At 73.5% G+C, this 461,373-nt stretch carries 357 protein-coding genes, 1 tRNA gene, 12 pseudogenes and 1 riboswitch; of the genes and pseudogenes, 168 read left to right on the forward strand and 202 right to left on the reverse strand.

The window, feature by feature from the left end; translation table 11 throughout:
- Positions 1-568: 568 nt before the first annotated feature.
- On the forward strand, positions 569-3,049 hold the full coding sequence (locus tag O7599_RS00005) for a DEAD/DEAH box helicase (protein WP_281619957.1): 2,481 nt from the start codon (positions 569-571) through the stop codon (positions 3,047-3,049).
- Positions 3,050-3,205: 156 nt separating this feature from the next.
- Here O7599_RS00005 and O7599_RS00010 read toward each other — a convergent pair whose 3' ends face one another.
- The gene (locus O7599_RS00010; protein WP_281619958.1) at positions 3,206-3,889 is read right to left on the reverse strand and encodes a peptidase inhibitor family I36 protein; all 684 of its coding nucleotides are present in this window, start codon (positions 3,887-3,889) and stop codon (positions 3,206-3,208) included.
- Between the two features lie 127 nt (positions 3,890-4,016).
- On the opposite strand from O7599_RS00010, the gene O7599_RS00015 reads away from it, so the two are divergent.
- A complete protein-coding gene (locus O7599_RS00015; RefSeq protein WP_281619959.1) occupies positions 4,017-4,235 on the forward strand; it encodes a hypothetical protein in 219 nt (72 codons plus the stop codon).
- Between the two features lie 758 nt (positions 4,236-4,993).
- On the opposite strand, the gene O7599_RS00020 is transcribed toward O7599_RS00015, so the two are convergent.
- Both O7599_RS00020 and O7599_RS00025 read right to left on the reverse strand, forming a co-directional pair.
- The gene (locus O7599_RS00020; protein ID WP_281619960.1) at positions 4,994-5,551 is read right to left on the reverse strand and encodes an XRE family transcriptional regulator; all 558 of its coding nucleotides are present in this window, start codon (positions 5,549-5,551) and stop codon (positions 4,994-4,996) included.
- Positions 5,552-5,557: 6 nt separating this feature from the next.
- Positions 5,558-7,726 (reverse strand): helix-turn-helix transcriptional regulator, encoded by a 2,169-nt coding sequence (locus tag O7599_RS00025; protein WP_281619961.1) that lies wholly within the window; start codon positions 7,724-7,726, stop codon positions 5,558-5,560.
- A 134-nt stretch (positions 7,727-7,860) separates the two neighbouring features.
- Here O7599_RS00025 and O7599_RS00030 point away from each other — a divergent pair, with 134 nt between their 5' ends.
- The 7 genes and pseudogenes from O7599_RS00030 to O7599_RS00060 all read left to right on the forward strand — a co-directional run bounded on the left by O7599_RS00030 (position 7,861) and on the right by O7599_RS00060 (position 14,118).
- Positions 7,861-8,082, forward strand: coding sequence for a hypothetical protein (locus tag O7599_RS00030; RefSeq protein WP_281619962.1), 222 nt, complete (start codon positions 7,861-7,863; stop codon positions 8,080-8,082).
- A 494-nt stretch (positions 8,083-8,576) separates the two neighbouring features.
- A pseudogene (locus O7599_RS00035) lies at positions 8,577-8,696 on the forward strand (FAD-dependent monooxygenase); the annotation flags it as partial.
- A gap of 275 nt (positions 8,697-8,971) precedes the next feature.
- Positions 8,972-9,460, forward strand: a complete 489-nt coding sequence (locus O7599_RS00040; RefSeq protein ID WP_281623674.1) for a hypothetical protein — start codon at positions 8,972-8,974, stop codon at positions 9,458-9,460.
- Between the two features lie 176 nt (positions 9,461-9,636).
- Positions 9,637-11,202 (forward strand): MFS transporter, encoded by a 1,566-nt coding sequence (locus tag O7599_RS00045; RefSeq protein WP_281619963.1) that lies wholly within the window; start codon positions 9,637-9,639, stop codon positions 11,200-11,202.
- A gap of 259 nt (positions 11,203-11,461) precedes the next feature.
- Positions 11,462-13,056 (forward strand): annotated as a pseudogene (locus tag O7599_RS00050) (AMP-binding protein).
- A gap of 51 nt (positions 13,057-13,107) precedes the next feature.
- Positions 13,108-13,413: a hypothetical protein gene (locus O7599_RS00055; protein WP_281619964.1), complete on the forward strand. Its 306-nt coding sequence runs from the start codon at positions 13,108-13,110 to the stop codon at positions 13,411-13,413.
- A gap of 333 nt (positions 13,414-13,746) precedes the next feature.
- Complete coding sequence (locus O7599_RS00060) at positions 13,747-14,118, forward strand: hypothetical protein (RefSeq protein ID WP_281619965.1); 372 nt, start codon at positions 13,747-13,749, stop codon at positions 14,116-14,118.
- 232 nt (positions 14,119-14,350) lie between these two features.
- Here O7599_RS00060 and O7599_RS00065 read toward each other — a convergent pair whose 3' ends face one another.
- From O7599_RS00065 to O7599_RS00105, 9 genes are all read right to left on the reverse strand, one after another.
- Positions 14,351-15,487 carry a ScyD/ScyE family protein gene (locus O7599_RS00065; RefSeq protein WP_281619966.1) on the reverse strand — a complete coding sequence of 379 codons (1,137 nt, stop codon included), beginning with the start codon at positions 15,485-15,487 and terminating at the stop codon, positions 14,351-14,353.
- A gap of 395 nt (positions 15,488-15,882) precedes the next feature.
- On the reverse strand, positions 15,883-16,536 hold the full coding sequence (locus O7599_RS00070; RefSeq protein ID WP_281619967.1) for an undecaprenyl diphosphate synthase family protein: 654 nt from the start codon (positions 16,534-16,536) through the stop codon (positions 15,883-15,885).
- Positions 16,537-16,598: 62 nt separating this feature from the next.
- Positions 16,599-16,994, reverse strand: a complete 396-nt coding sequence (locus O7599_RS00075) for a hypothetical protein (protein WP_281619968.1) — start codon at positions 16,992-16,994, stop codon at positions 16,599-16,601.
- 83 nt (positions 16,995-17,077) lie between these two features.
- Positions 17,078-17,995: an aromatic prenyltransferase gene (locus O7599_RS00080; protein WP_281619969.1), complete on the reverse strand. Its 918-nt coding sequence runs from the start codon at positions 17,993-17,995 to the stop codon at positions 17,078-17,080.
- Positions 17,996-18,263: 268 nt separating this feature from the next.
- A complete protein-coding gene (locus O7599_RS00085; RefSeq protein ID WP_281619970.1) occupies positions 18,264-18,395 on the reverse strand; it encodes a hypothetical protein in 132 nt (43 codons plus the stop codon).
- Positions 18,392-18,538 carry a hypothetical protein gene (locus tag O7599_RS00090; RefSeq protein WP_281619971.1) on the reverse strand — a complete coding sequence of 49 codons (147 nt, stop codon included), beginning with the start codon at positions 18,536-18,538 and terminating at the stop codon, positions 18,392-18,394. The genes O7599_RS00085 and O7599_RS00090 overlap by 4 nt, the downstream gene beginning before the upstream one ends.
- 62 nt (positions 18,539-18,600) lie before the next feature.
- On the reverse strand, positions 18,601-19,173 hold the full coding sequence (gene idi, locus O7599_RS00095; protein WP_281619972.1) for an isopentenyl-diphosphate Delta-isomerase: 573 nt from the start codon (positions 19,171-19,173) through the stop codon (positions 18,601-18,603).
- 512 nt (positions 19,174-19,685) lie between these two features.
- Entirely contained in the window at positions 19,686-19,871 is a 186-nt protein-coding gene (locus O7599_RS00100) for a helix-turn-helix domain-containing protein (protein WP_281619973.1), read from the reverse strand.
- Positions 19,868-20,341, reverse strand: a complete 474-nt coding sequence (locus tag O7599_RS00105) for a hypothetical protein (RefSeq protein ID WP_281619974.1) — start codon at positions 20,339-20,341, stop codon at positions 19,868-19,870. Before O7599_RS00105 ends, O7599_RS00100 begins: the two co-directional genes overlap by 4 nt.
- A 720-nt stretch (positions 20,342-21,061) precedes the next feature.
- Between O7599_RS00105 and O7599_RS00110 the strand changes: the two are divergent.
- Positions 21,062-21,618 (forward strand): annotated as a pseudogene (locus tag O7599_RS00110) (transposase).
- A 280-nt stretch (positions 21,619-21,898) separates the two neighbouring features.
- A complete protein-coding gene (locus O7599_RS00115; RefSeq protein WP_281617731.1) occupies positions 21,899-22,705 on the forward strand; it encodes an IS5 family transposase in 807 nt (268 codons plus the stop codon).
- Here O7599_RS00115 and O7599_RS00120 read toward each other — a convergent pair.
- A complete protein-coding gene (locus tag O7599_RS00120; protein ID WP_281623316.1) occupies positions 22,647-23,153 on the reverse strand; it encodes a hypothetical protein in 507 nt (168 codons plus the stop codon). The two genes, O7599_RS00115 and O7599_RS00120, sit on opposite strands and share 59 nt — an antisense overlap.
- A 186-nt stretch (positions 23,154-23,339) precedes the next feature.
- Here O7599_RS00120 and O7599_RS00125 point away from each other — a divergent pair.
- Positions 23,340-23,472, forward strand: a pseudogene (locus O7599_RS00125) (IS5/IS1182 family transposase); the annotation flags it as partial.
- 263 nt (positions 23,473-23,735) lie between these two features.
- Here O7599_RS00125 and O7599_RS00130 read toward each other — a convergent pair.
- The 5 genes from O7599_RS00130 to O7599_RS00150 all read right to left on the reverse strand — a co-directional run bounded on the left by O7599_RS00130 (position 23,736) and on the right by O7599_RS00150 (position 34,300).
- The gene (locus tag O7599_RS00130; RefSeq protein WP_281619975.1) at positions 23,736-24,023 is read right to left on the reverse strand and encodes a hypothetical protein; all 288 of its coding nucleotides are present in this window, start codon (positions 24,021-24,023) and stop codon (positions 23,736-23,738) included.
- 50 nt (positions 24,024-24,073) lie between these two features.
- A complete protein-coding gene (gene sbnA / locus O7599_RS00135) occupies positions 24,074-25,090 on the reverse strand; it encodes a 2,3-diaminopropionate biosynthesis protein SbnA (RefSeq protein WP_281619976.1) in 1,017 nt (338 codons plus the stop codon).
- A gap of 11 nt (positions 25,091-25,101) precedes the next feature.
- Positions 25,102-26,163 carry a 2,3-diaminopropionate biosynthesis protein SbnB gene (sbnB, locus tag O7599_RS00140; protein ID WP_281619977.1) on the reverse strand — a complete coding sequence of 354 codons (1,062 nt, stop codon included), beginning with the start codon at positions 26,161-26,163 and terminating at the stop codon, positions 25,102-25,104.
- Positions 26,160-33,065 carry a Pls/PosA family non-ribosomal peptide synthetase gene (locus tag O7599_RS00145; protein WP_281619978.1) on the reverse strand — a complete coding sequence of 2,302 codons (6,906 nt, stop codon included), beginning with the start codon at positions 33,063-33,065 and terminating at the stop codon, positions 26,160-26,162. Before O7599_RS00145 ends, sbnB begins: the two co-directional genes overlap by 4 nt.
- A gap of 110 nt (positions 33,066-33,175) precedes the next feature.
- Positions 33,176-34,300, reverse strand: coding sequence for an MFS transporter (locus O7599_RS00150; RefSeq protein ID WP_281623663.1), 1,125 nt, complete (start codon positions 34,298-34,300; stop codon positions 33,176-33,178).
- A gap of 344 nt (positions 34,301-34,644) precedes the next feature.
- Here O7599_RS00150 and O7599_RS00155 point away from each other — a divergent pair, with 344 nt between their 5' ends.
- Positions 34,645-34,992, forward strand: coding sequence for a VOC family protein (locus O7599_RS00155; RefSeq protein ID WP_281619979.1), 348 nt, complete (start codon positions 34,645-34,647; stop codon positions 34,990-34,992).
- A 115-nt stretch (positions 34,993-35,107) separates the two neighbouring features.
- Here the strand turns inward: O7599_RS00155 and O7599_RS00160 are convergent.
- A pseudogene (locus O7599_RS00160) lies at positions 35,108-35,298 on the reverse strand (BBE domain-containing protein); the annotation flags it as partial.
- 723 nt (positions 35,299-36,021) lie between these two features.
- Here O7599_RS00160 and O7599_RS00165 point away from each other — a divergent pair.
- Positions 36,022-36,909: a sigma-70 family RNA polymerase sigma factor gene (locus O7599_RS00165; RefSeq protein ID WP_281619980.1), complete on the forward strand. Its 888-nt coding sequence runs from the start codon at positions 36,022-36,024 to the stop codon at positions 36,907-36,909.
- A gap of 177 nt (positions 36,910-37,086) precedes the next feature.
- On the opposite strand, the gene O7599_RS00170 is transcribed toward O7599_RS00165, so the two are convergent.
- From O7599_RS00170 to wrbA, 7 genes and pseudogenes are all read right to left on the reverse strand, one after another.
- Positions 37,087-37,434, reverse strand: coding sequence for a polyprenyl synthetase family protein (locus tag O7599_RS00170; RefSeq protein WP_281619981.1), 348 nt, complete (start codon positions 37,432-37,434; stop codon positions 37,087-37,089).
- Between the two features lie 350 nt (positions 37,435-37,784).
- Positions 37,785-39,308 (reverse strand): DHA2 family efflux MFS transporter permease subunit, encoded by a 1,524-nt coding sequence (locus O7599_RS00175; protein WP_281619982.1) that lies wholly within the window; start codon positions 39,306-39,308, stop codon positions 37,785-37,787.
- Between the two features lie 184 nt (positions 39,309-39,492).
- Positions 39,493-39,909 carry a hypothetical protein gene (locus O7599_RS00180; RefSeq protein ID WP_281619983.1) on the reverse strand — a complete coding sequence of 139 codons (417 nt, stop codon included), beginning with the start codon at positions 39,907-39,909 and terminating at the stop codon, positions 39,493-39,495.
- A 123-nt stretch (positions 39,910-40,032) separates the two neighbouring features.
- Positions 40,033-40,203, reverse strand: coding sequence for a hypothetical protein (locus O7599_RS00185; protein WP_281619984.1), 171 nt, complete (start codon positions 40,201-40,203; stop codon positions 40,033-40,035).
- 88 nt (positions 40,204-40,291) lie between these two features.
- Positions 40,292-41,275, reverse strand: coding sequence for a carbohydrate kinase family protein (locus O7599_RS00190; RefSeq protein WP_281619985.1), 984 nt, complete (start codon positions 41,273-41,275; stop codon positions 40,292-40,294).
- Positions 41,276-41,394: 119 nt separating this feature from the next.
- Positions 41,395-41,856 (reverse strand): annotated as a pseudogene (locus O7599_RS00195) (methionine adenosyltransferase domain-containing protein); the annotation flags it as partial.
- Positions 41,857-42,095: 239 nt separating this feature from the next.
- A complete protein-coding gene (gene wrbA / locus O7599_RS00200; RefSeq protein ID WP_281619986.1) occupies positions 42,096-42,716 on the reverse strand; it encodes an NAD(P)H:quinone oxidoreductase in 621 nt (206 codons plus the stop codon).
- Between the two features lie 130 nt (positions 42,717-42,846).
- Between wrbA and O7599_RS00205 the strand changes: the two genes are divergently transcribed.
- The 3 genes from O7599_RS00205 to O7599_RS36835 all read left to right on the forward strand — a co-directional run bounded on the left by O7599_RS00205 (position 42,847) and on the right by O7599_RS36835 (position 43,717).
- Positions 42,847-43,182: a hypothetical protein gene (locus O7599_RS00205; RefSeq protein ID WP_281619987.1), complete on the forward strand. Its 336-nt coding sequence runs from the start codon at positions 42,847-42,849 to the stop codon at positions 43,180-43,182.
- Between the two features lie 110 nt (positions 43,183-43,292).
- Positions 43,293-43,484, forward strand: a complete 192-nt coding sequence (locus O7599_RS00210; RefSeq protein ID WP_281619988.1) for a hypothetical protein — start codon at positions 43,293-43,295, stop codon at positions 43,482-43,484.
- Positions 43,485-43,597: 113 nt separating this feature from the next.
- Positions 43,598-43,717, forward strand: coding sequence for a hypothetical protein (locus O7599_RS36835; protein WP_348652583.1), 120 nt, complete (start codon positions 43,598-43,600; stop codon positions 43,715-43,717).
- Positions 43,718-44,021: 304 nt separating this feature from the next.
- Here the strand turns inward: O7599_RS36835 and O7599_RS00215 are convergent, their stop codons facing one another.
- Positions 44,022-44,681 carry a TetR/AcrR family transcriptional regulator gene (locus tag O7599_RS00215; RefSeq protein ID WP_281619989.1) on the reverse strand — a complete coding sequence of 220 codons (660 nt, stop codon included), beginning with the start codon at positions 44,679-44,681 and terminating at the stop codon, positions 44,022-44,024.
- A complete protein-coding gene (locus tag O7599_RS00220; protein WP_281619990.1) occupies positions 44,678-46,309 on the reverse strand; it encodes an MFS transporter in 1,632 nt (543 codons plus the stop codon). Before O7599_RS00220 ends, O7599_RS00215 begins: the two co-directional genes overlap by 4 nt.
- A gap of 170 nt (positions 46,310-46,479) precedes the next feature.
- On the opposite strand from O7599_RS00220, the gene O7599_RS00225 reads away from it, so the two are divergent.
- Entirely contained in the window at positions 46,480-47,718 is a 1,239-nt protein-coding gene (locus tag O7599_RS00225) for an FAD-dependent oxidoreductase (RefSeq protein WP_281619991.1), read from the forward strand.
- 5 nt (positions 47,719-47,723) lie between these two features.
- Positions 47,724-48,677: a sigma-70 family RNA polymerase sigma factor gene (locus O7599_RS00230; protein WP_281619992.1), complete on the forward strand. Its 954-nt coding sequence runs from the start codon at positions 47,724-47,726 to the stop codon at positions 48,675-48,677.
- A gap of 73 nt (positions 48,678-48,750) precedes the next feature.
- Here the strand turns inward: O7599_RS00230 and O7599_RS00235 are convergent, their stop codons facing one another.
- From O7599_RS00235 to O7599_RS00265, 7 genes are all read right to left on the reverse strand, one after another.
- Complete coding sequence (locus tag O7599_RS00235) at positions 48,751-50,349, reverse strand: MFS transporter (RefSeq protein WP_281619993.1); 1,599 nt, start codon at positions 50,347-50,349, stop codon at positions 48,751-48,753.
- A gap of 168 nt (positions 50,350-50,517) precedes the next feature.
- Positions 50,518-50,646: a hypothetical protein gene (locus tag O7599_RS00240; RefSeq protein WP_281619994.1), complete on the reverse strand. Its 129-nt coding sequence runs from the start codon at positions 50,644-50,646 to the stop codon at positions 50,518-50,520.
- A 223-nt stretch (positions 50,647-50,869) separates the two neighbouring features.
- Positions 50,870-52,258, reverse strand: a complete 1,389-nt coding sequence (locus O7599_RS00245) for an MFS transporter (RefSeq protein ID WP_281619995.1) — start codon at positions 52,256-52,258, stop codon at positions 50,870-50,872.
- A gap of 276 nt (positions 52,259-52,534) precedes the next feature.
- On the reverse strand, positions 52,535-53,569 hold the full coding sequence (locus O7599_RS00250) for a methyltransferase (protein WP_348652643.1): 1,035 nt from the start codon (positions 53,567-53,569) through the stop codon (positions 52,535-52,537).
- A 226-nt stretch (positions 53,570-53,795) separates the two neighbouring features.
- Positions 53,796-55,373, reverse strand: a complete 1,578-nt coding sequence (locus tag O7599_RS00255) for a DUF6851 domain-containing protein (protein ID WP_281619997.1) — start codon at positions 55,371-55,373, stop codon at positions 53,796-53,798.
- Between the two features lie 202 nt (positions 55,374-55,575).
- Positions 55,576-56,886, reverse strand: a complete 1,311-nt coding sequence (locus O7599_RS00260; RefSeq protein WP_281619998.1) for a DUF6851 domain-containing protein — start codon at positions 56,884-56,886, stop codon at positions 55,576-55,578.
- 122 nt (positions 56,887-57,008) lie between these two features.
- Positions 57,009-57,929, reverse strand: a complete 921-nt coding sequence (locus O7599_RS00265; protein WP_281619999.1) for an aromatic prenyltransferase — start codon at positions 57,927-57,929, stop codon at positions 57,009-57,011.
- A gap of 276 nt (positions 57,930-58,205) precedes the next feature.
- On the opposite strand from O7599_RS00265, the gene O7599_RS00270 reads away from it, so the two are divergent.
- The gene (locus O7599_RS00270) at positions 58,206-59,114 is read left to right on the forward strand and encodes an aromatic prenyltransferase (RefSeq protein WP_281620000.1); all 909 of its coding nucleotides are present in this window, start codon (positions 58,206-58,208) and stop codon (positions 59,112-59,114) included.
- Between the two features lie 203 nt (positions 59,115-59,317).
- On the opposite strand, the gene O7599_RS00275 is transcribed toward O7599_RS00270, so the two are convergent.
- Together O7599_RS00275 and O7599_RS00280 are read right to left on the reverse strand one after the other, a co-directional pair.
- Positions 59,318-60,604, reverse strand: coding sequence for an NAD(P)/FAD-dependent oxidoreductase (locus O7599_RS00275; protein WP_281620001.1), 1,287 nt, complete (start codon positions 60,602-60,604; stop codon positions 59,318-59,320).
- A 281-nt stretch (positions 60,605-60,885) separates the two neighbouring features.
- Positions 60,886-61,410, reverse strand: a complete 525-nt coding sequence (locus tag O7599_RS00280; RefSeq protein WP_281620002.1) for a DoxX family membrane protein — start codon at positions 61,408-61,410, stop codon at positions 60,886-60,888.
- An 807-nt stretch (positions 61,411-62,217) separates the two neighbouring features.
- Here O7599_RS00280 and O7599_RS00285 point away from each other — a divergent pair.
- On the forward strand, positions 62,218-63,834 hold the full coding sequence (locus O7599_RS00285; protein ID WP_281620003.1) for a DUF6851 domain-containing protein: 1,617 nt from the start codon (positions 62,218-62,220) through the stop codon (positions 63,832-63,834).
- Positions 63,835-63,946: 112 nt separating this feature from the next.
- Here the strand turns inward: O7599_RS00285 and O7599_RS00290 are convergent, their stop codons facing one another.
- The 8 genes from O7599_RS00290 to O7599_RS00325 form a co-directional block, all read right to left on the reverse strand.
- Positions 63,947-64,609: a TetR family transcriptional regulator gene (locus O7599_RS00290; protein WP_281620004.1), complete on the reverse strand. Its 663-nt coding sequence runs from the start codon at positions 64,607-64,609 to the stop codon at positions 63,947-63,949.
- 136 nt (positions 64,610-64,745) lie between these two features.
- Complete coding sequence (locus tag O7599_RS00295; protein WP_281620005.1) at positions 64,746-66,017, reverse strand: cation:proton antiporter; 1,272 nt, start codon at positions 66,015-66,017, stop codon at positions 64,746-64,748.
- 85 nt (positions 66,018-66,102) lie between these two features.
- Complete coding sequence (locus O7599_RS00300; RefSeq protein WP_281620006.1) at positions 66,103-66,882, reverse strand: AraC family transcriptional regulator; 780 nt, start codon at positions 66,880-66,882, stop codon at positions 66,103-66,105.
- A gap of 314 nt (positions 66,883-67,196) precedes the next feature.
- A complete protein-coding gene (locus O7599_RS00305) occupies positions 67,197-68,270 on the reverse strand; it encodes a polyprenyl synthetase family protein (protein ID WP_281620007.1) in 1,074 nt (357 codons plus the stop codon).
- Between the two features lie 177 nt (positions 68,271-68,447).
- Positions 68,448-70,037: a class I adenylate-forming enzyme family protein gene (locus O7599_RS00310; RefSeq protein ID WP_281620008.1), complete on the reverse strand. Its 1,590-nt coding sequence runs from the start codon at positions 70,035-70,037 to the stop codon at positions 68,448-68,450.
- A 224-nt stretch (positions 70,038-70,261) separates the two neighbouring features.
- Positions 70,262-71,410 (reverse strand): DegT/DnrJ/EryC1/StrS family aminotransferase, encoded by a 1,149-nt coding sequence (locus O7599_RS00315; RefSeq protein WP_281620009.1) that lies wholly within the window; start codon positions 71,408-71,410, stop codon positions 70,262-70,264.
- A gap of 5 nt (positions 71,411-71,415) precedes the next feature.
- The gene (locus O7599_RS00320) at positions 71,416-71,976 is read right to left on the reverse strand and encodes a cupin domain-containing protein (protein WP_281620010.1); all 561 of its coding nucleotides are present in this window, start codon (positions 71,974-71,976) and stop codon (positions 71,416-71,418) included.
- 263 nt (positions 71,977-72,239) lie between these two features.
- The gene (locus O7599_RS00325) at positions 72,240-73,307 is read right to left on the reverse strand and encodes a type III polyketide synthase (RefSeq protein WP_281620011.1); all 1,068 of its coding nucleotides are present in this window, start codon (positions 73,305-73,307) and stop codon (positions 72,240-72,242) included.
- Positions 73,308-74,576: 1,269 nt separating this feature from the next.
- On the opposite strand from O7599_RS00325, the gene O7599_RS00330 reads away from it, so the two are divergent.
- The 9 genes from O7599_RS00330 (at position 74,577) to O7599_RS00370 (ending at position 86,064) form a co-directional block, all read left to right on the forward strand.
- On the forward strand, positions 74,577-75,056 hold the full coding sequence (locus tag O7599_RS00330; protein ID WP_281620012.1) for a hypothetical protein: 480 nt from the start codon (positions 74,577-74,579) through the stop codon (positions 75,054-75,056).
- Positions 75,053-75,307, forward strand: coding sequence for a hypothetical protein (locus O7599_RS00335; protein WP_281620013.1), 255 nt, complete (start codon positions 75,053-75,055; stop codon positions 75,305-75,307). Before O7599_RS00330 ends, O7599_RS00335 begins: the two co-directional genes overlap by 4 nt.
- Before the next feature lie 585 nt (positions 75,308-75,892).
- The gene (gene mvk / locus O7599_RS00340) at positions 75,893-76,936 is read left to right on the forward strand and encodes a mevalonate kinase (protein ID WP_281623664.1); all 1,044 of its coding nucleotides are present in this window, start codon (positions 75,893-75,895) and stop codon (positions 76,934-76,936) included.
- The gene (mvaD, locus tag O7599_RS00345) at positions 76,929-78,029 is read left to right on the forward strand and encodes a diphosphomevalonate decarboxylase (protein ID WP_281620014.1); all 1,101 of its coding nucleotides are present in this window, start codon (positions 76,929-76,931) and stop codon (positions 78,027-78,029) included. Before mvk ends, mvaD begins: the two co-directional genes overlap by 8 nt.
- Positions 78,030-78,247: 218 nt before the next feature.
- Positions 78,248-79,492 carry a phosphomevalonate kinase gene (locus O7599_RS00350; RefSeq protein ID WP_281620015.1) on the forward strand — a complete coding sequence of 415 codons (1,245 nt, stop codon included), beginning with the start codon at positions 78,248-78,250 and terminating at the stop codon, positions 79,490-79,492.
- 554 nt (positions 79,493-80,046) lie between these two features.
- Positions 80,047-81,108: a hydroxymethylglutaryl-CoA reductase gene (locus tag O7599_RS00355; protein ID WP_281620016.1), complete on the forward strand. Its 1,062-nt coding sequence runs from the start codon at positions 80,047-80,049 to the stop codon at positions 81,106-81,108.
- Positions 81,109-81,110: 2 nt separating this feature from the next.
- Positions 81,111-82,280 carry a hydroxymethylglutaryl-CoA synthase gene (locus tag O7599_RS00360; RefSeq protein WP_281619955.1) on the forward strand — a complete coding sequence of 390 codons (1,170 nt, stop codon included), beginning with the start codon at positions 81,111-81,113 and terminating at the stop codon, positions 82,278-82,280.
- A gap of 1,040 nt (positions 82,281-83,320) precedes the next feature.
- Positions 83,321-84,358 (forward strand): ketoacyl-ACP synthase III, encoded by a 1,038-nt coding sequence (locus tag O7599_RS00365; RefSeq protein WP_281619954.1) that lies wholly within the window; start codon positions 83,321-83,323, stop codon positions 84,356-84,358.
- 1,385 nt (positions 84,359-85,743) lie between these two features.
- Entirely contained in the window at positions 85,744-86,064 is a 321-nt protein-coding gene (locus O7599_RS00370) for a MafI family immunity protein (protein ID WP_281619953.1), read from the forward strand.
- 446 nt (positions 86,065-86,510) lie between these two features.
- On the opposite strand, the gene O7599_RS00375 is transcribed toward O7599_RS00370, so the two are convergent.
- The gene (locus O7599_RS00375) at positions 86,511-87,422 is read right to left on the reverse strand and encodes an aminoglycoside phosphotransferase family protein (protein ID WP_281619952.1); all 912 of its coding nucleotides are present in this window, start codon (positions 87,420-87,422) and stop codon (positions 86,511-86,513) included.
- 422 nt (positions 87,423-87,844) lie between these two features.
- On the opposite strand from O7599_RS00375, the gene O7599_RS00380 reads away from it, so the two are divergent.
- A complete protein-coding gene (locus O7599_RS00380) occupies positions 87,845-88,651 on the forward strand; it encodes an IS5 family transposase (RefSeq protein ID WP_281619951.1) in 807 nt (268 codons plus the stop codon).
- On the opposite strand, the gene O7599_RS00385 is transcribed toward O7599_RS00380, so the two are convergent.
- Positions 88,593-89,099: a hypothetical protein gene (locus O7599_RS00385; protein WP_281623316.1), complete on the reverse strand. Its 507-nt coding sequence runs from the start codon at positions 89,097-89,099 to the stop codon at positions 88,593-88,595. The genes O7599_RS00380 and O7599_RS00385 overlap by 59 nt on opposite strands.
- A 1,938-nt stretch (positions 89,100-91,037) precedes the next feature.
- A complete protein-coding gene (locus O7599_RS00390) occupies positions 91,038-91,859 on the reverse strand; it encodes an AfsR/SARP family transcriptional regulator (protein WP_281619950.1) in 822 nt (273 codons plus the stop codon).
- Between the two features lie 543 nt (positions 91,860-92,402).
- Between O7599_RS00390 and O7599_RS00395 the strand changes: the two genes are divergently transcribed.
- Positions 92,403-93,221 (forward strand): RNA methyltransferase, encoded by an 819-nt coding sequence (locus O7599_RS00395; RefSeq protein ID WP_281620017.1) that lies wholly within the window; start codon positions 92,403-92,405, stop codon positions 93,219-93,221.
- A 56-nt stretch (positions 93,222-93,277) separates the two neighbouring features.
- Here the strand turns inward: O7599_RS00395 and O7599_RS00400 are convergent, their stop codons facing one another.
- The 5 genes and pseudogenes from O7599_RS00400 to O7599_RS00420 all read right to left on the reverse strand — a co-directional run bounded on the left by O7599_RS00400 (position 93,278) and on the right by O7599_RS00420 (position 96,164).
- Positions 93,278-93,838, reverse strand: coding sequence for a hypothetical protein (locus O7599_RS00400; RefSeq protein ID WP_281620018.1), 561 nt, complete (start codon positions 93,836-93,838; stop codon positions 93,278-93,280).
- Positions 93,839-94,097: 259 nt separating this feature from the next.
- A complete protein-coding gene (locus O7599_RS00405) occupies positions 94,098-94,343 on the reverse strand; it encodes a hypothetical protein (RefSeq protein WP_281620019.1) in 246 nt (81 codons plus the stop codon).
- Positions 94,344-94,467: 124 nt separating this feature from the next.
- Positions 94,468-94,935: pseudogene (locus tag O7599_RS00410) on the reverse strand (NUDIX domain-containing protein).
- A 13-nt stretch (positions 94,936-94,948) separates the two neighbouring features.
- The gene (locus O7599_RS00415) at positions 94,949-95,359 is read right to left on the reverse strand and encodes a GatB/YqeY domain-containing protein (RefSeq protein WP_281620020.1); all 411 of its coding nucleotides are present in this window, start codon (positions 95,357-95,359) and stop codon (positions 94,949-94,951) included.
- A gap of 37 nt (positions 95,360-95,396) precedes the next feature.
- Positions 95,397-96,164 carry an SDR family oxidoreductase gene (locus tag O7599_RS00420; protein ID WP_281620021.1) on the reverse strand — a complete coding sequence of 256 codons (768 nt, stop codon included), beginning with the start codon at positions 96,162-96,164 and terminating at the stop codon, positions 95,397-95,399.
- A gap of 103 nt (positions 96,165-96,267) precedes the next feature.
- On the opposite strand from O7599_RS00420, the gene O7599_RS00425 reads away from it, so the two are divergent.
- Entirely contained in the window at positions 96,268-97,095 is an 828-nt protein-coding gene (locus tag O7599_RS00425) for a helix-turn-helix transcriptional regulator (RefSeq protein ID WP_281620022.1), read from the forward strand.
- Between the two features lie 22 nt (positions 97,096-97,117).
- Here O7599_RS00425 and O7599_RS00430 read toward each other — a convergent pair whose 3' ends face one another.
- A complete protein-coding gene (locus O7599_RS00430) occupies positions 97,118-98,113 on the reverse strand; it encodes a GNAT family N-acetyltransferase (RefSeq protein WP_281620023.1) in 996 nt (331 codons plus the stop codon).
- Between the two features lie 208 nt (positions 98,114-98,321).
- On the opposite strand from O7599_RS00430, the gene O7599_RS00435 reads away from it, so the two are divergent.
- Positions 98,322-99,047 (forward strand): SDR family NAD(P)-dependent oxidoreductase, encoded by a 726-nt coding sequence (locus O7599_RS00435; protein ID WP_281620024.1) that lies wholly within the window; start codon positions 98,322-98,324, stop codon positions 99,045-99,047.
- An 83-nt stretch (positions 99,048-99,130) separates the two neighbouring features.
- A complete protein-coding gene (locus tag O7599_RS00440) occupies positions 99,131-100,102 on the forward strand; it encodes a LysR family transcriptional regulator (protein ID WP_281620025.1) in 972 nt (323 codons plus the stop codon).
- A 16-nt stretch (positions 100,103-100,118) separates the two neighbouring features.
- Here the strand turns inward: O7599_RS00440 and O7599_RS00445 are convergent, their stop codons facing one another.
- Positions 100,119-101,006, reverse strand: a complete 888-nt coding sequence (locus tag O7599_RS00445; RefSeq protein ID WP_281620026.1) for a hypothetical protein — start codon at positions 101,004-101,006, stop codon at positions 100,119-100,121.
- 217 nt (positions 101,007-101,223) lie between these two features.
- Positions 101,224-104,109, reverse strand: a complete 2,886-nt coding sequence (locus tag O7599_RS00450) for a hypothetical protein (RefSeq protein ID WP_281620027.1) — start codon at positions 104,107-104,109, stop codon at positions 101,224-101,226.
- Between the two features lie 132 nt (positions 104,110-104,241).
- Here O7599_RS00450 and O7599_RS00455 point away from each other — a divergent pair, with 132 nt between their 5' ends.
- Positions 104,242-106,464 carry a histidine kinase gene (locus O7599_RS00455; protein ID WP_281620028.1) on the forward strand — a complete coding sequence of 741 codons (2,223 nt, stop codon included), beginning with the start codon at positions 104,242-104,244 and terminating at the stop codon, positions 106,462-106,464.
- Positions 106,461-107,111, forward strand: a complete 651-nt coding sequence (locus tag O7599_RS00460) for a response regulator transcription factor (RefSeq protein ID WP_281620029.1) — start codon at positions 106,461-106,463, stop codon at positions 107,109-107,111. The genes O7599_RS00455 and O7599_RS00460 overlap by 4 nt, the downstream gene beginning before the upstream one ends.
- A 23-nt stretch (positions 107,112-107,134) precedes the next feature.
- Here O7599_RS00460 and O7599_RS00465 read toward each other — a convergent pair whose 3' ends face one another.
- From O7599_RS00465 to O7599_RS00475, 3 genes are all read right to left on the reverse strand, one after another.
- Positions 107,135-107,932 (reverse strand): DJ-1/PfpI family protein, encoded by a 798-nt coding sequence (locus O7599_RS00465; protein WP_281620030.1) that lies wholly within the window; start codon positions 107,930-107,932, stop codon positions 107,135-107,137.
- Entirely contained in the window at positions 107,929-108,939 is a 1,011-nt protein-coding gene (locus tag O7599_RS00470; RefSeq protein ID WP_281620031.1) for a DJ-1/PfpI family protein, read from the reverse strand. The genes O7599_RS00465 and O7599_RS00470 overlap by 4 nt, the downstream gene beginning before the upstream one ends.
- A 71-nt stretch (positions 108,940-109,010) precedes the next feature.
- Positions 109,011-109,364 carry a hypothetical protein gene (locus tag O7599_RS00475; protein WP_281620032.1) on the reverse strand — a complete coding sequence of 118 codons (354 nt, stop codon included), beginning with the start codon at positions 109,362-109,364 and terminating at the stop codon, positions 109,011-109,013.
- 93 nt (positions 109,365-109,457) lie between these two features.
- On the opposite strand from O7599_RS00475, the gene O7599_RS00480 reads away from it, so the two are divergent.
- The 4 genes from O7599_RS00480 (at position 109,458) to meaB (ending at position 114,996) form a co-directional block, all read left to right on the forward strand.
- The gene (locus tag O7599_RS00480) at positions 109,458-109,916 is read left to right on the forward strand and encodes an SRPBCC family protein (RefSeq protein WP_281620033.1); all 459 of its coding nucleotides are present in this window, start codon (positions 109,458-109,460) and stop codon (positions 109,914-109,916) included.
- Positions 109,917-110,010: 94 nt separating this feature from the next.
- Positions 110,011-111,825, forward strand: a complete 1,815-nt coding sequence (locus O7599_RS00485; RefSeq protein ID WP_281620034.1) for a methylmalonyl-CoA mutase subunit beta — start codon at positions 110,011-110,013, stop codon at positions 111,823-111,825.
- Positions 111,822-113,999, forward strand: coding sequence for a methylmalonyl-CoA mutase (scpA, locus tag O7599_RS00490; protein WP_281620035.1), 2,178 nt, complete (start codon positions 111,822-111,824; stop codon positions 113,997-113,999). Before O7599_RS00485 ends, scpA begins: the two co-directional genes overlap by 4 nt.
- Before the next feature lie 19 nt (positions 114,000-114,018).
- Complete coding sequence (gene meaB, locus O7599_RS00495; protein WP_281623665.1) at positions 114,019-114,996, forward strand: methylmalonyl Co-A mutase-associated GTPase MeaB; 978 nt, start codon at positions 114,019-114,021, stop codon at positions 114,994-114,996.
- A gap of 30 nt (positions 114,997-115,026) precedes the next feature.
- Here meaB and O7599_RS00500 read toward each other — a convergent pair whose 3' ends face one another.
- From O7599_RS00500 to O7599_RS00510, 3 genes are all read right to left on the reverse strand, one after another.
- Positions 115,027-116,661 (reverse strand): MFS transporter, encoded by a 1,635-nt coding sequence (locus O7599_RS00500; RefSeq protein WP_281620036.1) that lies wholly within the window; start codon positions 116,659-116,661, stop codon positions 115,027-115,029.
- Positions 116,662-116,738: 77 nt separating this feature from the next.
- Positions 116,739-117,101: a hypothetical protein gene (locus O7599_RS00505; RefSeq protein WP_281620037.1), complete on the reverse strand. Its 363-nt coding sequence runs from the start codon at positions 117,099-117,101 to the stop codon at positions 116,739-116,741.
- Between the two features lie 65 nt (positions 117,102-117,166).
- Entirely contained in the window at positions 117,167-118,000 is an 834-nt protein-coding gene (locus O7599_RS00510) for a DUF1206 domain-containing protein (protein ID WP_281620038.1), read from the reverse strand.
- A 219-nt stretch (positions 118,001-118,219) separates the two neighbouring features.
- On the opposite strand from O7599_RS00510, the gene O7599_RS00515 reads away from it, so the two are divergent.
- The 4 genes from O7599_RS00515 to O7599_RS00530 all read left to right on the forward strand — a co-directional run bounded on the left by O7599_RS00515 (position 118,220) and on the right by O7599_RS00530 (position 125,206).
- Entirely contained in the window at positions 118,220-121,495 is a 3,276-nt protein-coding gene (locus O7599_RS00515) for a family 78 glycoside hydrolase catalytic domain (protein ID WP_281620039.1), read from the forward strand.
- A 228-nt stretch (positions 121,496-121,723) separates the two neighbouring features.
- Complete coding sequence (locus O7599_RS00520; RefSeq protein ID WP_281620040.1) at positions 121,724-123,097, forward strand: family 43 glycosylhydrolase; 1,374 nt, start codon at positions 121,724-121,726, stop codon at positions 123,095-123,097.
- An 84-nt stretch (positions 123,098-123,181) separates the two neighbouring features.
- Positions 123,182-124,378, forward strand: a complete 1,197-nt coding sequence (locus tag O7599_RS00525; RefSeq protein WP_281620041.1) for a tetratricopeptide repeat protein — start codon at positions 123,182-123,184, stop codon at positions 124,376-124,378.
- A 66-nt stretch (positions 124,379-124,444) separates the two neighbouring features.
- On the forward strand, positions 124,445-125,206 hold the full coding sequence (locus tag O7599_RS00530; RefSeq protein ID WP_281620042.1) for an aminoglycoside adenylyltransferase family protein: 762 nt from the start codon (positions 124,445-124,447) through the stop codon (positions 125,204-125,206).
- Positions 125,207-125,220: 14 nt separating this feature from the next.
- Here the strand turns inward: O7599_RS00530 and O7599_RS00535 are convergent, their stop codons facing one another.
- On the reverse strand, positions 125,221-125,979 hold the full coding sequence (locus O7599_RS00535) for a helix-turn-helix transcriptional regulator (RefSeq protein WP_281620043.1): 759 nt from the start codon (positions 125,977-125,979) through the stop codon (positions 125,221-125,223).
- A gap of 53 nt (positions 125,980-126,032) precedes the next feature.
- Here O7599_RS00535 and O7599_RS00540 point away from each other — a divergent pair, with 53 nt between their 5' ends.
- The 4 genes from O7599_RS00540 (at position 126,033) to O7599_RS00555 (ending at position 129,653) form a co-directional block, all read left to right on the forward strand.
- Positions 126,033-127,202 (forward strand): MFS transporter, encoded by a 1,170-nt coding sequence (locus tag O7599_RS00540; protein ID WP_281620044.1) that lies wholly within the window; start codon positions 126,033-126,035, stop codon positions 127,200-127,202.
- Positions 127,203-127,328: 126 nt separating this feature from the next.
- The gene (locus O7599_RS00545) at positions 127,329-128,384 is read left to right on the forward strand and encodes an ABC transporter substrate-binding protein (RefSeq protein WP_281620045.1); all 1,056 of its coding nucleotides are present in this window, start codon (positions 127,329-127,331) and stop codon (positions 128,382-128,384) included.
- Positions 128,381-129,205 carry a siderophore-interacting protein gene (locus O7599_RS00550; protein ID WP_281620046.1) on the forward strand — a complete coding sequence of 275 codons (825 nt, stop codon included), beginning with the start codon at positions 128,381-128,383 and terminating at the stop codon, positions 129,203-129,205. Before O7599_RS00545 ends, O7599_RS00550 begins: the two co-directional genes overlap by 4 nt.
- 64 nt (positions 129,206-129,269) lie before the next feature.
- Entirely contained in the window at positions 129,270-129,653 is a 384-nt protein-coding gene (locus tag O7599_RS00555) for a VOC family protein (protein ID WP_281620047.1), read from the forward strand.
- Between the two features lie 16 nt (positions 129,654-129,669).
- On the opposite strand, the gene O7599_RS00560 is transcribed toward O7599_RS00555, so the two are convergent.
- Positions 129,670-131,178 carry an MFS transporter gene (locus O7599_RS00560; protein WP_281620048.1) on the reverse strand — a complete coding sequence of 503 codons (1,509 nt, stop codon included), beginning with the start codon at positions 131,176-131,178 and terminating at the stop codon, positions 129,670-129,672.
- 48 nt (positions 131,179-131,226) lie between these two features.
- Here O7599_RS00560 and O7599_RS00565 point away from each other — a divergent pair, with 48 nt between their 5' ends.
- Positions 131,227-133,254: a BTAD domain-containing putative transcriptional regulator gene (locus tag O7599_RS00565; protein WP_281620049.1), complete on the forward strand. Its 2,028-nt coding sequence runs from the start codon at positions 131,227-131,229 to the stop codon at positions 133,252-133,254.
- A gap of 18 nt (positions 133,255-133,272) precedes the next feature.
- Here the strand turns inward: O7599_RS00565 and O7599_RS00570 are convergent, their stop codons facing one another.
- A complete protein-coding gene (locus O7599_RS00570) occupies positions 133,273-133,656 on the reverse strand; it encodes a MerR family transcriptional regulator (RefSeq protein ID WP_281623666.1) in 384 nt (127 codons plus the stop codon).
- Positions 133,657-133,749: 93 nt separating this feature from the next.
- Between O7599_RS00570 and O7599_RS00575 the strand changes: the two genes are divergently transcribed.
- Complete coding sequence (locus tag O7599_RS00575) at positions 133,750-134,442, forward strand: SDR family NAD(P)-dependent oxidoreductase (protein ID WP_281620050.1); 693 nt, start codon at positions 133,750-133,752, stop codon at positions 134,440-134,442.
- 15 nt (positions 134,443-134,457) lie between these two features.
- Here the strand turns inward: O7599_RS00575 and dnaE are convergent, their stop codons facing one another.
- Positions 134,458-138,000, reverse strand: a complete 3,543-nt coding sequence (dnaE, locus tag O7599_RS00580) for a DNA polymerase III subunit alpha (RefSeq protein ID WP_281620051.1) — start codon at positions 137,998-138,000, stop codon at positions 134,458-134,460.
- A gap of 396 nt (positions 138,001-138,396) precedes the next feature.
- Between dnaE and O7599_RS00585 the strand changes: the two genes are divergently transcribed.
- Complete coding sequence (locus O7599_RS00585; RefSeq protein ID WP_281620052.1) at positions 138,397-139,455, forward strand: SpoIIE family protein phosphatase; 1,059 nt, start codon at positions 138,397-138,399, stop codon at positions 139,453-139,455.
- Positions 139,456-139,462: 7 nt separating this feature from the next.
- Here O7599_RS00585 and O7599_RS00590 read toward each other — a convergent pair whose 3' ends face one another.
- A complete protein-coding gene (locus O7599_RS00590; RefSeq protein ID WP_281620053.1) occupies positions 139,463-140,266 on the reverse strand; it encodes a class I SAM-dependent methyltransferase in 804 nt (267 codons plus the stop codon).
- Between the two features lie 75 nt (positions 140,267-140,341).
- Here O7599_RS00590 and O7599_RS00595 point away from each other — a divergent pair, with 75 nt between their 5' ends.
- On the forward strand, positions 140,342-140,632 hold the full coding sequence (locus tag O7599_RS00595) for a hypothetical protein (RefSeq protein ID WP_281620054.1): 291 nt from the start codon (positions 140,342-140,344) through the stop codon (positions 140,630-140,632).
- 52 nt (positions 140,633-140,684) lie between these two features.
- Here the strand turns inward: O7599_RS00595 and O7599_RS00600 are convergent, their stop codons facing one another.
- From O7599_RS00600 to O7599_RS00610, 3 genes are all read right to left on the reverse strand, one after another.
- On the reverse strand, positions 140,685-141,725 hold the full coding sequence (locus O7599_RS00600; protein ID WP_281620055.1) for a hypothetical protein: 1,041 nt from the start codon (positions 141,723-141,725) through the stop codon (positions 140,685-140,687).
- Positions 141,725-142,357 (reverse strand): sigma-70 family RNA polymerase sigma factor, encoded by a 633-nt coding sequence (locus O7599_RS00605; RefSeq protein ID WP_281620056.1) that lies wholly within the window; start codon positions 142,355-142,357, stop codon positions 141,725-141,727. Before O7599_RS00605 ends, O7599_RS00600 begins: the two co-directional genes overlap by 1 nt.
- Positions 142,358-142,602: 245 nt before the next feature.
- Positions 142,603-143,229 (reverse strand): TetR/AcrR family transcriptional regulator, encoded by a 627-nt coding sequence (locus tag O7599_RS00610; protein WP_281620057.1) that lies wholly within the window; start codon positions 143,227-143,229, stop codon positions 142,603-142,605.
- Positions 143,230-143,289: 60 nt separating this feature from the next.
- Here O7599_RS00610 and O7599_RS00615 point away from each other — a divergent pair, with 60 nt between their 5' ends.
- Both O7599_RS00615 and O7599_RS00620 read left to right on the forward strand, forming a co-directional pair.
- Entirely contained in the window at positions 143,290-144,120 is an 831-nt protein-coding gene (locus O7599_RS00615) for an aldo/keto reductase (RefSeq protein WP_281620058.1), read from the forward strand.
- Between the two features lie 59 nt (positions 144,121-144,179).
- Positions 144,180-145,052: an NAD(P)-dependent oxidoreductase gene (locus O7599_RS00620; RefSeq protein WP_281620059.1), complete on the forward strand. Its 873-nt coding sequence runs from the start codon at positions 144,180-144,182 to the stop codon at positions 145,050-145,052.
- A 154-nt stretch (positions 145,053-145,206) separates the two neighbouring features.
- Here O7599_RS00620 and O7599_RS00625 read toward each other — a convergent pair whose 3' ends face one another.
- Positions 145,207-146,265 carry a glycoside hydrolase family 5 protein gene (locus tag O7599_RS00625; RefSeq protein ID WP_281620060.1) on the reverse strand — a complete coding sequence of 353 codons (1,059 nt, stop codon included), beginning with the start codon at positions 146,263-146,265 and terminating at the stop codon, positions 145,207-145,209.
- A 194-nt stretch (positions 146,266-146,459) separates the two neighbouring features.
- Here O7599_RS00625 and O7599_RS00630 point away from each other — a divergent pair, with 194 nt between their 5' ends.
- A complete protein-coding gene (locus O7599_RS00630) occupies positions 146,460-147,857 on the forward strand; it encodes an amidohydrolase (RefSeq protein ID WP_281620061.1) in 1,398 nt (465 codons plus the stop codon).
- Between the two features lie 10 nt (positions 147,858-147,867).
- Here O7599_RS00630 and O7599_RS00635 read toward each other — a convergent pair whose 3' ends face one another.
- Positions 147,868-148,614 carry a glycoside hydrolase family 16 protein gene (locus O7599_RS00635; protein ID WP_348652644.1) on the reverse strand — a complete coding sequence of 249 codons (747 nt, stop codon included), beginning with the start codon at positions 148,612-148,614 and terminating at the stop codon, positions 147,868-147,870.
- A 585-nt stretch (positions 148,615-149,199) separates the two neighbouring features.
- Here O7599_RS00635 and O7599_RS00640 point away from each other — a divergent pair.
- From O7599_RS00640 to O7599_RS00730, 19 genes and pseudogenes are all read left to right on the forward strand, one after another.
- On the forward strand, positions 149,200-149,961 hold the full coding sequence (locus O7599_RS00640) for a DeoR/GlpR family DNA-binding transcription regulator (protein WP_199788497.1): 762 nt from the start codon (positions 149,200-149,202) through the stop codon (positions 149,959-149,961).
- A 139-nt stretch (positions 149,962-150,100) separates the two neighbouring features.
- Positions 150,101-151,468 carry a sugar ABC transporter substrate-binding protein gene (locus O7599_RS00645; protein WP_281620063.1) on the forward strand — a complete coding sequence of 456 codons (1,368 nt, stop codon included), beginning with the start codon at positions 150,101-150,103 and terminating at the stop codon, positions 151,466-151,468.
- The gene (locus O7599_RS00650) at positions 151,465-152,436 is read left to right on the forward strand and encodes a sugar ABC transporter permease (RefSeq protein ID WP_281620064.1); all 972 of its coding nucleotides are present in this window, start codon (positions 151,465-151,467) and stop codon (positions 152,434-152,436) included. Before O7599_RS00645 ends, O7599_RS00650 begins: the two co-directional genes overlap by 4 nt.
- Entirely contained in the window at positions 152,433-153,332 is a 900-nt protein-coding gene (locus O7599_RS00655; protein WP_281620065.1) for a carbohydrate ABC transporter permease, read from the forward strand. Before O7599_RS00650 ends, O7599_RS00655 begins: the two co-directional genes overlap by 4 nt.
- Positions 153,329-154,318 (forward strand): zinc-dependent alcohol dehydrogenase family protein, encoded by a 990-nt coding sequence (locus tag O7599_RS00660; RefSeq protein WP_281620066.1) that lies wholly within the window; start codon positions 153,329-153,331, stop codon positions 154,316-154,318. Before O7599_RS00655 ends, O7599_RS00660 begins: the two co-directional genes overlap by 4 nt.
- 164 nt (positions 154,319-154,482) lie before the next feature.
- On the forward strand, positions 154,483-155,283 hold the full coding sequence (locus O7599_RS00665; RefSeq protein ID WP_281623667.1) for a hypothetical protein: 801 nt from the start codon (positions 154,483-154,485) through the stop codon (positions 155,281-155,283).
- 75 nt (positions 155,284-155,358) lie between these two features.
- Positions 155,359-157,524, forward strand: coding sequence for a SpoIIE family protein phosphatase (locus O7599_RS00670; RefSeq protein WP_281620067.1), 2,166 nt, complete (start codon positions 155,359-155,361; stop codon positions 157,522-157,524).
- Between the two features lie 140 nt (positions 157,525-157,664).
- Positions 157,665-159,362, forward strand: coding sequence for a cytochrome bc complex cytochrome b subunit (locus O7599_RS00675; RefSeq protein WP_281623668.1), 1,698 nt, complete (start codon positions 157,665-157,667; stop codon positions 159,360-159,362).
- Between the two features lie 137 nt (positions 159,363-159,499).
- On the forward strand, positions 159,500-161,629 hold the full coding sequence (locus O7599_RS00680) for a penicillin acylase family protein (RefSeq protein WP_281620068.1): 2,130 nt from the start codon (positions 159,500-159,502) through the stop codon (positions 161,627-161,629).
- Complete coding sequence (locus O7599_RS00685) at positions 161,616-162,218, forward strand: GNAT family N-acetyltransferase (RefSeq protein ID WP_281620069.1); 603 nt, start codon at positions 161,616-161,618, stop codon at positions 162,216-162,218. The genes O7599_RS00680 and O7599_RS00685 overlap by 14 nt, the downstream gene beginning before the upstream one ends.
- Before the next feature lie 71 nt (positions 162,219-162,289).
- Positions 162,290-162,448, forward strand: a pseudogene (locus tag O7599_RS00690) (dihydrodipicolinate synthase family protein); the annotation flags it as partial.
- Positions 162,432-163,469: a hydroxyacid dehydrogenase gene (locus tag O7599_RS00695; RefSeq protein ID WP_281620070.1), complete on the forward strand. Its 1,038-nt coding sequence runs from the start codon at positions 162,432-162,434 to the stop codon at positions 163,467-163,469. The pseudogene O7599_RS00690 and the gene O7599_RS00695, both read left to right, overlap by 17 nt.
- A 64-nt stretch (positions 163,470-163,533) precedes the next feature.
- Positions 163,534-164,412, forward strand: a complete 879-nt coding sequence (locus tag O7599_RS00700; RefSeq protein ID WP_281620071.1) for a maleylpyruvate isomerase family mycothiol-dependent enzyme — start codon at positions 163,534-163,536, stop codon at positions 164,410-164,412.
- Positions 164,413-164,531: 119 nt separating this feature from the next.
- Positions 164,532-165,431 (forward strand): serine hydrolase, encoded by a 900-nt coding sequence (locus O7599_RS00705; protein WP_281620072.1) that lies wholly within the window; start codon positions 164,532-164,534, stop codon positions 165,429-165,431.
- A 188-nt stretch (positions 165,432-165,619) separates the two neighbouring features.
- Positions 165,620-166,201, forward strand: coding sequence for an ATP-binding protein (locus O7599_RS00710; protein WP_281620073.1), 582 nt, complete (start codon positions 165,620-165,622; stop codon positions 166,199-166,201).
- Between the two features lie 97 nt (positions 166,202-166,298).
- Positions 166,299-167,939 carry an alkaline phosphatase D family protein gene (locus O7599_RS00715; RefSeq protein ID WP_281620074.1) on the forward strand — a complete coding sequence of 547 codons (1,641 nt, stop codon included), beginning with the start codon at positions 166,299-166,301 and terminating at the stop codon, positions 167,937-167,939.
- Positions 167,940-168,111: 172 nt separating this feature from the next.
- Positions 168,112-169,482 carry an ABC transporter ATP-binding protein gene (locus O7599_RS00720; protein ID WP_281620075.1) on the forward strand — a complete coding sequence of 457 codons (1,371 nt, stop codon included), beginning with the start codon at positions 168,112-168,114 and terminating at the stop codon, positions 169,480-169,482.
- Between the two features lie 177 nt (positions 169,483-169,659).
- A complete protein-coding gene (locus O7599_RS00725) occupies positions 169,660-169,854 on the forward strand; it encodes a hypothetical protein (RefSeq protein WP_018835487.1) in 195 nt (64 codons plus the stop codon).
- Between the two features lie 48 nt (positions 169,855-169,902).
- Positions 169,903-171,465 (forward strand): hypothetical protein, encoded by a 1,563-nt coding sequence (locus O7599_RS00730; protein ID WP_281620076.1) that lies wholly within the window; start codon positions 169,903-169,905, stop codon positions 171,463-171,465.
- A 20-nt stretch (positions 171,466-171,485) separates the two neighbouring features.
- Here O7599_RS00730 and O7599_RS00735 read toward each other — a convergent pair whose 3' ends face one another.
- Positions 171,486-172,997, reverse strand: coding sequence for a PLP-dependent aminotransferase family protein (locus O7599_RS00735; RefSeq protein WP_281620077.1), 1,512 nt, complete (start codon positions 172,995-172,997; stop codon positions 171,486-171,488).
- A gap of 99 nt (positions 172,998-173,096) precedes the next feature.
- On the opposite strand from O7599_RS00735, the gene O7599_RS00740 reads away from it, so the two are divergent.
- Together O7599_RS00740 and O7599_RS00745 are read left to right on the forward strand one after the other, a co-directional pair.
- Positions 173,097-173,756: a hypothetical protein gene (locus O7599_RS00740; RefSeq protein WP_281620078.1), complete on the forward strand. Its 660-nt coding sequence runs from the start codon at positions 173,097-173,099 to the stop codon at positions 173,754-173,756.
- 262 nt (positions 173,757-174,018) lie between these two features.
- Entirely contained in the window at positions 174,019-174,393 is a 375-nt protein-coding gene (locus O7599_RS00745; RefSeq protein ID WP_026276152.1) for an RNA polymerase-binding protein RbpA, read from the forward strand.
- A 120-nt stretch (positions 174,394-174,513) separates the two neighbouring features.
- Here O7599_RS00745 and fxsA read toward each other — a convergent pair whose 3' ends face one another.
- From fxsA to O7599_RS00765, 4 genes are all read right to left on the reverse strand, one after another.
- Positions 174,514-175,146, reverse strand: coding sequence for an FxsA family membrane protein (gene fxsA / locus O7599_RS00750; RefSeq protein WP_281620079.1), 633 nt, complete (start codon positions 175,144-175,146; stop codon positions 174,514-174,516).
- A 3-nt stretch (positions 175,147-175,149) separates the two neighbouring features.
- A complete protein-coding gene (locus tag O7599_RS00755; protein ID WP_281620080.1) occupies positions 175,150-175,917 on the reverse strand; it encodes a polyprenol monophosphomannose synthase in 768 nt (255 codons plus the stop codon).
- Between the two features lie 652 nt (positions 175,918-176,569).
- A complete protein-coding gene (locus O7599_RS00760; protein ID WP_281620081.1) occupies positions 176,570-178,258 on the reverse strand; it encodes an amidohydrolase family protein in 1,689 nt (562 codons plus the stop codon).
- 41 nt (positions 178,259-178,299) lie between these two features.
- Positions 178,300-178,740, reverse strand: a complete 441-nt coding sequence (locus O7599_RS00765) for an Lrp/AsnC family transcriptional regulator (protein WP_281620082.1) — start codon at positions 178,738-178,740, stop codon at positions 178,300-178,302.
- A gap of 237 nt (positions 178,741-178,977) precedes the next feature.
- On the opposite strand from O7599_RS00765, the gene O7599_RS00770 reads away from it, so the two are divergent.
- On the forward strand, positions 178,978-179,370 hold the full coding sequence (locus tag O7599_RS00770; protein WP_281620083.1) for a hypothetical protein: 393 nt from the start codon (positions 178,978-178,980) through the stop codon (positions 179,368-179,370).
- Between the two features lie 75 nt (positions 179,371-179,445).
- Here the strand turns inward: O7599_RS00770 and O7599_RS00775 are convergent, their stop codons facing one another.
- Together O7599_RS00775 and O7599_RS00780 are read right to left on the reverse strand one after the other, a co-directional pair.
- Positions 179,446-180,624 (reverse strand): acyl-CoA dehydrogenase family protein, encoded by a 1,179-nt coding sequence (locus O7599_RS00775; protein ID WP_281620084.1) that lies wholly within the window; start codon positions 180,622-180,624, stop codon positions 179,446-179,448.
- Positions 180,625-180,852: 228 nt separating this feature from the next.
- A complete protein-coding gene (locus O7599_RS00780) occupies positions 180,853-181,506 on the reverse strand; it encodes a TetR/AcrR family transcriptional regulator (protein WP_281620085.1) in 654 nt (217 codons plus the stop codon).
- A gap of 131 nt (positions 181,507-181,637) precedes the next feature.
- Between O7599_RS00780 and O7599_RS00785 the strand changes: the two genes are divergently transcribed.
- The 4 genes from O7599_RS00785 to O7599_RS00800 all read left to right on the forward strand — a co-directional run bounded on the left by O7599_RS00785 (position 181,638) and on the right by O7599_RS00800 (position 183,851).
- Complete coding sequence (locus tag O7599_RS00785) at positions 181,638-182,378, forward strand: SDR family oxidoreductase (RefSeq protein WP_281620086.1); 741 nt, start codon at positions 181,638-181,640, stop codon at positions 182,376-182,378.
- 64 nt (positions 182,379-182,442) lie between these two features.
- Positions 182,443-182,760, forward strand: coding sequence for a multidrug efflux SMR transporter (locus O7599_RS00790; protein ID WP_281620087.1), 318 nt, complete (start codon positions 182,443-182,445; stop codon positions 182,758-182,760).
- Between the two features lie 55 nt (positions 182,761-182,815).
- A complete protein-coding gene (locus O7599_RS00795) occupies positions 182,816-183,151 on the forward strand; it encodes a hypothetical protein (protein ID WP_281620088.1) in 336 nt (111 codons plus the stop codon).
- An 82-nt stretch (positions 183,152-183,233) separates the two neighbouring features.
- Positions 183,234-183,851 carry a GNAT family N-acetyltransferase gene (locus O7599_RS00800; RefSeq protein WP_281620089.1) on the forward strand — a complete coding sequence of 206 codons (618 nt, stop codon included), beginning with the start codon at positions 183,234-183,236 and terminating at the stop codon, positions 183,849-183,851.
- Positions 183,852-183,936: 85 nt separating this feature from the next.
- Here the strand turns inward: O7599_RS00800 and O7599_RS00805 are convergent, their stop codons facing one another.
- Positions 183,937-185,310: a peptidase C39 family protein gene (locus O7599_RS00805; protein WP_281620090.1), complete on the reverse strand. Its 1,374-nt coding sequence runs from the start codon at positions 185,308-185,310 to the stop codon at positions 183,937-183,939.
- Positions 185,311-185,486: 176 nt separating this feature from the next.
- On the opposite strand from O7599_RS00805, the gene O7599_RS00810 reads away from it, so the two are divergent.
- Complete coding sequence (locus O7599_RS00810; protein ID WP_281620091.1) at positions 185,487-186,095, forward strand: hypothetical protein; 609 nt, start codon at positions 185,487-185,489, stop codon at positions 186,093-186,095.
- 421 nt (positions 186,096-186,516) lie between these two features.
- Entirely contained in the window at positions 186,517-188,382 is a 1,866-nt protein-coding gene (locus O7599_RS00815; protein ID WP_281620092.1) for an AAA family ATPase, read from the forward strand.
- A gap of 15 nt (positions 188,383-188,397) precedes the next feature.
- Here the strand turns inward: O7599_RS00815 and O7599_RS00820 are convergent, their stop codons facing one another.
- The 10 genes from O7599_RS00820 to ribD all read right to left on the reverse strand — a co-directional run bounded on the left by O7599_RS00820 (position 188,398) and on the right by ribD (position 197,019).
- Complete coding sequence (locus O7599_RS00820; protein ID WP_281620093.1) at positions 188,398-189,522, reverse strand: CNNM domain-containing protein; 1,125 nt, start codon at positions 189,520-189,522, stop codon at positions 188,398-188,400.
- A complete protein-coding gene (locus tag O7599_RS00825; protein ID WP_281620094.1) occupies positions 189,519-190,889 on the reverse strand; it encodes a hemolysin family protein in 1,371 nt (456 codons plus the stop codon). Before O7599_RS00825 ends, O7599_RS00820 begins: the two co-directional genes overlap by 4 nt.
- Before the next feature lie 173 nt (positions 190,890-191,062).
- Entirely contained in the window at positions 191,063-191,503 is a 441-nt protein-coding gene (locus tag O7599_RS00830) for a PH domain-containing protein (protein WP_281620095.1), read from the reverse strand.
- Positions 191,500-192,348 (reverse strand): ATP phosphoribosyltransferase, encoded by an 849-nt coding sequence (gene hisG / locus O7599_RS00835; protein ID WP_281620096.1) that lies wholly within the window; start codon positions 192,346-192,348, stop codon positions 191,500-191,502. The genes O7599_RS00830 and hisG overlap by 4 nt, the downstream gene beginning before the upstream one ends.
- Before the next feature lie 49 nt (positions 192,349-192,397).
- On the reverse strand, positions 192,398-192,670 hold the full coding sequence (locus O7599_RS00840) for a phosphoribosyl-ATP diphosphatase (protein ID WP_281620097.1): 273 nt from the start codon (positions 192,668-192,670) through the stop codon (positions 192,398-192,400).
- A 34-nt stretch (positions 192,671-192,704) separates the two neighbouring features.
- Positions 192,705-193,190 carry a 6,7-dimethyl-8-ribityllumazine synthase gene (gene ribH / locus O7599_RS00845; protein WP_281620098.1) on the reverse strand — a complete coding sequence of 162 codons (486 nt, stop codon included), beginning with the start codon at positions 193,188-193,190 and terminating at the stop codon, positions 192,705-192,707.
- Between the two features lie 46 nt (positions 193,191-193,236).
- Entirely contained in the window at positions 193,237-194,607 is a 1,371-nt protein-coding gene (locus tag O7599_RS00850; RefSeq protein ID WP_281620099.1) for a bifunctional 3,4-dihydroxy-2-butanone-4-phosphate synthase/GTP cyclohydrolase II, read from the reverse strand.
- Complete coding sequence (locus O7599_RS00855) at positions 194,604-195,269, reverse strand: nicotinamide mononucleotide transporter family protein (RefSeq protein WP_281620100.1); 666 nt, start codon at positions 195,267-195,269, stop codon at positions 194,604-194,606. Before O7599_RS00855 ends, O7599_RS00850 begins: the two co-directional genes overlap by 4 nt.
- Complete coding sequence (locus O7599_RS00860; protein ID WP_281620101.1) at positions 195,266-195,883, reverse strand: riboflavin synthase; 618 nt, start codon at positions 195,881-195,883, stop codon at positions 195,266-195,268. Before O7599_RS00860 ends, O7599_RS00855 begins: the two co-directional genes overlap by 4 nt.
- Before the next feature lie 2 nt (positions 195,884-195,885).
- Positions 195,886-197,019 carry a bifunctional diaminohydroxyphosphoribosylaminopyrimidine deaminase/5-amino-6-(5-phosphoribosylamino)uracil reductase RibD gene (gene ribD, locus O7599_RS00865; protein ID WP_281623669.1) on the reverse strand — a complete coding sequence of 378 codons (1,134 nt, stop codon included), beginning with the start codon at positions 197,017-197,019 and terminating at the stop codon, positions 195,886-195,888.
- Positions 197,020-197,193: 174 nt separating this feature from the next.
- Positions 197,194-197,324: riboswitch (FMN riboswitch) on the reverse strand.
- A gap of 192 nt (positions 197,325-197,516) precedes the next feature.
- On the opposite strand from ribD, the gene O7599_RS00870 reads away from it, so the two are divergent.
- On the forward strand, positions 197,517-198,221 hold the full coding sequence (locus tag O7599_RS00870) for a DUF5995 family protein (RefSeq protein ID WP_281620102.1): 705 nt from the start codon (positions 197,517-197,519) through the stop codon (positions 198,219-198,221).
- 11 nt (positions 198,222-198,232) lie between these two features.
- Here the strand turns inward: O7599_RS00870 and O7599_RS00875 are convergent, their stop codons facing one another.
- The 4 genes from O7599_RS00875 to O7599_RS00890 form a co-directional block, all read right to left on the reverse strand.
- A complete protein-coding gene (locus O7599_RS00875) occupies positions 198,233-199,936 on the reverse strand; it encodes an NAD(P)/FAD-dependent oxidoreductase (protein WP_281620103.1) in 1,704 nt (567 codons plus the stop codon).
- A gap of 132 nt (positions 199,937-200,068) precedes the next feature.
- Positions 200,069-200,857: a carbon-nitrogen hydrolase family protein gene (locus O7599_RS00880; protein ID WP_281620104.1), complete on the reverse strand. Its 789-nt coding sequence runs from the start codon at positions 200,855-200,857 to the stop codon at positions 200,069-200,071.
- A gap of 157 nt (positions 200,858-201,014) precedes the next feature.
- Entirely contained in the window at positions 201,015-201,470 is a 456-nt protein-coding gene (locus tag O7599_RS00885; protein WP_281620105.1) for an Lrp/AsnC family transcriptional regulator, read from the reverse strand.
- 60 nt (positions 201,471-201,530) lie between these two features.
- On the reverse strand, positions 201,531-202,970 hold the full coding sequence (locus O7599_RS00890; RefSeq protein ID WP_281620106.1) for a GuaB1 family IMP dehydrogenase-related protein: 1,440 nt from the start codon (positions 202,968-202,970) through the stop codon (positions 201,531-201,533).
- A 144-nt stretch (positions 202,971-203,114) separates the two neighbouring features.
- On the opposite strand from O7599_RS00890, the gene O7599_RS00895 reads away from it, so the two are divergent.
- Both O7599_RS00895 and O7599_RS00900 read left to right on the forward strand, forming a co-directional pair.
- A complete protein-coding gene (locus O7599_RS00895; protein ID WP_281620107.1) occupies positions 203,115-203,438 on the forward strand; it encodes a DUF6479 family protein in 324 nt (107 codons plus the stop codon).
- 526 nt (positions 203,439-203,964) lie between these two features.
- Positions 203,965-204,342, forward strand: coding sequence for a hypothetical protein (locus O7599_RS00900; RefSeq protein ID WP_281620108.1), 378 nt, complete (start codon positions 203,965-203,967; stop codon positions 204,340-204,342).
- Positions 204,343-204,363: 21 nt separating this feature from the next.
- On the opposite strand, the gene O7599_RS00905 is transcribed toward O7599_RS00900, so the two are convergent.
- Complete coding sequence (locus tag O7599_RS00905; RefSeq protein ID WP_281620109.1) at positions 204,364-205,068, reverse strand: DUF2993 domain-containing protein; 705 nt, start codon at positions 205,066-205,068, stop codon at positions 204,364-204,366.
- Between the two features lie 192 nt (positions 205,069-205,260).
- On the opposite strand from O7599_RS00905, the gene O7599_RS00910 reads away from it, so the two are divergent.
- Positions 205,261-207,486 (forward strand): NADP-dependent isocitrate dehydrogenase, encoded by a 2,226-nt coding sequence (locus O7599_RS00910; protein WP_281620110.1) that lies wholly within the window; start codon positions 205,261-205,263, stop codon positions 207,484-207,486.
- A 97-nt stretch (positions 207,487-207,583) separates the two neighbouring features.
- On the opposite strand, the gene O7599_RS00915 is transcribed toward O7599_RS00910, so the two are convergent.
- The 11 genes from O7599_RS00915 to O7599_RS00965 form a co-directional block, all read right to left on the reverse strand.
- Complete coding sequence (locus O7599_RS00915) at positions 207,584-208,492, reverse strand: CoA ester lyase (protein ID WP_281623241.1); 909 nt, start codon at positions 208,490-208,492, stop codon at positions 207,584-207,586.
- Between the two features lie 53 nt (positions 208,493-208,545).
- Complete coding sequence (locus O7599_RS00920) at positions 208,546-209,790, reverse strand: CoA transferase (protein WP_281620111.1); 1,245 nt, start codon at positions 209,788-209,790, stop codon at positions 208,546-208,548.
- Between the two features lie 88 nt (positions 209,791-209,878).
- Positions 209,879-210,793, reverse strand: coding sequence for a ribokinase (locus O7599_RS00925; protein ID WP_281620112.1), 915 nt, complete (start codon positions 210,791-210,793; stop codon positions 209,879-209,881).
- Positions 210,790-212,289 carry an ADP-ribosylglycohydrolase family protein gene (locus O7599_RS00930; protein ID WP_281620113.1) on the reverse strand — a complete coding sequence of 500 codons (1,500 nt, stop codon included), beginning with the start codon at positions 212,287-212,289 and terminating at the stop codon, positions 210,790-210,792. Before O7599_RS00930 ends, O7599_RS00925 begins: the two co-directional genes overlap by 4 nt.
- Positions 212,286-213,491, reverse strand: a complete 1,206-nt coding sequence (locus tag O7599_RS00935) for an ADP-ribosylglycohydrolase family protein (protein ID WP_281620114.1) — start codon at positions 213,489-213,491, stop codon at positions 212,286-212,288. The genes O7599_RS00930 and O7599_RS00935 overlap by 4 nt, the downstream gene beginning before the upstream one ends.
- A complete protein-coding gene (locus O7599_RS00940) occupies positions 213,488-214,882 on the reverse strand; it encodes an ADP-ribosylglycohydrolase family protein (RefSeq protein WP_281620115.1) in 1,395 nt (464 codons plus the stop codon). The genes O7599_RS00935 and O7599_RS00940 overlap by 4 nt, the downstream gene beginning before the upstream one ends.
- A complete protein-coding gene (locus tag O7599_RS00945) occupies positions 214,879-215,979 on the reverse strand; it encodes an ADP-ribosylglycohydrolase family protein (protein ID WP_281620116.1) in 1,101 nt (366 codons plus the stop codon). The genes O7599_RS00940 and O7599_RS00945 overlap by 4 nt, the downstream gene beginning before the upstream one ends.
- A 94-nt stretch (positions 215,980-216,073) precedes the next feature.
- Positions 216,074-217,426, reverse strand: a complete 1,353-nt coding sequence (locus O7599_RS00950) for a sugar ABC transporter substrate-binding protein (protein ID WP_281620117.1) — start codon at positions 217,424-217,426, stop codon at positions 216,074-216,076.
- Positions 217,423-218,277 carry a carbohydrate ABC transporter permease gene (locus tag O7599_RS00955; protein ID WP_281620118.1) on the reverse strand — a complete coding sequence of 285 codons (855 nt, stop codon included), beginning with the start codon at positions 218,275-218,277 and terminating at the stop codon, positions 217,423-217,425. The genes O7599_RS00950 and O7599_RS00955 overlap by 4 nt, the downstream gene beginning before the upstream one ends.
- Positions 218,277-219,233: a sugar ABC transporter permease gene (locus O7599_RS00960; RefSeq protein ID WP_281620119.1), complete on the reverse strand. Its 957-nt coding sequence runs from the start codon at positions 219,231-219,233 to the stop codon at positions 218,277-218,279. Before O7599_RS00960 ends, O7599_RS00955 begins: the two co-directional genes overlap by 1 nt.
- Positions 219,230-220,294, reverse strand: coding sequence for a LacI family DNA-binding transcriptional regulator (locus tag O7599_RS00965; protein ID WP_281620120.1), 1,065 nt, complete (start codon positions 220,292-220,294; stop codon positions 219,230-219,232). Before O7599_RS00965 ends, O7599_RS00960 begins: the two co-directional genes overlap by 4 nt.
- Before the next feature lie 361 nt (positions 220,295-220,655).
- Between O7599_RS00965 and O7599_RS00970 the strand changes: the two genes are divergently transcribed.
- From O7599_RS00970 to O7599_RS00980, 3 genes are all read left to right on the forward strand, one after another.
- Entirely contained in the window at positions 220,656-222,221 is a 1,566-nt protein-coding gene (locus O7599_RS00970; RefSeq protein WP_281620121.1) for an aminotransferase class V-fold PLP-dependent enzyme, read from the forward strand.
- Between the two features lie 93 nt (positions 222,222-222,314).
- Positions 222,315-222,824: a RidA family protein gene (locus O7599_RS00975; protein ID WP_281620122.1), complete on the forward strand. Its 510-nt coding sequence runs from the start codon at positions 222,315-222,317 to the stop codon at positions 222,822-222,824.
- Between the two features lie 58 nt (positions 222,825-222,882).
- Positions 222,883-224,214, forward strand: coding sequence for an amidohydrolase/deacetylase family metallohydrolase (locus O7599_RS00980; protein ID WP_281620123.1), 1,332 nt, complete (start codon positions 222,883-222,885; stop codon positions 224,212-224,214).
- A gap of 305 nt (positions 224,215-224,519) precedes the next feature.
- Here the strand turns inward: O7599_RS00980 and O7599_RS00985 are convergent, their stop codons facing one another.
- Positions 224,520-225,869: a carbohydrate-binding protein gene (locus O7599_RS00985; RefSeq protein ID WP_281620124.1), complete on the reverse strand. Its 1,350-nt coding sequence runs from the start codon at positions 225,867-225,869 to the stop codon at positions 224,520-224,522.
- Positions 225,870-226,008: 139 nt separating this feature from the next.
- On the reverse strand, positions 226,009-226,983 hold the full coding sequence (locus tag O7599_RS00990) for a LysR family transcriptional regulator (RefSeq protein WP_281620125.1): 975 nt from the start codon (positions 226,981-226,983) through the stop codon (positions 226,009-226,011).
- A 96-nt stretch (positions 226,984-227,079) separates the two neighbouring features.
- On the opposite strand from O7599_RS00990, the gene O7599_RS00995 reads away from it, so the two are divergent.
- The 4 genes from O7599_RS00995 (at position 227,080) to O7599_RS01010 (ending at position 231,821) form a co-directional block, all read left to right on the forward strand.
- Positions 227,080-227,994, forward strand: a complete 915-nt coding sequence (locus tag O7599_RS00995; protein WP_281623242.1) for a helix-turn-helix domain-containing protein — start codon at positions 227,080-227,082, stop codon at positions 227,992-227,994.
- Between the two features lie 90 nt (positions 227,995-228,084).
- The gene (locus O7599_RS01000; protein ID WP_281620126.1) at positions 228,085-228,924 is read left to right on the forward strand and encodes a carbohydrate-binding protein; all 840 of its coding nucleotides are present in this window, start codon (positions 228,085-228,087) and stop codon (positions 228,922-228,924) included.
- 272 nt (positions 228,925-229,196) lie between these two features.
- A complete protein-coding gene (locus O7599_RS01005; RefSeq protein WP_281620127.1) occupies positions 229,197-231,260 on the forward strand; it encodes a discoidin domain-containing protein in 2,064 nt (687 codons plus the stop codon).
- Positions 231,261-231,281: 21 nt separating this feature from the next.
- Positions 231,282-231,821 (forward strand): NUDIX hydrolase family protein, encoded by a 540-nt coding sequence (locus O7599_RS01010; RefSeq protein WP_281620128.1) that lies wholly within the window; start codon positions 231,282-231,284, stop codon positions 231,819-231,821.
- A gap of 26 nt (positions 231,822-231,847) precedes the next feature.
- Here O7599_RS01010 and O7599_RS01015 read toward each other — a convergent pair whose 3' ends face one another.
- On the reverse strand, positions 231,848-234,589 hold the full coding sequence (locus tag O7599_RS01015; RefSeq protein ID WP_281620129.1) for a LuxR family transcriptional regulator: 2,742 nt from the start codon (positions 234,587-234,589) through the stop codon (positions 231,848-231,850).
- Positions 234,590-234,772: 183 nt separating this feature from the next.
- Between O7599_RS01015 and O7599_RS01020 the strand changes: the two genes are divergently transcribed.
- Positions 234,773-236,254 (forward strand): MFS transporter, encoded by a 1,482-nt coding sequence (locus tag O7599_RS01020; RefSeq protein WP_281620130.1) that lies wholly within the window; start codon positions 234,773-234,775, stop codon positions 236,252-236,254.
- Positions 236,255-236,356: 102 nt separating this feature from the next.
- Here O7599_RS01020 and O7599_RS01025 read toward each other — a convergent pair whose 3' ends face one another.
- The 4 genes from O7599_RS01025 to O7599_RS01040 all read right to left on the reverse strand — a co-directional run bounded on the left by O7599_RS01025 (position 236,357) and on the right by O7599_RS01040 (position 241,935).
- The gene (locus O7599_RS01025) at positions 236,357-239,299 is read right to left on the reverse strand and encodes a hypothetical protein (protein ID WP_281620131.1); all 2,943 of its coding nucleotides are present in this window, start codon (positions 239,297-239,299) and stop codon (positions 236,357-236,359) included.
- Positions 239,300-239,424: 125 nt separating this feature from the next.
- Positions 239,425-240,456 (reverse strand): glutathione S-transferase C-terminal domain-containing protein, encoded by a 1,032-nt coding sequence (locus tag O7599_RS01030; protein WP_281620132.1) that lies wholly within the window; start codon positions 240,454-240,456, stop codon positions 239,425-239,427.
- A 109-nt stretch (positions 240,457-240,565) separates the two neighbouring features.
- The gene (locus O7599_RS01035) at positions 240,566-241,357 is read right to left on the reverse strand and encodes a GNAT family N-acetyltransferase (protein ID WP_281620133.1); all 792 of its coding nucleotides are present in this window, start codon (positions 241,355-241,357) and stop codon (positions 240,566-240,568) included.
- The gene (locus O7599_RS01040; RefSeq protein WP_281620134.1) at positions 241,354-241,935 is read right to left on the reverse strand and encodes a dienelactone hydrolase family protein; all 582 of its coding nucleotides are present in this window, start codon (positions 241,933-241,935) and stop codon (positions 241,354-241,356) included. Before O7599_RS01040 ends, O7599_RS01035 begins: the two co-directional genes overlap by 4 nt.
- 138 nt (positions 241,936-242,073) lie before the next feature.
- On the opposite strand from O7599_RS01040, the gene O7599_RS01045 reads away from it, so the two are divergent.
- On the forward strand, positions 242,074-243,147 hold the full coding sequence (locus tag O7599_RS01045) for a DUF4037 domain-containing protein (RefSeq protein ID WP_281620135.1): 1,074 nt from the start codon (positions 242,074-242,076) through the stop codon (positions 243,145-243,147).
- Here O7599_RS01045 and O7599_RS01050 read toward each other — a convergent pair.
- Both O7599_RS01050 and O7599_RS01055 read right to left on the reverse strand, forming a co-directional pair.
- Positions 243,114-243,431, reverse strand: a complete 318-nt coding sequence (locus O7599_RS01050) for a hypothetical protein (RefSeq protein ID WP_281620136.1) — start codon at positions 243,429-243,431, stop codon at positions 243,114-243,116. The genes O7599_RS01045 and O7599_RS01050 overlap by 34 nt on opposite strands.
- Positions 243,432-243,434: 3 nt before the next feature.
- On the reverse strand, positions 243,435-243,911 hold the full coding sequence (locus tag O7599_RS01055; protein ID WP_281620137.1) for a hypothetical protein: 477 nt from the start codon (positions 243,909-243,911) through the stop codon (positions 243,435-243,437).
- Between the two features lie 71 nt (positions 243,912-243,982).
- On the opposite strand from O7599_RS01055, the gene O7599_RS01060 reads away from it, so the two are divergent.
- Positions 243,983-244,324 carry a PadR family transcriptional regulator gene (locus tag O7599_RS01060; protein ID WP_281620138.1) on the forward strand — a complete coding sequence of 114 codons (342 nt, stop codon included), beginning with the start codon at positions 243,983-243,985 and terminating at the stop codon, positions 244,322-244,324.
- Positions 244,321-245,058 (forward strand): permease prefix domain 1-containing protein, encoded by a 738-nt coding sequence (locus tag O7599_RS01065; protein WP_281620139.1) that lies wholly within the window; start codon positions 244,321-244,323, stop codon positions 245,056-245,058. The genes O7599_RS01060 and O7599_RS01065 overlap by 4 nt, the downstream gene beginning before the upstream one ends.
- A 174-nt stretch (positions 245,059-245,232) precedes the next feature.
- Here the strand turns inward: O7599_RS01065 and O7599_RS01070 are convergent, their stop codons facing one another.
- Positions 245,233-247,548, reverse strand: a complete 2,316-nt coding sequence (locus tag O7599_RS01070) for a glycosyl hydrolase family 18 protein (protein ID WP_281620140.1) — start codon at positions 247,546-247,548, stop codon at positions 245,233-245,235.
- Positions 247,549-247,960: 412 nt separating this feature from the next.
- Here O7599_RS01070 and O7599_RS01075 point away from each other — a divergent pair, with 412 nt between their 5' ends.
- Both O7599_RS01075 and O7599_RS01080 read left to right on the forward strand, forming a co-directional pair.
- The gene (locus tag O7599_RS01075; RefSeq protein WP_281620141.1) at positions 247,961-248,929 is read left to right on the forward strand and encodes a hypothetical protein; all 969 of its coding nucleotides are present in this window, start codon (positions 247,961-247,963) and stop codon (positions 248,927-248,929) included.
- Between the two features lie 11 nt (positions 248,930-248,940).
- Positions 248,941-249,972, forward strand: a complete 1,032-nt coding sequence (locus O7599_RS01080) for a P1 family peptidase (protein WP_281620142.1) — start codon at positions 248,941-248,943, stop codon at positions 249,970-249,972.
- A gap of 24 nt (positions 249,973-249,996) precedes the next feature.
- Here O7599_RS01080 and O7599_RS01085 read toward each other — a convergent pair whose 3' ends face one another.
- Positions 249,997-251,265 carry an MFS transporter gene (locus O7599_RS01085; RefSeq protein WP_281620143.1) on the reverse strand — a complete coding sequence of 423 codons (1,269 nt, stop codon included), beginning with the start codon at positions 251,263-251,265 and terminating at the stop codon, positions 249,997-249,999.
- Positions 251,266-251,603: 338 nt separating this feature from the next.
- Between O7599_RS01085 and O7599_RS01090 the strand changes: the two genes are divergently transcribed.
- The 4 genes from O7599_RS01090 to O7599_RS01105 are packed head-to-tail and all read left to right on the forward strand — an operon-like array spanning position 251,604 to position 257,648.
- Positions 251,604-252,788 carry an ATP-grasp domain-containing protein gene (locus O7599_RS01090; RefSeq protein WP_281620144.1) on the forward strand — a complete coding sequence of 395 codons (1,185 nt, stop codon included), beginning with the start codon at positions 251,604-251,606 and terminating at the stop codon, positions 252,786-252,788.
- Entirely contained in the window at positions 252,785-254,686 is a 1,902-nt protein-coding gene (locus tag O7599_RS01095; RefSeq protein WP_281620145.1) for an IucA/IucC family siderophore biosynthesis protein, read from the forward strand. The genes O7599_RS01090 and O7599_RS01095 overlap by 4 nt, the downstream gene beginning before the upstream one ends.
- Entirely contained in the window at positions 254,686-256,431 is a 1,746-nt protein-coding gene (locus O7599_RS01100) for an IucA/IucC family protein (protein WP_281620146.1), read from the forward strand. Before O7599_RS01095 ends, O7599_RS01100 begins: the two co-directional genes overlap by 1 nt.
- Positions 256,428-257,648: a type III PLP-dependent enzyme gene (locus O7599_RS01105; protein WP_281620147.1), complete on the forward strand. Its 1,221-nt coding sequence runs from the start codon at positions 256,428-256,430 to the stop codon at positions 257,646-257,648. The genes O7599_RS01100 and O7599_RS01105 overlap by 4 nt, the downstream gene beginning before the upstream one ends.
- A 15-nt stretch (positions 257,649-257,663) precedes the next feature.
- On the opposite strand, the gene O7599_RS01110 is transcribed toward O7599_RS01105, so the two are convergent.
- The gene (locus O7599_RS01110) at positions 257,664-258,647 is read right to left on the reverse strand and encodes a helix-turn-helix domain-containing protein (protein WP_281620148.1); all 984 of its coding nucleotides are present in this window, start codon (positions 258,645-258,647) and stop codon (positions 257,664-257,666) included.
- 350 nt (positions 258,648-258,997) lie between these two features.
- Between O7599_RS01110 and O7599_RS01115 the strand changes: the two genes are divergently transcribed.
- On the forward strand, positions 258,998-259,990 hold the full coding sequence (locus O7599_RS01115; protein ID WP_281620149.1) for an esterase family protein: 993 nt from the start codon (positions 258,998-259,000) through the stop codon (positions 259,988-259,990).
- Between the two features lie 71 nt (positions 259,991-260,061).
- Positions 260,062-260,817: a C39 family peptidase gene (locus O7599_RS01120; RefSeq protein ID WP_281620150.1), complete on the forward strand. Its 756-nt coding sequence runs from the start codon at positions 260,062-260,064 to the stop codon at positions 260,815-260,817.
- 55 nt (positions 260,818-260,872) lie between these two features.
- Here O7599_RS01120 and O7599_RS01125 read toward each other — a convergent pair whose 3' ends face one another.
- The gene (locus O7599_RS01125; protein ID WP_281620151.1) at positions 260,873-262,336 is read right to left on the reverse strand and encodes a glycoside hydrolase family 47 protein; all 1,464 of its coding nucleotides are present in this window, start codon (positions 262,334-262,336) and stop codon (positions 260,873-260,875) included.
- 253 nt (positions 262,337-262,589) lie between these two features.
- Here O7599_RS01125 and O7599_RS01130 point away from each other — a divergent pair, with 253 nt between their 5' ends.
- The gene (locus O7599_RS01130; RefSeq protein WP_281620152.1) at positions 262,590-263,879 is read left to right on the forward strand and encodes a low temperature requirement protein A; all 1,290 of its coding nucleotides are present in this window, start codon (positions 262,590-262,592) and stop codon (positions 263,877-263,879) included.
- On the opposite strand, the gene O7599_RS01135 is transcribed toward O7599_RS01130, so the two are convergent.
- Positions 263,854-264,072, reverse strand: a complete 219-nt coding sequence (locus tag O7599_RS01135) for a hypothetical protein (protein WP_281620153.1) — start codon at positions 264,070-264,072, stop codon at positions 263,854-263,856. The two genes, O7599_RS01130 and O7599_RS01135, sit on opposite strands and share 26 nt — an antisense overlap.
- Positions 264,073-264,135: 63 nt before the next feature.
- Positions 264,136-265,443: a UDP-N-acetylglucosamine 1-carboxyvinyltransferase gene (gene murA, locus O7599_RS01140; RefSeq protein ID WP_281620154.1), complete on the reverse strand. Its 1,308-nt coding sequence runs from the start codon at positions 265,441-265,443 to the stop codon at positions 264,136-264,138.
- A 186-nt stretch (positions 265,444-265,629) separates the two neighbouring features.
- On the opposite strand from murA, the pseudogene O7599_RS01145 reads away from it, so the two are divergent.
- From O7599_RS01145 to O7599_RS01160, 4 genes and pseudogenes are all read left to right on the forward strand, one after another.
- Positions 265,630-267,073, forward strand: a pseudogene (locus O7599_RS01145) (LuxR C-terminal-related transcriptional regulator).
- 180 nt (positions 267,074-267,253) lie between these two features.
- Positions 267,254-268,300, forward strand: a complete 1,047-nt coding sequence (locus O7599_RS01150; RefSeq protein ID WP_281620155.1) for an SGNH/GDSL hydrolase family protein — start codon at positions 267,254-267,256, stop codon at positions 268,298-268,300.
- 68 nt (positions 268,301-268,368) lie between these two features.
- Positions 268,369-268,770, forward strand: coding sequence for a GNAT family N-acetyltransferase (locus O7599_RS01155; protein WP_281620156.1), 402 nt, complete (start codon positions 268,369-268,371; stop codon positions 268,768-268,770).
- A gap of 168 nt (positions 268,771-268,938) precedes the next feature.
- Positions 268,939-269,724 carry an NPP1 family protein gene (locus O7599_RS01160; protein WP_281620157.1) on the forward strand — a complete coding sequence of 262 codons (786 nt, stop codon included), beginning with the start codon at positions 268,939-268,941 and terminating at the stop codon, positions 269,722-269,724.
- A 27-nt stretch (positions 269,725-269,751) separates the two neighbouring features.
- Here O7599_RS01160 and O7599_RS01165 read toward each other — a convergent pair whose 3' ends face one another.
- The 3 genes from O7599_RS01165 to O7599_RS01175 form a co-directional block, all read right to left on the reverse strand.
- Positions 269,752-270,540, reverse strand: coding sequence for a hypothetical protein (locus O7599_RS01165; RefSeq protein WP_281620158.1), 789 nt, complete (start codon positions 270,538-270,540; stop codon positions 269,752-269,754).
- Positions 270,541-270,625: 85 nt separating this feature from the next.
- On the reverse strand, positions 270,626-271,987 hold the full coding sequence (locus O7599_RS01170; RefSeq protein WP_281620159.1) for a serine/threonine-protein kinase: 1,362 nt from the start codon (positions 271,985-271,987) through the stop codon (positions 270,626-270,628).
- On the reverse strand, positions 271,974-274,184 hold the full coding sequence (locus O7599_RS01175; protein ID WP_281620160.1) for a PQQ-binding-like beta-propeller repeat protein: 2,211 nt from the start codon (positions 274,182-274,184) through the stop codon (positions 271,974-271,976). Before O7599_RS01175 ends, O7599_RS01170 begins: the two co-directional genes overlap by 14 nt.
- Before the next feature lie 218 nt (positions 274,185-274,402).
- On the opposite strand from O7599_RS01175, the gene O7599_RS01180 reads away from it, so the two are divergent.
- Both O7599_RS01180 and O7599_RS01185 read left to right on the forward strand, forming a co-directional pair.
- Positions 274,403-274,891 (forward strand): glutathione peroxidase, encoded by a 489-nt coding sequence (locus tag O7599_RS01180; protein ID WP_281620161.1) that lies wholly within the window; start codon positions 274,403-274,405, stop codon positions 274,889-274,891.
- 109 nt (positions 274,892-275,000) lie between these two features.
- A complete protein-coding gene (locus O7599_RS01185; RefSeq protein WP_281620162.1) occupies positions 275,001-276,461 on the forward strand; it encodes a hypothetical protein in 1,461 nt (486 codons plus the stop codon).
- A 21-nt stretch (positions 276,462-276,482) separates the two neighbouring features.
- Here the strand turns inward: O7599_RS01185 and O7599_RS01190 are convergent, their stop codons facing one another.
- On the reverse strand, positions 276,483-277,700 hold the full coding sequence (locus O7599_RS01190) for an MFS transporter (protein WP_281620163.1): 1,218 nt from the start codon (positions 277,698-277,700) through the stop codon (positions 276,483-276,485).
- The gene (locus O7599_RS01195) at positions 277,697-278,971 is read right to left on the reverse strand and encodes an ATP-grasp domain-containing protein (protein ID WP_281620164.1); all 1,275 of its coding nucleotides are present in this window, start codon (positions 278,969-278,971) and stop codon (positions 277,697-277,699) included. Before O7599_RS01195 ends, O7599_RS01190 begins: the two co-directional genes overlap by 4 nt.
- A 112-nt stretch (positions 278,972-279,083) precedes the next feature.
- Here O7599_RS01195 and O7599_RS01200 point away from each other — a divergent pair, with 112 nt between their 5' ends.
- Positions 279,084-280,055 (forward strand): WYL domain-containing protein, encoded by a 972-nt coding sequence (locus O7599_RS01200; RefSeq protein WP_281620165.1) that lies wholly within the window; start codon positions 279,084-279,086, stop codon positions 280,053-280,055.
- A 28-nt stretch (positions 280,056-280,083) separates the two neighbouring features.
- Here O7599_RS01200 and O7599_RS01205 read toward each other — a convergent pair whose 3' ends face one another.
- The 6 genes from O7599_RS01205 to O7599_RS01230 form a co-directional block, all read right to left on the reverse strand.
- Positions 280,084-281,130 carry a serine hydrolase domain-containing protein gene (locus tag O7599_RS01205; RefSeq protein WP_281620166.1) on the reverse strand — a complete coding sequence of 349 codons (1,047 nt, stop codon included), beginning with the start codon at positions 281,128-281,130 and terminating at the stop codon, positions 280,084-280,086.
- Between the two features lie 14 nt (positions 281,131-281,144).
- Positions 281,145-282,065, reverse strand: coding sequence for a hypothetical protein (locus tag O7599_RS01210; protein ID WP_281620167.1), 921 nt, complete (start codon positions 282,063-282,065; stop codon positions 281,145-281,147).
- Positions 282,062-282,823 carry a hypothetical protein gene (locus tag O7599_RS01215; protein ID WP_281620168.1) on the reverse strand — a complete coding sequence of 254 codons (762 nt, stop codon included), beginning with the start codon at positions 282,821-282,823 and terminating at the stop codon, positions 282,062-282,064. The genes O7599_RS01210 and O7599_RS01215 overlap by 4 nt, the downstream gene beginning before the upstream one ends.
- Before the next feature lie 62 nt (positions 282,824-282,885).
- Positions 282,886-283,080, reverse strand: a complete 195-nt coding sequence (locus O7599_RS01220; RefSeq protein ID WP_281620169.1) for a hypothetical protein — start codon at positions 283,078-283,080, stop codon at positions 282,886-282,888.
- Between the two features lie 936 nt (positions 283,081-284,016).
- Positions 284,017-284,649, reverse strand: coding sequence for a hypothetical protein (locus O7599_RS01225; RefSeq protein WP_281620170.1), 633 nt, complete (start codon positions 284,647-284,649; stop codon positions 284,017-284,019).
- 126 nt (positions 284,650-284,775) lie between these two features.
- Positions 284,776-285,255 carry a hypothetical protein gene (locus tag O7599_RS01230; RefSeq protein ID WP_281620171.1) on the reverse strand — a complete coding sequence of 160 codons (480 nt, stop codon included), beginning with the start codon at positions 285,253-285,255 and terminating at the stop codon, positions 284,776-284,778.
- 71 nt (positions 285,256-285,326) lie between these two features.
- Between O7599_RS01230 and O7599_RS01235 the strand changes: the two genes are divergently transcribed.
- Positions 285,327-286,073 carry a phosphotransferase gene (locus tag O7599_RS01235; protein WP_281620172.1) on the forward strand — a complete coding sequence of 249 codons (747 nt, stop codon included), beginning with the start codon at positions 285,327-285,329 and terminating at the stop codon, positions 286,071-286,073.
- A 28-nt stretch (positions 286,074-286,101) separates the two neighbouring features.
- Here the strand turns inward: O7599_RS01235 and O7599_RS01240 are convergent, their stop codons facing one another.
- The 4 genes from O7599_RS01240 to O7599_RS01255 form a co-directional block, all read right to left on the reverse strand.
- On the reverse strand, positions 286,102-288,840 hold the full coding sequence (locus O7599_RS01240) for an HAD-IC family P-type ATPase (RefSeq protein WP_281620173.1): 2,739 nt from the start codon (positions 288,838-288,840) through the stop codon (positions 286,102-286,104).
- Positions 288,841-288,974: 134 nt separating this feature from the next.
- Positions 288,975-289,928 carry an alpha/beta hydrolase gene (locus tag O7599_RS01245; protein ID WP_281620174.1) on the reverse strand — a complete coding sequence of 318 codons (954 nt, stop codon included), beginning with the start codon at positions 289,926-289,928 and terminating at the stop codon, positions 288,975-288,977.
- A gap of 14 nt (positions 289,929-289,942) precedes the next feature.
- Entirely contained in the window at positions 289,943-290,962 is a 1,020-nt protein-coding gene (locus O7599_RS01250) for a ferritin-like protein (protein WP_281620175.1), read from the reverse strand.
- Positions 290,959-291,711 (reverse strand): SDR family oxidoreductase, encoded by a 753-nt coding sequence (locus O7599_RS01255; RefSeq protein WP_281620176.1) that lies wholly within the window; start codon positions 291,709-291,711, stop codon positions 290,959-290,961. The genes O7599_RS01250 and O7599_RS01255 overlap by 4 nt, the downstream gene beginning before the upstream one ends.
- Before the next feature lie 256 nt (positions 291,712-291,967).
- On the opposite strand from O7599_RS01255, the gene O7599_RS01260 reads away from it, so the two are divergent.
- Together O7599_RS01260 and O7599_RS01265 are read left to right on the forward strand one after the other, a co-directional pair.
- Positions 291,968-294,670 (forward strand): LuxR family transcriptional regulator, encoded by a 2,703-nt coding sequence (locus O7599_RS01260; RefSeq protein WP_281620177.1) that lies wholly within the window; start codon positions 291,968-291,970, stop codon positions 294,668-294,670.
- 17 nt (positions 294,671-294,687) lie between these two features.
- The gene (locus O7599_RS01265) at positions 294,688-297,525 is read left to right on the forward strand and encodes a LuxR family transcriptional regulator (protein ID WP_281620178.1); all 2,838 of its coding nucleotides are present in this window, start codon (positions 294,688-294,690) and stop codon (positions 297,523-297,525) included.
- A 57-nt stretch (positions 297,526-297,582) separates the two neighbouring features.
- Here the strand turns inward: O7599_RS01265 and O7599_RS01270 are convergent, their stop codons facing one another.
- The 4 genes from O7599_RS01270 to O7599_RS01285 form a co-directional block, all read right to left on the reverse strand.
- Complete coding sequence (locus tag O7599_RS01270; RefSeq protein WP_281620179.1) at positions 297,583-300,390, reverse strand: LuxR family transcriptional regulator; 2,808 nt, start codon at positions 300,388-300,390, stop codon at positions 297,583-297,585.
- A 106-nt stretch (positions 300,391-300,496) separates the two neighbouring features.
- Positions 300,497-303,280, reverse strand: coding sequence for a LuxR family transcriptional regulator (locus O7599_RS01275; RefSeq protein WP_281620180.1), 2,784 nt, complete (start codon positions 303,278-303,280; stop codon positions 300,497-300,499).
- Positions 303,281-303,564: 284 nt separating this feature from the next.
- On the reverse strand, positions 303,565-304,203 hold the full coding sequence (locus O7599_RS01280; protein WP_281620181.1) for a sigma-70 family RNA polymerase sigma factor: 639 nt from the start codon (positions 304,201-304,203) through the stop codon (positions 303,565-303,567).
- A 392-nt stretch (positions 304,204-304,595) separates the two neighbouring features.
- Positions 304,596-305,171: a YceI family protein gene (locus O7599_RS01285; RefSeq protein WP_281620182.1), complete on the reverse strand. Its 576-nt coding sequence runs from the start codon at positions 305,169-305,171 to the stop codon at positions 304,596-304,598.
- 174 nt (positions 305,172-305,345) lie between these two features.
- Between O7599_RS01285 and O7599_RS01290 the strand changes: the two genes are divergently transcribed.
- Together O7599_RS01290 and O7599_RS01295 are read left to right on the forward strand one after the other, a co-directional pair.
- Positions 305,346-306,158, forward strand: coding sequence for an alpha/beta hydrolase (locus O7599_RS01290; protein ID WP_281620183.1), 813 nt, complete (start codon positions 305,346-305,348; stop codon positions 306,156-306,158).
- A 78-nt stretch (positions 306,159-306,236) separates the two neighbouring features.
- Complete coding sequence (locus O7599_RS01295) at positions 306,237-307,073, forward strand: hypothetical protein (protein ID WP_281620184.1); 837 nt, start codon at positions 306,237-306,239, stop codon at positions 307,071-307,073.
- A gap of 78 nt (positions 307,074-307,151) precedes the next feature.
- Here O7599_RS01295 and O7599_RS01300 read toward each other — a convergent pair whose 3' ends face one another.
- Both O7599_RS01300 and O7599_RS01305 read right to left on the reverse strand, forming a co-directional pair.
- Positions 307,152-308,096 (reverse strand): S1 family peptidase, encoded by a 945-nt coding sequence (locus tag O7599_RS01300; RefSeq protein ID WP_281620185.1) that lies wholly within the window; start codon positions 308,094-308,096, stop codon positions 307,152-307,154.
- Positions 308,097-308,328: 232 nt separating this feature from the next.
- A complete protein-coding gene (locus O7599_RS01305; RefSeq protein ID WP_281620186.1) occupies positions 308,329-308,868 on the reverse strand; it encodes an RICIN domain-containing protein in 540 nt (179 codons plus the stop codon).
- A 219-nt stretch (positions 308,869-309,087) separates the two neighbouring features.
- Between O7599_RS01305 and O7599_RS01310 the strand changes: the two genes are divergently transcribed.
- The gene (locus tag O7599_RS01310; protein WP_281620187.1) at positions 309,088-312,270 is read left to right on the forward strand and encodes a BTAD domain-containing putative transcriptional regulator; all 3,183 of its coding nucleotides are present in this window, start codon (positions 309,088-309,090) and stop codon (positions 312,268-312,270) included.
- Between the two features lie 199 nt (positions 312,271-312,469).
- On the opposite strand, the gene O7599_RS01315 is transcribed toward O7599_RS01310, so the two are convergent.
- The 5 genes from O7599_RS01315 to O7599_RS01335 all read right to left on the reverse strand — a co-directional run bounded on the left by O7599_RS01315 (position 312,470) and on the right by O7599_RS01335 (position 319,944).
- Positions 312,470-314,257, reverse strand: coding sequence for a PKD domain-containing protein (locus O7599_RS01315; RefSeq protein WP_281620188.1), 1,788 nt, complete (start codon positions 314,255-314,257; stop codon positions 312,470-312,472).
- Between the two features lie 60 nt (positions 314,258-314,317).
- Positions 314,318-315,499, reverse strand: a complete 1,182-nt coding sequence (locus tag O7599_RS01320) for a trypsin-like serine protease (RefSeq protein WP_281620189.1) — start codon at positions 315,497-315,499, stop codon at positions 314,318-314,320.
- A gap of 206 nt (positions 315,500-315,705) precedes the next feature.
- Positions 315,706-318,618, reverse strand: coding sequence for a LuxR family transcriptional regulator (locus O7599_RS01325; protein WP_281620190.1), 2,913 nt, complete (start codon positions 318,616-318,618; stop codon positions 315,706-315,708).
- A gap of 183 nt (positions 318,619-318,801) precedes the next feature.
- Complete coding sequence (locus tag O7599_RS01330) at positions 318,802-318,942, reverse strand: hypothetical protein (protein ID WP_281620191.1); 141 nt, start codon at positions 318,940-318,942, stop codon at positions 318,802-318,804.
- Between the two features lie 216 nt (positions 318,943-319,158).
- Positions 319,159-319,944, reverse strand: coding sequence for an enoyl-CoA hydratase/isomerase family protein (locus O7599_RS01335; RefSeq protein ID WP_281620192.1), 786 nt, complete (start codon positions 319,942-319,944; stop codon positions 319,159-319,161).
- A 135-nt stretch (positions 319,945-320,079) separates the two neighbouring features.
- Here O7599_RS01335 and O7599_RS01340 point away from each other — a divergent pair, with 135 nt between their 5' ends.
- The 3 genes from O7599_RS01340 (at position 320,080) to fabG (ending at position 322,665) form a co-directional block, all read left to right on the forward strand.
- Positions 320,080-320,532, forward strand: coding sequence for a MaoC family dehydratase (locus O7599_RS01340; RefSeq protein WP_281620193.1), 453 nt, complete (start codon positions 320,080-320,082; stop codon positions 320,530-320,532).
- A 17-nt stretch (positions 320,533-320,549) separates the two neighbouring features.
- Positions 320,550-321,764, forward strand: a complete 1,215-nt coding sequence (locus O7599_RS01345) for an acetyl-CoA C-acetyltransferase (RefSeq protein WP_281620194.1) — start codon at positions 320,550-320,552, stop codon at positions 321,762-321,764.
- 157 nt (positions 321,765-321,921) lie between these two features.
- The gene (gene fabG / locus O7599_RS01350) at positions 321,922-322,665 is read left to right on the forward strand and encodes a 3-oxoacyl-ACP reductase FabG (RefSeq protein WP_281620195.1); all 744 of its coding nucleotides are present in this window, start codon (positions 321,922-321,924) and stop codon (positions 322,663-322,665) included.
- Between the two features lie 28 nt (positions 322,666-322,693).
- Here the strand turns inward: fabG and O7599_RS01355 are convergent, their stop codons facing one another.
- Together O7599_RS01355 and O7599_RS01360 are read right to left on the reverse strand one after the other, a co-directional pair.
- Complete coding sequence (locus O7599_RS01355) at positions 322,694-323,134, reverse strand: nuclear transport factor 2 family protein (RefSeq protein WP_281620196.1); 441 nt, start codon at positions 323,132-323,134, stop codon at positions 322,694-322,696.
- Between the two features lie 10 nt (positions 323,135-323,144).
- On the reverse strand, positions 323,145-324,056 hold the full coding sequence (locus O7599_RS01360; protein WP_281620197.1) for an SDR family oxidoreductase: 912 nt from the start codon (positions 324,054-324,056) through the stop codon (positions 323,145-323,147).
- Positions 324,057-324,118: 62 nt separating this feature from the next.
- On the opposite strand from O7599_RS01360, the gene O7599_RS01365 reads away from it, so the two are divergent.
- The gene (locus O7599_RS01365) at positions 324,119-325,753 is read left to right on the forward strand and encodes a FadD3 family acyl-CoA ligase (RefSeq protein WP_281620198.1); all 1,635 of its coding nucleotides are present in this window, start codon (positions 324,119-324,121) and stop codon (positions 325,751-325,753) included.
- On the opposite strand, the gene O7599_RS01370 is transcribed toward O7599_RS01365, so the two are convergent.
- On the reverse strand, positions 325,754-327,007 hold the full coding sequence (locus O7599_RS01370) for a CoA transferase (RefSeq protein WP_281620199.1): 1,254 nt from the start codon (positions 327,005-327,007) through the stop codon (positions 325,754-325,756).
- A gap of 59 nt (positions 327,008-327,066) precedes the next feature.
- Between O7599_RS01370 and O7599_RS01375 the strand changes: the two genes are divergently transcribed.
- On the forward strand, positions 327,067-327,885 hold the full coding sequence (locus O7599_RS01375) for an enoyl-CoA hydratase-related protein (protein ID WP_281620200.1): 819 nt from the start codon (positions 327,067-327,069) through the stop codon (positions 327,883-327,885).
- On the opposite strand, the gene O7599_RS01380 is transcribed toward O7599_RS01375, so the two are convergent.
- The 5 genes from O7599_RS01380 to O7599_RS01400 are packed head-to-tail and all read right to left on the reverse strand — an operon-like array spanning position 327,873 to position 333,554.
- Positions 327,873-328,850: an NAD-dependent epimerase/dehydratase family protein gene (locus O7599_RS01380; protein WP_281620201.1), complete on the reverse strand. Its 978-nt coding sequence runs from the start codon at positions 328,848-328,850 to the stop codon at positions 327,873-327,875. The two genes, O7599_RS01375 and O7599_RS01380, sit on opposite strands and share 13 nt — an antisense overlap.
- 6 nt (positions 328,851-328,856) lie before the next feature.
- A complete protein-coding gene (locus O7599_RS01385) occupies positions 328,857-329,651 on the reverse strand; it encodes an enoyl-CoA hydratase/isomerase family protein (protein ID WP_281620202.1) in 795 nt (264 codons plus the stop codon).
- Positions 329,648-331,144, reverse strand: a complete 1,497-nt coding sequence (locus O7599_RS01390; protein WP_281620203.1) for a fatty acid--CoA ligase family protein — start codon at positions 331,142-331,144, stop codon at positions 329,648-329,650. The genes O7599_RS01385 and O7599_RS01390 overlap by 4 nt, the downstream gene beginning before the upstream one ends.
- Complete coding sequence (locus O7599_RS01395; RefSeq protein ID WP_281620204.1) at positions 331,141-332,298, reverse strand: acyl-CoA dehydrogenase family protein; 1,158 nt, start codon at positions 332,296-332,298, stop codon at positions 331,141-331,143. Before O7599_RS01395 ends, O7599_RS01390 begins: the two co-directional genes overlap by 4 nt.
- Positions 332,295-333,554: an acyl dehydratase gene (locus O7599_RS01400; RefSeq protein WP_281620205.1), complete on the reverse strand. Its 1,260-nt coding sequence runs from the start codon at positions 333,552-333,554 to the stop codon at positions 332,295-332,297. Before O7599_RS01400 ends, O7599_RS01395 begins: the two co-directional genes overlap by 4 nt.
- A 65-nt stretch (positions 333,555-333,619) precedes the next feature.
- Between O7599_RS01400 and O7599_RS01405 the strand changes: the two genes are divergently transcribed.
- From O7599_RS01405 to O7599_RS01415, 3 genes are read left to right on the forward strand one after another with little or no spacing between them, the layout of a single operon-like run.
- Entirely contained in the window at positions 333,620-334,321 is a 702-nt protein-coding gene (locus tag O7599_RS01405) for an enoyl-CoA hydratase/isomerase family protein (RefSeq protein WP_281620206.1), read from the forward strand.
- Entirely contained in the window at positions 334,318-335,616 is a 1,299-nt protein-coding gene (locus O7599_RS01410) for an acyl-CoA dehydrogenase family protein (protein ID WP_281620207.1), read from the forward strand. The genes O7599_RS01405 and O7599_RS01410 overlap by 4 nt, the downstream gene beginning before the upstream one ends.
- Before the next feature lie 9 nt (positions 335,617-335,625).
- Positions 335,626-336,789 (forward strand): acyl-CoA dehydrogenase family protein, encoded by a 1,164-nt coding sequence (locus O7599_RS01415; protein ID WP_281620208.1) that lies wholly within the window; start codon positions 335,626-335,628, stop codon positions 336,787-336,789.
- A 109-nt stretch (positions 336,790-336,898) separates the two neighbouring features.
- On the opposite strand, the gene O7599_RS01420 is transcribed toward O7599_RS01415, so the two are convergent.
- A complete protein-coding gene (locus O7599_RS01420) occupies positions 336,899-338,173 on the reverse strand; it encodes an SGNH/GDSL hydrolase family protein (protein WP_281620209.1) in 1,275 nt (424 codons plus the stop codon).
- Positions 338,174-338,311: 138 nt separating this feature from the next.
- On the opposite strand from O7599_RS01420, the gene O7599_RS01425 reads away from it, so the two are divergent.
- From O7599_RS01425 to O7599_RS01440, 4 genes are all read left to right on the forward strand, one after another.
- Positions 338,312-339,280 (forward strand): NADPH:quinone oxidoreductase family protein, encoded by a 969-nt coding sequence (locus O7599_RS01425; protein WP_281620210.1) that lies wholly within the window; start codon positions 338,312-338,314, stop codon positions 339,278-339,280.
- Between the two features lie 55 nt (positions 339,281-339,335).
- Positions 339,336-341,000 (forward strand): AMP-binding protein, encoded by a 1,665-nt coding sequence (locus O7599_RS01430; protein ID WP_281620211.1) that lies wholly within the window; start codon positions 339,336-339,338, stop codon positions 340,998-341,000.
- 1 nt (position 341,001) lies between these two features.
- On the forward strand, positions 341,002-342,033 hold the full coding sequence (locus O7599_RS01435) for a phosphotransferase family protein (RefSeq protein WP_281620212.1): 1,032 nt from the start codon (positions 341,002-341,004) through the stop codon (positions 342,031-342,033).
- A 121-nt stretch (positions 342,034-342,154) separates the two neighbouring features.
- The gene (locus O7599_RS01440) at positions 342,155-343,318 is read left to right on the forward strand and encodes an acyl-CoA dehydrogenase family protein (protein ID WP_348652618.1); all 1,164 of its coding nucleotides are present in this window, start codon (positions 342,155-342,157) and stop codon (positions 343,316-343,318) included.
- Between the two features lie 43 nt (positions 343,319-343,361).
- Here the strand turns inward: O7599_RS01440 and O7599_RS01445 are convergent, their stop codons facing one another.
- A complete protein-coding gene (locus O7599_RS01445; protein ID WP_281620213.1) occupies positions 343,362-344,111 on the reverse strand; it encodes an SDR family oxidoreductase in 750 nt (249 codons plus the stop codon).
- A 91-nt stretch (positions 344,112-344,202) separates the two neighbouring features.
- Between O7599_RS01445 and O7599_RS01450 the strand changes: the two genes are divergently transcribed.
- The 8 genes from O7599_RS01450 (at position 344,203) to O7599_RS01485 (ending at position 353,327) form a co-directional block, all read left to right on the forward strand.
- Positions 344,203-345,255: an LLM class F420-dependent oxidoreductase gene (locus O7599_RS01450; RefSeq protein ID WP_281620214.1), complete on the forward strand. Its 1,053-nt coding sequence runs from the start codon at positions 344,203-344,205 to the stop codon at positions 345,253-345,255.
- A 143-nt stretch (positions 345,256-345,398) separates the two neighbouring features.
- Positions 345,399-346,904 carry an NAD(P)/FAD-dependent oxidoreductase gene (locus tag O7599_RS01455; protein ID WP_281620215.1) on the forward strand — a complete coding sequence of 502 codons (1,506 nt, stop codon included), beginning with the start codon at positions 345,399-345,401 and terminating at the stop codon, positions 346,902-346,904.
- 134 nt (positions 346,905-347,038) lie between these two features.
- Positions 347,039-347,893, forward strand: a complete 855-nt coding sequence (locus tag O7599_RS01460) for an alpha/beta hydrolase (protein WP_281620216.1) — start codon at positions 347,039-347,041, stop codon at positions 347,891-347,893.
- An 86-nt stretch (positions 347,894-347,979) separates the two neighbouring features.
- Positions 347,980-348,591 (forward strand): TetR/AcrR family transcriptional regulator, encoded by a 612-nt coding sequence (locus O7599_RS01465; protein ID WP_281620217.1) that lies wholly within the window; start codon positions 347,980-347,982, stop codon positions 348,589-348,591.
- Positions 348,592-348,607: 16 nt separating this feature from the next.
- The gene (locus O7599_RS01470; protein WP_281620218.1) at positions 348,608-349,726 is read left to right on the forward strand and encodes a zinc-binding dehydrogenase; all 1,119 of its coding nucleotides are present in this window, start codon (positions 348,608-348,610) and stop codon (positions 349,724-349,726) included.
- Between the two features lie 32 nt (positions 349,727-349,758).
- Positions 349,759-350,685 (forward strand): SDR family NAD(P)-dependent oxidoreductase, encoded by a 927-nt coding sequence (locus O7599_RS01475; protein WP_281620219.1) that lies wholly within the window; start codon positions 349,759-349,761, stop codon positions 350,683-350,685.
- Positions 350,682-352,307 (forward strand): NAD(P)/FAD-dependent oxidoreductase, encoded by a 1,626-nt coding sequence (locus O7599_RS01480; protein WP_281620220.1) that lies wholly within the window; start codon positions 350,682-350,684, stop codon positions 352,305-352,307. Before O7599_RS01475 ends, O7599_RS01480 begins: the two co-directional genes overlap by 4 nt.
- Before the next feature lie 54 nt (positions 352,308-352,361).
- Positions 352,362-353,327: an alpha/beta hydrolase gene (locus tag O7599_RS01485; RefSeq protein ID WP_281620221.1), complete on the forward strand. Its 966-nt coding sequence runs from the start codon at positions 352,362-352,364 to the stop codon at positions 353,325-353,327.
- Between the two features lie 34 nt (positions 353,328-353,361).
- On the opposite strand, the gene O7599_RS01490 is transcribed toward O7599_RS01485, so the two are convergent.
- From O7599_RS01490 to O7599_RS01500, 3 genes are read right to left on the reverse strand one after another with little or no spacing between them, the layout of a single operon-like run.
- Entirely contained in the window at positions 353,362-354,369 is a 1,008-nt protein-coding gene (locus O7599_RS01490; RefSeq protein ID WP_281620222.1) for an acyl-CoA dehydrogenase family protein, read from the reverse strand.
- The gene (locus O7599_RS01495; protein ID WP_281620223.1) at positions 354,354-355,559 is read right to left on the reverse strand and encodes an acyl-CoA dehydrogenase family protein; all 1,206 of its coding nucleotides are present in this window, start codon (positions 355,557-355,559) and stop codon (positions 354,354-354,356) included. Before O7599_RS01495 ends, O7599_RS01490 begins: the two co-directional genes overlap by 16 nt.
- 51 nt (positions 355,560-355,610) lie before the next feature.
- Complete coding sequence (locus O7599_RS01500) at positions 355,611-356,426, reverse strand: enoyl-CoA hydratase-related protein (RefSeq protein WP_281620224.1); 816 nt, start codon at positions 356,424-356,426, stop codon at positions 355,611-355,613.
- A 165-nt stretch (positions 356,427-356,591) separates the two neighbouring features.
- Between O7599_RS01500 and O7599_RS01505 the strand changes: the two genes are divergently transcribed.
- The 8 genes from O7599_RS01505 (at position 356,592) to O7599_RS01540 (ending at position 364,846) form a co-directional block, all read left to right on the forward strand.
- Positions 356,592-357,224, forward strand: a complete 633-nt coding sequence (locus O7599_RS01505) for a TetR/AcrR family transcriptional regulator (protein ID WP_281620225.1) — start codon at positions 356,592-356,594, stop codon at positions 357,222-357,224.
- A 150-nt stretch (positions 357,225-357,374) separates the two neighbouring features.
- Positions 357,375-358,652, forward strand: a complete 1,278-nt coding sequence (locus O7599_RS01510; protein WP_281620226.1) for an amidohydrolase family protein — start codon at positions 357,375-357,377, stop codon at positions 358,650-358,652.
- Positions 358,653-358,790: 138 nt separating this feature from the next.
- Positions 358,791-360,260, forward strand: a complete 1,470-nt coding sequence (locus O7599_RS01515; RefSeq protein WP_281620227.1) for an aldehyde dehydrogenase family protein — start codon at positions 358,791-358,793, stop codon at positions 360,258-360,260.
- Between the two features lie 5 nt (positions 360,261-360,265).
- A complete protein-coding gene (locus O7599_RS01520) occupies positions 360,266-361,090 on the forward strand; it encodes an SDR family oxidoreductase (RefSeq protein WP_281620228.1) in 825 nt (274 codons plus the stop codon).
- An 8-nt stretch (positions 361,091-361,098) separates the two neighbouring features.
- Positions 361,099-362,286 (forward strand): cytochrome P450, encoded by a 1,188-nt coding sequence (locus O7599_RS01525; RefSeq protein ID WP_281620229.1) that lies wholly within the window; start codon positions 361,099-361,101, stop codon positions 362,284-362,286.
- 3 nt (positions 362,287-362,289) lie between these two features.
- A complete protein-coding gene (locus O7599_RS01530; protein WP_281620230.1) occupies positions 362,290-363,111 on the forward strand; it encodes an enoyl-CoA hydratase/isomerase family protein in 822 nt (273 codons plus the stop codon).
- A 42-nt stretch (positions 363,112-363,153) separates the two neighbouring features.
- Positions 363,154-363,966: an SDR family oxidoreductase gene (locus O7599_RS01535; protein WP_281620231.1), complete on the forward strand. Its 813-nt coding sequence runs from the start codon at positions 363,154-363,156 to the stop codon at positions 363,964-363,966.
- A gap of 46 nt (positions 363,967-364,012) precedes the next feature.
- A complete protein-coding gene (locus tag O7599_RS01540) occupies positions 364,013-364,846 on the forward strand; it encodes an SDR family oxidoreductase (protein ID WP_281620232.1) in 834 nt (277 codons plus the stop codon).
- A 31-nt stretch (positions 364,847-364,877) separates the two neighbouring features.
- Here the strand turns inward: O7599_RS01540 and O7599_RS01545 are convergent, their stop codons facing one another.
- Genes O7599_RS01545 through O7599_RS01555 form a run of 3 tightly spaced genes read right to left on the reverse strand, consistent with a single transcriptional unit; the run spans position 364,878 to position 369,620 of the window.
- Positions 364,878-365,618 (reverse strand): ABC transporter ATP-binding protein, encoded by a 741-nt coding sequence (locus O7599_RS01545; RefSeq protein ID WP_281620233.1) that lies wholly within the window; start codon positions 365,616-365,618, stop codon positions 364,878-364,880.
- Positions 365,605-368,292: an ATP-binding cassette domain-containing protein gene (locus O7599_RS01550; protein WP_281620234.1), complete on the reverse strand. Its 2,688-nt coding sequence runs from the start codon at positions 368,290-368,292 to the stop codon at positions 365,605-365,607. The genes O7599_RS01545 and O7599_RS01550 overlap by 14 nt, the downstream gene beginning before the upstream one ends.
- Positions 368,293-368,351: 59 nt before the next feature.
- On the reverse strand, positions 368,352-369,620 hold the full coding sequence (locus O7599_RS01555) for an ABC transporter substrate-binding protein (protein WP_281620235.1): 1,269 nt from the start codon (positions 369,618-369,620) through the stop codon (positions 368,352-368,354).
- 152 nt (positions 369,621-369,772) lie between these two features.
- Between O7599_RS01555 and O7599_RS01560 the strand changes: the two genes are divergently transcribed.
- Positions 369,773-370,498 (forward strand): hypothetical protein, encoded by a 726-nt coding sequence (locus O7599_RS01560; protein ID WP_281620236.1) that lies wholly within the window; start codon positions 369,773-369,775, stop codon positions 370,496-370,498.
- 37 nt (positions 370,499-370,535) lie between these two features.
- Here O7599_RS01560 and O7599_RS01565 read toward each other — a convergent pair whose 3' ends face one another.
- Both O7599_RS01565 and O7599_RS01570 read right to left on the reverse strand, forming a co-directional pair.
- The gene (locus O7599_RS01565) at positions 370,536-371,726 is read right to left on the reverse strand and encodes an acetyl-CoA acetyltransferase (RefSeq protein WP_281620237.1); all 1,191 of its coding nucleotides are present in this window, start codon (positions 371,724-371,726) and stop codon (positions 370,536-370,538) included.
- Position 371,727: 1 nt separating this feature from the next.
- Positions 371,728-373,098 (reverse strand): OB-fold domain-containing protein, encoded by a 1,371-nt coding sequence (locus O7599_RS01570; protein WP_281620238.1) that lies wholly within the window; start codon positions 373,096-373,098, stop codon positions 371,728-371,730.
- A gap of 56 nt (positions 373,099-373,154) precedes the next feature.
- Between O7599_RS01570 and O7599_RS01575 the strand changes: the two genes are divergently transcribed.
- Together O7599_RS01575 and O7599_RS01580 are read left to right on the forward strand one after the other, a co-directional pair.
- Positions 373,155-374,384 carry a CoA transferase gene (locus O7599_RS01575; RefSeq protein WP_281620239.1) on the forward strand — a complete coding sequence of 410 codons (1,230 nt, stop codon included), beginning with the start codon at positions 373,155-373,157 and terminating at the stop codon, positions 374,382-374,384.
- A gap of 90 nt (positions 374,385-374,474) precedes the next feature.
- A complete protein-coding gene (locus O7599_RS01580) occupies positions 374,475-374,705 on the forward strand; it encodes a ferredoxin (protein ID WP_281620240.1) in 231 nt (76 codons plus the stop codon).
- A gap of 20 nt (positions 374,706-374,725) precedes the next feature.
- Here O7599_RS01580 and O7599_RS01585 read toward each other — a convergent pair whose 3' ends face one another.
- The 6 genes from O7599_RS01585 to O7599_RS01610 all read right to left on the reverse strand — a co-directional run bounded on the left by O7599_RS01585 (position 374,726) and on the right by O7599_RS01610 (position 381,120).
- Positions 374,726-375,565 carry an enoyl-CoA hydratase/isomerase family protein gene (locus O7599_RS01585; RefSeq protein ID WP_281620241.1) on the reverse strand — a complete coding sequence of 280 codons (840 nt, stop codon included), beginning with the start codon at positions 375,563-375,565 and terminating at the stop codon, positions 374,726-374,728.
- 118 nt (positions 375,566-375,683) lie between these two features.
- Positions 375,684-377,327, reverse strand: coding sequence for an AMP-binding protein (locus O7599_RS01590; RefSeq protein ID WP_281620242.1), 1,644 nt, complete (start codon positions 377,325-377,327; stop codon positions 375,684-375,686).
- 68 nt (positions 377,328-377,395) lie between these two features.
- Positions 377,396-378,142, reverse strand: a complete 747-nt coding sequence (locus O7599_RS01595) for a GntR family transcriptional regulator (RefSeq protein ID WP_281620243.1) — start codon at positions 378,140-378,142, stop codon at positions 377,396-377,398.
- Between the two features lie 49 nt (positions 378,143-378,191).
- Positions 378,192-379,382: an amidohydrolase family protein gene (locus O7599_RS01600; RefSeq protein WP_281620244.1), complete on the reverse strand. Its 1,191-nt coding sequence runs from the start codon at positions 379,380-379,382 to the stop codon at positions 378,192-378,194.
- Positions 379,382-379,936, reverse strand: coding sequence for a DoxX family protein (locus O7599_RS01605; RefSeq protein ID WP_281620245.1), 555 nt, complete (start codon positions 379,934-379,936; stop codon positions 379,382-379,384). Before O7599_RS01605 ends, O7599_RS01600 begins: the two co-directional genes overlap by 1 nt.
- Positions 379,933-381,120, reverse strand: coding sequence for a CaiB/BaiF CoA-transferase family protein (locus tag O7599_RS01610; protein WP_281620246.1), 1,188 nt, complete (start codon positions 381,118-381,120; stop codon positions 379,933-379,935). Before O7599_RS01610 ends, O7599_RS01605 begins: the two co-directional genes overlap by 4 nt.
- Before the next feature lie 44 nt (positions 381,121-381,164).
- Between O7599_RS01610 and O7599_RS01615 the strand changes: the two genes are divergently transcribed.
- Complete coding sequence (locus O7599_RS01615; protein WP_281620247.1) at positions 381,165-381,932, forward strand: enoyl-CoA hydratase-related protein; 768 nt, start codon at positions 381,165-381,167, stop codon at positions 381,930-381,932.
- Here the strand turns inward: O7599_RS01615 and O7599_RS01620 are convergent.
- From O7599_RS01620 to O7599_RS01635, 4 genes are all read right to left on the reverse strand, one after another.
- Complete coding sequence (locus O7599_RS01620) at positions 381,913-383,076, reverse strand: thiolase family protein (protein WP_281620248.1); 1,164 nt, start codon at positions 383,074-383,076, stop codon at positions 381,913-381,915. The genes O7599_RS01615 and O7599_RS01620 overlap by 20 nt on opposite strands.
- Before the next feature lie 64 nt (positions 383,077-383,140).
- Positions 383,141-383,908, reverse strand: a complete 768-nt coding sequence (locus O7599_RS01625; protein ID WP_281620249.1) for an SDR family NAD(P)-dependent oxidoreductase — start codon at positions 383,906-383,908, stop codon at positions 383,141-383,143.
- Between the two features lie 391 nt (positions 383,909-384,299).
- A complete protein-coding gene (locus tag O7599_RS01630; RefSeq protein WP_281620250.1) occupies positions 384,300-385,316 on the reverse strand; it encodes a zinc-binding dehydrogenase in 1,017 nt (338 codons plus the stop codon).
- A gap of 50 nt (positions 385,317-385,366) precedes the next feature.
- A complete protein-coding gene (locus O7599_RS01635; protein ID WP_281620251.1) occupies positions 385,367-385,729 on the reverse strand; it encodes a MerR family transcriptional regulator in 363 nt (120 codons plus the stop codon).
- Between the two features lie 1,027 nt (positions 385,730-386,756).
- On the opposite strand from O7599_RS01635, the gene O7599_RS01640 reads away from it, so the two are divergent.
- Positions 386,757-387,743: an MASE1 domain-containing protein gene (locus O7599_RS01640; RefSeq protein ID WP_281620252.1), complete on the forward strand. Its 987-nt coding sequence runs from the start codon at positions 386,757-386,759 to the stop codon at positions 387,741-387,743.
- Positions 387,744-388,431: 688 nt separating this feature from the next.
- On the forward strand, positions 388,432-388,710 hold the full coding sequence (locus tag O7599_RS01645; RefSeq protein WP_281620253.1) for a hypothetical protein: 279 nt from the start codon (positions 388,432-388,434) through the stop codon (positions 388,708-388,710).
- A gap of 106 nt (positions 388,711-388,816) precedes the next feature.
- Here O7599_RS01645 and O7599_RS01650 read toward each other — a convergent pair whose 3' ends face one another.
- Both O7599_RS01650 and O7599_RS01655 read right to left on the reverse strand, forming a co-directional pair.
- Entirely contained in the window at positions 388,817-389,569 is a 753-nt protein-coding gene (locus tag O7599_RS01650; protein ID WP_281620254.1) for a class I SAM-dependent methyltransferase, read from the reverse strand.
- A 520-nt stretch (positions 389,570-390,089) separates the two neighbouring features.
- A complete protein-coding gene (locus O7599_RS01655) occupies positions 390,090-390,467 on the reverse strand; it encodes a hypothetical protein (protein WP_281620255.1) in 378 nt (125 codons plus the stop codon).
- Positions 390,468-391,131: 664 nt separating this feature from the next.
- Between O7599_RS01655 and O7599_RS01660 the strand changes: the two genes are divergently transcribed.
- The 3 genes from O7599_RS01660 to O7599_RS01670 all read left to right on the forward strand — a co-directional run bounded on the left by O7599_RS01660 (position 391,132) and on the right by O7599_RS01670 (position 393,752).
- Positions 391,132-391,491: a CU044_2847 family protein gene (locus O7599_RS01660; protein ID WP_281620256.1), complete on the forward strand. Its 360-nt coding sequence runs from the start codon at positions 391,132-391,134 to the stop codon at positions 391,489-391,491.
- A gap of 141 nt (positions 391,492-391,632) precedes the next feature.
- The gene (locus O7599_RS01665; protein WP_281620257.1) at positions 391,633-391,806 is read left to right on the forward strand and encodes a hypothetical protein; all 174 of its coding nucleotides are present in this window, start codon (positions 391,633-391,635) and stop codon (positions 391,804-391,806) included.
- Positions 391,807-391,838: 32 nt separating this feature from the next.
- On the forward strand, positions 391,839-393,752 hold the full coding sequence (locus O7599_RS01670) for an HEXXH motif domain-containing protein (RefSeq protein WP_281620258.1): 1,914 nt from the start codon (positions 391,839-391,841) through the stop codon (positions 393,750-393,752).
- Between the two features lie 98 nt (positions 393,753-393,850).
- On the opposite strand, the gene fxsT is transcribed toward O7599_RS01670, so the two are convergent.
- From fxsT to O7599_RS01690, 4 genes are all read right to left on the reverse strand, one after another.
- On the reverse strand, positions 393,851-397,954 hold the full coding sequence (gene fxsT, locus O7599_RS01675) for an FxSxx-COOH system tetratricopeptide repeat protein (protein WP_281620259.1): 4,104 nt from the start codon (positions 397,952-397,954) through the stop codon (positions 393,851-393,853).
- Between the two features lie 536 nt (positions 397,955-398,490).
- Positions 398,491-399,621: a MoxR family ATPase gene (locus O7599_RS01680; RefSeq protein WP_281620260.1), complete on the reverse strand. Its 1,131-nt coding sequence runs from the start codon at positions 399,619-399,621 to the stop codon at positions 398,491-398,493.
- A complete protein-coding gene (locus O7599_RS01685; protein ID WP_281620261.1) occupies positions 399,618-401,096 on the reverse strand; it encodes a hypothetical protein in 1,479 nt (492 codons plus the stop codon). Before O7599_RS01685 ends, O7599_RS01680 begins: the two co-directional genes overlap by 4 nt.
- Before the next feature lie 63 nt (positions 401,097-401,159).
- On the reverse strand, positions 401,160-402,152 hold the full coding sequence (locus tag O7599_RS01690) for a trypsin-like peptidase domain-containing protein (RefSeq protein WP_348652584.1): 993 nt from the start codon (positions 402,150-402,152) through the stop codon (positions 401,160-401,162).
- A gap of 712 nt (positions 402,153-402,864) precedes the next feature.
- Between O7599_RS01690 and O7599_RS01695 the strand changes: the two genes are divergently transcribed.
- On the forward strand, positions 402,865-405,318 hold the full coding sequence (locus O7599_RS01695; protein WP_281620263.1) for an AAA family ATPase: 2,454 nt from the start codon (positions 402,865-402,867) through the stop codon (positions 405,316-405,318).
- Positions 405,319-405,348: 30 nt separating this feature from the next.
- Here O7599_RS01695 and O7599_RS01700 read toward each other — a convergent pair whose 3' ends face one another.
- The 10 genes and pseudogenes from O7599_RS01700 to O7599_RS01745 form a co-directional block, all read right to left on the reverse strand.
- Entirely contained in the window at positions 405,349-408,234 is a 2,886-nt protein-coding gene (locus tag O7599_RS01700) for a LuxR family transcriptional regulator (RefSeq protein ID WP_281620264.1), read from the reverse strand.
- Positions 408,235-408,292: 58 nt separating this feature from the next.
- The gene (locus O7599_RS01705) at positions 408,293-417,502 is read right to left on the reverse strand and encodes a type I polyketide synthase (protein WP_281620265.1); all 9,210 of its coding nucleotides are present in this window, start codon (positions 417,500-417,502) and stop codon (positions 408,293-408,295) included.
- A 202-nt stretch (positions 417,503-417,704) separates the two neighbouring features.
- Positions 417,705-422,987, reverse strand: a complete 5,283-nt coding sequence (locus O7599_RS01710) for a type I polyketide synthase (RefSeq protein WP_281620266.1) — start codon at positions 422,985-422,987, stop codon at positions 417,705-417,707.
- A 97-nt stretch (positions 422,988-423,084) separates the two neighbouring features.
- A complete protein-coding gene (locus tag O7599_RS01715; protein ID WP_281620267.1) occupies positions 423,085-423,276 on the reverse strand; it encodes a ferredoxin in 192 nt (63 codons plus the stop codon).
- Between the two features lie 22 nt (positions 423,277-423,298).
- A complete protein-coding gene (locus tag O7599_RS01720; RefSeq protein WP_281620268.1) occupies positions 423,299-424,558 on the reverse strand; it encodes a cytochrome P450 in 1,260 nt (419 codons plus the stop codon).
- Positions 424,559-424,574: 16 nt separating this feature from the next.
- Entirely contained in the window at positions 424,575-426,137 is a 1,563-nt protein-coding gene (locus O7599_RS01725; RefSeq protein WP_281620269.1) for a long-chain-fatty-acid--CoA ligase, read from the reverse strand.
- Entirely contained in the window at positions 426,134-432,502 is a 6,369-nt protein-coding gene (locus O7599_RS01730; protein WP_281620270.1) for a type I polyketide synthase, read from the reverse strand. Before O7599_RS01730 ends, O7599_RS01725 begins: the two co-directional genes overlap by 4 nt.
- 25 nt (positions 432,503-432,527) lie before the next feature.
- A complete protein-coding gene (locus O7599_RS01735; RefSeq protein ID WP_281623244.1) occupies positions 432,528-433,091 on the reverse strand; it encodes an FcoT family thioesterase in 564 nt (187 codons plus the stop codon).
- Positions 433,088-433,948, reverse strand: a complete 861-nt coding sequence (locus O7599_RS01740; RefSeq protein WP_281620271.1) for a TauD/TfdA family dioxygenase — start codon at positions 433,946-433,948, stop codon at positions 433,088-433,090. The genes O7599_RS01735 and O7599_RS01740 overlap by 4 nt, the downstream gene beginning before the upstream one ends.
- A gap of 169 nt (positions 433,949-434,117) precedes the next feature.
- Positions 434,118-434,270, reverse strand: a pseudogene (locus O7599_RS01745) (transposase family protein); the annotation flags it as partial.
- A gap of 215 nt (positions 434,271-434,485) precedes the next feature.
- Between O7599_RS01745 and O7599_RS01750 the strand changes: the two are divergent.
- Entirely contained in the window at positions 434,486-435,853 is a 1,368-nt protein-coding gene (locus O7599_RS01750; RefSeq protein WP_281620272.1) for an FAD-dependent oxidoreductase, read from the forward strand.
- 675 nt (positions 435,854-436,528) lie between these two features.
- Here O7599_RS01750 and O7599_RS01755 read toward each other — a convergent pair.
- Positions 436,529-438,031 carry a cryptochrome/photolyase family protein gene (locus O7599_RS01755; RefSeq protein WP_281620273.1) on the reverse strand — a complete coding sequence of 501 codons (1,503 nt, stop codon included), beginning with the start codon at positions 438,029-438,031 and terminating at the stop codon, positions 436,529-436,531.
- A gap of 334 nt (positions 438,032-438,365) precedes the next feature.
- On the opposite strand from O7599_RS01755, the gene O7599_RS01760 reads away from it, so the two are divergent.
- Positions 438,366-441,362 (forward strand): CARDB domain-containing protein, encoded by a 2,997-nt coding sequence (locus O7599_RS01760; protein WP_281620274.1) that lies wholly within the window; start codon positions 438,366-438,368, stop codon positions 441,360-441,362.
- Positions 441,363-441,507: 145 nt separating this feature from the next.
- Here the strand turns inward: O7599_RS01760 and O7599_RS01765 are convergent, their stop codons facing one another.
- From O7599_RS01765 to O7599_RS01785, 5 genes are all read right to left on the reverse strand, one after another.
- The gene (locus O7599_RS01765; protein WP_281620275.1) at positions 441,508-441,741 is read right to left on the reverse strand and encodes a PKD domain-containing protein; all 234 of its coding nucleotides are present in this window, start codon (positions 441,739-441,741) and stop codon (positions 441,508-441,510) included.
- Between the two features lie 329 nt (positions 441,742-442,070).
- Positions 442,071-442,144: transfer RNA gene (locus tag O7599_RS01770), tRNA-Pro, on the reverse strand.
- Positions 442,145-442,251: 107 nt separating this feature from the next.
- A complete protein-coding gene (locus O7599_RS01775) occupies positions 442,252-443,037 on the reverse strand; it encodes a CPBP family glutamic-type intramembrane protease (protein ID WP_281620276.1) in 786 nt (261 codons plus the stop codon).
- 98 nt (positions 443,038-443,135) lie between these two features.
- Complete coding sequence (locus O7599_RS01780) at positions 443,136-444,236, reverse strand: oxidoreductase (protein ID WP_281620277.1); 1,101 nt, start codon at positions 444,234-444,236, stop codon at positions 443,136-443,138.
- A gap of 100 nt (positions 444,237-444,336) precedes the next feature.
- A complete protein-coding gene (locus O7599_RS01785) occupies positions 444,337-444,870 on the reverse strand; it encodes a MarR family winged helix-turn-helix transcriptional regulator (RefSeq protein ID WP_281620278.1) in 534 nt (177 codons plus the stop codon).
- Between the two features lie 97 nt (positions 444,871-444,967).
- Between O7599_RS01785 and O7599_RS01790 the strand changes: the two genes are divergently transcribed.
- Both O7599_RS01790 and O7599_RS01795 read left to right on the forward strand, forming a co-directional pair.
- Positions 444,968-446,464 carry an LLM class flavin-dependent oxidoreductase gene (locus tag O7599_RS01790; RefSeq protein WP_281620279.1) on the forward strand — a complete coding sequence of 499 codons (1,497 nt, stop codon included), beginning with the start codon at positions 444,968-444,970 and terminating at the stop codon, positions 446,462-446,464.
- Positions 446,465-446,527: 63 nt separating this feature from the next.
- Positions 446,528-448,063 carry an ATP-dependent DNA ligase gene (locus O7599_RS01795; protein ID WP_281620280.1) on the forward strand — a complete coding sequence of 512 codons (1,536 nt, stop codon included), beginning with the start codon at positions 446,528-446,530 and terminating at the stop codon, positions 448,061-448,063.
- A gap of 219 nt (positions 448,064-448,282) precedes the next feature.
- On the opposite strand, the gene O7599_RS01800 is transcribed toward O7599_RS01795, so the two are convergent.
- On the reverse strand, positions 448,283-449,383 hold the full coding sequence (locus O7599_RS01800; protein WP_281620281.1) for a hypothetical protein: 1,101 nt from the start codon (positions 449,381-449,383) through the stop codon (positions 448,283-448,285).
- A 200-nt stretch (positions 449,384-449,583) separates the two neighbouring features.
- On the opposite strand from O7599_RS01800, the pseudogene O7599_RS01805 reads away from it, so the two are divergent.
- The 4 genes and pseudogenes from O7599_RS01805 to O7599_RS01820 all read left to right on the forward strand — a co-directional run.
- Positions 449,584-450,699: pseudogene (locus O7599_RS01805) on the forward strand (glycosyltransferase family 1 protein); the annotation flags it as partial.
- 302 nt (positions 450,700-451,001) lie between these two features.
- Positions 451,002-452,126: pseudogene (locus tag O7599_RS01810) on the forward strand (glycosyltransferase); the annotation flags it as partial.
- A gap of 457 nt (positions 452,127-452,583) precedes the next feature.
- Positions 452,584-454,413, forward strand: a complete 1,830-nt coding sequence (locus O7599_RS01815) for a serine/threonine-protein kinase (protein ID WP_281620282.1) — start codon at positions 452,584-452,586, stop codon at positions 454,411-454,413.
- A gap of 12 nt (positions 454,414-454,425) precedes the next feature.
- A complete protein-coding gene (locus O7599_RS01820) occupies positions 454,426-455,475 on the forward strand; it encodes an acyltransferase domain-containing protein (protein ID WP_281620283.1) in 1,050 nt (349 codons plus the stop codon).
- A 14-nt stretch (positions 455,476-455,489) separates the two neighbouring features.
- Here O7599_RS01820 and O7599_RS01825 read toward each other — a convergent pair whose 3' ends face one another.
- The 4 genes from O7599_RS01825 to O7599_RS01840 all read right to left on the reverse strand — a co-directional run bounded on the left by O7599_RS01825 (position 455,490) and on the right by O7599_RS01840 (position 459,426).
- The gene (locus O7599_RS01825; RefSeq protein ID WP_281620284.1) at positions 455,490-456,251 is read right to left on the reverse strand and encodes a crotonase/enoyl-CoA hydratase family protein; all 762 of its coding nucleotides are present in this window, start codon (positions 456,249-456,251) and stop codon (positions 455,490-455,492) included.
- A 112-nt stretch (positions 456,252-456,363) separates the two neighbouring features.
- Positions 456,364-457,446 carry an NUDIX hydrolase gene (locus O7599_RS01830; protein ID WP_281620285.1) on the reverse strand — a complete coding sequence of 361 codons (1,083 nt, stop codon included), beginning with the start codon at positions 457,444-457,446 and terminating at the stop codon, positions 456,364-456,366.
- 229 nt (positions 457,447-457,675) lie between these two features.
- Positions 457,676-458,299 carry a PAS domain-containing protein gene (locus tag O7599_RS01835; RefSeq protein WP_281620286.1) on the reverse strand — a complete coding sequence of 208 codons (624 nt, stop codon included), beginning with the start codon at positions 458,297-458,299 and terminating at the stop codon, positions 457,676-457,678.
- Positions 458,296-459,426, reverse strand: coding sequence for a pyridoxal-phosphate dependent enzyme (locus O7599_RS01840; protein ID WP_281620287.1), 1,131 nt, complete (start codon positions 459,424-459,426; stop codon positions 458,296-458,298). Before O7599_RS01840 ends, O7599_RS01835 begins: the two co-directional genes overlap by 4 nt.
- A 134-nt stretch (positions 459,427-459,560) precedes the next feature.
- Between O7599_RS01840 and ggt the strand changes: the two genes are divergently transcribed.
- On the forward strand, positions 459,561-461,369 hold the full coding sequence (gene ggt / locus O7599_RS01845; protein WP_281620288.1) for a gamma-glutamyltransferase: 1,809 nt from the start codon (positions 459,561-459,563) through the stop codon (positions 461,367-461,369).
- The last annotated feature ends 4 nt before the right edge of the window (positions 461,370-461,373 follow it).

A 461,373-nucleotide genomic window follows, 5' to 3' on the forward strand; every position in this document is an offset into this window, starting at 1 on the left:
GTTATGGGCTCGCTGCGCGAGCCCATAACGACCGTCGATCGCTTCGCGATCGACGGTGCGGCGTTTCACGCCGCAAACACGCTCCGCGTGTTCCGAAATTCGCGCTCCGCGCGAATTTACCGACTCCGCTCCGCTCCGCCGGAAAGACGGCAGGCTAGGGGGTGGGTGTGCATCGGAAGTGATGCACACTGTTAAGTCCCGAAAACCAGGCCACACCCCCTAGATGACGGGGCGTCGGGAGTGGTGGGGGGCGAAGCCGCAGAATCTCGCCGTGGCTCCCATGCGGATACCGCACCCGGACCCCTGGAGGTCCGGGTGGATCGCTTGTGATCGCCAGTAAGCTCAACGGTTCGCACGTGGTGAGCGTACCATTCTCGCCCGATCGAGGGAAGCGTGCCCGTCTCAGTGCATCGCTCAGATGCATCATGTAGAATCCCGAAATAGGCGCTACCCCCGGAGCCCCGCCAGTGGCTGATCGAACCACCGGGTGCGAAGCTCCAACATCGCCTCCATAGACCCGAATTCAGCAGCTCCGGCAGCATACGCTCTCGCCTCAGGGGAGGATTTGATGCACACGGGCCCGAGCACTCTCCGTCCGCATCAAGTGGAAGCGGCAGACGCCGCGGTAAGGGCGTTAGAGCCGAAGCCCGGGAAGTCTTTCCCGCCGAACGGCCTGCGGGCGACGGTGGTGTCCGCGTGCGGTACCGGTAAGACGATCACGGCGGCGCATGCCGCGATGCGCATCGCGCCGTACGGCCGGGTCCTGGTCCTCGTTCCGACGCTGGATCTGCTGTCGCAGACCGTGGCGGCCTGGCAGGCGGAGGGTCGGGACGGGATGGCGGTGGCGGTGTGCTCGCTCTCCGATGACCCGGTGCTGTGGAACGCCGGCGTGCGGGTGACCACCAACCCGATCCAGCTCGCCCTGTGGTTGGCCGGAAAGTCCCACGTGACCGTGTTCGGCACGTACTCCAGCCTGCCGGTGCTCATCGAAGCCCATGAGGGCGCGTACGGCCAGCAGCTCGATCGCTGGGACCTGGTCGTGGTCGATGAGGCCCACCGCACCTCCGGGTCGATGGGCAAGGCGTGGGCTGACGTCCACGACCAGGCGCTGCTGCCCGCGGACCGGCGGCTGTACCTGACGGCTACGCCGAGGATTTGGGAGGCGCGGCCGGCGGTTGAGGTGCGGGAGGGTGTGCGGGAGGCGTTGCCGGAGGAGATGGCGGCGTCCATGGACGATCCTGCGGTGTTCGGGCCGACCGTCTATGAGCTGCCGCTCGCCGAGGCTGTGCGCCTCGAGTTGCTGGCGCAGTTTCAGATCGTGGTCGCCGAGCTGCGGGACCCCGAGCTGGCGGATGGGCAGTTGCGCGGGGAGGAGAAGCGTACGGAGGAGGTGCGGGGGAAGCGGATTGCGGCGTTGCAGACTGCGGTGCTGGAGGCGGCTGCCGAGCACAACCTGAAGACGATGATCACCTTTCATCATCGGACGATGGAGGCCGAAGCGTGGGCGGCTGGCCTGCCGGGCGTGGCCGCGAAGCTGCACGCGCTGGATCCCGGGCGGTACCCGGCGCGGCGGCTGGTGTGGGCGGACTGGCTGCACGGTGAGCACGAAGCGGAGCACCGGCGCGAGGTGCTGCGTCAGTTCGGTGACCGGGTCGACCGGCACGGCCGGCCGGTACGGCAGGCCGTGCTGTCGAACTGCCGCGTCCTCGGCGAAGGCGTCGACGTCCCCGCGGTCGACTCGGTGGCCATCATCGACCCGAAGGGGTCGGTGGTGGATATCGTGCAGGCCATTGGCCGGGCGCTGCGGCAGAAACCGCGTCAGGGGAAAATGGCGACGATCATGGTGCCGGTCTTTCTGGAGCATGGGGAGAGCCCGGAGGAAATGTATGCCTCGGGTTCGTACAGGCCGTTGGTGAATGTGATGCAGGCGTTGCGTGCGCACGATTCCAAGATGGTGGAAATGCTCGCGGTGCCGCAGGATCACACGTCGCCCGTGGGGCCGTCGGAGTCGATCGGCACGGCGCCGGCTGAAGGCGAGGAAGAGGGTCGGCTGCTGCTCCGCTTCTCAGCCCGGCGCTCTCCCGAGGCGATCCGCCGGTTCGTGGACATGCAGGTGATCAACCCCGTGCGGGAGTCGTGGGCGCGCGGGTTCGCCGCGGCGGCCCGCTACGTCGGCGGGCACGGCAACCTGCGGGTGCCGCTGACCTACCGGGAGCCGGGCTCGGGGTACCCGCTGGGGCGGTGGATCTCCGATCAGCGCACGGAGTACGCCGCCGGGCGCCTGGACTATGACGCCGAGGGGCGGGAGCGCAAGCGGCGGTTGAACGAGATCGGCATGGTGTGGTCGGCGCCGGACCTGGCGTGGGAGGAAAACCTCGCCGCCGCCCGAACGTACTTCGCCGAACACGGCACGCTGTGCGCGCCCCAGGGCGCGGCCGCGGCCGGCAAACCGGTTGGGCAGTGGCTGACCAACCTCCGCCGGCCGGGCGGGCTGGGCAAGGACCCGATCAAGGCGGCGCAGCGACGGGCGGACCTGGTGGAGGTCGACCCGGAGTGGAACCCCCGCGAGCTCGGCTGGACGACCGGCTGGCAGCGCAACTACGTCAAGGTCAAGACTTGCCTGGACGGCGGCGCCTCCCTCGAAGAGTTGGCACCGGGCGTCCGCGTCGGCGGCGAAGACGTCGGGCGGTGGCTGAAGCGGCAGCAGGAGGCCTGGGAGGCCCTCAACGCCGAGCAGCAACGCCGGCTGCAGGCGTTGGGCGTGGCAGCCGCCGTACGGCCGCCAGAGGCTCGCACGGCGGCTGTCCGGGGCGGGGCGAGGGCCGCGGGGTTCGAGCGCGGCCTGGCCGCCGCCCGGCAGTACCGCGAACGTGAAGGCACCCTCGAGGGCGTGAGTCGGAAGCACATGGAGGTCGTCGTCGACCCGGCGACGCAAGCTGAGGCGTCTGTGCGGCTGGGGGTATGGCTCTCGAACGTGCGCTCTAGGCGGGACAGCTTGACCCCGGAGCGGGCCGAGGCGCTGAACGAGTTGGGGCTGCGCTGGACGTAACGCGTGTGTCGACCGTCTGGTGAGGGCCGGGGCTTCCCCCGGCCCTCTCGACGTCCGGCGGCCGTTGCGACGTGCTGCTCTCGTGGCAGTAACCCGTCTGGCGGTGTACCGCCCCATGACAGCACGTCGGCTGGGGAGTGCCGGGGAGCGTGCGGCTCAGTCGTCGATGAAGATCTCCACTACGTCGATCTTGTTGTTCCACGTTCCGTTCACACCCTGGATCTCCGAGAGGTTGTCCAGCCCGATCCTCGCCTTAACAGCGAGGCTGGTCTGAGGTCCGGAGTCCCACATCACGGCGAGCGCGGTGGTGTGGTTACCGATGCTGTTGGCCCTGTTCCGGAAGCCGACACTCTCCAGGTTGTGCCGGCCGACGCTTTTGAACTGGACGCGCCGCCCCTCGAATTCCTTGTTGTCCCACAGGCACACGTACCCGCCCACGCAGTCGCCGAAGTCCTTGGTGTGGTAGTCGGAGCCCGGGCGGCCGACGCCTTCGGCGGCCCGATATGCGGCATCGTCGTCGTAGCAGCGGAAACTGGAATCCCCCTGTTCGACGCAGACCTCCGCACCGCCCCAACTTCGCGACAGATCAAGCGTCTTCCCGTCGTACTCGGCCATGGCGGCGTCGGGGTTCGAGGGGCGATCGACCCGGTCCTCGGCCGAGGCAGACGGTGCCAGAAGGGTGATTCCGGCCACGGTGACAGATGTCAGAACGAGCGGGCGTCTCATGTCTTCTTGTTCCTTTTCGCAGAGCGCGGCGGCAATGCCCGCCTCATCGATCTCGGGGAAGGGCGCGGAATCGACCGGGCCGCAGCGGGCGGGCACCACACTACGAATCTCCATGCCCGGCACCAACATGCACGGTGCGCAGGTCCCAGGCGGTAACCGTGCACGCTGCGCAAAGCAGCTGTATCGCCTCGCCGGCCACGAGCAAGGATCCGACGGCTGGCGCAGGGCTCGCGGTCGGCGGATGGCGCCCAGCGGTGGCACCAACCTGGGCGGTGCCGAAGCCGTCTGCGAGCACGCCGTAAAGAGCAGTTCCTCCCGGGCTGCTCCCGCGGAGGTGCGGGCGGGGCACCAGCGGGAGGGCAGCCCCAGCTCGGGGTGCCCGGTGGACGCCCGGTCGATCGACACGGTGCGGCGCTCGGCGTCGAACAGGCACCAGATCCGCCTGCCGGCGGTGATCTGACTCCCGTAGCCAGCTCGGAACGACGCCCGCTCTCAGATACAAAGCCTTCAGGCCTGCCGCGCGGCGACCACGGTCCTGGAAGTAGGCGTACCCGAGGCCGGTGCCGAGGATGTCGCGCAGGCGCCGGCGGCGTGCCGGGCGAGGAGTTGGGCGGTGGCGCCCATGCCGGAGACCACTGTGAGGTTCGCCGCCAGACCCGGGGCACATCAGAGCCTCGACCAGAGCCGGAGCGGTTCAAAGCGGGGCCGTCTGCAAGCTGACGGCCCCTCACGAAAAATCGAGGCCAGGTCCTCGATGATCGATCAGAAGTACTGGAAGTACCAGCCATCGGGGTCGATGAAGCACGGAGTAGTCTCGAATCCCGCTTCTTCGGTAGCACTCCGCTCAAGGGCACACCCGGTGTAACTACTGAAGGGCCCTAGGGTACAAGGGGGTGCACGGCGTCCTTCCCCATGCCCGGGTGCTCACTGGCAGCAGCTGATGCCGAAGTGAGTGCTCCGCCCCCCAGCACGAGACCAGCGGTGATCGCGACGGTGGGGAGAGTGCGTACGAATTTACGCGTCTTCAGATTCCTTTCTGCATCTGCAGAATTCGGGTACCGCCGGTATCCCGTTTTCGCAACAGGCCAGCCGCGAGCCCCGACGTACGGCAAATGACGCTAGCCGCACGTGCTACACAAATCTTGACGAGATCTGATGGAGCCAGCCCGGCATGACCTGACCCCGGAGTCCTCGGGGCTGTCCAGGAGAAACAGGGCCTCAGCTCAAGTCGACGTCGAGGTGGTCGATGTCGGTGACCGTCACTTCCAGGCCGGCCGCGCGGCGGCCGCGGTCCTGGAAGTAGGCGTGCCCGAGGCCGGCGCCGAGAAGGTTCCGCAGCTCCGCTTCGCCGGCGCCGGCGGCGTGCCGGGCGAGCAACTGGGCGGTGATGTCCGCGGGGAGCTGTTCGGTGATGCGGCGCATGCGGGGGTCGTCGGTGGAGCCGGGCGCGGCGGTGAAGCCGAAGCGGGCGCGGGTCTCGACGATGGCGCCGCGCTGGGCGGCCTGCCGTATGGCGCGGGCCCGTACGCGCGGCTGCCAGCTCTTGCGGACCTCGCGTTCCAGAGCGGCGGCCAGGCGCGGGGTGGGCCGCCGGGCCTTCCCGGCCAGGTAGCGCTCGACTTGCCGCTGGGAGCAGCCGAGACGGGCCGCGGCGCGGCGGGTGGAGCCCTGCTCCGCCCGTACGAGGAACCGCATGCGCGCGGTCGGGGAGGCGGGGATGGGGCGGGTGGCGGTGGCCGCCAGGGCGGCCTCGAGGGACTCGCCGATCGTCGCCATGACGGGTTACTCCTGTTCGTCCCGGGTCGGGTCGTCCTTGATGTGGCGGGCCGGGTTGAAGCTCTGCTCGAGCAGCTCGGCGGCCCACCACAGCTCACGCACGCCCTCGAGTTTGGCCATCCCCGGGGAGACGCCGAGGCGGAAGGTGCCGGGGGCCGGCTTGCCCTCGGGTGTGCGGGGCAGCACGTCCAGCGGGGACGGTCCGGGGCTGGGGTAGACGACGCAGTCGGAGAGCACTGCGATCGGGTACAGCCCGTGGCTGGTCATCTTGAGCATCTTGCGGTGCATGTTGATCCGGGCGGTGGCGATGACGGCGGCGCGGATGTCCGGCCGCCAGGTGGGCCGCTGAAGCGCCGGCCACCGCTGGTCGGCCTTGAACTTGGCCTTGCCCTGGGCGCGTTCGCGCAGCTTGCCGATCCCGCCCTTGACGGTCGCCTTGATCGCAGACAGGGCCGCGGTTGCGGCCGGGTCGACGTCCTTGTGGTCGGCCATCGCGTCGACGTACGCGGCTTCGCTCAGGTCCTTGGTGACGCCGAGGTCGGCCATCGTGGCCAGGTAGGCGTCGCGCAGCCGCTCGTACCAGGGGTCCAGGTAGGCGCCGGACTCCGGTCGCAGCCACGCCTCCAGCGGGGCCACGTGGTGGCCGAGTTCGGCGGCGTAGGCGACGGTGGGGGTGGCGTACCAGGCCGGCCCGGTGGGGCGTTCGCCGGTCGGCGTGAACGGGCTGGGTAGGCGGGGGTCCAGCTCGATGTGGGAGAGGTCGACGTACCAGGCTCCGGGGATCTTCTTGTCGAAGCGGGGGCCGTCGGTGTGGAGCGGGGCGGAGAGGCCGACGGTCAGCCGGTTCGCCGCGGCGGCGAAGGCCATGTTGACGTCCAGGCCGATCACGTACGGCAGCCGGGCCTCGGCGTCGGTGACGCCGCCGGGGCGTACCCAGTCGTACGCCTCTTCGTCCAACGCCTGCCCCTCGCCGCGGCCTTGGGCGATGGGGTGCTCGGGTGGGGCCTCCGGCGGCGCCGGGTCCACCGCGGTGGTCAGCGATCCGGTCACCGGGCCGGAAGTCCAGCCGTCGCCGGCGCGCACGGGGCGGGTCGGCGGCCGCAGGGCGGTCATCAGCTCCAGACCGGTCACGGCGGTGGAGCCGCGCGGGGTGAGTACCCGGGCGGCGTAGGTGCCGAGCATGCGCGCCAGTTCGCCCGGCGGCATCTGGTCGGTGCCTGGCCAGGCACGTTCCTCCAGCGCCTCCCACGGCAGAATCGCCAGCTGCACACACCGCCGGCGCCCGCCCTCGGCGGGCCGGTAGATCCGCGGCCAGGGGCCGAAGCCGCGGCGGGTGAGCTTCCACCCGGCCGCTTGGATCTCGCGCACCACGGGGTGTTCTTCCGCCAGCCGCATCCCGTCGTCGAAGCTCCGGTTCTCCAACCGGGACGGCAACCCGAACCGCTCCGCCGCCGCGGCGGTCAGCGCCACCAGCGGGTCGGCGTCCTGTCCGAAGCGGTGCAGCCGCTCGGCGCCGAGCCCCGCGGCAAGCGCCCAGTCGACCAACTCCACGACCGAGCCCGCCGGGCAGGACAGCGCGCGCCCGTCCGTGAGGTGCGCGGCGCCGTCGCCGTCCAGCACCGCCAACGCGCCCGCCGGGAACCGATTCCCCTCCCCCACCGCCGCGGCGGCCGGAGCGGTGCCGCGCTGGCGCATGGCTGGCCGCCGCCGTGACGCAGAGCCCGACGTCGACGACGACGTCGACGTCGGCCTGGCGCTCGCCGCGCTCCCGGCAGTCGGAGGAGTCGTCGTGGTGGAGCGGGGGCGTGCCCAGGTGGGCGGTGGTTCACGGGGCGGGATCAGATCGGGCAGCGCGAGGGCGGCCAGGTCCACCGGGGCACGTTCGGCCTCGATGTCCGCGGCGGGGGGTGGGTAGAGCTCGGCGAGCCGGTCCAACAGCCGGGCGTAAGCGTCGCGTTCGGGCGGCCGCGGTTCCGTGCTGCGCTTGGGGTCGTCGCTCTCCCAGTTCCCCACCGTGGCGCGGCGGACCTGCAGCGCGTCGGCGACGTCCTGCTGTGTCAGGCCGTGCGCTTCGCGCAGCCGCCTGCGCTCCGCCGGCAGCGGCAACACCGGCGAGCGGGCCACCAGCGCGTCAACCGCCTCGAAGAGCTGGCTCGCCCGGTCCTCAGCCACCATGACCTCCCCACCCTTCATGTACGCGGAATGTGCGCTTGAGTGTACTCGTGAAGTTGGAGCCGCGGGTGGTGCATCGGAGAGGCCCGTGGGCGTTCTGGCCCGGGCGGGCGGTGGTGGCTGCCAGCATGGAGGGGGTGAACACGGCAGGCCGTGACACGGTTTCCGGGCGCGCCTACACCCGTACGCGGGTGCGGGGGTTCGCGCCCTGGTCGCCGCGGCCGGCCACGCAGCGGCTGATCGAGCAGACCCGGGCCGTGCTGGCGGAGTACCGCGACTTCCTGCCGATGACCGCACGCCAGGTGTTCTACCGCCTGGTCGGCGCCCACGGCTTCCCCAAGGGAGGAACGGGCGTATGACCGGCTGCAGGAGATGCTCACGAGGGCGAGTACGCCAAGGACGACCTTGAACCGATCTCTGGCACGGGGCCGCGCGGCCGTCGCCCGGGCCCCGCCGGCCGGGCGCGCGGCGCCCCGAGCGGCCCTGACGGGGCCGGCCCGGCGGGGTCGTTCCCGGAATGCCGCCAAGCCGGCGCCAACCCGTTCGATAGTGCCGGCCAAATCGCCCGACCGATGCTGAACACACGGAGAGCATCGGTAAAGAGACGTCGGCAGGACGGGGTCGGAGAGGCTCATCCGGAAGCTCGTGCTTCCAGATATGGGGACGGCGCTCGGTCCCGGATGCCGCCTCCTGTGGTTCGGTGGTGGACGGGGGAGCTGCCCGCGATCCCGGTGCCCTGCGCGAGCCGTCACTCACGGAAGGCCGAGCGTGGAAGCCATCGAAGTGCCGGTTCTGAATCGTCGGCGGCGGCGGGTGCGGCCTGGCCGCCTCCGTCTTCCCGTCCGACCAGGGTGTGGAGCACCTGCTGGTCGAGCGGCACACGGACACGTCGAGGGTGCCGCGCGCCCACTACCGGAACCAGCGCACCATGGACGTCTTCCGGCAGCACGTACTCGTGGACTTCGTCCAGGAGTACGCGGCGGCGGTGGAGATGTTCGGCAGGGTGCGCTGGCAGGCCTCGCTCACCGGCGACGGGCCGCTGGACGCCCAGGTCATCCATGAGATGGACGCCTTCGGCGGCGGCGCGCTGACCGACGTGTACGCGGAGCACGGTCCGGTCCCGGTCGACCGCCGCACGTCGGTGTTCGCCACCTACGTCGACTCCTCCCCGATCGGCAACGATGTGCGCGCCCGGCGGCGGAGATCCTCAACATTCACCGCTCCGAGTGTCAGGCGCACGACCTGGAGGTGGGCTTCGCGTACGAGGACGGCGCGCTCGTCCCCGACGGCACCGGGCCCCCGTCCCGCGCGGCCCTGGGCAACACCTGCCACCCCGCCACCCGGCCCGGGCACATGCTCCCGCACGCCTGGATCGAGCGGGACGGCGAGCGGCTGTCCACCCACGACCTGGTCGGCCGCGCCGGCGGCTTCGTGCTGATCACCGGCCCGGAGGGGAAGGCGTGGTGCGACACGGCGGCCGAGGCCGCCGAGAAGCTCTCGGTCCCCCTCACCACGGCCCGCATCGGCGACGGCGCCGAGTACGCCGCCGCCGACGGCCGGTGGGCGACCGTCCGCGAGATCACCGACGAGGGCGCCGTCCCGGTACGCCCCGACCACCACGTGGCCTGGCGGAGCACGACCGCCGGCAACGACCCGGGTGCCGCGCTGGACGACGCGTTCGCACATCCTCGCCCGGGGCTAGCGCGACCGCATAGCACCGCACGCCTGCGCCCGTGACGACGCCGGCAACGACGCCGCCACCACACGGCAAACAGCACGACAGGCAGGAGAGGCTCCGGGACACGAACCCCCCGGACGCCGCCGCCCCCTCGCGCCCCCGCCGCCCGCAGGAGCGCCGGCTCGGCCCCACGTCACATTCCCCCCGCCGTCCCCGTCAAGTGGGTGGGGGACGTATGTCCGTCACACGTGACAAGGAGAAGATCGTGGCAACACAGAGCGCAAACTCTGCTGCCGGGCCCCACCCGGGAGCGGGCGGAGTGACGGAGGCCGACCCCAAGCGGTGGCTCATCCTCCTCGTCATCTGCGTCGCCCAGCTCATGGTGGTTCTCGACACGACCATCATGAACCTCGCGCTGCCGTCGGCGCAGGAGGACCTGGAGTTCTCGATCGCGAACCGGCAGTGGGTCGTGACCGCGTACGCGCTGGCGTTCGGCAGCCTGCTGCTCTTCTGCGGCCGGCTGGTCCTCCTCTTCGGCCTCAAGCGGACCTTCATCGTCGGCCTGGTCGGCTTCGCCGGCGCCTCCGCCATCGGCGGCGCCGCGACGAGCTTCGAGATGCTGGTCGGCGCCCGCGTCGGCCAGGGCGTCTTCGCCGCCCTGCTGGCGCCGGCCACGCTGACGCTGCTGAGCACGACCTTCACCGACCCCAAGGAGAAGGGCAAGGCGTTCGGCGCCTTCGGCGCGGTCTCGGCCAGCGGCGCCGGCCTGGGCCTGATCATCGGCGGCGCGCTCACCTCCGGCCTCTCCTGGCGCTGGTGCATGTACGTGAACCTGCTCTTCGTCGCCGTCGCGCTGATCGGCACGGGGCTGCCGCTCGGCCGCAACGGCGGGTCCCGGGGTCCGCGTGTCCGGCTCGACATCCCGGGCGTCGTGCTGGTGTCGAGCGCGATGTTCTGCGTCGTCTACGGCTTCTCCAACGCCGCGAACGAGGACTGGAGCACCCCCGAGACCTGGGGCTTCCTCGTCGCCGGCGTCGCGCTGCTGATCACCTTCGCCGGCTGGCAGGCGCGCGCGGCGCACCCGCTGCTGCCGCCGCGCGTCGTCCTCGACCGCAACCGCGGCGGGGCGTACCTGACGATGCTGCTCATCGGCGGCGGCGCCTTCGGCTTCTTCCTCTTCGTCATCTACTACATGCAGACCACGCTGGAATACTCGGCGCTCACCTCGGGCGTCGCGCTGCTGCCGATGGTCGTGTTCATCGCCGTGGCGGTGAACTTCGGCAACATCAAGATCATGCCGAAGTACGGCCCCAAGCCGCTGGTCATCGCGGGCATGGCGTTCAGCGCCGTCGGCACCGCCTGGCTGACCAACATGGAGGTCGACTCCTCCTACGTCTCCGCACTCCTCGGCCCGATCATGATCTTCGGCTTCGGCATGGGCTGCCTCTTCGCCGCGGCGCTGCAGACCGGCATCACCGGCGTACAGCCGCAGGACGCGGGCATCGCCTCGGCGAGCTACCAGGTCGGCCAGCAGCTCGGCGGCTCGATCGGCACCGCGCTGCTCAACACCATCGCGGCCAGCGCCGTCACCGACTACGTGACGGAACACGCCCAGGGGCCGCCGACCGAGGAACTCCTCCAACTCGCCGCGGTCGACAGCTACGTCACCGTGTTCTGGTGGTGCGCGGGCCTGTTCGCCGTGGGCGCCGTCGTCTGCGGCCTGCTGATCCGCTCCGGCCCGCTGCCCGCGCCCGCGTACGGGGCGCAGCCCGCGGACGAGACGGACAAGGCGAACTCCTGACCCGACGGCAGGCAGCGACGCCACGTCGACGCGCCACCCGGCCAGGCCGCGTATCCGGGCGGACGGTTGCCCCCCACCGCCCGGCCGACGGCACTGACCTGGGCCGGGGCTCCGGAGGCCAAGTGAACGCCAAGTCGTTGGTATGCGGTGGCCAAGTGGGGTGCCGGATGCTGGACGGGCGTCTGGGGACGGCACATTCACCGTTGTGGTTCGCGCAACGGCGCTGGTTGGGCTGGGGGGCCTTGTGAGCCGGAATCCGATGCACGAACGCGGTCTGTATCTGGGGGTGCTTGCGCAGCGTGCTGCTGTCAGGCATGGGTCGGTGCTGCTGACTCTGGATCATGATCTGGATGTGTTGCCGGAGGCGGGTCGTCGGATCACGGTCAACGAGTTGGCGCATCACGTCGTGGATCTGGCGGGTCGGCTGGCGGCGGCGGGGGTGCGGGCCGGGGATCATCTGGTGGTCTACAAGCGGCCGAACTTCGATTCGTGGTTGCTGGGGACGGCTGCGGCCCGGGTGGGTGCGGTGCGGTGATGCTGTCGCCGGCGTTGGATGCGCCGACGGTGGCGGCGCTGATGCGGCGTTTGGGCCGGCCTCATCTGCTGACGGATGCGGCGAAGCCGGGCCTGCTGGCGGGTGAGGATCCGGCGGTGCCGGCGGATCGGGTGATCACGGTGGCGGAGCCGGGCGACTCCGGTGCCGGCATGTCTGCCGGTGCTGGTGCCGGCGGTGGTGTGGTGTCGTTGGCGGATCTGGTGGGTTCGCCGGGTGTGAAGCCCGTGTTCGCGGGGTTGGACGAGCCGGCGATGATCACGCATACGTCGGGGACGACGGGGCTGCCGAAGCTGGTGGTGCATACGGCGCGGACGATGCGGACGCGGTTGCGTCCGCAGTTGTTCATGCTGGGGGTGATGCCGCGGCGGGAGTCGGTGGCGATCAGTATCCCGTTCGTGCATTCGCGGTTGTTCGCGGCGATGGCGCTGGTGCTGATGAAGGGCATGCCGACGATCCTGGTGAACAGGCATGATCCGCAGGACGTGGCGCAGTTCTTCGTCAAGAACCGCCCCGGTCTGATCGAGGCGCTGCCCCACTCGTTCCTGGCGTGGGAGGGGCTGGTCAACGACCCGCGGAAGCCTTTTGCGTCGGTGAAGTACTTCTCCTCCACTTTCGATGCGATCCACCCGCGTACGGTGCGGCGGCTGCTGGACTCCTCGCGGCGGCGTGCGCCGCAGTTCTTCCAGATCTACGGGCAGTCGGAGGTGGGTCCGGCGGTGGGCCGGCCGTACTACCGCCGGCATGCGCGGGAGATGGACGGCAGGTGTGTGGGTTTCGCGTTGCCGGGCAGCGCGAAGGTGCGGGTCGTCTCCCAGAACGGGCAGCAGGTCTCCGAGAGCAATCCGGGGTTCATCGAGGTCCGGTGGGACGGTATCGCCAAGGCGTACCACGGTGAGCAGGACCGTTACGACGAGAACGTGCACGACGGCTGGTGGCGTACCGGCGATGTCGGCTACCGCACCCGTAAGGGCTGTCTGCACATGCTGGACCGGGAGATCGACACCATTCCGGGTGTCGGTTCCAGTCTGGAGATCGAGGACACCGTCCTGGACCGTCTGGAGGAGCTGGTCGAGCTGGTCGTCGTTCAGGGTCCGGACGCCAGCGCGGTGCCGATCGTGTGCACCCGTGAGGACAAGCCGATCGACACCGGCCGCTGGCGGCAGGCCACGGGTGACTGGCCCCAGCTCGCCGAGCCCGTCCAGATCCCCATGGCCGAACTCCCGCGCACCGCCACCCTCAAGACCCGCCGCGTCGAACTGTCCCGCATCCTCCACGACAAACTCCAAGAACAACCCTGAGAGGACGCCGCCGACATCCGGCGGCGCGCACGTTTACCAAGGAGATTCGCGATGAGCGTCCGCATGTTCCGCGCCAAGATCAAGGAAGACAAGGTCGAGACCGCGGAGAAGGCCGCGAAGGAGCTGTTCGCGGCGATCGAGGAGGCCAAGCCCGAGGGCGTGCGCTACTCCTGGTGCGAGCTCCCGGACGGGCAGACCTTCGTCCTGGTCGTGGATCTTGAGGACGACGAGAAGAACCCGCTCCTCACCATGCCCGCCTTCCAGGAGACGATGAACGGCCTGAAGAACGAGTGGCTCTCGGAGCCGCTGGCCGTCGAGATGATGACGTCCGTCGGCACCTACCGCCTCTTCTACTGAGGCGCCCACCCCGCCGCCGCGCGCCGGCGGGGTCCGCTCATCTCGCCGCGCGCCGGTGCGCGCGGACGGCGTGTGCGAGCTCACCTTTCCGTGACCGTGGTTCCGGGGACGGGCGAGAGCCATCGGCCGTGAGTTGTCCGGTCACCGCTCCCGCGCGGGGCGGTGACCGGACAACTGGACGCCCGTCGGCAGAGAAGGCCCCTCTCAGGCGCGTAGCCGAGGCTCATTGCGTCGGCCGGGTCTGTTTCGACATGCCCCGGACGGTGGTGGCGAGGAGCTTCTCTCTACGCGCGTCTTGTCGGCATCAAGCAGCTCTGTGGCAGCGCCGACATCATGGCGGCGAAGTGCTTCAGCACCACGGCCGCCATCGCCGACGTCACCGACGGCGCCCCGAAGCGGATCGTCGAGGGTCTCGCGTCGAACGTGAACAACGCCGAGGTCGTCGGCCCGAACGCGATGGAGTACGTCGACGGCAAGCTGCACGTGCGGGAGGCCGGCCACGGCATCGGCATGCCCGACTGGCTGCCCCGGGACCTGAGCCGCACCCTCAAGAGCCAGTACGGCCGGGTGCTGCAGATCACGGGGGACAAGGTCAGGGCCATCGCCAGCCCCGGCGCCGCCGGCTACCAGTGGATGCTCACCCAGGGGTTCGTCCGCCCGAGGGCGACACGGGCATTCCCGGGCGGCCTCGGCGACGGCCGTTGAGGGGCCGAAAAAACGAAAAGGGCCGGGCAGGGCGCGGTGCTGCGCGCCCTGCCCGGCCGTCTCAACGGGGCAGCGGGGCAGCGGGCCGGTGCCCGCCGCCCGCGAACGGGGGTTCAGTCCTTGGCCTCGCCCCTGGTGTATCGCTGCACGTGCTCGTGGGCGAGGTCGCCGAACCGCGTGCCGAACTCCATGGACCGCTCGACGGTACCGTCGGGGGTTATGCCGCGCGGGATCAGCCAAGCCCGCGGATGCGCAGGAGCTCGCCACCGTTCGGTTCGTTGGTCCTGTTGGTGAGGTAGACGTCGCCGTTGGGCACCACCTCGACGCCACCGGGGTGCACCAGACCATCCCGGGCCAGCACGGTGTGGTCGCCGTTCCGCTCGATGCGCACCAGCCGGCCGGTGCGGTCGGGGGAGGCGAGGCTCTTCTCGGCCATCTCCAGCACCAGCACCCGGCCCTTGCGGTCGATGGCCAGGTCGATGACATTGGTGAAGCCGGCCGAGACCAGCTGCCTTTCCTGCCCGGGCGCATACCGCCACACCCTGGCGCCGCCGATCGGGAACGGGAAGCCGGTCAGCTCGCCGACGTAGTAGGAGCCGTCCCGGCCGCGCGCAATGGCGGTCGGCGCGGGGTCGACCGTCGTGTCCCCTGCTCCCGGTATCCGCGGCGGCACATCGAACACGCTGGTCCTGCCGCTGTGGTCGACGTGCATGATGTCGTCCGCGGCGGTGTCCGCGATGGTGCTCCCGGTGGCATCTGTGACCATGCCGTAGGGGTTGGACTCGACCACGACGCCGTCCGGGTCGTGCTCCTCTTCGTAGGCCAGCAGGTCGGCGAGCAGGATGATCTCGTCGTCCTCGGTGATGCGGACGATCGTGCCGAGCGGCATCGCATCAGGACCGAAGCTGGCCCGGTCCGCGCTCGTGACCGTGTAGCTGAGCCCGATCGAGGCGCGGAAGTCATCGGGCGAGCCGCTGCCGGCCAGCGGGTTCACCTCGGTGATGCCCATCGCCTCCGGGCCCCGCGCCTGCGAGTGCACGGTCATCGCCGGCAATCCGGTCACGATGCGCTTGCCGCGCGCGTCTCGCGGTTTGTAGGTGAAGATCGCGCCGGTTCTGTTGAAGCAGTACGCGGGGGGCTCTCCGCATGTCTCCCCGGCCTCGGCGACGAACAGACGGTGCGCCTTCCAGTCCCAAGTGACCTTGCGTGGGCTGTCCAGACCAGTGGCCAGGGTTTCGATGGTGGCGCGTTTATCGGGTTTCGCGGGGGCGGGCTGGCCGCTCTGCGCGCTCGGCAGGGCGAAGGCGAGGACGCCGAGGGTTGCCGTCGGTATCGTGAGGAACCTGAGGCTACGGTGCAATGACTGCATTGTTCGTCTCCTGGACAAAGGGCTCGTTCGTACGCAGCCTGCATCTGGCCAGACTCAGGCTGAGGATGGCTGGACGAGGCTTGCGATCGGGGCGCGTTGATGCGTCTCTGAATGCTGTCCGTCATGGCGGTCAGGGCAGGAGGTGCTGCTCGGAGGTGCCCCGTAGGTGTGCGAGAACTGCGGCGTGGCCGGAGGGCCAGACGCCGTCTACGAGCTCGTCGCCGACCCGGCGGACAGAGGTGACGGAGCCGAGTCCTTCAGGGCCGGGTGGGTGTCTTTCCTTGTCCTTGACGAAGGATGCATGCATCGCACGCCCAGGCGGGGTCCCGTGGGGTGGACCCCGCCGCAGAGGCCGGGATCGGCCGCCTTCTCGTCTATGCGTTGTCCGACGGCGGTTATGCCGGGTAGTTCCCGTAGCGCCGTTCCCGCCGCCGGAGGTCCTGCATCCCGGCGTCGAACTCCGCTCGCGTGATGTCCGGGAACAGCACGGGTGAGAAGTGCCATTCGGCGTACGGGGACATCAGCGGGAAGAAGGACGAAATCCGGATCGCGCCGCCCGTGCGGATGACGTAGTCGACATTCTGCGGGACGTAGGCGTTCTCGGCCAGGATCTCCTCGGTCATCTCGGGGATCTTGCCGTTGAGCCTGTTGAAGATCTGGACGACCTCCTCGGAGAGGGACATGCCCATGATGTAGTGCAGGGTGAAGTCCGCCTCCTTGTTCGACTTGTCCCGCAGCTCCTCCAGCTCGATGAGGTACTGCTGGGGAACCAGGTGGAGCGATCCGGAGAAGTCGAAGTTGAGGTCTTCGTGGACGCGCCTCACTATGTCGTTGAACGCGACCAGGAACGTCGTCACCGCAGGCTCGGGGCGGCTGAAGTTCGCGGCCGATGAGGTCGTGATGTACAGGGTCTTGATGCCGTCTTCCCTGGCCCAGCCCATGAACTCGATCAGCTTGTCCGCCATCGCCTTGTAGCCGCCGTCGAGTGAGACGCCGTTGGCCTTGGACCAGCGGCGCATTCCGTCCGGCAGCAGCATCAAATTGGTCACCGTTATCTCCTTGGGTTGCCTGATCCATTGTTTCGGAGGTGTTCGTGCTCTCGTGACCGCGGTCAGTCCTCGACGTCGCCTTCGACGTGTCGCTGCACGAACTCGTAGGCCATGCCGCCGAACTGCATGCCGAACTCCACGGACCTTTCGGCCGTCTTCGTGAAGTTCACGCCGGCCCATACCCGGCTCATCGCGGCGTCCCGGACGAAGTCGGTCCAGGTGGCGTGGTCCAGCTCGGTGTCGGCGGCGGGGACCAGCCAGGGCTCCGTCGCCCCCTTGCCGGGGCCGCCCCACGCGCGCACCTTCTGCCTGCCGTACACGTGTCTGATCGCGCAGAACGGCCGGACGGCGTCACACTCGTGCTTGAAGTGCCAGGCGGCGATGAGGTTGTCGAGCTGCGCCACCGAACTCGTCGTGTACAGCCGCACCCAGCCGTCGAGGTCCAGGTCGTGGGCCATTGCCGCGGCCCTCGTCGCCAGGAGGACGCCCAGGTGGTTGTTGCTGAAGAACTCCCGTTGTGCCGGCTACGCGGCAAGAAGCACTACGTCCGGTCTTTGAACGTCTCCATCAACTTGATGCCTACGTGCCCGGCCGAGATCTGGTAGTACGTAGAGACGTCGATGAATTCCCCGTCAGGGAACCATTTGACACCGAAGAGGTTCATAAGCTCGCCGGGGTACGCGTACGGGGCGGAGGTCGCGAACCGCGCGATGTGCGGCTCTATGGGAGCGGGTACCGCCGCCGGATCCACCCTCTTGCCCGGCGGCCGGGCGACGGCGACCCGCACGATCGTCGAGGACTCCCAGCTGAAGGTGATATTGCACCGCATCGAGCCGCTGACGAACTTCAGCATGTCGTCGTCCGGCTCGTGCAGCCCGACCTCGCGCAGCAGGGACCGGTACGCGCTCGGTTCCGGAACTCCGTCGGGGGTGAACTGGAAGTACAGGTTCATCGTCTTGCGCTTGTAGTCGACCCCGACCATCGCCACCTCGTCCAGGCCGCAGCGGGCGAAGAGGTCGGCGTTTTCGGCCACGGCTGGGGCCACGGACGGGATCTCGGCCAGCTTTGCCACCGGCTGCAGGTCCCCCGGGAAGTGCGCGTAGAGCTTCTTGAAGCCGCCGGTGACTCCGGCGTCGACGAAGTGCTCCCTGATCGCCCATCGTCCCTGCAGGTCCGAGAGCAGAGAGCCGATGGGGTGGTCTGTCTCGGTGACGAAGCCGTGCTTCAGGGCGTGGGGGTAGGGGTCACCGAGCCCCGGAGATGCGGTGAAGCTGTAGTCGAGTTCTCCCGCGTGCCGCCCGCCGGTCTGCAGACTGAAGACCACCAGAGCGTCCTCGATCGACCCTCCGAATACGGACAGAATCGGCCAGACGTTGTCACGGGAGCAGGGTGCACCCACTATCCGAGCCGACTCTTCGATGGCCGAATAAACTCTCTCAAGCTCAGCAGTTCCGGGCATACGCTACTCCAAGCGGTAAAGGTGAGTGTGGGCCTCAACAGGGAATCCGGAATTTCGGATTCGGGGCGCCCGCAGAGCTCTGCGGCGGAGCGTGCGACGGTTGACGTCGAGAAACGTGGGGCGCAGGCAACCGACGCCGCGTCGGTGCCGAGATGAGTCTACGCAAGAAGGCGGACTCCAGCGATACAATCCTATTTATAGGTTCTTCGGTCCCGGTCGTCAAGCCCTCCGCCGCCTGTCATCGTGCGCGTGGTACCGGTCCGTTGGGTCATCCCTCCTTGGTCGCGCACAGGATGGCCGGATCCGGAATGACATCCTTCGGTATCTCGGCGGTGTCCTTTTTTATCGCCTTGGTCACCTTGAAGCCGTATTCCTCCGGCCCGTGGCCCATTTTCATCACCCTGTGAATTTGTCGCGGCCCTCGTAGGTCGACATCTTCTGCGGCCCGCCCTGGCCCATGGTGCAGCCGATGAAGAAGGCCGGGAAGAAGTCGACGTTGCAGTTGTCGGCGTCCGTGAGGTCCTCGGGGTAAACCGGCACCATGAGCGGGCCAGCCGGTGCGAGAACCGAGGTGCCCTCGTCACCAGCCGTGGAACCGGGTTTCGTTACGGGGTGGAGAGGCCGGCGGCGTGCGGCAGGCGGTCGGCGGCGTTGGTGGCCACGGCGAGCACGCCGCCCAGCCAGGGCGCGTAGTGGTCCGGATGGGCGGCCAGGTCCGCCCGCAGCTCCTCCGGCGGCACCCAGCGGACGTCGGCCACCTCGGCCGGGTCGGGGTCCAAAGGCACGTCCGCCGGCACCAGACCGACCACGACGTGGTCGTACTCGTGCTCGACCCGGCCGGTCCGCGGGTCCTCGGCCCGGTAGAGATACACGCCGGCCTCCTTCAACGCCACCTCGCGCAGCCCGATCTCCTCGACCAGCCGCTCGGCCGCCGCGGCGAGCACCCCCTGCCCGGGCGCCGGATGACCGCAGCAGGCGTTGGCCCAGCGCAGCGCGAACCGGGTCTTCACCGCGGCGCGCTGCTGCAGAAGGACGCGGCCCTGGTCGTCCAGCAGCATCACCGAATACGCCCGGTGCAACCGGCCCGGCGCCGTATGCGCCTCGGCCACCATGAGGGAGCCGAGCGCGGTGCCGCCCGCGTCGACGAGTTCCACCAGGTGTGATTCCCGAGTAACCATGGGGGTCTCCTACCTCCTGTCATGAACAGACCCGACACGTCGGCATCAGGCCGCGTGCCCGTGCCCCTCGCCGCTGCTCAGTCCACGTTCACCTGTGTATCGCGCGTCCATTCCGCGACATCTGCGACTTCCCAAATTTTGCAAAGCCTTGGCATATGAGAAATCCACTCCCCGCCTGCGGCCGCAGAAATTTCGTCGGAGGGAACTGCCCGGCCAGCACGAGGTGCCGCGCTCAAAATCGCCTCGCCATGCGAAGTCGCAGCAGGTACGGCTCAGTGCGGTCTCGCGTATACGCGAGATCGACTCGCACCTGCTGAGGGCGGACCAGGGGCGGCAATTCTATTTATAGTTTCTTCGCGGGCCGACCGTCAAGCCCCCGCCTCGGGACGTGCCGAAGCGGCCGGGTCGCATGTTCCGGCCGCCTCGGAACACGGTGCCCTGGCCGCCAAGTCGAGGGCGTGCAGGCCCTGATGGCGCCACCGGTACCCGACTCGGTTCGGCCGCCCCCGCAGTCATCCCGGGTGCATCTCGTCAAGGGTGGTCGTGACATCGTCGGGGTGGTAGTAAACTCGACCGATTTGTTTGTAGCGACGCCATTGGTGCATATGAGCGTAGCGATAGACGGTGCCCTTGGGTATCCGCCAGATGCTGGCGACGTCGTCTGCTGTCAGCCCGGCGCTCACGGCTTTGTGATTCATCTGACCTCTCCCTGTGTTCGCATCCGGCGGGCGAGTCTGGTCCACCATGTGGCCGGCCACGTGTGCGCGTCAGAAGCCGTGCAGACGATCTCGGTGGGCAGCCGGTCGCCGTGCGTGCGTATCAGGGCCACGAGATTGCCCTCGCAGTCGATGTCAGGGCAATCACCGATGTGCACTCTGCGAACGCCGTTCGGGTCGACGACATTGCTTGCCCTCCGCGAGAGTTCCCGGATTTCGTCCGCCAGGTCGCCGGCCGCCGGGTGGCGCGTGAGCCAATCCACATGCCGGCCCAGGAAGCGGGCGAGCGCTGGGACGTCTCTGGCCGGCGGTCTCAGATGACGCTCTTCGGCGACGAGGCCGGACCAGGATGCCAACACCGTACGGATGGAAGCTCGCACCTCGGCGGCGGCGGTATTCATCGTGCCGGTCGCGGCGCTCTTCCTGGCAACCTTCCGTACGACCTTCACCACCTCCGCTCCCGTGGCTCTGCTGCAGTCGGAGTACAGTCCCGGAAGATGGAGCAGATCGGCTTCCAGCCGATGCCGGCACGGTGCGCATAAGACTTCTCTGCCGCCGGTCGCCCTCGGTTTTTTCGACGTACTTCCGTTCAGTTTGCTTGCGCATGACGAGACTCGACATGACTCGTGTCCTGTCAACATTTCTCTCTCCCCGTGTCCCGGCGGAACGGTGGCGGTATCGGACGGTCAGGGCGGCTGGCGCCGCGGGCGTCTGAGAATCCGCGCTCGAATGCGGAGAGGATCGGCCGGACCTTGTCACGCGAGAAAGGTGCATCGACCAGTCGAGCAGATTTCCCGGTGGGCGAGCAAAGCCCTTTCACCCCCGCACCTTCGGCCACCGGACACTCCCCCGCACTCGACGCCGAACGTTTTTGCGATATCCTGGAGCGGACCGTAACACTCGCCGCTCAAGAGCCACTCGAAAGAAACTATGGGAAGGATTCTTGACATTTCGGGCGTGCGGCGCCGAAGAATTCACGGGACGATGAAATAGAGCGGACCATACCTGCCCGCTCCGCTCATCGTAACCGGCAAGTAAATGTCAGGGCAGGTACGGCGTCGGGAATAGGAGCCCGCGGTGACTTGCGGTAGGTCGGGGGGCACCGCGCCGACACGCTACCGGGCCTATGACGGTGTGTTGATTGGCGGTTGCTCATTGCTGTCGGCACGGGGATAGTCGAGCGGCTGGTGCCGGACGAGTTGTGGAAGTTGTTCCTGGACGTGGTGCCGCAGGCTCCGGTGCGTCCGCAGGGTGGGGCAGGCGGCGTTGCGATGACCGTGCGGTGCCGGCTGCGATCGTCTTCGTGGCGACCACCGGTGGTACCTGGCGGCAGTTGCCGCCGTCGTTCGGCGCCTCCTGGCAGACGGTGCACCGGCGCTTGACCGACTGGTCCACTGCCCGGGTGTGGGCGAAGCTGCACCGGGGGCTGCTGGAGGGGCTCGGTGCCGGCGGCGAGGTGGACTGGTCGCGGTGTGCGATCGACTCGATCAGCATCCGTGCGGTCAAGAGGCCGGCTTGGCCGCCGCCAGATCGTGCCCCGTATCGCCCGCCGCGGCAAGGAGCCCTCCGGCCGGCCCGGCCGGCACCGCCGGGGTGGCCGAGCGCACCCTGGCCTTGGCTGGGCGGCTGCCGCCGCCTGCACCGCCGCTACGAACGCAAGGCAGAACACTTCCCCGCCTTCGTCGGCATAGCCAGCGCTCTCATCTGCTATCGCCGATACACCAAATGAGACGACCTCTAACTGGCTGTTCTCTATCCGCTCGGGTGGTCGGTGATGTTCGAACAGGGGCCTGGTGCGGGTGAGTTTGCCGGTGGGGGTGCATGGAAGAAGGGCCTCTTGGTAGCTCGCGGATGTCGAGTCCAGCGAGGAGCAAGAGGCCCTGTTGTCGAAGTGTCGCGTGGTCACGGTTGTCGGGTCCAGTTGGTCCACTCCTGGGTGTGACTGTCTCGCCCACAGGTTCGGGAATGCGGCCGACCGGCCGGGTCGCCGGCCGCGGTACGGCTCGGACATGAGCGATGCCGAGTGGGCTCTGGTGCGGGATCTGCTGCCGGTTCCCGGGTGGCTGGCGGGCCGGGGCGGGCGGCCGGAGGGCTACTGTCACCGACAGATGCTCGACGCGATCCGCTACCTCGTCGACAACGGCATCAAGTGGCGGGCGATGCCGTCGGACTTCCCGCCCTGGCCTCGGGTCTACGCCTTCTTCGCCCGCTGGCGGGATGGGGGACTCGTGGCCGAGTTGCACGACCGGCTGCGTGAGGCTGCCCGCGAGGCCGAGGGACGTGAACGTGAGCCCAGTGCGGGGGTCATCGACTCGCAGTCGGTGAAGGCGGACGCCACCGTCGCTCTCACCTCTCGCGGCTTCGACGCCGGGAAGAAGGTCAACGGGCGCAAGCGGCACCTGCTCACCGACACGCTCGGGCTACTGCTGGCGGTGCTGGTCACGCCTGCGTCGACCACCGACCGGGACGCCGCCCGCGTTCTGCTGCCGGCGGCCCAGGACCGCTTCGGGCGGCTGGCACGGGTCTGGGCCGACGGCGGCTACACCGGCCACCTCGTCGACTGGAGTGCAACACAGCTCGGCATCGCACTCGACATCGTCCGCCGCAGCGACACCGCCCGCGGCTTTGAGGCCCTGCCCCGCCGCTGGGTCGTGGAACGGTCGTTCGCCTGGTGCCTGCGCAGCCGGCGTCTGGTCCGTGACTACGAGCGGCGCACCGACACCAGCGAAGCCGTCATTCTGTGGTCGATGTCCATGCTCACGAGCCGCCGCCTGGCCGCCCGGCACCAGGGTCCTGCTCCGATGCGGGCAGCGTGAATCTGCCCGCCTTCTTCTCGACCAGCCAGCCTCGTTCCACCAGCCGCTTCAGCCGTGCTCTGGCTCCCTCGACACGGGAGGCCGACGCGCTGTCCCAGCCCAGCACCACCGCCGCCCGCCGGGCACCGAGCCCGTCGTCTCCCGCATCGGCCGCAGCAGCCATCAACGCCTGATAGTCCGGCGACAACTCCTCCACTTCACTCGCCTGTCGCCGGTGAGGCACCGCCCGGCGTGGACCGACCGGCTTCCTCCGCGACCCCTCACCGACCACGTCGGCAGGCACGTCCTCCTCAGCCAGCGCCTCCAGATACTGCTCCAGGCCGATCACCCGGCACCAGTGCACCTCTTCCGCCTCCGCCAGAGCCGCCCGCACCCGTTCCAACTCGGCTTCGAGCTGCTTCACCTCCGCGGCCGCGGCCTTCCGCCGCGTTTCCAAAACCGCCCGCATCGACGGCATCCGCCACCTCCACGACATCTCACCCGGCAACGAGCCGAGACTCCCGCAGCAGCAGCTACTTCATGCCTGACCAGCAAAGACCTCACACGAGGTTCGGAAAGAGAACGACCTCTAAGAGCGTGTCCTATGCGGTGAGGCGGGCGTTGGTGAGGCACGCGGAGGACAGAGTGGGAGTGGATTGTCCCGGACGGCTTGCGGGAGATCGCCCGCCCTTTGCTGCCGACCTAGGTGCGAGGGTGGCGGCATCCAAGACACGCCTGCTCAAGCGGTGTTCGCGGCGGTCGTCTATGTGCCGGTGTCCGGCTGTGCCAATCCCCGGTAACGGATCCCACCGGAACATCAGAAGGCCCTGGAGTGGGATATGTCGCGTGGGAAGGAATTACCGGAATCACGGGCTTCGACGATCCCGGGCGGCCTGGGCCGAGTGTGGGCCGCGAGAGCAGGTACGGCTCGATGGACTCCCACTCCGTGTCGGTCAGTTGCACTCGCGTCGCGCAGGAAGATCCACCGGGTCGGACCCCGCTGCGGGAGTGAGTCCCACAGATCGGTCACGGCCCGGGATCGGCCCGGAGATCAGCCGAGACCGCGATGGGCGGCCCACAACGCCCCGGCACGGCTGGCGGCTTCGGAGACCAGGGCTGCCAGTTCGGGCTTGTCGGGGACGGGGAACGAGACGTATGCGCCCCGGCCCCCACCGACTGGTCTGCCGTAGGCCTTCACAGCGAGGTAACCGTCCGCAAGGAGCCGGACGGTGAGTGTGGTCAGTGTGAATGCTTCACCACGTCGCGTGTCCGTCCAGCGGAGCGCCTGCGGGATCACGACGTTGATCGCCAGTGCGCTCACTTCCAGATCGCTGCTCATGGACGGATGATCTCACGCAAGTCGCCCCCGGGCGGGCCGCCGATCATGGCTCAGTGCAGGCCCTGGCCGTGCGGTATCCGGCTGCTCGCGGCGGTGTCCTCCGCGCCGCCGGGGGTGAGTGTGTTCTCGCCGAAGTGTGTGCGTACCCAGGCCGGTTCGTAGACGGTGTCGAGGTAGCGTTCGCCGAGGTCCGGGGCGATCGCGACCGCGGTGAGTCCTGGTGTGCCGTGTCGGGTCAGCCAGGTCGTTGCCCCGGTCACGACGGTGCCGGTGGAGCCGCCGAAGAGGAAGCCGCGTGCGGCCAGTCGGTGGCAGGTGCGGACCGCGTCTGCCTCGTCGACGTGGAGGACGTCGTCCACGTAGGTGTCGTCGAGGAGTGGTGGGCGGACGCCGGCGCCCAGGCCCGGGATGAGTCGGGGTGCGGGGGTGCCGCCGAAGGAGACCGAGCCGGTGCTGTCGATCGCGACGATCCGTACCGGGCGGTGCCATTCTCGCAGGAAGCGGGCGCAGCCCATCAGGGTGCCGGTGGTTCCGGCGCCGACGAACAGGACGTCGAGTCGGGGGAACTGGCGGACGATCGCGGGGGCGGTTCTGCGGTAGTGCGCCTGCCAGTTGGCCGGGTTGGCGTACTGGTTGAGCCAGACGTGGCGGCCGTCGGCCGCGCACAGTGCGCGTACGTAGGCGATGCGGGCGCCGAGCAGGCCGCCGCCTGCCTGGCCGCCCGCGGTGACGACGTGTACGTCGGCGCCGAAGGCGCGCATGAGGCGGCGGGCTGCGGCGGTGCAGCGTGTGTCGGTCACGCAGACGAATCCGTAGCCCTTGCTTGCCGCGACCATGCTCAGTGCGACTCCCAGGTTCCCGGAGGAGGACTCGACCAGGACGGAGGAGGGTGTGAGCAGGCCGTCCCGCTCGGCCGCGGCGACCATTTCGGTGGCGGCCTTGAGCTTGATGGACCCGGCGAAGTTGACGCCCTCGACCTTCAGGTGGAGGGGCAGGCCGAGGACCGGGTGCAGGTCGACGTAGAGCTGTTCCTCGTTGAAGGCGTGGGGTGTGGTGACGACCGGCACGTTTCGCCCCTTCACCCGTGCCGGCGCAGGTCGTGGAAGAAGCCGTCGATGACGTGCGTCTGCCCGGCCGCGGCCGCCTGGTCGTAGACGAATTTGCCCACCGCGAGGTCGAGGACGCCGAGTCCGAAGGGTGAGAAGACCAGTGGCCGGTCCGGCGGCGGGCGCAGGCGATCGTGCAGTACGTCGGCGAGTGTGCCGTCGAGGAAGTCCCGGCTGCCGGTGAGCTGTTCGGCGAGGTGGGGGGAGGTGTCGGCGGTCAGGCAGTGCGCGATGTCGTCGACGATGTTGGCGGCGGTCAGCAGCACCTCGGGGGCCAGGTCGCGCAGGGAGAGGTGCAGGACGAGCGGGTGGTGTGCGAACCATGCCGGGTCGGTGACGTGGGGGCGGGCGGCCACGGTCGCGAACACCACCAGGTCGCTGGCGCGGACGAGTTTCTCGGTGCTGTCGTGCACGGTGACACGGGCCGTGTCGCCGGCCGTGTGGAGGTGGCGGTGGAAGCCGGCGGTGCTCTGGGGGGACAGGTCGTACAGGCCGATGGTGTCGAACGGGCCGCCGGTTGCGGTCAGGAAGCGGTGGACGTAGCGGGCGATGAGGCCGGTGCCGACGTACCCGACGCGGGTGGGGCGTGGCCGGCCGCGGCCGAGCCGGGTGGCCGCCGAGGCCGCCAGTGCGGCGGTGCGGGTGGCGCTGATGATCGAGCTCTCCAGGCAGGCGAACGGGTAGCCGGTGGCCCGGTCGTTGAGGATGAGGACGGCGGAGGCGCGGGGAAGGCCGGCGGTCACGTTGCCCGGGACGCTGGAGATCCATTTCAGTCCGTCGACCCGGAAGCGGCCGCCCAGGGAGGCGGGCAGCGCGATGATGCGGTCGGCGGGGCGGTCGGGGAAGCGCAGGAAGTGTGACGGCGGGTTGACCGAGTCGCCGGCGGCGTGCAGCAGGTAGGCGTCCTCGGCGAGTTCGACGAGTTGCTTCTCGCGGCCGTGCAGGGCGCGTTCGACCTGGGCGCCGGTGATCACGGCGAACTCGGGCGCGGCGGCGGCCGGGCCGGCCGGCTGTGGCGGCTGGGTGGTGGTCATCGTGCGGTCCCCTCGGCGGGCGCGGTGGCCAGGTGCAGCGGGTGGGTGTGTACGGGCTCGGGGCGCACCGGGTCCGCGAGGCCGACGAGCACCTCGCGCGGGCCCTCGTAGGGGCGGCGGTCGTGCGCGCAGCGGACGTTGTCGACGAGCAGCAGGTCCCCGGCGTGCAGCGGGGCCCGGGCGGTGGCGTCTTCGTAGACTTCGTTGATCAGGTCGACGACGTCCGCGCCGAGGGGTTCGCCGTTGCCGTAGGCGGTGCGGAACGGCAACTGGCCGGGGCCGGCCGCCTCCAGCAGATACGCGCGTACCTCCGGGTCCATGGTCCACTCGCTGAGGAACGCCACCTGGTTGAACCAGCAGCGCCGTCCGGTGACCGGGTGACGTACCACGGCGCTGCGCCGCTGCCGGGTGCGCAGGATCCCGCCGGGCAGCCAGGTCGCCTCGATGGCGTGGTCGCGGCAGTAGCGCTCGACCGCGTCGGGGTCGGCGGTGCCGAACGCCTCCTCGACGGAGGCGCCGATGTCCTGCCCGTAGGTGCGGGTGAGCAGCCAGCCCTCGCGCTCGAAGCGGGCGACCAGCCGGGCGGGCAGTGCGTCGAGCACGGCGGCGGCGTCGGCCACGCCGATCTCACCCCCGCCGGAGGGCGCGGCGGGTGTGGGCGTGGGTGTGGCTGTGCAGGCGAAGAGCATGAGGCCGGGCGGGGTGAGGGCGTAGCTCAGCTCGTGGTGCATGCACATGGGCTGGGCGGCGGGCCACGGGACGGAGGAGTACACGCCGCCGCCGTGGTAGCGCCGCGGCGCGAACGGCTCCGTCTCGGTCATCAGCCCGTCGGCGAGCCGGGCGAACACGGCGCGCGTTCCCGCCGCGTCGTGCAGGCCGAGGCCGCGGACGAGGAGCGCGCCGTGTTCGGTCACGGCGGCACGGACACCGTCGCGGTGCCGCGCGGCCCACGCGGCCGGATCGGTGCCGGGGGCGACGTGCAGGACGGGCGGGGCGCCGGGTCTGCGGTCGACGGCGAGAGGGGATGCCGGGGGCGGTGTCGGCATGAGCCGGGTCCTTTCGCTGAGCAGCCGGGCCAGGTCGGCGAGCACGGGGTGCCGGGCGAAGTCCTGCAGGGACAGCCGCCGGTCGAGCGCGACGGCGAGCTTCACCGCGAGCAGGGAGGTGCCGCCGAGCGCGAAGAAGTCGTCCCCGCGGCCGATGCGGTCCGCGTCGACGCCGAGGACCTGCGCCCACGCGGCGACGAGCTCACGCTCGGCGGGGCTCAGGAGGGCGCCGGGCGCGCGGGGGGTGTTGGGGGCGTCGCTGCCGGGCCGGTGGGCCACCGCGTCGGGGGTGTCGCCGCCGGGCGGGATGCCGTCGCGCCGGTGGTCGGCGGAGGGCACGGCGTCGCTGCGCGCGGCGGGAGTGGTGCCGTCCCCGCGCCGGGGGTGCGCGTAGGGGGCGGCATCGCTGCGCTCGCCGTGCGCGTCGTCCGTGTGTGTGCTGGGGGTGGGCCTGCTGTGCGGGACGCCCGCGGGAAGGACGGCGTCGCTACGTGCGGCGGGGATGGTGCGTGTGCCGTCCGCGTCGTCCCCGCGCCGGGGGCGCCCGTGGGGGACGGCATCGCTGCGCTCGCCGGGCGGGTTCCCGTGTGTGCTGATGCCTGCGGCGGGGGCGGCTTCGTGCGCAGCGGCCGCGGCGGAGCCGGGCGCGGGTTCCGTGGCCAGCTTCGTCAGCGCCTTCTTGTCCGTCTTGCCGTTGGCCGTGAGCGGCAGGGCCTCGCGGTGGTGGAACGCTGCCGGGATCATGTACGCGGGCAGCGACGCGGACAGCGCGTCTCGCAGCTCGCCGCGGGCGAACGCGCGGGGGGCGGTGTAGAAGGCGACGAGCCGCTTGCCGTGTCCCGGCCGGTCGGCCACGACCACGGCGCAGTCGCGGATCCCCGGCACCCGGGACAGCGCGTTCTCCACCTCGCCGAGTTCGATCCGGAAGCCGGCGACCTTGACCTGCCCGTCGTGGCGGCCCAGGAACTCCAGCCGGCCGTCGGGGTGCCAGCGGCCGACGTCGCCGCCGCGGTACAGGCGGTGGCCGGGCCGGTGCGGGTCGGCGAGGTAGGACGCCCGGGTGCGCTCCGCGTCGTTGACGTAGCCGCGGCCGACGCACACGCCGGAGAAGACGATCTGCCCGGGCGCGCCCAGCGGCACGGGCGCGAGGTGGTCGTCGACGACGTACACGTGGACGTTGCGGACCGGTCGGCCGAGCAGCACGCGCTCGGGCGCCCGCTCCATGACGTCGTGGTTCGTGTCGTCCGACGTCTCGGTGAGCCCGTAGGCGTTGACGAGCCGGACGCCGGGCAGCGCCGCGAACCAGCGCCTGGCCAGGTCGGGTTTGAGCGGCTCCCCGGTGACCGACACGTGGCCGAGGTCCGGCAGGGCGCGCGGGTGCCGTTCGAGGTGGGCCAGGACGGCGTCCAGGTACGAGGGCACGACCTGCAGCACCGCTACCCGCTCGGCGGCGAGCACGTCCAGGAACCGGGGCACGTCCAGGATCACGTCCTGTTCGACCAGCAGCGTCCTGCCGCCCGCCAGCAGCCCGGCGAGCAACTGCCACAGCGAGATGTCGAAGCACTGCGGCGCGGTCTGCGCGACGACCTGCCCCTGCGCTATCCGCAGGTCCTCGATCTTGGCGTAGAGGTGGTTGAGCATGCCGGCGTGCTCGCACATGGCGCCCTTCGGGGTGCCGGTGGAGCCGGAGGTGAAGTAGACGTAGGCGAGCTGGCCGGCCGCGACGGCCACGCCGGGGTCGTCGCCGGGGTGGCCTTCGCCGTAGGCGACGTCCACGCCGACCACCTCGGGGCCCGCGGCGCGCAGCGGGGGCTGCGCGAGGGCCCGGTCGAGGACGGCCCTACCGGCGGGCTCGGTGAGCACGAGCCGGCAGTCGGCGCGGGCGAGCATGGCGGCGACGCGTTCGGCCGGGAAGTGCGGCTCGACGGAGAGGTAGACGCCGCCGGCCTTGAAGACGGCGAGGACCGCGGCGGCCCAGTCGAGGGTGCGCTCGGCGACGACGGCGACGACGCCCTCGGGGCCCAGACCGCGCGCGAGCAGGGCCCGGGCGAGCCGGTTGGCGTGGGCGTTGAGCTGCGCGTACGTCCACCTGCGCGGGCCGTGCACGACGGCGACGGCGTCGGGATGGGCGCGTACCCGCTCCTCGAACAGCTCGTGCGCGCGGCGGTCGGGCAGCGGGCGCCGGGGGCCGGCGAGGTCGTCGAGCTGGTGGCGGACCTCGGCGGCGGAGAGCAGGCTCTGCGCGGCGTGTTCCGCGTCGGGGCCGGCGGCGAGGCGGGCGAGCGCGGCGAGGTGGTAGCCGGCGATCCGGGCGGCGTGTTCGGCGTCGATGACGTCGGTGCGGTAGCGCAGGCGCAGAGACCTGCGGCCGGGCGCGGGCTGGGGGAACTCCACGCGCAGCACGGTGGTCACGGCAAGCCCGGCGGGCTCGGCGGCGGCGGGCTGGGGGGCGGGGTCGAACTCGGTCTCGTACGGGGGGAATCCGTCGGCCGGGTCGGGGTGGGTTTCGTCTCCGGGGAGGCGGGCGGCGGGGCCGGGCCGGGCCCCGTACGGCAGGGCTCCGGCGGGCGGGGCGCCTGGGGGCGGGGTGGGGGTGCCGGGGGTGAGCAGGGCGGCCTCGGCGCTGCGGGTGTGCTCCAGCAGGGCGCGCCACGTGGGGGGTGAGGTCGTCAGCGGGCAGGGCAGCGCCGGGCCGCCGGGGGCGGCGGCGTAGCCGGTGACGACGTCGGGTTCGCCGGTGAGGGCGGCCAGCACCTTGGCGTGCGCGGCCAGCAGCAGCGAGCCGAGCGTGACACCCGCCTCGTCCGCCAACGCGGCCAGCCGGCCGACGAGTTCGCCGGGGACCGGCACCTCGTATGCGGCAACACCCCCCGCGGGCCCTGCGGCTGCGTCGAAGGCCCCGTGTCCGCCGGCGGGTTCACGGGTCCAGCGCGGGATCCTGGTGACCGCGCCGCCCGCGGGCGGCGCCCCGGGCGGCTCGTTCCCGGCTGCCGGCGGCACCGTCGCCGTGGGCGGTTCGTGCTCGGGTACCGGCGACACGGCCGTCCGCTCCGGCTCCGCCGCGGGGCCCTGCGGGTCCCCGGCCGGCCCGGGCGGCCCGGGGTCCGGCGCCGACTGCCGCTGCGCCCCGGGCCGTTCCGGCTCCGGCTCCGGTGCCGGTGCCGGCAGCGGCGCCGGTCCGGGCACCTGCCCCTCCGGCGCCGGCTCGTCCGGCTGTGCTGTGATCCGCTCCGGCTGCGTCGTCATCCGCGTCTCCACCGGGGTTTCTGTCCGCCCTACCGCCGCCGGCAGCGGGCGCAGGTCGCCCGCCGGGTTGCCTCCCCACCGGGCGTGCGGCGGGACGTCCTCGCCCTTCATCAAGAAGGTGTCGGCGGCCAGCGTCGCGTCGTCGCCGAGCGTCGCGCCGTAGTGGACCAGGGCGCCGACGCCGAGCGTGCAGCGGGCGCCGATGCCGATGCGGTCGGACTTGAAGCTGCCGTCCTCCTGCGAGTGCGGCTGGATGACGCTGCCGGCGTTGAGCACCGCGTCGTCGCCGATCGCGACCATCGTCTTGTCCATGACCAGGCAGCCGTCGTCGAAGATCCGCCGCCCGGCCTTCGCTCCCAGCAGCCGCCAGGCCAGGCCCTTGAACGGGGTGCCGTCCAGGACGCCGGGCGGCTGGGTGCTGAGCTTCCAGTAGCGCTCGTGCCACCAGAAGTACGGGTCGTAGATCGAGCAGTACCGCGGGCGCAGCGGCCTGAAGGACGTGGCGGCGCGCTCGACCAGGGCCAGGAACCCGATGCTGAACGCGAGCGACGCCACGGCGGCCAGCTCGATCGCGAGCGCGCCGGCCGCCGGGTAGCAGGCGATGGCGGCCGAGGCGATGAGCGTGATGCCGTACAGGTGGGCCCACTGCGCCAGCAGGTACAGGCCGATGGTGGCGGCGTTGTGCGCGTTTTTCGCGGCGAGCCGGCGGCGCAGCGTCGCGCCGTGGCGCAGGTGGTCGAACCGTGCGTCGCGCTGCACCGAGCGCGGGATCGGAAAGCTGGGGGAGCCCAGCAGGCCCGTGCCCTGGCGGTGCCCGCCCGCGACGGGCACCTGGACCTTCGTCGCCAGCAGGCAGTCGTCGCCGGTGCGGGCCTGGGCGGGGTAGGCGACGTAGTTGCCGACGAAGGTGTGGGCGCCGATGGCCGCGCGGGAGAGCCGGAAGGAGGTGCTGGAGTAGTCGGTGTTGATGACGGACAGGCCGTCGGCGACCATCGTGCCGGTGCCCACGGAGGTGAGGTAGGGGTTGTCGTGCCTGACCTCGAGGCCGAAGTTGGAGCCGGTCTGCTCGACGTCGGACAGGTCGTAGCCGAGAGCGCGCAGATAGGGGACGACGTAGGAGCTGTCGCCGAAGAGGTGGGTGAAGAACTCGACGTTCGTCAGCCGGGTTATCGCGCGGTGCAGGGTGTAGTGGATGCCGTAGAGGCGGTACGGGCGGTTAGGCTCCAGCGCCTTGTTGAGCAGCCGGGGGACGGTCAGCACGACGGCCAGCCCGGTGAGCGCGCCGCCGGCGAACAGGACGGCGGACAGCACGGCGGCATCCGCGTAGAACGACGGGCCCGCCAGCGCGCCGGGGTCGCCGAGCAGGGCGGGTACGTGCCCGAAGACCTCGGTGAACAGCAGGCGTATGCCGGCGATGGCCAGCGGCACGTACAGCAGCAGCGCGGCCAACTGCTGCCCGGCGGGGTAGAGCAGCCGGCGCACGGGGCCGCAGCGCGCCGGGGGGACGGCCCGCCAGTCGACGGTGCCGGGCTCGGTCGCGGGGGAGCCGGCGCGGCCCTCGTGGGCGGGCACCGCCTGCCCGGCGTGCAGCGCGGAGGAGTGGCCGAGCTGCGCGCCGTCGCCGAGCGAGGTGCCCACGTCCAGGACCGTGGCCTCGCCGACGAACGCGCCGGCGCCGATGGTCACCGGGCCCGTCTCGAGGTGGCCGGCGTGCGCGCGGTAGCAGGCGAAGGAGGAGTCCTTGCGGATCACGGCGTCGTCGCCGATGGTCAGCAGGTCGGTGCAGACGGGGACGTTGCGGGAGAAGACCGCGACCCGGCGGCCGATGTCGGCGCCCAGCGCCCGCAGGTAGAGCGGGTAGAGCGGCGATCCGGTGAACAGCACCAGGGGGTTCGCGCGCACCAGCATGCGCACGAACCAAAAGCGCACGTAGCGCGGGCCCCACAGCGGGATCCGGCCGGCCTGCCAGCGGCCGACGAGCAGCCACTTGGCCAGCACGGGCAGCGCGGCCAGCGCGGCGAAGCTCACCGCGCCGAACACGACGAGCCGCCGGTAGGTGGCCGCCCAGCCCTCGGCGGCGTACGCCCACGCCAGCCCCTCGATGCCGACGAGCGCGACGGCGTACCAGTACGCGAGGAACACCAGCACCTGCAGCACACCGCACAGCACGAACCAGCGGGCGCCGGGCGGCGGCGTCTCCTCCCCCGGCCCGTGCACCCGCGCCTGTGCCTGCGGTGCCGGCTGCTGTGCCGGTGGGGCGGCGGGCGCGGGCTCCGGCCGGGTCCCGGCCAGTGCGGCGGCGAGGCTGCGCGGCGTCGGATGCAGGTAGACCTGCTTGATCGACACCGCCGGCAGGTCGGCGCGCTTGCGTACCCGCGCGCAGAACAGCGCCATCGTCATCGAGTCGGCGCCGACGTCGTCGAAGAAGTGCCCGTCCAGGGGCACCCGTTGCCGGCCCAGCACCTCGCCCAGCACCGCGGCCAGCTCCCCGGCCAGCCCTCCGACCGGCGGCGTGGCCGGTCCCCTGGCGGGCGCCGTGGCGGGCGTCTTGGCGAGCGCCACCACCGGGACGGCCTGCGGGTGCGGGTCCGCGTTTCCTGTGAGAGTCACACCACGAGCGTCCGCGCGGCCGATGAGGTCGCCATGAGGACGGCATGAGCGAAGTCTCATCCCCACATGAGCGACACTTCATCCACCGATAAGCGACATGTCGTCGGCGGTCAGCGGGCCGCAGACCGGCGCGGTCTCAGATAGGCGGCCACCGCGGAGACGAGCAGGATCACACACCCGGCGAACACCAACCCGGCGTCGCGTACCCCCAGTTCCAGCGTCAGGGCACCGACGCCGACCACGGGCAGCGAGATCCCCACGTAGGCGAAGACGAAGAACGCCGAGAGCGTCGCGCTCCGCCGCTCTTCCGGCGCCGCCGCGCCGATCACCGTCAGAGCCGCGCGGAAGGACATGCCCTGGCCCACGCCGCCGGTGACGGCGCCGACGACGAGAATCGCCAGCGACTCCGCCAGCAGCGAGACGCCGATGAGCACCAGGCCCAGGACCAGCACCACGCAGCCCCAGGGCAGGGCCAGGGCCGGGCCGAGGCGGCCCATGAGCAACTGGCCCGCGGTCGAGGCGCAGAAGACGGAGAAGACGACGGCGCCGACCACCGCGAGATTGCGGACGCCCAGCACCGTTGCCATGAAGTCTGGCGCGACCGCGGTGAACACCCCCAGCACGGAGAAACCGGCGAAGCCCGCCAGCGCACCGGGCGCGAACACCCCGCGCACGGCCGGGGGGATCGTCATGCCCTGAGGGCGCAGCGCGGGCCGGGGACGGGTGCGGTGCACGGTTTCCGGGAGCGTCCAGACGACCGCGGCGGCGAGTGCCATGAGGGCCAGGTGCACCAGGAACGGCAGTTTCAGCGGCCAGGGCGCGTACTGGGCCAGGATGCCGGCCAGGAGAGGGCCCAGGCCCAGGCCGCCCATGTTGGCGGCGGTCGCCGCGAAGGCGGCCCGGGAGCGGCGCCCCGGCGGCGCCAGGTCCAGGACGGCCGCGGTGGCCGTGCCGCTGAACAGGCCCGCGGAGAAGCCGGAAAGGACCCGGCCTGCGAACAGTTGAGGCAGCCCGTGCTCGAACACGAAGCACAGGGCGCTGCCCGCGGCCAGCGCCGCGGCGCACAGCAGGACCGGCCGCCGCCCCAGGATGTCGGAGAAGTCACCGGCCACCAGCAAGGCGGCGATGACACCCAGCGCGTAGACGGCGAAGACCACCGTGACGATCAGCTCGGAGAAACCGATCTGCTGCCGGTAGAGCCCGTACAGCGGGGTCGGCAGCGTCGTGCCGAGCATGCCCGCCGCGAAGACACCCGCCGCCGCCGGATATCCCGGCCGCCAGGCCCGCGCACGGCGGTGGAGTTCGCGGTCGGCCACGCGTCACCCGACGCCCGTGGCCCTGTGGTCGGCCATCGCATTCCTTCCGGGGAAGGGCCCATTCCCGCACCAGACGTGCACAGGTGTCCGTCAAAGGGAGTTCACCCCGCCTGCCTACCCCACCGCGCCGGACGGTCCCGGGAGGCGCGCGTGCAGCTCACCTGGGTGGACGCACACCCCGTCCGCCGTGCCTGCGATGAGTCTTCGGTACGGCGCGAGTCGGTACCACACGTACGGCTCAGGTCGGCGAAAGGATGGCCCCCATGACCTTCACACACGTCCTCGCGGTTGCGCCGGTGCGCGATGTCGAGCCCGCGGTGGCCTGGTACGAGCAGTTGTTCGGCCGTGCGGCGGACGCCAGGCCGATGCCCGGGCTGGCCGACTGGCACCTGTCGCCGTCCGGCTGGGTCCAGGTCTTCCAGTCCCCGGACCACGCCGGAGCATCCCTGCTCAACCTGGTGGTCGACGACCTCGACCGGGCGCTGTCCGACCTCGCGGAACGCGGCCTCGCCCCCGGGCAGGTCCAGCCCGGATCGCGGGGCGTCCGGTTCGCCGCCCTCGACGACCCCGACGGCAACCGCGTCACGCTGATCGAGAATCCAGTGAGCTGACCCCAGGGCCCGGCCGGCCCGCCTCGGGCCGGACAGGCGCGGGCGTTGTTTTCCGGCCGGGGCGGCCGGTGGCCTTGTGCCACCGGCCGCCCTTCAGCCGGTTTGCTCCCCCCTTTCAGGTGGCGGGGAGCTGGATGGACTGGCTGTGGTGGAAGAAGTCGCGCGGGTCGTACTTCTTCTTGACCTGCTGGAGCCTGGCGTAGTTGTCCTTGTAGTACAGCTCCTGCCAGACACGTCGGGGGTGTTGTACTGCGGGTCGCTCAGGTCGATGTCCGGGTAGTTGACGTAGCAGCCGTCGGTCACCTCGCGCCAGTCGCCCCAGTTCTGGACCAGGCGCCCATGGTGCACTGTCTTTCGATGGGGGACGCCGCCTGCCGGGGACAGCCCGCGAGGAACTCGCGGGCTGAGCAGGCGGCGTGGTTCGGCTGTTACGTTGCTGATCCCGGGGTGGGGGGACGCCGGGCCGGGCGTACTCGGCGGCCGCGTCACGTTCTCCGGCGAACCGGTACGCAGACTATGCGGCAGAGCCCCGCGCCCTGCCCGTGCTCCACTTGAAGCGTTCCCGTCACGCACCTGCACGGCCGGGCGCCCGGCCCCCGTCCGGTGCAGGCCGGTGGGGGCGTGGCGGGCCGGGGCGGGCCGGCCGCCGCGGGTGGAGCCGGAGCCCTGCGCCGGTCGAGGCAGGCTCGAAAGAGGACCGCAAGCCCGCCCGGACGAGCCGCGCGGGGCCGCGCGGGGCCGGGGCGGTGGCACCTGGTGGCTCGTGGGTTGCGGGCACGGGGCCGAACAGGCGACCCGGAGGTCCGCGGGCGCGTGGCCGGACAGGAAGGTCCGGCCGCCGGTCACAACCTCACCTCCCCCGCTCGTCAGTGCAGTAAGAGCACTCCGCGGTCTCAGGAACCCGTGACCGCCCGCATCCCCGAGCCCGGCCGCCGGCTGCCTCCCGGCCGGCCGGACACCGGGAACGCGTGGGCATCGCGCGGTGAATGGCAGCCCAGACGGAGGTGCCGAGGCCCAAGAGGAGCGGCGATGAACGAGATTGAATGGCTGGCCGATCGTTTCGAGGAAAACCGGGTGCATCTGCGGTTGGTCGCCTACCGCATGCTCGGCTCACCGACCGAGGCGGAAGACGCCGTACAGGAGTGCTGGCTGCGGCTGAGCCGTTCCTACGACGACGAGATCACCAACCTGCGGGGCTGGCTGACCACCGTGGTGGGCCGGGTGTGCCTGGACATGCTGCGCCAGCGCCGGGCACGCCGCGAGGACTCCCTGGAAGAACTCGTCCCCGCGGTGGCCACGTTCTTGGACGACGAGGGCCCCGAGGAGAACGCGCTGCTGGCCGACTCGGTGGGCCAGGCACTGCTGGTCGTCCTGGAGACCCTGGACCCCGCAGAACGCCTGGCGTTCGTCCTGCACGACATGTTCGGCGTGCCCTTCGACGAGGTCGCCGTGATCGTGGAGCGCACCCCGGCCGCGGCCCGCAAACTCGCCAGCCGCGCGCGGCACCGGGTACGGGCCGGCCGGCCGGCGACCGACCCCGCCGCGGCGCCGCAGCGCGAGGTCGTCCAGGCGTTCCTCGCCGCCGCACGCGACGGCGACTTCGACGCGCTGGTCGCCGTCCTGGACCCCGACGCCGTGGCCCGCAACAACGGCCTGCCGGTGGCCCTGGGCTCCGTGGCAGTCGCCAAGGGAGCGGCCTCGTTCGCACCGTTCCTGCAGGTCGCCTGGCTCGCACTCGTCGACGGAGCCCTCGGGATCCTCGCCCAGCAGGACAACGGCGGCCTGCGCGCGATGACCTTCGAGATCACCGACGGGAAGATCCGCGAGATCGACGTCGTCACCGACCCGGAACAACTGCGCGGCATGGACCTGGCGGTGCTGGGGCCGCCGCACCGCGGACGGCGCCGGGGGAGGTAACCGTCACGCGGTGCAGAGAACCGCGCGGGCGGCCCTGCCTGTCTGACGAACCGCGCGGCACAGATGTGACCGCACACCCAAGGTCCGGGGCGGGACGGCAGGAGAAACGGCAGGAGAACCCGACGAGACAGAACAGGCCGGGCGGCCTCTGGCAGGCGGGCTGTGGCCGCCGGCGGGTTACGCGTTCCGGTAGGCGACCCGCATGGCCAGGTCCTTCAGGTCGTCCCGCCAGGCCGGGCCGATGGGTGCGTCGGCGATGGCCTTGCACCCCCGCTCGACGAGCCCGGCGATGTGCCTTTCGACGTCCCCGGGAACACCGGTGTCCACCAGACGGCGGCGCACCTCGTCGGGAGTGTGGCCCGGCTCGGTGATCAGACTGTGGATACGGTCGTCACGCTGCATCGCCCAGCCCAACAGCAGCGTCATCTTGTGCTGGGCGAAGTCCAGCCCCGCGGGCTTGCCGGTGTCGGCGGAGTCCCCGAAGGCGTCCAGCAGGTCGTCGCGAAGCTGGAACGCCTCCCCCACGCCTGGCCGTACTCCTCGAAGGCCGGGACGAGATCGCTGCGCCCCGCAACACTCGCCCCCACCACCAGGGGGCGATGGATGGTGTAGGCGCGGACAGGGCGGGTCCTGCGCGTGCGCAGGCCGCGGGCGGGCCGCGCGGCACGCCCGCGGCCTGCCTTCAGGCTCCGAGCGGCACGATGCCGGGACACGCCACGCGGTGGGTAACCCCCGGGGGCAGGTTCGGTGTTCACACGTGCCTGGCCGGCACCCGGCCAGGGGGTTGCGGACAGCGCACCGCCCCCGGGGGCGTGTGCCCGGGGGCGGTGCGGTGCCTCAGCGGGTGTCGGTGCGGGTGCCGGTGCGGGTGCCGGTCAGGAGGAGGCGGGGGCGCGGGTGGCTTCCTCTTCGGCAGCAGCCCCCTCGGTGGCCTCGGCGACCGCGTCACGCGGCCGGGAGTCCACCTTGTCCATCAGCAGCAGCACGAGCAGGGTCGCCACGACCAGGACGCCGGCGGCGGCGCGCAGCGCCAGCGCGTATCCCTCGGTCTGCGCGATCTGCGGAAGGTCTCCGTCGGCGACGTGGTCGTTGACGTAGCGCAGCGCGAGGGGGACCAGGGTGGCCAGGCCGAGAGAGCCGCCGACCTGCTGCATGGCGGTCTGCATGCCGGAGGCCAGTCCCGCGTCCTGGCCGGTGACCTCGTGCAGGGCACCGTTGGTCAGGGCGGGGAAGCCGACGGAGTTGAAGAAGCCGTACACGAGCAGGCCCGGCATGATCCCGCTGACGAAGGACGCGTCGGTGGCCAGGCCGCCCGCGGCCAGGACCAGGCCGGCGGCGCTGCCGAGGAAGGAGATCATCAAGATGGGCTTGACGCCGATGCGTGGCAGCAGCGTCGTCGAGATGGCCATGCCGATGCCGATGGCGACGGTGAACGGAATGTAGGCCAGACCGGTTTCCATCGGCGAGTAGTCGAGGACCTGCTGCAGGTACAGGGTCAGCAGGAAGGCGTAGGTGTAGAAGGCGGCGAGCGCCAGGACGCTGACGCCGTTGGTCGTCACCCGGGTGCGGTTGGTGAAGAACCGCAGGGGGATCATCGGGTCGGGGACGCGGGACTCCCACACGGCCATGAACATCAGCAGGCCGATGCCGCCGAACAGCGGGAGCAGCACCTGCGTGGAGCCCCACGGGTCGTCGGCGGCCTGCAGCAGGCCGTAGACGATCGCGACCAGGCCGCCGGTCGCGGACACGGCGCCGACCACGTCGATCTTCTTGCCGGAGGCGCGGGTCATGCGGCTCTCCGGGAGGACCCGGGGAACCATGATCAGCGCGAATACGGCGACGGGAACGTTGATGAAGAAGATCCAGCGCCAGTCCACCAGGTCGGTCAGCGCGCCGCCGACGACCGAGCCGACCGCGCCGCCCACCGCGACCGCGCCGCCCCAGATGCCCAGCGCCTTGGTGCGCTCCTTGGCGTTGCGGAACAGCACCGGAATCAGGCCCAGCGCCGCCGGGCCGGCCAGCGCCTCACCGAAGCCCTGGACGAACCGGCCGGCGACGAGCATCCCGGAGTTGGCGGCGGCGCCGCACACGATCGAGGAGATGCCGAAGACCAGCACACCGGTGACGAAGATCTTGCGGCGGCCGAACATGTCCGCCAGCCGCCCGCCCAGCAGCAGGAAACCGCCCGCGGTCAGCACGTAGGCGTTGACCACCCACGCCAGGCCGCCGGGCGAGAAGTCCAGATCCCTTTCCATCTCGGGAAGGGCGATGTTCACGACGGTGACGTCCATCATGAGCATGAACTGCATCGCCGTCAGCACGCCCAGCGCCGTCCACCGCCGCGGGTCGGCGTCGGCCAGGGCGCTCCCGCCTTGCGCTTCCTTGTCTGTGCTGCTCATACCTGACTCGTTCCTCCGAATGATCCAGGCCGGGGGCCTCCGCCCACCCGGGCGGCTCACCGGCCCGCGACGCAGGGCGGGACCGACGGGTCGCCCGCCGTGCCGGTGCGCGGGTTGGTGTCCCTCTCAGCACTGCTGACGAAGCAATCTCCACAGATGTGACGCACCGCGCTGACCTCGGTGTTCACCGTGTCGCCCGGGTGACGGGAGAGGGTTTCGGAGGGGGTTTCGGAGGGGTTTCGGAGGGGGCCGCGGCCGGCAGGATCACAGGGCCGGCAGCCGGCTCGGTTCCTGGCAGGTCGAAGGTGGTCACCTTCAGCCCGGACGCACCGGAGAGGCGGAGCGTGTTGACGGCCCCCAGGCCGGTGTTCCCCGCCAGGTCGAGCACCCGGGAGCCGGCCGGGATGCCGGCCTGGGAGAAGAACCAGGGATCGACGTGGGCGGTGACCGTGTTCATCGGCTTCGCCCACGGCTCACGCAGCTCCGGCAGCTCGCCCAGGGCGCCGTCGAAGCCGTAGAGCTCCTTCAGGCCCACCGTCGTGCCGGTCCGCACGCTCTCGGTGAGGTAGCACAACTGCCGCAGCGTGACCGCCTTGATCATGTCCAGCTCGGCGAGTGCCCGGTCGAGGTCCTTCTCGGCGACGCCCGCGAGGGCGTCCAGGCGGTAGGTGCCCGAGGTCTCGTCGTGGGCGGCGAAGCCTTCCTTGACCAGCAGCAGGAGCTGTTACACGGCGGCCGGCTTCGCGCCGGCCACCTCGCCCAGCTCGGCCGCGGTCCGGGGCCGCCCGCGCAGCGCGTCGACCAGGCCCAGTTCGAAGCAGGACAGCAGGGTCATGAACCGGGACGGGCCCACCATGTAGTCGCGAAGCCGAGCCAGCGTGGCTTCTGGCGTCATGTCACCGGCCTTCTTCCGTAGCGGTTGTGGTCGCACGCGTACGGGCCGCCGGCCCGCGCGTGGGTTGCGGGCCGGCGCCGATCCGCGCTCACAGCGAGCCTGCCGGCCGGGGTTCCAGCGCGCCGGCCGCGTCGTTGCCGTAGGCCCGGGCGATGCGGGCGATCAGGTCCGGGGCCAGGAGCTTGTACTCCTGGGTGCCGACCGACTCCAGCACGGTGGTGGCCAGCGCGCAGCCGAGCCGGGCGGACTGCTCGTCGGGCCACTGCCACACCACGCCGGCCAGGAAACCGGCGCGGAAGGCGTCGCCGGCGCCCGTGGGGTCGGCGATCTTGTCCGCGGGCACGGCCGGTACGTGCAGCCGGGGTTGGCCGGCGCGGGCCAGGGACACCCCGTCGGCGCCCTGCGTGGTGATCCAGGTGCCGACGCGGTCCAGGAGGTCGTCCTCGCTCCAGCCGGTGCGTTCGCGCAGCAGCGCGGACTCGTAGGCGTTGGTGAACAGCCAGGTGGCCCCGTCGACGAGTCGGCGGGCCTGCTCGCGGTCGATGCGGGCCAGTTGCTGGGAGGGGTCGGCCGCCACGGGAAGGCCCCGGAGGTGGGCGGCGGCGGTGTGCCGCAGCATCGCGGCGGGGTCGTCGGCGCCGATGTGGACGAGCGCGAACGGGCCGCGGCGCGCGGCGGTTTCAGCGAGGTCGATGTGGGCGGCCTCGGCCATGGCGCCGGCGTAGAAGGTGGCGATCTGGTTCTGGTCCTGGTCGGTGGTGCACACGAAACGCGCGGTGTGCAGGGTCTGGCTGACCCGTACCGCGGAGGTGTCGACGCCGTTGGCCCGCAGCCAGGCGTCGTACTCGGCGAAGTCCTTGCCCGCCGCGCCCACCAGGACCGGGTCCAGGCCCAGCAGGCCGAGGCCGAAGGCGATGTTGGCGGCGACGCCACCGCGGTGCACCTGCAGCCCGTCGGCGAGGAACGACAGGGAGACCCGCTCCAACTGGTCCTTGATCAGTTGGTCGGCGAACCGCCCGGGGAACACCATCAGATGGTCGGTCGCAATCGATCCGGTCACGGCGATACGCACAGCAGTACTCCTTGGACTCCGGGGCAAGACGATCCGGCCGGCGCCGGGCCGCAGGGGGCCCGGCGGGCTCGAAAGGGGATACACAGGCGGGCGGCGCGACGGCCGGGGCCGACGGCCGGTCAGGCTGCCCGCACCGCCTGGCGCAGGGCCTCGGCGCGGTCGGTGCGCTCCCAGGTGAAGTCGGGCAGCTCGCGGCCGAAGTGGCCGTAGGCGGCGGTCTGGGAGTAGATCGGGCGCAGCAGGTCCAGGTCGCGGATGAGGGCGGCCGGGCGCAGGTCGAAGACCGCGGCGATGGCATCCTCGATCTTCTCGACGGCGGCGGTGTGGGTGCCGAAGGTCTCGACGAACAGGCCGACCGGCTCGGCCTTGCCGATGGCGTAGGCGACCTGGACCTCGCAGCGGGCGGCCAGCCCGGCGGCCACGACGTTCTTGGCGACCCAGCGCATCGCGTAGGCGGCGGAGCGGTCGACCTTGGAGGGGTCCTTGCCGGAGAAGCCGCCGCCGCCGTGCCGGGCCATGCCGCCGTAGGTGTCGATGATGATCTTGCGGCCGGTCAGGCCGGCGTCGCCCACGGGGCCGCCGCCCTCGGACCGGCAGGCCGCCCCGGCACCGAGGCGACGATCCACCAAGTGATGTTCACGAGTTCTCCTCTGGGCCCGTACCCCGCGGCGGCCCCGCGTTTCCCCGCGGGAAGAGAGAGGACGCCGCCTGCGGCGCATGGCACAGGTGCCGCAGACGTCGGTAGGTTCAGGCGGGCGCCCGCCCCGGGACACAAGAAGGGGACGCGCCCGCCTGCGGTGGTGATCGGTCAGGCGATCGGTCAGGCGGAGCGGCCGGCCTTCAGGGCGGCGGCGGTGTCCACGACGCGCCGGGCCTGGTGCCGGGCCGACTGCAAGACGGCCTCGTCGGGGCCGGAGCCGCCGGGGCCGATACCCGCGACGTGCGAGGTGCCGTAGGGGTTGCCCGTCTGGAACTGGATGGGGTCGGTGTAGCCGGGCGGCACCATGATGCAGCCCCAGTGGTAGAAGGTGTTGCTCAGCGCCAGGATGGTGGCCTCCTGGCCGCCGTGCGCGGTGCCGCTGGCGGTGAACGCCGAGACGACCTTGTTGGCAAGGCCGCCCTGCTGCCACAGGCGGCCGGTGGTGTCCATGAAGGCCTTGAGCTGGCTGGCGACGTTGCCGAAGCGGGAGGGGGTGCCGAAGAGCACGGCGTCCGCCCAACTGAGGTCTTCCAGGGTGGCCTCGGTGACATCGGCGGTGGCCTCGATGTGCTGGGCCCAGGCCGGGTTGGAGTTGATGGCCTCCGGCGGCGCCATCTCGCGGACCTTGCGCAGGCGCACGGTCGCCCCGGCCTTCTCCGCGCCCTCGGCGGCGGCCTGCGCCAGGGTGTGCACGTTGCCGGTGGAGCTGTAGTAGATGATCGAGACGTTCACGGGTGCCATGGTCGGTTTCCTTCGTTAGCCGTTCGTCTGGACAGGGCCGAAGACAACAACTGCCTTGCAGTTCAGGGGGTGGGACCCGTATCCCGGGGTGCTGCCAGCGGGCGACGACCAGGGTCCCGGGCGGCGCGGAGTGCAACGCGACGTCCTCGAAGCCGGCCTTGGTCAGCCACTCGTGGTAGTCGCTCCGCCGCCAGGTGCTGCCCTTCTTGCTCTTCAGCAGCATCTCGGCGGCGAAGATCAGCGGGAAGGCCGGGCCGCTGCGGTCGTCGACGACGTAGTCGTTGACGACCAGGGTGCCGCCGGGCTTGAGGGCTTGGCGGAGCCTGCTGAACACCTCGACGTTGCTCTCCGGCCCTTCCCGGTGGGCGATGTGGGAGTAGACCGCGACGCCGTAGCGTGCGGTGCCGAAGTCGGTGGTGGGGAAGTCACCGTTGAGGCAGGTGAACCGGTCGCCCACGCCGCCTGAATTCAGTGGGCTGAATTCAGTGGGACTGAATTCAGTGGGGCGTTCCGCTTGGCCGGCAGCCGGAAGGCAGGCGTCCGGCGGTATGTGCACTGGCGGTTATCCGCCTGGCGGTGGCGCATGCGGCGGCGTCGGCCGTGCAGGGACACGGGTACGGCGCCGGTTCTTCCACGGATCCGGAAACCGGCCGCTACCTGGGACATCTCGCCGGGAGTGGCTTCCGCGGCGGGGAATGCGCCGGCGTGCCGAACGCCATAGGGCGCAAGCAGCCGGCCGAACACATCAAGGTTCTGGATGTCGTCTAAACGAATCAGCCTACGGCCCCAAAAATGCCATCTTGTTTCATTTTCAGGCAGGCCAGGCGTGCAGAAATAGTGACACGCACGTCTCCTTCAAGCCAAGCTCGGCATTGAGTGACGTGGGTCACTCCGGCCGGTACGCTGCCCGCCCCCACGGGTACGTCGCCTGGGCGGGCGCCGACCCGGCCGGTCTCGACGAGGCGCTGCGCCGCTGGTTCGGCGAGCCCGACCCCGCGTGAACTGACCGCCGCCGGCCCGGTTTTGGCTACGGCGGGATCCGGGCCGGCGCTCACGCGCCGGGCGCCGTCCGGCATCCGCCGCCAAGCCCCGGCCCCGCTCCCGGTTCCGGTCCGTGGGGTGTACGTCGTGTGGGCTGCTGCTTTCGTCCGGCTCCGGCTCGCGGGGGTGTCGGGGTGGTGCCGGCCGCGGGGCCGGTCCGGGGGCCGGGTGTGCCGGCGCTGCCGGTGCAGGGGCCTCCCGGCACTCGGTGCCGAGTGCCGGGAGGCCCTGTCGCGTGTCGCCGGGGGAAACGTCACGCGACATCTATCCGGTGGTGCCGGGGCGCCCGAAGGAATCGGGCGCCTCCAGCACCACCAGGGCTCGTTGGATCATCGCCACCAGGTCGGTGTCCTCGCCGCGGTCTCCCCACAGCACCTGGTGGAGTGCGCCGGTCACGGCGCCGACCAGGACACGCAGTTCGAGGTTGTCGGCGGGCACGCCGGCGCGTTCGGCCAGCACCTCGCTGACGGTGTCGATCCACCTGTCCTGGGACTCGCCCACCAGGGCCCGCACCGCGGGCACCTGGCGTACGAGTTGCCGGCGCCACCGGTAGTCCTCGCTGAAGTCCTCGGCGAAGCCGCGCACCATGTCGGTCAGCACCCCGCGCATGGCCGCCAGCGGGGGTTCGTCGGTGAGGCGCTCCCGCAGGAAGGCCATGGTGAAGTTGGCGTAGTCGTCCGTCAGGACGATGTGCTCCTTGCTGGGGAAGTAGCGGAAGACGGTGCTCGGCGAGACCTCGGCGGCGGCGGCGATCTGCTCGATCGTCGTCGCGTCGTAGCCGCGTTCGTCGATCAGCCGGCGGGCCGCGGCACGGATCGCCTGGCGGGTGCGCAGCTTCTTGCGCTCGCGCAGGCCGAGGCCGGCTTCCGCACCGGTGATCGCCGGCACCGCGGCGTCGGTCGCCGCCTGGGGGACCTGGTTCATTTGCCCGCGCCGTCCGCCGCGTCGGACAGCGCCTCGGTCAACGGCTGCCCCGCCTTCTCTTCGCCCCCGGCACCGGTCTCGGCGCCGGGCTTGGTGTCGGTCTTGTCCAGGGTGACGTCTTCGGTGTCCGCCGGCTTGTCCTCGGCGGTCCTGTTCTCCCGGCTGTCGGGGAGTTTGAGGACGGCGAGGACGGCCGCGACGACGCCGGCGATGCCGCAGATCAGGAGCACGGCGCTCATGCCGCTGACGAAGGCGGACTCGGCGGACTGCGCGAGCTGCGGCATGTCCAGTTGCGCGGCGACCGCCTGCGCGGCGACCACGGACTCCTCGGCGGTCTCGGCCGCCTGTGCGGGCACCCCGCCGGTGTCGATCTCGTTGGTGAACACGGCGTTGAGGACACTGCCCAGCAGGGCGATGCCGACGGCGCCGCCGACCTGGCGCAGGGTGGTGCTCAGGCTGCTGCCGGTGCCCTCCTTGCCCTTGGGCAGCACCCCCAGGGCGGTGTCCAGGGCCGGCACCATCACCATGCTGGTGCCCAGGCCGACCAGGACCATCCACACCACCGCGTAGCCGTAGCCGGTGTTCTCGTCCGTGGCGCTGCCGATGAACATCGCCGTGGACATGATGAGCAGACCGGTGACCACCAGCGGGCGGGTGCCGAATCTGACGGACAGCGGCGGCACGATCCTGGCGACGACGATCATGCCGGCCATCAGCGGCATCAGGCGCAGGCCGGTGCCGAAGGCGTCGTTGCCCTGGATGACCTGGAGGTACTGCGGCAGCACGAACAGCAGGCCCATGAAGACGAACATGCCGAGGATGAGGAAGAGCGTGTTCCAGCCGAAGGTGGGGTTCCGCAGCAGTTCCAGGTCCACCATCGGGCGGGGCTGGCGCTTCTCGCGCAGCACGAGGCCGACGAGCATCAGCGCGCCGCCGGTCATGGTGGCGAGGATGACGGGGTCGCCCCAGCCCTCGGCGGGCGCTTCGATGACGCCGTAGACGAGGGCACCCAGGCCGAGGATGCCCAGCACCGCGCTGATGATGTCGATCCTGGGGGCCGTGGGGTCCTTGGTCTCGGGGATCAGCAGGACGGCGGCCAGGATGCCGACGGCGACCAGCGGGATGTTGATGACGAAGACCGAGCCCCACCAGAAGTGGTCGAGCAGCCAGCCGCTGATCAGAGGGCCGAGCGGCAGACCGATCGAGACACCCACGGTGACGATCGCGATGGCCTTGGTCTGCTCCTCGCCCTTGAAGAGGGTCGGGATGAGCGACAGCGTCAGCGGCATGATCAGCGCGGCGCCCAGGCCCATGATCGTACGGGCCCCGATCAGCGCGCCCGGCGTGTCCACGAACGTTCCCATGACGGAACCGCCGAGGAAGATCACGAGACCGGTGATCAGCAGCTTGCGTCGGCCGAAGCGGTCACCCAGAAGGCCCGCCGGGAGCATCGCGGCAGCGTAGACGACAGCGTACGAATCGATGATCCACTGCAGCTCGCCCGCGGAGGCGCCGGTCTCGGCGGCCAGCGTGGGAAGCGCGACGTTCAGGATCGTCGTGTCGAATCCGATGACGAGGACGCTGATCGTCAGACCGACCAGCGCCAACCAGCGGTTTTTGACGGCCATGCCTAAACGATAGCAGCTCTCAGTTGAGAGTTACAGGCTTTTGTGAGCGGCGCGGAGCGCCTTCCGCCCGTTCCGGCGGCAGAATGTGACGTGCGTCACAGTGAGATCCTGTCAGGAATCCCGGCATTGCTTCGCTCAAGGGGTGTAAGCGAACAAACAGGAGCAATGCCATGTACCGCAAGCACCGCATCGTCGTCCTGGGGGCCGGGTACGCCGGGGCCTACACGGCCGGGAACCTGGCCCGCCGCCTGTCCCCCGCGGACACCGAGATCACCGTGGTCAACGCGGAGCCGGTCTTCGTCGAGCGGTTGCGCATGCACCAGCTCGCGACCGGCCAGCAGATCCGGGCGCGCAGGCTCGCGGACGTGTTCGCGGGCACCGGGGTACGGCTGCGGCTGGGGCGCGTCACCGCCGTCGACCCCGCGCGGCGGACCGTCTCGGTCACCGGCGGGCCGGGCGCCAGGAGCGCCGCCCACGACACCCTCGCCCACGACACCCTCGGCTACGACACCCTGGTCTACGCGCTGGGCAGTCACGTCGCCGACCACGGCGTTCCGGGCGTGGCCGAGCACGCCTTCAACGTCACCGGCCGTCCCGCGGCGCTGCGGCTGCGTGAACGGCTGGACGGTCTGGCCGCCGGTTCGACCGTGCTGGTCGTCGGCGAGGGCCTGACCGGCATCGAGACGGCCGCCGAGATCGCCGAGGCCCGGCCCGGGCTGCCGGTCACGCTGGCGGCCCGCGGTGCGCTGGGCGCCCAGCTCTCGGCCGGTGCCCGCCAGCACCTGCACGAGACCTTCCACCGCCTGGGTGTCACCGTCCGGGAGCACACCTGCGTCGATGCCGTCGAAGCGGCGCGGGTGCGCGCGGCCGACGGCAGCTTCCTGGAGGCTGATGCGACCGTGTGGACCGCCGGGTTCACCGTCCCGGCCATCGCCGCCGCCTGCGGCCTGGAGACCACCGCAAGCGGGCAGATCGTCGTCGACGGCACCATGCGCTCGCTCTCCCACCCGGAGGTCTACGCCGTCGGTGACAGCGTCCATGCGACCGGTGACAACGGGCTGCCGATGCCGATGTCGTGCGCCTCGGCGGGCTCCACCAGCCGGCAGGCGGTCGAGGCGATCACCGCACGGCTGACCGGGCGGCCGGTGGCGAACACCCGGATGGACTACTTCGGCAACCACATCAGCCTCGGCCGGCGGGACGGCATCCTGCAGCTCGTCGACGACCAGGCGCGGGCGAGGTCCGGTTACCTGGGCGGCCGGATGGCGGCCCGGATCAAGGCCGGGGTCCTGAAGGGCTCTATGTGGGGTGTCTTCCACCCGACCCTCGGCAAGCCGACCCGCAGGCGCCGGCTGGCCACCACGCCGCGGGAGCGTACCGGGCAGAGCGCCGGCAGCCGCCTAGGGTGATCCGGGTGGACAGCACCGCCACCGACCGTTTCGACACGGGCCGGTTCGAGGCCAGCCGCGACCGGCTGGCCTCGCTGGCGTACCGGCTGCTCGGCTCCGCCGCCGACGCGGAAGACGCCGTGCAGGACGCGTTCTTGCACTGGCAGGCCGCCGACCGCGGGCGGATCCGGGTCCCCGAGGCATGGCTGACGAAGATCGTCACCAATCTGTGCCTGGACCGGCTCCGCTCGGCGCAGGCGCGCCGCGAACGCGCGGCCGGTGTCCGGCTGCCCGAACCGCTCCTGGACGGCGACCCCATGCTCGGCCCCGCCGACACCTTCGAGCAGCGCGAGTCCGTCTCGCTGGCGGTGCTGACGCTGATGGAGCACCTCTCCCCCGTCGAGCGGGCCGTCTACGTGCTGCGTGAGGCCTTCTCGTGCAGCCACGCGGAGATCACCGAGATCCTCGGCATCACCGAATCCGCCAGCCAGCAGCACCTCCACCGGGCCCGGCGGCGCCTGACCGCCGCGCGCCACGGCGGCAGCGCGGCCGATCCCGCGTCCGCGCGCAGGATCGTCGAGGAGTTCCTCGCCGCCGCCACCTCCGGGCGCACCGACCATCTGGTGGCGCTGCTGACCGACGATGCCACCGCCGTCACCGACGGCGCGGGGCTGACCACCAGGCTGCTGCGCTACGACACCCCGGAGCGCATCGCCGCCGTCGCGCGGGCCGGGTTCGCCCCCGCCGCCGCGCGGCGGCGGTTCGCCGGCGGCGCCCTGGCCTTCCACTACGGGTACGTCAACGGCTCCCCCGCCGTGCTGGCCGTGCGCGGCCAGGACGTCGTCGGCGCCGTGGCGTTCGACCTCAGCAACGGCAGGATCGCCGCGGTGTGCGGCATCGCCGCACCCGGCCGTCTGACCCGCCTGGCCGGCGCCTGGCGGCGGCACGGGCCGGACACGCCGCTGATCGCCGCGTGGTGACCCGCCGCGCCGGATCCCCGCCGCCGGGGGCTTTCCGGCGTTTTCGCGGGTACCGGCCCGTGCCGCCGCCGGGTCATCCGGCCGCTACGGCCTCGGCGCCCTCCGCCTTGTCCGCGACGGGCTCGGGGGCGGGCTTGTCCGGGCCGCGGAAGACGATGTAGACGAGCAGGACGGCCATGACGACGACGCCCACCCACATGGCCTGCTGCCATCCGTCGACGTAGGACTGCCGTGCCGCGTCGATGAGGCCCGGTGCCTGCGGGCCCGCGCTGCCCGAGGCCTCGATGGCGTTGGCGACGCCCTCCCGTGCACTCTCCGCGGCCCCTTCGGGCACACCGGTCAGTTCGTCGTCGATGGCGCTGCGGTAGCCGGCCGTCAGGATGGCCCCGAGCATGGCGACGCCCAGGGCGGTGCCCAGTTCACGGGTGACGTCGTTCAGGGCGGAGGCGACGCCCTGCTTCTCCTCCCGCAGCGAGCGGGTGATGGCCTCGGTGGAGGGCACCATCGTCAGGCCCAGGCCGACGCCCATCACGACCAGGCCCGGCAGGATCGACAGGTAGCCGTCGTCGACGGAGACGAACGTCGCCATGAGCGCCAGGCTGACGCCGGTCAGCACGGTTCCCGCGGCCATCGTCGGGCGGGGCCCCCACTGCGTGGCCATCCTCGGCGCCAGGCTCGAGGCCATCATCATCGTGATCGCCATGGGCATCAGCGCCGCCGCGGCCAGCAGCGCCGACCAGTCGAGCACGGCCTGGAAGAACGGGAAGAGGACCACGAAGGTGCCCGCCTGCACACCGAAGACCACGACCAGCATGATCGACCCGCCGGCCAGGCCCCGTTCGCGGAACAGGCGCACGTCCAGCAGCGCGGCGTCGCGGCGGCTCAGCTCCCACAGCACGAACCCGGCCGTGGCAAGGATGCCGGCGGCCAGGCCGAGCAGGATCACCGGCTCGGTCCAGCCGCGCTCCGGCCCCTCCTGCAGCGCGAAGATGAAGCCGACCACGGCGACGGTGGACACCAGCGCACCGGTGGTGTCGAAGGCGTGGCCGGAACGCTCGTGGGAGTTGGGCACCGACTTCATCGTCATCGCCAGGGCCGCGACGGTCAGCGCCACGGGCAGGGCGAACAGCCAGCGCCAGTCGGCGACGTCGACGAGAAGGGCGGACAGGAACATGCCCAGCATGCCGCCGGCCCCGGCCACACCGGTCCACACGCCGATCGCCTTCGCCCGCTGCTCCTCGGGGAAGGTGGAGGTGATGACGGCCAGCGTGATGGGCATGATCGTCGCCGCGCCGATGCCGCTGACCACCCGCGCGGCCAGCATGATCTCGGCGCTCGGCGCCAGCGCCGCCACCACGCTCGCCACCCCGAAGAGGCCCAGCCCCGCGAGCAGTGTGGGCTTGCGGCCCAGACGGTCACCGATCGCGCCGAGCGGCAGCAGCAGCGCGGCCAGGGTGAGGGTGTAGATGTTGATGATCCACAGGATCGTCTCGTGCGAGGTGTCGAGGTCGACGGCCATGTGCGTCTGGGCGACGTTCAGCCCGGAGACGGACGCGAGGACGGCCATCAGCGCCATCGAGACGGTGATCAGGATCAGACGCAGGCGACGCGCGTCCAGCGCATCCCCGCCGCTCCCGTCGGCGGGTGCCGCCTGTTCGGGGTTCGTACTCATGGATTCCTCTCAACGGGGGGCGTGACGTGAGCACCGGCACCGGAAAACAACCGGCCGCCGGATGCAGGGGAGGTAGAGGAGGTAGGGAGGTGGGGGGTGGGGTGCGGGGTGCGGGCCCCGGATGTCAGGTGGCGGCGCCGCGGTGGTGGCGCCGGGCCGCGCCGGCGGTCAGCGGTGACCGGCCGGGCGCCCCCATGCGGCGCCGCCCTCGGCGGTCACGGCTTGGGGTATCGGGCCCGTGACGCGGACGGCGGCCACCGGTCCGGCCGGCACCGGCAGGCGATTCTTGACAGCCATAGCTAAATGATAGCTGCTTTCACTTGAGAGGCGACATCAAGGGGGTGCGGGCGCGGTGGCGTGTCCGGCCGGCCGGGTGACGGCAGCAGCCGACCGCCGGAGCCGGTGGCGCTCCGGCTCCGGCGGTCGACGGGAAGAAAGGGGGGCGGCTGCCGTGCCGGTCCGGCGGGGGCGCACGGCGCGCTTCCGGCGGTGCGGGGGTTCGGTGTCCGGCAGGGTGGGGTCAGGGCTGTTCGGAGCCCAGGCCGGGAAGCGGCTGGGGGGCGGGGATGTGCGGCTGTTCTTGCCGTCGGCGGCCGCGGGCGTACAGGCCCAGGGTGGCCAGCAGGGCCAGGGCGACCGGGAGGGCGAGGATGAGCAGGATCCTGGACAGCGACCAGTAGGCGTCGACCATGAGGCCGCCGCTGACCGCGCCGGCCAGCGGGCCCGCTTTGCCGGCGCTGTTCGCCCAGCTCACGGCGGTGGCGCGGATGGCCGGCGGGTAGGCGACCGCGGTGATCGCCTGGAGTACGGCGGTGGCGGCCGGCAGGCACAGCCCGAGCAGGAACGCTGTGGCCAGCAGGGCGACGAACCGGCCGGCGGCCAGGGCCGCCGCGCCCAGGCCCACCGCGGTCAGCACCCACAGCAGGGCCAGGACCCGGAACCGGTCGAACCGCTTGAGGACGAAGGAGACCGAGAGCTGCCCGATCAGGCCGCCCCACCCGAAGGCCGCGACGGACACCGCGGCCTTGGATTCCGTCAGGCCCTCGCGTTCGGCCAGTTCGGGCAGGTAGGTGAGGATCACGAACGCGACCCCCTGCCCCAGGAAGAAGCACAGCCACAACAGCAGGGTCGTGCGGGCGTAGCCGCGGGAGAGCACGGCCCGCGGGGTGGGCCGGGGGCGCTTGCGTTCGGCGCTGTGGTCCCAGTCGACCCGGGACAGGTCCTCGCCGGGGTGGACGGATGCCAGCACGCCGCGCAGTTCGGCCTGCGGGCGCTGGCGGGCGGCGAGCACGCTGACGGACTCGGGTATGACGCGGATGATCGAGGGGATCAGCAGCAGCGGGGCGAGCCCGCACACCACCAGCAGCACCGGCCAGTTGAACACGGGCACGAGGATCGAGGCGAGGATGCCGCCGACGGCGGTGCCGGCCGTCACCCCGGCGAAGGCCAGCGCGACCATCTGGACCCGGCGCCCGGCGGGCATCCAGTCGGCGACGAGGACCATCATGCTCGGCAGCACCGCGCCGAGCCCCAGGCAGGCCACGGTGCGAAAGCCGGCGAACGGGACGATGCCGTCGGTGAATCCCATGGCGGCCGTGCCCAGGCCGAAGCAGACGATGCCGGCCAGGGTCACGCCCTTGCGCCCGTAGCGGTCGGCGAGCGGGCCGGCGGCCACACCCCCGAGGATCATCGCCAGGACGCTCAGCGTCACCGTCACCGTCACCGCGCCGCCGCCGACTCCCCAGTCCTCCTTGATCCTGGGGTAGACGAAGCCGGCGATGGCGGTGTCCAGCCCTTCGGCGACCATCGTGAGCAGGCCCACCCTGACGATGAGCCGCTGCCGGCGGCCCATGGGCCGTGCGTCGATGAACTCCTGCGGACTCGGCCGTACCGAGGCGTCCGTACTCATGGGCCGGGCCCCTTTCCTGTCTCCTGTGAGGCTGTGCGGGTTTCGTAGGACGGTCCGGGTGCCGCCACCGGGCCCGCCCGCCTGGCCGCCCGGCCCGGGCGGCCGGGCGGGCCGTGTCCGTGTGCCGTCACGCGCCCGCCGGCTCCCCGTGTGCGGCTCCCGTGCGGGAACAGAAACGATCCGGCAGCCGCGGCCCGGGACGCCGGGCCCGGAGTCCCGGGCCGTGACGGGCCGTCAGGCCCGCGCGGGTGTGTGGCCGGGTGCGGAGGGGCGGGCTTATCCGGCGCGTTTCGTGGCGGACAGGACGGCTTCCACGGGCAGGGCGTGCGGCAGCATGTCGGCGGGGTCCTCGGCGACGGCCTTGGTGACGGTGAACCCGCATTCCTCCAGCCACCGCTGCCACGTCGACATCTTCTGCGCCCCGCCCTGGCCCATGGCGCAGCCGATGAAGAAGGACGGGAAGAAGTCGACGGTGTAGTTGTCGGTGTCCTTGATGTTCTCGGGGAACACCGGCACCAGGAGGTGGACCTGCCCGCCGGCGTCCATCGACCGGTTGACGCCTTCGAGGATCCGGAACACGTCGCTCTTGTCGAACATGGGCAGGAAGTGCTTGATCAGCACGACGTCGAAGCCCTTGGGGACCTCCTCGAAGACGTCCCCGCCGATGAACGAGCACTGCTCCGCCACGCCGTGGGCCCGGAAGTTCTCCAGGCACTCCTTTTCCTTCTCGGGCAGGTCGAAGGTCGTCACCCGAAGCCCGGGGGACGCCTTCAGCTTGCACGTGTGGATGGCCCCGAGGCCGGTGTTCCCGGCGAGATCGAGCACCTTCGATCCGGCCGGCACGTCGATGTTGTCGAAGAACCAGGGGTCGATGTGGGCGGTCTCGCCGTTCATCAGCCGCGCCCAGGGCTCGCGCAGTTCGCTGTGCTCGGCCAGCGCGCCGTACAGGTTCCCCTCGAACCCGTAGAGCTTGTTCAGGCCGACGGTGGTGCCGGTGCGCACGCTGTCGGTGAGGTAGAACAACTGCCTGAGCGTGACGGCCTTGATCATCTCCATGCGGGCGAGTACCTGGCGCAGGTCGTCCTCGCCGATGTCGGCGAGCGCGTCGAGGGAGTAGCCGCCGGAGTCCTCGTCGTAGGCGAGGAAGCTCTCCTTGACCAGCAGCAGGAGGAGCTGTTCGACGGCGTCGGGCTTGGCGCCGACGGCCTGGCCGAGTTCGGCCGCGGTCATGCCCGGGGTCTGCCGGAGCTCGTCGATGACGCCGAGCTCGAAACAGGACAGCAGGCTCATGAACCGCGAGGGGCCCACCATGTATTCGCGAAATCGCGTGAACGTGGCTTCCGGTGTCAAGGTAGTGGTCCTTTCCGAGTCGTTCGTGCCACGGCCGTGGCGTGTGACTGATCACAGGTCATGCGTACGCTGCTGCTCTTGTGCGCCCCGCCTTCCGCGGGCGTGTCCGGCAGGGCGCGAGAAGGGGGGCCTTCGGGCACCCCGATCGGGTGCCTGAAGGCCCCTTTCTCTGTTTTCTCCAGGGACGTCAGCCGTTGCCCTCGCCCTTGACGTGCCGCTGGATGAAGTCGTGGGACAGGTCGCCGAACTGCTCGCCGAATGCCATGGACCGCTCGACCGTCTTCTTGAAGTGCACGCCGCCGTCGACCCGGCTGTAGGCGCACCTCTCGTTGAAGTCGGTCCAGGTGGGGAACGACACCCGCACGTTCTGGGAGGGGGTGATCTCCGGCTCCACGATCGACTTGCCGACCTCGAAGTCGAACTCCCAGCCCAGTTCGTCCGTGCCGAAGAACCGCCGCGCCGTCTGCGACGCCGCCGAGCCCACGGTGGTCGAGCCCGACGGGTACTCCGGGTGGTCACCGGTGGGCAGGTAGCTGGACCACTCGTCGGCCCGGATGTCGTTGACGGTGCCCATGCCGATGCCGCCCCAGGCGGTCAGCTTGCGGCGGCCGTAGACGTAGGGGACGGCGGTGATCGGGCGGACCGCCTCGTACATGCGCTTGTAGCGCCAGGCGGCGATGAGGGTGTCGAAGGTCGCCAGGATGTGCTGGAGCATCCAGTGGGCCCAGCCGTGCACGCCCAGTTCGTTGTTCTGGTCGTGCTTCATGGCGATTTCGATGGACGAGTGGCCGATGCCCCAGAGCTTGTTCTCCATGATCTCGGCGAGCGCCTTGTGCTCGTCGTCGAGCGCCGCGGACGCCTCGATGACCTCGTCGACCGAACGCTTGTAGGCGCGGCGGTCGGTGTGGTCGGTGAAGTCGGGCCGGGCGAGGCGGAACCGGGCGGGGTCCTTGTAGATGTGCGGGAGGGTCACCGCGATCTGCGGGGTCACCATGTGCTGGGTGACGTAGATGCCCAGGTCGCCCGGGCCGCCGCCGGCGCGGCGGCCGTTGTGCCGCTGGAGCTGCGGCTGCCAGCGTGAGGGGTTGTTCAGGTCGAAGGCGGTGTTGACCGGCACGTATCCGGTGTAGTCCGCCCACGGCGTGGGGTTGTACTTACGGCCCCCCTCATAGCCCAGGGCGTTCATGCCGTCGCCCTTGACGACGTTCCAGACGGCCTTGGCCGCGACGTTGCCGATGCCCACCGGGGTGGTCACGTCCTCCGACTGGTCGTCGGGGTCCAGGCCGAGGGCGACCATCAGCTCCCGCAGGGCGCCCACGATGGGCGGCAGCAGCCGGCTCCAGATCGCGTGCTGGGCGTGGAGGCAGGCGATGTTCATGTTGCGGTTGGTGGCCGACTCGCTGGACGGGCGCTTCGGGATCCGGCTGTGAATGCCCACCGCGGTCTCGTGGTACGGGGCCAGGGCGTCGAACAGCGCCAGCATCGCCGCGCGGTTCATGTACAGGATGAGGGTGACGTCCATCGTGCCGATGAACGGGTCGCTGGCCGTCATGCCGGTCCGCGAGCCGGTGGGCTGGGCCCACTTGATGTAGTTGTCCTTGTCGAGATCGGGAAGATCGGGAAGCTCGGGCGGCTCGTCGCTGCCGGCGGCCAGAGCCGGGCGGGAGAGAGCCAGCGTGGACAGGGCGGCCGTCGAGCCGCCGATCAGCAGCGATCTGCGGCCCAGCGAGAAACCCGAGGCAGCGGTGTGTCCGGATGTCGTCATGATCGTCTTCCTTGTTCTCGGCAGGGAGGGACCCCCGGGCGGCGAACCCGGGAAGTGGCCCTTCACGGGGAACGGGCTCTCGACGGCCGTGCCGTGGGCTCTGCGACGTCACGGGGGGCGGAGATGAGATCGAGGGACAGGGGCAGGGGGCGGGTCGCGGTGTGGGCGCCCGGCGTCGTGGTGGGGGGTAAAGGAATCAGGGTCAGTCCTTGATGTCGCCGGTGGTGTGGCGGTGGACGAAGGTGTGGGCGAGGTCGCCGAACTGGCCGCCGAAGGCCAGGGAGGCCCGGGTGGTCTGGGCGAAGTGGGCGCCGGCCCACACGCGGCTGGCGGCGCAGTCGGTTTCGAAGTCGCTCCAGGTGGCCCAGGTCAGTTCGAGGTCGGCGGCCGGGACGGTGCCGGGTTCGCGCTGGCCGGAGCCGGCGGGAAAGGCGTGGGTCCAGTTGAGGACGTCGTCGCCGAGGAAGCTGCGGGCGGCCTGCGCCTGCGCGGCGGTCAGCACCGTGAACGCGGAGGGGTATTCGGGGTGGTTGCCCACCGGCAGATAACCGGCCCACTCCTCGGCGGGCATGTCATCGACGGTGCCCTTACCCGGCCCGCCCCAGGCGGTGACCTTCCGGCCGCGGTAGACGTGGCGCACCGCACTGAAGGGCCGCACCGCGTCGAAGGCGCGCTTGTGGTGCCAGGCGGCGATCAGGCTGTCGAACCGGGCGGTCGAGCACACCAGGAACAACTGCGCCCAGCCGTCCAGGTCCAGATCGTGGGCCATGGCCGCGGCCCGCGGTGACAGCGTCACCGACAGCGGCGTGTGCTCGAAGAACTCCGCCTTCATCTTCTGCTCGTCACTCAGCGAGGCCGAGGCGGCGAGGACCTCGTCGACGGCCCGCCGGTAGGCGCGGGCGTCGGTGTGGTCCAGATGGCCGGGATCGGGAAGCCTGAACCGGCCGGGGTCCTTGTAGGTCTGGGGGGTGACCAGGGCCAGTTGGGGGGTGGCGAACTGCTGGGCGGTGAAGATCGCCTTGTCTCCGGGGCCGCCGCCGGTCCGGCGGCGGTGCGGCTCGACGTCCGGCTGCCACCTGGAGGGATCGGCCAGCTCGTCCGCGGTGTTCACCGGCCGGTAGTCGGTGTAGTCCTCATACGGCTTGCCGTGGTAGGCGCGGCCGGCGCCGCCCAGCGCGTTCATCCCGTCCCCGGCGCGGGCGGCGACCACCGACGTGCCGGCCACGTTGCCGATCCCCACCGCGGTCGTCACATCCCGCGACTCGTCGTCAGGATCCAGGCCCAGCGCCGTGAACGCCTGCCGCAACACCGGCTCCCGCTCCGTGAACACCCCTTTGACCACCTGGAACATCGCATACAGGCCCGCGATGTTCTTGTTGCGGTTGGTCGCCGACTCCCCCGCGGGGCGGCGCGGGATCTGCGAGTACACCCCCACCGCCGTCGGGTGGTAGGGCGCCAGCGCATCGAACCACGACGTCTGCAGCAGATGCGTCACCCACGTGTACGAGGCCACATCCCCCGGGGCCATCGCATCGGCCGGCGGGTACCCCCCGCCACCGTGCGTCGTGATCAAATCCCGGATGAAGTTACCCTTGTCGAAATCGAACGGAATCTGCTGGGCAGGGCCGGATGTCGTCACGAGGCTTGGCCTTCCTCCGCTTCGATTGCCTTCATTTGCACAGCGGAGACCTGGTAGTGCGCGGCGAGGTCCAGGACTTCACGCTCGGGTGACCACTTGGCGGCCGTGGCGTTGATGAGGGCGCCGGGGTACTTGTGCGGGGTGGCCCGCAGGAACTGCTCGATCCTCGGTTCGAGGCGGGCGGGCAGCTCGGCCGGGTCGATGTTGCGGCGCGGCTTCGGCGCGAAAGCGATCCGCAGAATCTCCTGCGCGTCCCAGCTCAGTGTGGTGTAGATCCGGTACGCCTTGCACGCGTACGCCACCATCTCGTCGCTGGGTTCGCTCATCCCGGTTTCGTGGAGCATGGCCGCCACGGTGTTCTGGTCGAGTTTTCCGGCGGTGGCCGCCGAAACATGGAAGTACAGGTTTATCGTTCTGTTCACGTAGTCGACACCGATCAGCGCCACCCGGTCCAGGCCGTGGCGGGCGAAGAATCCGGCGTTGTGGCCCACCGCGCGGGGCATGGCCGGCAGCTCGGCCAGCGCCGCCACCGACTGCTGGTCGTGCGGGAAGTTCGCGTAGATCTTCTTGAAACCGCCGACGATCCCGCAGTCGATGTAGTGCTCGCTGGTGGGGGCGAGTCCCACGATCTCCGCGAGCACGGTGCTGACGGGATGGTCCGTTTCGTTGAGGATGCCGCCGGCCAGGGCACGGGCATACGGGTCGTCGATACCCGGGGACACCTGGGCGGAGTATTCCATTTCCGGTACGTGCTTGCCGGCCTGGAGGCTGAAGATGACCCCGCCGGCGTCTGAGAAACCGCCCTCGAATACGGAGAGGATCGGCCAGACCTTGTCACGCGAGAAAGGTGCATCGACCAGTCGAGCTGATTTCTCGATGGCCGAGTAAAGCCATTCCGCCCCCATACCCTCAGGCATCAGGCACTCCCAGCAGTCGATGCCGATCAGTTCATGCGAAATCCTGCGGGGGCGACCCTACCACTTGCCGCTCAAGAGTCACTTGAAAGGAACTATGGGAAGGATTTTCTTGACATGTCGAGTGCCCTGCACCGACAATTCACGGGGTGACGAAAAATGGGGCGTGCCATGCCTGCCGGCCCTGCTCATCGTACCCGGTAAAACGAGCGTCGGGGCCGGGTTGCCCCGACGCGCGCGGACGCTCGGCATGAACTGCTCAGGGAAGCTGGAGGGAAAATGACTGGCACAGGCATGGAAGGTCTTTACGCCGCCGTCGAGGAAGCGTCCGGGCTGCTGGACATATCCCCCTCGCGTGACAAGGTATGGCCGATCCTGTCGGCGTACGACCTGGAGAAGGTCGTCGTGGCTTTCCGGGTGACGACGCGCGGCAGCCGGGACCTCGACTGCCGTTTCACGGCGCTGCCCGCGGACGTCAACCCGTACCGCTACGCGGTGTCGAAGGGCATCGCCGAGGAGACGGACCACCCCGTCGGCACGCTCCTGGACGACGTCCAGGCGAACATTCCGGTCACCGCCCACGGCGTCGACTTCGGAGTCGTCGAAGGCTTCCGGAAGACGTGGACGTTCCTGCCGGGCGACAACCTGCAGAAGCTGTCGAAGGTCGCCGCGCTGCCTTCCATGGCGCCCAGCCTGGCCGGAAACCTCGACTTCTACACCCGCTACGGCCTGGACGACAAGAACAGCATGATCGGGATCGACTACCCGAGCCGGACGGTGAACGTCTACTTCCTGCAGTTCCCCGACGAGTGCCGCAAGCCGGAAACCGTCCGCGCCATGCTGAGCGACCTGGGCCTGGGAGAGCCGAGCGAGCAGATGCTCACGCTCGCCGGGCAGGCGGTCGGCATCTACACCACCCTGACGTGGGACTCCCCGAAGATCCAGCGGATCACCTTCGCGACCATGGTCCCCGACGCGGGGGCGCTGTCCGAGCGCATCGCGCTCGATGCGAACGTGGAGAAGTTCGCGAAGAACGTCCCGCACACCTACCCCGGGCCCGTCCAGGGCCTGTACAACGTCGCCGCCTACTCCGGCGGCGAGTACTTCAAGCTCCAGACCTACCACCAGCTCGCCGAGGGCTCCCTGGAGGCGCGGGTCCTGCTCGGCGCCGCGGGCGCCGGCCGCTGACACCCACCCGCAGCGCCTCTGTGAACGCGGCGCCGCGGACCCCGGCCGGAATCGGCTTCCCGGGGCCCGCGGCGCCGCGGTCTTCTGCCCGCACCGCCGGCCCTCTTGCCGGGTGGAAATGACAAAGGCTCCCGGCGGCGGGGGATCCGGTTGGTTCCCCCCGGCCGTCGGGAGCTTCGTGCCGGGTGGTGCGGGTGTGGTGTTTAGCTGGGTGCGGGGGTGGGTGTGGGTGCGGGGGTGTCTTCGATGAGGTCGTCGACGTTGAGTTCGAAGAGGCCGCCTTGGCGGCCGCTGAGGCCGGAGATGAGTTTGACGAAGTCGACTTCGGCTTCGTTTTCGCGTTCGGGGTCGACCATCTCCTGGGCCATGTTGAAGTAGAAGCCCTTGGTCTTGGAGCGGTCGTAGAAGCCTTCGACGAACTTGCGGATGTCGTGGAAGAACTCCTGGTAGGCGGTGGAGTAGCGGTCGAGGGCCTTCTCCTCGATGTGGGGGTGTTCCAGGATCTGGTCGACGACCTTGGACAGGGTGCTGCCGGCCAGGGTGGCCAGCGCGACGCCGGTGGAGAACAGCGGGTCGACGAACGCGGCGGCGTCCCCGACCAGGGCCCAGCCCTGGCCGTGGAAGCGTTCGTTGGTGTAGGACCAGTCGCGTGCGGTGCGGTAGCCGGCGGCCTGGGTGGAGTCCTTGAGGAGTTCCTTCAGCTTGGTGGTGCTGGCGATCTCGGACTCGAAGAGGTCTTCCAGTGACTTGTCGGACTCGTTGGCCAGGGCGGAGCGGGTGACGTAGCCGACGCTGAAGACGCCCTTGTCGATGGGGATGCCCCAGAACCAGCCGTCGCGGGTGCCTTCGATGAGGATGTTGCTCCACTCGTCGCCCGGCAGGCGGTGGCAGTTGTCGAAGTAGGTCCATACCGCGACGTTGCGCAGTTGTTCGTTCCAGTTGACCTCGGTGTACTTGCGGCCGATGACGCGGGCCTGGCCGGAGGCGTCGATGACCAGGGAGGCGCGGGCTTCCTGGGTGCCGCTCAGGCCGCGCAGGGCGTAGCGGACGCCGACGACGCGGCCGTCTTCTTCGAGGGTGTCCTTGACGGTGGCGTCTTCGACGACGAAGGCGCCCAGCTCCCGGGCCCGGTCCAGCAGCAGGGCGTCGAGGTCGGCGCGGCGGGTGTGGAAGGCGTAGGGGATGCGGCCGCCGGTGGTGAAGGAGAAGTTCCAGGGGACTTCGTTGTTGCCCCAGACCAGGGTGCCGCCGTACTTGCGCTCGAAGCCTTTGGCTTCCATGCGTTCTTTGAGGCCGAGTTCTTCCATGGGGACCATCACGCCGGGGATGAGGGATTCCCCGACGTGGTAGCGGGGGAACCGCTCGCGGTCCAGGACCAGGACCCGGCGTCCGCGCTTGGCCAGGAGTGCGGATGTGGTCGCACCGGCGGGCCCGCCGCCGATGACGATAACGTCGAAATCGCCAGAAAACCCGACAACAGTGGACGACATAGAGGACCTTCCCGTTCCGATGCCCAGTTCCGATACGACCGCACCAGCGATTCGCGTGAAGACCCCCTCCACGCACCCAAAACACGCTTCACCACCACACTGACCCCACACAACAGACCCTGTCATCGCCCAGATTGCTCAGTGCAGACTCCACCGGGACGGTGCCGCGGCCCCACCGGGGTCACGGGTGCGGTCGCCGGCGTGCGCCACCGGCGCCCGGGGCGTGGGAGCGCGGCGCGGGTCGGTCACGGCGGTCGTCGCGCCGCTGCCGCCAGGCGGCGTCACACGTCGGCGTGTCTGGTCACGGACTCGGGACGTCGTTCGAGTTGCGCAGGCGGCGGGGGGCCGGGGGGCTTCTGCCGGCTGCGCGTCGCCGGGTAGCCGATGACCACGAAGGCGGCCGCCACGATCACCAGGTTCTTGAGGATGTACTGCCCTTCGAGGGTTCCGACGCACAGGCTCTCCCAGGTCTCCTCCGGGAAGAGGAAGAGGGGGGCGAACGTCCCCGCCATGTGCCCCAGGAGCGTGACACCCGTCAGCGGAACCAGCCGGCCGCTGATCAGCAGCAGCCCGATCACGGTTTCCAGCATGCCGGTCATGACGGAAGCGGACGTTCCCTCGACGGCCCCGAACGTCAGCCTCTCCACCGTCTTCGCGGCCAGCGCTTCGGCGGGACTGGCTCCGGGGAAGAGCTTGGGTATCCCGAACCACAGGTAGATGATGCCTATCGAAACTCTGAGCGCTGTGATCCCGCATGCGGCGCCGAGCCGCTCGAGGGAGCGAGTGAGCTGTAAGTAGATGCGCATGGGCTTTTACTCCCCCGCACGATTCTCACTTCCGGCTGATTTCCTTGCGATTTCATCTCCGCTTAAACTCTGGCGGAGACGCAGCAGGGTCGGCTGACGATCTGCTGCAAGAGTCCCGGTGCGACGACGGTCTTTTTCTGGCTGCACCGCTCCGGCGCCCGCGGGGCCGGGCAGCAGCGTCATGTGCCTGCGGGTCCGGAACCATGATGACGAAGGTGACCCCGCCCGGTCCAGAGGGCACTTCGGGCGGCCGGCTGTTTCCCGGTCATCCGCCGGCCGGCTGTTTCCGGGCGGCGGCGCGGGTGTTTTTCCCACCTGTCCTGGTCACGTTATTTCGCCGGGTCGTGAATTTCGCTGCCGGACCGGCCGGATCTGCACCGTCCCCCGTCCGGGGCGTGAAGGGAGCCGCCCGGGGGCGCATCGGTGCAGAGCACGGCGCGTGACGTATTTCGTCGTGTTGTGAATTTCGGTGGCGGGTGCCGGGCGTGTCGGGCTGGTTGCCGCAACTCTTAGTTGCGCTCTAGCAGACCTCTAGCAAAGCCCAGTAAGGTACCCCGCAGCGCACAGGGTGCCGCGCATGATTTCCTGACCTTCGGCGCGGAATGAAAATACTGTCCGAGGGATTTGAAGACGTTACCGAAAATACCCGAGAAGAACAGGAACAGCGGGTGCACCCGCCCCCTCTTCATTTTATGAAAGCGCCGGAACAGTCGGTGTGTGCGACAAGCCCCGGGGCAGCACCTGCCCCCTAAGGGCGTCGCCGTGGACCGTGGAGCCCCCCTCTCTTCTTGGAAAGGAACACAACACATGACGACGTCCGGACACACTTCTGACACAGGTTCCTCCCCGCGGCGCAGGTCCCTGCTCCTCGGCGGCGTCACCGGCGCCGCCGTCCTGACCACGCAGGGCCTCACCGGCACCGCCAACGCCACCCCCAAGCCGGCCAGCCCGTCCGCCGGCACCTCGGCGGGTGGGGCGGCCCAGTCGGCGCAGATCGAGTTCGACCTGGACAAGGACAACTACATCAAGTGGGCCCAGCCCACCGACGAGAACGCCGGCCAGTCCCCCACCCTGGCCATCCTCGGCCCCATGGACGTCACCGTCTTCCTGTGGATCAACCGCGTCGTCTGGTTCGCCGCCTTCGACGCCCTGGCCCCCTACCACGAGACCGCCGTCGGCGTGTACTCCCGCATCCCCCGCCGCCCCGCCGGCGAATCGGCCACCAACCGCAACATGAACATCGCCGCCCTCTACGCCCAGCACGGCGTCTGGACACAGATCCTCCCCCAGCAGGTCGGCCGCCTCCGCGAACTCATGACCGGCCTCGGGCTGGACCCCATGGACGAGTCGGAGAACCTCACCAGCCCCATCGGCATCGGGAACGTCGCCGCGAAGAACGCGTGGAACGCGCTGAAGAACGACGGCATGAACGTCCTGGGCTACGAAGGCGGCCGCACCTACAACCCCACACCCTGGGCCGACTACACCGGCTACCAGCCGGTCAACACCGCCTTCGACGTCAACAACCCCTCACGCTGGCAGCCCCAACTCCAGCGCCACAACGGCCGCCGCGCCGGCGGCGGCCCCGGCGACCTCGGCATCTACGTCACCCAGCACTTCGTCACCCCCCAGGCCGCCCGCACCAAGCCGCACATCTTCAAAGACCCCGCCCAGTTCCGCCTGCCCCGCCCCGACCACATCGACCACACCGACCGCCGCGCCTTCAGGCGCTCCGCGGACGAAATCCTGGAGACCTCGGCCGCTCTCACCGACGAACGCAAGGTCGTCACCGAGATCATGGAGAACAAGCTGTGGGGCATCGGGCATTCATCGATCGTCATCGCCAAGAAGCACGATGAGAACAACGAGATGGGCATGCACGGCTGGGTCCACTGGATGCTCTCCCACGTCCTGGCCACGTTCGAGCCGCTGATCGCCGCCTGGCACCAGAAGACCAAGTTCGACGCCGCCCGCCCCGTCACCGTCGTCCGCCACGTCTACGGCAAGAAGAAGGTCACCGCCTGGGGCGGCATCGGCATGGGCACCGTCGACGACATCCGAGCCTCCGAGTGGTCCAGCTACCTGCCCGTCGGCGACCACCCCGAATACCCCTCAGGCTCCACCAGCCTGTGCTCGGCCACCTCCCAGGCCGCCCGCCGCTACTTCGGCTCCGACGAACTCGACTGGACCATCGACTACAAAGCCGGCTCCACCATGGTCGAGCCCGGCATCACCCCCGCCGCCGACCTCCAGCTCCACTTCCCCACCTGGACCGACTTCACCCGCGCCTGCGGCACCAGCCGCGTCTGGGGCGGCGTCCACTTCATGAAGACCGTCGACCGCACCATCACCTTCGGCGAACAGTTCGGCGACATGGCCCACGAATTCGTCGACAAGCACGTCAAGGGCGACGTCAAGAACTGACCCCGGCACGGCACGAGGGGCAGAAACAAAAAAAGCAGGGCTCCCGGGGGTGAATCCGGGGGCCCTGTCTCGTGTGCGGTTCGCCGCCGGGTGGGGTGGGTTCCGGCGGGGGTCATCCTGGTGTCGTGTGCGGGGTGTGGGGGGTCAGGCCCTCTTCCAGGACCGTCAGTGCCCGGTCGAACATCTCGGGCAGGTCGCCTTTCTGGTCGTGGTCGCCCCATTCGAGCACCACCTGGTGGAGTCCGCCCAGCAGGGCGCCCACCACGACGCGCAGTTCGAGGCGGTCCTTGCCGTGTCCGGCACGTTCGGTGAGTGCCGCGGTCAGGACCTCGACCGCTTTGTCCTGGCCTTCGTGCATCTGTGCGCGCAGTGCGGGCACCTGGCGTACGAGTTCCATGCGCCAGCGGTATTCGGCGTTGAACTCCTCGTAGGAGGCGCGGACCATCGCGGACACCGCCGCGCGCAGGGCGACCAGCGGCGGTTCGTCTGCGGGGCGGGCGCGCAGGAGTTCCGCGCCGGTGAAGGCGTAGTCCTCGTCGCGCAGGACGATCTGTTCCTTGTTGCGGAAGTAGCGGAAGACGGTGCTGGGGGAGACTTCGGCGGCGGCGGCGATCTGCTCGATCGTCGTTGCGTCGTAGCCGCGTGCGTCGATCAGCCGGCGGGCCGCGGCGCGGATCGCCTGGCGGGTGCGCAGTTTCTTGCGCTCGCGCAGGCCGAGGCCGGCTTCGGCGGCCGGTGCCGCCGCGGGGGTCTCTTCGGGGGTGGCTGAGGACATACGGGCCATTGTCGTGCACCGTCGGCCGGATCGGGCCGGAGGACCCGGCCCGGGGCCCGGCCGGGGTGTCGGGCGGGGGTGTCGGGCGGGATGCGGGTGGGCCGTATCCCGCTGCGCCGGCCGGGGTGTTTTCGGGTCAGGCGGGGGTGCCGACGGTTCCGGTGGTGCGTTCGGGTACGCCGGCTGCGGTGGGCGGGCCGTCGTGGCCGGGGCGGCCGAGGATCCAGCTCAGCAGCGGGCCGGTCATCGCGGTGGTGATCACGGCCATGACGACCATGAGGGTGTAGAGGTCGGGTCCGATGAAGCCCAGTTGCAGGCCGACGTTCAAGACGATGAGTTCGGTCAGGCCGCGGGTGTTGAGCAGGGTGGCCAGTGCGGCGGACTGCCGGGCGGGCATCCGGTTCAGGCGGGCGGCGGCGAACGCGCCGGTGAACTTGCCGCCGACGGCCACGAGCAGGACCAGCGCCAGGGTTCCCAGGTGGCCGGCGTCCAGGCGGGACAGGTCGACCTGGAGGCCGGAGACCAGGAAGAACACCGGCAGCAGCAGGGTGCCGGTCATCTGCCCGAGGCGGTCGTGCACGGCGGTGTGGAGTTCTTCGGTGCCGGTGCGCGGGAGGACGGCGCCGAAGAGGAACGCGCCGAAGATGTAGTGCAGCCCCACCCATTCGGTCGCGGCGGCGGACAGCAGCAGGCCCGCGAGGATGCACGCGAACAGCGTCGGGGTGAGCTGGAGCGTGGCGCGGCGGGCGGCCAGCCGGCGCAGCAGCGGGCGCACCACGAACAGCATGCCCAGCAGGTAGGGGACGGCCAGGAGCATGCGCCACTGGTCGGCGCCGCCCGGGGCGGTGGCCGCGACGACGGCGGCCAGCAGGACCCAGGCCAGCACGTCGCCGATGGCGGCGCAGGCCAGGGCCACCGCGCCCAGCGGGGTGCGGGTCATCCGCCGGTCGGTGAGGATGCGGGCCAGGACCGGGAACGCGGTGATCGACATGGCCACGCCCATGAAGAGCACCAGGCCCGTCCTGTCGCCGGTGGCGTAGTCGTCCGCCAGGTAGAGGGCCAGCAGTACGCCCAGGCCGCAGGGCACCAGCATGGAGCTGAGCGAGACGGTGGCGGCCAGGCGCCTGTTGCCGCGCAGCAGCGCGGCGTCGAGTTCCAGGCCGACGATGAACATGAACACCGCGACGCCCACCGCGGCCAGGGCGCTGAGCAGGGGACGTACGGTGTCCGGGAAGAGGGCGTCGGATATCGCGCCGTCGAGGAGGGTCGGTCCCAGGGCGACGCCGGCGAGGACTTCGCCGATGACCGCAGGCTGGCCGAGCCGCCGGGCCAGGACGCCCAGCAGGCGGGCCAGGAGCACGATGGCGGCAAGTCCGGCGAGCAGTGACGTGGTCTGATCCGTGTTCATACCTTCCGTCTCCGTGAGCGGGGATCCCGGCACGCTGCGTGCGGATCGCGCGCACGGCGCGGGGGCGGTCAGGCGGGGGTCGTGCTCACGCCGCCGTCGGCTGGAGGTCCATGCCCGTCAGAGCCAGGAGGATCGGCGGCCGGGTCCAGTCCATCGGGGACAGGGTGATGTCGAGGATGCGGCCGGTGCCGCCGGAGACGGCCACCGGGCCCACGGTGGCCGTCAGCGTCGCCGGCCCCGGCCCGCCGCCGGCGGCGGGGGTGCCGTGGGCGACCGCGTGGATGTACCAGGTGCCCGCGGGGATCCGGGCCAGCGTGAAGCGGCCCGGTGCGCCGGCGGTGTTCCAGGAGGCGGGCAGTCCCTGCAGGATGGCGCCGTCGAAGACGCCGACGTATGCGCGGGAGAGCTCCGCGCCGGTGGTGCGCAGCGCGCCGGTCACCGACCCGGTCGGCCGGGCCGGGACCGCCGGGCCGGCCGCGGCGGCCGGGCCGGCCGCGGCGGGCCCGGTGGCCGGCAGCGCGGGCCGGCGCGGGTGGCCGCCGGGTGCCAGCGACAACTGGCGGTAGCGGGTGGGGGAAAGCCCGACCGATTCGGTGAAGCGGCGGGTGAAGCTGCCGGCGCTGGTGTAGCCGACCCGTGCGGCGACGTCGGCGACGTTCAGGGAGGTGCTCAGCAGCAGGCGTTTGGCCTCGTGGAGCCGTACGGCGCCAAGGAACCGTCCCGGGGTGACGCCGGTGACGCGGGTGAACATCCTCAGGAAGTGGTATTTGCTGACCCACACGCTCTGCGCGAGGTCGTCGAGGCTCAGCGGTTCGCGGAACCGTTCGCGGATCGTGTCGACGGCTGCCCGTACCAGGTCTTCCATCACCGGCTCCCGGTCGCGGCCGGGTGCGTGCGGGGGTGCCCGGCGTCGAAGGCGCCACGTGCCTGGTTGTCCACGTCCTGTCCCCCTCTGTTCGTGTGGATGTGCCGACCGGCACCCGGCCCGCCCCTGTGGCACCCGCGCGCACGGCGGCGGCGCGCACAGTGCCGGTGCGCCGGGGTGCGGGGGTGCCGGTGTGCCGGTGTGCGGGGGTGCCGGTGTGCGGGGGTGCCGGTGTGCGGGGGTGCGGGGTGGGGGGTGGGGGGTGGGGGGTGGGCCGCCGGCCGGGGGGCGCCGGCCGGCGGCCCGGCGGGGCGTCAGTTCTTGCGGTAGGCGGCGCGGAGGGCCATCTCCGCCAGTTCCTGGCGCCACACCGCCTCCAGGGGTGCGTCGGCCAGGGCGGCGCAGCCCTGTTCGACGAGGTCGGCGATGTGCTGTTCGACGTCGGCGGGGACACCGGTGTCCTCCAGGCGGCTGCGTACCTCCTGCGGGGTGTGGCCCGGGCGGGTCATCAGGGTGCGGATGTGTTCGTCGCGTTGCATCGCCCAGCCGAGGAGCAGCGTCATCTTGTGCTGGGTGAAGTCCAGGCCGGTGGGTTTGCCGGTCTCGGCGGAGTCGCCGAAGGCGTCCAGCAGGTCGTCGCGGAGCTGGAACGCCTCGCCGACCGCCTCGCCGTAGGCCACGTAGGCGGCGGCCAGGTCGGCCCGTCCGGCCGCGTGCGCCCCCATGACCAGCGGCCGGTGGATGGTGTAGCGGCCCGATTTGATGAGGGCGATCAGGCGGGAGAGTGCGGGATCGACGGAGAACTCGGCGGCCGCCCAGACGTCCAGGAACTGGCCGATGTTCACCTCGGAGCACAGCCGGTGCCACTCGGTCAGGACCGCCGGCGGCGCCTGGCTGACCAGTTGCTGGGAGTAGACGAGCGCCAGGTTCCCGACGAGGATGGCCAGCCCTTCGCCGAAGCGGCGGGACTCGCCGCGCCAGCCGCTGTTGTGGTGGTTGTCGGCGAAGGCGGTGTGCATGGTCGGCTGCCCGCGCCGCTGCGCGGAGTCGTCCAGGATGTCGTCGTGGATGAGGGCGGAGACGTGCAGCATCTCCATGCCCGCGGCCGCCGCGACGATCCCCGGGTCGTCGGCCTTGCCGCCGGCGGCGAGGTAGCCGGTGATGCAGAAGGTGGGCCGGACCCGCTTGCCGCCCGAAGTGACCAGATCAGCCAGCGCGTCGACGGCGGCCAGGGCCCGTTCGTCCATCTGCGCGTAGCGGTCGCGTTCGGCGTCCAGGAGCGAGCGCAGCGTGTCTTCCACCCGTTGCAGCAGGTCGTCGGTGATACGGCGCACGGAGGCGGCCGGCCCGTGGCCGGATGCGGTGGCGGAGGTCACTTCGGTCGTCACTGCGTGTCTCCTCGGGCGGGGCGGATGAGCACGTGAGGCGGGGCAGGACGCAGCAGGACACAGCAGGACTGGGCCCTGCCCGGGGCCGGGGGGTTCGCTGGCCGGGCGGCCGGCGCGGAAAAGAGGAGGAGGGCCTGCCGGCACCCCGCCGGCGGCGCCGGCGGGGTGCGCCCAGGGTCAGGCCTTTTCCTGTTCCCACTGCTTTTCCAGGCGGCGGGCCAGCGCGAGCCGCTGCACCTTCAGCGTGGCCGTCCTGGGCAGTTCGGCCTGCGGGATCTGCACCGGGTCGGCCAGCTGGGGGAACGCGGCGGCCGCCGTACGCCAGCGGCTGTGGTCCAGCGGCTTGTCGTCGACGGTGCAGACCACCGGGACGGGCTGGGAGTCCGGGCCCGGTATCACGACCAGTTCGCTGAGTTCGCCGAGCTTGCTGAGTACGACGTCCTCGATCTCCAGGGAGCTGTGCACCCCGGGGATCATGTCGACCTCGCGGTCGAGCATGTGCAGGCAGCCCAGGCGGGTGCGGTAGCCGACGTCGCCGGTGCGCCACCACTGGCCGTTGCGGTTGGTGTCGTAGCGGTCCTGTTCGGCGAAGTAGGTCTTGGCCAGGCCGTCCCAGGCGACCTCGATGTAGCCGGGGTTGGCCTCGGAGGGGGGCTGCCCGTCCCGGCTGACCACCCGGATCTTCGCGGCACCCTTGGGCATGGCCCAGCCGACGCAGCGGCCGTTGGCCTTGTGGGCGGAGTTGCGCAGGTAGGCGCGGCCGGTGGCCGGGCCGACCTCGCTTTGGCCGTAGATCTGGAAGAACAGCGCCCCGCGCCGGTCGGAGGACTTCAGCAGCTTGCTCATCGTGCCCGGGTGGATGGCGTCGAAGGTGCTGCTGAAGACCTTCACCGACCCGAACGGGGTGCGCGGGTCCTCGGTCAGCGGCTCCCACTCCATCAGCGAGTTGGGCAGCGCCTCGATGAGCACGGGCCGGTGTTCCAGCAGGTGCTCGGCGACCTCGGCGGGGTCGGACTGGCGCATCAGCAGGACCGGGAACTCCTTCAGCAGCGCCAGCGACATCGCCGCGACCATCCGCGAGTGCACGAAGGGGACGTGGATGGCGACCGTCTCCTTCTTCCGCATCAGCGACAGCAGCCGCCACTGCGGGATCAGCCGCAGCCCCTGGGTGCGGGCGGTGTGCACCACCAGCTTGGGGATGCCCGTCGTCCCGGAGGTGTGGGTGATCACCGCGGCCTCGTCGATCGGCCGCAGCACGGGCTTGACCCGCGGCGCACCGGCCAGCCCGGCCAGCGAGACCGTGCCCGCCCGCTCCCCGCCCACCGCGATCACCCGCCGGGTCAGGTCCGCGAGCGGGATGTCGGCCAGCACGTCGAGCTTGGCCTCGTCGGTGACCAGGTTCGGCTGGTCGGCCCGCTCCAGCAGCGCGGCCACGGTCACCGCGTCCAGGGCCGGGGAGAGGTTGACGACGACCGCGCCGATACGGGAGATGGCCGCGGCGACCATCCAGTGATCGGCGTTGGCCTTCTTGTAGATCACCACACGCTCACCGGGCCGGATGCCCGCCGCCCACAGGCGGCCCGCCAGGTCGTCCACGTGCTCGGCGTACTGAGCCACCGTCAGACGCCGCCCCGCCTCGGGGAAGATGTCCAGATCGTGATCCAGGGTGATCGGCGTGGCCGGATTGACCGCCGCGGCCGTCTCCGGCAGCAGACCGATGTGCAGACCGTGCTTGAGAATCGATTTGTAGGCTGTGGAGCCCTTCATGGGGACCGTCTCCTTCGTCTTGCCCAGGGCCTGGCGCGGTCGGAAAACCACGCCGCCGGCCCGCGGCAGCGGACCGGCGGCGGCATACGCGAGGCCGGCGGTGAAAATGCCAGGGCCGGCGGCGGCGGTGCGGCGGGCCGACGGCAGTACGGCAGTGATGATGCGGCGGGTGCGGCGGTGGTGCGGCGGTGGTGCGGCGGTGGTGCGGTGGTGGGGGGTGCGGGTCAGAGGGGGCGGCGGGCCGGCGCCGCGTGCGTACGAACCGCCTTGCGCACCACTTCCGCGACCCGTTCGACCTGGCTCATGGTCAGTTCGGCGTGCATGGGGATGCCCAGATTGCGGCGGAAGAGATCCGCCGAGACCGGGCAGACCTGCTTCGCCTCGAACGCGGGCTGGACATGGCTGGCCCACGTGCCGTGGAAGGACCCGATCCCCGCCGCGCGCAGATCGGTGGCCACCTGCGCGCGGTCCACGCCCTCAGCGAGCGTGACCAGGTAGGACTGCCAGGCGTGGGTACGGTCCTCGGGCACGTGCGGCACCGTGAGGAGTTCCTCGCCGGCGAACAGCTCCCCGTAGCGCTCGGCGACCGCGCTGCGGCGGGCCAGCAGCTCCTCGATCCGGCCGATCTGCACCTGCAGGATCGCCGCCGCGATGTCGGACAGCTTGAAGTTGTAGCCGATCTCGGTGAACTCCGGGATCGGCAGGCCGATGACCTGCCCGGCGTCGAAGATGCTGCCGATGCCGAAGGAGGCACGCTGGCGCGCGTGGGCCGCGATCGCCGGGTCGGTGGCGATCAGCGCCCCGCCCTCGCCGCTGCTGGCGCCCTTGCGCCCGTGGAACGACAGGCAGGCCACCTCCGCCAGCGCCCCCGCCTCCCGGCCCTGATACGTCGCACCCACCGCACAGGCCGCGTCCTCGACCAGGAACAGCCGGTGCCGGTCGGCGATCGCCTGCAGCTCGGTGTAGTCCGCGGGCAGACCCACCGTGTCCACCGCGATGATGCCGACCGTGCGCGGACCGACCAAAGCCGCCACCGCCTGCGGATCCACCGTGCCGGTATCGGCGCGGACGTCGGCGAAGACGGGGGTCGCGCCCATGTAGCGCACCGCGTGCGCCGGTGCCGGGAACGTGTAGTCGGCGACGATGACCTCATCGCCCGGCTTGACGCCGAACGCGAGCATCGCCAGATGCAAGGCCGCGCCGCAGTTGCTGACCGCGACCGCACCCCCGGCGCCGTAGCGCTCCTTCAGCGTCGCCTCCAGCGCCTTGCCCCGCGGGCCCTGCCCGGCCGGCCAGCCCGAGGCGAACACCTCGGCGACGGCGGCCAGTTCCCGCTCACCCAGACTCGCGTGCGTCAGGGAAATCTTGTCCATCCCCCTCACGCTCCCTTGGCCGCGGCGGCCGGCCGCGAAGCGGCCTCGGCGGGCGGGTCGAAACGAAGCGGCGTGATCTGATGCACGTCATACCGGCGGCGCATCTCCTCCACCGCGTCGGCATCCACCGTCTTGCCCGACGACCAGATCTCGGCGATCTCCTCGAAGTACAGCTCGTGCACCGGCGAGGGCACACACTGAAACAGCATCCGCACCGGCTCACCCGAGGCGTTACGGAAGGCGTGCGGGGTGTTGGGCGGAACGAACATGCTCGCCCCCGCGGTCGCCCGCACCATCCGCTGCCCCTCCGGCGACTCCCACAGGTGCCAGTTCTCCGCCGTACGCTCGGTCGGCTCGAACGCCAGCAGCTCCAGCTCCCCCTCCAGGACGTAGAAGAACTCCTGCGCCTCGCCGTGGACATGCGCCCCGACGTCGAACCCCGGCGGCACCACCACCTCGAAGATCGACACGGCGGAGCCGTCCGCTTCGGTGGCCTTGAACGTCACCTCCTGCGCCTTCGTGCTCAGCTTTCGCCCCTGCCCCGGGGGGAGGATGAGACCGGTCATGCAGTTCACTTCCCTTTCTCCGTACGATCCCGTTCACGACACTCAAGCCGACAACCCGCCGCCCACACCCCGACCACCCCAAACCCGACCCCGACAGCCGACAGCCGACAGCCGACGACGGCCGGCGGCTGGCGGCTGGCGGCGAGGGCGGCCGAGGACAGCGGCGGCAGCGGCAGCGGCGCCGGCGCGGACGGGAAGGACGGTGCCGGGCGGGGCTGGGCGGTGGGGCGGGGCGCGGTGGCGGGGCGCCCCGGGCCGACCGGTCAGCCCGGCGTGCCCGTGCCGTCGGCGCCCCAGGTGCCCAGCGCCATCTCGGCGGTGATCCCGGGCCCGAAGCCCGCGATCATGCCGGTGGCACCGGAGGCCAGGGTCTCCTCCTCGAACAGGCGGCGGGCGGCCTCGAAGACGACGGCGCTGGCGATGTTGCCGTACTCGGTCAGCGTCGACCAACTGTGCCGGAACACACCGCGGTCGACCTCCAGGAACTTCGCGAGGTCGTCCAGGATCCGCGGGCCGCCGGCGTGGATGATGTAGAAGTCGAGCTTCCCGGCATCCCAACTGTGGTCCTTGGCCAGCTCCCGCAGCACCGGCGCCAGCGGCTCCATGGTGCCCGGCACCCGCCGGTCGAGCAGGAAGTGGAAACCGGTGTCGCGCACCGAGTAGGAGATCCACTCCTCGGTGTCCGGGATCAGGTAGGAGGCGTTGCGCTCCAGCTCGATGCCCACTCCCCCGGTCCCGCGCACCACCGCGGCCGCGACCGCGTCGCCGAACAGCCCGTCGGACAGCAGCGAACCGATGTCGTCCGCGGTCGGCTGGTAGCACAGCGAGCACAGCTCACACGCCACGATCAGCACGTTGCTGCCCGGGTGGGCCGCGCAGAAGTCGTGCGCCCGGTTCACCGCAGCACCACCGGCCGCACAGCCGAGCTGCGCGATGGGTATCTGCCGGGTGTCGAACCGGAAGCCCATCTTGTTGATCAGCCACGCCGTCAGCGACGGCATCAAAAACCCGGTACAGGACACGTAGATGATCGCATCCACATCACGCGCCGTCACCTCTGCGTTGGCCAGCGCCTCCTCGATGACCGGCGGGCACATCTTCTTCGACTCGGCCTCGTAGATACGGTTGCGCTCGGTCAGACCCGGATGCCCCAGCGTCTTCTCGATGGGCTGCACGATATGCCGCTTCAACACCCCCGTGTTCCGGATCAGGCGAAGCGCCAAAGGAAGTTGCGGCTTCCCTGCGTGCACCTCTTCGGCGAACTGCAGAGTCTCTTCCATCGTGATGGTGTATTCCGGCGCGCTCACCGCAGGCTTGCACAGCCTTGGCATATCTGGGCCCTCTTTCCTTAGAGTCTGCCTTCGGTACGAAAAGGATCTGCGCCCAGCTTCCGAACCGGAGCCGGTCATGAGATGAACAACGAATCCGCGACACGCAACAGGCCACCGGCACCCCGACAGGGCTCCGCCCCCTGCCGGCACCACGGAACATCGTCACCTACGACGGCTTGACGACGGCTTGACGGCGACTTGGCGACGACTTGGCGGCACTGCCCGGCACTGTGCGGCACTGTGCGGCCACACGCACACGGCACCAACGGCGCCACGGCGCTCAGGACACGAGAGACGAGAGGGAACCCGTGCCGAACACGGCACGGACGCGGTCCCACCGGGACAAACCAGTGGATACGGTGCTCAACTCCCCGGCCCGCAGCAGTTTTTGGGCAGGGAGGGGCTGTTGGAATAGTGACACGGGCGAAGTCGCCCCGCCAAGAGCGCCTGCGGTGACGTGGGTCACTGCCCCGGGAAGGGTGAAGTCGCGGCAGGCGCCGGCCCGCCCCGAATTGATCTGCCCGGGCGGCGCCGCGGGCCCGGGGCGAAGTGACCGGCCCGGTCGCCGTGTTGCGTCGCGGCGGCACGACAAGAGCGGGTTTCCCCAGGCGCGCGGGCCACCACCCCTCTCCTTTTCCTGAATCCCCGTCACCGCGGACCGCGCGCCGCACCGCCGCCGCACCGCCGCCGCACCGCCGCCGGCCCGGGGCCGGCCGGCCGCGGCGCACCCGCGCACCCCCGCCCCCGGGCGGGCGGCGCACGCACGGTGCCTGCGCACCCCCGGCTGCGCCGGGCCGGGTGCACCCCTTGGTTCCCTGTTGGTTCCCTGCCTGCTGCGGTGACCCGTGTGCCCGGTGGTGACTCAAAGACGGGTGGATTCCGGCTCGAGGAAGGCCCGCTTCCCACCCACCACCGAGCCGCGAACGAGGCTGTATTGGGACTCCAGCGCCCGTCGGTAGGTTCGCGGGCAAGTGATACCGGTCCTGCGCCTCGGACCGGTACGGCGACGGCTGGAACGGGATACGAAAAGGAACACTTCACGACTGCCGCAATCGGCATGGCGTTACACATGCAGTTTTCCTCGCGATTGCGGAGGGCGAGCCGTCTCAAGGAGGTTCAATGAAGGTTCACCCGTGCCCCAGGGATCACGCTCACGACAGCCGCGCTGTCCACGGGTCCGTGCTGTGCGCTCCCTGTGTCCGCCAGGTGGAGCGTAATCTGCGTGCGCTTCCGGGTCTTCACCAGGAGTGCCTGCACCAGGTGTCGCCGATGTCCAGGCGGATCAGCCCCACCAAGGTTTCCGGCAGCCGCACGCGGGACCATCTGGACATCTCGGCGCTCGACGCCCGTTACAACATTCTCGCCACTCTCGAGTCCTGGTCGGAAATCGTCGTGGAACAGCTCGGCATCACCGCGCCGGGCCGTTCCGTCCCGCAGTTGGCGCGGTTTCTGGCCCGGCATCTTCAGTGGCTGGCCGCCCAGCCTCCGGCCGCCGACTTCGCGGACGAGACGGAGAGCCTGGTCGCCGAGTTGCGCACCATCATCGACCCCGACTCCAGTTCCTCCCGCACGATCATCCGGCAGTGTGTCGTGGACGGCTGCGCCGGAACGATAAGCGCGTGGCCGAACGGCGCCGGGAACACGGCCAGAAGAAGCATCGAGTGCTCCGCGGGTCATTCCTGGGCGATGCACGAATGGCTGGCCCTGCGGCAGCTCATGGAGCGGCAGCGAAAGGATGTCAACGCATGACGAAACCGCCACGCCACAGGCTCGTCCCCACGAACGTGGCCGCGCTGGCCGTAGGGGTTTCCGAAGCGACCATCCGCAAGTGGGTCAGCCGGGGGAAGATCACCCGCTACGGTGCGCCGAACTGCCGCTCGCAGTTCGACATCGACGAGCTCACCCAGATCGCCCTGCAGCGCCGGACCGCCGCCCCCGCACCCGCGGGGCCCGGGCTCGCCGACCGCGCCGCCGGGGCCCGTGACCCCCTGCCCCGCTAGGCCCGCGCCGCGCCGCCGGCACCGCCCGGCAGCAGCGAGAAGGCCTGCGAGGTGACACCGCGTCATGCAGCCCGCCGCACAAGACCAGCCGCCGCCGGCGGCGTTACGGCCGCCGCCCGGGGGCCGGCCGCCGCGCCGGGCCCCGCTCCCCCCGACCCCGCGCTTCGCGCCGTACCGGCGCCAGGAGTCCACGTGCGAGCCCACCCACCCGGACGTGAGCCAGGTCACTTTGAGCCGCTCTTGGCGCGACGAAAAACCCGTGTCACTATTTACGCACATCTACCCTGCCCGAAAACGTGCGCGGGGTGGTGGATTGGTGCCGCATTCCCCGGGCCCGCCCGGGCTGCCCCGGCGCGAAGAGGCCCCCCGGGCGTCCGGCACCGCCTTCCTTCCGCATGCACCTGCACACCCCCGCACGGGGGCGTGCCGTGTGTGCCGGGCCCGCCGTGTGCGCCCCGGCGCCGGGCCCGGCGGGCGCAGCGCTTCGACCATCGCCTCTTTGCCGACGGGCCGTCAGATCCTTGCGGGCCGGCGCCTGTGCGCGGGGCCGGCCGCCCGCTTCATTCCTTCGTGGAAATCCGGACGATGCGATCTCACCGCAGAAACGACAAAGGGGAGCTGAGTGCGTTGACTCTACCGACCTCAGTGGAAGGGGTTTCGGGAAACCACCGGGCTCACTCCGTCGGCGTAGGTCGTGCGCATGCCAAGGCGATTTTGCTGGGTGAGCATGCGGTCGTTTACGGGGGTGCGGCGCTGGCCCTGCCGATTCCGCAGCTCACCGCGACGGCCAGCGCGGGGTGGTCGCCGGCCGAGGACGGCGAGGGGGAGCTGTCGTTCACCATGACCGGGTCCGCGTCGCGGGCGGTGGTCACGCAGGCCTCCGACGGGCTGCGGCACCTGACCGCCGCCTTCAAGGACCGCATGGGCATCCAGGGCGACCCGCATCTCGACGTGATCCTCGACGGCGCGATCCCGCCCGGCCGGGGACTGGGATCCAGCGCCGCGAACACCCGGGCGATCGTCCTGGCGCTGGCCGAGCTGTTCGGCCGCGAGCTCTCGGACGCCGCAGCGTTCGAACTGGTGCAGACGGCCGAGCACATGACGCACGGCCGGGCCAGCGGCGTCGACGCCATGACCGTGGGCGCCGCCGCCCCGCTGCTGTTCCAAAAGGGCCGGGCCCGTGAGCTGAGCATCGGCTGCGACGGGCTGTTCATCGTCGCGGACAGCGGCACCGCGGGCAGCACCAAGGAAGCCGTCGAACTGCTCCGGGAGGGATTCGAGCGCCGCGCCGGATCCCAGGAGAAGTTCCTGGCCCGCGCCGCGGAACTGACCGCCGCGGCCCGCCAGGCCCTGGCCGAGGGCCGGGCCGCGGACGTGGGCACGCAGATGACCGACTACCACGAACTGCTGCGTGCGGCCGGGCTCAGTACCGGCCTCATCGACACGATGGTCGCCGCCGCACTCGCGGCCGGCAGCCTCGGCGCGAAGATCACCGGCGGTGGTCTCGGCGGCTGCATGATCGCTTTGACCAGGCCCGAAGAGGCCAGCAAGGTCACCCGCCGTCTCCACGAGGCCGGTGCCGTGCACACCTGGGTCGTACCGCTGAGGAGGCGCACCGGTGATGTCTGAACAGCGGATGACCGTGGTCCGGCCCCAGGACCAGCACACCGGCACCGAAACCGGCACCGAAGCCCGCACCGGGGCCGGGGCCGGGGGGCAGGCGGGGGCCACCGCGGTGGCCCACCCGAACATCGCGCTGATCAAGTACTGGGGCAAGCGGGACGAGCACCTGGTCCTGCCCCGCACCGACAGCCTGTCGATGACCCTGGACATCTTCCCCACCACCACCCGCGTGCGGCTCGCACCCGGCGCCGGCAGCGACGTGGTGACACTCAACGGCGTGCCCGCCACCGGGGAGGCCGAACGGCGCATCGTCACCTTCCTCGACCTGGTGCGCCAGCGCGCCGGAGTGGCGCAGCGGGCCGTGGTGGAATCCGAGAACACCGTGCCCACCGGCGCGGGCCTGGCCTCGTCCGCCAGCGGCTTCGCCGCCCTGGCCGTCGCCGCCGCGGCCGCCTACGGACTCGGCGGCGACGCCCGGGCCCTGTCCCGGCTGGCCCGGCGCGGTTCCGGATCGGCCTCACGCTCGATCTTCGGCGGCTTCGCCGCCTGGCGCGCCGGCCGGCCCGCCGGCACCCCCGCCGAAGCCGACCTCAGCTCCTACGCCGAACCGGTACCCGTCGGCGACATCGACGCAGCACTGGTCATCGCGGTGGTCAACGCCGGCCCCAAGGACGTCTCCAGCCGCGCGGCGATGCGCCGCACCGTCGACACCTCCCCGCTGTACGAACCCTGGGCCGCCTCCAGCAAAGACGACCTCGCCGGCATGCGCGCCGCCCTCCTGCGCGGCGACCTGGCCGTCGTCGGCGAAATCGCCGAACGCAACGCGCTGGGCATGCACGCCACCATGCTCGCCGCACGGCCCGCGGTGCGCTACCTGTCGCCGGCGACCCTGACCGTCCTCGACCGCGTCCTGCAACTGCGCCGCGAAAACATACCCGCCTGGGCGACCATGGACGCCGGACCCAACGTCAAAGTCCTGTGCGCCCGCACCGACGCCCACCGGGTCGCCGACGCCGTACGCGAAGCCGCCGACGGCGGCGCCGTCCACATCGCCGGACCCGGCCCCGCCACCCGCCTGCTCCCCGAGGGCGGACGATGACCCCCCACCCGGCACCGGACCACACCCCCGGCGGAACCCCGAGCGGAACCGCAGGCGGGGTAGCGGACCGCACCCCGGGCCCGACTGCGGGCCCGGCTGCGGGCAGCCCCTCGGACGGGACTGCGGACGGCTCCGCGAACCCGGCTGCGGATGGGGCTGCGGGCGCGGCTGCGGGCAGTTCCCCGGGTGCGGCTGCGGATGGGGCTGCGGGCGGGACGGTGGTCCGGCGGGCACCGGGCAAGTTGTTCGTCGCAGGCGAGTACGCGGTGGTCACCCCCGGCGTCCCGGCAATCCTCGTGGCGGTCGACCGGGACATCACGGTCACCGTGTCCGGCTCGGCCACCGCCGGCGTCGACATCTCCTCCGACCTCCTCACCGGCACGGTGCACTGGCACTGGACCGGCACCCGACTCCACCCCGACGACCGCCCCGACCACCAGCCCGACGGCCAGCCCGACGGCCAGCCCGACGGCCAGCCCGGCGGGCAGCCCGACGGGCAGCCCGGCGGCCAGTCCGGGGGGCAGCGGGCCCGTAGCTCGCTGGCGCACGTGGTCTCGGCCGTCGAGACCGTCGGCGAACTCCTGGCCGAACACGGCCGGCCGCTACCCGCGATGACCGTGTCGGTCAGCAGCCGCCTGCACGAAGACGGCCGCAAGTACGGCCTGGGCTCCAGCGGCGCGGTGACCGTCGCGGCCGTGGACGCCGTCGCCGCCTTCTGCGGCCTGCCCCTGCCGGCCCCCGACCTCTTCCGGCTGGCCCTGCTCGCCAGCGCCCGCCTCGATACGAAAGGCTCCGGCGGCGACCTGGCCGCCAGTACCTGGGGCGGCTGGATCACCTACCAGGCACCCGACCGGGCCTTCGTCCTCGACCTCGCCCGCCGCCGGGGCATCGCACACACACTGCGCACCGACTGGCCCGGCTTCGCCGTACGCCGGCTACCGCCACCGGCCGGCCTGCGCCTGGAAGTCGGCTGGACCAAAACCCCCGCCTCCACCGCATCCCTGGTAGCCGGCCTGCACCGACGCACCTGGCGCGACAGCACCACCTACGAAGCCTTCGTCAAAACCGCCACCGCCCTCGTCCACGCCGCCACCGACGCACTCGACACCGGCGACGCACCAGCCCTGCTCCACCAGATCCGCACCGCCCGCCAGGAACTCACCCGCCTGGACAACGAAGTCGGCCTGGGCATCTTCACCCCCGAACTCACCACCCTGTGCGACACCGCCGAAGCCGCCGGCGGCGCCGCCAAACCCTCCGGAGCCGGCGGCGGCGACTGCGGCATCGCCCTCCTGGACACCCACACCCCCCACACCACCACCCACCTCCGACAGCAATGGACCACCGCCGGAATCCTCCCCCTCCCACTGGCACCCGCCGCCGAAAGAACCAACAGCACCGACAGCACCGGCAGCACCGGCAGCACCGAACGGGCCGACAGGGCCGAGGGCGACCAGACATGAGCGGTCAGCGCAAGGACGACGTCCGGCCCGCCACGAAACAGCACCGGACACACAGCCACCTCAACCAGACCCACCAGACCGACCGGTCCGACCAGTTGGACCAGTTGGACCAGTTGGACCAGTTGGACGGGGTGGCATTCGTCCGTGCCCCGGCCGGCACCGGCCGCCCCGGCGTGCCGCCGGCCGCACCGCTGAGCGGCACCGACCGGCCCTGCATCAACGCGATGACCGGCGCCGGCACCACGACCGGTGAGATCAACCGGGACCTGGCCACCACCGCCCACCAGACCCGGGCGCCCACCGCCGGGAACGCCGGTCAACGCCTGCCGCACCGCCTGCTCGTACCCGGGCACCGTCCGGGACCCCGCACACCCGCAACCCCGACACCCGCAGCACCCCGACACCCGCAGCACCCGCAGCACCCGCAGCATTCTGACGCCTGCAGCGCTCTGACGCCTGCAGCACCTGCAGCACCTTCGGCAGCTTCGACAAGTTCGACAGCTTCGACAAGTTCGACAGTTTGACGCCTTCGACGAGATGACGGGAAGCACACGATGACCGACGCACACGCGATAGCCGGGGTCCCGATGAAGTGGGTGGGCCCCCTGCGCATCTCGGGGAACGTCGCCCACACCGAGACCCACGTGCCCCTGGCCACCTACGAATCGCCGCTGTGGCCCTCGGTGGGCCGGGGCGCGAAGGTCTCCATGCTCGCCGAGCAGGGCATCGTCGCCACCCTCGTCGACGAGCGGATGACCCGCTCGGTGCTCGTCGAAGCAACCGACGCACTCACCGCCCACACCGCCGCGCAGGCCATCGACACGCGCATCGACGAACTGCGCGAGGTGGTACGCGGCTGCAGCCGGTACGCCCAGCTCATCGGCATCCGCCACGAGATCACGGCGAATCTGCTGTTCATCCGCTTCGAGTTCAGCACCGGCGACGCCTCCGGCCACAACATGGCCACCCTCGCCTCCGACGCCCTGCTGGGCCACCTCCTCAAGACCATCCCCGGCATCTCCTACGGATCGATCTCCGGGAACTACTGCACCGACAAGAAGGCCACCGCGATCAACGGGATCCTCGGCCGCGGGAAGAACGTCGTCACCGAACTGCTCATCCCCCAGCAGGTCGTCACCGACGTCCTGCACACCACCGCCGCGAAAGTCGTCGAGCTCAACATCCGCAAGAACCTCCTGGGCACCCTCCTGGCCGGCGGTATCCGCTCGGCCAACGCCCACTACGCGAACATGCTCCTCGGCTTCTACCTGGCCACCGGCCAGGACGCGGCCAACATCGTCGAAGGCTCCCAAGGCGTCACGATGGCCGAAGACCGCGACGGCGACCTGTACTTCTCCTGCACCCTGCCCAACCTGATCGTCGGCACCGTCGGCAACGGCAAGGGCCTGGGCTTCGTGGAGACGAACCTGACCCGCCTGGGCTGCCGCGCCGACGGCGAACCCGGCACCAACGCACGCAGGCTCGCCGTCATCGCCGCGGCCACCGTGCTGTGCGGGGAACTGTCCCTGCTCGCAGCCCAGACCAACCCCGGCGAACTCATGCGCGCACACCTCCAGCTCGAACGCGACCACACGACCGCAAAGGTTGGTGCCTAGGCATGTCCCACCACCTCGGAATCCACGACCTGTCGTTCGCGACCACCGAGTTCGTCCTGCCCCACACCGCACTCGCCGACCACAACGGCACCGACATCGGCAAATACCACACCGGTATCGGCCAGGAATCCATGAGCATCCCCGCCGCCGACGAAGACATCGTCACCATGGCCGCCACCGCCGCCGCCCCCCTGATCGCCCGCCACGGCAGCGACCGCATCCGCACCGTCGTCTTCGCCACCGAATCATCCATCGACCAGGCCAAAGCAGCCGGCGTCTACGTCCACTCCCTCCTCCAACTCCCCTCCGCCACCCGCGTCGTCGAACTCAAACAAGCCTGCTACGGCGCCACCGCCGCCCTCCAGTTCGCCCTCGGCCTCATCCGCCGCGACCCCACCCAACACGTCCTCGTCATCGCCAGCGACGTCTCCAAATACGACGCCGACAGCCCCGGCGAAGCAACCCAAGGCGCCGCAGCCGTCGCCATGCTCGTCACCGCCAACCCCGCCCTGCTCACCATCCACGACCCCTCCGGCCTCTACACCGCCGACGTCATGGACTTCTGGCGACCCAACTACCGCGACACCGCCCTCGTCGACGGACAAGAATCCATCAACGCCTACCTCCAAGCCGTCGAAGGCACCTGGAAGGACTACACCGAACAAGGCGGCCACACCCTCGACGACTTCACTGCCTTCTGCTACCACCAGCCATTCACAAAAATGGCCTACAAAGCACACCGCCACCTACTCAACTACAACGACCGCGACACCGACCACCACACCATCACCCAAGCCATCGGCCCCACCACCACCTACAACAACGTCATCGGCAACAGCTACACCGCCTCCGTCTACCTCGGCCTCGCCGCACTCCTCGACCACACACCCGACCTCACCAACCAACCCATCGGCCTCTTCAGCTACGGCTCCGGCAGCGTCGCCGAATTCTTCGCCGCCACCCCCACCCCCGACTACCACAACCACCTCCACACCACCACCAACCAACACACCATCACCCGCCGCACCACCATCGACTACCCCACCTACCTCCAACTCCACGAAAACACCCTCCCCACCGACGGCACCCACCACACCACCCCCACCCAAACCACCGGCCCCTACCGACTAGCCGGAATCAACAACCACAAACGCATCTACGAAACCCGCTAAACCCCACCCACAAAACCCGCCCACAAACCCGCCCACAAACCCGGCCGGCAAGCAGAACAGACAACACACAAACCAGACCGGCACGCACCAGCCGGACCGGCGTGCGCACCAGCCCACACGAACCGACGGCCAGGCAACACACCAGCCACACCAACAGGCCGACGACCACCAGGCCGACGGGCAGACGGGCAGACGGGGCCGGCAGGCAGACGGGCGACACCAGCCAGACCGCACGGGCCGCCAGGCCGACGGGCGGGCAACACCAGCCAGACCGCACCAGCCGGACCGGCGCACACACCAGGCCACACACAAGGCCGGACCAGCGCCAGGCCAGGCCACGCACCGACCGGACCCAGACCGGGCCGCAGCGCGCGACGGGACGGAAAACGCACCAGCCAGCCAGACCGGCACACAAAGCCGGGCCGGCGCACGAACCGCACCACGCACCACGCACCACGCACCACGCACCACGCACCACGCACCAGTCAGGCCACGCACAGACCGGACCCAGACCGGGGCCGCGGGGCAGGGCGGGGCGCGACGGGACGGGACGCAAAACGCACCACCCAACCGGCGCACCAGCCGGAGCACGCACACGCCAGAGCGCACCAGTCGGCCGCGCACCGCCCAGACCGGGCAGGCGCGCGAGCCACCCCACGCACCACGCAGGCCACGCAGGCCACGCACCGGGCACCGGGCACCAGCCCGGCCGCGCAAGGACCAGGCCGGCGCGCGAGCCGAACCACGCACGGGGCCAGGCCGGCATACGAGGCCGGGCCGGCCGACGGGCCAGGCCACGCACCAACCGGACCGGCACACCAGCCGGACCACGCACCAGCAAGACCGCGCACAAGGCCAAGCCGCACACGCACCGGACCGCGCGCGGGCCGGGCCGCTCAGGGACAGGCCGCGCACCACCCAGGCCGTGCACGGGCCCGGCCGCTCACCGGCCAGGCCGAGCCGGCCGGACGGGCGCGGGGCGGGACTGGGCGGGGCAGGGAACAGACAGTCATCCGAGACCACTCGAGGGGAGGGCACGCATGACCGACATCGGGCCCATCGATATCGACGCCGACGTGCCGGACCGGATCAGCCCCAGCATCGACGTCAGAATCCTCGGCACCGGCGCCTACGTGCCCGACCGGATCGTCACCAACGACGAAGTCGGCGCACCCGCCGGCGTCGACGACGACTGGATCACCCGCAAAACCGCCATCCGTGAACGCCGCTGGGCCGCCCCCGACCAAGCCACCTCCGACCTGGCCACCACCGCAGCACGCGCCGCCATGCAAGCAGCAGGCATCACCGCCGAACAACTCTCCGTCATCGCCGTCGCCACCTCCACCCCCGACCGCCCCCAACCCCCCACCGCCGCCTACGTCCAACGCAACCTCGGCGCATCCGGCACCGCCGCATTCGACGTCAACGCCGTCTGCTCCGGCACCGTCTTCGCCCTCTCCGCCGTCGGCAGCGCCATCCTCCGACGCGGCGGCTACGCCCTCGTCGTCGGCGCCGACATATACTCACGCATCCTCAACCCCACCGACCGCAAAACAGTCGTCCTCTTCGGCGACGGCGCCGGCGCCATGGTCCTGGGCACCACCCGCCACGGCCCCCTCCTCCGCCACGTCGCACTCCACACCTTCGGCGACCTCTCCCACCTCATCGAAGTCCCCGCAGGCGGCAGCCGACACCCCCACAACCACGACACCCTCGACAACAACCTCCAATACTTCACCATGGACGGCCGAGAAGTACGCCGCTTCGTCGTCGAACAACTCCCCCAACTCATCAAAGAATTCCTCCACGAAGCCGGCGTCGAACCCGCCGACATCAGCCACATCATCCCCCACCAAGCCAACGGCGTCATGCTCGACTCCATGATCGAAGACCTCGCCATGCCCCGCGCCACCATGCACCGCACCCTCACCCACTACGGCAACACCGGAGCCGCCTCCATCCCCATCACCCTCGACACCGCCGCCCGCCAAAACACCCTCCACCCCGGCCAACTCATCCTCCTCGCCGGCTTCGGCGGCGGCATGGCCACCAGCTTCGCCCTCATCGAATGGAACTAACCCCACCCCACACCCCCCACCACCACACCCCCCACAACGAACCCGGAAAACACCCCGAACACACCACCGACCGGATTCAGAAAACCACCGGCAAAAACCCCTCCCCAAACAACACCGACACCAACCCACAACACCAACCCACACACCCAAGAAAACGCCGAACAGACCCACAGCAGCAGCAAAACCGGCGCCACGACACGACCGGGAAAACACCGGAACCACCGGGAAACACCGGCACGGCAGCAGAACTCCCTTCGTGCAGGCGTTCTTAAGGGCTACCGAACCACACCCACACCCACACCCACACCCACACCCAGACCCAGAACCCACCGCCGGGCACAGGCGGCGAAAACCAGCAGGACCCACCCGCCACCCCCACCACCGGCCCCCCGGGGGAACACGACCTCCACGGCGCCGAGGACATCACAGACCCAGGCGCCGAACCACGCCGACACCGGACCACACAACAACAGTCCACCAGCACGGCTGCCACCCACAGCCCGACCGAACAGGGACCTCAAACAGCAGAACACGGAGCGCACCGGACTACAGCAGCACCGCCAGGAACCAGAACCCAAGAACCAGGAACCAGGAACCAGGCGTCAGGAACCAGACGTCAAGGAGGGCCGAGGGCCAGACGTCAAGGGGCCAGGCCGAGGGCCAGGCGTCAGGGCCCGGGCCCGGAGCCCGAGAGCCGGGCGCCGGGTGTCAGGGGCCCGGAGGGGACAGTGCGGGCACAGCAGGCGCAGCAACACCACCCAGGAGCACCCCGGGGCAGCACAACAGCCACACCCCCCGGGGGGAGGGTGGAAGCCGCAGACGACACACCCGACACACCACCGACAGCCAACGCACACAACAAGCCCACGCCCCACCCCCCGCACCGCCTCACCGATGAAGCCGGCCCGCCGAACCACGACCTCATCCACCACCACACCAATGCCCCACCTGCCCACCGCCTTCCCCTGACCCGGCGACACCGACCACGACCAGGCACGGACAGGCGACGACACATCCAGCCCCGCGAACCATGCCGGTCAGCGCATCCACCCCCACAGGCGGGTAAAGGCCAGGGTGGGTGACCGCGGTGCTCGGCACGCGTTGCCGTTCGTGGTGCCGGCGTCTCCTCGTCACGGGAGGTTTCCCCGGTCGCCCCGCGGCCCCCGGGGGCAGGTCGGGACAGGGTAGGGCCGGTTTCGCGGGCATGACCCTCCCGCGCCTGCGCGGCGGAGCCGACACCCGTGGACGAGTGGGGCTTGAAGGCGTGACGGCCGGTAGCCGGTAGCCGGAGCGTGCCGGCATCCGCAGCAGGAGGGGTTTGCGTTGGATCCCGGAGGGTTGGAAGTCGTGTGTCCTTGGTGGGGGCGCGGGTAACACTTGGCGTCATGACTGATAATGGTGATGCTCTACGGTCCGGCTGGGATCGGACCCGCGGCCACCTGGATGCTGCCCGGGTCTGTCTCACGTCTGTGCCGGGCATTGATCTCTCGGCGGCGTTGGAGTTCCTGGAGCACAATGAGCTGGGGCTTGCTTTTGATTGTCTGGTCGGTCTGGGTGATGGTCATGATCTGCCTCTGGGTTTTTGGCGGCACTTGGACCGGGCGGCTCGTGAGATGCAGCTCTACAGCGATGCGCTGCACAGGCCCCACCTGACAGCTGCCGACCTCTGCCGACGTCGCCTCGCCGCGGCCTCCGAGCAGGAATGATCCGCCAGCCCGGGCCTTCCGGTCAGCGCACCGGCCGTCCGGGGTTCACGGCCGCCTCGGCGGCCACACACCCCGATGAGCTGGGTAGGGCTGGGTAGGGCTGGACTGGTGGCGGTGTTCCGTCACCAGCCGGAGCGCCACGCACGACCCACACCCAAACACCATCAGCGACTCCGGCACCACAAAGCCCCCACCCGCCAACCACCCCGGACACCGAGACCACAAAACCCGGACCCCAGCCCCGCCACACACCCCCGACCACGCTCGTCAACGAGACCGGCACCGACTCCCACCGGCTCGCGCACACCCAGCAGACCGAGACCGGCTTCGTTCACTTTGAGGGACGGCGTTTGTCGATCAGTTTCAGCAGCAGTCGGTGATCTTCACCGCTGCGGTTGCTCACGAGATAGGACGGCACCCCGCCCCGCGCACCGGCATGGCGTGGCTCAGCGCGGCGCGTCCATCAGGGTGGTGACATAGGCATCCAGCCGCTCCTCCACGGCTCGCGTCGTCAGGTCCTCCCTGCCTGCCTTGCGCCATGCCTGCGCCACCAACTGCACGTCTTGTGAGAACGCCAGCCCGTCCCGCACCCGCCAGTACAGCCGCTCGCTCGCGTCCGCGGCCAGCACCCCACCCGCCTCCTCATACGCCTGGGCGAACCGCAGACCCCAGGCCGGGCCGTGCAGCAGCGCAAGGTTGGTGCAACAGCGCGCTACGTCGAGATCCGCCGGGCCCCAGGAGGACTGGGCCCAGTCGATGACGCCGGTGATCCGGGCGTTGGCCGGCCTTGCGCGCGGTACGTCGAACAGCACGTTGCCGGGGTGGAAGTCCCGGTGCAAAAACCGCCCCTCATAGGGCGGCGCGGGCTTGCGGATCAGGCCGATCGCCGCGGCCCATACCGCCGCGTCGGCGCCCTCCGGGACGACGACGGTGTCGGCGGTCGTCCACGCCTCGTAAGCCCGGGGCCGCTCGGCGGGTCGCAGTGCGTGGATCGCCACGAGTTGACGGGCCAGCAGCGGAATACGCCTGTCCACCTTCTCGTCGGTGAGGACCATCCGACCCGCCAGATGTGTCATCAGGAGCGACGGATACTCGCAATGCACGGCGGCCGGATCAACCGCGACCAGCGCCGGAGCCGCCACCCCCGTCCCCGTCAGCAGGGCCAGGGCGCCGGCCTCCCTGTTCAGCCAGTCCTCGGCGTGCTCCACGAAGAACGGGTCGACGAAGGCCCGCAGCACCAGGTCACGGGAGCCGCCATCCCGTGTGCTGATGGTCAGCCGCCGCATTACGGCAGTGGCGCCGCCGTGCAGAGCCGCGATTCCGACGATCCGTTCACCAGCCGCCAGGTGACGGCTCACCCAAGCCACCGTCAGGGGCCGGACAGTCACCGCCTCCTCGTGATGGACCACCGTGCCACCCCATCATCTGGACCGCGGCACCCACACCTGCATTCAGCGGCACGACCCACACCTTCCTCCCCGACCTACTCGATATCAGATGGTCAAGCACTCACTGGCTGTTCTCTATCCGCTCGGGTGGTCGGTGATGTTCGAACAGGGGCCTGGTGCGGGTGAGTTTGCCGGTGGGGGTGCATGGAAGAAGGGCCTCTTGGTAGCTCGCGGATGTCGAGTCCAGCGAGGAGCAAGAGGCCCTGTTGTCGAAGTGTCGCGTGGTCACGGTTGTCGGGTCCAGTTGGTCCACTCCTGGGTGTGACTGTCTCGCCCACAGGTTCGGGAATGCGGCCGACCGGCCGGGTCGCCGGCCGCGGTACGGCTCGGACATGAGCGATGCCGAGTGGGCTCTGGTGCGGGATCTGCTGCCGGTTCCCGGGTGGCTGGCGGGCCGGGGCGGGCGGCCGGAGGGCTACTGTCACCGACAGATGCTCGACGCGATCCGCTACCTCGTCGACAACGGCATCAAGTGGCGGGCGATGCCGTCGGACTTCCCGCCCTGGCCTCGGGTCTACGCCTTCTTCGCCCGCTGGCGGGATGGGGGACTCGTGGCCGAGTTGCACGACCGGCTGCGTGAGGCTGCCCGCGAGGCCGAGGGACGTGAACGTGAGCCCAGTGCGGGGGTCATCGACTCGCAGTCGGTGAAGGCGGACGCCACCGTCGCTCTCACCTCTCGCGGCTTCGACGCCGGGAAGAAGGTCAACGGGCGCAAGCGGCACCTGCTCACCGACACGCTCGGGCTACTGCTGGCGGTGCTGGTCACGCCTGCGTCGACCACCGACCGGGACGCCGCCCGCGTTCTGCTGCCGGCGGCCCAGGACCGCTTCGGGCGGCTGGCACGGGTCTGGGCCGACGGCGGCTACACCGGCCACCTCGTCGACTGGAGTGCAACACAGCTCGGCATCGCACTCGACATCGTCCGCCGCAGCGACACCGCCCGCGGCTTTAAGGCCCTGCCCCGCCGCTGGGTCGTGGAACGGTCGTTCGCCTGGTGCCTGCGCAGCCGGCGTCTGGTCCGTGACTACGAGCGGCGCACCGACACCAGCGAAGCCGTCATTCTGTGGTCGATGTCCATGCTCACGAGCCGCCGCCTGGCCGCCCGGCACCAGGGTCCTGCTCCGATGCGGGCAGCGTGAATCTGCCCGCCTTCTTCTCGACCAGCCAGCCTCGTTCCACCAGCCGCTTCAGCCGTGCTCTGGCTCCCTCGACACGGGAGGCCGACGCGCTGTCCCAGCCCAGCACCACCGCCGCCCGCCGGGCACCGAGCCCGTCGTCTCCCGCATCGGCCGCAGCAGCCATCAACGCCTGATAGTCCGGCGACAACTCCTCCACTTCACTCGCCTGTCGCCGGTGAGGCACCGCCCGGCGTGGACCGACCGGCTTCCTCCGCGACCCCTCACCGACCACGTCGGCAGGCACGTCCTCCTCAGCCAGCGCCTCCAGATACTGCTCCAGGCCGATCACCCGGCACCAGTGCACCTCTTCCGCCTCCGCCAGAGCCGCCCGCACCCGTTCCAACTCGGCTTCGAGCTGCTTCACCTCCGCGGCCGCGGCCTTCCGCCGCGTTTCCAAAACCGCCCGCATCGACGGCATCCGCCACCTCCACGACATCTCACCCGGCAACGAGCCGAGACTCCCGCAGCAGCAGCTACTTCATGCCTGACCAGCAAAGACCTCACACGAGGTTCGGAAAGAGAACGACCTCTCAGGTGCTGTCAAAAACTCGTGAACACCGCCACCCAGCAAACCAGGCGCCTCCCAAACCCCCACCCACCCGCCCGCCCCCACACACAGCCAGTCAACCGTCACCACTGGAAACCCCCCACCCAACCCCACTCGTCCACGGGTGTCGGCTCCGCCGCGCAGGCGCGGGAGGGTCATGCCCGCGAAACCGGCCCCACCCTGTCCCGACCTGCCCCCGGGGGCCGCGGGGCGACCGGGGAAACCTCCCGTGACGAGGAGACGCCGGCACCACGAACGGCAACGCCTGCCGAACACCGCAGCCACCCACCATGCACGACCCACACCCAGACACCATCAGCGACTCCGGCACCAAAAAGCCCCCACCCGCCGACCACCCTGGACACCGAGACCACAAAACCCGGACCCCAGGCCCCCCCGACCACGCTCGTCAACCAGCTCGCCGAGACCGCCGACGAACCCCAGCCCACCAAAACAACCGCCCACCACGACCGCGTCGATCCTTCTACATCAACGACCCGGGCTACACGCAACTCGACCAGCGCGGCGCCCCACTCCTCATCCAGGTTCTGACAGAGCATGAGGAAAGCCGCCCGTGGCCATCACCTCGAACAAACCGTTCACGAGGCCGCACCCACACACCCACCGACACCCAACCCCGCACGGCCATCCCCGACCAGCCGACCCACGGCGCCAACCTCATCCAGACACACGCGCACCAGACACGGCGGGATCAGCCATCACCGCCGGAAACCCGCCCACCGGCCACCGACCCCGGCCACACCTCACGCGCAAGCCGACGCTCCCCCTCCGACAACGGAACACCCACACACAACCGCTCCGGATGACCCACCGGCAACCCACCCCCCACACCCGCCACACCCCGACCACCACCGCCAACGCCACCGCGGCCGCGGTCCGGCACCCTCTCACACCCCGGCGCCAAAGCAAACTCATACACCAACGGCCCCACAAACAACGACCCGAAACCCACCAACGCCCGCCACACCGACCCCACCACCCCACTCACACCCCACCAACCACCAACCAAGCACCGCCGGCCAACCAACCGCCAACCAACCGCCGACCAGCCCGCCCCAGCACAACCAGCCACCACGGCCGACAACCCCGAATCAACCCGCCACCCGCCCACCGACCGGTCCACCAACCCACCAGCCCACCAGCTCCCACCAGGCCGCCAACCGCCAACCAGCCAGCCCCACCGGCCATCGACCAACCAAGCCCCGGACCAGACCCCGATCCCACCAGCCCACCGGCCCCGCCTCCACCGGCCACCGATCCCACCGGCCACCGATCCCACCCGACCCGAACCCACCGGCTCCCGGCCCCGGTTCCAACGGCCACCAACTCCACCCCCACCAGCCCCCGGACCCCCAGCCGCCGAACAGCCAGCCCGGCCCCCGGACCGGCCAAGTCCCACCGGACCCCGATCCCACCAGCCCACCGAACCCCAGGGGGGCCACACCCGCAGGGGCCACAAGGCCACCAGCCCCGATTCCCCGACCGGCCGGCCCCGATCCCACCGGGCCACCGGCCAACGAGGCACCGCGCCACCCACCCCGGCCTGCCAGCCCCTGTCCCACCAAGCCCTCAACGAGCCACCAGCCCCAGTTCCACCGGACCACCGGGCCGCCCGGCCCACCCGGGCCCCACCGGGCCACCGGGCCACCGGGCCACCGGGCCACCGGGCCACCGGGCCACCGGGCCACCGGGCCACCGGGCCACCGGGCCACCGGGCCACCGGGCCACCGGGCCACCGGGCCACCGGGCCACCGGGCCACCGGGCCACCGGGCCACCGGCTACGCCGCGTACCGGTCGAACGTCGAACCACGCCGCGGACCCGCCACCACATCCAACTCCGGATCCACCGCCAACATCGCCTGATGCAAACGCTGCAACGGCGGCGACGGCTCCACACCCAACTCCTCAATCAACCGCGCCCGCAACCGCCGATACACATCCAACGCCGACGCCTGCCGACCCGACCGATACAACGACAACATCGCCTGCGCATGCAAACCCTCATGCTGCGGATGCCGCGCAATCAAATCAGCCAACTCCGCAATCAACTCCCCATGACGACCAAGCCGCAAATCCGCATCAATCCGCCGCTCCACCGTCACCAAACGCGACTCCTCCAACCGCATCACCTCAATCTCCATCACCGGCCCCAACCGAACATCCACCAACGCCGGCCCCTGCCACAAACCCAAAGCCTGCCGAAAACACCGCGCCGCCCGCTCATCCTCCCCCCGCTCAAAAGCCTCCTGACCCTCCCCCACCAACCGCTCATACGCAAACACATCCACCGACTCCCGCGGCACCTGCAACACATAACCACCATGCCGCGTAGCCAACACACCCTTCGCCCGCTCCGACCCCCCAGCCCCCAACGCACCACCCAAACAACGCCGCAACTGCATAATATAAGTCTGCAACGTCGTCATCGCACTCGGCGGCAACTCAGCCCGCCACACCTCCTCCATCAACATCGACACCGGCAAAACCCGCCCCGGATACAAAGCCAACAACGCAAACACCTGCCGCGGCTTACCCGCCGACGGAACAACCGACCCCCCATTCACCACACCACACAACGGACCCAAAACCCGAATCTCCACAACACCCTCCAACCACACACCCACACAAACCCAACAACCCGAACAAACCACACACACCCACAGCCAACAACCACACAGCATCCACAACCCCACTTGGCCACCACACACCAACGACTTGGCGCCCACTTGGCGACCACCACACCACCCCCCCGACCAGCCACCTCAAGCCCTGCTCCGCGCGGCAGACGCCGACGCTGCCACCCGCTGGAGGGTCTCTGGAGGCAGGTGCAGCCGGGCCTCGCGCCGCCGCTTCGCGGGCCGGCTTCCGCGTCGTCTGCGGAGCGAATCCTCCGCCCGCACCCCGTACGAACGGCATGCCGACAACGGCGCCGAAGACGGACGAAACCGTCACCCGCCTTCGCGGGGTCGAATAACTGCGGACCGGTGCCCAGCCACGACAACCGAGCGGGTTCTCCCTCTCGAATTCCGCCATGGGAGCGTCATCGCGAGAGCGTGATTACTCACCTCTCGCCGTACGTACCGTTTTGCCGCCCGCCCACCCGCTTCGATACGCTCCTGCGAAATGCACCTGCGGAAGAGCCCATGACCGACACGATCAGCAGTGCCGCCAACCCCCTCGCGAAGCGCGTGAGGCTGCTGGCGAGCCGTAAACAGCGGCGGCGTGAGGGTGCGTTCGTCGTCGAAGGGCTGCAGCCGGTGTGGTCTGCCGTCGAGGCGGGCTGGGAGGTCGAGACGCTTCTCGTCGCTCCCGGTCTGCTGACGCATCAGCCGGCGCTGCGCATGGTCGAGGAGCAGGAGCGGTCGGGCGTCGCCGTGGCGCGGTTCGGCGCGGATCTGTTCCAGCGTCTCGTCGACCGTGACGGGCCCAGCGGTATCGCCGCCATCCTGCGCGGCCGGTCCGGTGGGCTGGACACCCTGAGCGTGCGGCCCGGGGCGGTCTTCGTCGCCCTGCACCGCATCGCCAATCCGGGCAATCTCGGCACGATCATCCGTACGGTGGACGCCGTCGGCGGGGCCGGTGTGATCCTCGTCGGGGACACGGTGGATCCCTATGCCCCCGCGGCGGTCAAGGCGAGCATGGGGTCGCTCTTCGCCGTCGATGTCGTGCACACCCCCGACGCCGGGGAGTTCTTCTCCTGGGCCGCCGAGCACGGGGTCGCGGTGCTGGCCACGTCGGGTTCCGCGGACGAGGACCACTGGAGTGCCGCGTACGACCCGCCGCTCGCCTTCCTGCTCGGCAGCGAACGGGAGGGTCTGCCGGAGGACCTGCTGGCTCAGGCGTCCCGGCGCGTGCGCATTCCCATGGTGGGCACGGTCGACTCGCTGAACATCGGGGTCGCCGCGTCGATCATGTTGTACGAGGCCCGGAGGTACCGCGAGCAGCGGACCGGCGCTCGCTGAGAGTACGCGGGATCCGGGCCACGGTGCCGCGGCGGCGTGCGGAAGCGCCGCGCTCTTCAGTCCGCGACGTCCTCCGCCGACGTCGGGCCGAGCTGCGTGGCGTCGGCGTACTCCGGCATCTTCATCGGCTGGTCGAAGAGGAAGAAGGACTGGTTCGTCCCGACCGTGAACTCCATGTACGCGCCCGTCGTCGCGTCGAAGCCGAAGTAGGCGTTGCACGCCGAGCCAGAGTCGTACGTGCCGTCCATGCCCGGCTGCGCCACGACCACCTTGCCGTTCGACGAGGAGTCCACCGCCTCGGTCGGCGTGAGCTTCTTGCAGCGGGGCACGGGCAGGCCCTTCATGACGAAGTACCCGTACTCACCCTTGCCGTTCTGGATGTAGACGTACGAGAGCTTGCCCCGCTTGCCCCAGGTCTCGACCCACCCGTTGATGGCCTCGCGGGTCGGCGAGTAGTGCATCTTCCCCGCGGGCTGGTTCGCCACCAGGGCGTCGTAGTTGCTCTGCTTGGCGTCGTTCTCCTTGCTCCGGCTGGAGTCGTCCTCGCAGGCGGCGAGGCCGACAACGGCGACGAGCGCCAGCACGGACGTCATGGCGATACGGACGATGGTCTTCATGGTGTGCGGTCCCCTTCCCCGGATGCCGGCGGCGCCGGCGCAGGCCGCGATGGTCGGCGGGGCGTCCAGGCTGAGCGGGAGGCCGTCGTCACGAAGAGCGGTGCGGGGTGCGGCGGATCGGTCGCGTACGGACGCCGCCGGGCGGCCTGCCGGCTCCGATTCTGCGCCGCGGGCCCCGGGAGGGGTCCCGTGGCCGGTCGGCTACGCGAAGTGCGCCGACCGGGCCGACGGCCGGTGGCGTCTGGGGGGCGCCCACGTCTTACGTCGGCGCGGGGCCTCGCCTCGCGGTGGGCACCGTCGTCGCGCTGCGGACGACCGCGAAGAACCGCCGCTCGTTCCCGGCCAGCCCGGCGGCGGCCAGCGCCCGGTCGGCCTCGGCCAGTGGCCCGGCCAGCAGCACCGCGGCCGGCCCGGTCCCGCCGGGCTCGGCCAGGGCGGCCTGAGCGCTGCGCAGCAGCCGCCGGTAGGCCTGTGCCGCGGTCACCTCGGCGGGGTCGTCCGCCATCGTCTCCTCCGTTCGTCGGACGTGTGGTGTGCCTCAGTGTGCCGCCAGGCACTGACATCGCCCGTGCGAACTCCCTGCGGCCCGGGGCCGGTTGGCCGTCGCGGCGCGCCCGGCGGGGGCCGTGTCAGTCGACGTGCGGGTGGGCGCCCGTCAGGTAGTGGCCGATCTGGCGGCGCATCGACGGGTGGATGTCGAGCGTCTCAAGGTCGTCGGGCCGCACCCACCGGACGGCGTCGGCCTCGTCGTTGACCGTCGGCTCGCCGCCGACGGGCCGGCCGAGGACGGTGACCTAGTACGCCTGCCTGATCTCGCCGTCGCCGTACGCGACCACGTGCCGCGGCGGCGAGTACACCCCCAGCAGCCCGGTCGGCTCGGCGACGATGCCGGTCTCCTCCAGGCACTCGCGCACCGCGCACTCGGCCGGGGACTCCCCTATGTCCATCGCGCCGCCCGGTAGCGCCCACTGTCCGGTGTCCCGGCGCCGTTGGAGGAGGATGGCGCCGTCGTCGCGGGCGACCAGCATGTTGCACGCGGGGATCAGCGAGTTGGGCGCGGGCGCCGCGTCGTCGTACCAGTACTCGGTCCGTGCCATGCGGGCAGGCCGCCTAGCGCGTGAGGTACGTGTCGAGCGTGTCGGCTTCGTGGCGCAGCCGGGCGGCGGCCTCGCCGTGTCCGCCCTTCTCGTAGACCTCGGCCTCGGTGCGGCGCTCCGCGACCTGCGCCCGCAGCAGGGCCCGTACGTCGTCGGCCGTGAGCACCCGCCGGGCCGCCTCGGCGGACCCGACGCCGGCGCGGGCGCCGGCGACGTGTGCGCTCCCCTCCTCCGCCGGGGCGGCCGGGGTCTCGACGGCTTCGGCGTTGTCGATGGCGGCGAGGGCGGTGCGCAGGGCGGAGACGGCCTCGGGCCGGCGCGCCTTCATCGCGGCGCGGAGGTCCGCGCGCATGAGGGACCGCAGTGCCTGCGCGTCCTCGGTCGTCTCCGGGCCCGTGGGCGGGCCCGCCGCCGGCGCTGTCATGCGCCCACGGTACCGCCCCCGCCGGCCCGGGCCGCGGTCAGCGCTGGCGGGTGGGGCGTACGACGATTTCGTTCACGTCCACCTCCGGCGGCTGGGCCAGGGCGTAGGCGACGGCTGCGGCGATGGCGTCGGGGGCGATCGCGTGGGCGCGGTAGCTGCGCATGGCCTCGGCGGCGCCGGGGTCGGTGATGGTGTCGGCGAGTTCGGAGGTGACGACGCCGGGCGAGACGGTCGTCACCCGTACCGAGGGGTCGGACTCCTGCCGCAGGCCCTCGGTGATCGCCCACGCCGCGTACTTCGTGGCGCAGTACACGGCGCCGGTGGGCACGACCTCGTGCGCGCCGGTGCTGGCGACGGTGACGAAGTGCCCGGACCCCTGGGCGCCGAAGACGGGCAGCGCCGCGGCGATGCCGTGGAGCAGCCCGCGGACGTTCACGTCGATCATGCGGTCCCACTCGTCGACGAGCAGGGAGTCCAGCCGCGACAGCGGCATCACCCCGGCGTTGGCGACGAACACGTCGACGCGGCCGTGGCGGGCGCGGGCGGCCGAGACGAAGTCCTCGACGTCCGCGCGGTCCGTCACGTCGAGGCGTACGGGCTCCAGGATGCCGCCGGCGCGGGCCGCCGGGCCGGCCGTGCGCTCCGCCAGGGCCTGGAGGCGGTCGGTACGGCGGGCGCCGGCCACCACCCGGTGGCCCTCGGTGGCGAGCCGGGCGGCGACGGCTTCGCCGATGCCGCTGCTGGCGCCGGTGACGAGGACGGTCCTGCGACCGGCGGGGGTCTGTTCGGTGTGCTGTGTGGTCATGGCTACGAGGCTGGGCCGCCCGGGGCACCTGCGGGAGAGGCGGCCTCCTCCTGGGTGCGGCGCACCCAGGCACGGTCGCGGGCGGCGTGCCTAGCATGGCGGTATGGCACGTACCGAGCTGGGCGCCTTCCTGACGGCGCGCCGCGCCGGTGTCACGCCGGAGGCGGCGAACCTCCCGGTCACCGGGCACCGCCGGGTGCCCGGTCTGCGGCGCGAGGAGGTCGCGCTGCTGGCCGGGGTCAGCGCCGACTACTACGTGCGGCTGGAGCAGGGCCGGGAGCGGTCGCCGTCCGCGCAGGTCCTCGACGCGCTCGCCGCGGCGCTGCGGCTGGACGAGGACGCCCGGCTGCATCTGTTCCGGCTGGCCGGGCTCGGCCCGCGGGCGCGCGCCGCCGCTGTGCCGGACCGGGTGGAGCCGAGCCTGCTGGCCCTCATGGACGCCTGGCCGCACAACCCGGCGGTCGTTTACAACCGCGCGTACGACGTGCTCGCCTCGAACGCCATCGCCGACGCGCTCTTCCACGGCTGGGAGTACTCGCGCAACCTCATGGAGGTCGTGTTCTGCGACCCCGCCGCCCGCTCCTTCTATCGCGACTGGCACGACGTGGCCCGCAACTCGGTCGCCGGCTTCCGCCTCGCCCACGGTGCGGCGCCGGACGACCCGCGGGTGCGCGAGGTCCTCGGCGGGCTGCTGGCGTCGAGCCCGGAGTTCGCGGAGCTGTGGGCGCGGCACGACGCCCGCGGCAAGGCGCTGGAGCACAAGCGCTTCGCGCACCGCGACGTGGGTCCCCTGACGCTGACGATGCAGACGTTCGACGTGCGCGCGGCCCCGGGGCAGGAGCTGGTCGTCTACCACGCGGAGCCGGGCTCGCCCAGCGCCGAGGCGCTCGCGCTCCTCGGGTCGCTCGCCGCGACCGCGGGCCCCGGCTGACGGCCCGGGGGCGGGTGCGCGCTCAGCCGGGCAGGTTCAGCCGGTAGCCGTGGGTGCGGCGGTACGGGCGGAAGCCGAGTTGCTCGTCGAGTGCCAGGACCTCGGCCCCGTCGTCGGCGGCGGCGGTCTCCACCTCGCTGATCTGCGGGTGCTCGGCATGCAGCCGGCGCAGCATCTCGGCCGTGACCCAGCGCCCGAGGCCGCGGCGGCGGTGCGCCGGTACGACCGCGAGGTGGCAGTGCTGGGCGCGGGGGGCGGGGGCGGGCGGTATCAGTACCTCGGTGTAGCCGGCGACGGCGCCGGTGCCGGTGTGCAGGGCGGCCACCGTCAGCAGCCGTCCGCTGGCGGGTTCCGGCGTGCCCGCGGCGGTGCCGAAGGCGAAACCGGGGACGGCCGCGGCGAGGCCGTCGGGGTCCGCGGCGGGCGGCGCGGGTGCGGTACGGGCCGGGCCGGCCGGCGCCGGGACGGCGGGGGCGTACCACGTGGTGAGCCGGTAGCCCGGGTGGTCGGCGAAGACCAGCTCCGCGAGCCAGGCGCGGTGCACCTCCGACAGCGGCAGCAGCAGGTGGTGGACGACGCGCTCGCGGACGAAGCCGTGGCGCAGGCAGAAGACGTCGGCGGGCGTGCACGCCGGGGCCGCCGCCCGCAGGGCGGCCCAGCCCGCCTCCCGGGCCGCGGCGGCGACGGCTGCCAGCAGCAGGGTGCCGGTGCCGCGGCGGCGGGCGCCGGGGTGGACGTAGAGCTGGAGCTCCGCGGTCGTACGGACCGGGCCGGGCGAGGTGGCCGGCCGCACCCCCGCTACGGCCGTCACCTCGCCCCCCGGCCCCGTGGCCGCCCAGGCGGGCGGCATGGTGCCGCCGGCCTGGGCGTCCCCCCGTAGTCCGGCGAGGACCTCTTCCCGTACCGGCGCCGGCACGCCGGGCAGGTCCGCCGCCCGCGCGGCGGCGACGACGGCGCGCCAGGCGTCCGCGGCCGGCGCGGCGTCGCGTACGACGGCGATCTCCCCCGGTGAACTCATGGCTCCAGCCTCGCCGCGCGGCGCCCGGCGAACAACGGCCGATCCCGGAACGTGCCATAACCCGTCGGTTATCGATGGGCACCGGGGATTGATAACCGACGGGTTATCCGGCGTTGCCGGATCGGCCGTTGTTCGCCGGGGGCGCCGGGCCGAGGCTGTTCGTGCAGACGCAAGAGCACACGCAGCCACCGAAGGGGGCGCAGGGTCCATGACCGCCACCGCACGTACGGGCAGGGTCTGGTTCGTCACCACGGCAGGACACGGCGCGGGGCGGGCCGTCACCGCGGCCGCGCTGGCGCGCGGCGACCGGGTCGCCGCCGTCGTACCGGACGAGGCCGCCCGGGAGCGGCTGCTCGCGCGGCACGACGAGCACCGGCGCAGGTTGTTCGTCCGTGCCCTGGACGTGGCCGACAACTGGTCGGTGAACGCCACGGTGTGCGCGGCGGCCGACCGGTTCGGCCGGCTCGACGCGATCGTCAACGACGCCCGGCCCCCGCGCCCCTCCCCCGGCGGCGGCGCCGGGGGCCCCGCCGCCGAAGCAGCCGCGGCAGCAGCCGCGCCGGTCGGGTGGATACCCGAGGCGGCGGCGCGGGCGCGGCTGGAGTCGGCGTTCTTCGGGCCGCTGTGGGTCGCGCAGGCCGTCCTGCCGCTGCTGTACGCACAGCGCTCCGGCCATCTGCTCCAGCTCTGCGGCTCCGTTGCCCCGCCGGGGGCGCCGGGCGCGGCGCTGGACCGGGCGGGCACCTGCGCGGTGGTGGCGCTGAGCCGGGCGGTGGTGGGCGAGGCGGCGCGCCAAGGGGTCGACGTCAGCGTCGTCGGCGGGCGGCCGGGGGCCGGTGCGCTGCTGCGGCTCGTCGACGGTGCCGCGGCCCGCCGCCGGGAGTCCGCCGCCCCCGCGTCCGCCTCCGCCGCAGGTCATGGAGCGGCGGCCTGAGGGTGACGGGGGCGGGGCAGGCGGGATACGCTCCCGGGACGGTGCCGGTTTCCGGCCACGGCCAGGCGATACGGGGGTGCGGGATGGAGCTGCGGGACATCGAGATCTTCCTCGCACTCGCCGAGGAGCTGCACTTCGGCCGTACCGCGGAGCGGCTGCACGTCTCGCAGGCGCGCGTCAGCCAGTCGATCGCCAAGCAGGAGCGCCGCATCGGCGCGCCGCTGTTCGAGCGCACCAGCCGCAGGGTGGAGCTGACGGCCATCGGTGCCCGCCTTCACGACGATCTCCGCGCGGGCTACCGGCGGATCCAGGAGGGCATCGACGCCGCCGCCGCGGCCGCCCGCGGGACGACCGGGGTGCTCACGCTGGGTCTGATGTGCGCCCAGGCGTTCGACCAGGCGTCGATACTCGCGCGCTTCAAGCACCGCTACCCGGGTGTCGAACTCCGCTTCCGCGAGGTGGTCTTCAGCGACCCCTTCGGGATGCTGCGCGCGGGCGAGGTGGACCTGGAGGTCACCTGGCTCCCGGTGCGCGAGCCGGACCTGACGGTCGGCCCGGTGCTGGCCCGGGAGGCGCACGTGCTCATGGTGGCCGAGGGCCACCCCTTCGCCGGCCGCGCGTCCGTGAGCCTCGAAGAGCTCGCGGACTGCGTGTTTCCGCAGCCGGTGAACCCGGTCCCGGCGTACTGGATGCAGGCGCTGATGCCGGCACGTACGCCCTCGGGGCGGCCGATCCCCGCGGACGGGCCGAAGATCGCCACCTTCCAGGAGGCGCAGGCCGTGGTCGCAGCCGGGGACGCGGTGTGCGTCGTACAGGGTGAGGCGGCGCGGCACTTCCCGCGGCCCGGCATCGCGTACGTGCCGATCACGGAGCAGCCGATGGGCGTGTGGGGGCTGATCTGGCGTACGGCGCACGAGACGCCGCTCGTACGGGCCTTCGTCCAGTCGGCCGTCGACACCCTCGCCGCGGCGGCGGAGGCGGCGCCGGGCGCGGACGCCCCGCCGGCACCGGAGCCGGCCCGCGCCGTGCCGGAGCCCGCGGTCGCCCGGGGCTGAACGGGCACGGGACCCTTCAGAGCCGGGAGTTCTGCTTCAGCACCGCCACGGCGCCGACCGTGCGGTATCCGCGCCACTCCAGCGCGGCGGCGGGCGAGAAGGAGCCGAAGTCGACCTGCCAGCCGCCGTCCTCCTGCTGCTCCGCGGCCAGCCGCTCCAGCTCGGCGTCGACGACCTCCGGGGCATACAGCGCACGCGCCGGGCGGCCCGGTTCCGGGGCGACGTCGAGCGGGCGGATCGCCTCGCCTTCGGACCCGCCCGCGACGGGCAGCACGCCGTCGTCGGGAATGAGCGGGCGCAGCCGTTCCAGCAGGGCGGTGGCCCGCGGGCGGGTGTCGGAGGCGGCGTCGAGGAACCGGATGGCGAAGGACAGCTCGATCGCGTGCGGCTCGTCGCCGATGGCCTCGACGGCGTCCAGGCAGTAGCGCGTGGCCCGCTCCAGCCAGGGGTGGGCGGCGACCGCGGGGTCGTGCGCGGCCAGCCTCAGGGCGGTGCCGGCGGTGAAGGCGGTGCTCTGCAGGGCGGAGGCCGCCGGGTCGGCCTGCGTCCAGAACGGCGCGCAGCCCGCGGGGTCGGCGACGGGCAGCGCGAAGGGCAGCCCGCCGTCGGGGAGCGTGACCGACAGCAGCCAGTCGCAGAGCCGCGCCGCGTGCGGGGTGGTGGCGGGGGCGGCGTCGACGAACGCCTCGAAGGCGTGCAGCGCGCCGCCGGGCTGGCTCTCCGGTGCCCGCAGGTCCGGCTCCAGGCCCCAGCCGTAGCCGCCGTCGGGGTTGCGGTAGCCGTCGACGGCGGCGAGCACGGCGGCGGGGTCGGCCCGGTCGAGCAGCAGCTCGAAGCGGCGGCGGTCGAGGAGCCGGGCGTGCGTGGCCATGAAGGACGTGGCGGCGGAGAGGTCTGCGGTCATGCGCCCACCATGGCAGCGGCGTGGGCGGCGGTCTTGGACGATTCGGACGTGTCCGCCGGCCGGACCGGATCGGCGGACGACCGGAGCGGCAGGCCGCGGCCGGCGGGAGAACGGCAGCCGCCTTCGGCCGGTGCCGTCCCCTCCGCGGCGCTCGCGGTCGTCACTCCCCCGGTCCGCGAACGTCTCGCACCGCACCCCCGGGCGGCCCGTGCCCCCGTCAGGCCCGGCCGCGGACGGTGAACGTCGTCGTCGCCAGCGCCGCGGCGTGTGCCGCGTTCCGGGCGCGGACACGTACCGTGTGCCGCCCCGGCGGCAGCGTCAGTGCCGCCGTGAGCCGGCCCGTGGCGGGGTCGAAGCGGTGCGGTACGGGGCGGCCGTCGACCTCGACCTCGGTGCCGGCCGCGCCGATGCCGGAGGTGCGGTCGGTGACGCGGGCCCGCAGCCGGACGGCGGGGCCGGAGGCCGTCGCGCCGTCCTTCGGGGAGAGCCGGTCGACGCGCGGCGCGAGGGGCACGGCGCGGCCGGTCCGGCGGCGGGTGGCGTACTGGATGCGGGAGACGGACGGCGGTACGGCCGCCGCGTCCGGGGCCAGGGCGGCTTCGAAGACCAGCGGATAGTCGACGCCGCGGCGGACCTTGGGGCCCGCGGTGACGGTGAACTCCACACTCTCGCGGCCCATGGGCGCGACCGTCACCTCCGCGGCGCCCGCGGGTGCGAGGGACCAGCCGCCGAAGGCGCGCCCCGTGACCGCGACGGTCCGCGGGGCCGCGCCGAAGTTGTAGACGTCCACCGACATCCGGGTGGTGGCGGTCAGCCGGTAGCCGAGCGGCGGCGGGGTGTCGCCGTCGGCCTTGCCCGGCGCGGCGTCCGCGGCGGCGAAGCGCTGCGCGAGCACGATGTGCTCGGCAGCCGACAGCCGGCCGCCGCGGGTGCGTACGGCCGCGGGGCGCGGGTCGCGGGCGGCGTCCGGTGTCTCGCTCACCAGGTAGCAGGGGTCGGGCGCCGCCGCGATACGGACCGTCCCGGCGGCGGAGCGGACGTGCGTGCCGCGGTGGGCGCCCATGATGTCGTAGCGCTCGACCCGCCCGCCCGGGGATGCGGGCACCGGCACGTCGGTGGGTCCGGGGCCCGGCGCGTACACGACGGTGATGGTCCGCGGCCCGTCGCGGAAGACGAAACCGGCCGCCGCGGGCAGCAGCCCGGTGAGGGTGCGGACGTGGTCCGCCGTGCCGAGCAGCGAGGTCATGGCCGCGTACGCGCTGTACGAGGGCCACGGCTGGAACTCCCGGCTGAGCAGCGCGAAGGAGACGCCGTCGTCGGTGCACGGCGGGGCGCAGAACCAGAAGTGCCGGGCGGTGCCCTCGGCGAGGCTCTCCACGGTCGACAGGACGAGGTAGCGGGCCTGGACGACCTGCCGTTCGTGGGTGAGGTCGCGGCCGGGTTCTGCCGGGAGCATCGCGCCGCACTCCGTCATCCACATCGGCAGCCCGGGCCCGTAGGTGTCGCGCAGCGCGCGCTGTTCCTCGGCCGCGGCGGGGAACTCGGGGTCCTCGCCGGGTGCCGGGTAGCCGTGGAAGCTCCAGGCGTCGGCGTAGCGGGTCACGTCGTTCTGCAGCATGAGGTCCTGGAAGGGCCCGGCGGTGGCGATGCCGGGGAGGACCACGGGCGGGTGGTGCGGCCGGCCGGCGATGCCGAGCGCGGCGGCCTTGACGTAGGCCGCGTGCTGGTCGCCGGTGCTCGCGGTGTCGTCCACGTCGGGTTCGTTGGACAGGTGCAGGGCGTCGGCGACGGTGCCGTTGCCGTCGCCGGCGAGGTGGGCCGCGTAGCGGTAGGCGTCGCGCAGGTCGTCGGGCAGCGGGACGGAGGTCTCGCTCATCGCCCAGGCGGGCGGCGGGGAGACGACCTCCAGCACGTCGAGGCCGTGGCGGCGGAAGGCGCGCACCGTACGGCCGTAGAGTCCGCTGTCGTACGGGCCGTGGGGCGCGCGCTGCGCGGCCGGCCAGGAGCTGCCGTCGCGTACCCAGCCGGCGCCCATCTCCCGCATGCCGGCGGCGAAGGCGTCGAGCCGGGCGGGCGGGACGAGCGCGAAGGTGGCGACGTTGACGCCGAAGCGACTGTCGGGCCCGGCGGCCGGCCGCCGCTCGGGCAGCCGCGCGAAGCTGCCGGTGACGACGCCGGCGGGAGCGGTGTCCAGGGCGGCCAGCACGCGGTAGTTGCCGGGCGGCAGGTCACGGGGCAGCGGGGCGGTGCCCGTCGCGGCGCCGGCGCGGACGGTGGCGGAGCCGGAGGCGACGGTCGCCGAGTGGTAGTCGAGGACGGTGTACGTGACCGTACGCGCCTGCCGCGCCGTGCTGCCGAGGCCGAAGTGCAGGTCGGCGGGCTCGTCGCCGCGCCAGAGGCCGAGACCGGAGTCCGGGTCGCCGAGGTGGACGGTGCGCAGCGCGAGGTCCACGGGCGTGAGGGTGAACTCGTCGAGCAGGAAGCGGTATCCGGTGTAGTCCTCCAGGACGGTGGGCTCGTCGACGGTGAAGGTGACGAGGTTCCGGCCGCGCCGCAGTTCGATGTCGCCGAGGGTGAGGACTGACAGGTCGCCCCAGGCGGGCGGGGACTCGTACCAGTGCGGCTGGGAGCCGGCCAGCGGCCGGTGCGGGGCGTCGCCCACGGCGAGGCCGCAGTACGAGCCGGGCTCGGCGGCGTGCGGCTGCTCGACCGGGGCGGTGGCGACGGCGGTCAGCCGGTGGACGCCGGCGGCGGGGACGTCGACGGCGTACGTGGCGTACCAGCGGCCGGCGGGCGGGGGTTCCGCGGTGGCGAGCGCGAGGCAGGCGCCGCCGGCGGCCCTGGGGTCGCGGACGACGGGGATGTTGGTGCGCAGCGGCTTCTCGCCGGGGACGGTGATCACGTCTTCCTCCGGGGCGGTTCTCCGTGCGCGGGCGAGCCCGCCGCCCGCCGCGGGCGCCGAGCCGCCGGCGAGGGCGGCGGTCACGGCGAGGGCGCCCGCGACGAGGGTGCGGCGGCGGGGAGTTGCGCTGCCGGGTGCGCCGTCGTGGCCGGCCCGGTGGTCGGATGGCGCGGCTTCGGGCCGCTGGTCGTCGTGCGTCATGCGGCAAGCAGACCGCGGCGGCGGGCGCGAGCGCGTCGTGCTCGGGTACGCACCGGGGTCGGACAGCCGGCGGGGGCGGTCTCCGCCTCCGGGGGGAGACGGGCGCCGCCGTGGCGGCCGTACGCTGGCGGGATGGAGCGGACGGGGGGCCGGACGTGGCCGGGTGCCGCGGATGTCGCGCTGCCGGCGGCGCTGGCCGGGGCGCAGCCGGTCGTGTGGGCGGTGGCGTTGCTGGGGTCGGGGGGTCCGGGGGCCGGCTGGGCGGCGGTCGGCGGATTGCTGGCGGTGTTCGTCGCGGCCGGGGCGCTGGTGTGGCGGCGGCGGGCGCCGGGGGCGGTGCTGGCCGCGGTGCTGTTGGTCGACGGCGGCGCGGAGGCCCTGGCGCCGGAGGCGGCGGTGGTGCCGGCGCTGCCGGGGGCGGTGTGGATCGCCCTGTTCTCGCTGGCGGTGCACGGCGGCGTACGGGGCGCGCTGTCCGGCGCAGTGGTGGCCGCGGCGGTCGTGGGGGCGCCGGTCGCGGGCGCGGCGTCGGCGTGGGTTCTCCTCGACGAGTTGCTGGCCGGGGTGCTGGCGCATCTGCTGGTCGTGCTGTGCGGGCGGCTGTGGCGGCACCGGGTGGCGCGGCGGGCGCGGGTCGCGGCGCGGCTGGCCGGGGTGGCGAGGGAGCAGGACGCGGCCGCCGCGGCGGAACGGGAGCGGCTGACGGGCGAGTTGCACGACGCGGCCGGGCACCATCTGAGCGCGGTCGCGGTGCAGAGCGCCGCGGCGCTGCGGCTGGTGGGCAGCAGGCCGGAGCTGGCGGGCGAGGCGCTGGCGGGTGCGGCGGCCATGGGCCGGGCGGCGCTGGCGACGCTGGCGCGGGTGGTGGACGCCGCGGGCGACGAGGCGGTGGGCGGCCCGCCGCACCGGCGGCTCGGCACGCTTTGCGGCCGGCTGGCGGACCTGGGGTTTCCGGTGGGGCTCGCGGTGACGGGGCGGCCGGTGCCGGTGCCGGAGGGCGTCGGCGCCGCCGCGTACCGGGTGGCGCAGGAGTCGTTGACCAACGCGATCCGGCACGCCGCGGGCGCCGCGGTGACCGTACGACTGCACTACGGGACGCGCGAGTTGGTCCTGACGGTGGCCAACGGGGCCGCGGCGGCGGGCGGTCCGGCGGTGCCCGGCGGTGGCGGCGGCTCGGGCGGCTCCGGGGGCCGGGGTGTCGCCGGGATGCGGCGGCGGGTCGAGGCGGCGGGCGGGCGGCTGACGGCCGGTCCCGGCGGGTCGGCTGGTGCCGTCCCACCGGTCCGTACGAATGGCGGTCCGCCCACGCGCGCCGGCGGCTGGGCGGTACGGGACGCTCCGGACGCCCGGGCGGAGGACGGCGGGCGGTCCGTAGGGGCCGACCGCGCGGTCCGTACGGAGGCCGGCCTGCCGCCGGGCGGCGTCGGCCGGTGCGCGGCGGCCCCGCGCGCGGCCGGCACGGAGGACGGCGGCCGGGGCACCGGCGCGGGCCGTCCGGAGGACGATCCGGCACCGGCTGACGGCGGTTGGTGTGTGCGGGCCGTCCTGCCGGTCCGCGGCCGGGCCCGCGCGACGGTCCGCGGGACCGGTGCGGCCGAAGCGGCGGCGTTCGCCGGCTGCGCGCTGGTGCCGCTCGCGGTGAGCCCCTCGGCCGCGCTGCCGCTGCTGCTGCACGCCGCCCCGCTGCTGTGGCTGCGCCGCGCGCCCGCGCGGGCGCTGGCCGTCATGCTGGCCGTCGCGCTCGGCTGGTCGGCGGCGACGGCGGCGGGGCTCCCGGTACCGGCGGCGACGGCGCCGCTGACCGTCGCCGCCGCGGCCGAACTCCTCGCCCTCTGCGCCGTGGCCGCCCGGCACCCGCCGCACCGCTCGTGGCCCGCGCCCGTCGCGGTCGGCGTCGCGGCGGGGACCGTGCTCGGGCTGGCCCTCGCCGCGGATCCCGCGGAGCCGGCCGGCGCCGGCGCCGTCGTGCTCATGGCGGCCCTGGGCCTGACGGCGGTGCCGTGGCTGCTGCCCGTGTGGGCGCTGGGGCTGCTGGCCCGGGCCCGCCGCGGCGAGGGCGGCCGGTGGGAGCGGCGCGTGCTGGACGCGGTGGCGGCTCGCGTCGGTGCGGCGGTGGCCGCGGAGCGGCGGCGCGTCGCGGCCGGGCTGCAGGGCGCTGTGGCCGAGCGCACCGTGCGCCTGGTGCGCGGCGCCGAGTCGGGGCTCGCGGGCCGCATCGGGCACGCCGCCGCACTGGCCGAGGTGACGGACGAGGCGCGGCGGGCGCTGGCGGCGCTGCGCGAGCTGCTCGACATGATGGACCCCGCCGCGGGCGCACCCGTGCCTGCGGGCCGGGCGGCGGAGGTGCGGCGATGAGCGTGCGGGTGCTGGTGGTCGACGACCAGGCGGTGGTACGGGCCGGCTTCGCCGCGGTGATCGGCGCCGAGCCGGACCTGACGGTCGCCGGCGAGGCCGGCGACGGTGCGGAGGCGCTGCGGCTGGCCCGTACCACCGCGCCGGACGTGGTGCTCATGGACATCCGCATGCCGGGCATGGACGGCCTGGCCGCGACCCGGGAGCTGACCGCGGGCGAACCGCCGGCGCGCGTGCTGATCCTGACCACGTTCCGGCGCGACGACTACGTCTTCGAGGCCCTGCGCGCGGGCGCCTCCGGGTTCCTGCTCAAGGACTGCCACCCCCAGGACCTGGTGGACGCCGTCCGCACCGTCGCGGCCGGCGAGGCGCTCCTCGCGCCCGCGGTGGTCCGCGGGCTCGTCGACGCGTTCGCGTCCGGCGCGGTCGTGCCGCGCGCGGCGCGGGACGACCGGCTGGACGCGCTGACGGAGCGCGAGACCCAGGTGCTGCGCCAGGTCGCGAAGGGGCTGAGCAACCCGGAGATCGCCGCGGTCCTCGGCATCGGCAGGTCGACGGTGAAGACCCATGTGACGTCGGTCCTCGCCAAGTTGGGACTGCGGGACCGGACGCAGGCGGTCATCTACGCGTACGAGACCGGCCTCGCCTGACGCCCTCGCCCGACGCCGGGGCGCTACCGCTGCGACTCCTCCAGCAGGCGCAGCGCCAGCTCCTTCAGCTCGGGGCTCGCCTCGGCGGCGTTGCCCGAGTCGTACGGGGGCTGGGGGTCGTACTCGACGGCGAGCTGGACCGCCCGCGCGGTCAGCTCGTCGGTGAGCAGAGCGGCCAGGTGGAGGGACATGTCGATGCCGGCGGAAACGCCGGCGGCGGTGATCACCTTGCCGTCGCGGACGTAGCGTTCCGCGACGTAGGTGACGCCGAAGGTCGCCTCCAGGTAGTCCTTCGACGCCCAGTAGGTGGTGGCGCGGGCGCCGAGCAGGCCGGCGGCGCCGAGGACGAGAGAGCCGGTGCACACCGAGGTGGTGAAGCGGGTGCGGCGGTGGGCGCGGCGCAGGAAGCGGAGGATCGCCGGGTTCTCCATGGCGGCGACGGTGCCCCGGTTGCCGGCGCCGGGGACGAGGACCACGTCCAGTTCGCCGGTCTCGGCGAAGGACCTGTCGGCGACGACCGCGGTGTGCCCAGTGTCCGTACGGACGGGGCCGCGGTGTTCGGCGATCATCGTGATCTCCGCCCCGGGCAGCCGGGAGAGCACCTCGACCGGTCCTGTCGGATCGAGCAGGCTGAAGCCGTCGTACAGCATGACCCCGATCCGCGGTCCTTTCGGGTTCCGCCCCGCGGTCTGCCCCTTCGTGCCGGCGTGGGCCGTCCCGGCCGGGAGGCCGGCCGCCAGGCCCGCCGCGGCGAGCGCCACCGCGCCGCCGAGAGCGGCCCTGCGCGTCGTCCTGTCGGTCTCCGTGTCGCTGTTCGTCATGCCCCGGGATTCTGCCGGTCCGGTTGCGGGCGGGCCGGCGGCATGTCCGGCATCCTGCGAAGCGCGTCCCCGGTGGCCCCGTAGTGGTCCAGGAACGCCTGCCGCAGGGTCTCGGCGGAGCCGAACCCGCAGCGGCGCGCGATGGCGGCCAGCGTCAGCCCGCTGGAGCGGACGAGGTGGGCCGCGCCCTCGGTGCGGGCGGCGCGCACCGCACGTGCGGGGGTGGTGCCGAGGTGCCGGGCGAACAGCCGGGTGAGGTGGCGGGTGCTGATGCCGGCGCGGGCGGCGAGCGCGCGGGGGCCGAGGTCGTCGGCGAGGTGGCCGGAGACGTACCCGAGGAGGTCGCCCACGAGGCGGTCGCCGCTGGGCGGGGCGGCGAGGAACATGCTGATCTGCGCTTGGTCGGCGGGGCGGTGCAGGTACGTCACCAGCTCGCGGGCGACGCCGCGCGCGAGGGTCGGGCCGTGGTCGTCCTCGATCAGCGCGAGGGTGAGGTCCAGCGCGCTGGTGACGCCGGCGGAGGTGTAGACGTGTCCGTCGCGTACGTACAGGGGGGCCGGGTCGACGGCGACGGCCGGGTGGCGGGCGGCGAGTTCGGCGCCGTAGCGCCAGTGGGTGGTCACCCGCCGCTGGTCTACGAGGCCGGCGGCGGCCAGCACGAACACCCCCGTGCACACCGCCGCGACCCGGCGCGCACCGGTCGCGAGCCGCCGTACCTGGCGCACCAACTCCCCGTCCACGCAGGCCCGCTCGTGCCCGATGCCGCCGACGACCATGAGGGTGTCGGGCCGCGCCGGCACCTCGGCGAGACGCTGCCCGCCGCCCAGGCCGATACCGGCGGAGCTGACCACGCCGCGGCCGGTGGCGGTGGCCAGCCCGATGGCGTACGAAGGTGTCGCGCCGAAGCGGTTGGCGGCGTCCAGGGCGCCGCTGGGGCAGGCGATGTCGAGTATCTGCGCGTCGTCGTACGCGACGAGCACCACCCGGCGTACCGCGGCGTCCGCCACCTCGCACCCGCCCTCCGGCCCACGCCACCGTACCGGCCGGCGATCACCGGCAGACAGGAGGCGGGCGTGGTTCAGCGGGGGTCGCTCTCCGGCGGGTTGCCGCCGGCCTGCATGTCGCGAAGGGCCTCGTCGGCGGCTCTGATCTCCGCGTAGTACTGCCGGTGCACCTTGTACGTGCGGTCGATCCGGATCTTGTGGTAGATCCCGGTGGGTTCACCGAAGCGGAAGTCGCGGGGCAGGCGCTGGACGCCGCTGCGGCCCACGATCAGGATGGCGCGGTCGGTGACCACGAACGTCCACACGCGTACGGTGAAGATCAACGAACCGCTCTGCCCGACGAATCCCGTCTGGATCTCCTCGCCGGGCTCCAGGTGTGGTGCGGCCCGCTCGGCGATGAGCGCGACTCGCCGTTCCTGGTGGCCCATGAAACCCCTCCCTGGCAGGACGGGCCGAAGCCTAGCGCAGGCCCCGGCGGGGCAACCACCCGCGCGGGTGACGGCACCGCCTAGCCTGGGCGTATGGCGCTGTTCGAGGTGGCGCGCGGGGTCGACGCGCCCGCGGTGCAGGTCTGGGGGCGGCTGACCGACTGGCCCGCGCACGGCCGGCGGGTTCCGCTGACCCGGATCACCGGTGTCTCCGTGCCCGCGACGGGCGTCGGGGCGCGGTTCACGGCGCGCACGGGTGTGGGCCGGGTGGGCTTCGACGATCCGATGGAGGTCGTCGCGTGGTCACCGCCGGGGGCCGGGCGCGCGGAGGGCCGGTGCCGGTTGGTCAAGCGCGGGCGGGTGGTGCGCGGGTGGGCCGAGATCGAGGTGTACGGGCCAGAGGCGGGCGCCGGTGCGGCCGGGCCGGTGCGGGTGGTGTGGCGGGAGGAGATCGGGGTGCGGGGGGTGCCGCGGGCGCTGGATCCGCTGGTGGCGTGGACCGCACGCCGGGTGTTCGGGCGGGTCCTCGACGGTCTGCTCCGGGGCCTGTGACCGGCACTCCCCGCGCGGCCGGGAGTGAAGAGAACCAGGTCACACCCGAGGCCCGGGCAGTTCATCCTTTAGCCGATCTGGCTAGCATCCGAACATGACTGTCCTGCCCGAAGACGGGCTCTCCCTGGCTAGCGAGTTCGCCGACGCGTCGCACGAGCAGTGGCAGCACCTGGTGGCGGGCGTGCTGCGCAAGTCCGGCAGGGACGTCCCGGCCGACGAGGCCGAGGCCCTGCTGTCCACCGCGCTCGAGGACGGGCTGCGCACCCCGCCGCTCTACACCGCGCGGGACCGCGCGCCGGACCCGGGCCTGCCCGGGTTCGCCCCCTTCGTCCGCGGCGGCCGGCCCGAGGGGAACGCCGCGGGCGGCTGGGACGTACGCCAGCGGCACGCGGCGCCCGACGCGGAGGCCGTGCTCGACGACCTGGAGAACGGCGTCACCTCCCTGTGGCTCGACGTCGGCGGGTCCGGCGGCATCCCGGTGGCGGCGCTGAAGGACGTGCTGAAGGACGTCTACCTCGACCTGGCGCCCGTCGTCCTGGACGCCGGCGCCGAGAGCGAGCCGGCCGCGCGGGAGCTGCTGCGGCTGTACGAGGAGCGCGGTCTCGCCGCCGACGCCGTGCGCGGCGGCCTCGGCGCCGACCCGCTCGGCCACGAGGCCCGTACCGGACGGCCCGGGGACACCGCCGCCATGGCCGGCCTCGCCCGGCTGTGCGCCGACCGCCACCCCGGCCTTCGGGCCGTCACCGTGGACGCGCTGCCGTACCACGAGGCCGGCGGCTCCCCGGCGCAGGAGCTGGGCTGCTCCCTGGCCACGGCGGTCGCCTATCTGCGGGAGCTGACCGCGGCGGGGCTGGGCGCCGCGCAGGCGTGTGCCCAACTGGAGTTCCGGTACGCGGCGACCGCCGACCAGTTCCTGACGGTCGCCAAGCTGCGGGCGGCGCGCCGGCTGTTCTCGCGGGTGGCGGAGGTCTGCGGGGCGCCCGAAGCGGGCGCGCAGCTCCAGCACGCGGTGACCTCGCCGGTGATGGCGACGCGCCGCGACCCGTGGGTGAACATGCTGCGCACCACGGTCGCCACCCTCGCCGCCGGAGTCGGCGGCGCGGACGCGGTGACCGTGCTCCCCTTCGACCACGCCATCGGCCTGCCGGACGCGTTCTCCCGGCGCATCGCCCGGAACACCTCCGCCATTCTTGTCGAGGAGTCGCACCTGGCCCGGGTCATCGACCCGGCGGGCGGCTCCTGGTACGTGGAGCGGCTGACCGACGAACTCGCGCACGCCGGCTGGGCGTTCTTCCAGGAGATCGAGCGGGCCGGCGGCCAGGCCGCCGCGCTGCGCTCCGGGATGGTCGGCGAGCGGCTGGCACGGACCTGGGCGGAGCGCGGCAGGAAGCTCGCCACCCGGCGCGAACCGGTGACCGGGGTCAGCGAGTTCCCCGACCTGGCGGAGAAGCCCGTCGTCCGCGCGCCCGCACAGGCGCCGCCGTCCGGCGGGCTGCCGCGAGTGCGCAGGGACGAGGGCTTCGAGGCGCTGCGGGCGCGCTCCGACGCGCATCTGGCCGCGACCGGCGCCCGGCCGCGCGTCTTCCTCGCCGCGCTGGGCCCGGCCGCCGTACACACCCCGCGGGTGACCTTCGCCGCGAACCTGTTCCAGGCCGGCGGCGTCGAGCCCGTCACCAGCGGCACCTTCGCGGACAGCGGGGCGCGCGAGGCGTGCCTGTGCTCGGGCGACGCGGTGTACGAGGAGCAGGGCGCCGCCGCGGCGGCGGAGCTGCGGACGGCCGGCGCGCGGCACGTGTACCTCGCCGGGCGCCCGGGCCCGTACGACGGCGCCGACACTTACGTCCACGCCGGCTGTGACGCCGTGGCCGTGCTGACCGACGCACTCGACCGCATGGGAGTGGCCCGATGACCGTCCCCGACTTCTCGGACATCGCGCTCGGCACCCCGGCCCCCGCGGCCGGCGCCGACCAGTGGCACGCCGCGGTGAAGGGCGGCGGCGACGGCCGCGACCTCGGCTGGGAGACGCCCGAGGGCATCGCCGTCCGGCCGCTGTACACCGGGCAGGACCTGGCGGACCTGGACTTCCTGGACACCTACCCGGGCGTCGCGCCGTATCTGCGGGGCCCGTACCCGACGATGTACGTCAACCAGCCCTGGACCATCCGGCAGTACGCGGGCTTCTCCACCGCCGAGGAGTCCAACGCCTTCTACCGGCGCAACCTGGCCGCCGGCCAGAAGGGTCTGTCCGTCGCCTTCGACCTGCCCACCCACCGCGGCTACGACAGCGACCACCCGCGGGTGACGGGCGACGTCGGCATGGCGGGGGTGGCGATCGACTCGATCCTCGACATGCGGCAGCTCTTCGACGGCATCCCGCTGGACCGGATGACGGTGTCGATGACGATGAACGGCGCGGTGCTGCCGGTGCTCGCACTGTACATCGTGGCCGCGGAGGAACAGGGGGTGCCGCCTTCGATGCTGGCGGGGACCATCCAGAACGACATCCTCAAGGAGTTCATGGTCCGCAACACCTACATCTACCCGCCGAAGCCGTCGATGCGGATCATCTCCGACATCTTCGCCTTCACCTCCCGGCACATGCCCCGCTACAACTCGATCTCGATCTCCGGCTACCACATCCAGGAGGCGGGCGCGACGGCCGACCTGGAGCTGGCGTACACCCTCGCCGACGGCGTGGAGTACATCCGGGCCGGCCGGGACGCGGGCCTGGACGTGGACGCCTTCGCGCCGCGGCTGTCGTTCTTCTGGGCGATCGGCATGAACTTCTTCATGGAGATCGCCAAGCTGCGTGCGGCGCGGCTTCTGTGGGCGAAGCTCGTCAAACGCTTCGATCCGCAGAATCCCAAGTCGCTCTCGCTGCGCACGCACTCGCAGACCTCCGGCTGGTCGCTGACCGCGCAGGACGTCTACAACAACGTGACGCGCACCTGTGTCGAGGCGATGGCCGCCACGCAGGGCCACACGCAGTCGCTGCACACCAACGCGCTGGACGAGGCGCTCGCGCTGCCCACCGACTTCTCCGCCCGGATCGCCCGCAACACCCAGTTGCTGCTGCAGCAGGAGTCCGGTACGACCCGCGTGATCGACCCGTGGGGCGGCAGCGCGTACGTGGAACGGCTGACGTACGACCTGGCGCGGCGGGCCTGGCAGCACATCGAGGAGGTCGAGCAGGCGGGCGGCATGGCGCAGGCCATCGACGCGGGCATCCCGAAGCTGCGGGTGGAGGAGGCGGCGGCGCGCACCCAGGCCCGTATCGACTCCGGGCGGCAGCCCGTGATCGGCGTGAACAAGTACCGGGTGGCGTCCGACGAGCAGATCGAGGTGCTGAAGGTCGACAACTCCGCCGTGCGGGCACAGCAGATCGCGAAGCTGGAACGGCTGCGCGCGGAGCGCGACGAGACCGCGTGCCGGGGCGCGCTGGACGATCTGGCGCGGGCGGCCGGCGGCGAGGGCAACCTGCTGGAGCTGGCGGTACGGGCCGCGCGCGCCCGGGCGACGGTGGGCGAGATCTCGTACGCGCTGGAGACGGCCTACGGGCGGCACGCCGGGCAGATCCGTACGATCTCCGGTGTGTACCGGAACGAGGCGGGCGAGTCGCCCTCGGTGGCGCGGACCAGGTCGCTGGTGGGCGAGTTCGCGGAGGCCGAGGGCCGGCGGCCGCGCATCCTGGTCGCCAAGATGGGCCAGGACGGGCACGACCGCGGGCAGAAGGTGATCGCCACGGCCTTCGCCGACCTCGGCTTCGACGTGGACGTCGGCCCGCTGTTCCAGACCCCCGCCGAGGTGGCGCGGCAGGCCGTCGAGGCGGACGTGCACATCGTGGGGGTGTCGTCGCTGGCGGCCGGGCACCTGACGCTCGTGCCGGCGCTGCGCGAGGCGCTGGCGGAGGAGGGACGCGACGACATCATGGTCGTGGTGGGCGGTGTGATCCCGCCGCAGGACGTGGCGACGCTGCTGGACATGGGCGCGACGTCGGTGTTCCTGCCGGGCACCGTGATCCCCGACGCCGCACAGGACCTGGTGACGCAACTGGCGGCCGGTCTCGGTCACGACGCCGCGTGAGCGGGTGAATCCCCAGAAGATGGCCATCGACCTCGACACGTACGTCAAGGGCGTCCTCGACGGCAAACGGGCGCTCGTGGCCCGCGCGATCACCCTCGTGGAGTCGACCCGGCCGCAGCACCGCGCGATGGCGCAGGAGTTGCTGACCGCGCTGCTGCCGCACAGCGGGAACGCCCGGCGCATCGGGGTCAGCGGTGTGCCCGGGGTGGGGAAGTCGACGTTCGTCGACGCCTTCGGAACCATGCTGACGGGGCTGGGCCACCGGGTGGCGGTGCTGGCCGTCGACCCGTCGTCCAGCCGCACCGGCGGGTCGATCCTGGGCGACAAGACGCGCATGGAGCGGCTGGCGGTGGACCCGGCCGCGTTCGTCCGCCCCTCCCCCACGGCGGGCACGCTCGGCGGGGTCGCGAAGGCGACACGCGAGTCGATCGTGGTGATGGAGGCGGCCGGTTACGACGTGGTGCTGGTGGAGACCGTGGGCGTCGGCCAGTCCGAGACGGCGGTCGCGAACATGGTCGACTCCTTCCTGCTGCTGACGCTGGCCAGGACCGGGGACCAGTTGCAGGGCATCAAGAAGGGCGTGCTGGAGCTGGCGGACGTGATCGCCGTCAACAAGGCGGACGGGCCGCACGAGCGCGACGCCCGGGCGGCGGCGCGGGAACTGGCGGGCGCGCTGCGGCTGATGCACGGCAAGGGCGCGTTCTGGACGCCGCCGGTGCTGCACTGCAGCGCGCGCGAGGCGACGGGGCTCGACACGGTCTGGGAGCGGCTGGAGGGCCACCGCGAGCTGCTGGAGAGCACCGGCCGACTGGCCGGCAGGCGACGCGACCAGCAGGTGGACTGGACGTGGACGATGGTGCGCGAGGAACTGCTGGGCCGGCTGCGCGCCGACGCGGCGGTCGGCGCGCTGGCGCCGGAGCTGGAACGGCAGGTCAGGAACGGCGAGTTGACGGCGACGCGGGCGGCAGAGCGGATCCTGGACGCGTTCGGCGGCTGAGCGGGGCCGGTACGGCTCGCAGACGGGCCGTCAGGTCACCGGCTGCCCGGTGCGCGAGCCGATCGGCGGGGCCTCCGTGTGGTCGCGGGCGCCGGTGAGCGGACAGCCGAGGGTGCCGGCGGCGTCGTAGGCCGCCGCCTTGGGGTCCCGGTAGCCGGCCCAGGCGATCACCCCGGCCAGGACCGCCAGGGTGCCGGCGACACCGGCCCCGAGGCGGAACGCCGACGCCGAGGCGTCCGCGAGCACCGGCTCCAGCGCCGCGCGCTCGGGGGCCGCCAGGCCCGCGGGCGGCTCGTCGGAGAGCGGCCGTTCACGCGCCGAGTCCAGCGCGGAGTCGTCCACCGACGTGAGGCCGGCGCGGGCGAGGCCGTCGTCGAGGTCGGCGGAGAACTGTACGGAGATGACCACGCCGAGCACCGCGATGGCCATCATGCTGCCGATCCGGGCGACGGCGTTGTTGATGCCGGAGGCGACCCCGGCCCGGTCGGCGGGGGCGGCGGACATGACGTCGGAGGTGAGGGGCGCGACGAGCATCGCCAGGCCCAGCCCGTGCACCAGGACCGAGGGGAGCACGACGGTCCACATCGAGGTCCCGGCGTCCGCGCGCAGCAGCAGGAGCATGCCGAGCCCGGCGAGGAGCGAGCCGCCGGCGATGAACGGCCGGCCGCCGTGCCGGTCGGCGAGCGCGCCGAAGCGCCCGGAGAGCACGAACAGCACCATGATGGGCACCGCGCCGGCGATGCCGGCGGGGGCCGGCCCGTAGCCGAGGTTCTCCTGAAGGAAGAGGATCGTGTACGTGCCGCAGGAGATGAGCGCGCCGTAGAGGACGAACGTCACGGCGTTGACCGCGGCGAAGGCCCGGATCCGGAAGAGCGCGGGCGGCAGCAGCGGGTCGCGGGCGCGGCGCTCCCAGGCCAGGAACGCCACCAGCGAGACGACGCCGGTGACGAGGGCGGTCAGGGTGAGCGGGTCGCCCCAGCCGGCGCGCGGGGACTGGATGAGGTAGAACGCGGGACCGCCGACCGCGGGGACGGCGAGCGCGGCCCCGGCGAGGTCGACGGAGGTGCCGGCCGTCCCGTCGCCGGGCGGGGTCGCGCGCAGGATCAGGGCGACGACGACCGCCGCGCAGGGCAGTTCGAACCAGTAGACCGCCCGCCACGAGAGGGCGTCGATGAGCAGCCCGCCGACGACGGGTCCTGCGATCACGGACAGCCCGCTCCAGGCGGACCAGCGGGCTATCGCCCGCGAGCGGTCCGCCTCGGCGAACGCGCCGGTGATGACCGCCAGCACGCTCGGCAGCAGCAGCGCGGCGGCGGCGCCCTGCAGCAGCCGGCCGACGACGAGCACCCCGGCGTTCGGCGCCACCGCGCAGACCAGCGCCGCGGCCCCGAACCCGGCCGTGCCGACGGCGAAGACCAGGCGCCGGCCGTAGACGTCCCCGAGCGCCCCGCCGACGAGGATCAGGCTGCCGACGGCGAGCAGGAACGCCGCGACGATCCACTGCTGCACGGCCATGCCCGCGCCGAGGTCGCCGGCGATGGCGGGCAGCGCGACGGTGGTCATGAGGCTGTCCATGCCCACCAGCGACGAGGCCAGGACGCAGGCCGACAGCACGAGCCCCGCCTGCCGTTGGGCCGTCCGCTGGCGAGGGGCTCCGGAGGTCATGGCGGACATCTTCCCGGAGCCGGGAGCACCGGGCAACGGAGTTGTGTCCGGTCACCTTCCTCGCCGGGCTGCGGGCCTCACAGGCGCGGCTGGGTGAGGGACCAGCCGGAGACCGCGGACACCGGGCCGCGCCACAGGGACTCCTCCGCGTTCTCCGTGCCGTGGAGGTACGTGACGTCGCGCAGGTGCAGGTAGGGCGCCGCCGACGGGTCCGGGTCGCCGGCGTCGGTGGGCAGCGCCGCCAGCGCCGTGTTGAGGAACGCCGCCACCGCCGGGTCGGACTCGTGGATCTGGTCCAGCCACGCCTCGCGCCACGCGCGGTGGCTGATCAGGTGCCCGTGCAGGGCGCCACCGCCCAGGTGCAGGGTCACCCCGATGCTCGCGTGCGGGTCGTCCGACTCGTCCAGCAGGGAGTTGAGGGCCTGAAGGTATACGTCCATTGTCGGCATCGTAGCCGTGACCTGCCGCGTCGGCCCTTTCGCCCGCGTCGCCACCCGGTTCGCCCTCAGACCCGCCGCCAGCGGGCGGAGGCGAAGGAGAACAGGGCGAAGAGCACCAGGCCCGCGGCGACGGCGGCCAGCAGCCACGGTCCCGCGGCGGTGTCGGCGAAGGACTTCAGTGCCGCGTCGACGCCCTTGGCCTCCTTCGGGTCGTACTCCAGGGCGGCCTTGGCGACGAACACGCCGATGGCGCCCACCACCAGGCCGCGCGCGATGCCGCCCGTCACCCCGGTCACGTCGACGAGCCGGCGGGTGCGCCGTGACATCTGCGACGTGCGCAGATGCTTGCGGTACGAGCGCAGCGCCGCGCGCACCGCCAGTACCGCGCCGGCCACCGCGATGCCCGCGCCCGCGAGGCCCACCAGCCACGTGCCGCCGGGCTGTTCGAGCGCCCGGGCGGTGATGTCCCGGCTCTGCCGGTCGCTGGAGGTGTTGCCCTCCTCGCCGGCCGCGAAGGCGAGCACGGAGTACGCGACGAAGCCGTAGAAGACCGCCCGCGCGCCGGACAGCGCCCGCTTCGACGCCTTGTGCCCGCCGGGCCCCGCGGCGCCGAACGCGGCCTCGGACAGCCGCCACACCGCCATGCCCACCAGAGCCGCGCCCAGCGTCCACAGCAGGAACCCGCCGGCGGGCTGCGCGGCGATCTCGCCGACGGCACCGCTGCGGTCTGCCTCCCGCTTCCCCTCGCCGAACGCCACGCGGACGGCGAGCGCGCCGATCAACAGGTAGAGCACGCCGCGGCCGACGAGCCCGGCCCGTGCGCCCCACTCCACCGCCTTGCTGTCCGCCGCCCTGCGGATCGTCCTGCGCCCACGCGCCGTCGAAGTTGCCGCGCCCATGGTTGGTTTCCTCCTCGGTCCGGCCTGTCGGTTTCCCAGGAAGAACCGGCGGAAACGCGGGCCGACGCCCGCCGGCACCCGGAATCGGGGTCACCGGGCCGCTCGGTCCCTGCACGCCTCTTGAGGTGTCCGTCCGGTGCGATCTAGGATTTCCGAAGAGAGTTTGAAACGTTTCAATTCCCGAGTCGGACACGCCACTCATCAACCAAGGGACGTGCGATGAGCCACGAGCGCGAGACGAACAACGGAAGTGCATGGAACCGGCGGGCCTTTCTGCGCACCTCCGCCGCCGGAGCGACGGCCGGCGCCGTCGGCCTCGGCCAGGGCGCCGTCCCCGCCGCCGCGGCCGGTCGGGACGGCGGGGAAGCCGGCGGGCCCGGGCTGCGCGTCGAGCGCACCACCGTCGAGTACGCGCCCGCCCTGCTCGGCACCGACGTCACCGCTCCCCGGCTGAGTTGGGAGCTGTCCGCTCCGGGCAGCGGCGCGCGGCAGAGCGCGTACCGGGTGCGGGTCTCGCTCGACCCCGCGGACGACCGGGCGGTGTGGGACTCCGGCCGCGTCGCATCGGATCAGACGGTCGGCGTCCCCTACGGCGGGCCGGCGCTCGAGACCCGTACCCGCTACCACTGGCAGGTCCGGGTCTGGGACGGCCGGGGCCGGCCGTCCGCCTGGAGCAGGTGGAGCTGGTGGGAGACCGCACTGGCGCCCGACGACTGGCGCGGCCACTGGATCGGCGCCGACGCCGCGCCCGAGCCGCCCGGCTCCACGGGGGCCTCGTGGATCTGGGCGCCCGGCGCCACCCAGGAGGACGCCCCCGCCGGTCCGGTCTGGTTCCGCGCCGCGCTCGACCTGCCCGCCGGGGCCGAGGTGTCGGCGGCGCGGATCGTGGCCACGGCCGACGACGACTTCACCCTCTTCCTCGACGGCACGGAGGTGCTGCACGCCCCGCAGCAGACCGACGGCTGGCGCACCGGCCGGGTGGCCGACGTCACCGACGCGGTCCGGGCCGCGGCCGGCCGCGTGGTCGTCGCCGTCCGCGCCACGAACCGCGGGGGCGCCTCGGTCAACCCCGGCGGGCTGCTCGTACGCCTCGTGGTGCACAGCGGTGACGACGCCACCGAGCTGGTCACCGGGCCCGGCTGGCGGTGTGCCGACCAGGAGCGGGACGGCTGGCAGCAGCCCGGCTTCGACGACGGTGCCTGGGCGGAGGCCACGGTGCTCGCGCCGTACGGCCAGGGCCCCTGGGGCAGCGGCGCGCAGGTGCCGGCCGAGGTGCGGCCGGCGCCGCTGCTGCGCCGCGAGTTCACCGTCTCGCGGCCGGTGCGGCGCGCCCGGCTGTACGTCAGCGGGCTCGCCTACTACGCCGCCGAGATCAACGGCCGCCGCGTCGGCCGCCAGGTCCTCGACCCGGGCTTCACGGACTACGACGAGACCGTGCTGTACGCGGTCCACGACGTCACCGACCTCGTCACCCCCGGCGCCAACGCCATCGGCGTCACCCTCGGCCGCGGCTTCTTCGGCATGACGACGCCCAACGTCTGGAACTGGCACACCCCGCCGTGGCACGGCGAGCCGCGCCTCCTCGCCCAGGTGGAGATCGAGCACCCGGGCGGCGCCCGTACCGTCGTCGCCACCGACGGCAGTTGGCGCCTGGCCGAAGGTCCCACCCGCTCCGACTGCCTCTACGCCGGCGAGACCTACGACGCCCGCGAGCACCCCGCCGGCTGGACCGAGCCGGGCTTCGACGACGCCGCCTGGTCCGTCCCCGCCCGCCAGGAGCCCCCGAAGGGCACCCTGCGCACCCAGCCCCACGACGCGATCCGCGTCATCGACACCGTCCGGCCCGCCGCCGTCACCGCCCACGGCGACACCTGGATCGTCGACATGGGCCGCACCCTGGCCGGCTGGACGCGGCTTTCGGTACGGGCCCCGGCGGGCACCACCGTGCGCCTCGTGCACGGCGAGAAGCTCAAGGCCGACGGCAGCGTGCACTCCGAGACCGGCCATGTGCCGGGCCGCTTCCAGACCGACGAGTACGTCTGCGCCGGCGGCGGGTCCGCCGAGGTGTGGGAGCCGGAGTTCTCGTACAAGGGCTTCCGCTACGTGCAGATCAGCGGGCTGCCCGCCAAGCCGGGCCCGGACGAGGTCCTCGGCCGGGTGGTGCACACGCCGGTCGCCGACACCGGGACGTTCGGGTGTTCCGAGCCGTTCTACGAGCAGTTGGAGCGCGCCATGCGCCGCACCGTGCAGAACAACCTGCACGGCATCCCGACCGACACCCCGATGTACGAGAAGAACGGCTGGACCGGCGACGCGCAGGTCGGCGCGCCCGTGATGATGTACGCGCTGGGCATGCACCGGATGCTCGGCAAGTGGCTGGACGACATCCGCGACAGCCAGAACGACGCGGGCCAGTTGCCGGTGATCGTGCCCAGCGGCGGCTGGGGCTACGGCGACCTCGGCCCGTCGCCGGAGTGGACGACGGTCTACCCGTTCCTGATCCGGGAGATGTACCGCGTGTACGGCGACGAGCGCGTCGTGCACGACCATCTGCCGGCGCTGACCCGCTATCTGGACTGGGAGCTGGAAAGGCTGGTGGACGGCCTGGCCGTCACGGCGCTCGGCGACTACCTGCCGCCCGGCTACGGCGGCAACCCGCCCGAGGACACCCGGCTGACCGCCACCTCGTACCTGCACCGGGCGCTCACCGACACCGCGGCGATGGCGGAGCTGGCGGGCGAGACCGGCACCCGGGACCGGTATCTGGCCGCCGCCGACGGGCTCAAGGAGGCGCTGAACGCCGAGTTCCTGGCGCCCGAGGGGCACTATCGCACGGCGAAGGACCCCGGGTACCGGCAGACGAACAACTGCGTCCCGCTGGCCTTCGGCCTGGTGCCGGCCGGGGCGCGCGCGAGCGTCACCGCGTCCCTGCTCGCCGACGTCGAGGAGCGCGGCAACCACCTCAACACCGGCGCGCTGGGCACCAGCGTGCTGCTGCGGGCGCTGACCGCCGAGGGCCACGGCGACGTGGCCCACGCCATCGCGACCCAGCGCACGTACCCGAGCTGGGGCTACTGGTTCGACAACGGCGCCGACACCATGTGGGAGATGTGGCAGCTCGACTCGCGCTCCCGGGACCACTACTTCCAGGGCACCGTGGTGCAGTGGCTGTACGAGAACGTGGCCGGTCTGCGGCCGGGCGACGCCGGCTACCGCACGTTCACCGTGCGCCCGGACGCACGCGCCGGCGTAGACTGGGCGCGCACCGAGCTGCACACGGTGCGCGGGCCGGCCGCCGTGTCGTGGTCGCGGATCGACGCCGCGGTGCGGCTGGAGGTGCGGGTGCCGGTGGGGTCGACGGCGGAGGTGCACGTGCCGAGCGGCTCTCCCGGGGACGTACGGGAGCCCGAGGGGGCGGAGTTCGTACGGGCCGAGCCAGGCTTCGCGGTGTTCCGGGTGCCGCACGGCACCTGGGCGTTCACCGGGAGGCCCTGACCGCAGCCGTGGATTGAAACCATTCAGAAGCCATTCAGAAGGCCGGGGCGGCGGCGCGCGGCAGGCCGCGGCCCCGGCAACGCCCGCCTCTGCGCAGGTCGTTGACACCTCCGGTGCGGCTCCTTACCGTGAGCGGCGATTGCAACGATGTAAAAGCGCGCAGCTCACCCCCCACCGCGGCCGGCCCCGCCGCCGCCCGCGTCGAGGCCGCTCCCGGAAGGAGCTCCCGTGTCCCCGCGCCCCGCCCGTGCCGTCACCGCCGCCGCTGCCGCCCTCGCGGCCCTCGCCGCCTTCGCGGTACCCGGCTCGTCAGCCGCCGGCTCCGAGCCCGGATCCGGGCCCGCCGCCGCCCCCGGCGCGCCGGTGCTCGACGTGAACTTCGCCGACCCGGACGTCGTCAGGGCCGGCGACACCTACCACGCCTACGCCACCAACAGCGACGGCAGGAACATCCAGCACGCCACCTCCACCGACCTCGCGTCCTGGTCGCTGGACGGCGCCGACGTGCTGCCCCGGCTCGGCGACTGGGCGGTGCCGAACAGCGGGCTGGTCTGGGCGCCCGAGGTCTTCGACAACGGAGCCGGGTTCACCATGCACTACACCGCGCGCGACCGCGCCAGCGACAAGCAGTGCATCGGCGTCGCCCTGGCACCCACCCCCGCGGGCCCGTTCGAGCCGGCCGGCGCCGGGCCGCTGGTCTGCCCCGCCGACCAGGGCGGCGCCATCGACGCCTCCAGCTACACCGAGGGCGGGCAGCGCTACATGCTCTGGAAGAACGACGGCAACTGCTGCAGCCAGGACACCTGGCTGCACCTCCAGCCCGTCAACCCGAACGGCACCGCCACCACGGGCGCGGCGACCCGGCTCATCCGCCAGGACCGCGCCTGGGAGGGCAACGTCATCGAGGCGCCCACGCTCGTCAAGCGCGGCGGGAAGTACGTGCTGCTGTACTCCGCGGACTTCTTCGACGGCGACCGCTACAAGACGAGCTACGCCGTCGCCGACAGCCTCACCGGCCCGTACACCAAGGCGGCCAACCCCCTGATGACCACCGGCACCTTCGGCGGCGCCGTCATCGGCCCCGGCGGCCAGGACGTCGTCACCGGCCCCGACGGCCGCGACCGGATCCTCTTCCACGGCTGGAGCGCGGACCACTCGCGGCGCGCAATGTACGCGGCCCACATCGGCTGGGCGAACGGCTACCCCGTCGTGGACGGCAGCAAGGTGCTGTACCAGGCGGAGAACGCCACCGTGCACAACGCGACCGTCCGCGACGCGCCCGGCGCGCTCGACGGCCGCGCCGTCGGGCACATCGACTTCCCCGACAGCTACGTGGAGTTCTCCGTCTTCACCCCGGCCGCCGGCGCCCACACCCTGTCCGTCCGCTACGGCAACGGCTCCCTCGACGGCTCCGCCCAGGTGCCCTCGACGCACACGCTGACGGTCAACGGCGCCGCGGCCGGCGAGGTGAACTACCCCTTCACCGGCTGGGACAACTGGACCACGGTCGACAGGCAGGTGCAGCTCGCCGAGGGCTGGAACACGGTCCGCCTCGGCAAGGGCGCCTTCTTCGCCGAACTCGACAGCATCGAGGTCGCCTGAGCCGGTTCCACGCCGGGGACCCCTCCCCGGCGTGGTCCGCTAGGGATTGTCCGAACGTCAGCAGCGGCGAACAGCGGGGATGTCATGGAGCCGACCATCCGGGGAGAGCGGCAGGGTGTCCATCCGTTCTGCGGGGCGTGCACGGACGAGACCGTGGCGCTGGCCGCTCCGGACACGGAGACCGTCAACGGGTTCGGCACCCGCTTCTACGGTGCGGCCGACCCCTGCCCGCGATGCGGCTCCGTCGTCAAACGGCTGTTCATGTGCTTGTTGTTCATCCCTGTCTGGTCCATGGGCCGCTACCGCGTCATCACCCTCGGCGGCTCACGGTACGTCGGCCGTCGGATTCCCAGGAACGCCGACAACCCCTACGACATGTCCGGGAAGGACGCCGCACTGATCGCGCAGGCACAGGCCGCGCAGACGGAGGCGGGGAAGACCTGGCCGGCGCCGCCGCCGTCCCGGCTGGCCGAGCACCCGGAGCTGCGCGGCGAGCGCTACGAGGAGGCCGAGGACTACTGGGAGTTCGGCTTTCCCGACCGCGCTCTCCCGGTGTACGAGGAGGTGCTCGCCGCGCACGAGGCGGTCCTGCCCGCCGACGACACGGCGACGCTGCAACTGCGCCAGCGCGTGGCGGAGGCGTACCTGGCGGTCGGACGGCCGGCGGACGCGCTGGCGCTGCTCGCCCAGACCGCTCACCACCTGGGCGGGGTGCTGGGCCCGCACCATCCGGACACCCGCCGGGCGGTCGAGGACGAGGCCAACGCGAGCAGCCTGCTGGGCACGCTGTCGAATGACAAGATCATCTCGCTCAACCTGCACGTGGCGGAGGTGAAGCGGACCGCCGGGCCCGACGCCCCCGAGGCGCTGCGCGCGGCGTGTGTGCTGGGCTCGTACCTTTCGTTCCACTCCTCCGTCGTGCAGGCGCTGGAGGTGCTCGAGGACACCCTCGCGCGGTCCGCGCGCACGCTGGGCGCCGATCACCCGGACACCGCCTACGTCAGGAGGGAGCTGGTGAGCGCGTGCGAGTCCGCGGAGCGCCGCGCCAGACCGGACGACGTCCTGGCGGCGGCGCGGGCGCGGGAGCGCCTCCACGGCCCCGAGGCCGAGGAGACGCTGACCGCGATGCGCGGTCTGGCACGGTTGTACGCCTCGACCCGCCGGCACCGCGGCGAGGCCGTGGACGTGCTGCGCATCGTGCTCCAGCGGTGCGAGCATGCGCGGGGCCCGGACGATCCCCTGACCGCCGCCGTGCGGCGGGAGCTGGCGGAGCTGAGCTGACGGCCGTCGCGGTGGAAGGGCGGGGCCGAGGCGCGCCGGCCGCCGGCCGTGACCGACACTGGTCCGATGGAAGATCAGGTACGTGCGGTCATGGCGCTGGTCGACGACGTGCTGGGCCCCGAGGTCGTCGGCGCGTACCTGCACGGCTCCGCCGTCCTCGGCGGGCTCCGCCCGGCGAGCGACGTCGACGTGCTCGTCGTCGCCGGCCGGTCCCTGACGGAGCCCGAGCGGCGGGCGCTCCTCGACGGGCTGCTGAGGGTCTCCGGTTTCACCGGAGGGCTGCGTCCGGTGGAGCTGACGGTGGTCGTGCAGTCCGAGGTCCGGCCCTGGCGCTACCCGCCGACCGGCGACTTCCTGTACGGGGAGTGGCTGCGCGAGGAGTTCCAGGCGGGCGGGCCGCCGCGGCCCACGGCCATGGCGGACCTGGCGATCGTGCTCACGATGGTGCTGGCCGGCGACCACGCGCTGGCCGGCCCGCCCCCCGCGCGGGTGCTGGACCCGGTGCCGTACGAGGACGTGGCCCGCGCCGCCACGGCGGGCATCCCGGAGCTGCTCGCGGAGCTGGACGGGGACACCCGCAACGTCCTGCTCACCCTGGCGCGGATCTGGAGCACCCTGGCCACCGGCGAGATCCGCCCCAAGGACGCCGCCGCCGCGTGGGCGCTGCGGCGGCTGCCGCCGGAGCACCGGCCGGTGCTGGAGCACGCGCGGCGGCTCTACCTCGGCAGCCGGTACGCGGAGGAGAGCTGGAGCGAGGAGCTGCGGGCGCGGGTACGTCCGCACGCGGAGCACGTCGTCGCCGAGATCGGGAAGCTCTCCCGGCCCTGACCGGCCGCTGCCCCTCAGCCGCGGCGGTGGCTGCCCGGCGTGGTGCCGTAGGCGCGGCGGTAGACGTCGATGAAGGCGCTCGCCGAGGACCAGCCGCAGCGGTGCGCGACCGTCGTCACCGGTACGTCGTCGGCGAGCAGCCGCAGCGCGTGGTAGAGGCGCACCTGCGTACGGAACTGCGGGAACGTCATCCCCGTCTCGCGGCGGAAGAGGCGGCTGAGCGTCCGCTCCCCCGCGCCCGTCGCCCGGCCCAGGGCGGCGAGCGTGCGCTGGTCGGCGGGGTCGGCGTGGAGCAGGTCGCAGACGGCGGCGAGCCGCGGGTCGGCGGGTGCGGGCAGCGGCACGGGCTGCCGGGCGGAGACGGCGGCGGAGGCGGCGCGCAACTGGTCCAGCAGGACGGTGCGCAGCCGCCGCCGCTCGGGGGTGTCGTGGTACGGGTCGCGGGTGCAGGCGAGGATCAGCTCGCGCAGCAGCGGGCTGACGGCCAGGACGCCGGGCGTGCCGAGCCCGAGGGGGTCGGTGGCCGCGGGCACGCCGACCACGTGCAGGTCGAGATGGCCGTACGCGCGGTGGGCGTGGACGCAGCCCGCGGGCACCCACAGCGCGCGGGTGCCGGGCGCGAACCAGGTGCCCGAGTCGGTGGTGACGGCGAGCACGCCCGAGCCGGCGTAGACGAGTTGGTGGTCGTCGTGCCGGTGCGCGTCGATGCGCTCGCCCGCGGCGAGCGTCCTGGCCCGGGTGGGTGCCTCGGGGTCGTGGCGGATATCCGGCATGGATTGGCATTTTATCGGAAGTTCGCCATCGCAGGCTCCGTGACGATCGGAGGATGCCCGAGCCCCGCGCCGCCCGCTTCCGGCCCCTGACGCTGCTCTCCGCCGGCCACGCCTGCGTCGACGTGTACCAGGGGGCGGTGGCGGCGCTGGTGCCGTTCTTCGTCGCCGAGCGGGCCTATTCCTACGCCGCGGCCTCCGGCGTCGTACTGGCGGCCACGCTGCTGTCGTCGGTGGTGCAGCCGCTGTTCGGGGTGCTGACCGACCGGCGCCCGCTGCCGTGGCTGCTCCCGGTCAGCACGCTGGCGGCGGGCGCGGGCGTGGCGCTGGCGGGGGTGTCCGGCTCGTACGCCGTGACCCTCGCGGTGGTCGCGCTCTCCGGCGTCGGTGTCGCCGCCTACCATCCGGAGGCCGCCCGGGTCGCGCGGCGGGCGAGCGCGGGCAGCCACACCGCGATGGGGTGGTTCGCCCTCGGCGGGAACCTCGGGTTCGCCACCGCTCCCCCGCTGGTGGCGGCCGTCGCCGCGGCCGGCGGCCTGCGGGCCTCGCCGCTGCTGGTGCTGCCGGCGCTGGCGGGGGCGGGGCTGTGTGCCGCGGCACTGCGCTCGCTGCAGCCGTACGGGCAGCAGAAGGCGGCGGGCGCGGACGCGGCGGGCGCGCCGGAGGGCCGGGACGACTGGGCGTCGTTCGCGCGGCTGACCGGGGCGGTGGTGTGCCGGTCGGTGGTGTTCGTCGGCCTGAGCGCGTTCGTCTCGCTGTACGTGCCCGAGCGCACTGCGGGCGGTACGGCGGCGGGGTCGGCGGCCCTGTTCGTGCTGTACCTGGGCGGCGCGGTGGGCACGGTGGCGGGCGGGCGGCTGGCGTCGCGGTTCGGGCGGCTGCCGGTGGTGCGGTGGTCGTACGCGCTGGCCGGCCCGGCGGTCGCCGGGGTGGTGTTCGTGCCGGGCCCCGCGGTCTACGTCTTCGTGGCCCTCACCTCTGCGGGGCTGTACGTGCCGTTCTCGCTGCACGTCACGCTCGGTCAGGACTACCTGCCCCGGCACGTCGGCACCGCCGGCGGGGTCACCCTGGGCCTGGCGCTCAGCGCGGGCGGGCTGGCCGGCCCGCTCATCGGCGCGCTGGCGGACGCGACGTCGCTGACCGTGGCGCTCAGCCCGCTGATCGCCCTGCCGGCGGTGGGGCTGTTGCTGCTGGGCCCGCTGCGCGAGCCCGGGACGCCCCGCTGAACCCCCCGCCGCGGGGCGGTCAGTCCGGGTGGGGACACCGGGAAGGGAGCGGGGACGGGCGGCCGTTCGACTGTCACGGGCCGGGCCGCTCCCCCGGCCCGTGACAGTTAGGTTAGCCTAACCTTCATGCTGATACGCGACAGCCGTTTCCGGCCACGCCCCGACGTCGCCCACCCCTCCCGCCGCGGCCTGCTCGCCGCCGGCGGCGCGCTCGGCCTCGGCGCCGTACTCGCCGCGTGCGGCGGCGACTCCGGCGACGGCGGACCGGACTCCGGTGGTGCGGACGGCGCTTGGCGCTTCGAGGACGACCGCGGCGAGGTGGCCAGGGCGGACCGCACCCCCCGGCGCATCGTCGGCTACGTCGCGTCGGCCGCCGCACTGCACGACTTCGGCATCGAGTGCACCGGCGTCTTCGGCCCGACGACGACACCCGACGGCGAACGCGACCTCCAGGCCGGCGACCTCGACGTGGACGAGATGACCGTCATCGGCAACACCTACGGCCAGTTCAACGTCGAGAAGTACGCCTCGCTGCAGCCGGAGCTGCTGGTCACCAACATGCAGGAGCCGCCGGTGCTGTGGTACCTGCCGGAGGAGAGCACCGAGGAGATCACCTCCCTCGCCCCCGCCGTCGGCATCCGCACCTCCGGCACCTCGCTGGACACGGCGATCGGGCGCTACGCCGAACTGGCCGCCGCGCTCGGCGCCGACCCGCAGGCCGAGAAGGTCGTCCGCGCCAAGTCCCGCTTCGAGAAGGCGTCGCAGACGCTGACCAGGACCGCCGCGGACCGCCGCGGCCTGAAGGTCCTCGCCGTCTCCGCGAGCGCGGACCTGATGTACGCCGCCGTCGCCGAGGACTTCGGGGACCTGCGCTATTACCAGAAGCTCGGCGTCGAGTTCGTCACCCTGGACAACCCCGGCGAGCGCGGCTTCTGGGAGGAGTCGAGCTGGGAGACCGTCGACCGGTTCCAGGCCGACATCATCATGGTCGACCGCCGCACCGGCAACCTCCAGCCGGACCAGCTCGCCGAGTCCAAGCCGACCTGGCGGCGGCTGCCCGCGGTCGCCGCCGGGCAGGTGATGCCCTGGCAGAGCGAGGCGCACCACAGCTACGCCGGACACGCGCCGCTGATCGAGGCGCTCGCCGACGCCCTGCGCGACGCGAAGAAGGTGGTCCGGTGAGCACCGTGACCGCCTCCCCCTTCCGCTTCTTCGACCTCGTCGTGGCCGCCGCCGAACGGCTGTCGCCCACGATGATCCGGGTGGTGTTCGCCGGCCCCGCGCTGGCCCGGATGGAGTCCGCCGGACGCGACCAGCGCATCAAGCTGTTCTTCCCGCACCCGGGCCAGGACGCGCCGGTCATGCCGAACGACGACGGCACCAACTGGTACCCGGCCTGGCAGGCGCTCGACCCCGAGGTGCGCGGCATCATGCGCACGTACACGACGCGCAGCCTCACCCGCGACCCGGACCGGCTCGTGGTCGACTTCGCCGTGCACGGCGAGGGCGGCCCCGGGTCCCGCTGGGCGCTCCGCGCCGCCCCGGGCGACCGGCTCTGCGTGCTGGCACCGGTCGTCGCGGAGAACGTGGCGTACGATTTCCGCCCGCCGGCCGGCACCGACTGGATGCTGGTCACCGCCGACGAGACCGCGCTGCCCGCCGTCGCCGGCATCCTCGCGGCCCTGCCCGTGGGCGTGCCCGTACGCGCCTGGATCGAGGTGGCCTACGCCGGCGACCGGCTCGCGCTGCCGACCCCGGCGGACGCGCACGTCACCTGGCTCGTGCGCGGCACGGACGCGCCGGTGCCGGAGGCGGTGGCCGCCGCGGAGCTGCCCGGTGGCACGCCGTACGCCTGGGTCGCCGGGGAGTCGGCGACGGTCAAGGCCGTACGCCGCCATCTGGTGCGCGAACGGGGCTTCGACCGCGGGGCGGTGACGTTCACCGGCTACTGGCGCCGCGGCACCACGGAGGACCAGTTGCTGGCGTCGGCCGAGAACGCCTGAGGGCGGCGGGCCGCCGGGGCGTAATCCGGTGGCGTCGTGCGGGTCGCTCGGGCAGGGTGCGGCCATGACCTCGGTAGTGCAGAACATCGCGATCGACTGTGCGGACGCCTACGAGCTGTCCCTCTTCTGGAGCAAGGTGACCGGCAGCCCGGTTCATCCGGAGGACGGACCGGGCTCGCCGGAGACGCAGGTGCTCCTGCCCGAGGGCCCCGTGCTGCACTTCAACCAGGTGCCGGAGCGCAAGACGGGCAAGAACCGGATCCATCTGTGCCTGCGCCCGCAGACCCGGCGCGAGGAGGAGGTGGCGCGGCTGCTCGGCCTCGGCGCCACGTTCGTCGCCGACCACCGCAACCCGGACGGCACGGGCTGGGCGATCCTCGCCGACCCGGAGGGCAACGAGTTCTGCGTGCTGCGCAGCGCGGCGGAGCGGGAGGCGACGCAGCACTGAGCCGTCGCCGTACGGCTCAGCCGTCGGCGTCCTCCGCGCCGATCGGGCGCAGATGGCGCAGCAGCACGCCGGCGAGCACCGCGAGCGCCGCGCAGAGCCCGGCGGCGACGAGGGCGATGGCGGTCATCCCGGAGGCGAAGGCCGCGTGCGCGGCGTCGAGGAGTTCGCCGCCGAGGTGCTCCGGCAGCGCGGCCGCCGCCGCGTCGGCGTCGGCCAAAGACTCCTCCGCACGCTCCGGCGCGCCCGCGGGGAGGTCGACGCTCGCGGTGTAGACGGCGGCGCCGAGGCTGCCGAGGGTGGCGATGCCCAGCGAGACGCCCAGCTCGCCGCTGCTCTCCGCGGTGGCCGAGGCGGAGCCGGACTTGTCCGCGGGTGCCGTCCCGACGATCAGGTTCAGCCCCAGCGTGGCGACCGGCGCGGCGCCGAGGAAGCCGAGCGCGAACCCGATCACCATGGGTACGAGGTCGTCACTGACGGCGACGTAGAGGAACCCGGCCGTGGACACCACCATCCCGGCCCCGACGATGACCGCGGGCCGCATGCTCCGCGCCAGCACCGGCGCCAGCAGGGAGCCGGCCATCAGCGCGAGCGCGGGCGGCATCATCCACACCCCGGCCTTCAGCGGTGAGAAGCCCTCGACCAACTGGAGGTGCTGGCTGAAGAAGAGGTACGTGCCGCCCTGCATGACCATCGTGAAGAGCAGGACCACCAGCGCGGCGGAGAACGAGCGGTTGCGGAACAGCCGCAGGTCGAGCAGCGGTTCGGCCAGCCGGAGCTGGCGGCGGGCGAAGACGTAGCCGAAGGCGAGACCGGCGGCGACGGCGCCGAGTGCGCGCGCGTCCGGCTCGTCGGCCAGCTCCTTCAGCCCGTACACCAGCGGGATGATCGCCAGCAGCGACAGCGCGACGCTCGCCGGGTCCAGCCGCCCGCCGCCCTCGCCGCCGGACTCCGGCAGCAGCGGGCCTGCCGTGGCCACCAGCAGCACCGCCACCGGCACGCCGAGGAGGAACACCGAGCCCCACCAGAAGTTCTCCAGCATCACCCCGCCGACGACCGGCCCGAGCGCCGCGCCGCCCATGAAGCAGGCGGTGAACACGCCGATGGCGAAGGCGCGCTGGCGCGCGTCGGTGAACATGGTGCCGACCAGCGCCAGCGCCGAGGGCGCCACCGCGGCGGCGGAGACGCCGAGCAGCATGCGGGCGGCGATCAGCATCTCGGCGCTGACGGCGTACGCGGCGAGCACCGACGCCGCGCCGAAGGCCACCGCGCCGAAGGTGAGCAGCCGGCGGCGGCCGATCCGGTCGCCGAGGGTGCCCATGGTGATGAGGAAGCCGGCCATCATGAACCCGTAGACGTCCATGATCCACAGGACTTGGGTGGAGGACGGCTCCAAGTCGGCGGTCAGGTGAGGCAGCGCCAGGAAGAGCACGCTGTTGTCGACCGAGGCGAGCAGCATGGGCAGGGCGAGAACTCCCAGACCGAGCCACTCGCGGGGGCCGGCCTTGGCGGCGGTGGTTGTCGTCATGTCCTTCACGGTCGCCGCACGGTGTTCGGGTTTGCTTATGGTGGTGTCATGCGCTTCGGAGTGCTCGGTCCGCTGCGGGTCTGGACCGACGACGGACAGCCGGTCAGGGTCCCGGAGCTGAAGGTGCGCGTGCTGCTGGCCGCGCTGCTCGCCCGCGAGGGGCGGCCGGTGCCGCAGTGGCGGCTGGTCGACGATCTGTGGGACGCGCGTCCGCCGGGCAAGCCGACGGGTGCGCTCCGGGCGAAGGTCTCCCAACTGCGCCGGGCGCTGGGGGACGCCGAGCCGGGCGGGCGGGAACTGGTCGTCTCGGGCGCCTCGGGGTATGTGCTGGAGGCCGCCTCCGACGCCGGGGACTTCGCGGAGCTGGTGCGGCGCGCCCGTGCGGCGCCCGGCCCGGCCCGCGCGGCCGACCTGCTCACCGAGGCGCTGGCGCTCTGGCGCGGGCCCGCCTTCAGCCCGTACGAGGACGCGCCCTTCGCCCGCGCCACCGCCGCGCGGCTGGAGGAGCAGCGGCTGACCGCGCTGGAGGAGCTGGCGCAGGCGCGCCTGGACCTGGGTGAACACGGCCCGCTGGTGGCCGAGTTGACGGACCTGGTGGGCGCACATCCGCTGCGCGAGCGGCTGACGGGGCTGCTGATGCGGGCGCTGTACGGCTCCGGCCGGCAGAGCGAGGCGCTCGCCGCCTATCGCGCGCTGCGGCTGCGGCTGCGCGAGGAGGCCGGGCTCGACCCCGGCCCGGAGCTGGCGGGGCTGCAGCAGCGGCTCCTGGCGGGCGACGAGGCCCTGGCCGCCGCGCCGCCCGCGGCTCCCCGGCTGCGCCCTCCGCGGCTGCCAGCGCCGCTGACGCCCCTGGTCGGCCGGGCGGCGGAGCTCGCGGAGGCCGGGCCGCTGCTCGACGGGGAGCGGCTGGTGACGCTCACCGGACCGGGCGGCGTGGGCAAGACGCGCCTGGCGCTGGCAGTCCTGCACGACCGGCCCGAGCCGGGCTACGTCGCCGAGCTGGCGGGCGCCGGCGGCGGGAGCGTGGCCGACGTGGTGGCGACGGCGTTCGGCGTGCCGGACGAGGACCGGATCGCCGCGGCCCTCGGCGACGGTCCCGCGGTGCTGCTGCTCGACAACGTGGAGCACGTCGTCGACCAGGCCGCCAAGCTCGCCGACCGGCTGCTGCGGGCGGCGCCCGGGCTGCGTGTGGTGGCCACCGGCCGGGAGCCGCTGGGCGTCGCGGGCGAGGTCGTACGGGCGGTGGCGCCGCTGGCCGAGGCGGACGCGGTGCGGCTCTTCGCCGACCGCGCCGCGGCCTCGGCGCCGGGCTTCGCCCTCGGCGCCGGCAACGCGGCGGAGGTCGCCGAGGTGTGCCGCCGGCTCGACGGCATCCCGCTGGCGCTGGAGCTGGCCGCGTCCCGCGTCCGGGGGCTGGGCGTGCGGGGCCTGGCCGCCGGGCTCGACGACCGCTTCCGGCTCCTGGACGGCGGCGGGCGCGGCCTGCCGGAGCGGCAGCGCACGCTGCGGGCGGCGCTCGAATGGAGCTGGCGGCTGCTGGACGACCGGGAGGGCGCGGCGCTGCGCCGGCTGGCCGTGCACGGGGCGGGCTGCACGCTGAGCGGGGCGATCTACGTCTGCGCGGACTCCGGCACCGGTCCCGGCGGCGCGGCGGACGGCGCGGTGGCCATCGAGGCGGGCGGCGAGCAGGCGCCGCCCGCCGGCCTGACGGCCGAGGAGGTGCCGGGGCTGCTGGCCCGGCTCGTCGACCGGTCGCTGGTCTCCCGGGACGGCGAGCGGTACCGGCTGCTGGAGACGGTCGCCGCGTACGCCTGGGAGCGGTTGGAGGAGGCCGGTGAGACGGCGGAGGTGCTGCGCCGCCGGGACGACTACTACGCCCGCCTCGCGGAGTGCGCCGAGTCGGAGCGGGCGGGCCACGCGCGGCAGCGCTGGATCGGCCGGCTGGACGCGGAGATCGCCAACCTGCGCGAGGCCCTCGACGGCGCCACCCGCCGCCGCGAGACGGCCCTGGCCACGCGCATCAGCGGCTCCCTGGCCTGGTACGAAGCCGCCCGCGGACGGCCGACGCCGCGCTGAGGCGCAAGGGTGGCGGGTTCAGGTCGACCGCGGCCCGGTGCCGGGGTCAGGGCCGGCGGCCAGGAGGCCGTCGAGCAGCCGGCGGGAGCGGTCCAGGCGGTCGATGTCGGTGGTGATCCTGGCGTGCTCGCGGCGCAGCCGGGCCACCGCCCCGGGGCAGCCGGTCGTCGCCAGGCGGTCCGCGGGGCCGTCGTCGACGCAGTGCAGGATCCCCGCGATGACCGCGGTGGGCAGGCCCGCGTCGAGCAGCACGCGGATGTGGCGCACGGCGGCGACGTCCGCGTCGGCGTACTCGCGGTAGCCGTTGGAGCCCCGGACGGGGTGCAGCAGCCCCTGCTCCTCGTAGTAGCGCAGCAGCCGCCGGCTGACGCCGGTCCGGGTGGCCAACTCGCCGATCCGCATGCCGTCCCCGTCCTCTCGCTTGACCTTCACACCGGTGTGACGCCTTAACGTCGCGGAGGCCGCAGGTCATCCACGGGAGGGCGAGGAGAGATCATGGCAGGAGCAGTGGTCGTCGGGGCGGGGCCCGGAATCGGCGCGGCGGTCGCCCGCCGGTTCGCCCGGGAAGGGCTGCCGGTGACGCTCGTGGCGCGTTCGGAACCGAGCCTCACGGGCGTCGCCGCGGGAGTCGCGGCGGCGGGCGGGGCGGCACCGCCGGGGTACGGGGTGCTGCCGCTGGCCGCCGACGTCACCGACGAGGCGGGACTGCGTACCGCGCTCGACACCGCGACCGCCAGGTTCGGCGTGCCCGACGCCGTCGTCTACAACGCGGCTCTGGTCCGGGCCGACAGGCTCGGCGAACTGGCGCAGCCCGCCCTGCTGGACGCCTGGGCCGTGAACGTCGGCGGCGCCCTGACGGCGGCGACGCACCTGGCCCCGGCGATGGCCCGGCGCGGCGGCGGCTCGTTCCTGATCACCGGGGGCATGCCCGAGCCGAAGGCGCCGTACGTCAGCCTCTCGCTGGGCAAGGCGGGGGTGCGCACGCTGGCGCGGCTGCTCGCCCTGGAGTACGGGCCGCAGGGCGTACACGTCGCGACGGTGACGGTGGACGGCGCGGTGGCGCCCGGCACGGACTTCGACCCGGACGTGATCGCGGAGCACTACTGGCGGCTGCACACCCAGCCCCGGTCGCGCTGGGAGCACGACGTCCGGCACGCGGGCGCCAAGGCGGCGCCACCGCCCGGGTGACCGGCGCGGCACACGCTACGCGCCGGGCTCCCGGCTCACCGCGACCGCGGCCTTCAGGTCCGCCCAGAACTCCGGCCGGGGCGCGATGCGGTGGCCGAGGCGGTAGACGGTCGTGCGGGTCCGGCCGCGCACGCGCAGGTGCACGTCGGACGGGCCGGGATGGGCCTGGAGCACCGCTTTGAGCCGGGCCACGGACTCGGGCGTGACCTGGGCCTCGGTGATGTCGAGGCGGACGGGGGCGCGTTCGCCCGCCGTGCTGAGGTCGGGGACGGCGAGTTCCATGGCGACCAGCCGGGGCACGTCCTCGCGCTTGTCGAGCCGGCCCTTGACGAAGACGATCGCGTCCTCGACGAGCTGGGTGGAGACCAACTGGTAGGTGGCCGGGAAGAACATGCAGTCGAGGGAGCCGCCGAGGTCCTCGACGGTGGCGATGGCCCAGGCGTTGCCCTGCTTGGTCATCTTCCGCTGCAGCCCCGAGATGATGCCGCCGATGGTCACGATCGCCCCGTCCGCGTGCTCACCGCCGTTGAGCGCGGCGATGGCGGCGTCGGCCCTGTCGCCCAGGACGTGCTCGATGCCGAACAGCGGGTGGTCGGAGACGTAGAGCCCGAGCATCTCCCGCTCCTGGGCGAGCAGATACGACTTCTCCCACTCCTCGTCGGTGAACTGCACGTCGAGCCCGAAGCCCGGCTCGTCCGCCGCCGCCTCGTCGCCCATGCCGCCGAAGAGGTCGAACTGCCCCTCGGCCTCCTTCCGCTTGACCTGGACGACGGCGTCGATCATCGGCTCGTACCGGGCGAGGAGACCTTTGCGGGTGTGGCCGAGGGCGTCGAAGGCGCCGGCTTTGATGAGCGACTCCGTGGTGCGCTTGTTGCAGACGACCGGCTCGGACTTGTCGAGGTAGTCGGGAAAGGAGAGGTAGGCCCCGTGGGACTGCCGGCCGCGCACGATGGAGTCCACCACGTTCCGGCCGACGTTGCGGACGGCCGAGAGGCCGAAGACGATCGTGTCGTCGCCGCGGGGGGTGAAGTCGGCTTCGGACTCGTTGACGTCCGGCGGGAGCACCTTGATGCCCATCTTGCGGCACTCGTTGAGATAGATCGCCGACTTGTCCTTGTCGTCGCGCACGGACGTCAGCAGCGCGGCCATGTACTCGGCCGGATAGTTCGCCTTGAGATACGCCGTCCAGTAGGAGACGAGCGCGTACGCCGCCGCGTGGGCCTTGTTGTACGCGTAACCCGCGAAGGGCACCAGGACGTCCCAGACCGCCTGCACCGCCTCGTCCGGATAGCCGTGCTGCCGGCAGCCGTCCCGGAACGGGACGAACTCCTTGTCGAGCACTTCCTGTTTCTTCTTGCCCATCGCCCGGCGCAGCAGGTCCGCCTGGCCGAGGCTGTAGCCGGCGAGGACCTGCGCGGCCTTCTGTACCTGCTCCTGGTAGACGACGAGGCCGTAGGTGATGTCGAGGACTTCCTTGAGGGGCTCCGCCAGCGCCGGGTGGATCGGGGTGATCTCCTGGCGGCCGTTCTTGCGCAGGGCGTAGTTGATGTGGGAGTTCATGCCCATGGGGCCCGGCCGGTAGAGAGCGGTGACGGCGGTGATGTCCTCGAAGTGGTCGGGGCGCATCAGCCGGAGCAGCGAGCGCATCGCACTGCCGTCGAACTGGAAGACGCCGAGGGTGTCGCCGCGGCCGAGCAGTTCGAAGGTCGTGGGGTCGTCGAGCGGCAGGGAGAGCAGCTCGATCTCCCGGCCCTTGTTCTGCTTCACCATCTTGACGGCGTCGTCCATGATGGTCAGGTTCCGCAGGCCCAGGAAGTCCATCTTCAGCAGGCCGAGCGACTCACACGTCGGGTAGTCCCACTGCGTGATCGTCACCTGGTCGGTGTGCCGCACCCAGACCGGGACGTGGTCCACGATCGGCTCGCTGGACATGATCACACCCGCCGCGTGCACCCCCATCTGCCGCACCAGGCCCTCCACGCCCCGCGCGGTGTCGATCACCTTCTTCACGTCCGGCTCGTTCTCGTACAGGCCGCGGACCTCGCCGGCCTCGGAGTACCGGGGGTGGTCGGGGTCGGTGATGCCGGACAGCGGGATGCCCTTGCCGAGCACGTCGGCGGGCATGGCCTTGGTGATGCGGTCGCCCATCGCGTACGGATAGCCGAGCACCCGCGCGGAGTCCTTGATCGCGTTCTTCGCCTTGATCGTCCCGTACGTACCGATCATCGCGACCTTGTCGGCACCGTACTTCTCCGTCACATAGCGGATCACCTCCGCCCGCCTGCGCTCGTCGAAGTCGATGTCCACATCCGGCATCGACACCCGCTCCGGATTCAGGAACCGCTCGAAGATCAGCCCGTGCTCGATCGGATCGAGGTCCGTGATCCCCATCGCGTACGACACGATCGAACCCGCCGCCGAACCACGCCCCGGCCCCACCGCGATCCCGTTGTTCTTCGCCCACATGATGAAGTCTGCGACCACCAGGAAGTACCCCGGGAACCCCATCTGGATGATGACGTCCATCTCGTACTCCGCCTGCTTCCGGTAGTGCTCTTCCCAGCCGTCCGGGTAGCGGCGGCGCATCCCGTTCCACACTTCCTCGCGGAACCAGGTGACCTCGGTGTAGCCGTCGGGGACCTCGAACCTGGGCATCAGGTCCCGCTTCTCGAACCACCCCGCGGTGTCGATCTGCTCCGCCACCAGCAGCGTGTTCGCACACCCCTCCTGCCACGCATCCGACGAATCGACCGCATACATCTCCTCGGTCGACTTCAGGTAATAACCCGTCCCGTCGAACCTGAACCGATCCGGATCCGACAGGTTCTTCCCCGTCTGAATACACAACAACGCATCATGCGCCCCCGCCTCCTGCGCATACGTGTAATGCGAGTCATTCGTCACCAGCGGCGGAATCCCCAGCTTCCGCCCGATCTCCAGCAGCCCGTCCCGCACCCGCCGCTCGATCTCGATCCCGTGATCCATCAACTCCAGGAAATACCGCTGCTTCCCGAACACCTCCTGATACCACGCCGCCGCCGCCAGCGCCTCGTCGAACTGCCCCAGCCGCAACCGCGTCTGCACCTCACCCGACGGACACCCCGTAGAAGCGATCAACCCCTCCGCATGCTCCGCGATCACCTCCTTGTCCATCCGCGGCCACTTCTGCAGCCACCCCTCCTTGTACGCATCCGACGACAACCGGAACAGATTGTGCAGCCCCGTACGCGACGACGCCCAGATCGTCTTGTGCGTATACCCACCAGAACCCGACACGTCATCACGCTTCTGATGCGGCTGCCCCCACTGCACCTTCCGCTTGTTCCGCCGCGACTCCGGCGCCACATACGCCTCGATCCCGATGATCGGCGTCACCCCCGCCGCCGTCGCCTGCGCGAAAAAGTCATACGCACCGTGCAGATTCCCGTGATCCGTCATCGCAATATGCGACATCCCCATCTCACGACACGCCGCGAACATGTCCTTCAACCGCGCCGCCCCGTCCAGCAGCGAATACTGCGTGTGCACATGCAGATGCGTAAAAGGCGGCTTGGCCACGGCTGCTCCTCACACAACGGGGCGTTGTCGGAGCCGCCATCAAATCCCCAACTCAGCGGCCGTTTCAAACAACAGACCTGCGCACGTGGACAACTCCGCGTTGTACCGGAGAGGCTGCTTCAGCCCTCGGGACGCGAGGGGGGCCACGCGCTGGCGCCGCGCTCCCGGGCCGATGACGACGGGCGCCGCGCGCGGCCCGGTCGCGGGTGTGGCGTCCGGCCGCGGACGCCCGCCCGCCGGTCCCGGTGCCGGACAGGCAACGATTCGGCCGCATCGGTCCCGGATGGGCCGATCCTTGCCTAGCCTCACGGGGTGGGGCCGGCCGTAACGGGGGCCGTAACTCCGCGCCGTCCGAGGTGCAGAGCCGAGAAAAGCGGCTGGAGTAGCGAGTAGCGCATGACCGACCGGAAGTTGCCGCATCACCGAACGCTGTACGCACTGCCGTACGCCGCGATGGCCTGTGTCGCCCTCGCGGACGTCACGGCCGGGCAGACTGCCGGGTTCCTGCCCCTGGTCTCGCTGGGGCCGGCCTTCGCCGGCCTGGTCGGGGGCTGGCGGCGCACGGTTGCCGTCGGTGTGATCGCGCTGGTGCTGGTCGTGCTGCTCGGCATATCGGACGTGATGTTCGACTCGCGGCGCGGCTACATAGCCCTGCTGTCCGTCGTCGGCGTCACGATCGCCTCGCTGCTGGCGGTGCGGATGCGGCACCGGCGCGAGGAGGAGCTGGCCAGCGTGCGGTCGATAGCCGAGGTGGCGCAGCGCGTGCTGCTGCGCCCGGTGCCGCGCAGCGCGGGACTGCTGCGGGCGGCGGTCTCGTACACCTCGGCCGTGGCCGAGGCGCGGATCGGCGGCGACCTGTACGAAGTGGTGACCTCGCCGGCGGGCGTCCGGCTCATCGTCGGGGACGTGCAGGGCAAGGGACTCGAGGCGGTGGAGACCGCGGCGGTGGTGCTCAGCGCCTTCCGCGAGGCGGCATACGACGAACCGGACCTGACGGCCGTCGGGGAACGGCTGGAGCGCGCCCTCGACCGGCAGCTCGACGGCGAGAAGTTCGTCACCGCCATCCTCGCCGAGGTGGGCACCGGCCAGGAGGTGACGCTGCTCAACTTCGGCCACCCCGCGCCGCTGGCCGTGCGCCAGGACGGTGACGTGCGCTATCTCGCGCCGCCGCAGCGGGCCTTACCCCTCGGCCTCGGGGAGCACGGCGTCGCCCGGCCGGAGCCGCACACGGCGGGGTTCCTGCCCGGGGACCAACTGCTGTTCTACACCGACGGCGTCACCGAGGCCCGCGACCGCGCCGGGGCCTTCTACCCGCTGGAGCACCGTGCCGGGCTGCTCAAGGACCCCGATCCCGAGGGGGCGCTGACCGCGCTGCGCCAGGATGTGATCGAGCACGTCCGGGCGCCGCTGCACGACGACGCGGCGATGCTGCTGCTGCGCTACCGGGACGGCTGACGGCACGTCAGCCGACGCGGCGGGCGATCCGCAGCTCGGTCAGGTAGCGCTTGACGATGCGGCCGCCGTGGCGTCCGTCGATGAGGCCGGCGAGGCAGGCCAGCAGGGCGTCCCGGGCCGGGGCCGGCAGCAGCCGGTGGCCGGAGTACGTGCGCAGCAGGTCGAGGTACTCCGCGGTGGAGTACGGCAGTTCCCACTCGTAGCGGTGGAAGACCGGTGCCGCGAAGCGCTTCTCGCCGCGGAGGTCGTCGCGGTCCTCGGGGACCGCCGACGCGGGCCGCAGGCGCAGGCCCGGCGGCGTGGCGGGGTCGAAGCGCTCGTAGCAGCCCTGCGCCTCGGCGAAGAACTCCTCGCTGCCGCCGGCCACATGGTGGGTGCGGATGGTGGCCAGCACCCCGCCGGGGCGCAGCGCGTCCGCCGACTTCGGCGCCCGGACCGCGGGGTCGACCCAGGCGAACGCGGTGGCGGCGAGCACCACGTCGAACGGCTCCGGCGGCAGCGGCCACTGTTCGAACGCCGCGTTCTCGACGTCCACGTCCGGGAACCCGGCGAGGTTGCGGCGCGCCACCCGCGCCATGTCCGCGCCCAGCTCCACCGCGGTCACCCGGCAGCCGCGCTCGGCCAGCGGCACGGTCGCCTGCCCGGTGCCGCAGCCGATCTCCAGCACCCGGCACCCCGGCCCGAGCCCGGCGGGGGCGGCGACGGCGAGGTCGTCGTACATCGCCCGGGGGTAGCGGGGGCGGGCGCGGTCGTACAGCTCCGGCGCCTCGGTGAAGGTGGCGCGCAGCCGCTCGCGTTCGTCGTCTGTCACCGCCCCACCTTATGATCGGCTTCCTGCGCGGGCATCGGCATTTCCGCGGCAGCCGCCACCGAGAGGAACGCCCCCGTGATCCGACGCGAGAGCTACTGCGGCGGCCGGCTGGTGAGGGAGGTCGAGCAGGCGCGCGACGACCGCGCGCCCTCCGGCTTACCCGCGCCGCGCGCCGACGGGACCGCGCTGTGGCTGCTGGACGGCGAGCGCGTGGAGCCCGCCGAGGCGGAGGCGTTCTGGGTCGTGTGGACGTCGGTCAGCCGGCGGCATCCGCTGGGCGAGACGGCCCGGAGCTGGCCGGCGATCACGATCGCGTGCGCCATCGTGCTGTGGCTGGTGACGATGGTGCTGACGCAGTTCGAGTGAGGCGCGCACGGACCCGTCGCGCCCGTGTGACCGGTGCCGTCGCTCGGGCGGTTCAGTCGTCGTCTCCGTCTTCGTCGTCGCCATCGTCCTCGTCGCCGTTGCCGTCGTCGCCGTTACCGCCGTCGCCCCCGCTGTCGTTGCCGAAGTGCTTCTCGCAGTAGGCGGCGATCGCACGCTCGCCGCCGGCCTCGCGGACCAGCCGGTTCCACGACTTCTTGTCCTTGACCTTCTCCTTGCCGTCGCGTACGGCGAAGAACTTCTCGCACAGCCGCTCCACCGACTTGCCCTTGGTGCCCTCTTCCTCCCCCTCGCCGCCGGAGCCGCCCTGGCCCGCGTCCTCGTCCCGCGTCCCGTCCGGCTCCGCGGCGTCGTCGGCTCCGCCGCCGGGTGCCGTGCCGGTGTCCGGCTCGTCGCGCCTGCCCTCGGGTCTGTCGTCCAGCCGGCTGCCGCCGGCGGACGCGGCGCCCTCGTTGGCGTAGTCGCCGGTGGGCTCCGGCTCGGCGGTGGACGTCGGCGAGACCGCGGGGCCGGTGGACGGCCCGGGTGCGGCGGGAGCCGTGCGCAGGACCGCGCCGGCCGCGAGGACGACGCCGCCGAGCACGCAGCACGCGGCGACGACCGCGGCGGCGGTGCGCAGGCGCCGCAGCCGCCGCGGCGTACCGTGTACGGGGGCGGGGGACGCGAGCCGCACCACCGGTTCGGCCGGCACCCGCCGCGCCGGCACCCGGGCCCCGCGAGCGGTGCCGTTGGCCGCCGGTCCGTTCACCGACCGGCTGTTCACCGGCCGGCCGGTGGCCGCCGGGCCGTGGGCCGGCTCGCCGTTGACGGTATGGCCGTTGCGCGCGGTGTCCGCGGAGCCCGCGGGCGGCGCGGCGCGTGCGGCGCGGAAGGCGGCCAGCGCCGCCTGCTCCCCCGGCAGTTCGGTGTCGAGCGCCGGGCGGCCGGCCCGGGCGGCGGTGTCCAGCAGCGCGGCCAGCCGCTCGGCGGTGTGCCGGTCGGCGGGCGTCAGCGCGCCGGCGTCCACCTGCTCACCGGCGAGGAGCCGCTCGGCGGCGCGCTGGTCGAGCCAGGTGTTCCGGTCGTCGTCGCCCATCACATACCCCTGAGCATCCACGTGGCCGCGAAGGCCACGTCACCCGCCGGTGCGCCGCTCTGCAAGGCTCCGGCCGCGGCGTCGCCGAGTTGGTCCGCCAGCAGACGCAGGCCGCGCAGGGTGGCGGAGCGGGCCGCGGCGGGGCTCGTGCCGAGGACGTAGGCGGCTCGCTCGGCGTCCAGCCCCACGATCGCCCGCAGCGCGACGGCGTCGGCTTCCGCGCGCGGCAGCCAGGCGATCAGGGCAAGGGTACGCCCGCCCTCCGGCCGCTCCGGGCCCGTCCCGGTGCCCCGCCCGGGGGGCGGGCCACCGCCTGGAGACTGCGGCCCGCGGGCGCGAGGCGCCGGGCGGTCGCGCAGGTGCGCCAGTGCGCGCGTACGGGCGATGCGGGCACACCAGGCGCGAAAGCCGATGGCGTCGCCGCCGAACGCGGGGAGCTCGCGGGCGATCTCCCGCCACGCGCCCGCGGTGACCTCCTCCGCGTCGCCGTCTCCCGCCGCGTCGCCGACGAGCGTGCCGACGTAGCGGACGAGGCAGGGGTGCACCGTTCTGTACAGCAGCACGAACGCGGTCTCGTCGCCGGCCCTGGCCGCGCGTATCGCCTCCGCGATCGGTGCGTCAGCTTCTGTCATGCCTGGTCAGCCCGCCCGTGGCGCTCTGTTATGGCGCACACAAAACGGATCCATTCGGTAAGCACCCCCCAGGTGCCGGTTTATCGGGAGGCCGACCACATGCCTTCGCTGTCCGCCCGCGCGGAAGAGCACGCTACGGCCCGCCGCGGGATCGCGTCCAGTCCGCGGACGCGGACCCATACCCCTTGGGACGTAAGGGAGTTCTTGCACCGAAGAGGGCGTGTACGGGGCTGTCGCCCGGTTGATCACCGATCTTCTTCCGGCCGCCCGGGGCCGGCGCCGAGGCCGTCGAGGAGGTGGCGTACGAGGGTGGCGGCGAGGCCGTCCGCGAGCGGGGCGTGGCCGAGGAGCAGCCGGTGGTAGACGGGTGCGAAGAGCTGGTCGAGGGCGGCGGCGACATCGGTGTCCTGCCGCAGTTCGCCGCGGTCGACGGCGTCGTGGAGCAGCCGGGCGCAGGCGGCGCGGCGCGGGCGCACCCACCGCTCGTCGAGCGCGGCACGGATGCCGGGGTCGGCCTGCGCGGCGGCGGCGAGGTCGGCCACCAGGGGCCCGGCGGCGGTGTCGCGGAAGGCCCGGACGAGCGCGCCGACCTCGGCGGCGAGGGCGTCGGCGAGGGGCCCACCGGCGGCGGTCCCGGCCGGGGCCGGCCCGGTCACGTGCGCCAGACTGTCGAGCATCACGTACCCGCGCGTGGGCCACCACTTGTAGACCGTCGACTTGCTGACCCGCGCGCGGGCGGCGATCGCCTCCATGGTGACCGCCTGCACCCCGCCGGAGATCAGCAGCTCGGTGGCGGCGGCGAGCACCGCGGCCCTGGCCCGCTCGCTGCGCGGCCGGCCCCGGGGGGCGCGCGACCCACCCGTTTCGCCCATGCCGGCCTCCGGCGTCCGCCCTATACTGAACGCACCGTACGATAAAGGGAAGGAGCACGTGTGACCAGCGTCCCGGTCCGCAGGCTCAACGACGGTACGAAGTTCCCCGCCCTCGGCCTCGGCACGTATCCGATGGACGACGCGCAGGCCGAGCGGGCGGTCGCCACCGCCCTGGAGACCGGCTACCGGCTGGTCGACACCGCGCTCAACTACGGCAACGAGACGGGCACCGGCCGCGGCATCGCCCGCAGCGGCGTGCCGCGCCAGGACGTCGTCGTCACGACCAAGCTCCCCGGCCGCCACCACGGCTACGAGGAGACGCTCGCGTCCTTCGAGGAGTCCCGCAAGCGGCTCGGCGTGGGCTACGTCGACCTGTATCTGATCCACTGGCCGCTGCCGGAGGTGGACAAGTACACCGACTCCTGGCGCGCGATGATCAAGCTCCGCGAGGAGGATCTCGTACGCTCCATCGGCGTCTCCAACTTCACGGTCGCGCAACTGGACCGGCTGGAGCGGGAGACCGGGGTGGTCCCGGCGGTCAACCAGATCGAGCTGCACCCGCATTTCCCGCAGGAGGAGCTGCGGTCCCACCACGCCGAGAAGGGCATCGTCACCGAGAGCTGGAGCCCGCTCGGCCGCGGCACCGACGTGCTGGCCGACCCGGCGATCGCCCGGGTGGCCGAGGCGCACGGCGTGACGCCCGCCCAGGCGGTGCTGCGCTGGCACACGCAGCTCGACGCCGTGCCCATCCCGAAGTCCGCGGACCCCGTGCGGCAGCGCGAGAACCTCGACGTCTTCGGCTTCGAGCTGTCCGCCGCCGAGATGGCCGCCGTCGCCGGCCGGCCGCGGCGGCGCATGGGCGGCGACCCGGACGTGCACGAGGAGTTCTGACCGGGCGGTCCGCCGGGTACGGCGCCGCACCGCCGAGCGACAACGGAGGAGTCCGGAAGGTGAAAGCAGCAGTACTGGGAACGGGCGTGATGGGCGCGGGCATGGCACGCTCGCTGCTCCGCGACGGCGTCGAGGTGACCGTGTGGAACCGCACGCCGCAGCGCGCCCGGCCGCTCGCCGCCGACGGCGCGCGGATCGCGGCGAGCGCGGAGGAGGCCGTGCGCGACGCCGACGCGGTGCTGATCGCGGTGTACGACGCTCAGGCCGTGCTCGCCGTCCTGGGTGACGCGCTGGCGGCGTCGCCGGAGGACGCCGTGTGGGTGCAGACGGCCACCATCGGCCCCGAGGGGACGCGCCAGGCCGCCGAGCTGGCCGCGGGGGCGGGGCGCACGCTGGTGGAGGCGATGCTGCTGGGCACCAGGCAGCCCGCGGAGACCGGCCGGCTGACGCTGCTGACGGCGGGCGACCCGGCCGTGTTCGCCCGGATCGAGCCGGTGACCGCGGCCGTCTCGGTGAAGTCGGTGTGGACGGGGCCCGAGGTCGGCGCGGGGACGGCGCTGAAGCTGGCGTGCAACGCCTGGATCGCCTCGATCACCGCGGCCGCGGCACAGTCGCTGGCCCTGGCCGGGTCGCTCGGGCTGGATCCGAAGCTGTTCCTCGCGGCCATCGAGGGCGCGCCCGCGGACTGCGCGTACGCGCACGCGAAGGGCGAGGGGATGCTCGCGGGCGCGTACGAGTCCCAGTTCGCGCTCGACGCGGCGCTGAAGGACGTGGACCTGATCGACGGCGCGGCCCGGGACGCCGGTGTCGACACGACGCTCCTGGGGGCGCTGCGGGCGCTCTACGGGAAGGCGTCGGAGGCGGGGCACGGAGGCGAGGACCTGGCCGCGGTGTACACGAGCTTCGGCGGGGCGAGGGGCGGGAAGGACTGAACGGCGGCCCGGACGGAGACCGCGGAGGCGGCGTGCGGGCGCTACGACGCGGCGGTGCGCACGGAGCGGGGGGTGCGGGCCGGGCGGCGGCCGGGCGCCGCTCCCCGCCCGGCGGCCGGCCCGTACCGCCGGGCGGGGACGCGGTGCCGTCGCCTCAGCCGCCGTAGACGGTGGCCTCCTTCGCGGTGGCCGCGATGCCGTCCGTGCCGTTGAAGAAGCGCTGTCCCCAGTCCGTCAGCGCGGCTGGGTCGAAGCCCCTCACCATGTCGAGGTACTCCACGCCCCCGCCGTTGCCGCTGTACGACCAGCCCAGGTAACCGAGGCCCAGTTCCCGGGTGAGCCGCATGATGGCGTCCTCGTCGGGATTGCCGTCGGAGTGGTTGTGCCCGAACTCGCCGACGGCGATGGGCAGCCCCGCCTCGGTGAACGACGTCAGGTAGTCCTCGATCTCCGCGGCGGTGTCGTAGACGCCGTACATGTGGATCGAGAAGATCGTGTCGCCCTGCGGGTCGGAGTCGGCGACGGAGCGGGCGTTGCCGCGCATCGTGTTCGTCCAGTCCTGGCCCCAGTTGGGAGCGTCCGCCATCAGGGTGTGCTGGAGCCCCGCGGCGCGCAGCTTGGCGATGGCTCCCCGGGTGTCGGCCGTCCAGCGCTCGTAGCCCTGGTTGCCGTGCGGCTCGTTGCCGAGGTTGACGATGACGTAGTCCTCCTCGCCGACGAGGGCGTCGCGGACGCTGATCCAGTAGTCGGCGGCGCGGTCGAGGGAGACGGCGGCGCCCTCCTCGCCGTAGCCGGTGGTGTCGTGGACCTCCAGCACGCAGATGAGACGGTTCGCCTTGCACTGGGAGACAACGTTGTCGACGTCGGCGACCTCACTGCGCGGCCAGCGGTCGCCGGTGGCCAGGACCACCCGCACGCTGTTCGCGCCCAGTTGCTTGATCTCGCGCAGCGAGTCCAGTTCGCCGGTGTACCAGGCGTGCGGGTGGTTCACGCCCCGCAGCACGAAGTCGTTGCCGTTGCCCTCCAGCAGCCGCCCGCCCTCGGTGTGCAGGCCCACGGCCGCGGCGGCGGGCTCCGCCCGGGCGCCGGACCCGAACCCGGCGACGGCGGCGGCCAGGGCGAGCAGGGCGGCGAGCAGGAGGCGTCCGCCGCGGGTCCGGCCGCGCCGGCGGTGTCCGCGAGCGGTGGGGGGTGTGGTTCTCGGTGCGCTCATGTGCGGCTCCTCGCAGGTCGGAGAAGAAAACAATGGGAGCGCTCCCATTCCTCCATTCCGACGGCGGCGCGTCAAGGCCCACGGCAGGGACCGTTGCCGGCGGCCCACCCCGTACGGGCCGAAGGCCCCGCGCGCTGCCGGTGGCGGCGGGTAGCGTGCCCGACGAGATCCCCGGGCCGATCGAGGAGTCGACCATGGCACAGCCCGAACAGCCCGATCAGCCCGAACAGACCGCTGCCGCCGGGCCGGGCGCGGAGCCCGCCGACCTCGTGATCGAGGGCTGCACCGCGCTGGTCCACGGGCCCGGCGGCGAGGTGGCCTTCGCCGAGGACGCCGGGATCGTCATCCGTGCCGGGGTCATCGAGGCGGTGACGTCCGCCGCCGGGGCGGCGCGGGTGCCGGCGGCCGAGCGCCTCGACGCCCGCGGCCAGGTCGCGATGCCGGGGCTGGTCAACTGCCATACGCACGCGCCGATGGTCTTCCTGCGCGGCTTCGCCGAGGACGTGCCGGTCGAGGAGTGGTTCAACGACTGGATCTGGCCGGTGGAGAGCAACCTCACCGACCGGGACGTCGAGTTGGGCGCGCTGCTGGCCTGCGCCGAGATGATCCGCGGCGGGGTGACGACCTTCGCCGACCACTACTTCGCCATGGACCGGGTCGCCGACGCGGTCACGGCCACGGGGCTGCGCGCCGTGCTGGGCCTGGCGTACTTCTCCTCGCAGGGCGCCGAGGGCCGCGAGCGGTCGCTGGAGTTCGCGCTGCGCCGCGCCGGCGGCGCGGACGGACGGATCACGACGTGCCTGGCGCCGCACGCGCCGTACACCGTGACGGACGCCGACCTCGAGGCCACGGCCCGGCTCGCGCGGGAACACGGGCTGCTGGTCCACCTGCACGCCGCGGAGAACCGGGAGCAGACCGAGACCAGCCTCGCCCGGCACGGCCGTACCCCCGTCGAGGTGCTGCAGCGCTGCGGGCTGCTCGACACCGAGGTGCTCATCGCGCACGGCACCGGGCTGACGGAATCCGACATCGCGCTGCTCGGCCGGGCACCGGCGGCCGGGGTGGCGACCGCGCCGCGCGGCTATCTGAAGTTCGGCTGGGACACCACGCCCGTGCGCGCGCTGCGGGCGGCCGGCGTGCCGGTGGGCCTGGCGACCGACGGGGCCGCGTCCAACAACACGCTCGACGTCTGGGAGAGCATGGCGCTCACCGCGCTGGTGCAGAAGTCGGCGGAGCGGGACGCCGCCTGGGCCACCGCCCGCCAGGTGCTGCACCACGCGACGACGCAGAGCGCACGCGTCGTCGGCCTCGGCGACCGGGTGGGCTCGCTGGCGCCCGGCCGCCGGGCCGACGTGATCCTGGTCGATCTGACCGGGCCGCACACGCAGCCCGTGCACGACCTCGCCGCCACCCTGGTGCACAGCGCCCGCGCCGGCGACGTGCGTACGACCGTCGTCGACGGCCGGGTCCTCATGCGCGACCGGCGGTTGCTGACCGTCGACGTGGCGGAGGTCGCGGCCGAACTCGCCCCGCGCCTCGCGGCGCTGACCGAGCGCGGCCACGGCCGCCGGATCCAGAGCTACGACACGTGAGCGCGCCCGGTCACTGCGCGGCGTCCGGCGTGGTGACGCGGACGTAGTCGACGACGAGCTGCTGCGGGAAGACGGTGCTGCCGTCGGGGTCGCCGGGCCAGTAGCCGCCGACCGCCAGGTTGAGGATGAGGAAGAACGGCTTGTCGAACACCCACTGCTTGCCGCCGAGGTCCGCGGGCGTGCGCGTCTGGTAGACGTTGCCGTCCACGGACCAGGTGATCTTGTCGGGCGACCAGTCGACGGCGAAGGTGTGGAACCCGTCGGCGAACGCCTCGCCGCCCGGCAGCGTGTAGCCGGCCCCGATGCCGCCGGAGCCGGAGTAGTCAGGCCCGTGGATCGTGCCGTGGACGGTGCTCGGCTCGAAGCCGACGTTCTCCATCACGTCGATCTCGCCGCTGGCCGGCCAGCCGACCTGCCCGATGTCGTCGCCGAGCATCCAGAACGCCGGCCACATCCCCTGCCCGCGCGGCAGCTTCATCCGCGCCTCGACGTGGCCGTACGTGGTGGTGAACCGCCCGGAGGTGTTGAGCCGGGCGGAGGTGTACTCGCACCGGCCGTACCAGCACTGGTAGTCGCCGGGGTTCTCCTTGCGCGCGGTGATGACCAGGTTCCCCTGGCCGTCCAGCGCGGCGTTCGCGTTGCCCGGCGTGTAGTACTGCCGCTCGTGGTTGTTGACGTTGTCGCCGGTCTCGATCAGCCACTTGCCGCCGTCGACGGCGGAACCCGCGGGTCCGTCGAAGTTGTCTTCGAAGGTCACAGCTTGGGTGCCGTCCGGCGCGGCGCCCGCAGAGCCGGGTGTCCAGCTCAGCCCGGCGCAGACGGCCGCGAGCAGCAGGACGGCGGGCGTACGGCGACGCAGTGTGCTCCGTGATGTCATGAAGGTGCGCCTCGATCCTCTGGTGGGGGGTTGCCGACCGGGGAACGCCGCTGGTGCCGGGCGTCCCGACTGGTCAGCCGGGTATCGAGCTTGGTCCAGACCTGTTTCGGTGCGAAAGTGAACTCCTTCGCGCGGGCGCAGTCAATGGATCCGGCGGATCCCGCCGCGTTCACCTCCCGAAGCGAAGGGAGCCCGAACCCACGCCCGCCGCCCAAGCGGGCACCGAACGGTCACGCGTCCCGGCCGGGGCGGGCACGCCCCGCGCGCGGCGAGGGCGGCCGACGGCCGCTCCCCAGCGGCGATGCGGCGGTGGAAACGGGCACATTCGGTCATGACGTGTGGTGCATGAAGCCTGGCCGGTGCGTTCCCCCACCGGTAGAAATGCCTTCGGAAGCCCGAACGGGCAGGGCTTCGCCACACCGGCAAGCACCCCCCACAGCCAAACCGCGAAGGCAGGTGGTCGTCGTGGACGGAGAAGAGCGCAGGCGGGTCATCCTGGAGACCGCCCGGCGCGCCGGCAAGGTGGACGTCGCCAAGCTGGCCGCCGACCTGGGCGTGTCCCGGGAGACCGTACGGCGTGACCTGACGCTCCTGGAGGACCACGGGCTCGTCCGGCGCACGCACGGCGGCGCCTACCCGGTGGAGAGCGCGGGGTTCGAGACCACGCTCGCGTACCGCACGACCATGCACGTGCCGGAGAAGTCGCGCATCGCCGCCGCGGCGGCGGAGCTGCTCGGCGACGCCGAGACGGTCTTCATCGACGAGGGCTTCAACCCGCAGCTCATCGCCGAGGCGCTGCCGCGGCCCCGCCCGCTGACCGTCGTCACGGCCTCGCTCGCCACCGCGAGCGCCCTGGCCGGGGACGACCGGGTCACGGTGCTACTGCTCGGGGGCCGGGTGCGCGGCGGCACCCTGGCCACCGTGGACCACTGGACGACCAGGATGCTCGCCGGCTTCGTCATCGACCTGGCGTACGTCGGCGCCAACGGCATCTCCCGCGCCTACGGGCTGACCACCCCGGACCCGGCGGTCAGCGAGGTCAAGGCGCAGGCGATGCGCGTCGCCCGGCGGAAGGTCTTCGCCGGGATCCACACGAAGTTCGGCGCGGTCAGCTTCTGCCGCTTCGCGGAGGTCTCCGAGTTCGACGTGATCATCACCGACACCGGGCTGCCCGCCGCCGAGGCCCACCGCTACTCGCTGCTGGGCCCGCAGGTCATCAGAACCTGAGCGGCCCCGGCGCCCGTTCGCCGAGTCCGCACACCACATCCCATCCCGCGTACGCCTCGCCTCCCGGACCGCAAGCAGGCCGGGTGGCCGGGATCCGTGCGCCCCGATTCCCGCCCCCGACCCTCTTTGGGAGCATGCGATGCTCACTCCGACCCGCAGCAAGCGCACCATCCGCACCCTCGTGCCCGTGGTCACCGCCGCGGCCCTGCTCGCCGCGTGCAGCGGCGCGGGAGGCGGCGGCAGCTCCGGGGGCGACGACTCCGTCAACGTCGTCATGGTCAACAACCCGCAGATGGTGGAGCTGCAGAAGCTGACGGCCAAGCACTTCACGAAGAAGACCGGCATCGAGGTGAACTTCACCGTACTGCCGGAGAACGAGGTCCGCGACAAGATCAGCCAGGACTTCGCCAATCAGGCCGGCCAGTACGACGTGGCCACCATCAGCAACTTCGAGGTCCCCTTCTACGCCGAGAACGACTGGCTGCTGCCGCTCGACGAATACGCCGCGGACGACGCGAAGTTCGACCAGGAGGACATCCTCGCGCCGATGCGCGAGTCGCTGACGGCCGAGGACGGCAAGCTGTACGCCGAGCCGTTCTACGGTGAGTCGTCGTTCCTCATGTACCGCAAGGACGTCTTCGCCGAGCACGGCCTGAAGATGCCCGGCAAGCCCACCTGGCAGGAGGTCGCCGACCTCGCCGCCGAGGCGGACGGCGCCGAGCCGGGCATGAAGGGCATCTGCCTGCGCGGCCTGCCCGGCTGGGGCGAGGTCATCGCGCCGCTGACGACGGTGGTCAACACCATGGGCGGCACCTGGTTCGACGAGAACTGGGAGGCGCAGCTCACGTCGCCGGAGTTCACCAAGGCGGTGAAGTTCTACGTCGACCTCGTACGCGAGCACGGCGAGGCCGGCGCGGCCCAGTCCGGGTACGCCGAGTGCCTGAACAACCTCACCCAGGGCAAGACCGCCATGTGGTACGACGCCACCGCCGCCACCGGCTCTCTGGAGGCGGAGGACTCCCCCGTCCGCGGCAAGATCGGCTACGTGCCGGCGCCGGTGGACAAGACCGAGTCCTCGGGCTGGCTCTACACCTGGGCGTGGGGCGTGCAGAAGGCGTCGGAACGGCCGGAGAGCGCCTGGAAGTTCATCTCCTGGGCGTCGAGCAAGGAGTACGAGGAGCTGGTCGGCAAGGAGCTGGGCTGGGCCAACGCGCCCGCGGGCAAGCGCGCGTCGACGTACTCCAACCCGGACTACCTCAAGGCGGCCGGCGCCTTCGCCGACATCACCCGCGAGGCGATCGAGGGCGCCGACCCGCGCGACCCGGGCACGCAGCCGCGGCCCGCGCCGGGCATCCAGTTCGTCGGCATCCCCGAGTTCTCCGACCTGGGCACCAAGGTCTCCCAGGAGATCAGCTCGGCCATCGCGGGCAAGCAGTCCGTCGAGGACGCGCTGGAGAACTCCCAGGAACTGGCCGAGGAGGTCGGCGGGGAGTACCGGGACCGATGAGCACCCCGACCGCCGTACGCCCCGAGCGCCCGGCCCCGAGCACGGGCCGGCCGGCACCCCGCCGGCCGGGCCGCGGGGCCCGGGCCTGGGCCACCCGTGCGCCGCTGCTGCCGGCCCTGGTGTTCCTGATCGCCGTCACCCAACTGCCGTTCGTGGCGACGCTGGTGATCTCCCTCTTCGACTGGAACTCCCTGCGCCCGGACGACCGCAGCTTCACCGGGTTCGACAACTACAGCCAGGTCGCGAGCGACGAGGGTCTGCGCGAGTCGGTGGTGACCACGGCGGTGCTGACCGCCGCGGTCGTGCTGGTCAGCGTCGTGCTCGGGCTGCTCATCGCGCTGCTGCTGGACCGGGCGTTCCCCGGCCGGGGCGTGGTGCGCACGCTCCTCATCGCGCCGTTCCTGCTGGTCCCGGTGGCCGCCGCGCTGCTGTGGAAGCACGCGCTCTACAACCCCGAGTACGGCCTGTTCAACGGGGCCATCACCTGGGTCGCGGAACTGTTCGGCGACGATACGCCGCCGCAGCCGGACTGGGTCTCCGACATGCCGCTCATCGCCGTCGAGGCGGCGCTGATCTGGCAGTGGACGCCGTTCATGATGCTGATCCTGCTGGCCGGGCTGCAGAGCCGACCGACGGAGATGGTGGAGGCCGCCAAGCTGGACGGCGCCAGCGGCTTCCAGATCTTCCGCTACCTCACGCTGCCCCACCTGCGCCGCTATCTCGAACTCGGCGTGCTGCTGGGCTCGGTGTACATCGTCCAGAACTTCGACGCGGTGTTCACGATCACCTCCGGCGGGCTGGGCACCGCCAACCTGCCCTACACGATCTACCAGACCTTCTACCAGGCGCACGAGTACGGGCTGGCGTCTGCCGCCGGCGTGCTCGTGGTCATCGGCTCCATCGTCATCGCGACCTTCGCGCTGCGCGTCGTGTCGTCCCTGTTCCGGGAGGAGGCGTCCCGCGCATGACCACGACCGTAGCGGCCACGGCCCCGCAGCCGGCCCGCACCGACCGCGCCGCGCTGCCGCCCGCCCTGCGCAAGGCCCGGCGCCGCAGCGCCGGACTGGGACTGCTGGCCTGGCTCGTCGGCATCGTGTTCTTCCTGCCCGTGGCGTGGATGGTGCTCACGTCGCTGCACGCGGAGACCGACGCCGCCGCCAACCCGCCGGCGGTCGCCGCGTCGCTCACGCTCGACGGCTACCGCACGTTCTTCGGCGCCGGCGGCGGGCCCAGCCCGTGGCCCGCGCTGCTCAACTCGGTGATGGCGAGCGTGTTCTCGACCCTGCTGGTGCTCGTGCTGGCGCTCCCGGCCGCGTACGCGCTGTCCATCAGGCGCGTGAAGCGCTGGACCGACGTGCTGTTCTTCTTCCTTTCCACCAAGATGCTGCCGGTCGTCGCCGGGCTGCTCCCGATCTACCTGTTCGCCAAGAACACCGGGATGCTCGACAACATCTGGCTGCTCGTCCTGCTGTACACCTCGATGAACCTGCCGATCGCGGTGTGGATGCTGCAGTCGTTCCTCGCGGACATCCCGGTCTCGATCGTCGAGGCCGCGCAGATCGACGGCGCCCGGCTCACCACCGTGCTGACCCGGGTGATCGCCCCCGTCGCCGGTCCCGGCATCGCCGCCACCTCGCTGATCTGCTTCATCTTCAGTTGGAACGAGATGCTGTTCGCGCGGGTGCTCACGGGGGTGACGGCGGAGACCGCCCCCGTCTTCCTCACCAGCTTCATCACCAGTCAGGGGCTCTTCCTCGCCCAGGTCTGCGCCGCCTCCGTCGTCATCTCCCTCCCGGTGCTCGCCGCCGGGTTCGCCGCCCAGGACAAGCTGGTCCAGGGCCTGTCCCTAGGAGCCGTCAAATGAGGGCCGCCGTCATCGAAGCCCCCGGCACGGTCACCGTGACCGACGTCCCCGACCCCACCCCCGGCCCGCGCGAGGTCGTGGTGGACGTGGCGGCGTGCGGGCTGTGCGGAACCGATCTGCACATCCTGCAGGGCGAGTTCGCGCCCACGCTGCCGGTGGTGCCGGGGCACGAGTTCGCGGGCGAGGTCGTCGGCATCGGCCGCGACGTCACCGAGGTCGCGGTCGGCGACCGGGTCGCCGTCGACCCGTCGCTGTACTGCCACGAGTGCCGCAAGTGCCGTACGGGCCACGGCAACCTGTGCGACCGGTGGGGCGCCATCGGCGTCACGGTCGCCGGCGGGGCGGCGGAGTACGCGGTCGCGCCGGTCGCCAACTGCGTGCGGCTGCCCGACCACGTGCGCACCCAGGACGCGGCGCTGATCGAGCCGCTGTCGTGCGCGGTGCGCGGCTACGACGTGCTCAACACCAAGCTCGCCGCGCACGTGCTGATCTACGGCACGGGCACGATGGGCCTGATGATGCTGGAGCTGGCCAACCGCACCGGCGCCGCGGCCGTGGACGTGGTCGACCTCAACCCCGAACGGCTGGCCACCGCGCAGAAGGTGGGGTGCAGCCGCGCGGCGGCCTCGCCGGAGGAGTTCGGGCAGCCGGAGGGCTGGGACGTCGTCATCGACGCCACCGGCAACGCGGCGGCGATCCAGGACGGCCTGGGCCGGGTCGCGAAGGCCGGCACGTTCCTGCAGTTCGGCGTGGCGGACTACGCGACGACGGCCACCATCGAGCCGTACCGCATCTACAACGAGGAGATCACCATCACCGGCTCGATGGCCGTGCTGCACAGCTACGAGCGCGCGGCGGAGCTGTTCGCCGCGGACGTGCTCGACCCGGAACTGCTGATCAGCGACCGGCTGCCGCTGGAGCAATACCCGGCCGCCCTGGAGCAGTTCGCCTCCGGGAAGGGCCGGAAGATCGTGGTGGTGCCGTAACCCCCGGGGCGGGTGCGGGCGCCGTGTGAGACGGGTCTCAGGCGGCGCTCACATATGCTGATTATGGTGATTCAGCATGCTCCAGCCGCAGTTGGCCGCTGGCAGACTGAGCCGTTGTCGGCATACCCCTCCACGCCACGGAAGGACGGCGAGGTCAGGTGGCCATGATGGACTGTCCGGCCTGCGGCAGGTGGCACGACGCGGGCGGCGCCCCCTGGTGCGCGCCCGCCGGAGCGTACGGGCCCACCCCGGCGGGCGGCGGGCCCGCCCCGGTCGAGGAGCCGGGCCCCGCGGTGCCGGGCCCCGATCCGCGGGACGTGGAGCTGTTCGCCGAGGGACGCTCGGCGTACGCGGACACAGCGCCGTACGCGCACGTGCGAGAGGACGACGACACCCTGGAGCACGCCGTCGTCCCCGGCCGCGCCCGGCACGGCCGGGGCCGGCGCCGGCGTCCGCCCCGCGCGCGGCTCGCGGCCCTCGCGGCGGCGGGGGTGGCGGCGATCTCCGGGGGGCTGGTCGCGGCGAACGTGCTCGGCGGGGGCGCACCCGACGCCAGCCGCGCCGACGAGCGCCCCGACGCCCCGCTCGGGCCGCTGCCGACGAACTCCTCCGGCACGCCCGACGCCTCCGGCGCACCGCCGGCGACGGACCCGCCGGCCGGTCGGGCCGAGGCCCCGGACCGCGCGCAGCGCTCCCGGCCCTCCACGGCCCCGCCGGCCACCCGGACGGCGGACCCGACGACGCCGGGGCCCGGGCCGAGCCACAGCCCCGCGGAGTCCGGCAGCCCGTCGTCGACCGCCTCGTCGCGGGCGACGGTGTCGGCGCCGAGCGGCACCCCGTCGGGCTCGCAGTCCTCCTCCCCCTCGTCCTCGCCCACCCCGACCCCCACCGGCAGCGCGGGCGAGGAGGCCGGGGAAGAGCGCGGCCGGCCGGACGCGCCGGGCGGGCGGCAGCCGAACGGGTGAGCCGAGCCCGGCGGCGCGCGTCGCCGGCGGGCGCCAGCGGATGCGCGATCCCCCGGTGCGGGCGAGATTGGGGGCATGGCCAGTGCCCACGCGAGCGTGCCCCACGACGGCCGGCTCGACGCGCTGCTGCTCCGCGTGCTCTTCGCCCGGGCGCGCTCCGCCCTGCTGGTCTTCGACGCCGAGCTGCGGCTGCTGCGCGCCAACGCCTCCGCGCGCCGGCTCCCGGGAGTGCCGGGCGAGCCGGCGGAAGGGGACGAGGTGCGTACGCAGGGGCCGGCCCCGGCCGCGCGGGACGTGGGGGCGGTCGCCGACGGGGCCGAGCTGGAGCAACTGCTGCGGCACGTGCTCACGTCCGGCACCCCGGTGCGCGGCGTGCGGATGGCCGGCGACGACGACCGGGTGCTGTCGGTCTCCGCGTACCCGTTGACGGACCACGAGGCCGGCGCCCCCGTGTCCGTGCTCGCCCATGTGCGCGACATCACCGACCGCCGGCGCGCCCGGTCCCGGCTGGAGCTGCTGTACGCCGCGGAGGCGCGCATCGGCGCGCTGCTCGACGTCGGCCGGGTGGCACGGGAGCTGGCCGCGGTCGTCGTGCCCGCGCTGGCCGACGCGGTGGTGGTCGACGTCGCCGACTCGGTGTGGCGGGGCGAGGAGTCGGCGCCCGCGCAGGGCGTGGAGGAGCTGGCGCTGCGGCGGGCGGCGGTGGCGCCGTCGGCGTACCGGGAGGAGCACGGCGTCGGCGCGCAGGTGCGCTACCCGTACGCCTCCGCGCAGTCCAGCGCGCTGACGGACCTGCGGCCGCGGCTCATCCGGGACCCGGCGCACCCCGGGCTCGCGGTCGGGGGCGACGGGGACGTGCACGAGCCCGTCCCGGAGCCGGACCCCGCGGGGGAGCCGGCCGGGATGGACGGCGCGCACACGACCCTGCCCGACGCCGCGGACGAGGCGCACTCGCTCATGCTCGTGCCGCTGACCGCCCGCGGTGCGCTGCTCGGCCTCGTCACCCTCTACCGCTCCGAGCGGCCCACCCCCTTCGACGACGAGGACCTGCGGCTGGCCAACGAGGTCGCCGACCTGGCTGCCGTCAGCGTCGACAACGCCCGCCGCCAGACCCGCACCCACACCACCGCCTCCGCCCTGCAGCGCAGCCTGCTGCCCTCCCAACTGCCGGAGAACAGCGCGATCGAGACGGGCCTGTCGTACGTGCCGGGCACCTTTCCCGGCACCGACGGCGCGGGCGGCGACTGGTTCGACGTGATCGGGCTGTCGGGCGCCCGGGTGGCGCTGGTGGTGGGCGACGTCACCGGCACGGGGCTGCACGCCGCCGCGACCATGGGCCGGCTGCGCTCGGCGATCACCACCATGGCCGGCCTCGACGTGCCGCCGGACGAGCTGCTGACCCATCTGGACGCGCTGGTGTCCCGGCTCATGCAGGAGCCGCCCGACCCGTTCGCCGACCCGCGGCGCAACCGGCCGCCACCCGCCGCGACCTGCGTCTACGCCGTCTACGACCCCATCGACACGCGCGTGACCATGGCCCTGGCCGGGCATCCGCCGCCCGTGGCCGTCCGGCCGGAGGGCGGCACCGAGGTCGTGGAGGCGGCGACCGGGCCGGCACTGGGCGGGGGCGACGGCAGGTTCGAGAGCACCGAACTCGACCTGCCCGAGGGCAGCCTGCTCGGGCTCTACACCAACGGCCTGCTGCCCGAGCGCAACCAGGGGGCGCTGGACCGGCTGTGCCGCGCGCTCGCCGACCCGGCGCGCCCGGTGCAGGACCTGTGCGACGCCGCCGTACGCGACCTGCTGCCCGTCCGGCCGAGCGACGACGCGGTGCTGCTCGCGGCCCGGCTCCGGACGCTGCCGCCGGACCACGTGGTCTCCGTGGAGCTGCCGGTGGACCATTCCGCCCTCTCGGAGGCCCGGGGTCTGGTGCGCCGGCGGCTGACCGCCTGGGGGCTCGGGGACCAGACTCTGCCCACCGAGCTGATCGTCAGCGAACTGCTCGCCAACGCGGTCCGCCACGCCCCCGGCCCCATCGGGCTCAAGCTCATCCGCCAGTCGGTGCTGACCTGTGAGGTCTCCGACACCGGCCACGCGGCCCCGCAACTGCGGCACGCCACGAGCGAAGACGAGGGCGGGCGGGGGCTGTTCCTCGTCGCGCAGCTCGCGGACCGCTGGGGTGTGCGCTACACGCCGCGTGGGAAGGTCGTCTGGACCGAGCAGGAAATCCCGGGCAGTTGACCTTGGGTGTGATGTGTCTCACACCGCGCCGCTTCTTGTCACATTCGGCTTCCTGTTCCTGTCATTAAGGGTGAGTGCACCAGGGAGGCAGGAGCAACCGCATGTCCGTAACCCAGACGGAAGATCCATCGCAGCGCGCGATGGGCAACCGTCCGCCCACCCGGGCGTCGACCGGCGAGCGCTTCGCCGACTGGGCCGACAGCCGTCTCGGACTGCATGGAGCCGGACGGCGGTACGCCAGGAAGGTCTTCCCTGATCACTGGTCGTTCCTGCTGGGCGAGATCGCCCTCTACAGCTTCGTCGTCATCCTGCTCACCGGCGTCTACCTGACGCTGTGGTTCAACCCCTCGATGAACGAGATCGTGTACGAGGGCTCGTACGCCCCGCTGAACGGCGTGCGGATGTCCGAGGCGTACGCCTCCACCCTGGACATCTCGTTCGACGTGCGCGGCGGCCTGCTGGTGCGTCAGATCCACCACTGGGCAGCGCTCATCTTCATCATCGCCATGCTCGTGCACATGATGCGGCACTTCTTCACCGGCTCGTTCCGCAAGCCGCGCGAGGTCAACTGGCTGTTCGGCTGGGTGATCCTGTTCACCGCCCTCTTCGAGGGCCTCCTCGGGTACTCGCTCCCCGACGACCTGCTCTCCGGCACGGGCCTGCGCTTCGTGGAGGGCGCCACGCTCTCCACGCCGCTGATCGGGACCTACCTGTCGTTCTTCCTCTTCGGCGACGAGTTCCCCGGCCACGAGATCATTCCACGCCTCTACTCCCTGCACATCCTCGTGCTGCCGGCGCTGATGGTCGCCCTGCTGACGTTGCACCTGATCCTGGTCTTCTACCACAAGCACACCCAGTGGGGCGGCCCCGGCAAGACGGAGAAGAACGTCGTCGGCGCGCCGTTCATGCCCGTGTACGTGGCCAAGGCCGGCGGGTTCTTCTTCCTGGTCTTCGGCGTCATCACCATCATCTCGGCGATCGCGACGATCAACCCGATCTGGAACGTCGGCCCCTACCGACCAGACCAAGTGTCGACGGGCGCGCAACCAGACTGGTATCTGGGCTTCGCCGAAGGCATGGTGCGCGTCATGCCGGGCTGGGAGATCAACGCCTGGGGCCACACCCTCGCACTCGGGGTGTTCATCCCCATCACCGTCTTCCCGCTCATGTTCGTGGCGATCGGCGCTTACCCGTTCATCGAGGCGTGGATCACCGGCGACAAGCGCGAGCACCACCTGCTCCAGCGGCCGCGCAACGTGCCCGTGCGGACGGCACTCGGCACCTCCTGGCTGTCGCTGTACGCCCTGTTCCTGATCGGCGGCGGCAACGACATCTTCGCCACGCACTTCAACGTCTCGGTCAACAACGTCACCTGGGCCCTGCGGATCGGGGTCTTCGTGGTGCCGGTGCTCACGTTCATCCTCACCAAGCGCATCTGCCTGGCGCTGCAGCGGCGCGACCGCGACAAGGTGCTGCACGGCCGCGAGACCGGCATGATCAAGCGGCTGCCGCACGGCGAGTACATCGAGGTGCACGAGCCGCTGTCGCCGGCCGAACTGCACAAGCTCACCTCGCACGAGCAGCCGCAGCCGTACGAACTCCCCCCGAAGGTCGACGCCAACGGTGTCCGCCGGCCGCCGGTGAGCGTCGCGAACCGGGTGCGCGCCAAGCTGTCGCACACGATGTTCGGGCCCGGCACGTACATCCCGAAGCCGACCGCCGAGGAATACCGCGCGATCGAGCACGACCACGACGAGCACGCGGAGCTGCCGGCCGGCAGCGGACCCCGCGAGCTCGAATCCGCCGAGGAGAGCCCGGGCGGCCCCTCGTCCGGATGAGGTACGGCCCCCCGACGGCCCTCATCCGGGACTGAAGTAGGCCCCCGACCGGGTGGGGCGCGGACCCCCGACCGCGCCCCACCCGACTTCTTTGGTTAGGCTACCCTAAGTTTCTTCGAGCGAGGGTGGCGACGGCGTTGAGCATCGAGGTATACCGCGACTCCTGGGGCATCCCCCACATCCGCGCCGCCGACCCCCGCGAACTCGCCCACGCCCAGGGGCGGGTCACCGCCTTCGACCGTGCGTGGCAACTGGAGGTCGAGCGGCACCGCGCCGCCGGCACCTCCGCCGCCTTCCTGGGCACGGCGGCCCGCGACTGGGACGTCTTCGCCCGCCGCGTCCGGCTGGACGACACCGCCCGCCGCTGCTTCCGGCACCTGGCGGAAGAGGACCGCGAGACCGCCGGCTGGGTGTCGTCGTACGTCGACGGCGTCAACGCCGGGCTCGCGGAAGGCGCCGCGCGGGCGCCGGAGTTCGCGGCCACCGGTCTCGTGCCCGGCCGCTGGTCGCCGTGGACGCCGCTGGCCGTGTGGCTGTCCACCCACATCCTCTTCGCCGGCTTCCCCGCCAAGCTGTGGCGCCGGACGGTCGCCGAAAGGCTGGGCGCGGAGGCGGTGGAGCTGTTCGCCACGGACGGGCCGGGCACCGCGGGCAGCAACGGCTGGCTGCTGTCCGGGGCGCGGACCGCGGGCGGCGGTGCGCTGATCGCCGGGGACCCGCACCGGTTCATCGAGAACCCCGGGGTCTACCAGCAGATCCATCTGGCCTGCCCGGAGTACGACGTCGTCGGCTTCGCCGTCCCGGGCGTCCCCGGGCTGCCGCACTTCGGCCACACCGGCGGCGTCGCCTGGGCCATCACCAACGCCATGGCCGACTACCAGGACCTCTACCGCGAACGGCTGCGCCGCCGCGCGGGGCGCATCGAGGCGCTGGGCCCCGACGGCTGGGAGCCCGCGGCGGCGCACGCCGAGACCGTCGAGGTGGCGGGCGCCGAGCCAGCCGTGGTCGAGGTGGTCGAGACCGGCCGCGGCCCGGTGCTCGCCGAGGTGCCGGGCGGTGCGGCGGGCGGTGCGGCGGACGGCGAGTGGGAGGCGCTGAGCCTGCGGTATCCGCCGCGGGTGTACGGGGACCTCGGCTTCTCGGCGCTGCCCGCGCTGCTCGCGGCCCGCCGCGTCGCCGACGTGGACGCGGCGCTGGACCGCTGGGTGGAGCCGGTCAACGTGGTGCTCGCCGCCGACACCGAAGGCGGGTTGCTGCACCGCGTCGCCGGTACGGTGCCGGTGCGCGACGGGGCCAGCATGCGCGGTGTCGTACCGGCGTGGGAGCCGGCGTACGCGTGGCGCGGGCGGCACGCGCCGATGCCGTCCGTGCCCGTGGCCGGCGGCATCGCGGTGATGGCCAACGAGCGCGGCCCGGCCGCCCCGTTCGGCGCCGAGTTCGCCCCGCCGCACCGCGCGGAGCGCATCCGCGAACTCCTCGACGGCGGCGGGACCTGGCGCGCCGGGGACATGGCCGCCGTGCACACCGACACCTTCGCCGCCGCGGCCCGCCCGCTGCTCGCTCTGCTCGCCGGAGTCGACGGACTGGGGCCCGCCGCCGCGGAGTTGCGCGACCGGCTGCTGCGCTGGGATCTGCGGATGGACGCGGGCAGCACCGACGCGCTGGCGTACGCGCGGCTGCGCTCCGCCGTCGTCCGCGCCCTGGCCGCGCACCCAGCGCTGGCGCCGCTGGCCGACCCGCCCCCGTACCCCGCGCTGCTGCTGCCCTGGCTGGACCTGCGCACCCGGATCGCGTACGCCCTGGGCACCCTGCTCACCACCGACCGGCTGCCGGAGATCGACCGGCCCGCGCTGGTGCGGGCCGCCGCCGAGGAGGCCGCGGCGCAGCTCGCGGGGGCGGCGCCGGGCGAGCCGGCGACCTGGGGCGAGGCGCACCGGCTGGCGCCCTGGCAGGCGCTGCCCGGCGGCCCCGGGAATCGCGGCGACGCCGGGGACGAGCCGTGGCCGGGCCTGGCCGGCGACCACGACTGCGTGCTGGCCACCGCCGCCGTCCCGGGCGTCACCGACCTGTGCGCCCGGGGCCCGGCCGCCCGCTACGTCTGGGACGTCGCCCGCCGCGGGGAGAGCCGCTGGGTGGTCCCCTTCGGCGCCTGCGGCGTCCCCGGCTCCCCGCACCACCGCGACCAGCTCGGGCCGTGGCTGCGCGGCGAGCTGGTTCCCGTACTCACCGACTGGCAGGCCCTCGAGGAGTCCCATGCCGACCGCTGATCCCGCGCCCCGCGACCGGGCGCCGCGCTACGAGCAGAAGGTCGACGGCTTCGGCGCCGTCCGGATCGTGCCCGTCGTCCCGGACGCGGACGCCGGCCTGCTGCACGGCTGGGTCACCGCGGAACGCGCCCGCTTCTGGGGCATGACCGGGCTGAGCCGCGAGCAGGTGCGCGACGTCTACGCGCACATGGACACGCTCCCCACCCACCACGCCCACCTGATGGTGCTGGGCGGCGAGCCGGTCGCGCTGCTGCAGACGTACGACCCGGCCGCCGACCGGGTCTCGGAGTGCTACCCGGCCGAGCCCGGCGACCTCGGCCTGCACCTGTTGGTCGGCCCGGCGGACGGCGGTGCGCGGTCCGGTTTCACGGGCGCGCTGATGCGGGTCATCACCGGCTTCGCCGCGGCCGGGGGCGCACGGCGCCTGGTCCTGGAGCCGGACGCGGACAACGGTCGCGCCATCGCCCGGATGCGCCGCGAGGGCTTCACGGTGGGCCCGGAGGTCACGCTGCCGGAGGTGGACCTCCCGGAGGTGTACCTGCCGCCGAAGCGCGCCAGGCTGGCCCTGCGCCCGGTGGCCGGCGGCTGACCGGTCGGCTCTCCCGCCGGCGGCCGACCGGTCAGCCTCCCCCGCCGCCGGCACCGTCCCGCGGCGGCAGGCTGCGGCGGCAGGGGCTGCTCGCGGGCACCTGGTGCCTCGACCCCGGCGAGACGCTCTCCCCGGGCCAGGCCGACGAGCTGACCCGGGTCGCCGCCGCGTACCCGTGGCTGACCGACGACGACCTCGTGAAGGAGCACCTGGATGACCGGCTCCGCTGACCCGGGCGGTACGCAGACCACCACCCGGGACCGGGTGGTGGTCTGCGTACCGCCCGCGCTGCGCGCGCAGTTCTTCACCGCCGGCGTGTGGCGGCGGCTGGCGGACGCCGCGGAGCTGACCGTGCTGGACGACCACGGTGACCGGGCGGCGCTGGCCGCCGCCCTGCCCGGGGCCCGGGCGCTGGTCACCGCATGGGGGGCGCCGCGGTTGGACGCCGGGCTCCTCTCGGTGGCCGACCGCCTCGAACTCCTCGCGCACACCGGCTCCGCCGTCGCCCCGTACGTCACCGAGGACGCCTTCCTGCGCGGCGTCACGGTCACGCAGGCCGGCGACGCGATGGCCCGGCCGGTGGCCGAGGTCGCGCTCGCCTTCACCCTCGCCCTGCTGCACCGGATCCACCGCTTCGACCACGCGATGCGCGGCGGCGCGGACTGGGAGAGCGCGGGGCAGGCGCCGCCGCGGCACGAGCTGGGTGCGAGCGCGGTGGGCGTCATCGGCGCGTCCCGCACGGGCCGCGCGTACATCGAGCTGGTCCGGGCGTGCGGCGCCCGGGTGGCGGTGACGGACCCGTATCTGCCGGAGGGGGAGGCGGCGGAGCTGGGGGTGCGGGTCCTGCCGCTGGACGAGTTGCTGCGCACCAGCCGGGTCGTCGCCGTGCACGCCCCGGCCACGGAGGCGACGAGGCGGCTGCTCGGCGCCCCGGAGCTGGCGCTGCTGCCGGACGGGGCGGGGCTGGTGAACACCGCGCGTTCCTGGCTCGTGGACGAGGACGCGCTGCTGGCGGAGCTGCGCACCGGTCGCATCGACGCGGCCCTGGACGTCTTCGACGCCGAGCCGCTGCCGGCCGGCCACCCGTTCCGGCGGCTGCCGAACGTGCTGCTGACCCCGCACCGGGCGGCGGGCACGAAGGAGTGCCACGAACGGCTCGGCGCGTCGGCGGTCGCCGAGGTGCTGCGGCTGCTGGCGGGCGAGGAGCCGCTGTACCCGGTGGACGCCACGGCGCTGACCCGGCTGTTCTGAACCGGGCCGGCGGGCCCTCGTAACTGCTTGACCGGGCTCCTGCGGCGGATGGCAGGATCCGGGCATGGAACCGCAGGTGCCCCCGCCGGAGCCGGACCTGCCCTGGCTCGGCCCGCCGATCGACGCCCGCCCGCTGTTCGCCCCCGAGCAGCGCGCGCTCCTGGCCACGCTGCACGCGCTCCGGCCGGACGACTGGCAGCGCGCGGCGGTGCCCGGCTGGACGGTGCACGACGTGGCGGCGCACCTGCTGGGCGACTTCTACGGCCGCCTCGCCCGCGAGCGCGACGGCCACACGGGCGGCCCGGCCCCCGCGCCGGGCGAGCCGCTGGCGGCGTTCATCCACCGCATCAACCAGGAGTGGGTGGATGCCCACGCCCGCGTCAGCCCCGCGTCCCTGACCGGCGCGCTCGAAGTGGCCGGCGCCGGAATCGCCGCCCACTTCACGGCCGACGCGCTGCGCGGCACTTCGCTGGGCGTGTCGTGGGCGGGCGCCGAGCCGGCCCCGCGCTGGCTCGACGTGGCGCGAGACTTCACCGAGTTCTGGACGCACCGGCAGCAGATCCGGCACGCCGCCGGGCTGCCCACCGACTCCGCGTCCGGTCCGCTGGCCGCGGTGCTCGACACCTTCATGCGCGCGCTGCCGCACACCCTGCGCGACACCGCCGCGCCGCCCGGGACGCGGGTCCGGATGGCGGTGACCGACCCGGCCGGCGCCTGGACGGCGACGGCAACCGGGCCGGCTCCGGAGAGTGGCACCCGCTGGTCCCTTGCCGCCCCGCACGGGGACGGCGAGCCGGACGCGCTGGTGCGGCTGGATGCGGAGACCGCCTGGCGGCTGTGCGTACGGGGCGTGGAGCCGGCGGCGGCCCTCGCCCGGGCCGAGGTCCGCGGCGACCGGGCCCTTGCCGAGGCCGCCTGCGGCATCGTGTCGATCATCCGCTGACCGGCGCCGCCGGCCTCATCACACTGAGTCAGTGAATACCATCTCTTGCCCCTTTTCTCATCGAATCTTCATCTGATTCCCAGTCGTTTCCGAGTCCCGGCCGCCTAGCCTCCGGCAGCGTGCCGAGAAAACTCCCCGCCCCGCGCTCCGCCGCGGCGTCCGCGGTCACGCTGGCCGTGCTCGCCGGCGCCGCGGCGTCCTCCGCTCCCGTCGCGGAGGGGGCCGCGGAGATCGCACGCGCTCCCCGCACGCTCTACGTCCACCACTCCCCCGGGGCCGCCGAGGCCGCCGCCCCGTCCCCGGACGAGGCCGTGACGAAGGCGCTGAAGGCGCTGCCGGAGGCGCCCGGGACGTACGACGTCGCGGTGGCGGATCTCGACACCGGCGCCCGGGCCACGTACGCCTCGGGCAAGGGAGCGTTCGACACCGCGAGCATCGTCAAGGTCGACATACTCGCCGCCCTGCTGCTGCAGGCCCAGGACGAGGGCAGAGCACTGAGCGCCGGGCAGGAGAAGCGGGCCGCGGCGATGATACGCAGCAGCGACAACGACGCCACCGACGCGCTCTGGGCCGAGATCGGCGGCGGCGCCGGCCTCGACGAGGCCAACCGCCGCCTCGGCCTGACCGGGACCGAGCCCGGTGACGGCGGCACCTGGGGACTGACGCAGACGACCGCGTCCGATCAGTTGGCGCTGCTCGAAGCGGTGTACGGCGACGGCGGCTCGCCGCTCAGCGACGACTCGCGCCACTACGTCGAGAAGCTGATGACCACGGTGGTCGGGGACCAGCGCTGGGGCGTGTCCGCGGCGGCGGACGACGCCGGCGAGGCGGCGCTGAAGAACGGCTGGCTGCCGCGCTCGGCGACCGGGCTGTGGGACGTCAACAGCATCGGCCGCGTCGAGCACCGCGGCCACACGCTCCTGGTCGCCGTCCTCTCCGACGGCCACGCCTCGTACCGCGCGGGGATCGACGTCGTCGAGAACGTCACGACGGCGGCGGCGAACGCGCTCCGTGACTGATCGGCCGCCACCCGCATCCGCGGGGCCGGCGCGGGCGGGTCCGCGCGGTCCGTATGCCGGAATTGCCGGGGGACGTGCACCTGTCCTTGCGGATGAATGTGCATCTGTACTTGCATCCAGAGGTCGATATCACTCACCATTGAACAACCGGCGCGTTCCAAGACGACATCACCGATCGGGGAATTGGCATGGCGGCAGCCTTCGGGGAGGGAGCCGAGGCTTCGGCTTTCGCCGCCTGCGCCCTCGACGCCCATCCCCGATCGATAGCCGAGGCCCGGCGCACGGTCCGCACCACGCTGCGTGACTGGGATCTCGCCGAGCTCACCGACAGCGTCGAGTGCGTCGTCTCCGAGCTGGTGACCAACGCCGTCCGCCACGGCGTGCCCGGCTGCCCGCCGTTGCCCGTCGCCGAGCCGCAGCCGGTGACGCTCACCCTCGTACGCCGCGGCGGCGAGGTCGTCTGTGCGGTCTTCGACCCGGGCGGGGGCGTGCCGGCGCCGTGCGAGGCGGAGGACGTCGCCGAGTCCGGGCGCGGCCTGCAGATAGTGGCGACACTCAGCGACGCGTGGGGCTGGAGTGCCCCGGGGCCGTTCGGCAAGGCCGTCTGGTCCCGGTTCACCGCGCCCGCCGGGACCGGCGGCCCGGCGGACGTGGACGCCGACGGGGACGGCGACCGGGACTGCGAGTGGCAGTCCTTCGCCCGCTGCCTGGCTCTGCTGGAGTCGCTCGTGCCCGGGCGCCTCGCCGTCCCCGCCCCGGCCGTCGCCTGACCGCCCGGCACCGGCCGGCCGCGCCCGTGCGGAACCTCCCGGCCGGTCCGCGCGTTCCCCCGCAGTGGCGCGCGGCCACCGGGACGAGGAGATGACGATGGCGGAACTGCGGCTCGGGCCGCTGCTGCGGTACGCCGACGACAGCCGCGCCACCGTCTGGGTCGAGACCGGCGGCCCGTGCGAGGCCCAGGTCCGCTGCGCGGACGGCGCCGGCGGCAGCGCCCGCACCTGGCAGGTCGGCGGCCACCACTACGCGCTGATCCCCGTGACCGGCCTGACGCCGGGCACCCCCGTCCCGTACCGCGTGCTCCTCGACGGCCACGAGGTCTGGCCGCTGCCCGGCGCCCCCGCGAGCACCATCCGCACCCCCCGCCCCGGTGCCGCGCTGCATGTGGCCTTCGGCTCCTGCCGCTGGGCGGCGAAGCCCGGCGGCGGCCACGACCCCGTCGGGCCCGACGCCCTCGACACCCTCTCGCGCCGGCTGGAGACCGAGCCGGACGCCGAGCGCCCCGACATCCTGCTCCTCCTCGGCGACCAGGTGTACGCGGACGAGACCTCCGCGGACACCCGCGCCTGGCTCGCCGGCCGCCGCGACCTCGACGCGCCGCCCGGCGACCAGATCGCGGACTACGAGGAGTACACCCGGCTGTACGACGAGTCCTGGCTCGATCCCGAGGTACGCCGGCTGCTGGCGTCCGTGCCCTCGTGCATGATCTTCGACGACCACGACGTCATCGACGACTGGAACACCTCCGCCTCCTGGCTGGAGTCGATCCGCGCCGAGCCCTGGTGGCGCGAGCGGATCCTCGGCGGGCTGATGTCGTACTGGGTCTACCAGCACCTCGGCAACCTCTCCCCCGACGAGCTGGCGGCCGACCCGCTCTACGCGGCCGTGCGCGAGGCCGGCGACGGCACACAGCCGCTGCGGGAGTTCGCCGAGCGCGCGGACGCCGACCCGGCCGCCGTGCGCTGGAGTTACCGCCGCGACCTGGGCCGCACCCGGCTGCTGATGGTGGACTCGCGCGCCGCGCGCGTGCTGGAGGAGAAGAGCCGCGCGCTGGTCGACCCGGACGAGATGGACTGGGTACGCCGGCAGGCGCTGGCCGACCCGGGCGCGTACGACCACCTCCTCATCGGCACGTCGCTGCCGTGGCTGCTGCCGCCCGCGGTGCACGACGCCGAGGGCTGGAACGCCGCGCTCTGCGCCGGTGAGCGCGGCGCGCGCTGGGCGCGGCTGGGCGAGAAGCTGCGCCGGCGGGCGGACCTGGAGCACTGGGCGGCCTTCCCGCGGTCCTTCGCCGAACTGGCGGACCTCATCGACGAGGTCGGCCGGGCCGACCAGGCGCCGGCCTCGGTGCTGGTGCTCTCCGGCGACGTGCACCACGCCTACGTGGCCGAGCCGCGATGGCCACAGGAGGAGCGGCCGGAGGGCCCGCGGCCGGTGGTCGCCCAGCTCACCTGCTCGCCGATGCACAACAGCGTCCCCGCCCCCATCAAGGCCGGCTTCCGCTTCGGCTGGAGCCGCGCCGGCCGGCTCCTCGGCCGCGTCCTCGCCCGGCACGGCCGGCTCGCCGCCCCGCCGATCGGCTGGCGCAAGACCGGCGGGCCGTGGTTCGGCAACCAGTTGATGACGCTCACTCTCGCGGGCCGCGACACCGCGCGGCTGCGGCTGGACCAGGCCCGCCAGGAGGACGGCGGCGCCCGGCTCGTCCGCGCGGACGAGCGCGAACTGCTGTAACGCCCCCCGCGCGGGCGGCAGTAGACCCGCCGCGGCACGTTCGCGTGCCGGGCCGGGCAACGGGCTGCGCGAGGCGTTCCCAGCCCGGGTGAACTTCGCTATCTTTCGGGGCCCGTAATCCAACTCTGCACGTCTACCGCATCCTTGTCACCGAAATATGGAACAAAACACCATGTCACGTGCGATATCGCTGGACGGCGTCACCAAGGTCTACGAGCGCGGCATCCGGGCCGTCGACCACTTCTCGCTCGACATCGAGCCCGGCGAGTTCGTGGTCCTGCTCGGCCCCTCCGGATGCGGCAAGTCCACCGTGCTGCGGATGATCGCCGGGCTGGAGTCCGTGACCGAGGGGCAGTTGCTGCTCGACGGCGAGGACGCGGCGGATCTGGCGCCGGGGCAGCGCGGCATGGCGATGGTGTTCCAGAACTTCGCGCTCTACCCGCGGATGACCAACCGCGACAACATCGGCTTCCCGCTGAAGCTGGAGGCCCGCGGCGACGTCGGCCCGCGGGTGGACGCCACCGCCCGGCTGCTGGGCATCGAGAACCTGCTCGACCGCTACCCCGCGCAGCTCTCCGGCGGCGAGCGCCAGCGCGTCGCGATCGGCCGGGCGATCTCGCGGGAGCCCACCGCGTTCCTCATGGACGAGCCGCTGTCCAACATCGACGCCAAGCTGCGCAACCACCTGCGCGCCGAAGTCGCGCGGCTCAACCGGGAGCTGGCGGTCACCACGGTCTACGTCACGCACGACCAGGCCGAGGCGATGTCGCTCGGCGACCGGATCGCCGTGATGCGCGACGGCGTGCTGCAGCAGGTGGACTCGCCGCGCGAGGCCTACGCGCTGCCGAAGAACATCTTCGTCGCCGCGTTCATCGGCACCCCGCGGATCAACCTCCTCGACGCCGTCGTGCACGCCCCGCTGCCGGGCGGGATGAGCATCGACCTCGGCCGGCAGAGCCTGGTGCTGCCGGATCCGCTCTCCCCCGACCACCAGATGCTCCGCATCCAGCAGGGCCGGCCGGTGATCGTCGGCCTGCGCTCCGAGGCCGTGCGGATCGCCCGGCCGTCGCTGGCGCGCGCCGGCGAGTGCGCGATGAGCGGGATCGTCGAGCACGTGGAGTACCTGGGCCACGAGGCGCTGCTGCACCTGAACACCGGCTCGCGCGCGGCTCGCGTACCGGCGCTGGAGGGACCCCGCACGGACACCGGGCCCGGCGGTCACCGCAAGAGCAAGGAGGGCACCGTCCTCGGACGGCTGCGCGACAGGGCGGTGGCCCATCTGCACGGCCTCGGCCAGTCCGACCCGGGCGACGGGACGGTGGGGGTGCTGGAGGCGCCCCCGATGCCGGCCGCGCCGCCGCAGAGCGCCGAGCGCGCGGCGATCGCCGGCGGCGACCTCGTCGTACGGACCGGGCCCGACGTCCGGGCCCGGCCCGGCACGCACCTGCCGCTGCTGATCGACCTGGAACACCTGTACGTCTTCGACCAGCAGGGCCGCCGCGTCTGCCCCGCGCCGGCGCACCAGCCCAAGCTGGACGAATGACGCGGGCCCACCCCACAGGACCCGCCCGCGGGAGCACGGCCGGCGCGGGGCGGCGACCGCTCCCCGGCCACTCGGGTGAGCGCGGAGCAAATCACCTGATTGCCGCTTTTATTCCGTAAATCTCACTGGCAGGCTGGCAAACGACCTCTGACGGCTCCGTCGCCCCTGGAGATTTCCGTGATCCTGTCGATCTCAGGCGTTGTCCTGCTGGGAGTCATCGTCTTCCTGTTCTTCCGCAAGGACGGGCTGAAGCCCTCCCATGCCATCGTCTGCGCCCTCTTCGGGTTCTACTTGGCGGGCACCGCGATCGCACCCAGCATCAAGGCCGGCGGGCAGAGCCTCGCCAGCCTGCTGGGCGGCATCAAGCTCTAGGCCGCCGGCCCGCCGGCGTCCCGCACCCAGGACTCGGAGACCCGACCCATGCGACGACCGTTCGCCCCGATGCCCGGCCGCGGGACGCCCCCCGAGACCCGCCGCCGCGAGCAGCCCGGGACGGCGGCGGGCGGCGCCGCGGACGTGCTGCGGCCGGTGATGGTGCCGGTCCGCGGGGCCGCCCGGCTCGTGCTCGCCGCCCGGCGGCACTGGAGCGCGACCCCGCCGGAGCGGCGGGGCCCGACCGCCTTCCTCGCCGGGGCCTGCCTGCTGCTGGTGTACCTGATGCCGTACGGACCGCCGGCCGCCGGCCTGGCGCTGCTGGTCGCGGCGGTGTGGGCCGGCCGCGACCGGGCCGGGGCGGGGCCCGCGGAGGCCGAGGACGAGGCGGCGCAGCGGCAGGAGCGGCTCGCGACGCTCTACGAGGCGCTGGTGCCGTACTTCTCCTCCCCCGACGACCCGCACCCCCTCTACGCCCACGGGGGCGACCTCGATCAGGTCTTCGGCGACGCGGAGTTCGACGGCGACGGCCGGCTGGCCGGGCTGCGGCTGCGCTACCCGCCCTACTTCCGCGACGGCGAGCCGGAGGCCCGGGCACGTATCGAGCAACTGCTCTACGCCAAATGCGGGCGCGGGCGGGAGTACCTCTTTGACTGGCACGAGGACGACAACCGCCTCGACCTCGCCGTCCTCGACCCGCTGCCAGGCGACATCGGGGCGCAGCGCTACGTCACGGCGCACGGCGAGTCGGTGCTCGGCTTCACCGACGCCGAGGGCGTGGCGCGGACGCTGCCGGTGCGCACGGAGACCGGCGACCGGGACGAGCCCCCGGTGCTGTGGCGCACCGGCCCCCGCTCCACGGAGCCGCACCTGCTCGCCCTCGGCCAGCCCGGTTCCGGCACCACGACCCTCCTGCGCTCGCTGGCCCTGCAGGCGCTGCCGCACGGCGAGGTGCTGGTGGTCGACGGCGGCTCCGCGGGCGAGTTCGGCTTCCTGGCGGGGCGGCCGGGGGTGCTGGGGGTGGAGTCCACGGCGACCGGCGCGCTGGCGCTGCTGCGCTGGGCGGCGCAGGAGACGGAGCGCCGGCTGCAGCGCCCCGCCGCCACCGCCGGGGGCGGCGCGGCGGGCGGTGGCCGGGCGGCGGGACCGCGGCCGCTGTGGATCGTCGTGGACCGGCCCGCGGCGCTGAGCCACCTGGCCGCCGCGGGCGGGCTCGAGGATCCGCAGCGGCTGCTGGAGGTGCCGCTGCGGCACGGCCGGGCGGCGAACGTCACCGTGGTGGTGGCGGACCAGTTCGACTGCGCCGCCTCGCTGGGGGCGGCCGTACGGGACCACACCCGAGCCCGCGTGGTGCTGGGACCCGCCTCGGCCGCGCAGGTCACCTCCGTGCTCGGCGCCCCGCCGCACACCACCCCGGTGTACGAGGTGCCGCCGGGGCGCGGCTACGTACGCCTCGGCCAGGGCCCGGTGCACCGGCTCCAGGTGCCCGCGACGCCGGACCCGCACCACCGCGAGACGCCGGAGGCGCTGCGGCGCGCGGTGCTGGAGCTGCTGCCGGAGCCGCCGCCGGACGCGGCCACGGCGGGCGCCGCCGCGACCCGCGCCGGCTGACGGCGCCCGGCCCGGCCGCGTCAGGCGATGAACGCCCCCGCCGGCTCCGCCGCAACGGGGCCGCGGCCCTCGGCCACGGCACGGGCCGCCGCCGCGAGCCGGCCGACCGCCTCCTCGGCGACCGCCCCGGTGACCGTGAACGGCAGGCGCACGTACCCCTCGAAGGCCCCGCCGACGCCGAACCGCGGCCCGGAGGGGATCCGCACCCCCACCCGCTCGCCCGCCTCGGCGATCCGCGAGCCGGAAAGACCGCCCGTGCGCACCCAGAGCGTCAGCCCGCCGTGCGGCACGGCGTACTCCCAGTCGGGCAGGTGGCGCCGCAGGGCGGCCACGATCGCGTCGCGGTTGGCGCGGGCCTGGGAGCGGCGCAGGCCGGTGGCCGCGGCCCAGCCACCGCCCTCCAGCAGCCAGGTGGTGGCCAGTTGCTCGACGACCGGCGAGCCGAGGTCGGCGTAGGCGCGGGCGGAGACGAGGCTGCGGATCACCTCGGGCGCGGCGCGCACCCAGCCGATACGCAGCCCGGCCCAGAACGCCTTGCTGGCCGAGCCGACGGTGACGACGGTGGAGCCCGCCGGGTCGTAGGAGGCGACGGGGCGCGGCGGCTCACCGGTGTCGTCCAGGCGCAGTTCGCTCATCGTCTCGTCCGCGACGACGACGGTGCCGGCCCGCCGGGCGGCGTCGACGAGCGCGCGGCGCTGGTCGTCGTCGGCCAGGGCGCCGGTGGGGTTGTGGTAGTCGGGGATGAGGTACGCGAGACGCGGGGCGGCGTCACGCAGGGTCTGCCGCCAGGTCTCGACGTCCCAGCCGGTCAGCCCCTCGCCCATGGCCACGGGCACCAGCCGGGCACCGTCCTCGCGCATGAGCTGCAGGATGTTGGCGTAGCTCGGCGAGTCCACGGCGATGCGCTCGCCGCGGCCCGCGAACAGCCGGCACAGGGCGATCATCGCACCCATGGCCCCGGTCGTGATCATGATCTGCTCGGGCATCGTCGGCACCCCGCGGGCGGTGTACCGCTCGGCGATGGCCGCGCGCAGGCCGGGCAGCCCCGCGGGGTAGTCCCCGTGGGTGTGGGCGTAGAGCGGGAGTTGCTCCAGGGCGCCGTGCATGGCGCGGGTGAGCCAGGGCTCGGGGGCGGGCAGCGCGGCGCACCCGAGGTCGATCATCGAGCCGGTGGCGTCCGGCGGCAGCGGCTCCAGGCCGCGGGTGGGCAGCGGATGCCCGGCCGGTACGGAGGTCCAGCTTCCGGCGCCGCGGCGGGATTCGAGGAAGCCGGCCGCGCGCAGATGCTCGTACGCCGCGGCGATGGTGGTGCGGCTGACGCTCAGGGCGGCGGCCAGCTCGCGCTCGGCGGGGAGCCGGGTGGCCACCGGAACACGCCCTTCGAGCACCAGCAGCCGCACGCCGTCGGCCAGCGAGCGGTACGCGGGCACGCGGCGGCCGGCCCGGTCGAGGGCCACGGCGCCCGCGCTCTCCTGCGACCGCAGCAGCCGCGCGAGCTGAACCGCACCGACGGCCGATGTCCATTCCGCCATGAAACCAGGCCACCTTTCCCCGATTGGCCATATCACCCCTGCAAGTCCAGTCCACATAGTGGCACGCAGCCATCCAACAGGACCAGAGGGGAGCCAGTCTTGTCGCGCTGGAGGGGATCTCGTACGGGCCGCAGGCTCACGCACCTGTACGTCGGCCTGACGCTGTACGGGCTGAGCTGCGCGCTGATGGTGCGCGCCGGAGTGGGCCTCGACCCGTGGGACACGTTCCACCAGGGGCTGGGCGAGCAGACGGGGTGGTCGATGGGGGTCGCCACGATCGTGGTCGGCGCGGCCGTGCTGCTGCTCTGGATCCCGATCCGGCAGCGCCCGGGGCTCGGCACCGTCTCCAACGTGGTGGTGATCGGCGTCGCCATGGACGCCTCGCTCGCCGTACTGCCCGACGTGCACGCGCTCGGCCTGCAGGTCGCCCAGATGCTCGCGGGCGTCGCCCTCAACGGCGTGGCCACCGGCCTGTACCTGTCCGCCCGCTACGGCCCCGGCCCCCGCGACGGGCTGATGACCGGCCTGCACCGGCGCACCGGCCTGTCCGTCCGGCTGGTGCGCACCCTGATCGAGATCGCCGTGCTGGCCTCCGGCTGGACGCTCGGCGGGGCGGTCGGCGCCGGCACGGTCGTCTACGCCCTGGCGATCGGCCCGCTGGCCCAGTTCTTCATGCGCGTCTTCGCGATCCCGGAACCGGCGCCGGCCGAGCCGGAGCCCGTCGACGGCCCGGAGTGTGACGCGACACCCGCGAGGTGAATTATGTGCCGCCCGGCGCGGAGCGGTAGTGTACGCCTCCGGCTCGGCAGGCGGACCGTTACAGCATGCAGTGAGATGAAATCAGTCGGTGACATCTCCGTCACACGTGACAAAGCGGACTCCTGTGGGTAGAAGCAATGGGGCGGCACGACGGGCGACGCGTGTCCCGGAACGGGAATCTTCATCGCCGACCGGACGTTGACCGGATGACGACGACAGCGACACCTGTCCTGTGGGCGACAAGCCCGGGAGGCAACGATTCATGAGTGAGCGAGCTCTACGCGGCACGCGACTCGTGGTGACCAGCTACGAGACGGACCGCGGCATCGACCTGGCCCCGCGCCAGGCGGTGGAGTACGCATGCCAGAACGGCCATCGGTTCGAGATGCCGTTCTCGGTCGAAGCGGAGATCCCGCCGGAGTGGGAGTGCAAGACGTGCGGCGCGCAGGCGCTGCTCGTCGACGGCGAGGGACCCGAGGAGAAGAAGGTCAAGCCTGCCCGGACGCACTGGGACATGCTCATGGAGCGGCGCACCCGCGACGAGCTCGAAGAGGTCCTGGCCGAGCGGCTCGCGGTGCTGCGCTCCGGCGCGATGAACATCGCCGTGCATCCGCGCGACAGCCGCAAGTCGGCCTGAGACGCGGCGCGGCTTTCGGACGTACGGCACCCGGAAGGGCCCGTCCCCGTGCGGGGACGGGCCCTTCCGGGTGCCCGGAAACGGACGGTGGGCGGCGCGCGGTGACCGCCGCGCGGTGCTTCAGCGCCCCGGCGGCCGGTCCTCGTCGTCTTCCCGTATCACCTCGCCCTGGACGACCTTGCCGTCCGGGCGGTGGATACGCGCCTGCGTGTACGCCTGGCCCAGGTCCTGCCCGGCGGCCGACCGCTCGATCATCCGGGTCAGCCGCCGACGCACCAGCCCGCGCACCGGCGGCAGCAGCAGAAGCAGCCCCGCGGCGTCCGTGACCAGGCCCGGGACCATGATCAGCAGGCCGGCGAGCATCGTCAGCCCGTTACCCGAGCCGCGCCCGCGGTCCGCCTCCGGATCCGGCGCGGCACCGCTCTGCTGCCGCTGCACCTGCTCGGCGAGCGACCGCCAGGCGCGCCTGCCCGCGCGCTTGATGACGACCGAGCCCAGGATCAGCCCGCCCACGAGCACCGCGAAGACGCCCAGGACGCCGATCTCGGAGCCGATCACGATCAGCAGCCACAGCTCCAGCAGCGCCCAGGCGGCGACGCCCAGGGGTGCCAGGGTGCGCGCGAGCGAGCGGCGGCGGCGCGGCCGCCGGCCGCGGCCCTCGCCGGGGCCTGCGCGGCGGCCGGAGCCCGGGCCCGCGCCCCGGTCGTCGGAGCCTGCCGGGTCCTCGTACGGCTGCGGAATGCGATCGCTCATGACTCAAGTGTGCCTGCGGCCGAGAATCCGCCCCAGCCGGGACCGTACGCCCCAGGCCGGTACCCGCCACGCCGCCTCGGCGAAGATGTCCTTGCTCATCTTGGAGTCGCCGCGCTCGCGTTCGACGAAGGTGATCGGGACCTCCACGACGTGGTAGCCGGCGTCGGCCACCCGCCGGGCCAGGTCCACCTGGAAGCAGTACCCCTGCGAGGCGATGTTCTCCAGCCCGATGCCCTCCAGCGTCTCCCGGCGGAACGCGCGGTACCCCCCGGTGACATCCCGGATGCGCAGCCCGAGCCAGATCCGCGAGTACGCGCTGCCGCCGCGGGAGATGAACTCCCGGGACCTGGGCCAGTTGACGACCCGGCCGCCGGGCACCCACCGGGAGCCGAGCACCAGGTCGGCGCCCTTGAGCGCGGTGAGCAGCCGGGGCAGTTCCTCCGGCCGGTGCGAGCCGTCGGCGTCCATCTCGACCAGCACGCCGTAGTCCCGCTCAAGGCCCCAGCCGAAGCCGGCGAGGTAGGCGGCGCCCAGGCCCTCCTTGCCCGCCCGGTGCAGCACGTGGACGTGCGCGTCGTCGGCGCTCAGCTCGTCGGCGAGCTTCCCGGTGCCGTCCGGGCTGTTGTCGTCGACGACCAGGACGTCGGCGTCTGGCACCGCTTCCCGCACCCTGGAGACGATCGACTCGAGGTTCAGGGCCTCGTTGTACGTCGGGATGATCACCAGGATGCCGCCCAGCGGGCCGTAGCGCCCCTGAACCCCGTCTGTCACTGCCGTCCCTTCCGCAATACCCGCTCTGGCCGTCCTCGCGCGCACACGGCCGCGCGGGACGGGACGCCCACCATAGCCAGAGTCCACTGCGGTCCGGCACCGAGGCGGTCCGCAACGGTACCCCGGGGACGGCGCACGGGGCTCCCCCGGGAAGGGAACGCGGGTGCTTCTCCGGGAAAGAGCCGGGAAGGAGCCGGGAAGGGAAAGGGTGCGAAGGCCCGTGGAGCCGTGCCCGCCCGCCGGCCGTGCCGCTGCGGATCGGGCCCGGCGCCCTTCGGTCCGACCTGGGACCCGCTGGCTGCGGATCGACCGAGGGCCGTTGTCTACTGAGCGTCCGGGCCCCACCCGGGGTCACACCAGCCCGACGGATGCCATCCTCCCTCGCCCCCGTGCCGGAGTCCTGGACCTGGCTGCCTGCGATGGGGCGCCGGTGCGGCACACCATCCGTGGCCCAGAGCGTTCCACGACTGCGCGGAGGTGATCCGGCCGGACGTCCTGTGGTGGACTCGGCCGAAACTACCCGCCGTTGCCCGTTGCGTGTCAACAGCCGTGTCACCTGTGGCGTTTTGCCGAAGCGGCTGGTCAGTCCCGAAATCAGGCCGCGGTCCCGCGCCCGGGACGGCCTACTTTCGGCCGATCGAAGATCGTTAACTCACCCGATCGGCCCCGCATGGACGGTGTTTCCGGCCACGACGGTACGCAGGCACACGGGCAGTTCGGCGCCGGGCGTGAGGTCGGGCAGACCCGGGGTGCCGGAGCGCGGGTCGGTCGACCAGTTCGCGATGCGCTCGTCGGGCACCTGTACGACGAGGTCGCCGGCCGCCCAGACGGCGTAGTCGGCGGGCGCGCCGGGCACGAGCACGCCGGCGTCGTCGCGGCCGACGGCCCGCCAGCCGCCGCGGGTGTGGGCGGTGAACGCGGCACGGGCCGAGATGCGGTGCTCCGGCGTGCGGTGGAAGGCGGCCGCCTGGACGGTCCGCCAGGGGTCGAGCTGGGTCACCGGGGCGTCGGAGCCGAGGGCGAGCGGCACGCCGGCGCGCAGGAGGGCCGCGTACGGGTTGAGGGTCCGCGCCCGCTCCGTCCCGAGCCGGCGCGCGTACATGCCCTCCTCGCCGCCCCAGGCGGCGTCGAACGCCGGCTGCACGGAGGCCGTGAGCGCCAGCTCCGCGAACCCGGCGACCGTCTGCGGGGTCAGCATCTCCGCGTGCTCCACGCGGTGCCGCAGCGCCCGTACGCGGTCCAGGCCGACCCGCTCCGCCGCGGCCCGCACGCCGTCGACCACGGCGGCGACGGCGGCGTCCCCGATGGCGTGGAAGCCCGCCTGGAGCCCCGCCTCGGTGCAGGCGGTGACGTGGGCGGCGACGGCCGCGGCGTCGAGGTAGCCGTTGCCGCGGTGCCCGGGGCGGTCGGCGTACGGCTGCGTCAGGTGGGCGGTGCGGGAGCCGAGGGAGCCGTCGGCGCAGAAGTCCCCGGCCGCCCCGAAAGCACCCAGTTCGCGAAGGCGCCGGGCGTCCTCGGGGCCGGCGACGGCCTCGCCCCAGTAGCCGGTCACCCGCGGCCCCGGCCGCTCGGCGGCCATCGCGAGGAGGGCGGCGAAGTCGTCCTCGCCGCTGATGTCGGGCCCGGCACACTCGTGGACGGAGCCGATGCCGACGGCCGCGGCCCGGTCGAGTGCGGCGCCCTGCGCGGCGGCGCGCTGCGCGGGCGACATGGCGGCGTACGCGGCGCGGCGTACGGCGTGGTGGGCGTCGCGGGTCAGGGGCTCACCGCCGGCGTAGCCGTCGCGGCCGGCGATGCCGGGCACCAGATCGAGCAGGGCGGTGGTGACGGCCGCGGAGTGCACGTCGACGCGGGTGAGGTAGAGCGGCCGGCCGCCGGTGGCCTCGTCCAGCTCGGCGCGGGTCGGGGGGCGCCCCTCGGGCCAGCCGGTCTCGTCGTACCCCTGGCCGATCAGCACCCGGTCCGCGGGGCGGGCCGCGGCGTGTGCGCGGATCCGGGCGAGGGCGTCGGCCAGCCCGGTGGCGCCGGACAGGTCGAGGCCGGTCAGCGCCAGGCCGGTGGCGGTCAGATGCACGTGCGCGTCGGTGAACGCGGGCGTGACGAGGGCGCCTTCGAGGTGGACGACCTCGTCGACGCCGCCGCCGTCGGCGAAGCCGTCGGCCGCGCCCTCGGAGCCCACCCAGGCGACCCGGTCGCCCTCGACGACCATGGCGGTGGCGAACGGGTCGGCGGGGCTGAGCACGGTGCCGCCGCGCAGCAGCACGGTGCGGCGCGCGGCACCCGCACGGTCCCGCGCGGCGGCGGGGTCGGCGGGGCGGACGGAGGGGCTCTCGGCGGTCACGGCTGCGGTGCCTCGGATTCGGATCGGGGGGCGCCGCGCCGTCAGAAGCGCGGCGGCCTGGCTTCGTACGGTGTGGAGAGCACGACCGTCGTGCGGGTGGAGACACCGGCGAGGGAGCGGATGCGGGCGAGCAGGTCCTCCAGCTCCGCCGGGGCGGCTACGCGCACCTTGAGGATGTAGTTCTCCTCCCCCGCCACGCTGTGGCACGCCTCGATCTCGGGGACTTCGGCGAGCCGGTCGGCGATGTCGTCGGGGGCGCTGGGGTCGAAGGGCTTGACCGAGATGAACGCGGTCATCGGCAGTCCTATGGCCTCCGGGTCGACGATGGCACCGTAGCCGCGGATCACGCCGCGCTGCTCCAGCCGCCGGACCCGCTGGTGCACGGCCGAGGTGGACAGGCCGGTGGCCTTGCCCAGATCCGTATAGCTCATGCGCCCGTCCCTGACGAGCAGCTCCACGATGTGCCTGTCCAACTCCTCCACAACGCATCAACCTACTGCGTTTGCGGCGGTCAGGTACATCCGGGGCCGCTGGGGCGGCCGGGGAGGGCGCCGTCGGGGGCGCGTACGGCGCGCGGGGTGGTGTGTGACGAAGGCCACAGTTCATCCGGGAGCGAGGGCGACCCCGCGGACGATTATTCGGATGACAGCGAGGGAAATCCTTGCTGTGGTCGAGACCACCACGTGACCGTCCAGGTGGCCAACCCGAGGGGGAGCAGCATGCGCCGTTCCGAGCATGTCGAGCTCGTCGAGCCTGATGCCGTCGACGACGAGGAGGACGGCGGTTACGCCGAGACCTCGCTGATCTTCCGGGTGCTCTGCCCGGACTGCGTCCAGCCCATCGCGCTGCTGGAGGGCGAGGACGTGCTCCCCGAGCACGCCCGCGTCACGCCCGCGAACCCGTTCGGCCTGACCGTGTGCACCGGCTCCGGCAGCCCGCTGTCGGCCGCGGTGCCGCAGGACGCGCGTCTGGACGCGCGCGCCGAGGACCCGGCGGCCCTGCTCACGCTGCCCGAGGGCCTCGACTGGCGCCGCCAGCCCTTCTCGCACGTCGGCGGCCCGGGGAACGAGCCGGCGCGGCGGCGGCTGCCGGGGATGCGCCGGCGCGGGTAACGCCCCCGCCCGGTCCCGCGGCACCCGCCCGCGTCCCGGTCCCGCCCCGCGCCCGCGACGCCGTACGAACCGGGCCTAGCCCCGGTCCGCCTCGGCGCCCAGCAGGTGCCGCGCGACGACCACGCGCTGGATCTGGTTGGTGCCCTCCACGATCTGCAGCACCTTCGCCTCGCGCATGTAGCGCTCCGCGGGGAAGTCCGCCGTGTAGCCGTAGCCGCCGAGCACCTGCACCGCGTCGGTGGTCACCCGCATCGCCGCGTCCGTGCAGAACAGCTTGGCCATGGCGGCCTCCTGGGCGAAGGCCAGGCCCGCGTCGCGCCGCCGCGCGGCGGCGAGGTACAGCGCGCGCCCGGCCGCGATCTGCGTCGCCATGTCGGCGAGCATGAAGCGCAGCCCCTGGAAGTCGGCGACGGGCCGGCCGAACTGCTGCCGCTCCAGGGCGTATCCGTGCGCCGTGTCCAGTGCCCCCTGCGCCACCCCGACCGCGCACGCCGCGATGCCCAGCCGGCCGGAGTCGAGGGCGTCGAGCGCGATGGCGAAGCCCTGCCCCTCCTCGCCGATGCGGCGCGCGTCGGGGATCCGTACCCCGTCGAAGTGCACCAGGCCGGTGGGCGAGCCCTTCATGCCCATCTTCCTCTCCGGCGGCGCGGCGGCGAGCCCGGGGGCGTCGCCGGGGACGAGGAAGGCGGTGATGCCGCCGGGGCCGGGGCCGCCGGTGCGGGCGAGGACGGTGTAGAAGTCGGCGACGCCCGCGTGGGTGATCCACGCCTTGGTGCCGTCCAGGGTCCAGGTGTCGCCGTCGCGTACGGCCCGGGTGGTCAGGGCGGCGGCGTCGGAGCCCGAGGCGGGCTCGGAGAGGCAGTACGCACCGAGGAGGCCGCCGCCGAGGATGGCCGGAAGGAACTCCTTGCGCTGTCCCTCGGTGCCGTAGCCGGCGACCGCGTGGCTGGCGAGGGTGTGCACGGAGGTGCCGAGGCCGACGGTCAGCCGGGCGGCGGCGAGTTCCTCCAGCACCTGCAGATAGACCGCGTACGGCTGCTCTCCGCCGCCGTACTCGGCCGCGTAGGGCAGTGCGAGCAGGCCCGACTGCGACAGGGTGGTGAACAACTCGCGGGGGAAGCGGCCCGCTTCCTCTTCCTCGGCCGCCACCGGGGCGATCTCCCGCCGGACCAGCTCGCGGACGAGGGCCAGCAGGTCGCGCGACTCCTCGGTGGGGAGCTCGCGTTCCACGGGCTGCGGACCACGTACGGCCATGCGGTGCACTCCTCTTCGCCGGGCGCGCGTACGGCGCTGTCGACAGCGGCGCCGCCCGGGATGGGGCGGCTCCGCCCGTTGTGTTACTGCAGCCCGATGCTGCCCCGCCGGGTTACGGCGGGCCGGCATGTCCGGCTGCGGTGAAGGGGAGTATGCCCGATCGGCGGTACGCCGAGACAAACGGGGTGCGCACCGATCCGGCCAGTTCGCGGGGCGGGTTCCGGGATGTCAGGGGCCGGGGGAACCGCCCGGGGGCGCCAGCCCGGCGAGCAGCTCGTCGTAGCCGGCCTTGACGCGGGCGACGCTCATGCCGCCGACGCGGCGCTGGTAGCCGTAGAGGTTGGCGGCCAGCGGCGCGAGCAGGGCGTCGGCGAGCCAGCGCACGTCGGCCTCCGGCCGGATCCGGCCGAGGAGCAGCGCGAGATGCTGCTGGTACAGCTCGTACGAGCCCTCGGCGAACCGGGCGTCGGCGGAGTCCATCTCGGCCACGAGCAGCAGCCCGAGCTGGTCCTCGGTGCGGTCGACCAGGGCGTGCAGGAAGGCGCGGATGCGCTCCGGCGCGCCGGCGCCCGGTCCGAGCGGCGGCGGGCCTTTCAGGAACGCCGTCTGGAACTGCACCTCGCGGTCGTCGATGACCGCGTACGCGAGTCCCGCGCGGTCGCCGAAGCGGCGGTAGACGGTGCCGACGCCGACCCCCGCGGTCTTGGCCACCTCGTCCATGGACAGCGCCTCGGGACCCCGCTCGGCGACCATCGCGGCCGCGGCGGCGAGGATCCTGCGGCGGTTCTGCGCGGCGTCCGCGCGCTCCGCCGGCGGGCCGCCGATCACGGGCAGCTCGGTGCGGGCCGGGCGTGGCCGGCCGGTCGCCTCGTCGTGTGTCACCCGCGCTCCTTCCCGTCCGGAGGATAGCGAAGGGGAGAGTTCTCCGGTTCCCGCTGGCCATCCGGAGAGTTCTCCGGTTACTCTTCGAAGAGGTCAACCGGAGAGCTCTCCGGATGTTGAAGGGAGCAGTCATGACATCGCTTGCGGGCCGGACGGCCCTGGTCACCGGCGGCAGCCGCGGCATCGGCGCCGCGATCGTGCGGCGGCTCGCCGAGGAGGGTGCCGACGTGGCGATGACGTACCACCGCTCGCCCGAACGGGCGGCGGAGGTGATACGCGCCGTGGAGAAGGCCGGCCGGCGGGGCCTGGCCATCCCGGCCGACGCCGCCGACCCCGACGCCGTCGTCGCCGCGGTGGACCGCGCCGCGGAAGAGCTGGGCCGGCTGGACATCCTGGTGAACAACGCGGGCATCGCACCGTACGGGCCGCTGGCCGAGGTGCGCCGGGAGGACGTGGACGCGGCGCTCGCCATCCACGTCCGCGCTACCTTCCTCGCCTCCCAGGCCGCCGCCCGGCACCTCGGCCCCGGCGGGCGGATCATCAGCATCGGCAGCAGCTTCGCCGAGCGCGTGCCGATACCGGGCTGGACGCTCTACGCCGCCAGCAAGTCCGCGCTGACCGGCCTCACCCGCGGGCTCGCCCGCGACCTGGGCCCGCGGGGCGTCTGCGTCACCGTCGTCCACCCCGGCGACACCGACACGGAGATGAACCCCGCCGACTCGCCCGACGCCGACGCCGCCCGCGCCATCAGCGCGCTGGGCCGCTACGGCCGGCCCGAGGACGTCGCCGCCACCGTGGCCCACCTCGCCGGTCCCGGCGGCGCGCAGATCACCGGGGCGGCGATCGCCGTCGACGGCGGCTTCGCCGCGTAGCGGGTCCGCCCGCGGCGCCGCGCGCCCGCCCTCGTACCGCCGAACGACCGACCCGGGAGACACCGTGCCCTGGATATTCCTGCTGATCGCCGCGGGCCTCGAACTCGTCTGGGCCACCGCCCTGAAGCACTCCGACGGCCTCACCCGCCTCTGGCCCACGACGATCGGGCTGGTGATGGCCATGGTGAGCGTCGTCGTGCTGACGATGGCGCTGCGCAGCCTGCCCGTGGGCACGGCGTACGCCGTCTGGGTCGGGCTGGGCTCGCTGGGGGTGGCCGCCGTGGGCATCCTCGCGATGGGCGAGAGCGCGTCGCCGGCGCGGCTGGCGTGCCTGGGGCTGATCCTCGCGGGCGTCATCGGCCTGAAGTTCGTCGAGGGCTGAGCAAGGCCCCGGGCGCGCGGCGGAACCCCGTGGGTGCGCCGGGAGTTGGCCCGGCATGGGTAACGTCGTGCCGTATCTGGTCGTGTTCGGCTGCCTCGCCGCGGTGATGGGCTTCTTCACCTGGCTCAAGGATGTCGTACGCCGCCGCGGGCTCGCCGGCTCGGCCGTGCAGGGTGCGCTGGCCGCGTGCGAGGAGGCGATACGCATCACCTCGCACGACTCGTATCACGAGGTGCGCGCGGCGGCGGACCGCCAGGCGCCGGTCGCGGCCCCCGGCGACCCGTTCCGGCCGGGCGGCGCCGTGGGCGGGCCGCGGCGGTCGACGGCCGGGCTGCCGAAGCGACGCCGGGGCGGGCTGCGGCGCCGGTTCCGGTTCCTGTTCCGGCGATAGGCCGATGGGGACCTCCGGACCACGCGCCAGGGCACGGGAAACCGGCGTGCGGCCGGGGGCCGCGGTCGTCTACGTTCTGAGCGTGACCCCGTCCGTGCCCGAATCCGCTGCGTCCGCGGCCGCCCGCGCCTCCGGCCCTGAGCCGCGCTTCCGCGCCGCGGAGGCGGCCGACGCGCCGGCCGTCGCCGCGCTGCACGCGGCCAGTTGGCGCCGCCACTACCGGGGCGCCTACGCCGACGCCTTCCTCGACGGCGACGTCGTCGCCGACCGCGAGACCGTCTGGGCCGCGCGCCTCGCGGGCGGGCGGGGTGAACACGGGGAGAGCGGGCGGCTGACGTACGTCTGCGAGGCCGACGGTGCGGTCGTGGGGTTCGTGCACGCCGTCCTGGACGAGCACCCCCGCTGGGGCGCGCTGGTGGACAACCTGCACGTCGCGCACGGCAGTCAGCGGCGCGGCATCGGCGCCCGGCTGATGCGGCTTGCCGCCCAAGGCGTCGCCGGGGCCGCGCCGGGGTCGGGGCTGCACCTGTGGGTGCTGGAGCAGAACGCGCGTGCGCAGTCCTTCTACGCCGCGCTCGGCGGTACCCGGACGGAGCGCGCCCTCGTCCCGCCGCCCGGTGGCGACCCTTCCCGGCTCGCCGGCTCCCCGGCCTGCCTGCGCTACGTCTGGCCGGCCGGCGCCGCGCTGTTCCGCGGCTGACCTGCCCGAGGGGGGCGGCCGGGCCCGTACGCGGCGGGACCCGCCCCCTTGCGGCGGGCGGGTCCTCGAGCGGCGTGCCGGTGCGTCAGCGGATGCCGACGGCGGCCAGGGCCGCGCGCTGGGCGCCGGTGATCTCGCTGCCCCAGAGCACGTAGCAGACGCCGCCGGTGCCGGAGCGGACCGCGCCCGCGGCGTCGTAGCGCTTCGTGCGCAGCCAGATGTTCTCCCACTGGCGGCGCTTGTAGACGTGCCGCACCGCCGGGTTGTCCGGCGAGGCCGGGTCGTTGGCGACGACGTCGCCGTCCTTGGTGAAGCCGACGACGGTCATCAGGTGGCCCGAGGTGCCGTAACCAGCACCGTCCAGCTCCGCCTCGATGAAGGACTGGGACGTTATCAGCGGGATGCCGGCGGCCACGAGCAGTTCGGCGTCGGCGAGCGAGCCGAGGCGGGTGACGACGCCGTGCATGTCGCGGTACGTGCTCGCGTAGGCGGTGTTGAACGGCCAGTTGCCGCAGCCCTCGTACTGGTAGTCGTACGTGAAGCGGGCGGCGTGGCAGACCTGCGGGTCGTCGAAGTCGGGGTTGACCCACTCCAGGTCCCCGGCGGTCGGCTTGCGGCCCCAGTACTCGATGATCATCTGCGCGGAGGTGGGGCTGCACCAGGCCTCGCCGCCGTTGTCGTACTCCGGGTAGCGGCCTACGTGGATGTTCTGCGAGTAGCGCGGGACGGCCAGTTCGCGGGAGAGCCGCGGCGTGCTCGCCGGGACCTCGAAGCGGTCCGGCACGTCGGAGCCCATCGCGCCGACCCGCCACACCTGCGGCGTCGCGTCGCTGCCGGGCTTGCGGTAGAGGGTGACCCGCAACTGGTAGTCGACCAGCCGCAGTCCGCTCGCGGCGTCGTCGACCGAGAAGGTGTCGGTCCAGATGCTGCTCCTGCCGTCCGACTGGTCGTCGACCGTGGTGCGGCGGATGTCCGCGTCGCCCGATGCCCAGCGGCCCATCACGTACCAGGGCGTGCGGCCCCCGTCGTTGTACGTGCCGCGCAGCTCGACCATCAGCCACGTGCCGGCCGGGGTGGCGGCGTTCCAGGAGGCGATGACCTCGGTGGCGGGCGGCGCGAGCCGGTGGACCGGGGAGGTCCAGGTGGCGTACTCCCAGGAGGCGGTGGTGCCGGTGTGCGGGTCGGCGTAGTCGGTACGGCCCGCGGGCCGGCCGATCACGATGCCGGGGCGGCGGCCGGTGACGACCTTCGTTCCGCGGGCGCTGCCGCGGCGCCAGGCCGGCGCGGAGGCCCAGCCGTGGTAGTCGACGAGGGAGCTGCCGAGCGGCGGCCGGCCGGCCGTGCCGCCAGGGGCGACGGGGGCGGGCAGCGCGGAGGCGGACGCGGCCGGGGCGGCACCGGCCGCTGCGGCTGCCAGGGCGGCAGCCAGCACGGTACGCCGTGACGCACTTCGGGGCATGGCGGACTCTCCAGTCGGTTGCGGCGCGTGCCGGGGGGCAGGCCACAACTATTCACCCTCGCTCTGCCGTTAGGAAGTCAATCCGTGCTATGAGATGGGTGAACATTGGTTCATACCACTGGTGTGACCTGGGGCGGAGAACGGCCCCGCGGGGCCGTCGCCGTAGCCTTGCGGCGATGAGCGCCACCCACGCCCCGGCGTCCGACCCCGCGCTGGCCGCGCTGGCCCGCGAGCTGCGCGGCCTCGCGCCGTCCTGCGGACCCGTGCGGCTGGTGGCCGTGGACGGGCACGCCGGGTCCGGCAAGACGACGTTCGCCGGCCGGCTCGCCGCGGCGCTGGACGGTGCACCCGTGCTCCGGCTGGACGACCTCGCGACACACCGCGAGTTCTTCGGCTGGACCGGGCGGCTGTGGCGCCAGGTGCTCGAACCGCTGGCCGCCGGGCGCCCGGCGGTCTACGACGCGTACGACTGGGACGCCCGCGCCTTCACCGCGCGCCGCATGCTGCCGCCGGCGCCCGTGGTCCTCGTCGAGGGCGTGGGCGCGGGCCGCCGGGAGCTGCGCCCGCACCTCGCCCGGCTGCTGTGGATGGAGGTGCCGGCCGCGGCGGCGTGGGCGCGCGGCCGGCGGCGGGACGGGCCGGGGCTCGCCGTCTTCTGGGACGGCTGGGAGCGGGCGGAGCGTGCACACTTCTCGGCCGACCCGTCCCGCCCGTACGCGGGCCTTCTGGTGGTGCGCCGCGAGGACGCGTACCGGCTGGTCCCGGGGCCTGCGCACGCCCGCTGACCACGCGGGGCGCACACCGTGCGTAGCCGGTCCCGGGACCGGCCGGAATATGCCCCTCCACGCCCCAACTCCGCTTGACCCAGGGGCAGTACAGGACTTACGTTCTCAGTGAGCGGGCCCCACCGGCACCGCCTCACGCGCGAAGCCCCCGATTGTTCCCCCGTGATCGGGGGCTTCGTTCTGTCCAAAGAGGGAACAATGGGATGACTTACGGACCGGGCGCCCCTCACCGACGGTCACCGCGTCAGGCGGCCGGGTCCGCGCGCGCGTCCGATACGTGCCATCGGCCCGCATCGCCGCCGCGGGTACCATGCGAACAGGCCGTCTTTGCCGCAACTCCCCCGTTTTGCAGGGGAGTTCGTGAGGGGCGGCCGACCAGCGACCCGAGGAGATCCACGGGGGAACGGTTGGTGGCTACGTGATGGACAACGGCGCGCGCGGGCCCGAGGGCCCCGCGGAGCTCGCCTGGCTGCGGGGCGTGGACGCCTACACCATGGGCGCGTACACCAGGGCCGAGGAGGAGTTCAGGTCCGCCGTGCGGCTGGACCCGCAGATGGCCGATGCCTGGCTGGGCCTGCACGCGCTGCGGGCGGACACCGCGACGGCGCTGCTGGAGATGTACCGGCACCGCGACCGCTTCGGCGAACAGCGGGCCCGCCACCGCCGCCCCCTCAACTCCTGGTACTGGCTGGGCTGGTGGGTGCAGCCGGTGCTCGACTCCGGCCGCGACCTGCTGCTGGCGCACGCCTCGCACTGGCTGGACGGCCGGCACGTCGCCGAGCTGGAGCAGGCGCTCGCCGCCTGCCCCCCGGCCGAGGCCGACCCGCAGGTGCGCTTCCTGCACGCCTGCCGCGCGTATCTGGTCAAGGACTGGGAGCAGCTCGTCCGGCTGACCGTGCCGCTGACGGACGACCCGCTGCTCGGCATCGAGGCCGGGCTCTTCGCCGGCATGGCCCGGGTCCGGCTGGAGATGTACGGGCAGGCCGTGCCGATGCTCTCCGCCGCGCTGATGCGCTGCCGCAGCGAGCAGCCGCAGCGCAAGGAGCTGCGCTACTGGCTGGCCCGCGCACAGGAGGGCTCGGGCCGCAGCGCCGCCGCGCTGCCGCTGTACCGCGCGGTGCACCGGATCGACCCCTCCTTCATGGACACCGCGGCCCGGATCGCCGCCATCGACGGCCTCGACGACTTCGACGGCCTCGATCCGGTGCCGGGTCTGGCGTCGGTGTCGCTGGGCGGCGCCGAGCAGGAGACCGCGCCGGGAGACCCCGCTCCCCCGGCGCCCGACGGCCGGGAGCTGGTGCCCGCCGACGAGGTGCTGCGCCCGCCGCCCCCGGCGGGCGGCTCGGGCGTGCTGCGCGAGCGGGCCCCGCTGCACGCGGGCTCCGCACACCAGCCGGCCGCCGCCGACCCGGCGATGCTCGCCGAGGCGCTGGCCGACCTCGACCGGATGGTGGGCCTCGACCCCGTCAAGCGGCAGGTGCGGGCGCTGTCGGCGCAGCTCAACATGGCGCGCCTGAGGGCCGGCGAGGGCCTGCCGGTGCAGCCGCCGAAGCGGCACTTCGTCTTCTCCGGCCCCTCCGGTACGGGCAAGACCACCGTGGCGCGCATCCTGGGCCGCGTCTTCTACGCCCTCGGGCTGCTCGCCAGCGACCGGCTGGTGGAGGCCGGACGGGCCGATCTCGTCGGCGAGTTCCTCGGCCAGACCGCGGTGAAGGCCAACGACCTCATCGACTCCGCGCTCGGCGGCGTGCTCTTCATCGACGAGGCGTACAGCCTCGCCGGCGTCGGCTACTCCCGGGGCGACGCGTACGGCGACGAGGCCCTGCAGGTGCTGCTCAAGCGCGCCGAGGACAACCGCGACCGGCTCGTCGTCATCCTCGCCGGCTATCCCAAGGGCATGGACCGCCTGCTCTCGAGCAACCCCGGCCTCACGTCCCGGTTCACGACGCGCGTCGACTTCCCCAGTTACCGCCCGCTGGAGCTGACCGCCATCGGCGAGGTGCTCGCCGCGCAGAACGGCGACACGTGGGACGAGGAGGCGGTCGAGGAGCTGCGCAGCATCTGCGGGCACGTCGTCGACCAGGGCTGGATCGACGAGCTGGGCAACGGCCGCTTCCTGCGCACGCTGTACGAGAAGAGCTGCGCCTACCGCGATCTGCGGCTGTCGGCCTACCCGGGGCCGCCGGGCCGCGAGGACCTCGCGACGCTGCGGCTGCCGGACCTGATGCAGGCGTACGGCGAGATCCTCTCCGGCCGGGAGCCGAAAGAGGAGCCGGACACCGGCTGACCCGGCCCCGGGCGGTCAGCCGACCGAGGCGGGCACGGACGCGGCGGCGGCGCCGTCCGCCGTGCGCTGCCGCGCGGTCAGCCGGTGCGCGGGGTCGCGCACCTCGCCGACCAGCAGCTCCAGCACGTCCTCCAGCGCCACCAGGCCCAGCACCCGCTCCGGTGCGGCCGGGTCGGCCACCGCCGCCAGATGGGACGCGCCGCGCCGCATCGCCGCCAGCGCGTCGTCCAGCGGCAGCTCCGGGCGCAGCACGGTCATCGGCCGGAACAGGTGCGCGGGCACGGCCCGTTCGCGCTCCTCCAGGTCGAGGACGTCCTTCACGTGCAGATAGCCGAGATACCTGGGCCCGGCCGCGTCGGCGGCGCCGGTCCCGCCGTCGCCGCGCACCGGGAAACGCGAGTAGCCGGTGCGTACCGTCAGCTCCTCGACCTGCCGCGGGGTGACCGAGGCGGGCACGGCGACCATCGACGCCGGGTCGAGCAGGACGTCGGTCACCGGCCGCGAGCCGAGGCCGAGCGCGTCGTTGAGCCGCCGCTGCTCGCCGTCGCCGAGCAGCCCGGCCTCGCGGGAGTCGGCGACCAGGTCGGTCAGTTGCTCGGTGGTGTACACGCTGGTGAGGGCGGAGCGCGGCTCCACCCGGACCAGCCGCAGGAGGCGCCGGGCGAGGGCGCCGAGCAGCGCCGTGGCGGGGCGGCACAGCCGGGCGAAGGCGACGAGCGCGGGCGCGAGCCACAGCGCCGCGGCGGCGGGGGCGGCCAGCGCCAGGTTCTTGGGCACCATCTCGCCGACGACGAGGTGCAGGCAGACGACGACGGCCAGCGAGACGGCGTAGCCGAGCGGGTGGATCAGGCCGTGGGGCACGTGGGCCGCGTGGAAGGCGGGTTCCAGCAGCGAGGCGATGGCGGGTTCGGCGAGCGCGCCGAGGGTCAGCGAGCAGACGGTGATGCCGAACTGCGCGGCGGCCATCATCTGCGGCAGGTGCTCCAGCCCGTACAGCACCCGGCGGGCGCGCGCGGAGCCGGCGGCGGCGCGCGGCTCGATCTGGCTGCGCCGTACGGAGACGAGTGCGAACTCGGCGCCCACGAAGAACCCGTTGGCCGCCACCAGCAGCGCCGCGAAGGCCAGGTGGAGCGCGTTCACGCGGCCCTCCCCGATGCCTCGCCGGTGACTGCGGCGGCGTGCGCCGGGGTTGCGCCGTCCGCGGTACGCACCAGCCGTACCAGCGCCGCCCGGTGGTGGTCGACGTGCCGGACGGCGAGCCGCCAGCCGGGCAGCACCGCCGTGTCCCCGACCGCCGGGATCCGGCCGAGCAGCGCGGCGACGAGTCCCGCGACCGTCTCGTACGGGCCCTCCGGCGCGGTCAGCCCGATCCGGCGCAGCGCGTCGAGGCGGCAGCCGCCGTCGGCGTCCCACGCCTGGCGGCCGTCGGCGGCCGGCGCGGACCGCAGGTCGGGGACGCCGTCGACCTCCCGGTCGTGTTCGTCGCGGACCTCGCCGACCAGTTCCTCGACGATGTCCTCCAGGGTCACCACGCCCGCGGTGCCGCCGTACTCGTCGACGACCACGGCTATCGGCTGCCCGCCGCGCAGCTTCTCCAGCAGCGGCTGCGCCGGGAGCGTCCCGGGCACCAGCAGCGGCGGCACGGCGATCCGTGCGACGGGCGTGCGCGCGCGCCGTCCGGCGGGGACGGCGAGGGCGTCCTTGAGGTGAACCATGCCGGTGACCTCGTCCAGCCGGCCGGCGTAGACGGGGAAGCGGGACAGGCCGGTGGCGCGCGTGAGGTTGAGGACGTCGGCGGCGGTGGCGGAGGACTGGAGCGCGACCACCCGAACCCGCGGTGTCATCACGTGCTGCGCGGTCAGCCCGCCGAGGGACAGGGTGCGGACGAACAGGTCGGCGGCGTCCGGCTCGATCATCCCGGCCTGTGCGGAACTGCGCGCCAGCGACCCGAGTTCCGTCGGCGTACGGGCCGACGCCAGCTCCTCGGCCGGCTCGACGCCCAGCAGCCGCACCAGCCGGTTGGCGGCGGTGTTGAGCAGCGCGATGAGCGGGCGGAAGAAGCGCGCGAACGCGGTCTGCGGCCCGGCGACGAACCGGGCGACGGCCAGCGGCCGGGAGACGGCCCAGTTCTTCGGCACCAGCTCGCCGAGGACCATCTGCGCGGCGGAGGCGAGCAGCACCCCGGCGGCAAGCGCGGTGCCGGGCACCGCGCCGGCGGGCAGCCCCGCGGCGGTCAGCGGGACGCGAAGCAGCCGGCCGAGCGCGGGCTCGGCGAGCATGCCGACGACCAGCGAGGTCAGGGTGATGCCGAGCTGGGTGCCGGAGAGCTGGAACGACAACTGCCGCAGGGCGGCCACGACACGGGCGGCCCGCCGGTCGCCGGCCGCGGCGGCCCGTTCCGCCTGGGGACGCTCCACGGCGACGAGCCCGAACTCGGCCGCCACGAAGAACCCGTTGGCCAGGATCAGCAGGAACGCCAGCCCGAGCAGCGCCAGTGAGGTGATCATCGGGCCGCCTCCGCGCGGGAGGCGGCGCCGGTACTACAGGAGGATCCGTCCATCGCCCTGGGGGGCTCACTCCTCGGGTCGCCGGGTGGCCCGGTGCGCGCGGCCCCGGGAGGGCCCCTTCGCGGGCCCTGCGCACCAGACTAGACACGACCCCGCGGGCACGGGGGGCGGACTCAGGCGCCGGACGCGCCCGTGCCGCGCTCCGCGGCCATCCCGGCGAGCGCGCGCGCGTCCTGCTCGGCCTGCTCCCGGGCGATGCCCGGCTGGATGCCCATGGCCGGCAGGCTCGTGCCGTCGGCGAGGTCGAGAGAGACCCACGGGTCGCCGGGCCGCAGGTTGACGCCGAGGATCTCGGCCCAGGCCAGGCGCCGGCTGTGGGTCAGGTTGGTCACGGTGACGCCGTCGTCGTCCGCGACCACCTTGGGCCGGCCGAGCACGAGCAGCCCGCCGAGGAAGAAGAGCCCGACCACGACGAAGCTGATCCGCTCCCCCGCGCTCAGGCTCAGCGTCATGCCGATCGCCGTGAGCGTGGCGAAGATGGCGAGGCCGGCGGTGACGAGCACCACCCGGGTGCGGCGCGGCCGGAAGACGACCGGCAGGTCGGCGGCGGTCACAGGCGGCAGGCGTGGATCGTCGTGGTGAGGATGGCCCGCGCCCCCAGCTCGTACAGCTCGTCCATGATCCGCTGGGCGTCCGCGGTGGGCACCATCGAGCGGACGGCCACCCACCCCTCGTGGTGCAGCGGGGAGACGGTCGGGGACTCCAGGCCCGGGGTGAGGGCGACGGCCTGTTCCAGGTGCTCGGCGCGGATGTCGTAGTCCATCATCACGTACCGCCGGGCGACGAGGACGCCCTGCATCCGGCGCAGGAACTGCCGTACCTTCGGCTCCTCCCGCGGCGAGCCGGTGCCGCGGACGACGATCGCCTCGGAGGTGAGGATCGGCTCGTCGATGATCTCCAGACCGGCCTGCCGGAGCGTGGTGCCGGTCTCGACGACGTCGGCGATGATCTCGGCCACGCCGAGCTTGATCGCGGTCTCCACGGCGCCGTCGAGGTGCACGACGTCCGCGTCGACACCGTGGTCCGCCAGGTGCTTGGCGACCAGCCCGGAGAAGGACGTGGCCACGGTCTTGCCGGCGAAGTCGGCGACGCCGGCGGCGGTGCCGGGGCGGGTGGCGTAGCGGAAGGTGGAGGCGCCGAAGCCGAGCTGCATGATCTCCTCGGCGCCGGCGCCGGAGTCGAGCAGCAGGTCGCGGCCGGTGATGCCGATGTCGAGGCGGCCCGAGCCGACGTAGACGGCGATGTCGCGGGGGCGCAGGAAGAAGAACTCGACGTCGTTGTCGGAGTCGGTGAGCACCAGTTCGTGGCGGTCCGTGCGCTGCCGGTAGCCGGCCTCATGGAGCATCGCCGACGCAGGCTCGGCGAGGGAACCCTTGTTGGGGACGGCGATGCGCAGCATGGTCGTGGCTCTTCCTGTTCTGCCGGTCGGCTGACGGGTGCGTACGGGGTCAGAGGTGGGCGTAGACGTCGTCCAGGGAGATGCCCCGGGCGACCATCATCACCTGCAGGTGGTAGAGGAGTTGGGAGATCTCCTCCGCGGTGCGGTCCTCGCCCTCGTGCTCGGCGGCCATCCAGACCTCCGCCGCCTCCTCGACGACCTTCTTGCCGATGGCGTGCACGCCCTGCTCGACGAGCCGGGCGGTGCCGGAGGTGGCGGGGTCGCCGGTGGCGGCCTTCCGCTGGAGCTCGGCGAAGAGCTCCTCGAATGTCTTGCTGCCCATGGTGCGCCCAAGTCTACGGGGTCCGCGGGAGCGCTCAGCGCCAGGGCTCGGCGACCGTGCGCAGTGCCGCGGCGGTGGCGACGGCGGCGGTGACCGCCTCGTGGCCCTTGTCCTCCACGGAGTCCGCGAGCCCGGCGCGGGCGAGCGCCTGCTCCTCGGTGTCGCAGGTGAGCACGCCGAAGCCGACGGGCACGCCGGTCTCCACGCCGACCCGGGTCAGGCCCTCGGTGACGCCCTGGCACACGTAGTCGAAGTGGGGCGTGCCGCCGCGGATGACGACGCCGAGGGCGACGACGGCGTCGTAGCCGCGGTCGGCCATCGCCTTGGCGGCCACCGGCAGCTCGAAGCTGCCGGGCACCCGCAGCAGGGTGGGCTCGGCGATGCCCAGCTCGCCGAGGGCGCGCAGGGCGCCGTCGACGAGGCCGTCCATCACCTGCTCGTGCCAGAGCGCGGCGACGACGGCGACCCGCAGGTCCTCGCAGTTCTTCACGGTCAGTTCGGGTGCGCCCTTGCCGCTCACGGCTCTCCTCGTTCTCTGGGACAGGGGAGGTTTCGGTGCTGATCGGTCACTGGTTGCTGCACACCGCGACGGGCGCGCCGTCCAGCCACGGCAACTGGTGGCCCATGCGGTCGCGCTTGGTGCGCAGGTAGCGCAGATTGTGCTCGCCGGCCTCGACCGGGGTGGGCTCGCGCCGGGTGACGGCCAGGCCGTGCCGCAGCAGGGCGTCGACCTTCTCCGGGTTGTTGGTCATCAGCCGCACCGAGGTGACGCCGAGGTCGGCGAGCATGCGCGCGCCCGCGGCGTAGTCGCGGGCGTCGGCGGGCAGGCCCAGCTCCAGGTTGGCGTCGAGGGTGTCGCGGCCGCGCTCCTGGAGCTCGTACGCGCGCAGCTTGGACAGCAGGCCGATGCCGCGGCCCTCGTGCCCGCGCAGGTAGATCACGACGCCGCGGCCCTCGGCGGCCACGCGGCGCAGCGAGGCGTGGAGCTGGGGGCCGCAGTCGCAGCGCTGGGAGCCGAAGACGTCGCCGGTCAGGCACTCGGAGTGGAGGCGTACGAGCACTCCCTCGCCGAGGTCGTCCCGGGTGACGTCGCCCATGACCAGGGCGATGTGTTCGACGCCGTCCGCGGCCGAGCGGTAGCCGTACGCGGTGAAGTCGCCGTAGGCGGTGGGCAGCCGGGTCGCGGCCTCGCGGTGCACGGCGGGGGCGTCGGCGTGCACGGCGGGGACGACGGCGGCGGCCGGGCCGGCGGGCGGCTCGATGACGGCCTGGGTGGGCTCGTTGGCGCGGCGGTGGTCGATGAGGTCGGCGATGGAGATGATCGCGAAGCCGTGCCTGCGGGCGAACGGCACGAGCTGCGGCAGCCGCAGCATCTCGCCGTCCTCACCGGCGATCTCCACGATCGCGGCGGCCGGCCGCAGCCCGGCGAGCCGGGCGAGGTCCACGCCGGCCTCGGTGTGCCCGTTGCGGACGAGCACGCCGCCCTCGCGGGCGCGCAGCGGGAAGATGTGCCCGGGGCGGACGAAGTCCGTGGCGACGGCGGCGGGGTCGGTGAGCAGCCGGATCGTGGTCGCCCGGTCCGAGGCGGAGACGCCGGTGCTGACGCCGTGTGCGGCGGAGGCGTCCACGGTGACGGTGAAGGCGGTGCGCATGGACTCCGTGTTCCGCTCGGCCATCTGCGGGATGCCGAGGCGGTCCAGCGCCTCGCCCTCCATCGGCATGCAGATCAGGCCGCTGCACTCGCGCATCATGAACGCCACGGTGGCGGGCGTGATCAGCTCGGCGGCGACGACGAGGTCGCCCTCGTTCTCCCGGTCCTCGTCGTCCACGACGACCACGGGCCGGCCGGCGGCGATCTCCTCTATCGCCAGCTCGACTGGGTCGAGGCGGAGGTCCTCCGCGTCCCGGGCGGGCTGCCAGGTCTGCAGGGCGGTCATGCGGTGGCTCCTTCCAGTGCCTCCGGCCGCCCGGCGGCGGGAGGGGCGGTGCGCCGGCTCGCGGTCCACCAGGCGCGCAGGCCGAGGAGGACGACGACGCCGTAGACGACGTACACGAGGGCGGAGAACTTCAGGTCGCCGGAGTACGCGAGGGGGACGCCGACGGCGTCGACGGCGAGCCAGGCGAACCAGAACTCGACCCAGCCGCGGGCCATGGCGACCATGGCGGCGACAGAGCCGGTGAACAGGTAGGCGTCGGGCCAGGGGTTCCAGGACAGCGACGGGACGGCCAGGAAGAGCAGCGCGACGGCGGTGGTGCCGGCCGCGGTGGCGGCGACGAGCCAGGCGCGCTCGGTCCAGGTGGCGAAGCGCACCTGTATCGCCCCGCTCTCGCGCCGGCCGCGCGCCCACTGCGTCCAGCCCCACGCCGAGACGCCGACGACCAGCAGTTGCTTGCCGACGCCGCCGGTGAGGCCGGCGGAGGCGTAGGCGACGACGAGCACCGCGCCGGAGAGCGCCTGGGCCGGCCAGACCGCCACGGAGCGGCGCCAGCCGAGGGCCAGGGCCGTGAGGCCCAGCACGTTGCCGGTCATGTCGGCCCACTTGATGTCCTCGCCGAACACCGAGAAGGCCACCCCGTTGAGGGAGTCCAGGGCGTTCACTCCCGCGCTCCCCCGGCGCGGGCGGCGTGCGGGGCGAGCAGCCGCTCGACGTACTTGGCGACGACGTCGACCTCCAGGTTGACCTTGTCGCCGGGCTGTTTGAGGCCGAGGGTGGTCAGCGCGAGCGTGGTGGGGATGAGGCTGACGGTGAAGAAGTCGGGGCCGGCGTCCACGACGGTGAGGCTGACGCCGTCGACGGTGATGGAGCCCTTCTCCACGACGTAGCGGGTGAGGGCGTCCGGCAGCGAGACGGTGACGATCTCCCAGTTGTCGGAGGTCTTGCGCTCCATGATCTCGCCGGTGCCGTCGACGTGGCCCTGCACCAGGTGCCCGCCGAGACGACCGCCGACGGCGGTGGGGCGCTCCAGGTTGACCCGGTCGCCCGGGCCGAGCCCGCCGAGGCTGGAGCGGTTCAGCGTCTCGGCCATCACGTCGGCGGTGAACTCCGGTCCCTCCTGGTCGACGACGGTCAGGCAGACGCCGTTGACGGCGACGGAGTCGCCGTGCCGGGCGCCCTCGGTGACGACGGGGCCGCGCAGCCGGAAGCGGGCGGCGTCCGGCAGCTCCTCGACGGCGACGACCTCGCCGAGCTCTTCAACGATTCCGGTGAACAACGTCAGCTCTCCTTGGTGGCGGGCGGCTCTGGGGCGGGTCCCGGCACGGCGGTCAGCCGCAGGTCGGGGCCGAGGTGATCGACGGCGGTCACGTCGAGGCGCAACGCCTCGCCGATCGTTCCGATTCCGGCGTCGGCGAGCGCGGCGGGCCCGGCGCCCAGCAGGACGGGGGCGAGGTAGCAGACGACCCGGTCGACGACGCCGGCGGCGAGGAACGCCCCGGCGAGCGTCGGGCCGCCCTCCAGCAGTACGGAGCGCACGTCCCGCCCGTACAGCGCGGCGAGCAGCGCGGCGACGTCGAGGCCGCGGCCGCCGGCGGCGCGCGGCAGGCGCACCACCTCGGCGCGGTGGCCGCCGCGGGCGGCGGCGGCGCCGAGGACGGCGGTGAGGCGGTCCATGGCGGCGTCGGCGGCCACGGCCACGAGGGTGGGCGCGGCGCCGTCGAGGATCCGGGCGCCGGGGGTGAGCGCGGTGCCCTCGGTGTCGGCGACGACGCGCAGCGGCTGGGTGGCGCCTGCCTCGGCGCGGGGTCCGCGGACGGCGAGCTGGGGGTCGTCGGCACGCAGGGTGCCGGAGCCGACGACGACGGCGTCGGCCTCGGCGCGCAGCCGGTGGACGTCGGCGCGGGCGGCGGGCGAGGTGATCCAGCGGCTGGTGCCGTCGGCGGCGGCGCTGCGGCCGTCCAGCGTGGCGGCGTACTTCCACAGCACGTAGGGGCGGCCGCGCAGCGCGGAGGTCAGCCACGGCTCGTTCCCGGCGGCGGCCTCGTCGGCGAGCAGGCCGCCCTCGACCTCGATGCCGGCGGCGGCGAGCGCGGCGGCCCCGCCGCCGGCCGCGGGGGTGGGGTCGGCGACGGCGTAGACGACGCGGGCGACGCCGGCGTCGGCCAGGGCGCGGACGCAGGGGCCGGTGCGGCCGGTGTGGCTGCAGGGCTCGAGGGTGACGACGGCGGTGCCGCCGCGGGCCCGCTCCCCCGCGTCGGCGAGCGCGGCGACCTCGGCGTGCGGGCCGCCGGCGCGGGCGTGGTGTCCCTCGCCGGCCGGTTGGCCCGCGGCGTCGAGGATCACGCAGCCGACGACCGGGTTGGGGCTGGTGTCGCCGAGCGCCCGGGAGGCGAGCGCGATGGCGCGGCGCATGGCGTGCGCTTCGGCTGGGGTGGCCACCCGGGTCCTCCTGCCTCGTCGGGCACGGACTCCGGGGCCTGTCTTGACGACAGTCACGGAACGCGATCACCGGGACGCCGACCGGGAGGCCGGTGGACCGCCCGGAAAGGGGCGGGCCGCCGCCGGCGGCGCACCTGTGGCATCCCGCCGCGCACTGCCTCCCATCCGGACTTTCACCGTCGGTCCAGGAGTTTCACCTGGTCAACCGGCCGCTGGCAGCGGCCGGGTCGCGGACTGTAACCGCCGGTTCGGATTTTCACCGACCCCGGAGTGCGCGTACGTCACTGGTACGCCTCCAGTCTGCCACGCGCCGGCGCGTGGCAATCCGCCGGACCCTGTGGGCTGGGTCACCTCAGCGAAGCCCCCGGGCGGCCCTCGGCGGCGGCGGGCACCACCCGTACGGGGGGTGCTCGGGGCCTCGCCAGGGCGGGTGATGGCCGCGCGGAGCCCCGGCTGTCAGGGTGACGGCCATGACGTCTGTGCAGGACACGGCGGCCTCCGGCGCCCTCGACGCCGCCGCGGAACGGATGCGGTCGCTGACGTGCGAACTGCCCCGGCGCGACGGGGTGGCGGTCTTCGGTTCGGTGTATCTGGCGGTGACCGACGAGGTGCGGCTGCACCTGGCGGCCGGCGGCTTCGCCGACGGGACCGCCGCCGCCGGGCTCGCCGCGGACTTCGCCGGCCGGTTCCTGGCCGCGGTGGACGACGCCGCGCAGGGCCGCCGGCCCCCGGCGTGCTGGCGCCCGCTCTTCCAGGCCCGGCGCCACCGCGGCGTCCACACCCTGCAGTTCGCGCTCGCGGGCATCAACGCCCACATCGGCTACGACCTCCCGCTCGCCGTCGTCGCCACCTGCCGCGCCCTGGAGCGCGAACCCGAGGACGTCGAGGGCGACTACGAGCGGGTGGGCGAGGTGCTCGTACGGCTGGAGGAGCGGATCCGCGAGCAGCTCATGCCGGGTCCCGACCTGCTGGACGTCGCGGATCCGCTCACCCACCTCGCGGGGGCGTGGAGCCTGGAACGGGCCCGGGACGCCGCGTGGGCGGCGGCCCGGGTGCTGTGGCGGCTGCGCGGACTGCCGGAGGTGGGCGAGGAGTTCACCGAGCGGCTGGACCAGTCGGTGGGGCTGGTCTCGCGCTGTCTGCTGGTGCCGCTGCGCGGCTGTGCCGGCGACTGAGCCCCGGCCCTTCAGTCCTCCGGCAGCTCCACCGGGGCGATGGCGTCGAAGACGTCCCCGGGTCCGGGGTTGGCCGGGTCGGTGGCGCCGCCGAAGTGCCGCATCACGCCCCACACCGCGTTCAGCGCGGTCTGCACCGCGCCCTCGGCCCAGCCCGCCGTCCAGGAGATGTCGTCGCCTGCCAGGAACAGCCCGCGCTTGTCCGCCGGCAGCGCCTCCTGCACGAAGTGGGTGAACAGCCGCCGCTGGTAGCGGTAGTGGCCCGGCAGGTTGGCCTTGAACGCGCCCATGAAGTACGGCTCGTCCTCCCAGGAGACCGTGACCGGCGGGCCGATGACGTGCTTCCTGATGTCCACCCCCGGGTAGATCTCGCCGAGGGACTTGAGCATGACCTCCATCCGCTCCTCCGCCGGCAGCGGCAGCCACTTCAGGCTGTCGTCGCACCAGGTGTACGACAGGCAGATCGCCGCCGGCCGGTCCGGGCCGTCGTCGAGGAGGTAGGTGCCGCGGGTCATGCGGTCGGTGAGCGTCATGGACATCACGTCGCGCCCGGTCCGCTCGTCGCGGTCCAGCCAGAACGGCCGGTCCACGGGCACGAACAGCTTGGACGAGGCCATGTAGTGGGTGCGTTCGACGGCGGTCCAGTGGTCGATGGGCAGCAGGTCCTCGGCGCAGTCGATCTTCGACAGGAGCATCCACGACTGGGCGGTGAAGACCGCTGCCCGGTAGGTGCGTACGTCGCCGGAGGCGTCGGTGACGGCGATCCGCTCGCCGGCGGCGCGGGCGAGCCGGGTGACCGCCGGCCGGGGGGCGCCGCCGTCGTGCAGGGCCGCGAGCGACGTGCCCTGCGGCCAGTGCACGGTCTTGTCCGGCGCGCGGTCCCAGAGCCGCAGCGGGAGCTGCCGGCTGCCGCCGACGATGCCGTGGTGGTCGTCGTCGGCCTCCGTGTAGACGACGCGCAGGATCTCCAGGATGGAGTTGGGGAAGTCGGTGTCCCAGCCGCCGGTGCCGAAGCCGACCTGGCCGAAGACCTCCCGGTGCCGGAAGGAGCGGAAGGCCGCGGAGTCGCAGAGGAAGCCGTAGAAGGTCTGGTTGTCGAGCCGTTCGACCAGCCCGGCCCACAGCTCGCGGATGCGCGGCACGTCGCGCTCGCGGATGGCCCGGTTCATGGCGGTGAAGTCCGCGCCCTCCTCCAGGCAGTCGGCCCAGGCGGCGGCCACGTCACGGTAGACCTGGGGCAGGTCGTCGATGGTGCGGGCGTAGTGCGACTCGCCCTTGAGGTCGACGACGGTGGAAGGGGTGCCGGGCGCCAGCGGGTTGGGGAAGGGGCGCGTCCGCAGACCCGTGAGGTCGATGTAGTGGCGCAGCGCCGTGGACGAGGGCGGGAAGCGCATCGCGCCCATCTCGGCGGTGAGTGCGGGGTCGCAGCCGGGGAACGTCTCGGTACGCAGCCGCCCGCCGATCCGGTCCGCCTCGTACACCACGGGCTTCAGGCCCATCTTCATCAGCTCGTACGCGGTGACGAGGCCGGAGAGCCCGCCGCCGACGACGGCGACCTCGGTGCCGTGCCCGGTCGCCGGTATCTGGCCGAGCCCGGCGGGGTGGCCGAGGTAGTCGTCGTACGCGAAGGGGAAGTCGGGGCCGAACATCGTGATCGGCCGCCGGGCGGGCTCCTCCCCCGCGGGGTGGACGGCGGTGGGCACGGTGGACGTCATCGGGCGGGGCTCCTCGGGCGTGCGGGCAGGACGGCGGCGCGCAGCCGCCGCTGGGGCGTGCGGGGTACGGGGTAAGAAGTACGGGGTGCGCAGTGCGGGGTGGCCGGTCTGCGGGAACGGGGGCTCGGGCGGTCAGCCGTACAACTCGGGCCTCAGGTCCGCGAGGTAGGTGTTGTCGCGCCGGGCGGCGGCGATCCGGGCCGGGTCGACGTCGGTGAGGACGAGGTCCTCGCCGTCGTGCCCGGCGCGGGCGCGCACCGTGCCGTCCGGGGCGGCCAGGCAGCTCAGCCCGGCGAAGTCGTAGTCGCCCTCGACGCCGACGCGGTTGGCGTACGCGACGTAGAGCTGGCTCTCGTAGGCGCGCGCGGGCACGAGCGTGCGGGCCACGAACTCGTACGGGCGCATCAGCGCGGTGGGCACGAGCAGCAGCTCCGTGCCGGCCCGGGCGTGCGCCCGCACCAGCTCGGGGAACTCCACGTCGTAGCAGATCAGGATGCCGACGCGGACGCCGTCGACGTCGGCCTGGACCACCGCGGTGTCGCCGGGGGTGAAGAACTTCCGCTCGAAGTCGCCGAAGAGGTGCGTCTTGCGGTAGTTGGCCAGCGGATAGCCGTACGGGGTGATGAGCTGGACGGCGTTGTACACGTCGTTGCCGTCCCGCTCCGGGTAGCCGTAGGCGATGGACAGGCCGTGGTCGGCGGCGATGCCGGCGACTGCGCGGGCGCCCGGGCCGTCGGCGGGCTCGGCCCGGCCCGCCGGGTCCGTGGCGTACCCGCTGAGGAACAGCTCGGGGGCGACGAGCAGCCGCGCGCCTCCGGCGGCGGCGTTACGGGCGGCGGTCTCCAGTGCGGCGAGCCCCTCCTGTCTGCTCGGGGGCACCCCGGCCGGCCCCTGGAGCAGGGCGATGCGCAGCGGCACCATGTGGCAACCTCGCAAGGCGGGTGGGTGGGGTCCGTTTCTCCCGACGGTACGTCCTCGACAAGGCCGTGAACAAGGCCGGTCGATTGCGTCCGACCAGGCGATTCGTTGCGTCGCCGGCGGTTTCCGCGGTGATCCGTTGCGTGGCCCGCGGGGCGGCTCACAGCGGTGGGTCGGGAGCGTAGCGGCGCACGAGCGGGGAGAGGACGAGGACCGATCTGGTGCGCTCGACGAAGGGCTCGCCGGCGATCCGTTCCAGCACTTCTTCGAAGTGGCGCATGTCGGTGGCGAAGATCTGCACGATGGCGTCGGCGTCGCCGGTGACCGTGGAGGCGGCGGCCACCTCCGCGTAGCGCTCCAGGGCGCGGCGGATGTCGCCGGGGCCGGTGTTGGAGCGGCAGTACAGCTCGACGTAGCCCTCGGTGGCCCAGCCGAGCGCGGCGGGGTCGACCCGTACGGTGAAGCCCGTGACGGCGCCGGCCGCGCGCAGCCTGTCCACGCGCCGCTTGACCGCGGGCGCGGACAGGCCGACCTCGGCGCCGATGTCGGCGTAGGTGCGGCGGGCGTCCTCGGCGAGGGCGCGCACGATCCGCTCGTCCAGCTCGTCGAGTCGCATGTCGGCAGTACACCACGGCCGGCCGGGCGGCTCCCGCCGTGGTCGGCCGGGCGGCCGGGGCTACTGCCAGCTCGCGTGCAGTGGCTTGCCCTCGGCGTACCCCGCGGCGCTCTGCACGCCGACCACCGCGCGCTCGTGGAACTCCTCCAGCGTCGCCGCGCCGGCGTAGGTGCACGCGCTGCGCACGCCCGCGACGACGGCGTCGATGACGTCCTCGACGCCCGGCCGGGCCGGGTCCAGGAACATCCGCGAGGTGGAGATGCCCTCCTCGAAGAGCCCCTTGCGGGCGCGGTCGTACGCGGACTCCTCGGCCGTGCGGCCGCGGACGGCGCGCGCCGAGGCCATGCCGAAGCTCTCCTTGTACAGCCGTCCGTCCGCGGTCTGCTGGAGGTCCCCCGGGGACTCGTACGTGCCGGCGAACCAGGAGCCGATCATGACGTTGGACGCGCCGGCGGCCAGCGCCATGGCGACGTCGCGGGGGTGGCGCACGCCGCCGTCGGCCCACACGTGCCTGCCGAGCCGGCGCGCCTGCGCGGCGCACTCCAGCACGGCGGAGAACTGCGGGCGGCCGACGCCGGTCATCATCCGGGTGGTGCACATCGCGCCGGGCCCGACGCCGACCTTGACGATGTCGGCGCCCGCCTCGACGAGGTCGCGTACGCCCTCGGCGGAGACGACGTTGCCCGCCACCACCGGCACCCCGGGGGCCAGGGCGCGGACGGCGCGCAGCGCGTGGATCATCTGCTCCTGGTGGCCGTGCGCGGTGTCCACGACGAGGGTGTCGACGCCGGCGTCGAGGAGTTGCTTGGCGCGGCCGGCCACGTCGCCGTTGATGCCCACGGCGGCGGCGACGCGCAGCCTGCCGCGGGCGTCGGTGGCGGGGGTGTAGAGCGTCGCCCGCAGGGCCCCCTTGCGGGTGAGCAGGCCGACGAGCCGGCCGTCCGGGCCGACGGCGGGGGCGAGCCGGCGGTGGGCGGCGTCCAGCCGGTTGAACGCCTCGCGCGGGTCGATGTCGGCGTCGAGGGTCAGCAGCTCGCGGGACATCACCTCGGAGAGCTGGGTGAAGCGGTCCACGCCGGTCAGGTCGGCCTCGGTGACGACGCCCACGGGGCGGCCGTCCTCGACGACGACGGCGGCGCCGTGCGCCCGCTTGGGCAGCAGCGCCAGCGCGTCGGCGACGGTGGAGTGGGGACCGAGCACGATGGGGGTGTCGAGCACCAGGTCGCGCGCCTTGACCCAGGAGACGACCTCGGTGACGACGTCGATGGGGATGTCCTGCGGGATGACGACGAGCCCGCCGCGGCGGGCCACCGTCTCGGCCATCCGGCGGCCGGCGATGGCCGTCATGTTGGCGACGACGAGCGGGATGGTGGTGCCGGTGCCGTCGGCGGAGGACAGGTCCACGGCCTGGCGGGAGCCCACACCGGAGCGGCGGGGGACCATGAACACGTCGTCGTACGTCAGGTCGTACGGGGCGGGAGAGTCATTCAGGAAACGCACGTACTTCAGTGTCCCACGTGACCGCGGTACCGCCCCCGGGCGGATCCTCCGGGCCGGCCGCGGGCGGGGTGTGCGATCACCCGAACGCGCGCCGGCGGGCGGGCGGCACGTGCAAGCCGGCGGCCCGCGGGTACCCCGGACCGCATGCGTACCGACCCGCACACCTTCGCCTCCGGCGCCGCCGCCGACGCGGTCACCGCCGGACTGCTGCCCTTCCTCATCGGCCTCCTCGTGGTCGCCGTGCTGATCGGCGCCGTGTGGCTCGGCATCCGGATACGGTCCCGGGAGCCGGCGCCGCCGCGGCCGGAGGAACAGCCCCGGCCGCCGGCGTCCGGACCGGTCCGGCGGATCACCGAGGAACGGGAACCCGCCGAGGTGCCCCGCGGCCGTGGCCGGCTGACCCCGCACCGGCTGCGGGGCCACGGCAACTCCGGCACCCGGCCCGCCGGGCGCAGGCCGCACCGCTGAGGCCGGGCCGCCGTCCCGCCGGCAAACTTCCGAGCGACCGGCCGACGCCGTCGTGCCGCGGCGTGCCGCGGCGTGCCCGGGCGCGGCGCAATCGGGCGGATCTCGCCCCGCGGGGGCGTGAAACGGGCCGGGGCGGGGCAGCCGCCTCCATGACCGCTACGGAAACACGTGCACACCCCGTCACGGGAGGACGACATGCCGACGCAGCCGACGCGGGTGCCGGCAGTGGACACCGGAACCCGCCCGCCCACAGGTCCGCGCTCAGCGGACCGGGAGCCCGACCCCGTACCGCCGATGCCGCCGCCGACGCCGCCGACCCCGCCCGCGCCGCCCGCCCCGCCGCGGCCCGGCCCGGACCCGGGGCCCGGCCCCGGGCCGCGCCCCGGTCCCGTACCGGAGCCGCCGCCCGCGCCGGATCCGATCCCCAAGCCGCCGGGCCCCGACCCGGTGCCGGAGCCCAGCCCGCAGCCGGGCCCGGTGAGCTGACACCGATGGCGCGGCGGTTGCGGTGAAGGAGGCGATCCAGGTGGCCGTTTCGGCCGACGAACTCGACCGCGAGGCCCTCGTCCGCTACATCGAGGAGGGGTTCGCCTGCGCGCAGGCGTGCGCGGAGTGCGCGACCGCGTGCCTGCAGCCCGCCGGGGCGGCGGAGCCGGGCGCGGTGCAGCGGCTGGACCTGCGGTGCGCGGACGTGTGCGAGCACACCTCCCGGATGCTCACGCAGCACGGCCGGCACGACGTGCCGGGGCTGCGGGCGCAGGTCGAGCTCTGTGCCGAGACGTGCGCGGCGTGCGCCGAGGACTACGAGCGGCTGGCCGCCGACGCGCCGGGGGCCGCGGAACGGGCGCAGGCGTGCCGGCGCTGCGAGGAGGCGTGCCGGGAGTTCCTGGTGAACCTGCTCTGACCCCGCGGGCTCTGCGCGGGATCAGCCCGCGACGCGGATCCCCCGGCCCGTCACGTCGACCACGATGCCGTCCGCGGTGGCCGTGACCATGGCGAGCCGTACGCCGTCCGGCAGCCCGCCGACCCGGCGCTCGACGTCGACGGCCCCGCGCACCGCCTCCTCGGCCCCGGGCACGCCGGCGGCCGGGACCTCCTCCGCCCGCAGCCGGATGGTGTCGCCGCCCTCGGTGGAGACGGTGGAGAGCACCTCGGCCGGCTCCGGCGCGTCCAGCGCCTCGGCGCTCGCGGTGACCTTCACCCTGCCGTCGCCGCCGTAGGCGAAGGAGACGCCCTGCCGTCCGGCCACGGCCGTCAGCGCCTCGTACGCGATGACGGCGGAGCCCTCGGCGCTCTCCGCGGTCGCGCCGCCGTAGTCGCCGTCCAGTTCGACGCCGCTCAGGTCCACGCCGAACTCGGAGATCATCAGCCGCTCCCCCGTGCCGGCGGCGGCCGGGTCCGCGCGGATGCCGGTCATCCTGACGTCGACGTCGTCAAGGTGCTTGCCGTAGATCTGGGTGAGGAACGGGAAGCCGTGGATGGACACCTCCGTGCTGCCCTCCAGGCCCTGCCTGGCCTGGACCTTCTCCGCGACCCTCCCCTCCGCCACGTACACGGCCAGCCGGTCGGCGGCGACGAAGAGCACGCCGAGCACGAGACACACCACGAGCACGATCCGCAGTCCACGCATGAGACAGGTCCCCCCCGGGAGCGTCGGTTCCGGGAGCCTATCCGCCTCCCCCGTGTGCCTCCCGCGCCCCCGGGCAGGTGTGACGCATCTCTACCCGCGCCGGGGCCCAGGGTCCTGTCCGGCGCGCGGGACGCACGGGATATCTTGATATCAAGCAATCCGGCAGAGCAGCGACGCGGACTGGAGCACCCGGTGACCGAATCAGCATCGACGATCATCTACACGCACACCGACGAGGCCCCGGCCCTGGCCACGTACTCGTTCCTGCCGGTGGTCCAGGCGTACGCCGCGACCGCCGGGGTCGAGGTGGAGACCCGCGACATCTCCCTGTCCGGGCGGATCCTCGCCCACTTCCCCGAGCGGCTGCCGGCCGGCCGGCAGGTGGCCGACGCGCTCGCCGAGCTGGGCGCGCTGGCGCAGACGCCGCAGGCGAACATCATCAAGCTGCCGAACATCTCGGCGTCCATCCCGCAGCTCAAGGCTGCCGTCGCCGAGCTGCGCGCGCACGGCTACGACCTGCCGGACTACCCGGACGAGCCCAAGACCGACGAGGAGCGCGACATCCGCGCGCGCTACGACAAGGTCAAGGGCAGCGCCGTCAACCCCGTGCTGCGCGAGGGCAACTCCGACCGCCGCGCCCCCGCCTCGGTGAAGAACTACGCGCGCAACCACCCGCACCGCATGGGCGCCTGGACCGCGGAGTCCGGGACCAACGTCGCCCACATGATCACCGACGACTTCCGCTCCACCGAGAAGTCCGCGGTCGTCGAGCGCGACGGCACCCTGCGCATCGAGCTGGCCGCCGTGGACGGCACCACCGAGGTGCTGCGCGAGGCGGTGCCGGTGCTCGCCGGCGAGGTCGTCGACGCCGCCGTGATGCACGTCGAGGCGCTGCGCGCGTTCCTCGGCGAGCAGGTCGCCCGGGCGAAGACCGACGGCGTGCTGTTCTCGCTGCACCTGAAGGCCACGATGATGAAGGTGTCCGACCCGATCGTCTTCGGCCACGCGGTACGGGCCTTCTTCCCCCGGACGTTCGCCCGCTACGGAGCGACGCTGGCCGCCGCGGGCCTGACCCCGAACGACGGGCTCGGCGGCATCCTCGCCGGCCTCGACAAGCTGCCCGAGGGCGCCGAGATCAAGGCGTCGTTCGACGCGGAGCTGGCCGAGGGTCCGGCCCTCGCGATGGTCGACTCCGACCGCGGCATCACCAACCTGCACGTCCCCAGCGACGTCATCGTGGACGCCTCGATGCCCGCGATGATCCGTACCTCCGGCCACATGTGGGGCCCGGACGGCGCCGAGGCCGACACCCTCGCCGTCATCCCGGACAGCAGCTACGCCGGCATCTACCAGGTCGTCATCGACGACTGCCGCGCCCACGGCGCCTTCGACCCGGCCACGATGGGCTCGGTGCCCAACGTCGGCCTGATGGCGCAGAAGGCCGAGGAGTACGGCAGCCACGACAAGACCTTCGAGGCCGGCACGGCCGGGATCGTCCGCGTCGTCGACGGGACCGGCGCCGTCCTGCTGGAGCAGCCGGTCGCCGAGGGTGACATCTTCCGCATGTGCCAGACCAAGGACGCGCCGATCCGGGACTGGGTGAAGCTCGCCGTCACCCGCGCCCGCGCCACCGGCGACCCGGCGGTCTTCTGGCTCGACGAGGGCCGGGCACACGACGCCCGCCTGATCGCCAAGGTGCGGGAGTACCTGCCGGAGCACGACACCGAGGGCCTGGACATCAGGATCCTCGCCCCGGTCGACGCCATGGCGCTGTCGCTGGAGCGGATCCGCCGCGGCGAGAACACCATCTCGGTCACCGGCAACGTGCTCCGCGACTACCTCACCGACCTCTTCCCCATCCTGGAGCTGGGCACCAGCGCCAAGATGCTCTCCGTCGTCCCGCTGATGAACGGCGGCGGCCTGTTCGAGACCGGCGCCGGCGGCTCCGCGCCCAAGCACGTGCAGCAACTGGTCAAGGAGGACTACCTGCGCTGGGACAGCCTCGGCGAGTTCCTGGCGCTGGCCGTCTCCTTCGAGCACCTGGCGCAGACCACGGACAACGCCCGCGCCCAGGTCCTGGCCGACACCCTGGACCGGGCGACGGCGACGTTCCTCAACGAGAACAAGTCGCCCACGCGCCGGGTCGGCGGCCTCGACAACCGCGGCAGCCACTTCTACCTGGCGCTGTACTGGGCGCAGGAGCTGGCGGGCCAGACGGCCGACGCGAAGCTCGCGGAGGCGTTCGCGCCGCTGGCGGCGACGCTGGTGGAGCAGGAGGAGAAGATCGTCGAGGAGCTGCTGGCCGTGCAGGGCAAGCCGGCCGACATCGGCGGCTACTACCAGCCGGACCCGGAGAAGGCCGCGGCGGTCATGCGTCCGTCCCGGACGCTCAACGAGGCGCTGTCGGCCCTGAGCTGAGCAGCGCGGGTCCGCCCCGCGGCCGTACACCGCCGCCACCGCCCGGCCGGAACCTCCGGCCGGGCGGTGGTGCGCCGGGCGGTGGTGCGCCGGGCAGTCAGGCGCTCCGGCGGTGGGCCAGGCGCAGGGTGCGGTGGGCCTCGGCCACCACCGCGGCGTCGACGAAGCGGCCGTCGGGCAGCGCGAGGGCCCCGGCGTTCGTGGCCGCCGCGGCGACGATCTCCTCGGCCCGTTCGACCTCCTGCCGGGTCGGCAGGAACGCGCGCTCGATCACCGGCAGTTGCCGGGGGTGGATCGCCGTACGGCCCAGGAAGCCCAGGGCCCGGCCGGCGGCGCAGGAGCGGGCGAGGCCGTCGAGGTCGGCGACGTCCGGGTAGACGGACTGCGCGGGCGGCGCGAGCCCGGCGGCGCGGGCGGCGACGACGGCGCGGCTGCGCGGCCAGGCCAGCCCCGCGCCGTCGGCGACCCCCAACTCGGCCCGCAGGTCGGCCTCGCCGAGTGCGATCCCGCGCACGGCGGGGTGCGCGGCGGCGATCTCGTAGGCGCGCTCGATGCCGAGGGCGGATTCGAGGAGCGGGTAGAGGGGCGGTACGCCGCCGGTGGCCGGGTGGCCGGGGGGCGGCGCGTCGGCGGCCGGCGCGGGCGTGCGGTCCGGGGCGGCGGCGCCGGCTTCACGTACGGCCGTCGCCACGCGCAGCACCTCCTCCCGGCCGCCGGTCTTCGGCAGCCGGAGTCCGGCCAGGCCCGGCAGCGGGGCCAGCGTGCGCAGTTCGCCGTCCGCCAGCGGCCCCGCGAGCGCGTTGACGCGGACGTGCACCGGCACCGGGCCGGGGTGCGGCTCGCTCAGCAGCTCCGCGGTGGCGGCCAGCGCGTACGCCTTGCGCTCGGGCGCCACCGCGTCCTCCAGGTCCACCAGCACCACGTCCGCGCCGCTGCGCAGCGCCTTGGCCACCACCGCGGGCCGGTCCCCCGGCACGTACAGCCAGGTGAGATACGTGTCCTGCACGCCCCCGGCCCCGGCGCCGCCCGCCGGGTCCGCCGCGACCGCGCGCGGGGCGCTCACACCGCCCCCTCGTCCCGCAGCCCGGCTATCTCCGCACCGGTCAGCCCGAGTTCGGCCAGCACCGCGTCGGTGTCCGCGCCGTGCGGCCGGCCCGCCCAGCGGATCGCGCCCGGGGTCTCGGAGAGCCGGAAGAGCACGTTCTGCATCTTCACCGTGCCGAGTTCCTCGTCCTCGACCTCGGTGATCGAGCCCAGCGCCCGGTACTGCTCGTCGGCCATCACGTCCCGCACGTCGTACACCGGCGCCACGGCGGCCTGCGCCTTGTCGAACGCGGCCACGACCGTCGCGGCGTCGTGCCGCGCGATCCACCCGCCGACCGCCTCGTCCAGCTCGTCCGCGTGCCGCGCCCGGCCCGCACCCGTGCCGAACCACGGCTCGTCGATCAGCTCCGGCCGCCCCACGAGCCGCATCACCCGCTCCGCGACGGACTGCGCCGAGGTGGACACGGCCAGCCAGCGGCCGTCGGCGGTGCGGTAGGTGTTGCGCGGCGCGTTGTTGGTGGAGCGGTTGCCGGTACGCGGCTGGACGTAGCCGAGCTGGTCGTACCAGAGGGGCTGCGGGCCGAGCACGGTCAGCATCGGCTCGATGATGGCCATGTCGACGACCTGCCCGCGCCCGGTGCGCTCCCGCCCGGCGAGCGCGGTCATCACGGCGTACGCGGTGGACAGCGCGGCGACGGAGTCCGCGAGGCCGAACGGCGGCAGCGTCGGCGGCCCGTCCGGCTCGCCGGTGACGGCGGCGAAGCCGCTCATCGCCTCCGCGAGGGTGCCGAACCCGGGGCGGCGGGCGTACGGGCCGAACTGGCCGAAGCCGGTGACCCGGGCGAGCACGAGCCGGGGGTTGGCGGCGGACAGCTCCGCCCAGCCGAGGCCCCACTTCTCCAGCGTGCCGGGGCGGAAGTTCTCGACGATCACGTCGGATCCGGCGGCCAGCCGCAGCAGCACCTCGCGTCCGCCGGGCGTGGACAGGTCGAGGGTGAGGTTCTTCTTGTTGCGGCCGAGCAGCTTCCACCAGAGGCCGACGCCGTCCTTGGCGGGGCCGTGGCCGCGTGAGGGGTCGGGCTTGGCGGGGTGCTCGACCTTGACGACCTCGGCGCCGAAGTCGCCGAGCATGGTCGCGGCCAGCGGGCCGGCGAAGAGGGTCGCGAGGTCCAGGACCCGCAACCCGGCGAGCGGAGCCTCGGGCGGCGGGGAGTGAGGGGAAGCGGCGGCGTCGGGGGCGGAGGCGGGGGTGTCGGTCATGGTGTCGCGCCTTCCTCGGTGGTGCGTTGCGGTGCCGTGCGCGGGCCGTGCGCCCGTGGCCCCGCGGGGTGGTGCGGCGGTACGCGGGTCACGGGCCCTCGGCCGCCAGCCGGTCGATCTCCGCGCGCGCCGGCATGGAGGACGACGCGCCGGGCCGCTGTACGGCGAGCGCGGCCGCGGCCGCCGCCCACGCCATCGCCGCCGGCATCGGCCGGCCCTCGGCGTACGCCACGCACAGCGCGCCGACGTAGGTGTCGCCCGCGGCCGTGGTGTCGACGGCCCGGACCGGGAGGGCCGGCACGGTGACCGGATCCCGGTCGCGCGCGGCGTACAGGCTGCCGGCGCCGCCGAGGGTGATCACGACCTCCGGCACGCGCTCCAGCAGCGCCGCCGCGGCCTCGTGCGGGTCGGACCTGCCGGTGAGCGCGGCGGCCTCGTGCTCGTTGGGGACGAGCAGGTCGGTGCCGGCGAGCAGCCGGCCGGGCAGCTCACGGGCCGGGGCGGGGGTGAGCACGGTGCGTACGCCGCGCCCCCGGGCCGACTCGGCGGCGGCCACGACGCCGGCCATCGGCAGTTCCAGTTGCAGCAGGAGCGTGCCGGCGGCGGCGATGCGCTCCTCGTCGCCGGCGGCCAGGCCGGTGACGGTGCCGTTGGCGCCGGGGACGACGACGATGGAGTTGCCGCCGTCGTCGTCGACGACGATGTGCGCGGTGCCGCTGGCGCCCGGCGCGGTGCGCAGCCCCGCGGTGTCCACGCCGGCGCCGTCGAGCGCGGCGCGCAGTTCGCCGCCGAAGGCGTCGGAGCCGACCGCCCCGATCATCGTCACCGCTCCGCCCGCGCGGGCCGCGGCCACGGCCTGGTTGGCGCCCTTGCCGCCGGGCACGGTGCGGAACTCCCGGCCGGAGACGGTCTCGCCGCGGAGCGGGGCGGTGGCGGCGAACGCCACGAGGTCCATGTTGACGCTGCCGAACACGGCGATCGTCGCCGGGGAGGTGGTCGTCATGCGGAGGGCCTCCTGGGTTCGTGCGGCGGTGCGGCGCCGGCGCGGGCGCCGGCGTAGGAGTCGGCCCTCAGGGCCGGCGCGGGGAGCGCGTGGGCGGCGGTGCGGGCGGCGAGTTCGTCGAAACCGATGCCGTCCATGCCGCCCACGGTGGTCGCCAGCCGGTTGCGCAGCGGCGCCGTCCACCGCTGCGGCAGCGCCTCCGGCGCCCCGGCGAGCAGCCCGGCGACGGACCCGGCGGTGGCGCCGTTGGAGTCGGTGTCCCAGCCGCCGGAGACAACGCGGCAGACGGCGCCGGTGAAGTCGCCGCCGGCGTGGGTGAGCGCGGCGGCGAGCAGCGCCGCGTTGGGCACGACGTGCACCCAGTGGCGTCCTTCGTGCGCGGCGTGCAGGCCGTCGACGACGTCCGCGAAGCCCTCGGGGGTACCGGTGGGTTCGGTGCGGGCCAGCTCGATGCCGTGCCGTACGGCCCTGGCCAGCCGGGAGCGGGGCGGCACGACGGCGAGACCGGCGCGCAGCGCCGCGTTCACGTCGGCGCCGCCGCCGGCCGCGGCGGCGAGGACGGCGGCGGCGAACATGGCGCCGTAGACGCCGTTGGCGGTGTGGGTGAGGACGGCGTCGCGGTGCGCGGCGGCGGCGGCGCCGGCCGGGTCGCCGGGGTGCGTCCAGCCGTGCACGTCGGCGCGGATCTGGGCGCCGATCCACTCGCGGAACGGGTTGCGGTACGCGCCGGTGTGCGGGGGCTCCACGCCGTCGAGCAGGTTGCGGTACGCGACGCGCTCGGCGGTGAACGTACGGCCCGCGGGGAGTTCGTCGAGCCAGAGCTGCCCGACGTCGGCGGTGGTGAAGGCGTGGCCGTGGCGGTCGAGGAGGAGCAGGCCGAGGAGCGGGTAGTTGAGGTCGTCGTCCTCGGGGGCGCCGTCGAGGGTCTCGGCCAGGGAGGTGGCGGCGCTGCGGCGGTTCCAGGGGTGCGCGGCGGCGACGGCGGGATCGAGCCCGGCGGCGGTGAACCAGGTGTGCACCGGCCAGTTGCCGGTGGAGCGGGCGATGGCCCGGATGCCCTCCAGGGTCACCTTCTCGACGGGCTTGCCCAGGACGCACCCGGCGGCCCGCCCGAGCCACGCGGCGTGCAGCCGGGCGCGCAGCCCGTCCTCGTGCGTGCCGTCCGAGGCCCGCGCGGGCGCGGGCCAGCGCGGGCAGGCCGCCTTGATGTCCGCCAGCTCCGTCGGCTCGATCGACGCCAACGGGCTCTCCAGCGTGGCCAGTTCATCCAGCAGCTCCAGCGCCAGCGCCCGCAGCCGCGGCTTCGGCGGGCCGGGCGAGGCGCCCGCGCGGTCGGGTGCCGGGTGGCCGCCGGCGGCGAGCCAGCGGCGCTGCAGCGGTCCCGCGGCCCGGCCGTCCTCGGCCGCCTGCCGCAGCTCGTGGCCGACGAGGTCTTCCGGCTGCACCCAGGTCAGCCGGAGCGGCGCCCCGTGCCCCTCGGCCGGCGCCGCCGTCACGACGCCTCCGCGAGCGAGCCGAACGCGGCCTCGTGGGCGCGGCGGCGGGCCACGTCCCGGACGAACACCTCGCGCGCGACCTCGGTGAGCGTGGCCGCCGGTGCCAGCAGGTCCAGCCTGCTGGCGCGCGCGACCTCCTCGGCCCACTCCCCCGGCACCGCCGCGGCGCCCCCGAGAGCGCCGACGACGGCGCCGCTCATGGTGGCGATGGAGTCGCAGTCGCGGCCGTAGTTGACCGCGCCGAGGACGGTGTGCCGGTAGTCGCCGCGGCCGACGAGCAGCATGCCTAGCGCCACCGGCAGCTCCTCTATGGCGTGCAGCCGCGAGGGCCGCCGGGCGCCGAGCGAGGGGTTGCGGTACTCGGGGCCGACCGTGTCGTACGGCTCGACCGCCGCGCGCAGCGGCGCCAGCGCCTCCTCGAAGTCGGCGCAGCCGGCAGCGGCTTCGCAGACGGCCTCGATGGCCGCGCGGGTGCCGTCCTTCGCGAGCGCGAGCGCCGCCTCGACCACCGACTCCGGCGTGGCTCCCGGTGCGAAGGCCGCCGCGACGCAGGCGGCGAAGACGCCGGCGGCCTCGCGCCCGTAGGACGACTGGTGGGCGCCGGCGACGTCCAGCGCCTCGGCGTAGGCCGCCGCGGGGTTGCCGGCGTTGACGGCGCCGACGGGCGCCATGTACATCGCGGCGCCGCAGTTGACGATGTTGCCGACGCCCGCCTCGCGCGGGTCGACGTGGCCGTAGTGCAGCCGCGCGATGATCCACTTCTCCGCGAGGAAGATCCGCTGCAGCGGCAGTGCCTCGGCCTCCAGCTCGGGGATCCAGCGCGGGGTGCCCATCAGGTCGGGCACGAGGTGGGCGGCGACGGCGTAGGCGTCGAGGTGGTCGCGGACCTTGTCGTAGACCCGGACGAGTGCGTGCGTCATGAGGGTGTCGTCGGTGACGTGCCCGTCGCCTTTGTGGTACGGGGCGATCGGCCGGGCGGTGCGCCACTCGCCGCGGTGGAACGGCTCGACGATGCCGCGCACCCGGCCGCCGTACCGCTCGGCGATGGCCTCCGGGGTCCAGCCCTCGACGGGCCCGCCGAGGGCGTCGCCGACGGCGGCGCCGACGAGGCACCCCGCGGTGCGGTCGGCGAGGCCGGGGCCCGCGGGCGCGGCGGAGTCGGTGGGGTCGCTGGGGTCGGCGGAAGCGGTCGTGGGGGTCATGAGGCGAGGGGTCCTTCCGCAGGGGTGCTGAACTGCTTGTCGGCCAGTTGCCGGGCGAGGTCGACGAGGTCGGCGCCGGCGAGCTGGGGCAGGGCGCAGCCGGAGAGGATCCGGCAGGCGTCCCGCCAGGTGGCGGGGAGTCCGGCGGCGCCGCCCAGCGCCCCGGTGAGTGCGCCGGCCAGGGCCGGCGCGGAGTCGGCGACGCGCGACAGGCACGCGGCGGCGGGTACGGCCTCGGAGATCGCGCCGGCCGCGGCGGTGGCGACGGCGAGCGCGACGGGCACGGTCTCGGCGGCGGCGATGCCGTAGCTGTAGACGTGGTCGACGATCTCGTGCTCCAGCACGGGGACGAGCGCGAAGGCGTTGCCGGGCAGGCCCGGGCGGGTGGCCACGGCGGTGCGGCCGAGTTGCACGGCGCGCTCGGCGTTGCGCAGGATCTCGGTGCCCGGCGGGAGCTGGGCGAGGGCGGCGTCCACGCAGGCGTCGACGGGCCGGCCGCCGAGGGCCGCGGCGATCGCGGCGGCGGTGGCCCGGGCGCCGTGCACGCCGTCGCCGTCCTGGGTGTAGCGGGCGTCGAACTCGGCGAGGTCGGCGGCCTGTTCCGGGTCGCCCGGGTGGACGGCGGCGAGCACCGCGGCCCGCACGCAGGCGGCGTCGTCGAAGTAGTGCGGGTTGTCGTGGCCGGTGGCGGGCGGGCGCAGGCCGGCGGCGAGGTTGCCGAGCCCGGCACGTACGGAGATGCGGGCGCGCAGCGGGATCTCCGCCGACTCGATCTCGTCGGCGCGCTCGGCGGCGACGGCGACCTCGTCGGCGAGCGCGCTCCAGGCGAGGGTGAGCGCGGAGCGGACCCGCCGGTCGGAGGTGAGGTCGGTGTGCCGCCCGCTGCCGGCGGAGAGGACGGCGTACGCGGTGAAGGCGGCCCACTCCGCGTCGTCGGACGGGCCCAGGCGCAGCGGTTCGGGCGGCTGGTTGAGCGCGATGGGCACGGGCAGGGTGGTGGTGGCGTTCTGCTCGGCGAAGGTGTCGAGCTCGCGGGTGAGCCGGCGGGTCCACTCGGGCATCCGCGCGGCGCGGTGCCGGCCTGCGGGCCAGCCCGCGGCGTCGCCGGCGGCGATGCCGAGGAGCAGTCCCTCCACGCGCCGCAGGTCGCCGCCCGCCTCGGTGAAGCCGGCGGCGCCGACGGGGCGTCCGGCGCCGGGCGCCGCGGCGGGCCGCTCCGCGCGCGGCACCGCGACGACGGGCCGTTCCGCGCCCTCGGCGGGGCTCGCGGATGCACCCGCGGGCGTGGTCGTACGGGCCGCGCCCGGGGCGGCGCCGTCCGGCGCACCGGATGCGCCGGGCGCCGCACCGGGCTCCGGGGCTCGGCGGGACCTGGGCAGCGGTGCGCTCATGAGGCGACCTCCTCGTCTGCGGGGGCGAGCCGGTCCGCGATGTCGAGCACGTGGTGGCCCGCCATCGACGGCAGGCAGGTGCCCCGTACGGGCTGGATGACCGCGGCCCAGGCGTCGGGGATCGCCGCCTCGCCGCGCAGCGCGCCCGCCAGGGCGCCGGCGACGGCGGCGGTGGTGTCGGCGTCGCGGCCCATGTTGACGGCGGTGAGGACGGAGTCGGCGAAGTCCCCGCGGGCGGCGGCGAAGGCGCCGAGCGCGAGCCCGACGGCCTCCGGCGCCAGGTCCGACCAGGGGTAGCCGCCGATGACGACCGAGGAGCGGACGGCGCGTTCGACGCTCAGCGGCGTGGCGCCCGGGGCGCGGCGCGCGCGGCGGCCGGCGGAGACCGCGCGCTGCAGGGAGCGCGAGGTCCAGGAGTCCTCGGGGATGACCGACAGGGCGGCCTGCACGACGACGTCCGGGGAGTCGCCGGCCATGGCGGCGGCCACCCCGGCGGCGACGGCCTGACCGCCGTAGATGCCCTCGCCCTCGTGGCTGACGGTGCCGTCGACGGCGACGAGCCGGGCGGCCTCGGCCGGACGGCCCGCGGCGAAGACGCCGAACGGGGCGGCGCGCATGGCGAGTCCGTCGCTCCAGGCGTGCCGGTGCTGCGCGGTGATCGGCGCGGCCAGGCCGCGGCGCAGGTTCTCCAGGGTGCCGCGCTCGCTGAACCCGGCGCCGCGGAAGGGGCCTTCGTCGAGGTCCGCGATCCGCTCGTGCCAGGCGGACTCCACGTGCGCGAGGCTCAGCCGCGCGCCGTGCTCGGCGAGCAGCAGCCCGGAGAAGATGGCGTACTCGGTGTCGTCGGTGCCCGCGGGGGCGGCGGCCACGAAGTCCTCGATACGGCCCCAGCGCTCGCGGATCTGCGAGGGCTTCATGTTCTCGACGGGCGCGCCGAGGGCGTCGCCGACCGCGAGGCCGAGCATGGCGCCGCGGGCCCGGTCGCGGGCGGTCGGGGCGGCCTGCCCGGCGGCGCGGCCGGCGGCGCGCAGGCGCAGGCGTGCGGAGGGGGCGGGTGCGGCGCGTACGGACGGTTCCGGGCCGGCTGACGCGCTCATCGTGCGGTGCTCATCGTGCTGTTCGTGCTCTTTCCTCGTGCGCCTGCGGGTGTGGTTCGGGTGCCTGCTCGTACGCCCCGGCCGGCCGCCGGCCTCATCTCTGGTACCGGTCGAGGACGAGGTTGCCGTCCTCGACCAGCGACTCGCGCAGCTCGTCCAGGTCGGTGTCGCCGTTGAAGTACCGCTGGAACGCCGGTGTGGCGATCTTGTCCGACCACTCGCGATACCCCCGTACTCCGAGCACCGGGGCGGGCCGCAGCGAGCGGGCCACCTCCACGCCCGTACGCCACCCGTACTCTTCGGTGTTCAGCGCCGGATCCTTGAGCGCCTGGGCGCCGGTGGGCAGCATCCAGTCGCCCACGGCCAGCTCCGCCATGTGCTCCGGCCGGGTCATGAAGGCGATGAAGTCCGCCGCCGCCTGCCGGTGGTCGCTGTCCTCGGCCACCGACAGCGTCTGCGGGCTGACCCCCTGCGCGAGCCCGCCGGCCGGCCCGTCACCCGCGGGCATCGGCAGCACCGACCAGCCGAAGTCGTCGGGCGCCTGCTGGGTGACGAGCTGGCGGTAGGAGAAGTTGAGCGGCACCATCGCGTACCGCCCGGCGAAGAAGCCGGGCAGCGTGTCGGAGCCGGACATGCCGAGGCTGCTGCGCGGCGCGGTGTGGTCCTCGTTGACCTGGCGGTCGATGGTCTCGGCGACGGCCGAGTCCGCGGGGCCGTAGGCGATGCGGTTCTTCGGCCCGTCGTCGGTCTGCTCCCGGGAGAACAGCCCGCCGCCGGTGGACAGCGAGAGGTTCACCGACTGGCTGACGGGCTCCTTCATGCCCCAGGCCACGCCGTACCGGTCGGTCGTGCCGTCGCCGTCGGTGTCGGCGGTCAGCTTCTTCGCGACGTCCTCGAACTCCCGCCAGCTCCACGGGTCGGCCACCGTCGGCACCCGCACGCCCGACTCCTCGAGCAGGGCCGTGTTGGCGAACATCATCCGCGGCTCCTGGAGGAAGGGGACGCCGTAGATGCCGCCGTTCATGGTCGTCGTCTGCCACGACTGCTCCGGGATGTCGGCGCGCAGCGACTGGGGCAGCAGGTCGGTGAGGTCGGCGAGGTAGCCGCCGTAGGCGAAGTCGGTGAGGTCGTCGGCGGCGTCGTGGATGATGTCGGGCGCCTCGCCGCCCTCGAAGGAGGTCAGCAACTGGTCGTGCACGGTGTCCCAGATGCCCTGCACGTAGCGGACCTGGACCTCGGGGTGCTCCGCGTTCCACTCCTCGACGAGCCGCTTGTTGGCCGCGACGGACTCCTTCTGCCAGGCGAGGCTGAGGTAGTCGAGGGTCACCGTGCCGTCGTCGGAGCCGCCGTCGCCGCTGCAGCCGGCCAGCCCGGCCAGCAACGCCAGGCTCAGGGCGGCGGCGCCGGCTGCGCCGGCGGCACGGCGGATGCGCGCCGCGGGCCTCATCCCTTCACCGCCCCGGCGAGCATCCCGCTGACCAGCCGGCGCTGGAGCAGCGCGAAGAACAGCAGGCTGGGGATGGTGGCGAGGGTGGCGGCCGCGGCGAGCGGGCCGAGGTCCACGACGCCCTCGGCCCCGAGGAACTGGGTGAGGATGACCGACATCGTCTGATTCTCCGGGGACTTGAGCAGCACGAGGGCGAAGAAGAACTCGTTCCAGGCGGTGACGAAGGAGAACATCAGCGTCGCCACCAGGCCGGGGGTGAGCAGCGGGAGCACCACGCTGAGGATGGTGCGCAGCCGGCCCGCGCCGTCCACGGCGGCGGCCTCCTCCAGGGAGACGGGCACCGCCTTGACGTAGCCCTGGAGCATCCAGAGCGAGAAGGGCAGGTTCCACACGACGTAGACGAGGATCAGCCCCGGCAGCGAGTCGATCATCCGCGCTTCCTTGAGCAGCATGAACAGCGGGATGATGACGAGCACGAACGGGAACATCTGGCTGACCAGGATCCAGCCCGTGGCGGCGGTGGTGACCTTCGAGCGGTGGCGGACCATCGCGTACGCGGCGGGCACGGCGATGGCGACGGCGATGAGGGCGGCGCTGCCGGCGACGACGAGGCTGTTGGCGGCGGAGCGCAGCAGCGGCTGGGCGTCGAAGGCGGCGCGGAAGTTCTCCAGGGTGGGGTCCTGGGGGATCCAGGTGGGGTCGATCTTCCCCAGCTCCTGCGGCGACTTGAACGCCGTGGAGATCAGCCACACCAGCGGGAAGGCGAGGAAGACCAGGTAGACCAGCAGCGCGAGATACTGCCCGGTGCGGCCGGCGGCGCGCTTGGTGCGCAGGCTCGTTGGGCTGCTCATCAGTTCGCCTCCTCCTTCAGTCGCTTGCGCAGGAACAGGGTCAGGAACACCGCGATGACCGCGATCATCGCCAGCCCCATGGCGGCGGCGTAGCCGTACTGGCCGTAGGCGAAGGCCTCTTCGTACGCGAAGAGCATCGGCAGCCGGGTCTCGCCGCCGGGACCGCCCTGGGTGAGGACGAAGACCAGAGAGAACGAGTTGAAGTTCCAGATGAAGTTGAGCGCGGTGATGGCGATGACCACCGGCTTGATCGCCGGCCAGGTGACGGAGGTGAAGCGGCGCCAGACGCCCGCGCCGTCGAGGGCCGCGGCCTCCTTCAGCTCGTACGGGACGTTCTGCAGCCCGGCGAGCAGCACGACCGTGGTCTGCGGCATGCCGGCCCAGACGCCCACCGCGATCACGGCGGGCAGGGCGAGGGAGAGGCTGGTGAGCCAGTCGACGTTCTCGTCGATGAGGTGGAGCCGGCTCAGCGTCTCGTTGAGGATGCCGGCGTCCTGGTGGTAGACCAGCCGCCACATGATGCCGACGACGACCTCGGGCATCGCCCAGGGCACGAGCGCCAGGGTGCGCGCGAACCAGCGGAAGCGAAGGTTCTGGTTGAGCAGCAGGGCCAGGCCCAGCGCGAGGACCAACTGCAGGGTGGTCACGCAGACCGCCCAGATGAGCCCGATGCGGAACGAGTCCCAGAAGAGGGTGTCCTGCCGGAGGTCGGCGAGGTTCTCCAGGCCGATGAACTCGGTGGGCTCGGTGCGGCCGGCCTGCGCGTCGGTGAACGCCAGCGAGGCGCCGTAGAGGAGCGGGCCGACGCTCAGCACGAGTATGGGTATGAGCGCGGGCAGGAGCAGGAACCAGGTGCCGCCGTCGAGGCCGAGGGCGGCCTTGCGGGCGCGTGGTGTGCGCGGTGGCGGGGTGCCGCGGCCCGCGGCCTTCTGTGGTGGTGGTGCGGCGACGCTCATGCGGACCTCGCGCCTTCCTGCTCGTCGGAGCCCGCGGGCGCGGCGCCCGGGGAGGTGGAGCCGCGCACGACGAGCCGCGGCGCGGCGGTCGTGCGCCGGGCGGGGACGGGCTCGCCGCCGCCCGGCCCGAGCCGTTCCAGGAGCATCCGGGCGGCGCGCCGCCCGCGTTCGCCGGCGCCGAGGTCGACGCTGGTCAGCGGCGGCCAGGCGGCGACGGCCAGGTCGCTGTCGTCCATGCCGGCGACGGCGGTGTCCTCGGGTATGCGCCGGCCGCGGGCGTGCAGCGCCTGGACGGCGCCGATGGCGAGTTGGTCGTTGGCGCAGAACACGGCGTCCAGGCCGGGACAGAGGTCCAGCAGCCGGGCGGTGGCGCGGGCGCCGGCGCCGACGCCGAAGTCCGTGGTGGCGACCAGGCCCGGGTCGTAGGGGATGCCGCAGGCGGCGAGGGCGGCGCGGTAGCCGCGGCCGCGGTTGCCGCCGGGGACGGTGTCGACGGGGCCGTTGACGAAGGCGATGCGGCGGCGGCCGGTCTCGACGAGGTGGCGTACGGCCAGTTCGGCACCGGTGACGGAGTCGGCCTGGACGGCGTCGACGGGCACGCCGTCGGGCAGCGAGCCGATGACGACGACCGGGCCGGGGGCGGCGGTCAGCGCCTCGACGTGCGCGGGGGTGATCCGGATGGGCACGAGGACGAGACCGTCGCTGGTGCGGTCCGCGAGGCTGCGGACGACGCCGAGTTCGTCGGCGACGTCGGCGTCGGTGGAGTGCAGCAGCAGGCGGTAGCCGGCGGCCTTCGCGACGGCCTGGATCTCGCGGACCATCGCGACGTAGACGGGGTTGCCGATGTCCGGCACGGCGAAGGTCAACTGGCGGGTGTGGCCGTCCTTCAGGGAGCGGGCCACGGCGTTGGGCACGTAGCCGAGTTCGGCGGCGGCGCGCCGGACCCGGTCCTCGGTCTCGGGCCGGGCGCCCAGCCCGTTGAGGACGCGGGAGACGGAGGCGATGGACACCCCGGCCCGTTCGGCGATCGACACGATCGTGGGTGGCCCCCCGGAGGACATCGCACTCGCCCCTTTGCGTCGCGTACGCGGCCGGCCCCGACGAGGCGCTCCTGTAAAGGTTTACAACCGCTGGAAACGTTTACGTATGGTCCTCTCGTGTCACCGGGCCGTCAATGGCCGTACACATGTGATCTGCGTCTCGCCGGGGCGGAACGCGGCAGGCGGCGCGCGGTGCGCCCCGCGGGCGGTGGCGCCGGAGAAGCCCAAGTCGCGGGCTGACTGGGCAGGATCCGGGTTCCGAATAGCCGCATCGGAAAGAGGGCCTTAACGCCGACTCACGATCTTTCTAACGTCTACGGCACCACAACTTACGAGGTGACAGGGGGCCGGTATGCCTGCTGAGGCACTTTCTCGTCGCACCATGCTCGGAAGAGGCGCGGCGGCCGGGGGAGCACTCGCGCTTGGTCCGCTGCTGGCGGGTGAAGCGTTCGCGGCCACGTCCGGGGCGCCGTCCGCGGCGGGCCAGGACAAGGGCCGCCCCAGGGACGTCTACGGCCGCATCGGCGTCCGCCCGCTGATCAACGCGCGGGGAACGTACACCGTGCTCAGCGGCTCGCTGATGCTGCCCGAGGTACGCGACGCGATCGACGCGGCGGCGCGGCAGTACGTGCAGCTCGACGAGCTGGCCGACGCCGTCGGCCGCCGCCTCGGCGAGCTCACCCAGACGGAGTTCGGGCTGGTCAGCGCCGGGTGTTCGGCGGGTCTCACGCACGCCGCGGCGGCGTGTACCGCCGGCGGCAACCCGGACCTGCACGTCAACATCCCGGACCTGACCGGGTTCCAGAAGACCGAGGCGATCATCCCGCGGCACTCGCGGAACGTCTACGAGGCCGCGATCAGCGCGGTGGGCCTCAAGGTCGTCCAGGTCGAGACGAAGGAGGAACTGCAGGCCGCCATCGGCCCGCAGACCGCTCTGGTCTACATCATGGCCGGACCGCGCGTGGACGACAGCGAGCTGGACACCGAGACGATCGCGTCCGTGACCAAGCCCGCCGGGGTCCCGCTGCTGGTCGACGCCGCCGCGGAGATCCTCACCATCCCCAACGTGCACATCGAGCGCGGCGCCGACCTCGTCGGCTACAGCGGCGGCAAGTGCATGCGGGGCCCGCAGTCGGCCGGTCTGATCCTGGGCCGCGAGGACCTCGTACGGGCCGCGTGGGTGCACAGCGCCCCGCACCACGGCTACGCGCGCGGCTTCAAGGTCGGCAAGGAAGAGGCCATGGGCATGCTCGCGGCCGTCGAGATGTGGGTCCGCCGCGACCACGACGCCGAGTACGCCGAGTGGACGAGCTGGCTCAAGCAGATATCCCGCCGCGTCTCGTCGGTGAGCGGGGTGACCACGGAGATCACCCAGCCCGAGGGGCTGTCGAACCGGACCCCCTCGCTGCGCATCCTGTGGAGCGCCAAGCGCAAGGAGGTCACCGGCTCCACCATCATGAACGCGATGTGGAACGGCGAGCCGCGCATCGCGCTCAACGCCACCGGCGGCTCCGACCCGGACCAGACCGGGGTGTCCATCACGCCGTACATGATGGAGCCCAGCGACTGGCGGACCATCTCCGACGAACTCGTCCGGATGCTGCGCGACCCGCCGCCCGCGCCGGAGTCGCCCAAGCCGCCGACCGTGGACGTGGCCGGCACCTGGTCGGTGGAGATCACGTACGCCGCGGGCACGTCGAGCGCGCACAAGCTCGAACTGGCCCAGGACGGCGCGAAGGTCACCGGCACACACGCCGGCGAGTTCGTCAGCCGCCCGGCCTCCGGCAGCGTCAGCGGCAAGCAGGTCACGGTGCGCAGCAGCTACGGCGAGGAGCACGGCGACTCGCTGAGCTACACCTTCACCGGCACCGTGGACGGCGACGAGATCAGCGGCGAACTCGACATGGGCGAGTACCTGAAGGGCTCCTGGACCGCGACCCGGTCCTGACGGCCGGCGCGTGCCGGCCGGTCAGCCGCGGCCGGCGCGCGCGGCCCCGTACCCCCACGTGTCATGCACCGAACATCCACAAGGAGTAAACGCATGTCCTCCAACCGCAGGGACTTCATCCGCAAGGCGGCCCCGGTGGCCGCGGTGGCCGCCGTGCCGGTGGTCGCCGGCGGCCAGGCGATGGCCGCCGACGGCGACCAGGCCGAGGGCAGGGGCAGGGGCCACGGTCACGGCCGGCCGCGCAAGGAGGTCCACTACCCCGACGGCAGCGAGCCGCCGGAGAACCCGCTGTTCAGCCCGATCGTCACCTACGGCAACATGGTCTTCATCTCGGGCATCGGCGCGCACTTCGAGGGCGACATCCGCTCGCACACCGACCACGTGCTCAACGAGATCGAGCGCTACCTGGAGTCGGTCGGCTCGTCCATGGAGAAGGTCCTCAAGGTCAACGTGTACCTCAACACCCTGGACGACTACACCGGGATGAACGAGGTCTTCCTCGGCCGCTGGGGCAAGGAGCCGGGCGTCCGCACGACCATTGCCGCCGCCGCCGGCATCCCCGGCGACTCCCTGGTCGAGATCGACTGCATCGCCGTCATCTGACGGCCCCGTATCGCACGCGCCACCACCACCCGACACAGAGATGGGGAATCGAGCCGGCATGCACGTGAGATCGCGAGTTTCCTGGACGGTACTTCCCGCGGCGCTGACCCTCGTACTGGGCGCCTCCACCGTGGGCGCCACGGCGCCCGCGGACGCCCCGGCCGAGGGGAAGGACGACAAGGGTGCCGCGTACGACCTGGTCATCCGGCGGGGCCACGTCATCGACCCGAAGAACGACATCGACGGCGTCCGCGACGTCGCCGTCAAGGACGGCAAGATCGCCAAGGTGGCGCGGCACATCGACGCCTCGGGGGCGGAGAAGACCGTCGACGCCCGCGGCCAGTACGTCACCCCCGGCCTTGTCGACATGCACGCGCACATGTTCCCGGGGCCGAAGCAGGACTACGCCAACGGCTGGAACGGCGTGGCGCCCGACGGCTTCACGCTCCGCTCCGGCGTGACCACGGCCGTGGACACCGGCTCGTCCGGCGCGAGCAACTTCGCGCAGTTCAAGGAAGAGGTCATCGACAAGTCCAAGACCCGGGTCCTGGCGTTCCTGAACATCGTCGGCAAGGGCATGGCCGGCCACCCGTACGAGCAGGACCTGGAGGACATGAAGGCCGACGTCGCGGCCAAGGTGGCGAAGGAGTACCCGGAGACCATCGTCGGCATCAAGACGGCGCACTACAACGGCCCCGAGTGGGACCCGGTCGAGCGCTCCGTCGAGGCCGGTGAGGAAGCCGGCATCCCGGCCATGATCGACTTCGGCGCCGACAGCGAGGCGCGCCCGCTCTCGCAGTTGCTCACCGAGAAGCTGCGCCCGGGCGACATCTACTCGCACATGTACTCGGGCCTCCGCGGTGAGCTGGGCGAGGACGGCAAGCTCAACCCGGCCATGCAGAAGGGCCGCGACCGCGGGATCGTGTTCGAGGTCGGCCACGGCGGCGGCAGCTTCTCCTGGGACGTGGCGGTGCCGGGGATGAAGGAGGGCTTCACGCCCGACGTCATCTCCACGGACCTGCACATCTCCAGCATGAACAGCGGCATGAAGGACCTGTCCAACGTCATGTCGAAGTTCCTGACGCTCGGCATGCCGCTGGAGGACGTCGTCGAGGCGTCCACCTGGAAGCCGGCGCAGACCATCCAGCACCCCGAGCTGGGCCATCTGTCGGTCGGTGCGCCCGCGGACATCGCGGTGTTCACCCTGGAGCGCGGCGACTTCGGCTTCGTCGACAGCTTCGGCTGGCGGATCGACGGCAACAAGAAGCTGGTCGCCGAGACGACCGTGCGCGCCGGCGAGGTCGTCTGGGACCTCAACGGCCAGGCGGCGCCGGAGTGGTACCCGGGGGCGAACCCGCCGGAGAACGCCGCCGGGGACCACGAGCACTGACGCAGGAGAACCACCCTCCCTCCCCGCCCCGGAGGGTGGTCCCGGCCGGGCCGGCCGGGACCACCCTCCGGGGCTCAGCGCCGCCCGCCCGGCGTCGTGTCCCGAAGACGCCTGCGGCCCGGCCGGGCCGCAGGGGCCGGGCAGGGCACGCGGGTGCACACCGTCCGGAGACCGGCTGCCGGGACGCGGCACGGCCGGAGGGCACACCCCCAGGGTCCCTCCGGCCGCATGCCGCCGCGGCGTCTTCGTCCCCTTGTCTCGGCCGGTCCGCGCGCGGCGCCGCGGTGGTGCCGTCCTGCCCTCTGTCAGACGGCCTGCCACAGCGCCGGCACGTTCGGCGGCTCCCATCCCGGCACGGCCTGGTGGCCCTGGAGGCACCGGTAGGTGGTGCTCCCGTACGTGACGGTGTCACCGGCCTGGTAGACGGTGCCCGCGGACCAGGTGCCGCCGGGCGGGTCGGTGGGCGGGTCGGTCGGCCCGCCGTCGGTGGTGGTCAGGGTCAGCCCGTAGGCCTGCAGGGCGGCGTTGACGGGCTGGAAGTACGTGGTGCCGCCGCTGCTGCAGTTGCCGGAGCCGCCGGAGGTCATGCCCTGGGCCTGGCTGCCGGAGATGAACGAGCCGCCGGAGTCGCCGGGTTCGGCGCAGACGTTGGTCCTGGTCACCGGGCTGACCGTGCCCTGCGGGTAGGTGACGCTGGTGTTGCGCTGCTGGATCGTGCCGCAGTGCCAGCCGGTGGTGGAGCCGGAGCGGCACACCGAGGCGCGTTCGACGGCTTCGGTGGAGCCCTGCACCTGCTTGGTGCCGGTGCCGTAGCCGTTGACCGTCGGGGTGGGCGTCCACTGGCTGTTGACGCCGACCCAGGCGTAGTCGCGGCCGGGGAAGGTCGAGCCCTGGAAGCTGCCCTGGGCCTGCCGGTTGACGCCGGTGGTGGTGGCGCCCGTGCGGCCGCAGTGGCCGGCGGTGACGAAGCCGTTCTGGCCGCCGCCGCGGGTCACCGAGAAGCCGACGGAACAGCGGCTGCCGGAGCCGATGTAGTAGGCGTCGCCGCCCACGATGTCCGCGTAGGTACGGGGCTTCTCGTCGGACCGCTGGATCTTCAGCAGGTTCGCCTCCACCCCGGCCGCGGCCGCGAAGCGCTCGGCGGCGGCGGGCCTGGAGGTGTGCAGCACCACGCGGTTGGCGACGGTGTCCATGTACCAGACGGGCACGTGTGCGGGCGCGGAGCGTTCGGCGATCCGGTCCAGGCCGGCCTTGGCCGCGTCCAGTTGGGCGAGGCTGTGGTCGACGACCTTCGCCCGGGCTCCAGCGTCGGTGATCTTCCGCGCTTCGGTGGCGTCGGTCGTCGCCACCACGACGTCGGCGGAGGTCTTGCCCGACACCCACGCTCCCCCGTAACTGCTGCCCAGCGACAGCCGCAGCGAGCCGGCGACGGCGCCGGCCTCGCTCTCGTTGGCGAGCCGCTTCTCGGCCTGACCCGCGGTGAGGCCGAGGTCGCGCTGCATCGCCTTGAGCAGGCCCGGGGAGTACTGCCCCGAGGCCGAGTCGGGCGTGCCAGCGGAGTCGGACCCGAAGGCCGATCCCTGGAGCCCGGCCAGGACGAGCGCGCCGATGGCGACGGTGGCGCCGGCTGCGCCCATGACCCGTTTGTGGAGCATGGAAGTCTCCTTGGTTTCGTGATTACCGCGAAACCGTAGCCATGGGCACGTCAGGTCGGCAGATACCAGTCCGCCCTTGCCATCGCGTTATGGAACCCGCGCCGGCGGGCGCGACCTGCGCCGGCGCGGGCGGGCGCCGTCAGACGGTGACCGGGGCCGGGGCCGTGCCGAAGTCCGGGTGGGCCTCCAGCCATTCGCGGTAGCTGCGGCTGCGCCGCGCGGCCTCGGCGTGCGCCGCGCGGGCGTAGCCGGTGACCGCCGCGGCGGTGCCGGCGGCGGGCGACTGGGGGTGCCAGCCGATGAGGTGCCGCCAGCTCAGCGGGTGCCCCACCAGCGGCCGGGTGGCGAGAGCGGGAGCGGGCGGGAACGTCGCCCGGCACAGCCCCACCGCCCGGCCCACCTGGGCCAGATGGACGCAGGACGCGCTGTCGGTCTCGTACACGGAGGCGGGCGTGAACCCGGCGCGGATGCAGGCCGCGGCGAAGCAGTCGCCGAAGCAGCCGTCGCCCGGGACGTCGGTCCAGTTCTCCCCGGCCAGGTCGCGCAGCTCGATCTGGCGCCGCTCGGCGAGCGGGTGTTCCGCGGCGAGCATCACGAAGACGGGGTCGGTGCCGACGTTCTGCCACACCAGCCGGTCGGTCAGCGGCGGCCGGCTGTCACCGCAGACGCCGATCAGCACGAAGTCCAGCCGGCCTTCCGCGACCATGCCCGCCAGCTCGCGCACCGACCAGCGGGTGTACGTTGTCACGGGCGTCGCCGGGTGCGCGGTGGCGACCCGGTCGATGAGGCCGCCGAGCAGCGGGCCGTGGGTGCCGCCGAGCCGGAAGCGCGGCATGCCGCCCCACGCGCGCGCGAACCGCACCGCGTCCTGCTGCAGTTCGAGCACGCCGGGCAGCAGCACCCGGGCGCGGTCGAGGACGAGTTCACCGAGCGCCGTCGGGCGCACGCCGTACCTGCCCCGGTCGAAGAGCGGGCCGCCGAGTGCGCGCTCGATGCGCTTCAACTGTGCGCTCAGCGCGGGCTGGGCGAGCCCGAGCGCGGTGGCGGCCCGGGTGAGGCTGCCCTCCTCGGCGATGGCCCGAATGGTCTTCAGGTGCCGCAACTCCAGGTCCATGCGGTCAGCTTGCGGTCCTGCGGCGGCCCCGGCAACCTTTTGGTCCGGACCAATGTCGAGGAGGGTGAACACGAGGTGTCCGCAGACCCCGTCCCCATGCACCGGCTGGAGGTCCCCGCGCCGGAGGTCCTCCCCTTCGCCCTCGGGTCGTTCGACTCGATCGGCCCGCTGTCCCGCGCCGGCTTCCCGCACCGGCACACGTTCCACGAGATCGTCTACGTCCGCTCCGGCCGCGGCCACCACGTGGTGGACCAGCGCAGATGGCCGATCGCCCCGCCGCACCTGGCCATCGTCACCCCGGGGCAGGTGCACCACTGGGAACGGGCGGCCGGCCTGGACGGCTGGGTGATGATCTTCACCGAGGACTTCCTGCTGCCCACCCCCGAGGACCGGGACCGGCTGCGCGAGCTGTCCCGGATCTCCTGGCTGAGCCCCGGACGGCGCGACGCGGGGATTCTCGCGGCGCTCTTCGCCGAGATGGCACGGGAGTACACCGGCCGGGCCCCCGGCTTCATCAGCGTGCTCCAGTCGTATCTGCACGTGCTGCTCATCCGCGCGGACCGGCTTTCCCGGACGGCCCGTACGGCGCCCCGGGACGGCGACGGCGCCGAGGGGCCGGCGGCGGGCCGGGCCGCGGAGATCGCCCGGCGGTTCGACCGGCTGCTGGCCGAACCGGGTCCCGCGGTGGCCGAGTTGTCCGTACGCGGCTGCGCGGCGAGCGTGGGCGTGTCCGTGGGGTACCTCAACGAGGCGGTCAAGCGGGTCACCGGGTTCACCCCGGGCCGTCTGATCAGGCAGGCGCAGGCCCGCGAGGCCAAGCGGCTGCTGGCCGCGACCGACCTGACCGTACGTCAGGTGGCCAGGCTGGCCGGGTTCTCCGACCCCGCGTACTTCAGCCGGTTCTTCCGCCGGGAGACCGGCAGCAGCCCGGGCGACTTCCGCCGCGGTACCCGTGCGGATCACCACGATCGCCGGATTCTGTCCATCGACTGCCCCGGCGCGTCCGAATAGCGTCACTGGCGCCCCGCTGAGCGGCGTCACCGCGCCGGTACGGACGCGGGGTTCACGACCCCACTCCCCCGACCGAGGAGCCGTGAAGCCGTGACAGACCAGGACAAGTCCGCACCGGACGAGGCCGCCGAGGAGCAGGAGAAGCCCGGGATCCGCCGCAAGGACCTGCTGAAGGCCGCGCTCGTGGCCGCGCCGCTGCCGCTGCTCGTCGGCGGCGCCGCCCCCGTCCTCGCCCGCGACCAGGTGGCCGCCGGCCGCGAGCTGACCCCGACGCCGGAGGCGTGCGAACCCGGGGACCCGCCGACGCGGCAGCAGACCGAGGGCCCGTACTTCAAGCCCAACTCGCCGCAGCGTACGTCGCTGGTCGAGCCCGGCACGCCGGGCACCCGGCTGACCGTCAGCGGGTACGTCTTCGGGCTCACCTGCCAGCCGATCCCGCGCGCGCTGCTGGACTTCTGGCAGGCGGACGTGAACGGCGCGTACGACAACGCCGGTTACCGCTTCCGCGGGCACCAGTACAGCGACGCGCAGGGCAGGTTCAGCCTGCAGACGATCGTGCCGGGCCTGTACCCGGGCCGCACCCGCCACATCCACGTCAAGGTGCAGGCGCCGAACAACCCGATCCTGACCACGCAGCTCTACTTCCCGAACGAGCCGCGGAACAACACCGACACGATCTTCCACCCGTCGCTGCTCATGACGGTGCGGGACGTGGCCGGGGGCAAGGAGGGCACGTTCGACTTCGTGCTCAACGTCCGGCAGAACCCCGACCCGCCTGACCCGCCCGGAGGCACCTGGGCGGCCGGCACCTCCTACCGGCCCGGTGACACCGTCACGTACGGCAACGTCACCTACCGCTGCCTCCAGGCGCACACGGCGTCCCCGGGCTGGGAGCCGCCGCACGTGCCCGCGCTCTGGCAGGCCGCCTGAGAGCCGCGGCCCGGCCGTGATCCCCCCCGTGATCCGGCCCGGCCGCACCCAGACCCGCGCCGCCGCGGCGCCCGGGGCCCACCTCCCCGGCCCGCGGCGGCGCGGCCCGTCCCCGTTCCCGTTCCCGTTCTCCGTCGACGGCTCCGCACCCGGCCGGAAAGCGCTCCCCCGCGTCTTGACGGGGTGTCAATCCGCCGCGATCCTCTGGTTACTCAGTCGTAGAAAAGTTCCTCACCTTTTCGCGTTTTCGCGCCACCGGAGGCGGGACCCCCATGACCCGACACCCGTACCTGCGCAAGGCCGGCCTGATCACCCTCGTCACGGTCCTCTTCGCCGCCCTGACGGCGTTCGGCACCGGGCCGGGCACCGCCGCCGCGGCGAACGACTGGTGGGATCCCGTCGCGCGGCCCGCCCCGGACTCCGAAGTGAACGTCACCGGCGAGCCGTTCCGCGGCACCGACGCCGAGGGCAACGTGCGCGGCTTCGTCGACGCGCACAACCACCTGATGTCCAACGAGGGCTTCGGCGGCCGGCTCATCTGCGGTGAGACGTTCTCCCGGCAGGGCGTCGCCGAGGCGCTGAAGGACTGCCCCGAGCACTACCCCGACGGCGCCCTCGCCCTCTTCGAGAACATCACCGGTGGCGCCGACGGCCACCACGACCCGGTCGGCTGGCCGACGTTCGGGCACTGGCCGGCCCACGACTCGCTCAGCCACCAGCAGAACTACTACGCCTGGCTGGAACGCGCCTGGCGCGGCGGGCAGCGCGTCCTGGTGCAGGACCTGGTGACCAACGGCCTGCTCTGCTCCGTCTACCCGGCCAAGGACCGCGGCTGCGACGAGATGGACTCGATCCGGCTCCAGGCCGAGAAGACGTACGAGATGCAGGACTACGTCGACGACATGTACGGCGGCCCCGGCCGCGGCTGGTTCCGTATCGTCACCGACGCCGAGCAGGCGCGCGAGGTGGTCACCGCGGGCAAGCTCGCCGTGGTGCTGGGCGTGGAGACCTCCGAGCCGTTCGGCTGCAAGCAGGTGCTGGGCATCGCGCAGTGCGACAAGGGCGACATCGACCGCGGCCTGGACGAGTTGTACGGCATGGGCGTACGCAGCATGTTCCTGTGCCACAAGTTCGACAACGCGCTGTGCGGCGTGCGCTTCGACTCCGGCACCATCGGCGCGGCGGTCAACATCGGGCAGTTCCTGTCCACCGGCACGTTCTGGACCACCGAGAAGTGCACCGGACCGCAGCAGGACAACCCCATCGGCCTGGCCGACGCGCCCGCCGAGGTGGCGAAGCTGCTGCCCGCGGGGGTGTCGGTCCCGTCGTACGACCAGGAGGCCCGGTGCAACACCCGCGGGCTGAGCGGGCTCGGCGAGTACGCGGTGCGCGGGATGATGGACCGGGGGATGATGCTCGAGCTGGACCACATGAGCGTCAAGGCCGCCGGCCGGGCGCTGGACATCCTGGAGTCGGAGTCGTACCCGGGCATCCTCTCCAGCCACAGTTGGATGGACCGGAACTGGACCGAGCGGCTCTACCGCCTCGGCGGCTTCGTCGCCCAGTACATGCACCCCGCCGAGGACTTCGTGGAGCAGGGGCGGCGCGACGCCGGGCTGCGCGACGAGTACGGCGCCGGATACGGCTACGGCACCGACATGAACGGCGTCGGCGGCTGGCCCGCGCCCCGCGGCGCGGACGCCCCGGACAAGGTCGCGTACCCGTTCACGAGCGCCGACGGCGGCTCGGTCCTCCACCGGCAGGTCACCGGCGAGCGCACCTGGGACTTCAACACCGACGGCGGGGCCCACGCGGGCCTCGTACCCGACTGGATCGAGCAGATGCGGCTGCACGGCGGAGGCGACGTCGTCGAGGACCTGATGGCCGGCGCCGAGTCCTACCTCACGACCTGGGGCGCCACCCAGAGCCACGAGAAGCCGGCGAACCTCGCCGCGGGCGCCGCCGCGACCGCCAGTTCCACGGAGTTCAGCCTGCTGACGAGCTACGCCCCCGGCCGCGCCGTCGACGGCGACCGCGGCACCCGGTGGGCCAGCGACTGGAGCGACGCCCAGTGGCTGCGGCTCGACCTCGGCGCGGCCCACCGGATCGGCCGGGTCACGCTGGACTGGGAGCGGGCCTACGCCAGGGCGTACCGCGTCGAGGTCTCCTCCGACGGCGACGCCTGGCGCACGGTGTGGGCGACGGAGAACGGCGACGGCGGGCTGGACACCGCGACGTTCGACGCCACCGAGGCGCGTTACGTCCGTGTCGTCGGCGTCCAGCGGGGCACCGGCCACGGCTATTCGCTCTACGAGGTCGGCGTCCACGCCGGATGAGGGTCGGCGTAAGATCGGCCAATGGCTGACTTGACCGAAACCACACCCGGCTGGCTGGCTCCCGAGGAGCTGGAGTCGGCGCGCGCACGGATGCCGGTCCTCTACGTCGACGCGGTGCCGGTCCGCGTCGACGACCGGGGCGAGGTCACGCACGTCGGCCTGCTGTGGCGGATCGACGCGGACGGTGCGGTGAGCCGGGCGCTGGTCTCCGGCCGGGTGCTGCACCACGAGCGGGTCAGGGACGCGCTGCTGCGGCATCTGGAGAAGGACCTCGGTCCGGTGGCGCTACCGCGGGTGCCGTCGTCGCCGCAGCCGTTCACGATCGCAGAGTACTTCCCGACGCAGGGCATCACGCCGTACCACGACCCGCGGCAGCACGCGGTGTCGCTGGCGTACATCGTGCCGGTGGCGGGCGACTGCCGGCCGCGGCAGGACGCGCTCGACTTCGTCTGGTTCACGCCGCAGGAGGCGGCGTCGCCGGTGGTGCAGCAGGAGATGCCCGGCGGCCAGGGCCACCTGCTCAAGCAGGCGCTCGCGCACGTGGGGTACGTCTCCTCCTGAGCGCCGCGGGGCGCCGACCCGCGCCGTCAGTCCTCGACCGGTCCGTCCAGCTCCAGCCGGGCGAGCCCGGCCCGGGACGTCACGCCCAGCTTGGGGTACGCCTTGTACAGGTGGTGCTCGACGGTGCGCGGACTCAGGAAGAGCCGCGCACCGATCTCCCGGCTGCTGAGCCCCTGCGCCGCCAGCCGGGCCACCTGAAGCTCCTGCGGAGTGAGCCGGTCGGCCGGCCGCGCGCGGGCGGCGGGCGGCTCGGCGCGTACGGCGGTGCCGGTGGCGCGCAGCTCGGCGCGGGCGCGCTCGGCCCACGGTGCGGCGTCCAGGCGCTCGAAGCACTCCAGCGCGGCGCGCAGCGGGGCGCGGGCCTCGCTGCGGCGGCGCTCGCGGCGCAGCCACTCGCCGTAGAGCAGCTCGGTGCGGGCGCGTTCGAAGGGCCGCCCGCCCTGCTCGTGCAGCCGCAGGGCCCGTAGATACGCCGCCTCGCCGTCCCCCAGGAGGGCCGCGCAGCGGGCCGCGACCGCCAGCGCCCAGGGCTGGCCGCCGCCCTCTGCCCAGCGCCGGAAGCGGTCGAGCGGTGCGTGTGCGCGCTCGGGGCGGCCCAGCCGTACGGCGGCCTCGACGAGGTCGCCGGTGGCGGCCATGAGCACCGCCGTGTGCCGGCCGGGGCCGCGCCAGGCAGCCTCCAGCCGCTCCAGCGCGGCGCCGTGCCGCCCCCGGCTCACATCGAGCATGCTCAGCGCGCAGTCGGCGGCGACCCGGGCGGTGTCCGAGGCTTGGCCGGCGAGCGCGGCGCAGCGGGTCTCGTCGCCCTCGGCCGCCGCCAGCCACGCGCGTACGACGTCCAGTTCACCGGTCCTGCGGTACAGCCCGGTGTCGCGGGCGATCGCCGCAGCCTCGGCCACCGAGGCCCGCGCGGCGCGGTGCCGCCCCGCCGTCCGCTGCGCCATGGCCTGCGCCTGGAGCACCTTGGGCAGCCGGCCGACCAGCCCCTCCGCGCGGCAGCGTTCGACCTCGTCGGCGGCCAGGTCCAGGGCGGCGTCGTCGTCGCCGAGGATGATGCTGCCGTAGAGGGCCTGCATGCGCTCGTCACCGTCGACCTGCCGGACGCCGTCCGCGGGGTCGTGTCCCGTCTCGTACGCCGTGCCGTACGCCGTGTCCTGCGCGGCCTGCCGCGAGGCCCGCCGCACCCGCGCGACGTACCCGGCGAGCAGCGGCAGCCCCCGCCCGTAGTCCTCGTCGAGGAGAAGGGCCATGGCCTCCGCCGCGTCGTCGGGGCGGCCGAGCTCGCGCAGCCGGCGCGCGGCGACGCCGACCGGCTCGGGGCTGCCGGCGAACCACCCGAAGCCGGCGGCCGTGCGCAGCATCGCCGCCGCGACGTCCGGCGCCGCCCCGGCCGCGCCGCGGACCAGCAGCGCCGCGGCCCGCCCCGGCGCGCCCCGCTCGAACTCCACCACCGACCGCACCCGCGCCAGCTCCGCGCGCAGCGCGCCGTCCGCGGCCCGCGGCTCCGCCTCTTCCGCCAGCTCCGCGGCCCAGGCCAGTTGCCCGGCGGAGAGTGCGGCGCTCACCGCCGCGACGAGCCACGCGGCCTGGTCGGCACGGGCGGGCGCGAGCTGCGCCGCGCGCCGGAACTGCCCGGCCGCGGCGGCGTACGCGGTGCGGCGCCGGGCCCGTTCGGCCGCCGCGGCGATCTCGGCGGCGACGCCCGCGTCCGGGGACGTGGTGGCGGCCGAGAGGTGGTGGGCGCGGCAGTCGGGGTCGCCGGTGGACTCGGCCAGCGCGCGGTGGGCGGCGATCCGGGCGGCCAGCGGCGCGCCCCGGTAGGCGGCGGTGGCGATCAGCGGGTGGCGGAAGGCGACGGTGGCCCCGGTGGCCCCGGTGGTGTGCAGCAGCCCGGAGCGGTCGAGTTCGTCGAGGCCGGTGCCGAGGGCGTCCGCGGCGCGCAGCAGCAGGGACAGGTCCCCGCGGCCTTCGGCGGCGGCGAGCACGGCCATCAGGCGGGCCCGCTCGGGCAGGTCGTCGATCCGGGCCCGGAACGCCGCGAGCACCCGGTCGGCGACGGCCAGCGGCTCCCGCGGGCCGGGCGCGCCGCCGTGCTCCGTCGTGGCCGCGGCCGCGAACTCCAGCACCGCCAGCGGGTTCCCCGCCGACTCGGCGACGATCCGGTCCCGCAGCTCCGGCGCGAACCCGCGGTCCGCCAGCAGCTCCGCGGCGTCCCGGGCGCCGAGTCGCGGCAGGCTCAGCTCGGCCAGGCCGTGTCCCGCGAGCCCCTCGTCCCGTACCGCGAACACCATCGCGACGCCCTCGGCGGTCAGCCGCCGGGCGGCGAACAGCAGTGCCTCCGCGGACGACCGGTCGACCCAGTGGGCGTCGTCGACGAGGCAGAGGAGCGGGCCGCGGTCCGCGAGATCCGTCAGCAGCGTGAGCACGGCGAGCCCGGTGAGGAACCGGTCCGGGCCGCGGTCCCGGCCGGCGTCCAGCACCGCGTGCAGCGCCGCGTGCTGCGGTTCCGGCAGCGCGGCGATACGGTCCCGCACCGGCCACAGCAACTGCACCAGCCCCGCGAAGGCCAGTTCCGCCTCCCGCTCGGAGCCGGTCACGCGCAGCACCGGCAGCCCGAGCCCGCTCGCCTCCCCCGCGGTCCAGTCCAGCAGCGCGGACTTGCCGATCCCGGCCTCCCCGCGGAGCACGAGGACGCCGCTGCGGCCCGCCTCCGCGCCCGCGAGCAGGTCTTTCAGCGCCGCCTGCGCGGCGGATCTCCCCAACAGCACGCCGTGTCCTCCCCCCTCCACAGCACGGCAACGCGCGGCTCCCACGGGCGCATTCCGAAGAATTGCGGATGCGGATACGTAGACCCCCCGGCCTAGCGTCACGAACACCGCGCCGGCGACCGCGCAGCCCGCCGCGCGGCAGGCTGCCGGCTGCGCGGAACCGTATCGCGACGGAGCACACCGATGTCGTACGAACCCTCCCCCGCCCGCCTCCGGCGGCCGGGTCCGGGCCTGGCCCTGCTGGCGCTCGGGCACCTCGTCATCAGCCTCGACCTGACCATCGTCTTCGTGGCGCTGCCGCACATCGCGGCCGACGTCGGCTTCACCGCGCACACCCAGCAGTGGGTGGTCAGCGTCTACGCGGTCCTCTACGGCGGCTTCCTGCTGCTCGGCGGCCGGCTCTCCGATCTGCTGGGGCGGCGCCGCATGTTCGTCACGGGCATGGTGCTGTACGGCGCGGCCTCCGTGCTCGGCGGTCTGGCGACGGCGCCGGGCGTGCTGCTCGCCGCCCGCGGGCTGCAGGGGCTGGGCGGCGCGGTGCTGTTCCCCGCGGTGCTGACGCTGGTCAACACCGCTTTCGCGGAGGGCAGGGAGCGGAACCGGGCGCTCACGGTCTGGGCGATGGCGGGCGCGGGCGGCCTGACCGTGGGGTCGCTGGCCGGCGGGGTGCTGACCCAGGCGTTCGGCTGGGAGGCCGTCTTCTTCGTCAACGTGCCGATGGCCGCGCTGGGCGCGGTGGGCGCGTTCGCCCTGCTGCCGGCCGACGGCCCCGCCGCCCGGGGCGGCATCGACGTGCCGGGCGCGCTGACCGGCACCGCGGGGGTGACCCTGCTGATCTTCGCCATCGCACACGGCTCGGAGGCCGGGTGGGCGGCGGCCGAGGTGGTCGCCGCGGCGGCCCTCGCGCCGCTGCTGCTCGGCGTGTTCCTGCGCACCCAGGCGCGCGGCCGGCACCCCCTGATGCCGCTCGGGGTGTTCCGCAACCGGGCGCTCGGCGCGGCGTCCGTCGTGATCGTGCTCTTCGGGTTCACCACGCAGGCCGTGCCGTACTTCCTGACGCTCTACTTCCAGAGCGTGCTGGGGTTCAGCGCGCTGGAGACCGGGCTGGCGTTCCTCGGCCCCACCCTGGCCATCACCGCGGGCAACGCCCTGTCCGAGAAGCTGGTCCACCGCTTCGGCAACCGCGCGTCGCTGATCGCCGGCATCCTGCTGAACACCGCGGGCGGCCTGTTGCTGGCGCCGGGCTTCCGGGCGGACGGGTCGTTCCTGACCGTGCTGGCCGGGATCGTGGTCGTGGGCCTGGGCATGGGCATCACCTTCGAGTGCATGTGGATCGCCGCGGGCACCGGCGTCGCCGGGGAGGAGCAGGGCCTCGCCTCCGGGGTGGCGTCCACCGCGCTCCAGATCGGCACCGCCACGGGGATCGCCGTGTTCGTCGCCATCGCGAACCGGGGCGTCGACGGGCGGGTCGGACAGGCGCTGCGGGAGGCGACGGCCGACGGGATGCGGACCGCGACGTTCGTGCTGGCGGTCGCCCTGCTGCCGGCGGTCCTGGCGGCGCTCGCCCTGCCGCGCGGGGAGAACCGCGTCGTCGCCGGTGGGGCGGGGGAGCCCCACGGAAAGGCGGAGGGCGCGGACGCGCGCCGCGAGGGGCAGCGGTCCTGAGGACCCGATGGGCTGTGGCGGGCGGGACGCCGGGCGGTGGCGGCCGGCCCGGCGGAAGGTTCCCGGGGCCGGGTGGTGAAGGGGCTGCGGGCGAGGGTGGGTTCAGCGGTGGGCGCGGGACCAGAGCGCGGGCCAGCCGCCCGGGGCAAGCCAGGAGGCGGGGGCTCGCAGGCCGCCGGCCGCGACGCCGTCCCAGAACGTCGCGGTGTCCGCGCCCAGTTCGCGGGCCGCGGGGAAGGCCCGTTGCCAGGGGCCATCCGGGTCGTCGAGGCTGCTCGCCGGGAAGCCCGGCACGGTGACGGCGCGCGGCTCCGCGACGGCGGCCAGGGGTATCGCCGGAGCCCGGCAGGTGACGGCCACGGCCGCCGCGCACAGCAGCGGGGCCGGCGGGCGCCGGGAGACCACGCGGGCAAGGGCGGGGTCGTCCTCGTCCACCAGGCGTCCGAGCGCCGCCCGGACGCGCAGGCCCATGAGCCCGATCGCGTACGCGGGCGCCACCGCGGGCCGCCGGGCCAGGGCGCGCAGCGCCTTGGGCAGCGGCCCCGCGCCGTCGAGGAGTTCGAGCTGCTCGAAGCGGTCGCGCAGGGCCGGGTCCAGCGCCGTCACCGCGGCGGCCAGCGGGCGTACGCCGGTGGCCGCCCAGAGCTCCGCCGGGCTCACCGTTTCGTCGCCGATGACGCGGCGGCAGGCGTGGGCCAGCGAGGCGGGGCCGAGGCGGCGCAGCCGGGTCAGGGCGGCGGCGGGTCCGTCGCCGCCGCGGGTGCCGGCGACCGCCGCGGTGCCGGTGCGGGTGCCGCGTAGGGCGGCGGCCGGGGCGGCCGGCAGCGTGGCGGCCAGCGCGGCGTAGACCGCGGCCGTCCGGTCCGTGACCTGCTCCGCCCACGCCCGCTCCGCGAGCCGGGCCAGCTCCGGCCCGGCGTGCGCCACGAGCCGCGGCGCGGCCCGGCGTCGGCGCGCGGGACCGGCCGGCGCCTCGTCACCGGGTGCCGCCGCCGGCTCGGGCGGCTCGGTGCCGGGGAGGGTCGCGACCCAGCGGCGGAAGCGCTCTTCCAGAGCCTCGTCGGGGGCGTCGTTGAAGCGGCCGGCGAGTTCGCCGACGAGCCAGCCGCGCTCGGCGGGGCGGGCCGGGCGCAGCTCGGCGTTGACGAGGATGCGGCCCGTGTCGTCCTGGAGCGCGGCCAGCGCGCTGCGGCCCTTCAGCGCGGCGTCGACGTAGAAGGGCGTGGCGATGCAGTTGCCCATGTAGTCCGCCCACTCGGCGAGCGTGCGGGCGCTGCGGGCCAGCCGGAAGCGCGCGCGGGTGCCGGGGACGAGGGTGGCGTCGACCGCGGCCAGCGGCGGCGGTACGGGGAACTCGCCGCTGAGCGCCGTGGCCACGTCCACGTCCGCGCGCAGGCTCTCGACCAGCCCCGCCCAGGTCTTCACGCCCTTGCCCACGGTGCCGCCGAGGGCGGCGAGCTGGGCGGCACCGGAGACCGCGAGGCTCACCGAGTCCAGCCGCGGTTCCAGCGGCCGGGCGGCCGGCGGCGGGTCGTGGTCCAGGCCGAGCGGACCGCCCCGCGGGGTGCAGGAGGCGGCCTCGTGGCCGTGCAACTGCGCGAGCGCGTCGGCCAGTTCGGCGTACCACAGCAGGTCGCCCAGCACCTCGACGTCGCGGGGCGCCGCCGCCTCGCCCTTCTCCCGGCGGTCGCGGAGCCGGTCGGCGAGGGTGTCGGTAGTGCCGAAGCGGTCGCGCACCCACGGCGGGTTCTCCGCCCACTCCTCGGGCGGGCGGACGGGGGTGTAGCCGGTGTGCCGGCGCCAGACCTCCATGCCCTGCGCCGCCCACGCGTGCAGCACGTCCTCGGGAACGAGCAGCTCCCGGTCGAGCAGCCGGTCGACCTCCTCGACGACGACCAGCGCGTAGTCGCGGGCGCGCGCCAGGCGCGGGCGCACCTGCGTCTCGTACGGGACGTGCGCCGGGCCCTTCTTGAGCACGTGGCGCTGCAGCTCGCGGGCGTGCCCGGCGGGGCGGGCGGGCAGCCCGGTCAGGCCCGGGACCCGGCGGGCGGCGCGGGCCGCCGCGGCGTGACCGGTGGCCGCGACGGCGGCGGCGAGCTGCGGCTCCATGTGCGCGAGCCCGACGGCCGGGCCGTGGTCGGCGACGGCGACGGCGGTGCGCAGCAGCACGGTCGCCGCCTGGGCGTCCTGCACGATCCGGTTCAGCACCCCGTGCCAGTAGTCGTCGGACGGCGTCCACCGCGCCGCCGCCAGCAGCGGCGACTCGCCCGTCTTCACGTCGTACGAGACCCGGTGGCGCGCCAGTTCCTCTTCGAACCGGGTGCGTCGGGTCCGCAGTTGGGCCACCCGGTCGTCGCGGCCCTGGGTGGCGAGCAGCCGCGCGCGGCGCGCCTGCCGGGCGTGGCCGTCGAGCACCCGGTCCCACAGGTCGGTCAGCAGCGCCGGGCGGCGCGGCCCGGGCAGCGGTGCGAGCACGCGGCCCAGATGCCCGGCGAGTACGGAGGGGGCGCCGCCGTCGACCGGGTCGACGCCGTCGGGCGCTTCGAGGGCGAGGATCCGCTCGACCTGCTCGGGCCCCAGCACGTCGCTGGCGGCGGACGCGAGCCGCACGGCGGGCCAGCGGCCCTCGGCCACCGCCCGGCCGGCGGCGGCGCCCACGCGCTTGGTCGCGGCGGGGCCGAAGAGCGCCACGGTGGTCGCCGCCCGGTCGCCGAGCCGCCCGGCCTCGGCGGGGCCCAGCGCGCGCAGTGCGGCGAGGACCGCGTCCCGCTTGTCGCCGCGGGCACCCGCGAGCCGCGCGGAGCGGAAGCCGCCGCCGAGGTCCACGCCCGCGCCGGCGGCGACCGGGCCGCCGGCCGCGACCAGCCGGCGCAACGCGGCGACGGCGGCCTCGGCCCGCTCCTCCCCCGCCTCCGGGGGCCCCAGCGCGACGGGTGCGCCCGCGGGGGCGTCGGCCTGCTCCGCGAGCCGGACGGGCACGCCGGCGCGGGCGGCCCACGCCGCCTGTCCCGTGGTCACCACGCCGTCCGCCAGCCGGAATCTCATCCGCCTCAGGATGGCGGAGGCCGCCATGATCCGCCAACGCCATTTCCCGCGCGGGCGGACGGCGCGGGGGCCTGTGCGGGCCGTCCGCCCCGTCGGCCTGGGTCAGGGCAGCCCGTCCGCCGGGGTCAGGGCCGGCCGGCGGCGGGGACGCGCTCCGCCTCGGGCGGAGGCGCCGGCGGGGTGCCGTCGCCGAAGGGACGGCCGCCCAACTGCTCGCGGTGGTGCGGCGTCAGCCAGCCCGACAGGTCGGGCCCCGCCGGGACGATGCCGGTCGGGTTGATGCCCGTGTGGACCTCGTAGTAGTGGCGCTTGATGTGGTCGAAGTCGACCGTGTCGCCGAAGCCCGGCGTCTGGTAGAGGTCGCGGACGTACGCCCACAGCACGGGGTCCTCCGCGATCTTGTTGCGGTTGCACTTGAAGTGCCCCTGGTAGACGGGGTCGAAGCGGACGAGGGTGGTGAACAGCCGGATGTCGGCCTCGGTGAGGGTCTCGCCGACCAGGTAGCGGCGGCCGGACAGCCGCGCGGACAGCTCGTCCAGTTGCCGGAACACGTCGTGGTAGGCGGCCTCGTACTCGTCCTGGGTGGTGGCGAAGCCGGCCCGGTAGACACCGTTGTTGACGTTCCGGTAGACGCCCTCCATCACCTCGTCGATCTCGTCGCGCAGCGCCTCGGGGTACAGGTCGGGCGCGCCGTCGCGGTGCAGTGCGGTCCACTCGGTGGCGAAGTCCAGGGTGATCTGCTGGAAGTCGTTGGTGACGAGCCTGCCGCTGGGCACGTCGACGATCGCGGGCACGCTGACGCCGCCCGGGTAGCCGGTCTCGCGCGCGTCGTACGCCTCGCTGAGGAACCGGATGCCCAGCACCGGGTCGCGGTCGCCGGGGTCGAGCGTGAAGCGCCAGCTCCGGTCGTCCTGGATCGGGTCGGTGACGCCGACGGAGATCGCGGGCTCCAGGCCGAGCAGCCGCCGGGAGATCAGCGTGCGGTTGGCCCACGGGCAGGCGCGGCTGACTACGAGCCGGTAGCGCCCGGCCTCGGCGGGCCAGCCGTCCTCGCCGGCCGCGGTGATCCGGTCGGCGAAGTGGCTGCGGGAGCGCTTGAAGCGCTTCCTGCCGTACTCCGTGTTGCCCTGACCCGCTCCGTCGCTCTCACTGCTCATCGCCCGCTCCTTCGTCGACACGCCGACAACACCGGCCCCATTGTCCAGTGCCGTGCCGCCCGCTGCCAGGCGATGCGGTGCCCGCCGGGCGCGTCGCCGCGCGGCCGGATCAGGGCTGTGCGGCGGCGGTGCGGTAGTGGTAGGTGCACAGCTCGCGGAAGCCGGCGCGGGCGTACAGCCGCAGCGCGGCCGGGTTGTCGCGCTCCACCTGGAGGTACAGACGCGCCGCGCCGTGTGCCCCGGCCCAGCCCGCCAGGGCGCCGAGCACGCGCCCGCCGGCGCCCCTGCCCCGCGCCGCGGGCAGCGTGGCCATGGCGAAGACGCCGGCCCAGCCGGTGTCGGCGACGGCCCGGCCCACGGCCACCGTCTCCTCGCCGTCGAGGACGCGGGCGTACGCGGACGGGCCGGCGACCCGTTCGAGGAGTCCCCCCGCGGCCGCCGGGGCGGCGTCCCGGCCGTGGACGGCGTGCCAGACGCCGAACCACGCGTCGACCGGGCGGTCTTCGGTACGCGCCCGAAGGCGGCCCCCGGTCGGCTGCGCCGGCACCCCGGCGACCGCCGCGGCCTGCAGGGAGACCGGGTGCGCGCGGCGGTAGCCGCGCCCGGCGAGCAGGTCGTCGAGCCCGGCGGGGCAGGCGGCCGGGGTGATCTGGAACAGCGCCGCGCGCTCGTGCCGGGCGTAGAACTCCTCGGCGTGCGCCACCCGCCGCAGCAGCTCCGCCGGCCCGGCGGGCTCCTCGGGTCCGTGCGGCAGCACCGAGCCGACCCACCACGAGCTGCCGCGGTGGTGCCGCAACCACCAGCCGTCGGCGTACGCGACGAGCTCCGCGGGCAGCGCCCGCGCGGCCCGCTCCTGGAGCCCCCGGACGACCCCGGGGGCGGCGGGGACCGCGGCGCTCACGGCCGCCCGCCCGCGAGGAACGCCAGCACCCTCTCGGTGAGCAGCGCGGCGGCGTCCGGGTCGTACGACGGGAGGGTGGGGTCGGCGAAGAAGTGCTCGTCGCCGGGGTAGAGGAACAGCTCCCGGTCCGCCGCGCCGGCCACCAGCAGGCGCGCCGCGTCGAGGTCGCCCTCGCCGGCGAACAGAGGGTCGCCCTCCTTGCCGTGCACCTGCACCGGCACCCCCTTCGGCCAGGCGGGGCCGAACTCGGCCACCGGGACGCAGGAGTGGAAGAGCAGCGCGCCGCGCGCGCCGGGGCGGGTCTGGGCCAGGCACTGCGCGGGCAGCACGCCGACGGAGAAGCCCGCGTACACGGCCTCTGCGGGCAGTGCGTCGGCCGCGCGGAGGCCGCGGGCGACGACCTCCCCGAAGCCGATCCCGGCGACGTGCGCCATCCCCTCGGCGAGCGAGCCGAAGGTGCGTCCCTCGAAGAGGTCGGGGGTGTGCACCGTGTGCCCCGCGCGGCGCAGTTCGCCGGCGAAGGCGAGAACGCCGGGGCCCAGCCCCAGCGCGTGGTGGAAGAGCACGACCTCGGCCATGGTGACGCCTCCGCTCGCGGTCGCCGATCGGATCTTCCGGGCACTCTAGCCGGGGCCCCGCGCCGCCGGTGTCCGCCGGCCGGTGCGCCGTACGAAACCCGCTGGCCCGGGGCGGCGCCGTCTGCCAGGGTGACGGCGATGAGCACCGCATTCCGCCCCGGTCTCGAACTGGCCCGCGACTTCCACGCCGAGGCCGTCGCCCCCCTCCTGGACCGGGTGCTCGCCGGCGCGCCGTACGCCGCCGCGCTGCTGGGCTGGGGATCGGAGGTGCAGGGCTTCGACACCCCGCGCTCGACGGACCACGCCTGGGGCCCGCGGCTGCAGGTGTTCCTCGCGCCGGCCGGCCACCGGGCGCACGCCGCCGGGCTCACCGCGCTGCTCGGCCGGGAGCTGCCGGAGCGGTTCCGCGGCCACCCGGTGCGCTTCGCGTTCCCCGGCGGTACGACGCCGCGGCACTGGGTCGACGTCCTCGACGTCCGCGCGCACTTCGCGGACCAGCTCGGCGAGGTGCCGGACGGCGGGCTCTCGGCGGGCGGCTGGCTGGCGGCACCGTGGCAGGTGCTGCGGGAGCTGACGGGCGGCGCGGTGTTCCACGACGGCGCCGGGGTGCTCACCTCGTACCGGGAGAGCCTCGGCTGGTACCCGGACCCGGTGTGGCGCTACGTGCTGGCGTGCCAGTGGCAGCGGCTGCACCAGGAGGAGCCGTTCGTCGGGCGCTGCGGCGAGGTCGGGGACGACCTGGGGTCCGCGGTGACCGCCGCCAGGCAGGTGCGCGAGCTGATGCGGCTGTGCCTGCTGATGCACCGGGTCTATCCGCCGTACGGCAAGTGGCTCGGCTCCGCCTTCGCCGCCCTGCCGCAGGCGGCGGAGCTGGCGCCGCTGCTCTCCGGGGCGCTGGCGGCGCGCGGCTGGCGGGAGCGCGAGCGGCAACTGTCGCCCGCCTACGAGCTGGTGGCACGGATGCACAACGGCCTGGGGCTCACGGAGCCGCTGGAGCCGGAGGTACGCCCCTTTTACGAGAGACCGTTCCTCGTCCTGGGCGCCGAGCGCTTCTGCGCCGCGCTGCTCGCCACGGTCGACGACCCCGGACTGGCGGCGCTGCCGCCGGTCGGGTCCGTGGACCAGTACGTCGACAGCACCGACCTCACCGCGCACGGGTTCGCCGGCCGGAGACGGCGCTATCTCGCCCGCCCCGGCGGATCCGTCACGTGAGGGGCGGCGCCGGCGGGCCCCCCGCGGCGCAGCCGGCGCAGCCGGTCCAGCCGGCGCAGCACCAGCAGCCCGCCGACGCCCGGGACGACCGACCGCGGCCGGGTGCCGGGAGCGGTGTCCCCCGGCGTCGTCGCCCAGGTGAGGGCGATGACCGCGAGGTAGGCGGTGCCGTGCACGGGGCCGCCGAGGGAACTGACGGCCTCGGTGTGCACGGTGAACAGGTTGATCAGCAGGGCCGCGAGTGTCAGCAGCTCGACGGCGGCGGCGATCCGCAGCGCGCGCACGGCTCACGCCCCCGTGGTGGAGCCGGGACGGACGATCATCAGCACGACGACGACCGCCCAGAGCAGGTTGAAGACCCCGGTGAGCATGGCGAGCCGGCTCGCCGCGGGGCGCAGCACGTCGCCCTCCCGGGCGGGGGCGTCGCCGCTCGTCGCGGCCAGGAGGCGCTGCTGTCCCGGCAGGATCGCAAGCGCGAGCAGGGCCGCCGCGCCGGTCGTCAGCACGATGGAGGCGATCAGCCAGGCGTCGGTCAGCACCCCGAGCTGCGCGCCGGTGGCCACGCCGAACGCGGGGACGGCGAGGCCCACGACCGCGTAGGCGCGGCAGACGCGGTGCAGGAACGCGGCGGTCCCGTCGCGGTGCGCGGGGTCGGCGGCGGCCGACTCGCGGGCGATCCGGGGAAACACCGAGGCCGCCACGGCGATCGGCCCGATGGCCAGGATCGCCGCGAGCACGTGTACGGACAGCAGGAACTTCGTCACCGCACCCTCCCGGGTAATATGTTGGCTACCAATACATAGCACACCAACAGAAGGAGGTAGGCTGGGCGCCCATGAGAGGGGATCCGGTACGCGGACACTTGGACGGACTGCTGCTCGCCGCACTCGAAGGCGGCCCGCTGCACGGCTACGCGATCATCACCGCCGTGCAGCGGCGCAGCGCGGGCGCGCTGGAACTGCGCACGGGCACGGTCTATCCGGCGCTGAACCGGCTGGAACGCACGGGCCTGCTGCGCAGCACGTGGGAGTCGGAAGGCGAGCGGCGGCGGCGCTGCTACGAGCTGACCGACGCGGGCCGGCGCGCGCTGGCGGACGAGCGCACCGCCTGGCGGGAGTTCACCAGCGCCATCGGCTCGGTCCTGGACCCGGGCCCGGCGCCGAGGCCGGCGACATGACGGCCGGCGACCCCGGGGGCACGGCCCCCGCGCCCGCCCCCGGCGCCGCGGACGAGGAGGGCACCGCTCCCGCCGTCCCGGAAGGCGGCGCCGTCGAGGACCACCTCGCCGCCCTGGACGCCGCGCTGCACGGGCCCGTCCGCGTCAAGTCCCGGATGCTGGCGGAGGTACGCGACGGGCTCGCCGACGCCGCCGACGCGCACGCCGCGGCCGGCGCGCCGTCCCGCGCCGCCGCGGCGGCCCGCGCGGTGCGCGACTTCGGCACGGTGGCGGAGGTCGGCCCGGCCTTCCAGCGCGAGCTGACCATCGCGCAGGCCCGGCAGACCGCGCGGGTCGTCGCGCTCATCGTCCCGTTCCTGATGGCCTGCTGGTACCTGGTCGGCGCCACCGCCGAGGACGCGGGCGGGCGCATGCCCGCGGCCGTGCACGTGCTCGCGGCCAACCTCGGCGGCCTCGCCGCGCTGGCTGCGCTGCTCGCCGCCGGGTCGCTCGCCGCGACCGGCGCCCTGTCCCGCTGGTCGGCCACCCCGCGGCAACTGCCGCTCGTGGTGGCCTGGACCGGCACCACCGCGGCCGTGGCGCTGGCGGTCAGCGCGCTCACGCTGACCGCGGGCGCCGTGCTGGTGCAGGACTGGCCGGCGGGCGCGCTGGCCGGCGCGGTCACGCTCGCCGCACACACCCGGCTCGCCGCCTCCGCCCGCGCCTGCCGGCACTGCGCCCAGTTGGCCCGCTGACCCGGCCGCGCGCGGCCGGACACACCCGGAGATCCCGGAGGCGTCCCGCCCGCGGCGCCCGGACGGCGCGCCGCGGGCGGGACGGGAGGGTCCGGCCGCACGTCCGCGGCCGGACCCGGTCCGTACGGTCGGTGGCGTACCGTACGGGCCCTCCCTTCTCAGGGAGTCCGTTCTTTACGGGAGTCCGCGATCCAGCGCGTTGAACAAGGTGCCGTTCGACAGGTCTCCGGACATCTCCCAGACCATCCCGCCGAGCAGCCCCTTCTCCCTGATGTACGCGGTCTTCTGGTCGATCGCCCAGACGTCGTCGAACGACCACCACTGACCGTTCGCGCCGGTGTACCCGTACGTGGCCACGGACTGGGTGTCGTGGTGCACGGTCATGTTCGGCACCATGGCCAGGAGGTTGTCGTAGCCGCGGGTCCCGGCCTCCTCCTGGAACTGGCCGGGCGCGGCGCCGTTGGCGCTCTGCCACTCGCCGTTGGCGCCGCCGTCGGCCACCTGCTGCCAGCCGCGCCCGTAGAACGGGAAGCCGATGGTCAGCTTGCGGGGGCTGACGCCCGCATCGAGGTAGTGCTGCACCGCGCCGTCGATGCTGAAGTCGTTCGGGTACGGCGACTGCGCGTCGGGGTACAGGTTGGCCTGGTGGCCGGTGCGGTTGGGCTCCCACGAGTTGTCGCTGCCGGAGCCGTGGAAGTCGTAGCCCTGGACGTTGGCGAAGTCCATGTACTTGAAGATCTCCTTCAGGTCCCAGCCGGCGTCGATCTTCTTGGGGTCGGCGGGGGTGAAGGCGGTCAGCAGCTTGTGGTCTCCGCCCAGCGCGTCGAGCTGCCGCCGGAACTCGGCGATCAGCGCGGTGTTGTTGGCCTTGTCCTCGGGGCTCCAGTGGTTGCCTGGGTGGCCGTCGGGCGAGCCGGGCCACTCCCAGTCCAGGTCGATGCCGTCGAAGATGCCGGCCGCGACGCCGGGGCCGCCGGCGCCGTTGTACGCGGGCAGGTCGCCCTTGATGTACATGTCGATGCAGGACTTGACGAACTTCTCCCGGGAGGCGGGCGTCCTGGCCGCGTCGGAGAAGTACTTGGAGTAGGTCCAGCCGCCCAGCGAGATGAGGATCTTCAGGTGCGGGTGCTTGGCCTTGAGTTTCTTGAGCTGGTTGAAGTTGCCGCGCAGCTTGCCCCAGCCGTCGTCGGCGACGCCGTCGACCGACTGGCCGGCGGGGAAGGCCCGGCCGTAGTCGGCCTCGGCGTCGCCCGCGCCGTCGCCCTGGTTGGGGTCCTGCGGGTTGGGAGAGGTGCCCTTGGTGACGCCGTTGAGGCAGGTGAGGTTCTGCGGGTCGATGTTGGCGAAAGCGTAGTTGATGACGTCGAGCTTGGCCGCCGCGCCGGAGGTGTCGAGGTCCTTCACGAAGTACTGGCGGCCGTAGATGCCCCACTGCACGAAGTAGCCGACCTTGGCGTAGCCGCCCTGGCCGACGGCCTCGTCGGTGGTGACGGTCAGGGTGTTGCTCGCGGGCGAGGGGTTGTCGGCGGCGTCGCGGGCCCTGACCGTGAAGGCGTACTGCGTCGCGGGGGTCAGCCCGGTCAGCGTGGTGGTCAGGGTGTCGGCGGGTACGCTCGCGGCGAGGGTGGTCCCGCGATAGACGTCGTAGGCGGCGACGCGCTTGTCGTCGGTCGCCGCGTCCCACCGCAGCGCCACGGTGCTGGAGGTGACGTCCGTGGACCGCAGGTTGCCCGGGGCCGTCGGCGGCACGGTGTCGGTGGCCGGGTCCACGGTGGTCGCGGTCACGGGGGCGCTGGGCGGGCCCTCGTTGCCGCGGGAGTCCTTGGCCCGGACGGCGAACTGGTAGGAGGTGGCGGGAGTCAGGTCGCGGACGGTCGCCTGGGTGGTGGCGCTGGCCGCCACGACGGCGCCGCCGCGCAGGACCTCGTACGAGGTCACGGGGAAGTCGCCCTGGGCCGCCGCGTTCCACTTCAGCGTCACGGTACGGGCGGTGGTGTCGGCGACGCTCACGCCGCCCGGTGCCTGCGGGGGCACGGCCGGGCTGCCGTCGCACTTGTCGCCGTTGATCAGGCAGCCGGTGGGCGCCGTCATCGGCCCGCTGCCGGTGAAGGTGTAGCTGTACGGCTCGGTGTCACGGCCCGCCGGGACGCGGGCGTTGTAGTACGCGGGCGTGACGGTGACGTGGCGGCCGTCGACCTGCGCGGTGCCGTGGGTGTGGTTGCTGACCGACACGCCGGCCGGCAGGTCGAACTCCAGCGACCAGTTCTCCACCGCGGCGGTGCCGGCGTTGGCGACCACGAACTTGCCCGTCCACGACGAGCCGCTGCCGGAGCTGCTGAAGGTCGCGGTCAGCCCGGCCTGGGCGCTGGCGGGCGGGGCGAGCGTGGTGAGCCCGGTGAGCGCCAGCGCCAGCACGGCGAGGACCGCGAGCAGGCGCCGGGACACGGGGAAGGATCTGAGGCGAAGAGGTGCGGCTCTCTGCACGGACACGGCTCTCCTTGTGGGAAGACGACGTCCACCCGGCGCGCCGGGTCGTCCGCGTGCTCGGGTGGTCGGACGCGAATCGTGCGGTATAGACCTCTAAGACAGCCCTGGGTCGCGAACATGTCAATGTGACCGGCGCGGGTACCGGGCCGTACCAATCCGGGCGGCCGGACGACTCCCCCACGCTCCAGCCCGCCGCAAAGGACTGGACCAATCCGGGTAAATTTTACCGTCCCTTGACCTGTTCCGGCTCCAACTCACCCTCCCCCAGGGGCCGCCCGGCCGCCCTCGGCTCAGGCCGCACGGGCACGGGAGGGGTCCCCGGATCCGCGTGGCAGCCTGGGCGCCGGCGTCCGGACCCGCGGTGGTCCGTCGCGGCCTTCGGTGATCCGGCGGTTCCCGAGGAGGGGAGTACGGCGTGGCAGGGTGGCGGGATCGGCTGTTGTCGAGGCCGGGTGCCCGCGCGCAGCAGCGCGTCGGGATCCAGTCGCTGGCGATGACGCCGGACGGGCGCCACGTGGTCACCGGAGGCGGCGACGGGCTGCTGCGGATCTGGCGCCTGGCGCCGTGGAAGCTGCTCGGGGAGATCGACACGTACGCGAACGTGGTCAAGTCGGTCGCGGTGACACCGGAAGGAGAGCGCGTCGTCGCCAGCGGCCACGGCACGGTCGGCGTCTGGAGCCTCAAGACCGGTGAGCCGGTCACCGGACCGCTGGAGGTGCACCGGTACATGGGCGAGTGGGGTGTCGCCCTGTCCGTGCACGCGGCGCTCACGCCCGACGGCAAGCGGATCGTCACCGGCGGCGGCGAGGGCAGGGTGCACGTCCTCGCCCTGGAGAGCGGCATCCCGGCCGGGCGGTCGATCCAGGCGCACGAGCTGGTCGCGGCGGTGGCGGTCACCCCGGACGGCAGGAAGATCGTCAGCACCGGGCACGAGGACGGCCGGGACGGCGTCCTGCGGATCTGGGACCTGGCCGACGGCAGCCCGGTCGGCGGCCCGGTGACGGCGCACCGGTCCTTCGTGCAGGGGCTGGCGATCACCCCGGACAGCACCCGGGCGGTCAGCGGCGGCGTCGACGGGCGGATGCAGTTCACCGCGCTCGACGGCAGCGGCACGACCACCGGCGTGGAGGTCGCCGTGCACCGGGAGACGGTCGCGGGGATCGCCGTCACCCCCGACTCCCGGATCGTCAGCGTCGGCAGCGGCGGCGTCGCCCACATCTGGGACCCGGTCACGCCGCCGGCCACGGCCCGCACGGTCAGGACGGAGTCACGCTACCTGTCCGCCGTGGCGGTCTCGCCGAACGGCCGGCGCTTCGTCACCGGGTCCCGCAACACCGGCGTGCTGCAGGTGTGGAACGTGCCGCCGCCGGCGCGGGGGGCGTAGCCTGCGGCTTCATGGACGAACGCGCCGCGGCCGGGCGCCGCGCCCGGGGCCTGGGGCTGGCGGCGGGCCGGCTCGCGCCCGGTCCGTACGGGGCGATCACCGACGTGCCGGGCGTGCGCGTGGGACACGTGACGCTGCGCGAGCCGCCGCTGCTGCACAGCGGTGTCACGGCGATCGTGCCCGGGGACGTGCACCCGGGGGCGCCACTGCCCGCCGGGGTGTTCGCCGGGAACGGGTACGGCAAGCTGGTCGGCAGCACGCAGCTCGCCGAGCTGGGCGCGCTGGAGACGCCGGTGTTGCTCACCTCGACGCTCTCGGCGTTCCGGGCGGCCGACGCGCTCGTCGGCTGGATGCTGGAGCGGCCCGTGTGCGCGGAGGTGACGAGCCTCAACCCGGTCGTGGGCGAGTGCAACGACGGCGTCCTGTCGGACATCCGCGCCCGGCCGGTACGGGCGGAGCACGTGCATGCGGCGCTCGACGGGGCGGCCGGCGGGCCGGTCGCGGAGGGCTGCGTAGGCGCGGGCACGGGGACGGCGGCGCTGGGCTTCAAGGCGGGCGTGGGCACGGCGTCGCGGCTGGTGGCGGTCGGCGGGCGCGACGCGTGCGTCGGCGTGCTCGTACAGGCGAACTTCGGCGGCACGCTGCGCGTCCGCGGGCGCACCGTCACGCCCGCCGACGTGGGCGTCCCCGGCCCGGGGGCCGCGCCGGAGGCGGGTTCGTGCATGGTCGTGGCGGCCACCGACGCGCCGCTGGACGCCAGGCAGTTGACGCGGGTGGCGCGGCGCGCGGTCTTCGCGCTGGCCAGAACGGGCGCGTCGTACGGGCACGGGAGCGGGGACTACGCGATCGCCTTCGGCGTACGCCCCGGCGGCGGCCCGCCCCCGGACGCCGGCCTCGACCCGCTCTTCGAGGGGGTCATGGACGCCGTCGAGGAGGCGGTGCTCAACTCGCTCCTCGCCGCCACCACGACGACGGGCCCGGGGGGCCGCACCCGCCACGCCCTTCCGGCGGACCGGCTGCTGCGGCTGCTCGGCGACGGCTGACCACCCCGCCGGAGGGCCGGCGGCTCAGCGGTCGCGGTCGGCGTTCGCGGCCTCGTCCACGGGCCGGGGGGCCGGCTTCGGGGCGTTCTTGACGTCCGCCACCGAGGGGCGGCGCTCGCCGACCGCGGGGGCGAGCACGATCGCCGTGGCGACCAGGGCGAGGACGGCGATCATCGCGGAGCGCAGCCCGTAGTGGTCGCCCAGGAAGCCGAGGCCGGGCGGGCCGACGAGGAAGGCCCCGTACGCGATCATCGCCACGAGGCTCACCCGGGCGGTCGGGTTCGGGCCGGAGTCACCGGCGGCCGAGATGGCGACCGGGAAGCCCAGCGAGGCGCCCAGCCCCCAGAAGAGGACCGCGGCACCGGCGGCCACCGGGTGGTCGACGAAGATCACCACGACCAGTCCGAGGGCCGCGGAGATCGCGCTGGTCCTGATCACGAGGTAGCGGCCGAAGCGGTCGATGAAGAAGCCGCCGCAGAAGCGGCCGACGGTCATGGCGGTGGCGAAGCCCACGTAGACGAGGGAGCCCAGCGCCGCGTCCAGGTCGTGGCCGTCGACCATCAGCAGCGGCAGCCAGTCGGTCGCCGCTCCCTCCGCGAGCGCCATGGCCAGGACGACCCCGCCGATCAGCAGCAGTCGGGTGTCCTTCCACAGCGGCCTGCCGCGGGCCGCGCCGTCGCTCCCGTCGGCCTCGTCCGGCTCCGCGGTCCCGGCCGCCCGCTTGCCGACGCCGCCCGGGACGTCGCCGAAGGAGGCGAGGAAGACGGCGAGCGCGACGCCGGACATGAGGAGCAGGTGCCACTGCACGGGGAAGCCGGCGGCCGTCGCCAGCATGCCCAGGCTGGCGCCGAGCACGGTGCCGAGGCTGAAGAACCCGTGCAGCGCCGTCATCACGGACCGGCCGAGGAGCCGCTCGACCTCCGCGCCCTCCACGTTCAGCGCCACCTCGCCCGAGCCGCCGCCGAGGCCGAAGACGAACAGCCCGGCGGTGACGAGGGCCGCCGACGAGGCGAGCGCCCCGGTCCCGACCCCCGCGACCCCGAGCGCGATCAGCACCGTGCCGCCGCCGATCACCGGCCGGGTGCCCATCCGGGCCACCAGCGCCCCCGAGCCGGCGATGCCGATGGTGGAGCCCACGGACAGGCCGAAGAGGATCAGGCCCATCTCCGCCGTGGACGCCCCCAACTCGTCGCGGACGTCCGGGGTCCGCGTCACCCACGACGAGAGCGACAGCCCGGGTATGAGGAACATCAGGGACAGCGACAGGCGCCGGCGGCGTGAGGCGGTGGCCATCGGGGCTCTCTTTCGAAACGGTGACTCGTCAGCGCCGGGGGCGACGGCCGTGCGGGCAGAGCGGAGGAACCGTGTCGCGGCACGGCTCCTTCCGCAGTGTCGTTCCGACCCCGCCGCGGGCTCAAACCCGTTTCGGTACGTGGACTCCGGCCGGCGTCGCGCGGCCGCACCGCGGCGGGGCGGCGGGGCGGCCCGGCGGCGGAAGGCGGCGGGACCAGGCCGGTTTTCCCCGCTCCGTGCACCGGCGGGTGATCGACAGAGTAAGGTAAGCCTTACTTCCGCCACCGGTGACGGGTGCATCCAGGAAACATCCAGGAAAGGTGTCAGGTCAGGATTCCGTGCGGTTTTATCTGCTGGCGCGCAACCCCACCGACTCGGTCACGGACGGCTTCCTGCCCGCCGCACGCCGCCTCGGCCTCGACGTCACCGTGCTCACTGACCAGCCCGACGCCCACCGGCGGCGGGCGCCGGAGCCGGAGACCCTCGGCTGCGACGTGGCCGACTTCCGCGCCGTGATCGGCCGCATCTCCGCCCACCGCCGGCCGGACGCGGTGTTCACCAACAGCGACCACCTGCAGACGCAGGCCGCGCTCGCCGCCGGCTACTTCGGCCTGCCCGCCAAGAGCTGGCGGGCCGCCCTCGCCACCAAGGACAAGGCGGAGATGCGCCGCCGGCTCGCCGCCGCCGGCGGCGCGGACCCGGTACGGGCGGCGGAGCTGCCCCCCGGAGCGGACCCGGAAGCGCTGGACGTACCGTACCCGTGCGTGGTCAAGCCGCGCGAGGGCGTCGCCAGCGAGGACGTGGTGCTGGCCGCGGACGCGGCGGAGCTGGTGCGGCGGTGCGCGGAGATCCGGGCGCGGCGGCCGGGCGAGGCGCTGGTGGTCGAGGAGTTCCTGGACGGCGAGCTGTACACGCTGGAGACGCTGGGGGACGGCCGCGTACGCCACGTCCTCGGCGGCTTCCACACCGAGCTGTCGCCGCCTCCTTACTTCATCGAGGAGCGCATGTCCTACGTGCCCGGGCACCCCGGGCCGGTCACCGCCCAGGTGCTCGGGCAACTCGACGCGCTCGGCGTCGGGTTCGGCGCCTGCCACACCGAGTTCACCGTGAGCGCGGGCCGGGCCCGGATCGTGGAGGTCAACTACCGCGCCGTCGGCGACCAGTGCGACCTGCTGCTCGCCCGGCTGCTGGGCATACCGCTCTTCGAGCACATCCTCCGCACCCACCTCGGCGAACCGCTCCCCGCGGACCTGGGGGCGCGCACCGACGGGCGGGCGCGCCTGTCCTACCCGTGCGCCCGCACCGCCGGGACGCTCGCCGCCGCGCCGGGTCCCGCGGACCTGACGGTGGACGGGGTGGAGCTGACGTACCGGCCGCTGCGCGCGGTGGGCGAGCGGCACGAACTGCACCGCACCAACCGCGACTTCCTCGGCGTGGCCCGCGGCATCGGCACGGACCAGCGGCGGGTCGACCGGGTGGTCGCGGACTTCCTGGCCGCGCAGCACTGGGAGATCACGCCGTGAGCGGCGCCGCGCGGGAGAGCGGCGGCGACGCGGACGCCGCGGAGGCGGTGCTGACGCTGCGCGTGCTGAGCGCGCTGCTGCGGGAGGACGCGGTGGGGCTGCGCACCCGTACGACGGCGCTCGACCGGCCGGACGGGCGCTGGCTGCGCCTCGCGGATCCAGCCGGCCCGGCCGGGCCCGCCGGGCCGGGCGCCCTGCTGGTGCCCGTCGCGCCGGACGGCTTCCAGAGCGCGTACGGGGCCCGCCTGCCGCTGCTGCTCCGCGAGAGCGGCGACGGGGCCACCGAGGTCACCGGGCTGGACGCCGTCCTGGCGGCCCTCGCCGCGCATGCCGACCCCGAAGACCGCGACGGCTTCCGCGCCTTCGCCGCGGAGTGCCGGCAGTCGCTGGCCGTGGCCCGGCTGCACGCCGCCACCTGGGAGGAGACGGCCGCGGCGGTCACCGCGCGGTACGGTCCTGACCCGGCCCGCTGGACCGGTCACGCCGGCACGCTCGCGCACGACACGCTCGCCGCCCGCCTCGACCACCCGGTCTACCCGGCCTCCCGCGCACGCGCCGGCCTCACGGACGCCGACCTGCGCGCCTGCGCCCCCGAGTTCCACCCGCGCTTCGCCCTGCGCTGGCTCGCCGTGCCGCGCGACGCCCTCACCCTGCGCGGCGCCCTCGACCCCGCCGCCGGGCAGGATCCACCCGATGCCTGGCCCGCCCCCTCCGTCCTCGGCCTGCCGTCCGCGCTCGATCGCACCCATCTCGCCCTGCCCGTCCACCCGCTGACCGCCGGCGGTCCGCTGGCGGGCGCGCTGCGCGCCGCCGGCCTCGCCGGCCGGGCGGCGCTCGCCCCGCTTCCGTACCTCGACGTCGTGCCGACGCTCTCGATGCGTACGGTCGCCGCCGCGGCCGACCCCCGGCTGCACCTCAAGCTCCCGCTGGCCACCGCCACCCTGGGCCTGCGCAACCGGCGCACCGTCAAACCCGCCACCCTGGCCGACGGCGCGACCGTCCAGCGGCTGCTGGAGGCCGTCGCCCGGCGCGAGCCGCGCTTCCGCGACACCGTGCTGCACGCCGACGAGACCGCCTACGCGCACGCCGGCCACGAACTGCTCGCCGCGCTGTGCCGCCGCCAGCCCGCCGGGCTCGACGGCGCCCTCGTGGTGCCCCTGGCCGCCCTGCTCGCGCCCGCCCCCGGCGGCCGGCTCGTCGTCGAGCACCTCGCCGACCGGTGCCACGGCGGCGACGTGCCCGCCCTGCTCGACGACCTCCTCACCCTCCTCTTCGACTACCAGACCACGCTGTTCGGCTACGGCATCGCGCTGGAGTCCCACCAGCAGAACGTCTCGCTCGTCCTCGACCCGCCGGAGCGCACCGCGGAGGGCCGCCCGCGCACCCGGCTGCTGTTCAAGGACGACGACGGTCCGCGCATCCATCACGCCCGGCTGCGCGCCGCCCTCGGCCCCGGTGCGCCGGGCCCCGGCGAGTTCGCCGACGCCCGCACGCTGTGCGAAGGCGACGGGCCGGTGGCCGACGTCTTCGCCACGATCACCGTCCATCTGTGCGCCGGGGCCTACGCGTTCGGCCTCGCCCGGCACGGCGTCGCCCCGCTCGCGGCGCTCCTCGCCCTCGTACGCGACCGCCTCGCCGAGGCCGTCGACCGGCTCGGCACCGGGCCCGGCGAACCCGGGACGGTGCTGCGCGCGCACGTGCTGCGCGCCGGCCACCTGCCGGTCAAGGCGATGGTCACCGCCGGGTCGCTGCAGTCCAAGGAGCGTTCGGGGGCGACCGACGTCAACAAGCACTACACCACCGGCCCGAACTACCTCCGCGCCGTGCCCCGCGCCGCGCCGGCCGGCCCCGCCCCGTACCCGTCCATCCCCTCACCCCGCCCCGGCTGGAACCGTTGATGCCCCTCACCGCCTCACCCGCCTCCGCGCCCGCGACGGCTTCCCCCGCCCGACTGCCCACCGCCGACGAGGCCGTGGCGCACACCCTGCTCAACTGCCTGCTGCGCGAGGTCTGCGGACCCGGCCGGCAGGCCACCGTGGACGGCGGCCGGCTGCTGCTGCGGCTGTCCGGCCGGGGGGTGCTGCTGCGGGTGGCACTGCGCCGCACCTCGCTGCTGGGCGCGCACCGTTTCCGCGGGCCGGTCGCCGAGTGGCGCGACGGCGGCTGGGCGGAGGTGGGCTGGCGGCGGCTCGCCGAGCACGTGCAGGACGAGTTGTCGGCGCGTACGGGCGTGCCCAACGACGAGTTCGTGGAGCAGGTCGCGGCCAGCCACCGGGGTACGGCGGCGGCGCTGGCCGCCGTGCGGGAACGGGCAGCTCCGGCGGCCGGCTCCGGGCCGCTCGCCGCGTACCTCCACTCCGAGCAGTCCCTCCCCCTCGGCCACCGCTTCCACCCCACGCCCAAGGCCCGCGGCGGCGGCGCGGCGGCCTGGTCCGCGTACGCCCCCGAGGCCGGCGCCGCCTTCCCGCTGCGCCATCTCGCGGTCCGCGCCCACCTGGCCGCCGAGGAGACCGCACAGCCCGGCGCCGCCGCCCCGCTCGACCGGCTCCGCCCGGTCCCCGACGGCTACCGGCTGCTGCCCGTCCACCCCTGGCAGCACGAACTCCTCGCCGGCCACCCGGCGCTGCGGGCCGCCCTCGACCGCGGGGACGTCCTCGACCTCGGCCCGGGCGGGCCGCCGTGCACCCCGACCGCCTCCGTGCGCACCCTGCACACCGGCGCGGGTTTCCTGAAGTTCAGCCTCAACGTGCGCATCACCAACTGCGTGCGCAAGAACTCCCGCTACGAACTCGCCGGCGCGGTCGCCCTGACCCGGCTGCTGCGCCCCGTGCTCGGTGCCCTCGCCGCCCGCCACCCCGCCGCCGCCCTGCTGCGCGAACCGGCGTACCGCAGCCTGGCGCTGCCCGGCCCGGACGGCGCGCCGGACCCGGCACTGCTCGAAGGATTCGGGGTGATCGTCCGCGACGGGCTGGGCGGCGTGCTGCCGCCCGGCGTCACCCCGCTGCTCGCCGGCGCCGTCGCGGACGAGTACCCGACGGGCCCCGCCCACCTCTCCCGGCTGCCCGCCACCGCCCGCCCGCAGACCGCCCTCGACTGGTGGACCGCGTACCTGGAGCTGCTCCTCCCGCCCGTCCTCGCCGCCTACTTCGACCACGGGGTGGTGCTGGAGCCGCACCTGCAGAACGTGCTGCTGTGCGTCGACGCCGAGGGCATGCCGGCGCAGGTCGTCTTCCGCGACCTGGAGGGCGCCAAGCTCCTGCCCGAGCGGCACGCCGACGCGCTCGCCGCGCTGCCGGCGGAGGTGGCGGGGCCGATGACGTACGACGCCACGCGCGGCTGGCACCGGGTGGTGTACTGCCTGCTGGTCAACCACGTCGCGGACATGCTCGCCGCGCTCGCCGACCTGCACCCGCGGGCCGAGACGGCGCTGTGGGCACGGGTACGCGCCGTGCTGCTGGACTGCGCCCGCGACCTCGGCGACCCGCCCCGGCTGCGCGCCCTGCTCGGCGGGGCGCCGCTGCCCGCCAAGGCCAATCTGCTGACCCGCTGGGGCCGCCGTGCGGACCGCGAGGCGGGCTACGTCCACCTGCCGAACCCGCTCGCCGCCCCCGAACCCGACTCGCCCCGCCGGAGCGCCCGTTGACCGCCCCGACCGCCGCCGTGCTGGACCGCCTCGGCTCCCTGGCGCCCGGGGAACTGCCCGCGTACGTCTACGACCTGGCGGCCCTGCGCGCCCACGCGGCGGCCGTACGCGCGGCCCTGCCGGCGTCCGTCGAGCTGTACTACGCCGCGAAGGCCAACCCGGAACCCCCGGTCCTGGCCGCCCTGGCCCCGTACGTCGACGGCTACGAGGTCTCCTCGGGCGGGGAACTCGCCCACGTCGCCGCCGCCGTGCCCGGCCGCCGCCTCGCCTTCGGCGCGCCCGGCAAGACGCCCGCGGAGCTGGCCGCCGCCCGCGCGGCGGGGGTGCACCGCGTGCACGTCGAGAGCCTGCACGAGCTGCACATGCTCGGCGAGCAGACCGCGGGCGGCGCCCCGGACGCCGGCGTGGACGTGCTGCTGCGCGTCAACCTGCCCGTCGCCGACGGCTCGCTGGCGGGCAGCGCCCTGGCCATGGGCGGCCGTCCCGCCCCCTTCGGCCTGGATCCCGCCGACGCCGAGGAGGCCGCGCGGCTGCTCGCCGGGGGCGCGTTCCCGCGGCTGCGGCTGCGCGGCGTGCACGCGCACCTCGCCAGCGGGCTCGACGCGCCGCGGCTGCTCGGCGTGGCTCGCTCGGTGGTGGCCGGGGCGCTGCGGCTCGCGGAGCAGGCCGGGATCGACGCGTACGGGCTGGAGGTCAACACCGGCGGCGGCATGGCCGTCGACTACGCCGCCCGCGAGGGCCGGTTCGACTGGCGCGCCTACGGCGCGGGGCTGGGCCGGCTGGCCGCGGCGCACCCCGGGCTGACGCTGCGCGTCGAACCCGGGCGGGCACTGACCGCCTACTGCGGCTGGTACGCGACCGAGGTGCTGGACGTCAAGCGCAGCCACGGCGAGGAGTTCGCGGTGGTCCGCGGCGGCACCCACCACCTGCGCACCCCGGCTGCCAAGGGCCACGACCAGCCCTGCACGGTCCACCCGGCGCCCCGCCCGTGGCCGCACCCCTGGCCGCGGCCCGCGGCGCGCGGCACGTCGGTCACGGTCGCGGGGCAGCTCTGCACGCCGAAGGACGTGCTGGCCCGGGGCGTGGCGGCCGACGGGCTGCGCGCCGGTGACCTGGTGGTCTTCTCGCTGGCTGGCGCCTACGCCTGGAACATCTCGCACCACGGCTTCCTCATGCACCCGCCCCCCGGCTTCCACTTCCTCGACGAACCCGGGTGAGCCGTACGGGAGGAGTCAGCGGCCGAGGAGGTGCCGGCCGCGGCCGGTGAGCCGGTGGACGACGTGCGTGCCCGTGCGCTCGCTGCGCACCAGCCCGGCGCCGCGCAGCACCGTCAGATGACCGCTGACGGTCGACGCCGGCATGCCGAGGCGGGCGGCGACGGACCCGGTGGTGGCGGTGGCGGCCAGGGCGTCGAGCACCCGGGCGCGGGCGGTGCCCAGCAGCGCGGCGAGCGCGGCGGGCGGCCTGCCGGGGCCCGGCACCTCGGGGTGGCGGCGTACCGGATAGACCACCACCGGCGGCAGGCTGGGGTCGGCGATCGCGATCGGCGCGGTGTGGCAGAAGAAGGACGGGATGAGCCGGACGCCCCGGCCACGCAGCCGCAGGTCGTAGTCCACCGGATAGGGCGCCGTCAGCACCCCGTCGCGCCACCGGAACGGCCGCAGGGTGCCCAGCACGGCCGTCATCCCGCCGTCGAGCGCGGCCATCCGCCACTCGCGGTCCGCGGCGATCGTGGCCTCCACCTCGCTCCACTCCGGCAGGATCAGCCGCGCGTGGAACTGCCGCACGGCGTCCGCGATCCGGCCGAGCTGCGCCCGGTCCCCCGCCGCGAGCCGCCGGGTCCACGCGGGCAGCGGCCGGTGCCTGGCGGCCTCGCGCAGCTCGCGGGCGAGCCGCCGCCCCGGCGTGGCCAGCAGCGTCTCCAGCGCCGCGGACAGGCCCTCCTCGGACTCGACTGGGGTGAGGAAGTCGGGGAAGTACGCGGCGTCGGCGGGCGCCAGGTCGCGCAGCAGCCGGCAGGCGGCGCGCAGTTCGCCGCCGTGCAGCCGCGCGGCGGCGCGCCGCCGCCACGGGCGCAGCCGGGCCGGCAGCCGGGCCGGGGGCGTGCTGAGCACGTGCAGCCCGAGGATCGCCTCCCACATGGGGTCGGCGGTCCCGGTCAACTGCACGTGCCGGAAGTCGCGGTCACCGAAGTGGATGCGGAGCGTGCCGGCCATTCCCTCAGGCTAGGGTCTTCCTTCCGCCGCGTCCGGGGGTATCGCCCACGCACCCGCGGTACGCCGTGGGCCCCGGCACGCTCGCCTCGCCGTCGGACCGGGCCGGCGGGACCACCGTGCGGATGCCCCTCCGCCCTGGGACGGCACGCACCGCGGGAAGTGCCGACGACCGGCGCCACGGCGCCCGGGGCGCGTCCCGCCGCTCGGTGGGCTTTTCGACCGAGCCGGAAAAGCCCCGCCCGCCGCGCGGAGGGCCGCCGCCTACGATCCGTGGCCGGACACGGGAGCCCCACCGGCCCGGACCGGCGGACCCCGGGCCGGCGCCGGGCATCGACACGGCCCAGGAGGTCATGGTGAGCGAGACACGCCCCACCCGCCGACGCGTTCTCAGGGCCGCCGGCGGCCTCACGGCGGCGCTGGCCGCCGGCGGCGCCGGCGCCCTCGCCGCGGCTGCGCCGGCAGGCGCCGCGGACGACGGCTTCGGCCTGCGGATCACCGACCGCAACGAGTCCGACCCGCGCATGTGGTACTACCGGTGCGCGACGGACGCGATCGGCTGGGAGCCCGGCGTCAACGTCCTGCTCCCCGACGGCTACCACGACAGCGGACTGCGCTACCCGGTGCTCTACCTGCTGCACGGCGGCGGCACCGACGCGGACTTCATCCAGTTCGATCGGCTCGGCATCCGCGCGCTGACCGCGGGCAGGCGGGTCATCGTCGTGATGCCGGACGGCGGTCACGCCGGCTGGTACTCCAACCCCGTCTCCTCCCTCGCCGGGCCGCGCAACTGGGAGACCTTCCACATCGCCCAGTTGCTGCCGTGGATCGACGCCAACTTCCGCACCTACGCGGAGTACGACGGCCGCGCGGTCGGCGGGTTCTCGATGGGCGGCTTCGGCGCGCTCAAGTACGCGGCCAAGTACTACGGGCACTTCGCCTCGGTCAGCTCCCACTCCGGCCCGGCGAGCCTGCGCCGGGACGCCGGGCTCGTCGTGCACTGGGCGAACGTGTCGTCGGCGGCCGTGGAGCTGGCCGGCGGCACGGTCTACGGCGCACCGCTGTGGGACGAGGCGCGGGTCAGCGCCGACAACCCGGTGGAGCGGCTCGGCAGTTACCGCGACAAGCGCGTCTTCATGGTCGCGGGCACCAGCCCCGACCCGGTGAACTGGTTCGACACCGCCAACGAGACCCAGGTGCTCGCCGGCCAGCGGGAGTTCCGCGGCGCTCTCGCGGGCGCCGGCATCCCGCACGAGTGGCGCGAGGAGCCCGGCGGCCACGTCTTCCGGCCCGAGGTGTTCCGCCACGACCTCGACGGCGTCATCGCGCGGCTCCGCAAGGCGTAGCCGGATCCCGTACGGGCACCGTCGACGCACGCCCCTGCACCCCCACACAACCCCCCACGTCAGGAGACCCGATGCGCATGTCCCCCACACCACGCTCCGCGCGCGCCCGCCTGGTCCCCACCGCCGTCGCCACGGCGCTCGCGGCGACCGCCGCCTGCGCCGCGCTCGCCGCCCCCGCCGCCGCGCAGCCGGGCCCCGGCGACGCGCCGGCCGCGGTCTCCGTGCTGGAGCGCGGCACTGCCTCCGGCACCGCCGTGGTCAGCGGGCAGAACCGCCCGGGCACCCGGCTGCACGTCGACGGCGAGCGGACCGCCGCCGCCCGCACGCTGGACGTCGACTACCAGGTCCAGGAGACGGGTTACTGGTGCGGCCCCGCCGCGACCCGCATCGCGCTGTCCGCGCGCGTCGCGCCGCCGAGCCAGGCCGACCTCGCCGCCCAGCTCGGCACCACCGAGGCCGGGACAGACCACATCAGCCAGGTGACCGGCGTGCTCAACGCCAACCTCGGCACCGGCTGGTACGAGACCAAGGAGATGCCGGACGACCCGCCCACGCAGGCGCAGCGCGACCTGCTGTGGCGGGACGTCGTGCTCGACATCGACAGCGGCTACCCGGTCGTCGCGAACATCGTCGCCCCGCCCGGCAACCAGCCGCCCGGTTACCCGCCGGACCAGACGATCTACCACTACTTCACGGTGATCGGCTACGACGACGCCCAGGGCACCGTCCTCATCGCCGACCCGGCGTCCTTCGGCGGCAACCAGATCTACTGGCTGTCCTTCGACCAGCTCGCCACGCTCATCCCGCCGAAGGGCTACGCCGCCTGACGCCCCGCCGGGCGCGCCGGGGCCCGTCCGCGGGGAGGACGGGCCCCGGCCGCTGTCACCCGCGCCGGGGCAGACCGCGCAGGATCTTGCCCTCCGTCGACAGCACGTAGTCGCGGCCGTCGAAGCGGCGGGTGCGCGCGAACATCAGGTACAGGTACTTGAAGTTCTCGGCGAAGGCGTACGCGGGGAACAGGTCGCCCTGGCGCATCGGCGACGTCGTCACGTCCTCCAGGATCGTGTAGCCGCCGGGGACGCGGGCGTGGGCCTTCATGCCCTCGAAGTACTGCCACGCCGTGCGGCGGTAGAAGTCGTCCTTCGTCAGGAAGTACAGGTCGAAGGCGCCGTTGACGTACTCGGGCCGGAACTGGTTGCCCGGCGAGGTCGGGGTCATCGTGCCGTAGTCGATCTCCTCGGGCAGCACGGGCCAGCGCTGCAGGACCGACTCCCACGAGCGGTGGTAGCGCTCGCCGAGACGCCGGTCGCCGCCCTTGGCGACCAGCCCGCCCCAGAACGACGCCAGCTCGGACTGGCGGCGCCCGGTGGTCTCGCCGGTGGCGAAGTCGACCTGGCGGTACCAGACGTGGCCGTCCCACTCCTCCACCAGGTGCTCGGTCATGGCGCCGTTGAGCATCCGCCACCAGCGCAGGCAGTCCCGGTCGCCGAACAGCTCCCAGGCGCCCCAGAGATACTCGTAGAAGGAGTCGACGGGCGGGTTGGGGCCCTGGTCGGTCGGGTCGGTCCAGCGGCCGGTCTCGACGTCGAGCCGGGTGCCGAGGAGGTCGAGCGAGGAGCGCCGGTCGATCACCGCGCGGTAGGCGCGCTTGGCCGCCTCGTAGTACTTGCCGTCGCCGGTGAGCTTCGAGAGCATCCCGAACTCCAGGATGTTCGTGCCGATCTCGGCCAGCGGCGGGGTGGTGCCGTGGACCTCGCCGGTGCGCAGGTTGGCGCGGGTGTACGGCATGCCGGTGGGCGACTTGGTGAACGCGGGCAGCAGCCGGTCGGTGAAGTCGACGCACAGGTCGAGCAGGGACTGCCGGCCGGTGACGAGGTGGCCGGCGAGCAGCCCGCCGACGACGCGGATGATGGCCTCGAAGACGTGGAAGTCGGCGTCGATGTCGAAGTCGAGGTTCTGTTCCAGCCAGTCGGCGGACTCCGTCAGGTCGTCGTCCAGCTCCATCACGTACAGCGTGTCCAGCGCCTCGATCACGGACAGGGCCACGGGGTGGCCCTCGGCGAAGAACTCGTGCGACGTGCCGGAGACGGGCCGTACCTCGTCGTGGCCCCAGGCGGCGGCGCGGTAGCCGTTCCAGGCGTGCAGGAACTCCGCGCGGATCTCGCGCGCCGCGTGCGGCCCGGCGGGCGGGCGCACGGCGGCGGCGGGCTGCGCGGCCGTTCCCGGCAGCGCCCGGGCGGGCGCGGCCTGCGCCAGGACGCCGGCCCCGGCGGCGGAGGTCGCCGCCGCGGCTGCCAGCAGCCGGCGGCGGGAGAGCGGGGTGCGGTGGTGTGCGGAGGTGCCCATCGATGCTGCCCCTTCACGGTGTGGACGCGCCCCCGGCGCGCTTGACATCGTTGTCACGTGTGGTCGTGAAATGAGGCTAGCGGGGCTGCTGTTGGTGTCAATGGTGCCCGCGGAGTGTCGTGGGGCCCGGGGGGCCGGGTGAGCGTCCGCCGGGTGCGCCGCGTGGGCGGTACGGCGGCGGGGGGCTGGTGCCGCGGGCCGCGCGGCTGCGAGCCCACGCGACGACCGCCGTCCGATAAGGCATCATCTCGCCATGACCGACTCCGAACACGCCGCGGCAGGCGGCGGGCGGGTGGCGCACAGCCGCGTGCCGATGAGGGGCCGCGACCCCCGGGAACGCGGCCGCGGCGCCACGCCGCTTGAGCTGCTGTTCGACCTGACCTTCGTGGTCGCCGTCGGCATCGCCGCGTCGTACTTCGCCGAGATGGTCGCCGCGGACCACGCCGGGCGCGCGGTCGTGGCGTTCGCGCTGGCGATGTTCGCGATCACCCTCGCGTGGATCCACTTCAGTTGGTTCGCCTCCGCGTTCGGCACCGACGACTGGCTCTACCGGTCGCTGACGATGCTGCAGATGATCGGCGTCGTCGTCTTCGCGCTCGGCCTGCCGGCGATGTTCCACTCGGTCGAGGAGGGCGACCACCTGGAGATCCGCGCGATAGTGGTCGGCTACGTCGTGATGCGGGCCGCGATGGTGGCGCAGTGGTGGCGGGCGGCACGGGAGTCACCCGCGTACCACAAGCTGGCCATGGCCAGTATCCGCTGGAGTGTCCTCGCCCAGGCGGCCTGGGTGGTGGTGGGGTTCACGAAGCTCTCGTTCGGCGTGGTGATCGTCGCCTTCGCGGTGTTCGCGGTGCTGGAGCTGCTGCTGCCGGTGATCAGCCAGCACAGCATGGGCGGAACGCCGTGGCACCCGCACCACGTCGCCGAACGCTACGGCCTCTTCGCGATCATCACGCTCGGCGAGGGCGTGGTCGGCACCGTCGCCTCCTCGGGCGAACTTCTCGGCGGCCCGCACGGCACGGCGTGGACGGCGAACGCCGTGGCCGTCGTCGTCGCGGGCGTCGGGCTGACCTTCGGCATGTGGTGGGTGTACTTCAGCACGCCCTTCGGCGACATCCTGGTGCACCGGCGCGCCCGCGGGTACCTCTTCGGCTACGGCCACATCATCGTGTTCGCCGGCATCGCGGGCGCCGGCGCCGGGCTGCACGTGGCCGGGCTGTACCTGGAGCACCACGCGAAGGTGGGCGCCGTCGCCGTGGTGCTCTCCCTGGCGCTGCCCGTCGGCCTCTTCCTGCTCGTCGTCTACCTGCTCCACACCCTGCTGCTGTCCGCCGGCGACCGCTTCCACCTGCTGCTGATCTCGCTGACGCTGGCGGTGCTGGGCGCGGCGGTGCTGCTGGCCGCCGCCGGCACGCCGGTCGCGGTGTGCCTGCTGGTGGTGATGCTCGCCCCGTTCGTCACCGTCGTCGGCTACGAGACCATCGGCCACCGGCACCAGCGGCGGATGCTGGCGGACCTCAAAGCCCGCCGTTCCCCGTCGTGAGCAGGAACTTCCCCACCGCCACCAGCAGCCCGAAGAACACCGCGACGCCGATCAGCACCACCGACACGCCGCGCGCGGTGCGCTGCGAACGCCCCGACAGCCGCCGCGGCGAGTCGTCGGCCTGCCGGAAGCCCGCGGCCACCACCCCGGCCCCGCCCAGCAGCACGGCCGCCGCCACCCACCACCACTCCACGTCCGTCCCCTCCCGGTCCCTGTGCAGAACTCCGTACGCCCGGCCGGCCCACCCCCGGGCGCGCTACTCCTCGCGGCTGTGCAGCTCCAGGCCGAGCGCGCGGAACTGCTCGACGGGCCGGTGGTAGCCGCGCTCGATGTGGTGCACCCCGCGCAGCGTCGAGCCGCCGGTGGCGACGGCCGCCGCCAGCACGGCGGAGAACCCGGCGCGGATGTCGGGCATCGTGACGTCCCCGCCGCGCAGGCCGCTGACGCCGCGCACGACGGCGGAGTGCAGCGCGCCCGTGTCGTGGTAGCGGCAGGCGGGGCCGCCCAGGCACGTGTCGTAGACCTCGATCTCCGCGCCCATGCCCTGCAGCGCGGAGACGTACGCCAGCCGGTTCTCGTACACCGTCTCGTGCAGCACCGACATTCCCTCGGCCTGCGTGAAGAGCACCATCAGCGGCGTCTGCCAGTCGGTGGCGAAGCCCGGGTGGGTGTCGGTCTGCACGGCCGCGGCACGCAGCTTCCGCGGGGCCGACGCCGTGATCCACTCGTCGGTGATCTCGAACCGGGCGCCCATCCGCGCCAGCGTGGTGATCGGCGTCACCAGCCGGTCCTGCGGGCAGCCGTGCACCCGTACCTCTCCCCCGGTGACCAGCCCGGCGACCAGGTAGGAGAACGCCTCGATCCGGTCGCCGCCGAGCCGGGTGGTGGCGCCGCCGAGCGCGTCGACGCCCTCGACGACGATCCGGCGGTCCGGGTAGAGGGAGATCCGGGCGCCCATCCGCTGGAGGAACAGCGCCAGCTCGACGATCTCCGGCTCGGTCGCGGCGTTGCGGATGACGGTGCGGCCCTCGGCCCGTACGGCGGTCAGCAGCACCGTCTCGGTGGCCCCGACGCTGGGGTACGGCAGGTCGACACGGGTGCCGCGCAGCCGGGCGGCGCGGGCGTGGATGCCGTCCTCCGCCAGCTCCACCTCGGCGCCGAAGCGGCGCAGCGCGTCCAGGTGGAAGTCGACCGGGCGGCGGCCGATGGGGTCGCCGCCGACCATCGGCACGAACGCCTCGCCGGTCAGGTGCAGCAGCGGCCCGAGCAGCAGGATCGGGATGCGGTTGAGTCCGGTGAACGCCTTGTCCACGCTCGGGTCCGCCACCGGGCCCGGCACGACGGTGACCTCGCCGTCGGTGCGCTCGACCTTCATGCCCACGTGCTCCAGCATCCGGGCGGTGATGCCGACCTCGCCGACGTCGGGCGCGTTGCGTATGGTGCTCGGCCCGGAGCCGAGCATCGCGGCCACCATGTGCTTGCTGACCGCGTTCTTCGCCCCGCGCACGGTGACGTCACCGCGCAGCGGTCCGGACGGCTCGATCTGCCACAGCTTCCCAGTCACCCGTGCAGCCTACGACCGCGCCCCGGGGCCTCCTCCCCCCGGCCCCTCGCCGGCCCCTCCACCGGCCCCGCCGGTCTCGTCGTCCCGAACGGGTGAGGGCCGCCCCGGGCCCTACACGCTGCGCAGTTGTCTGCGTACGCTGTGGTGGGACCACGGCACGACGGGGACGTACGGCCCGGGGGTGCCATGGGATTCGGCTTCGGCCAGCCCGCGGCGGTGAACTCCCCGTGGAGCTCACCGGCTTCGTCGGCAGGACGGAGGAGATCGCCCTGGTCCGCGCCGAGTTGGCGCGATCGCGGCTCGTCACGCTGGCCGGCCCCGGCGGGGTCGGCAAGAGCCGCACGGCGATGCGGGCCGCCGCCGGGCTCACCGCCCGTTTCCCCGACGGCGTGTGGCCGGCGGAGCTGTCCGGGCTGCGCGACCCGGAGGTGCTGCTCACCTCGCTCGCCGCGGTGCTGGAGCTGCCGGAGCAGCCGGGCATGGGGACGCTGGACGCGATGGTGGCGCATCTGCGCGAGCGCCGGCTGCTGATCGTCCTCGACACCTGCGAGCACGTGCTCGACGCCTGCGCGATGCTCTCCGACGTGCTGCCGCGCGAGGCTCCGGGGGTCAGTGTGCTCGCCACCGGCCGGCAGCCGCTCGACGTGCCGGGCGAGCGCTGCCTGACCATAGCGCCGCTGGACCCCGCCGACTCGCTGGAGCTGTTCGTGCAGCGCGCGGCGTCCGTCGTCCCGGGCTTCGCGGTCACCGACGCCAACCGCGAGCAGTTGCTCGCGCTCGTCGGCCGGCTCGACGGGATGCCGCCGGCGCTGGAGCTGGCCGCGGTACGGCTGCGGGCGGTGCCGCTCGCGGAGCTGGCCGCCCGGCTCGACCGCCGCTTCGAGGTCCTCACCGGCGGCCAGCGCACCACTGGCCCGCGCCGGCGACGTCGAGGCTGTGCGCGAGCGGCACCTGGCGGCCGTGCGGGAGCTCGGGCAGCGCTTCTGGGACGAGCTGCTGACCCCGGCACAGCCCGGGCTGCGCGCGGCGGTACGGGAGCGGATCGCCGACATCCGGGTGGCCGTGGCCTACGCGTACGACGCGCCCGGGCGGGCCCGCGACGGCCTGTGGCTGGCGGCGCAGCTCGCGCCGTACTGGCGGGCCGCGGGCACGCTGTCCGAGGGCCGGCACTGGATCGACAAGGGGCTCGACCTGGCTCCGGCGGTCTGCGAGGAGCGGGCCTGGGGCCTGCTGATGACCGGGATCTTCGGGATCTGGACGGCGGACCTCGCGACGGCGGCCGAGCGCTTCCCGCTGGCCCGGGCCGCCGCGGAGCAGGCCGGGACGGAGCGCGTCGCCCGGTTCGCCGACGCGTACCTGGGGGCGCTCACGGCACGGGGCGCGGATGACGGGGGCGGCGGTCCTGGCTGCGGCACGGGCCGACGCGGACGAGCCACCCGGCACCGCGGCGGCGGCCCTGACGCGGCGGGAGCGCGAGGTGGCCGCGCTGGTGGCGCAGGGGCTCTCCGACCGGGAGGTCGCGGAGCGGCTGGTGATCTCCAAGCGGACCGCGGACGCGCACGTGAAGCACATATTCGCCAAGCTGGACATCACCTCCCGCCGCGAGATCCCGGCCGTGCTGGAGCCGTAGCCGGCCGCCGGGAACTCCCCCGCGTGCCCGCCGGCCGTACGTGGCCGATTCGCGACGCGAGCCGGCGAGGCGCTGTGGACGCCGCCGCGGGGACGTAGTGCCGTGGTACGCGGCAGGCTCGTGCGCGTGCTGTGCGGGGGCAACGGCAGTGGGTGCTCGGTGACAGGTGGGTGAGCCGGCGTGCGCGTCGGCGCCGGCGGCAGCGCCGCCCGCGTCGGCCTCTCCCACCGCTACGGCACCGGCCCGCTGGACATCGCCGCCGCCACGGTCGCGCGCTCGGCGGGCGGCGCGGCGGTCGAGGAGGGCACGGTACGGCAACTGACGTTCGACGGCGCCGAGTCGGTGACGATCCCGGCCGGCGGCGAGGTGTCCGGCGACCCGGTGCGACTGCCGGTCGCGGAACTGGAGTCGCTGACGGTCACGTTGTACCTGGCGGAGCCGACGGGCCCGGCGACGTACCACCAGACGGCCTCGGCGACCAGCTACCGGGCGGCCGGGGATCACACCGCGGACGAGAGCGGCGGGGCGTTCACGGAGACGTCCGTGTCCTGGTACTTCCTCGCCGAGGTCCGGGTGCTGTGCGAGACCGGCTGCCGCGACGACGGGGTGGTGGCCTTCGGCGACTCGATCACCGACGGGCTCGGATCCACGGTGGACGCCGGGAATCGCTATCCGGACGAGTTGGCGGAGCGCTTCGTCCGCGAGGGCCGGCCGCGCGGCGTCCTCAACCACGGGATCAGCGGCAACATGATCACCACCGGCACGCCGGGCACCGGTGACAGCGGCGTGAACCGCTTCGCCGAGGACGTGCTCGACGAGCCCGCGGTGCGCACGGTCGTCGTGCTGGAGGGGATCAACGACATCGGCCTCGGCGGCCGGCCCGGCGGGCAGATCCCCGACGTGTCGGTGGAGCAGCTCATCGCCGCGCACCGGGACGTCATCGGGCAGGCGCGGGCCGCGCGGCTGACAGTCGTCGGCGCGACGCTCGTGCCGTTCGAGGGGGCGGGGTACTTCACCGAGCGCGGCGAGGCCAAGCGCGACGCCCTCAACGAGTGGATCCGCACCTCCGGCGCGTACGACGAGGTCGTCGACCTCGACCGGGTGCTCGCCGACCCCGCGGACCCGGACCGGCTGCTGCCCGCGTACGACAGCGGCGACCATCTGCACCCGAGCGACGCGGGCTACCGGGCGTCGAGGCCGTCGACGCCGCCGTGCTCTGACCGCTGACGCACCGGCACAGGGCGTACGGTCACCGCGCGGCGCACCGCGCCGGCCGGTGACCGTACGCTCGCGCCATGACGATCACGTACGAGTGGCGCGGCGAGTTCGCCAACGCCGACGTCAACGCCCTGCACGCCGAGGGCTTCCACCACCGGGTCCTGGACATCGACTGGCGCGCGCAACTCCACCGCCACAGCCTCGGCTGGGTGTGCGCGCGCGACGGCGGCACGCTCGCCGGCTTCGTCAACGTCGCCTGGGACGGCGGCGTGCACGCCTTTCTCCTGGACACCGTCGTGCCGGCGGCGCGGCGGTGTGAGCGCATCGGCGCCGCGCTGGTCGCGGAGGCGGCGGCCGGGGCCCGCGCGGCCGGATGCGAGTGGCTGCACGTCGACTTCGACGACGAGCTGCGCCCGTTCTACCTCGACGGCTGCGGCTTCCGGCCGACGCCCGCGGGCCTCCTCCGGCTGGCCGGCTGACCTGCGGGCACCGCCACGACCGCACGGCTCAACCGCCCGGCCACCGGCTCTTCGCCCAACTGCCGCTTCACATGTCGCCCATGGGGGCTTTGCGCCGTTGCCCGGCCGGTGACCGCCCCCGGAAGATGACGGTCGTCAAGCTCCACGAAGCCGCCTGGGGAGGCCGCCATGAGGTCGAGCAGCCGGATCCGTCGCGCAACCGCCGTCCTCGGCGGCGCCTTCGCGCTCGTGATCGCCGTACCCCACGCCGCCTCGGCGGCCGCCGCTCCGCCACAGGCGCTGCCGGCGAACGCGGACGGTCTGGAGCAGACGTTCCAGCCGGCGTACGACTACGACACCGACGGCTGCTATCCCACCCCGGCCATCGGCCCCGACGGCACGGTCAACCCGGGCCTGGAGCCGGGCGGGGCACTCGACAGCGACTGCCGCGACGCCGCGGACCTGGACAACACCAACGGCTACTCCCGCGCGAAGTGCAACAACGGCTGGTGCGCCGTCGTCTACGGCCTGTACTTCGAGAAGGACCAGGCCCTGCCCGGTACGAACCTCTTCGGGCACCGGCACGACTGGGAGCACGTCGTGGTCTGGGTGCGGGACGACGGGGCACAGCAAGCGCAGTACGTCTCGACCTCCGCCCACGGCGACTTCGCCACCTATCCCCGCGACCAGATCCGGTGGGACGGCACCCACCCCAAGGTCGTCTACCACAAGGACGGCGTCGGCACCCACGCCTTCCGCCCCGCGGGCGGCAACGACGAGCCGCCGGAGAACCACCAGGGTGCCTGGCAGTTCCCCGACCTGGTGGGCTGGAACGGCTATCCCGCGGGGGTGCGCGACCGGCTCGCGGCGACGGACTTCGGCAGCGCCAACTTCGGCCTGAAGGACGCCTCCTTCGTCTCCCACCTGACCAAGGCCCTGCCCGCGGGCATCCCGTTCGACCCCGCCGCGCCGTAGCCGCGCCGCACGCGGGTTCCGCCGGGCTCACTCCCCCAGCAGCCGCAGGTGCTTCTTCTCGATCGTCGCGGTGAGCAGCAGGTCGGTGATGAGGTTGTGGTTGAGCGCGTTGCCCACCGGCGGCGGCACGTCCTTGGCGAGCATCCCCGGCACCCCGTCGCGGCTGAGCTTCTTCCGCACGCCCGCGACGATGTGCGCGGCGCGCTTCTCCGTCCAGTTGCGCGTCGGCTCCAGCCGCCTCAGCTCGTACGCGACCTGCGCCCAGGTCAGCGGCTGCGGCTGCGCCTCGCCCTGCAGGTAGCGCTGGGCGAGGCAGACGAGCACGAGCAGTTCCTCGTCGTCGAGGTCGCGCTCCTCGCCGAGCGTCGACTCCTCCTGCACGGTCGGCCCGCCTATCGTGCCGCCGGGTCTGGCCGCGGAGATCCGCACCTCCAGCAGATGGTCCTGCCGGGGCGAGACGACGAACAGCGGGGTGTAACCGGCGGGCAGGAAGGCCTGGTCGCCGCCGTGCACCAGCCGCGCGTCGGGGAAGCGGATCGGGCGCTTCCCGGTGTTGGTCAGCACCCAGCGCGCGTACTGCCGGGTGAGGATCCCCTGCCTGCGGCTGACGTGCTTGTCGCCGCCCCCGACGCAGACGTGCACCTCCGGCTCGTTGCGGCCGAACACCAGCGTGAAGCCGGCGTCCGGTGCCACGCTCATCCCGCCGTTCGAGCCGAGCACGAACAGCGTCTCCGGCCGCGGCGGGACGTCGGCGGGAGGCAGCCCGCGGCTCAGGCTGCCGACTTCCTTCGGGAGCAGAGTGATCTTGCTCGCCATGGCGGGTACCCCCTTCTCCGGCTTCTCCGGGTGACTGCGCTCACCGTAATCATCCCCGCCCTGGAGGGGTCCCGAGCCCGGGAGGCTAGACGTTCGAGTCGGCGGGCGGGACGGCGAAGGCGACCTCGCCTCCGGCCTCTGCGCTGTACGGGCCGGGGCCGCGGACGGCGGCGGGGATGCCGGCGTTGGGTGAGCGCTGGGACATGGTCCTGCGGCCGTCGACGTGGATCTCGTAGGTGACCTCGCCGTAGTGGGACAGCTCGATGCTCCAGGCCGCGGAGCCGTTCTCCCGGGGGACCTCGACGGTCCTGCGCCAGGGCAGCGGGACGTCCTTCAGCGTCTCGGGCTTGCGGTTGACGGAGTACGTCATCTCCTGGACGGGTCCGTCGCCGGTGAGGGCGAACTCGACCGCGACCGGCTTCAGCGGTGCGGGCTCGGGCTTCTCGGCCGGCGGAGCGGAATCCCTGTCCGCGGGGCGGGCGTCGTCCCGGGGCTCGGCGGGCGCCCGGTCCTCCCGCAGGGCGAGCAGGACGACGGCGCCGGCCCCCGCCGCGAGCACCGCCGAGCCGCCGAGGAGCAGGCGGCGGCGCGGGAAACCGGCCGGGGCGAGCGGCGGGTTGGCTGCCTCGCCGGCGTGCGCGTCGATCGCCGCGAGGACCGGCGCGGGCAGCCAGGCGGTGCCGGGGGGCGGGGCGTCGGGGCCGGGGTCCGCGGCGAGCCGGGCGCCGAGCGCGGCGGGCGTGGGGCGTTCCGCGGGGTCGAGGCGGCGGCAGGCGGCGATCAGCTCGCGCAGGGCGGCGTCGTCCCCGGGGCCGGGCGTCCCGTCGGAGCCGGTGCCGCCGCGGGCGTAGGCGTACGCGAGCGTGGAGCCGAGCGAGTACACGTCGGTGGGCGGCCCGGCCACGCTGCCGGCGACCTGCTCGGGCGACATGAAGCCGGGGGTGCCCGCGAGTTCCGCGGGCTGCGCCGCGGCGGCGATGCCGAAGTCGACGAGCTTGGGCCCGTCCGCCGTCAGCAGCACGTTGGCGGGCTTGACGTCGCGGTGGACGACCCCGGCGCGGTGCACCGCGACCAGCGCCTCCGCGAGCCCGGCGGCCAGCCGGCGTACCGAGTGGGCGGGCAGCGGCCCGAACCGCTCCACCGCCTCGTGCAGCGAGACCGACGGCACGAACTCGGTCGCCAGCCACGGCACCCGGCCGCCGGGGTCGGCGCCGACGACCGGCGGGCTGTGCACGCCGCCCGCGGCGGCGGTGGCCGCGACCTCCCGTACGAAGTGGTCCCGCCCCTCCGGCCGGCGCGCCCGCTCGGCGTGCACGACCTTCACGGCCACGAGGCGCCCGCCGCGGGAGCGGCCGAGGTAGACGACGGCCGTGGCGCCGCTGCCGAGGCGCGCCAGGATGCGGTGTCCTCCCAGGGAGCGGGGGTCGTCGTGCTCAAGGGGCTCCACTCGTGGCTCCGTTCGGCCGGCGTGCGGTGGGGGGTCTGAGGGCTTGTACGTACCCGTCCGGGAGGCCGGCGAAGACCAGCCCGGCGGCGCCGCCGGCGACGGCGTGGACGTGCTCGGCGCCGGCGTACGTCCACAGGACTTCTCCGTCGGCCGGGTCCAGAGCGTACAGCCGCCGCCCGCCGCTCGTGGCGCCGTCTTCCCCCATGCTCCCCCACACGTGGACGGCGCCGCCGGCGAGGCCGGCGAACTCCCCGTCCGCAAACGACCACGCCTGCTTGCCGTCGTCCGCGCGCAGCGCGCGCAGGCGGCGGTTTTCGCCGACGTAGAGCCTGCCGTCCCCGGCGGCGTGCACGGTGCTCGGATAGGTCAGCACCTTCCGCCACGCGACGGCGCGGTCGGCCGCGGCGAGCACGACGAGGCGGAGGTAGGCGTCGCAGACGAAGACGAGACCGTCCGCGGCGAGCACGGCGGTGGTGTTCTCGGCGGCGTGGCGCCAGCGGGGGTCGCCGCCGGCCGCGTCGAGCGCGACGACCTCCTCGCCGTTGTCGGCGAGGACGAACCCGGAGCCGGTGGTGAGGGAGAAGGCCGTGGTCCCGGAGGACCAGAGTTCGTCGCCGCTCCGGCTGTCCAGCGCGACCACGCCCTCGGCGGCGACGTAGGTGAGGCCGCCGGCGGCGGCCACGGCGTGGACGCCGCCGAACTCCGGCCCGTACGTCCAGCGTTCGTCGCCCGAGCCGGGGTCGACGGCCCGGACCCGCTGGGTCTCGGCCCCCTGCGGCCCGACGAGGTAGGCCGCGCCGTCGCCGGCGGCGAACTCGCCGTCGTCGCCCGAGCCCCAGCGGCGCGACCACAGCTCCCCGCCCGTACGGGGATCGAGGGCCTGCACCCCGCCCTCGTCGCCGCCGTGGGCGAAGACCACGCCGTCGGCGACGTGCAGGCCGGTGGGTCTCTCTCCGCGGTAGCGGGCCCGTATCCGCCAGGGGTCCCCCGCCTCGGGGGGCGGCGCCTGCCGGGCACCGGCATCCTGGCGGGGGCGTCGGTCGCCGGCGGCCGGGGAGTCGTCGGACGTGCCGAGCAGCGGGTGGGCGAGGGCCGCCGCGCCGGCGACGCCGGCGGCGGCCAGGGCGACGAGCACGGCACGGCGACCCGGCCGGGACGCGCCGGTTCCGGAGGCACCGCCCGGGTCGAGCGCGCCGGGGCGTCGCCCCGGCCCGTCCTCGTCCGCTCCCCCGGTCGCGGCTGTCGCGGCCGTCTCGGCGAACGGGTCCGCGGTCGCCTCCCCGGGCCGTACCGCCCCGGCCGCGCCTCCCTGCGGCCAGGGTGCGCGGGCGGTGCGGGCGTCGATCTCCTCCGCGAGCGCGGCGGGCAGCCAGCGCGTGCCGTGCACGCTCGCCGCGGGCTCCCCCAGCAGGTCGAGCACGGCCGCGGCGGCGGGCCGGCGGCCCGGGTCGGTGCGCAGGCAGGCCGCGACCACGGTCCGCAGCCGGCGGTCCGTCACGCCGCCGAGGTCGGCCTGCCCGCGCTGGATGCGCTGCAGCGTGTCGACCCGGTTGCCCGCGTCGAACGGCGCCCTGCCCGCCGTCGCGTACACGAGCACCGAGCCGAGGGCGAACACGTCGGCCGGCGGCCCGGCGCGCCCGCCGGCCGCCTGCTCCGGCGACATGAAGCCGGGCGTGCCGAGCAGCGCGCCGTCCTGGGTGAGGGTCGCGGAGTCCTCGGGGCGGGCGATGCCGAAGTCGATGACGCGCGGGCCCCCGGGGGTGAGCATGATGTTGCCGGGCTTGAGGTCGCGGTGCACGAGACCGGCGGCGTGGATCCCGGCCAGCGCCTCCGCGAGCGCCGCGGCGAGCAGCCGCACCACGGCGGCGGGCAGCGCGCCGAACGTCCCGACGGCCTCGTCGAGCGAGAGCCCCGGGAGGTAGGCGGTCGCCAGCCACGGCGGCTCGGCGTCCGGGTCGGCGTCCACGAGCGGCGCGGTGTACGCGCCCGTGACCGTGCGGGCGGCGGCGACCTCGCGGCGGAAGCGGGCGCGGTAGCGGCCGTCGCCGACCAGCCGGGGGCGTACGACCTTGACCGCGACGAGCGTCCCGGCGGGCGAGCGGCCGAGATAGACGACGCCCATCCCGCCGGCGCCGAGCCGCTTCAGCACGCGGTATCCGCCGATCTCCCGCGGATCCCCGCGCTCCAGCTCCGCCAACGCGCCTCTCCCCTCCGCGCCCGGACGCCGTGCCGTGTGCCGTGTGCGTGTGCCGTGTGCGTGTGCCGTGCCGACCAGCCGAAGCGTAGGCCCACCGGGTGCCCTCGCGTTTCCGCGCTGATGGCAGACTTGCGGGCGGGCGCGGGTGCGGCCGTGCCCGAAGCGACGGCCGCACCGCGACCGAACGACGACCGAACGCGGAGAGGACCTGCCTGCCCATGAGCGTCTACGACGTCGAGCTGCGCACGCTTGCCGGCGAACCCGCCTCGCTGGGGCGATTCCGGGGCACCGCGGTGCTCGCCGTCAACGTCGCGTCGAAGTGCGGTCTGACGCCCCAGTACGCGGGCCTGGAGAAGCTGCACGAGCAGTACGCGGCGCGGGGGTTCGCGGTAGCGGGGTTCCCGTGCAACCAGTTCGGCGGCCAGGAGCCCGGCACGGCGGAGGAGATCGCGACGTTCTGCTCGGCGACGTACGGCGTGACCTTCCCGATGTTCGAGAAGGTCGAGGTCAACGGCCCGGGCCGGCACCCGCTGTACCGGGAGCTGGTACAGACGCCGGACGCGGACGGAGCGGCGGGCGACATCCAGTGGAACTTCGAGAAGTTCCTGATCGACGCCTCGGGTACGCCGGTCGCCCGGTTCCGTCCGCGGACCACGCCGGACGACACCGCGCTGATCGCGGCCGTCGAGTCGGTCCTGCCGCGCTGAGGGCCACGCTGACCGGCCGCCCGGACGCGGACGGCTGATGCCAACGAGTGTGCAACGATCGGCCGTTCGACGCACCGGCCGCCGCCCGTGCACTGCGACAGTGGCCCGCATGATCCACCGTGCCACGCTCTCCGCGCTCGTCCTGTCCGCCCTGCTCGCGGTGACCGCAGCCTGCGGAACGGACGGCGCGGGCGGGACGCCCTCCCCCTCGGCGGACGGCGCGTCGCGGCCCGGCGTGCCCGCGCCCCCGGAGGCGAGCCGGGCCCCGGCTCCCGGAGAGGGTTCGCAGGACCCGGACGACATCAACGGCGACGGGCACCGGGACCTCCTCATACCGGCGTTCGCCGGTGACGATCCCGAAACCGCGGAGGAGCGCGTCGCGGTCGTCTACGGCTCCGCCGACGGCCTGGACCCGGCGACGCGCACCGTCTACGGACGCCGCGACCTGGGCCTGCCGGCCCTGCCCGCCGACTCGCCCGCGCCCGACCTCCTCCGCGCGGCGGAGGTGACCACCGCCGACCTCGACGACGACGGCTACCCCGACTTCGTCACGACCGCCGCCGAGGCGGCCGAGCGGCAGGAAGACCTGCTGGGGAAGCCGGAGATGCCGTACGTGAGCTTCGGCGGCCCCGAGCGGCCCGCCGGAAAGCCCGAGGCCGTCGCGCTGCGGCTGCCCGCGGACGTGACGGGTGCGGAAACGGGCTCGGTGACGCGCGGGGACTTCGACGCCGACGGCCACCACGACCTGGCGCTGCAGGAGAAAGCCACCACGGGCGCGTCACTGGTGGTGATGTACGGCCCGTTCTCCCGCGCGGGCGATCCCGCGCGCGTCGACACGAGCCTGCCGTACGACGAGGGCACCCTCACCGCCGACGAGATCGCCCCCTCCGGCAAGCCGCGGGCGACCTCGCTGCTGCTGCGCGGGTTGGCCGACGGGGGACAGGCCACCAACACGCTCTACCCGGCCCGCCCGGGCACGGGCCTGTCCGGCGAGGTCCGCGAACTGCAGCTCGGCAGTGCCCACGCCTTCGGGGACTTCGACGGCGACGGCGTGCGTGACGTCGCGGTGGGCGACGACCGGGGCCGAAACAACGAGCCCGGCTACGAGACGGAGGCGCCGGAGGTCGACGGCAACGCCGCGGTCTATCCCGGCAACGGCGACGAGTCGGTCGTCCTCGACCTGCCGGAACCGCCGGCCGGCGAAGACGACTCGTACTACGGCCCCGGCGGGTTCGCCGCCGCCGACCCGGACGGCGACGGCCGTGACGCCCTGCTCGTCGCCACGTACGAGGACGCCACGCTCATCGACGGCGAACAGCGCACCTCCGTCCTGCGCGAAGGACCCGCGCGGACCGCCGACGGTGAGGAGACGCCCGCGAAGCACCGGAACGCCCGGCCCGTGGGGGCCGCGGACTTCGACGGCGACGGCAGGGACGAGCTGATCCTCAACTGGGGGCCCGACCCGAGCTTCGCGCTGTACGGGGAGCAGCCCACGTACTGGTGGATCACCGAAGGCGCCACGTCACGGGACGCGGTGACCTTCACCACGACGGAGTTCCTGCCCCGCTGAGGCCGCCCGCTCCCCGGTGCCTCAACCGGCCGGGGCGCGGCGGCGCGGCAGGCAGAGCTGCGCGGACAGCACTCCGGCCACGCCGACCAGGGTCCACAGCGCCCAGGGGCCGACCGCGTACGCGGCGCCGCCGAGGAGCGGCCCCGCGCCCGTGCCGACGGTGTACGCGGCGCCGTGCAGGCCCTGGTAGCGGCCGGTCATGTGGGGCGGGGTCAGGCCGCCCAGGTAGGCGTACGCGACGGAGCTGGTGATCATCTCGCCGCACGTCCACACCACCACCGTCGCCGCCAGCAGGTGCATGTCGGTGACCAGTCCGGTGAGGGCGAGGCCGACGCCGACGAGCAGGTTGCCGGCGGCGAGGACGTACTCCGGCCGGTAGCGGGAGACCGCGGCGGTGGCGGGCAGCTCCAGGACCAGCACCAGCATGCCGTTGAGCCCGATGAGGAGGCCGAAGTCGCGGGCGTCGAGCCCCGCGTCGGTGACGTGCAGGGGCAGGCCGACAGTGGACTGGATGTAGACGAACTCGGCGACCGCGGTCATCAGCAGGAACCGCAGCAGCGTGCGGTCGGCGAGCGCCCGGCGGTATCCGGCGGCGTGTGCCACCCGCGTCTCCTTCTCCTCCCGCGGCCGGGGCGCGTCGCGCAGCAGCGCTGCCACGATCACGCCGAAGAGCAGGCACGCGGCGGCGTTGCCGAGGAAGAGCTGCGTGTAGGAGGCGCCGGCCAGCACGCCGCCGACGACGCCGCCGAGCGCGGCGCCGATGTTCATCGCGGCGCGGAACACGCCGAAGGCGGCGAGGCGTTGCCGGTTGGTCGTCACGGAGTCGAGCAGCGCCGCGGCGGCGGCCGGGCGGTAGACGTGCGACGTCACGCCGATGAGCCCGACGACGGGGACGATGGCGGGCAGCGGCCCGAGGAACGGCACGGCCGCCGTCAGTCCGGCGGTGGTGACGCCGGACAGCGCGATGGTCCAGCGGCGGCCGAGGGTGTCGGCGAGGTGGCCGCCGAGGGCGTTCCCGAGCACGTTGCCGAGGCCGGAGACGCCGAGCACGAAGCCGGCGGCGCCGGCGGAGTGTCCCCGTTCGGTGAGGTAGAGCACGATGAACACGGGCAGGAAGTTGCCGACCCGGTTGACGAGGATACCGAGGCTGACGATCCACACCCGGCCCGGCAGGCCGCGCAGCGCGTCGCGGAACCGCTGCTCGGCGAGGTCCGGCCGGCCCGGCGGGGCGGCGGTCACGGCGCGGGCTCGGTGCGTATCCGGACCGCCGCGGCGAGGCGGCGGGCGTGCGCGACGGCCTCGGCGGCGGTGGCGCCGCGGGTGAGGACGTGGCCGGCCTTGTCCTCGTTCCAGGTCAGCGGGGACACCACCGTGCCGGGCCGCACGTCGAGCCGGAGTTCGACGCAGGCGGCGTCCGCGCGCACCTCGTCGGCGCCGGTCACCTCCACCACGCGGCCGGGCTCCGGCGTGAGGAACCGGACGGCCGCACCGCCGCGTGGCGCGGGCGCCGCGGGCAGGGGCGCCAGGACGCCGAGCCCGGCGGCCAGGGCGTACCGCTCCATGTCGACGCCGTAGGCGATCTCGGTCAGCTCGTTGATGCGGTCGCCGCCGACGCGGTTGTGGGACTCGACGATCCGCGGGCCGCGGGAGGTCAGCTTGACCTCGGTGTGCCCGGGGCCGTTGCGCAGCCCGACCGCGTCGAGGAAGTCCGTGACCAGCCGCGTGACGTCGCGCAGCGTGCCGGGCGGGGCCGCGCTGGGCTGCGCGTGGCCGACCTCCACGAAGCGTGAGCCGGGCCCCGAGCCGCCGGTCTCCTTGTCGGTCACCGCGACCACCACGTGCCGGCCGTCGAAGCTCAGGGTCTCCACGCTGATCTCCGGTCCTTCGAGGTACTCCTCCATCAGGAACTCCTCGAAGGAGCCGGCGTCGGCGAGGTCGCGCGCGGTCCAGTCGCCGTCGAGCGACCGGATCCGCCCGGCGACGGCGTCCGCGTCGGCCCGGTCCCGTACGTGGAACACGCCCAGGCTGCCCGACTCCCGGACCGGCTTGACGATGATCGGCAGCCCGTGCGCTGCGGTGAACTCCCGGACGTCCACCGCCGACCGGCCGACCGCGGCGGCCACCGGGCTGATGCCGCGCTCCGCGAGGCGGCGGCGCATCCGCCCCTTGTCGAGCAGCAGTTCCACGGTCTCGACGGACTCGCCGCCCAGCCCGAGCGCCTCGTTGACCCGCGCCGCGGGCAGCAGCCCCGGTTCGAAGAGCGACACGGCCGCGCGCAGCGGCCCGGTCGCGTGCAGTGCCCGCACCAGCGGCAGGAGCCGGCCGGTGTCCCCGTAGTCGAGCAGCAGTGCCTGGTCGACGTACGGCCAGTGGCCGCGGTCGTACGCGTCGGGGTACTGGACGTGCACCACGTCCAGTCCGAGGGCCCGGGCCTTGCGCACCTGCGCGAGCCTGCCGCCGACGACCAGCACGCGGGGGCCTGCTGTGGCCGGGGACGGGGGAATGTCCATGATCGGTTTCCTCTTCCGTGCGGATGGATCACCGACACGCTACGACCGGTTCCGGACATTCCCCTTCCGGAATCTATTTCCGGATGCCGCCCGCGCCGCCTAACCTGCCCGGGTGCCCACCGATCTCAGCCCGACCGCGCGTGCCCTGCGCACCATGGAGCTCCTGCGGACGCGCCCCGGCACGACGGCCGCCGAAATCGCCGACGCGCTGGGCGTCACCGAGCGGGCGGCCCGCCGCTACGTCGGGATCCTCCGGGAGGCGGGCGTCCCGGTGGAGTCGACCCGCGGCCCGTACGGCGGCTACCGGCTGGGCCGCGGCGCCCGGCTGCCGCCGGTGGTCTTCACCGAGGCCGAGGCGCTGGCGCTGGTCATGGCGGCGCTCGACGACGCGGACGAGCTGGTGGGCGAGGCGCTGAACAAGGTCCTCCGGGTGCTGCCGGAGAGCGTCGGCCGGCAGGCGGCGGCGCTGCGCGCGCACGCCTCGGCCGCCCCCGACCCCGCCTCGGCCCGCCCCGACCCGGCGACCACCGGCGCGCTGGTCGCGGCCTGCGCGGAGCGGCGGAGCGTGCGGATCACGTACCGCAGCGAGTCGGGGCAGGAGTCGGCGGGGCTGGTGGACCCGTGGGCGGTGGTCGTACGCCACGGGCGCTGGTACCTGCTGTGCCGCTCCCACCGCGCGGACGCGATCCGCACGTACCGCGTCGACCGCATCGGCGAGGTCCACCGGACCACCCGCGCCTTCACCCCGCCCGCCGGCCTCGACCCGGTCGCGGTGCTGGAGGAGAACCTCGGCACAGGCTGGGAGTTCCCGACCCGCGTCGTCTTCGACGCGCCGCCGGCGGAGGTCGCGCGGTGGGTGAGACCCCCGATGGGCCGCCTGGAGGCGGCGGGCGACGGCTGCGTCCTGGTCGGCAGCACGAGCGCGCCGACGATGTACGCGCGGGACTGGCTGGCGCGGATGCCGTTCGCCTTCCGCGTCGAGGGCGGCCCGGAGCTCCGCGCGGCGGTCGCGGCACTCGCGGCGCGGCTGACGGCGGCATCGGAGGCATCGGAGGCATCGACGACGTCCCGCGGGGAACCGTGATCCGAGCCCCCGTCCCGCACGCGCCGGGCTACTTCGCCTCTCCCAGCGCCAGTGACCGCAGCAGCAGGTACGCCGACTGGATGAACCGGCTCCGCAACGTGACCCCCGAGTTGGTCAGGGCGGCCACGCAGATCTCCCGCTCCGGGCTCAGGCCCACGAACGACGTGCAGCCGCGGGTGGCGCCGGAGTGGAAGTACAGCGTCGCCCCCGCGAGGGTCCGTACGCTCCAGGCCAGGCCGGACTTCCCCTCCTCCCCCGCGGGCAGGTCGCGGATCCGGACGACCTCCGCCAGCGGAGTCCGCAGTGATCCCGGGACGTCGGAGTCCTCCGGGTCGAGGTGGGCCCGCAGATAGCGGACCAGGTCGCGGGCGCTGGAGCGCACCGCTCCCGCGCCGGGGAGCGCCGGGATGGCCCAGGGCGGGCGGCGGCGGCCGTGCCAGTAGCCGACGGCGTAGGAGGGGTCCCCCGGGTGGTCCGGGGACGCGGTGCCGGTGTCGGCGAGTTCCAGGGGGGCCAGCACGCGCGCGTGCAGCACCGACCCGTAGTCGGTGCCGGCGCCGTCGGCCAGCAGCCGGCCGAGCAGCCCGACGCCGAGGTTGGAGTACCGCACGAGGGTGCCGGGCGGGTGGTGCACGACCGCGCGAGCGAGCGCCGGCAGCAGCATGTCGGGGGTGAACGACCGGTAGGGGTTGGCGAACCAGGACGTCAACCCGTTGAGCATCAGTCCGGGCGGGAGCCGGGGCAGGCCGGAGGTGTGGGTCGCCAGGTGCTCGTAGGTGATGGCCCGGCCGTGGCCGCGCGGGAGGGCGGCGTACGGGAGGCGTTCCGCGATGCGGTCGGTGAGGCCGAGCTCGCCGCGCGCCGCGGTGTCGGCGAGCAGCAGCGCGGTGAAGGTCTTGCTCACCGAGCCGACCTCGAAGCGGGTGCGGTCGGTGACCGACGCGGTGCCCTTGCGGTCGATGCCGCCGCGGCACAGCGTGCGGTACGCGCCGGTCACGGACACCGCGATGGCCACCGCCGCCCGCGGTTCCGCGGTGGCGGCCACCGCCTTGAGGGGTTCGTCGCGGAGAGTCACGTGACGCCGCCCGGTCAGGCGCCGAGGCGCGAGAGCACGAGAGAGGAGGCGATCGTGGCGACCGTGGCGGTGTGGTAGTGGTCGTCGAACCGCCGCTCCTCGTCGTCCGTGCCGGTCCGGCCGTCGCGCGGGAGCAGCCCGTCCTCGTGCTGGGCGGCGGCCAGCCGCCGCCAGGCGGCCGGGTCGCAGACCGGCTCGGGCATGGCGGCGTCGACGACGAGGAGTTCGGCGACGAGGTCCCACTCCTCGATCTCCAGCCACACGTCCGTCCACACCGGCAGCCAGGTCGCCAGATAGTCACGCAAGCGGGGCGGCAGGGCGTGGGGTTCCGCGCCCCAGTCGGTGAGATGGAAGACGGTGTGGGTCACGTGGTACGCCGTCATCCAGTCCATGGTCCACGGCTCGGGCGTGGCGCCGAGCCAGGTGGCCGCGGTGCGGGCGGGCCAGTCGGTCCGGTCGGCGACACCGATCACCCGGGTCGCGTTGGCCACCGCCATGCGGCGGTTGGGCGCGTGCTCGTACTCGCGGTACGACGTCAGGTCGGTCAGGTGCGTCAGCAGCGCCTGGAGCCGTTCGTGGCGGTAGCCGGCGCGGTGGAAGTGGACGTAGGACTCCAGCGGGTCGGTCATGGCCGGGAACCGCAACTGCCGCTCGTAGAGGAGGTCCCCGCCGCGGAACTGGTCCCAGGCGAAGTCGAGCAGGTCGCCGGCGGCGTCGCGCTCGGCGGCGGGGAACGTGGCGTCGCGGAGCACCAGGGACGCGGCGAGCGCCATCTCGCCCAGCGGCTTGTAGACGCTGTCGGGCTCGGCCAGTTCGGCCGTGGCGCCGTCGGCGAAGGTGCCCTGCGCGCGGTTGCGGTGCAGCCAGCCCAGCGCCCGCGAGCCCGTGCGGAGTGCCGTGGCGCCCACCGACTCCGCTGGTCCGGGGGTGGTCATCGCGGGCCCCCTTCCGTCGTGGCCAGGAGTCTTCTGGCGATGGCGAGGTCGAGCGCGGTACGGGCGCTGGGCGCGCCCCACAGACGCAGGTGGTCCAGCGCCGTGGGCAGGTCGAGGGCGGGCTGGGCGCCGCGGCTGCGGGCCAGCGCGAGCCAGCGGACGAGCCGGGCGGCGGTGGGGTAGTCGCGGCGCATCAGGGAGCGCGTGGCGCCCCGGCTGAGCGCCCGGACGTGGCGGCAGGCCCGCTGCTGGTAGGGCCCGTCCACCTCCGGAAGCGCCAGCGGGGCGAGCCGCGCCATCCGCTGCGACCGCTCCTGCCACGAGAGTTCGGTGTCCTCCGCGTCCTCGACGATCCCGGCGATCTCGACCACCTCGGCAAGCCCGGCGCGCTCGCCCTCTTCACCCGCGTACGGCAGGGCGGTCAGGCTCCGGGCCGAGCCGCGGGCGAGCAGCGCGGCGGTGGTGCGGTCGCGCCAGCGGGCCTCGGTGCTGTCCCCGGGCCGGGGCGGGAAGAGCCGCAGGGCCGAGCCGAGCGTCTCCCGGTCGGGCTGCGGCAACGGCTGGCGGCAGAAGAGCGCCGGCGCGAAGAGGTCGGGCCCCAGCACGCGCACGGCGGCCAGCGCGGCGGTGTCTGCCGGCCGTTCCCCGCCGGACACGGCCGGCAGCGGAACCTGGGTGCCCCGAAGGGCACCCAGGACGCGCCCGGCCAGTTGCTCCACCGCTTGGGCGAACTCAGCTCCCATTGCGGCATTCGACATCGGGCGCTCACCTTCTGCTGTCGGTCACGGACTATGTTGTTCCGGTTCCGGTCCGCGGACCGTCAGGAGGAACGCGGCTCCTTCGGGAGCTTCGGGGACAGGAGCAGGGCGAGCAGCAGGACGCCGGCGCCCTGCGGCGAGTACACGGGTGCGTCGCTGTACGGGGCCTCCGGCTCGTCGACCAGCGCCGTGAGCGCGGCCCTTTCGGCCACGCCGGCCCGGACCGGGGAGAGAGCCGGGGTCGTCTGTACGGACATCTTGCCTCCAAGAGTCGTCCCCTCGCGGACTACGAAGGGCGTAGCGGGGTGACTGCGCCGCGCAGTGACGAGCGCGACGGGTGCGGCCGGTGGTCACCCATCCGGCTCACTGCACCAACGTCGATGTCCCCTCCCCGCCCGCCACTTAGATCCCACCAGCACGGAGACCACACGATGGGTGCATGCGGGAGCATTGAGGTTTAGCAGGTCGGCACCCCCGGGTGCCCGGCCCGTACGGCTCGGCCCCCGCGCCGCCTTCGGTCCCCGGGCCCGGCCCCGCCCGGCCCTCCGCGGCGCCGGGTCCACGCCGCAGAACACCGCCGCCGACGCCGCAGCCGCGCTGAGCGCACCGGCGCACGACAGGCTCACCCGGCGGCGCATCGACACGGGCGCGGACCCCGCGTCCCGACGTCATGTCCCCGGGCCCGTACGGCTGCTTCTCCTTCGGTTCGTGGCAACTGCTCGTCGCGACAACGGCGATGCCGCGCGGGAAGACCACCCATTCCGGTGGCTAGGCCGTCTTGACAAGGCATATCTGCCTTTCCCGTCCCTAGTCTGAGTGCCCAGCCGCTCACCCTCTCGCCTGCCCGCGGCGCCGAGCCCGCGCTCGCCCTCGGCTCCGACTCCGGGGCGGGCAACTCCCCTCGGGCTGGGCTGGTCGCTCGACGTGCCGTCCCTCGCGCGCCGTACGGACAGGGGGGCGCCGCGCTACCTCGACGAGGACGTCTTCCAGCTCTCCGGCGGGCGGCCGGGCGCAGCCTGTTCACGGCCGAACTCTTCGACCCGGCCACCGGGGAATGGACCACCGCCGAGAACATGCCGGCGGGCCGTACCGGTCAGCGCGCCGTCGCCCTGCCCTCCGGCCGGGTGCTGGTCCTCGGCGGCACCGAAGCCGCCACCCGCACCACCGGCTACGCCTCCGCGGCGCGCCCGCGGCTACCCGGGGAAGAGGTCGATGCCGAGTTCTGCGACCGGACCGGTCGGGTACCGCTCCAGCACGTCACCCTCGATCCGCGCCACGACCTGGCTGCGCCCGTCCGCGGCCACGTAGAACACGTCGGGCACGAGCTGCCGTTCGCGCTTCGCCCCGCCGATCCACGTGCGTCCGACCTGCGCCATGAGCTTCATGGCGGCGGCCGCGCCAGGACCGCTGATGACATGCAGCACCAGGCTGTGCCAGTCCGGCATGGCCACCAGCACGCCGTGCTCCACCGGCGCGCCACCGGTCGCGTCGGCCAGCAAGTCCGGGAAGCAGGAGAACCGGGACGCACCGTAGACGTCGGCGCTCTGCATCACCAGCAGATCCGCGTCCGTACGAGCTTTGTCCGCCGATATGGTTCGCAGCTCCGGCGGCGGCAGCGCGCGCAGGTTCTCCACCGCGGTCTCGTGCAGCCACTGCGAGGAGGGGGAGAACGCCGCCGGCAACGACCGCGGCAGATGGCCGAACTCCCCGTCGTGGTCCACGACGACGGTCCGCACCAGACCCGGCAGGACCGGCTCCGCATCCGTCAGCGAATGACGAAAGGCGGTCTCCTCCGGCACGATGAACGGCCGCAGACGCGTGGCCAACTCGGCGGACGTGAGGGCGGATTGCTCCCGCGCCCCGCCTCGCTCGAACCCCACAAGGCATCACCCCGCGCCGTAGCCTGCCAAAGTCCGCCGCCCCGGGCCAGCCGCCCGCCCCCGGACCGGAGGTCAGCCGACCTGCGGGCCGGGGGACAGCAGTTCCAGCTCGGGCCCGTCCTCGTAGAACCGCGTGTGACAACTGAAGCACGCCGGGCCTCCCCGGTACCCCACCGCTCGCGCCTGCAGCCACCGGAGGAGTTGTTCCAGCAGGGTGAGATCGTCACTGTGGAGCACCTGCCGGGACGACAGAGCCCAGCCGGCGTCGGCGGCCCCTTCGCGACGCGCCAGCTCGGAGAAGACGACTCCCCCGATCCTCGGGTCGGCAGGCCCCCGCTGCGCCAGGAGCGGGTACGTGTCGATCTCCCACCGGTCCTCCGGCAGGGGCTCGCCCTCTTCTTCGACGGTCGTCAGCGGCCAGCCGTCCACCACGACGGTGGGCCGCTCAGGACGCGGGCCGAGCCCGAGATGCCAGCGGAGTTCGGCGGTCTCGGCGTCCGCCAGATCGGCTGGAAGCTCGGCGTTGATGAGGACCTCATGGATGTCTGCCACGCGGCGGCATGCTAGTCGGCCCGCCATAATCCCGGCGACACGGACGGGGATGATCCGGGACACTGGGCGCCGTGGATGAGGTCGAGGTCGTCGTCGCCCATTCGGAGCGGGCGACGCTGCGCGTCGGGGACGTGTTCCTGAAGGTGGACGGCGATCAGGCGCGTATCGACCGCGAGGTCGAGGTGATGGGTCTGACGCCCGTTCCGACGCCGGAGATCCTCTGGCACAAGCCTCGCGTGCTCGCCATCGCCGCCGTCCCGGGCACGACGCTCGGGCGACTCGGCGGGCCGGCGACCGCGTCGCCCGAGGCGTGGGCCGCGGCCGGTGCCGCGATCCGGAAGTTGCACGACGGGCCGCCGCCGCCCTGGACCGGCCGGGCCGGACGGAGCATCGACGAGCTGGCGGCGGAGCTCGACCGCGAGTGTGAGCTCCTCGTGTCCGGCGGCGTGCTTCCCGCCGACCTGGTCAGCCGCAACCGCGGGGTCGCCGAGGCGGCGCTCCGGCCGTGGACTCCGGCGTTCACCCACGGCGATCTGCAGATCGCCCACGTGTTCCTCCAGGGCACCGAGGTCACCGGCATCATCGACTGGTCCGAGGCGGGCAGCGGCGACGCCCTGTTCGACCTCGCCACCTTCACCCTCGGACACGAGAAACACCTCGGCGACCTCCTCGCCGGCTACGGCGCCGACGTCGACGCCGACGTGATCCGTGCGTGGTGGTCGATGCGGAGTCTGCTGATCGTTCGCTGGCTGGCCGAGCACGGCTTCGACCCGTTCGCGCCGGGCTGCGAGGTCGACGTGCTCAAGTCCCGGATGTGATCGCACGCGCACCGACACGCCGTCATCGTCAGGAAGCGTCAGCACCGGCGGGGCGCGCAGGCGGGTGAGCCTCCGGAGATCCGCGGCGGTCGCGGGCGCGGAGGACGGCCTTGACGAACTCGCCGATCCACAGGACTGCCGAGCCGGCGGCCAGGCAGGCCAGCCACTGCCCGAACGTGAGGTCGGTGGTGGTGAAGAAGCCGTGCAGAGCGTCCAGTTCGACGATGACCGCGAGCAGGGCGAGAACCCCGGCCACGGCGAACAGCGGGTGCGGGTTGCTCAGGATGTCGCGGTGGAACAGGCTCCGGGTCGGGTGGCGGACGGTGAGCAGGTTGAACGCCTGGAAGAAGACGAACGTGACGAGCGCCATCGTGCCCGCCACGCCGCTCGGTGCCCAGGCGAGCATCGCGACGGTGCCGGTCGCCATGAGGGTGCTCGTCGCCACGATGCGGATGAGGCGCTCCCGGGTGAGGATGGGCTCCCCCGCGGGTCGCGGCGGGCGGCTCATCGCGTCCCGGCTGACCGGGTCGACGCCGAGCGTCATCGCCGGCGGGCCGTCCATGACGAGGTTCACGAAGAGGATCTGCAGGGCGGTGAACGGTGCGTCGCCGCCGATGCCGGTGAGGGAGGTGATCAGGAACGTCAGCACGAAGCCGAGTGCGGTGGAGACCTGGAAGCGGGTGAACTTGACGATGTTGTCGTAGACGCCCCGTCCTTCACGCACGGCTCGCACGATGGTGTCGAAGTTGTCGTCGGTGAGCACCATCGTCGCCGCTTCCTTGGTGACCTCGGTCCCGGTCACGCCCATGGCCACGCCGATGTCCGCCTTGCGGAGTGCGGGGGCGTCGTTGACCCCGTCGCCGGTCATCGCCACGACGTCGCCGCGAGCCTGCAGGGCCGTGACGATGCGGAGCTTGTGCTCGGGTGAGACCCGGGCGATGACGCCGACGTCGTCCAGGTGGCGGGCGAGTTCGCCGTCGGGGATCCGGTCGAGCTCCGCACCGGTGCCGGTCCGGCCGGGGATCCCGAGATCGCGGGCGATGGCCGCGGCCGTCACCGCGTGGTCACCGGTGATCATGCGGACACGGACACCCGCGTCGTGGCACTGGGCCATGGCCTGCCGTGCCTCGGGCTTCGGCGGATCGACGATGCCGACGAGAGCGATCAGCACGATCCGGTCCAGCAGCGGCTTGAGGTCCGCCCCGGCGTCGAAGCCGTCCGCGGTGAAGTCCTGGCGCGCCACGACGAGCACCCGGCGGCCCTGCTCGGCGAGCCCCGCGTTCGCGTCCTCGTAGCTGCGCCGGGCCTCGGGGGTGATCTCGGTGACGCCGTCCGGGCCGAGGTAGTGGGTCGCCCCGGTGACCAGGACGTCCGGAGCGCCCTTGACGAAGCAGCGCACGACCGGCCGGTCGTCGTCATCGGTCCAGTCGTGGAACGTGGCCATGAACTTGTGGTTGGCTTCGAACGGGATCTCCGCCAGGCGCGGGTTCCGCTGCCGCAGCGCCGTGACGTCCAGGCCGCCCTTCTCGGCGAGCACGATCAGGGCCGCCTCCGTGGGGTCGCCGACCACCGTCTCGTCGCGCAGCACGGCGTCCGTGCACAGGCCCATCGCGATCAGCGCGTGGTGCAGGGCGTCCGGAGGCGGGCGCCCGTCGGTGGAGAGGATCCGGCCGGCGGTGCCGTAGCCGGAACCGGAGACGGTGAAGCGCCCGCTCGCGAGGACGAGCTCCCGGGCGGTCATCTGGTTGAGGGTCAGCGTGCCGGTCTTGTCGGTGCAGATGTGCGAGGTGCTGCCGAGCGTCTCCACCGACGACAGCCGCTTGACGATCGCCCCGTGACGGGCGAGCCGGTCGGTGCCCATGGCCAGCGTGAAGGCCACCACCGCGGGCAGCCCTTCGGGAATGGCGGCCACGGCCAGCGACGCGGCGGTGACGAACAGCACGTCGGCCTCCTGCCCGCGGACGAGCCCGAGCACGATCACGACGGCGACCACGACGGCGGCGATGAGCGCCAGCGTCCGGCTGAGCACGTCGATCTGCCGCTTCAGCGGCGTCGAGGCGGGCTTGGCCGCATCCAGGAGGTCGGCGATCCGGCCGGTCTCGGTCGCCATGCCGGTCGCGGTGACCAGCATCTCGCCCCTGCCGCGGGTCACCGAGGTGTTCATGAACAGGGTGTTGGCCCGCTCGGCCACGGGCAGGTCCTCGTCCGCCCGGGCGGCGACGGACTTCACCGCCGGCTGCGCCTCCCCGGTCAGCTCGGACTCCTGCACCTCGAGCGAGGCCGCCGACAGCAGCCGCCCGTCCGCCGGCACCCGGTCGCCGGCCTCGACCTCCACCACGTCACCCGGGACGAGTTCCCCGGCGTCCAGACGGGTGAGCAGGCCGTCCCGCCGGACGGTCGCCGTGGTGACGGTCATCCTCCGCAGCGCCTCCAGCGAGTCCTCGGCGCGCGACTCCTGGACGAAGCCGATGGTGGCGTTCAGCAGGACGACCACGGCGATCGCGACCGGGGTCTCCCACTCGCGGGAGATCAGCAGGCTGACCACGGCGGCACCCAGCAGGATCAGGATCATCAGATCCTGGAACTGGCGGACGAACGCGCGCCAGCGAGGATCCCGGTTCGTCTCCCGCAGCCGGTTGGGGCCGTGGTGCTCACGCCGCTGCGCGGCCTCCCCGGCCGACAGGCCCCGCTCCGGGTCCGCTCGCAGCCGTGCGGCGACCTCGCCGACCGGCAGGGCGTGCCACGGTATCCGTTCCGCTTCGTTCATGTTGTCTTCCTCGGGAGCCGGGGCGACGCGCGGACGTTGTCCAGGCCGGTCGTGGTCGTGACCGGCGAGAACGGGCTCGCCGCGCACGCCGCCGCCGGGCCGGTGAGCGGTGACGGCCGCACCCGTGGCGCCGCTCAGTCGGCGGTGTCGAGCGCCGCCCTGAGCACGGCGACGGCCTGCGCGATGGCGCAGCTCGCCGCCGCGGTGGAGCGCAGGGCGTTGAGCATCATGAAGTCGTGCAGGATGCCGTTGTAACGGACGCTGACGGTCGGCACCCCGGCCGCCGTCAGCTTGCGCGCGTACGCCTCACCCTCGTCGCGCAGCACGTCGTTCTCGTCGACGACGACGAAGGCCGGCGGCAGCCCTTCCAGGTCGGCGCGCGAGGCCCGCAGCGGCGAGGCGGTGATCTCCGCGCGCTGGGCGGGGTCGGTGGTGTAGGCGTCCCAGAACCAGGCCATGCCCTTGGCCGTCAGGAACGGCCCGGCGGCGAACTCGCGGTAGCTGTCGGTGTCCTGCCCCGCGTCGGTGACCGGATAGTAGAGCGACTGGTGCACGAAGCTCACGTCGCCCCGGCGCTTGGCCATGAGGGTCAGGGCGGCGGTCATGTTCCCGCCGACGGAGTCCCCGGCCACCGCCATCCGGGAGGGGTCCAGCCCCTCCTCGGCACCGTGCCGGGTGACCCACTGGGCGGTGGCGTAGCCCTGCTCGACGGCCACCGGGTACCGGGCCTCGGGCGACCTGTCGTACTCGACGAAGACCACCGCCACGTGCGCGTCGACGGCAAGCTCCCGCACGAGCCGGTCGTGGGTGCCCGCGTTGCCGAGAACCCACCCGCCGCCGTGCATGTAGAGCACGGCGGGCAGCGGCCCCGACGAGGTGGCGGGCTTCACGATCCGCACGCGCACGTCGCCGACCTCCGCGGGCACGACGATCCACTTCTCCTGGACCTCCGGCATGGCCATCGGCGCGGCCTGGAGGTCGTCCAGGGCCTTCCGGGCGCCTTCGGGGCCCAGCTCGTACAGGAACGGCGGCTTCGACGTCGCCTGCGCGAGGTCGTGGGCGGCGGGTTCCAGGACGTGTTCGTTCATGAGGTGCCTCCCGGTCAGGTGCGTGATTCGGACGGGACGTAACGGAAGGTGGGGCCGTGGCCGCCGGGAAGCCGCATCAGGGACTGCGCCTGCGCCTTCAGCCGGAACATCTCGCCGGTGGCGGCGCGCAGTTGCCCGGGCCTGCCGTCGAAGGCCTGCTCCAGCAGCCGGAGGATCCCGCAGTAGGTGCGGTCGAACTCCTCCTGCGCCGCCCGGGCCTCCGTGCCCTCGGCGGCCCGGCGCGGGTGGGGCGCCATGGCCGCGACCCCCTCCGGATCCACCGCGACCCTCTCCCCCGTGGGCCCCGACCGCGGCGTGTCCCCCGGGCGGAAACGGCGGCCCGCCTTCAGCTCCTGGAAGCGGTAGTAGTGCCCGACCTCGTCCCGCCCCGGATGGAAGACGTCACGATCGCCGTCCCACACCTCACCCCGGTCGTTGCCCTCGCCCTGCTCGACGATCTCCGCCAGCGCGCCGAGCGCCGATTCCAGGTCCTCCACCGCGAAGAGTTCCCCGGCGGTGTGCCGGAACCGGGCGCCACGGACCTGACGGGCCGGGTCGCCGGTGAAGACCGCCGGCTCACCGAGCCGGTCGCACAGCTCGCGCAGCCCCTGCTCGATCGCGGCGTAGAACTGGCCGATCGTCTGGTACCCGTCGTCCTGCGGCGCGGCACCGGGCGGGGCGGGCCGTTCGAGCCGCAGGAACATCTCCAGCGCCTCCGGCCCGAACGGCACCAGCGACAGCTCCAGGTCGCCGTGGGGCAGCCGCCGGGGATGGGGCGGCAGCATCTCCGGCCTGTCCAGGCGCGGCCGGCCGCCGACCGCGTTGAGCAGGTTCGCCACCAGCGCCAGATGCAGCATCTCCTCCACGAAGACACTGCTGACCACTTCCACCGCCGCGGCGTTCCGGTCGGCGTCCAGGGAGTACAACGCCGTCAGGTACGGCGGCAGCGTCGCGTGCTCCAGCTCCACCGCCCACTGCAGGTGGTCACGGAGGCCGGCAAGCGTGTCGATACGCGCTGATCGTTCGTGGGTCACCGGGCCACGGCCCCGACGAGCCAGTCGTGATAGCCGATGGTGCCCAGCCGGGCGCCCTCGTCCGGCACCAGGGACCGGTCCGTCAGCGCGCCGCCGAAGTAGCGCGCCCCGGGGTCTGTGACGACCTCGCGGCTGTCGGCCCAGGCCGCGAGCGCCTGCCGGAAGAACTCGTCCATGCGGTACTGCTCGGGTCCCGCGATCTCGATCCGGCCCATCAGCGGCCCGCCCACGGCGGTCCTGGCGACCGCCTCGGCCACGTCCTCACCCGCGATGGGCTGGAACAGCACGGGTGCCAGGTGCACCTTGCCGTCCACCGTTGCGCCGTCGGCGATGCCGGGGACGAACTCGTAGAACTGCGTCGAGTGCACCAGCGAGAACGGGACGCCCGACTTCTCGATCAGCTCCTCCTGGGCGTTCTTGGCGTCGAAGTAGCCGCTGCCCGTCATCCGTTCCGTGCCGACGATCGACAGCGCGAGGTGGTGGCCCACGCCCGCCTCGGACTCCGCCGCGAGCAGGTTGCCGGTGGAGGTCGTGAAGAACTTCATGACGGCGTCCGGCTCGAACGACGGCGAGTTGGAGAGGTCGATGACGACCTGCGTGCCCGTCATCGCTTCTGCCAGCCCCGCCCCGGTCAGCGTGTCGACGCCGGTGGTCAGGTCCGCCACCACGGCCTCGTGACCGTGCTCGCGCAGTTTCGTCACCACTTTCGAGCCGATGAGCCCGGCCCCGCCGATCACCACGATCTTCACTACCGACCCCTTGCGTCCCCGGGAACCCGTTGTGCCCCGGTCGCCAGCTAAGACCGGACGGCGTCCGGTCTTGTGACTGCTCCGATGCGGGAGATCGCGCGGCCGGGCACCTCCCGGTGCGGCCGTTCGGCCAGCTCTCCGTCCTCCGCCGCGATCGGCGAGGTGCGGATGCGGCTGCCGGGAGTACGGGCTCCCGCGCGCGATACCGGAGGGCCGCCCGGGGCTGAAATTGCGGGGGCCGGCGTAAAGTCAGTTCGTGAAGTTGATCGGGCGCGACAAGGATCTCGCCCGGCTGGACGCCTTCGTCGACCAGGACGCCGTCGAAGGGGGCGCGTTCGTCCTGCTGGGTGCGGCCGGCGTCGGCAAGTCCGTCCTGCTGGACGCGGCCGCGGCACGGGCGGAGGCCGCCGGCCGCCGGGTGCTGCGCGCCTCCGGGTCGCAGTTCGAGGGCGAGGTGACCTACGCCGGTCTGCACCAGGTCCTCCACCCGCTCTTCGACGAGCTGCCCCACCTGGACCCCGTGCACCAGCAGGCACTGAGCGTCGCCCTGGGGCTCGGAGAAGGAGCCGCCCCCGGCCAGCTTCTCGTGGCCAACGCGGCCCTGCTGCTCCTGTGCCGGGCGGCGCGGCCCGGCCCGCTGCTGGTGGTCATCGACGACATCTCCTGGCTGGACCGGGCCAGCGCCGTCGTGCTCGGCCTCGTGGCACGCCGCCTCACCGGCGGCGGGGTCGGCCTGCTCGCCGCGTCGCGATCCGGCGGGGAGACGCACTTCGACCACGGCGGCCTGCCGGGCTACGAGCTGCAGCCACTCGAAGAACAGCACGCGAGGGCCCTGCTGAATGCACACTTCCCTGCGCTGACGTCCCGGATCCGCCGGCGGCTGCTGGCGGACGCGGAGGGCAACCCCCTGGCCCTCCTGGAGCTGCCGGTGGCCCTCGGCAACGTCCACGGAGCGCTGCCGCCCGTCCTGCCACTCAGCGACCGTCTGCAGGCGGTGTTCGCCGCGCGGATCCGGAACCTGCCGGAGACGACGTACGACATGCTGCTGCTCGCCGTACTGGACGGCACCGGGGACCTGAACGTCCTCGACACCGGCGCGCTGGCAGCCGCCGAGCGGGCACGGCTCGTCAGGGTCGACCGGGGCGCCGGAAGGCTGCACTTCCGCCATCCGCTGATCGGCTCCGCGGTGATGGAGACGGCCACGAGCGGGCAACGCCACCGCGCGCACCGGCTGCTCGCCGAGCGCCTGACCGGCCAGCCGGAACGACGGGCCTGGCATCTGGCGGAGGCCGCTCAGGGCCCGGACGAGGAAGTCGCCGCACTGCTGGACTCCGTTGCCGACGCCTACCTGCGGCGGGGGGACAGCGTCCACGCCATCACGCTGCTCCTGCGCGCGGCCGAACTGAGCACGGACGATCTCGAGCGGGCCGGCCGCCTGGGCGTGGCCGCCTACTTCGGCGCGGTCGTCAACGGGGACCTGCGCGACGCTCCGCGACTGCTGGAGCAGGCCCGCAGGGCGGACCGGCGGGGCGAGTCGCTGGCCGCCGCGGTCGGCGGCGCGTACCACCTGCTCAACGGCGAGGGCGACGTGGACAGCGCGCACCGCCTGCTGGTCGGCGCGATCGAGATGCTCGACGACCCGGGCGACGCCCGCAACGAGACTCTCGTCGAGGGGCTCTACACCCTGCTCATGATCTGCTTCTTCGGCGGCCGGGCCGAACTCTGGGAGCCCTTCCACGAGGCGATCGACCGGCTCGAGCCGGGACCGCCCGAGCTGATGGACATCCTCGGCAGGACCTTCTCCGACCCCGCCCGTCTGGCAGCCCCCGTGCTCGACCGGGTCGACGCCGCGATCGCCGGCCTGCACCGGGAGTTCATTCCCGTACGCATCATCCGCATCGCCATCGCCGCCGCTTTGATCGACCGCCTGGGCCCGTGCCGCGAAGGCTTGTGGCGGGTCGTCCACCACGGTCGCGACGGCGGAGCCGTCACTTCGGCGATCGAGGCACTGTTCGTCCTGGGCAACGACTGCTTCTTCGTCGGGCAGTACGAGGAGCTGGAGGAGGTCCTCGACGAGGGGCTGGCGCTGTGTGACCAGCACGGCTACCCGCTGCTCTCCTGGCCGGGCGTCTACCTGAGGGCGATGGTGGCGGCGGTGCGCGGTGAGACGGAGACCGCCACGGGACTGGCCGACCGGATGGCCCGCTGGGCGACCCCGCGGGGAGCCCGGGCGATCCAGAACTACGCATGGCAGGTCAACGCGCTGGTGGCACTGGGCGCGGGCGACTTCGAGAAGGCCTATCAGCAGGCCGCCTCGATCAGCCCGGCGGGTGTGCTGGCCTCGCACGTGCCGCACGCGCTGTGGGCGATCACGGACCTCGTCGAGGCCGCCTGGCGGAGCGGCCGCCAGCAGGTAGCCGCCGCGCACGCCGCCGCGGTGCAGGGCACGGCTGTGATCTCGCCGCGGCTGGCGATGGTCGCCGGGGCCTCGGCGGCCCTGACCGCCGACGACGCGGACTACCGCCGGTTGTTCGACGCGGCGCTCGGCATACCCGGTGCGGAGCGCTGGCCGTTCGAGCACGCCAGGTGGCAGCTCCTGTACGGGGAGCGCCTGCGCCGGGACAGGGCCACCGCCGAGGCCCGCGTGCAGCTCGCCGCCGCGCACGAAACCTTCCGCAGCCTGGGCGCCCGCCCGTGGCTGACCAGGGCCAACACCGAGCTGCGCGCGACGGGCCGGGCCATCGGCCCGGGCGGGGCGGAGCTCACTCCCCAGCAGTGGGAGATCGCCACGCTCGCCGCCGAGGGGCTGACCAACAAGCAGATCGGCGAGCGGCTGTTCCTGTCCCCGCGGACCGTCGCCAATCACCTCTACCAGTCGTTCCCGAAGCTCGGGATCGCCTCACGGGCGGGGCTTCGCGACGCGTTGAGTCGAATGACTCAATCGAAGCCGCCGACCTGAAACGTAGGGTGGACAGCATGGCCACTCCGCGCACCGCTCTCGTCCTCGGTGGAGTATTCGACGGTGCTGGCCGGCGTGGCGTCCGCACCCTGTTCGGGCACGACGGCCACGGCACCGAGCTGTTCGGGCGCGCATCGGAGTGCGCCCGCCTCGACGAGGTGATCACGGCTGCCCGCCTGGGCGAGAGCCGCGTACTCGTCGTGGAGGGCGAACCGGGCATCGGGAAGTCGGCTCTCCTGGATTATCTCGAGAGCTCGGCGAGCGGCATGCGGACGGTGCGAGCGGCCGGTGTCGAGTCGGAGATGGAACTGGCCTTCGCCACCCTGCACCAGTTGTGCGCACCGCTGATGGAGGGGCTGGAGGAACTTCCCGCACCGCAGCGCACCGCGGTCGAGTCGGTCTTCGGAGTTCGGGACGGAACGCCGCCGGAGCGCTTTCTGGTCGGCCTTGCCGTACTGAGCCTGCTGTCCGCGGCGGCGGAGAAGGCCCCCTTGCTCTGCGTGATCGACGACGCACAGTGGATGGACGCGGCCTCGGCTCAGGTCCTCGGTTTCGTCGCCCGGCGGCTGCAGGCCGAGTCGGTCGCCCTCGTCCTCGGCTCGCGGCGGAGCTCCCAGGACCTGTTCGGACTGCCGGTGATGGCGCTGGGCGGGCTCGGGGCCGAGGACGCGCGGGCCCTGCTGAGCTCCGTGGCACACGGGCCGGTCGACGCGGAGGTCCGCGATCGGTTCGTGGCCGAGACCAGGGGCAACCCGCTGGCACTGCTGGAGCTGCCGCGCGAGCTCGCCGAGGCCGGGATCGCGGGCGGCCTCGGCCTCATGGACGCCGAGACGCTGCCCGGGAAGATCGAGCAGAGCTTCCTGGACCGGATCGAGCGGCTGCCCCGGCAGACCCGCCTGTTCCTGCTGGTCGCGGCGGCCGAGCCGGCCGGTGATCCCGCCCTGGTGGAGCGCGCGGCCGAGCGGCTCGGCGTCACACCCGCGACCGTTGTGGAAGACGGGACCGACGGGCTGCTGGATGTCGGAGAACGGGCGATCTTCCGTCATCCTCTCGTCCGGTCGGCGGTGTACCGCTCGGCGGGGAAGGAGGAGCGCCGGGCCGTCCACCTCGCGCTGGCGGAGGTCACGGATGCGCGGGCCGCCCCGGACCGGCGTGCCTGGCATCTCGCGTCGGCGGCGACGGCACCCGACGAAGCGGTCGCGGCGGAACTCGAACAATCCGCCGACCGGGCACGGGCGCGCGGCGGACTGAGCGCCATGGCGGCGTTCCTGCAGCGGTCCGTGGAGCTGACCGCCGACGGCTCCCGGCGCACCGAACGCGCCCTTGCCGCCGCCGAGGCCGGCCTGCGCGCGGGTGACGTCGACGTCGCCCGCCGGTTCGCCGACCTGGCCGCCCGGGACGCGCAGGACGAGTGGCAGAGCGTGCGAGCCCACCTGGTCCGCGGTCACGTCACGTTCGCGGCAGGCTTCAACGACGAGGCGCCGCCGATGTTGCTGGCGGCGGCGCAACGGCTCGAGTCCTTCGACATGGACCTGGCGCGGGAGACGTACCTCATCGCGTGGGTCAGCGCCTCGTACGGGGCCGGCGACCAGGACAGCCTCCTGGCGATCTCGCGGGCGATGATGCGGCTGCCACCCCCCGAGGGAAGCCCGCGCGCGCTCGACCTCCTCGTCGAAGGCCACGCGCTGCTCGTCACCGAGGGCCGGAAGGCGGCACTCCCCTCGCTGCGCAGTGCGGCCGACGCGATCGCCCGCACTCCCCCCAAGGAGACCACGAAATGGATCTGGGCGGCCGGTGGCTCGGCCGCGCTCCTCTGGGAGGACCGGCTCATGGTCGAGACGCACGTCCAGGCGGCCGAAGAGGTGCGTGCGGCCGGCGCCGTGTCCGAGTTCCCCGTCAATTTCCACGCGTGGGGCATCCCGGCCCTGATGAGCGGCGACTTCACCACCGGGTCCGCGATCGTCGCGGAATCCGAGGCGCTGGCCGCCTCGACGGGTGTCGGCAGCACCCAGCACACCAAGCTGCTGCTCAAGGCGCTGGAGGGCGACGAGGACGAGGGGCCCCGCCTGCTCACCGCCGCGATCGAGCGGGAAACCGCCAACAGCCGGCTCAACGGCATCGTCTCGGCCAACTGGGCGGCAGCGCTTCTCTACAACGGCCTGGCGCGGTACGACCAGGCGCTGCGAGCGGCCCGGGCCACGGCCCGGGGTGCCAACGTCGTCCTCGCCCAGTGGGCACTGCCCGAGGTCGTCGAGGCGGCGACCCGCGTCGGGGACGACACCACCGCGCAAGGAGCGCTCGATGACCTGGCAGCCGCCACGGAATCGTGCGACACCGACTGGGCCCAGGGGATCCTGGCCCGCTGCCGGGCGCTCGTGAGCCGGGACGACGACGCGGACCGCGCCTACCGCGAGGCGATCGAGCGGTTGGGCCGTACGATCCTGCGCCCCGAACTGGCCCGCGCTCACCTCTTGTACGGCGAGTGGCTGCGCCGTAACCGCAGGCGGGCCGAAGCGCGGCCTCATCTCCGGACCGCCCACGAGACGTTCGTGTCGATCGGCATGAGGGCGTTCGCCGAGCGCTCCCGCCGTGAGCTGCTCGCCACGGGCGAGACCGTCCGCAAGCGGGCGGGGACCGACTCGGCGGTCTGGCAACTGACGGCGCAGGAGAGCCAGATCGCCATGCATGCGGCGGAGGGCCTGACCAACCCGGAGATCGCGGCCCGGCTGTTCCTCAGCCCGCGTACGGTCGAGTTTCACCTCGGCAAGGTCTTCGCGAAGCTCGGTATCGGCTCCAGAACGCAGCTCGAGGACGCCCTCGCCGACAGCGGGCATGCGCACGGCCGGGCCTGCTAGCGGGGGCGGTCAGTACCCCGCCACGGCCCACGGGATGTCGCGTCGCGTCCGCCGCGGTCAGCCGGCGGTCGCGTCGCGTTCCAGGTAGACGCGGGCCAGCTCCACCCGCGACCTCAGGCCGAGCTTGCGGAAGACGTGCCGGACGTGGGTGCCGACGGTGGCGGGAGACAGAAAAAGCGCTTCTGCGGCCTGGCGGTTGGTCGCTCCCTCGGCGACGAGCGAGGCGACCCGCCGCTCGGCGGGGGTGAGCGCGTCCCAGCCCCGAGCGGCCGGAGGCCGCCGGCGCCGGAGCCCTTCCTTCCCGGAGAGGCGCCGCACCCTGCCGGCTTCGTTCTCGGCGCCCGTACGCGCGTACATGCGCTCCGCGTCTGCGAGCGGCCCGGCGGCGGCGTCGGCGTCGGACTTCAGGAGCAGCCTCCCGGTGTCCTCCAAGGCTGAGGCGAGAGGAAGAGGCATGGCGAGCCCGCGCAGGGTCCGGACAGCCCGCCGGAGCGCCTTGAGGTCGTCGTCCAGCAGCCCGCGGGAGTGATCCGCGACCGCCCGGAAGAACGGAAAGCCGGGGTTGAGTACGACCCGGCGCTCAGACTGCGCGACCACGCCCGCCGCCACGTGTCTCGCGCCGCAACGCAGCGCCGTCCGGACGAGCGCCGGGTCCTCGGCCGGGTCCTCCGACCATGCCGGCGATCCCCAGACGAGCGCGCCGTCCTCCAGCAGGGCCCGCACCCGGCGCAGGTCGCCCGTTCCGTCGGCGAGCCGGGCCGCCAGGCGCGCGCTCGCCGCACGCATCGGCCCGGTCTCCGAGGCGAGCGTGCGCTCGGCGTGTGCGGCCGCGCGCTGCGAGGCGGCGGGATCAGCCGTCAGCAGCCCGACCCGCCCGATCACGGACAGCGCCTCGAAGGAGACGGTGTCCCCGGCGCCTGACGCCTCGGCCGTCGCGAGCGCGGCCTCGGCTTCCGCCCGGGCCTCGGCCAGCCGTCCCGCGGCCAGGAGGAGGCGAGCGCGGACGGTGAGCCAGAGGTTCAGGCCCTGGGCGTGGCCCGGCCGCCGGGCCGCCGCCACCCCGTCGGCCGTCGCGCGCAGCCCTTCGCGCACCCTGCCGGTCATGCCGTACAGCGAGGCTCGCCACACGGCGGGGACGTACAGTGCGGAGGGCTCCGGCACGTGGGTGACGGCCTCGGCCGCCAGGTGCTCGGCAGCGGTGAAGTCGAGCCGGTGGACCCGGGCCACGGACTCGGCGGCCCGCAGCAGCGCCAGGGCCGAGTTGCTGCCGGCCCGCGGCACGGTGTCGGTGGTGGACGTGACCAGCCGCTCGGCCGCGGTGGCATCGCCGGTCAGCAGCGTGGCCAGGCATCGCAGGGCCAGCAGCGGAGCGCGCAGTCCTTCGGGTACGCCGTCCAGGCGGGTTCCGGCCGTGCTGTGCCGCAGCACTTCGGTGAAGGAGCCCTGGAGCGCCGCCAGCGCCGCGGCCAGCCGTACCCGCGCCTCCACGGCCGCGGGCAGCGGTTCCGCCAGGGCCGACTCGGTGAGTACCCGGCCCTCTCCCCCGCGGCCGACGCGCACGAGCAGAGGCAGAGCGTCCGCGACCGCTTCGGCATGGTGCGCGGAGCCGCCCGCGGCGGCGAGGGCGACGGTCTTCCGCGCCACCGCCACGGCGGTGTCGGGTGAGCCCTGGGCGAGGTCGGGCAGGGTCCGGCGCAGCAGCGCGACGAGCTCGTGGTCGCCGGGCTCCGCGGCCTCCGCCAGGGCCACGGCCACCTGGGCGGTCGGCGTGCCCTGCGCCAGGCTCAGCTCGGCGGCTCGCTTGCGCGTCGCCCTGCGGTGCGGCTCGGGCACCGTTTCGCGGATGGCTTCGCGGACCATGTCGTGCCGGAAGGTGAGGGGATCCGTGGGGGCGACGAGTCCGGCGTCGACGGCTTCCTGGAGGGCCCCGACGAGCTCGGCGGTGTGCCGCCCGCTGAGGTCGGCGAGCCGGGCGGCGTCCAGGTCGCGGCCGAGTACCGACGCGAGCCGCAGCACCTCCCGGGCGACCGGCGACAGATGCCCCAGGAGACGGTGGGCGGAGCCGTGGAGGGGGATCGGCGCATGGCCGGCGGCCAGATGTGCGACGCCGTCCGCCCTCGTGACGGCCCCCTCGGCCATGAGCCCGAGGACGGTCTCGGTCACCAGGAGCGGGCGCCCGCCGGTCTGCCCCAGCAGGTGCAGGATGCCGGCGCCCGGCTCGGCTCCGAGCAGGTCTCCGGCGATCCGGGCGACCGCGTCGTCCGGCAGAGGGCCGAGGCGGATCGTGTGGGCGCCGGCGCCGGCGAGCCCGGAGACGGTGGCCCGTACCCCTGCGTCGGACGCACCGGCGCGCACGGTGACCAGCCAGAGGATCGCGTGCCCTGACAGCCTGGCCGGCAGGGCACGCAGCGCCAGGAGCGTCCCGCCGTCGCACCACTGCAGGTCGTCGATGGCGACGAGCAGCGGCTGGTCCCGCGCGGACAGTCGCAGCTCGTCCTGCAGCGCCCGGAGGGGCCGGAGATGTTGCGCTGCCGGGACGGCCGGCGCCGGGAGATCGGTCGTCCCGGCGACGGGCTGTTCACCGGCCCCCAGTGCCCGCCGGAGCACGCCGAACGGAACCCCCCGCCGGTGGTGCTCACCGGTCGCGCCGAGAACGCGGACCGACTCGGCCCGGGCGATGGCCCGCGCCTCGCGCACGAGGCGGCTCTTGCCGTCTCCCGGTGCCCCCTCGACGAGGACGACGCCTCCGTGCCCGTCGCGCACCTGCCGGATCCGCTCGGCCACGTCGGCGAGTTCGGCCTCGCGCCCGCGCAGCCGGGGCTCCCTCCCGAGCTCTCCGCCGGCCCCGCTCCGCGCCAGCCGCATCGCCCCTCCCGTCCCCGTGTGCCGTGCCGCGCCAGAGGAGGCGCAGTACCACCACGGTGACCGGGACGATGCCGCGATCGCTTCAGGGAGTGCGTGGCCCCGGTCCCTAGGCGGGAGACCGGGGACACCCCGGGGGGTTGGGGCCCGGGGTCGCGGCTTGGTGTGCCAGCACGAGACGGGCCAGCTCCACCCGCGACCTGATGTCCCATTTGGTGAAGATGTGCCGCAGGTGGGTGCTGACCGTGTGACTCGACAGGGACATGTGCTCGGCGACCTGCTGGTTGGTGGCTCCCTGGGCCACCAGCAGGGCCACTTCCACCTCGGCCGCCGTCAACCCCCACCGGCCTTCCGCCGCCTTGTCGCTGGACCGGCGTGCCCGGCGTACGCCGAGCAGGCGCAGCCGACTCCGGACGCGACCCGCGTCACGGGCCGCGTGCGCGCCCTCGTAGATGCCGAGCGCGGTGTCCAGGAGAGCCACCGCGGCGGGATCACCCCGGTCGCCGAGGGCCCGGCCCGCGTCCTCGGCCGCCGAGGCGTGGACGAGGGGGCGTTCGGTGTCCGACAGGAGTGTGGCGGCGTGCAGCAGGAGGGCGGGGTCGTTCCCGACGATTCCGCGCACGTGGGCCGCGACGCCCCGGAGGAAGGGGGATCCGGGCCCCCACCCCTGCGCCTGCTCCGCCGCGGCCGCCGCGAGTCCGCCGTGCCTGCCGCGCAGCGCGAGCCGGGCGAGCACGACCAGGTCGGCGGGGTCGGCCGGAACTCCGGGCAGCGCGTCCGACGGGCGCGAGTCCCCGCCGATGCGCTCGACGAGTCCGACGAGGCGGGCCGTGTCGCCGCTGGCGTCGGCCGCCAGCGCGGCCAGCCACACGCCGGTACGGCGCACGGAGAGCGCCGCGGCCTCCGTCATCCGCGCGCCCTCGGCCGCACATCGGCGGATGCCGTCCCTGTCGCCCAGGTGCAGCGCCGCCCGGCCGAGCGCGTACCGGGCGGTGAGGTCGGCGAAGTCGCCGGAGCCGAGGTCGCCGGCCGCCAAGAGCGTGGAGTCGGCCTCCGCGCGGGCGGCGGCGGGACGACCCGCGTCAAGCAGGATTCGCGACCGGGTCAGGGACCACAGGAGCGCCGCGGCGGTGTGCCCGTTCCGGCGGGCCGCGTGGACGGCCTCGTCGGTGTCGCGCAGCGCCGCCCCCACCTGCCCGGACGCGAGGTGGACGAACGCCCGCCCGCAGTCCTCCAGCTCCCACGGCGGGTGCCGGACGGGTGACCGCGCGGCAAGAGCGTCGGCCCGGTCCCGGCACGCGCAGGCGCGTGCCGGATTCAGCCGGGCCAGCTCCACCCCGGCCAGTGCGGCGTGCGCGGTGGCCGCAGCCGCGTCGTCGGAGCTGTCCGTGGCCGGCCCGGTCGCGGCGACGGCCTGTGCGGCGTTTCCCGCATGGGCGAGATGCAGTGCTTCGAGTGCCGCGAGCCGAGCGCGCAGGGACTCCGGGAGATCCGGCAGCGTCAGCCCGATCCGGCACTGGCGGACCGCCTCGACGAAGGACGTGTGGCTCGCCAGCCGCGCCACGCTCAGCCGCAACCGGCCCTCGGCCTCCGGCGTGAGACGCCCCTCGAACGCCGTGTCGGCCAGCGCCATGGCCTCGGTGTACCGGCCCTCCGCGCCCAGGAGGTCGACCGTCTGGTCGATGGTCACGGTGGTGTGCGTGCCCTCCGGCCCCGCGAGTTCGAGGGCCCTGCGGTTCCATGCCACCGCCGAGGAAGGCGCCGTGGCCGCGAGGTCCGCCGCCGCTTCGCGCAGCAGGCCGACGGCCTGGAGATCGCCCGGCACCGCGGTCTCGGCGAGTACGGCGGCGACGTCCGTCGCCCTGTCCCCGTGAGCAAGGCGTACGTTGACCGCCCGCCGCCTCAGGTAGCGGCGCAACGCCGCGGGAAGTGCCTCGTAGATCGCCTGGCGGACCAGATCCTGCCGGAAGGTCAGGAGTGTCCCCCGGCGGGACAGGATTCCGGCGCCGACCGCCTCCGCCGTCAGCGCGGCGATCTCGTCCGGTGTGACTCCGGTCAGCGCGCCCATGTCCGCCGCGGTGAACGTCGGCTCGAGTACGGCGGCGACCTGCAGGCCACGCCGGGCGGCCGGCGACAGGTGGTCGAGCCGGTCCCGGACCAGGGCGTGGAACCGGCGGGGGAGCCTCTCCCCCGCCGTCGAGGCGACACCGTCCCGGATGGTGAGGAGACCTTCTTCCCGCATGCCCCGAAGCAGCTCGACGACCAGCCCCGGCACCCCCTCCGCGCGCTGTACGATCCGCATCACCGCTTCCCCGGGCTCGGCTTGGAGCAGGTCGGCCGCCAGCGCGTGGACGGCCCGGTCGGCCATCGGGCGCAGGACGATCCGGCCGTTGGCGCCGTCGCGCACCCGCCGCAGCGGGTGCACCGACTCGGGCGCGCCGTCGTGGGCCGGCCCCACGGCCAGGACCCACAGCATCTGCGAGGTCGCCGCGTCCTGCGCGAACGCGGCTATCACGCCGAGCGTCTCGGGGTCACACCACTGCACGTCGTCCAGGCAGATGACCAACGGCGCCCTCGCGGATGCCGCCTCCAGCAGTGGCCCGAACGGAAGCGTGAGGCCGGCACGTTTACCCGTGCCCTGTCGGCAGGCCAGACCCGCGTGGACGGAATGCGCCCGGATCTCCGCGAGCAGCCGGGTCTTCCCGGAACCGGGCGGCCCCTTGACCGTGACCACCCCGCCCGCTCCGCCGGCCAGCGCCGTCAGCCGCTCCCGCAGCGATCCCAGCTCGGACTCCCGACCGTGCAGCGGCAGCTCCCCGGCCGTGCCGGGTGGCGACGCCTGCGTGCCTCGCCCGCCGCCTGAGAGCAAGCTCTTCGTCTTCTCGACCGCCATGACTCCTCCGGGTGGCCCGTCGGCGAACGTACGTTGCCGTGGGACACACAGTGGCGCGAGACGTCCGGGCATCGCATCGGGGAGTGCCCCCTGGCGATCCCTCACCGGTTACGGGGGGCACCCCCGGTGTCCGGTGCCCCGTCCCCGGTGGTCACCGGCCCCCGTGGGCCGGGACACGGCGAGACGAAGAGCAGGGCCCGCCGGTCCCGTGGGCGGAACCCACGGCCGCCGGGGGCGTGCCGAGCCCGAAGCGGCGCCCGTCCGAGGCCGCGCGTCGCGGCTCGTCACGCACTCGCCCGCAGGGTGAGGCCGGCGACGAGGAGTTCCTCGAGGCCGTCGAGGTCACCGGTCTCGGCCGCGTCGAGGAACGCGCGGACGAGGCGCTGGTGCGTGGTGGTGTCCACCGGGCGGCGCCGATCCTCCGCCAGGTGGGCACCGGCCCGCCGCACGAGCTGCCGCGCGTAGCTCTCGCCCAGGCTCAGCAGCTCGGAGATCCTCCGGTACGGGTAGTCGAAGGCCTTGCGGAGCAGATAGGCGGCGCGCTCGGCGGGCGACAGCTTCTCCAGCAGCAGCCGGACCGTCAGGTCGACCGCCTCGTACCGCTCCGCCGCCGACCCGAGGTCGCCGCCGTAACCGGCCTCGGCCAGGAGCGAGGGTCCCACGGACTTCTCGCGACGGCGCCTGGCAGAACAGGCGACGTTGATGGCGAGCCTGGTGGCGGTCGTGGCGAGGAACGCGGACGGGTTGACGACGACCGAGCGGTCGGTGCGGGCCCACCTCAACCACGTCTCCTGAACCACGTCCTCGGCCTCGCCCACGTCCTGGAGGTACCGGTAGGCGATGGCGAAGAGCCGGGGGCGTACGGCGGCGAACGCCGACTCGTCCGTTCGGTTCTGGGCGGGAGGTTCGCAGGTCGAGATCATCCTGTCTCCACTGAGAGTGAGCGTCAGCAAGAGACCTCAGCAAACGTCGAACCGCGCCACCGGACATCACACGGATGCATGAACCCCCGTGACGAGGGTCCCGGGCCGCGATCTCATGCGTTCTTGCGATGTATCCCGCACCTGCCGGTGGGCATCTGGAACGTGCACAGGGGGCAGGGAGCCGCGGGCGAACGCCGCACCCTCGCAGAACGTCGTCTGGTACGCCCTCGGGGGGACGCACCAGAGGACGCAGCCGGCGGCTCCCGTCGACGGCTGCCGTCGACAGCGCCCCCGGCCCGGCCCCCCAGGAGGGGCCGGGCCGGGGGCTGGTCGTGCGCGGGCGCGGGTGCGAGCCGCGGGCGGGCCGGGCGGTGGTGGCTCGGGCACCGGTGTCACACGGTGGGCGACGCCCGGCGCAGCACCGCCTCGATCTCCAGAGCGATGTGCACGGTGTTGCCCACGACGACTCCACCGCCGTCCAGCGGCAACTTGATGTCGACGCCGAAGTCGCTGCGGTCGATCGTGGTCGAGGCCGAGAAGCCGGCGCGGGTGCCGCCATCGATGTCGGGCGCCGATCCGTTCATCTCCACGGCCAGCGGGACGGAACGGGTGACGCCCTTGACGGTCAGCTCTCCGTCGACCACGAAGCGGTCGCCGTCCGGGCGCACGCCCGTGGAACGGAACGTCCAGATCGGGTAGTTGGTGACGTCGAAGAAGTTGGCCGAGCGCAGGTCCTTGTCCCGCAGATCGCTCCCCGTGTCGACGGAGGCGGGGTCGATCGACGCGGTGACGGACGAATCGGTCACGTCGTCGCCGGTGACGATCTCGCCCGAGAAGGTCCCGAACCGGCCACGCACCTTGCTGACCATCATGTGCCGGACGGTGAACGAGACGTCGGAGTGGACCGGGTCGATTTCCCAGAGTCCCGCGCGGTAGCCCGGGATCGAGGTGGTGGCTGCCGTAGTCATCGGCTCTCCAAGAGATGGCGGGTGTCGACAGCTAAGACAAGACAGCCGCTCGGCCCCGTGACACGCCCGCCGCGGCCTTCTGCCCGCGCGGCCCGCTCTGTCACATCCCGCCGGCCCATCCGGTCGAAGGTGGACTCAGCGGATCGGCTACCACGCCGGAAAGGCGGGCCTCGCATGAAGACCATCGTGCTCATCCACGGGTTCTGGGTAACGCCACGAAGTTGGGAACACTGGGTCGACCGCTACGAGCGGGCCGGCCACCGCGTCATCGCACCCGCCTATCCGGGGCTCGAGGTGGAGGTCGAGAGTCTCAACGCCGACCCGGCGCCGATCGAGAAGTTGACGGGCGCGGCCATCATTTCGCACCTGGAGTCGGTGGTCGGCGCCCTCGACGAGCCGCCGATCATCATGGGCCACTCCGCGGGCGGTACGTTCACACAGGTACTGCTGGACCGCGGATTCGGCGCCGCGGGCGTGGCGCTGAACTCCGCACCGACCGACGGCGTGCGCATCGTCCCGCCGTCGCAGATCAGGTCGACCTTCCCCGTGCTGAAGAGCCCGGCGAACCGGCACAGGGCCGTGGGCCTGACGTTCGAGCAGTGGAGGTATGCGTTCACGAACACCTTCGGCGAGGAGGAGGCCCGCGAGCTCTACCGGCGCTACCACGTCCCGGCATCCGGGCGGATCGTCTGGGACAGCGCGCTGGCGAACTTCAAGCCCGGCCCGCAGGACACCCACGTCGACTACCGCAACGACGACCGCGCGCCGCTGCTGTTCGTCTCCGGCGGGGAGGACCACATCATGCCGCCGAGCGTGCAGCGGTCCAACGCCAAGCACTACAAATCGCCGGCAACCCTCACCGAGGTCGAGGTGTACGCGGGCAGGGCGCACCTGCTGCCCGCGCAGCAGGGCTGGGAGGAGATCGCCGATCACGTCCTGGACTGGGCCGTGCGGCACGCGGGCTGGCGCTCGCCCTCGGGAGCGTGAGGGGACCGCGTACCCCGAGGCGAGCCGGGATGAGACCCTTGCCCGATCGCGCACGGCCGTTCGCTAACATCCGTGCGCATGGCGAGACAGGGGTGGTGGCGGCCGGTGGCCGTGGCGGCGTTGGCGGCGATCTGCGCTTCCGGCTCGGAACTCCCGGACGCCGTAGCCACGGCGTCGGCCCCCGGTCCGCTCCCGGCCGACCGCTACGACTACACGCCGGAGGACTTCCGGCGAAGCCAGCGGGCGACGGCGCTGCTGGTGCGGCAGTGCATGGCGGAACACGGCCACCCGGACTTCCCGCTCGACCCCCGGTATCCCAGCGACCCGATCGTCGCGACCGCGGTGAGTACTGACTACGGCGCCGCCGACCTCGATGACGCCCGACGCTGGGGTTACGGCTGGGACCCGGCGGAATCCCCGGCCACTGCGCCGCGGGGCCGCCGCATGACCTCCGCCGAGTACGCGGACCACCCCGCCTGCAGCGCCGCGGCCAACAGCCGGCTGATGCGCGGGATCGACCTCGAACGGGACTGGCTCTACGCGAGCAGGCGGTCGTACGTCGTCGACAAGGCGGTCAAGCGCGACAAGCGGATGCGCGCGGCCTGGGACGAGTGGTCCCGGTGCATGGCAGATCAGGGGTTCACGCGCTACCGCTCACCCGTCGCGGCGTACACGGACGACGCCTGGCGGCGCGGCAGCGACGGCAACACCCGGCACACGCGGCGGGAACGGGCCACCGCCGTCGCGGATGTCACCTGCAAGCGCCGCCACGGTACGGTCGAGATCTGGCGCGCCGTGCGGGCCGAGAAACAGACCGCCGACATCGCACGACACCGTGACCGCTACGCCGCCGGGCTGGACGCGCTGGAGACGAACCGGGCCAACATCGCGGAGGTACTGCGGGAGTTCGCCTAGGTTCGGCCGTCGCCGTGCGCCCGCGGAGCCGCGCGCTCGCCCGGCCGCCCGGCACCGGGCGGTCCGGACGAGGTCGGATCAGGTGAGGACGGCGCCGTAGGCCGCGAGGATCTCGTTGATCGGCTGGACGAAGGTCGTGCCGCCCGAGGTGCAGTTGCCGGAGCCGCCCGAGACGATCCCGACGGCGAGCGCCGTCGTGCCGTCCCCGGTGAGGGTGAACACCGGGGAGCCGCTGTCGCCGGGCTCGCAGCACAGGGTGGTGCGGATGAGCCCGCTGACGATCCCGTCCGGATAGTTGACCGTGACGTTGAGGCCGGTGATGCCGCCGCCGTGGCAGCCGGTGGTGCTTCCGGCCATCGTGACGCTCTGGCCGACAGCGGGGGTCGCGGGGCCGGTGATGTCGATGATCGTGCCGTTGCAGTTGACCGTTCCGGGCCGGGGCACCGCCGCATTGGTGTACCGGACGATGCCGTAGTCGTTGCCCGGGAAGCTGCTCGCCGCGGTCGGGCCGACGGGCGTGGTGAGCGACGAGTTCGTGTACCAGGAGGGGTTGGCATCCGTGCAGTGGCCCGCGGTCACGAAGTAGTCGGCGCTGCTGACCCGCACGTTGAAGCCGACGGTGCAACGGCCGGCGCTGCCCCAGGCCGGCTCACCGCCCTGGAGGTACGGCCGGAAGGTGCCGGCGGTGCGCTCGAAGGTGAGGGCGTCGGCATGCGCGCCCGCGCTCCTGCGCAGCTCGGCTATCTCGGCGGCGGACACGCGCTCGTCCACCGTGACCAGGACGGTGCCGGTCGCCTGGTCGACGCCCCAGGCCGTGCCGACGATGTCGGCGGCGAGGACGGCGTCGCCCGCGGCTGCGAGTTCCGTGGCGCTGAACGTCCGCGGCGTGGCCTGCGCCGCCTGCGGGCCGGCAAGCCCGAGTGCGGCCGGCAGGGCGAGCACGGCCAGGGCGGTCAGTGCGGTCACCGGCCGCCGTAACCGCCGGGCGGTGCGTCTGAGGGCGTGGGTGCGGTCGCTGCTCACGTCTTCCTCCCGCGAGGAGTCGGAAACCTGGTGGGACCTACCGGTCATGACGGCATGTCCCTGACAAACAGGATTCTCCCACCGCACCCGGCGTTGCCAAGGCCGTCTTCAGGCCAGCCGTCGTCCGATATCCCCCTTCCGCGGCCCGCCGAAGGCCGGCGCCGTCGGACTCCGCGCCCGGCGCGACGGCCCGTCGGGGCGCGCGCCGGGCGCGGAGTCCTTCCCGGGCCGATCAGCCGGGGACGAGCCGGAACCGCTGGTGCGGCGCGAAGTGGCAGCCGTACTGCCGGATCTCGGTGCCGTCGGCGGAGTTGGCGCCGGTCACGTCGAGGCACTTCTCATCGTGCACGGGGCGGATCGCGTACTGCTCGGTCTGCACCTCCTGCAGGTAGAACCGCTGGTGCGGGCCGAAGTGGCAGCCGTACTGGGCGACGGCGACACCGTCCGCCGAGCTGGCGTTCGGCACGTCGAGGCACTTCTCGGAGAAGACCGGCCGGATGGCGTACTGGCCCGCCTGCACCTCCTGCAGCGTGAAGCGCTGGTGCGGCTGGCCGTGGCAGGCGTACTGGCGGATGACGGTGCCGTCGGCCGAGTTGGCGCCGGTGACGTCGAGGCACTTGTCCGAGAAGACCGGCCGGATCGTGACCTGTCCGGTGGGGATCGCGGTCGCGGATGCCGCCGCCGCCACCGCTCCGGTCGGCAGCAGGGCTGCTGCGGCACCGAGGGCGAGCGCGAGGATCGGCAGTCTGACACGTGGCAACGTGGTTCGCATGGTGTCTCCATCCCTGCGGGTCGACTGTGGCTGCGAAGCGAGCCGCATCCGATCGTGGCTCCCCGTGCTGTGCCGGCGATAAGCTGACGCTGAGTCGGCGGCGCGGTCCGGGCAGTCCGGGGCGGCGGCCGCTCGCGGGCGCGCGACTCCGGTCGTGGAGTTGACCGGCCGTACCGCCGGTGATCATTCGGCGAGCGGGGGGCTGACCGGAGGTATGGCATGCGGTTTCGGGTGCTGGGGCCGCTTCAGGTGTGGGACGGCGCCGACTGGTCGCTGATCCGCGCGCCACAGCAGCGGGTCGTGCTGGCGGTCCTGTTGACCGAGGCCGGCCGCATGGTCACGACCGATCGCCTGACGGACGAGATCTGGGGCGAACGCCCGCCGAAAACCGCGGCCAGTGTCGTCCAGGGGTACGTCATGCGCCTGCGGCGGCTCCTCGGCGGCGCCGAGGCGAGCCGGCTCACGAGCCACGACCGCGGGTACCGACTCGTCGTCGAGGAGCCGGACCTGGACGCCCGGGTGTTCGAGCAGCTCGCCGAGTCCGGCAAGCGCAGCCTGGCCGACGGCGACCCGGACGCGGCCGCGACCCGGCTGAACGAAGCGCTGGCGCTGTGGCGCGGGCCGGCCTTGGACGACGTACCGGCCAGCCGGACGGTGGCGGCGGAGGCGGCCCGGCTCGAGCAGTGCCGGCTGGACGCGGTGGATGCCCGGCTCGGCACGGACCTGGCGCTCGGCCGGCACGCCGACGTCGTCGGCGAACTGCGTCGCCTGGTCGGCGAGCATCCGCTGCGGGAGGACCTGCGTGCGCAGTTCATGCTGGCGCTGTACCGGTGCGGGCGGCGCGCCGAGGCGCTGGAGGTCTACCGCGGAGGGCGCCGGCTGCTGGTGGACGAACTCGGCATGGAGCCCGGCCCGAGGCTGCGCGAGCTGGAGCAGGCGATGCTCTCGGACGACCCGCGGCTGGCGGCTCCGGCCCGGGAGCCGGCCGCCGGCGCCACCGCCACCGCCGGCGCGAGGGGCCGGGTGGCGCTGCGCCAGGCACCCGCCGACGTGGCCGGCTTCACCGGGCGGGACGCCGAGTTGCGCCGGCTGGACGCGCTCCTGCCGGGCGGTGACGGCCCCTCCCACGGCGGGCCGGGGGCGGCGGAGCTGGTCGTCTGCACCATCGCCGGCCCGGCCGGGGTCGGCAAGACCGCCCTCGCCGTGCGCTGGGCGCACCGGGTCGAGGACAGGTTCCCCGACGGCCAGCTCTACGTGAACCTGCGGGGCTACGCCGCCGGCGCGCCGTTACGGCCACTGGACGCACTGGCGAGGTTCCTCGGCGCGCTCGGCGTACGGGCCGCCGAGGTCCCGGTGGAGCAGGAGGAGGCCGCCGCGCTGTACCGCAGTCTGCTGGCCGCCAAGCGGATGCTGGTGTTGCTGGACAACGCCCAACACGCGGACCAGGTACGGCCCTTGCTCCCCGGCAGTGGCGACAGCCTGGTCCTCGTCACCAGCCGGGACCAGTTCGGCGGGCTGGTCGCACGGGAAGGCGCGGTGCCGCTGACCCTCGACGTGCTGGCCGCGGCCGAGGCACGGGCCCTGCTGGTGCGCTTGCTTGGCCCGGACCGGGTGAGGGGGGAATCGGCGGCGGTGGCGGAGCTGGCCCGGCTGTGCGGTCACCTTCCGCTGGCACTGCGCATCGCCGCCGCCAACATACTGACGCACCCCGGGCTGAGCATCGAGGACTTCACCGAGCGGCTGCGCACCGGCGACCGGCTCGCCATGCTGGAGGTGCACGGCGACGCACAGGCCGCCGTGCGCGGGACCTTCGACCTGTCGTACTTCGCCCTGCAACCCGAGAGCCGGCGGCTGTTCCGGCTGCTGGGCCTGGTGCCGGGGCCCGACATCGCCGCCGAGGGCGCCGCCGCGCTGGCCGGCCTGACGCCGTCGTCGGCGGCGCACCTGCTGAACGGGCTGGTCCGCACCCACCTGGTCGAGCAGCCGGTGCCCGGCCGGTACGCACTCCACGACCTGCTGCGCCTCTACGCCGCGGAACGGGCCGCCGAGGAGGAGTCCGACGCCGACCGGCGGGCGGCACTCGGGCGGCTCTTCGGCCACTACCTGTCCCGGGTGGACGCGACGGCCCAGGTGCTCTACCCGGACAAGCTGCGGCTGCCGCCGCCCGAGACCGACCGCCCGCGGGCCGACGCCCCGTTCGCAGACCAGGACCGGGCGTCGGCCTGGATCGAGGCGGAGCGGCCCAATCTCACGGCCGCGGTGCACCACGCCGCCGGGCACGGTCCGCAGGCCGCCGGATGGCGGCTCGCCGACTCCCTGCGCGGCTACTTCGACCTTCGGCGGGACACGGTGGACTGGCCGGCCGTCGCCCGCTCCGGGCTGCAGTGCGCCGAGGCCGACGGCGACCGGCGCGCCCAGGGCGCCGCGCATCTGAGCCTGGCGCTGTTCCACTGGAACCAGGCCCAGTACCGGCCGGCCATCGACCACTACACCCGGGCGAAGGACCTCGGCCGCGAGACCGGCTGGCTCGACGGCCACGCGACCGCGCTGGCCAACCTCGGCATCGTCTACCACGAGCTGGGGCACCTGCAGCAGGCCGCGGAGCACTACCGCGAGGCCCTCGCGATCCACCAGCGGACCGGCTACCTCGCCGGACAGGGCAGCCACCTCGGCAACCTCGGCGAGTGCTACCACGTTCTCGGACGTCTGGACGACGCCCTGGCCGCGCTGACCGAGGCCCGGGACCTGCGCCGGAAGGTGGGCGCCCGAGCGCCGGAGGCGGACGCGCTGCGGGTGCTCGCCGCGGTCCACCGGGACGCCGGGCGCCAGGCCCGGGCACTCGAACTCGCCGACGCCGCGGTCGCGCTCGCCCGCGGCATCGGCGACCTGCGCTTCCAGGCCGACGCCCTGAACACCCTGGCCACCATCCGCCACCGCCTCGGCCACCATCCGCAGGCCATCGCCGACCACCGCGAAGCGCTGCGGATCGCCCGGGACATCGGCAGCGGCTACGCCGAGGCGGAGGCCCTGATCGGCCTGGCCGCCGCGCACCGGCACACCGGCGACCCCCGGCGCGCGGCCGACGAGGCCGGCGAGGCCCTCGACATCGCCCGCCGGACGGAGTCGCGGCTGTTGGAGGGCCAGTGCCTCACCGGCCTCGCCGCCGTCCACCTCGACCGGGGCGACCACGAGGCGGCCGTCGACCACGCACGCCAGGCGCTGACGATCCACACGGAGACGGGCCACCGCCTGGGACAGGCCCGCGCCCACCTCGTCGCACACCACGCGCTGCGCGCCTGCGAACGCCCGGACCAGAGCCACGAACACCGGGCCCTGGCACTGTTCACCGAGATCGGCGCGGACTGGCGGGACCACGCCAGAACACTGATCCGCCAGGCATAGCCCCGACGGGCGCCGCCGGGTGGGCGAGCCGTTCACGGGTCTCGGGCCGGGAGACCAGGTCGAGGAAGTCGCGGTATCGGAGCGGACGGCGGCGCGCTCCGGCAGGGTGTGACCGACGCCAACCGTGAGCTGTAAAAGCCCGCCGGCGGCGCCCCCGTGCTCCTTGAGGTGCACGGGGGCGGCGACTCCTGGTCGTCGGCTACTGGGCGAAGCAGAAAGCCTGGGTGGAGAAGCTCCAGCAGGTCAGGGGTTTGGTGACGGTGTCGGTGTGGCCGGACCCGTCGGTGACGGTCAGGTGGGCGGTGTAGTTCGCCTGCCGGTTGGGATAGGTGTGCGAGGCGGTCTCACCGGTGCCGCTCTGGCCATCGCCGAAGGCCCACGCGTACGAGGCGATGTCACCGTCCGCATCCGAGGAGCCGCCCGCGTCGAACTGACACGTCGCCCACTGGCACATCACCGTGAACGACGCCTCCGGCGGCTCACCGGCCGGCGGGACACCGGCCCGTACCGGCTTGGTGACCTCATCCGTGTTGCCCTCGTCATCCGTCACCATCAGCGTCACGTCGTACGTGCCCGCGGCGGCGTAGGAGTGCGAAGGTCGCACCCCCTGCCCCGTCGCGCCGTCGCCGAAGTCCCAGGCGTACGAGGAAATCGACCCGCCCTCATCCGAAGAACCCGAGGCATCGAACCCGCAGTCCAGCGACTCCGCACAGTCCGCCTCGAACGCCGCCGCCGGCACCCCCGGCTCACCGCCGCCCAGGTCGCCCACGTACAGCAGCTTGTTCGGGGAACCTCTGAGGTCGGTGATCTTGCCGGGCGTCGCGGAGTTCACGATCGCGGCGTTGAGGTCCGTCACCGAGGCGCCCGGGTCCGCGCTCACCGCGAGGGCGAGCGCGCCGGCCACGTGCGGGCTGGCCATCGACGTTCCGCTGCTCCCGCCGCTGCCGCCGCCCATGGTGGTCGAGGTGATGCTGGTGCCCGGAGCGAACAGGTCCACGCACTGTCCCCAGTTGGATGCCTGGCCTCCGGTCCAGATGCTGCGGCGGTCCTGGTTGTCCGACGCGGCGACCGTCAGCGCGGACGGCGTGCTCGCCGGGCTCGTGTTGCAGGCGTCGGCGTTGGAGTTGCCCGCGGCGACCGCCCACGGGACGCCCGCCGCGGTCGAGTTGGTCACGGCCTCGTTCACCGCGGCGTCCCGGGGGCCGCCCAGGCTCATGTTGCCGACCGCGGCCTGCGGAGCGTTCTCGGTGACGTAGTCGATGCCGGCGATGACCGCTTCGTACGAGCCGTTGCCGCTGCAGTCGAGCACCCGTACCGCGACCAGGTCGGCGTTCTTCGCCACGCCCCAGGTCTGGCTGCCCACCGTGCCGCCGACGTGGGTGCCGTGGCCCTGGCAGTCGCTCGCGTCGGCGTCGTCGTCGATGAAGTCGTGGCCGCTGCTCGCCCGGCCACCGTAGTCCGGGTGGTCCAGGTCCATCCCGGTGTCGACGATGTACGCCGTGACGCCGGAGCCGTCGTTCGGCGCCGTGTAGGCGTTGTCCAGCGGCAGGTCGCGCTGGTCGATGCGGTCCAGGCCCCACGTCTCGGCGGCCTCGACCTTCGCGTTCTGCTCGACGTAGCGCACGGCCGGGTCGGCCGCGAGCCGCTTGGCCTGCGCGGCGCTCATCTCCACGGAGAAGCCGCGCAGCGCCGCCGCGTACACGTAGCCGACCTCGCCGCCGAAGCGGTCGGTCAGGGCGTCGGCCTTCGCCGCGACGGATGCCTGGGCGCTGGGCGCCTTGGACGGTGCGCCGTCGAGGACGACGATGTAGCTGCCCTTGATCGCCTCCGGGGCGCCGGCGTTGACGATCCGCACGTCTGCTGTGGCGCCGGTGGTGCCGGCGGCTTCGGCGGCGCCGAGGCCGCTCAGTACGAGGCCGAGGGGCGCGGCCACGCCGAGACAGACTCCGGCGAGCCGCCTTCTCTTCCTTCTTGCGGGTTGTGACATGGATGTCTCCTTGTGGGAGTGGTGGAGGGTGCTGCCCGGTCCGGGCTGCGGACGGCCTGCCTACTGGGCGAAGCAGAAGGCTTCGGTGGAGAAGCTCCAGCAGGTCAGGGGTTTGGTGACGGTGTCGGTGTGGCCGGACTCGTCGGTGACGGTCAGGTGGGCGGTGTAGTTCGCCTTCCGGTTGGGATAGGTGGGCGAGGCGGTCTCACCGGTCCCGCTCTGACCGTCGCCGAAGTCCCACGCGTACGAGGAAATCGAGCCGTCCTCATCCGAGGAGCCGGAGGCGTCGAACGCACAGGTGAGGGACTCCGCGCAGTCGGCCTCGAACGCGGCCGTCGGCGCACCGGGGGTGGGGTTGCCGCCCCACTCGTCGATCATCTCGTTGGCCCAGTCGCCCATCTCGTTGGTGAGCCGGCCCCAGGCGCCATAGCTGTTGCAGCCGACGCGCACCCATGAGGCGACCCCGACGATCACGCCGTCGACCAGCATCGGGCCGCCGCTGTCGCCCTGGCAGATGCCGTCGTGGCCGTCGGCGTACCCGCCGCACACCATGTACCGGCCGTTGAACGTGCCGAAGGACCCGCACGTGTTGCTGCCATCGACGAGGGGGTAGTCCTCCACCTTGCGCATGTGGCCGAACTCGTTCTCGCCGTCACTCACGCGGCCGTAGCCGAGGAGCAGCGAGGAGTTTCCCGGCTGGGTGAGGTGCGCGTCACCGGAGTCGGCGACCCTGGGGTACTCGAAGCCGGCCGGCACGGGGATGTCGGTCTTGGTGACCACGATGCCGACGTCCCAGCCCGTCTGCCAGCCGTTCGGCGGCTGGTAGTTCGGGTGCTGGAAGTAGTGCTCGACCTCGATTTCGGTGCCGCCGGGCTGCGTCAGGTCGTCCGAGCCGTACAGCATCGTCTTCGTTCCCGCGCCGTCCTTGCAGTGCGCCGCGGTGACGATCACCCGGGGCGCGACCACGGCGGCGGTGCAGGTCTGGCCCTGCGGCCGGGGGCCGCCCTCGCGCAGCATCGCGATGACGAACGGGTGGTCGCGCACGTACGCCGGCTCGCCGCCGATGATCTGTGCGCTCGGGCCGTCGTGCGGCTTGGCTTCCAGCGGTGTGACCGCCTCGGACGGCGGGTCGTCGGGTGGCACGGCGGCCGCCGCCGACACCGCGGGGGCGAGTGTCAGCAGCACCAGGCCGGTGATCAGTCCGGCGATGCCGCCGGACCGCATTCGTCGTACGCCTCTCATGCACTCTCCTCGCGTGGCAGGCCACGTCATCGGGGGTATGTGACCGTGCCCCGAGAGGATCGGCAGGCGTGGAGAGGTAAACAATCCGCATAAGTGCCCGTAGGTCTACGGGTTTTTGCACGGCGACGCCGTTGCCCGTGTTCTCCCGGGAGCCTACGGATTGCTTGGGGGATTTGATTGCGTGGCTCTACGGATTGTTCCCGCGGTCAGGGCGCCACGCTGATGTCGGACCGCGAGCGCACGCCCAGCTTGCGCAGCACCTTGGCGACGTGCTGCTCGAAGGTGCGCGGCGAGAGGAAGAGCACGTCGGCGATCTCCCGGTTGGTCAGTCCCCGCGACGCCAACCGGGCGACGTCCTGCTCCCGTGGCGACAGCGCGCCGCCGTAGCCCCGCCGGCCGCGCCGGGAGGGCGTGGTTCCGCCGTGGCTGCGCACGTCGTGCCGGCAGCGGGCGGCGTCGCGGGCGGCGCCGAGCTGCTCGAAGGCGTCGGCGAGCACCGCGAGTTCGTCGCCGACGCCGACGTCGCCGAGGGCGAGCCGGCACAGCGTCCCCCGCTCGGCGGCCAGCGCCGCCAGGTACGGCGCGGGCAGCCGCTCGTACGCCGCGTGCGCCGCCGCGTAGCAGCCGGCGGCCGCGGACAGGTCGCCGTCCGTCTCCGCTAGTTCGCCCCGGCACACCAGCAGGGCGGCGTGCACCAGCGGCGCGTCGCGGTCGGCCACCTCGGTGGCCAGCTCGGCGACGAACGCGCGGGCCGGATCCGTACCCCCGGCGGCGAGCAGTGCGCCGACCGAGACCGGCGCCAGGTCGGCCGCCCACGTCCACACGCCCTTGCGGCGCAGCACGGCGATGCCCTCCTCGGCCGCGCCGGCGGCGCCGGCCGCGTCGTCCCGGGCCAGTCGCATCCGGGCCAGCCCGGCGAAGCCGGCGATGACCACGGGGGTGATCGCCTCGTTCGGCGCTTCGGTTCCCGTACGGACCAGGTGCTCCTCGGCCGCGCCCCACTCGCCCCGCGCGATCGCCAGCAGCCCCAGCACGAGGGACAGCTCGCTGGCCACCGGCAGCAGGTCGCGGTAGTCGGCCAGCAGCCGGTGCGCGCGGTCGGCGAGCCCGGACCAGTCGCCGGTGTACCAGTCGAGCCGGACCTGCGTCGACCGCGCCGTACTGATCACGAACGGGCTGCCCGCCGACGCTGCGAGCTGCGTTCCCGTCGCCAGGAACTCCCGGGCCTGCGCGAAGTGGCCGACGGTGGTGCAGGCGTCGGCGAGGTTGCAGCGCGCCCGCGCGAGCTGGCGCCGCTCTCCGACGTCGTCCGCGGCGTACGGCAGGGAGAGCAGGTCGGCCTGCACGGCCGGGTCGCCGACGTGCAGGCGGGAGCCGAGCAGGTTCGCCAGCAGGGAGATCCGCAGCTCGCCGTCGTCGCACCGGGCGAGCCGGCGCTCGGCCTCGGCCAGCAGCACCCGCTGTTCGGCGAACGGCGCCCCGCCGATGAACGGGGTGCCGAGCAGCGCGATGCCCTTCGCCGCCAGCCCGGGCCGCTGCTCGGACAGGTCCGCGACCGCGCGGCGTATCTCGGCCCGCGCCGCCTCCACCCGGCCCTCCTGCCGCACCAGCAGCAGCCCCAGGAACAGCCGGACCTCGCCGCGCGCCGCCGTCGACAACCGCCGGTCGTTCAGCAGCCGTTCGAGGGTCGCCACCGGATCGTGCGGGTCCAGGCCGCTGTACGCGACGGTGCCGAGCTTGACCGCGAGGCGGTCGACGTCCGGGCCGCGCAGGTCCGGCTCGGCCACCAGCCGGCGCAGCAGGGCGGTGGCGGCGGACGGGTCACCGACCGCCGTCGCCAGGTCGGCCGCACGCTCGCCGTAGTTCAGCCAGTCCGCCGTGCGGCCGGCGCTGCGGCTGTGCTCGGCAAGCTGCACCAGCGGCGGCGGGTCCAGCCTCGCCAGCGCACCGATCGCGGCGGCGTGCAGGTCCTGCCGGACCGGACCGCTCAGCGCGTCGTACACCGCCTGCCGGGCGAGCGAGTGACGGAAGCCGTACCGGGCCGGCTCGATCTCGAACAACACCCCCCGCTCGGCCGCCTGGGTGAGGGCAAGCCACGCGGTGTCGGCGTCGATCGAGGCGACGGCCATGAGCTGCTCGACCCGCGACGGAACGCCCAGGACGGCAGCCGCGTGGATGAGGCGGCGCGTCGGCGCCGGCAGCCCGGCGAGCCGGTCGGCGATCGCGTCGCGCAGCAGGACCGGCACCTCGACGTCGTCGAAAAGACGGTCGGTGAGACGTCGTTCGGTTTCCGCGGAGCCGTCTGCCGGGCCCTCCAGGGCGGCCGTCGTGGACCAGGAGCGCAGCAACTCCTCCACCACGAACGGGATCCCCGCGGTGCGCTCGTGCAGCCGGGCGGCGAGGTCGGCGGGAACCTCGTCCGCCAGGATCGCCCCGGCCAGCTCGGCAACCCCGCCGACGTCCAGCGGCGCGAGCCGCAGCACCACCCGAGCCACGGTGTCGGGCGGACGACAGGCCGCACCCAGCGGCGGCCGGCCGGCCAGGTCCTCGCGGCGGTACGTGACCACGACCGACAGCCCCGGCGGCGGGTCGCTCATCACGAACCGCAGCATCTGCCGGGTACCGTCGTCGGCCCACTGCAGATCCTCCACCACCAGCAACACCGGCCCCAGCGCGCCGAGGAACTCCCGGACGGCCCGCAGCAACCGGTGCCGCTCGGCGTGCGGGTCACCGATCGGCACCGGCTCCGGCGGCAGCAGATGACCCAGTTCGGGCAGCAGCGGCCGCAACGCGCCGACCACCGGACTCAGCTCCACGGCGGGCAGCCCGGCCGGCGCGCGCAGCGCCTCTATCAGCGCCCCGTACGGAAACGGCTCACGAACCTGCCGGCAGTGGCCGACCATCACGCGCAGCCGGCCGATACGCGGCTGCACGAGCAGCTCATGCACGAGCAGCTCATGCACGAGCAGCGTCTTGCCCACCCCCGCCTCGCCCTCGATCAGCACCATCGTCGAGCGGCTCGGGACGGTGTCGAGCAGCGCACGCAACTCCGCGCCACGGCCGACGAGCACCGGCGAGCTGGTACGCACCACGTTCGCGCCACGCCGTCCGCTGGCCATCTCACTCCTTTGTGATCCCGCCCGACAGCACTCCCCCACCCTAGGACGAAATGGTCATGTACACGCCCCTGTGTGCGGGGGCCGCCTTCCGGCACACACGGGTCCCTCCGCCGGGTGCGCCGCCCTCCGGAGCGCGTCCTTGATCGGGGCGGCGCTGGCGGCTGCCCCTTCCGGTCCACCCCACTACTCGGGCTCGCGTCCGGCGCCGGCCGGGCGGGCCTGTGTGAGCAGCAGCTCGCCCGGGCGCTCGACGTCGTCGAGGGCGACCTGGCGGTGCGTCAGGTACTCGGCACGGCGCGGCGCAGCGAGCTGTCCGTCCTCCACCGCATCGCGATGGCCGCGGCGACCTCGGGATCGTCGGGTTCGGCGGACTCGGCCGGGTGCTGCTCGCACGTACGAGGAGACGGCCCGCGGCGGCCTCGCGGTCAACGTGGCGGAGTGCCGAGGCCCACTCGGACCGAGCCGCGGCCTGGCCTCAGACCGCCACTCGCTGTCTCGCCGCCCTGTGCTGAACGATGCGGCCACCGGGTGACGGCGTGGTCAACGCCGCACCGCGGCCCCGCCGGTGAATCGGTCGATCAGCGCCGTCGCCTCGGCCGAACCCACGGCCTCCGCGATCGTGTCCACCTCGTCCCGGAGGCCGGCGGCCGGCGGCCGTCCGCCGGACGCGCGGATCATCCGCTTCGCCTCCGCCAGCGCGAACGGCGGCTGCGCGACCATGCCCTGGGCGATCTCCTCCGCTCGAGCGCCCGCGCTCCCCTCGTCCACCACCGCGGCGACCAGGCCCCAGTCGCGTGCCTCCGGCGCGGTGAGGACCCGCCCCGTGAGGGCGAGTTCAAGTGCACGCTGCCGGCCGACGGCCTGGGGCAGCAGGAAGGAGACACCGCAGTCGGGAGTCAGTCCCATCCCGGCGTAGGCCGACACGAACTTCGTGGAGCGCTCGGCAACGACGACGTCCGCGCTCAGCATGACCGCCAGGCCCGCGCCGGCGACCGCGCCGTGGACGCCGGCCACCACCGGCGCCGGGAGCGCCCGCAGCGCGCCCAGGGCGTCGCCGAGGACTGCGGCGAGTTCCCGGACGTAGCCTGACCGGTCCGCGGCCTCGGCCATGGAGCGCACGTCCCCGCCGGCACAGAAGCGCTCACCGTCACCGGTGAGCACGACGGCCCGGCACTCGTCCGTGGCGGCCCTGCGGACGGCCGCGGCGAGCGTATGCGCCGCCGCGAGATCGAGAGCGTTCGCCCGGCCGGTGCGGGCGAACGCGATGCGGGCGACGGCACCGTCGACGTCGTACCGGACATCCGTGCCGCGCGGGGCGATGCTCACGATCCGATCTCCTTCGGGAGGGGACGAGGGCGGCCCCGGGTGAACTTCCCTTCCCGGTCGGCCGGATGGCCTTCTGGATGAGCTCCGGTGCATGATAGACAGAGATTGTATATGATATTTGAACTGGAGGCTCACGTGCGTGTGCTCAACGGAATCGACGAACTGCGCGCAGCCGTCGGCGACCACCTCGGCTACAGCGGCTACAGAACGGTCACGCAGGCCGACATCGACGCGTTCGCCGCCCTGACCGGTGACCACCAGTGGATCCACGTCGACCAGGAGCGGGCCGCGTCCGGGCCCTTCGGCACGACGATCGCGCACGGCCTGCTCACGCTCGCGCTGGGGCCGCGGCTGGTGGGCGACGTCTACCGGATCGAAGGGACGCGGATGGGCGTGAACTACGGCTACGACCGCATCCGCTTCCCCGCCCCCGTCCCGGTCGACTCCAAGGTCCGGGTGGGCGCGGTGTTGGAGGCGGTCGAGGATGTGCCCGGCGGCGTCCAGGTCCGCATGGCGTTCACCTGGGAGATCGAGGGCGGGGACAAGCCCGCGTGTGTGGCGGCCATGCTGCTGCGCTACAGCGCGTGAAGGAGAGTGGAGGACGGATGCGTGAAGCGGTCATCTGCGAGCCGGTGCGTACACCCGTCGGCCGGTACGGCGGTGCGCTGCGCGACGTACCCGCGGTCGGCCTGGCGGCGACCGTCCTGCGCGCGCTCCTCGGACGCACCGGTCTGACCTCGGACGACATCGACGAGGTACAACTCGGCCAGTGTTACCCGACCGCCGAGGCACCGGCCATCGGCCGGGTCGCCGCGCTGGACGCCGGTCTGGACGAGACCGTCACAGGTCTGCAGATCGACCGACGGTGCGGCTCGGGGCTGCAGGCGGTGCTCAACGCCGCGATGCAGGTGCGTACGGGTGTCAGCGAGCTCGTGATCGCGGGCGGCACCGAGAGCATGAGTTCCGCCGCGTTCTACTCGACGGAGGCCCGCTGGGGCACGAAGGGCGGGGCGCTCACCTTCCACGACGCCCTGGCGCGCGGGCGCACCACCGCGGGCGGGCAGTTCCATCCGGTGCCGGGCGGGATGCTGGAGACGGCGGAGAACCTGCGTCGCGCGTACGGCATCTCCCGGCTGGAGCAGGACGAGCTGGCGCTCACCTCCCATCTGCGTGCCGTCGAGGCCCAGCGCTCGGGCCGGTTCGCCGAGGAGCTCGTCCCGGTGGAGGTGGCCGGGCGCAGAGGCGCGACCGTGGTCGACACCGACGAGCATCCGCGGCCGGACGCGTCGTTGGAAGCGCTGGCACGGCTGCCCCCGGTCATGGGCGGGGACGACGACCAGGCGACGGTCACGGCCGGCAACGCCAGCGGCCAGAACGACGGCGGCGCGGTCTGCGTCGTCACCCACCCGGACAACGCCGAGCGACTCGGCCTGCGCCCGCTGGCCCGGCTGGTCTGCTGGGCGGTCGCCGGTGTGCCGCCCCGCACCATGGGCACGGGCCCCGTCCCCGCCACCCGGACCGCGCTGGAACGCGCGGGACTGAAGCTCGCAGACATCGACCTCATCGAGATCAACGAGGCCTTCGCCGCCCAGGTCCTGGCATGCGCGCGGGAGTGGGGCTTCGGGGCGCCCGACTGGGAGCGGACCAATGTCAACGGATCCGGGATCTCCCTCGGCCACCCCGTCGGCGCCACCGGCTGCCGCATCCTGGCCACGCTGCTCCGGGAACTCGACCGCCGCCAGGGCCGCTACGGCCTGGAGACGATGTGCATCGGCGGCGGCCAGGGCCTGACCGCGATCTTCGAACGGGTCACGGGCTAGCAGTCATGTTAGGACAGGTGGGGGACGCGTGTGCCGGGCGCGCCGGCGAGCCCGTGCGCCGCCACGCACGCTCCGGTGCCACCGCCCACAGACCGACTGTCCGGAGATCTGGAAGAAACCGCCCAGCGCCGACCCGCCACAGGGCAAAGGAGCCTCGATGAAACTTCTCGACGGGCGGACCGCGATCATCACCGGCGCCGGCCAGGGCATCGGCCTCGCCATCGCCGGGGTCTTCGCCGCCCACGGCGCACGGCTGGTCGTCGCCGACGTCAATCCCGACGCGGCCGACGCCGCCGCCGAGGCCCTGTCCGACAGCGGGGCACAGGCCGTGTCCGTACGCTGCGACGTCACCGTCGAAGAGCAGGTGGAGGGGCTCGTCGGAACGGCTGTCGGACGGTACGGCGCCCTGGACGTCCTGGTCAGCAACGCGGGCATCACCCGGGACGCCACGCTCCGCACGATGACCGCCGCTCAGTTCCGCGAGGTCATGGACGTCCATCTCCTCGGTACCTGGCTCGGCATGAAGTACGCCGCGCCACACATGCGCGAGCGGCGCAGCGGCGCCATCGTCAACATCTCGTCGATCTCCGGGAAGGTGGGCCTGCCCGGGCAGACCAACTACAGCGCGGCCAAGGCGGGCGTCGTCGGCATGACGAAGGCGGCGGCCAAGGAACTCGCGCACCGGGGGGTCCGGGTGAACGCCATCCAGCCCGGTCTGGTCCGCACCGCCATGACCGAGGCGCTGCGGCCGGAGGTCTGGCAGGAGAAGCTGGCGGGAGTCCCGATGGGCCGGGCGGCGGAGCCCGCGGAGATCGGCACGGTGGCGCTGTTCCTGGCCAGTGACCTGTCGAGCTATATGACCGGTGCCGTGCTCGAAGTCACGGGTGGCCGCCACATGTGACGGCCACCCCGCACGGGGCGGAGCGCGATCAGCCCGGGCGGACGATCCGTTCCGCCACCTGCCAGCCCCCGGCGGTACGCCGGAGGGTGTCCCGGTACGAGCCCAGCGAGGCGAGCACCGGCCGCCCTCCGGTGCCGATGAAGAACTGCCAGCACGACTCGGCGACCGCCTCGTCCCCGTGGGCGGTGACCGCGACCGTGCTGACCACGTGCCGGGTACCGGTGCCCGGCCCGGCGATCCTGGACGCCCTGCGCTCGGCGCCGGCCGCGCAGATCTCCGCGCGGCCCTTCCGCACCACCTGCCCCGGCATCTCCCAGCGCGCGTCCTGCGTGAAACACGCACCGTACTCCTCGAGCGTGCCCGTGTCGGAGCTGTGCGCGATCCGTGCGAGCACGTTCCGGATCTCGAACTGGGCACGCGCCTGCGAACCGTCGGGCCCGGCCATCGCCGTCACCTCCCTGTTCCCCACGACCGCCCGCCTACCGCAGCCCGGGCGCGCGGGTGCCGAACAGATCGGCCGCGATCGAGGCACCGAGGGCCGTGGCGTCCCAGCGCCTCTCACCGCTGCAGATGGTGCGCGCCTCGTGCCAGCCGCCCATGAGGTGGATCTTGTCGTGGATGGCGCGGATCACCTGCCCGGTCACATGCTGGGCCTCGTCGCTCGCCAGCCAGGCCACCAGTGGAGAACTGCCCGCCGGGTCCATCTGGTGGTACTCGTCCGCACCCAGTTCGTCGGGTTCGAACGCCACCAGGCCCCGGGCCATCGTGGCGGTGAGCCGGGTCATGCCGCCGGGCCCCACGGCGTTGACCGTCACACCGAGCCTGTACAGCTCGAGGCTGGTGGTGAGGGTGAGGCCGACGATCGCCGCCTTGGCCGTGGCGTAGTTCGACTGGCCCGTGTTGCCGCTCAGCCCCGCGCCGGAGGTCGTGTTGATGACACGTCCGCACAGCCGCTCCCCCGCCTTCACCCGCTCTCGCCAGTGACGTGCCGCGTGGTGCGTCGTCAGCCAGGAACCGCGCACGTGGACGCGCAGCACGGTGTCGAAGTCCTCCGGCGTCATGTTCCAGATCATCCGGTCACGGGCGATGCCCGCGTTGTTGACCACGATGTCCACCCGGCCGAACTCCGAGACGGTGCGCTCGAAGAGGGCTTCGACCCGGTCGGCGTCCGACACGTCCGAGTAGTCGGCGACGGCGATGCCGCCGCGCCGGGCGATGACGTCGACCACCTCGTCGGCGTCCTTCCCTTCCCCCTCGCCGCGCACGGACGCGCCCACGTCGTTCACCACGACGCGTGCGCCGTGTCCGGCCAGTTCCAGAGCATGGCCGCGGCCGATCCCATGGGCCGCGCCCGTGACGATCGCGACCTTGTCCTCAAGAAGACGGGGCATACGCACCTCCCGAACTCATTGCAGATTATATATATTATCCATAACTTGAGAGGGGGTACAGCATGCCCACCACAGATCCGCGCGCCGATCTACGCTGGGGCACCACCGGAGGGCTGCTGAGCGACGCAGCCGCACGGCTGGGTCCCACAGAAGCCGTGGTCGACGGACCGGTCCGCTGGTCGTACGCCGAACTCGATGCCCAGGTCACCCGGCTGGCCCGGTCGTTCCTCGCGAAGGGACTGGCCAAGGGCGGCCGGGTGGCGGTCTGGGCCCCGAACTGCGGCAAGTGGATCGTCACGGCCCTCGCCCTGCAACGGGCCGGCGGGGTGCTGGTACCGCTCAACACCCGGTTCAAGCCGGCCGAAGCCGCCTACATCCTGGCCAGGAGCGAGGCCCAGATGCTCGTCGTCACCGGCGAGTTCCTCGGCCGTGACTACGCGGCCGGGCTCGCCGCCGAGGCGGGACCCGGTGAGGGCGGCCTCCCCTACGCCGCGTTGCCGTCCCTCACGACCGTGGTCGTGATGGACGGCGACGCGGCGGCCCCCCTCCTGTCCTGGGAGCGCTTCGTGGACCTGGGCGCGCGGGTGTCCGAGGCGGACGTGTCCCGGCGGGCGGGCGTCCTCGGACCCGACGACCTGTCCGACATGCTGTTCACCTCGGGCACCACCGGCCGCCCGAAGGGCGCGATGAGCACCCATGGCCAGACCCTGCGGGCGTACGCGGTCTGGGCCCAGGTCGTCGGGCTGCGCGAGCGAGATCGCTACCTCGTCGTGAATCCCTTCTTCCACGGCTTCGGCTACAAGGCCGGCTGGCTCGCCTCGTTGATCGTCGGGGCCACCGTCCTGCCCGAGCGCACCCTCGACGTACCGCACCTGCTCGAGGTCGTCCGGGACGAGCGTGTCACGGTCCTGCCCGGCACCCCGACGCTCTACCAGACCATGCTCGAGCACCCCGACTTCCACGCCGACGGCGTCGCGGACCTGCGGCTGGCGGTGACCGGTGCCGCCAGTGTGCCGCCCAGTCTGCTGGCGCGGATCAAGGAGGAGGTCGGCTTCGACCACGTCGTCACGGGCTACGGCCTCACCGAGTCCTGCACGATCGTCTCGATGTGCCGGTACGACGATCCCCCCGAGACCGTGGCGACGACCTGCGGCCACCCCCTGCCCGGCCTCGAGGTCGCCGTGCACGACAGCGCCGGCGCGGCCCTGCCGCCGGGGCAGGAGGGCGAGATCGTCGTGCGCGGATACACGGTCATGAAGGGGTACTTCGGCGAGGACTCCGAGACCGCGGCCGCCATCGACGCGGACGGCTGGCTGCACACCGGCGACATCGGCCTGCTCGACCCCGACGGCCGGCTGCGCATCACGGACCGGATGAAGGACATGTACATCGTCGGCGGGTTCAACGCCTACCCGGCGGAGATCGAACGCATCCTCGACGGCCACCCCGGCATCGCGCGCTCAGCCGTCGTGGGGGTCCCCGACGTGCGCCTGGGCGAGGTGGGCGCGGCCTTCGTGATACCGCGGCGCGGTACGACGCTCGAGCCGGACGCGGTGATCGCGTGGGCCCGGGCGAACATGGCCAACTACAAGGTGCCCAGGCAGGTCCACGTGGTCGCGGACCTGCCGGTCAACGCCGCGGGGAAGGTCGTCAAGGGTGAACTGCGCGATCGCCTCTCCGCAACCGGACACGGCTGATCAGGCGGTGCCGAAGGCGCCGGCCGCCCGCAGCTCCGCGATACGCGCCTCGCCGAGACCGAGGAGGTCACGCAGGATCTCCCCGGTGTGCTCGCCTGCCGACGGAGCCCTGCCGGACGCCGCCGGAGGGGGCTCGCCCACAACCCGTACGGGGAAGGGGAGCTGGTCCGCGCCCAGCCGGTCCGCGCCTTGCCAGGGCATGCGGTCGGCGAACTGCGGGTCCGCCGCGATACCCGCCGGCGTGTTGACCGGGGCGATCGGGACGTCGTGCGCCAGCCCCAGCTCGACCCACTGCGCCGTCGTGCGCCGCCGGAAGACGCCGGCCAGCTCACGCCGCAGCCACAGGTCGCCGCGCGCGTGGTCGGCGAGTCGGGCGCCGGGCCGGGCGTCGTAGAGGTCGTCCCGGCCGGCGGCCGAGCAGAAGTTCTTCCAGAACTTCTGCTCGGAGGCCATGAACAGGATGTGGCCGTCGGCCGAGGCGTAGAACTGGTACCGCACGCCGTCCGCCATGCCCGCGGTGCCGGGCGGGCGGCGTTCGAACCCGTCGGACGGGTTGCCGGTCACCTCCTCGGCCGGGCGCTCGTAGGCCCGGTGGCCTTCGCTGCGCAGCCAGTCGAAGGCGGCGGCGGCGTCGGACTGGGCGACTTCGAGGTGGCAGCCGGCGCCGCTCTCCCGGGCGCGCAGCACCGCCGCCAGGATCGCGGCGGTGCCGAACAGCGGGCCCGCCGTGATGCCGATGGAGGTGTGGTCGGGGATCGAGGGCAGGCCCCCGGGTCCGGGCACCGGCGCGACGGTACCCGCCCACGCGTCGTAGGCGATGCCGTGACTGGGCAGATCGCGGTACGGCCCGGTCATGCCGTAGCCGGAGACGGTGAAGAGCACGACGCGCGGATTGGCCTCCCTGAGCCGTTCGTAGCCGAGCCCCCGGCGGTCGAGTCCGCCCGGGCGCATCGCCTCGACGACGACGTCGGCGCCGGCCACGAGCGCGAGGAAGACCTCGCGGCCCGCAGCCGTCCGCAGGTCCAGCACGATGCTGCTCTTGCCGCGGCTGATGTGCAGGTGCAGCAGCGAGTCCCCCTGCACGACGGGCCAGCTCATCTTCCGGATGTAGTCGCCGCCCGGCGGCTCCACTTTGATCACGTCCGCGCCCAGGTCGGCGAGCGGGGTGGACACCGCTCCCGGACCGAGCATCGAGCACTCCACGACCCTGAGTCCGGCAAGCAGCCCGGAACCCACCGGCGCGTCGTCTCTCACCTTGCGACTCCCTCCGTCGAAGCAGTAGCGTTGATTGTATATAATATTTGGGAGGCTGTGTGGGCTCGGACTACGTGTCGGTGCCGGGACTCGGCGTGCAGGTCGACGGTGTCGTCCTGCGCATCACCCTGGACAACCCGGAGCGCCGCAACGCGCTCGACGACACCTCCGTCGCGGCGTTCATCGCGGCGCTCGAACGGGCCGCGACGGACGAGCGGCTGCGCGCGGTGCTGCTTTCCGGCGCCGGCGGGACGTTCTGCAGCGGTTTCGACATCCTCGGCCGCAACGCCGGGCGCGGGGGTGACCCCAGGCCCCGGACCGGCAGCATCCAGCGCAGGCTGCCCACCCAGGCGGGCCGGCTCATCCCCCTGCTGTGGGAGGTCCAACTGCCGGTGGTCTGCGCGGTCCGGGGCGCGGCCGTCGGCATCGGGGCGCAGCTCGCCCTCGTCGCCGACTTCACCGTCGCCGCGGCCGACGCCCGCCTGTGGTATCCGTTCGTTCGCCGTGGCTTCACTCCGGACTCCGGCAGCACCTGGCTCCTCCCCCGCGCCGTCGGGCCGCTCAGGGCCCGGCAACTGCTCATGCTCGGCCGCGCCGTGACCGGCACCGAGGCGGAGGACTGGGGTCTCGCCCACGCCGCGGTCCCCGACGACGAGGTCATGGCCACCGCCGAGCGGCTCGCGGCGGAGCTGGCGGACGGCCCCACCGTGGCCCTGGGGCTGACCAAGGCCCTGCTCGCCGCCGGCGCCGATCACGACCTGCGCAGGCAGCTCGCCGACGAGGCGTACGCCATGGAGCTGAGCAGTCGCAGCCCGGACTTCCGCGAGGGCCTGCGGGCCTTCGCGGAACGCCGCGCCCCCGGCTTTCAGGGCCGGTGACGGCGGAACCAGGCGACCGCGTCGCGCACCGTGTCCTCGATCGGCCGCGGCGTCCAGCCCAGCTCCGTCCTCGCCCGGGAGTTGTCGTACGGGCCGAACCCGCAGGCCAGTTCGACGGCTTCCGGGCGCAGGTCGACGTGGTGACCGCCCAGCCTGGCCGCGCTCGCGACGACCCGCGCGGCCGCCATGGCCCAGCGCACCGGCACGGGACGGGGTGGACGACGGCCCGACGCGCCTGCCGCCAGGGCGAAGAGGCGCTCGTGCGCGACCTGATCGGCGACCACGATGTAGCGCCGTCCGGGCCGTCCCCGCTCGGCCGCCAGGACCATCGCCTCGGCGGCGTCCCTGACGTCGACGCACGGCATCGTGGCGCTGAGCGCGAACCGCAGCCGGCCCGTGGCCGCCCGCCGGAGCAGCGCGCCCTGCGGGGTGGGTTGCGTGTCGCCGGGGCCGAAGGTGGTGCCGACGCACATGGAGACACCGCCGAGCCCGCGCTCGCGGCAGTAGCCGAGCAGGCGCCGCTCCCCTGCGACGCGCGACCTCACGTACGCCGGAGCCCCGGCCCAGTCGAACGCGTCCTCCTCCGTCGCCGGGCGGCTCCGGGGGCGGCCGACGGTCGCGATGCTGCCCGCGAGCACGAACCGGTGCACGTGGGCGCGTACCGCCGCGTCCATGGCGTTGGTCAGGCCCCGGACGTTGCACGCGAACAGCGGCGCCGGATCGCGCAGCAGCGCCCGGGTGTCCACCGCGCAGTGGAAGACGGTGTCACAGCCGGACGCCGCCGCCTCGAGGGACGCCGTGTCAAGCAGGTCGCCGTAGCGCAGGTCGGGGTCGAGGCCGCGCAGTCCGGCCAGGTCGCTGGTGGTACGCACCAGGGCACGCGGCCGGTAGCCCCCGGCGTGCAGCAGGCGGACCACGTGCGAGCCCAGGTAGCCGCTGGCACCCGTCACGAGCACGGTCCTCATGAGGCGTCAGTCGTCCTTCCACTCCGGCTCGCGCTTGGCGGCGAACGCGGCGGGGCCCTCGGTCTGGTCCGGATGCCCCCAGAGGCCGACCAACTCGGCCGCCCCCGCTCTGCACGCGTCCGTGAGCCCGTACTCGAGCGCGCCCCACAGCGCCCGCTTGGTGGCGCGCAGCGCGGCCGGCGAGTTCATCGCGATCTTCTCGGCCAGCGCCTGCGCCGCGTCGTGGAGCCGGTCCGGAGGGTCGACAAGTTCGCCGACCAGGCCGAGTTCCCAGGCCCGGCCGGCGGGCATGCGCTCGTACCGGCCGACCAGCGCCATGCGGAACACCGCCTCGGCCGGCATCTTGCGGATCAGGCCGATCGTCTCGACGGCGCTGACCTGGCCGACGGAGACGTGCGGGTCGGTGAACGAGGCGTCGGCAGCGGCCAGCACGATGTCGGCGTCCGCCACGAAGTGCAGGCCGCCGCCCGCGCAGACGCCGTTGACGGCCGCGATCACCGGCTTGTCGATGCCGAGGTGCCACGCGGTGAAACCGAGGTCGAAGTTCTCCAGCGAGTCGCGGTAGCGCTCCATGCCCTGGCCGTCGGTGGCCAACTCGACGACGTCCGCGCCCGTCTGGAAGTCACGGCCGTGTCCGGCGTTGACGATCACCCGGACACCCGGGTCGGCCGCGAGCTCCCCCCAGGCGGCGCGCAGTTCGTCGCGCATCGCGCTGTTCATGGCGTTGCGGCGGTCGGGCCTGTTGAAGACCAGCCAGCCGACCCGGCCTCGGCGGAACACGTCCAGGGTCGTGTAGCTCATGCGGGGTCCGTCCCTCCGTGGTCCTCGCCGGTCAGGCGCGCGACGAGTGTGCGTCTCACGACCTTTCCGATCTCTGTTCTCGGGAAGTCGTCGACCAGGTGCACGGCGACCGGCACCTTGTAGCCGGCGAGCCGGCTGCGGACGAACGCCCGCAAATCCTCCGGTACGGGCGGGGGGGTACGGCCCGGGACCGGCCGTACCCACGCCACCGGCACCTCGCCGAGCCGTGCGTCTGGCACGCCGGCCACGCATGCGTCCGCCACCCCGGGGTGGTCGCGCAGGACCTCTTCGACCTCGTCGGGGACCACCTTCAGTCCACCGCGGTTGATCATGTCGGAGACCCTGCCTTCGATCCACAGGAAGCCCTCCGGGTCGAGCCGGCCGAGGTCGCCGGTGCGCAGGAAGCCGTCCCTCAGACGGTCCCGGGGCAGATCAGCCCCCGGTGAGGCGAACGGGGATCTGATCCAGATCTCGCCGACGGCGTCCGGCGCCGCCTCGACCCCGTCCTGGTCGAGTATGCGGACCTCGACCCCGCCGTGCGGTCTGCCGACCGCACCCAGCTTCGCGGCGCCGTGCTCGCGCAGGTCCGCGGCGGTCCAGCCGACGACCTCTCCCCCGAGTTCTGTCTGCCCGTAGGAGTTGAGCACGCCGACGCCGAACCGCTCGTGGAAGCGGCGGGCCTGCGCCGGGGAGAGCGGGGCGGTGACCGACCGTACGTAGCGCAGGGGCCGGAGGTCGGTGACGCGGGGATCGTCGCACAGCATGGTCATCATGGGGGGCGCGAGGATCGTCGAGCGGATCCCGAAGCGCTTGACCATCGCCGCGTAGTCCGCGGGGTCGAACGGGTCGAGGAGCACCACCTCCGCACCGAGGCGCAGGGCGAACAGCGTGTTCCAGATGCCCGCCCACAGGGCCAGCGAACTCGGCACGAGGTTCGGCATCGGACGCTCTGCACTCTGCTTCCCGGCTCCCCGGAGCCGGTCGACGACCGCGTCGATGCCCTTGCGGACCCCCTCGTGCTCCAGCACGACGGGCTTCGAGGCGCCGGTCGTCCCGGACGTGCGCATCACCAGTGCCACGTGCGGACCGAACCGGCCGCCGGACCGGGACCGGCCGGCCTCGCCGACGGTCCATCCGCCGTCGTGGACGAGCCGGCGGTAGTCCGCGGACACCCTGGCGGCCTGACCGCTGCTCGCGATGACCGCCGCCGGATCCGCGGCGGCCGTCTGCCCTGCGACCTCGGCGTCCGTCAGCCGGGCGTTGACCGGTACGTAGACGCCTCCGGCGAGCCACGTCGCGAACATCGCCGTGACCGCGAGCGGGCCACTGTCGACCACGCAGGCGACGGGTGCGCGCTCGACCGGCCCGAGCAGCCGCGCGAGGGTCTCGGCCCGGCCGGTCAGCTCACCGAGGGTGAAGGCGCCGTCGGGCCAGTGCACGACCGGCGCCCCCGGCGCGGCGGGGTGCTCCAGGAGGAACGAGCTGAGGCTCACCGGGCGGCCACCAGGTGCTGCGCGAGGGGCTCCAGATGCTCCTCGGGTGTGCCGAGGAGCTCTCGGCTGGTCCACGCCCGTTTCAGGTACAGGTGGGCGTCGTGCTCCCAGGTGAAGCCGATCCCGCCGTGCACCTGGATGTTCTCCGCGGCGACGGCGACGAACGCGTCCGAACAGTAGACCTGGGCGACGGCCGCGGTGACCCGGAGATCCGGAACCGCGGCCGGCGCGCTCCCCTCGGGCGGGGGCGCGCTCGCACCTTCGCCCCCCAGATGCCCGGCGGCGGCGTACGCCGCGGCGATCGCGGCGGAGTTCGCCGACTCCACTCTGATCAGCAAGTCGGCGGCCTTCTGCTTGGTGGCCTGGAAGGAGCCGATGGCGCGGCCGAACTGGACGCGCTGCCCGGCGTACTCCACCAGTGTGTCCAGGCACTGCGCGGCGCCCCCGGCCTGCTCGCAGGCGAGCATGGCCCGTGCCACGTCGAAGGCACCCTCCAGCGCGCGGACCGGGTCACGGCCGGCCAGCAGGGTAGCCCGCACCCGGGTGAACGTCAGCCGGGCCTGACGGCGGGTCTGGTCGAGGCAGACGAGCGGCTGCCTGGTGAGCCCGCCGCGGTCCGCCTCGACGACGAACAGGGCCACGGCGCCTGCGAGTCGGGCCGGGACGAAAACGAGGTCGGCGGTATGACCGTCGATCACATGGTCCGCCACGCCGTCCAGTACGTAGCCGCCGTCCTCGATCCGCGCCTCGATCGGCCGGCCGGTCAGCACCGGCCGGCCGGTGCGGTCGCTCGTCACCACGGTCGCGGTGAGCGCGCCCGCGCACAGGCCCGGCAGGTGGCGCTTGCGCGCCGGGTCGTCGTCCGAGAGGAGCAGCAGCGGTATCGCCAGGCCCGCGGTCGCCAGCAGCGGGCCGCAGAGCATGCGCCGTCCGGCCTCCTCGAAGACGACGCCCTGCTCGACCGCGGAGAGGCCGGCACCGCCGTACTCCTCGGGAACGGCCAGGCCGGTGACACCGAGTTCGCCGCACAGGCGCAGCCACAGCGCCGGGTCCCAGCCGTCGGCCATCTGCCGGCGTACGCGGGCAGCGGACGAGAGGTCGCCCAGCGCCGCCCGCGCGGTCCGGCGGAGCGCCCTGAGGTCGTCTGCCGTCATGCGCGGCCTCCGGAGAAGGTCTCGATGGTGGCCTCGAACGCCGTGTCGAGGGTGCCGCCGGGTGGGTCGGGCAGCCGGACCGGCCCGTGTGTGCGGCTCGGCAGCAGGATCGTGGCGCTCGCCGGCGAGGTGGTCTCCCACCGCTGGTTGCGGGTGCGCAGGTCGAGGTCCACGGCGGGCCGGTCGCCTTCGGCGAGGTAGCGCCGGGTCACCTCCCCCTCCGCCCACTGCACGTCGCCCACGTAGTTGAACCTGCGGAACTCCACGCGCAGCCGCCACAGCCAGGCGTCGTCGCCCATCCAGTCCGTGCACGCGTGGATGAGCCAGGTCTCGCGCATCCGCCCGTAGTCGAAGGTCGTGGGGTTGCCGGACTTCCGGGCGAAGGCGGGGTCCCAGTGCACGCGCTGCATGACGTCGGGGATCCCGAGGTCGTCGCGGTGGTAGAAGCGCGGAATCCGGCGGCGGTTGCGGTGGGCCAGGCGCAGCGGGGCCACGCCGTACACGCCCATTCCCATCCCGACGTGCCAGCAGACCATGTCGGTCACGGTCAGCGGCCCTTTGACGAGCGGACCCACCGGGTCGCCCACCCGTACGTCCTCCCACCAGCGCGGCTCGCCGCCCCGCGGGCGCTCGGCCGCCACCTGCTCGTCGAGTGCGGCGATGCGGTCCTCTGTCCACGACTCGGCCTCGATGTCCGCGTACTTCCCGCGCTCGCGCGCCTTGCCGCGTTCGGTGCGGTACATCATGCGGTGCTGGGCGCCGAGGAGCACTCCCGCCGCGGTGCGGTAGACCTGGGACGTCCACTCCTGCACGCCGCGCCCGCCGAACTCGCCGGGCTTGTCGACCACTCCGACCAGGGCGGTCCTGCGGAAGATCCGCTGATCGGCGGTCAGCGGTGCCCACCACTCACGCTCGCTCGCCGCGTAGAAGGCGTGCACCCCGCGCAGCGGGTCGCCGCGCAGCCCCTCCTGGCGGGCCGTGTCGGCTTCGGTGAGCAGGTCCTCGCCGATGAGGCTGTCACCGCCGACGAGCGGCGGGGGCGCGATTCCCTCCTTCCACCGCGTCGCCGGCGCGTATGAGGGGTCGCACCACAGGGGGTTGTCGTCACCGTACGCCACCGCCACGTGGCGGAAGGCGTCCGCGCCGGGCCGCAGGTAGTGCGGCGGCACCGGATACGCCTGTGGCACGCCGATCCTCGCGCGGAGCCGGGCGACCCCCTCGTCCGTGATCGTTCCGGCTGCCGCCGACTCCGACATCCCCGGCCTCCTTCGCGGCTCACAGTCAGGGGAAACTTGTATCATCGATATGATATACAATCAACGTGCGCAGTGACGATCCCCTCCTCCTCGACAGACGAGGGCCCGTGGGCTGGCTCGTCTTCAACCGGCCCGACACCGGCAACGCGATGGACGCCGCGATGATGGAGCGCCTCCCGCAGGCCTGGGCGGAGCTCGCGGCCGACAACTCCGTCGCCGCGATCGTGGTCACGGGCAGCGGCCGCTCCTTCCAGACGGGCCTCGACGTGCGCCAGCTCAGCCGGGACCCGCAGGCCCTGCGTGCGATGTCGCGCCGCACCCGGCAGGCCGACCTGCGGCTGACGGGATGGCACCTGGGTGTCGGCAAGCCGGTCGTCACGGCGGTGAACGGCGTCTGTGCGGGCGGTGGGCTGCACTTCGTCGCCGACTCCGATGTCGTCCTGGCCTCCGAGACGGCCACGTTCCTCGATCCGCACGTCAGCCTCGGGCAGGTCAGCGCCTTCGAATCGATCGGCATGGCCCGCCGCGCCGCGTTCGGGACGGTCGCCCGCATGGCCCTGACCGGCGCCCAGGAGCGGATCCGCGCGCGGGAGGCACGACGCCTGGGCTGGGTCAGCGAAGTCGTCGCCGCGGAACGGCTGGCCGGCCGGGCCCAGGAGCTGGCCGAAGCCGCGGCCCGCCATCCGCGCTCGGCCACGGCGCGCAAGACGGCGTTGTGGCACGCGCTGGAGACGGGCCTGACGGAGGCGAAGGAGACGAGGGGATGACCGAGAGGAAGGGGGACCAGACGATGAAGGCCGATCTGGCCGACTGCCGCACCACCGACCAGGCGAGGGCCGCCGCACGGGACTGGCTGACGCGCCGCGTACCCGGCGCGTGGCGCACCGCGGCCGAATCGGGCGGCCGCAGTGCGGTACGGCGGATACGGACACCGGACGAGTACCGCGCCTGGTACCCGGAGTTCGCCCGCAGCGGCCTGGTCGTACCGCGATGGCCCCTCGACTACGGCGGCCTCGGCTGGCCGGGCGAACTCGCCCGGGCGGCCGAGGCCGAGCTCCGCCCGTACCACCTGCCGCGGCTCAACCCCCTCGGTCTGAACCTCACGGCCCCGGCGCTGTTCGCCCACGGCACCCACGAGCAGCGGCTGCGCTTCCTGCCGGCGCTGGTCTCCAACGAGGAGGTCTGGTGCCAGTTGTTCAGCGAACCGGGCGCGGGCAGCGACCTCGCGTCCCTCGCGACGTCGGCGGTGCGCGACGGCGAGGTCTGGCGGATCACGGGGCAGAAGGTGTGGACCACCTGGGCCCACCTGGCCGACTTCGGTGTTCTGCTCGCCAGGACCGATCCGGACGTACCCAAGCGCGAGGGGATCACGTACTTCCTCCTCGACATGCACCAGCCGGGCGTGGACGTCCGGCCGCTGCGGCACCTCGGCGGCGAGGCCGAGTTCAACGAGGTCTTCCTCGACGGCGCCGAGGTGCCGGACGCCCAGCGGGTCGGCGAGGCCGGTGCGGGCTGGACGGTGGCCCGCGCCACGCTGAGCGGGGAGCGGCAGATGGTCTCCGGCGCGGGCTCCGGAGGAGTCGACCGTATCGGAGGCACCGGAGCCGGACGTCTCATCCGCCTCGCCGAGGACCGCAGCGCGCAGGGACTCCCCCACGGCTGGGACGACACGGCGACGCGCCACGCCCTCGTCCGGCTGTGGTGCGAGGAGCAGATCCGGTCGTGGACGAACGCCCGGGTCCGCGCCGGTGTCGCCGCCGGATTCCCGCCCGGCCCCGAGAGCTCCATCGGCAAGCTCCACGGGTCCGAGCTGAACCAGCGGCTGCAGGAGACGGCCGCCCGGATGCTCGGCCTGGGCGCGACGGCCTGGACGGGAGACCCCGCCGGCTACGCCGAGGAGATGCCCCCCGAGGTCGGCGCCATGCTGCGCAGCCGCGCGAACACGATCGAGGGCGGCACCAGCGAGGTCAACAAGAACATCCTCGCCGAGCGCGTGCTCGGCCTTCCCAAGGAGGCCGACCCGTGGGAGGGCCGGCCCTGGCGCGAGGTACCCCGAGGCTGAGGAGGCGGCATGGACGACGAGGACTTCGAGGAGATGCTCCGCACCACCAGGCAACTGGTCAGGGAGTTCGTCGTGCCCGCGGAGGCGGAGATCGACGACACCGACCGCATGCCGCAGCACCTGAGGGACCTGGCGGCGCAGATCGGACTGTACGGCTTCGCGCTGCCCGAGGAGTACGACGGATTCGGGCTCAGCATGGCGCACGAGGCGCGGCTGGTCATGGAACTGGGCTATACGACCCCCGCCTTCCGGTCGATGTTCGGCACCAACAACGGCATCGCCGGACACGTCCTCATGCTCGGCGGGACGGCGGAGCAGAAGAAGGAGTACCTGCCGAGGATGGCCTCGGGCGAGTGGACGGCCTCCTTCGCCCTCACGGAGGACGAGGCCGGATCCGACCCGTCGGGACTGCGCACGACGGCCCGGCGGATCCCGGAGGGCTACTCGCTCTCCGGGACCAAGCGCTACATCACCAACGCCCCGGTCGCCGACCTCTTCATGGTCTTCGCCCGGCATGGCGACGCGGAACGTCCCACCGGGGACATCTCGGTCTTCCTCGTCCCCGCCGACGCTCCGGGCCTCTCCGTCGGTCCGCGGGACGCCAAGATGGGCCAGCACGGCGCCTGGACCGCCGAGGTGCACCTCGACGGTGTCGAGGTGCACGACCACGCCCTGGTCGGCGGTGCCGGCGGCAAGGGCCGCGGTTATCTCACCGCGATGGCCTGCCTGGCCCACGGCCGCCTGCACATCGCCGCGCTGTGCGTGGGCCTGGCCGAGCGCCTCCTGGACGAGACGACCGCCTACGCGCTGGCCCGCACCCAGTCCGGCCGTCCCATCGCCGAGTTCCAGCTCGTCCAGGGCCTGATCGCCGACTCCCAGACCGAGGTGTACGCCGGCCGCGCCCTCGTCCTGGCCGCGGCCGAGGCGTACGACCGCGGCACCGACACCCGGCTGGGCCCCTCGTGTGCCAAGTACTTCGCCAGCGAGATGGTCGGCCGGGTCGCCGATCGCGCCGTCCAGGTGCACGGCGGCGCCGGCTACATGCGCGGAGTCGCGGTCGAGCGCTTCTACCGCGACGCCCGCCTGTTCCGCATCTACGAGGGCACCAGCCAGGTCCAGCAGGTGGTCATCGCCAAGCAGGCGCTCAACGCCGCGCGGGATCGCGGTCCCTGACCGTGCCCGGAGGCGGGCAGGGCGGTTGCCACCGGCTCCTGTCGGCGGCAACCGCCCCGGACGTACCCGGACCCGTCCCACGCGGGACCGGGCGTCCGCCGCGGGCCGCCTACAGGAACAGATCCTCGGCGGCGTCGGCCATCGCGGCGTATCCCCTGTCGTTCGGATGGATGTGGTCGCCGCTGTCGTAGGCGGGCAGGAGGCGCGACGGGTTCGCCGGGTCGCGGATCACCGCGTCGAAGTCGGCCACCTTGTCGAAGCCTCCGGGCTTGCCGGCGGTCGAGCGCAGCCACTCGTTGACCTCGTCGCGCTTCTTCTGAGCTGTGGGGTTGTCGTAGATGTAGCCGCCCACCGGCGTCAGGGTCCCGCCGTAGGCCCGGAGGCCCCGCGCGTGTGCACGCTCGATGAGCGTCTGGTATCCCTCGATGATCTGCCGGCTGGTCACGTTCTCGCTCGGGTCGAGGAAGTCGGCCACGCCGATGTCGTTGATACCGATCTGGACCAGGACGTACTTGACGGAGGGTACGGACAGCACGTCCCTGTCGAACCGGTCCAAGGCCCTCGGTCCGATGCGGTCGTGCAGCAGCCGGCCGCCTCCGATACCGGCGTTGACCACGGCCAGGTCCCTGGTGGCGGACTGACCCGCCAGTTCGGTTGCCAGGTGGTCGGGATAGCGGTTGTTGGCGTCGGCGGTCGACTGCGTGCCGTCGGTGATCGAGTCGCCGAACGTCACCACGCCGGCCCTGGTCGCGTCCAGCACGTCGATGCGGCTCAGGAAGAACCAGCTCCCGGTGGCGCGGCTGACCGGCAGCGACGCCGCTCCGGCATGGTCACCCGCCGTCGAGACATAGGACGTCTGCCGTGCTTCGAGGTGACCCGTGGGGATGCCGGTCGGCTGCGGAAGGTGGAGGTCCACCGCCACGTCCTGCCCGGCGGGCAGCGAGAACAGCACGGGATCCGACGTGATCTCGGCACCGCGCGCCACGGTCACGGACGTCCGGCCGGCGAACGTCAGCGGGCGGACCGAAGACGTGTCCACGGCGGGCCCGGTGGTGCGGCGGGCGATCGTCGCCCGTCCGATGGTGAGCGGCCGGTCGCCGAAGGCGTTCGACAACCGTACGCGCACCGTCGAGCCGCCGGTGTGGGGATGCACGACGAGCCGCAGCGTCTGGTTCTCCAGCGAGGCGGCAGGCGGCATTCCGGGGATACCGGTGTCGCCCGGCTGTGGACTCGCCCCCCAGGCGCCCACCCACCCGGAGCCGGCCGCCGTGGCGGTGGGTACGCCGGCCGGGGCCGGGACGCCGCCTGCAACCACGAAGGCCGTTGCCAGGGCGACCAGCGCCGTCACCGTACGCCGCCACCTGCGTGGCGCCATGTCAGTCATGATCCGTTCCTCTCCGGGGGAGATCTGCCGGCACGCATGGACGAAACTTCGAATACTTGATTTCATATACAAATCTAGAGGTCCCTCGCGGCGGTTGGCCACCCTCATGCACCACCCCGCCGAGAATCAGGAGATCGCATGCGTGCGTTCCAGCTGACGCAGTACGCGGGCCCCGCCGGGCTCCGGCCGGCCGAGGTCCCCGCGCCCGAGCCGGGAGTGGAGGGCGTCCTGGTCGACGTACGGGCGATCGGCGTGAACTTCCCCGACCTCCTCATGACGAAGGGGCTGTACCAGTACCGCCCCGACCTGCCGGCCATCCCGGGCTGTGAAGTCGCCGGTGTCGTGGAGCGCGCCCCCGACGGCTCGGGCTGGACCGCCGGCGACCGGGTGGCGGGCTTCGTCTGGCACGGCGGCTTCGCGGAACAGGCGGTCCTCGCGCCGAACTCGATGGTGCGCATACCCGACGACGTCGGCTTCGCCTCGGCCGCCGCGATGGTCGTCAACTATCACACGGTCCACTTCGCACTCGCCCGGCGTGGACGGGTGCAGCGGGGCGAGACCGTGCTCGTGATGGGCGCCGGCGGCGGTATCGGCACGGCGGCGGTCCAGGTCGCCCTCGGTCTGGGGGCCTCGGTCGTCGCCGGCGTCGCCGACGAGGGGCAGGCCGAGATCGCACGGGCCGCGGGAGGGGCCGACGTGGTCGTGCTCGGCAAGGGATTCGCGGAGCGGGTCACGGAACTGACCGGCGGGCAGGGCGTGGACCTGGTGCTCGACCCGCTCGGCGACTGGCTCTTCGGCGAGGGGCTGAGGGCCCTCGCACCCGAGGGCAGGATCCTGGTCGTCGGCTTCGCCGCCGGGGGGATCCCCGAGGTGAAGGTCAACCGCCTGCTGATGCGCAACGCGTCCGTGGTCGGCGTCGCCTTCGGCGCTTTCCTGGAGCGCGCTCCCGGTCTGATGGCCGAACAGGGCCGGTCGCTGGACCGGATGACCGCCGCCGGCACCGTGCGACCGCAGATCGGCGCCCGCTTCACCTTCGAGGAGCTGCCCGACGCACTCACCCGTCTCGAGCAGGGGTCCATCCCGGGCAAGGGCGTCGTCGTGCTCTGAGCCCGATGGACGCCCACTCCCGCATCGTCGTGGTCTTCGAGGTAATGGAGGTGTCGTGCGCGAAGCCCCGCGGCCCTGGCAGAGGTGGTACCCGGCATCCGTCGAGGGCCGGCTCCCGGGCTCCTTCCCGACGCTGCTGTCCGCGTGGGACGAGCACGTTCGCCGGCGCCCGGACGCGCCGGCGGTCCACTACTTCGACGCATCGCTCAGCTTCGCCACGGTCGACCACACGGCCGACGCGCTGGCGTGCTGGTTCAGGGACCTGGGCGTCCAGCGCTCCGACCGGGTGGCCTGCTACCTCCAGAACGACCCGCAGTGGCTGGTCGTCATGCTCGCCGCGTGGAAGGCGGGAGCGGTCCCGGTGGCGGTGAACCCGATGCTGCGCCACGAGGAACTGGCCCATCACCTCGCGGACTCCGGCGCGGTCGTCCTCGTCTGCCTCGACCACCTGTACGGCGAGGTCGCCGCGGAGGTCGTCCCCCGCACGGCGGTCCGGCATGTCCTGACCACGCACCCGGTCGACATGACGCCCGGGGTGCGGATTCCCGGCGCGGTGGCCCGGCACGTACCGGACCGCAGCACGTTCGGCACGACCACCGGGTGGCGGGAGGTCGTCGCCCGCTACGGCGGACGCCGCCCCGAGGCCGCGGTGCCCCGGCCGGACGACGTGGCGATGCTGACGTACACCTCCGGGACGACGGGACGCGCGAAGGGGGCGATGAACCTCCACTCGGCGATGGTGCACAGTTCGACCGTGTACGGCACGTGGTGGGACCTGCGGCCCGGCCGGGACGTGGTGCTGTGCGTGGCGCCGGTGTTCCACATCACCGGGGCGGTCGCGGGCCTGGGCGCCGCCATCGTCGCCGGCGTCCCGGTGGTGCTGCTGCACCGCTTCGACCCGGAGGTGGTGCTGCGGGCCGTCGACCGGTGGCGCCCCACCTTCACCGTCGCTGCGAGCACCGCGTTCATCGCCCTGGTCAGCCATCCCTCGCTGCCCCGCTACGACGTGACCTCGCTGGCCAAGACGCTCTCCGGCGGCGCGCCCGTGAGCGCGGCGCTCGTGCGCCGCGTGCGCGACGCCACCGGCTGGACACTCCACGGCGTCTACGGGATGACCGAGACCACCTCACCCACGCACCTGGCGCCCCCGGGAGTGCCGCCGCCGGTCGACCCCGAGTCCGGGGCCCTGTCCGTCGGCATCCCGGTGCCCGGCTGCGCGGTGCGGATCGTCGACCCCGTCGACGGCCGGGCCCTGCCGCCCGGGGAGGCCGGCGAGATCGTCGTGTCCGGCCCCATGGTGGTGCCGGGGTACTGGAGGCTGCCGGACGAGTCCGCGCGCGCCGTTCGGGAGGGGTGGCTGCACACCGGAGACATCGGCAAGGAGACGGAGGAGGGCTGGCTGTTCGTGGTGGACCGGTTGAAGGACCTGATCAACGCCGGCGGCTACAAGATCTTTCCGCGCGACGTCGAGGACGTACTCCACCGGCATCCCGCCGTGCGCGAGGCGGCGGTCGTCGGTGTACCGGACGAGTACCGCGGCGAGACGGTGAAGGCGTTCGTCTCGCTCGTTCCGGGCCACCGCGTCGATCCCGGGGAACTGATCGCGCACTGCAAGGAGCGCATGGCGGCCTACAAGTACCCGCGCGACGTCGAGATCCTCGACGAGTTGCCGAAGAACGCCGGCGGCAAAGTGCTCAGGCGAGAACTCCGGGGGCGCTGAAGTGGACACCGGCCCGGACGCGCTGCGGCGCTGGCTCGACACACATGCCGGCGGCGGTGTCGGCGAGCTGTCCGTCGAACCTATCGCCGGCGGCCGGTCCAACCCGACGTACCGGCTGACCGACGGCCGCCGCCGCTGGGTGCTGCGACGCCCGCCGTTCGGCCACATCCTGCCGAGCGCCCACGACATGGGCCGCGAGCACCGCGTGCTGACGGCCCTCGCAGCAACCGGCGTGCCCGTGCCGCGGACCGTGGGTCTGTGCCGCGACGAGTCCGTGATCGGGGCCCCGTTCTACGTGATGGACATGATCGACGGTGTCGCCCTGCGCACCCGGCAGGACACCGCGCGGCTGACGGCCGGGCAGCGCGCCGGTCTGGCCGACGGGATGGTCGGCACGCTGGCACGGCTCCACGAGGTGGACCCCGCCGCCGTCGGGCTCGCCGGCTGGGGCCGTCCCGCGGGGTACCTGGAACGGCAGCTCCGGCGGTGGTCCGCGCAGTGGGAGGCGTCGGTGACCCGGCCGCGGCCCCAGGTCGCGGAGCTGCTGCGGCGGCTCGGCGCGACCGCACCCGGCTGCAGGCACCCGGGGATCGTCCACGGTGACTTCAAGATCGACAATCTGCTGGTGGACCGGGACGACCCGACGCGCATCCTCGGCGTACTCGACTGGGAGCTGTCGACCCTCGGCGACACCCTCACCGATCTGGGCATCCTGTGCTCCTTCTGGGACCAGGAAGGCGAGTTCCACAACCCGATCACCGCCGGAGCCACGGCGCTCCCCGGCTTCCCGACCCGCCAGGAGGTCGTGCAGGCGTACGCCGCCGCCCGGGATGTCGAGATCGAAGGGCTCGACTGGTACGTCGTCTTCGCCGATTTCAAGATCGCCGTCATTCTCGAGGGCATCCATGCCCGGCATCTGCCGGGCCACACGGACGACGCACGCTTCGAAGGTCTCGACGCGACGGTGGACGTGCTCCTCGACCGGGCCCTCGAACGCGCCTCCTGCTCGGTCGTCGCCGGACTGCGCGGGTGAGGACGCCGTGATCCGTGAGCCCAGTGCGCCGGCGCTCGTCGCCGCCGGGCCGGATGCCGATCTCCTCGACCTGCGGCCCTCACCGAGGGGGCTGCGACTCACCGAGAGACTCGTCGACTTCATGCACACCCACGTGTTCCCGGCGGAGCGCGCCTACGAGGATCACCGCGCGGCGGCCGGGCCGCGGGACCACAGCGTTCCGCCGGTCGTCGAGGAGCTGAAGACGCTGGCACGCGCACGCGGGCTGTGGAACCTCTTCCTTCCCGCCGTCTCCGGCCTCAGCCAGCTCGACTACGCGGGCCTGGCGGAGATCACGGGCTGGAGCATGCACCTCGCGCCCGAGGCGACGAACGGATCCGCCCCTGACACCGGCAACATGGAACTGCTGCACCTGTTCGGCACCGATGAGCAGAAGAAACACTGGCTGGTGCCGCTGCTGGCCGGGGAGATCCGGTCCGCGTTCTCGATGACCGAGAAGGACGTGGCGAGTTCGGACGCGACCACCATCAGGACCCGGATCGAGCGGGACGGCGACACCTATGTCATCAACGGCCGCAAATGGTGGACCAGCGGGGCGGCGGACCCGCGCTGCGCGGTGCTCATCGTCATGGGCAGGACGGACCCCACCGCGGCGCGGCACCGGCAGCAGTCCATGATCCTGGTCCCGGTGGGCACCCCCGGTGTCACGATCCTGCGCGATGTCCCGGTCTTCGGCCGCCACGACCAGCACGGCCACTGCGAGATCGTCTACGACGACGTCCGGGTGCCGGCCGGCAACCTGCTCGGTGCGGAGGGAGAGGGGTTCGCCATCGCCCAGGCCCGGCTCGGGCCGGGACGCATCCACCACTGCATGCGTGCGCTCGGCGCCGCGGAGCGGGCCCTCGCGCTGATGACCGCCCGTGCGGCGTCGCGGGTCGCGTTCGGCAGGCCGCTCGCCGAGCAGGGCGTGGTACGGCAGCAGATCGCCGAGTCCCGTATCGCCGTCGACCAGGCGCGGCTGCTGTGCCGGCTGGCGGCCCGGGCGATCGACGTGCACGGCAACAAGGCGGCGGGCCCGTACGTGTCGGCGGCCAAGGTGGCCGTGCCCCGGGTCACGCTCGACGTCGTCGACCGGGCCATCCAGGTCCACGGCGGGGCCGGCGTGAGCGACGACGTACCGCTGACGGCCATGTACGGCTGGCACCGGGCGATGCGGATCTTCGACGGTCCCGACGAGGTGCACCTGCGGACGATCGCCAAGGCCGAGCTCGACCGCTCCGCGGCCCCGTCCTCCGGCGATGCGTGAGGAGAGGCGACCGGTGCGATCGCCACACCTCGCCGGACGGACGTCAGCAGCGGACGATCTGGCCGCCGTCCGTCGCGAGGATCTGACCGGTGACCCACGCCGCCGCGTCGGAGAGCAGGAAGAGCAGAGCGCCGACGTGGTCGTCGGGCGTGCCGAGCCGCTTGATCATCAGCGAGTTGACCAGCGGCTCGAGGAAGGGCTCGGGTACGACGGAGCGCGTGGCGGCGGTGTCCGTCGGCCCGGGCGCTATCGCGTTGACCCGGATGTTGCTGCCGCCCAGCTCCGCGGCGAGGTTCACGGTGAGCGCGTTCAGCGCGGCCTTGGCTATCGAGTAGTAGCCGCCCGCCATCCAGGCGGCGGTCGACGACTGGTTCACGATCGCCCCGCCGCCGCGTTCGGCCATGGACGGGTAGCAGGCGCGTGCGCAGTGGAGCGCGCCGTTCAGGTTCACGGACAGGAAGCGGTAGTAGTAGTCGAGGTCCACGGTCAGCAGCGGTTCCGTCCTCATCCCGCCGTAGATGGCCGCGTTGTTGACCAGCAGGTCGATGCCGCCCCACGCGGACGTCACGGACTCGGCCATGGTGTGCGTGCTCGCGGGGTCGGCCACGTCGACCTTGACGCTCAGGGCGGTGCCGCCGCTCGACTCGACCTCCTTGGCGACACGGTCGGCCTGCTCGGAGTTGAGGTCCGCGACGGCGACCCGCGCTCCCTCGGCGGCCAGCGACTTGGCGTAGGCCTCACCGATCCCCTGCCCCGCTCCCGTCACGATGGCGATCCTGTCCTTGAAGCGCATGGTGCGGCCTCCTCGATTCCGTCCGGGCTCACGGGCCCAGATTTTGAATACTATATATAACATTTGCATGGCTGGGGAAAGGAGCCCACGGGTGCGCATCGGGATGCCGCTGGCCTACAGCGGCGGATTCACGCAGACCGCCGACCGGCTCGTCGACTACGAGCGGGCGGGGCTGGACGTCGTCCTGCTGCCCGAGGTCTACAGCTTCGACTCGGTCAGCCAGCTCGGCTACCTCGCCGCCAGGACCACCACGGTCGAGATCGCCTCCAACATCCTCAACATCTACTCCAGGACCCCCGCCCTGCTGGCCATGACGGCCGCGGGACTCGACTACGTCTCCGGCGGGCGGTTCACGCTCGGCATCGGCGCCTCGGGCCCGCAGGTCGTGGAGGGTTTCCACGGGCTGCCCTACCGGGCACCGCTGGCCCGCACCCGCGAGGTGGCCGAGATCTGCCGCAAGGTCTGGAGCCGGCAGCCGGTCGAGCACAGCGGTGCGCACTTCCACCTGCCGCTGGATCCCGAACACGGCGGCTCGGGCCTCGGGAAGCCGCTCAAGCTGATCAACGAGCCGGTGCGCCCACGCATCCCGATCGTGCTCGCCGCGCTCGGACCCAGGAACGTCGCCCTGGCAGCCGAGCTGTTCGAGGGCTGGGAGCCCATCTTCTACTACCCCGAGGGCGCCCGCGCGGCCTTCGCCGACGCCCTCGACGACGGCCTGGCCCGCCGCGACGCCGCGCTCGGTCCCCTCCGGATAGCCGTCGACACCCAGGTCGCGGTGACCGAGGACCCCGCCGAACTCCAGGCGGCGACGGACCGGGTCCGCGAACAGCTCGCGCTGTACATCGGCGGGATGGGCGCTCGCGGCAGGAACTTCTACAACGACCTGGCCCGACGCTACGGGTTCGAGGAAGCGGCCGAGAACGTCCAGGACCTCTACCTCTCCGGCCGCAGGGCGGAGGCGGCCGCCGCGGTGCCCGACGCCCTCGTCCACGGGGTCTCGCTGATCGGCCCCCTCGGCTGGGTCAAGGAGCGCGTCGCGGCATTCGCCGAGGCCGGCGTCACCACGCTCAACGCCAGGCCCCTGGCCGCCGGCCACGAGCGACGGGTACGCGACATCGCCCTGCTCAAAGAGGCCGGCGTATGACGGCCGACCCGCTCTCGGTGCCATAACACCCCCTCTCGCCGCGGACGTTACGGCACCGTCACCATCAGCGGAAGATTTCGGTGACATTTTGTCTGGACAGCCGACTGCTCGTATGGTCTGCTGTCGCCATGTCAGAAGACACAGTGGTTGATGACATACAGCGGGACGTACGGGTCGCCGTCATCGGAGCCGGCCTCTCCGGCCTCGCGATGGGGCTGCGGCTGCTCCGCAAGGGACTGCACGACTTCGTGATCCTCGAACGGGCCGCCGAGGTCGGCGGGGTCTGGCGGGACAACACCTATCCCGGAGTCGGCGTGGACACCCCGTCGAAGCTCTACTCGCTGTCCACGGATCCCAACCCCCACTGGTCACGGCTCTTCGCCACGGGGGACGAACTCTTCGACTACACCCGCCGGGTGACGGCGCGAAACAACCTGCTCCCCCACATCCGCTTCGAGCACCGGGTGGACGAGGCGCGCTGGAACGCCGGCGAGCGACTGTGGGCCATCGCCACCTCCCGGGGGGTCTACCGGGCGCGCTTCCTGATCAGCGCGGCCGGCGTGGTGGCCGATCCCAGCTACCCCGACGTGCCCGGGCTCGCGGACTTCCCCGGGGAGTGCTTCCACTCCGCACGCTGGAACCACGAACGCGACCTGCGTGGCCGCCGCGTCGCCGTGATCGGCACCGGCTCGTCGTCTGTCCAGTTCGTCCCGCTCATCCAGCCTCAGGTGGCCGAACTGCACGTCGTGCAGCGCACGGCGGCCTGGGTCAGGCCCAAGGCGGACAAGCCGGTATCGGAGCGGGCCCAGCGCCGCCTGCGCGGGACTCCCGGCCTGATGGCCGCCGAACGAGGACTCTTCTACCTCATCACCGAGGTACTCGCCGGCGCGCGCCGCCACCGGGTGCTGCGCAACGCATTCCAGAAGACCTGCCTGAAGCACCTCGACGCGCAGGTTCGCGACCCCGAGCTGCGACGCAAGCTCCTGCCCGACTTCCAGTACATGTGCAAGCGGCCGCTGATCTCCAATGACTACCTGCCCGCCCTGTGCGAGCCCAACGTCACGCTGCACACCGGCGGGCTCGTCGAGGTGCGCGGCTCCACCGTGCTGGCCGGCGACGGCACCAAGGCCGAGGTCGACACGCTGATCCTCAACACCGGCTTCGACATCGGCGTGACCAGCCCCATCGCGCAGCGCCTCCACGGCCGGGGCGGTGTGTCCCTGGCCGACTACTGGGGCGACGATCCCCGCGGCTACAAGGGGATCACGGTGCCGGACTTCCCCAACCTGTTCATGCTGCAGGGCCCGAACGCGACCAGCGGGGTCAGCTCCGCGCTGATGTTCAGCGAGGCGCAGGCCGGCTACATCGCCGACGCCCTGCAGCGGTTCGCCGAGGCGGACGTGGAGACGGTCGAGGTACGGCCGGAGCGGGCCGGCGCCTGGACCCGGTGGGTCCGGCGCATGTCGACGCGGACGGTCTACGAAGTGGGCGGCTGCCGCAGCTACTACCTCAACCGCAAGGGTGAGAACGTGGTCATGTGGCCCGCCTGGAGCGCGGGTTACCAGTTGCGCACCCGGCGCTTCGACGCCGGTGCGTACCGCCTGGGCCACGCCGGCGCCGCCCGCGTACCGGCGGAGGCGGCGACGTGACCCTCCCGCTGCGAGCCCGCCTGCTCACCGCACCGCAGCGGTGGTCGTCTGCCAGTACGGTCGTGGGCAAGTCCGCGGCCGACATCCCGGCGCTGCGTCGCCGGCTCACGCCTCCCCGGCGAGGACCGGCAACGTTGCTGACGGGCAGGGCGCCCGGGTCGGTGGTCGCGGACTGGATCGCGGCCGAGCTGCCGGGCCGCCGGCTGCGCGTACGCCGCTACCGTCCGCGGCAGGACGCCGGGGCACCGCGGCCGGTGCTCGTCGACTTCCACGGCGGCGGATTCGTGATCGGCGACCCCGCGCTCAAGGAGTGGTTCAACGCCCGGCTGGCCGCTCGTCTCGACGCGGTGGTCGTCTCCGTGGCCTACCGGCTCGCCCCCGAGCATCCGTTCCCCGCCGCCTTCGAGGACGCCGTCGACGCCGCGCGCTGGGCCTCTGTGACAGCTCCGTCCTGGGGAGGCGACCCGGACCGGATGGTCCTCGTCGGCGACAGCGCAGGGGCCAACCTGGCCGCGGGGGTCGCGCTGGCCGGGCGGGACGGCTCACGTCCCCGCTGGTGCGCGCAGGTGCTGCTCTACCCCCCGGTGGACCTGGCCGGCGACTATCCGTCCGCGGTGGAGCACGCGGTCACCCCCATGCTGACCCTCGCGGAGTCCGAGGCGTACCTCGCCCACTACCTGGGCGCGGCGGACAGGTCCGACCCGCGGATCTCGCCGCTGCTGGCACCCGACCACCGCGGCCTTCCCCCCGCGGTGATCATCGCCGCCGAGCATGATCCGCATCGCGACCAGGGGCCCGCGTACGCCGAGGTGCTGCGCGCCGCCGGCGTGCCGGTGCGGCAGACCACGTACGCGGGCGCCGCGCACGGCTTCCTGTCGGTCCCCCGCCTCTTCCCGGTCTCCCTGCACGCGCTGACCGAAGTGGCCGACGCCCTGCGCCGGCTGCTGCCACCGGCCGCCGCACCCGGCGCACGGCCGGAGGTCGCATGAGGCCCGCACCGCCCGGTTGGCAGACTTCCGCTGACAGCGCCGAGACGACCGACGGCGAGAGGCGACGAGCAGATGAGTCGAGACGTATGAGCAGGGAACGACGCCCCAGTATCCGCGAGGAACAGAAGAAGCTGACCCGAGAACGGCTCCTCGACGCGGCCGTCGAGGTGTTCGCCGGGCGCTCCGCGCTGGACACGAACATGGACGACATCGCCCGGGCGGCCGGCGTGGCCCGGGCGACCGTGTACGCGCACTTCACCAACAAGTCGGACGTGGTGCTCGCACTGGCACAGCGCCAGTACGCGCTCGCGGACGAGGTGTACGCCGAACTGGCGGCAATCGAACGCTGGACCCGCCCTGCCCTCCACACCTGGCTGGAGGGCGTCGAGGCGCGGTGGCGGGAGCAGGCCGCCAGCATCCGCGCACTCACGATGGCCGGACCGGCGCTCGCCTCCGACGGTGCCGCGGAGGCGCACGAGCGCTTCGTCACCAAGCTGGCGGACGACCGCGCACGGTGGCACGCGGTATCGCCGGCGGAGGCCCGGCAGCGGGTGCTGATGGCGCTCGGGCAGATCGAGTCGTTCTTCTCGGCCTGGGTCGTCGCCGACTGGAAGCCCGCCCTGGAAGAGCCGCTCGATCTGGTCACCGACGTCGTCTGCCATCTGCTCGCACCCGCCCTCGCCGAAGAGCCGGGGTAGTCACGGAGGGAACACCATGCGCGCTGCGATCTTCCACCGCGGGGAATTCACGGTCGGCGACTTCCCGTTGCCGCCGCTGCAGGCCGGGCAGATCCGGGTGCGCCCGATCGCAAACGGGATATGCGGCACCGACCTGTCGGCCTGGGCGCACACCGACGACTTCCTCGCCGCGGCAGCGGAGACGAACCAGGAGCTGTACCGGTTCGACGCGCAGCGCCCGGTGGTGTTCGGGCACGAGTTCACCGCCGAGGTCACCGCGCTCGGGCCCGGGGCGGAGGAGTTCGCCGTCGGCCAGGAAGTCTTCGTCCTGCCCGCGGTCTTCGACGACGCCGGAGCCCTGCACGGCGTGGGGTTCTCCAACCGCTACCCGGGCGGGATGAGCACGGACGTGATCGTCATGGCGGCGATGCACGTGCCGCTCGACGGCGTCGACCCGGTCCTCGCCGCCACGCTCGAGCCGGTCGCCACCGGGACGAACGGCGCTCGCCAGTCCGGTCTGCGGGAAGGCGGCGCGGCGCTGGTCACCGGTGCGGGGCCGGTGGGCCTGGGTGCGGTCGTCGAGTTCGCGGCGGCCGGCGCGCGCACGATCGTGGTCTCCGACCCCTCGGCGAAACGACGGGAGATCGCGCTGGCGTACGGGGCCACGGTCGCGGTCGACCCGCGCGAGAACGATCCCGTGGAGGTGTGGCGGGGGCTCGCGCCGGCAGGCGGCCGCCTGCACGTCGTGGAGGCGTCCGGAGCCCCCGGGCTGCTGACGGAGCTGCTCGGGACCGTCCCGCCGTACACCGTGATCGCCGTGGTCGGCGGAGCGACCGGGAAGGAGTCGCTGCGGCCGATCGCCGCGGTGATGAAGAACGTCTCCCTCGTCTTCGCTTCCGGCCCCGCGCACGGCGAGATCCGTTACGAGGCGGTGTGGCGGGCGTACGGGCACCTCCGCGAGGGCCGCTACGACCCGGCGCTCATGGTCACCGGCTACACCGGCCTGGCCGGTGTGCAGAAGGCGTTCGACGCACTCCGTCCCCGTGCCGGGGCGACCGAGCAGGTCAAGATCCTCATCCTGCCGGGCCTCGACACCGACGAGCTCCTCACCGCCGAGCAGGCCGGGTACGCATCGGCCGCAGCCGCCCGCGGGTGAGCTCTTCCGCACCTCGACAGAAAGGCGAGACCGTGCTTCATTTCGACGGCCAGGTCGCGGTGGTCACCGGCGCGGGCCGGGGCATCGGCGCCGCGCACGCCGCACTCCTCGCCGGCCGCGGGGCCAAGGTCGTGGTCAACGACATCGGGACCGCGATGGACGGCGCGGGATCCGACGCCACCCCGGCCGCACTGCAGGCCGAGCGGATCCGGCGGGCGGGCGGCAGCGCGGTGCCCGACACCTCGGACATCGCCACACCCGAGGGCGCCCAGAGCCTGGTGGACCGCGCGATCGGCACCTTCGGCCGCCTGGACATCGTGGTCAACAACGCCGGCATCTACTGGTACGACGCGTTCCCCGCCGTCGAACCGGCGCAGGTGCAGGCCCAGTTCGCCCTGCACGTCGGGGGCAGCTTCAACGTCACGCGCGCGGCGTGGCCGCACTTCGAGTCCGCGGGCTACGGCCGCGTCGTGATGACCACGTCCACCGGTGCACTCGGCTCCGCGACCCTGACGTCCTACGGATCGGCGAAGGCCGGCGTGATCGGGCTGGGCCGCGCCCTCGCCATGGCCGGCGAACCGCTGGGCGTCAAGGTCAACATGGTCGCCCCGATGGCCATGACCAGGATGATGAACGCGCACACCGGCGAAGCGGAAGTGCCCGACGACCCGGAACGCGCCCCGTCCCTCGTCTCACCGCTGGTGGCGATCCTCTGCCACCGCGACTGCCCGGTCAGCGGGGAGACGTACGTCAGCGGGATGCGCAGGGTGACCCGCCTGTTCATCGCCGAGACGCACGGATACACCCACCCCGGTCTCGACCTGACCCCGGAGCACCTGCTCGAGAACTGGGACGCGATCAGCGACCTGGGCCGGCAGGACCTGGCCAGGGACACGAAGTCCTGGGCGGCCACGAACAGGCGGCACCTGGGCGCCGCGACCGAGGCGGGCACACGATGAGAGGGGACGCCGCATTCGACGCCGTGGTGGTCGGGGCCGGCTTCGGCGGCCTGTACGCCCTGCACCGGCTGAGCGGCCTCGGCCTGGACGCGGTGTGCCTGGAGGCGGGCGACGGCGTCGGGGGCACCTGGTACTGGAATCGCTATCCCGGCGCGCGTGTCGACATCGAGAGCATGCAGTACTCGTACTCGTTCGACGAGGAACTCCAGCAGGACTGGACGTGGCCGGAGCACTTCTCCCCGCAGCCGGACCTGGAGGCGTACGCGAATCATGTCGCGGACCGGTTCGGGCTCCGCGAGAGGATCCGGTTCGGCACGCGCGTGAACCGGCTCGGGTTCGACGCGCAGACGTCCCGCTGGCACCTGGCCGCGGAGGACGGGTTCGCCGCCACCGCCAAGTACGTGATCGCGGCGACGGGAAGCCTCCACGCCCACAACGTCCCCGACGTTCCGGGCCTCGGCTCGTTCGGGGGAACCTGGCACCACACCTCACGATGGCCGGCCGAAGGCGTCGACCTGACGGGCAAGCGCGTCGGCCTGATCGGTACCGGCTCCACCGGAATCCAGATCGCGCCGGTCGCGGCGGAGTCGGCCGAGCACCTCACCGTGTTCCAGCGCACCCCGGCCTTCAGCGTTCCCGCCGTCCACCGCGCACTGGACGCCGCGTACGAGCAGGAGTGGAAGGCGCGGTACGCCGAGCGCCGCGCGACCATGCGCGCCAACCCGTCCGCCGTCTTTCCGACGGTCCCGCGCTTCGGCTCCGTCTTCGACCACTCCCCCGAGGCCCGGCAGGAGATCCTCGAGCGGGCCTGGTCGGCACGTAACGGGCTGCTCTTTCTGCAGGCGTTCACCGACACCATGGTGGACCCGGCGGCGAACGAGGTCGTGGCCGAGTTCATCCGCGGCAAGATCCGCCGGATCGTCCGCGATCCCGACGTGGCGGAGCTCCTCTGCCCGAAGACCTATCCCGTGGGGACCAAGCGGATCTGCATGGACACGGGCTACTACGAGACGTTCAACCGCGACAACGTGACGCTCGTGGACGTCCGCACCCACCCCATCACCCGGATCACGGAGTCGGGGCTGCAGACCACGAACGCCGCGTACGACCTCGACGTGATCGTCTTCGCCACCGGATTCGACGGTGTGACCGGCTCGTTCACCGCCATGAACGTCACGGGCCTGAACGGGCTCGATCTGCGCGAGAAGTGGGCGGACGGCCCGACGTCGTACCTGGGCCTGCTCGTGGCCGGCTTTCCGAACCTCTTCATGGTGCACGGCCCGGGCAGCCCGGGCGTGCTCGCCCAGATGATCACCGGGGGTGAGTGGCAGGTCGACTGGATCACCCGGTTCATCGACCACATGGAAGCCGAGGGCCACCAGCGGGTCGACACGACGACGGAGTGGGAGCGCCGCTGGGGCGCGGAGGTGGACGGAGCAGCCGACCACACGCTCTACAAGCGGGCCGACTCCTGGTACATGGGCGCGAACATCCCTGGGAAACCACGGGTGTTCATGATCTACGTCGGCGGCTTCGACCGCTACGTACGGCGCTGCACCGAGCAAGTCGACGCCGGATACGAGGGTTTCGTCTTCGACGGGACGGCCCGCACGGCCCCCTGATCTCCCGCGCCGTCGCACCCGGCACTGCCCGGCCCCCGTTGCCGAGGAGGCACGATGTCCTACGCGTACGATCCCGAGCTCGCCCCGTTGATCTCCCTGCTCCCGGTCTTCGGCCCCGCCGACCTGCCGACGCTCCGCGCCCAGTCGGTGACCGGAGACTCCGGGCCGCCGTACGACCCGCCCGTCCCCGTCGACATCCGGGACCGGACCATCCCGGGCCCCGCGGACGCCCCCGACGTGGCCGTGCGGGTCTACACCCCGGAGGGCGGAGGCGACGGGCCACGTCCCGGTGTTCTCTATCTCCACGGCGGCGGGTTCCTCTTCGGAGCCCCGCAGACGTTCGACGCCTCGACGACCCGTACGGCGGCGGAGGCCGGCGCGGTCGTGGTGTCGGTGGACTACCGCCTCGCGCCCGAGAACCCGTACCCCGCGGGCCTGGACGACTGCTACGCCGCACTGCTGTGGGTCGCGAAGTCGGCGACGGAGCTGGGCATCGACCCGGACCGGGTGGCGGTCTACGGCGAGAGCGCGGGCGCCGGCCTGGCCGCGGCCCTGACCCTCCTCACCCGCGACCGCGGCGGTCCGCCCCTGTGCTACCAGTACCTCGGCATCCCGGAACTCGACGACCGGCTCGACACTCCCTCGATGCGCGCCTACGTCGACACTCCGCTGTGGAACCGCCCGATGGCGGAGTTCAGCTGGGACTCCTACCTGGGCCCGGGGCGCCGCGGCGCCTCCGACGTCTCCGGGTATGCGGCCCCCGCCCGCGCGGGGGACCTCTCCGGCCTGCCGCCCGCAACCGTGGTCACCTGCCACTACGACCCGATGCGCGACGAGGGCATCGACTACGCGCAGCGTCTGGCGCAGGCGGACGTGCCGGTGGAGCTCAGGCTGTACCCCGGCACGTTCCACGGCTCGGTGCTGGCGCACGGGGCGGCGGTCTCGAAACAGATGATCGCGGAGGCTCTGGCCTCGCTGAGACGAGGGCTCGGGGTGTCCTCGGCGAACAGGGAGAGCTGACCGGCGGCAGCCCTGCTCGGCCACGGCGACCCGGTCACCCGCCACCGTCGGGGGGCGGTGCGTCGGGCAGGGTCGCCGCCACGCGCAGTGCGTGCTCGTCCGCGGTACCGAACGCGGTCTCCTGGACCCACGCCCGCTTGAGGTACAGGTGGGCGAGCACTTCCCAGGTGAAGCCCATGCCGCCGTGTACCTGGACGCAGGTGCGCCCGTTGGTGCCGGCGGCGTCGTCGGCGAGGACCTTGGCCGCCGCCACGGCCTCGTCCCCGGCCTCGTCCACGTTCCGCGCGCCGTCCTCGTCGAGGGTCAGCGCGGCGACGAGGACGGCGGCGCGGGCGAGGTCGACCCGGACCAGCGCCTCGGCCAGCAGGTGCTTGACCGCCTGGAACGAGCCGATCACGCCCCCGAACTGGACGCGCTCGGTCGCGTACCGCGTGGCGAGTTCGAGCGCCCCGCGCGCCACCCCCGTCTGCAGGGCCGCCGTGAGGAGCGCCCCCCGCTCCCGCCACCGCCCGGCGTCCTCGGCGGTGCCGATGCGCTCGCCGGCGCCCCGGTACTCGACGACGGCGGCCACCGGTGTGAGCGGGTCGAGGGGGGTCTCGGCGACCGCCGCCGCCACCTCGTCCACCGGGTGCAGGGTCAGTCCCGAATCCGCGACCACGACCAGGTGGGTGGCACCGGGCAGGTGCTCGGCCAGCGCCGCCGGATCACGTCCGTCCACCAGGGCGACCACGCGCTCACCGGTCAGGACGCCCGGCACGCGCTCTGCGGCCAGCAGGCTCGGCACCAGCGGGCCGGGCACGAGGAAGCGGCCCAGTTCCTCGCACAGGATCGCCGCGTCGGCCCAGCCGAGACCCATACCTCCGGCGCGCTCCGGGACGGCCACACCGAAGAGGCCGAGCTCCGCGAGCCTGCGCCACGCCGGCCGGTCGAGTGCCGGGGCGGACGCGGCGGCGCGCAGCCGCCCGGGGGTCCACTCCGCGGCGAGGAAGCCGACGAGGCCGGAGCGGAGATCGAGCTGATCGGGGCTCAGCGCGAGGTCCATCGGGGCTCCTTGGGCAGGCCGAGCGCGCGCTCGGCCAGGATGTTCTTCTGGATCTGCGAGGTTCCCGCGGCGATGGTGTACGCGAGGCTGGTGAGCCGGTCTTCGACGATACGGGCATTGTCCGCGCCGGGCAGGGCGCTGACCGACAGCGCGGCGCGGCCCAGTACGTGTGCGGCGAGGTCGCCGATCCGCTGCCGGTTCTCCGTGAACCTCAGCTTGAACACCGACGCGCCCTGCACCGGCACCCTCCCGGCGGACGCCTCGGAGACGTTCTTGCGGACGAGCGACCAGAGCCCCACGACCTCGGTGGTGAGGCGGCCGACGTCACGGCGCAGGCCGGGGTCGGCCCACAGTGGCTCCCCCCGGGGGCCGGGGGTCGTGCGCGCGATCCTGGCGATCTCGGTGAGGAGGTTGCGGGACTCGACGACGTCGGCGATGAACGCGGTGCCCCGTTCGAAGGAGAACGTCACCATCGCCACCCGCCAACCGTCGTGCTCGCCGCCGACCAGGTTCTGTGCGGGGACACGCACCTCGTCCAGGACCAGCTCGGCGAACTCGCTGCTCCCCACGGCGGTGCGCAGCGGTCTGACCTGGACGCCGGGGGTGTCCATCGGCAGGATGAGCCAGCTGATCCCCTGATGCGCCGGCGCCCGCGGATCGGTCCGTACGAGGAGTTCGCAGTAGTCGGCGACCTGGGCGAAGGACGTCCACACCTTGCGGCCGTCGACCACGTACGTGTCGCCGTCACGCACCGCCGACGTCCGCAGGGAGGCGAGGTCGGAACCGGCGTCGGGCTCGGAGAAGCCCTGGCACCAGATCTCCTCGCCCCGCAGGATGCGCGGCAGATGACGGGCCCGCTGCCGTTCGGTGCCCTCCGCGATCAGCGTGGGTCCGGCGTGCAGCAGGCCGACGAACCCGGCGCCGACGCCGGGCGCCCGCATGCGGGCGCTCTCCTCGAGGAAGATCAGTTGCTCGGTAGGTGACGCTCCCAGCCCGCCGTGCTCGGCGGGCCAGTCCACCCCGGCGTATCCGGCCTGGTGCAGCCGGCGCTGCCACGCGCAGTCGTAGGCCCTGCGGGCGCGCCAGTCGTCGCGGTCCGGCGCGGGCGGCAGCGTGGGGAGCGTCTCGGTGAGCCAGCTACGCAGCGACTCACGAAACCTCAGCTCAGCCTCGGTATAGCGCAGTTCCATAGCGGCTCCTCGCCTGCTCGCAGCGTGATCTGTGCACGTCCTTCGACCGCCTTACCAGCCACGGAACTCCGGGTCGCGCCGTTCCACGAAGGCGCGCAGGCCCTCCTGCCCGTCGACGCTGCGCATGTTGATCTCGGCGGCGAGCGCTTCGTGTGCGAAGGCCGTCCCGCGGTCTCCGTCCAGCGCCTGGTTGACCAGCCGCTTCCCGAGGCCGAGAGCCACGGTCGGCCCGGCCGCCAACCGCCTGGCCCACCTCGCCGTCTCGGCGGCCAGCTCCTCCGTTGGCACGATCTTGTTGACCAGGCCCATGCGGTGGGCGTCCGCCGCGGAGAGATCGTCGGCGAAGAAGATCAGCTCCTTGGCCCGCTGGGGTCCGACCAGCCGGGCCAGAAGGTACGCCCCGCCGCCGTCGACGACCAAGCCGCGCCGCGCGAACACCTCCACGAACTTCCCTCCCTCCACCGCGAGCACCAGGTCACATGCGTACGCGAGGTGGCAGCCTATGCCTGCCGCCGTCCCGTTCACGGCCGCGACGACCGGTTTCTCGCAGTCGAGGACCGCCGCGATCAGGCGCTGGGCCCCCGTCGCGACGGCCCGCGCCACCGATCCGGCCGGCTGCGCGGGGGCGCCCTGGGGCGGGTCGTCGCCGGCGGGCGAGGCACCCAGGTCCGCGCCCGTGCAGAAGTGCCGGTTGCCCGCGCCGCGTACGACCACCACCCGGACGCCCTGGTCGGCGCCGGCCTGTCCGAGCCTGTCGATGACGTGCTCGCGCATGGCGGGCGTCAGCGCGTTGCCCGCCTGCGGGCGGTTCAGAGTGAGCAGGGCGACACCATCTGCGCCGACATCCCAGAGCACGTCCTCCGTCACAGCGACCACCCCTCGCGTCGATTTGCATATTATATATACCACCGTTATCCAGCGACCCGCCCGACGCCGATTCACCCTTGCGGATCCGACTACGATGTTCCCGTTCACTCCCGCCCTTCGCGGGCGCACGCTCGGGAAACGAGCAGAGAGGTCAGCGACGCACCCATGACCCATCGCAGCCCCCGCGACGAGCGGCGCGCTCGGCTCCGGGAACTGGGCAGGGGCCAGATCCTGGACGTCGCCGAGCAGGTCTTCGCCAGGGAAGGCTTCCACGACGCGGCACTTCGGGAGATAGCCGAACTCGCCGAGTACTCCGTCGGATCGGTCTACACCTTCTTCCCGGGCGGGAAGGACGACCTGTACCGCGAGACCTTTCGCCGCCGCGGCGCGGAGTTCATGCCGCAGATGCGGAGCATCCTCACTTCCGGCGGCCAGCCGCGCGAGCAGCTTATCGCCCTGGCCGACTGGCAGGTGGGATTCTTCCGCGCCCACCGCAACTTCGGGCGGCTGGTGCTGCGCGGCGGCGCGATCGCGCCGCCGCTGGCCGAGCCCACCGGTGATCCGCAGATCACGAAGAACTTCCACGAGGCGCAGCAACTGCAGGCGGGCCTCTTCCTGCGCGGCCAGGACTCCGGGGACCTGGTCTCCGGCCCGCCTGCCGTTCTGGCCCTCATGTTCTCGGGACTTGTCGCCGCCTACCAGACGGCCGAGCTCACCGAAGCCGACGCGGGCGGGCCGCCCCTGCCGGTCGAGGACTTCCACGCCCTGCTCGCGAGGACCTTCTTCGCCGCGGAGTGATCCGTCTGCGCGAGGACCCGACGGACCCTGCACCGCTCCGGCTCCGGAACAGTTTCGACGAGTTCGTGCGCGCACCCTTGCGGCGAGCACTGAACCGTAGTTCACTCCGCTGAAATCTGGTTCATAGCCCGCACACGCTGGGAGAGTTCCATGAACCCCGAAGACCTGATCCTCATCAGCGTCGACGACCACGTGGTCGAACCACCGAGCCTCTTCGACGGCCGCATCCCGGCCAGGTACCGCGACCAGGCCCCGAAGGTGGTGCGCAAGGACGACGGCCTGGACGTGTGGATGTTCAACGGCACCGAGATCCCCAACATCGGTCTCAACGCCGTCGCCGGCCGCCCCAAGGAGGAGTACGGCGTCGATCCGACCTCGTTCGAGGAGATCCGGCCCGGCTGCTACGACATCCACGAACGGGTCAAGGACATGAGCGCCGGCGGGATGCTGGCGTCCATGAACTTCCCCTCCTTCCCCGGCTTCAGCGGCCGCATCATCGCGGCCGCCGACGACAAGGACCTCGCCCTCGCCGTCGTCCGCGCCTACAACGACTGGCACATCGACGAGTGGGCCGGCACCTACCCGGGCCGGATCATCCCGATGGCCCTGCCGATCCTGTGGGACGCCGAGGCCTGCGCCGCGGAGGTACGCCGGGTGGCCGCCAAGGGCTGCCGCTCCATGACGTTCACCGAGAACCCCGCGACCCTCGGCCATCCGAGCTTCCACAGCGACTACTGGGACCCGCTGTGGGAGGCGCTCAGTGACGAGGGCGTCGTGCTGTCGATCCATCTCGGATCGTCCGGCAAGCTCGCGGTGACGGCTCCCGACGCGCCCATGGACGTGATGATCACGCTCCAGCCGATCAACATCTGCCAGGCGGCAGCCGACCTGCTCTGGTCGCGAGTGATCAAGGAGTTCCCGCGGATCAGGTTCGCCCTGTCCGAGGGCGGCACGGGGTGGATCCCGTACTTCCTCGACCGCATCGACCGCACGTACGACATGCACCGGCTGTGGACCGGGCAGGACTTCGGCGGGAAGCTGCCCAGCGAGGTCTTCCGCGAGCACTTCCTCACGTGCTTCATCTCCGACCCGATCGGCATCAGGCTGAGGCATGACATCGGGCTGGACAACATCGCCTGGGAGTGCGACTACCCGCACTCCGACTCGACCTGGCCGGGAGCCGCGGAGGAACTCCTCACCGCGGCAGCAGACGTGCCCGACGACGAGCTCAACAAGATCACGTATCAGAACGCCATGCGCTGGTACTCCTTCGACCCGTTCGTGGCCGGCCGTACACCGCAGACCGCGACCGTGGGTGCCCTGCGCGCCGAGGTCGCCGGCCACGACGTCTCGATCAAGTCGCACGGCAAGGGGCGCAGCGGGCCCGGGACCTCCCTGGCCGAACTGGCCGCGAACGCCACGGCCTGACGCCGACGCGGGCTGCGGGGCCGCCGGGCCGTCCCCCGGCCCGGCAGCCCGCCCGCACACCCGGTCGCCGCCGTCCGGAAAGGTTGCCGGTCGACGAGGATAAGATATATAAAATAATCTCTGCCCTAGGAAGGCTCGATGTCCCAGACAGGCCGTGCCGACCGCCTGCTGATCGACGGCCGGCTGGTGTCCGCCTCCGACGGCGGCACGTTCGACAACGTCAACCCGGCCACGGAAGAGATCCTGGGCGCCACCGCGGACGCCACCGCGGCCGACCTCGACACGGCCGTCGCCGCCGCGCGCCGCGCGTTCGACACGACGCCCTGGAGCACGGATCCGGCCTTCCGCGTGCGCTGCCTCCGCCAACTCCAGCAGGCCCTGGTCAAGAACGCCGACAGGCTGAAGGAGGATCTCGTGGCGGAGATCGGCACTCCGGTCGTCCTGACCGGCGGACCCCAGTTCGCCACCCCGGTCGAAGGCATCGGCTGGGTCGCCGACCTCACCGAGCGCTACGCCTGGGAGACCGACCTCGGTGAGGCATCGGGCCCGGCCGGCCGGTCCCAGCGGTGGATCCGCCGCGAGCCGATCGGCGTGGTCGGCGCGATCACCCCCTGGAACTTCCCCACACAGATCAACCTCGCCAAGGTCGCGCCCGCGCTGGCCGCCGGCTGCACCGTCGTCCTCAAACCCGCGCCGGACAGCCCGTGGGCCGCGACGGCCCTCGGCCGGCTCGCAGCCGAGGAGACGGACCTGCCCGCCGGCGTCCTCAACGTCGTGGCCTCCTCCCGCCACGAGATCGGCCACCATCTCGCCTCCGACCCACGCGTCGACATGGTCTCGTTCACCGGTTCGACGGCGACCGGCCGGGCCGTGATGACCGCGGCGGCCGGCAACCTCACCAAGGTCTTTCTCGAACTCGGCGGCAAGTCGGCGCTCGTCGCCCTCGACGACGCCGACCTCGCGACCGCCGCCGTGACCGCGGCCTTCCACATCACCACCCACGCCGGCCAGGGATGCGCGATCCTCAGCCGGCTGCTCGTACCGCGAACCCGGTACGAGGAGTGCCTGACCGCCCTCGTGGAGACCCTGCGCGGCTGGCCCTACGGGGACCCGGCCGATCCGGCGAACCTCATGGGTCCGCTGATCAGCGAACGCCAGCGCCGGCGTGTCCTCGGCTACGTCGAACGGGGGGTGGCCGAGGGCGCCCGGATCGCCCTGGGGGGCGGGATTCCCGCGGACCCGCCCAAGGGTTGGTTCGTCGAGCCCACGGTTCTGGCCGATGTCGGCGAGAACGACACCGTGGCCCAGGAGGAGATCTTCGGACCGGTGCTGTCCGTGATCCCGTACGACGGCGGCGACGACGAGGCCGTACGGATCGCCGGCAACTCCGCCTACGGCCTGTCCGGCGGCGTGATCAGCGCCTCACCCGAGCGGGCGCGCGAGGTGGCCCGGCGGCTGCGGGTGGGAACCGTGTCGGTCAACGGCGGCGACTACTACAGCTTCGACGTCCCGTTCGGCGGCTACCGGCACAGCGGCATCGGCCGTGAGAGCGGGGTCGCGGGATTCGAGGAGTACCTCCAGATCAAGTCCATGGCCGAAGGGGTCTGAGAGCGATGACATCTGCGAACCACAGCTCGCCAGGTCCGCTCGGCGGCAGCCGCGTCCTGCTGGTGGGAGCGTCCGCGGGCATCGGCCGCGCCCTTGCGGTCAGGCTGGTGGACGCCGGCGCCCGGGTGGTCGTGGCGGCCCGGCGGATGACCGAGCTGGAGAAGACCGTCGCGGAGGCGGCCGGCGGCCACCCGGTCCGCGTCGACGTACGCGACGAGGCCGACTGCGGCCGGCTCGCGCGGGAGACGGCGGACCGGCTCGGTCAGGTCGACTTCCTGATCTCCTGCGCCGGGGCGGCGCGCCTGCGGCCCATCGCCGAGACCAGTCTGGCGGACTGGCAATGGGCGATGGAGACCAACACCGTCGGATTCCACCACGTCCTGCGCGCCTGTCTGCCCTTCCTGGCACCGCACGCCCTGGCCGCAGCCCTCTCCTCGGAGGCCGTCGGCCAGCCCCGGGCCGCGCTCGGCGCGTACGCGACGAGCAAGGTCGCGCTCGAGCGCACCCTGCAGGCGTGGCAGGCGGAGCACCCGGAGCTGAGGATCTGCCGGATACGGGTCGGCCAGACCGCCCCCACCGACTTCGGCAGCGACTTCGACGACGAGGCGCTCGGCGCCGCCTTCGAATCATGGGCTGCCCAGGGCCTGCTGGTGGACCGCTACATGTCGCCCGACGAGGTGGCGGGCGCGCTGGTCGGCATGCTGGCGGTCGCGGCGGCCTTCCCCTCCGTGAACGTCGAGGAGCTGACCGTGACGCCGTCCGCCGCGGCGGCCTCGTTCAGCGAATCGGCTCCGGTGGCCGCGCCCTCCGCGGCAGCACCGAGCGACTAGGAGAACCGATGGTGGAGTACGACCCCTTCGACCGGCTGACCGCGCACAACCCGTTTCCGGTGTACCGGCGTCTGCGGGACGAGGCACCCGTTTACCACAACAGCAAGCACGACTTCTGGGCGCTGTCCCGCTACGAGGACGTCGTCGCCGGGCACCTCGCCCCGGAGGTCTACTCCAGCGCCCACGGCGTCACCCTGGAGGGGCAGGACCGCGGGCTGCCGTTCCTCATCGTCAAGGACCCGCCGGAACACACCTACCACCGCAAGGTGGCCATGCGGATGTTCACCCCCAGGCGCGTGAACAAGCTGGAGGGCTTCGTCCGCGAGACCGCCGGCCGGCTCCTCGACGACGTCGTGGGCCGGGACTCCTTCGACCTGGTGCACGAGTTCTCCTTCCGCCTCCCCCTGGACGTCATCAGCGAACTCGTCGGGATCCCGGCCGGCATGCGCGAGCAGGTCCACCTGCTGAGCGACCGCTTCGCCCACCGCGGCGCGGACGGTTCGGTGTCCGAGGACGCCCTCAACGCCCACGTCGAGTTGGTCGGCATCTTCGCGGAGCTGATCGCCGAGCGCCGCCGCCGGCCCGGCGACGACGTGATGTCGCTGCTCATGACCACCCCGGTCGAGGAGCCGGACGGCAGCACCCGCCTCCTCGACGACGGCGAGCTGGCCCTGCGCTTCCTCGAACTGGCCTTCGCGGGCCATGAGACGGTCGCCCGGCTGATCCCCAACGGCGTGGTCGCGCTGTACTGGTATCCCGACCAGCGCCGCCAACTGGTCGCCGATCCCGGCCTGATCCCGGGCGCCGTCGAGGAGATGCTGCGCTGGGACCCTCCGTCCCACTTCCAGGGTCGCTGGACGACGCGGGACGTCGAACTGCACGGGACCGTCATCCCGGCCGACTCGCGCGTCATCCTGCTCACCGGGTCGGCCGTGCACGACGAGCGCAAGTACCCGGACCCCGAGATCTTCGACATCCACCGGGACGTCGACCGGCACGTGGCGTTCGGCTTCGGCCGCCATCTGTGCCTCGGCGCCCCCCTGGCGCGGCTCGAGGTCCGGGTGGCCTTCGAGGAACTGCTCAAGCGCTTCCCGGACTTCGCCATCGACGAGACCGGAGTCACCCGGATGTACAACAGCAACGTACGCGGGCTCTCCGGCCTCCCGCTGGTCGTGAGCGCGACCGTGGGCGGCTGAGCCGTGCCCGGTTACGAGACACTGCGCTACGAGGAGCGCGGCTGCGTCGCATGGGTCACCCTGGACCGCCCGGAGGTGCTGAACTCCTTCGACACGGTGATGATGCGCGAGATCCACCGGTGCTGGTCGGGCCTGCGGGCCAACGACGACGTCAACGCCGTCGTACTGACGGCCGCCGGCGACCGCGCCTTCTGCACCGGCGTCGACCGGGCCGCGGCGGCGATCGGCGACGACGAGGGCCCCCGCGACATCGGCCAGCAGGGGGCCACCCCGCTCCATTTCGACGACCCCGGCGACTGGCTTCCGCCGAAGACCGCGGGCCGGCTGTGGAAGCCGGTCATCGCGGCGGTCAACGGAATGGCCTGCGGGGGCGCCTTCTATCTGCTGGCCGAGGCGGACATCATCATCGCCGCGGAGCACGCGACGTTCTTCGACCCGCACACCAGCTACGGGATGGCCGCGGTGTTCGAGCCGATGATGATGCTCCAGCGCATGCCCCTCGGAGAGGTCCTGCGGATCTCCCTCATGGGGGCGCACGAGCGGATGACCGCCCGCCGGGCCCGTGAGATCGGGCTGGTCCAGGAGGTCGTACCGGGCGCCGATCTCGCCGCCACGGCCGCCGTCGTCGCCGAGGCGATCGCGTCGCAGCCGGCCAGGGCGGTTCAGGCCACCGTCCGGGCCGTCTGGTACGCGCAGGACCTCGGGTACCGGCAGGCCCTCGACGTGGGCAAGACGCTGGTGCGGCTCGGCACCGACGACGACGACCTCGCCGAGGGACAGGCCCTGTTCGCCTCCGGCCGTCGGATCCCTTGGCAGGCGCGCTGACCGGCTCGGCCGGCACGTGGCGCGGACGTATCGGAGGTGAGGGTGGATCTCGGTTTGCGGGGGGCCGCGGTGGTCGTCAGCGGCGGCTCCAAGGGCATGGGCCGCGCGGCCGCGGAGGTGATCGCCGCCGAAGGCGCGAAGGTGGCGGTGCTCGCCCGCGGACTGGCGCCCCTGGAAGAGACCGTACGGGCCCTGCGCGATCTCGGCGCGGCCGACGCGGTGGGACTGCGCGCCGACCTCGGCGACCGGGCCGCCGTGGATGCCGCCTTCGAGGAGGTGGGAGGACGCTGGGGCCGCCTCGAGGTACTGATCAACGCCGCGGGCCCGACGGATGTGGGTGTCGGCCGCACCTTCGACGAACTCGACGACGCCGAGTGGCACGCCACCCTCGACATCGGTCTCGTCGCCGCGGCCCGCTGTGCCCGGGCCGCCCTGCCCTGGCTGCGCCGCGCCGAGTGGGCGCGGATCATCAACGTGTCGGCGCACTCGGTACGGCGCCAGTCGCCCGGGCTCGTCGCCTACACGGCGGCCAAGGCTGCGCTGACCAGCTTCAGCAAGAACCTGTCACAGACGCTGGCCCCGGAAGGGATCCTGGTGAACACCGTCTCACCGGGCTCGTTCCTCTCGGAGGGGATGAAGAACTATCTCGCCGCCCTGCCGCCGGAGCGCACGGTCGCCGACGGCGATCTCGTCGCGGCGATGCGGATCATCGGCGAGGACTTCGGGCACCCGGCCCGGCTGGGCCGGGTTGCTCTGCCCACGGAGATCGGTCCGGTCATCGCCTTTCTCGCCTCGCGCTCCAACACGTACATGACGGGTGCCGACATCAACGTCGACGGCGGCTCGGACTTCTGATCCGCGCCGGCGGTCCCGTCCGTCCATTCCTTCGAGAGGTGCTCCCGTGAGTCAAGAAGTGCTGGTCGTGGTCGGTGCGGGCGGTATGGGCCGGGTGATCGCCCGGCGTCAGGGTGCCGGCCGGGTCGTGCTGCTCGCCGACCAGGACGACTCCGCGCTCGACGCCGCCGCCCGGACGCTGACCGAGGACGGGCACCGGGTGCACACCCGGCAGCTCGACGTGTCCGACCGGGATGCCGTCGCCGAACTCGCCGCAACGGCGGAGAAGCTGGGGCGGGTCGCACAGGTGGTGCACACGGCGGGCCTGTCCCCCGTCCAGGCACCCGTGGCCGCCATCCTGAGGGTGGACCTCCTGGGAGTCGCACTGGTCCTCGACGCCTTCGGTGCCGTGATCGCGCCGGGTGGCGCCGGCGTGGTGCTCGCCAGCATGGCCGGGCACCTGGCCGGCGCGCTCCCGCCCGAGCAGGAGGCGGCACTCGCCCACACCCCCGGCGACCAGTTGCTGGCGCTGCCGTTCCTCGGCCCGGAGGCGATCACCGACACCTCGCAGGCGTACTGCCTCGCCAAGCGCGCGAACCAGCTACGCGTCCGCGCCGCGAGCACGGCCTGGGGCGAACGTGGCGCTCGCGTCAACTCGATCAGCCCGGGCGTCATCTCCACCCCCATGGGCAGAAGCGAGCTTGCCGCCGACACCGGTGCCTTCATGCAGGCGATGGTCGACGCCTCCGGTACCGGCCGGCTCGGCAGCCCCGACGACATCGCGGCGGCGACGGCGTACCTGCTCGGTCCGGAGGCGAGCTTCGTCACGGGCAGCGATCTGCTGGTGGACGGGGGTGCGGTCGCCGCGCTGCTCTCCGGGCGGGTGGAGATGTCGGGCTGACGGCAGGCGAGCGGCGGCGCGCCTGCCGCGGTCAGCCCAGATATGCGGCCCTGACCACCGGGTCCGCTCGGATCTCGGCGGGCCTGCCGTCCGCGATCACCCTGCCCAGGTTGAGCACGACCACCCGTTCGCTCAGGCCCATGACGAACTGCACGTCGTGCTCCACGAGGAGAACCGTCGTGTCCAGCGTGCGGATCACCTCGGCGAACCGCGCGGTCTGCTCGGCGTCCAGACCCGAGGTGGGCTCGTCGAGGAGGAGGACGGCGGGGTCGTCCACGATGGCGCGCGCGAGTTCGACCATCCGGCGCCTGCCGATCGGCAGTTCCGCGGCGTGGACGCCCGCGAGGTCGTCGATCCCGCAACGCCGCAGCGCGTCCACGGCGCGCGCGCGACGCCCGTGTGCCAGACGGCGCCGAGGGCGCCAGCCGACGAGGTCGGCGGCGAGGCCGCCGCCTCCGCCGTGCCATTCGAGCGCCGCCAGGACGTTGTCGAGCACGGTCAGCCGGCCGAACACCTGCGGGCGCTGGAAGGTCCGGCGCACCCCCAGGTGGGACCGGTGCAGCGCGCCGGCACCCGTGACGTCCCTGCCGCGCAGCCGCACCGTGCCGGACGTGGGCCGGCGCAGCCCGCTGACCACGTCGAACAGCGTGGTCTTACCGGCACCGTTGGGCCCGATCAGGCCGCAGACAGCGCCCTCGGGGATGGTCAGGCCGATGTCCGTCAGGGCGTGCACACCGCCGAAGCGGACGTTGACTCCGTCAATGCTGATCACTGGTCAGCTCCGTTTCGGCGAGTCCCAGGTAGGCCGATGCCAGGCGCTCGTCGTCGACGTCGGACCGTGGCCCGAGCCAGGCCACCCGCCCCAGGCGCATGAACGCCACGGTGTCGGCCAGCCGGAGGGCTTCGGTGGCCTTCTCCTCCACGATGACGATGGCGGCACCCCTGTCCCGCAGCTCACCGAAGAGCTGGAAGACCTGGTCGACGACGAGGGGCGCCAGGCCGAGCGAAGGCTCGTCCGCGATCAGCACCTTCGGCGGGTGTACGAGGAGCGGGGCCAGCGCCAGGATCTGCTGCTCGCCGCCCGACAGGGCGCCCGCGGCGATGGCGCGGCGCTCCTTGAGGCGGGGCAGCCGCTCGTACACCGACTGCCTGTCCGCGTCCCGGGGAAGGGAGACGGCGAGATTCTCCTCGACCGTCAGCGCCGGGAAGACGCCGCGCCCCTCGGGGGCGAGGAACACCCCCGCGCGTGCCCTGCGGTGGGCCGGCCAGGCGGTGATGTCCCGGCCGTCCAGCAGTACCCGGCCGCCCACCGGCCGTAGCGTGCCGGCGGCTGCCGCGCACAGGGTGGTCTTCCCCCCGCCGTTGGCGCCGAGGAGCGCCACGACGCTGCCGGCCGGTACGTCGAGGTCGACGCCGCGCAGGACGGTGGTGTCGCCGTACCCGGCGACGATCGACTCCAGCCGCAGCAGGGCGCGCGGCCGGTCGGGGACCGGGTGCCGGGGTGGCGGAGCCCCGGCCGCCTGCTCTTCGCGGCGCTCGCGCCTGTGCCTGTGGTAGCGGCGCTCGGCGAACTGGGCGAGGAGACCGTCCGGGTGCTTGGCCAGCAGGATGCCGCCCAGCCCGAAGAGCACGGCACCCAGGTGGGGAGATTCGGTGACCAGCGCGAGCAGCTCCGGGAACAGCGCGACCATCAGCCCGGCGAGCACCGCGCCGCCGATGCGCCGGACGCCCTGCAGCACCACGACCGCCAGCCAGACGAACCCCGACATCGCCGGCAGGTCGGTGACCGTGATCCGGCCGGCGACCGTCCCGTACAGTACGCCGCCGAGTCCGGCGATGCAGGACGACAGGGCGAAGAGGGTGAGCTTGGCCCGGGTGGCGGAGATGCCGGCCGACAGCGCGGCCGTCGGCGCCGACCGGACCGCCAGGATGGCGCGGCCGGAACTCGAGCGCTCGAGGTTGCGGACCATCAGCATGACCAGGCCGATGAGCGCGAGCAGCAGCACGATCTGCACCCGGTGATCGCTCGTGTCGGCGAAGCCCAGTGACAGGGGAGGCAGTTCCCAGCCGACGCTGCCGTTGCTGAAGGAGTCGATCTGGAAGAGCACCTGGTCGGCGATCAGTGCCAGCGCGAACGTGGCGAGGGCCAGGACACGTCCGCCGAGCCGCAGCGCGGGCAGCGCCACGACCAGTCCCGCGACCGTCGCGGCCAGCACGCCGAGCGCCATGGCGACGGCGTACGGAAGGCCGCTGTGGAAGGCGTAGCCGACGGTGAGGGCGGCGAGCGCGGCGAACGACGCCTGCGCCAGGTTGATCATCCCGCCGATCCCGGTGACGACGACGAACGAGCTGAAGATCAGGGCGAGTACGAGGCCGTGCGCGACGAGGCCGGTCCAGTACGCATCCCCCACGGTGAACGCCCACACCACCAGAGCGGCCGTGCCCACCGACCACGGCAGCGCGCGGCGCAGCCGGGGCACGTCGGCGAGGTAGTCGGGCGGGGGTGTGTCCTCGGCGATCGATCCGGCGAGGCGTTCGCGCGACCGGTTGAACACGAGCAGGCCGGCGAACAGGAGCAGGGCCGGTATCGCACTGCGCAGACCGGTGATGTCCTCGGCGAAGCCGGCGTATCCGACGACCAGGTTCTGTACGACTCCGAGGGCGAGGCCCGCCGCGAAGGTCACCGGTATCGACTGCAGCCGCCCGAAGACCGCGGCGGTTGCGGACGCGAACAGCAGCAAGGTGAAGGCCGAGGCGTCGACGCCGAGGACGGGGATCGCGAGCACGCCGGCCAGCGCGGCGAGCGTAGAGCTGAGCATCCAGGCCTGCGCCGATGCGGCGTCGGCGTCGATGCCGCGCAGCGTCGCGAGGTTCCTGCGGTCCACGGTCGCCCGCATGCGCAGGCCGAGAGGCGTGTGCCGCATCACCGCCCACAGTGCCACGGCGGCGACGGCGGCGAACGCGAAGGTCGTGACCTGGTCGGAGTCCAGCGTGAGCCAGGAGGACGGATGCCAGTTCTCCACCGGCCTCGGTCCGATCCCGCGGGCGCTCCTGCCCTCGGTCATGGCCGGGACGTCCGCGCCGGCGGAGATCAGCAGATCGACGATCCACATGCCCAGGGCGGGCAGGGCGATGCTGAGTCCGATGGTCGCGACGATCTGCGCGATCTCCCCGGAGGTGGACAGGCCCTTGAACATGACCCGGTGCAGAACGTAGCCCAGGAGCGGCGCCACGACGCCCACGGCGACGAGGGCGGCGAGCCACGGCGGCCAGCCCGCTCCGGTGGTCAGCTGGAAGAAGAGCAGCGCGCTGACGAAACCGATGGCGCCGTGCGCGAAGTTCAGCACGCCGGTCGCCGCGTACGAGAGCGTCAGCCCGGACGCCATCACCGCGAAGATCGCACCTGTCACCAGCCCGCTCAGCACATAGCCGACAAGCTCCGTCATGCGGGGTCTCCCAAGAGACTAGGGCCCGTCGGTCCGGCCGCGCCGACGGGCGAAGTGGATCACTTCTCGAAGCACTCGAGCGGCTGTGCCTCGACGAACTCGCCTTGGCGCACCTGAACCAGCGCCGAGCAGGGGCTCGGCTCCGTCCTGCTCCGTGGGAAGCTGAGTTTGCCGACGGCCGGGTTCTCGTACTGCAGCTTGTCGAGCGCGGCGCGGTACCTCTCGGCGGTGACGTCCTTGCCCGCCTCCTCCAGCGCCGTCAGGAACATGTCGGCCGCCCAGTAGCCCATCGCCGTGGCCTGCGTGAAGACGTGCTCGGGCTCCTCCTTGCGGACGTCGTCCATCATCTGCTCGACCTCGGGGATGTCCGCCTCGAAGGGAGCGAAGGAGACCCCCGTGTAGACGCCTTCCATGACCTGTGCCCCCTGGGGGTCGGCGAGCAGCCTGGGGTCGTAGCTCGTGGCGTCGACGATGATCCCCTCGTACCCCGCCTTGCGCAGAGCGCCGTACAGGCCCAGGTTCGTCGCACCGGACATGATCGAGAACACGACGTCGGGCGGGCCACCGCCGTCGGACTTCATGATCTTGTTGAGGTACGGGAGCCAGTCCTGCGGCGGGGCGGCCGCGGGGACCGACGCGGACGCACCAGCCACCTCGTAGCCGGCGGCGGCCCACAGCTCGTCGGCCTGCCGCACCCCGTTCGAGCTGTCACTGTTGTCGATGCCCTGGATCCAGACCGACTGCCCGTCGGCCCTGCCGTCCTTGCCGCCGAGCACGTCCGCTATCTGGTGCTGCGTGTATCCGCGGCTCCACAGCAGATCCTCGTCCTCGGTGTCCTCCGGCTGCAGGCAGCCGCTCACCCCGTACGAGAGCTTTGACGTACACCAGCCCCTGCTGACCCCCCAGCCGAACCTCGTGACGCCGGCGTCCTCCGCGACGGGCGAGGTCCCGGCGCCGAACGCGACCCACGGGACGATGGCGAAGACCTCCTCCCGCTGCACCAGCTTCTTGACGGCCGCATCGGCGGCTGCTGCGGTCATCGTGTCGTCCTCGGCGCCGATGAAGTCGATCGTGCGGCCGTCCACCCCGCCTTCGGCGTTGGCCCTCGCGAACCGGGCCGCGGCACCGACCTCCGCCTCGGCCGTCGTGTAGCCGACCGGGCTGGTCTTGGTGACCAGCCCGCCTACCTTGATGGTGTCGCCCAGGACATCGCCCTCGTCGGACCCCCCGGACCCGTCGCTCTCCGCGGCGCAGCCCGCCGACAGCGTGATCAGCGCCACCGCCGCGGCCAGCCACGACCTGGCCTTGGCGACCTTGTAACCGTGCATGCGACGCTCCCGCTTCGTCTGTGAGTGGGTGCGTGTACCGCGCCCAGCGGGAGCGTATGAAGGCCTCATCAGAGTGTCAATAAAGAAAACAATATATAAGATACATGGAACCGTAGACGATGGCGCTGTGCCGTGAGAGAGGGGTGTGCCAGATGAACACCAAGGTCTACATCCACGAGTTCATCAACGTGGTCGGACACAACCGCGCACGCTACATGCAGCACATGGCGGCCAACTGGAGCCCGCTCGCCCAGGAGGAGCGCGGCCAGCTCTGTTACGGGATCTGGGGCGTGGTCGGTTCGACGGGACGGTGGCCGCAGGTGGTCAACATCTGGGAGGAGGACGGGTTCGACGGCCTCGCCGACTCGCTCCGGCACGAGCTCGGCCACCGCGACCTGCAGGATCCGGCCCTGGCCCGGTGGTGGGCCGCGGCGGCGGGCATGCGCTCGGGCGGCTTCGACCGGATCCTGGTGCCGCATCCGGAGATGCCCACCATCGAGGAGCTGGTGCGAGGCGAGCACCGGGGCGTGGCGTACGCGCACGAGGTCCTCACCACCGGCCCCGGCTCGGCCCGGTGGTTCCTCGACGCGACGTGGGAGGACGCGGAGAAGGCCGGCGCCAACCGCGGCTGGCGGCTGACCGGGGCCTGGTGCACCGCCATGCGGAACCGCGACGAGTGCGTCCTGCTGTGGACGGTACCCACCTGGGAGTCCTGGGCCGGCGCCGAGTCGGACGCCGCCCAGGGCCGCGAACTGCTGCCGCGCGCCGAGGTGTTCGTCCGCACCCGGCAGCGCATCCTGCTGGCCGACGCGCCCCTGTCGCCGACGCGGACGGGGCGGCAGCCGTCCCGGGACGACCGCGTCGACTGGACCGACTGAACCCGTCTCCCGCCGGGCCGCCTGCCCCCGGGTGCGGTCACCCTGTCCCGAAGACCCCGACGAAGCTCACCATCTCCCCCGGATAGCCGCCGAGATTGTGGGTCAGCGCGAGTGACCGCTTCCCGTACGTGCCGACGCGTCGCCCGGCGGGCGCCTCGTCCCGCAGTTGCAGCCACGCCTCGAACACCATGCGCAGGCCCGACGCCCCGACGGGGTGGCCGAAGGACTTCAGCCCGCCGTCGGGGTTGACGGGCACCTCGCCGTCGAGGTCGAAGGCCCCCTCCCGGACGAGGCGGTGGGCGGTGCCGCGCTCGGCCAGCCCGAGGTCTTCCAGGAGCACGAGCTCCGCGGGCGTGAAGCAGTCGTGGACCTCCGCGAGCGCGAGCTCCGCCCGCGGGTCGCGGATGCCGGCCTGGCGGTACGCCTCCTGCGCCGCGGCCGTCACCTCCGGGAACGTGGTGTAGTCGTAGTCCGGGTCCATCAGCCCGGAGCCGTCCCCGGACACGAACGACAGCGCCTTGACCAGCAGCGGCTTGTCCGTGTACCGATGGGCGTCCTCCGCCCGCACCACGACCGCCGCCGCCGCGCCGTCGGCCACGCCCGCGCAGTCGAGTACGGACAGCCGCCCAGCGACCGGAGGCATCGCGCACAGTCGCTCGACGGAGATCTCCTTGCGGAACTGGGCCCGCGGGTTCCGGGCGCCGTTGGCATGGTTCTTCGACGCGATGCGCGCAAGGGCCGTCCGCAGCTCCTCCTCGGCGACCTCGTAGCGCGCGGCGTATGCGGGGACGATCATCGAGAACATGGCGGCGGCGGTGAGCGAGCGCGCGGTACCGTCCCCCGGGATCGGGAAGGCGTTGAGACCCTGGTGACCGGAGTCCTTGACCTTCTCGCAGCCGATGGCCACGGCGACGTCGTAGGCTCCGCTGGTGACGGCGTAGGCCGCCTGGCGCAGCGCCTCGGATCCGGTCGCGCAGTAGTTCTCGACCCTCGTCACCGGCTTGTTCGCAAGGCGCAGCGGGCGCGACAGGGCGAGCCCGCTCATGCCGGACTGCACCGTGCCGAGCCAGAAGGCGTCCACCTCGCCCTTGCCGATTCCGGCCGACGTGAAGGCATCCTGGGCCGCCTCGATCAGCAGGTCGTCGAAGCCCATGTCCCAGCGCTCGCCGAAGCGCGTGCACCCCATGCCGACGATCGCGACCCGGTCGGTGATTCCGTGTGATCCCATGTCAGACGCCCTTCTCGCGGACGGGCCGCGCCTTCCAGAAGTAGTTGTGCACGCCGTCGGCGGTGTGCAGCCGGCGGAAGGTCATCTCGACCCGGTCACCGATCGCCGGCTCCTCGCCGTCGACGTCGGTCAGCTCCACCGGGAGCCGTCCGCCGCCGTCGAAGTCGACGACCGCGAACAGCACCGGCGGGCTGGGCGAGTAGGCGAGGCGGTCGACGGTGCAGGTGACGACCGTCCCCCGGCGTCCGGCCATCGGGACCGCCGTCGAGTCGAGGGGCGACGGCGGGAGGCTGACCGTTCCGCCTTCGTCCGCGGAGCCCACGAACCCGAACTTCCAGTCCTGGTTGCGCAGCGCCGCCGAGGCCGAGGCGCGAGCCGGCTCGGGCCGGCGCGGCGGTTCGGGGGCCACCATCCCGCGCCAGGCCAGGAAGGTCAGATACGGCACGCCGCGGCCGTGGTCGAGCTGGTCCGCCATCGGAAGCGGGTGCGGATGCTCCCGCAGGGCGGGCGTCGTACGCCACACGAACGCGTCCGCACCGTCGGCGAGCGAGACGAGCACCACCACCTGGCCGGGGGCCGCCCGCTCCAACGCGGCCGCGAGCAGGAACGCCGGCTGCGCCGCTCCGGGGTTCCCGACCCGTCCGTCCAGCCGGTCGGTGACGGCCCCGGCCGGTACGCCCGAGCGCGCCGCGACCGCCTCGGCGGACTTCGCGTGCAGTCCCGCCACGACGAGGGCACCGACCTCGCCGGGGGCGACCCCGGCCGCGTCGAGGACGGACGTGACCACCTCGTGCCCCAGGTCGGCGTAGACCTTCTCGCCGAACCTCTCCTCCCACAGCCGCGACACCGGCTCCCCGGGGATGCGCCACCGGTCCAGGAACTCCGCGGTGACCGACGCCGTGGCCACCAGTTCGGCCAGCACGGGGCCGTCGTCGTCGGAGCCGAGGACGAGTGCGGCGGCGGCATCGCCGCCGGCGGCTTCGTCGGGCCCGCCGGGGCGGCCGGTTCGCAGGTCGGAGACCACCACGAGCGTCGGCCCCGCCGCGGTCAGGCCGGTACGCAGCGCTCCCGTCGCGGAGCGCACCGAGCCGATCGCGTCGTAGGCGGTGCAGGTCCGGTCCAGGCGCAAGGCCGCATGCACGGCCGTCGCGTTGGTCCGGTCCAGATAGGGCGGATCAGCGGTGGCGAACCAGAGTTCGGTCGGCGCCGCCCGGGCGTGGCGGAGTGCCAGGCGCGCCGCCGCCACCCCCATCGTCGTCGCGTCCTCGTCGTATCCGGCAACCGACCGCGCCCCGGACCGCGCCGGTGTGATCCGGCCCCGGTCAAGGCGCCAGAAGGGGACGTAGGTGCCCCAGCCAAGGATTCCTCGCATGACGTCAGGTTAACTCCATCTTGTATAAGATATCTAATCTGCGATTGACTGGGCACATGACCCCGAGCACAGCGAGCACGTCCAGGGGACCTCTGACCGGCGTCCGGATCCTCGCGCTGGAGCAGATGCAGGCCCTTCCCTACGCCACCCAGCTCCTCGGCCGGCTCGGCGCCGACGTCGTCAAGATCGAGCCACCGGGCGGCGGCGACTCCGGGCGCGGCTCGCGGCCCGCGATGACCGACCCGTACGGGCGCAGCGTCGGCGCCACGTTCCTGCGCAACAACCTCGGCAAGCGCAGCGCCTGCATCGACCTCAAGGATCCGCGGGGCCGCGACCTCGTGCTGCGCCTCGCCCCCCGCTTCGACGTGATCGCCGAGAACTCCCGGCCCGGGCGTATGGCCCGGCTCGGTCTGGGCTACGAGGACATCCGGCGGGTCCACCCGCCAGGCGTCTACGTCTCCGTCTCCGGGTTCGGCAACACCGCGCCCTCGCCGTACCGTGAGTGGCCCGCGTACGCCCCCGTCGTGGAGGCCATGTCCGGCATCTACGAGATGAAGCGTGCGCAGGACGCACCGCCCACCGTCGCCCCGGTGGGCGCGCTCGGGGACATCGGCGCGGCCCTGTTCGCCGCGGTCGGCATCCTCGCCGCCCTCCGCCACCGGGGGGCGACAGGCCGCGGCCAGTACGTCGACATCGCGATGTTCGACGCGATGATCGCGATGACGGACATCGTCACGAACTTCTGGTCCATGGGCCTGCGCCACGGTGGCCTGGGACCGCTGATCATGCACGGCTTCCGTGCCAGGGACGGATGGTTCGTGCTCCAGGTGGGGCGCGAACCGCACTTCGCGAAGCTGGCCGAACTCGTCGGCCGCCCGGAGTGGACCACCGATCCCCGCCTCGCCACACGCGACGGGTGGCTCGCCCACCTCGAGGATGTCCTCCGCCCGGCCATCGAGGCCTGGGCCGCCGACCGCACCGCCGTCGAGGCCTGCGCGCTGCTGGCCGGGCACGGGATCGCCGCGGGCCCCTGCCTGTCGGACGCCCAGGTCGCGGCAGATCCGCACGTCCTGGCGCGCAACATGCTCGTGTCGCTTCCCCGGACGGACGGAGTCGCACAACCCGTGCTGGTACCGGGAAACCCGGTGAAGCTGAGCGACATGGCGGAGACCGGCGTACCGCGCCCGCCCTGGCTCGGTGAACACACGGAAGAGGTGCTCACCGAGGAACTCGGCCTCTCCCCCGCGGAGGTCGCCGGACTCCGTACGGCACAGGTCATCGCCTGAGCGGCGCCGTCCGCCGCCGATCCGCCCCGGAGGCGCCCGGTGCCGTCACGGACGTGAAGGTGTTCCCACCGACCCATGAGGAGGGTGACGATGTCCCGTCCGACGTGGCACATCGAGGTCGACCGCGAGACATGTCTCGGTACGGGCGGATGTGCCGTTCTCGCCGCGGACTACTTCGTCCTTTCCGGCAACCGCGCCCGCGCCGTCGAGAGCGCGGTGTCCCCGGACGAGGCGGTCCTCGACGCCGCCGCGTCCTGCCCGGTCGAGGCCATCTTGGTCCGCGACGCGGCCACGGGCCGGGTGCTCGCCCCGGAGGAGTAGCGCCCCGTTCCCGGGCGCCGTCAGAGGCGGCGGCCGGTGCGGAAGGCCTCGGGCACCCAGGACGGTTCCCGCTTCTCGGCGAAGGCCCGGGTGCCCTCGCACATCTCCTCCGAGTAGAGGAAGGCGTCCATGGTCGTGCGGTCGACCATGCCGTAACGCTCGTTGATGATGCGTTTGACCTGCAGCCGGGCCTGCGGAGCGGTGCGGCAGATCCCGACGGCGACCTCGCGCGCCGTCTCGCGCACCTCGTCGTCGGGCACCACGCGGGCGAACAGGCCCCAGCTCTCGGCCTCACGGGCGCCGACCTCACGGCCGGTGAGGAGCATGTCGCGGGCCCGGGCGATGCCGATCTGCGCCGGGAGGTACGCGGCGTAGCCGGTGTCGGCGATCCCGCGCAGCAACTCGGGGGCGCGCACGGTGACGCTCTCGCCCACCACGGCGACGTCGGAGAGCATCGCGATGAGCAGGCCGCCGCCCTGCGCCTTGCCGTTCACGGCCGAGACGACCGGCTTGGGAGACCGGCGGATCGCCTCGAAGGGCGTGACGTCCACGCCCAGCAGATCCGGGAAGTCCAGCCAGCGGTCGGGCTCCCGGCCGCGGAGTTCGCCGCCGGGCATGAAGATGTCGCCGGTGCCGGTGATGATCAGGGCGGCGAGGCTCGCGTCGCGGTTGACCACGTCCACGGCCCGGCGGATGCCGAAGTACATCGCGCTGGTGAGCGCGTTGCGGGAGTCGGGGCGGTCGACGACGCACCAGGCCAGCGGTCCGTCGCGGTCCAGGCGGAGGTAGGGCGTGCCCAGGTCGTCGCCGGTGGGGCCGGCCGGGTTGCCGGCGCCCTCCGGGCTCGGGTCGTCCGTCATCGGCGCGTCCTGGTCATCCGGGCGTCCTCGTCGTCAGTGCGTCTGCTCATCGGTGTGTCCTGGCCGTCCGTGCATCCTCGTCGTCCATGCATCCTCCCGCTCTGTGCGGGCCTAGCCGTCAGCGACGCTCGAAGGTGACGCCCGCGGCTTCGCGGTCCCAGGTCGCCTCGGTCACACCCTGCGCCCGCAGCAGGTGCTTGGCGGAGCGCCCGGTCTCGCTCAACGGGAGGGCGTCGCGGAACTCGAAGTAGCGGGGAACGGCGTAGTACGGCAGGTGGTCGATCGACCAGCGGCACAGCGTCTCCTCGCTCGGCCGCTCCCCCTCGGCGGTCTCCCTGAGTACGAGCGTCACCTTGACGTCGTCCTCGGACACCGCGCTGGCCACGGCGTGGACGCAGACGTCACGCACCGCCGGGTGCTCGTGGAACACCTTCTCGATCTCCCAACTGGAGATGTTCTCACCGCGCCGCCGCAGGTAGTCGGCCTTGCGGTCGACGAAGTAGAGGTAGCCGTCCTCGTCCATCCGGCCGATGTCGCCGGTGTGGAACCACAGATTGCGCCACGCCTGGACCGTGGCCTCCGGCCGCTTCCAGTACCCCTCGAACATCGCGTGCGGTCTGCGGGGCCGGCAGACGATCTCCCCTTGCGTCCCCGGCGGGACGGCGCGGTCGTCGTCGTCGAAGATCCCGACGATGAACGCCTCGGAGTTGACCAGTCCCGCGGACCCCGGCCTCCCCGGGTGCCCCGCCGGCAGCCACGAGATGAGCGACGCCTCGGTGGTCCCGTAGGCGTTGCTGAACGTGGTCACGCCGAACCTCGACCGGAAGATCTCGTCGATCTCCGGCGGCATCGGCGCACCGGTGACCAGACGCAGGGTGGTGTTGGCGCCGGCTACCCCGGAGTTCTTCGCTTCCGGGTGGTCCTCGGCCTTGGCCACGAGTACGGCCAGGGAGCCGAGCATCGAGGCGATCGTGGCGCCGGTCCGGTTGATCTCCGGCCAGAAGCCCGATACGGAGAACCTGCGGGAGAGCGCCGCCCGGCCGCCGTTGAGCAGGGTACCGGTGAGCAGACACGAGATGGCGTTGAAGTGGAACAGCGGGAGCGGGCTCCACACCACGTCATCGGGCGTGCGACCCCAGGAGGAGATGATCTGGCGGGCGATCGACAGGTGGTACTGGTGGCTGAGGGCGCAGCCCTTCGACGGACCGGTCGTGCCGCCGGTGTAGACGATCGTGCCGAGGTCCGAGGGCCGGACGCGCACCCGGGGCCGGTTGCCGGACACCTTCCGCAGGTCCGCCCACGCGTGCACCGCCACCCGCGGTGTCTCGGGAAGGGGGCGCCCACGCTCGTCCACGACGACCAGATGGCGTACGCCTTCCAGGCTGTCGAGCACGCCCAGCGGCCGGTCCGCGAGCTCTCCGTGGACGACGACCACGGCCGAGGCCGCGTCGTGCAACTGGTGCCGCAACAGGGCACCCTTCAGGGCGGTGTTGACCGGGACCGCGATGGCCCCGAGCCGGTGGATCGCGAACCACGCGACCACCGCTTCCGGGCCGTTCTCCAGCATGGTCGCGACCGTCGCCCCCGGGCCCACACCCAGCTCGGCCAGGCCGAGCGCGATGTGCTCCACCTCCCGGTCGAGCGCGGCGGCGGAGTACGGCGTGCCGCACAGGTCCAGGAACTGCCCGTGCGGATCCGAGGACAGCCGTCGCTCCAGCAGATCGAGAAGGCTGTCCTGGTCGCCGTTCACCCAGTCGGCCATGACGTCCCCAATCGCATAAGATATTCAACCAGCGGGTGGGTCGCGCCGCCCGCCGGACCGGACCGGGGTCAGCCGGCCGACTCCGCCGCGGGCTCCGCGTCCAGCAACCCCTTCTCCCGGAAGAGTCCGACGACCAGATCGCCCTGGCGCCGCAGCATGGTGCCGTACTCGCGCTCGGCGATCTCCGAGTAGCCGCGCTCGATCGCGGCCACGATCGCCGCGGTGCCGTCCCGCTCGAGTGCGTCGGCCCCCGGGACCAGTTCGAAGAAGTTGCCGGGCACGATGTCGGTCATCTGCCGCACCACCGTCTTGAGCCGCGGCGATCGGGCCGCGTCGATGACGGTGCGGTGGAAGGAGAGGGTCAGCTCGTGCAGCCGGTCCGCGTCCTTCTCCTTGTGGATCTGCTCCTGGATGGGCTTCAGCCGCTGGGCGAGGTCGGCTCCCTGGCGCTCGACGGCCCGGCGCACGGCGAACCCGTAGAACATGCCGTACAGCTCGTAGTGATCGCGTACGGAGTTCTCGTCGAGCGCGTTCACGAAGGCGCCGCGGTGCGGGATCATCGTCACCCAGCCCTCGCGCTCCAGGACGATGAGGGCCTCCCGCACCGGGATGCGGGAGACGCCCAGCGCCTCGGCGATCGCGTCCTGCGGGACCTTCTGGCCCGCCGTGAGGTAGCCGTCGAAGACCAGCCGCCGCACATAGAGGCGCACCTGCTCGCCGCTGCTGAGCCGGGGCAGGTTCTGGCCCGGCAGCGGCTTCTGCTCATCACTCGCCGGCAGGGCGGCGGTCTCCCGGACCTTGCTGATGGCCGTCACGTCCTCGACTCGAATCCCGCGTACCGATGATTGCAGATTACCTCAAATATCAAACCGGCAGATCAAGGCCCAGCAGCCTGATGGCGTTCCCCCGGGCGATCTTGCGGACGGCTTCCTCGTCGAGGTGGCCGAACTGCTCGGCCGCCGCCTCACGCGAGCGTGGCCAGGTGCCGTCCTGGTGCGGATAGTCCGTCTCGAAGGTCGCGTTGTCGAGGCCGACCCGGTCGAGCAGTTCCACCCCCACGTGGTCCTTGAAGAAGCAGCTCGTGATCTGCCGGTAGTAGTAGGTGGACGGAGGCTCGGGGCACTGGTCCTGGCCCTTCGCCCAGCCGCGATGGGTCTCCCACACGTCGTCGACCCGTTCGAGCAGGTACGGCACCCAGCCGATCTGCGCCTCGGCGTACAGCAGCTTCAGTCTCGGGAAGCGGTGCAGGACACCCGAGAACAGGAAGTCCGTCATGCTGGCCACGCTGTTGCCGAAGATGATCGTCGCGCCGACCGCGCCGGGTGCGTCCGCGGAGGTCTGCGGAGTCCTGGTGCCGGAGCCGATGTGCATGGAGAGCACCGTGCCCGTCTCCTCGCATGCGGCGAAGAACGGATCCCAGTACCGGGAGTGCAGGCTCGGCAGGCCCAGGTAGGCGGGCAGTTCGCTGAACGCGACCGCGCGCACGCCGCGCGCCGCGTTGCGGCGCAGCTCGGCGACGGCGAGGTCGACGTCCCACAGCGGGATCAGGCACAGCGGGATGAGCCGTCCCCCGCTGGAGCCGCACCACTCCTCGACCATCCAGTCGTTGTAGGCCTGCACGGAGTGCAGCGCCAGCTCCCGGTCCTTGCCCCAGAGGAATATCTGGCCGCAGAAGCGCGGGTAGTTGGGGAAGCACATCTGCGCCTCGACGCCGTTGACCTCCATGTCCGCGATGCGCTCCGACGGGATCCAGCAGCCGGGGCGCATGTCCTCGTAGGTGACGCCTTCGTTGGTCACCTCGTCCGCCGGCACGCCCGCCGCGGCGACGTAGCGCTTGATCTGGGTCCAGGTGTCCTCGTACGCCCACCAGGCGACGTCGGGCCCCTCGGTGCCCGGCCTCTCCACGTACTTGCCGTCGACCAACTGCACGTCGCCCTTCGGGGCGTACACGATGCGCGGGCCGCTCTCCCTGAGCCGCTCGGGCAGCCTGCTGCTCCACAGGGTCGGCGGCTCGACGACATGGGCGTCCACGTCGATCAGCTTCGGGATCTCCATCAGGCCTCCTCGGGCGAAGGGTTCCGTGCTCGGGCTGGTTGTGCGGGCTCGGCCGCCTCCCGCGCGGGCCGCCAGCAGATGGCCAGCAGGGCGGCCGCTCCGCCCGCGCCGACCGCCACGGCGGTGGCGAGTCCCGTCCGGCCGTGGAGTCCGATGCCGAATAGGTGGTCCACGGAGATCCGGCCGGGGCCGAGCGCGGCCAGGGCCGCCGCCACCACGATGATCATCAGGACGTACTCGCAGCCTTCCCCGGGCCGGAAGACGAAGTAGCCGTTCCGCAGGTGGACCGCGACCAGGGCGACGGTCATGGTGCCGATCACCGCTCCGGACGACAGGGCGTGGAACAGGCCGGCCACCAGCAGCACACCGGCGCCGGTCTCCGTCAGCGTCGCGACCACCGCGTGGACCCTGCCGGGCCGGATGCCGACGGACTCGAACCAGCGCGCGGTGCCGGGCAGCCGCCCGCCGCCGAAGGCGTGGTTCAGGCCGTGGGCGATCATCGTCCCGCCGACGACGAGGCGGAGCAGGAGGGCGGCCAGGTCCGTGTCGCTCATGTGCCGCACCCCTCAGCGGGCGCCGCGATCTCCTCGATCTCCTCGGCGGCGTAGCCCAGCTCCTTGAGCACCGCCTCGGTGTGCTCGCCGAGGCCGGGCACCGGGTCCAGGCGCCAGGTCCAGGCGGCGGTCTGCGGCGGCGGGAGCAGCACCGTGACCGGCCCGGCGGGTGAGCCGACCTCGCGCCAGCGGTCGCGCGCGGTGAGCTGCGGGTGGTCGAGCACGTCGGTCGGGCGGTTCAGCCGTGCGTGCCCCAGGCCGGCGCGCTCGGCCTGGGCCCGGCACTCGGCGAGAGTGCGCCGCCCCGCCCACTGCCCGATCATCTCGTCGAGTTCGCCCCGCCGGGTCACCCGGGCGCTGTTCGTCGCGTACCGCGGATCGTCGGCGAGCTCGGCGCGGTCGAGCACCCTGGCCGCGAGCCGGCGCCACTCCGCGTCGTTGGTCGTGCCGAGCACCAGCGTCTGCCCGTCGGCCGTCCGGTAGGCGCCGTACGGCGCGACCATCGGCGAACTCACGCCGTTGGGCTCCACGTCGACCCCGCCGTACCGGGCCTGGTTGAGCGCGAAGCCCATCCATTCGGCGACGGCGTCGAAGAGCCCTACGGAGACCGAAGCACCCTCACCGGTCCGCTGCCTGGTGTAGAGCGCCGTGAGCACACTGGCGAACGCGTACATGCCCGCGCCGATGTCGGCGAGGGGGATCCCGGGCTTGGCCGGGCCTCCCGCGGTGCCGGTGATGGCACACGAACCGGCCTCGGCCTGCACGAGCAGGTCGTAGGCGCGGCCCCGCGCGTACGGGCCGCCGCTTCCGTAGCCGGAGATGTCGACGGTGATGAGCTCCGGCCTCCGGGCGCGCAGCTCCGCCGATCCCGCGCCGAGGCGGGCCGCCGCACCCGGCGCGAGGTTCTGCACGACGACGTCGGCTCGCGCGACGAGCCGGCCGAGCGCCTCGCGACCGGTGCGCCGTTTGAGGTCGAGCACCACGGACTCCTTGTTTCTGTTCACCCAGGTGAAGTGGGCCGACAGCCCGTGCACCACGTCGTCGTAGTGACGTGCGAAGTCGCCGCCGTCCGGGCTCTCGACCTTCACCACGCGCGCACCGAGGTCACCCAGGTGCCGCGTGCACAGCGGCGCCGCGACGGCCTGCTCGAGGGCCACGACGAGTATTCCGGCGAGCGGCTGCATGCATCTTGTATATAATATTTAACACTGGAACGGAAGGGGCAGCCATGCCGAAGCCCGCCGACCGCCTCGTCGCGTCGCGCCTCACCGATGGCGTGGCCGTACTGACCCTCGCCGACCCCGGGCACAGAAACGCCCTGTCCCGCCGACTGAGCGACGAACTCGCCGCCGCCGTCGGCGCCGCGCTGTCGGACGGTGCCCGCGCGCTGGTCCTGACCGCCGAACCGCCGGTGTTCTGCGCGGGCGGGTCGTTGAACGCGCTGCTGGAACGCGCCGACCCGCTGCGGGAGATGTTCGCGGGGATGACCGCTGTGGCCACCGCCCCCGTGCCGACGATCGCCGCCGTGGGCGGGCCCGCCATCGGCGCCGGCGTCAACCTCCCGCTGGCCTGCGACATCGTCATCACGACCCCGCAGGCCCGGTTCGACCCGCGCTTTCTCGACGTGGGCATCCACCCGGGCGGCGGACATCTCTTCCGCCTGGCCGGACGCGTCGGCGCGCAAGGGGCCGCCGCCATGGTCCTGTGCGGTGACGTCCTGACCGGGCCCGAGGCCGTCGAGCGCGGACTGGCCTGGCGCTGCGTCGCCGAGTCCGAGCTGGCGGAGACCGCCATGGCGCTGGCCGCGCGGGCGGCCGCACGGCCGGCGCGGCTGGTGCGCAGGACGAAGGAGAGCCTGCGGCGCAGTCTCACGCTGACCGACCCGGAGCAGGCGTTCGCACTCGAGCTCCAGGCCCAGGAGTGGTCCATGGACCAGCCGGAGTTCGCCGAGGCGCTGGCCCGCGTCCGGCTCAGGATCACAGCAGCTCGACGATGAGGGCGGACCCCAGCCCGCCGCCCGCGCACATCGCGAGGCAGCCGAACGTCGCTCCACTGCGGCGCAGTTCGCCCAGCATCGTGACGGTCATGCGCGCTCCGGTCGCCGCGACCGGGTGACCGAGACCGCAGCCGCTCCCGTTCACGTTGAGCCTGGACTCCTCGATGCCGAGGAGCTCGGCGGCCGCCGCGACGACGGTGGTGAACGCCTCGTTGATCTCGAAGAGGTCGATGTCGTCGGCCTTGAGCCCAGCCCGCTCCAGTGCCCTGGGGATGGCCAGCGCCGGGGCGAAGCCGGTCCGCTCGGGTTTGACCCCGACCGATGCCCACGCGACCACCCGGCCGAGCGGAACCAGCCCGTGGGCCGCGGCATAGCCGTCCGACACGAGGACGAGGGCTGCGGCGCCGTCGTTCAGCCCGCTGGAGTTGCCCGCCGTGATGACGGCCCCGTCGAGCTCCGGATGGAGCAGGGGCAGTGCCGCGAGTTGCTCCGCCGACGTGTCGGGTCGCGGATGTTCGTCGACGTCGAAGACGCTTCCGTCGGGCAGGAGCACCGGCGTGATCTCCATCGCGAAGTGCCCTGCGGCGACGGAGGCGGCCGCGCGGGTGTGCGAGGCGAGCGCCCAGGCGTCCGCCTTCTCCCGGCTGATCCCGGCGAGTCTCGCCGTGTTCTCGCCGATGGTGATCGACATGTCCACCGCGGGCGCCGCGGGGGTCTCGGGGTGGGTCGGCGACATCCAGGGGACGGGGTCGCCGGCGGCCCCGGGTACGGACTTCAGCACCCGGGGCATGGTGCTGAGGCTCTCCGACCCACCGGCGACGACGACCCTCTCCATGCCCGACCGGATCCATGCCGCGGCAAGCTGGACGGCGGAGAGCCCGCCGGCGCAGTGGCGGTTGACGGCCAGGCCGGGCACGGTCGTCATGCCGGCCTCCACTGCGACGTACCGCCCGATGACACCCCCGCCCTGCAGGGACTCGGCGAGGACCAGGTCGTCGATGTCCCCGACGGGGACGCCGGCGCGGTCGATCGCCGCGGTGACGGCCGTCCGGGCGAGGTGGAAGGCGTCGACCTCGCGCAGCGACCCCTTGTAGGACCGCCCGATCGGCGTGCGGGCAGTGGATACGATCACCGCTTCGGCCATGGGCTCCTCCTCGTTCAGCTCATCTCGGGCTCGTCTCGTTTCACGTCACCCGGGCTCGTTCACGTCACCTGGGTGCGAACCGCTGGCCCCCGTCGAGCCGAATCGTCTGCCCGTTGAGCATGGGATTGCGCACGACGGCTTCCACGAGCCAGGCGTACTCGTCCGGCAGCCCGGCCCGCTTGGGGAAGGCCGCGTCCTTGGTGAGGGTGGCGATGACGTCCTCGGACGCGCCCTCCAGCGCGCCCGTCGCGAACAGGCTCGGGGCGACGGTCATCACGCGGATCCCGAGGCTGCCGAGATCGCGGGCCATGGTCAGGCTCATCCCGGCGATCCCCGCCTTGGCCGCCGAGTACGCGACCTGGCCGATCTGCCCCTCGAACGCGGCGATGGAGGAGGTGTTGACGATGACGCCCCGCTCACCGCCTTCGTCGGGCTCGTTCCTGCTCATGTGCCAGGCCTGCAGCCGGTCGAGGTTGAACGTCGCGACGAGGTTGAGTTCCACGAGCCGTCGGAACTCCGCCAGCGGCATCGGCCCGTCCTTGCTGATGATGCGTCTGCTGACACCGCCGCCCGCCGTGTTGACGGCGACGTGCAGGGCGCCATGCGCCTCGACCGCCTCCGCCAGCGCAGTCTCGACACCCTCGGCGTCCGTGACGTCGCACGGGTGGAAGGTCGCACCACCGCCGAGCTCCGCCGCCACGTCCGCGCCGGCGCTCGACGGCAGGTCGAGCACCGCCACAACGGCCCCCTGCCCGGCCAGGGTCCGCGCGGTCGCCCGGCCCATGCCGGACGCGCCGCCGGCCACGACGACGACCTTCTTCGCCACCTCCACGGGCACACCCTTCTGACTGAGCTGGTCTGCGGCCTCTGCTCGTCAGAATTTGTATATCATATTTGCATCATGGATCCGAGGGGACTCGGCAGGCTCGATCACACCGGACTCCGTCCTACGGCAGGACCGCGGCGTTCGGCGCCCCCTGTGTGCCTGACAACGCGTCAGACTGACGGCGCGTCAGAGGTGGTGCCCTTCCACGCGTACGGCGGCGAAGCTTCACACGCTCGGCAGTCATCCTCAAAGGCTGCCCCGCCGCTGTCACTACCTGCGGCGTGGTCGCACCATCGAGGGGCGGTCTCCGTGAGACCGCCCCCGCACGATCGACATCCCGCTGCACTCCCGCCATCCAGCGAAAGGCCAGATCAGACAGCGCAATCCTGCTGGAGTACTAGCGCCAGGGGTCGAGGGCGTGCTTGCCACGGGTGGCGCCGGCTTCGAGATCCAGCAGTACTCCCGGTCCGTGGGCCAGGGGGTGGATCCGTGGGGTGCCCGGCGGGTAGACGCCGTCGGCTATGAGGGCCTCGAGCTCGGTGAGCAAGTCTCGGTACATGTCCGGGGCTGCGCCGGCCAGTGCCCCGATGTGCAGGCCCTTGACTTGCACCTGGTGTGTGAAGACCAGATCGTGTGTGGTCAGGGTGGCATCCCCGGAGGCGGCGCCGAAGACGATCACGCGCCCGAGGAACGGCTTGGTGACCGCCAGACTGACCGGGAAGGTGGCCTGCCCCACGGATTCCAGAACCACGTCCACGCCACCGGTCAACCGACTGATCTCCGCGGTCAGGTCTGGGCGTGCGCTGTCGAGGACCGCGTCGGCGCCGAGCGCGGTGACGGTGGCGTGCTTGGCCGCCGAGGCCGCGGCGATCACACGCGCTCCGTAGTAGCGGGCTAGGCGGACCGCGGCCTGTCCCACACCGCCGGCCGCGGCATGAACGAGCACCGTCTCGCCCCGCTTGACCTCGCCCAACGGCTTCAGCGCCGCCAACGCGGTGGCCCAGTTCAGCACCAGGCCGAGGGCTTGCGCGTCCGACCAGCCGGACGGAACGGGAAGCACCTGCGCGGCCGGCATCGTCATGTACTGCGCGAAGGCGCCGGGCCCGGTCCCGACCACGTGGCTGCCGAGAGGCAGAGGAGCGGCCACGCCCTTGCCGACGGCCACGATCTCGCCCGCGGCTTCGAATCCGGCCGGATACGGCGGCTGCGGCCCGCCTCCGTAGGTTCCCCGGGTCTGCAGGACGTCCGCGAAATTGATCCCGGCGGCGCCGACACGGATCAGATACTCGGCTGGGCCCGGGGTGGGACGGCGACTCTCGGCGGCGAGGTGGAGGTCCTTCGGGCCAGCGTGGGAGTGCTGGACCAGGGCCCGCATCGTGGGTTCGAGGATGTGCTGCTGCTCGTTGATCTCCATGCCCGGGAACGTAGAAGCTTCACACACACGTCAAGGTCAAGCGGCGACCATCAACCCGGGCGGCGCGCCTCCCGCAGATAGGCATCGAGTGCCGACTGCTGCGCGCTGAGCTCGGCGATGCGGGCCGCGAGCCGATCGCGGTAGCTCTCCACCTCGTGTACGAACTCCGTGCACAGCACGCCCGAGTCGCCGTCGGCGCCGTCCGCGAGGTGGGGCAGGAACTCCTTGATCAACCGCACGGGCAGCCCGGACTCCAGCAGCGAGCGGATGACCAGCACCCGGTCGATGGTCGACTGGCAGTAGTCGCGATATCCGTTGCTGATCCGCCCAGGGACGATCAGGCCCTCGTCCTCGTAGTACCGCAACGACCTCGCACTCACTCCGCTGACGCTGGATGCTTCGCTGATCTTCATGTCTGACAGCAACGCCCGGGGGGCGCCCCAGGCTTCCGAGCGTCAGCAACGTCCTGTCCTGCAACACCTGTATGGATCACGAGCGTTGCTGACACTCGTGATCAATACACCCAGGTCGTGGCCCCGCTCCGGCGAGCGCGGCCCGGGTTCCGTGCGATTCGCTCCGGGCCGGTCCGCTGGTGATCGTGCACGTCGGACCGCCGTATGAAGTACTGGGTCGGTGACGTGAAGGGGCGGCGGGGAGAGGCGACGGGCCGCGAGGGCGGCAGTTGGTCGGTTCGCCGCGAGGCTCCGCCGAAAAGATTCTGCCAGCCGGCCCGGGTCTTGAGCCTGCCGGCATAGCCCCGCTGCATGCGGATCGGGGTTCCTGGCAGGTCGGCCTGGCGGGATGTCCATGCCGCGCAGGCTCCTGCGAGAGTCAGGGAAGCCGGCGGGCGGCGCCGGGCACGCTCTGGCCGGCGAAGACCCGGAGGCGAGGTCGGCGATCTCCGAGCGATCTCGCAGGAGCTGTCGCCCGTTCGCGTCGCGGCGCTCTCCAGCTCTGCGACGAACCTACGCAGCTCACGCGCACACTTCTGGCTCTTTCGCGGGCGAAGACCATACCGTCGGAGAAGAGCAGCAGGCGTTTGACGTGGTCGGTGTAACCACGGTCCGAATCCGTCCCCGGTAGGGCGCCAGGTCGGAAGACTCCCCTGAGTGCGCCCGAGTGGAGTTCCGCAGTCTGGCGCCGAACCCACACCGAAACACGTCACTTCGACGGCACTCCCGCAGCGGTCTCGGGCAGCCGGGCCGGCGAGACGTCAGCGGCCGGAAGGTTCGCGCTCTGGCTGGTTCGGGCTTCACCGGGAAAGCGCAGACGGTAACGTGTGGGCCGTGTTCGTGTGAAAGCTGCACAAACCCCGCAGTCAACTCGCGGATCCCCACCCGCGCGCAATCCCCACACGTCTCTGCACACCCACGGCGCATCCCGGAGCCAAGAGTGTCGGACCGGAAGAGGGCTCTCGTCCCGCTCGGCCAGAACGCGGGCATGGCACTGCGCATGATCGCCCTCGCCGTGGTCTACTACACGGGAGCGCGCTGCGGCCTCATGCTCGAAGTCGTGCGCGGGCCGGCGAGTCCGCTGTCGCCGGCCACCGGAGTGGCTCTGGCGGGGCTGCTGCTCTGGGGGCTGCGGGTGTGGCCTGCGATCTCGGTCGCCGCCCTGCTCGTCAATCTGCCGCACGGGCCGTCCGTGCTGGCCAGCGCGGGTATCTCCGCGGGGGACACCCTTGCCCCCCTCTGCGCCGTTCTCCTGTTGCGCAGATTCCGCTTCAACCCGGCGCTCGCCACACTGCGCGACACCCTGGTCCTCGTGTTCCTCGGCGCGCTGACGGGAATGCTGGTCAGTGCCACCATCGGCAGCACGGTGCTGGCCGCAGCCGGTGGGCTGGGGCCCGCGGGGTTCTGGGCTACCTGGTCCGTGTGGTGGACGGGGGATGCCATGGGGGTGCTGCTGGTCGCGCCCATGCTGCTCATCCTGTCCGCACGCCGGTGGCCCACGAGTGTGCCGCCAAGACGGTGGGCGGAAGCGGTGGTGCTCGTGACGGCTACGGCCGCGGTGGCGTCGGTGGTGACGCGGACGTCCTTGAATCTGCCCTTCCTCGTCTTCCCGTGCCTGGTCTGGGCCGCGTACCGCTTCCAGGTGGCCGGAGGTGTCGCGTGCGCACTGATCGTTTCCGTGCTCGCGGTGCCGGCTGCCGCTGCCGGGAGCGGCCCCTTCACCGGACACGACGTGGCCGGACGGATGCTGATCCTCCAAGCGCTCAACGGGGCGGTGACGCTGACCTCCCTCGTGCTCGCCACAGTCGTCGCCGAGCGCAACCGCGCCCACGAACAGATCGCCGGCGTCTGCGCGCAGCTCAACGAACTGGTGGGCCAACTATCCCTGACGGCCCGGTTCTCGTCACAGAACCGGCCCGTGCCCGACCCGCGGGGCGCCCGACGGCGAGCGGTGAGCCTCCGAGACCACGCCTGAACGCCCGTGCCGGCACTCAGCGGAAGCGGCCGCGGCTCCGGGCGGCCGTGTACGACCCGGCGTACGCCTGCTACGGGGCGGCGTCCTTGCGGTAGCGCAGCAGCAGCGACGTAGGCGCAGGCCCCTTCGGGTGTGGAGGTGAGCAGGGGGCGACGGACGATGCGATGCGGCGGGAAATCCTCACCGAACTCGATGTGTGCGTCACGCTGCATCCGCGCAGCCGGAGGCCGCGGGTGATGATGACGGGAACGAACATCCGTCGCGCCCAGGACTTCGGACAGCCGCCATCCGGCAGCGTGGTGGCCGAACCGGCCGACCAGACGCGTAGCCACGACCGGACAGCGGGTCCGTGCGCGCCAGTACATCAGCGTCTGGGGATCACGTGCGACCAGGCGACCGGGTCGGAACCATCCGGCCAGCAGGCCGCAACCGCGCGAGCACGGCGGACACGACGACACGGGCGCCGGGCGAGAACAAGACGGGTGGCAGGCAGCAGAGGAGGAGTGCATGCAAGACCCCCGGGGGATCGATGGCCTCTTACTGCAAGAGGCCGGATCCGGGGGTACCAACGGACATTACGGAGCGCGTTTCCACCCGTGGGCTCCACCACCTCTCCGCCACCCGCCCCGACCGCTACCGCACGCCCGACGGGCGCCCCGATGCGCGCGCCCCGACACAGGATCGACCCGTGGACGCACAGCGGATCACGGACGCCGCGGCCCGCGTCGGCCGCTTCTTCGGGCCGCCGGTCACGGACGAGGCAGTCGGCGCGGTGGAGCAGCAGGTCGAGGCTGTCTCGCAGGCTCGCCCTCTCATCCAGGCCGCGCTGGATGCCGCCCCGCGGCTGTCGGACGTCGCGGCGGTCCTGTCGAAGCCCACAGCGGCAGCCTCCCCGAGGCGCAGGAGGGAGGGCCACCGCCTGTGCCGCCGGGGGGTCGGCGCCGGCATCGGGGGTGTCCGGCTCTGATGCCGTGCAGCCGCGGCGCGGCATCGGCGGGATCCGCCCCGCGGCATCCTGCCGAAACCGGCGACCGACGCGCTCGGCTACCTCGCCGAGGTGGCGAACTCGCGGCTCAGCGGCGCACCGCGTGCAGGTACCACACCTGCCCGGTGGCCCGGCCCCGCTCGTCGACCTCGATCTCGTCGGGCTTGACGGTGAGGCCGATGGAGGCGAGCCGCTTCAGGTCCATCGCGGCGATGCTCTCCTTGGTGAACGCGGTGACGTAACGCGCGGGCTCGATGTCCAGGATGTCCCAGTGCGGTCCCACCCTCGTGCGCAGGTCCTCCTGACTGATCGACTGCGGCAGCCGGAAACCGCCCCGGCCGCAGTCGGAGAACAGGTGCAGGTGGGCGCCGGGCTTGGCCACCCGGCGCAGCGTCGCGGCGTAGGTGCGCTGCTGCTCCGGGGTGAGGCAGTGGTAGAGCGCGCTGTCCAGCACCGTGGTGAAGCGCTCGTCGGCCAGCTCCTCGAGCCTGGTCGCGTCGGACTGGACGAATTCCACCTCGAGGCCGCGCTCGGTGGCCCGCTGCCGGGCCTGGTCCAGCGCGGTCGTCGACACGTCGATCCCGGTGACCCGGTATCCCTTGTCGGCGAGGAACATCGCGTTCTCGCCGAGGCCGCACCCCGCATCGAGGACCTCGCCGCTGAACTTCCCCGACCGTTCCAGCTCGACGACGGCCGGCTGCGCCTCCCCGATGTCCCACGGCGTAGCCTTTGTGGCCTTTAAGGAGACGTCGGAACCCTCGACGGGTGGCTTGCCCTGGTAGATCGACTCGTAGTCGACGTCATCCCAGGCGAAGGTGGATTCTGCGGAATTATCCGGCATGACTGCTCCCTTTCCCTAGCACCGTGCACTGAGCGGATCTCATCTACGCCGCTGCGGCTGACGCGTTCTTCCGTTGGATGACGAATAGCGCGTGCAGCAGCGGGGTGATCTTGTTGGGGCTGATGCGGACTCGGTCGAGCACGCGCCAGCGTTTGAACGAGGCGAAGCCCCGTTCCACGGGTGCGCGCAACTTGGCCAGGGCGGTGCTCGCTTGTTCCTCCCAGCCGTTGTGACCCTTTCCGGCTGGTCGCTTGACCGGGGCGCGGATGGTGCCGCCGGCGCCCTGGTAGCCGGAGTCGGCGGTGGCGCGGATCGCCGTTGGCCTCGGTGGCCAGGGCGGCGCACCGCCAGGTCGGGATGTCGGAGGGGACGTCGAGGGTGGCACGATCGGAGACCACGAAGCTCCTTGTGTCGCGGGCGAGTTGGCACTCCCGTCAACGGCGAGGAGCTTCGCCGCGTCACGGGCACGGGGCGACCAGCCGCCGCCTCGTTCACCCCCACCGGTCAAGATGAGGCCCGCTCAGTGCTGGTCGGCGGACGCGGGGAGCTGCGGGCCGAGCACCTGAGGCTCTGGACGGGCATACAACACCTTCCGGTCACACCACGTAGTGAAGATCACACCTGTGAGCGCCAGCACTCTCAGCATACGCGCCCCTGCGACCGTATGCAGCCGCTTCAACTCCCGTGCCGACGGGGCCAGTTCCCACGCTCCGGAAGCGAAACAGAATTCGCCCAGCCGCAGAGCGCCGGCGAGGTGGAAGACGATACCGGCGCGGTCTTTCCGGCGGAGGACGATCCGCGCACGGGTCGAAGTGGTCGCCACCTCCCACGAACCGTCCCCGGCGGACATGACGTCATCGCCGCTATGGCCGAGAATCCGGGCGGCTTCCCGCGCCACATGCGCATACCGGGTGACCTCCCGCCAACGGGTCAGCGGCTCTCAGCGATGGCCGATCGGACGGCCGGGAAGAAACCGACCATGCCATCAAGGAAACAAGATGAGGTGATATCGAAGAAGAATCGTCGCGGTCCGCGACGGGCATCAGGGAACCTCCAAGAACGCCAGAAAGTCGAGGGTGGGTCGCGGCAGTCCATAAACAGCTCCTGCGCTCGCGGCCCGGGATACACCCGCTTCCCGGGCTCGTCGTCACTCGTCCTTGCATGCTGGCATGCGGTACTGACCTTCAGCTCAGCCCACGGCCACGCGTCGGTCACCCTGCTCGGCCTCTCGGCCGCCGCCCTGGCACTGCTCGCCACGACGGTCACCCTCACCGACGCGCGAACGAGCCACTCGAAGACCCCGGCGCGGGTGCCGGAGCCCGAGTACGTCCCGTGACACGGTGAGGCCCTCCCGGCCGTACGGGAGAAATCAGCGTGCCGTGACCCGCTCCACGGGACCTGGGACGCGTCCGTCATCCCGAACGGGTCGCCGCCAGGTACTCGAACTCGTTGCGGTGGTTCGGGCCGGCGGTGGAATCCGTGGAGACGCGTCCGGGCGCGGCACGGCGGTCCTACGCTGGGCCCCGTCGCTGCCGTGGCGGCACCCGGGGAGGGACGGCGTTGTGCATCTGATCGAGTTTCCGCTGGCCGGGGACGGGGCCGGCAGTGTTCGGATCGAGGCCGACGAGGAGGCGGACGGCATCGTCCGTGCCGCCAGGCCCGGGGAGGTCGCGGCGAGCGCGGGGCGGACGCTGCAGGACGCCCTCGATGGCATCCGCCCCGTGGCGGCGGCCGTGCACGAGCGGTTGCGCGCGCTGCCGGCGGCGCCGGACCGGGTGACCGTCGAGTTCGGCGTCAAGCTGTCGGCGGAGGCCGGGGTGATCGTGGCCCGTGGCACCGCGGAGGCGAACTTCACCGTGACGCTGGAGTGGGAGTCCGGCCAGGGCCACCGGGACCGGGACCGGAACGACGACCCCGCGTGACCACCCGTACGTCCCGCCGCGCGCTGGCGCAAAACCATACGGTGGCGCCCCGGGCGCGCGATGCCCTCTGTTGCGCCCCTCGCTGACGGCGCATCATATCCTCAGGGCAGATGTCAGCTTGAGGACAGGGGGTACCGCGGAGTGGAGCGGTACGAAGAGTTCATCGAGACGGAACTGGTGGACGTGGCCGGCCTGTCGCTGGATGAGATCCTCCTGTGCGACATGGCTGCGCTGGAAGGTTCCGCCCGGCGCGTCCTACTCCAGGTCGACCTGCCGAAGCCGCTGGTGGCCAGCAAGGACAGTGGAGGTTGCTGAGCCCCGGCCGACCGCCGACAGCGGGAGCCCCCGTGGTGCCGAGCGGTGCGCTGCCGTCGTCCGCGACCCCGCCGCCGCCCCGGCCCGCGGCCCCGGTCGGCGAGGGGTTCGGCGCGCATGTGCTGCCTGCGCGCGCGTACACTCAACTCGCCGCCGGCGGCGGTGACCGCGAGACCGCACGGCTCCTCGGCCGCGCCCAGCGCAGCAAGAGGCTGCTCCTGCTGCGGATGGTGCACGACGCGATCGCGGAGGACCCCGCCGTCCTGGGGCGATTACCGACGCCCGCGGTGGCATGGGGGTTGCTGACCAGAGCCCAGCGTGCCGACGCCGCCGCCTTCGACGCCGTCCTGATGCATCCGTCCACCGGTGTGTGGGCGTCCGGGCTGCTGCGCCGTCTACGCGGTGTCGCGGCGGCCGACGTACCGCTGTGGGTCGAGGCCGGGCACCTGCACACGCTCGCCGCCGCGGCGGCGATCAGGGCCGGGACGGATTTCGAGATCAATGTGCCGGTACGGGACGGCCGTTGCGTCCATCTGCCCTCGCTGGGCACCGTGTTCTTCCCCGGCGACCTCCCCTACACCGGCCGGCGGGAGCAGAACCCGGGCCTCGCCGGCGTGCGGCGCGCCGGTGGCAGCGTCGCCGTCATCACCCCCCGGCTGTCGTGCGTCCTGCTGCCCGACGACGTACGCGCCGAGACCCGCGGCTGGCGGCCCATACCGGCCGTCCGGGCGACCGCCGGGACGCGGCAGTGGTCGGTCGGGCTGGACGACGCGGACCCGTACGGCCCGTTCGTCCGCGGCCGGGAGGTGCCGCGGCTGAGCCCGCAGCGGCTGCGTAGCTGGCAGTCGTTGCTGGACGGAGCCTGGGAAATGCTGTGTCGGGACCAGCCCGAGCTGGCCGGCAGCCTCGCCGAGACGATGCGCTCTCTCGTACCGCTGGCGCCCGCAGTGCGCGGCGAGCCGTACAGCGCGACGTCACCCGAGTCGTACGGCAGCGCCATGGTCGGCCTGCCGCGCACGCCCACAAGCCTGGCAGTCGCCCTCGTCCACGAGTTCCAGCACGTCAAACTGGGGGCTCTGCTCGACCTGGCGAGCCTGTGCCGCCCGGACGGCGAAGAGGTGCTGTACGCGCCGTGGCGTACGGATCCCCGGCCCGCGGCCGGGGTGCTGCAGGGCGTGTACGCGCACGTGGGCATTACCGGCTTCTGGCGCGGCCGGCGGCTGACGGCACCGGAGGGGGCGGCGAGCCTCGCGCACTTCGAGTTCGCGTTGTGGCGCAAGGGCACCCTGCGGGCCATCGACGACCTGGACGCCCGAGACGAGCTCACGGACCTCGGGCGGCACTTCGTGGCGCAGTTGCGCGCGGTTCTGGCGCCCTGGTGCGAGGAGTCGGTGCCGGAGCGCGAGGCGGCGGACGCGGGGCTGCTCGCCACGGACCACCGGGCCATGTGGCGGCTGCGCAACACGCAACCGCCGGCCGATGCCGTCGGGCGGCTGGCGCGTGCCTGGGCGCGCCGGGAAGGGCCGCGAGCAGGGGCTCTGGAACCGGCCGTGTCCGCGATCCGTGGCGAGGTGCTGCCGGGCGAACAGTCCCATCGGGCGCGGCTGGTGAAGTCGCGCTGGCGCGATCCGGACGAGTTCGCTTGGTGGAACGGGCGGCCCGAGCGGTCCGGGGCGCCGGCCGCGGACGTCGCCTTGGTCGAGCGCGAGTACGCCGCTGCGGCGCTCGGCTACACGGAAGAAGTACGCCAGCGGCCCGAGGCGTCGAGCCCGTGGGTCGGCCTCGGCCTTGCCCTGGCCGGCCTCGGCGAGGAACGGGCCGCTGCCGCGCTGCTCGACCGCCCCGAACTCGTACGGGCCGTCTGGCTGCACCACGGCTCCGCAACCCGGTCCGGGGCAGGAGCATCCCCGGTGTCGCTGGCCGAATGGCTCGGCACCGCCGACTGAACACAGCGTGGCGGAGGGAGCCTTCTCCCTCCGCCACACCGCGCCGGCGTACTCGGAACACTCACCTCCGCAGCGGAGGAGTGTGCCCCGGCCCGCCTTCAGATCACCATGACCTCCGCGTCGCAGTCGGCACGGTCGCCACGCGTTGCCGCGGTCGTCGCGGGGTGGCCCTGCCCCAGGCTCTGCCGCAGGCTGGAGAGCGCGGCGGCGTAGAGCGTCTCGGCCCGCTTGCTCTTGCCGAGCGTACGCAGGTCGGCGGCGAGGTTCAGAGCGCAGGCGAGTGTCGTCGGGTGACTCGCGCCGAGCGCCTGGTGCGTCCGCCGGTAGGTGTCCTCGTCCAGCTCGGCCGCCGCCTGGTCCTGCCCCTGGCCGGACAGGTCGCTGGCGAGGTTGATGGCCGCGGCCAGCGTGTAGGGGTGCTCGGGGCCCAGGGTGGAGGTCAGCCCGTCGACCGCCTCCTGGTCGAGCGCATGCGCCTGCTCGGTCTCGCCGAGGTGGCGCAGCGCGACGGCGAGGTTGGTGCCGACCGCGTAGGTGTACGGGTGCGTGTCGCCGAGGTTTCGGCGTAGCCGCTCCAGCAGCTCCTGCCCGGTCGTGCATGCTTCCTCGACCTGGCCCGCCTGGCGCTGGGCGATGGCGAGGCTGGACGCCGCGCACTGGGTGTCGAAGTGGTCGTCACCGTAGCGGCGCCGGTAGCGCTGCCACGCATCCGCGCAGGCTTCGAGCGCCCCGTCGTGGTCACCGGCCTTGCGCCGGGCGACCCCGAGGTGCCGCAGCGCGAGCAGGGTGGCGGGCGTCTCGATGCCCGCCAGTTGCTCGAACCTGGTCGAGTTGATCTCCTGAACCTCGCTGGCCCCGATGTAGTCACCGCACTCCCGCAGGTCGACCGCGAGCAGGCTGCCGAGGAGCAGGGTGAGGAGCGCGTTCTCCCCCAGCACCTCGACGGCGAGCTGGAGGGTCACGGCGTCGACGTTGCGGGCCGTCTGGAAGTCACCGACGGTGCGCAGCGCCGTGCCGTAGTCGACCGCGCTGCCCAGGGTGTACGGGTCGCGCTCGCCGAAGGAGCGCATGGCGCGGTCGTAGGCGTCCTTGTTGAGCTTCACCGACGATTCGAAGTCGCCGGCGGCACGCAGGTCGACGGCCACCGCACGGGTGGCGAGCAGGGTGTCCTCGTGCGACTCGCCGACGATCCGACGGAGCCGGTCCAGGCTGTCCCTGTTCAGTTCTGCGGCCTCGGTGTACCGGCCGAGCGAGCGGAGCGCGTGGCCGACGGTGCGGGCCACGGACAGCGCCTGCGAGTCGTCGGGACCGTGCACCTCCCGCCATGTCGTCAGCGCCTCGGTGCCGAGTTCGCGGCATGCCTCGTGGTCGCCCCAGGTGTAGAGGTACACGACGGTGTTGGCCACGAGTCCGCGGACCCAGCGGTCCTCGCTCTTGACCGCGTCGGACGCCCGGATGTGCGGCAGCAGCTCCGCGTACCTGGCCCAGTTCGCGGTGACGGCGGGCTCCCTCGGGTCGCCGCCGGCCATCAGCAGGTGCGCGGCGTCGCGCATCGAGACGCGCTCGTCCTCGGTCATCTGGTCGATGAGCACCGCCTGGACCAGCCGGTGGAGCTGGATGCTGTTGGTGCGGTGGTCGATACGGGCGAGGGCGTACCGGTTGACCTCGCGGAGCGCGTGGCCGAGCCGGATCGGGTCGCTCAGCACGTCGCCGAGCAGCCCCGGCAGGGAGGCGTTGCGCCCCGCCATGAACAGGGTCCTGGAGACCGGCTCCGGTGCGAAGTAGGCGCACACCTGGAGAAGCTGCAGGGCGGCCGGATTGGTGTCGCGCAGACGGTCCAGCGACACGTTCCACGCGGCCGCCACCGGGAGCTGGTAGTCCATCGGCGGGGCCAGTTCGAGGAGTTCGCTGCGGCGGTTCACGAACTCCGCCCGCTTGCCCTGGAAGAGTTCGAGATATTCCTCGGCCGGCATGCCGGTCTCGGCCAGCCAGACCGCGGCCTGCTCGATCGCCAGCGGCAGGTCGCCGAGCTCCTCTGAGAGGTGGTCGGCCTGCTGGTCGGTCAGCTCGGGACCGCGGCGCCGCAGCAGCGCGACGCTCTCGTCACGGGCGAAAACATCCACCTCGATAGTCCGCGCCATGTTGACCCATTGTCCGTTCCGGGAAGTGACGAGAATCCGGCCCGTGCCGCCCTGAGGGAAGAAGGGGAGCACGGACTCTGGATTTTCGGCGTTGTCGAATACGAGTAGCCAATTGCGGTACGGCTCGCCCAGCCGGAGCGCTTCCAGCACCGCGGGAATCGCGGTGTTGGCCTCCGCACCGGTCGGAAGTCGCAGCCGCTGCGCCAGGTCCACGTATCCCGCGCGGATCTGAGCAGGCTGCCCGGCCGGAATCCACCAGACGATGTCGTACTCCGAACTGTGCCGGTAGGCATACTCGATCGCAATCTGGGTTTTTCCGACACCGCCCATCCCGTGCAGCGTCTCCGGCAGCACGGCGGTGGTCCCCTGCGTCAGTCTGTTATGCAAATCGCGGAGCGCATCGACCCGGCCGATGAAGTTGACATTGCGGGGCGGCACGTTGCCCCAGACGGGGGGTGGACTGCCCGACTTGCGCCTGTCGGCGATGGCCCGCTCCACCACTCCCGGCCGCGGCAAGTGCCTTCCCACCGTCGCACCCGATTCGAGATCGGATGCCCCGCTATCGTTCCTGGACAGTGGACTCTCCGCTGATTCAGCCGGGGTGCCGGGATCAGTTAAGGGATTCTCGGGCACAGCAACCGCCTCATATCGTAGCGTAACGGACTTAACAACTGGAGCAGTGCGCGAGCGCGAGTCGCCGCCGGAGCGCGCAGCCGACTCGTCCCCGGAAGGCCGCAACCTGCTCAACCTGCCCGCCCACGGGCGGTAGGGGCCGGACAGCGCGTGCAGCGCCCGGACGACCGGAGCGTAGTAGTCCCAGTGCTCGTCCCCCGCCGGCATGCGCACCTCGCCGGCCACCCGCGAGGGTTCCGCCAGCACTTCGCCCAGTTTCCGCAGCTCGGGCAGCGAGGGCGTGAGGTGGTCGATGACCCGCCGCATCACCTCGGCGGTCTCCGTCCGCCGCCCCGAGGCCAGCAGTTCCTCGGCGACCCCCGGCAGGAACGTGTAGCGCACGGTGTCGAGGGCGGCGTCTCCGGAGGCGGCCGCCTCCGTGGCGACCAGCAGGCCCGACGTGATGACCTCGGCGAGATCGGCGGGACGGGAGCCCGGTTCCGCGAAGAACTGGACCATCTCCATCACCGGAAGGGACAGCGGTGCGACCGCCAGGTGACGGGCCAGCCGGAACGCCACCGGGGAGGCGGCGGCGCGGAAACCGACGACCCGCTCGGCCGGGGTGGGCAGCGCGCTCTCCACCTCGTCGTCATCCGCCTCGGGGACCGCCGACAGCACCCGGGCGCCGGCCCACTCGCCGCGCTCCCCCGTCAGCAACTGCGCCCAGCGGCCGAGCCAGCGCGGCTCGAGGCCGACCACCGGCACGACTGGCTCGTCCGGGCCGGACTCGGCCTCGGTGCCGGTCGCGAGCCAGGGCTCGGCCGGCTCCGCCACGATCCGCAGTCCGGACGCCCGCAGCCGTGCGGGGCGCGTACCGAGCCAGGTCCTGTGCCACGAGAGATGTGACAGCAAATGAGTGATGACGACGGGGGCGTTTTCCCCCCATCGGGTGACGAGTCGCTGGCCCGCACCCGACCGCCAGGCAGGACCGATCCCGTCGGTGACCACCATGACGATCCGGCGGCGGGCCGCCGCCGGATCGAGACGGCCGTACGCCGGCCCGCCGCTGCCCGGACCGCGCAGCGCGAGCCGCGAGTCCTGCTCCGCGTCGGTGTCCAGCAGCCGGACGGTGACCGTACGGAACGCTCCGATGCTGCGCAGCAGGTCGGAGAACTCGGCCACGGTGTGCCGCCACACCGCCATCGACGCGCCGGCATCGACGACCAGGACGAGGTCGAGCCACCGCTCCCGGGCCGGGTGGAACCGGGGCAGCCGCGGCTCCGGCTCGACGAGGGCGTCCGCGGTGGCCTCCTCGTCCAGCTCCGTCGCGTGCACCGAGGGGACCGTCCGGCGTAAAGGGCGTAACGACCGCTCCAGGAGCCGGTGGTCGGTCAGCCCCGGTACGGCCGGCCAGGCGACCGGCGCCTCCTCCGCCGGGAGGGGGTCCACGGACGGGCCGCCGGCGCCCCGTGCGGACCGGGCCGGCGGCTGCGGGCCGTCGGGCCCCGTGAAGCCGTCGCACCACGCGCCCGCCTCACCGGAGCTGCCGTGCCCGCCGCCGACGCGCTCGCCGGGCGGCGGGGTGCGCGGAAGCGGGAGGTGCGGCCCGGCGCCGGGCACCAGACCGCCGGCATCGTGCCCGGGCAGACGGCCCTCGCCTGAGCGGCGGTGCTCCACCCGGCTGTGCTCGCCGTGGGGGTGTCCGCTGTGGTGGTGCTCGTCGTGAGGGCGGCCGTCGTGGCGCCGGTCGCCGGGACGGGGCCCGTCGTGGCGGGGCTCCTCCCGGCCGGACGTGCCGGGCGGCGGTGCGGCCCGGCGCGGGTACGCCGGACCGCCGGGCCACGGACCCGGCGGCAGCCTGTCCGGCGGACGGGTACGCCCGGCCAGGCACATGGCCAGCCACAGCGCATCCGCCATCTCGTGGGGGGAGAGATCCTCGCTGTGGAGTGGCTCCGGCGGAGGGTCGGGTGCCGTCCGCCCGGTGGTCATCCCGGCCTCGCAGCATCGAAATTGCGCCAGAGCGAGGCCAGCAGCCGCTCCCAGTCGCCGTCCGGGGTGAAGCGGTCGGAGGTCGCCAGATAGACACTGTTGAGCAGTTGGTCCGCGGGCAGGCCGCCCTCGCGGGCGCTGCGGGCCACGAAAAGACGCACCAACTCGTCGCCGCGGCCGCCGGCCTCAAGACCGAACCTGGCGGCCACCATGGCGGCCAGCTCCTCCTGGTCGGGAACGGGCATCTCCAGGCGCAGGCACCGCCGGAGCAATGCGGGCGGGAATTCCCTCTCGCCGTTCGAGGTGATGATGATCAGCGGAAAGGCACGGCAGCGCACCCTTCCGTCGCGGATACGCGCCGTCACCCCCGGGTCGTCGGTGAGGACGGTCGCCTCGGGCTCGCGGGAAGCGCTCCGCACGAGCTCGGGAATGGTGTATTCGCCTTCCTCGAAGACGTTCAGCAGGTCGTTCGGTAGATCAATGTCCGATTTATCCAGTTCGTCAATGAGAAGCACGCGCGGTAGCCGATGCGGCAGGAGAGCCGTACCGAGCGGGCCCAGTTGTATGTAGTCGCCGATCCTGGCCTTGTCCACGATCCGGTCGTCGGCGCTCTCGGCTCCCGCCTCGGCGGCGGCGCGGTAGGTCGCCGCGTCCTGCGCGCGGGCGATGGCGTCGTAGTCGTACAAACCCGACCGGAGGGTCGTTCTCGTCGTCACGGGCCAGCGCAGCACCCGACCCAGCCGCAGTTCCCGGGTGATCCGGTAGGCGAGAGCGGACTTGCCCGAGCCGGGCCGGCCGGTGATCAGGAGGGGGCGCCGCAGGTACAGGGCGGCATTCACCATGTCCGCCTCGTCGACGTTGACGGGACGCCCGGTGCCGGATCCCTGATCGGCGGGGCCGATACGGCGGGTCACCTCGGCCTCGTCCTCGGGCGGACGCGGCTGCAGCGGCTCGCCGTCGAATCTGCGCCACGGCGGCGGGCCCATCAGTACCTCGTCGAGATCACGTGCGGCGAGCTTCCCGCCGTCGCCGCGGTACACCCACCACGCAGGGGGGCCGCCGGCAGGGCCGTTCCCGCCGCCGGTTACCGGATCCGCCCCATCGCGGGTAGGCCGATCGTCATTCATCGCTCTGTCCTCCCCATGACCCTCGGCGACTGCCGACGCGTCGGCTGCGTATAGATGTTGCCCGGGTCGTCGTGGAGCAAAATCACCCCGCCCCGGATCTGCGTTCCCCGCCATTCGTGGACGCGCGCCGGCAGGCCGGCGATCATCCCTCCGTCGAACAGGTGTTCCGCAAGCGTGTGAACGAGGTCCCCTCCGGCACTGTCGTTGTGCCACAACATCGCGGGGATCCCCTCACGTAACGCCACGTCGTAGGCGTGCGGCGCCGCGGTGCGGGGCCGCCGCGGCGCGTCGGCGAGGGCAACCGCGACGACCCGCGTGTCGGTGTCCTTGTTCAGGATGTCCTGGAGGCCGGCGGCGCCGATTCCCTCCGGGCCGCCGCAGAGTTGCCATCCGCAGTCGCCGGGGTTGTCGCTCATCGTCCGCCAGCGCCGGTTCCAGACCCGTTGCAGCGTCCGGTCCCGCTGCCGCTCCAGACACCGCAGCACGACGGGGTAGTGCTGGACGATGGGGCGGGGCAGTCCCGACTCGCGGTGGGTGGCCCATTCGTCGACGGGCAGCCAGATCAGCTCCCTGCCGAGCAGGAACTCCACCTGAACCTGGATGTCGAGGCTCGCCAGAGTGTCCTCGCCGTCGGCTATGACCTCCGCCACGGCGCTCTCCAGGTCCTCGCCCGTGCACCGGTAGTGCGCGAAACCGGGGACGGCGGCCGACGACGCGTCCTCCTTCGTCCAGGACGACAGCACGTACTCGTCCGTCTCCACGTCGAACCACTCGACCTGTATGGCGAGATAGGCGGTCGGCTCGCCGTCGGGCGCCGGCACGGGAGCCAGGGTGCGGCGCAGCTCCTCCCACGCGGGGAGCAGGCCGAGCGCCGTCGCCACCGCGGCGTTCCAGTCGCGCAGCCGGCCGGCGGGCCCGGCGGGCGCGAAGGCGGCGAGGTGTTCGACGTAGACCATGCATGGCAGCAGGCCGTCGGCCCGCGCGTTCGCCTCCATGAGGTGCTCGAAGGCGCGCAGAACGTCGGGAGGGCCGGGTGGCAGCCGCTCGTAGACGCCGCGCGCCGCACGGTGCAGCTCCGCCACGGGCAGCCCCGGCAGCCCGGCCAGCCCGGTCAGCAGCCCGCGGATCTCGGCCAGTTCCTCAGTCGTCAGCGCCGGCTGGGCGGGCACCTCGAAGACCAGTTGCCGGAACGCCTCTGTGGACCGGGCCTCGGGCGCCAGGAACTCGATCGAGTCGGCGAGTGCCCTGAGCCCGCCCCTCCGGTCCTGCAGATACCGGACGACCTCGTATAACTGGCCCCGCGGTGCCGAGACGGTCCGCAGCACGGCGACAAGGTTGACGCTCAGCCGGTCCCCCGTGATCTCCAGGCACTGCCGGCGCAGTTCAATGTCGCTCATCGGTCTGGTCCGTTCCAGGGCCTCGACGAGTCTGCTCACACGCTGCCAGTCCGACTGCCCACTGAGAGCGTGTGTCATGCGAACCTCCTTTGGCCCTGCGGCCCGAGACAAAACCGATCGCGTCTGAATCCCGCCGCCCGCTCATGCCTGCGCCTCGCCTTTGAAGCGCCGGACGGCTTCCGCCACGGACCGTGCGGCTGCCGAGCTCCCGACCAGGTCTTCGATGGCCTGTACGAGTTCGTCGACTCCCCCGTCGTAGTCGGTGCTGGTCCGCACGATCTGATACATGTGCGGCATCGGCTCCGAACGCTCGGCGATCAGCAGGCGGATCTCGGGACGCAGCAGGGACACCAGGTCCTGCCGACCGGAAAGGGACGCGAAGAGCGGAATCGCCAGGATGAAGTGCGCCAACTGGGTGCACTGGCGCGGCGACAGCTCATTCGTGCCGTTCGAGCGCCCCTCGACCGGTTCTCCGAGCATCCCCGCGAGCGGGCGCCACTCGCGGGCGACGGCGCCCAGGGGGAACATCCAGGCGAGCTGCTCACGACCGGGCCCGTACACCGCCACGAGCAGCCCCACGACGCTGTCCGGCCGCGGGTCCCACACCCCCGCGCCGCTGAAGCCCTGCTGTACGGGGACACCGCCCCCGCCCGCACCGTCGAGCTGCCGCCAGGCGTGGTTCGGCCCACCGGCTCCGGAGACCCGGACATCGCGCCACACCCCGTCCGCCAGACCCGGGTTGGGATACCCGTAGACGCGGACGACCCGGGGCTCCGCCCCCTCCCCCGCCGCCAGCGCCGCCGGCCGGGCCGCGGCGGGCGGCTCACCGGACTCCAGCGCCAGCACGGCGATGTCCCCGGAGCGCGGCGCAGCGGGGAACCAGCCGCCGGACACCACCCGGGCGGGCCGCGACTTGAGGTCACCGACGGCGGAGAAGTCGACGTCGACGGGGCGGTCGGGCACGGAGGGGTCAGCCTCGGACCGCCCGAGGGCGCTGTCGACGACGTGGGCACAGGTCAGGATCAGCCCACGGGGAAGCAGCACCCCGGCACCGCACACGACGTCGCGACCAGGGATGCATAACCTGACCCGCCACTCGCCGGACACCCTTCGCCCCCTCTGCGCCACGTGCACGGCTCCGCCAGTGCCTGCGAACGCCCGTACGCCAGACCTGAGAGCGTAGTGAAGAGGCTACGCACACCAGGGCAGTTGTGCGAGATCCTCGGTACTCATTTGACAGGTGCCCGGACAGCAAGAACCTGCGGCTACCGGAGATCGTCTCGCCGCGCCCCCCCGTTGACGGCCTCATCGACCGCGCGATGGGAGGTATCCGCGCCGACGAGGTACCGGCCGTCCGACACCGAGAGCCATGAACGCCTGTCCTCGGGGGCGAGCCCGCGCCACATGCCGGTGCGGTTCAGGCGATGCGTGCAGGCCAGGCCCCCCGTTCCGCTTCTCCTTGCAGAGTCCCACGGTCCCCGGCAACGGCGTCACGAGCCCGATCCTTGATAGCCGATTCCCTACACCTACGGGCGACGGCGTGCGCCTGCGAGGAGCCGGTGGGCCAGGTCAGGCCTTGCTGCGGCGGGGAAGCCCGCCCGCTCGCGGCGGGTGCGGAGGTTGGCCGCGTCCCGGCCGGCCGGCTGCCAAGTGCCAGCCAAGGGGGATCCAAGGGCGGTCGGCGATAGTTCCAGCCTGGACCCGGCCCGCTCGCGGAGCCGCAGGAGCGCTCACCGCGGGAAGGATCCCGGGCGTCGGCTATCTCCCGAACGCGAAGGAGACGAGTGAGGATGAGGTGTCTCACGGAGGAAGGCCGCGTTGCGGCCGGACGAGGGATCTCTTCGTAATGCGCGGAACCCCCCGCCTGGACACCGTTCCCCTTGTCGAGCGCGACTACCAGACGGGTCTGCTGGACGTCGCTCTCGACTCCTGCCGGAACGGTGCCGGCGGCGTGGTCGTCGTCGAAGGGGGCTTCGGGACCGGGAAGACCGCCCTCCTGCGGGCCGCGCAGGACCGGGCCGCCGCCGCCGGTTTCACGGTTCTCCGCGCGCGCAGCAGTGAGTTCGAGAGCACCTTCCCCTACGGGATCGTCCGCCAGCTCTTCGAGCCGTACTTCGCGGCCGCCCCGGCCGACGCGCGCGCCGCGGCCGTCGACGGGCCCGCGGTGCTGGCCTCGCCGCTCTTCGACCACCGGCATCCCGTCGCGCATGGCGACATCTCGCCCCGGCAACACGAATCGATCCTGCGCGGGCTGCACTGGATGCTCGTCAACATGAGCCGGCGCAGCTCCGTCCTGTTGGTCCTCGACGACCTGCACTGGGCTGACGCCGCGTCGCTGCGCTTCCTTCAGTACATCGAGAGCCGGCTCAGGCGCGATCGCGTCCTGTGCGTCGCCGCCACCGCGTCCGTCGACTGCGGCGCGTACCCCGACATCACCGATGCGCTGCGCGGTTCGCCCGCGGTGCGCTCCGTTCCCGTGGACGTGCTCAGCGAGAAGGCCGTGGGGGAGATCCTCGGTGCCGTGCTGGACGTGGCCCCGGACCCGGAGTCGGCGTACACGGCCCGGCTGGTCACGGGCGGGAACCCCGGGTTGCTCCACGAACTCGTCAGCGAGCTGCGGCGCGCCCCTGGGCCGGGGGTGCCGTGGGGTCCCGGGCTCGTGGCCAGGGCAAGCCCCCGGATGGTCGCGAGAGCCGTGCAGCGCTGGGTGGGGCACGTACCGCAGGACGACAGGGAAGGTGCCCGGCGCCTGACCGACGCGCTGGCCGTCGTGGGCGGCTCCGCCGGGTACGCCGAACTCGCCGACGTCACCGGGCTCACCCCGCGCGAGGTCAGGGAGGCGGTCGGCGTGCTCACCGACATCGGCGTCGTCGAGCCCGGTGTCCCGCCCCGCCTGGCCCACCCCATCGTGCGCAACGCCGTGTACGAGCACATGCCCCGCGCCGGCCGCTACCGCGCGCACGCCGCCGCGGCGCAGGCGCTCGCCCGCAGCGGCGCCCCGCCGGAGAAGGTCGCCGAGCACCTGCTGCACATCCCGCCGGTACGGAACGACCGGCTCGCCACCGCCCGCCCCGCCGTGGGCGACACCGCCGAACTCCCACCCGCCCGGCGCGCCTTCGCCGCGCTGCTCGACGGCGCGAGCGGGGCTGACGTGGGCCGGCTGGCGGAGGAGGCCTGGCAGCGTGGGCCGCGCGGCCCCGAGGCGAAGGGCGACGCCCTCGCCCCCGGCCTGATCGCCCTGTGCCTGTCCTGCTGCGGGCGCCTGTCCGAGGCCGCGGCCCTCCTCGACGACTCCGTCCGGCGCGTGGAGGCGCTGGGACTGGTGCCGGCCTCGCGCGACTTACGGTCCCTGCGGGCGTACGTCCAGCTCAGCCGCGGCCTCCTCGCGGAGGCGGATACGGACGCCACGGCCGCGCTCAGCGATGCCGCCCCGGACAACGCGACAGTCCTCGGCCGCCCCTTCGCCGTCTACGCACTCACCGAAGTCCTCCTGCTGCGGAACCAGATCGGCGCCGCGGCCGCCGCGTTCGCCCGGCACGGAACGCCCGGCGACGCGGCGCACGCGACACACCCCGCGCTGTCCCTGCCGCTGACGGCTGCCCGCGGCCGGCTGCGCCTCGCCGAGGGCGACACCGTAGCGGGCGCGCTCGACCTCCTGCACGTCCACGAGCTGCTGACCGAACACGGCGTCCGCTCCCCCGCGTTCGACCACGCGGTACGCGCCGTGCCGGCGCTCACCGCGCTCGGCAGGGCCGACGAGGCCCGCGCCCTCGCCGCGGAGCGGCTGCTCGCCGCGCGCGCCTTCGGCGACCCCCGCACCCTCGCGTGCGCGCTGACCGCCCGCGCCACCACGGTGAGCGGCGACTCCTCGCTCGCGATGCTGACCGAGGCGGCGGAGCACATCGACGGCACCGGCGCGGTCGTCGACCGATGCGAGATCCTCGTACGGCTCGGCGCCGGACTCCGGGAGGCCGGGCGTACCGCACAGGCCCGCCGCACGCTGGGCGAGGCCATCGAGGTTGCCGACTCCGCCGGCCTCACGGCGCCCGGCAAGCAGGCCCGGCGCGAGCTGTCCGCGATGGGCGTGCGCGTACGCCGGGTGGTGCGCACCGGCGTCGCGGGGCTGACCCCCCGTGAGCACCGCGTCTCGCTACTGGCGGTGGAGGGCAAGAGCAACCGGCAGATCGCACGCATCCTCTTCGTCACGGTGAAGACGGTGGAGTGGCACCTGAGCCAGGTCTACCGGAAGCTGGGCATCGCCTCGCGGAGAGAACTCGGAGCCGCCCTGGCCGGCGACTGAGACCCGCCGGCACCCACCCGACCCGTCGTCTCAGACGGCCGCGGCACGCTGCCGCGCCAGTGCCTTCGGCAGCTCGTGCCGTGAGGTGATGCCCAGCTTCCGGTAGGCCCGGTTGAGGTGCCACTCCACGGTCTTCACGGTGACGAAGAGGGTCTGCGCGATGTCCCGGTTGCGGATGCCCTCCGCCGCCAGGGCCGCCACCCGCCGCTCCCGGGAGGTGAGGGTGCCGTTTCCCTCCTCGGCGACGCGGACCCGTACCCCCATCGCCGACAGCTCGGACCTGGCGTCGTTCACCAGCCCCCACGCCCCGCAGCGCCGGGCCACGGCCAGGCCCTGGTGCAGAGTCTGCCTGGCCCGGGCCCACCGCTCGCACCGGCGCAGGGCCGCGCCGAGGTCGACGAGCACCGTGGCGTGGTCGAGCCTTGCCTCGGAGCCGGCGAGCAGCTCGGCGGCCTCCTCCAGGTACCGCACCGCCGGGCCGGGCGCCGCCGTCAGGCCGCGCACCCGGAGCGTGGCGGCGATCACCCGCCGGGAGGCGAAGGCCCGTACGCGCGGGCGCAGCCGCTCCACCATGGCGCCGGCCTCTTCCGTGCGCCCCGCCCGGTTCAGCAGGACCGCGGCGTCCAGGGTCTGGAGGAGGGCCGGGTTCCGCAGCCCCCAGTCCTCCATCAGCCGGCACCCGTGGAGGATGTCCTCGACGGCGGTGTCGACGTCGCCCCGGGCGCCGTGCAGGCGGCCGCGGGCGAACAGCACGGGAACGTAGATCGCGGACCTCCGCATCGACGCGCTGAAGTCGTGGGTGCGTACGACGGCCGCCGCGGCGTCCAGTTCGTGGCGCGCGATCAGCACCCGGGTCAGCGCGCCGACGGCGAACACCGCCATGGGGCTGCGCAGGCCGGCGCCGTCGGCCCGCTCCAGCACGTGCCGCGCGTCCGTCTCCGCCTCGGCCAGCCGTCCGCGCTGGTACCGCGCCCAGGCGCGCACGGCGCGGTAGGAGTCCGCGGCGATCGGCGCGCCGGTCTCCTCCGCGTCCGCCAGCGCGTGGGTGAGCAGGCGCTCGGCGTCCCCCAGCAGGTCGCAGCAGACGAGGACGGCGGCGACCCGGCACCAGAGCTGCGCGGACACCTCGTGGTCGTACGACGCGAGGCCGTCGGCGAACACGGTCGCCAGGGCCTTCTCGGTCAGCTCGCCGATCCGGGCCGCGGGCTCCCCGCGGCGCAGTGCGGCGGCCGGTTCGTCGAGGGCCAGGAGCCGGGCCGCGACGGGGCTGGCGGCGTCGGTGCGGGCCAGCTCGCGCAGCCGCTCCTTCGCGATGTGCCGCAGGTGGGACGCCTGGCTCGCGGTGACGACGAGCGCGACGTCCAGTCGGCCGCCGAGGGTCTCGTCGCGGTCGCCGACCTCCTCGCGTAGCTGCTGGAGGAGGGATACGGCCTCCTCCACCCGGTCGGCGGTCACGAGGCCCGTCGCGAGGTCGAGCCCGATCCTGCCGCGCTGTACGGGGTCCGCGCTCAACTCCATCGCCTGGCCGAGGTGGTCCAGGGCCGCGACCAGGCGGGCGCGTACCTCGGCCCGGCCGAGTTCGGTGAGCACGGCCACCTCGTCCTCGGCCGCCGGCGGTTCCTGGAGGGCGCGGGTCAGGTACGCCACCGCGGCGGTCGGCCGGTCGTCGGCGACCGCTTTGCGGGCCGCCCGGCGCAGCAGGGCGACCGCCTCCCGGTTGCCGGTCACGTCGGCGTGCAGCAGGTGCCGGGCGATGTCGTCGACGGGGGCGGCGGCGCGGGCGAGGACGTGCGCCGCCCGGGCGTGGACCGCGTTGCGCCGGGTGGCGGGCAGGCTGTGATAGATCGCGGCGCGGACGACGGGGTAGAGGAAGCGCGGCGGCAGGTCGGGCCGGAGAAGCCCGCCGTCCACGAGCGCCCCCAGCGCGCCGGCGACGGCTCCCTGGTCGATGCCGGCGACGCCGCCGGCGTACGTGAGGCCCGGTTCGGTGCCCAGGACGGCCATGGCCTCGACGAGGGCGACGGCCGGCGCGGGCAGCGACCGCAGCCGGCGCAGCATGCCGTGCACGACCCTGGGCGGAGCGAGGCCGGGCACGAGGGCCGCGGGCGGCGGTCCGCCGTCCGGCCGGGCGGCGGCGGCCAGTTCGTCGACCAGCTCGCGGAGGTAGAAGGGGGTGCCGCCGGTCGCCTGGTGGCATGCGTCCCCGAGTACGGAACCGGTTTCCTCGCCGAGTCGCGCGGCGAGACAGGCCCTCACCCCCGACACGCTGAGCGGCGTGAGGCGCAGCAACTCCGCTGCGGGCAGGCTGACGACGGCGTGGGCACCGCTGATCCGGGGCCCCTTCTGGGCCGGGTCGGTGGTGACGCCGAGCAGGATCGGCCGGCTGTCCAGGCGCGTGGCGAGGTAGTGCAGGAAGCGGAGCGAGGGGGCGTCGCCCCACCACACGTCGTCGAGCAGCAGCGACAGGGGTCTGCGTTCCGCGAGGTGAACGCACATCCAGTAGAGGCCGTTCAGGAGTACGTGCTGCCGGTCGCCGGCGGAGGGAGCGGCGTCCCGGCCGACGGGTGGCGCGTCCTGGGGCCCGTACTCGAAGAGCCGGCGCGCCGGCCCCGCCGGTCCCCGGAACACCCGGCACCGCTCGTCCGGGGGTGCCGAGGCCAGCCAGCCCTCGAAGAGCTGGCGCACGACCCCGTACGGGAATCCCCCCTCCGACTCGTCACTCCTGGCCTGCAGGACACGGCAGCCCTCCGCCTCCGACCTGCGCCGCAGGGCGGCGAGCAGGGCGCTCTTGCCCATCCCCGGACCGCCCTCGATCAGGAGAAGTTGCCCGGCGCCACGCCGGCATCGCGTGACCGCGGCTTCGAGGACTGCGAGTTCGTGGTCCCGCTCGATCAGCGGCACGTCTGCTGTGCGCATGATGTCCTTCCCCGTCGGTGACGAACTGTCGGTGCAGGTGAGTCGGAGCTACGGCGCGTCACTCGCCCTCCACCGCCCTGTCGATGAGGGCGAGCAGCTCGTCGTCCACGATCGGCACGTGCTCTGCGGCCGGGCCCGTCGTGGTGAGCCCGTCGGTCCGGGTGGTCGGTGTGGACGCGGCGTGCTCGGGGCCGGGTGGGAAGAGTTCTGTGTGGATCCGGTCCGCCAGTTCGGCGGGGGTGGGGTGCCGGAACACCACCGTGCTCGGTAGCCGCACGCCCGCCGCGGCGGTGAGCCGGTTGCGCAGTTCCACCGCGGTGAGGGAGTCGAACCCCAGCTCCCGGAAGGGGCGGTCCGGGACGATCTCCTGCGCGGTGCCGTGCCGCAGGACCGTGGCCGCCTGCGACCGGACGAGGCCCAGCAGCACGCGCCGCCGTTCCTCGGGCGGCGCGCCGGCCAACTGCCGGGCCAGGGCCCCGTCGTCGGCACCGGGCTCCCCCGCGGGCCTGCCGGCCGCGGCCCGCGGCCGGACCGTGCCGACCAGACCGCGGAACAGGGCCGGCAACTCGCCGGCGGCGGCCTGCCGCCGCAGGCCCGGCAGGTCCAGCCGGGCGGCGACCTGGACCGGTTCGCCGCCGGTCAGCGCCGCGTCGAACAGCGCGAGCCCGGCGGCGGAGTCGAGCGGTGCCACGCCGGCGTCCGCCAGCCGCTGGACGTCCCGCTCGTGCAGGTGCCCGGTCATGCCGCCGGCCTCCCGCCAGAGTCCCCAGGCGAGGGAGACGGCGGGAAGCCCGCGGCTCCGGCGGCGCCGGGCCAGGGCGTCCAGGGTGGCGTTCGCCGCGGCGTAGTTGGCCTGGCCCGCGGTGCCCAGCAGCCCGGCGACGGAGGAGAACAGCACGAAGGCGTCCAGGTCGAGTCCCGCCGTCAGCTCGTCCAGGTGCTGCGCGGCCTGCGTCTTGGCGCGCAGCACCCGCGCCAGCCGCGCGGGCGTGAGGGTCTCCACGACGCCGTCGTCGAGCGTCCCGGCGGCGTGGACCACGGCGCCCAGCGGCCGGTCGGCCGGGACGGCCGCGAGCAGGTCGCCCAGCGCCCGGCGGTCGCCGACGTCGCAGGCCGCCACGTGCACCTGTGCGCCGAGGCCGGTGAGTTCGGCGGCGAACGCCTCCGCGCCGTCAGCGCCGAGGCCGCGCCGGCCGGCCAGCAGCAGGTGCCGGATCCCGTGCCGGGTCACCAGGTGGCGGGCCAGCAGGCGGCCGAGCGTCCCCGTACCTCCGGTGACGAGGACCGTCCGGTCCGGGTCCAGGCGGCGGGGCAGGGTGAGCACGGCCTTGCCGAGGTGACCGGCGTCCTTCAGCGTCTCGAACGCGTCCGGCGCCTCCCGGATGTCCCACGAGGTGATCGGCGGCGGCGGGAGCGTGCCCGCGGCGAAGAGGCCGACGAGGCGGCACAGTACGTCCCCGACCCGGCCGGGGTCCTCGGCCAGCAGGTCGAAGGGCCGGTAGACGACGCCGGGCCGGTCCGCGGCCACGGCGTCGGCGTCGCGGACGTCGGTCTTGCCCAGCTCGACGAACCGGCCGCCGCGGGGCAGCAGGTCGAGCGACGCGTCGGTGAACTCGCCGGCGAGAGTGTGGAGGACGACGTCCATGCCGGCGCCGCCGGTGGCGTCCCGGAACCGCCGCCGGAAGTCCAGGTCGCGGCTGGAGGCGATGTGGTCCTCGTCGAGTCCGAGGCGGCGCAGCAGGTGCTGTTTGGCGGGGGCGGCGGTGGCGAAGACCTCGGCGCCCACATGGCGGGCGACGTGCAGCGCCGCCAGTCCGAGCCCGCCGGTGGCGGTGTGGACGAGGACCCGCTCGCCGCGGGCGAGGCCGGCCCCGTCGACCAGTCCCATCCAGGCGGTGAGGTACCCCACGGGCACGGCCGCGCCCTGCGCGAACGTCCAGCCTTCCGGCATCCGCACGAGGGTGCGGGCGTCGGCCACGGCCACGGGGCCCAGGGCGCCGCGGACCAGGCCCAGCACGCGGTCGCCGACGGCCGGTCGGGTCACGCCGGGCCCGACGGCGGTCACCGTACCCGCGCCCTCGACACCCAGGTCCCCCTGCCCGGGATACATGTCGAGCGCGACCAGCACGTCGCGGAAGTTGAGCCCCGCGGCACCCATCGCGATACGGACGTGGCCCTCGGGCAGGGGCCCGGCCGCCTCCGGGGCGGGGACGGCCGCCAAGCCGTCGAGCGTGCCCCGGACGGCGGCGTCGATCCGCCACACCTCGTCCGCCGGCGGGGTTGGGAGGCGGCCGGCGGCGCTCGCCAGCCGCGGGACGGCCACCTGCCCGGCCACCACGCGGATCTCCGGCTCGTCCGGCCCCGCGAGGGCGGCGGCCGTGGCCCGGTACCCCGGGTCGTCGGTGACGTGCGCGAGCGCGAAGCGGCCGGGGTGTTCGGTACGGGCCGTACGCACCAGGCCCGCCACGGCGGCCTGGGCCGGACCCTCGCCGGTGACGGCGAAGGCGAGCCGGGAGCCGGCGAACCGCTCGTCGGCCAGCCACTCCTGGACGAGTCCCAGCGCGCGGGAGGCGGCGTCCTCGGCGGTGCCCGCGTCGGGAACGGGGGCGATCACGGTGGCCGGTACGGGGTCGGCGAGGGCGGCGAGGAGGGGTGCGCGCTCGTCCAGGACGCAGGGGGGACCGGGCAGACCGCTCGCGGCGGGCGAGGCGGGCGGGACGGGCCGTGAGCGGATCCGGTACAGCCGCCCGGAGTCCTCCGCCCGGGCGGCGGCGTCAGCGGTGCTCTCACGGAGCGTCAGGGAGTCGACCGCCGCCAGCGGACGGCCGGTGGCATCGGCCACGTGCAGGGCGAAGGTCCCCTCCCCGTTCGGGACGACATGCACGCGCGCCGCCGTGGCGCCGGTGGCGAACAGTTCCACCCCGCTCCAGGCGAACGGCAGGGCCGGGCGGGCGGCCCGCTCCTCGATCCGGCCGAGCAGCGCGCCATGCAGGCAGGCGTCGAGGAGCGCGGGATGGATGCCGTAGCCGGCGACTGCGGAGGGAGGTCCGCCCGCAGGCCCGGAAGGGAGCGAGACCTCCGCGAACAACTCGCAGCCCCGCCGCCAGGCCGCGCCCAGGCCGCGGAAGGCCGGTCCGTAGTCGTAGCCGAGCGCCGCCAGCTCCGCGTACAGCTTGTCGACGGTCACCGACTCGGTGCCGGCGGGCGGCCATTCGCTGAGGACGGGGCCGCCGGACGCTCCCCGTGTGGGCGCGAGGACACCCGTGGCGTGCCGGGCCCACGGCTCCCCGCGCGCGGCACCGGCCGGGCGAGCATGGACCACGACGGGGCGGCGGGGCACCGTTGCCGAATCGTCCTCCGGAGGGCCTACCGCTATCTGGAGCTGGACCGCGTCACTCTCAGGCAGGTGGAGTGGAGCGTGCAGGACCAGTTCCTCCAGCCGCCCGCAGCCGACTTCCTCGCCCGCGCGGAGAACCAGTTCGACGAGGGCGGCGCCGGGCAGCAGCACGCTGCCGGAGACGACGTGATCGGCGAGCCACGGCACGGTGCGGGGGGACAGCGTGGCCGCCAGCAGGGCGGAGTCGGAGCCGGCCACCTGGGTGACGGACCGGGCCAGGGGGTGGTCGCCGGTCTCGGCGGCGGGCGCCGGAGCGGCCATCCAGTAGCGGCGGCCCTCGAAGGCGTACGTCGGCAGGTCCACCACGCGGGCGCGGCGGAAGGCGGGGGCCCAGTCGACGGCGGCACCGTGCACGTGGGCCTCGGCGAGCGAGGTGAGGAACCGTTCCGTCCCGCCGTCGCCGCGGCGCAGGGATCCCACGGCGACCGCGTCCGCCTCGGCGGTCTCCTGGACGCCCATGGTGAGAACGGGGTGGGCGCTGGTCTCGATGAACATACGGTGGCCCTGACCGACCAGTTTGCGCACGGCGTCGGAGAAGCGCACCGTGGCCCGCAGGTTGCGCACCCAGTAGCCGGCGTCCAGCTCCCGGCCGTCGAGCATCTCCCCGGTGACCGTCGAGAAGAACGGCACGTGACACGGCCGCGTACGGATCCCGCCCAGTTCCTCGGCCAGCTCCGCGGCGATGGCGTCGACCTGCGGGGAGTGGGACGCGTAGTCGACGTTGGTACGGCGTACGCGGACCTGCTCGGCCTCCAGCGCCGACGTCAGTTCCGCAAGTTCCGCCGCCGGCCCGCTGACGACCGTGGTGGCCGGGCCGTTGACCGCCGCCACGCACAGCCCGCCGCCCAGGGCGCCGAGCCGCTCACGTACCGCGTCCGCCGGCAGTGCCACCGACGCCATCCCTCCCCGGCCGGCCAGCCGCCGGGCGATGACCCGGCTGCGCAGCGCGGCGACCCGGGCACCGTCCTCCAGAGTCAACGCCCCCGCCACCACCGCCGCCGCGATCTCACCCTGCGAATGACCCACCACCGCGGACGGCACCACACCGAACGACTCCCACAACCGCGCCAGCGACACCATCACCGCCCACAACGCGGGCTGCACCACATCGCCTCGCCGGAGATCGCCGTCGAGATCCTGCAGCAACGACCGCCCCGTGAAAGGCGCCAGCGCCGCGGCGCACTCGTCCAGCGCCCCCGCGAACGCCGCCGACTGCCCGTACAACTCCAGCGCCATCCCCCGCCACTGCGACCCCTGCCCCGGAAACACGAACACCGGACCGGCTCCGACGCCGGTGGCCCGGCCCGTGACGAGGCGGGCCGCGGGCTCCCCCGCGGCCAGCGCGGCCAGTGCATTGGCCAGTTCGCCGGCGTCCCTGCCGACCGCCACGGCCCGGTGCTCCAGCGCCGCCCGGGTCCCGGCCAGCGACCAGCCGACGTCCGCCGCGGAATGCTCGGGGTGCGCCCCGGCGAAGTCGCGCAGCCGCGCGGCCTGGGCGGCCAGCCCGCGGGGGGTGTCTCCGGACACGGGCCACACCAGCACTCCAGCCGCCGGTGCCGGCCGCGGTCCGGCGGGCTCGGCCGACTTCTCCGGCTCGGCGGGCTCGGCGGCCTCTTCCACGATCACGTGCGCGTTGGTGCCGCTGATGCCGAACGAGGAGACCCCGGCCCGGCGCACCCGGCCGCGGCTGGGCCAGGGGCGCTCGCCGGCCAGCAGCGCCACGGCGCCGGACGACCAGTCGACGTGCGGGGACGGCTGGTCGGCGTGGAGGGTGCGCGGCAGTACCCCGTGCCGCATCGCCATCACCATCTTGATCACGCCGCCTACGCCCGCGGCGGCCTGCGCGTGGCCGATGTTGGACTTCAGCGACCCCAGGTACAGCGGCTCGCCGGGCTCGCGGTCCTGACCGTACGTCGCCAGCAGGGCGTGCGCCTCGACCGGGTCGCCCAGGCGGGTGCCCGTACCGTGCGCCTCGACGGCATCGACGTCCCCGGCCGTCAGCCCGGCCACGGCCAGGGCCCGGCGGACGACCTCTTCCTGGGCGGGGCCGCTGGGGGCGGTCAGTCCGTTGGACGCGCCGTCCTGGTTGACGGCCGAGCCGCGCACCAGGGCGAGGATCCGGTGCCCGTTGCGGCGGGCGTGCGACAGCCGCTCCAGCACGAGCATCCCCGCGCCCTCCGCCCAGCTCGTGCCGTCGGCGGCGGCCCCGAACGCCTTGCAGCGGCCGTCGGCGGACAGCCCGCCCTGGTGGCCGAACTCCAGGAACATGCCCGGGTTCGCCATGACGGCCACGCCGCCGGCGAGGGCCAGGGTGCAGTCCCCCTGCCGCAGTGACTGCGCCGCGAGGTGGAGGGAGACCAGCGACGAGGAACAGGCGGTGTCGACGGTGAGCGCCGGACCCCGCAGGCCCAGCGTGTACGCCACGCGCCCGGACAGCACGCTGGGCGTACCGCCGGTGAGGATCTGCCCCTCGAAGCCCTCCGGCGCCTGGTCGAGCCGGGCACCGTACTCCTGCGCCATGGCGCCGACGAAGACACCGGTGGCCGTGGACCGCAGCGTCGCCGGGATGATCCCCGCCCGCTCGACGGCCTCCCAGCAGACCTCCAGAAGCACGCGCTGCTGCGGGTCCATGGTCAGCGCCTCGCGGGGTGAGATCCCGAAGAACCCGGCGTCGAACTCGGTGGCGCCGTCGAGGAAGCCGCCCCGCCAGGTGCGGCCGGCGCCGCCGGCGTCCCAGCCCCGGTCGTCCGGGAAGTCGCTGATCGCGTCGGTGCCATCGGTCACGAGCCGCCACAGGTCCTCGGGAGACCGGACGCCACCGGGGAACCGGCAGGCCATGCCGACCACCGCGATCGGATCGTCCCCGTTCTCGTCGCCGGGGCGGTCCGACCGCTCGGGTACGCCCCTCGCGGCGGGCCCGTCCGTCAGCCCGGCGCGCAGCCGCTCGGCCAGGGCGGCCGGTGTGGGGAAGGAGAACAGGACATCGGAGGGCAGGCGCAGGCCGGTGGCGGTGCCGAGGCGGTCACGTAGCTCGACGGACATGTGCGAGTCGAAGCCGGCGTCCTTGAACGTCGTCTTCTCGTCGACACGTGCGGGGTCGGTGTATCCGAGCACGGCCGCCGCGTGGCCGCGTACGAAGTCGAGCAACCGCGCTCGCTGCCGGCCCTCCCCGCGACCGGCCGGGTCAGCGGTGACCCGGGCCTCGGGGGGCTCCGGTTCCGCCGCGGTGCCTGCCTCGTCGTTGCCCGCGGGCAGCCAGTGGCTGGTGCGCTGGAAGGGGTACGTGGGCAGCGGGACGCGCCGGGCGCCGAGACCGTCGAACGCCGCCTCCCAGGTGACGGCCGCCCCGCGCGTCCACGCCTGCGCGACGCCGGTGAGGAACCCCCGCCGGCTGCCGTCGCCGCGCCGGAGGCCGCCGACGACACCGGCTTCGACACCGCGTGCGTCGGCGGTCTCGGAGACGGCGGTGCTCAGCACGGGGTGGGGGCTGGTCTCGATGAACAGGCGGTGGCCCCGGTCGAGCAGGTTCCCCACGACGTCGGAGAAGCGCACCGTGCGGCGCAGGTTGCTCACCCAGTACGCGGCGTCCAGCTCCCGGCCGTCCAGGATCTCCCCGGTCACCGTCGAGGGGAACGGCACCCGGCACGACCGGGTGGGGATCTCGCCGAGGACGTCGAGGAGTTCCGGCACGACGGCGTCGACCTGCGCGGAGTGGGACGCGTAGTCGATGTCGACGCGGCGTACGCGGATCTGCCGGGCCACCAGGACCGCCGTCAGCTTCTCCAAGGCCGCCGGGGGCCCGCTGACCACCGTGGCCGCGGGGCCGTTCACCGCGCCCACGCACAGCCCGCCGCCGAGCGTGGTGAGCAGCTCCCGCACCTCGTCCGCCGGGAGCGCCACCGAGGCCAGCCCGCCCCGGCCCGCCAGCCGCCGGGCGATGACCCGGCTGCGCAGCGCGGCGACCCGGGCACCGTCCTCCAGAGTCAACGCCCCCGCCACCACCGCCGCCGCGATCTCACCCTGCGAATGACCCACCACCGCGGACGGCACCACACCGAACGACTCCCACAACCGCGCCAGCGACACCATCACCGCCCACAACGCGGGCTGCACCACATCGCCTCGCCGGAGATCGCCGTCGAGATCCTGCAGCAACGACCGCCCCGTGAAAGGCGCCAATGCCTCGGCACACTCGTCCAGCGCCCCCGCGAACGCCGCCGACTGCCCGTACAACTCCAGCGCCATCCCCCGCCACTGCGACCCCTGCCCCGGAAACACCAGCACCGGACCCGCACCGGGGAGGGCGACGCCCTCCACGACGCCGGGGGCGGGCTCGCCCCGGGACAGGCGCGCGGCTGCGTCGCGCAGGCCGTCCTCGCCGGATCCGATGACGACGGCGCGGTGGCCGAACTGCGCGCGTGTGGTGGCCAGGGAGAGTCCGACGTCCTGCGGGGTACGCCCGGGGTGGTCGAGCAGGTCGCGCAGGAGCCGTGCCGGCTGGTCCCGCAGTGCCGGAAGGCTGCGGCCCGAGAACACCCACGGCAGCGGCCGGTCGTCCGTACCGTCGCGCTGCAAGCCGTCCCCGGCGCCGGCGGCGGGGGCGGGGTCGGGGGCGTCGGGCTGGGCCACCACGACGTGGCAGTTGGTGCCGCCGAGGCCGAACGACGAAACCCCCGCCACCAGTGGCCGCTCGGGACGCGGCCAGCCCTCGCGGGCCACCTGCACCCGCAGGTTGAGCCGGTCCAGCGGGATCCCCGGATGCGGTGTGGCGTAGTGGAGGCTGGGCGGGAGTTCGCGATGGCGGATGCTGAGGACCGCCTTGAGCAGGCCGACGACGCCGGCCGCGCCCTCCAGGTGGCCGACGTTGGTCTTGACCGAGCCGACCGGCACCGGGTCGCCCGCGGGGCGGGCCGCGCCGACCACCGCGCCGAGGGCCGCTGCCTCGACGGGGTCCCCGGCGGGGGTGCCGGTGCCGTGCAGCTCGACGAACTGGACGTCGCCGGGGTCCGTGCCGGCGTGCCGGTAGGCCAGCCGGAGCACCTCCTCCTGTGTGCTGCGGCGCGGGGCTCCGAGGGAGTCGCCGCCCCCGTCGTTGTTCACGGCGCTGCCGCGGAGCACGCAGGACACGGTGTCGCCTTCGGCCAGGGCCCGTTGGAGCAGCTTGAGGACGAGCACGGCGCCGCCCTCGCCGCGGACGTAGCCGTCGGCGGCGGCGTCGAAGGTGCGGCAGCGTCCGGAGGCGGACAGCGCGCCCATGCGGTCGGAGGTGGCGGTGGAGTCCGGGGCGAGGACCAGGTTCACGCCGCCGACGAGGGCCAGGGTGGATTCCCCGCGGCGCAGGCTGTCGCACGCGAGGTGGACGGCGACGAGGGAGGAGGACTGCCCGGTGTCCACCGTGAGGCTCGGGCCGGTGAGACCGAGGGCGTACGACACCCGGTTGGCCAGCATCGCCCGCCGGGTACCGGCGAAGGTGTGGTGCGTACGGGCCGCGTCGCCGCGCCGGTGCGCCAGTTCCGCGTAGTCGTCCCAGACGGCGGAGGCGTAGACGGCGGTCGCGGTCTGGGAGAGGTCGTACGGGACGATGCCCGCGTCCTCCAACGCTTCCCACGCCAGCTCCAGCATCAGACGCTGCTGCGGGTCCGTGACCGCGGCCTCGCGCGGGGAGATGCCGAAGAACTCCGGGTCGAAGGCGTCGACGTGCTCCAGGAATGCGCCGTGCACCGCTCCGCCGGTGTGCCGCCTGCGGCCGTCGGGCACCTCGCCGACGGCGTCGATCCCGTCGCGCAGCAGCCGCCAGAACTCCGCCGGGCTCGACGCCCCCGGCAACCGGCAGGCGAGTCCGACGACGGCGATCGGATCCATCCCGGTCATACGCGGCGCTCCCCGTGCCATGTCACCGGTGCCGTGGCTCTGCCGCCGCACCGTCGCGGTCTCGTCGTTGCAGGGACGAACAGATGTCGTTGCAGGGACGAACAAATTCTGTGCACCCGTACCAGCCGCCCACCCCGGTGCACACCCCCGGCCAGACCCCAGCCATCCCGGGGCTGGGCGGCAGCCGGATGGGGTGCTAAGGCTACGAGGAGCGCAGGTCAGGGGGTTTCGCGGCGTCCCAGAGAGAGAGGAGGTGATCGGTGAGTTCCGCCGGGCTGGGGTGCTCGAAGACGGCCGTGGCGGTGAGCCGCACACCGGTTGCGGCGACCAGGCGGTTGCGCAGCTCGATCGCAGCCAGGGAGTCGAACCCGGCGTCACGGAAGGGCCGTTCGGCATCGCGGAAGGCCCCCTCCACCGCAGCGGCCCCGGCGTCGCTCCCGCCGTGGCCGAGGGCCACGGCCGCGTGCGTACGCACCAGGTCGAGGAGAACGCGGCGGCGTTCGTCGGCGGAGGCGCCGGCGAGGGCGAGTGCCACATCCTCCGGGCCGGGCGGGGCGGCCGCGTCAGGTGCGGGTACGGCGCGCCGGGCCGGAGCGGGGACGAGGGACCGCAGCAACGGCGCGATGCCGCCTTCGGCCGCCGCGCGGACCCGTAGGGCAGCCGAGTCGATCCGGACGGGTACGAGGGCGGCCCCACCGGCCTCGTTGGCCCCCGAACGGGCCAGCGCCGCGTCGAACAGCGCCAGAGCCTCCTCCGTGCCGAGCCCGCGCAGGCCCCACCGGCCCAGCCGGGCCCGGTCCGCCGCACTCAGCCCGGCCGTCATACCACCGGTCTCCGCCCACGGGCCCCAGGCCAGCGACACCGCGGGCAGGCCGCGTTCACGGCGGCGGGCGGCGAGCGCGTCGAGGAAGGCGTTGGCCGCCGCGTAGTTGCCCTGACCGGGAGTGCCGAGCACGCCCGCGACCGAGGAGAACAGCACGAACGCCGACAGGTCCGTCCCGGCGGTGAGTTCGTCCAGCGCGAGCGCCGCGTCGGCCTTGGGCGCCAGGACGCGGTCCACCTGCTCGTCCGTGAGGGAGGTGACGACCGCGTCGTCCACCACGCCCGCGGCGTGCACCACAGCCCGTAGCGGGAACTCCGCCGGGATGTCCGCGAGAAGGCGCGCCAGCGCGGCGCGGTCGGCCACGTCGCAGGCGACCACCTGCACCCTGGCTCCCAGCCGGGTCAGCTCCGCCGCCCACGCCTCGACGCCCTCGGCGCCCGTCCCGCGCCGTCCGGCCACCAGCAGACGCCGTACGCCGTGGCGGGTCACCAGGTGGCGGGCCAGCAGCCGGCCCAGGTGTCCCGTCCCGCCGGTGAGGAGCACGGTGCCGTCGCCGGCCAGCGGCGAGGGCCCGGCTGTGTTCCCGGAGCCGGCCCGGACCAGGCGCGGGCGGAGAACGGCACCGTCGCGCAGGCGAACGTGGTCCTCATCGCCGGCTGTCACCCTCCCCGCGATGTCGGCGTGCCCCGCGGGGTCGCCGTCGGTGGTCACCAGCACGAACCGGCCGGGGTGTTCGGCCTGCGCCGAGCGGATCAGCCCCTCGGCCGCGGCGTGCGCCGGCAGGCCGGCGCGGGTGACGATCGCCAGCCGCTCCGCGGCGGGCACCTCCGCGCCGAGCCGGCCGCGTACGAGCGAAAGGGCCTGATGTACGGCTCCCCGCACGTCGGTGTCCTCGTCGAGCCGGGCGACGACGAGATCGGGGTCGCGTACGGGTTCGGGTGCGGGGGCGGGCTCGCCGGGGACGGGCTCCCACGCGACCCTGTACAGGGAGTTCCGGGCGGCCGGGGCGTGGCCGGCGCCCTCGGCGGGAGCGTTCCTGAACGTCAGGGAGGCGACGGTGGCCACGGGCCGGCCGGACCCGTCCGCGACGGTCACGGAGACCGCGTCCGCGGCGACCGGGGTGAGCGCGACGCGCAGCGTGGTGGCGCCGGTGGCGAGGAGTTCCGCCCCTTCGACGGAGAAGGGCAGGGCCGGTGTGCCGTCGGTGGCCACCATGCCGGCGAGGACCACGGGGTGGAGTGCGGCGTCGAGGAGCGCCGGGTGGAGACCGAAGCCCCGTACGTCCACGTCCGCGGCCAGGGCGGCTTCGGCGAACACCTGGTCGTCGCGCCGCCAGACGGCACGCAGGGCCTGGAAGTCGGCCCCGTAGTGCAGGCCGGCGGCGGCGAGACGTGGGTAGCAGTCGGTGAGGTCGAGGCGCTCGGCACCGGGCGGGGGCCATGCGGTGAGGTCGGCGGGCGGGGACGGCGCGGCCTGCGCCAGCACGCCCGTGGCATGCCGAGTCCACGGCGCCTTCGGCTCACCGTCGGGCCGGGCGTACAGGTCGAACGGGCACCGCCCCCCGGCGTCCGCGCCGTCCACCACGATCTGCAGCTCCACGCCGCCGTGTTCGGGGACGACCAGCGGGGTGTGCAGGGTGAGTTCGTCCAGCCGGCCGCAGCCGGCCTCGTCACCGGCGCGCAAGGCCAGGTCGACGAACGCCGTGCCGGGCACGATTGCCCGCTCCCCCACGCGGTGTGCGGCCAGCCAGGGCTGCGCCGACCGCGCCAGCCGGCCGGTGAGGACCACGCCCCGGCCGTCGGCCGTGTCCACCGCGCCACCGAGCACCGGGTGGCCGGCGGCGCGTACCCCGAGGCCGGCGGCCGCCGCCGCACCTCCCGGCGCGGGCCGGAGCCAGAACCGCCGCCGCTGGAAGGCGTACGTGGGCAGCTCGACGCGGCGACCGCCGGAGCACACGGCCTGCCAGTCGACGTCGACGCCTGCGCACCAGGCGCGGGCAAGCCCCTCGACGGCGGCCAGCGGCTCGGGGCGGTCGCCACGGCCCAGCGGGCAGAACACCACGCCTTCGGGGTCCGCGAGGGCTTCGGAGGCCATCGCGCTGAGCGTGGCGTCGGGCCCGATCTCCAGCGCGTGCCGGACACCCTCGGCCGCCAGTGCGCGTACGGCGTCGTGGAAGCGCACGCCCTCCCGCGCGTGCCGTACCCAGTAGTCCGCGGACGCCAGGTCACCCGCGCCGACGCGCCGGCCGGTCAGCGTGGAGACGGCCGGGATCCGCGGCGCGTGGAACCGCAGGCCCTCCGCCACCGCGCGGAAGTCCGCCAGAACGGGCTCCATCAGCGGCGAGTGGAAGGCGTGGCTCACCCGCAGAGGACGGGTCTTCACCCCGCGTTCCGTGAACCGCCGGGCGATGGCCGCCACCACCGGTTGCGCCCCGGAGACGACCACCGCGCGGGGGCCGTTGACGGCGGCGATGCCGGCGGCGTCCTCGTGGCCGGCCAGGGCGGACGCGACCTCGTCCTCGGGCGCGGCCACGGCGACCATGGTGCCGCCCGCGGGCAGGGCCTGCATCAGCCGGCCGCGCGCCACCGCCAGCGTGCAGGCGTCCTCCAGGGAGAGGATGCCGGCCACGTGTGCGAGCGCGATCTCCCCCACCGAGTGGCCCACCATCAGACCCGGCCGGACGCCCCACGACTCCACCAGCCGGAACAGCGCCACCTCGTGGGCGACGAGGGCCGGTTGCGCCCACTCGGTGCGGCGCAGGATCTCCTCGTCCGCGCCGAAGACGACGTCGTTCAGCGGGCCGGGCAGCAGCTTGTCGAGGATCTCGCACGCCTCGTCCCAGGCCGCCGCGAACGCCGGGAACGCCTCGTACAGCCCCCGGCCCATGCCCGGCCGCTGCGCGCCCTGCCCGGCGAACAGCAGGCCCACGCCGGCGGCGTCGCTACGCGCCACACCGCCGACGACGCCGGGCTGTTCGGCCCCGGCGGCCACGGCGCCGAGGCGGTGGGTCAGCTCCGCCGGCGTACCACCGACGACAACCGCGCGGTACTCCAGGGGCGTACGAGTACGGGCCAGCGACCAGCCGACGTCCACGGGGCGGGGGTACGGTTCCGTGCCGGCCGCGAACTCCCGTAGCCGGACCGCCTGCTGCCGCAGCGCGGTCTCGTCGCGGGCGGAGAGGATCCACGGGACGACGGCGGCCGGGGCGGCGGTGCCGGCGTACGACGGACGCTCCCCCGGCGCGGCGGCCTGCCCCGCTTCGCGTGTCTCCTCCCCGGCTTCCTCAAGGATCACGTGCGCGTTGGTGCCGGTGATGCCGAACGACGACACCCCCGCACGCCGGGGCCCCTCCCGCTCCGGCCACGGCCTCGCCTCCGTCACCAGCTCCAGCACCCCCGCCGCCCAGTCCACATGGGGCGACGGCGCATCGACATGCAGCGTCGCGGGCACTACCGCGTGGCGCATCGCCAGGACCGTCTTCATGACTCCGGCCATGCCCGCCGCCGCCTGGGTATGGCCGATGTTCGACTTCACGCTTCCCAGCAGCAGCGGCCGTCCGGCCGGCCGCCCCCGGCCGTAGACGGCGATCAGCGCCTGGGCCTCGATCGGGTCGCCGAGCCTGGTGCCGGTGCCGTGGGCCTCCACCGCGTCCACGTCGGCGGCGGAGAGCCGGGCGTCGGCCAGGGCGGCGCGGATGACCTCTTCCTGCGCCTCGTCGTTGGGGGCGGTCAGGCCGTTGCTCGCGCCGTCCTGGCCCACCGCCGTGCCCCGTACGACGGCCAGCACCGGGTGGCCGTGGCGCCGGGCGTCGGACAGCCGCTCCAGCAGCAGCACGCCCACGCCCTCGGCGGGGCCGAAGCCGTCGGCCGCCGCGGCGAACGGCTTGCAGCGGCCGTCGGCGGCCAGCGCCTGCTGGCGGCTGAGGTCGACGATCCAGTTCGGCGAGGACATGACGGTGACACCACCGGCCAGCGCCATGGTGCACTCGCCGCGCCGCAGGGCCTGCACGGCGAGGTGCAGGGCGGTCAGCGAGGACGAGCAGGCGGTGTCGACGGTGAGGGCGGGGCCGCGCAGTCCGAAGGCGTACGCGATCCGGCCCGACATCCCGCTCGTGGTGGTGCCGACGGCCAGGTAGCCCTCCAGGTCCCGCGCCGCCGGGTCACCGTGGCGTGGCGCGTACTCCTGCGGCGTCCCCCCGACGAAGACGCCGACGGGCTCCCCGCGCAGCTCGCCGACCGGGAGGCCGGCACGTTCGAACGACTCCCACGCCACTTCGAGCAGCAGCCGCTGCTGCGGATCCGTCGCCAGCGCCTCGCGGGGCGAGATCCCGAACAGCTCGGCATCGAAGTCGCCCGCTCCGCCCAGGAATCCGCCGGCGCGCAGATACGTCCGGCCGGGCACCAGGGGGTCGGGGTCGCAGAGCGTGTGCAGGTCCCAGCCGCGGTCGGCGGGCAGGGGCGACAGGCCCTCCGCGCCGTCGGCGACGAGGCGCCACAGGTCCTCGGGGGACGTCACTCCCCCGGGGAAGCGGCAGGCCATGGCGGTCACGGCGACGGGCTCGTGCCGGCTCGCCTCCGCCTCTTCGAGGCGCTGCCTGGTCCGGCGGAGGTCGGCGGTCACCAGCCTGAGGTAGTCGCGCAGTTGTTGTTCGTTGGCAGACACCGGAAGAGACTCCCGTCGGTGACATGGAGCGCGGAGACGGGAGCGCGGACGCTCGGCGAGGTCGGCGGACCACGTCACCCGCGGCTCCCGGGGCGGGCTACTCGACGTCGATCACCTGCGCGGGGCACCTCACGGCCGCCTCGTGCACCGCGTCGAGCTGGTCCTCCGGCGGGTCCCGGATCCTGATCACGACGACGCCGTCCTCCGCCCTCTGGTCGAAGACCTCGGGCGCCACGAACGCGCACATGCCGGAGGCCACGCACTTGGCGGTGTCGACGCTGATCCTCATCGGCACGCCTCCGCGTCCCCCGTCATCCCGCCACTTCCGCGGGAAGAACGGCGTCCCAGGTCACCGGGACCTCGGCGGGTCCGTACACGATGCTCCCGGTCTTGAACGGAACGTCCTCCAGCGGCACCGCGAGGCGCAGCGACGGGACGCGGCGCAGCAGGGTCTCCAGGGTCATCGTCAGCTCCAGCCGCGCCGTCTGCTGGCCGAAGCACTGGTGCGTGCCGTAGCCGAAGCCCAGATGGTTGTTGGGCCGCCGGCCCACGTCCAGCCGGTCGGGGTCGGGGAACGCCTCGGTGTCGCGATCGGCCGCCTGCATGGCGAGAACGACGTAGTCGCCGCCGGCGACGGGGTGGCCGCCGATCTCCGTGTCCCGCGTCGCCTGGCGGACGATGCCCGGGGCGCCCCCGAGGAAGCGCACGATCTCCTCGACCCCGGAGGGGATCAGCGACGGCTCCGCGTGCAGCCGGGCCAGCTCCCCCGGGTGTGCGAGCAGGGTGAGGAGGCCGTGGGCCATGACGGTCGCGCTGGTGTCGAAGCCGGGGACCAGCAGGGCGGCGCAGATCCCCACCAGCTCCACGTCGGTGTACGGGCGTTCGCTCGCCTCGCTGCGCGCGATGATGCGGCTGAGGCTGTCGTCCAGGGGCGTCGCGCGGCGGGTCACGACCATCTTGAAGAGGTATTCGTGGAGCGGACGCATCGCCGCCAGCACGTCCGCCCGGCTGGTGGCGCCGCTGAACATCACCGCCGCCGCGTTGTGGAAGAGCTCCCGGTCGGCGTACGGCACGCCGACGAGCCCGCCGATCACGGCGGTGGTGACGGGGACGGCGAAGTCGGCGTAGAAGTCGGCGGGCGGCCCCGCGACGGCGAGAGTGTCGAGCCGCTCGTCGACGAGGGCCTGCACCATCGGCCGCAGCTCCGCCATGCGCTGGGCGGTGGACAGCTCCGGGCCGATGGTCCGGCGGAAGCGCTGGTAGTCCGCGCCGTCCATGCGCGAGAACTCCAGTTCGCCGACCGGCCGCTCGGGATCGGCGTGCGCCATCAGGTGGATCGCCTGGCCGGCGCGGCTGCTGAAGCGTTCCGCGTCGCCGAGCACCTCGCGCACGTCGTCGTAGCGGGTGACCAACCAGGCCGTCAGGCCGGTCGGGCACTTCACCCGGACCACCGGCGTCCGCTCCCGCAGCCCGGCCATCTCCGGCGGCGGCCCGAACGGGCACTCCCCCGGCTTCGGCAACGGCAGTTCCAGAAGATCCGGCCCGCCCGGCCGGTCCGTACGCTCGTCCATGGTCTGTCCGGTCTCCTTAGGCACGGCCGCGCAGCTCGCGGCGGAGGATCTTGCCGCTCGCGGTGCGCGGCAGGGTGTCCACGAAGGCGTAGTCCGTGGGGCTCTTGTAGTCGGCGAGCCGGTCCTTGAGGAACGTCGTCAGCTCACGGGCCGTCGGCCGCTCCCCCGGCCGGGCGAGGACGTACGCCCGGACCGCCTCGCCGCGCACCCGGTCGGGCACCCCCACCACCGCGACCTCGGCCACGGCCGGGTGCTTGCCCAGGGCGTTCTCGACCTCGGCCGGGTACACGTTCTCGCCGGCGACGAGGATGACGTCCTTGATGCGGTCGCGGACGTGGACGTAGCCGTCCTCGTCGAGGAAGCCCGCGTCGCCGGTGTGGAGCCAACTGTCGACGAGGGTGCGTGCGGTGTCGTCGGGACGGTTCCAGTAGCCGTCCATGACGGCGGGGGTGTCGAGCAGGATCTCGCCGACCTCGCCGGCCGGCAGCGGCTCGCCGGCGCGGTCCACGACCTGGACGGCCACGCCGGGGTAGGCCCGGCCGGCGGCGGTGAGGCGGGGCCCGCCGGGCACGTGGTCGGCCGGCGGGAGGCAGAGGGCGGAGGCGCAGGTCTCGGTGAGGCCGAAGATCTGCGCGAACTCGCAGCCCATCATCTCCAGGCACCTGCGCAGCAGCGCTTCGGGCATCGGCGAGCCGCCGTAGACGACCTTGCGCAGACCCGCGAAGTCGGCCGGGCCGACGCCCGGTTCGTCAAGGAGGACCTGCAGCATGGAGGGCACCATCAGCGTGGTCGTGATGCCGGCCTCGCGGATCGTACGGAGGGTCCGGCCGCCCTCGAAGCCCTGCCCGAGCACGTTGACGGCCCCGGCGCGAAAGCCCTGGAGGAACCACCACGGGCCGCCGATGTGGTGCCCCGGCAGGACGTGCAGGACCCGGTCGTCCGCGTGCCAGTCGATCCAGTCCAGCCGGTGCCGGGCCAGCAGGTCGTTGATCGCCCAGTAGCTGCCCTGGCTGAGCACCACGCCCTTGGGCGCGCCGGTCGTGCCACTGGTGTAGATCTGCGTCAGCGGCTGACGGGGTCCGGGGACGGCGTCGGGGGCGGGATCGGTGGCGGGGTGGCCGGCGGTCCAGCCTGGGAAGCCGCCGTGCGGCGCGTCCTCGTCGAGGCCGATCACGGTGTGCAGCGCGGGGAGCGCGGGGCGGATCCCCTCGACACCGGGCAGCCGCCGGGCGTCGGTGATCAGCAGGACGGTCCCGGAGTCGCGCAGTACGTGCTCGATCTCGCCCGGGGTGAGCCGCGGGTCGACCGGGACCAGCACGGCGCCGGTCTTGGCACAGGCCAGGAGGAGGTCGTAGTAGTGCTCGGTGTCCTGGGCGAGGTACGCGACGCGGGAGCCGGCGGTGACGTCCGCGGCGGACAGTGCGTGGGCCGTACGGTTGCTGCGCCGGTGCAGGTCGAGGAAGGTGACGCGGCGGCCGGCGCACTCGACGGCGACGGCGTCGGGGCGGACCCCGGCGTGGTGGGCCGCGGTGGCGGCGATGGTGGGGAGCCGGACGGAGGTTCCCGTGGCATGGCTCATCGCGTGTCTCCGTTCGTGCTCTCGGTGTTGTCGCCGCCCGCGGTGTTCCCCCGACCGGCAGCGGCGGTCAGTTGCCCGTCGACGAACGTCGCGAGCTGGGAGACGGACGGGTGGTCGAAGATGCTGGTGGCCGAGAGCGGCAGGCGGAAGCACAGCTCCAGCGCGTTCTTCAACTCGACGGCGGCCAGGGAGTCCAGGCCCACCTCGAAGAAGCGGGCGTCGGGTGACACCTCGTCGGCGCTGTCGTAGTGCAGCAGGTCGGCGATGAGCCCGCGGAGGACACGGGAGACGGTCTCCCGCCGCTCGGCCGGGGGGAGCGCCAGCAGGGCGTCCGGGTCGACGTCGGCGGTCCGGCGCCGCGGGCCGCGTACGACCTTCTGGTAGAGGGCGTTGTGCTGCGGACGGGTCGCGGCGAAACGGTCCCAGTCGACCTCGGCGATGGTGACCTGGGCTGGCGGCCGTTCCAGCAACCGGAACAGGGCGCGGATCCCGGCCGCCGGCCGGAAGAAGGTGAACCCCTGGCGTTCGACGTTCGCGGCGTGCTGCGCGTCCGCGGCGGCGGCCAGGCCGATCTCCCCCCAGGCGCCCCAGTTGACGCTCGTCCCGGGCAGCCCGGCGGCGTGGCGGCGGCACATCAGGGTGTCGAGGAACGCGCTGCCCGCCGCGTAGTTCGCCTGGCCGCCGTTGCCGAGGATCGAGGTCACGGTCGAATAGCCGATGAAGAACCGCAGTTCCGGGAGGGAGAGAGCGGCCTGGTGCAGCAGCCAACTGCCGTACACCTTGGTCCGGAATATCGTGTCGATGCTCTCCCAGGTCTGCGCCGCCACCGGCGCGTCGGCCAGTGTGCCCGCCGCGTGCACGATGCCGCCGAGCGGCCACGCCCGGGCGCGCAGGTCCGTGAACACGCGCTCCACGTCCCCGGCGTCGCCGATGTCGGCCGCGTATGCGACGAGTTCGGTGTCCGGGCCGAGGCGGGCCCGGAGGGCGGCGAGATCCTCGTCCGCCGGGGTGTGCCGGCCCAGCAGGGCGATGTGGCGGGCGCCGAGGGCGGCGAGGCGCTCGGCGACGAGGCGGCCGAGCGCGCCGAACCCGCCGGTGACGAGATAGGTGTGGTCGGCGTCGATGTGGGCGGGCCGTGCCGCGGGCGGGGGTTCGGCGCCGAGCCAGTCGTCGAAACCGACCACGAGCTTGCCGACGTTGGTGCCGCGGCCGATCGCCCTGCACGCCTCGTCGACCTCGTCGACGGCGTAGACGGTGGTGGGGAGGGGGGTCAGCTCCCCGGCGTCCGTCAGCTCCATGACGGGGCCGAGCACGTCCCGGATCAGCCGCAGGCGCTGTTCGGCGGTGAAGTGCATGAAGTCGAAGGTGTGATAGGCGACGTCGGGCCGGACCCGGCGGATCTCGTCCGGAGTCCAGGTGCCGACGTTTCCCAGTTCGACGAAGCGGCCGTCGCGCCCGAGGGAGCGGAGGCTGGACTCGACGCGGTCGCCGCCGAGGCTGTGGAGCACGATGTCCGCGCCGTGGCCGTCCGTTGCGGCCAGCACCTCGTCGGGGAAGGTGAGCGTGCGGGAGTTCATGACGTGGCGGATGCCCTGGGCCCGCAGCAGCGACCACTTCTGCGGGCTGGCGGTGGTCAGCACCTCCGCGCCGGCCCGCTGCGCGAGCCGCACCGCGGCCTGGCCGACTCCGCCGGCCGCGGAGTGGATCAGGACCCGGTCGCCGCGCCGCATCCCCGCCAGGTCGTGCAGCGCGTGGTGGGCGGTGAGGTACGCGATGGGCAGAGCGGCGGCCTCGGCGAAGCCGAGCCGCGCGGGCTTGCGGACCGCGGTCTCCGACTCGACCGTCACCTCCCGGCGCAGCACACCGAGGTGCGCCGCGACGACGGCGTCACCCACCCGGAACGCGGCGTCGGGCCCGGCGGCCGTCACCACGCCCGCGCACTCCATTCCCAGCGGAAGCTCCGCCAGCGCATCCGGGACCTCTTCGGCCGCGCGGTGCAGCCCCAGGGCGTTCGCCGCATCCACGTAGTTCAGGCCCGCCGCGTGGACCCGCACACGGGTCCGGCCGCCCGTGGGAGCGGGCTCCTCCGCCAGCGGCACCGCGACGACGCCGATCTGCCCGTCCCCCGTGACCAGCTCGACCTCGGTGCGCGGGCCGCCAAGCTCGGTGGACACGCGGCGCACGTGCCGCACCCCCGAGCGGTAGGCCACCTGGAAGTCGGCGGAGTCCATGGCGGTCCACTCGTCCAGCAGCCACGGATAACCGGCGCCGGCGTCGGCGCCGTCCGCGGCCGGTCGCGGCAGATCGACGAGGGTGACGCCGTACGACGGGTACTCGGTCCACATCACGTGCCCGAACCCCCACAGCGTGGCGGCCGCCGGAGGCACCTGCCCGACACCGTCCGGTCCTTCCGGCCGGTCGCCGGGGACCCACTGGCCGGCCTCGGTGACCAGCCACAGCCGCTGCGCCTGCCCGAACCCCGTCTCCTCCAGCGCGTCGCGCAGCGCCAGCAGGTCGCGGTAGTTGCGTTCGCACTCGGCGGGCAGCGGTTCCCCGGGCTCCTGCGGCGGCCGCCAGAACCAGCACACGTCGGTGGGTCGCTTCCGCAGGAGCGCGACGGCCTCGGCGGTGGTGGCGGCGACCGACAGGGTCACGTCGCGCTCCTTGGCGGGCCCGGCCAGGGCGTCGAGGCCGGCGGGCGGGGCGCCGACGAGCAGCACCCGGCGCGGCTCGCCCGCGCCGGTCTGCAGCGAGCGCTTGACCCACCGCACCTCGGCGTACATCCGGTCGCGGTCGGGGGCGGCGTTCGCGACCCGCCGCAGGGTGAGGCCCTCCAGGACGAAGACCGTACGGTCCCCGTCCAGGATCAGGAGATCCACCGTGGGCAGCTCCCCTTCCTCACCGGCGGCGGGCGGGGTGGTGCGCAGGACGCTGCGCAGGGTGTGGCCGCGGGGCTTCCGCAGCAGCCGGCAGCGGCCGAATCCCACGGGCATGGCGAGGGTGTCGTCGGCGGCGAGCGCGGTGAGGGTCTGGAGTGCGGCGTCGAGGACGGCGGGCGGCAGGTGCTCCGCCGAAGTCGCCTCCCTGCCGCGCAGATCGCCGACGGCGAGGTGGTCGCCGTACCTGTCGATGCTCCGTACGCCCTGGTAGTGCGGGCCGTACTCCACGCCCAGCTCGGCGAAGTCCGCGTAGAGGTCGTCGGCCGGCCGCCGGGAGCGGGGCTCGCCCGCCCGGTCCGCCAGGACGTGCAGGGACCGTGCCGTCTCGTCGAGTCCGGCCGCGGCGCCGGTGTCCGCGAGCCCGTCGGCGTCGACGGTGGCGGTGAAGTGGCGCCGTTCGAGGGGCGCGGCGCCCGGGTCCTCACTCTCCACCAGGCTGACGATCTCCACCTCCGCGGGCTCTCCCGGGCCGGTGCGCAGCCGCGTGCGCAGCTCGACGGTGCCCTCGTCGGGGAGGAGCAGTGCCTCGTGGATGGTCACGCCGGTGACGGGGAGACTCGTCTCGCCGTACACCGCGTCCTGGAGCGCGAGCACCGTCTCCACATAGCCGGCGGCGGGGAAGACGACCCGGCCCATCACCTTGTGGTCGGCGAGATAGGGCCGGCGGGCGTCGAGCCGGGTGGAGAACGTCCGTATCCCGGCGGCGCGCTGCTCGTCGGTGGAGACCTCGCGGCCGAGGAGGGGGTGTACGCCGCCACCGCCGCGGGCCGCGTCGGCGCCGCCCGGGGCGGGGAGCCAGTGCCGGCGGCGGTCGAAGGCGTACGTCGGCAGCGTGAGCCGGGTGGGCGGGCGGTCGCCGTAGTAGCCGGCCCAGGACACGGGGACGCCGGCGGCGTAGAGCTGGGCGAGGGACTGGCGGGCCACGGTGCCGTCGGCGTCCTCGGCGTGCAGGCTGCTCAGCCACAGGTGATCACCGGGTGCGTCGAGGACCTGCTTGCCCATGCCGATCAGCTCACTCGCCGGGCCGGCCTCCAGGAAGGCGTGCCGGCCCCGCTCGGCGACGGCGCGTACGCCCTCTTCGAACCTCACCGGCTCGCGCAGGTGGCGGGCCCAGTAGTCAGGGGTGGACAGCTCTGCGGGGTCGGCGACCCGGCCGGTCAGGTTGGAGACGAGGGTGAACTCGGGCGGGTGGAAGGTGAGCCCCCCGGCGACCGAGCGCAGCTCCTCGGTGGCCTCGGCCATCAGCGGCGAGTGCGAGGCGCAGGACACGGCGAGCCGCCGCGTCTTGACCCCGCGCCCGGCCAGGGCCTCCTCGACGCTCTCCAGGGACGCCTTGCCGCCGGAGAGGACGATCTGCCGGGCGCCGTTGACGGCGGCCACCGACAGGTCGTCGTGCTCCGCCAGCAGGTCGGCGACCTCGGCCGGCGACGCCTCCGCGGCGGCCATGGCGCCGGGCGGCGAGGCGTCCATGAGGCGGGCCCGGGCGGCCATGAGGGTGACGGCGTCGTCGAGGGAGAACAGGCCGGCGACAGTGGCGGCGACGATCTCGCCGATGCTGTGGCCCGCCAGGACCGACGGCCGGATGCCCCAGGAGAGCCAGAGCCGGGCCACGGCGTACTCCAGCGCGAAGAGCGCGGGCTGCATGTACCGGATCTGGTGGATCAGCTCGGCGTCGTCCGCGTCGCCGAGCACCATGTCCCGTATCGACCGGCCCAGGTGCGGCGTGAACAGCCGGTCGCAGGCGTCGAGGTGCTCGCGGAAGGCGGCGAATCGCTCGTACAACGGCCGCCCCATGCCCACGTACTGGGTGCCGCCGCCGGAGAAGAGGAACGCCACCTGGGGGGCGGCGGACGGCCGGCCCGGCCGGGTGGAGCGGGTCAGGGCGTTGTCGAGGAACCGGGCGACGTCGTCGTGGTCGCGGACGACTCCCGCGGTGCGCAGGTCGAAGTGGGCCCGGGCGGTGGCGGCGGCGTGGCACAGGTCGGCCACGTCGGTCTCGGGGCGGTCGCGCAGGAGTCGCTGGTAACGCTGGACCTGCCCGCGCAGCGCGCCGGGGCTCCGCGCGGAGAGAGTGAGGACGTGTGCCTCGCCGGGAGGGGCGGGAGCCGCCGGCCCGGCGGGGGTTTCCGGGGGCGCTTCTTCGAGTACGACCGAACCGATGATGCCCGTCAGGCCGAACGAACTCACCACCGCCCGCCGGGTGTCGGCGGTCCACGGGCGTTTCTCGGTGGGGACGGTGACGGGGAGGTCTTCCCAGGGGATGCGCTGGGACGGAGTGTCGAGGTTCAGGTGCGGATAGAGCGCGCCCTCCTGCATCTGCAGAACGGTCTTGATGACGCCGCCGATCCCCGCGGCCGACTCCATGTGCCCGATGTTCGTCTTGAGAGAGGCGACCGCCAGCGGGTTCTCGCGGGTGTGCGAGTCGCCGAACACGGCACCCAGGGCGCCCATCTCGATCGGGTCGCCGAGCGGCGTGCCCGTGCCGTGGGCCTCGACGTACGAGACGTCTCCCGGCTCCAGACCGGCGCTCGCCACGGCCGTGCGGATCAGCCGCTCCTGGGCGGTGCCGTTGGGCACCATGAGGGAGCTGCTCTCGCCGTCCTGGCCCACCGCGGAGCCGCGCACGAGGGCGTAGATCCGGTCGCCGTCGCGTCGTGCGTCGGAGAGCCGCTTGAGCACGATGACGCCGCAGCCCTCGCTGCGGCAGTAGCCGTCGGCCGCGTCGTCGAAGGTCTTGCACACGCCGTCGGGGGCGAGCATGTTTCCGCTGCTGGCCATGGCGTACGGGCGCGGGCTGTGGATGGTGTTGACCCCGCCGCAGAGCGCGAGGTCGGTCTCGCCGGCCCGCAGACCCTGCGCGGCGAGGTGCACCGCGACCAGGGACGCCGAACAGGCGGTGTCCACCGTCATGCAGGGACCGCGCCAGCCCAGGAAGTAGGAGAGCCGGCCGGAGAGCGCGCTGAACGTCGCCCCGGTGGCCATGTAGGTGTTCAGTTCGTCCACGGAGTACGCGGACATCTCCCCGACGTAGTCGACGTTGCTGACGGCCATGTAGACGCCGCCGGTGCCGTGGCGCAGCGGGACCGGGTCGATGCCGGCGTCCTCCAGCGCCTCCCAGGCGACCTCCAGGGCAACCCGGTGCTGGGGATCGACGTAATCGGCCTCCTTCGGCGAGATGTTGAAGAACTTCGCGTCGAAGTGGTCCACCTTGTCGATGAACCCGCCCTGCGCGCACCGGATGACGCCCGGGGCTCCGGGGCCGTCCTGGTCCGCGTCCACCGGGTCCCACCGGTCGGTGGGCAGAGGCCGCAGGCCGGAGCGCCCGTCGCGGAGGAACTCGGCGAATCCACCGGGTGTGGTGTTGCCGCCGGGGAACCGCAGGCCGATACCGACGACGGCGATGGGCTCCGCATGGGGTGTGGACATGTCCGTACTCCCGTGTCATCCGTGGTCAGGTCTGGACGGGCTCCACCGCCGGGGCGGCGGAGCCCGCGGCGCCGGCGGGGGCCTTCACGGCGACCAGCACCTTGCCGTGTGCGGCGACCTCCTCCGTCTCGCCGAACCGGCACGTCGTACGGAAGAACAGGAACGGCCCGTTTCCCCAGTCGCCCTGGAACGCCTCGACGACGTCGAGTTCTCCCCAGAAACGGCGGCCGCGCATGGACCGGCGGAAGGAACTGTGGAAGTCGACGATGAACATGTCCTCCAACTGCCGCGCCCAGAAGTCGTCCAGGGACCAGCCGGCGAAGGATCGCGTCAGCCGCTCGTGGACCGACTTCGCCATGAGGAGGTAGACCATCTGGTTGTAGCAGATGTTGAACTCGACGGCGTTGAAGTGCCCGGTGTCGTCGATGTAGCAGGATTCGGGGATGTGGAAGCTGCCGCGTACGCCGATCCGCCCGCCCTCGTCCACCGGATCTCCCTTGGCCGTCACGGTGGCAGAACCCAGATACCGGCAGTGGGGCTTGTAGACCCGGAGAACGCGTGCCAGCAATGCGTCGTCGCCGACGGTCACGGCTGCCCGATACCGGGGTAGAACTCGTACTCGTCGTGGACCGTCACACGGAAGGACACCGTGGGCTCGGGATTGACCGTGTGCAGGGCGCGGTGCACCAGGCTGCGGTTGTCCCAGACCAGCAGGTCCCCCTCGTCGAACCGCTGCAGGTGGATGCCGGGGTGGGTGAAGGTGGCGTCGGCCTGGCCGGACGCCTCGAAGAGATCCTCCAGCAGCCCGTCGCGCAGCGCCTTGCCGTCGCCGTCCACGAGTTGGTAGCTGACCGCTTCGCTGATGTAGAGCACCGGCCGGCCGGTGACCGGGTGCGGAAACACGGTGGGGTGGGCGACCCCCGGGGTCGTTTCCTCGATCTCCGCGATGATCTCGGATATCGGACGGTAGACGTCGGTCGGCCGTATCTTGAAGTACCGCCGCACGCTGTTCATGACGCGGCTGCCCGCGATCTCGTTCTTCAGCGTTTCCGGAAGTTCCTCGTACGCCTTCTCCAGGTCGATGAAGAAGGTGCCGCGCTCTCCGCGCGGAATGACCTGGGGATAGATCAGGGTCAGGCCGAACGGGCGCGGCATGAAGGAGTAGTCGTGGTGCCAGAACTTCCCCGTCTGCGGGACGCCGACCTGCTCCCCCTCCTTCTTCACGTTGGAGGAGACGAAGATCTCCCGGTGCTCGGGGTGGTGGTACATCGGCTGGTAGTAGGTCTCCACCTCGCCGAGTCGCCTGCCCAGCGCCACGAAGTCGGCCGGGTCCAGCTTCTGGTTCTTCAGCACCACGATCTTGTGGGTGTAGACGAGCTGCTTCAGCGACGCGAGGTCCGCGTCCGGTGCGCCGAGGACGTCCATCTCGTCGACGGCCACACCCATCAGGGACTTCTCTTGCGGAATAGTGATCACGTGCACCGCTCCAACCTGGCGCTTCACTGAGCCGAAGCTCACCGTAGAGGCGCGCCGGCGGCAGGGGCCTGACCCCGCTGTCGAACCTGGGGTGGAGGCTGGGGTAACCCCCAGAGCCGGCAAGTCGACCGATGGACCGGCCCGGTGCACGTGCGGCGAGAAGGTCGACGACCGTGCTGGTGTAGGCGTGTGCGGTGGACTCGCTGATGCCGAAACCGGCGGCGATCTTCGCCAGAGTGGTGTGCTCGCGCAGGTACACCGGCGCCACCATCGCGCGAGGAGACGGGCGGAGCGGGCAGTGGCGGCTCGATCTGCACCGGGCCGACGGACAGCGCGGCGCGCCCGTGCCAGGGCGCGGACCCGATCGGAACGCCGCGCCGCCGCGTCGACGACGGGGCGCCCGGGTGCCGGCTCCGGCGCCCGTGTCCACGGACGCGCCCTGTCGGTCGCCTTTCGCGTGTCGGATGATGAGGCGGGGCGCAATCCGCGGGGGCGAGAGGGTGTGAAGTGGCGGTCGACGCGATGAGCCATGCGGTGGTGGTGGGAGCCGGGGTCTCCGGTCTGCTCGCCGCTCACGTGCTGGCGAGCAGCTTTGAGCGGGTGACGGTGGTCGAGCGGGATGAGTTCGCCGACGGGGCGCCCGCGTTCCGGTCCGGGGTGCCGCAGTCGCGACATGTGCACGTCCTGTGGTCCCGCGGGCAGGCCGCGGTGGACGCGCTCTTACCGGGGGTCGTCACCGACCTCGAAGCCGCCGGGGCCACCGTCGTGCGCGCCCCTGATCAGATGCGCTGGCTCTCTCCGGCCAGGTGGTTCGCCGACGTCCCGGGAGCGCACTACCTCTCCGCCTCGCGCGAACTGCTGGAGGCGACCCTACGGCGCCGGATCGACGACCATCCCGCGATCGCATGGATGCCCCGCCATGAGGTGACCGCTCTGGTGCCCGGGCGAAACGGGGCGGCCGCGGTGTCCGGTGTACGGCTGCGCGAGCGTGGCAAGGACGGCCGGGAGTCCACGGTGCACGCGGACCTGGTGGTCGTCGCCACCGGCCGCAGCTCCCGTACCACCCGGTGGCTGGTCGAACTCGGTCACGCCGCGCCGGTCACGGAGAGGTTCGACGCGCACCTCGGCTACTCCTCGCGCTACTACCGGCGCCCGGCCGCCGAGGGCCCCTGGAAGGCCATGTACGTGCAGGGCACCCCCGATGTTCCGCGCGGCGGGGTGATCGTGCCGATCGAAGGCGGGCGCTGGCTGGTCACGTTGCTGGGGCAGGCTGAACACCAGCCACCGGTCGAGGAGAAGGACTGGCTCGCCTTCGCCGCATCGCTGCGCACCGATGAGCTGGCAGAGGCGCTCGCGGGTCTGGAGCCGTTGTCGGACGCGGTCGCCTTCCGGGCGACGGCGAACGAGTGGACGCACTTCGAGCGGGCGAGGCGGTGGCCCCGGGGACTGCTGGTGATCGGTGACGCCCTGTGCCGCTTCAACCCGGTCTACGGGCACGGGATGACGGTCGCGGCGATGCAGGCGCAGGCCATCGCCTCCCGGATCGCGGCGCTCAGGCCGGCGGAGGTCCCCGCACGCGCACCGGAGCTGCAGAAAGCCGTGGCGAAGTGCGTGCGCGGCGCCTGGATGATCGCCACGGGCGAGGACGCCCGATACCCGAGCACGGACGGGCCGAAGCCGGGGCCACTGGGCAGGATGCAGCAGCGCTACATGTCGCGGGTGGTGGCTGCAGCCAACACCGACCCGGTGGTGTCCGAGGCGTTCTTCGCGGTGCTGTCACTCAACCGCCCCCCTGAGTCGCTGCTGACGCCGCGGATCGCGGCGCGCGCGAGGCGCTTCGCGGCGCGCGAGGCGCTGACCGACCGGCTCGCCTGACCGCTGCTCACGGCACCGTGCGTCGGCTGCCCGGCTCGCCGCGCGCCGCGACCGCGGCGCCGAACCGGCCGCCCCCGCGGCGACGGGGCTTCCACGGCGCCGACGGGACCCGACTTGCCCGCGGCGATCCGGTGTACGGCTGTGCTGGTCGCTAGCTTCACTTCCGGCGGCGCCCGAGGTCCCGCGGACCGAGTTGAGAGCGCGCACGGCCGTCGGCGGCCGCTCCAGCCGCCGCCACGACGGCTGGGGCTCCGCCCGCGGGCTGATGCGCGGCCGGGTTGCGGGCAGAGGGCCGGAGGACCTGCTCGGCGCCGCCGGCCGGCCTCCGGCGGGTGGTCAGCGGGCGACGCGATCTCGGGCGCGGCCCTGTCACCGGGCGGTGAGGACCTCGAACCCCCGGCTTGCGAGGTGTTCGAGGACCGGGCTGCGGGGTCCGCGTGGGTGATCAAGCCGCTGCCCTTCTCCCAGGGCAGGACGCGGTAACGCGAGGGCTGCCGCCGCGGACCGTGCGCCAGGGAGGAGAGCCGGTGGTCGAGAGCAGGCCGTGGTTGGCCAGGAGGACGGACATGTGAGGCGCGGGGTGCCCGAGGGCCCCCATCGTGCTCCTCTCCGCGGCGGGACCGCGCATCCCGCCGTGCGCTTACTTCGGGGGACCGCCGCCCCGCAGATGCACCGTCAGGGCGGGTCTTCACCCTGCTCTCCGGTGCGCAGGACCTCGTCCAGGTCTGCGAGCCGGTCGAGGGTGTGGACGGCGCGGCTGGTGCGTGGGTTGCGGGTGAGCAGGGTGCGGTGGTGGTGGACGAAGGTCCAGTACCCGGTGGTGTAGGGGCAGGCCCGGTCGCCGGTGCGGTCGCCGGGGCGGTAGGCGCAGGTATGGCACAGGTCGCTCATGCGGTGGATGTAGGCGCCGCCGGAGGTGTAGGGCTTGGTGGTCATGCGGCCGCCGTCGGCGTACTGGGACATGCCGATGACGTTGGGCAGCATCACCCAGTCGTAGCCGTCGACGAAGCAGCGGTGGAACCAGTCGGTCACCTCGCGCGGGTCCCAGCCGCGCTGCAGGGCGAAGTTGCCGAGCACCATCAGTCGCGGGATGTGGTGGGTCCAGCCGGAGTCGCGCACCTGCCCGAGCACGGTGGCCAGGCAGCGGGCGGTGACGGCGTCCGCGTCGAGTTCGAGGAACCATCCGGGCAGCGGCGTGTGGTGGCGCAGTGCGTTGCGGCGACGGTAGCTCTCGCCGAAGTGCCAGTAAAGCTGCCACACGTACTCGCGCCAGCCTGCGATCTGCCGGACGAAGCCCTCGACGCTGTGCACCGGCGCCCGCCCGGCGCGCCAGGCGTCTTCGGCCGCGGCCACGCACTCGGCGGGGTCGAGCAGGCCGAGGTTGAGGGACGAGGACAGCAGGCTGTGGCTCATCACCGCATCGTCGGCGAGCATGGCGTCCTCGTACGGGCCGAAGCCTTCCAGCCGGTGCTCGGTAAAACGGCGCAGCGCGGCCAGGGCCTCGCGGCGGGTGGCGGGGAAGCGGCGCGGTCCGTCCCGGCCGACGAAGCGGATGCCGTCCTCGTGCTCCCAGCGGTCGAGGTCGGCGCGTACCTCTTCGTCCAGGTCGTCTTCGCGGGGGCGGTAGGGGGCGGGGGCGCCGAGGGTGCGCGCGCCCTTCGGCGGAGGTTCGCGGTTGGCGTGGTCGTGGTTGAAGCGTCCGCCGGCCGGGGCACCGCCGTCCATGAGCAGGTCCAGCTCCCGGCGCACCCAGCGGTAGAAGTCCTCCTGCCGCAGCCGCCTGCCGTTGCGTCCTTCGGCCCAGGCGCGGAAGGCGCCGTGCGGCAGCAGGAAGCCGCGCGCGGGCAGCACCCGCACCGACTCCAGGGAGCGGACCAGGCGCAGGGCGGCCCGGGAGGTGGGGTGGTGGACGGTGACCGGGCTGTCGCCTGCCGCCTCGCGCAGTCCCTCCCGGTAGGTCTCGGCGCGCACGTAGTGAATCCGGTCGCCCAGCTCCGCCGCCCGGTGGCGCATCGCGGAGAGTACGAGGTGGGCCTTGGCCCGGTGAAGGCGCCGCCGGCGGAACACCGACCGGGCCTCGATCATCACCAGCGGCGCATCACCTGCGGGGCCCTCCTCGCCGCGGGTGAGGAAGTGCGGGCCGAGCTGGTCACCGAACAGCCAGTGCGCAGTGGTCATGGCATCACCCTGCTACGACGGCCCGCCGCGGGCGCGCCGAGGACGGCGGCCGTGTGTGGGCGGGCGGCCTCGCCGGGAGACCCCGGGCAAGACGTACGCAGGATCCTGCGTAGATACGTGAAGGATTTGCGGCATTTTGTTGATCCGTCACGCCGCAACCGTTGACAAGCCGAAGGCTCCGCTGAACTCTTTGACTGCCCCCCATGCAAGAGATTAACGGAATCGCTCAAGCTTCTGAGTTGATCTCTGCAACTTCATGGCACGTGTTCCGGCCGACGCCGCCGCGCGCGGTCACCCGCACTCACACTGTCGTTCTCACGGAACCGAGGGCTCTATGAAACGGAACCAGCACGGCCGACGGCTGATCATTGGCATGGCCATGGCCGTTCTGATCGGGTTCGGGATCCTGCCCACCGCCGCCTCCGCCGCCGCGGCGCCCGAAGCGGCCACCGCCGACGACTCCCACAGCGCCGCCGCGGCTGCCGACCTCGCGGCCGGCAAGCCCATCGAGGCGTCCTCCACGACCCAGCAGTACGTGGCGTCCAACGCCAACGACGGCAACGTCCACACCTACTGGGAGTCCAACGGGTACCCCTCGACGCTGACGGTGAAGCTCGGCGCCAACGCCGACATCACCTCGATCGTGATCAGGCTCAACCCCGACCCGATCTGGGGCGCCAGAACACAGAACCTCCAGATCCTCGGCCGCGAGCAGGCCGCCTCCGGCTTCACCTCGCTGAAGGCCCGGGCGGACTACGGCTTCAACCCGTCGGCCAACCAGAACACCGTGACGATCCCGGTCACCGGGCGCGTCAGCGACGTACGGCTGACGTTCTTCTCCAACACCGGCGCCCCCGGCGGCCAGGTCGGCGACCTCCAGGTCATCGGCACCCCGGCGCCCAACCCCGACCTGGTCGTGAGCCAGTTGGCCTGGACGCCCGCCTCGCCGGTGGAGAGCGACACGATCCGGGTGAGCGCGACGGTGCAGAACACCGGCTCGGCCGCGGCGGGTGCCACGACCGTCAACATCAGCCTCTCCGGCCAGGTCGCCGGCAGCGCTCCCGTGCCCGCGCTCGCAGCGGGCGCGTCGACCACCGTCACCGTCGACGTCGGCAGACGGGCGGAGGGGAGCTACTCCGTCACCGGTCTGGTCGACCCCACCAACACGGTCGTCGAGCAGAACGACGACAACAACAGCCGTACCGCGGCAAACCAGCTCGTGGTCGGCCAGAGCCCCGGCCCCGACCTCCAGGTGACCGGCATCAGCTCCAACCCGGCGAACCCGGCCCCCGGCGCCTCGGTCACGTTCACCGTCTCGGTCAAGAACCGCGGGACGAGCGCGGTGAGCGCCACCACGGTCACCCGGCTGACGGTCGGGAGCACCACGCTCAACGGGAACACCCCGGCCATCGCCGCCGGTGCCACGGCCACCGTGCCCGTCAGCGGGAGCTGGACCGCCACGAACGGCGGCGCCACCCTCACCGCCACGGCCGACGCGACCGGCGTCGTCACCGAGACCAACGAGTCCAACAACGCGTTCGCCCGCTCGATCGTGGTCGGGCGCGGGGCCGCCGTCCCGTACGTCGAACACGAGGCGGAGGCCGGCCGCTACCAGGGCACCCTGCTGGAAGCCGACCCCCGGCGCACCTTCGGGCACACCAACTTCGCCAGCGAGTCCTCTGGCCGGAAGTCGGTCCGCCTGAACAGCACCGGCCAGTTCGTGGAGTTCACCTCCACGAGCGCCTCGAACTCGATCGTCGTACGCAACTCCATCCCCGACGCCCCGGGCGGCGGCGGCACCGAGGCCACCATCAGCCTCTACGTCAACGACACCTTCGCCCGGAAGCTGACCCTGTCCTCCAAGCACAGCTGGCTGTACGGGAACACCGACGGCCCCGAGGCGCTGACCAACACGCCGCAGGCCGACGCCCGCCGGCTCTTCGACGAGTCACACGCGCTGCTCTCGACCACGTATCCGGCCGGCACCCGGTTCAAGCTGCAGCGCGACGCGTCCGACTCCGCCGCGTTCTACATCATCGACCTGATCGACCTCGAACAGGTGGCGCCCCCGTCGAGCCGGCCGAGCGGGTGCACCTCGATCACGGACTACGGCGCCGTGCCGGGCGACGGACTCGACGACACCGCCGCCATCCAGCGCGCCGTGACCGCCGACCAGAACGGCGACATCGGCTGCGTGTGGATCCCCCCGGGGCAGTGGCGGCAGGAGCAGAAGATCCTCACCGACGACCCGCTCAACCGCGGGCAGTACAACCAGGTGGGCATCAAGGACGTCACCATCCGCGGCGCGGGCATGTGGCACTCCCAGCTCTACACCCTGACCGAGCCGCATCTCGCGGGCGGCATCAACCATCCCCACGAGGGCAACTTCGGCTTCGACATCGACAGCAACACGCAGATCTCCGACATCGCCATCTTCGGCTCGGGCCGGATCCGCGGCGGACCGGGAGGCGCCGAGGGCGGCGTGGGCCTCAACGGCCGGTTCGGCAAGGGCACCAGGATCGCCAACGTGTGGATCGAGCACGCCAACGTGGGCGCCTGGGTCGGCCGCGACTACGACAACATCCCGGAACTGTGGGGGCCGGCCGACGGCCTGGAGTTCACCGGTATGCGGATCCGCAACACGTACGCCGACGGCATCAACTTCACCAACGGCACGCGGAACTCACTGGTGTTCAACTCCTCGTTCCGCACCACCGGTGACGACGCACTGGCCGTATGGGCGAACAAGTACGTCAAGGACCAGGCCACGGACATCGGGCACGACAACCACTTCAGGAACAACACCATTCAGCTGCCCTGGCGGGCCAACGGCATCGCGGTCTACGGCGGCTACGGCAACACCATCGAGAACAACCTCGTCTACGACACGGCGAACTACCCCGGCATCATGCTGGCCACCGACCACGACCCGCTGCCCTTCTCCGGATCCACGCTGATCGCCAACAACGGCCTCTACCGCACGGGCGGCGCGTTCTGGGGAGAGGCCCAGGAGTTCGGCGCCATCACGCTGTTCGCGCAGGGCCAGAACATTCCCGGCGTGACCATCCGCGACACCGATATCGAGGACTCGACGTACGACGGCATCCAGTTCAAGTCCGGCGGCGGCAGCACGCCCGACGTGAAGATCGACAACGTGCGGATCTCCAAGTCGAACAACGGCGCCGGCATCCGCGCCCACGGCGGGGCCCGCGGCAGCGCGGCCCTGTGCAACGTGACGATCTCCGACTCGGCCGACGGCGACATCCTGGTCGAACCCGGATCCCAGTTCGTGATCAACCAGGGCTGCCAGAACAAGTCCCCCACCTCCTGAAACCCCGTGGATACACCGCCGCCCGGCTCTGTGCTCAGGGCCGGGCGGCGGTGCTCACGTTGACCGCCGGCCCTTCTCTCCGGCCGGCCGCGGCGGTGCCCCGTGCGCCGCACGGCACACCGGGCACCTGCCCCTCTCCCCTCGGTTACTGGGCGAGGCAGAAGGCCCGGGTGGAGAAGCTCCAGAAGGTCAGCGGCTTGGTGGCGGTGTCGGTGTTGCCCGACTCGTCGGTCACGGTCAGCCGGGCGGTGTAGTTCGCCTGCCGGTTCGGATAGGTGTGCGAGGTCGTCTCACCGGTCCCGCTCTTCCCGTCCCCGAAGGTCCAGGCGTACGACGAGACCGACCCACCCTCAGCCGAAGAGCCAGAGCCGTCGAACACACAGTCCGGCGACTCCGCGCAGTCGCCGAACCTCTTCCTCAAGATCGACGTGAGCCGTTCGTTCCACGGTCGGTTCTGTCGGGTGCTCCGGCCCCCTCGCAGGCGCTCGCGGCCACACTCCGGGCCTTGTAGGAACCACACAACCCGCCGCGAGAACAGACGTGATCTTGGTCCTCAAGAAAACGCTCTGATCAGGGGCTTTTCGCAATCCGTGGTCCCCAAGTGGTCCCTGAGGGCCTGACGCAGCGTCAGACTGACAGCATGTCACGGAATCGCGAAAGGCCCTCTGACCTGGGATTTCTCCCGCTCAAAGGGCCTGGTTCGCACCGTCGGGACGGCGGGATTTGAACCCACGACCCCTTGACCCCCAGTCAAGTGCGCTACCAAACTGCGCCACGTCCCGGTGCTCGGACGACCTGGGGTTTCGCCCCGGCCGATCGCGCACGAGAACCATACCGCATCAGCCCCCTGGTCCCGCAAAGCAGATCCTCCCGCCGGCTCCTCCCGGGGTCAGAAGAGCCAGAGGGCCGTCACCGCGGTGTTGTGGACCGTGTGCGCGACGACGCAGGGGACGATCGAGCGGCGCCACAGGAGCAGGGCCGTGGTGACCGCCGCCAGGAAGGCGGCGAAGATCAGGTTGACGGGGCCGCCGAGCTCGTGGCCGGTGGTGAAGACGAGGGCGGAGAGGGCCGCGGCCGCGGCGAGGGTGGTGTGGCGGAGGAGGGGGGTGGGGATCGTGTCGCGGGCTCGGGGGGTGGCCAGGAAGGTCAGGAGGAGCAGGAGGGGCGCGCGGAAGAGGAGTTCCTCGTGGACGGGGGCGGACAGGGCGCCGTCGAGCAGGTGGACGGTGGTGGAGGTACCGGCCACCGCGGTGTGGCGGGGGTCGTCCGCGGCGGGGGTGGACGAGAGCGCGGGGATGCGGACGAGGAACTCGGCGACGGCCAGGCACAGGGCGCCCGCGCCGAGGCCGGCGGCCAGGCTGACCGCTGCCGTGCGGCGGGTGCCGGGGCGTAGGCCCAGGGCCGTGGTGAGGCGGGCGGCGGCGGCTTTCAGGGACGTACGGGAGCCGGCGAGGAGCGCGGCGACGATGGTGAAGGCGGCGGCCAGTCCGAGGGCCGGGGCGATGTCGTGGGTGGAGAGCTTCCACGCCTCGTAGCCCGGGAGGAGCGTCAGGCCGATCGGGACGAGCAGCGAGGTGCACGTCAGCGCCACCCACAGGAACGTCACCGACAGCAGCCGCAGCACCCCCGGGTCGAGGTCGAGGCGGTGTATCAGCGCTGCTGTGCGGGTGGTCACGCGGCTGGCTCCAGCGGTTCGGCACCGTTCGGGGGACCGCTCAACCGTAGGGAGGAGCCGGGCGCGGCCACCACGGTCTTAGGTCCCGACGCGCCCCGCTACTCCAGGCGCGCCACCCTGCCCTGCTCCCCCGCCGCCCAGCAGCCGAGGTCGGCGGAGCAGTCGACCGTGTCGTACGAACCGGAGTCGAAGCCGTGCCACGTGCGCCCCGCGTCGAGCGTGACGTCCGAGCCCGTCGGGCCCACGGCCAGGGCGACGGTGCGGCTGTGCGGCAGCCAGGTCACACCCGAGCGGTACGCGGGCGGCGGCTTGCGGGCGTCCGCCCAGGTCGCGCCGCCGTCGCCGGTGCGGGCCGCCGCGTCCGGCGAGGGGTTGCCGGGCTGGAAGTCGCCGCCGACCGCGAGGCCGTGGCGGGCGTCGCGGAAGGCCAGGGCGAAGACGCCGCGTGCCGGGTCGCCGGCCGGGATGCCGGACTCGGCCTCGGTCCACGTGCGGCCGCGGTCGGCAGAGTGCAGGACGCGCGCCGTCGCGCCGCCGCCGGTGGCGAACCAGGCGTCCGCACGGCCGGTGCTCACCAGGCACTGGCCGCTGGCCGCGAACGCCGCGTCGCCCTGCTGCGCCGGCGGCATGCCGTCGTCGGGCAACACCCGCCAGGAGCGGCCGCCGTCGGACGTCGACAGGATGCGGAACCGGCCGTTCACCGGGTCGCTCAGCGCGAGTCCGTCCCGGCCGCCGGCGAAGAAGGTGACGCAGTCGTAGAAGGCGTCGGGGTGGTCGTTGCGGAAGGTCTCGGTCCAGGTCGCGCCGGCGTCGTCGGTGCGGTAGATGCGGGAGTCCTCGCCCGGTCCGATGGACAGGACGACCGCGCTTCGCCGGCCCAGCGCCTCGATGTCGCGGAACTCCAGCGCCTCGGTCCCCGGCGGGGACACGTCCCGCCAGGTCCGCCCGCCGTCCGTCGTGCGCAGCACCGTGCCGCCCGAGCCGGACGTCCACGCCGTGTCGCGGCCGACCGCCGACAGCCCGCGCAGCCGGGCGTCGCTGCCGGTGTCCTTCAGCTCCCAGCCGGGCAGGTCCCGGCGCTCGTGTGGACGGTCGGTGCCGGCGTGGGCCGGGCCGGCGGCGAGGCCGAGGCCGGCGGCGAGCGTGGCCGCGCCGAGGCAGGCGACGGCGTGGCGACTCAGAGTTCCCCGCAGCGTCATGGCGGAGGAACGTAGCAGCCCCCGCACCGCTTGACGAGGGTGCCGGGACGGCCACGCGGCCTCGTCACCGGGCCTCCGCCGTGGTCGTACGTAGCGGGGCTCAGGCCCGCTCCGGCCACGCCTGGGGCGACGGGGACTGGCAGGGTGCCCCGTCCAGGACGCGCGTCACCGCGTCCGTGAGCGCGGCGCGCTCCCCGGCGTCCAGCCCCGCGGCCATCGCGGCGACCCGGGCCGTCACTCCGACGTGTGCGCGGCCGGCGAGCGCCTCCCCCGCCCCGGTCAGCGTGATCCGGCACGCCCGGCCGTCGTCGGCGTCCGGCGTACGGGCCACCAGACCCCGCCGCTCGACGCGGTCCACCAGGCCGGTCAGCCCCGACCTGCCCAGGCGCAGCCAGCGGCTCAGCTCACTCATCCCCACCGGACCGCCGCTGAGCGCGCACAGCAACTGGACCTGTTGCGGGGTGAGGCCCTGCTCGCGCCCGGCCTCCGCGAGAACGTGCTGCAGCGTGTGCGTGAGCCGTATCAGCGCGCCCGCCAGTCCGGCCGCGCCGGCGTCGTCGGCCTGCGCCTTCGGCTCCGGGCGCGCCGCCGGCGCGGCCGGCACCGTCGTCCGTTCCGTCTGCTCGCTCGTCATGGCACCTCCCGGGGAACACCTCCAAGTTTGACACTAGTTCGCGGCGCGAAATAATCTGGTTCGCGGCACGAACAATTTCCCTCCGCTGAGGAAGCCCATGCCCGACTACGGCCACGATCTCCGCTTCGGCATCAACCTCATCCCCTCCAGCCGGGACCCGGAGGCGACCGTCACGCTCGCGCAGCTCTCGGAACGCGCCGGTGCCGACCTGATCACCTTCCAGGACCACCCGTACCAGCCCGCGTTCCTCGACACCTGGACGCTGTTGTCCTACGTCGCCGCGCGCACGGACAGGGTCACCCTCGCCGGCAACGTCCACCCGCTCCCCCTGCGCCCGCCGGCCCTGCTGGCGCGCGGCGCGGCGAGCCTGGACCTGCTCAGCGGCGGGCGGTTCGAGCTGGCGCTCGGCGCCGGCGGGTTCGTCGACGCCGTCGCGGCGCTCGGCGGGCCGCGGCGCTCGCCCGGCGAGGCCGTGGAGGCGCTGGACGAGGGGATCCGGATCATCCGCGAGACGTGGGACACCGACGCCCGCGGCGGGATCCGCTTCGACGGGCGGCACTACCGCGTGCAGGGCGCCAAGCGCGGCCCGCGGCCGGCGCACGAGATGCAGATCTGGCTCGGCGCGTTCAAGCCGCGGATGCTGCGCCTCATCGGCCGGTCGGCGGACGGGTGGCTGCCGTCGCTGCCGTCCCTGGACTCGCCCGGCGCCCTCGCCGAGGGCAACAAGGTGATCGACGAGGCGGCGGTGGCGGCGGGGCGTGCGCCCGGGGACGTGCGGCGGCTGCTCAACCTCGGGCAGGAGCACCCGGCCGAGCAGCTCGCGGAGTTCGCGCTCTCGTACGGCACGGCCACGTTCCTGATCATGACCGGCGACCCGCGGCAGATCGAGCGCTTCGCCGGCGAGGTCGCCCCCGCCGTACGCGCTCTCGTCGCCGAGGAGCGTGGCGCGGTGCCCGAGCCCGTACGCGAAGAGCGGGACGTGGCCCGGGTGCGGGGCGGTGGCGGTCCGCACCGTACGGCCGGCGAAGAACAGACGTCCGCCGCGCGACCGGCGCTCTGGGACGAGAGCACCCGCCCCACCGTGCCCGAGGCCCGCACCGCCCGCCCCGGCGAGGACGTCTCCGCCGGCCACCACCTCGTCGAGGTCCACGACCATCTGCGTGACGAGCTGGAGCGGCTGCGCGAGCTGGTCGTCCAGGTGGCCGACGGCTCCCTCACCCCCGGCGCCGCCCGCTCGCACATCGCGGCGATGACCCTGCGCCAGAGCAACTGGTCACTCGGCGCCCACTGCGCCGCGTACTGCCGGGTCCTCACCCTCCACCACACCGCCGAGGACCGGCAGGTGTTCCCGGAGCTGCGCCGGTTCGACCCGCGGCTCGCGCCCGTCATCGACCGGCTGGCGGAGGAGCACCGGGTCATAGACGACGTGCTGGAGAACGTCGACCGCGCGCTGGTCGCCTTCGTCGCGGGCCCGGAGGGGGCGGCGGAGCTGCGGAGCGCGGTCGGCCTGCTCGCGGAGGCGCTGCTGTCGCACCTGGCGTACGAGGAGGGCGAGCTGGTCGCGCCGCTGGGCCGGCTCATGGGCGGAGGCTGACCCGGCGCGGTCCCTCCGGCCGGTCGCGGGGCGGATGTCGGCGGGGTGGGCGACGATGGGGGCATGCTCTTCGCCGACCTCGCCCGTACCTCGCGGGAGATCGCCGCCACCCGGGCCCGCTCGGAGAAGACCGCGCTGCTCGCCGCGGTGTTCCGCGAGACAGACCCCGCCGACGCGCCCCTCGTGGTCACGTATCTGGCGGGGCGGCTGCCGCAGCGCAGGACCGGCGTGGGCTGGAGCGCGCTGAAGGACGCCCCCGCCGCCGCCCGTCAGCCGCGGCTGACGGTGCGCGAGGTGAACGAGGCGTTCGACGCCATCGCCGCCGTCTCCGGCAAGGGCGCCCAGGCCGAGCGGCGCCGGCTGCTGCACAAGCTGCTGGGCGCCGCCACGGCGGAGGAGCAGCGGTTCCTCGCCGGGCTGATCGGCGGTGAGCTGCGGCAGGGCGCGCTGGACGCGCTCGCGGCCGAGGGCCTGGCCGTCGCGGTGGACACCGACCCGGCCGGAGTGCGGCGCGCGGTGATGCTCGCCGGTTCCGTGGGCACGGTCGCCGAGGCGGTGCTGGCCCGCGGCCCGGAGGCGCTGGCGGACTTCCGGCTGTCGGTCGGCAGCCCCGTTCAGCCGATGCTCGCGCAGTCGGCGAAAGACGTGGACGACGCGATCGGCCGGCTCGGGCCGTGCGCGGTGGAGGAGAAGCTCGACGGCATCCGGGTGCAGGTGCACCGGGACGGCGAGGACGTACGGATCTACACCCGCACGCTCGACGAGATCACCGACCGGCTCCCCGAGGTCGTCGCCGCCGCCCACGAGCTGACCGCGGCGGCGGCCGTGCTCGACGGCGAGGTGATCGCCCTCGGCGGGGGCGGGGACCCGCGTCCGTTCCAGGAGGTCGCCGGCCGCGTGGGCTCCCGGGTCGACGTGGCGGGCGCGCGGCAGACGCTCCCGGTGCACCCGGTCTTCTTCGACCTGCTCGCCGTCGACGGCCGCGACCTGCTGGCCACACCGGCCCGCGAGCGCCACGCCGAGCTGGCGAGGATCACCCCGGAGCCGCGCCGCGTACGCCGGATCGAGGTCGCCGATCCCGGGGACGCGGCGCAGCGGGCGGCGGCGCGGGAGTTCACCGCCGCGACGCTGGCGCGCGGGCACGAGGGCGTCGTCGTCAAGGCCCTGGACTCGGAGTACAGCGCGGGCCGCCGCGGCGCGGCGTGGCTGAAGGTCAAGCCGGTGCACACGCTGGATTTGGTGGTGCTGGCGGCGGAGTGGGGCCACGGGCGGCGTACGGGCACGCTGTCGAACCTGCACCTCGGCGCGCGGCGCGAGGACGGCTCGTTCGCGATGCTCGGCAAGACGTTCAAGGGCATGACGGACGCGCTGCTGGCGTGGCAGACGGAGCGGCTGCAGGAGCTGTCGGTGGCGCAGAAGGACTGGGGCGTGGTGGTGCAGCCGGAGCTGGTGGTGGAGGTCGCGTTCGACGGGGTGCAGCGCTCGCCGCGCTATCCGGAGGGGGTGACGCTGCGGTTCGCGCGCGTGGTGCGGTACCGGGACGACAAGACTGCGGCGGAGGCGGACACGGTGGCGTCGGTCCTGGAGCTGCTGCGCTGAGGGCGGCGCGCCGCACACGGCCCGGCGCGCCCGAGGCGGAGACGCGGGGCCGGCCCTTCCGGAACCGGCGCGCGCGGGACCGGGAGCGGCGGCTCCGCGACCGCCGCCCCCGGTCCCGCACCGGGGCCGGGCCGTCCCCGGCCCCGGCGGGCCCCGGCCACGCACGCCGGCCCGCGACAGGCGCCGGCGCGTGTCCCCCTTGACCGGGGCGGCTCGTGGTCAGTAGTGGATGCGCGCCCCCACCGCCCGGTGGTCGGAGTAGTCCATGTCCTGGTTGTCGCTGCCGGTCAGCTCCAGGTCGGCCGCGTCGCCCTCGTCGAAGTCCGGGACGACCGGGTGGCTCGTGCGCGGCGGCGCACCGGTCGGGTTGCGGGTGAGGAGGAAGTCGATGCGGCGCGGCTTGTTCGTGTGCAGCGTCCACTTGTCGGCCAGGCAGTCCGGGATCGGCCCGCCCGCGTCGGCGCAGCCGGCGTAGACGGCGTCGCGGAAGCGGTGCGGGCCGCCGAGGTCGCCGTTGGTCGCCTCGTACCAGGTGGTCCAGTCGTCCTGGCCGTTGGTGGTGCTGGCGGAGTGGTTGGTGTCGCCGCCGGCGACGAAGAGGTCGGCGGCGCCGTAGCCGTCCTCGGTCAGCTCGTTGCTCAGCTCGCCGGCGTTGGAGACGTTGCAGTACGTGCCGCCGTGGTCCTGCGTCGGCCAGTGGAAGGAGGCGGCGGTGACCGTCCTGCCGGAGAGCCTGTCGAGGAGCAGCGCCTTGACGCCCTTGCTCCGAGGCTGGTCGTTGTTGACGCACTGCCGCGAGCCCTCGGGGAACTCCCGCTGCGCCTGCCAGCGGTTGTCCGGCGAGGCGGACGTCTTCAGCGAGAGCCGGTCGGTGCGCCAGATGACGCCGTTGGTCTGCTTCACCCGCCCCGCGCAGCCGTTCTCGTAGTCGGCCGGCTCGTCCTCCGCGAGGACGCCGGCGTAGTTCTCGCCGAAGTGCTCCTTCATCCGCTGCAGCAGCAGGTCGAGCTGCGCGCGGTCGCTGATCTGCTGGACGAGGTAGATGTCCGGCCGGTACTCCTGGAGGCGCATGTAGTACATGAGGTCGTGCCAGTCGCCGGGGCAGGACTCCGTCGTCGTCGGCAGGTTCTCCACGTTGGCGTCGTAGACCTGCAGGAACGACGGGTCGGTGTTCGGCACCGCCTCCGCGGCGGCCACCGCGCCCGCGCCGCGGGCGTCCCCGCCGCCCGCGGGCCCGGAGGCGGGCGCCGGTGACGCCAGGACGAAGGGTGCCGCCAGTGCGGCGACGCCCAGGAGTGTGCGGGTCTGCCACGCGTTCATGCTCATCCCCCTGTGTTCCGGTCGGTCACGGCAGGATCGCCCGGCGCGGCGCGCAGCGGCCGGGGATTGCACCAGAACGCAAACAAACGGGGGCGTCCCGGGGCGGGTCGACCGCCCGCCGGGGCGGTTGCCATCGGGTGTTCCCCACGGGTAAAGATCCACGTCGTGACAACCTCGCCCGGACCGGTCACACCTTCGGTATGCGTCTCGCTCTCGTCTCCGAGTCCTTCCCGCCCGACGTCAACGGGGTCGCCCACTGCGCCCTGCAGACCGTCCGGCACCTGGTGCGCCGGGGTCACGACCCGCTCGTGATCGCCCCGGACGCGCCCGCCGCCGGCGACGCGCCGTCGTGGGGTACGGACTCGGACGTCCCCTGTCCTGTCGTACGCATCCCCTCTGTCCCCCTCCCCGGCTACCGCCAGGTCCGCGTCGCTCTCCCCACCCGCAGCCTGGCCCCGGTGCTCGCCGACCACGGCACCGAACTCGTCCATTTCGCCGCCCCCTTCGTCCTCGGCGCCCGCGGCATGTCCGCCGCCGTCCGGCTCGGCCTCCCCACCGTCGCCGTGTACCAGACCGACCTCGCCACGTACGCCCGCACCTACCTCGGCGCGGGCACGTCGCTCACCTGGCGCCGGCTGCGCGCCGTGCACCGCAAGGCGGACCGCACCCTCGCCCCGTCGCTCGCCGCCGCCTCGGACCTCACCGCCCACGGCATCCCGCGGGTACGGCTGTGGGCCCGCGGCGTCGACGCGCGGCGCTTCCACCCCGACCACCGCGACGAGCGGCTGCGCCGCGAACTCGCCCCGGGCGGCGAACTGCTCGTCGGCTACGTGGGCCGGCTGGCGCCGGAGAAGCACGTCGCCCTGCTGCGCGAGCTGTGCGCGGAACCCGGTGTACGGGTCGTCGTCACCGGCGACGGGCCCAGCGAGGCCGCGCTGCGCGCCGCGCTGCCGGGCGCGCACTTCACCGGCCGCCGCACCGGCGCGGAGCTGGCGCGGCTGTTCGCCTCGCTCGACGTCTTCGTGCACACCGGCCCGTACGAGACCTTCTGCCAGACCGTGCAGGAGGCGATGGCCAGCGGTGTCCCGGTCGTCGCCCCGGCGCGCGGCGGACCGCTGGACCTCGTCGCGCACGAACGGACGGGCCTGTTGGTGCCGCCGCACGACGCGGAGGCGATCCGGACGGCCGTGCTCCGGCTCCGCGACCCGGCGCTGCGGGCCGGCTACGGCGCGGCGGCCCGGTCGGCCGTGGAACGGCGTAGCTGGGAACGCATCGGCGACGAACTCCTGGAGCACTACACGGAGGTCCTGACGGAAGCCGCCACCCGGACACCGCGCGAGACACCCCGGCCGGCCGCGGCACCCGTGGCCCCGCCGGTCTCCGCGCCCGCCGTCCGGCGGCGTTACGTACCCCTGCCCCACCGGCGCCGCCCGGCGGTGGCCGCGGACCCGGCGGCAACCGGCGCCGGGCGACGGCTCATACGCCTCCGGGGCCCGCGCCCCGCGACGCCGGAGCCCGCCGCTCCGGCGGCCGCGCCCGGCGCCCGCGTCGCCCCTCTCGGCGACGACGAGCGCCGAGCCCCCCACGGCGACACCCCCGTCGACTCAGGAGGCACCCCATGAGCCGGCCACTGCGCATCGTGCGCCTGGCGAACTTCGTCACCCCCGTCTCCGGCGGCCTGCGCACCGCCCTGCGCGAACTCGGCGCCGGTTACCGGGCGGCGGGCCACGAGCCCGTCCTCGTCGTCCCCGGACCCTGCCACGCCGACACCCGCGAGGAGCAGGGCCGCGTCATCACCCTGCCGGGACCCCGCGTGCCCGGCGGCTACCGGGTACTCGCCGACCGGCGCCGCGTGGAGAGGCTCCTCACCCGGCTCGCCCCGGACCGGCTGGAGGTCTCCGACCGCACCACCCTGCGCTGGACCGGCGGCTGGGCGCGCCGGGCGCGCGTGCCCGCCGTGATGGTGTCGCACGAGAGCGTGGACGGCCTGCTGGCCGCCTGGGGCGCCTCCGGCGCCGCGGCCCGCCGGGCCGCCGACCTGCTCAACGCCCGTACGGCGTACGCCTACCGGCGTGTCGTGTGCACCACCGACTGGGCGGCGCGGGAGTTCGAGCGGGTCGGGGCACGGAACGTCGTCCGGGCTCCGCTCGGAGTCGACCTGGAGCGCTGCCACCCCGACCGGCGCAGCACCCGGCTGCGCGCGCTGCACGCGCCGGAGCCGGGCACCGTGCTGCTGGCGCTGTGCTCGCGGCTGCACCCCGAGAAGCGGCCGGGCCGCGCCCTGGACGCGCTCGCGGTGCTGCGCAGGGCGGGTGTGCCCGCGCGGCTGGTGGTCGCGGGTGACGGGCCGTTGCTGCGCAGGCTGCGGCAGCGGGCCCGCGCGGAGCGGCTGCCGGTGACGTTCCTGGGCCAGGTCTCGGACGCCACGGAACTCGCGCGGCTCCAGGCGACCGCGGACGTGGTGCTGGCCCCGGGTCCGGCGGAGACCTTCGGGCTGTCCGCGCTGGAGGCGCTGGCCGCGGGCACCCCGGTGGTGGTCAGCGCGCGTTCCGCGCTGCCGGGCCTGATCGGCACGGCGGGCACGGTGGCCGAGGACACCGGCCGGTCGTACGCGGACGCGGTCCGGCGGCTGCTCGCACGCCCGGAAGGCGAACGGCGCGCGGCGGCGCGGCTGCAGGCGGAGGGCTACACGTGGTCGGCGGCGACCGCCGCGTTCCTCTCGGCCCACGACGCACCGGCGCAGCTTCGGACCGTACCCGGCGCTCCGCCCGCCCCCGGGCGCGTGGGGAAGCCGCCGGTTCCGGCCGGCGCCGACGGCACAACGGGCGCGGCCGGCGCGCCCCGTACCCCGGTCGCGCACACCGTCCGCCAGGCGGTCACCCCGGCCGGGGGCGCCGCCCCGGTCACCTGCGCCGCCGCCAGTGACCCCCAGCATCCGGCCGAGGGCACCGAAGGCGCACGCACCGCGTTCGACGTGCCCGTGCCGCTCGACGACCTCCGGCCCCTCGCCGGCTGAGGGCCGCCGCGACCGGCACGCACGCCCCACGCCCGGACCGCACGCCCGCGCCGCACCCGCCGTCTCCGGCCCTCGCGGCGCGGGCGGTGATCCACGTCTTCGTGTACTACTGACCAGTCACCCGTCCCGCGCGCCCCGCGGCACGTAAGCTGCCACTTCTTGGACACGTGATACGGGGCAGGACATGCAACTGGGGGACAACGGGGCGGAAGGGCCCGGGCGAGTGCTCGCCGGGCGCTACCGGGTGGTGGCGCAGCTCGGACGCGGTGGCATGGGCACCGTGTGGCGGGCCGTCGACGAGCGGCTGGGACGCGAGGTCGCGGTCAAGGAACTGCGGGCGTACAGCGATGCGGACGCGCGCGACCTCGCCGAGATGCGGCTGCGTACGGAGCGGGAGGCGCGCGCCGCGGCGCGGGTGCGGCATCCGGGCGTCGTCGCCGTGCACGACGTGACGGAGCACGACGGCCGGCCCGTCATCGTGATGGAACTGGTCGACGGGCCGTCGCTGGACGACGTGCTGCGCGAGCGGGGCGGCGTCACGCCGGCCGAGGCGGCGCACATCGGGCTGAAGGTGGTGGAGGCGCTCGGCGCCGCGCACCGCGCGGGCGTGCTGCACCGGGACGTGAAGCCGGGCAACATCCTGCTGGAGCGCGGCGGCCGGGTCGTCCTCACCGACTTCGGCATCGCCGCCATGGAGGAGCCGGCCGACGGCAACAGCACGCATCTGACGCGCAGCGGCGAGCTGGTCGGCTCGCTGGACTACCTGGCGCCGGAGCGGGCGCGCGGTGAACAGCCCGGTCCGCCGTCGGACCTGTGGTCGCTGGGCGCGACGCTGTACGCGGCGGTCGAGGGCATCTCGCCGTTCCGCCGCACGTCCACGTGGTCGACGATCACCGCGATCATCGTGGACCCGCTGCCGGAGCCGCGCCGGGCCGGGCCGCTCGCGCCCGTGCTGGAGGCGCTGATGGCCAAGGACCCGGGCGAGCGCGCCGGCGTCGACCGGGCCCGCGCCCTGCTGGAGCCGATCGCCGGAACGGCGGGGCCGCCGCCCGCGCCGGGGCCCGACACGATGCGGCTGAGCCCGGTGCCGGCCGCGCCGCCGCCCGGCGCGTACGGGCCGGGGGCGCCCGCGGCGCCCGGGCACGCCGCGCCGCAGGGGCGGTTCGGCCCGCCGCAGCTCGGACCGCCGGGCACCGAGTCCCGTACCGCCGAGCAGACGGCACCGCACCGGCGCCGCGGCGGGCGCCGCTGGTTGCCGGTCGCCGCCGCGGCGGCGGCGGTGCTGCTCGCCGGGGGCGGTGTGACGTACGCACTCGCCGGCGGCGACGACGGTGGGACGACCGCGGGCGAGGGGAACGGGGAGCCCGCCGCGGAGGCCGGGTCCCCGTCGCCCGGGGAGGACGGCGAGGCCGGGAAACAGGACGGCCAGGGCGACGACGAGCGTGGCGAGAAGGACGAGCAGGGCGGCAAGGACGGCAAGGACGACAAGGGCGGGGACCGGGAGGACGCGCCGGCCACGGACGGCGGCGACTCCCCCGCCGAGGACGGGGGCGCCGCGGCGGGCGGCGGCACGGACGGCGGGGGCGGCGACGGCGGTGGCGGCGACGGCGGTGCCGCCGGCGGGTCCTCCGGCGGCGGCTCCGGCTCGGACGGCGGCGGCAGCAGCGGGGGCGGGAGCGGTGGCGGCGGGGGTACGCCGGGCGGCGGCAGCGGTGGCGGCTCCGTCCCCGACCCGTCGTGCACGCCCATCGGCGGCGGGAAGTACAACTGCGAGGTCTGGCGCACCGCTTCGTCGTACGACGCGGCGCACCGCCCGGTCGGCACGCTCTACGCCGGCACCAACTACTTCTTCTGCCAGGAGAAGAAGGCCTACCGCGAGACGTCCGGCGAGTGGACGAACGTGTGGTGGGGCAGGACCGACGACGATTCGGGCAACGCCGGCGTCTGGGTCAGCGTCGTCTACGTCAAGGGCGGCGCCAACGACGCCCCGGTCCCGGGCCTGCCGGTGTGCTGAGATGATGTCCGCGTGACCGCCCTGAACGCCGCCGCCGTCCGCGACCGCCTCGGGCTCGACGGCAGCTACGCCCCGTGGACCGACGCCCTGGAGGCAGCGCACCCCGCGCCACCGCCCGCCGTCGTGCCGCGCGGCGCGGAGCTGACCGCGCTGCTGCGCGCGGTCGGCATCGCCGAGCGCGAGGACGCGGAGTTGACCGCGGCGCTGGCGGAGGTGGCCGAAGGCGGCTCGCCGTACGCGTGGCTGCTGGACCGTTGCGTCGCCGCGCTGGCCGCCGCGATGGGGTCGGTCGGCGACGACCGGGGCGGTCCGGGCAGCGGGCCGTCACTGCCGGCGGAACTGGGCGCGGCGGGGCGCTGGTTCCACGCCACGGTCTTCCTCGCCGCCGTGCCGGAGGTGCGGGCGTACCACGCGCGCCACGACGTGCCGGACGACGTGTCCTGGGCGACGCTCGCCGACCTGGGCAACAAGGTGGGCGTCCACCGGCGGCTGCACGACGTCGGCGGCATGGGCAAGCAGTGGTGGATGACGCTGCCCTACAGCGGCATCCTCTACCGCCTCGGCCGGCTGCAGTTCAACCTCGACCGCGATCCGGACGCCGGCCACGGGCTCGAGGTGCACATCCCGGAGGGCGGCCCGCTGGACCCGCGGGCGTGCGAGGAGTCGATCGCGCGGGCCGCGGAGTTCTTCCCGCGCCGCTTCGGCACGTTCCTCGACGGCGCGGCGGCCGGCGGTGGGCTGCGGCTCAACTGCGCGTCGTGGCTGCTGGATCCCCAGCTCGCGGAGTACCTGCCGGCCGAGAGCAACATCGTCCGCTTCCAGCGCCGGTTCACCCTCGATCCGCGGGAGCTGACGCACGTGCCCGAGCCGGACGAGCACGGGCTGGCGGCGCCCGACCGCGGGATCGTCGAGTTCGTGTTCCGGCGCCTGGTGCGCACGCCCGCGGACGTCGCGGCGCTGCCGGTGCGTACGACGCTGGAGCGGGCCGTGGTCTCGCGCATCGCCGACGGCGGCCACTGGGGCGCGCCGCGCGGGTCGTTCACGCTACCGGTCGCCGGCTGAGCCGCCCCCGCACGTCAGAAGGCCCCGTGCCGCCCCTCCCCCGCGGCGAAGCGCCCGGCCCCGGCCGTCGCCTCGCCCAGCGCGGCGCTGCCGTGGCGCAGCTCCGCCGCCATCGCCTCCGCCTCCGGCAGGCCGTGTTGCTCCAGCACCGAGGCGCGGTCGGCGCGCAGGCAGGTCTGCGGGAAACGGGCGATGTCCGCGGCCAGTTCCCCGGCCGCGGCGCGCGCCCGGCCGGGAGGCACGAGCCGGTTGACGAGCCCCATCTCGTACGCCTCGGGTGCGGGCACGGGACGCCCGGTGAGGATGAGGTCCAGTGCGCGGCCGGTGCCGATCAGCCGGGGCAGCCGTACGGTGCCGCCGTCGATCAGCGGCACGCCCCAGCGGCGGCAGAAGACGCCGAACACCGCGTCCTCCTCGGCGACCCGCAGGTCGCACCAGAGCGCCAGCTCCAGCCCGCCGGCCACGGCGTGGCCGCTGACGGCGGCGATGACGGGCTTGGTCAGGCGCATGCGGGTGGGGCCCATGGGGCCGTCGCCGTCGGGCGCGACGCGGTTGCCCGCGGGGGTGCCGATCGCCTTGAGGTCGGCGCCGGCGCAGAACGTGCCGCCCTCGCCCCACAGGACGGCGGCGCGGGCGTCGGGGTCGGCCTCGAAGTCCCGGAAGGCGGCGGCGAGTCCGGCGGCGGTCGGGCCGTCGACGGCGTTGCGGACCTCGGGGCGGGCGAGGACGACGGTGGTGACGGGGCCGGTGCGCTCGGTGCGTACGTGTCCGCTCATGACCGGACGTTACCAGCGCGTAGGGCGGCGGGAGTACGGGCTGTCGCAGCGCCGGTCCGCCCGGCCCGTACGGTGCCGGCGGCCGGCCCGTAGGGCAGTCACCGGCTCCCGCTCAGGCGGGCCGGCCCGCGACGAGGTCGAGCGGGCCCCCGCCTTCCTCCAGCGCGCCGAGCCCCGCCCGCGCGATCGCGGCACCGCGCGGCAGGAGCAGGTCGTCGAACTCGTCGGGGGCCGCGAGCCGCCAGTCGACGATCTCGGTGCCGTCGACGCGGATCCGGGACAGGTCGGCGGAGTCCAGTACCCCGCCGTCGTAGACGTACACGACGAGCGCGGGCGCGGGCCGGCGCGAGGAGAAGTCGACGGCGAGCAGCCGGCCGAGCGGCCGGTCGAGCCCGGTCTCCTCGCGCAGCTCCCGCCGCGCCGCGGGGCGCGGGGTCTCGCCCAGGTCGCTGTCCACGCCGCCGCCCGGCAACTGCCAGCGGCCGTCGGCCCGGTAGGCGGCGCGGACCAGCAGCAGCCGGCCGACGCTGTCGCGCACCAGCGCGCCGGCGCCGACGAGCACGCGGGGGCGCACGGCGAGGTACGAGGACGGGTCCAGCGCGGCGGCGTGCTCCAACTCGGCCCGGCGGCCCGCCGAGAGCGCGGCGGATGAGCCTGGCTGCGGTTCGCCGCCGACGAGGTGCGCGACGGCGCCGGTGTCCCAGGCGTCGAACGCGGCGCGCAGCCGGCGTGCGGCGGGCACGGGCAGGGCGGCCAGTGCGGCGTCGCGGTCCAGCCAGCGGGGAGTGAGCCCGGCGGCGTCCGCGCCGCCGGCGGCGTCGGTCGCCGTACCCGGCGCGGAGGCCGGCGGCGCGGCGGCGTAGAGGTGGACGAGCCCGGCGGGGCCGGCCGGGCCGGCCGGGCCCGCGGCGGGCGGAACGGAGTCCACGGCCAGAAGCCGCCCGGCGCGCAGGTCGGCGCCGAGCGCGTCGCACAGCGCGCGGGTCAGCGCCTCCTCCGGCGTCTCCCGGCCGGAGACGGCGACGCCGGGCAGCAGGGGTTCGGCGTCCGCGGCCGGTGCCGCGGGCAGCAGCACGAGCACCCGGCCGTCGCGGTCCTGCACCACCGCGGTCGCGGTCACCGCGAGCCCGGGGGCGGCGTCGGCGTACGGGGGCGGGCTGTCCGGTTGGGCGGTGGTGCCGGCGGTCGTGAGCATGGGGCGGCTCCTCGGGTCGGGGTGGGCGGCGGCACGGCCGGGCCCCCGGCAGGCACGACGGTGAGCAGGACCGCGGTGCGGCCGGCGAATCGACGGGTGCCCTCGCAGACCTCCATCGTCAGCCTCGGACGCCCGCCGTGCCTACGCATCCGGAGGACGGCCGAACGGGTGGCCGCGTCGCCCGATCGGCGGCATGCGGCGGCATGCGGCGGTGCGGTCCCGGCCGGCCTCACCGGAGGTAGTTGTAGACGGTCGCCCGCGACACCCCCAGCAGCTCCGTGACCAGCCGGACCGCGCTCCTGATCTCCAGCAGGCCGCGTTCGCGCAGGTCGCGGACCAGCTCGCGGCGGTCCGCGGAGGCCAGCGCCCGCGGCGTCTGCCCGCGGGCGGCGGCGAACTCCTCCACCGCCGCGCGCAGTTCGTCCGCCGTCCGCGCCCGCAGGGTCTCGGTCAGCGGCAGCCCGGGGTCCTCGACCGCGGTGAGTGCGGTGAGGGTGCGGGCCGTGCGGTCGAGCACGGAGACGTCGAGGTTGAGGCAGAGGGCGGCGACGTACGCGCCGGACGAGTTCCGGATGCCGATCGACGTGCTCTTCGCGGGGCGGCCGTCGGGGAAGCGGCCCGGGTAGTTCTGGACGACGTCGGGGTAGTCCGGGTCCTCGATGCGGGCGAGGCCCAACTCCGTCGCGGGGTCGCCGGGGCGGCGGCCCGACAGCGGGTTCTCGATCGTACGGACCGCGTGCCGGGGGTCGCGCAGGTCGTGCAGGACGACCTCGCAGACGCCGGGGAACATCCGGCCCAATGCGGTGACGATCTTCTCGGCCTCGCGCAGCAGCAGTTCGTCCTCGGCGCTCACGCCCCGCCCCCGAACAGCCCGGCCAGCGCGGGCGCCGCCTTCAGCCCGGTGCCGGTGAGCAGCACGGCCGTCGTCTCGCCCGGCCGGATGGCGCCGCGGGCGCGGAAGACGTCGACGGCCGCGGCGGCGGTGGCGCTGGTCGGCTCGGCGTAGAGCCCGAGGGCGGCGAGGCCGACGACGGCGGCGCGGATGCCGTCCTCGTCGATCGCCGCCATGTCCCCGCCGGAGCGGCGCACCGCGCGCAGCACCTCCGGCAGCCGGACGGGCTCGCGGATCGCGGTGCCCTCGGCGAGGGTCGGGGCGTAGTCGGTCGGTACGGGTCCGTCGGCGCCGGCGCGGAAGCTCGCGTGGATCGGGGCGCAGTTGGCGGGCTGGGCGGCGAGGATGCGGGGGCGGCGGGCGATCCGGCCCGCGGCGAGGAGTTCGCCGAAGCCGGCGTCGAGGCCGAGGACGGTGCTGCCCGCGCCGGCGACGGTGACGACGCAGTCGGGCGCGGCGAAGCCGAGGTCCTCCCACAGTTCGTAGGCGAGGGTCTTGGTGCCCTGGAGGAAGAGCGGGTGCCAGTTGTGTCCGGCGTACGGGATGTCCGCGGACCGGCGTACGGCCTCGGCGGCGGTGGCGTCACGGCCGCCGGGCACCAGTTCGACCTCGGCACCGTACGCGCGGGCCTGGAGCACCTTCGCCGGGGACGTGCCCTCCGGGGCGAGGATGCGGGCGCGGATGCCGGCGGCGGCGCAGTAGGCGGCGACGGAGGCGCCGCCGTTGCCGGAGCTGTCCTCGATGACCTCGCGGACCCCGAGCCGGGCGAGCGCGGAGATCATCACGGTGGTGCCGCGGTCCTTGAAGCTGCCGGTGGGGCCGAACCACTCCGGCTTGAAGAGCACATCGGTCCCGCCCCAGCGGCGGGCGAGCAGCGGGGTGCGGCCCTCGCCGAGGGAGACGGGCGCCTCGATGCCGAAGGGCAGCGCGGCGCGGTAGCGCCACAGGGAGCGCTCGCCGGTGTCGATGTCGTCCCTGCCGATCCCGGGCACGCCGCCGACCTGGAGGGGGGTGCCGTCGTCGGCGCGCCAGCGGAGGGCGTCGAAGGGGTACGTACGGCCGGAGCGCTCGTCCACCAGATGAGTCATAGTGTCCAACTCTAGACGCTTCGTCCAGGAGATCCGGGCGGGGCTCCCGAACGGTCCGGCACGCCCCGGTGACGACACCCGCCGCGGTCACCACAATGGGCCGGGTCGTGACGCCCACCCGTCCGGGAGCCCCCATGCGGTTGCGCCGCCCCACCGTTCCGCTCGCCCTCGCCGCGATCCTCGCCACCGCCGCGGCCGCCGCCCCGCCGACGGCGGCCCGGCCGGACGCGCCCGCGCCGCCGAAGTCCCCGGTGGCGACGGGCTACGGCGGCGCCGTGACCAGCGTCGACCCCGACGCCACCGCCGCGGGCATCGAGGTGCTGCGCGACGGCGGCAACGCGGTCGACGCCGCCGTCGCCACCGCCGCGGCGCTCGGCGTCACCGAGCCCTACTCTGCGGGCGTCGGGGGCGGCGGCTACTTCGTGTACTACGACGCGAAGAGCGGCCGGGTCGCCACCCTCGACGGCCGCGAGACCGCCCCGCGCACCGCCGACGAGAACCTCTTCGTCGAGGACGGTGGGCCCGTTCCGTTCGACGAGGCGGTGACCAGCGGGCTCTCCGTCGGCGTGCCGGGCACGCCGGCGACCTGGGAGCAGGCGCTGCGGCAGTGGGGCACCTCCTCGCTGGGCGAGGCGCTGGCGCCGGCGGAGCGGCTGGCGGCCGAGGGCTTCACGGTGGACGAGACGTTCCGCGCGCAGACCGCGGCCAACGAGGCCCGCTTCCGCGACTTCCCCGCCACCCGGGAGCTGTTCCTGCCCGGCGGCGAACTGCCCGAGGTGGGCAGCACGCTGCGCAACCCCGACCTGGCCGGCACCTACGCGCAGTTGGCCGACGAGGGCACCCGCGCGATGTACCGCGGCGACCTAGGCGCGGACGTGTCGGACACCGTGCGCCGGCCGCCGGTCGACCCGGACGCCGACCGGGTCGTACGCGCCGGCGACCTGCGCCCCGCCGACCTGCGCGGGTACCGCGTCGCGCGGCAGCAGCCGACCCGCGTCGGCTACCGCGGGCTCGACGTCTACGGCATGGCGCCGTCGTCGTCCGGCGGCACCACGGTCGGCGAGGCGCTGAACATTCTGGAGGGCACCGACCTCGGCGAGCTGTCCGCGACGCAGTACCTCCACCGCTTCCTGGAGGCGTCCCGCGTCTCCTTCGCCGACCGCGGCCGCTGGGTGGGCGATCCGCGGTTCTCGAAGGTGCCGACGCGCGGGCTGCTCTCGCAGGCGTACGCCGACTCCCGGGCCTGCCTCATCTCCCCGGACTCCGTGCTGACCAGCCCGCTCGCACCGGGCGACCCGCGCCGCCCGGACGACGGCTGCGAGGCGAAGCGCGCGCCCGAGGGCACGTCGTACGAGGGGCCGAGCACCACGCATCTGACGACCGCCGACAAGTGGGGCAACGTCGTCGCGTACACCCTCACCATCGAGCAGACCGGCGGCAGCGGCATCACCGTCCCCGGTCGCGGCTTCCTGCTCAACAACGAGCTGACGGACTTCTCCTTCACCCCGTCCGTGCCGGGCGTGCCCGACCCGAACCTGCCGGGCCCCGGCAAGCGGCCGCGGTCGTCGATGGCGCCGACGATCGTCCTCGACGACGGCGAGCCGCTGCTGGCGACCGGCTCGCCGGGCGGCTCGACGATCATCACCACCGTGCTGCAGGTGCTCACCGGCCGGCTCGATCGCGGGCTGAGCCTGCCGGAGGCCATCGCGGCGCCGCGCGCGGCCCAGCGCAACACGGCGTCGACGTCGGCGGAGCCGGCGTTCCTCGACCTGCCGGAGCGCGCGGAACTGGAGGCGCTGGGGCACCGGTTCGCGGACGGCGGCGAGATCGGCGCGGCGACCGGCGTCGAACTGCTGCCCGACGGGCGCTGGGTCGCGGCGGCGGAGCCGGAGCGCCGCGGCGGGGGCGCGGCCGCGGTGGTACGGCCGGCCGGGAAGGACTGACGCG

Source organism: Streptomyces sp. WMMC500, from assembly GCF_027497195.1.
Classification (GTDB): domain Bacteria; phylum Actinomycetota; class Actinomycetes; order Streptomycetales; family Streptomycetaceae; genus Streptomyces.

What these genes read in the sequence shown, in the direction of transcription:
- O7599_RS00005 (WP_281619957.1), top strand. Translation starts at nt 569, where the DNA reads ATGCACACGGGCCCGAGCACTCTCCGTCCGCATCAAGTGGAAGCGGCA.
- O7599_RS00010 (WP_281619958.1), bottom strand. Translation starts at nt 3,889, where the DNA reads ATGGAGATTCGTAGTGTGGTGCCCGCCCGCTGCGGCCCGGTCGATTCC.
- O7599_RS00015 (WP_281619959.1), top strand. Translation starts at nt 4,017, where the DNA reads ATGGCGCCCAGCGGTGGCACCAACCTGGGCGGTGCCGAAGCCGTCTGC.
- O7599_RS00020 (WP_281619960.1), bottom strand. Translation starts at nt 5,551, where the DNA reads ATGGCGACGATCGGCGAGTCCCTCGAGGCCGCCCTGGCGGCCACCGCC.
- O7599_RS00025 (WP_281619961.1), bottom strand. Translation starts at nt 7,726, where the DNA reads ATGGTGGCTGAGGACCGGGCGAGCCAGCTCTTCGAGGCGGTTGACGCG.
- O7599_RS00045 (WP_281619963.1), top strand. Translation starts at nt 9,637, where the DNA reads ATGTCCGTCACACGTGACAAGGAGAAGATCGTGGCAACACAGAGCGCA.
- O7599_RS00055 (WP_281619964.1), top strand. Translation starts at nt 13,108, where the DNA reads ATGAGCGTCCGCATGTTCCGCGCCAAGATCAAGGAAGACAAGGTCGAG.
- O7599_RS00060 (WP_281619965.1), top strand. Translation starts at nt 13,747, where the DNA reads ATGGCGGCGAAGTGCTTCAGCACCACGGCCGCCATCGCCGACGTCACC.
- O7599_RS00065 (WP_281619966.1), bottom strand. Translation starts at nt 15,487, where the DNA reads ATGCAGTCATTGCACCGTAGCCTCAGGTTCCTCACGATACCGACGGCA.
- O7599_RS00075 (WP_281619968.1), bottom strand. Translation starts at nt 16,994, where the DNA reads ATGGCCCACGACCTGGACCTCGACGGCTGGGTGCGGCTGTACACGACG.
- O7599_RS00080 (WP_281619969.1), bottom strand. Translation starts at nt 17,995, where the DNA reads ATGCCCGGAACTGCTGAGCTTGAGAGAGTTTATTCGGCCATCGAAGAG.
- O7599_RS00090 (WP_281619971.1), bottom strand. Translation starts at nt 18,538, where the DNA reads ATGGTGCCGGTTTACCCCGAGGACCTCACGGACGCCGACAACTGCAAC.
- idi (WP_281619972.1), bottom strand. Translation starts at nt 19,173, where the DNA reads ATGGTTACTCGGGAATCACACCTGGTGGAACTCGTCGACGCGGGCGGC.
- O7599_RS00100 (WP_281619973.1), bottom strand. Translation starts at nt 19,871, where the DNA reads ATGAATCACAAAGCCGTGAGCGCCGGGCTGACAGCAGACGACGTCGCC.
- O7599_RS00115 (WP_281617731.1), top strand. Translation starts at nt 21,899, where the DNA reads ATGAGCGATGCCGAGTGGGCTCTGGTGCGGGATCTGCTGCCGGTTCCC.
- O7599_RS00120 (WP_281623316.1), bottom strand. Translation starts at nt 23,153, where the DNA reads ATGCGGGCGGTTTTGGAAACGCGGCGGAAGGCCGCGGCCGCGGAGGTG.
- O7599_RS00130 (WP_281619975.1), bottom strand. Translation starts at nt 24,023, where the DNA reads ATGAGCAGCGATCTGGAAGTGAGCGCACTGGCGATCAACGTCGTGATC.
- sbnB (WP_281619977.1), bottom strand. Translation starts at nt 26,163, where the DNA reads ATGACCACCACCCAGCCGCCACAGCCGGCCGGCCCGGCCGCCGCCGCG.
- O7599_RS00150 (WP_281623663.1), bottom strand. Translation starts at nt 34,300, where the DNA reads ATGCTCGGCACGACGCTGCCGACCCCGCTGTACGGGCTCTACCGGCAG.
- O7599_RS00155 (WP_281619979.1), top strand. Translation starts at nt 34,645, where the DNA reads ATGACCTTCACACACGTCCTCGCGGTTGCGCCGGTGCGCGATGTCGAG.
- O7599_RS00165 (WP_281619980.1), top strand. Translation starts at nt 36,022, where the DNA reads ATGAACGAGATTGAATGGCTGGCCGATCGTTTCGAGGAAAACCGGGTG.
- O7599_RS00175 (WP_281619982.1), bottom strand. Translation starts at nt 39,308, where the DNA reads ATGAGCAGCACAGACAAGGAAGCGCAAGGCGGGAGCGCCCTGGCCGAC.
- O7599_RS00180 (WP_281619983.1), bottom strand. Translation starts at nt 39,909, where the DNA reads ATGATCAAGGCGGTCACGCTGCGGCAGTTGTGCTACCTCACCGAGAGC.
- O7599_RS00185 (WP_281619984.1), bottom strand. Translation starts at nt 40,203, where the DNA reads ATGACGCCAGAAGCCACGCTGGCTCGGCTTCGCGACTACATGGTGGGC.
- wrbA (WP_281619986.1), bottom strand. Translation starts at nt 42,716, where the DNA reads ATGGCACCCGTGAACGTCTCGATCATCTACTACAGCTCCACCGGCAAC.
- O7599_RS00215 (WP_281619989.1), bottom strand. Translation starts at nt 44,681, where the DNA reads ATGAACCAGGTCCCCCAGGCGGCGACCGACGCCGCGGTGCCGGCGATC.
- O7599_RS00220 (WP_281619990.1), bottom strand. Translation starts at nt 46,309, where the DNA reads ATGGCCGTCAAAAACCGCTGGTTGGCGCTGGTCGGTCTGACGATCAGC.
- O7599_RS00225 (WP_281619991.1), top strand. Translation starts at nt 46,480, where the DNA reads ATGTACCGCAAGCACCGCATCGTCGTCCTGGGGGCCGGGTACGCCGGG.
- O7599_RS00235 (WP_281619993.1), bottom strand. Translation starts at nt 50,349, where the DNA reads ATGAGTACGAACCCCGAACAGGCGGCACCCGCCGACGGGAGCGGCGGG.
- O7599_RS00240 (WP_281619994.1), bottom strand. Translation starts at nt 50,646, where the DNA reads ATGGCTGTCAAGAATCGCCTGCCGGTGCCGGCCGGACCGGTGGCCGCC.
- O7599_RS00245 (WP_281619995.1), bottom strand. Translation starts at nt 52,258, where the DNA reads ATGAGTACGGACGCCTCGGTACGGCCGAGTCCGCAGGAGTTCATCGAC.
- O7599_RS00250 (WP_348652643.1), bottom strand. Translation starts at nt 53,569, where the DNA reads ATGGTGGGCCCCTCGCGGTTCATGAGCCTGCTGTCCTGTTTCGAGCTC.
- O7599_RS00255 (WP_281619997.1), bottom strand. Translation starts at nt 55,373, where the DNA reads ATGACGACATCCGGACACACCGCTGCCTCGGGTTTCTCGCTGGGCCGC.
- O7599_RS00265 (WP_281619999.1), bottom strand. Translation starts at nt 57,929, where the DNA reads ATGCCTGAGGGTATGGGGGCGGAATGGCTTTACTCGGCCATCGAGAAA.
- O7599_RS00270 (WP_281620000.1), top strand. Translation starts at nt 58,206, where the DNA reads ATGACTGGCACAGGCATGGAAGGTCTTTACGCCGCCGTCGAGGAAGCG.
- O7599_RS00275 (WP_281620001.1), bottom strand. Translation starts at nt 60,604, where the DNA reads ATGTCGTCCACTGTTGTCGGGTTTTCTGGCGATTTCGACGTTATCGTC.
- O7599_RS00280 (WP_281620002.1), bottom strand. Translation starts at nt 61,410, where the DNA reads ATGCGCATCTACTTACAGCTCACTCGCTCCCTCGAGCGGCTCGGCGCC.
- O7599_RS00285 (WP_281620003.1), top strand. Translation starts at nt 62,218, where the DNA reads ATGACGACGTCCGGACACACTTCTGACACAGGTTCCTCCCCGCGGCGC.
- O7599_RS00290 (WP_281620004.1), bottom strand. Translation starts at nt 64,609, where the DNA reads ATGTCCTCAGCCACCCCCGAAGAGACCCCCGCGGCGGCACCGGCCGCC.
- O7599_RS00295 (WP_281620005.1), bottom strand. Translation starts at nt 66,017, where the DNA reads ATGAACACGGATCAGACCACGTCACTGCTCGCCGGACTTGCCGCCATC.
- O7599_RS00300 (WP_281620006.1), bottom strand. Translation starts at nt 66,882, where the DNA reads ATGGAAGACCTGGTACGGGCAGCCGTCGACACGATCCGCGAACGGTTC.
- O7599_RS00310 (WP_281620008.1), bottom strand. Translation starts at nt 70,037, where the DNA reads ATGAAGGGCTCCACAGCCTACAAATCGATTCTCAAGCACGGTCTGCAC.
- O7599_RS00315 (WP_281620009.1), bottom strand. Translation starts at nt 71,410, where the DNA reads ATGGACAAGATTTCCCTGACGCACGCGAGTCTGGGTGAGCGGGAACTG.
- O7599_RS00320 (WP_281620010.1), bottom strand. Translation starts at nt 71,976, where the DNA reads ATGACCGGTCTCATCCTCCCCCCGGGGCAGGGGCGAAAGCTGAGCACG.
- O7599_RS00325 (WP_281620011.1), bottom strand. Translation starts at nt 73,307, where the DNA reads ATGCCAAGGCTGTGCAAGCCTGCGGTGAGCGCGCCGGAATACACCATC.
- O7599_RS00330 (WP_281620012.1), top strand. Translation starts at nt 74,577, where the DNA reads ATGTCCAGGCGGATCAGCCCCACCAAGGTTTCCGGCAGCCGCACGCGG.
- O7599_RS00335 (WP_281620013.1), top strand. Translation starts at nt 75,053, where the DNA reads ATGACGAAACCGCCACGCCACAGGCTCGTCCCCACGAACGTGGCCGCG.
- mvk (WP_281623664.1), top strand. Translation starts at nt 75,893, where the DNA reads ATGCGATCTCACCGCAGAAACGACAAAGGGGAGCTGAGTGCGTTGACT.
- mvaD (WP_281620014.1), top strand. Translation starts at nt 76,929, where the DNA reads ATGTCTGAACAGCGGATGACCGTGGTCCGGCCCCAGGACCAGCACACC.
- O7599_RS00355 (WP_281620016.1), top strand. Translation starts at nt 80,047, where the DNA reads ATGACCGACGCACACGCGATAGCCGGGGTCCCGATGAAGTGGGTGGGC.
- O7599_RS00360 (WP_281619955.1), top strand. Translation starts at nt 81,111, where the DNA reads ATGTCCCACCACCTCGGAATCCACGACCTGTCGTTCGCGACCACCGAG.
- O7599_RS00365 (WP_281619954.1), top strand. Translation starts at nt 83,321, where the DNA reads ATGACCGACATCGGGCCCATCGATATCGACGCCGACGTGCCGGACCGG.
- O7599_RS00370 (WP_281619953.1), top strand. Translation starts at nt 85,744, where the DNA reads ATGACTGATAATGGTGATGCTCTACGGTCCGGCTGGGATCGGACCCGC.
- O7599_RS00380 (WP_281619951.1), top strand. Translation starts at nt 87,845, where the DNA reads ATGAGCGATGCCGAGTGGGCTCTGGTGCGGGATCTGCTGCCGGTTCCC.
- O7599_RS00385 (WP_281623316.1), bottom strand. Translation starts at nt 89,099, where the DNA reads ATGCGGGCGGTTTTGGAAACGCGGCGGAAGGCCGCGGCCGCGGAGGTG.
- O7599_RS00395 (WP_281620017.1), top strand. Translation starts at nt 92,403, where the DNA reads ATGACCGACACGATCAGCAGTGCCGCCAACCCCCTCGCGAAGCGCGTG.
- O7599_RS00400 (WP_281620018.1), bottom strand. Translation starts at nt 93,838, where the DNA reads ATGAAGACCATCGTCCGTATCGCCATGACGTCCGTGCTGGCGCTCGTC.
- O7599_RS00405 (WP_281620019.1), bottom strand. Translation starts at nt 94,343, where the DNA reads ATGGCGGACGACCCCGCCGAGGTGACCGCGGCACAGGCCTACCGGCGG.
- O7599_RS00415 (WP_281620020.1), bottom strand. Translation starts at nt 95,359, where the DNA reads ATGACAGCGCCGGCGGCGGGCCCGCCCACGGGCCCGGAGACGACCGAG.
- O7599_RS00420 (WP_281620021.1), bottom strand. Translation starts at nt 96,164, where the DNA reads ATGACCACACAGCACACCGAACAGACCCCCGCCGGTCGCAGGACCGTC.
- O7599_RS00425 (WP_281620022.1), top strand. Translation starts at nt 96,268, where the DNA reads ATGGCACGTACCGAGCTGGGCGCCTTCCTGACGGCGCGCCGCGCCGGT.
- O7599_RS00430 (WP_281620023.1), bottom strand. Translation starts at nt 98,113, where the DNA reads ATGAGTTCACCGGGGGAGATCGCCGTCGTACGCGACGCCGCGCCGGCC.
- O7599_RS00435 (WP_281620024.1), top strand. Translation starts at nt 98,322, where the DNA reads ATGACCGCCACCGCACGTACGGGCAGGGTCTGGTTCGTCACCACGGCA.
- O7599_RS00440 (WP_281620025.1), top strand. Translation starts at nt 99,131, where the DNA reads ATGGAGCTGCGGGACATCGAGATCTTCCTCGCACTCGCCGAGGAGCTG.
- O7599_RS00445 (WP_281620026.1), bottom strand. Translation starts at nt 101,006, where the DNA reads ATGACCGCAGACCTCTCCGCCGCCACGTCCTTCATGGCCACGCACGCC.
- O7599_RS00450 (WP_281620027.1), bottom strand. Translation starts at nt 104,109, where the DNA reads ATGACGCACGACGACCAGCGGCCCGAAGCCGCGCCATCCGACCACCGG.
- O7599_RS00455 (WP_281620028.1), top strand. Translation starts at nt 104,242, where the DNA reads ATGGAGCGGACGGGGGGCCGGACGTGGCCGGGTGCCGCGGATGTCGCG.
- O7599_RS00460 (WP_281620029.1), top strand. Translation starts at nt 106,461, where the DNA reads ATGAGCGTGCGGGTGCTGGTGGTCGACGACCAGGCGGTGGTACGGGCC.
- O7599_RS00465 (WP_281620030.1), bottom strand. Translation starts at nt 107,932, where the DNA reads ATGACGAACAGCGACACGGAGACCGACAGGACGACGCGCAGGGCCGCT.
- O7599_RS00475 (WP_281620032.1), bottom strand. Translation starts at nt 109,364, where the DNA reads ATGGGCCACCAGGAACGGCGAGTCGCGCTCATCGCCGAGCGGGCCGCA.
- O7599_RS00480 (WP_281620033.1), top strand. Translation starts at nt 109,458, where the DNA reads ATGGCGCTGTTCGAGGTGGCGCGCGGGGTCGACGCGCCCGCGGTGCAG.
- O7599_RS00485 (WP_281620034.1), top strand. Translation starts at nt 110,011, where the DNA reads ATGACTGTCCTGCCCGAAGACGGGCTCTCCCTGGCTAGCGAGTTCGCC.
- scpA (WP_281620035.1), top strand. Translation starts at nt 111,822, where the DNA reads ATGACCGTCCCCGACTTCTCGGACATCGCGCTCGGCACCCCGGCCCCC.
- meaB (WP_281623665.1), top strand. Translation starts at nt 114,019, where the DNA reads ATGGCCATCGACCTCGACACGTACGTCAAGGGCGTCCTCGACGGCAAA.
- O7599_RS00500 (WP_281620036.1), bottom strand. Translation starts at nt 116,661, where the DNA reads ATGACCTCCGGAGCCCCTCGCCAGCGGACGGCCCAACGGCAGGCGGGG.
- O7599_RS00505 (WP_281620037.1), bottom strand. Translation starts at nt 117,101, where the DNA reads ATGGACGTATACCTTCAGGCCCTCAACTCCCTGCTGGACGAGTCGGAC.
- O7599_RS00510 (WP_281620038.1), bottom strand. Translation starts at nt 118,000, where the DNA reads ATGGGCGCGGCAACTTCGACGGCGCGTGGGCGCAGGACGATCCGCAGG.
- O7599_RS00515 (WP_281620039.1), top strand. Translation starts at nt 118,220, where the DNA reads ATGAGCCACGAGCGCGAGACGAACAACGGAAGTGCATGGAACCGGCGG.
- O7599_RS00525 (WP_281620041.1), top strand. Translation starts at nt 123,182, where the DNA reads ATGGAGCCGACCATCCGGGGAGAGCGGCAGGGTGTCCATCCGTTCTGC.
- O7599_RS00530 (WP_281620042.1), top strand. Translation starts at nt 124,445, where the DNA reads ATGGAAGATCAGGTACGTGCGGTCATGGCGCTGGTCGACGACGTGCTG.
- O7599_RS00535 (WP_281620043.1), bottom strand. Translation starts at nt 125,979, where the DNA reads ATGCCGGATATCCGCCACGACCCCGAGGCACCCACCCGGGCCAGGACG.
- O7599_RS00540 (WP_281620044.1), top strand. Translation starts at nt 126,033, where the DNA reads ATGCCCGAGCCCCGCGCCGCCCGCTTCCGGCCCCTGACGCTGCTCTCC.
- O7599_RS00545 (WP_281620045.1), top strand. Translation starts at nt 127,329, where the DNA reads ATGCTGATACGCGACAGCCGTTTCCGGCCACGCCCCGACGTCGCCCAC.
- O7599_RS00555 (WP_281620047.1), top strand. Translation starts at nt 129,270, where the DNA reads ATGACCTCGGTAGTGCAGAACATCGCGATCGACTGTGCGGACGCCTAC.
- O7599_RS00560 (WP_281620048.1), bottom strand. Translation starts at nt 131,178, where the DNA reads ATGACGACAACCACCGCCGCCAAGGCCGGCCCCCGCGAGTGGCTCGGT.
- O7599_RS00565 (WP_281620049.1), top strand. Translation starts at nt 131,227, where the DNA reads ATGCGCTTCGGAGTGCTCGGTCCGCTGCGGGTCTGGACCGACGACGGA.
- O7599_RS00570 (WP_281623666.1), bottom strand. Translation starts at nt 133,656, where the DNA reads ATGCGGATCGGCGAGTTGGCCACCCGGACCGGCGTCAGCCGGCGGCTG.
- O7599_RS00575 (WP_281620050.1), top strand. Translation starts at nt 133,750, where the DNA reads ATGGCAGGAGCAGTGGTCGTCGGGGCGGGGCCCGGAATCGGCGCGGCG.
- O7599_RS00585 (WP_281620052.1), top strand. Translation starts at nt 138,397, where the DNA reads ATGACCGACCGGAAGTTGCCGCATCACCGAACGCTGTACGCACTGCCG.
- O7599_RS00600 (WP_281620055.1), bottom strand. Translation starts at nt 141,725, where the DNA reads ATGGGCGACGACGACCGGAACACCTGGCTCGACCAGCGCGCCGCCGAG.
- O7599_RS00605 (WP_281620056.1), bottom strand. Translation starts at nt 142,357, where the DNA reads ATGACAGAAGCTGACGCACCGATCGCGGAGGCGATACGCGCGGCCAGG.
- O7599_RS00610 (WP_281620057.1), bottom strand. Translation starts at nt 143,229, where the DNA reads ATGGGCGAAACGGGTGGGTCGCGCGCCCCCCGGGGCCGGCCGCGCAGC.
- O7599_RS00625 (WP_281620060.1), bottom strand. Translation starts at nt 146,265, where the DNA reads ATGAGCGCACCGAGAACCACACCCCCCACCGCTCGCGGACACCGCCGG.
- O7599_RS00630 (WP_281620061.1), top strand. Translation starts at nt 146,460, where the DNA reads ATGGCACAGCCCGAACAGCCCGATCAGCCCGAACAGACCGCTGCCGCC.
- O7599_RS00645 (WP_281620063.1), top strand. Translation starts at nt 150,101, where the DNA reads ATGCTCACTCCGACCCGCAGCAAGCGCACCATCCGCACCCTCGTGCCC.
- O7599_RS00650 (WP_281620064.1), top strand. Translation starts at nt 151,465, where the DNA reads ATGAGCACCCCGACCGCCGTACGCCCCGAGCGCCCGGCCCCGAGCACG.
- O7599_RS00655 (WP_281620065.1), top strand. Translation starts at nt 152,433, where the DNA reads ATGACCACGACCGTAGCGGCCACGGCCCCGCAGCCGGCCCGCACCGAC.
- O7599_RS00660 (WP_281620066.1), top strand. Translation starts at nt 153,329, where the DNA reads ATGAGGGCCGCCGTCATCGAAGCCCCCGGCACGGTCACCGTGACCGAC.
- O7599_RS00665 (WP_281623667.1), top strand. Translation starts at nt 154,483, where the DNA reads ATGATGGACTGTCCGGCCTGCGGCAGGTGGCACGACGCGGGCGGCGCC.
- O7599_RS00670 (WP_281620067.1), top strand. Translation starts at nt 155,359, where the DNA reads ATGGCCAGTGCCCACGCGAGCGTGCCCCACGACGGCCGGCTCGACGCG.
- O7599_RS00675 (WP_281623668.1), top strand. Translation starts at nt 157,665, where the DNA reads ATGGGCAACCGTCCGCCCACCCGGGCGTCGACCGGCGAGCGCTTCGCC.
- O7599_RS00685 (WP_281620069.1), top strand. Translation starts at nt 161,616, where the DNA reads ATGCCGACCGCTGATCCCGCGCCCCGCGACCGGGCGCCGCGCTACGAG.
- O7599_RS00695 (WP_281620070.1), top strand. Translation starts at nt 162,432, where the DNA reads ATGACCGGCTCCGCTGACCCGGGCGGTACGCAGACCACCACCCGGGAC.
- O7599_RS00700 (WP_281620071.1), top strand. Translation starts at nt 163,534, where the DNA reads ATGGAACCGCAGGTGCCCCCGCCGGAGCCGGACCTGCCCTGGCTCGGC.
- O7599_RS00710 (WP_281620073.1), top strand. Translation starts at nt 165,620, where the DNA reads ATGGCGGCAGCCTTCGGGGAGGGAGCCGAGGCTTCGGCTTTCGCCGCC.
- O7599_RS00715 (WP_281620074.1), top strand. Translation starts at nt 166,299, where the DNA reads ATGGCGGAACTGCGGCTCGGGCCGCTGCTGCGGTACGCCGACGACAGC.
- O7599_RS00720 (WP_281620075.1), top strand. Translation starts at nt 168,112, where the DNA reads ATGTCACGTGCGATATCGCTGGACGGCGTCACCAAGGTCTACGAGCGC.
- O7599_RS00730 (WP_281620076.1), top strand. Translation starts at nt 169,903, where the DNA reads ATGCGACGACCGTTCGCCCCGATGCCCGGCCGCGGGACGCCCCCCGAG.
- O7599_RS00735 (WP_281620077.1), bottom strand. Translation starts at nt 172,997, where the DNA reads ATGGCGGAATGGACATCGGCCGTCGGTGCGGTTCAGCTCGCGCGGCTG.
- O7599_RS00745 (WP_026276152.1), top strand. Translation starts at nt 174,019, where the DNA reads ATGAGTGAGCGAGCTCTACGCGGCACGCGACTCGTGGTGACCAGCTAC.
- fxsA (WP_281620079.1), bottom strand. Translation starts at nt 175,146, where the DNA reads ATGAGCGATCGCATTCCGCAGCCGTACGAGGACCCGGCAGGCTCCGAC.
- O7599_RS00770 (WP_281620083.1), top strand. Translation starts at nt 178,978, where the DNA reads ATGCGCCGTTCCGAGCATGTCGAGCTCGTCGAGCCTGATGCCGTCGAC.
- O7599_RS00775 (WP_281620084.1), bottom strand. Translation starts at nt 180,624, where the DNA reads ATGGCCGTACGTGGTCCGCAGCCCGTGGAACGCGAGCTCCCCACCGAG.
- O7599_RS00785 (WP_281620086.1), top strand. Translation starts at nt 181,638, where the DNA reads ATGACATCGCTTGCGGGCCGGACGGCCCTGGTCACCGGCGGCAGCCGC.
- O7599_RS00795 (WP_281620088.1), top strand. Translation starts at nt 182,816, where the DNA reads ATGGGTAACGTCGTGCCGTATCTGGTCGTGTTCGGCTGCCTCGCCGCG.
- O7599_RS00805 (WP_281620090.1), bottom strand. Translation starts at nt 185,310, where the DNA reads ATGCCCCGAAGTGCGTCACGGCGTACCGTGCTGGCTGCCGCCCTGGCA.
- O7599_RS00810 (WP_281620091.1), top strand. Translation starts at nt 185,487, where the DNA reads ATGAGCGCCACCCACGCCCCGGCGTCCGACCCCGCGCTGGCCGCGCTG.
- O7599_RS00815 (WP_281620092.1), top strand. Translation starts at nt 186,517, where the DNA reads ATGGACAACGGCGCGCGCGGGCCCGAGGGCCCCGCGGAGCTCGCCTGG.
- O7599_RS00825 (WP_281620094.1), bottom strand. Translation starts at nt 190,889, where the DNA reads ATGATCACCTCACTGGCGCTGCTCGGGCTGGCGTTCCTGCTGATCCTG.
- hisG (WP_281620096.1), bottom strand. Translation starts at nt 192,348, where the DNA reads ATGCTGCGCATCGCCGTCCCCAACAAGGGTTCCCTCGCCGAGCCTGCG.
- O7599_RS00840 (WP_281620097.1), bottom strand. Translation starts at nt 192,670, where the DNA reads ATGGGCAGCAAGACATTCGAGGAGCTCTTCGCCGAGCTCCAGCGGAAG.
- O7599_RS00850 (WP_281620099.1), bottom strand. Translation starts at nt 194,607, where the DNA reads ATGACCGCCCTGCAGACCTGGCAGCCCGCCCGGGACGCGGAGGACCTC.
- ribD (WP_281623669.1), bottom strand. Translation starts at nt 197,019, where the DNA reads ATGCGCCGCGCCATCGCGCTCGCCTCCCGGGCGCTCGGCGACACCAGC.
- O7599_RS00870 (WP_281620102.1), top strand. Translation starts at nt 197,517, where the DNA reads ATGACGTCTGTGCAGGACACGGCGGCCTCCGGCGCCCTCGACGCCGCC.
- O7599_RS00875 (WP_281620103.1), bottom strand. Translation starts at nt 199,936, where the DNA reads ATGACGTCCACCGTGCCCACCGCCGTCCACCCCGCGGGGGAGGAGCCC.
- O7599_RS00880 (WP_281620104.1), bottom strand. Translation starts at nt 200,857, where the DNA reads ATGGTGCCGCTGCGCATCGCCCTGCTCCAGGGGCCGGCCGGGGTGCCC.
- O7599_RS00885 (WP_281620105.1), bottom strand. Translation starts at nt 201,470, where the DNA reads ATGCGACTCGACGAGCTGGACGAGCGGATCGTGCGCGCCCTCGCCGAG.
- O7599_RS00895 (WP_281620107.1), top strand. Translation starts at nt 203,115, where the DNA reads ATGCGTACCGACCCGCACACCTTCGCCTCCGGCGCCGCCGCCGACGCG.
- O7599_RS00905 (WP_281620109.1), bottom strand. Translation starts at nt 205,068, where the DNA reads ATGCGTGGACTGCGGATCGTGCTCGTGGTGTGTCTCGTGCTCGGCGTG.
- O7599_RS00920 (WP_281620111.1), bottom strand. Translation starts at nt 209,790, where the DNA reads ATGACCGACACCCCCGCCTCCGCCCCCGACGCCGCCGCTTCCCCTCAC.
- O7599_RS00925 (WP_281620112.1), bottom strand. Translation starts at nt 210,793, where the DNA reads ATGACGACCACCTCCCCGGCGACGATCGCCGTGTTCGGCAGCGTCAAC.
- O7599_RS00935 (WP_281620114.1), bottom strand. Translation starts at nt 213,491, where the DNA reads ATGACCCCCACGACCGCTTCCGCCGACCCCAGCGACCCCACCGACTCC.
- O7599_RS00940 (WP_281620115.1), bottom strand. Translation starts at nt 214,882, where the DNA reads ATGAGCGCACCGCTGCCCAGGTCCCGCCGAGCCCCGGAGCCCGGTGCG.
- O7599_RS00945 (WP_281620116.1), bottom strand. Translation starts at nt 215,979, where the DNA reads ATGAGCGCGTCAGCCGGCCCGGAACCGTCCGTACGCGCCGCACCCGCC.
- O7599_RS00950 (WP_281620117.1), bottom strand. Translation starts at nt 217,426, where the DNA reads ATGAGGCCCGCGGCGCGCATCCGCCGTGCCGCCGGCGCAGCCGGCGCC.
- O7599_RS00955 (WP_281620118.1), bottom strand. Translation starts at nt 218,277, where the DNA reads ATGAGCAGCCCAACGAGCCTGCGCACCAAGCGCGCCGCCGGCCGCACC.
- O7599_RS00960 (WP_281620119.1), bottom strand. Translation starts at nt 219,233, where the DNA reads ATGAGCGTCGCCGCACCACCACCACAGAAGGCCGCGGGCCGCGGCACC.
- O7599_RS00965 (WP_281620120.1), bottom strand. Translation starts at nt 220,294, where the DNA reads ATGTCCTCCGGGGGGCCACCCACGATCGTGTCGATCGCCGAACGGGCC.
- O7599_RS00970 (WP_281620121.1), top strand. Translation starts at nt 220,656, where the DNA reads ATGCTCGGAAGAGGCGCGGCGGCCGGGGGAGCACTCGCGCTTGGTCCG.
- O7599_RS00975 (WP_281620122.1), top strand. Translation starts at nt 222,315, where the DNA reads ATGTCCTCCAACCGCAGGGACTTCATCCGCAAGGCGGCCCCGGTGGCC.
- O7599_RS00980 (WP_281620123.1), top strand. Translation starts at nt 222,883, where the DNA reads ATGCACGTGAGATCGCGAGTTTCCTGGACGGTACTTCCCGCGGCGCTG.
- O7599_RS00985 (WP_281620124.1), bottom strand. Translation starts at nt 225,869, where the DNA reads ATGCTCCACAAACGGGTCATGGGCGCAGCCGGCGCCACCGTCGCCATC.
- O7599_RS00990 (WP_281620125.1), bottom strand. Translation starts at nt 226,983, where the DNA reads ATGGACCTGGAGTTGCGGCACCTGAAGACCATTCGGGCCATCGCCGAG.
- O7599_RS00995 (WP_281623242.1), top strand. Translation starts at nt 227,080, where the DNA reads ATGCACCGGCTGGAGGTCCCCGCGCCGGAGGTCCTCCCCTTCGCCCTC.
- O7599_RS01005 (WP_281620127.1), top strand. Translation starts at nt 229,197, where the DNA reads ATGACCCGACACCCGTACCTGCGCAAGGCCGGCCTGATCACCCTCGTC.
- O7599_RS01010 (WP_281620128.1), top strand. Translation starts at nt 231,282, where the DNA reads ATGGCTGACTTGACCGAAACCACACCCGGCTGGCTGGCTCCCGAGGAG.
- O7599_RS01020 (WP_281620130.1), top strand. Translation starts at nt 234,773, where the DNA reads ATGTCGTACGAACCCTCCCCCGCCCGCCTCCGGCGGCCGGGTCCGGGC.
- O7599_RS01025 (WP_281620131.1), bottom strand. Translation starts at nt 239,299, where the DNA reads ATGAGATTCCGGCTGGCGGACGGCGTGGTGACCACGGGACAGGCGGCG.
- O7599_RS01030 (WP_281620132.1), bottom strand. Translation starts at nt 240,456, where the DNA reads ATGAGCAGTGAGAGCGACGGAGCGGGTCAGGGCAACACGGAGTACGGC.
- O7599_RS01040 (WP_281620134.1), bottom strand. Translation starts at nt 241,935, where the DNA reads ATGGCCGAGGTCGTGCTCTTCCACCACGCGCTGGGGCTGGGCCCCGGC.
- O7599_RS01045 (WP_281620135.1), top strand. Translation starts at nt 242,074, where the DNA reads ATGAGCACCGCATTCCGCCCCGGTCTCGAACTGGCCCGCGACTTCCAC.
- O7599_RS01060 (WP_281620138.1), top strand. Translation starts at nt 243,983, where the DNA reads ATGAGAGGGGATCCGGTACGCGGACACTTGGACGGACTGCTGCTCGCC.
- O7599_RS01065 (WP_281620139.1), top strand. Translation starts at nt 244,321, where the DNA reads ATGACGGCCGGCGACCCCGGGGGCACGGCCCCCGCGCCCGCCCCCGGC.
- O7599_RS01080 (WP_281620142.1), top strand. Translation starts at nt 248,941, where the DNA reads ATGGACGAACGCGCCGCGGCCGGGCGCCGCGCCCGGGGCCTGGGGCTG.
- O7599_RS01085 (WP_281620143.1), bottom strand. Translation starts at nt 251,265, where the DNA reads ATGGCCACCGCCTCACGCCGCCGGCGCCTGTCGCTGTCCCTGATGTTC.
- O7599_RS01100 (WP_281620146.1), top strand. Translation starts at nt 254,686, where the DNA reads ATGCCCCTCACCGCCTCACCCGCCTCCGCGCCCGCGACGGCTTCCCCC.
- O7599_RS01110 (WP_281620148.1), bottom strand. Translation starts at nt 258,647, where the DNA reads ATGGCCGGCACGCTCCGCATCCACTTCGGTGACCGCGACTTCCGGCAC.
- O7599_RS01115 (WP_281620149.1), top strand. Translation starts at nt 258,998, where the DNA reads ATGGTGAGCGAGACACGCCCCACCCGCCGACGCGTTCTCAGGGCCGCC.
- O7599_RS01120 (WP_281620150.1), top strand. Translation starts at nt 260,062, where the DNA reads ATGCGCATGTCCCCCACACCACGCTCCGCGCGCGCCCGCCTGGTCCCC.
- O7599_RS01125 (WP_281620151.1), bottom strand. Translation starts at nt 262,336, where the DNA reads ATGGGCACCTCCGCACACCACCGCACCCCGCTCTCCCGCCGCCGGCTG.
- O7599_RS01130 (WP_281620152.1), top strand. Translation starts at nt 262,590, where the DNA reads ATGACCGACTCCGAACACGCCGCGGCAGGCGGCGGGCGGGTGGCGCAC.
- O7599_RS01155 (WP_281620156.1), top strand. Translation starts at nt 268,369, where the DNA reads ATGACGATCACGTACGAGTGGCGCGGCGAGTTCGCCAACGCCGACGTC.
- O7599_RS01160 (WP_281620157.1), top strand. Translation starts at nt 268,939, where the DNA reads ATGAGGTCGAGCAGCCGGATCCGTCGCGCAACCGCCGTCCTCGGCGGC.
- O7599_RS01165 (WP_281620158.1), bottom strand. Translation starts at nt 270,540, where the DNA reads ATGGCGAGCAAGATCACTCTGCTCCCGAAGGAAGTCGGCAGCCTGAGC.
- O7599_RS01180 (WP_281620161.1), top strand. Translation starts at nt 274,403, where the DNA reads ATGAGCGTCTACGACGTCGAGCTGCGCACGCTTGCCGGCGAACCCGCC.
- O7599_RS01185 (WP_281620162.1), top strand. Translation starts at nt 275,001, where the DNA reads ATGATCCACCGTGCCACGCTCTCCGCGCTCGTCCTGTCCGCCCTGCTC.
- O7599_RS01195 (WP_281620164.1), bottom strand. Translation starts at nt 278,971, where the DNA reads ATGGACATTCCCCCGTCCCCGGCCACAGCAGGCCCCCGCGTGCTGGTC.
- O7599_RS01210 (WP_281620167.1), bottom strand. Translation starts at nt 282,065, where the DNA reads ATGACCACCCCCGGACCAGCGGAGTCGGTGGGCGCCACGGCACTCCGC.
- O7599_RS01215 (WP_281620168.1), bottom strand. Translation starts at nt 282,823, where the DNA reads ATGTCGAATGCCGCAATGGGAGCTGAGTTCGCCCAAGCGGTGGAGCAA.
- O7599_RS01220 (WP_281620169.1), bottom strand. Translation starts at nt 283,080, where the DNA reads ATGTCCGTACAGACGACCCCGGCTCTCTCCCCGGTCCGGGCCGGCGTG.
- O7599_RS01240 (WP_281620173.1), bottom strand. Translation starts at nt 288,840, where the DNA reads ATGAACGAAGCGGAACGGATACCGTGGCACGCCCTGCCGGTCGGCGAG.
- O7599_RS01245 (WP_281620174.1), bottom strand. Translation starts at nt 289,928, where the DNA reads ATGAACGAACACGTCCTGGAACCCGCCGCCCACGACCTCGCGCAGGCG.
- O7599_RS01265 (WP_281620178.1), top strand. Translation starts at nt 294,688, where the DNA reads ATGGCCACTCCGCGCACCGCTCTCGTCCTCGGTGGAGTATTCGACGGT.
- O7599_RS01270 (WP_281620179.1), bottom strand. Translation starts at nt 300,390, where the DNA reads ATGCGGCTGGCGCGGAGCGGGGCCGGCGGAGAGCTCGGGAGGGAGCCC.
- O7599_RS01275 (WP_281620180.1), bottom strand. Translation starts at nt 303,280, where the DNA reads ATGGCGGTCGAGAAGACGAAGAGCTTGCTCTCAGGCGGCGGGCGAGGC.
- O7599_RS01280 (WP_281620181.1), bottom strand. Translation starts at nt 304,203, where the DNA reads ATGATCTCGACCTGCGAACCTCCCGCCCAGAACCGAACGGACGAGTCG.
- O7599_RS01285 (WP_281620182.1), bottom strand. Translation starts at nt 305,171, where the DNA reads ATGACTACGGCAGCCACCACCTCGATCCCGGGCTACCGCGCGGGACTC.
- O7599_RS01290 (WP_281620183.1), top strand. Translation starts at nt 305,346, where the DNA reads ATGAAGACCATCGTGCTCATCCACGGGTTCTGGGTAACGCCACGAAGT.
- O7599_RS01295 (WP_281620184.1), top strand. Translation starts at nt 306,237, where the DNA reads ATGGCGAGACAGGGGTGGTGGCGGCCGGTGGCCGTGGCGGCGTTGGCG.
- O7599_RS01305 (WP_281620186.1), bottom strand. Translation starts at nt 308,868, where the DNA reads ATGCGAACCACGTTGCCACGTGTCAGACTGCCGATCCTCGCGCTCGCC.
- O7599_RS01310 (WP_281620187.1), top strand. Translation starts at nt 309,088, where the DNA reads ATGCGGTTTCGGGTGCTGGGGCCGCTTCAGGTGTGGGACGGCGCCGAC.
- O7599_RS01315 (WP_281620188.1), bottom strand. Translation starts at nt 314,257, where the DNA reads ATGTCACAACCCGCAAGAAGGAAGAGAAGGCGGCTCGCCGGAGTCTGT.
- O7599_RS01320 (WP_281620189.1), bottom strand. Translation starts at nt 315,499, where the DNA reads ATGAGAGGCGTACGACGAATGCGGTCCGGCGGCATCGCCGGACTGATC.
- O7599_RS01325 (WP_281620190.1), bottom strand. Translation starts at nt 318,618, where the DNA reads ATGGCCAGCGGACGGCGTGGCGCGAACGTGGTGCGTACCAGCTCGCCG.
- O7599_RS01345 (WP_281620194.1), top strand. Translation starts at nt 320,550, where the DNA reads ATGCGTGAAGCGGTCATCTGCGAGCCGGTGCGTACACCCGTCGGCCGG.
- fabG (WP_281620195.1), top strand. Translation starts at nt 321,922, where the DNA reads ATGAAACTTCTCGACGGGCGGACCGCGATCATCACCGGCGCCGGCCAG.
- O7599_RS01360 (WP_281620197.1), bottom strand. Translation starts at nt 324,056, where the DNA reads ATGCCCCGTCTTCTTGAGGACAAGGTCGCGATCGTCACGGGCGCGGCC.
- O7599_RS01365 (WP_281620198.1), top strand. Translation starts at nt 324,119, where the DNA reads ATGCCCACCACAGATCCGCGCGCCGATCTACGCTGGGGCACCACCGGA.
- O7599_RS01380 (WP_281620201.1), bottom strand. Translation starts at nt 328,850, where the DNA reads ATGAGGACCGTGCTCGTGACGGGTGCCAGCGGCTACCTGGGCTCGCAC.
- O7599_RS01385 (WP_281620202.1), bottom strand. Translation starts at nt 329,651, where the DNA reads ATGAGCTACACGACCCTGGACGTGTTCCGCCGAGGCCGGGTCGGCTGG.
- O7599_RS01395 (WP_281620204.1), bottom strand. Translation starts at nt 332,298, where the DNA reads ATGACGGCAGACGACCTCAGGGCGCTCCGCCGGACCGCGCGGGCGGCG.
- O7599_RS01400 (WP_281620205.1), bottom strand. Translation starts at nt 333,554, where the DNA reads ATGTCGGAGTCGGCGGCAGCCGGAACGATCACGGACGAGGGGGTCGCC.
- O7599_RS01410 (WP_281620207.1), top strand. Translation starts at nt 334,318, where the DNA reads ATGACCGAGAGGAAGGGGGACCAGACGATGAAGGCCGATCTGGCCGAC.
- O7599_RS01415 (WP_281620208.1), top strand. Translation starts at nt 335,626, where the DNA reads ATGGACGACGAGGACTTCGAGGAGATGCTCCGCACCACCAGGCAACTG.
- O7599_RS01420 (WP_281620209.1), bottom strand. Translation starts at nt 338,173, where the DNA reads ATGACTGACATGGCGCCACGCAGGTGGCGGCGTACGGTGACGGCGCTG.
- O7599_RS01425 (WP_281620210.1), top strand. Translation starts at nt 338,312, where the DNA reads ATGCGTGCGTTCCAGCTGACGCAGTACGCGGGCCCCGCCGGGCTCCGG.
- O7599_RS01440 (WP_348652618.1), top strand. Translation starts at nt 342,155, where the DNA reads ATGCACACCCACGTGTTCCCGGCGGAGCGCGCCTACGAGGATCACCGC.
- O7599_RS01445 (WP_281620213.1), bottom strand. Translation starts at nt 344,111, where the DNA reads ATGCGCTTCAAGGACAGGATCGCCATCGTGACGGGAGCGGGGCAGGGG.
- O7599_RS01465 (WP_281620217.1), top strand. Translation starts at nt 347,980, where the DNA reads ATGAGCAGGGAACGACGCCCCAGTATCCGCGAGGAACAGAAGAAGCTG.
- O7599_RS01470 (WP_281620218.1), top strand. Translation starts at nt 348,608, where the DNA reads ATGCGCGCTGCGATCTTCCACCGCGGGGAATTCACGGTCGGCGACTTC.
- O7599_RS01480 (WP_281620220.1), top strand. Translation starts at nt 350,682, where the DNA reads ATGAGAGGGGACGCCGCATTCGACGCCGTGGTGGTCGGGGCCGGCTTC.
- O7599_RS01485 (WP_281620221.1), top strand. Translation starts at nt 352,362, where the DNA reads ATGTCCTACGCGTACGATCCCGAGCTCGCCCCGTTGATCTCCCTGCTC.
- O7599_RS01490 (WP_281620222.1), bottom strand. Translation starts at nt 354,369, where the DNA reads ATGGACCTCGCGCTGAGCCCCGATCAGCTCGATCTCCGCTCCGGCCTC.
- O7599_RS01495 (WP_281620223.1), bottom strand. Translation starts at nt 355,559, where the DNA reads ATGGAACTGCGCTATACCGAGGCTGAGCTGAGGTTTCGTGAGTCGCTG.
- O7599_RS01505 (WP_281620225.1), top strand. Translation starts at nt 356,592, where the DNA reads ATGACCCATCGCAGCCCCCGCGACGAGCGGCGCGCTCGGCTCCGGGAA.
- O7599_RS01510 (WP_281620226.1), top strand. Translation starts at nt 357,375, where the DNA reads ATGAACCCCGAAGACCTGATCCTCATCAGCGTCGACGACCACGTGGTC.
- O7599_RS01515 (WP_281620227.1), top strand. Translation starts at nt 358,791, where the DNA reads ATGTCCCAGACAGGCCGTGCCGACCGCCTGCTGATCGACGGCCGGCTG.
- O7599_RS01520 (WP_281620228.1), top strand. Translation starts at nt 360,266, where the DNA reads ATGACATCTGCGAACCACAGCTCGCCAGGTCCGCTCGGCGGCAGCCGC.
- O7599_RS01525 (WP_281620229.1), top strand. Translation starts at nt 361,099, where the DNA reads ATGGTGGAGTACGACCCCTTCGACCGGCTGACCGCGCACAACCCGTTT.
- O7599_RS01550 (WP_281620234.1), bottom strand. Translation starts at nt 368,292, where the DNA reads ATGACGGAGCTTGTCGGCTATGTGCTGAGCGGGCTGGTGACAGGTGCG.
- O7599_RS01555 (WP_281620235.1), bottom strand. Translation starts at nt 369,620, where the DNA reads ATGCACGGTTACAAGGTCGCCAAGGCCAGGTCGTGGCTGGCCGCGGCG.
- O7599_RS01560 (WP_281620236.1), top strand. Translation starts at nt 369,773, where the DNA reads ATGAACACCAAGGTCTACATCCACGAGTTCATCAACGTGGTCGGACAC.
- O7599_RS01565 (WP_281620237.1), bottom strand. Translation starts at nt 371,726, where the DNA reads ATGGGATCACACGGAATCACCGACCGGGTCGCGATCGTCGGCATGGGG.
- O7599_RS01570 (WP_281620238.1), bottom strand. Translation starts at nt 373,098, where the DNA reads ATGCGAGGAATCCTTGGCTGGGGCACCTACGTCCCCTTCTGGCGCCTT.
- O7599_RS01575 (WP_281620239.1), top strand. Translation starts at nt 373,155, where the DNA reads ATGACCCCGAGCACAGCGAGCACGTCCAGGGGACCTCTGACCGGCGTC.
- O7599_RS01580 (WP_281620240.1), top strand. Translation starts at nt 374,475, where the DNA reads ATGTCCCGTCCGACGTGGCACATCGAGGTCGACCGCGAGACATGTCTC.
- O7599_RS01585 (WP_281620241.1), bottom strand. Translation starts at nt 375,565, where the DNA reads ATGACGGACGACCCGAGCCCGGAGGGCGCCGGCAACCCGGCCGGCCCC.
- O7599_RS01590 (WP_281620242.1), bottom strand. Translation starts at nt 377,327, where the DNA reads ATGGCCGACTGGGTGAACGGCGACCAGGACAGCCTTCTCGATCTGCTG.
- O7599_RS01600 (WP_281620244.1), bottom strand. Translation starts at nt 379,382, where the DNA reads ATGGAGATCCCGAAGCTGATCGACGTGGACGCCCATGTCGTCGAGCCG.
- O7599_RS01605 (WP_281620245.1), bottom strand. Translation starts at nt 379,936, where the DNA reads ATGAGCGACACGGACCTGGCCGCCCTCCTGCTCCGCCTCGTCGTCGGC.
- O7599_RS01610 (WP_281620246.1), bottom strand. Translation starts at nt 381,120, where the DNA reads ATGCAGCCGCTCGCCGGAATACTCGTCGTGGCCCTCGAGCAGGCCGTC.
- O7599_RS01615 (WP_281620247.1), top strand. Translation starts at nt 381,165, where the DNA reads ATGCCGAAGCCCGCCGACCGCCTCGTCGCGTCGCGCCTCACCGATGGC.
- O7599_RS01620 (WP_281620248.1), bottom strand. Translation starts at nt 383,076, where the DNA reads ATGGCCGAAGCGGTGATCGTATCCACTGCCCGCACGCCGATCGGGCGG.
- O7599_RS01630 (WP_281620250.1), bottom strand. Translation starts at nt 385,316, where the DNA reads ATGGAGATCAACGAGCAGCAGCACATCCTCGAACCCACGATGCGGGCC.
- O7599_RS01635 (WP_281620251.1), bottom strand. Translation starts at nt 385,729, where the DNA reads ATGAAGATCAGCGAAGCATCCAGCGTCAGCGGAGTGAGTGCGAGGTCG.
- O7599_RS01640 (WP_281620252.1), top strand. Translation starts at nt 386,757, where the DNA reads ATGGCACTGCGCATGATCGCCCTCGCCGTGGTCTACTACACGGGAGCG.
- O7599_RS01650 (WP_281620254.1), bottom strand. Translation starts at nt 389,569, where the DNA reads ATGCCGGATAATTCCGCAGAATCCACCTTCGCCTGGGATGACGTCGAC.
- O7599_RS01680 (WP_281620260.1), bottom strand. Translation starts at nt 399,621, where the DNA reads ATGAATGACGATCGGCCTACCCGCGATGGGGCGGATCCGGTAACCGGC.
- O7599_RS01685 (WP_281620261.1), bottom strand. Translation starts at nt 401,096, where the DNA reads ATGACACACGCTCTCAGTGGGCAGTCGGACTGGCAGCGTGTGAGCAGA.
- O7599_RS01695 (WP_281620263.1), top strand. Translation starts at nt 402,865, where the DNA reads ATGCGCGGAACCCCCCGCCTGGACACCGTTCCCCTTGTCGAGCGCGAC.
- O7599_RS01700 (WP_281620264.1), bottom strand. Translation starts at nt 408,234, where the DNA reads ATGCGCACAGCAGACGTGCCGCTGATCGAGCGGGACCACGAACTCGCA.
- O7599_RS01705 (WP_281620265.1), bottom strand. Translation starts at nt 417,502, where the DNA reads ATGACCGGGATGGATCCGATCGCCGTCGTCGGACTCGCCTGCCGGTTG.
- O7599_RS01715 (WP_281620267.1), bottom strand. Translation starts at nt 423,276, where the DNA reads ATGAGGATCAGCGTCGACACCGCCAAGTGCGTGGCCTCCGGCATGTGC.
- O7599_RS01720 (WP_281620268.1), bottom strand. Translation starts at nt 424,558, where the DNA reads ATGGACGAGCGTACGGACCGGCCGGGCGGGCCGGATCTTCTGGAACTG.
- O7599_RS01725 (WP_281620269.1), bottom strand. Translation starts at nt 426,137, where the DNA reads ATGAGCCATGCCACGGGAACCTCCGTCCGGCTCCCCACCATCGCCGCC.
- O7599_RS01730 (WP_281620270.1), bottom strand. Translation starts at nt 432,502, where the DNA reads ATGTCCACACCCCATGCGGAGCCCATCGCCGTCGTCGGTATCGGCCTG.
- O7599_RS01740 (WP_281620271.1), bottom strand. Translation starts at nt 433,948, where the DNA reads ATGGGTGTGGCCGTCGACGAGATGGACGTCCTCGGCGCACCGGACGCG.
- O7599_RS01755 (WP_281620273.1), bottom strand. Translation starts at nt 438,031, where the DNA reads ATGACCACTGCGCACTGGCTGTTCGGTGACCAGCTCGGCCCGCACTTC.
- O7599_RS01760 (WP_281620274.1), top strand. Translation starts at nt 438,366, where the DNA reads ATGAAACGGAACCAGCACGGCCGACGGCTGATCATTGGCATGGCCATG.
- O7599_RS01780 (WP_281620277.1), bottom strand. Translation starts at nt 444,236, where the DNA reads ATGACGCTGCGGGGAACTCTGAGTCGCCACGCCGTCGCCTGCCTCGGC.
- O7599_RS01785 (WP_281620278.1), bottom strand. Translation starts at nt 444,870, where the DNA reads ATGACGAGCGAGCAGACGGAACGGACGACGGTGCCGGCCGCGCCGGCG.
- O7599_RS01790 (WP_281620279.1), top strand. Translation starts at nt 444,968, where the DNA reads ATGCCCGACTACGGCCACGATCTCCGCTTCGGCATCAACCTCATCCCC.
- O7599_RS01795 (WP_281620280.1), top strand. Translation starts at nt 446,528, where the DNA reads ATGCTCTTCGCCGACCTCGCCCGTACCTCGCGGGAGATCGCCGCCACC.
- O7599_RS01800 (WP_281620281.1), bottom strand. Translation starts at nt 449,383, where the DNA reads ATGAACGCGTGGCAGACCCGCACACTCCTGGGCGTCGCCGCACTGGCG.
- O7599_RS01815 (WP_281620282.1), top strand. Translation starts at nt 452,584, where the DNA reads ATGCAACTGGGGGACAACGGGGCGGAAGGGCCCGGGCGAGTGCTCGCC.
- O7599_RS01825 (WP_281620284.1), bottom strand. Translation starts at nt 456,251, where the DNA reads ATGAGCGGACACGTACGCACCGAGCGCACCGGCCCCGTCACCACCGTC.
- O7599_RS01830 (WP_281620285.1), bottom strand. Translation starts at nt 457,446, where the DNA reads ATGCTCACGACCGCCGGCACCACCGCCCAACCGGACAGCCCGCCCCCG.
- O7599_RS01840 (WP_281620287.1), bottom strand. Translation starts at nt 459,426, where the DNA reads ATGACTCATCTGGTGGACGAGCGCTCCGGCCGTACGTACCCCTTCGAC.
- ggt (WP_281620288.1), top strand. Translation starts at nt 459,561, where the DNA reads ATGCGGTTGCGCCGCCCCACCGTTCCGCTCGCCCTCGCCGCGATCCTC.